Origin of the sequence: Sphingopyxis sp. Root1497 (assembly GCF_001427085.1) — a bacterium.
Classification (GTDB): Bacteria; Pseudomonadota; Alphaproteobacteria; order Sphingomonadales; family Sphingomonadaceae; genus Sphingopyxis.
Map to the genome: position 1 here is coordinate 366,116 of NZ_LMGF01000005.1, position 449,754 is coordinate 815,869.

At 64.6% G+C, this 449,754-nt stretch carries 434 protein-coding genes, 4 tRNA genes, 1 other RNA gene and 7 pseudogenes (1 of these 446 running past the window's edge); 252 read left to right on the forward strand and 194 right to left on the reverse strand.

What is annotated here, in order from left to right:
- Both ASD67_RS16210 and ASD67_RS16215 read left to right on the forward strand, forming a co-directional pair.
- A protein-coding gene (locus ASD67_RS16210) for an RsmB/NOP family class I SAM-dependent RNA methyltransferase (RefSeq protein WP_056349514.1) crosses the window boundary here: on the forward strand, positions 1-511 show its 3' end. Its footprint begins 677 nt before the window's first position; only the last 511 of its 1,188 coding nucleotides appear in the window; its start codon lies off the left edge, out of view; its stop codon occupies positions 509-511.
- A gap of 35 nt (positions 512-546) precedes the next feature.
- On the forward strand, positions 547-1,062 hold the full coding sequence (locus ASD67_RS16215; protein ID WP_056349518.1) for a tetratricopeptide repeat protein: 516 nt from the start codon (positions 547-549) through the stop codon (positions 1,060-1,062).
- Between the two features lies 1 nt (position 1,063).
- Here ASD67_RS16215 and rsmA read toward each other — a convergent pair whose 3' ends face one another.
- From rsmA to ASD67_RS16235, 4 genes are all read right to left on the reverse strand, one after another.
- Complete coding sequence (rsmA, locus tag ASD67_RS16220; RefSeq protein ID WP_235535704.1) at positions 1,064-1,900, reverse strand: 16S rRNA (adenine(1518)-N(6)/adenine(1519)-N(6))-dimethyltransferase RsmA; 837 nt, start codon at positions 1,898-1,900, stop codon at positions 1,064-1,066.
- The gene (gene pdxA, locus ASD67_RS16225) at positions 1,897-2,916 is read right to left on the reverse strand and encodes a 4-hydroxythreonine-4-phosphate dehydrogenase PdxA (RefSeq protein ID WP_056349521.1); all 1,020 of its coding nucleotides are present in this window, start codon (positions 2,914-2,916) and stop codon (positions 1,897-1,899) included. Before pdxA ends, rsmA begins: the two co-directional genes overlap by 4 nt.
- Positions 2,916-4,256 (reverse strand): peptidylprolyl isomerase, encoded by a 1,341-nt coding sequence (locus tag ASD67_RS16230; RefSeq protein ID WP_056349524.1) that lies wholly within the window; start codon positions 4,254-4,256, stop codon positions 2,916-2,918. Before ASD67_RS16230 ends, pdxA begins: the two co-directional genes overlap by 1 nt.
- 302 nt (positions 4,257-4,558) lie before the next feature.
- The gene (locus ASD67_RS16235) at positions 4,559-6,856 is read right to left on the reverse strand and encodes an LPS-assembly protein LptD (RefSeq protein ID WP_056349527.1); all 2,298 of its coding nucleotides are present in this window, start codon (positions 6,854-6,856) and stop codon (positions 4,559-4,561) included.
- 130 nt (positions 6,857-6,986) lie between these two features.
- On the opposite strand from ASD67_RS16235, the gene ASD67_RS16240 reads away from it, so the two are divergent.
- The 4 genes from ASD67_RS16240 to ndk all read left to right on the forward strand — a co-directional run bounded on the left by ASD67_RS16240 (position 6,987) and on the right by ndk (position 10,029).
- A complete protein-coding gene (locus tag ASD67_RS16240; protein WP_056349531.1) occupies positions 6,987-8,429 on the forward strand; it encodes a leucyl aminopeptidase in 1,443 nt (480 codons plus the stop codon).
- Between the two features lie 30 nt (positions 8,430-8,459).
- Entirely contained in the window at positions 8,460-8,909 is a 450-nt protein-coding gene (locus tag ASD67_RS16245; protein ID WP_056349535.1) for a DNA polymerase III subunit chi, read from the forward strand.
- A 70-nt stretch (positions 8,910-8,979) separates the two neighbouring features.
- Entirely contained in the window at positions 8,980-9,507 is a 528-nt protein-coding gene (locus ASD67_RS16250) for a hypothetical protein (RefSeq protein WP_056349538.1), read from the forward strand.
- Positions 9,508-9,606: 99 nt separating this feature from the next.
- Positions 9,607-10,029, forward strand: coding sequence for a nucleoside-diphosphate kinase (gene ndk / locus ASD67_RS16255; RefSeq protein ID WP_056349541.1), 423 nt, complete (start codon positions 9,607-9,609; stop codon positions 10,027-10,029).
- 12 nt (positions 10,030-10,041) lie between these two features.
- Here ndk and ASD67_RS16260 read toward each other — a convergent pair whose 3' ends face one another.
- From ASD67_RS16260 to purM, 3 genes are all read right to left on the reverse strand, one after another.
- Positions 10,042-10,296 carry a hypothetical protein gene (locus ASD67_RS16260; RefSeq protein WP_056349543.1) on the reverse strand — a complete coding sequence of 85 codons (255 nt, stop codon included), beginning with the start codon at positions 10,294-10,296 and terminating at the stop codon, positions 10,042-10,044.
- Positions 10,296-11,243, reverse strand: coding sequence for a phosphoribosylglycinamide formyltransferase (purN, locus tag ASD67_RS16265; protein WP_056349547.1), 948 nt, complete (start codon positions 11,241-11,243; stop codon positions 10,296-10,298). Before purN ends, ASD67_RS16260 begins: the two co-directional genes overlap by 1 nt.
- 84 nt (positions 11,244-11,327) lie before the next feature.
- A complete protein-coding gene (purM, locus tag ASD67_RS16270) occupies positions 11,328-12,446 on the reverse strand; it encodes a phosphoribosylformylglycinamidine cyclo-ligase (protein ID WP_056349549.1) in 1,119 nt (372 codons plus the stop codon).
- Between the two features lie 85 nt (positions 12,447-12,531).
- Between purM and ASD67_RS16275 the strand changes: the two genes are divergently transcribed.
- From ASD67_RS16275 to ASD67_RS16290, 4 genes are all read left to right on the forward strand, one after another.
- The gene (locus ASD67_RS16275) at positions 12,532-13,815 is read left to right on the forward strand and encodes a hypothetical protein (RefSeq protein WP_056349552.1); all 1,284 of its coding nucleotides are present in this window, start codon (positions 12,532-12,534) and stop codon (positions 13,813-13,815) included.
- A gap of 265 nt (positions 13,816-14,080) precedes the next feature.
- Positions 14,081-14,737, forward strand: coding sequence for an HdaA/DnaA family protein (locus ASD67_RS16280; RefSeq protein ID WP_056349555.1), 657 nt, complete (start codon positions 14,081-14,083; stop codon positions 14,735-14,737).
- On the forward strand, positions 14,728-16,896 hold the full coding sequence (locus tag ASD67_RS16285) for an RNA degradosome polyphosphate kinase (protein ID WP_056349559.1): 2,169 nt from the start codon (positions 14,728-14,730) through the stop codon (positions 16,894-16,896). The genes ASD67_RS16280 and ASD67_RS16285 overlap by 10 nt, the downstream gene beginning before the upstream one ends.
- A gap of 4 nt (positions 16,897-16,900) precedes the next feature.
- Complete coding sequence (locus tag ASD67_RS16290) at positions 16,901-18,373, forward strand: Ppx/GppA family phosphatase (RefSeq protein WP_235535705.1); 1,473 nt, start codon at positions 16,901-16,903, stop codon at positions 18,371-18,373.
- Here ASD67_RS16290 and rnd read toward each other — a convergent pair.
- On the reverse strand, positions 18,370-19,566 hold the full coding sequence (gene rnd, locus ASD67_RS16295) for a ribonuclease D (protein ID WP_056349564.1): 1,197 nt from the start codon (positions 19,564-19,566) through the stop codon (positions 18,370-18,372). The two genes, ASD67_RS16290 and rnd, sit on opposite strands and share 4 nt — an antisense overlap.
- Positions 19,567-19,675: 109 nt before the next feature.
- Here rnd and ASD67_RS23350 point away from each other — a divergent pair, with 109 nt between their 5' ends.
- The 8 genes from ASD67_RS23350 (at position 19,676) to ASD67_RS16335 (ending at position 27,431) form a co-directional block, all read left to right on the forward strand.
- Entirely contained in the window at positions 19,676-20,005 is a 330-nt protein-coding gene (locus tag ASD67_RS23350; protein WP_056349568.1) for a hypothetical protein, read from the forward strand.
- Complete coding sequence (locus ASD67_RS16305) at positions 20,005-21,516, forward strand: FAD-binding protein (protein WP_056349570.1); 1,512 nt, start codon at positions 20,005-20,007, stop codon at positions 21,514-21,516. The genes ASD67_RS23350 and ASD67_RS16305 overlap by 1 nt, the downstream gene beginning before the upstream one ends.
- 102 nt (positions 21,517-21,618) lie before the next feature.
- On the forward strand, positions 21,619-23,409 hold the full coding sequence (gene aspS / locus ASD67_RS16310; protein WP_056349573.1) for an aspartate--tRNA ligase: 1,791 nt from the start codon (positions 21,619-21,621) through the stop codon (positions 23,407-23,409).
- A 2-nt stretch (positions 23,410-23,411) separates the two neighbouring features.
- Entirely contained in the window at positions 23,412-24,287 is an 876-nt protein-coding gene (locus ASD67_RS16315) for an alpha/beta fold hydrolase (protein WP_056349576.1), read from the forward strand.
- Positions 24,288-24,344: 57 nt separating this feature from the next.
- A complete protein-coding gene (locus ASD67_RS16320; protein ID WP_156377745.1) occupies positions 24,345-25,286 on the forward strand; it encodes a hypothetical protein in 942 nt (313 codons plus the stop codon).
- Between the two features lie 85 nt (positions 25,287-25,371).
- A complete protein-coding gene (locus ASD67_RS16325; RefSeq protein WP_056349581.1) occupies positions 25,372-26,157 on the forward strand; it encodes a polyphosphate kinase 2 family protein in 786 nt (261 codons plus the stop codon).
- 222 nt (positions 26,158-26,379) lie between these two features.
- Complete coding sequence (locus tag ASD67_RS16330) at positions 26,380-26,916, forward strand: J domain-containing protein (protein ID WP_056349584.1); 537 nt, start codon at positions 26,380-26,382, stop codon at positions 26,914-26,916.
- Between the two features lie 98 nt (positions 26,917-27,014).
- Positions 27,015-27,431, forward strand: a complete 417-nt coding sequence (locus ASD67_RS16335; protein ID WP_156377746.1) for a hypothetical protein — start codon at positions 27,015-27,017, stop codon at positions 27,429-27,431.
- A 157-nt stretch (positions 27,432-27,588) separates the two neighbouring features.
- On the opposite strand, the gene mtgA is transcribed toward ASD67_RS16335, so the two are convergent.
- Entirely contained in the window at positions 27,589-28,296 is a 708-nt protein-coding gene (gene mtgA, locus ASD67_RS16340) for a monofunctional biosynthetic peptidoglycan transglycosylase (protein ID WP_056349590.1), read from the reverse strand.
- Between the two features lie 100 nt (positions 28,297-28,396).
- On the opposite strand from mtgA, the gene ASD67_RS16345 reads away from it, so the two are divergent.
- Positions 28,397-29,194, forward strand: coding sequence for a transporter (locus tag ASD67_RS16345; protein ID WP_056349593.1), 798 nt, complete (start codon positions 28,397-28,399; stop codon positions 29,192-29,194).
- Between the two features lie 24 nt (positions 29,195-29,218).
- Here the strand turns inward: ASD67_RS16345 and ASD67_RS16350 are convergent, their stop codons facing one another.
- The 4 genes from ASD67_RS16350 to ASD67_RS16365 form a co-directional block, all read right to left on the reverse strand.
- Positions 29,219-29,605 carry a cupredoxin domain-containing protein gene (locus ASD67_RS16350; protein ID WP_056349596.1) on the reverse strand — a complete coding sequence of 129 codons (387 nt, stop codon included), beginning with the start codon at positions 29,603-29,605 and terminating at the stop codon, positions 29,219-29,221.
- Positions 29,606-29,664: 59 nt separating this feature from the next.
- Positions 29,665-30,567 (reverse strand): RNA polymerase sigma factor RpoH, encoded by a 903-nt coding sequence (rpoH, locus tag ASD67_RS16355; protein WP_056349598.1) that lies wholly within the window; start codon positions 30,565-30,567, stop codon positions 29,665-29,667.
- 81 nt (positions 30,568-30,648) lie between these two features.
- Entirely contained in the window at positions 30,649-31,602 is a 954-nt protein-coding gene (locus ASD67_RS16360; RefSeq protein ID WP_056349602.1) for an RluA family pseudouridine synthase, read from the reverse strand.
- Between the two features lie 51 nt (positions 31,603-31,653).
- On the reverse strand, positions 31,654-32,265 hold the full coding sequence (locus tag ASD67_RS16365) for a hypothetical protein (protein ID WP_162248600.1): 612 nt from the start codon (positions 32,263-32,265) through the stop codon (positions 31,654-31,656).
- A 116-nt stretch (positions 32,266-32,381) separates the two neighbouring features.
- Here ASD67_RS16365 and ASD67_RS16370 point away from each other — a divergent pair, with 116 nt between their 5' ends.
- The 10 genes from ASD67_RS16370 to ASD67_RS23505 all read left to right on the forward strand — a co-directional run bounded on the left by ASD67_RS16370 (position 32,382) and on the right by ASD67_RS23505 (position 40,083).
- Positions 32,382-33,020 (forward strand): histidine phosphotransferase family protein, encoded by a 639-nt coding sequence (locus tag ASD67_RS16370; protein WP_056349609.1) that lies wholly within the window; start codon positions 32,382-32,384, stop codon positions 33,018-33,020.
- A 59-nt stretch (positions 33,021-33,079) separates the two neighbouring features.
- Positions 33,080-35,494: a chemotaxis protein CheA gene (locus tag ASD67_RS16375; RefSeq protein ID WP_235535706.1), complete on the forward strand. Its 2,415-nt coding sequence runs from the start codon at positions 33,080-33,082 to the stop codon at positions 35,492-35,494.
- Complete coding sequence (locus ASD67_RS16380; RefSeq protein WP_082545109.1) at positions 35,494-35,928, forward strand: chemotaxis protein CheW; 435 nt, start codon at positions 35,494-35,496, stop codon at positions 35,926-35,928. Before ASD67_RS16375 ends, ASD67_RS16380 begins: the two co-directional genes overlap by 1 nt.
- A gap of 66 nt (positions 35,929-35,994) precedes the next feature.
- Positions 35,995-36,369 carry a response regulator gene (locus ASD67_RS16385; protein WP_056349620.1) on the forward strand — a complete coding sequence of 125 codons (375 nt, stop codon included), beginning with the start codon at positions 35,995-35,997 and terminating at the stop codon, positions 36,367-36,369.
- 10 nt (positions 36,370-36,379) lie between these two features.
- On the forward strand, positions 36,380-37,498 hold the full coding sequence (cheB, locus tag ASD67_RS16390) for a chemotaxis-specific protein-glutamate methyltransferase CheB (RefSeq protein ID WP_056349623.1): 1,119 nt from the start codon (positions 36,380-36,382) through the stop codon (positions 37,496-37,498).
- Complete coding sequence (locus ASD67_RS16395; protein ID WP_056349626.1) at positions 37,495-38,352, forward strand: CheR family methyltransferase; 858 nt, start codon at positions 37,495-37,497, stop codon at positions 38,350-38,352. Before cheB ends, ASD67_RS16395 begins: the two co-directional genes overlap by 4 nt.
- 70 nt (positions 38,353-38,422) lie before the next feature.
- Positions 38,423-39,112 carry an N-acetylmuramoyl-L-alanine amidase gene (locus tag ASD67_RS16400; RefSeq protein ID WP_056349629.1) on the forward strand — a complete coding sequence of 230 codons (690 nt, stop codon included), beginning with the start codon at positions 38,423-38,425 and terminating at the stop codon, positions 39,110-39,112.
- An 8-nt stretch (positions 39,113-39,120) separates the two neighbouring features.
- Positions 39,121-39,354 (forward strand): hypothetical protein, encoded by a 234-nt coding sequence (locus ASD67_RS16405; protein WP_156377747.1) that lies wholly within the window; start codon positions 39,121-39,123, stop codon positions 39,352-39,354.
- A gap of 107 nt (positions 39,355-39,461) precedes the next feature.
- Positions 39,462-39,854: RNase P RNA component class A (gene rnpB / locus ASD67_RS22475), an RNA gene on the forward strand.
- Positions 39,855-39,930: 76 nt separating this feature from the next.
- Positions 39,931-40,083 (forward strand): hypothetical protein, encoded by a 153-nt coding sequence (locus tag ASD67_RS23505; RefSeq protein WP_200938049.1) that lies wholly within the window; start codon positions 39,931-39,933, stop codon positions 40,081-40,083.
- Positions 40,084-40,098: 15 nt separating this feature from the next.
- On the opposite strand, the gene ASD67_RS16410 is transcribed toward ASD67_RS23505, so the two are convergent.
- Positions 40,099-40,755, reverse strand: coding sequence for a hypothetical protein (locus tag ASD67_RS16410; protein ID WP_056349635.1), 657 nt, complete (start codon positions 40,753-40,755; stop codon positions 40,099-40,101).
- A gap of 240 nt (positions 40,756-40,995) precedes the next feature.
- On the opposite strand from ASD67_RS16410, the gene ASD67_RS16415 reads away from it, so the two are divergent.
- Entirely contained in the window at positions 40,996-42,705 is a 1,710-nt protein-coding gene (locus ASD67_RS16415) for a caspase family protein (RefSeq protein WP_056349638.1), read from the forward strand.
- Positions 42,706-42,712: 7 nt separating this feature from the next.
- On the opposite strand, the gene greB is transcribed toward ASD67_RS16415, so the two are convergent.
- Positions 42,713-43,195: a transcription elongation factor GreB gene (gene greB, locus ASD67_RS16420; RefSeq protein ID WP_056349641.1), complete on the reverse strand. Its 483-nt coding sequence runs from the start codon at positions 43,193-43,195 to the stop codon at positions 42,713-42,715.
- 6 nt (positions 43,196-43,201) lie between these two features.
- The gene (locus ASD67_RS16425; protein ID WP_082545113.1) at positions 43,202-45,235 is read right to left on the reverse strand and encodes a lytic transglycosylase domain-containing protein; all 2,034 of its coding nucleotides are present in this window, start codon (positions 45,233-45,235) and stop codon (positions 43,202-43,204) included.
- A 101-nt stretch (positions 45,236-45,336) separates the two neighbouring features.
- Between ASD67_RS16425 and dapA the strand changes: the two genes are divergently transcribed.
- The 13 genes from dapA (at position 45,337) to ASD67_RS16490 (ending at position 59,679) form a co-directional block, all read left to right on the forward strand.
- A complete protein-coding gene (dapA, locus tag ASD67_RS16430; protein WP_056349647.1) occupies positions 45,337-46,212 on the forward strand; it encodes a 4-hydroxy-tetrahydrodipicolinate synthase in 876 nt (291 codons plus the stop codon).
- 7 nt (positions 46,213-46,219) lie between these two features.
- Positions 46,220-46,705: an SsrA-binding protein SmpB gene (gene smpB / locus ASD67_RS16435; RefSeq protein WP_056349650.1), complete on the forward strand. Its 486-nt coding sequence runs from the start codon at positions 46,220-46,222 to the stop codon at positions 46,703-46,705.
- Positions 46,702-47,331 carry a DUF2062 domain-containing protein gene (locus ASD67_RS16440; RefSeq protein WP_082545114.1) on the forward strand — a complete coding sequence of 210 codons (630 nt, stop codon included), beginning with the start codon at positions 46,702-46,704 and terminating at the stop codon, positions 47,329-47,331. Before smpB ends, ASD67_RS16440 begins: the two co-directional genes overlap by 4 nt.
- A gap of 84 nt (positions 47,332-47,415) precedes the next feature.
- Positions 47,416-49,479, forward strand: coding sequence for a M13 family metallopeptidase (locus tag ASD67_RS16445; protein ID WP_056349653.1), 2,064 nt, complete (start codon positions 47,416-47,418; stop codon positions 49,477-49,479).
- A 152-nt stretch (positions 49,480-49,631) separates the two neighbouring features.
- Entirely contained in the window at positions 49,632-51,941 is a 2,310-nt protein-coding gene (locus ASD67_RS16450) for a hybrid sensor histidine kinase/response regulator (protein WP_056352036.1), read from the forward strand.
- Entirely contained in the window at positions 51,941-52,294 is a 354-nt protein-coding gene (locus ASD67_RS16455) for a response regulator (protein ID WP_056349656.1), read from the forward strand. Before ASD67_RS16450 ends, ASD67_RS16455 begins: the two co-directional genes overlap by 1 nt.
- A 122-nt stretch (positions 52,295-52,416) precedes the next feature.
- Positions 52,417-53,490 carry a recombinase RecA gene (gene recA / locus ASD67_RS16460; protein ID WP_056349659.1) on the forward strand — a complete coding sequence of 358 codons (1,074 nt, stop codon included), beginning with the start codon at positions 52,417-52,419 and terminating at the stop codon, positions 53,488-53,490.
- A 141-nt stretch (positions 53,491-53,631) separates the two neighbouring features.
- On the forward strand, positions 53,632-54,447 hold the full coding sequence (gene speB / locus ASD67_RS16465) for an agmatinase (RefSeq protein WP_056349661.1): 816 nt from the start codon (positions 53,632-53,634) through the stop codon (positions 54,445-54,447).
- Positions 54,448-54,459: 12 nt separating this feature from the next.
- Positions 54,460-55,083: a glutathione S-transferase family protein gene (locus ASD67_RS16470; RefSeq protein WP_056349664.1), complete on the forward strand. Its 624-nt coding sequence runs from the start codon at positions 54,460-54,462 to the stop codon at positions 55,081-55,083.
- On the forward strand, positions 55,073-55,660 hold the full coding sequence (locus ASD67_RS16475) for a hypothetical protein (RefSeq protein ID WP_056349669.1): 588 nt from the start codon (positions 55,073-55,075) through the stop codon (positions 55,658-55,660). The genes ASD67_RS16470 and ASD67_RS16475 overlap by 11 nt, the downstream gene beginning before the upstream one ends.
- 96 nt (positions 55,661-55,756) lie before the next feature.
- A complete protein-coding gene (locus ASD67_RS16480; RefSeq protein WP_156377748.1) occupies positions 55,757-56,500 on the forward strand; it encodes a hypothetical protein in 744 nt (247 codons plus the stop codon).
- Between the two features lie 60 nt (positions 56,501-56,560).
- On the forward strand, positions 56,561-59,206 hold the full coding sequence (alaS, locus tag ASD67_RS16485) for an alanine--tRNA ligase (protein ID WP_056349675.1): 2,646 nt from the start codon (positions 56,561-56,563) through the stop codon (positions 59,204-59,206).
- On the forward strand, positions 59,203-59,679 hold the full coding sequence (locus tag ASD67_RS16490) for an SRPBCC family protein (RefSeq protein ID WP_056349677.1): 477 nt from the start codon (positions 59,203-59,205) through the stop codon (positions 59,677-59,679). Before alaS ends, ASD67_RS16490 begins: the two co-directional genes overlap by 4 nt.
- A 119-nt stretch (positions 59,680-59,798) precedes the next feature.
- Here ASD67_RS16490 and ASD67_RS16495 read toward each other — a convergent pair whose 3' ends face one another.
- Entirely contained in the window at positions 59,799-60,212 is a 414-nt protein-coding gene (locus tag ASD67_RS16495) for a holin family protein (RefSeq protein ID WP_056349680.1), read from the reverse strand.
- Between the two features lie 66 nt (positions 60,213-60,278).
- Entirely contained in the window at positions 60,279-60,809 is a 531-nt protein-coding gene (locus ASD67_RS16500) for a glycoside hydrolase family 108 protein (protein WP_235535707.1), read from the reverse strand.
- A gap of 110 nt (positions 60,810-60,919) precedes the next feature.
- Here ASD67_RS16500 and ASD67_RS16505 point away from each other — a divergent pair, with 110 nt between their 5' ends.
- Both ASD67_RS16505 and ASD67_RS16510 read left to right on the forward strand, forming a co-directional pair.
- Positions 60,920-61,897: an NADPH:quinone oxidoreductase family protein gene (locus ASD67_RS16505; RefSeq protein ID WP_056349687.1), complete on the forward strand. Its 978-nt coding sequence runs from the start codon at positions 60,920-60,922 to the stop codon at positions 61,895-61,897.
- 133 nt (positions 61,898-62,030) lie between these two features.
- Complete coding sequence (locus ASD67_RS16510; RefSeq protein ID WP_156377749.1) at positions 62,031-62,345, forward strand: EF-hand domain-containing protein; 315 nt, start codon at positions 62,031-62,033, stop codon at positions 62,343-62,345.
- A 45-nt stretch (positions 62,346-62,390) separates the two neighbouring features.
- On the opposite strand, the gene ASD67_RS16515 is transcribed toward ASD67_RS16510, so the two are convergent.
- Both ASD67_RS16515 and ASD67_RS16520 read right to left on the reverse strand, forming a co-directional pair.
- On the reverse strand, positions 62,391-63,098 hold the full coding sequence (locus ASD67_RS16515) for a hypothetical protein (RefSeq protein ID WP_056349693.1): 708 nt from the start codon (positions 63,096-63,098) through the stop codon (positions 62,391-62,393).
- Between the two features lie 200 nt (positions 63,099-63,298).
- Positions 63,299-63,375, reverse strand: a tRNA-Pro gene (locus tag ASD67_RS16520).
- Positions 63,376-63,596: 221 nt separating this feature from the next.
- Between ASD67_RS16520 and yajC the strand changes: the two genes are divergently transcribed.
- Genes yajC through secF form a run of 3 tightly spaced genes read left to right on the forward strand, consistent with a single transcriptional unit; the run spans position 63,597 to position 66,617 of the window.
- Complete coding sequence (gene yajC / locus ASD67_RS16525) at positions 63,597-63,959, forward strand: preprotein translocase subunit YajC (RefSeq protein WP_235535793.1); 363 nt, start codon at positions 63,597-63,599, stop codon at positions 63,957-63,959.
- Between the two features lie 53 nt (positions 63,960-64,012).
- Positions 64,013-65,623, forward strand: a complete 1,611-nt coding sequence (gene secD / locus ASD67_RS16530) for a protein translocase subunit SecD (RefSeq protein WP_056352039.1) — start codon at positions 64,013-64,015, stop codon at positions 65,621-65,623.
- 13 nt (positions 65,624-65,636) lie between these two features.
- Entirely contained in the window at positions 65,637-66,617 is a 981-nt protein-coding gene (gene secF / locus ASD67_RS16535) for a protein translocase subunit SecF (RefSeq protein WP_056349696.1), read from the forward strand.
- Positions 66,618-66,661: 44 nt separating this feature from the next.
- Here the strand turns inward: secF and ASD67_RS16540 are convergent, their stop codons facing one another.
- Together ASD67_RS16540 and ASD67_RS16545 are read right to left on the reverse strand one after the other, a co-directional pair.
- The gene (locus ASD67_RS16540) at positions 66,662-67,828 is read right to left on the reverse strand and encodes a glycosyltransferase (protein ID WP_056349699.1); all 1,167 of its coding nucleotides are present in this window, start codon (positions 67,826-67,828) and stop codon (positions 66,662-66,664) included.
- Positions 67,829-67,859: 31 nt separating this feature from the next.
- The gene (locus ASD67_RS16545; protein WP_056349701.1) at positions 67,860-68,420 is read right to left on the reverse strand and encodes a helix-turn-helix domain-containing protein; all 561 of its coding nucleotides are present in this window, start codon (positions 68,418-68,420) and stop codon (positions 67,860-67,862) included.
- A 99-nt stretch (positions 68,421-68,519) separates the two neighbouring features.
- Between ASD67_RS16545 and ASD67_RS16550 the strand changes: the two genes are divergently transcribed.
- Both ASD67_RS16550 and ASD67_RS16555 read left to right on the forward strand, forming a co-directional pair.
- Positions 68,520-69,002, forward strand: a complete 483-nt coding sequence (locus ASD67_RS16550; RefSeq protein ID WP_056349703.1) for a DUF6456 domain-containing protein — start codon at positions 68,520-68,522, stop codon at positions 69,000-69,002.
- Positions 69,003-69,099: 97 nt separating this feature from the next.
- Positions 69,100-69,669 carry a hypothetical protein gene (locus ASD67_RS16555; protein WP_056349705.1) on the forward strand — a complete coding sequence of 190 codons (570 nt, stop codon included), beginning with the start codon at positions 69,100-69,102 and terminating at the stop codon, positions 69,667-69,669.
- Between the two features lie 115 nt (positions 69,670-69,784).
- Here ASD67_RS16555 and ASD67_RS16560 read toward each other — a convergent pair whose 3' ends face one another.
- Positions 69,785-71,569 carry an ABC-F family ATP-binding cassette domain-containing protein gene (locus ASD67_RS16560; protein WP_056349707.1) on the reverse strand — a complete coding sequence of 595 codons (1,785 nt, stop codon included), beginning with the start codon at positions 71,567-71,569 and terminating at the stop codon, positions 69,785-69,787.
- Positions 71,570-71,704: 135 nt separating this feature from the next.
- Between ASD67_RS16560 and ASD67_RS16565 the strand changes: the two genes are divergently transcribed.
- Entirely contained in the window at positions 71,705-72,445 is a 741-nt protein-coding gene (locus ASD67_RS16565) for an SIMPL domain-containing protein (RefSeq protein WP_235535708.1), read from the forward strand.
- 17 nt (positions 72,446-72,462) lie between these two features.
- Here ASD67_RS16565 and ASD67_RS16570 read toward each other — a convergent pair whose 3' ends face one another.
- The gene (locus ASD67_RS16570; protein WP_235535709.1) at positions 72,463-73,140 is read right to left on the reverse strand and encodes a prolyl hydroxylase family protein; all 678 of its coding nucleotides are present in this window, start codon (positions 73,138-73,140) and stop codon (positions 72,463-72,465) included.
- Positions 73,141-73,252: 112 nt separating this feature from the next.
- Here ASD67_RS16570 and ASD67_RS16575 point away from each other — a divergent pair.
- The 14 genes from ASD67_RS16575 to ASD67_RS23150 all read left to right on the forward strand — a co-directional run bounded on the left by ASD67_RS16575 (position 73,253) and on the right by ASD67_RS23150 (position 84,457).
- Positions 73,253-73,329 (forward strand) — tRNA-His (locus ASD67_RS16575).
- 98 nt (positions 73,330-73,427) lie between these two features.
- Entirely contained in the window at positions 73,428-74,477 is a 1,050-nt protein-coding gene (locus ASD67_RS16580; RefSeq protein WP_056349709.1) for a Glu/Leu/Phe/Val family dehydrogenase, read from the forward strand.
- Positions 74,478-74,653: 176 nt separating this feature from the next.
- Positions 74,654-75,007, forward strand: coding sequence for a YbaN family protein (locus ASD67_RS16585; RefSeq protein WP_056349711.1), 354 nt, complete (start codon positions 74,654-74,656; stop codon positions 75,005-75,007).
- A gap of 152 nt (positions 75,008-75,159) precedes the next feature.
- Complete coding sequence (ccmC, locus tag ASD67_RS16590; RefSeq protein ID WP_056349713.1) at positions 75,160-75,894, forward strand: heme ABC transporter permease CcmC; 735 nt, start codon at positions 75,160-75,162, stop codon at positions 75,892-75,894.
- A gap of 3 nt (positions 75,895-75,897) precedes the next feature.
- Positions 75,898-76,083 carry a hypothetical protein gene (locus ASD67_RS16595; protein ID WP_056349715.1) on the forward strand — a complete coding sequence of 62 codons (186 nt, stop codon included), beginning with the start codon at positions 75,898-75,900 and terminating at the stop codon, positions 76,081-76,083.
- Positions 76,080-76,520: a cytochrome c maturation protein CcmE gene (gene ccmE, locus ASD67_RS16600; RefSeq protein WP_056349716.1), complete on the forward strand. Its 441-nt coding sequence runs from the start codon at positions 76,080-76,082 to the stop codon at positions 76,518-76,520. The genes ASD67_RS16595 and ccmE overlap by 4 nt, the downstream gene beginning before the upstream one ends.
- 133 nt (positions 76,521-76,653) lie before the next feature.
- The gene (locus tag ASD67_RS16605) at positions 76,654-78,618 is read left to right on the forward strand and encodes a heme lyase CcmF/NrfE family subunit (protein ID WP_056349718.1); all 1,965 of its coding nucleotides are present in this window, start codon (positions 76,654-76,656) and stop codon (positions 78,616-78,618) included.
- A complete protein-coding gene (locus ASD67_RS16610; RefSeq protein ID WP_056349720.1) occupies positions 78,615-79,145 on the forward strand; it encodes a DsbE family thiol:disulfide interchange protein in 531 nt (176 codons plus the stop codon). Before ASD67_RS16605 ends, ASD67_RS16610 begins: the two co-directional genes overlap by 4 nt.
- Positions 79,142-79,573, forward strand: coding sequence for a cytochrome c-type biogenesis protein (locus ASD67_RS16615; protein ID WP_056349722.1), 432 nt, complete (start codon positions 79,142-79,144; stop codon positions 79,571-79,573). The genes ASD67_RS16610 and ASD67_RS16615 overlap by 4 nt, the downstream gene beginning before the upstream one ends.
- A complete protein-coding gene (locus tag ASD67_RS16620; RefSeq protein WP_056349723.1) occupies positions 79,570-80,256 on the forward strand; it encodes a tetratricopeptide repeat protein in 687 nt (228 codons plus the stop codon). Before ASD67_RS16615 ends, ASD67_RS16620 begins: the two co-directional genes overlap by 4 nt.
- A gap of 60 nt (positions 80,257-80,316) precedes the next feature.
- A complete protein-coding gene (locus ASD67_RS16625) occupies positions 80,317-82,278 on the forward strand; it encodes a potassium transporter Kup (RefSeq protein WP_082545115.1) in 1,962 nt (653 codons plus the stop codon).
- 135 nt (positions 82,279-82,413) lie between these two features.
- Complete coding sequence (locus ASD67_RS16630; RefSeq protein WP_156377750.1) at positions 82,414-83,172, forward strand: hypothetical protein; 759 nt, start codon at positions 82,414-82,416, stop codon at positions 83,170-83,172.
- Positions 83,172-83,672 carry an AHH domain-containing protein gene (locus ASD67_RS16635; protein ID WP_082545116.1) on the forward strand — a complete coding sequence of 167 codons (501 nt, stop codon included), beginning with the start codon at positions 83,172-83,174 and terminating at the stop codon, positions 83,670-83,672. The genes ASD67_RS16630 and ASD67_RS16635 overlap by 1 nt, the downstream gene beginning before the upstream one ends.
- 56 nt (positions 83,673-83,728) lie before the next feature.
- Positions 83,729-84,457, forward strand: a complete 729-nt coding sequence (locus ASD67_RS23150) for a hypothetical protein (RefSeq protein ID WP_156377751.1) — start codon at positions 83,729-83,731, stop codon at positions 84,455-84,457.
- 22 nt (positions 84,458-84,479) lie between these two features.
- On the opposite strand, the gene ASD67_RS16645 is transcribed toward ASD67_RS23150, so the two are convergent.
- The 4 genes from ASD67_RS16645 to ASD67_RS16660 form a co-directional block, all read right to left on the reverse strand.
- A complete protein-coding gene (locus ASD67_RS16645) occupies positions 84,480-85,451 on the reverse strand; it encodes an NAD(P)H-dependent flavin oxidoreductase (protein ID WP_056349733.1) in 972 nt (323 codons plus the stop codon).
- A gap of 209 nt (positions 85,452-85,660) precedes the next feature.
- Positions 85,661-86,884: a threonine synthase gene (locus ASD67_RS16650; protein ID WP_056349735.1), complete on the reverse strand. Its 1,224-nt coding sequence runs from the start codon at positions 86,882-86,884 to the stop codon at positions 85,661-85,663.
- Between the two features lie 4 nt (positions 86,885-86,888).
- A complete protein-coding gene (locus tag ASD67_RS16655; RefSeq protein ID WP_056349737.1) occupies positions 86,889-88,466 on the reverse strand; it encodes a bifunctional GNAT family N-acetyltransferase/carbon-nitrogen hydrolase family protein in 1,578 nt (525 codons plus the stop codon).
- A 67-nt stretch (positions 88,467-88,533) separates the two neighbouring features.
- Positions 88,534-89,658 (reverse strand): GGDEF domain-containing protein, encoded by a 1,125-nt coding sequence (locus ASD67_RS16660; protein WP_056349739.1) that lies wholly within the window; start codon positions 89,656-89,658, stop codon positions 88,534-88,536.
- 166 nt (positions 89,659-89,824) lie between these two features.
- Here ASD67_RS16660 and ASD67_RS16665 point away from each other — a divergent pair.
- Together ASD67_RS16665 and ASD67_RS16670 are read left to right on the forward strand one after the other, a co-directional pair.
- Positions 89,825-90,184 (forward strand): annotated as a pseudogene (locus tag ASD67_RS16665) (YciI family protein); the annotation flags it as partial.
- 125 nt (positions 90,185-90,309) lie between these two features.
- Positions 90,310-91,572, forward strand: coding sequence for an RNA polymerase sigma factor (locus ASD67_RS16670; protein ID WP_056349741.1), 1,263 nt, complete (start codon positions 90,310-90,312; stop codon positions 91,570-91,572).
- Here ASD67_RS16670 and ASD67_RS16675 read toward each other — a convergent pair.
- The 3 genes from ASD67_RS16675 to ASD67_RS16685 form a co-directional block, all read right to left on the reverse strand.
- The gene (locus ASD67_RS16675; protein ID WP_056349743.1) at positions 91,569-91,763 is read right to left on the reverse strand and encodes a hypothetical protein; all 195 of its coding nucleotides are present in this window, start codon (positions 91,761-91,763) and stop codon (positions 91,569-91,571) included. The genes ASD67_RS16670 and ASD67_RS16675 overlap by 4 nt on opposite strands.
- Positions 91,764-92,016: 253 nt before the next feature.
- The gene (gene infA / locus ASD67_RS16680; RefSeq protein ID WP_056349745.1) at positions 92,017-92,274 is read right to left on the reverse strand and encodes a translation initiation factor IF-1; all 258 of its coding nucleotides are present in this window, start codon (positions 92,272-92,274) and stop codon (positions 92,017-92,019) included.
- Between the two features lie 2 nt (positions 92,275-92,276).
- Positions 92,277-92,483: a cold-shock protein gene (locus ASD67_RS16685; protein WP_056349747.1), complete on the reverse strand. Its 207-nt coding sequence runs from the start codon at positions 92,481-92,483 to the stop codon at positions 92,277-92,279.
- Between the two features lie 372 nt (positions 92,484-92,855).
- Between ASD67_RS16685 and ASD67_RS16690 the strand changes: the two genes are divergently transcribed.
- A complete protein-coding gene (locus ASD67_RS16690; RefSeq protein ID WP_056352049.1) occupies positions 92,856-94,958 on the forward strand; it encodes a TonB-dependent receptor plug domain-containing protein in 2,103 nt (700 codons plus the stop codon).
- A gap of 9 nt (positions 94,959-94,967) precedes the next feature.
- On the opposite strand, the gene ASD67_RS16695 is transcribed toward ASD67_RS16690, so the two are convergent.
- Complete coding sequence (locus ASD67_RS16695) at positions 94,968-96,119, reverse strand: acyl-CoA dehydrogenase family protein (RefSeq protein WP_056349749.1); 1,152 nt, start codon at positions 96,117-96,119, stop codon at positions 94,968-94,970.
- Positions 96,120-96,214: 95 nt separating this feature from the next.
- On the opposite strand from ASD67_RS16695, the gene ASD67_RS16700 reads away from it, so the two are divergent.
- Genes ASD67_RS16700 through ASD67_RS16725 form a run of 6 tightly spaced genes read left to right on the forward strand, consistent with a single transcriptional unit; the run spans position 96,215 to position 98,734 of the window.
- Entirely contained in the window at positions 96,215-96,886 is a 672-nt protein-coding gene (locus ASD67_RS16700) for a TetR/AcrR family transcriptional regulator (protein ID WP_082545118.1), read from the forward strand.
- A gap of 57 nt (positions 96,887-96,943) precedes the next feature.
- Positions 96,944-97,267: an ArsR/SmtB family transcription factor gene (locus tag ASD67_RS16705; protein WP_056349753.1), complete on the forward strand. Its 324-nt coding sequence runs from the start codon at positions 96,944-96,946 to the stop codon at positions 97,265-97,267.
- A complete protein-coding gene (locus ASD67_RS16710; protein WP_056349754.1) occupies positions 97,264-97,689 on the forward strand; it encodes an SRPBCC family protein in 426 nt (141 codons plus the stop codon). The genes ASD67_RS16705 and ASD67_RS16710 overlap by 4 nt, the downstream gene beginning before the upstream one ends.
- Before the next feature lie 11 nt (positions 97,690-97,700).
- Positions 97,701-97,910 (forward strand): hypothetical protein, encoded by a 210-nt coding sequence (locus tag ASD67_RS16715; RefSeq protein ID WP_056349756.1) that lies wholly within the window; start codon positions 97,701-97,703, stop codon positions 97,908-97,910.
- Between the two features lie 3 nt (positions 97,911-97,913).
- Positions 97,914-98,351, forward strand: a complete 438-nt coding sequence (locus ASD67_RS16720; RefSeq protein ID WP_056349758.1) for a DUF1801 domain-containing protein — start codon at positions 97,914-97,916, stop codon at positions 98,349-98,351.
- On the forward strand, positions 98,348-98,734 hold the full coding sequence (locus ASD67_RS16725) for a DUF1801 domain-containing protein (protein ID WP_056349759.1): 387 nt from the start codon (positions 98,348-98,350) through the stop codon (positions 98,732-98,734). Before ASD67_RS16720 ends, ASD67_RS16725 begins: the two co-directional genes overlap by 4 nt.
- A 34-nt stretch (positions 98,735-98,768) precedes the next feature.
- Here ASD67_RS16725 and ASD67_RS16730 read toward each other — a convergent pair whose 3' ends face one another.
- Entirely contained in the window at positions 98,769-102,047 is a 3,279-nt protein-coding gene (locus tag ASD67_RS16730; protein ID WP_156377752.1) for a DUF4179 domain-containing protein, read from the reverse strand.
- Between ASD67_RS16730 and ASD67_RS23155 the strand changes: the two genes are divergently transcribed.
- Positions 102,046-102,375 carry a hypothetical protein gene (locus ASD67_RS23155; protein ID WP_156377753.1) on the forward strand — a complete coding sequence of 110 codons (330 nt, stop codon included), beginning with the start codon at positions 102,046-102,048 and terminating at the stop codon, positions 102,373-102,375. The genes ASD67_RS16730 and ASD67_RS23155 overlap by 2 nt on opposite strands.
- 291 nt (positions 102,376-102,666) lie before the next feature.
- Positions 102,667-102,984, forward strand: a complete 318-nt coding sequence (locus ASD67_RS16735; protein WP_056349763.1) for a hypothetical protein — start codon at positions 102,667-102,669, stop codon at positions 102,982-102,984.
- A gap of 8 nt (positions 102,985-102,992) precedes the next feature.
- Here ASD67_RS16735 and ASD67_RS16740 read toward each other — a convergent pair.
- The 4 genes and pseudogenes from ASD67_RS16740 to ASD67_RS16755 form a co-directional block, all read right to left on the reverse strand.
- Positions 102,993-103,540 (reverse strand): annotated as a pseudogene (locus ASD67_RS16740) (GNAT family N-acetyltransferase).
- 89 nt (positions 103,541-103,629) lie between these two features.
- The gene (locus ASD67_RS16745) at positions 103,630-103,863 is read right to left on the reverse strand and encodes a hypothetical protein (RefSeq protein ID WP_056349765.1); all 234 of its coding nucleotides are present in this window, start codon (positions 103,861-103,863) and stop codon (positions 103,630-103,632) included.
- A 25-nt stretch (positions 103,864-103,888) separates the two neighbouring features.
- Positions 103,889-104,170: a hypothetical protein gene (locus tag ASD67_RS16750; protein WP_056349767.1), complete on the reverse strand. Its 282-nt coding sequence runs from the start codon at positions 104,168-104,170 to the stop codon at positions 103,889-103,891.
- A gap of 393 nt (positions 104,171-104,563) precedes the next feature.
- A complete protein-coding gene (locus tag ASD67_RS16755; protein ID WP_056349769.1) occupies positions 104,564-105,568 on the reverse strand; it encodes a hypothetical protein in 1,005 nt (334 codons plus the stop codon).
- Between the two features lie 129 nt (positions 105,569-105,697).
- Here ASD67_RS16755 and ASD67_RS22680 point away from each other — a divergent pair, with 129 nt between their 5' ends.
- From ASD67_RS22680 to ASD67_RS16760, 3 genes are all read left to right on the forward strand, one after another.
- Positions 105,698-106,582, forward strand: a complete 885-nt coding sequence (locus ASD67_RS22680) for an SMODS domain-containing nucleotidyltransferase (RefSeq protein ID WP_082545119.1) — start codon at positions 105,698-105,700, stop codon at positions 106,580-106,582.
- Positions 106,583-106,601: 19 nt separating this feature from the next.
- Positions 106,602-107,138 carry an SLATT domain-containing protein gene (locus ASD67_RS22685; RefSeq protein WP_235535710.1) on the forward strand — a complete coding sequence of 179 codons (537 nt, stop codon included), beginning with the start codon at positions 106,602-106,604 and terminating at the stop codon, positions 107,136-107,138.
- Positions 107,139-107,357: 219 nt separating this feature from the next.
- Positions 107,358-107,744, forward strand: coding sequence for an endonuclease domain-containing protein (locus ASD67_RS16760; protein WP_200938053.1), 387 nt, complete (start codon positions 107,358-107,360; stop codon positions 107,742-107,744).
- Between the two features lie 161 nt (positions 107,745-107,905).
- Here the strand turns inward: ASD67_RS16760 and ASD67_RS16765 are convergent, their stop codons facing one another.
- The 5 genes from ASD67_RS16765 to ASD67_RS16785 all read right to left on the reverse strand — a co-directional run bounded on the left by ASD67_RS16765 (position 107,906) and on the right by ASD67_RS16785 (position 112,205).
- The gene (locus tag ASD67_RS16765) at positions 107,906-108,352 is read right to left on the reverse strand and encodes a hypothetical protein (RefSeq protein ID WP_056349771.1); all 447 of its coding nucleotides are present in this window, start codon (positions 108,350-108,352) and stop codon (positions 107,906-107,908) included.
- A gap of 202 nt (positions 108,353-108,554) precedes the next feature.
- Positions 108,555-110,219: a 2-isopropylmalate synthase gene (gene leuA, locus ASD67_RS16770; protein WP_056349773.1), complete on the reverse strand. Its 1,665-nt coding sequence runs from the start codon at positions 110,217-110,219 to the stop codon at positions 108,555-108,557.
- A 250-nt stretch (positions 110,220-110,469) separates the two neighbouring features.
- Positions 110,470-110,826: a hypothetical protein gene (locus ASD67_RS16775; protein ID WP_056349775.1), complete on the reverse strand. Its 357-nt coding sequence runs from the start codon at positions 110,824-110,826 to the stop codon at positions 110,470-110,472.
- A 95-nt stretch (positions 110,827-110,921) separates the two neighbouring features.
- The gene (locus ASD67_RS16780) at positions 110,922-111,410 is read right to left on the reverse strand and encodes a rhodanese-like domain-containing protein (protein WP_056349777.1); all 489 of its coding nucleotides are present in this window, start codon (positions 111,408-111,410) and stop codon (positions 110,922-110,924) included.
- A 159-nt stretch (positions 111,411-111,569) separates the two neighbouring features.
- Complete coding sequence (locus ASD67_RS16785; RefSeq protein ID WP_056349779.1) at positions 111,570-112,205, reverse strand: YceI family protein; 636 nt, start codon at positions 112,203-112,205, stop codon at positions 111,570-111,572.
- A 566-nt stretch (positions 112,206-112,771) separates the two neighbouring features.
- Between ASD67_RS16785 and ASD67_RS16795 the strand changes: the two genes are divergently transcribed.
- The 6 genes from ASD67_RS16795 to ASD67_RS16820 all read left to right on the forward strand — a co-directional run bounded on the left by ASD67_RS16795 (position 112,772) and on the right by ASD67_RS16820 (position 123,546).
- A complete protein-coding gene (locus ASD67_RS16795) occupies positions 112,772-116,989 on the forward strand; it encodes an RHS repeat domain-containing protein (RefSeq protein ID WP_082545121.1) in 4,218 nt (1,405 codons plus the stop codon).
- A gap of 155 nt (positions 116,990-117,144) precedes the next feature.
- Positions 117,145-117,312 (forward strand): hypothetical protein, encoded by a 168-nt coding sequence (locus tag ASD67_RS16800; protein WP_156377754.1) that lies wholly within the window; start codon positions 117,145-117,147, stop codon positions 117,310-117,312.
- A gap of 327 nt (positions 117,313-117,639) precedes the next feature.
- Positions 117,640-117,843 carry a hypothetical protein gene (locus ASD67_RS16805; protein WP_156377755.1) on the forward strand — a complete coding sequence of 68 codons (204 nt, stop codon included), beginning with the start codon at positions 117,640-117,642 and terminating at the stop codon, positions 117,841-117,843.
- A 106-nt stretch (positions 117,844-117,949) separates the two neighbouring features.
- Positions 117,950-122,155: an RHS repeat domain-containing protein gene (locus ASD67_RS16810; RefSeq protein ID WP_056349790.1), complete on the forward strand. Its 4,206-nt coding sequence runs from the start codon at positions 117,950-117,952 to the stop codon at positions 122,153-122,155.
- Positions 122,156-122,782: 627 nt separating this feature from the next.
- Entirely contained in the window at positions 122,783-123,124 is a 342-nt protein-coding gene (locus tag ASD67_RS23930) for a TrbC/VirB2 family protein (protein ID WP_082545123.1), read from the forward strand.
- Between the two features lie 14 nt (positions 123,125-123,138).
- Complete coding sequence (locus ASD67_RS16820) at positions 123,139-123,546, forward strand: hypothetical protein (RefSeq protein ID WP_156377756.1); 408 nt, start codon at positions 123,139-123,141, stop codon at positions 123,544-123,546.
- 2 nt (positions 123,547-123,548) lie between these two features.
- Here ASD67_RS16820 and ASD67_RS16825 read toward each other — a convergent pair whose 3' ends face one another.
- The 9 genes from ASD67_RS16825 to miaA all read right to left on the reverse strand — a co-directional run bounded on the left by ASD67_RS16825 (position 123,549) and on the right by miaA (position 132,840).
- Positions 123,549-123,980, reverse strand: a complete 432-nt coding sequence (locus ASD67_RS16825) for a hypothetical protein (RefSeq protein WP_082545124.1) — start codon at positions 123,978-123,980, stop codon at positions 123,549-123,551.
- A 223-nt stretch (positions 123,981-124,203) separates the two neighbouring features.
- Positions 124,204-125,460: an adenosylmethionine--8-amino-7-oxononanoate transaminase gene (locus ASD67_RS16830; RefSeq protein ID WP_056349794.1), complete on the reverse strand. Its 1,257-nt coding sequence runs from the start codon at positions 125,458-125,460 to the stop codon at positions 124,204-124,206.
- Positions 125,461-125,563: 103 nt separating this feature from the next.
- Complete coding sequence (gene bioD / locus ASD67_RS16835; RefSeq protein WP_056349795.1) at positions 125,564-126,172, reverse strand: dethiobiotin synthase; 609 nt, start codon at positions 126,170-126,172, stop codon at positions 125,564-125,566.
- A complete protein-coding gene (locus ASD67_RS16840) occupies positions 126,172-127,308 on the reverse strand; it encodes an 8-amino-7-oxononanoate synthase (protein WP_056349797.1) in 1,137 nt (378 codons plus the stop codon). The genes bioD and ASD67_RS16840 overlap by 1 nt, the downstream gene beginning before the upstream one ends.
- Before the next feature lie 116 nt (positions 127,309-127,424).
- Complete coding sequence (locus ASD67_RS16845) at positions 127,425-128,048, reverse strand: DUF6151 family protein (protein WP_056349798.1); 624 nt, start codon at positions 128,046-128,048, stop codon at positions 127,425-127,427.
- A 180-nt stretch (positions 128,049-128,228) separates the two neighbouring features.
- Positions 128,229-129,269, reverse strand: coding sequence for a ketol-acid reductoisomerase (ilvC, locus tag ASD67_RS16850; RefSeq protein WP_056349800.1), 1,041 nt, complete (start codon positions 129,267-129,269; stop codon positions 128,229-128,231).
- Positions 129,270-129,394: 125 nt separating this feature from the next.
- Complete coding sequence (gene ilvN, locus ASD67_RS16855; RefSeq protein WP_056349802.1) at positions 129,395-129,910, reverse strand: acetolactate synthase small subunit; 516 nt, start codon at positions 129,908-129,910, stop codon at positions 129,395-129,397.
- 130 nt (positions 129,911-130,040) lie between these two features.
- Complete coding sequence (locus ASD67_RS16860; RefSeq protein ID WP_056349803.1) at positions 130,041-131,795, reverse strand: acetolactate synthase 3 large subunit; 1,755 nt, start codon at positions 131,793-131,795, stop codon at positions 130,041-130,043.
- A gap of 85 nt (positions 131,796-131,880) precedes the next feature.
- Positions 131,881-132,840 carry a tRNA (adenosine(37)-N6)-dimethylallyltransferase MiaA gene (gene miaA, locus ASD67_RS16865; RefSeq protein ID WP_056349805.1) on the reverse strand — a complete coding sequence of 320 codons (960 nt, stop codon included), beginning with the start codon at positions 132,838-132,840 and terminating at the stop codon, positions 131,881-131,883.
- On the opposite strand from miaA, the gene serB reads away from it, so the two are divergent.
- Together serB and ASD67_RS16875 are read left to right on the forward strand one after the other, a co-directional pair.
- On the forward strand, positions 132,839-133,723 hold the full coding sequence (gene serB / locus ASD67_RS16870) for a phosphoserine phosphatase SerB (RefSeq protein WP_056349807.1): 885 nt from the start codon (positions 132,839-132,841) through the stop codon (positions 133,721-133,723). The two genes, miaA and serB, sit on opposite strands and share 2 nt — an antisense overlap.
- Positions 133,724-133,841: 118 nt before the next feature.
- Positions 133,842-134,192 carry a DUF2200 domain-containing protein gene (locus ASD67_RS16875; protein ID WP_056349809.1) on the forward strand — a complete coding sequence of 117 codons (351 nt, stop codon included), beginning with the start codon at positions 133,842-133,844 and terminating at the stop codon, positions 134,190-134,192.
- Here the strand turns inward: ASD67_RS16875 and ASD67_RS23935 are convergent.
- Both ASD67_RS23935 and ASD67_RS16885 read right to left on the reverse strand, forming a co-directional pair.
- The gene (locus ASD67_RS23935; protein WP_056349810.1) at positions 134,189-136,483 is read right to left on the reverse strand and encodes a calcium-binding protein; all 2,295 of its coding nucleotides are present in this window, start codon (positions 136,481-136,483) and stop codon (positions 134,189-134,191) included. The genes ASD67_RS16875 and ASD67_RS23935 overlap by 4 nt on opposite strands.
- Before the next feature lie 106 nt (positions 136,484-136,589).
- Positions 136,590-137,912, reverse strand: coding sequence for an SPOR domain-containing protein (locus tag ASD67_RS16885; protein ID WP_056349812.1), 1,323 nt, complete (start codon positions 137,910-137,912; stop codon positions 136,590-136,592).
- A gap of 259 nt (positions 137,913-138,171) precedes the next feature.
- Between ASD67_RS16885 and ASD67_RS16890 the strand changes: the two genes are divergently transcribed.
- The 3 genes from ASD67_RS16890 to ASD67_RS16900 are packed head-to-tail and all read left to right on the forward strand — an operon-like array spanning position 138,172 to position 140,981.
- Entirely contained in the window at positions 138,172-138,897 is a 726-nt protein-coding gene (locus ASD67_RS16890) for a ParA family protein (protein WP_056349814.1), read from the forward strand.
- A gap of 15 nt (positions 138,898-138,912) precedes the next feature.
- On the forward strand, positions 138,913-139,578 hold the full coding sequence (locus ASD67_RS16895; protein ID WP_056352058.1) for a hypothetical protein: 666 nt from the start codon (positions 138,913-138,915) through the stop codon (positions 139,576-139,578).
- A gap of 20 nt (positions 139,579-139,598) precedes the next feature.
- Positions 139,599-140,981: an SPOR domain-containing protein gene (locus ASD67_RS16900; RefSeq protein WP_056349816.1), complete on the forward strand. Its 1,383-nt coding sequence runs from the start codon at positions 139,599-139,601 to the stop codon at positions 140,979-140,981.
- A gap of 107 nt (positions 140,982-141,088) precedes the next feature.
- On the opposite strand, the gene ASD67_RS16905 is transcribed toward ASD67_RS16900, so the two are convergent.
- The 6 genes from ASD67_RS16905 to ASD67_RS16930 form a co-directional block, all read right to left on the reverse strand.
- Positions 141,089-142,252 (reverse strand): helix-turn-helix transcriptional regulator, encoded by a 1,164-nt coding sequence (locus ASD67_RS16905; protein WP_056349818.1) that lies wholly within the window; start codon positions 142,250-142,252, stop codon positions 141,089-141,091.
- Between the two features lie 398 nt (positions 142,253-142,650).
- Positions 142,651-143,874 carry a dihydroorotase gene (locus ASD67_RS16910; protein ID WP_082545126.1) on the reverse strand — a complete coding sequence of 408 codons (1,224 nt, stop codon included), beginning with the start codon at positions 143,872-143,874 and terminating at the stop codon, positions 142,651-142,653.
- Complete coding sequence (locus tag ASD67_RS16915; protein ID WP_056349820.1) at positions 143,865-144,860, reverse strand: aspartate carbamoyltransferase catalytic subunit; 996 nt, start codon at positions 144,858-144,860, stop codon at positions 143,865-143,867. The genes ASD67_RS16910 and ASD67_RS16915 overlap by 10 nt, the downstream gene beginning before the upstream one ends.
- 13 nt (positions 144,861-144,873) lie before the next feature.
- A complete protein-coding gene (locus tag ASD67_RS16920; RefSeq protein WP_156377758.1) occupies positions 144,874-145,191 on the reverse strand; it encodes a DUF1294 domain-containing protein in 318 nt (105 codons plus the stop codon).
- Entirely contained in the window at positions 145,188-145,649 is a 462-nt protein-coding gene (ruvX, locus tag ASD67_RS16925) for a Holliday junction resolvase RuvX (protein ID WP_056349821.1), read from the reverse strand. The genes ASD67_RS16920 and ruvX overlap by 4 nt, the downstream gene beginning before the upstream one ends.
- 70 nt (positions 145,650-145,719) lie before the next feature.
- The gene (locus tag ASD67_RS16930) at positions 145,720-147,042 is read right to left on the reverse strand and encodes a DUF3089 domain-containing protein (RefSeq protein WP_056349823.1); all 1,323 of its coding nucleotides are present in this window, start codon (positions 147,040-147,042) and stop codon (positions 145,720-145,722) included.
- A 207-nt stretch (positions 147,043-147,249) separates the two neighbouring features.
- Here ASD67_RS16930 and ASD67_RS16935 point away from each other — a divergent pair, with 207 nt between their 5' ends.
- The 8 genes from ASD67_RS16935 to ASD67_RS16970 all read left to right on the forward strand — a co-directional run bounded on the left by ASD67_RS16935 (position 147,250) and on the right by ASD67_RS16970 (position 155,789).
- A complete protein-coding gene (locus ASD67_RS16935; protein ID WP_082545127.1) occupies positions 147,250-149,028 on the forward strand; it encodes a DUF4153 domain-containing protein in 1,779 nt (592 codons plus the stop codon).
- Between the two features lie 226 nt (positions 149,029-149,254).
- Complete coding sequence (gene gatC, locus ASD67_RS16940; RefSeq protein WP_056349827.1) at positions 149,255-149,557, forward strand: Asp-tRNA(Asn)/Glu-tRNA(Gln) amidotransferase subunit GatC; 303 nt, start codon at positions 149,255-149,257, stop codon at positions 149,555-149,557.
- A 122-nt stretch (positions 149,558-149,679) separates the two neighbouring features.
- On the forward strand, positions 149,680-151,161 hold the full coding sequence (gatA, locus tag ASD67_RS16945) for an Asp-tRNA(Asn)/Glu-tRNA(Gln) amidotransferase subunit GatA (RefSeq protein WP_056349829.1): 1,482 nt from the start codon (positions 149,680-149,682) through the stop codon (positions 151,159-151,161).
- Positions 151,162-151,318: 157 nt separating this feature from the next.
- Positions 151,319-152,785 (forward strand): Asp-tRNA(Asn)/Glu-tRNA(Gln) amidotransferase subunit GatB, encoded by a 1,467-nt coding sequence (gatB, locus tag ASD67_RS16950; protein ID WP_056349831.1) that lies wholly within the window; start codon positions 151,319-151,321, stop codon positions 152,783-152,785.
- A 167-nt stretch (positions 152,786-152,952) separates the two neighbouring features.
- Entirely contained in the window at positions 152,953-153,390 is a 438-nt protein-coding gene (locus ASD67_RS16955; RefSeq protein WP_056349833.1) for a hypothetical protein, read from the forward strand.
- Complete coding sequence (locus tag ASD67_RS16960; RefSeq protein WP_056349836.1) at positions 153,387-154,244, forward strand: hypothetical protein; 858 nt, start codon at positions 153,387-153,389, stop codon at positions 154,242-154,244. Before ASD67_RS16955 ends, ASD67_RS16960 begins: the two co-directional genes overlap by 4 nt.
- Positions 154,245-154,254: 10 nt before the next feature.
- Positions 154,255-154,935 (forward strand): hypothetical protein, encoded by a 681-nt coding sequence (locus ASD67_RS16965; RefSeq protein ID WP_156377759.1) that lies wholly within the window; start codon positions 154,255-154,257, stop codon positions 154,933-154,935.
- A 5-nt stretch (positions 154,936-154,940) separates the two neighbouring features.
- Positions 154,941-155,789, forward strand: a complete 849-nt coding sequence (locus tag ASD67_RS16970) for a hypothetical protein (RefSeq protein WP_056349840.1) — start codon at positions 154,941-154,943, stop codon at positions 155,787-155,789.
- A gap of 21 nt (positions 155,790-155,810) precedes the next feature.
- Here ASD67_RS16970 and ASD67_RS16975 read toward each other — a convergent pair whose 3' ends face one another.
- The 3 genes from ASD67_RS16975 to ASD67_RS16985 form a co-directional block, all read right to left on the reverse strand.
- A complete protein-coding gene (locus tag ASD67_RS16975; protein ID WP_056349841.1) occupies positions 155,811-156,581 on the reverse strand; it encodes a hypothetical protein in 771 nt (256 codons plus the stop codon).
- A 102-nt stretch (positions 156,582-156,683) separates the two neighbouring features.
- A complete protein-coding gene (locus ASD67_RS16980) occupies positions 156,684-158,369 on the reverse strand; it encodes an amidohydrolase (RefSeq protein ID WP_056349846.1) in 1,686 nt (561 codons plus the stop codon).
- A gap of 106 nt (positions 158,370-158,475) precedes the next feature.
- Positions 158,476-158,697: a hypothetical protein gene (locus ASD67_RS16985; RefSeq protein WP_056352064.1), complete on the reverse strand. Its 222-nt coding sequence runs from the start codon at positions 158,695-158,697 to the stop codon at positions 158,476-158,478.
- 159 nt (positions 158,698-158,856) lie between these two features.
- Between ASD67_RS16985 and ASD67_RS16990 the strand changes: the two genes are divergently transcribed.
- The 3 genes from ASD67_RS16990 to ASD67_RS17000 all read left to right on the forward strand — a co-directional run bounded on the left by ASD67_RS16990 (position 158,857) and on the right by ASD67_RS17000 (position 161,541).
- Positions 158,857-158,941, forward strand: a tRNA-Leu gene (locus ASD67_RS16990).
- Between the two features lie 88 nt (positions 158,942-159,029).
- The gene (gene tig / locus ASD67_RS16995; protein ID WP_056349849.1) at positions 159,030-160,598 is read left to right on the forward strand and encodes a trigger factor; all 1,569 of its coding nucleotides are present in this window, start codon (positions 159,030-159,032) and stop codon (positions 160,596-160,598) included.
- A 118-nt stretch (positions 160,599-160,716) separates the two neighbouring features.
- Positions 160,717-161,541, forward strand: coding sequence for a DUF4253 domain-containing protein (locus tag ASD67_RS17000; RefSeq protein WP_200938054.1), 825 nt, complete (start codon positions 160,717-160,719; stop codon positions 161,539-161,541).
- Positions 161,542-161,551: 10 nt separating this feature from the next.
- Here ASD67_RS17000 and ASD67_RS17005 read toward each other — a convergent pair whose 3' ends face one another.
- From ASD67_RS17005 to ASD67_RS17015, 3 genes are all read right to left on the reverse strand, one after another.
- Entirely contained in the window at positions 161,552-162,136 is a 585-nt protein-coding gene (locus ASD67_RS17005) for a GNAT family N-acetyltransferase (protein ID WP_056349852.1), read from the reverse strand.
- Complete coding sequence (locus ASD67_RS17010) at positions 162,133-162,534, reverse strand: ketosteroid isomerase-related protein (RefSeq protein WP_056349855.1); 402 nt, start codon at positions 162,532-162,534, stop codon at positions 162,133-162,135. Before ASD67_RS17010 ends, ASD67_RS17005 begins: the two co-directional genes overlap by 4 nt.
- Before the next feature lie 140 nt (positions 162,535-162,674).
- The gene (locus ASD67_RS17015) at positions 162,675-163,292 is read right to left on the reverse strand and encodes a DNA-3-methyladenine glycosylase family protein (RefSeq protein WP_056349856.1); all 618 of its coding nucleotides are present in this window, start codon (positions 163,290-163,292) and stop codon (positions 162,675-162,677) included.
- Between the two features lie 102 nt (positions 163,293-163,394).
- Between ASD67_RS17015 and ASD67_RS17020 the strand changes: the two genes are divergently transcribed.
- The gene (locus ASD67_RS17020) at positions 163,395-163,709 is read left to right on the forward strand and encodes a 2Fe-2S iron-sulfur cluster-binding protein (RefSeq protein ID WP_056352068.1); all 315 of its coding nucleotides are present in this window, start codon (positions 163,395-163,397) and stop codon (positions 163,707-163,709) included.
- Positions 163,710-163,822: 113 nt separating this feature from the next.
- Here ASD67_RS17020 and rlmB read toward each other — a convergent pair whose 3' ends face one another.
- The gene (gene rlmB, locus ASD67_RS17025; protein ID WP_056349858.1) at positions 163,823-164,590 is read right to left on the reverse strand and encodes a 23S rRNA (guanosine(2251)-2'-O)-methyltransferase RlmB; all 768 of its coding nucleotides are present in this window, start codon (positions 164,588-164,590) and stop codon (positions 163,823-163,825) included.
- A 78-nt stretch (positions 164,591-164,668) separates the two neighbouring features.
- Between rlmB and ASD67_RS17030 the strand changes: the two genes are divergently transcribed.
- The 4 genes and pseudogenes from ASD67_RS17030 (at position 164,669) to ASD67_RS23765 (ending at position 166,967) form a co-directional block, all read left to right on the forward strand.
- Positions 164,669-164,754: transfer RNA gene (locus ASD67_RS17030), tRNA-Tyr, on the forward strand.
- A 198-nt stretch (positions 164,755-164,952) separates the two neighbouring features.
- The gene (locus ASD67_RS17035) at positions 164,953-166,179 is read left to right on the forward strand and encodes a tyrosine-type recombinase/integrase (RefSeq protein WP_056349859.1); all 1,227 of its coding nucleotides are present in this window, start codon (positions 164,953-164,955) and stop codon (positions 166,177-166,179) included.
- Between the two features lie 198 nt (positions 166,180-166,377).
- Positions 166,378-166,644: pseudogene (locus ASD67_RS23760) on the forward strand (ParB/Srx family N-terminal domain-containing protein); the annotation flags it as partial.
- A 167-nt stretch (positions 166,645-166,811) separates the two neighbouring features.
- Positions 166,812-166,967: a type IV toxin-antitoxin system AbiEi family antitoxin domain-containing protein gene (locus ASD67_RS23765; RefSeq protein ID WP_235535711.1), complete on the forward strand. Its 156-nt coding sequence runs from the start codon at positions 166,812-166,814 to the stop codon at positions 166,965-166,967.
- A gap of 304 nt (positions 166,968-167,271) precedes the next feature.
- Here the strand turns inward: ASD67_RS23765 and ASD67_RS17045 are convergent, their stop codons facing one another.
- The 7 genes from ASD67_RS17045 to ASD67_RS17075 all read right to left on the reverse strand — a co-directional run bounded on the left by ASD67_RS17045 (position 167,272) and on the right by ASD67_RS17075 (position 177,595).
- On the reverse strand, positions 167,272-168,558 hold the full coding sequence (locus ASD67_RS17045; RefSeq protein WP_056349863.1) for an MFS transporter: 1,287 nt from the start codon (positions 168,556-168,558) through the stop codon (positions 167,272-167,274).
- Between the two features lie 108 nt (positions 168,559-168,666).
- Positions 168,667-170,172, reverse strand: coding sequence for an aldehyde dehydrogenase family protein (locus ASD67_RS17050; RefSeq protein ID WP_082545129.1), 1,506 nt, complete (start codon positions 170,170-170,172; stop codon positions 168,667-168,669).
- Positions 170,173-170,274: 102 nt separating this feature from the next.
- Complete coding sequence (gene pip, locus ASD67_RS17055; RefSeq protein WP_056349867.1) at positions 170,275-171,231, reverse strand: prolyl aminopeptidase; 957 nt, start codon at positions 171,229-171,231, stop codon at positions 170,275-170,277.
- Complete coding sequence (locus tag ASD67_RS17060; RefSeq protein ID WP_056349869.1) at positions 171,228-172,853, reverse strand: GMC family oxidoreductase; 1,626 nt, start codon at positions 172,851-172,853, stop codon at positions 171,228-171,230. Before ASD67_RS17060 ends, pip begins: the two co-directional genes overlap by 4 nt.
- A complete protein-coding gene (locus tag ASD67_RS17065) occupies positions 172,850-173,239 on the reverse strand; it encodes a hypothetical protein (RefSeq protein WP_056349871.1) in 390 nt (129 codons plus the stop codon). Before ASD67_RS17065 ends, ASD67_RS17060 begins: the two co-directional genes overlap by 4 nt.
- Positions 173,236-175,068, reverse strand: a complete 1,833-nt coding sequence (locus tag ASD67_RS17070; RefSeq protein WP_056349873.1) for an aminopeptidase P family protein — start codon at positions 175,066-175,068, stop codon at positions 173,236-173,238. Before ASD67_RS17070 ends, ASD67_RS17065 begins: the two co-directional genes overlap by 4 nt.
- Positions 175,069-175,135: 67 nt before the next feature.
- The gene (locus ASD67_RS17075; RefSeq protein ID WP_082545130.1) at positions 175,136-177,595 is read right to left on the reverse strand and encodes a TonB-dependent receptor; all 2,460 of its coding nucleotides are present in this window, start codon (positions 177,593-177,595) and stop codon (positions 175,136-175,138) included.
- Between the two features lie 74 nt (positions 177,596-177,669).
- Here ASD67_RS17075 and ASD67_RS17080 point away from each other — a divergent pair, with 74 nt between their 5' ends.
- From ASD67_RS17080 to ASD67_RS17095, 4 genes are all read left to right on the forward strand, one after another.
- Positions 177,670-178,689: a helix-turn-helix domain-containing protein gene (locus ASD67_RS17080; RefSeq protein ID WP_056349877.1), complete on the forward strand. Its 1,020-nt coding sequence runs from the start codon at positions 177,670-177,672 to the stop codon at positions 178,687-178,689.
- Between the two features lie 348 nt (positions 178,690-179,037).
- Positions 179,038-180,711 (forward strand): FAD-dependent monooxygenase, encoded by a 1,674-nt coding sequence (locus ASD67_RS17085; protein WP_056349879.1) that lies wholly within the window; start codon positions 179,038-179,040, stop codon positions 180,709-180,711.
- Positions 180,712-180,730: 19 nt separating this feature from the next.
- A complete protein-coding gene (locus tag ASD67_RS17090) occupies positions 180,731-181,423 on the forward strand; it encodes a TetR/AcrR family transcriptional regulator (RefSeq protein ID WP_056349881.1) in 693 nt (230 codons plus the stop codon).
- 16 nt (positions 181,424-181,439) lie between these two features.
- Complete coding sequence (locus tag ASD67_RS17095) at positions 181,440-183,119, forward strand: arylsulfatase (RefSeq protein WP_235535712.1); 1,680 nt, start codon at positions 181,440-181,442, stop codon at positions 183,117-183,119.
- Between the two features lie 5 nt (positions 183,120-183,124).
- On the opposite strand, the gene ASD67_RS17100 is transcribed toward ASD67_RS17095, so the two are convergent.
- Entirely contained in the window at positions 183,125-183,850 is a 726-nt protein-coding gene (locus ASD67_RS17100; RefSeq protein ID WP_162248602.1) for a Crp/Fnr family transcriptional regulator, read from the reverse strand.
- 114 nt (positions 183,851-183,964) lie between these two features.
- Here ASD67_RS17100 and ASD67_RS17105 point away from each other — a divergent pair, with 114 nt between their 5' ends.
- On the forward strand, positions 183,965-187,405 hold the full coding sequence (locus tag ASD67_RS17105) for an indolepyruvate ferredoxin oxidoreductase family protein (protein WP_056349889.1): 3,441 nt from the start codon (positions 183,965-183,967) through the stop codon (positions 187,403-187,405).
- Here ASD67_RS17105 and ASD67_RS17110 read toward each other — a convergent pair.
- Positions 187,402-188,361 (reverse strand): LysR family transcriptional regulator, encoded by a 960-nt coding sequence (locus ASD67_RS17110; RefSeq protein ID WP_056349891.1) that lies wholly within the window; start codon positions 188,359-188,361, stop codon positions 187,402-187,404. The genes ASD67_RS17105 and ASD67_RS17110 overlap by 4 nt on opposite strands.
- A gap of 172 nt (positions 188,362-188,533) precedes the next feature.
- Between ASD67_RS17110 and ASD67_RS17115 the strand changes: the two genes are divergently transcribed.
- The 6 genes from ASD67_RS17115 (at position 188,534) to ASD67_RS17140 (ending at position 196,691) form a co-directional block, all read left to right on the forward strand.
- Positions 188,534-189,184, forward strand: a complete 651-nt coding sequence (locus ASD67_RS17115) for a VOC family protein (RefSeq protein ID WP_082545264.1) — start codon at positions 188,534-188,536, stop codon at positions 189,182-189,184.
- A complete protein-coding gene (locus tag ASD67_RS17120; protein WP_056349892.1) occupies positions 189,184-189,858 on the forward strand; it encodes a glutathione S-transferase family protein in 675 nt (224 codons plus the stop codon). Before ASD67_RS17115 ends, ASD67_RS17120 begins: the two co-directional genes overlap by 1 nt.
- 29 nt (positions 189,859-189,887) lie before the next feature.
- Positions 189,888-190,739, forward strand: a complete 852-nt coding sequence (locus ASD67_RS17125) for a fumarylacetoacetate hydrolase family protein (protein ID WP_056349893.1) — start codon at positions 189,888-189,890, stop codon at positions 190,737-190,739.
- Between the two features lie 19 nt (positions 190,740-190,758).
- On the forward strand, positions 190,759-193,071 hold the full coding sequence (locus tag ASD67_RS17130) for a TonB-dependent receptor (protein WP_056349894.1): 2,313 nt from the start codon (positions 190,759-190,761) through the stop codon (positions 193,069-193,071).
- A gap of 70 nt (positions 193,072-193,141) precedes the next feature.
- The gene (locus ASD67_RS17135; RefSeq protein WP_200938055.1) at positions 193,142-195,172 is read left to right on the forward strand and encodes an acetoacetate--CoA ligase; all 2,031 of its coding nucleotides are present in this window, start codon (positions 193,142-193,144) and stop codon (positions 195,170-195,172) included.
- 559 nt (positions 195,173-195,731) lie between these two features.
- Positions 195,732-196,691, forward strand: coding sequence for an alpha/beta hydrolase family protein (locus ASD67_RS17140; RefSeq protein WP_056349896.1), 960 nt, complete (start codon positions 195,732-195,734; stop codon positions 196,689-196,691).
- 77 nt (positions 196,692-196,768) lie between these two features.
- On the opposite strand, the gene ASD67_RS17145 is transcribed toward ASD67_RS17140, so the two are convergent.
- A complete protein-coding gene (locus tag ASD67_RS17145) occupies positions 196,769-197,728 on the reverse strand; it encodes an AraC family transcriptional regulator (protein WP_056349898.1) in 960 nt (319 codons plus the stop codon).
- A 95-nt stretch (positions 197,729-197,823) separates the two neighbouring features.
- Here ASD67_RS17145 and ASD67_RS17150 point away from each other — a divergent pair, with 95 nt between their 5' ends.
- Positions 197,824-198,573 carry an SDR family oxidoreductase gene (locus ASD67_RS17150; protein WP_056349900.1) on the forward strand — a complete coding sequence of 250 codons (750 nt, stop codon included), beginning with the start codon at positions 197,824-197,826 and terminating at the stop codon, positions 198,571-198,573.
- 195 nt (positions 198,574-198,768) lie between these two features.
- Here ASD67_RS17150 and ASD67_RS17155 read toward each other — a convergent pair whose 3' ends face one another.
- From ASD67_RS17155 to ASD67_RS17165, 3 genes and pseudogenes are all read right to left on the reverse strand, one after another.
- Positions 198,769-199,740, reverse strand: a complete 972-nt coding sequence (locus ASD67_RS17155) for an aldo/keto reductase (RefSeq protein ID WP_235535713.1) — start codon at positions 199,738-199,740, stop codon at positions 198,769-198,771.
- Between the two features lie 499 nt (positions 199,741-200,239).
- Positions 200,240-201,154, reverse strand: coding sequence for a haloalkane dehalogenase (locus ASD67_RS17160; protein ID WP_056349902.1), 915 nt, complete (start codon positions 201,152-201,154; stop codon positions 200,240-200,242).
- Between the two features lie 142 nt (positions 201,155-201,296).
- Positions 201,297-202,018: pseudogene (locus ASD67_RS17165) on the reverse strand (NADPH-dependent FMN reductase); the annotation flags it as partial.
- On the opposite strand from ASD67_RS17165, the gene ASD67_RS17170 reads away from it, so the two are divergent.
- Together ASD67_RS17170 and ASD67_RS17175 are read left to right on the forward strand one after the other, a co-directional pair.
- The gene (locus ASD67_RS17170; protein WP_235535714.1) at positions 201,950-202,351 is read left to right on the forward strand and encodes a winged helix-turn-helix transcriptional regulator; all 402 of its coding nucleotides are present in this window, start codon (positions 201,950-201,952) and stop codon (positions 202,349-202,351) included. The pseudogene ASD67_RS17165 and the gene ASD67_RS17170 sit on opposite strands and share 69 nt — an antisense overlap.
- Before the next feature lie 212 nt (positions 202,352-202,563).
- Positions 202,564-202,842, forward strand: a complete 279-nt coding sequence (locus ASD67_RS17175; RefSeq protein ID WP_056349906.1) for a Beta-galactosidase C-terminal domain — start codon at positions 202,564-202,566, stop codon at positions 202,840-202,842.
- 52 nt (positions 202,843-202,894) lie between these two features.
- Here ASD67_RS17175 and ASD67_RS17180 read toward each other — a convergent pair whose 3' ends face one another.
- Positions 202,895-203,917 (reverse strand): AraC family transcriptional regulator, encoded by a 1,023-nt coding sequence (locus tag ASD67_RS17180; protein ID WP_056349908.1) that lies wholly within the window; start codon positions 203,915-203,917, stop codon positions 202,895-202,897.
- Positions 203,918-203,990: 73 nt separating this feature from the next.
- Positions 203,991-204,959, reverse strand: coding sequence for an alpha/beta hydrolase family protein (locus tag ASD67_RS17185; RefSeq protein WP_056349911.1), 969 nt, complete (start codon positions 204,957-204,959; stop codon positions 203,991-203,993).
- Between the two features lie 371 nt (positions 204,960-205,330).
- Here ASD67_RS17185 and ASD67_RS17190 point away from each other — a divergent pair, with 371 nt between their 5' ends.
- The gene (locus ASD67_RS17190) at positions 205,331-205,864 is read left to right on the forward strand and encodes a MarR family winged helix-turn-helix transcriptional regulator (protein WP_056349916.1); all 534 of its coding nucleotides are present in this window, start codon (positions 205,331-205,333) and stop codon (positions 205,862-205,864) included.
- Between the two features lie 70 nt (positions 205,865-205,934).
- Here ASD67_RS17190 and ASD67_RS17195 read toward each other — a convergent pair whose 3' ends face one another.
- The 3 genes from ASD67_RS17195 to ASD67_RS17205 all read right to left on the reverse strand — a co-directional run bounded on the left by ASD67_RS17195 (position 205,935) and on the right by ASD67_RS17205 (position 209,623).
- Positions 205,935-207,566, reverse strand: a complete 1,632-nt coding sequence (locus tag ASD67_RS17195) for an arylsulfatase (protein WP_056349918.1) — start codon at positions 207,564-207,566, stop codon at positions 205,935-205,937.
- A gap of 159 nt (positions 207,567-207,725) precedes the next feature.
- Complete coding sequence (locus tag ASD67_RS17200) at positions 207,726-208,286, reverse strand: aromatic-ring-hydroxylating dioxygenase subunit beta (protein WP_056349919.1); 561 nt, start codon at positions 208,284-208,286, stop codon at positions 207,726-207,728.
- The gene (locus tag ASD67_RS17205) at positions 208,283-209,623 is read right to left on the reverse strand and encodes an aromatic ring-hydroxylating oxygenase subunit alpha (protein ID WP_056349920.1); all 1,341 of its coding nucleotides are present in this window, start codon (positions 209,621-209,623) and stop codon (positions 208,283-208,285) included. The genes ASD67_RS17200 and ASD67_RS17205 overlap by 4 nt, the downstream gene beginning before the upstream one ends.
- Before the next feature lie 165 nt (positions 209,624-209,788).
- Here ASD67_RS17205 and ASD67_RS17210 point away from each other — a divergent pair, with 165 nt between their 5' ends.
- The 16 genes from ASD67_RS17210 to ASD67_RS17285 all read left to right on the forward strand — a co-directional run bounded on the left by ASD67_RS17210 (position 209,789) and on the right by ASD67_RS17285 (position 227,161).
- Positions 209,789-210,721, forward strand: coding sequence for a hypothetical protein (locus tag ASD67_RS17210; RefSeq protein WP_162248603.1), 933 nt, complete (start codon positions 209,789-209,791; stop codon positions 210,719-210,721).
- The gene (locus tag ASD67_RS17215) at positions 210,697-211,710 is read left to right on the forward strand and encodes a hypothetical protein (RefSeq protein ID WP_156377761.1); all 1,014 of its coding nucleotides are present in this window, start codon (positions 210,697-210,699) and stop codon (positions 211,708-211,710) included. The genes ASD67_RS17210 and ASD67_RS17215 overlap by 25 nt, the downstream gene beginning before the upstream one ends.
- A gap of 188 nt (positions 211,711-211,898) precedes the next feature.
- Positions 211,899-214,259 carry a TonB-dependent receptor gene (locus ASD67_RS17220; protein WP_162248604.1) on the forward strand — a complete coding sequence of 787 codons (2,361 nt, stop codon included), beginning with the start codon at positions 211,899-211,901 and terminating at the stop codon, positions 214,257-214,259.
- A 61-nt stretch (positions 214,260-214,320) separates the two neighbouring features.
- Complete coding sequence (locus ASD67_RS17225; RefSeq protein ID WP_162248605.1) at positions 214,321-215,712, forward strand: MFS transporter; 1,392 nt, start codon at positions 214,321-214,323, stop codon at positions 215,710-215,712.
- Positions 215,713-215,857: 145 nt separating this feature from the next.
- Positions 215,858-217,360, forward strand: coding sequence for a 2-hydroxymuconic semialdehyde dehydrogenase (locus ASD67_RS17230; protein WP_443028050.1), 1,503 nt, complete (start codon positions 215,858-215,860; stop codon positions 217,358-217,360).
- 4 nt (positions 217,361-217,364) lie between these two features.
- Complete coding sequence (locus ASD67_RS17235; RefSeq protein WP_056349935.1) at positions 217,365-217,559, forward strand: tautomerase family protein; 195 nt, start codon at positions 217,365-217,367, stop codon at positions 217,557-217,559.
- A 35-nt stretch (positions 217,560-217,594) separates the two neighbouring features.
- Positions 217,595-218,488 carry a VOC family protein gene (locus ASD67_RS17240; protein ID WP_056349937.1) on the forward strand — a complete coding sequence of 298 codons (894 nt, stop codon included), beginning with the start codon at positions 217,595-217,597 and terminating at the stop codon, positions 218,486-218,488.
- A complete protein-coding gene (locus ASD67_RS17245; protein ID WP_056349939.1) occupies positions 218,478-219,164 on the forward strand; it encodes a class II aldolase/adducin family protein in 687 nt (228 codons plus the stop codon). The genes ASD67_RS17240 and ASD67_RS17245 overlap by 11 nt, the downstream gene beginning before the upstream one ends.
- A complete protein-coding gene (locus ASD67_RS17250) occupies positions 219,161-219,961 on the forward strand; it encodes a 2-keto-4-pentenoate hydratase (protein WP_056349941.1) in 801 nt (266 codons plus the stop codon). The genes ASD67_RS17245 and ASD67_RS17250 overlap by 4 nt, the downstream gene beginning before the upstream one ends.
- Before the next feature lie 21 nt (positions 219,962-219,982).
- On the forward strand, positions 219,983-220,924 hold the full coding sequence (locus ASD67_RS17255) for an acetaldehyde dehydrogenase (acetylating) (protein WP_056349943.1): 942 nt from the start codon (positions 219,983-219,985) through the stop codon (positions 220,922-220,924).
- The gene (gene dmpG / locus ASD67_RS17260) at positions 220,921-221,955 is read left to right on the forward strand and encodes a 4-hydroxy-2-oxovalerate aldolase (protein ID WP_056349944.1); all 1,035 of its coding nucleotides are present in this window, start codon (positions 220,921-220,923) and stop codon (positions 221,953-221,955) included. Before ASD67_RS17255 ends, dmpG begins: the two co-directional genes overlap by 4 nt.
- Positions 221,952-222,719 (forward strand): 2-keto-4-pentenoate hydratase, encoded by a 768-nt coding sequence (locus ASD67_RS17265; RefSeq protein WP_327197026.1) that lies wholly within the window; start codon positions 221,952-221,954, stop codon positions 222,717-222,719. Before dmpG ends, ASD67_RS17265 begins: the two co-directional genes overlap by 4 nt.
- Positions 222,720-222,775: 56 nt before the next feature.
- Positions 222,776-223,252: a MarR family winged helix-turn-helix transcriptional regulator gene (locus ASD67_RS17270; RefSeq protein ID WP_056349946.1), complete on the forward strand. Its 477-nt coding sequence runs from the start codon at positions 222,776-222,778 to the stop codon at positions 223,250-223,252.
- Positions 223,253-223,395: 143 nt separating this feature from the next.
- Positions 223,396-224,829: a carboxylesterase/lipase family protein gene (locus ASD67_RS17275; RefSeq protein WP_056349948.1), complete on the forward strand. Its 1,434-nt coding sequence runs from the start codon at positions 223,396-223,398 to the stop codon at positions 224,827-224,829.
- Positions 224,830-224,887: 58 nt separating this feature from the next.
- Complete coding sequence (locus tag ASD67_RS17280; RefSeq protein ID WP_056349950.1) at positions 224,888-226,339, forward strand: aldehyde dehydrogenase family protein; 1,452 nt, start codon at positions 224,888-224,890, stop codon at positions 226,337-226,339.
- Between the two features lie 63 nt (positions 226,340-226,402).
- A complete protein-coding gene (locus ASD67_RS17285) occupies positions 226,403-227,161 on the forward strand; it encodes an alpha/beta fold hydrolase (protein WP_162248606.1) in 759 nt (252 codons plus the stop codon).
- Between the two features lie 149 nt (positions 227,162-227,310).
- Here ASD67_RS17285 and ASD67_RS17290 read toward each other — a convergent pair whose 3' ends face one another.
- The 4 genes from ASD67_RS17290 to ASD67_RS17305 form a co-directional block, all read right to left on the reverse strand.
- A complete protein-coding gene (locus tag ASD67_RS17290; protein ID WP_056349953.1) occupies positions 227,311-228,915 on the reverse strand; it encodes a GMC family oxidoreductase in 1,605 nt (534 codons plus the stop codon).
- Between the two features lie 158 nt (positions 228,916-229,073).
- The gene (locus ASD67_RS17295) at positions 229,074-231,500 is read right to left on the reverse strand and encodes a TonB-dependent receptor (protein WP_162248607.1); all 2,427 of its coding nucleotides are present in this window, start codon (positions 231,498-231,500) and stop codon (positions 229,074-229,076) included.
- A 361-nt stretch (positions 231,501-231,861) separates the two neighbouring features.
- Entirely contained in the window at positions 231,862-232,179 is a 318-nt protein-coding gene (locus ASD67_RS17300) for a 2Fe-2S iron-sulfur cluster-binding protein (RefSeq protein WP_056349956.1), read from the reverse strand.
- Positions 232,176-232,496 (reverse strand): hypothetical protein, encoded by a 321-nt coding sequence (locus ASD67_RS17305; RefSeq protein ID WP_056349958.1) that lies wholly within the window; start codon positions 232,494-232,496, stop codon positions 232,176-232,178. Before ASD67_RS17305 ends, ASD67_RS17300 begins: the two co-directional genes overlap by 4 nt.
- Before the next feature lie 369 nt (positions 232,497-232,865).
- On the opposite strand from ASD67_RS17305, the gene ASD67_RS17310 reads away from it, so the two are divergent.
- On the forward strand, positions 232,866-233,534 hold the full coding sequence (locus ASD67_RS17310; protein WP_082545140.1) for a TetR/AcrR family transcriptional regulator: 669 nt from the start codon (positions 232,866-232,868) through the stop codon (positions 233,532-233,534).
- A 190-nt stretch (positions 233,535-233,724) separates the two neighbouring features.
- Here the strand turns inward: ASD67_RS17310 and ASD67_RS17315 are convergent, their stop codons facing one another.
- The 8 genes from ASD67_RS17315 to ASD67_RS17350 all read right to left on the reverse strand — a co-directional run bounded on the left by ASD67_RS17315 (position 233,725) and on the right by ASD67_RS17350 (position 243,565).
- A complete protein-coding gene (locus ASD67_RS17315) occupies positions 233,725-234,129 on the reverse strand; it encodes a RidA family protein (protein ID WP_056349963.1) in 405 nt (134 codons plus the stop codon).
- Between the two features lie 54 nt (positions 234,130-234,183).
- The gene (locus ASD67_RS17320; RefSeq protein ID WP_056349965.1) at positions 234,184-236,340 is read right to left on the reverse strand and encodes a TonB-dependent receptor; all 2,157 of its coding nucleotides are present in this window, start codon (positions 236,338-236,340) and stop codon (positions 234,184-234,186) included.
- Between the two features lie 202 nt (positions 236,341-236,542).
- Complete coding sequence (locus ASD67_RS17325) at positions 236,543-237,490, reverse strand: SMP-30/gluconolactonase/LRE family protein (RefSeq protein ID WP_235535715.1); 948 nt, start codon at positions 237,488-237,490, stop codon at positions 236,543-236,545.
- Positions 237,487-238,260 carry an SDR family oxidoreductase gene (locus ASD67_RS17330; RefSeq protein ID WP_056349968.1) on the reverse strand — a complete coding sequence of 258 codons (774 nt, stop codon included), beginning with the start codon at positions 238,258-238,260 and terminating at the stop codon, positions 237,487-237,489. The genes ASD67_RS17325 and ASD67_RS17330 overlap by 4 nt, the downstream gene beginning before the upstream one ends.
- Positions 238,257-239,960 carry an acetolactate synthase catalytic subunit gene (locus ASD67_RS17335; RefSeq protein WP_056349969.1) on the reverse strand — a complete coding sequence of 568 codons (1,704 nt, stop codon included), beginning with the start codon at positions 239,958-239,960 and terminating at the stop codon, positions 238,257-238,259. The genes ASD67_RS17330 and ASD67_RS17335 overlap by 4 nt, the downstream gene beginning before the upstream one ends.
- Positions 239,957-240,775 carry an alpha/beta fold hydrolase gene (locus tag ASD67_RS17340; RefSeq protein WP_056349972.1) on the reverse strand — a complete coding sequence of 273 codons (819 nt, stop codon included), beginning with the start codon at positions 240,773-240,775 and terminating at the stop codon, positions 239,957-239,959. The genes ASD67_RS17335 and ASD67_RS17340 overlap by 4 nt, the downstream gene beginning before the upstream one ends.
- Complete coding sequence (locus ASD67_RS17345; RefSeq protein ID WP_082545142.1) at positions 240,768-242,549, reverse strand: AMP-binding protein; 1,782 nt, start codon at positions 242,547-242,549, stop codon at positions 240,768-240,770. Before ASD67_RS17345 ends, ASD67_RS17340 begins: the two co-directional genes overlap by 8 nt.
- Positions 242,550-242,596: 47 nt before the next feature.
- Entirely contained in the window at positions 242,597-243,565 is a 969-nt protein-coding gene (locus tag ASD67_RS17350) for an NAD(P)H-dependent flavin oxidoreductase (RefSeq protein WP_056349976.1), read from the reverse strand.
- 132 nt (positions 243,566-243,697) lie between these two features.
- On the opposite strand from ASD67_RS17350, the gene ASD67_RS17355 reads away from it, so the two are divergent.
- The 5 genes from ASD67_RS17355 to ASD67_RS17375 all read left to right on the forward strand — a co-directional run bounded on the left by ASD67_RS17355 (position 243,698) and on the right by ASD67_RS17375 (position 249,568).
- Positions 243,698-245,302 (forward strand): acyl-CoA dehydrogenase family protein, encoded by a 1,605-nt coding sequence (locus tag ASD67_RS17355; protein WP_056349979.1) that lies wholly within the window; start codon positions 243,698-243,700, stop codon positions 245,300-245,302.
- Positions 245,303-245,464: 162 nt separating this feature from the next.
- Positions 245,465-246,910, forward strand: coding sequence for an aldehyde dehydrogenase family protein (locus tag ASD67_RS17360; RefSeq protein WP_056349981.1), 1,446 nt, complete (start codon positions 245,465-245,467; stop codon positions 246,908-246,910).
- A 69-nt stretch (positions 246,911-246,979) separates the two neighbouring features.
- The gene (locus tag ASD67_RS17365; protein WP_082545144.1) at positions 246,980-247,909 is read left to right on the forward strand and encodes an alpha/beta hydrolase; all 930 of its coding nucleotides are present in this window, start codon (positions 246,980-246,982) and stop codon (positions 247,907-247,909) included.
- 150 nt (positions 247,910-248,059) lie between these two features.
- Complete coding sequence (locus ASD67_RS17370; RefSeq protein WP_056349985.1) at positions 248,060-249,151, forward strand: DUF2855 family protein; 1,092 nt, start codon at positions 248,060-248,062, stop codon at positions 249,149-249,151.
- 39 nt (positions 249,152-249,190) lie between these two features.
- A complete protein-coding gene (locus ASD67_RS17375; protein WP_200938057.1) occupies positions 249,191-249,568 on the forward strand; it encodes a PaaI family thioesterase in 378 nt (125 codons plus the stop codon).
- On the opposite strand, the gene ASD67_RS17380 is transcribed toward ASD67_RS17375, so the two are convergent.
- A complete protein-coding gene (locus tag ASD67_RS17380) occupies positions 249,565-250,482 on the reverse strand; it encodes a glutathione S-transferase family protein (protein ID WP_056349990.1) in 918 nt (305 codons plus the stop codon). The genes ASD67_RS17375 and ASD67_RS17380 overlap by 4 nt on opposite strands.
- 16 nt (positions 250,483-250,498) lie before the next feature.
- Positions 250,499-251,659, reverse strand: a complete 1,161-nt coding sequence (locus ASD67_RS17385; protein ID WP_056349992.1) for a zinc-binding dehydrogenase — start codon at positions 251,657-251,659, stop codon at positions 250,499-250,501.
- A 176-nt stretch (positions 251,660-251,835) separates the two neighbouring features.
- On the opposite strand from ASD67_RS17385, the gene ASD67_RS17390 reads away from it, so the two are divergent.
- Positions 251,836-253,365 carry an amidase gene (locus ASD67_RS17390; protein ID WP_056349994.1) on the forward strand — a complete coding sequence of 510 codons (1,530 nt, stop codon included), beginning with the start codon at positions 251,836-251,838 and terminating at the stop codon, positions 253,363-253,365.
- A 165-nt stretch (positions 253,366-253,530) separates the two neighbouring features.
- On the opposite strand, the gene ASD67_RS17395 is transcribed toward ASD67_RS17390, so the two are convergent.
- Complete coding sequence (locus ASD67_RS17395) at positions 253,531-253,983, reverse strand: Lrp/AsnC family transcriptional regulator (protein WP_235535716.1); 453 nt, start codon at positions 253,981-253,983, stop codon at positions 253,531-253,533.
- A 113-nt stretch (positions 253,984-254,096) separates the two neighbouring features.
- On the opposite strand from ASD67_RS17395, the gene phhA reads away from it, so the two are divergent.
- Genes phhA through ASD67_RS17415 form a run of 4 tightly spaced genes read left to right on the forward strand, consistent with a single transcriptional unit; the run spans position 254,097 to position 257,153 of the window.
- A complete protein-coding gene (gene phhA / locus ASD67_RS17400) occupies positions 254,097-254,957 on the forward strand; it encodes a phenylalanine 4-monooxygenase (protein ID WP_056349998.1) in 861 nt (286 codons plus the stop codon).
- A complete protein-coding gene (locus ASD67_RS17405; RefSeq protein ID WP_056349999.1) occupies positions 254,954-256,180 on the forward strand; it encodes an amino acid aminotransferase in 1,227 nt (408 codons plus the stop codon). The genes phhA and ASD67_RS17405 overlap by 4 nt, the downstream gene beginning before the upstream one ends.
- A 21-nt stretch (positions 256,181-256,201) precedes the next feature.
- Positions 256,202-256,858, forward strand: a complete 657-nt coding sequence (locus tag ASD67_RS17410; RefSeq protein WP_056350000.1) for an SDR family oxidoreductase — start codon at positions 256,202-256,204, stop codon at positions 256,856-256,858.
- A gap of 10 nt (positions 256,859-256,868) precedes the next feature.
- A complete protein-coding gene (locus ASD67_RS17415; protein WP_056350002.1) occupies positions 256,869-257,153 on the forward strand; it encodes a 4a-hydroxytetrahydrobiopterin dehydratase in 285 nt (94 codons plus the stop codon).
- 43 nt (positions 257,154-257,196) lie between these two features.
- Here ASD67_RS17415 and ASD67_RS17420 read toward each other — a convergent pair whose 3' ends face one another.
- Both ASD67_RS17420 and ASD67_RS17425 read right to left on the reverse strand, forming a co-directional pair.
- Positions 257,197-258,198, reverse strand: coding sequence for a fumarylacetoacetate hydrolase family protein (locus tag ASD67_RS17420; RefSeq protein WP_056350004.1), 1,002 nt, complete (start codon positions 258,196-258,198; stop codon positions 257,197-257,199).
- Between the two features lie 748 nt (positions 258,199-258,946).
- Complete coding sequence (locus ASD67_RS17425) at positions 258,947-259,393, reverse strand: carboxymuconolactone decarboxylase family protein (protein ID WP_056350005.1); 447 nt, start codon at positions 259,391-259,393, stop codon at positions 258,947-258,949.
- Between the two features lie 326 nt (positions 259,394-259,719).
- Between ASD67_RS17425 and ASD67_RS17430 the strand changes: the two genes are divergently transcribed.
- From ASD67_RS17430 to ASD67_RS17455, 6 genes are all read left to right on the forward strand, one after another.
- The gene (locus ASD67_RS17430; RefSeq protein WP_056350008.1) at positions 259,720-260,748 is read left to right on the forward strand and encodes an IS110 family transposase; all 1,029 of its coding nucleotides are present in this window, start codon (positions 259,720-259,722) and stop codon (positions 260,746-260,748) included.
- Positions 260,749-261,204: 456 nt separating this feature from the next.
- On the forward strand, positions 261,205-262,323 hold the full coding sequence (locus ASD67_RS17435; protein ID WP_156377762.1) for an amidohydrolase family protein: 1,119 nt from the start codon (positions 261,205-261,207) through the stop codon (positions 262,321-262,323).
- Positions 262,324-262,418: 95 nt separating this feature from the next.
- Positions 262,419-262,982 carry a hypothetical protein gene (locus ASD67_RS17440; protein WP_056350011.1) on the forward strand — a complete coding sequence of 188 codons (564 nt, stop codon included), beginning with the start codon at positions 262,419-262,421 and terminating at the stop codon, positions 262,980-262,982.
- Positions 262,979-263,719: a hypothetical protein gene (locus ASD67_RS17445; RefSeq protein ID WP_056350013.1), complete on the forward strand. Its 741-nt coding sequence runs from the start codon at positions 262,979-262,981 to the stop codon at positions 263,717-263,719. The genes ASD67_RS17440 and ASD67_RS17445 overlap by 4 nt, the downstream gene beginning before the upstream one ends.
- A gap of 264 nt (positions 263,720-263,983) precedes the next feature.
- Positions 263,984-264,775: a hypothetical protein gene (locus ASD67_RS17450; protein ID WP_235535717.1), complete on the forward strand. Its 792-nt coding sequence runs from the start codon at positions 263,984-263,986 to the stop codon at positions 264,773-264,775.
- 510 nt (positions 264,776-265,285) lie between these two features.
- Positions 265,286-265,561, forward strand: coding sequence for an HU family DNA-binding protein (locus ASD67_RS17455; protein ID WP_056350015.1), 276 nt, complete (start codon positions 265,286-265,288; stop codon positions 265,559-265,561).
- A 44-nt stretch (positions 265,562-265,605) separates the two neighbouring features.
- On the opposite strand, the gene ASD67_RS23160 is transcribed toward ASD67_RS17455, so the two are convergent.
- The 3 genes from ASD67_RS23160 to ASD67_RS17470 all read right to left on the reverse strand — a co-directional run bounded on the left by ASD67_RS23160 (position 265,606) and on the right by ASD67_RS17470 (position 269,300).
- Complete coding sequence (locus ASD67_RS23160) at positions 265,606-265,797, reverse strand: hypothetical protein (RefSeq protein WP_156377763.1); 192 nt, start codon at positions 265,795-265,797, stop codon at positions 265,606-265,608.
- Positions 265,798-266,650: 853 nt separating this feature from the next.
- Positions 266,651-267,298, reverse strand: a complete 648-nt coding sequence (locus ASD67_RS17465; protein ID WP_082545147.1) for a TetR/AcrR family transcriptional regulator — start codon at positions 267,296-267,298, stop codon at positions 266,651-266,653.
- A 331-nt stretch (positions 267,299-267,629) separates the two neighbouring features.
- On the reverse strand, positions 267,630-269,300 hold the full coding sequence (locus tag ASD67_RS17470) for an N-acyl-D-amino-acid deacylase family protein (protein WP_235535718.1): 1,671 nt from the start codon (positions 269,298-269,300) through the stop codon (positions 267,630-267,632).
- A gap of 458 nt (positions 269,301-269,758) precedes the next feature.
- Between ASD67_RS17470 and ASD67_RS17475 the strand changes: the two genes are divergently transcribed.
- The 7 genes from ASD67_RS17475 to ASD67_RS17505 all read left to right on the forward strand — a co-directional run bounded on the left by ASD67_RS17475 (position 269,759) and on the right by ASD67_RS17505 (position 280,757).
- Positions 269,759-271,738, forward strand: coding sequence for a serine hydrolase domain-containing protein (locus ASD67_RS17475; protein ID WP_056350021.1), 1,980 nt, complete (start codon positions 269,759-269,761; stop codon positions 271,736-271,738).
- The gene (locus tag ASD67_RS17480; protein ID WP_056350024.1) at positions 271,738-272,742 is read left to right on the forward strand and encodes a dipeptide epimerase; all 1,005 of its coding nucleotides are present in this window, start codon (positions 271,738-271,740) and stop codon (positions 272,740-272,742) included. The genes ASD67_RS17475 and ASD67_RS17480 overlap by 1 nt, the downstream gene beginning before the upstream one ends.
- Positions 272,743-272,936: 194 nt before the next feature.
- Positions 272,937-273,998, forward strand: coding sequence for a DUF1611 domain-containing protein (locus ASD67_RS17485; RefSeq protein WP_235535719.1), 1,062 nt, complete (start codon positions 272,937-272,939; stop codon positions 273,996-273,998).
- Entirely contained in the window at positions 273,995-275,134 is a 1,140-nt protein-coding gene (locus ASD67_RS17490; RefSeq protein WP_056350026.1) for a YkvI family membrane protein, read from the forward strand. Before ASD67_RS17485 ends, ASD67_RS17490 begins: the two co-directional genes overlap by 4 nt.
- A 128-nt stretch (positions 275,135-275,262) precedes the next feature.
- Positions 275,263-276,447: a dipeptidase gene (locus ASD67_RS17495; RefSeq protein WP_056350028.1), complete on the forward strand. Its 1,185-nt coding sequence runs from the start codon at positions 275,263-275,265 to the stop codon at positions 276,445-276,447.
- Between the two features lie 395 nt (positions 276,448-276,842).
- Positions 276,843-279,608 (forward strand): TonB-dependent receptor domain-containing protein, encoded by a 2,766-nt coding sequence (locus ASD67_RS17500; RefSeq protein ID WP_056350030.1) that lies wholly within the window; start codon positions 276,843-276,845, stop codon positions 279,606-279,608.
- Between the two features lie 300 nt (positions 279,609-279,908).
- The gene (locus tag ASD67_RS17505) at positions 279,909-280,757 is read left to right on the forward strand and encodes a hypothetical protein (protein ID WP_156377764.1); all 849 of its coding nucleotides are present in this window, start codon (positions 279,909-279,911) and stop codon (positions 280,755-280,757) included.
- Between the two features lie 236 nt (positions 280,758-280,993).
- Here the strand turns inward: ASD67_RS17505 and ASD67_RS17510 are convergent, their stop codons facing one another.
- The gene (locus ASD67_RS17510; RefSeq protein WP_056350033.1) at positions 280,994-282,115 is read right to left on the reverse strand and encodes an alpha/beta fold hydrolase; all 1,122 of its coding nucleotides are present in this window, start codon (positions 282,113-282,115) and stop codon (positions 280,994-280,996) included.
- A gap of 636 nt (positions 282,116-282,751) precedes the next feature.
- On the opposite strand from ASD67_RS17510, the gene ASD67_RS17515 reads away from it, so the two are divergent.
- Complete coding sequence (locus ASD67_RS17515; RefSeq protein WP_162248608.1) at positions 282,752-285,055, forward strand: TonB-dependent receptor; 2,304 nt, start codon at positions 282,752-282,754, stop codon at positions 285,053-285,055.
- Positions 285,056-285,252: 197 nt separating this feature from the next.
- Here ASD67_RS17515 and ASD67_RS23510 read toward each other — a convergent pair whose 3' ends face one another.
- Positions 285,253-286,365, reverse strand: coding sequence for a helix-turn-helix domain-containing protein (locus ASD67_RS23510; RefSeq protein ID WP_200938058.1), 1,113 nt, complete (start codon positions 286,363-286,365; stop codon positions 285,253-285,255).
- 177 nt (positions 286,366-286,542) lie between these two features.
- Between ASD67_RS23510 and ASD67_RS17530 the strand changes: the two genes are divergently transcribed.
- Positions 286,543-287,784, forward strand: coding sequence for an NAD(P)/FAD-dependent oxidoreductase (locus ASD67_RS17530; RefSeq protein WP_056350041.1), 1,242 nt, complete (start codon positions 286,543-286,545; stop codon positions 287,782-287,784).
- A 38-nt stretch (positions 287,785-287,822) separates the two neighbouring features.
- Here ASD67_RS17530 and ASD67_RS23770 read toward each other — a convergent pair whose 3' ends face one another.
- Entirely contained in the window at positions 287,823-287,981 is a 159-nt protein-coding gene (locus ASD67_RS23770) for a hypothetical protein (protein ID WP_235535720.1), read from the reverse strand.
- Between the two features lie 217 nt (positions 287,982-288,198).
- Between ASD67_RS23770 and ASD67_RS23940 the strand changes: the two genes are divergently transcribed.
- The 18 genes from ASD67_RS23940 to ASD67_RS17625 all read left to right on the forward strand — a co-directional run bounded on the left by ASD67_RS23940 (position 288,199) and on the right by ASD67_RS17625 (position 308,373).
- Complete coding sequence (locus tag ASD67_RS23940; RefSeq protein WP_327197027.1) at positions 288,199-289,596, forward strand: ParB/RepB/Spo0J family partition protein; 1,398 nt, start codon at positions 288,199-288,201, stop codon at positions 289,594-289,596.
- The gene (locus ASD67_RS23945) at positions 289,569-290,363 is read left to right on the forward strand and encodes a hypothetical protein (RefSeq protein ID WP_056350046.1); all 795 of its coding nucleotides are present in this window, start codon (positions 289,569-289,571) and stop codon (positions 290,361-290,363) included. Before ASD67_RS23940 ends, ASD67_RS23945 begins: the two co-directional genes overlap by 28 nt.
- 89 nt (positions 290,364-290,452) lie before the next feature.
- A complete protein-coding gene (locus ASD67_RS17550) occupies positions 290,453-290,929 on the forward strand; it encodes a hypothetical protein (RefSeq protein WP_056352091.1) in 477 nt (158 codons plus the stop codon).
- The gene (locus ASD67_RS17555) at positions 290,926-291,726 is read left to right on the forward strand and encodes a DUF7007 domain-containing protein (protein WP_056350048.1); all 801 of its coding nucleotides are present in this window, start codon (positions 290,926-290,928) and stop codon (positions 291,724-291,726) included. The genes ASD67_RS17550 and ASD67_RS17555 overlap by 4 nt, the downstream gene beginning before the upstream one ends.
- An 89-nt stretch (positions 291,727-291,815) precedes the next feature.
- Positions 291,816-296,168, forward strand: a complete 4,353-nt coding sequence (locus ASD67_RS17560) for a strawberry notch-like NTP hydrolase domain-containing protein (RefSeq protein ID WP_056350050.1) — start codon at positions 291,816-291,818, stop codon at positions 296,166-296,168.
- A gap of 11 nt (positions 296,169-296,179) precedes the next feature.
- Positions 296,180-297,211 carry a DUF7146 domain-containing protein gene (locus ASD67_RS17565; protein WP_056350051.1) on the forward strand — a complete coding sequence of 344 codons (1,032 nt, stop codon included), beginning with the start codon at positions 296,180-296,182 and terminating at the stop codon, positions 297,209-297,211.
- A 379-nt stretch (positions 297,212-297,590) separates the two neighbouring features.
- Positions 297,591-298,520: a DUF2493 domain-containing protein gene (locus ASD67_RS17570; RefSeq protein ID WP_056350053.1), complete on the forward strand. Its 930-nt coding sequence runs from the start codon at positions 297,591-297,593 to the stop codon at positions 298,518-298,520.
- A gap of 57 nt (positions 298,521-298,577) precedes the next feature.
- On the forward strand, positions 298,578-299,612 hold the full coding sequence (locus tag ASD67_RS17575) for an HNH endonuclease (protein WP_056350054.1): 1,035 nt from the start codon (positions 298,578-298,580) through the stop codon (positions 299,610-299,612).
- Between the two features lie 17 nt (positions 299,613-299,629).
- Complete coding sequence (locus ASD67_RS17580; RefSeq protein WP_156377765.1) at positions 299,630-300,820, forward strand: hypothetical protein; 1,191 nt, start codon at positions 299,630-299,632, stop codon at positions 300,818-300,820.
- 26 nt (positions 300,821-300,846) lie between these two features.
- The gene (locus tag ASD67_RS17585; protein WP_056350059.1) at positions 300,847-301,887 is read left to right on the forward strand and encodes a matrixin family metalloprotease; all 1,041 of its coding nucleotides are present in this window, start codon (positions 300,847-300,849) and stop codon (positions 301,885-301,887) included.
- Between the two features lie 347 nt (positions 301,888-302,234).
- Positions 302,235-302,921: a helix-turn-helix transcriptional regulator gene (locus ASD67_RS17590; RefSeq protein WP_162248609.1), complete on the forward strand. Its 687-nt coding sequence runs from the start codon at positions 302,235-302,237 to the stop codon at positions 302,919-302,921.
- Between the two features lie 57 nt (positions 302,922-302,978).
- On the forward strand, positions 302,979-303,626 hold the full coding sequence (locus ASD67_RS17595; RefSeq protein WP_327197028.1) for an acyl-homoserine-lactone synthase: 648 nt from the start codon (positions 302,979-302,981) through the stop codon (positions 303,624-303,626).
- 10 nt (positions 303,627-303,636) lie between these two features.
- Positions 303,637-304,029 (forward strand): hypothetical protein, encoded by a 393-nt coding sequence (locus tag ASD67_RS17600; RefSeq protein WP_156377767.1) that lies wholly within the window; start codon positions 303,637-303,639, stop codon positions 304,027-304,029.
- 236 nt (positions 304,030-304,265) lie between these two features.
- The gene (locus ASD67_RS17605) at positions 304,266-305,195 is read left to right on the forward strand and encodes a HEPN domain-containing protein (RefSeq protein ID WP_056350066.1); all 930 of its coding nucleotides are present in this window, start codon (positions 304,266-304,268) and stop codon (positions 305,193-305,195) included.
- A 644-nt stretch (positions 305,196-305,839) separates the two neighbouring features.
- Positions 305,840-306,184, forward strand: a complete 345-nt coding sequence (locus tag ASD67_RS17610; RefSeq protein ID WP_056350068.1) for a DUF2958 domain-containing protein — start codon at positions 305,840-305,842, stop codon at positions 306,182-306,184.
- A 455-nt stretch (positions 306,185-306,639) separates the two neighbouring features.
- Entirely contained in the window at positions 306,640-307,227 is a 588-nt protein-coding gene (locus ASD67_RS17615; protein ID WP_056350069.1) for a hypothetical protein, read from the forward strand.
- A 16-nt stretch (positions 307,228-307,243) separates the two neighbouring features.
- Positions 307,244-307,615 carry a hypothetical protein gene (locus ASD67_RS17620; protein ID WP_056350071.1) on the forward strand — a complete coding sequence of 124 codons (372 nt, stop codon included), beginning with the start codon at positions 307,244-307,246 and terminating at the stop codon, positions 307,613-307,615.
- Positions 307,612-308,373 (forward strand): hypothetical protein, encoded by a 762-nt coding sequence (locus ASD67_RS17625; protein ID WP_056350074.1) that lies wholly within the window; start codon positions 307,612-307,614, stop codon positions 308,371-308,373. Before ASD67_RS17620 ends, ASD67_RS17625 begins: the two co-directional genes overlap by 4 nt.
- Here ASD67_RS17625 and ASD67_RS23165 read toward each other — a convergent pair.
- A complete protein-coding gene (locus ASD67_RS23165) occupies positions 308,370-308,987 on the reverse strand; it encodes a hypothetical protein (protein ID WP_156377768.1) in 618 nt (205 codons plus the stop codon). The two genes, ASD67_RS17625 and ASD67_RS23165, sit on opposite strands and share 4 nt — an antisense overlap.
- Between ASD67_RS23165 and ASD67_RS23170 the strand changes: the two genes are divergently transcribed.
- Genes ASD67_RS23170 through ASD67_RS17640 form a run of 3 tightly spaced genes read left to right on the forward strand, consistent with a single transcriptional unit; the run spans position 308,979 to position 312,279 of the window.
- The gene (locus ASD67_RS23170; RefSeq protein WP_156377769.1) at positions 308,979-309,572 is read left to right on the forward strand and encodes a hypothetical protein; all 594 of its coding nucleotides are present in this window, start codon (positions 308,979-308,981) and stop codon (positions 309,570-309,572) included. The two genes, ASD67_RS23165 and ASD67_RS23170, sit on opposite strands and share 9 nt — an antisense overlap.
- Positions 309,573-309,601: 29 nt before the next feature.
- Positions 309,602-311,464, forward strand: a complete 1,863-nt coding sequence (locus ASD67_RS17635; RefSeq protein WP_056350079.1) for an ATP-binding protein — start codon at positions 309,602-309,604, stop codon at positions 311,462-311,464.
- A 44-nt stretch (positions 311,465-311,508) separates the two neighbouring features.
- The gene (locus tag ASD67_RS17640) at positions 311,509-312,279 is read left to right on the forward strand and encodes a GIY-YIG nuclease family protein (RefSeq protein WP_056350080.1); all 771 of its coding nucleotides are present in this window, start codon (positions 311,509-311,511) and stop codon (positions 312,277-312,279) included.
- Positions 312,280-312,298: 19 nt separating this feature from the next.
- Here ASD67_RS17640 and ASD67_RS17645 read toward each other — a convergent pair whose 3' ends face one another.
- A complete protein-coding gene (locus ASD67_RS17645; RefSeq protein ID WP_056350082.1) occupies positions 312,299-313,489 on the reverse strand; it encodes a hypothetical protein in 1,191 nt (396 codons plus the stop codon).
- Between the two features lie 156 nt (positions 313,490-313,645).
- Complete coding sequence (locus ASD67_RS17650; RefSeq protein WP_156377770.1) at positions 313,646-314,248, reverse strand: hypothetical protein; 603 nt, start codon at positions 314,246-314,248, stop codon at positions 313,646-313,648.
- On the opposite strand from ASD67_RS17650, the gene ASD67_RS17655 reads away from it, so the two are divergent.
- Genes ASD67_RS17655 through ASD67_RS23175 form a run of 3 tightly spaced genes read left to right on the forward strand, consistent with a single transcriptional unit; the run spans position 314,247 to position 317,749 of the window.
- On the forward strand, positions 314,247-316,394 hold the full coding sequence (locus ASD67_RS17655) for a Z1 domain-containing protein (RefSeq protein ID WP_200938060.1): 2,148 nt from the start codon (positions 314,247-314,249) through the stop codon (positions 316,392-316,394). The genes ASD67_RS17650 and ASD67_RS17655 overlap by 2 nt on opposite strands.
- A complete protein-coding gene (locus tag ASD67_RS17660; RefSeq protein WP_056350088.1) occupies positions 316,384-316,923 on the forward strand; it encodes a hypothetical protein in 540 nt (179 codons plus the stop codon). Before ASD67_RS17655 ends, ASD67_RS17660 begins: the two co-directional genes overlap by 11 nt.
- Positions 316,916-317,749, forward strand: a complete 834-nt coding sequence (locus ASD67_RS23175) for a hypothetical protein (RefSeq protein WP_156377771.1) — start codon at positions 316,916-316,918, stop codon at positions 317,747-317,749. The genes ASD67_RS17660 and ASD67_RS23175 overlap by 8 nt, the downstream gene beginning before the upstream one ends.
- A 159-nt stretch (positions 317,750-317,908) precedes the next feature.
- Here the strand turns inward: ASD67_RS23175 and ASD67_RS17675 are convergent, their stop codons facing one another.
- Both ASD67_RS17675 and ASD67_RS23180 read right to left on the reverse strand, forming a co-directional pair.
- Positions 317,909-321,226: a hypothetical protein gene (locus ASD67_RS17675; RefSeq protein WP_156377772.1), complete on the reverse strand. Its 3,318-nt coding sequence runs from the start codon at positions 321,224-321,226 to the stop codon at positions 317,909-317,911.
- 113 nt (positions 321,227-321,339) lie between these two features.
- On the reverse strand, positions 321,340-321,567 hold the full coding sequence (locus ASD67_RS23180; RefSeq protein WP_156377773.1) for a hypothetical protein: 228 nt from the start codon (positions 321,565-321,567) through the stop codon (positions 321,340-321,342).
- Between the two features lie 365 nt (positions 321,568-321,932).
- Between ASD67_RS23180 and ASD67_RS17685 the strand changes: the two genes are divergently transcribed.
- The 3 genes from ASD67_RS17685 (at position 321,933) to gntA (ending at position 323,491) form a co-directional block, all read left to right on the forward strand.
- Positions 321,933-322,184, forward strand: coding sequence for a TraR/DksA C4-type zinc finger protein (locus ASD67_RS17685; RefSeq protein ID WP_327197029.1), 252 nt, complete (start codon positions 321,933-321,935; stop codon positions 322,182-322,184).
- Between the two features lie 39 nt (positions 322,185-322,223).
- The gene (locus ASD67_RS23775; protein ID WP_235535721.1) at positions 322,224-322,643 is read left to right on the forward strand and encodes a hypothetical protein; all 420 of its coding nucleotides are present in this window, start codon (positions 322,224-322,226) and stop codon (positions 322,641-322,643) included.
- 161 nt (positions 322,644-322,804) lie between these two features.
- Complete coding sequence (gntA, locus tag ASD67_RS17690; RefSeq protein WP_056350099.1) at positions 322,805-323,491, forward strand: guanitoxin biosynthesis heme-dependent pre-guanitoxin N-hydroxylase GntA; 687 nt, start codon at positions 322,805-322,807, stop codon at positions 323,489-323,491.
- A gap of 15 nt (positions 323,492-323,506) precedes the next feature.
- Here the strand turns inward: gntA and ASD67_RS17695 are convergent, their stop codons facing one another.
- Genes ASD67_RS17695 through cphA form a run of 3 tightly spaced genes read right to left on the reverse strand, consistent with a single transcriptional unit; the run spans position 323,507 to position 327,873 of the window.
- Positions 323,507-324,298 carry a cyanophycinase gene (locus ASD67_RS17695; protein WP_056350101.1) on the reverse strand — a complete coding sequence of 264 codons (792 nt, stop codon included), beginning with the start codon at positions 324,296-324,298 and terminating at the stop codon, positions 323,507-323,509.
- Complete coding sequence (locus ASD67_RS17700) at positions 324,288-325,151, reverse strand: isoaspartyl peptidase/L-asparaginase family protein (protein WP_056350102.1); 864 nt, start codon at positions 325,149-325,151, stop codon at positions 324,288-324,290. The genes ASD67_RS17695 and ASD67_RS17700 overlap by 11 nt, the downstream gene beginning before the upstream one ends.
- Positions 325,144-327,873: a cyanophycin synthetase gene (gene cphA / locus ASD67_RS17705; RefSeq protein WP_156377774.1), complete on the reverse strand. Its 2,730-nt coding sequence runs from the start codon at positions 327,871-327,873 to the stop codon at positions 325,144-325,146. The genes ASD67_RS17700 and cphA overlap by 8 nt, the downstream gene beginning before the upstream one ends.
- 385 nt (positions 327,874-328,258) lie before the next feature.
- On the opposite strand from cphA, the gene ASD67_RS17710 reads away from it, so the two are divergent.
- Positions 328,259-330,607, forward strand: coding sequence for a glycosyltransferase family 4 protein (locus tag ASD67_RS17710; protein WP_082545148.1), 2,349 nt, complete (start codon positions 328,259-328,261; stop codon positions 330,605-330,607).
- Entirely contained in the window at positions 330,561-331,868 is a 1,308-nt protein-coding gene (locus ASD67_RS17715) for a glycoside hydrolase family 130 protein (protein WP_056350104.1), read from the forward strand. The genes ASD67_RS17710 and ASD67_RS17715 overlap by 47 nt, the downstream gene beginning before the upstream one ends.
- Positions 331,869-331,880: 12 nt before the next feature.
- Here the strand turns inward: ASD67_RS17715 and ASD67_RS17720 are convergent, their stop codons facing one another.
- The 8 genes from ASD67_RS17720 to ASD67_RS17755 form a co-directional block, all read right to left on the reverse strand.
- A complete protein-coding gene (locus ASD67_RS17720; RefSeq protein WP_054728047.1) occupies positions 331,881-332,141 on the reverse strand; it encodes a DUF6894 family protein in 261 nt (86 codons plus the stop codon).
- Positions 332,142-332,262: 121 nt separating this feature from the next.
- Complete coding sequence (locus tag ASD67_RS17725) at positions 332,263-332,838, reverse strand: hemerythrin domain-containing protein (RefSeq protein WP_056350106.1); 576 nt, start codon at positions 332,836-332,838, stop codon at positions 332,263-332,265.
- A gap of 20 nt (positions 332,839-332,858) precedes the next feature.
- Positions 332,859-333,614, reverse strand: coding sequence for an SDR family oxidoreductase (locus ASD67_RS17730; RefSeq protein WP_056350108.1), 756 nt, complete (start codon positions 333,612-333,614; stop codon positions 332,859-332,861).
- Entirely contained in the window at positions 333,611-333,934 is a 324-nt protein-coding gene (locus tag ASD67_RS17735; protein WP_056350110.1) for a hypothetical protein, read from the reverse strand. Before ASD67_RS17735 ends, ASD67_RS17730 begins: the two co-directional genes overlap by 4 nt.
- A gap of 10 nt (positions 333,935-333,944) precedes the next feature.
- On the reverse strand, positions 333,945-334,232 hold the full coding sequence (locus ASD67_RS17740; RefSeq protein WP_156377775.1) for a hypothetical protein: 288 nt from the start codon (positions 334,230-334,232) through the stop codon (positions 333,945-333,947).
- 130 nt (positions 334,233-334,362) lie between these two features.
- Positions 334,363-336,585 (reverse strand): hypothetical protein, encoded by a 2,223-nt coding sequence (locus ASD67_RS17745; RefSeq protein ID WP_235535722.1) that lies wholly within the window; start codon positions 336,583-336,585, stop codon positions 334,363-334,365.
- Positions 336,578-337,696, reverse strand: a complete 1,119-nt coding sequence (locus tag ASD67_RS17750; RefSeq protein WP_056350115.1) for a glycosidase — start codon at positions 337,694-337,696, stop codon at positions 336,578-336,580. Before ASD67_RS17750 ends, ASD67_RS17745 begins: the two co-directional genes overlap by 8 nt.
- Before the next feature lie 26 nt (positions 337,697-337,722).
- On the reverse strand, positions 337,723-339,891 hold the full coding sequence (locus ASD67_RS17755; RefSeq protein WP_200938061.1) for a catalase: 2,169 nt from the start codon (positions 339,889-339,891) through the stop codon (positions 337,723-337,725).
- Between ASD67_RS17755 and ASD67_RS23515 the strand changes: the two genes are divergently transcribed.
- The 9 genes from ASD67_RS23515 (at position 339,890) to ASD67_RS17800 (ending at position 346,056) form a co-directional block, all read left to right on the forward strand.
- Entirely contained in the window at positions 339,890-340,243 is a 354-nt protein-coding gene (locus ASD67_RS23515) for a hypothetical protein (protein WP_200938062.1), read from the forward strand. The two genes, ASD67_RS17755 and ASD67_RS23515, sit on opposite strands and share 2 nt — an antisense overlap.
- Positions 340,244-340,287: 44 nt before the next feature.
- Positions 340,288-341,037 carry a Crp/Fnr family transcriptional regulator gene (locus tag ASD67_RS17765; RefSeq protein WP_056350119.1) on the forward strand — a complete coding sequence of 250 codons (750 nt, stop codon included), beginning with the start codon at positions 340,288-340,290 and terminating at the stop codon, positions 341,035-341,037.
- Entirely contained in the window at positions 341,034-341,231 is a 198-nt protein-coding gene (locus tag ASD67_RS17770) for a hypothetical protein (RefSeq protein WP_056350121.1), read from the forward strand. Before ASD67_RS17765 ends, ASD67_RS17770 begins: the two co-directional genes overlap by 4 nt.
- Before the next feature lie 200 nt (positions 341,232-341,431).
- Entirely contained in the window at positions 341,432-342,109 is a 678-nt protein-coding gene (locus ASD67_RS17775; RefSeq protein ID WP_327197030.1) for a PRC-barrel domain-containing protein, read from the forward strand.
- Complete coding sequence (locus ASD67_RS17780) at positions 342,090-342,746, forward strand: DUF6766 family protein (protein ID WP_056350125.1); 657 nt, start codon at positions 342,090-342,092, stop codon at positions 342,744-342,746. The genes ASD67_RS17775 and ASD67_RS17780 overlap by 20 nt, the downstream gene beginning before the upstream one ends.
- 228 nt (positions 342,747-342,974) lie before the next feature.
- A complete protein-coding gene (locus tag ASD67_RS17785) occupies positions 342,975-343,649 on the forward strand; it encodes an SRPBCC family protein (protein WP_082545150.1) in 675 nt (224 codons plus the stop codon).
- 38 nt (positions 343,650-343,687) lie between these two features.
- Positions 343,688-344,905 carry a zinc-dependent alcohol dehydrogenase gene (locus ASD67_RS17790; RefSeq protein WP_056350127.1) on the forward strand — a complete coding sequence of 406 codons (1,218 nt, stop codon included), beginning with the start codon at positions 343,688-343,690 and terminating at the stop codon, positions 344,903-344,905.
- Positions 344,898-345,680 carry an SDR family NAD(P)-dependent oxidoreductase gene (locus tag ASD67_RS17795; protein WP_056350129.1) on the forward strand — a complete coding sequence of 261 codons (783 nt, stop codon included), beginning with the start codon at positions 344,898-344,900 and terminating at the stop codon, positions 345,678-345,680. The genes ASD67_RS17790 and ASD67_RS17795 overlap by 8 nt, the downstream gene beginning before the upstream one ends.
- Before the next feature lie 40 nt (positions 345,681-345,720).
- Positions 345,721-346,056, forward strand: coding sequence for a hypothetical protein (locus ASD67_RS17800; RefSeq protein WP_056350130.1), 336 nt, complete (start codon positions 345,721-345,723; stop codon positions 346,054-346,056).
- A gap of 59 nt (positions 346,057-346,115) precedes the next feature.
- Here ASD67_RS17800 and ASD67_RS17805 read toward each other — a convergent pair whose 3' ends face one another.
- From ASD67_RS17805 to ASD67_RS17815, 4 genes are all read right to left on the reverse strand, one after another.
- Positions 346,116-346,694 carry a DUF1989 domain-containing protein gene (locus ASD67_RS17805; protein ID WP_056350133.1) on the reverse strand — a complete coding sequence of 193 codons (579 nt, stop codon included), beginning with the start codon at positions 346,692-346,694 and terminating at the stop codon, positions 346,116-346,118.
- A gap of 141 nt (positions 346,695-346,835) precedes the next feature.
- Positions 346,836-347,411: a DUF4142 domain-containing protein gene (locus tag ASD67_RS17810; protein ID WP_082545151.1), complete on the reverse strand. Its 576-nt coding sequence runs from the start codon at positions 347,409-347,411 to the stop codon at positions 346,836-346,838.
- A 112-nt stretch (positions 347,412-347,523) separates the two neighbouring features.
- Entirely contained in the window at positions 347,524-347,667 is a 144-nt protein-coding gene (locus tag ASD67_RS23185; RefSeq protein ID WP_156377776.1) for a hypothetical protein, read from the reverse strand.
- 308 nt (positions 347,668-347,975) lie between these two features.
- A complete protein-coding gene (locus tag ASD67_RS17815; protein ID WP_056350135.1) occupies positions 347,976-348,722 on the reverse strand; it encodes an HAD-IIB family hydrolase in 747 nt (248 codons plus the stop codon).
- Between the two features lie 256 nt (positions 348,723-348,978).
- Between ASD67_RS17815 and ASD67_RS17820 the strand changes: the two genes are divergently transcribed.
- The 5 genes from ASD67_RS17820 to ASD67_RS17840 all read left to right on the forward strand — a co-directional run bounded on the left by ASD67_RS17820 (position 348,979) and on the right by ASD67_RS17840 (position 352,886).
- Positions 348,979-349,740 (forward strand): histidine phosphatase family protein, encoded by a 762-nt coding sequence (locus ASD67_RS17820; protein WP_056350137.1) that lies wholly within the window; start codon positions 348,979-348,981, stop codon positions 349,738-349,740.
- Entirely contained in the window at positions 349,733-350,614 is an 882-nt protein-coding gene (locus tag ASD67_RS17825; protein WP_235535723.1) for an NAD(P)H-hydrate dehydratase, read from the forward strand. Before ASD67_RS17820 ends, ASD67_RS17825 begins: the two co-directional genes overlap by 8 nt.
- Positions 350,607-351,302 carry an MgtC/SapB family protein gene (locus tag ASD67_RS17830; RefSeq protein WP_056350141.1) on the forward strand — a complete coding sequence of 232 codons (696 nt, stop codon included), beginning with the start codon at positions 350,607-350,609 and terminating at the stop codon, positions 351,300-351,302. Before ASD67_RS17825 ends, ASD67_RS17830 begins: the two co-directional genes overlap by 8 nt.
- Complete coding sequence (locus ASD67_RS17835; RefSeq protein ID WP_162248610.1) at positions 351,299-352,291, forward strand: NAD(P)/FAD-dependent oxidoreductase; 993 nt, start codon at positions 351,299-351,301, stop codon at positions 352,289-352,291. Before ASD67_RS17830 ends, ASD67_RS17835 begins: the two co-directional genes overlap by 4 nt.
- A gap of 337 nt (positions 352,292-352,628) precedes the next feature.
- Positions 352,629-352,886, forward strand: coding sequence for a hypothetical protein (locus ASD67_RS17840; RefSeq protein ID WP_156377777.1), 258 nt, complete (start codon positions 352,629-352,631; stop codon positions 352,884-352,886).
- 67 nt (positions 352,887-352,953) lie between these two features.
- Here ASD67_RS17840 and ASD67_RS17845 read toward each other — a convergent pair whose 3' ends face one another.
- A complete protein-coding gene (locus ASD67_RS17845; RefSeq protein ID WP_056350146.1) occupies positions 352,954-353,346 on the reverse strand; it encodes a response regulator in 393 nt (130 codons plus the stop codon).
- Between the two features lie 171 nt (positions 353,347-353,517).
- Between ASD67_RS17845 and ASD67_RS17850 the strand changes: the two genes are divergently transcribed.
- From ASD67_RS17850 to ASD67_RS17870, 5 genes are all read left to right on the forward strand, one after another.
- Entirely contained in the window at positions 353,518-355,086 is a 1,569-nt protein-coding gene (locus ASD67_RS17850; protein WP_056350149.1) for a sensor histidine kinase, read from the forward strand.
- A 166-nt stretch (positions 355,087-355,252) separates the two neighbouring features.
- On the forward strand, positions 355,253-355,510 hold the full coding sequence (locus ASD67_RS17855; protein WP_056350151.1) for a DUF5818 domain-containing protein: 258 nt from the start codon (positions 355,253-355,255) through the stop codon (positions 355,508-355,510).
- Between the two features lie 131 nt (positions 355,511-355,641).
- The gene (locus ASD67_RS17860; RefSeq protein WP_056350153.1) at positions 355,642-356,445 is read left to right on the forward strand and encodes a hypothetical protein; all 804 of its coding nucleotides are present in this window, start codon (positions 355,642-355,644) and stop codon (positions 356,443-356,445) included.
- Between the two features lie 301 nt (positions 356,446-356,746).
- A complete protein-coding gene (locus tag ASD67_RS17865) occupies positions 356,747-357,070 on the forward strand; it encodes a DUF736 domain-containing protein (protein ID WP_056350155.1) in 324 nt (107 codons plus the stop codon).
- An 85-nt stretch (positions 357,071-357,155) separates the two neighbouring features.
- Positions 357,156-358,085 carry a HEPN domain-containing protein gene (locus ASD67_RS17870; protein WP_056350157.1) on the forward strand — a complete coding sequence of 310 codons (930 nt, stop codon included), beginning with the start codon at positions 357,156-357,158 and terminating at the stop codon, positions 358,083-358,085.
- 177 nt (positions 358,086-358,262) lie between these two features.
- On the opposite strand, the gene ASD67_RS17875 is transcribed toward ASD67_RS17870, so the two are convergent.
- The 8 genes from ASD67_RS17875 to ASD67_RS17905 all read right to left on the reverse strand — a co-directional run bounded on the left by ASD67_RS17875 (position 358,263) and on the right by ASD67_RS17905 (position 365,802).
- Complete coding sequence (locus tag ASD67_RS17875; protein ID WP_200938063.1) at positions 358,263-358,514, reverse strand: DUF3253 domain-containing protein; 252 nt, start codon at positions 358,512-358,514, stop codon at positions 358,263-358,265.
- Positions 358,492-358,785, reverse strand: a complete 294-nt coding sequence (locus ASD67_RS22710) for a UvrB/UvrC motif-containing protein (RefSeq protein WP_082545154.1) — start codon at positions 358,783-358,785, stop codon at positions 358,492-358,494. The genes ASD67_RS17875 and ASD67_RS22710 overlap by 23 nt, the downstream gene beginning before the upstream one ends.
- A gap of 434 nt (positions 358,786-359,219) precedes the next feature.
- Complete coding sequence (locus ASD67_RS17880) at positions 359,220-359,957, reverse strand: PP2C family protein-serine/threonine phosphatase (RefSeq protein ID WP_056350159.1); 738 nt, start codon at positions 359,955-359,957, stop codon at positions 359,220-359,222.
- Complete coding sequence (locus ASD67_RS17885; protein ID WP_056350161.1) at positions 359,954-360,970, reverse strand: type VI secretion system-associated FHA domain protein; 1,017 nt, start codon at positions 360,968-360,970, stop codon at positions 359,954-359,956. Before ASD67_RS17885 ends, ASD67_RS17880 begins: the two co-directional genes overlap by 4 nt.
- Positions 360,971-360,980: 10 nt before the next feature.
- Positions 360,981-362,723: a serine/threonine-protein kinase gene (locus ASD67_RS17890; protein ID WP_056350164.1), complete on the reverse strand. Its 1,743-nt coding sequence runs from the start codon at positions 362,721-362,723 to the stop codon at positions 360,981-360,983.
- The gene (locus tag ASD67_RS17895) at positions 362,720-363,460 is read right to left on the reverse strand and encodes a LysM peptidoglycan-binding domain-containing protein (RefSeq protein WP_235535724.1); all 741 of its coding nucleotides are present in this window, start codon (positions 363,458-363,460) and stop codon (positions 362,720-362,722) included. The genes ASD67_RS17890 and ASD67_RS17895 overlap by 4 nt, the downstream gene beginning before the upstream one ends.
- Positions 363,457-365,016 carry a putative bifunctional diguanylate cyclase/phosphodiesterase gene (locus tag ASD67_RS17900; RefSeq protein ID WP_162248611.1) on the reverse strand — a complete coding sequence of 520 codons (1,560 nt, stop codon included), beginning with the start codon at positions 365,014-365,016 and terminating at the stop codon, positions 363,457-363,459. Before ASD67_RS17900 ends, ASD67_RS17895 begins: the two co-directional genes overlap by 4 nt.
- Positions 365,017-365,373: 357 nt before the next feature.
- Positions 365,374-365,802 carry a hypothetical protein gene (locus ASD67_RS17905; RefSeq protein ID WP_235535725.1) on the reverse strand — a complete coding sequence of 143 codons (429 nt, stop codon included), beginning with the start codon at positions 365,800-365,802 and terminating at the stop codon, positions 365,374-365,376.
- An 84-nt stretch (positions 365,803-365,886) separates the two neighbouring features.
- Between ASD67_RS17905 and ASD67_RS22715 the strand changes: the two genes are divergently transcribed.
- Positions 365,887-366,033: a DUF1993 family protein gene (locus tag ASD67_RS22715; protein ID WP_082545156.1), complete on the forward strand. Its 147-nt coding sequence runs from the start codon at positions 365,887-365,889 to the stop codon at positions 366,031-366,033.
- Between the two features lie 7 nt (positions 366,034-366,040).
- On the opposite strand, the gene ASD67_RS17910 is transcribed toward ASD67_RS22715, so the two are convergent.
- From ASD67_RS17910 to groEL, 4 genes and pseudogenes are all read right to left on the reverse strand, one after another.
- Positions 366,041-366,388, reverse strand: coding sequence for a response regulator (locus tag ASD67_RS17910; protein ID WP_056350169.1), 348 nt, complete (start codon positions 366,386-366,388; stop codon positions 366,041-366,043).
- A 76-nt stretch (positions 366,389-366,464) separates the two neighbouring features.
- Positions 366,465-367,706, reverse strand: a complete 1,242-nt coding sequence (gene trpB / locus ASD67_RS17915) for a tryptophan synthase subunit beta (protein WP_056350170.1) — start codon at positions 367,704-367,706, stop codon at positions 366,465-366,467.
- 115 nt (positions 367,707-367,821) lie between these two features.
- Positions 367,822-368,421, reverse strand: a complete 600-nt coding sequence (gene folE / locus ASD67_RS17920; RefSeq protein ID WP_056350172.1) for a GTP cyclohydrolase I FolE — start codon at positions 368,419-368,421, stop codon at positions 367,822-367,824.
- Positions 368,422-368,704: 283 nt separating this feature from the next.
- A pseudogene (gene groEL, locus ASD67_RS17925) lies at positions 368,705-368,869 on the reverse strand (chaperonin GroEL); the annotation flags it as partial.
- 203 nt (positions 368,870-369,072) lie between these two features.
- On the opposite strand from groEL, the gene hemH reads away from it, so the two are divergent.
- Positions 369,073-370,041 carry a ferrochelatase gene (gene hemH / locus ASD67_RS17930; protein WP_235535726.1) on the forward strand — a complete coding sequence of 323 codons (969 nt, stop codon included), beginning with the start codon at positions 369,073-369,075 and terminating at the stop codon, positions 370,039-370,041.
- Between the two features lie 60 nt (positions 370,042-370,101).
- Here the strand turns inward: hemH and ASD67_RS17935 are convergent, their stop codons facing one another.
- Entirely contained in the window at positions 370,102-370,656 is a 555-nt protein-coding gene (locus tag ASD67_RS17935) for a fasciclin domain-containing protein (RefSeq protein WP_200938065.1), read from the reverse strand.
- Positions 370,657-370,875: 219 nt separating this feature from the next.
- Between ASD67_RS17935 and ASD67_RS17940 the strand changes: the two genes are divergently transcribed.
- Together ASD67_RS17940 and ASD67_RS17945 are read left to right on the forward strand one after the other, a co-directional pair.
- A complete protein-coding gene (locus tag ASD67_RS17940; protein WP_056350176.1) occupies positions 370,876-371,298 on the forward strand; it encodes a nuclear transport factor 2 family protein in 423 nt (140 codons plus the stop codon).
- Positions 371,295-371,633: a putative quinol monooxygenase gene (locus ASD67_RS17945; protein WP_056350178.1), complete on the forward strand. Its 339-nt coding sequence runs from the start codon at positions 371,295-371,297 to the stop codon at positions 371,631-371,633. Before ASD67_RS17940 ends, ASD67_RS17945 begins: the two co-directional genes overlap by 4 nt.
- Before the next feature lie 17 nt (positions 371,634-371,650).
- Here ASD67_RS17945 and ASD67_RS17950 read toward each other — a convergent pair whose 3' ends face one another.
- From ASD67_RS17950 to ASD67_RS17960, 3 genes are all read right to left on the reverse strand, one after another.
- Complete coding sequence (locus ASD67_RS17950; protein WP_056350180.1) at positions 371,651-373,024, reverse strand: cryptochrome/photolyase family protein; 1,374 nt, start codon at positions 373,022-373,024, stop codon at positions 371,651-371,653.
- A 258-nt stretch (positions 373,025-373,282) separates the two neighbouring features.
- Complete coding sequence (locus ASD67_RS17955; RefSeq protein ID WP_082545158.1) at positions 373,283-374,845, reverse strand: phytoene desaturase; 1,563 nt, start codon at positions 374,843-374,845, stop codon at positions 373,283-373,285.
- Positions 374,842-375,786 carry an NAD(P)/FAD-dependent oxidoreductase gene (locus ASD67_RS17960; protein WP_056350182.1) on the reverse strand — a complete coding sequence of 315 codons (945 nt, stop codon included), beginning with the start codon at positions 375,784-375,786 and terminating at the stop codon, positions 374,842-374,844. The genes ASD67_RS17955 and ASD67_RS17960 overlap by 4 nt, the downstream gene beginning before the upstream one ends.
- 201 nt (positions 375,787-375,987) lie before the next feature.
- Between ASD67_RS17960 and ASD67_RS17965 the strand changes: the two genes are divergently transcribed.
- Positions 375,988-376,575, forward strand: coding sequence for a PAS domain-containing protein (locus ASD67_RS17965; protein WP_056350184.1), 588 nt, complete (start codon positions 375,988-375,990; stop codon positions 376,573-376,575).
- 100 nt (positions 376,576-376,675) lie between these two features.
- Positions 376,676-377,401, forward strand: coding sequence for an SDR family NAD(P)-dependent oxidoreductase (locus ASD67_RS17970; RefSeq protein WP_056350186.1), 726 nt, complete (start codon positions 376,676-376,678; stop codon positions 377,399-377,401).
- 251 nt (positions 377,402-377,652) lie between these two features.
- Here ASD67_RS17970 and ASD67_RS17975 read toward each other — a convergent pair whose 3' ends face one another.
- Positions 377,653-380,160, reverse strand: a complete 2,508-nt coding sequence (locus ASD67_RS17975) for a hybrid sensor histidine kinase/response regulator (RefSeq protein ID WP_056350188.1) — start codon at positions 380,158-380,160, stop codon at positions 377,653-377,655.
- A gap of 172 nt (positions 380,161-380,332) precedes the next feature.
- Between ASD67_RS17975 and ASD67_RS17980 the strand changes: the two genes are divergently transcribed.
- Positions 380,333-382,030 (forward strand): histidine kinase famiy protein, encoded by a 1,698-nt coding sequence (locus ASD67_RS17980; protein ID WP_056350189.1) that lies wholly within the window; start codon positions 380,333-380,335, stop codon positions 382,028-382,030.
- A gap of 429 nt (positions 382,031-382,459) precedes the next feature.
- On the opposite strand, the gene ASD67_RS17985 is transcribed toward ASD67_RS17980, so the two are convergent.
- Positions 382,460-382,906 (reverse strand): carboxymuconolactone decarboxylase family protein, encoded by a 447-nt coding sequence (locus tag ASD67_RS17985; protein WP_056350192.1) that lies wholly within the window; start codon positions 382,904-382,906, stop codon positions 382,460-382,462.
- Positions 382,907-383,472: 566 nt separating this feature from the next.
- Between ASD67_RS17985 and ASD67_RS17990 the strand changes: the two genes are divergently transcribed.
- A complete protein-coding gene (locus tag ASD67_RS17990) occupies positions 383,473-383,847 on the forward strand; it encodes a glycine zipper 2TM domain-containing protein (protein ID WP_056350194.1) in 375 nt (124 codons plus the stop codon).
- 89 nt (positions 383,848-383,936) lie between these two features.
- On the opposite strand, the gene ASD67_RS17995 is transcribed toward ASD67_RS17990, so the two are convergent.
- Positions 383,937-384,218, reverse strand: coding sequence for a DUF1153 domain-containing protein (locus ASD67_RS17995; RefSeq protein WP_056350196.1), 282 nt, complete (start codon positions 384,216-384,218; stop codon positions 383,937-383,939).
- A gap of 255 nt (positions 384,219-384,473) precedes the next feature.
- Between ASD67_RS17995 and ASD67_RS18000 the strand changes: the two genes are divergently transcribed.
- The 3 genes from ASD67_RS18000 to ASD67_RS18010 all read left to right on the forward strand — a co-directional run bounded on the left by ASD67_RS18000 (position 384,474) and on the right by ASD67_RS18010 (position 389,237).
- On the forward strand, positions 384,474-384,914 hold the full coding sequence (locus ASD67_RS18000) for a hypothetical protein (RefSeq protein ID WP_056350198.1): 441 nt from the start codon (positions 384,474-384,476) through the stop codon (positions 384,912-384,914).
- Between the two features lie 211 nt (positions 384,915-385,125).
- Positions 385,126-386,250, forward strand: a complete 1,125-nt coding sequence (locus ASD67_RS23780; protein WP_235535727.1) for a hypothetical protein — start codon at positions 385,126-385,128, stop codon at positions 386,248-386,250.
- 209 nt (positions 386,251-386,459) lie between these two features.
- Positions 386,460-389,237: a CHAT domain-containing protein gene (locus ASD67_RS18010; protein ID WP_156377779.1), complete on the forward strand. Its 2,778-nt coding sequence runs from the start codon at positions 386,460-386,462 to the stop codon at positions 389,235-389,237.
- Between the two features lie 186 nt (positions 389,238-389,423).
- Here ASD67_RS18010 and ASD67_RS18015 read toward each other — a convergent pair whose 3' ends face one another.
- The 4 genes from ASD67_RS18015 to ASD67_RS18030 form a co-directional block, all read right to left on the reverse strand.
- Entirely contained in the window at positions 389,424-389,762 is a 339-nt protein-coding gene (locus tag ASD67_RS18015) for a hypothetical protein (RefSeq protein ID WP_056350203.1), read from the reverse strand.
- 374 nt (positions 389,763-390,136) lie between these two features.
- The gene (locus ASD67_RS18020; protein WP_056350205.1) at positions 390,137-390,745 is read right to left on the reverse strand and encodes a flavodoxin family protein; all 609 of its coding nucleotides are present in this window, start codon (positions 390,743-390,745) and stop codon (positions 390,137-390,139) included.
- Between the two features lie 207 nt (positions 390,746-390,952).
- A complete protein-coding gene (locus ASD67_RS22725; protein WP_082545162.1) occupies positions 390,953-391,744 on the reverse strand; it encodes a BON domain-containing protein in 792 nt (263 codons plus the stop codon).
- A gap of 205 nt (positions 391,745-391,949) precedes the next feature.
- Positions 391,950-392,873 (reverse strand): ATP-grasp fold amidoligase family protein, encoded by a 924-nt coding sequence (locus ASD67_RS18030; protein ID WP_082545163.1) that lies wholly within the window; start codon positions 392,871-392,873, stop codon positions 391,950-391,952.
- 588 nt (positions 392,874-393,461) lie between these two features.
- Between ASD67_RS18030 and ASD67_RS18035 the strand changes: the two genes are divergently transcribed.
- Positions 393,462-394,280 (forward strand): type 1 glutamine amidotransferase domain-containing protein, encoded by an 819-nt coding sequence (locus ASD67_RS18035; protein WP_327197031.1) that lies wholly within the window; start codon positions 393,462-393,464, stop codon positions 394,278-394,280.
- Positions 394,281-394,773: 493 nt separating this feature from the next.
- Positions 394,774-394,977 (forward strand): hypothetical protein, encoded by a 204-nt coding sequence (locus ASD67_RS18040; protein ID WP_056350208.1) that lies wholly within the window; start codon positions 394,774-394,776, stop codon positions 394,975-394,977.
- Between the two features lie 320 nt (positions 394,978-395,297).
- Here ASD67_RS18040 and groL read toward each other — a convergent pair whose 3' ends face one another.
- Both groL and groES read right to left on the reverse strand, forming a co-directional pair.
- Positions 395,298-396,917, reverse strand: a complete 1,620-nt coding sequence (groL, locus tag ASD67_RS18045) for a chaperonin GroEL (protein WP_056350210.1) — start codon at positions 396,915-396,917, stop codon at positions 395,298-395,300.
- A gap of 45 nt (positions 396,918-396,962) precedes the next feature.
- The gene (gene groES / locus ASD67_RS18050) at positions 396,963-397,277 is read right to left on the reverse strand and encodes a co-chaperone GroES (protein WP_056350212.1); all 315 of its coding nucleotides are present in this window, start codon (positions 397,275-397,277) and stop codon (positions 396,963-396,965) included.
- Positions 397,278-397,537: 260 nt separating this feature from the next.
- Here groES and ASD67_RS23785 point away from each other — a divergent pair, with 260 nt between their 5' ends.
- Together ASD67_RS23785 and ASD67_RS18060 are read left to right on the forward strand one after the other, a co-directional pair.
- The gene (locus tag ASD67_RS23785) at positions 397,538-397,765 is read left to right on the forward strand and encodes a hypothetical protein (protein ID WP_056350214.1); all 228 of its coding nucleotides are present in this window, start codon (positions 397,538-397,540) and stop codon (positions 397,763-397,765) included.
- Complete coding sequence (locus tag ASD67_RS18060; protein ID WP_056350216.1) at positions 397,762-398,031, forward strand: usg protein; 270 nt, start codon at positions 397,762-397,764, stop codon at positions 398,029-398,031. Before ASD67_RS23785 ends, ASD67_RS18060 begins: the two co-directional genes overlap by 4 nt.
- A gap of 90 nt (positions 398,032-398,121) precedes the next feature.
- Here the strand turns inward: ASD67_RS18060 and ASD67_RS18065 are convergent, their stop codons facing one another.
- Together ASD67_RS18065 and ASD67_RS18070 are read right to left on the reverse strand one after the other, a co-directional pair.
- A complete protein-coding gene (locus tag ASD67_RS18065; protein WP_056350218.1) occupies positions 398,122-398,601 on the reverse strand; it encodes an Hsp20 family protein in 480 nt (159 codons plus the stop codon).
- Between the two features lie 227 nt (positions 398,602-398,828).
- Complete coding sequence (locus ASD67_RS18070; RefSeq protein ID WP_054733396.1) at positions 398,829-399,014, reverse strand: YdcH family protein; 186 nt, start codon at positions 399,012-399,014, stop codon at positions 398,829-398,831.
- A gap of 418 nt (positions 399,015-399,432) precedes the next feature.
- Between ASD67_RS18070 and ASD67_RS18075 the strand changes: the two genes are divergently transcribed.
- Entirely contained in the window at positions 399,433-400,236 is an 804-nt protein-coding gene (locus ASD67_RS18075; protein WP_235535795.1) for a class I mannose-6-phosphate isomerase, read from the forward strand.
- A 130-nt stretch (positions 400,237-400,366) separates the two neighbouring features.
- Here ASD67_RS18075 and asd read toward each other — a convergent pair whose 3' ends face one another.
- Positions 400,367-401,230, reverse strand: a complete 864-nt coding sequence (gene asd / locus ASD67_RS18080; RefSeq protein WP_056350222.1) for an archaetidylserine decarboxylase — start codon at positions 401,228-401,230, stop codon at positions 400,367-400,369.
- Between the two features lie 160 nt (positions 401,231-401,390).
- A complete protein-coding gene (locus ASD67_RS18085) occupies positions 401,391-402,269 on the reverse strand; it encodes a GNAT family N-acetyltransferase (protein ID WP_056350224.1) in 879 nt (292 codons plus the stop codon).
- 123 nt (positions 402,270-402,392) lie between these two features.
- Here ASD67_RS18085 and ASD67_RS18090 point away from each other — a divergent pair, with 123 nt between their 5' ends.
- Complete coding sequence (locus ASD67_RS18090; protein ID WP_235535728.1) at positions 402,393-402,635, forward strand: KTSC domain-containing protein; 243 nt, start codon at positions 402,393-402,395, stop codon at positions 402,633-402,635.
- Between the two features lie 38 nt (positions 402,636-402,673).
- Here the strand turns inward: ASD67_RS18090 and ku are convergent, their stop codons facing one another.
- The 4 genes from ku to ligD all read right to left on the reverse strand — a co-directional run bounded on the left by ku (position 402,674) and on the right by ligD (position 406,799).
- Positions 402,674-403,558, reverse strand: coding sequence for a non-homologous end joining protein Ku (gene ku / locus ASD67_RS18095; protein WP_054727942.1), 885 nt, complete (start codon positions 403,556-403,558; stop codon positions 402,674-402,676).
- A 183-nt stretch (positions 403,559-403,741) separates the two neighbouring features.
- Positions 403,742-404,119, reverse strand: a complete 378-nt coding sequence (locus ASD67_RS18100) for a hypothetical protein (RefSeq protein ID WP_056350227.1) — start codon at positions 404,117-404,119, stop codon at positions 403,742-403,744.
- Positions 404,116-404,919: an exodeoxyribonuclease III gene (xth, locus tag ASD67_RS18105; RefSeq protein WP_056350229.1), complete on the reverse strand. Its 804-nt coding sequence runs from the start codon at positions 404,917-404,919 to the stop codon at positions 404,116-404,118. Before xth ends, ASD67_RS18100 begins: the two co-directional genes overlap by 4 nt.
- Positions 404,916-406,799, reverse strand: a complete 1,884-nt coding sequence (ligD, locus tag ASD67_RS18110) for a DNA ligase D (RefSeq protein ID WP_082545164.1) — start codon at positions 406,797-406,799, stop codon at positions 404,916-404,918. Before ligD ends, xth begins: the two co-directional genes overlap by 4 nt.
- Positions 406,800-406,901: 102 nt before the next feature.
- Between ligD and ASD67_RS18115 the strand changes: the two genes are divergently transcribed.
- Positions 406,902-407,165, forward strand: coding sequence for a DksA/TraR family C4-type zinc finger protein (locus ASD67_RS18115; protein WP_056350231.1), 264 nt, complete (start codon positions 406,902-406,904; stop codon positions 407,163-407,165).
- Between the two features lie 31 nt (positions 407,166-407,196).
- Here the strand turns inward: ASD67_RS18115 and ASD67_RS18120 are convergent, their stop codons facing one another.
- On the reverse strand, positions 407,197-408,228 hold the full coding sequence (locus ASD67_RS18120; protein ID WP_056350232.1) for a mannose-1-phosphate guanylyltransferase: 1,032 nt from the start codon (positions 408,226-408,228) through the stop codon (positions 407,197-407,199).
- Positions 408,229-408,589: 361 nt separating this feature from the next.
- On the opposite strand from ASD67_RS18120, the gene ASD67_RS18125 reads away from it, so the two are divergent.
- On the forward strand, positions 408,590-408,814 hold the full coding sequence (locus tag ASD67_RS18125) for a hypothetical protein (RefSeq protein WP_054727930.1): 225 nt from the start codon (positions 408,590-408,592) through the stop codon (positions 408,812-408,814).
- Between the two features lie 35 nt (positions 408,815-408,849).
- Here the strand turns inward: ASD67_RS18125 and ASD67_RS18130 are convergent, their stop codons facing one another.
- Entirely contained in the window at positions 408,850-409,146 is a 297-nt protein-coding gene (locus ASD67_RS18130; RefSeq protein WP_056350235.1) for a hypothetical protein, read from the reverse strand.
- Between the two features lie 167 nt (positions 409,147-409,313).
- Entirely contained in the window at positions 409,314-410,270 is a 957-nt protein-coding gene (locus ASD67_RS18135) for an SDR family NAD(P)-dependent oxidoreductase (protein ID WP_443028053.1), read from the reverse strand.
- A 204-nt stretch (positions 410,271-410,474) separates the two neighbouring features.
- Here ASD67_RS18135 and ASD67_RS18140 point away from each other — a divergent pair, with 204 nt between their 5' ends.
- The 3 genes from ASD67_RS18140 (at position 410,475) to ASD67_RS18150 (ending at position 412,439) form a co-directional block, all read left to right on the forward strand.
- The gene (locus tag ASD67_RS18140; RefSeq protein ID WP_268799383.1) at positions 410,475-411,128 is read left to right on the forward strand and encodes an alpha/beta hydrolase; all 654 of its coding nucleotides are present in this window, start codon (positions 410,475-410,477) and stop codon (positions 411,126-411,128) included.
- 164 nt (positions 411,129-411,292) lie between these two features.
- The gene (locus tag ASD67_RS18145; protein WP_056350237.1) at positions 411,293-412,084 is read left to right on the forward strand and encodes a DUF1206 domain-containing protein; all 792 of its coding nucleotides are present in this window, start codon (positions 411,293-411,295) and stop codon (positions 412,082-412,084) included.
- Positions 412,085-412,163: 79 nt separating this feature from the next.
- On the forward strand, positions 412,164-412,439 hold the full coding sequence (locus ASD67_RS18150) for a hypothetical protein (RefSeq protein ID WP_054727924.1): 276 nt from the start codon (positions 412,164-412,166) through the stop codon (positions 412,437-412,439).
- Between the two features lie 131 nt (positions 412,440-412,570).
- Here the strand turns inward: ASD67_RS18150 and ASD67_RS18155 are convergent, their stop codons facing one another.
- From ASD67_RS18155 to ASD67_RS23520, 7 genes are all read right to left on the reverse strand, one after another.
- On the reverse strand, positions 412,571-413,437 hold the full coding sequence (locus tag ASD67_RS18155) for an alpha/beta fold hydrolase (protein ID WP_056350239.1): 867 nt from the start codon (positions 413,435-413,437) through the stop codon (positions 412,571-412,573).
- 26 nt (positions 413,438-413,463) lie between these two features.
- Positions 413,464-414,006: a PRC-barrel domain-containing protein gene (locus ASD67_RS18160; RefSeq protein ID WP_235535730.1), complete on the reverse strand. Its 543-nt coding sequence runs from the start codon at positions 414,004-414,006 to the stop codon at positions 413,464-413,466.
- 7 nt (positions 414,007-414,013) lie between these two features.
- Positions 414,014-414,496, reverse strand: a complete 483-nt coding sequence (locus ASD67_RS18165) for a GFA family protein (protein WP_056350243.1) — start codon at positions 414,494-414,496, stop codon at positions 414,014-414,016.
- A 114-nt stretch (positions 414,497-414,610) separates the two neighbouring features.
- Complete coding sequence (locus ASD67_RS18170; RefSeq protein ID WP_056350245.1) at positions 414,611-415,042, reverse strand: pyridoxamine 5'-phosphate oxidase family protein; 432 nt, start codon at positions 415,040-415,042, stop codon at positions 414,611-414,613.
- A 91-nt stretch (positions 415,043-415,133) separates the two neighbouring features.
- Positions 415,134-415,673 carry a DUF1543 domain-containing protein gene (locus ASD67_RS18175; RefSeq protein ID WP_056350247.1) on the reverse strand — a complete coding sequence of 180 codons (540 nt, stop codon included), beginning with the start codon at positions 415,671-415,673 and terminating at the stop codon, positions 415,134-415,136.
- A complete protein-coding gene (locus ASD67_RS18180; RefSeq protein ID WP_056350248.1) occupies positions 415,670-417,322 on the reverse strand; it encodes an FAD/NAD(P)-binding protein in 1,653 nt (550 codons plus the stop codon). Before ASD67_RS18180 ends, ASD67_RS18175 begins: the two co-directional genes overlap by 4 nt.
- Positions 417,323-417,466: 144 nt before the next feature.
- Complete coding sequence (locus ASD67_RS23520; protein WP_167346272.1) at positions 417,467-417,643, reverse strand: hypothetical protein; 177 nt, start codon at positions 417,641-417,643, stop codon at positions 417,467-417,469.
- Between the two features lie 260 nt (positions 417,644-417,903).
- Between ASD67_RS23520 and ASD67_RS18185 the strand changes: the two genes are divergently transcribed.
- The 6 genes and pseudogenes from ASD67_RS18185 (at position 417,904) to ASD67_RS18205 (ending at position 420,177) form a co-directional block, all read left to right on the forward strand.
- On the forward strand, positions 417,904-418,086 hold the full coding sequence (locus ASD67_RS18185) for a DUF3606 domain-containing protein (protein ID WP_056350250.1): 183 nt from the start codon (positions 417,904-417,906) through the stop codon (positions 418,084-418,086).
- Positions 418,083-418,646: a hypothetical protein gene (locus tag ASD67_RS18190; protein ID WP_056350252.1), complete on the forward strand. Its 564-nt coding sequence runs from the start codon at positions 418,083-418,085 to the stop codon at positions 418,644-418,646. The genes ASD67_RS18185 and ASD67_RS18190 overlap by 4 nt, the downstream gene beginning before the upstream one ends.
- Positions 418,646-419,128 carry a DUF421 domain-containing protein gene (locus ASD67_RS18195; RefSeq protein ID WP_056350254.1) on the forward strand — a complete coding sequence of 161 codons (483 nt, stop codon included), beginning with the start codon at positions 418,646-418,648 and terminating at the stop codon, positions 419,126-419,128. Before ASD67_RS18190 ends, ASD67_RS18195 begins: the two co-directional genes overlap by 1 nt.
- Positions 419,129-419,197: 69 nt before the next feature.
- Positions 419,198-419,698: a hemerythrin domain-containing protein gene (locus ASD67_RS18200; RefSeq protein ID WP_056350256.1), complete on the forward strand. Its 501-nt coding sequence runs from the start codon at positions 419,198-419,200 to the stop codon at positions 419,696-419,698.
- 76 nt (positions 419,699-419,774) lie between these two features.
- Positions 419,775-419,849 (forward strand): annotated as a pseudogene (locus ASD67_RS24040) (hypothetical protein); the annotation flags it as partial.
- The gene (locus ASD67_RS18205; protein ID WP_082545167.1) at positions 419,827-420,177 is read left to right on the forward strand and encodes a CinA family protein; all 351 of its coding nucleotides are present in this window, start codon (positions 419,827-419,829) and stop codon (positions 420,175-420,177) included. The pseudogene ASD67_RS24040 and the gene ASD67_RS18205, both read left to right, overlap by 23 nt.
- 67 nt (positions 420,178-420,244) lie before the next feature.
- Here ASD67_RS18205 and ASD67_RS18210 read toward each other — a convergent pair whose 3' ends face one another.
- Positions 420,245-420,460 (reverse strand): DUF2945 domain-containing protein, encoded by a 216-nt coding sequence (locus ASD67_RS18210; RefSeq protein ID WP_056350261.1) that lies wholly within the window; start codon positions 420,458-420,460, stop codon positions 420,245-420,247.
- Positions 420,461-420,586: 126 nt separating this feature from the next.
- On the opposite strand from ASD67_RS18210, the gene ASD67_RS18215 reads away from it, so the two are divergent.
- Positions 420,587-420,844 (forward strand): hypothetical protein, encoded by a 258-nt coding sequence (locus tag ASD67_RS18215; protein WP_056350263.1) that lies wholly within the window; start codon positions 420,587-420,589, stop codon positions 420,842-420,844.
- A gap of 19 nt (positions 420,845-420,863) precedes the next feature.
- On the opposite strand, the gene ASD67_RS18220 is transcribed toward ASD67_RS18215, so the two are convergent.
- Positions 420,864-421,217: a response regulator gene (locus tag ASD67_RS18220; RefSeq protein ID WP_056350265.1), complete on the reverse strand. Its 354-nt coding sequence runs from the start codon at positions 421,215-421,217 to the stop codon at positions 420,864-420,866.
- A 260-nt stretch (positions 421,218-421,477) separates the two neighbouring features.
- Between ASD67_RS18220 and ASD67_RS18225 the strand changes: the two genes are divergently transcribed.
- Genes ASD67_RS18225 through ASD67_RS18235 form a run of 3 tightly spaced genes read left to right on the forward strand, consistent with a single transcriptional unit; the run spans position 421,478 to position 424,489 of the window.
- Entirely contained in the window at positions 421,478-422,980 is a 1,503-nt protein-coding gene (locus ASD67_RS18225) for a sensor histidine kinase (protein ID WP_056350268.1), read from the forward strand.
- Positions 422,973-423,419 carry a response regulator gene (locus tag ASD67_RS18230; RefSeq protein ID WP_056350270.1) on the forward strand — a complete coding sequence of 149 codons (447 nt, stop codon included), beginning with the start codon at positions 422,973-422,975 and terminating at the stop codon, positions 423,417-423,419. Before ASD67_RS18225 ends, ASD67_RS18230 begins: the two co-directional genes overlap by 8 nt.
- Positions 423,416-424,489 carry a sensor histidine kinase gene (locus tag ASD67_RS18235; RefSeq protein ID WP_235535731.1) on the forward strand — a complete coding sequence of 358 codons (1,074 nt, stop codon included), beginning with the start codon at positions 423,416-423,418 and terminating at the stop codon, positions 424,487-424,489. Before ASD67_RS18230 ends, ASD67_RS18235 begins: the two co-directional genes overlap by 4 nt.
- Here ASD67_RS18235 and ASD67_RS18240 read toward each other — a convergent pair.
- The 3 genes from ASD67_RS18240 to ASD67_RS18250 all read right to left on the reverse strand — a co-directional run bounded on the left by ASD67_RS18240 (position 424,486) and on the right by ASD67_RS18250 (position 427,595).
- Positions 424,486-425,499: a cation diffusion facilitator family transporter gene (locus tag ASD67_RS18240; RefSeq protein ID WP_235535732.1), complete on the reverse strand. Its 1,014-nt coding sequence runs from the start codon at positions 425,497-425,499 to the stop codon at positions 424,486-424,488. The two genes, ASD67_RS18235 and ASD67_RS18240, sit on opposite strands and share 4 nt — an antisense overlap.
- 306 nt (positions 425,500-425,805) lie before the next feature.
- Positions 425,806-427,152: a PQQ-dependent sugar dehydrogenase gene (locus ASD67_RS18245; protein WP_056350274.1), complete on the reverse strand. Its 1,347-nt coding sequence runs from the start codon at positions 427,150-427,152 to the stop codon at positions 425,806-425,808.
- Complete coding sequence (locus ASD67_RS18250) at positions 427,149-427,595, reverse strand: DUF2231 domain-containing protein (protein ID WP_056352128.1); 447 nt, start codon at positions 427,593-427,595, stop codon at positions 427,149-427,151. Before ASD67_RS18250 ends, ASD67_RS18245 begins: the two co-directional genes overlap by 4 nt.
- Positions 427,596-427,741: 146 nt before the next feature.
- Between ASD67_RS18250 and ASD67_RS18255 the strand changes: the two genes are divergently transcribed.
- Both ASD67_RS18255 and ASD67_RS23795 read left to right on the forward strand, forming a co-directional pair.
- Entirely contained in the window at positions 427,742-428,401 is a 660-nt protein-coding gene (locus tag ASD67_RS18255) for a cytochrome c oxidase assembly protein (RefSeq protein WP_235535733.1), read from the forward strand.
- Positions 428,398-429,060 carry a cytochrome b gene (locus ASD67_RS23795; protein WP_056350278.1) on the forward strand — a complete coding sequence of 221 codons (663 nt, stop codon included), beginning with the start codon at positions 428,398-428,400 and terminating at the stop codon, positions 429,058-429,060. The genes ASD67_RS18255 and ASD67_RS23795 overlap by 4 nt, the downstream gene beginning before the upstream one ends.
- A gap of 73 nt (positions 429,061-429,133) precedes the next feature.
- Here ASD67_RS23795 and ASD67_RS24045 read toward each other — a convergent pair.
- Positions 429,134-429,523, reverse strand: a pseudogene (locus ASD67_RS24045) (c-type cytochrome); the annotation flags it as partial.
- A gap of 158 nt (positions 429,524-429,681) precedes the next feature.
- Between ASD67_RS24045 and ASD67_RS18270 the strand changes: the two are divergent.
- From ASD67_RS18270 to ASD67_RS18290, 5 genes are read left to right on the forward strand one after another with little or no spacing between them, the layout of a single operon-like run.
- Positions 429,682-430,047, forward strand: a complete 366-nt coding sequence (locus tag ASD67_RS18270) for a c-type cytochrome (RefSeq protein WP_056350282.1) — start codon at positions 429,682-429,684, stop codon at positions 430,045-430,047.
- Positions 430,040-430,987 carry a cytochrome c oxidase subunit II gene (coxB, locus tag ASD67_RS18275; protein WP_056350285.1) on the forward strand — a complete coding sequence of 316 codons (948 nt, stop codon included), beginning with the start codon at positions 430,040-430,042 and terminating at the stop codon, positions 430,985-430,987. The genes ASD67_RS18270 and coxB overlap by 8 nt, the downstream gene beginning before the upstream one ends.
- Positions 430,984-433,515, forward strand: a complete 2,532-nt coding sequence (locus ASD67_RS18280) for a cbb3-type cytochrome c oxidase subunit I (protein WP_056350287.1) — start codon at positions 430,984-430,986, stop codon at positions 433,513-433,515. Before coxB ends, ASD67_RS18280 begins: the two co-directional genes overlap by 4 nt.
- Positions 433,512-433,802 carry a hypothetical protein gene (locus ASD67_RS18285; protein WP_056350288.1) on the forward strand — a complete coding sequence of 97 codons (291 nt, stop codon included), beginning with the start codon at positions 433,512-433,514 and terminating at the stop codon, positions 433,800-433,802. The genes ASD67_RS18280 and ASD67_RS18285 overlap by 4 nt, the downstream gene beginning before the upstream one ends.
- 60 nt (positions 433,803-433,862) lie before the next feature.
- Entirely contained in the window at positions 433,863-434,246 is a 384-nt protein-coding gene (locus ASD67_RS18290) for a nuclear transport factor 2 family protein (protein ID WP_056350291.1), read from the forward strand.
- Between the two features lie 283 nt (positions 434,247-434,529).
- On the opposite strand, the gene ASD67_RS23195 is transcribed toward ASD67_RS18290, so the two are convergent.
- Both ASD67_RS23195 and ASD67_RS18295 read right to left on the reverse strand, forming a co-directional pair.
- Positions 434,530-434,688, reverse strand: coding sequence for a hypothetical protein (locus ASD67_RS23195; protein ID WP_156377780.1), 159 nt, complete (start codon positions 434,686-434,688; stop codon positions 434,530-434,532).
- A gap of 14 nt (positions 434,689-434,702) precedes the next feature.
- Entirely contained in the window at positions 434,703-435,617 is a 915-nt protein-coding gene (locus ASD67_RS18295) for an endonuclease (RefSeq protein ID WP_056350292.1), read from the reverse strand.
- Positions 435,618-435,959: 342 nt separating this feature from the next.
- Here ASD67_RS18295 and ASD67_RS18300 point away from each other — a divergent pair, with 342 nt between their 5' ends.
- A complete protein-coding gene (locus ASD67_RS18300; protein WP_056350295.1) occupies positions 435,960-436,382 on the forward strand; it encodes a VOC family protein in 423 nt (140 codons plus the stop codon).
- Between the two features lie 9 nt (positions 436,383-436,391).
- On the opposite strand, the gene ASD67_RS18305 is transcribed toward ASD67_RS18300, so the two are convergent.
- The 9 genes from ASD67_RS18305 to ASD67_RS18345 all read right to left on the reverse strand — a co-directional run bounded on the left by ASD67_RS18305 (position 436,392) and on the right by ASD67_RS18345 (position 440,546).
- Positions 436,392-436,667, reverse strand: coding sequence for an HU family DNA-binding protein (locus tag ASD67_RS18305; RefSeq protein ID WP_056350296.1), 276 nt, complete (start codon positions 436,665-436,667; stop codon positions 436,392-436,394).
- 80 nt (positions 436,668-436,747) lie between these two features.
- The gene (locus ASD67_RS18310; protein ID WP_056350298.1) at positions 436,748-437,338 is read right to left on the reverse strand and encodes an alpha-ketoglutarate-dependent dioxygenase AlkB; all 591 of its coding nucleotides are present in this window, start codon (positions 437,336-437,338) and stop codon (positions 436,748-436,750) included.
- Positions 437,335-437,514, reverse strand: a complete 180-nt coding sequence (locus ASD67_RS18315; protein WP_056350301.1) for a DUF6961 family protein — start codon at positions 437,512-437,514, stop codon at positions 437,335-437,337. Before ASD67_RS18315 ends, ASD67_RS18310 begins: the two co-directional genes overlap by 4 nt.
- Positions 437,514-438,188 carry an SOS response-associated peptidase gene (locus ASD67_RS18320; RefSeq protein ID WP_056350303.1) on the reverse strand — a complete coding sequence of 225 codons (675 nt, stop codon included), beginning with the start codon at positions 438,186-438,188 and terminating at the stop codon, positions 437,514-437,516. The genes ASD67_RS18315 and ASD67_RS18320 overlap by 1 nt, the downstream gene beginning before the upstream one ends.
- Before the next feature lie 60 nt (positions 438,189-438,248).
- The gene (locus ASD67_RS18325; RefSeq protein WP_056350305.1) at positions 438,249-438,908 is read right to left on the reverse strand and encodes an SOS response-associated peptidase family protein; all 660 of its coding nucleotides are present in this window, start codon (positions 438,906-438,908) and stop codon (positions 438,249-438,251) included.
- 10 nt (positions 438,909-438,918) lie between these two features.
- The gene (locus ASD67_RS18330; RefSeq protein WP_056350307.1) at positions 438,919-439,362 is read right to left on the reverse strand and encodes a hypothetical protein; all 444 of its coding nucleotides are present in this window, start codon (positions 439,360-439,362) and stop codon (positions 438,919-438,921) included.
- A gap of 75 nt (positions 439,363-439,437) precedes the next feature.
- The gene (locus ASD67_RS18335) at positions 439,438-439,956 is read right to left on the reverse strand and encodes a retropepsin-like aspartic protease family protein (protein ID WP_235535734.1); all 519 of its coding nucleotides are present in this window, start codon (positions 439,954-439,956) and stop codon (positions 439,438-439,440) included.
- A 144-nt stretch (positions 439,957-440,100) separates the two neighbouring features.
- Positions 440,101-440,367, reverse strand: coding sequence for a hypothetical protein (locus tag ASD67_RS18340; RefSeq protein WP_056350311.1), 267 nt, complete (start codon positions 440,365-440,367; stop codon positions 440,101-440,103).
- A complete protein-coding gene (locus ASD67_RS18345; protein WP_056350312.1) occupies positions 440,364-440,546 on the reverse strand; it encodes a DUF3606 domain-containing protein in 183 nt (60 codons plus the stop codon). The genes ASD67_RS18340 and ASD67_RS18345 overlap by 4 nt, the downstream gene beginning before the upstream one ends.
- A 370-nt stretch (positions 440,547-440,916) precedes the next feature.
- On the opposite strand from ASD67_RS18345, the gene ASD67_RS22740 reads away from it, so the two are divergent.
- On the forward strand, positions 440,917-441,087 hold the full coding sequence (locus tag ASD67_RS22740) for a DUF1328 domain-containing protein (protein WP_077029184.1): 171 nt from the start codon (positions 440,917-440,919) through the stop codon (positions 441,085-441,087).
- A gap of 470 nt (positions 441,088-441,557) precedes the next feature.
- Here ASD67_RS22740 and ASD67_RS18355 read toward each other — a convergent pair whose 3' ends face one another.
- The 6 genes from ASD67_RS18355 to ASD67_RS18380 all read right to left on the reverse strand — a co-directional run bounded on the left by ASD67_RS18355 (position 441,558) and on the right by ASD67_RS18380 (position 449,700).
- Positions 441,558-442,055, reverse strand: coding sequence for a hypothetical protein (locus ASD67_RS18355; RefSeq protein ID WP_156377781.1), 498 nt, complete (start codon positions 442,053-442,055; stop codon positions 441,558-441,560).
- 67 nt (positions 442,056-442,122) lie between these two features.
- Positions 442,123-443,247, reverse strand: coding sequence for a GGDEF domain-containing protein (locus tag ASD67_RS18360; RefSeq protein WP_056350317.1), 1,125 nt, complete (start codon positions 443,245-443,247; stop codon positions 442,123-442,125).
- Positions 443,248-443,525: 278 nt separating this feature from the next.
- Positions 443,526-443,969 carry a glycine zipper 2TM domain-containing protein gene (locus ASD67_RS18365; protein WP_082545269.1) on the reverse strand — a complete coding sequence of 148 codons (444 nt, stop codon included), beginning with the start codon at positions 443,967-443,969 and terminating at the stop codon, positions 443,526-443,528.
- A gap of 113 nt (positions 443,970-444,082) precedes the next feature.
- A complete protein-coding gene (locus ASD67_RS18370; RefSeq protein ID WP_056350321.1) occupies positions 444,083-447,403 on the reverse strand; it encodes an error-prone DNA polymerase in 3,321 nt (1,106 codons plus the stop codon).
- Positions 447,404-447,500: 97 nt separating this feature from the next.
- Positions 447,501-449,048: a DUF6504 family protein gene (locus tag ASD67_RS18375; RefSeq protein WP_056350323.1), complete on the reverse strand. Its 1,548-nt coding sequence runs from the start codon at positions 449,046-449,048 to the stop codon at positions 447,501-447,503.
- The gene (locus tag ASD67_RS18380) at positions 448,969-449,700 is read right to left on the reverse strand and encodes an ImuA family protein (RefSeq protein ID WP_056350324.1); all 732 of its coding nucleotides are present in this window, start codon (positions 449,698-449,700) and stop codon (positions 448,969-448,971) included. Before ASD67_RS18380 ends, ASD67_RS18375 begins: the two co-directional genes overlap by 80 nt.
- Between the last annotated feature and the right edge of the window lie 54 nt (positions 449,701-449,754).

Sequence of the window (449,754 nt, forward strand, 5' to 3'; positions counted from 1 at the left end):
CGAGGCCGCGATTCTCGCCTGCGACACCAACCGCGCGCGGCTCCAGCAACTGCCGCCGCGCGCCAACCGCGCCGGCGCGACGCGCATCGAAACGCTGCTGCTCAATCCGGGGCAGGAACGCGCGATGCTCGCCGATCGCATGGGCAAGGCCGACCGCGTCATCGTCGACGCCCCCTGTTCGGGCAGCGGCACCTGGCGTCGCAGTCCCGAACTGCGTTGGCGCTCCACCCCCGCACGGCTCGACCGCCATGTCGCCGAGCAGGCGAAGCTATTGGCACTCGGTGCCGATCTGGTGGCGCCGGGCGGCAAACTCCTCTATGCGGTGTGCTCGATCATCGCACGCGAGGGGCGCGCCCAGGTGGACGACTTTTTGACCCGCCATCCCGGCTGGACGGCCGACACGGACTATCTCCCGACGGGCGTCGGGCGCGCCGCGGGCGGCGGTTTCCTGCTGACTCCGGCGCATGACGGTTGCGACGGATTTTTCCTCGCCCGATTGACGGCTCCGTGATAGCCTCGCCTTCAATGAAGCGATGGGAGAATGCGATGCGCATCAGTTTCCTGGCCCTCGGCGCGGGTCTTGTCCTTGCCAGCCTGCCGACGGCGTCCGACGCGCAGCGGGCCGACAACGACATCCTGCCGGTCTCGATCGGACTGCAGGAACAGGGTGTGAAGGCGCAGCATTCGGGCGATCTCGTCGCCGCCACCGATTTTTATGAATCGGCGCTCGCCGCCGATCCGCGCAACCGCAGCGCGATCATCGCACTGGCGCAGGTCGCGCGCGCGCAGGGTCTGCCGGGCAAGGCGATCGGCCTCTATCGCGAGGCTTTGCTGCTCGAACCCACCGACATCGTCGCGCTGACCGGGCAGGGCGAAGCGCTCGCCGACAAGGGCGCGCTCGAACTCGCGCGCGAAAAGCTCGCCGAGGCGAAGCGCCTCTGCGCCGAAAAATGCCCGCAGGTCGCCGCGCTCGAAAAGACGATCGGTGCGAGCGCGGAGAAGCGCGTGGTCGCGGCCGAAGCGCTGATCCCCAAGACGGTGGTCACGACCAGCCAGAATTGATCTAGCGGCTGAGCACCCGCGCCAGTTCGACCCACTCCGCGACGCTCACCGTCTCGGCGCGCCGCGTTGCTTCGATCCCGCACACCTCGAGCGCCTCGATCGCGCCCGGCATGCCCTTGAGGCTCTGGCGCAGCATCTTGCGCCGCTGACCGAACCCCTGCGCGGTCAACTGCGACAACAGCTTCGGCTTGACCCCTTCGGGCTGCTCGGCCGGCACGACATGGACGATCGCCGACATCACTTTTGGCGGCGGGGTGAAGGCCGAGCGGTGGACCTTCATCGCGATGCGCGGGGTCGAGCGCCACTGCGCCAGCACCGCAAGCCGGCCGTAAGCCGAGGTATCGACCTTGGCGACGATGCGTTCGGCGACCTCCTGCTGGAACATCAGCGTCAGCGACAGCCACCGGGGCGGCCAGGCCGCGGGCTCCAGCCAGCGCGTGAACAAGGCGGTGCCGACATTATAAGGCAGGTTGGCGACGATATGATACGGCCCGCCGGCGAGCGCATCGGCGTCGATCGCCATCGCATCGTCGGCGATCACCGTCAGCGCGCCGCCGAACGCCTCGCTGAGTTCGCCGAGCAGCGGCAGGCAGCGGTCGTCGCGCTCGACCGCGATCACCTGCGCGCCCGCACGCAGCAGCGCGCGCGTCAGTCCGCCCGGACCCGGCCCGACCTCGAACACGCGCGCGCCCTCCAGATCGCCCGGCAGCGCCGCGATCCGGTCGAGCAACTGTTCGTCGAACAGGAAATTCTGCCCCAGCGCCTTGCTCGCCTGGAGCCCGTGCGCGCGCACCGTCTCGCGCAGCGGCGGCAGGCTGGGGAGCGGCCGCGTTGTCACGCCGCGGGGGCGCAATTGCGCTCGCGCATCGCCGTCAGTTCGGCCGCCATGCGGATCGCCGCGATCGTCGGGCCCGGATCGGCGCTGCCGGTGCCCGCGATGTTGAACGCCGTGCCATGGTCGGCCGACGTGCGGACGATCGGCAGCCCGAGCGTCAGATTGACGCCGTCATCGAAATGCAGCGCCTTGAACGGCGCCAGCGCCTGGTCGTGATAGCAGCAGAGCAACGCATCGTAGCGCGTGCGGACGTGCGGCGCGAACAGGCTGTCGGCGGCGAGCGGTCCCTCGATCGCGATCCCGTCGGCCAGCAATTGCTCGACCGCGGGACGGATGATCCGCAGTTCCTCGTCGCCCATCTCGCCGCTTTCGCCGGCGTGCGGGTTGAGTCCGGCGACCGCGATCACCGGTCGCTCGATCCCGAAATCGCGCTTCAGCGACCGCGCGACGATCCGGCCCTTGGCGACGATCAACTCGCTGGTCAGCCGCTCGGGCACTTCGGCCAGCGGGACATGCACGGTCAGCGGCACGACGCGCAAGCGCGGCCCCGCCAGCATCATCACCGCATTGGTCGCGGTGACGCCGCAGCGCTCGGCGATGAATTCGGTCTGCCCGGGATGCGTATAACCGATGCCATAGAGTTGCGACTTCGACACCGGCCCGGTGACGAGCGCGCCGGTCGCCTGGCCGCGGGTCAGCCCGATCCCGGTTTCGAGCGCGTGCAGGGCACAGGTCGCGCCTGCCTTGCTCGGCGATCCCGGCACCACCGGACCGCTGTCCTCGAGGTGCCAGACGGGCAGGGCGTCGTCGAACAGCCGTTCGGCTTCGGCGATATCGCCGACGCGTTCGACCGGGCCGTCCCACACCGCGGCGATCGACGCGATATCGCCGATCGCCACGAAGGGCGGCAGGTCATGATCCTTGCGAACCGCCCAGGCGCGGGCGGCGACTTCGGGCCCGACGCCGGCCGGGTCACCGAGGGTGACCGCGATCGGACGCGGGTTTGCGGAATCGGACATCAGCTGAAGTCGATCACCGCGTCCCGGCGCATGTCGCGCAGATAGCGCTGGGCGCGCTTGTTGACCTTTTCCTCAAGCAGCCGGCCCTCGATTTCCTCGAGGTTGGGCGCGGTCGCCGTGTTCGGCAATTCGCGGCCGCACAGCACGAGGACGCTGACGCCCTCGTTCGCGGCGCCAAAGGGCTGGGTCGTCTGGCCGACCTGCAGGTCGATCAGCGTCGCCTGCAGCGGGGCGGGCAACTGGCGCATCGCGATGCCGTCGCGTGCGACGACCTGCGCGCCCAGGCTCTGGGCCACGGCGTCGGCGCCGCCGCAACCGGCGATCCCGCGCGTCGCTTCGGCGAACTGTCCGGCGAGCTCGGCGCCCCTGGCAGGGGTCGTACCCGCCGGGAAGTCGAGCGAAATCTGCTTGAGGCTGAGCACCGCGTCACGCGGATCGGCGGTCAGCACCTGACGCCGGTCGACCATCAGCATGATCGACACGCCGCCCGGAACCTCGATCGGCCCGACCAGCTGGCCCGGCTGCATCTGGCGTGCCGCGTCGGCCATCGAGTCGGGCAATTGCCCGCCCTTGACCCAGCCGAGGTCGCCGCCGACGACCGCGGTCGACGCTTCGGAAAACTGGCGCGCATAAGCGGCGAAGCTGCCGCCCGATTGCAGCGCCTGGACGATCTTCTGGGCGTTTTCGGCGACCGACTGGATCGTTTCGGGGGTCGCGGTCAGATAGATTTCGGCCAGGTGGAACTCGTCCTGCCCCTTGGCATCGGTCATCCGCTTGACGACGGCCTCGACCTCTTCGGTCGACACATTGGTCGTCGACTGGATGTTGCGCGCGAGCAGGCGGTCCCAGGCATATTCGCCGCGGATCTGCTGCTTCACCGCCGCCGCCGACGAACCCTTCGACGCCAGATAGTCGGTGAACTGCTGGGGGGTCTGCTTGTAGCGCGCGGCAAGCCGGGCGAACTGTTCGTTGATCAGATTTTCGTCGATATCGATCTTCGCCGCTCTCGCTTCCTGAATCTGCAACTTCTCGTCGATCAGGTTGCTGAACACCTGCTGGCGCAGGCGCTGTTCTTCTTCGGGCGGCAGCTCGATATTGTTGTTCGCGACGCGGATCAGCCCCATGCGCTGCTCGATGTCGGTCGCGGTGATGATCTCGCCGTTCACCGTCGCCGACGGGCGATAGACATTGCCCTTGGCGTCGCCGAAAATCTGGACATTGCCGGGGATGCTCAGGCTGGTGGTCGGCACGTCGCTGTCGGGGACGGTCTGCGCCAGCACCGGCGAAACGCACAGCGACACGACAGCGGTCAGGCCGATCAAGGTCGAAATTTTGGTCATTTTTACCCTATGAAAGAGGTTCCGGTTCGCTCCGTATCAGCCGAAACGCCCGATGGTCCAGCGCAAAGCGCGCGCAAGCGCATCATAACTGGGGTCGGACTAGCCGCCAAACGCTGAACGCAAGCTGAGCGAATGGGATGAGATGTCGGTCGCGCCTGGCCCGTCGGCGGTTCGGGGTGGAGGCGGACGTCGCCGATCCTCCCTGTCGCGCAGCGATGGGGAGGGGGACCGCCGCCGTAGGCGGTGGTGGAGGGGCGGCGACGTCGCGCTATNNTCAAGGCGGCTACCGCTCGAAACCCGCCTCAGAACCCCAGGTTTCTCAACGCCACGCGGAACGAGAAGCTGTTGCCGCGCCGCGCGTCGCCGGTGTCGATATAGTCGCGGCGCCAGGTCAGCGCGATCGACAGGCATTCGTCGTCATAGGCGACGCCGAGCCGGTGGCGGATCGGCTCGAAGCCGTCCGACAGGCTCAGCGGATCGTCGGCCTTGCTGGTCAGGTCGATGATCGCCGAACCGAAGACCGACCAGTTGCGGGCAAAGGCGACGCGGCCGCCGACGCGGGCTTCCTCGCGGTCCTGCAGATCCTCGGCGACCGTCGTGATGTCGCGGTTGAGCCGCGAGTACCCGAGCACGGCATAGGTCGCGCGGGTGCCGATCGTCGCGTCGAACTCGTTGCGCCGGATCGCCAGATTGTCCTTGTCGAGCCGGAAACGATGGGTCAGCCGCAGGAAATCCTTGTACGCGACGGTGGTGCGGCCGACGACGTCCGACGTCCGGTCGGTCAGCCCGGTGCCGTCGGGGAACAGGCTCGGCTTGTCCGACAGGCGGTAACTTTGCCCGACGATGCTGTTGATGTTGAAACCCGGCCGGCTGTAATTCCATTCGGCGCCATAGGTGATGCGCGCGCCGTCCTCGAACCGGTCGTAGCCGCTGAAGCGGTTGATCGCGAACAGGTTGCTGTCCTCGAGGTCAAAGGCGCGGCTGTCCTCGTTCGGAATATCGAGGTTTTTCAGCTTCGGCGTCGCGACGAGCTGGACGCGCGGGGTCAGCGTCTGCGTCCCGCCCATGAATTCGCCGACGAACGGCCAGCGCATGTCGGCGGCGAAGGCGGCGATGCCGCGGCCTTCCCAGCCCGACTTGCCGCGATAGCCGGGGATCGCGGTGAGCAGATTCTCGTCGCTGTGATAGACGTCGCCGCGTACCATCGCGGTAAAGGTCACTTCCTGCCCCAGCGAGGTCAGGCGGCGCAGGTCCCAGCGCACCCCGGCAAAGGCGCGCTGCGTGTCCTGCCCTGCGGTGCGGCCGATCGCCAGCGTGTTGAGCTGCAACTCGAACTGGCCGCCGAACAGCGGGTCGGTCAGCCGCTGGCGATAATCGAGGATCGGCAGCGCGATCGGCTGCTGCCCCTGCTTGTCGCCGGCGCGCAACGTCTGCGTCGCCCAGCCGGCGATCGATAAATAGCTTTGTCCACCGATCCGCTCGACCTCGAAGGTCGACCGCAGCCGGTCGTCGCGGGTGACGTCGTACCGGCGCAGGAAGGTGCGGTCGCTCGCGATGCGGCCCGAATAGGTGACGCTCCAGTGCGGGCTGAGCTGAAACTTGCCCGCACTCTCCAGATAGCCGCGCAGCTCGTTGTTGCCGGTGCTCGGCGTGCCGTTGAGCGGGACCACCGAACTATAGGTGCCATACCCGTTGATGCGGAACGAACCGACGTCGGTCAGCGCGCGAAACTCGCCCTCGATCATCGGTGCAGCGCCGGTGTAGAGGTGTGGGGTGATCGTGACGTCGCGGTCGGGCGCGATCCGCAGATAGTAAGGGACCGCGATCTCGAAACCATTGGTCCGATCGAGCCGGATTTCGGGAACCAGCAGTCCGCTGCTCGGCGAACTGTCGAGCGGGTGGCTGAGGCCGGGCAGCGGGATCAGCGGCAGGCCGAATATCTCGATCCGCGCGCCCTTGTAGCGGACCTTGTTCTTGGCCTTGTCGTACAGCACCTTGACGGCGCGGACCTGCCAGCTCGGATTCTTGGCGCAGCCCGCATTATCCTCGACGGGGCAGGGGGTGTAGGCGGCATTCTCCAGTTCGATATTGCCGTTCTCGAACCGCTTTCCGCGCACCGCGGCAAGCCGCGATCCATTGTCGAGCACCACCAGCATGTCGTCGACGATCCCGTCGCGCAGCGTGTCGGTCAGGACGATCCGGTCGCCATAGGCGGTGTCGCCCTCGGGGTTGGTGATCGCGACGTCGCCCTCGGCGACGACTTCGCCGGTCTTGCGGTTCCACGTCACCTTGTCGGCGCGCATCTGGATCGCTTCGCGGTTCATCTGGACATTGCCGTCGGCGACGACGATCTCGGTATCGCTGTCGTAATTCAGATTGTCGGCGGCAAAACCGACCTGCTGTTCGCCCGCGACATCGGGCGCATCGATCTTCCCGGTCGATACATCGGGGGTCTGGAGGTCGGGTTCGCCCTGCGGCGCGGGCACGACCGGCGGTTCGGCACCGGTCTGCGCCGCGGCCGGAACCGCCAGCAACGCCAGCGCGCTGGCGGTCGCGAGCCACAGCGGCCGGTCGCCCCCTTGGAACAAAGTCCCCGTCATTGAATCCCTTTGTCCCGTCACCTGGAGCCTGCGGCCCGCTTGAACCCGCAGCTTTGTTTTTGCAACTCGCAAGCGAAACCCCTATCGGTCCGGCACGTTCCAATCAATCATCGCATAAGAAAGTCACAGGATGGACATTCAGTTTGTCGCGCAAATCGATGCGTCTGCCGACGTCGTCGCCTTTCCGGTCCGTAAGGGCGGTGCCGCCGCGCTCGGCGCGTTGCTCGGCGCCGCGGCGGCGCAGGCGCGCTTCGACGGTGCGGCGGGCACGGTGGTCGAAACCGCGGCGATCGACGGTGACCGTGCGAAGCGGCTGCTGCTTATCGGCATCGGCGAAGGCGGCGTCCACGACCTCGAACGCGCCGGCGCGGCGCTGACCGCGCGGCTGCAGACGAGCGGCGTCGCCACCGTCCATGTCGATTTTGTCAGCGCCGGGACGGTCGATGCCGACGATATCCTCGCTTTCGCCACCGGCGCGACGCTGCGCAACTGGCGCATCGATACCTATCGCACCCGTCTCGCCGACAATGCCCGGCCGAGTCTCCAGACGATCGTGATCGCGGCGCCCGGCGGCGCTCCATCAGGCTGGGCCGAGGCGCAGGCGATCGCCGACGGCGTCGCCTTCACCCAGACGCTCGTCGCCGAGCCGCCGAACATCCTCTATCCCGAAAGCTTCGTCGAACGCTGCCAGCATCTCGCCGACTTGGGCGTCGAACTCGAAGTTCTCGACGAACGCCAGATGAAGGCGCTCGGCATGGGCGCGCTGCTCGGCGTCGCGCAGGGCTCGACCCGCCCGCCGCGGCTGCTCGCGATGCGCTGGAACGGCGGCGAGCCGGGCGCGAAGCCCGTCGCTTTCGTCGGCAAGGGCGTCACCTTCGACACCGGCGGCATCAGCATCAAGCCCGCCGCGGGCATGGACATGATGAAATGGGACATGGGCGGCGCGGGCGCGGTCGCCGGCGCGATGAAAGCGATCGCCGGCCGCAAGGCCAAGGCGAATGTCGTCGGCATCGTCGGCCTTGTCGAGAATATGCCCGACGGCAATGCGATGCGCCCCGGCGACATCGTCACCACCATGTCGGGCCAGACGGTCGAGGTGCTCAACACCGACGCCGAGGGGCGGCTTGTCCTGTGCGATGCCATCACCTGGGCGCAAAAAATCTATGACCCCGCGGTGATCGTCGATCTCGCGACGCTGACCGGCGCGATGGTGATCTCGCTCGGCCATGAATATGCCGGCATCTTCGCCAACGACGATGGCCTCGCCGACCAGCTGATCGCCGCGGGCGAAGCCAGCAACAACAAGCTGTGGCGCTTCCCGCTGTCCGCTGCCTATGACAAGCTGATCGACAGCCCGATCGCCGACATGAAGAATATCGGCCCGCGCGAGGGCGGCTCGATCACCGCGGCGCAGTTCATCAAGCGCTTCGTCGACGAGGGCGTCAAATGGGCGCATCTCGATATCGCCGGCATGGCGTGGCACGACAAGGACGGCCCGGTCTACGCCAAGGGCGCGACCGGCTATGGCGTGCGCCTGCTCGACCGCTTCATCGCCGACAATTTCGAAGGATAAGCGGGGCCAGAAAAGACAAGAGGGGGGAGCATGGCGCGCGTCGACTTTTACCGGCTGACCCGCGACCCCGTCGAACGGGTGCTCCCCGCGCTCGCGTCGCGCATATTGGGCAACGGCGATCGCCTGCTGGTCGTCGCGGGCCCCGCGATGCAGCGCCAGGCGATCGACGAGGCGTTGTGGACGCTCCAGCCCGCGAGCTTCCTGCCGCACGGTGCCGCGGGTTCGCCCGACGAGGCGATCGAGCCGATCCTGATCGCGGGCACGCTCGCCGCACCACCCCCCAGTGGCGCGACGCATCTCGCGCTCGCCGATGGCGAGTGGCGCGAGGAGGCGCTCGGTTTCGCGCGCGTCTTCCTGCTCTTCGACAACAGCCGCATCGACGATGCCCGCGCGCTGTGGCGCGCGCTCGCCGCGCGCGACGATGTCGACAACCGCTTCTGGAAACAGGACGAAAATGGCCGCTGGTCGGAGGGGCCGTGACTGTGACCGGCGTCACCGCGCGGTCCGCGTCCGATGCTATGAAAATCGCGAACCGCCACAGGAGCTTATCATGACCAACCGCCCGACCCTGATCCTCGCCGCCACCGCCGCCGCGCTTCTCCTCGCCGCCTGCAGCTCGAAATCGGAGCAGGAGGTCGCGAGCGGCACCTACACCGATCCCGACACCGGCAAGACCGCCGACTATAAGGTCACCAAGAGTGCCGACGGCGAGGACGGCGCGGTCAGCATCAAGACCGCCGACGGCGAGGTGAGCTTCGGCGGCGGCGTCGCCAATGCCAAGCTGCCCGCGGGTTTCACCGCCTATCCCGGCGCCAAAATGACCGGCGGCATGTCGGCGTCGGGCAAGGATGGCGAAAGCGGCATGGCGAGCTTCGAGGTCAAGGGACAGGCCGCCGACGTGATCGCCCATTTCCGCAAGCAGGCCGAGGCCGCGGGGCTGAAGGTGTCGAGCGAGGTCAAGGCTGGCGACATGATGATGTTCAGCGCCGAGAAGGGCGAAGGCGGCAAGGGCGGGGTACAGGTCACCGCGACCCAGGCCGGCGCCATGGTCAACGGCACCGTCACCTACGGCGGTTGACCCCGAACGGGGTGTCCGCCTCCTTCCTGCCTTGCAGTGCGGCAAAAGCGCGGCTAGACGCGCGCCGATCATAAAACACACCCACGCAGGAGCTTTCCCATGGCGGTCACCCGCACCTTTTCGATCATCAAGCCCGACGCTACCCGCCGCAACCTGACCGGCGCGGTCACCAAGATGCTGGAAGACGCCGGCCTGCGCGTCGTCGCGTCGAAGCGCATCCACATGAGCCGCGACCAGGCCGAAGGCTTCTATGCCGTTCACAAGGAACGCCCCTTCTTCGGCGAACTCGTCGATTTCATGATCAGCGGCCCCGTCGTCGTCCAGGTCCTCGAAGGCGAAAACGCCATGCAGGCCAACCGCGACATCATGGGCGCCACCAACCCCAAGGACGCCGCCCCCGGCACGATCCGCAAGGAACTCGCCGAGAGCATCGAAGCGAACAGCGTCCACGGGTCGGACAGCGACGAGAATGCGGCGATCGAAATCGCCTATTTCTTCAAGCCCGAAGAAATCGTCGGCTGATCGCCATTTGCCCTAGGGCAGCGAAGGGCCGCCGGAGCGATCCGGCGGCCTTTTTCGTGCCTGCCACCGTGTCCAGCGTTTCGATACCATAAGCGCGAGGGCAACGAACACCGCGGTTCCAAGCAGCGCCGCTCCATCGAAGCCCAGCCGGTCGCCGAGCAGATCGACCGTGCCATATTCGATCGCTTTGCCGATCCCGACGCCGAATGGAATGACGATGACGGCGGCCAGCACGGTCTTGAGCAAACCGACTGCGGCTTGCTTCATCAGAACTCGTCCGCCACGCCCATCAGGCCGGCCAGCTTCTTCGGCGCCACGGCGAGCCAGCTCTTGCGCAGCCATTCGCCGATCGCGTCCCAGTCGGTATCGCCGAGGTCGAGGCGGATACCAACCCAGCCGTCGCCGAAATAGGCGGGGCGGTAATAGCGATCCGCGTCCATCTCGATCAACGCCGCCTGCTCGTCGCCGCCGCTGATCTTCACCAACAGCGCGGTCTTGCCGTCGCCATGGTGGTCCTGGGTAAAATAGGCGAATTTCTTGCCCTTCACGATGCCGAAACACGGCATGCCGTGCGAACTGACCTCGTCGGCCTCGGGCAGTGCCATCGCCAGGTCGCGGACCCGGCCGAGCAGATAGTCGGGGTTGCGCTCGCGGCTCACAAACGCGGCCAGCGTCGGCGGATAAAGCTGATGCTCGGCGATCCGCACCCGCGCGCTCAGGCTGTCGACGGTGTCGCCCGCGACAATCGCCACCGGCGTCTGCGCCAGCACCGGCCCGTCGTCGACCCCCGGGGTCACGATATGCACGCTGCACCCGCCGAAGCGGTCGCCGGCGTCGATCGCCTGTTGGTGGGTGTTCAGCCCCTTGTAGAGCGGCAGCAGGCTCGGGTGGATATTGACCATCCGGCCCGCCCAGCGGCCGACGAAATCGTCGCTCAGGATTCGCATATAGCCGGCCAGCGCGACGAAGTCGGCTTTCGCCGCGCGCAATTGCGTATCGACCAGTGCGTCGAACGCATCGCGGTCGAGTCCCTTGTGCGAAAGGCTCCAGGTCGCGACGCCCTCGGCTTCGGCGATCGCCAGCCCCGGTGCATCGGGATCGTTGCTGGCGACCAGCACCAGCTCATAGGGACAGTCGGCGGCTTTCGCCGCATAGAGCAGCGCCGCCATATTGGTCCCGGCGCCCGAGATCAGGACGGCGACTCTGGCTTTCATTTCTCCCCTCCCGCTTGCGGGAGGGGCCGGGGGAGGGCATGTCGAATGGGAATGTGCCGAAACAGGGGCNGGAACTTCGACACCTCAGCCATGATGCGTCGCCGACCACCCATCCCGTGCGCTCCAGGTTTCGGCACTCCCGGTCACGGTGCAGCCCTTCGCGCCGTCGGCGATATGCCCGATCCGCAGCACTGTCTCGCCCGCATCGGTCAGCGCCGCGGTAACAGCGTCAACATCGCCTTCCGCGACGACGACGGCCATGCCGATCCCGCAGTTGAAGGTGCGCGCCATCTCTTCGGGCTCGATATTGCCCTGCGCCTGCAGGAAGGCCATCAACCGCGGCTGCTCCCATGCATCTGCATCGACATGCGCGTGCAGGCTCGCGGGCAGGATGCGCGGGATATTCTCGAGCAGCCCGCCGCCGGTGATATGCGCCAGCGCGTGGACCTTGCCGGTCTTCACCAGCGGCAACAGGCTCTTCACATAGATGCGCGTCGGCGCCATCAGCGCGTCGATCAGCAGCACCTCCTGGTCGAACAGCGCCGGGCGATCGAGTTTCCAGCCCTTGTCCGCCGCGAGCCGCCGGACGAGCGAGAAGCCGTTCGAATGCACCCCTGACGAGGCGAGGCCGAGGATGACGTCGCCCGCGGCGACCTTGTCGGCGGTCAGCACCTCGTGCCGCTCGACCGCGCCGACGCAGAAGCCGGCTAGGTCGTAATCGCCTTCGCTGTACATGCCCGGCATTTCGGCGGTCTCGCCGCCGATCAGCGCGCATCCGGCCTGCTTGCACCCTTCGGCGATGCTGGCGACGACGGCGGTTGCGACATCATTGTCCAGCTTCGCGGTCGCATAATAATCGAGGAAGAACAGCGGCTCGGCGCCCTGCACGATCAGGTCGTTGACGCACATCGCGACCAGGTCGATTCCGACCCCGTCATGGCGTCCCGATTCGATTGCGAGCTTCAACTTGGTGCCCACCCCGTCGTTCGCCGCGACGAGCAGCGGATCGTTGAACCCCGCTGCCTTCAGGTCGAAAAAGCCGCCGAAGCCACCCAGGTCGGCATCGGCGCCGGGGCGCCGCGTCGCACGGGCGAGCGGAGCAATGGCACGGACCAGCGCATTGCCGGCGTCGATCGATACGCCCGCCTGGGCATAAGTGTATCCGGCGGGCTGCCCGTCCGATTTGTTCTGCTTGGAATCCATGGCACGCGCGACTAACGGTTCCCGCGGACAATTGCCATGATTTCCTTGTCCGGCACGCGCATTCGGGGCAGAGCATAGAGAAGAGATGATTTCGGCCGCTTCCCCCTCCCACGCCCGGCGTTTCGCCCCGCTTTTCCGCCTTCCGACCGCGCTGCGCCGCGAATGGCGCATCGCGGCGATGCTGGGCTTTCTCGCCCTGATTCTCGTTGTCGGTGTCGTCGATGGCCAGATTACGCGCGGCGATCGCGGTATCACCCCGATCAACAGCAGCGGCGACTTCCTGACCAGCGGCATCCTCGTCGACGTCACCGGCGACAATGCCGACGACGCCCGGACCAAGGGCTGGCGCGAGGCGCAGCGCCAGGGCTGGGCCCAGTTGTATCGCAAGACCAACGGCAGCGACGGGCCGGCGCTCAATGATTCGGTGCTCGACGGCATCGTCACCGCGATCGTCGTCGAGGACGAACAGATCGGCCCGCGCCGCTATGTCGCGCGCCTCGGTGTCCAGTTCGACCGCGTCCGCGCCGGCCAGATCCTTGGCGTCAGCGGCCGCACCCTGCGTTCGCCGCCGCTGCTCGTCATCCCCGTCTATTCGATCGACGGCATGCCGCAGGTGTTCGAACAGCGCAGCGCCTGGCAGCGTGCCTGGGCCGAATATAATACGGGGCAGAGCGCGATCGACTATGTCCGCACCGCGGGCACCGGTGCCGACACCCTGCTGCTCAATTCGGGACAGGTCGGCCGCCGTGGCCGCGTCTGGTGGCGCGTAATCCTCGACCAATATGGCGCCGCCGACGTGCTGACCCCGATCGCGCGTGTCGAATACAGCTATCCCGGCGGGCCGATCACCGGCCATTTCACGGCGCGCTTCGGTCCCGACAACAAGCTGATCGGCGCTTTCACGATGACCGGCCCGACCCCGCGCGCGCTGCCCGACATGATGGAAAAGGCGGTCGCACGGATGGACCGACTCTATACCGACGCGCTCGCCGCCGGGGTGCTGCGCACCGACACTTATCTCGTGCTCGAAAAACCGGTGAAGGTCGAGGAACTGCCCGACGTGGCGGAAACCGACACCGACGCACTGCCCATCGAAACCGATGCCAGCGTGCCGACCGCGCCGACCGTCGGCGTCGCCAGCTTTACCGTCCAATATAGTTCGCCCGACGTCGAATCGGTCTCGGCAACCGAGCGCAGCGTCGGTGGGGTGTCCGGCGTCCAGTCGGCCTCGACCACCAGCCTCGCGCTCGGCGGCACGTCGGTGATGCGCGTGACCTTCCGCGGCGACATCGCCGCTTTGAAAGCCGCGCTCGAAGCGCGCGGCTACAAGGTACAGGCGAGCGGGAGTACGCTCCGGATCAGCCGCTGATGGCCCGCGCGTCCAGGGTTCCGATCCATTACCAGCAAGCCCGAGGTTTGAAGCGATTTTGTTCAGTGCGAGGAAGCAAGGCGCAGGAATATGTCGATATTTTAAGGCTTGCTGACGAAGCAATGGACAAAATCGGTCAAATCCCGAAGGGACGCCAAAATGGCTTCGATCTCGAACCAAATGACCCTTGGAAACAGAACCACTGTTCCCTTCGGTTCATTCGGCTCGATATCTTTGCCATTTTGACGCCTCGGGCTTGCTGGTAATGGATCGGAACCCTCGACAGATCGCGCTCCCGCTCGACTGGAGCGCGGGGGGCAGCAATGACGGCCCGCTGATCGTGGGCACCAGCAACGCCGACGCAGTGCGTTATCTGCGCCATGTCGGAACATGGCCGGTTCGCACCGCGGTCCTCACCGGCCCGCGCGGGTCGGGGCGCAGCCTGATCGGCCGGCTGTTCGCGCGCGAAACCGGCGGCCGCGTCATCGACGGCCATGACAGCGTTTCCGAAGAAGCGATGTTCCATGCGTGGAACGCGGCGCAAGCGAGCGGCGACCCGCTTCTCGTCATTGCCGACGCGCCGCCCGCCGATTGGGAGATCCGGCTTCCCGATCTCGCCTCGCGCCTGCGCGCGGTGCCCGTGCTGACGATTGGCGAACCCGACGATTGCCTCGCCCGCGACCTGATCGAGGCGCTGTTCGCGCAGCGCGGCATGGCGCTCGCGCCCGAGGTCGCCTCCTATGTCGTCCCGCGCATGGAGCGCAGCTATGCGACGCTCCACCGCATCGTCGCCGCGCTCGACGCCGCCTCGCTCGAACAGGGGCGGCGCGTCGGGGTTCGTCTTACGCGTGAAACATTACTGTCACAGGGGCTGATCGATCCCGATCTCCTTGAAAGGCAGGATGAAGACACATGTCGATAGCTGGCGGCCCCCTACGCGCAGACAATGATGCCGACACGGCGCGGCCATCCCTCGGCCCCGAACGCTTCTTCAACCGCGAACTCAGCTGGCTCGCCTTCAACCGGCGGGTGATGGAGGAGGCGCGCAATCCCGCGCATCCGCTGCTCGAACGGCTGCGCTTCCTGTCGATTTCGGGCAGCAACCTCGACGAATTCTTCATGGTCCGCGTCGCGGGGCTCAAGGGCCAGCAGTTGCAGGGGATTGATGATCCCAGCGCCGACGGCCGCTCGCCGGGGCAGCAGCTCGCCGAGATCGAGGCCGAGGTGAACCGCCTCGTCGACCAGCAGCAGAGCGAATGGCAATTGCTCCACCGGCAACTCGGCGAACAGGGTATCGTCGTCCACGGCGACCATTCGGACGCCGGAAAGCTCCGGACGCTACTGCGCCAATATTTCATCGACCAGATTTTCCCGATCCTCACCCCGCAGGTGCTCGATCCGGCGCATCCCTTTCCCTTCATCCCCAACCGCGGTCTCGGAGTGATCCTCGACCTAGAGCGCAAGGCGACGGGCGAGACGATCCGCGAACTGGTGATGATTCCCGGCTCGCTCCCGCGTTTCGTGCCGGTCCCCGGCGAGGCGTCGAATTTCGTCCCGATCGAATTTCTGATCGAATTGTTCGGCGACATCATTTTCCCCGGCTACCGCATCCGCGCCCGCGGCGTCTTCCGCATCATCCGCGACAGCGACATCGAACTGGAGGAAGAGGCCGAGGATCTCGTCCGGCTGTTCCGCACCGCGATCCGCCGCCGCCGTCGCGGCCGCGTCATCCTCCTGGAGCTTGAGGCCGACATGCCCGGCGAACTCGCCGCGGTGCTCAACGCCGATATCCAGGGGCATGAAGCGATCGTCGCCAAGATCGACGGCTTCGTCGGTCTCGCGGCGCTGTCGGCGCTCGTCGACGTCGACCGCCCCGACCTCAAATTCCCCGCCTTCTCGGCGCGCTTTCCCGAACGCATCCGCGAACATGGCGGCGATTGTTTCGCGGCGATCCGCAGCAAGGACATTCTCGTCCACCATCCCTATGAAAGCTTCGAGGTCGTTCTCGCCTTCCTGCGGCAGGCGGCGGCCGACCCCGACGTCGTCGCGATCAAGCAGACGCTCTACCGCGCCGGCGACCAGTCGCCGGTGATCCGCGCGCTGATCGAGGCGGCCGAAGCGGGCAAGTCGGTGACCGCGGTCGTCGAACTCAAGGCGCGCTTCGACGAGGAACAGAATCTGCTCTGGGCGAACCAGCTCGAACGCGCCGGGGTGCAGGTCGTCTATGGCTTCATCGAATGGAAGACCCACGCCAAGATTTCGATGGTCGTTCGCCGCGAGGGGCAGGGGTATAAAACCTACTGCCACTTCGGCACCGGCAACTACCACCCGGTGACCGCGCGCATCTACACCGACCTCAGCTTCTTCACCGCCGACCCGCGCGCCGGCCGCGATGCGGCGCAGTTGTTCAATTACATCACCGGCTATGTCGAACCCGAACGGCTCGACATGATCACCATGTCGCCGCTCAACATGCGCGCGCATCTCTGTCAGCTCATCGATGCCGAGATCGCCGCGGCGCGCGCGGGGGCGCCCTCGGGCGTCTGGGCCAAGATGAACAGCCTCGTCGACCCCGGCATCATCGACAAGCTCTATGAAGCGAGCGTCGCCGGGGTGCCGGTCGAACTCGTCGTGCGCGGCATCTGCTGCCTGCGCCCCGGGGTTCCGGGCCTGTCCGAAACGATCCGCGTCAAATCGGTCGTCGGCCGCTTTCTCGAGCATAGCCGCATCTGGGCCTTCGCCAACGGCGCGGCGCTGCCGCACCGCAATGCCAAGCTCTATATCTCCAGCGCCGACTGGATGCCGCGCAACTTCGACCGCCGCGTCGAATATATGATCCCGATCGAAAATCCGACCGTCCACGACCAGATTCTGGACCAGGTGCTCGTCGCCAACCTCATTGACAATGAACAAAGCTGGGTGCTGTTGCCCGACGGCACCTATGCGCGCTTAACACCGGACGATAAGCCATTCAACTTGCACCACTATTTCATGACGAACCCGTCGCTTTCGGGCCGCGGCACCGCGCTCCACCAGCGCCAGGACGTCCCGACGCTCATCCTCAATATGCGCGATGATTGAAAAGTTGCGTCCCCAGTCCAAACTCCACCGCTCCGCGGTCATCGACATCGGTTCGAACTCGGTCCGCCTCGTCGTTTATGAAGGCCCGCCGCGCGCGCCGGCGGTGATCTTCAACGAAAAAGTCGCCGCCGGCCTCGGCCGCGGCCTGTCGATCGATGGCCGCATCGCGTCCGAAGACGCCAAGCGCGGCCTCTATGCCCTGCGCCGTTACGCGCTGCTGGCCCGGCACATGGAGGTCAAGGACCTGCAATGCGTCGCCACCGCCGCGGTGCGCGATGCGTCCAACGGCCCCGACTTCATCGCCGGTGCCGCCGAAGCGGGACTTCAGATCCGCCTGCTGTCGGGCCAGGAAGAGGCCGAGGCGGCGGGCTATGGCGTGATCGCCGCCATCCCCGACGCGCACGGCATCGCGGTCGATCTGGGCGGTGGCAGCCTCGAACTCGCGGCGGTGTCGAACGGCCAGGTCGGCCGCCGCAACAGTTTTCCGCTCGGCGTGCTGCGGCTTCCCGCGCTGCGCCGGGACGGCCCGCAGGCGTTCGAGCGCGCGATCCGCAAGATGCTGCGCGCCAAGGACTGGCCGGGCGATTGCGCCGGGCTGCCGCTCTATCTCGTCGGCGGCTCGTGGCGCGCGCTGGCGCGTCTCGACCTTGAACTCACTCATGATCCGCTCGCGGTGCTCGACCAGCACAGTCTGCCGCGCACCGCGCTGCGCCGGCTGCTCCGCGCGACCCAGCGGCTGAGTTTCGAGGAACTGAAGGCGATTCCCGGCATGGCGTCGAATCGCGCCGCATCGCTGCCTGACGCCGCGGCCCTGCTCGCCGCGCTCGCCAACATCATCGACGTTCCCGACATGACGGTCTCGTCGTCGGGTTTGCGCGAAGGGCTGCTCTATCAGGCACTCGACGCCGGGACGCGGGCGCAGGATCCGCTGATCGTCGCCGCCGAATTCGAAGGCCGCCGCCTCGCGCGCTTTGCTCCGCACGGTCCCGCGCTTGCCGAATGGATCGCACCGCTCTTCGCCAGCGAAGACGCCGCCGACAGCCGCGTCCGTCTCGCGGCGAGCCTGCTCAGCGATGTCGCCTGGTCGGCGAACCCCGATTTCCGCGCCGATCGCGGCACCGAAATCGGTCTTCATGGCAACTGGCGCGGCATGGACATTCCGGGCCGCATCCTGCTCGCGCGCGCGCTCCACGCCGGCTTCGGCGGCGCCGACGGCGATTTTCCGGCGATGGGATCGCTCGTCGCGGCCGAACGGCTGGCGCGGGCGCGGCAATGGGGACTCGCGATCCGGCTGGCGCAGCGCCTGACCGGCGGGGTCGAAGCGCCGCTCAAGGCGAGCCGCATCGCACTCGAAAAGGGCAAACTGATCCTCAGCCTTGAAGGGGGCTGGCACCACCTCGCCGGCGAATCGGTCGACCGTCGCCTGCGCTCGCTCGCGCAAGCGCTCGACGCAAAGCCCGAATTGCTGCTTCTTTAAGCTTGAGTCGCGTCGATCGGGGTCGGGGCCTCGATCTTGCTCATCACCAGCTTGCCGTGCTGGACGGCAAAGCCCATCCGTCCCTCGACCAGGTCGAGCGCGGCATGGCCGAACACATCATAGCGCCAGCCCTGCAACATCGGAATATCGTCGCGCCGTCCCGCTGCGAGCGCTTCGAGTTCGTCGCTGCGCGCGATCAGCCGCGCTGCGACATTGAGCTCGCGTCCGCGAATCTTGAGCAGCAGCTTGAGCAGGTCGGCGACGAGCACGCCTTCCTTGCCCAGTCCCGGCCCACGCGGGGCGCGATCGGGCATATCGTCGCGGTCGAGCGGCTTGGCATTGTCGAGTGCATCCATCAGTCGCCCGCCGATGTCGTTCGAGCGCCACGTCGCCGACAGGCCGCGTACGCGGCCCAAGCCGTCCTGATCCTTCGGCGGATGCGCCGCGAGGTCGGCGAGCGTTTCGTCTTTGACGATCCGGCCGCGCGGCAGATTCTTCGACCGCGCCTCGCGCTCGCGCCATGCGGCGAGTGATTGCAGGCGACCGAGCACGTCGGGTTTGCGTGACGGAATCTTGATCCGGTGCCACGCCTGCTCGGGGTCGACGCTGTAGTTCGACGGATCGGCGAGCTTTTCCATCTCCTCGTCGAGCCAGTGGCCGCGTCCGGTCTTGACGAGCTTCTTCAGCATCATCGGGAAAATCTTGGCCAAATGGGTGACGTCGCCGATCGCATAGTCGATCTGGCGCTTGTCGAGCGGGCGGCGGCTCCAGTCGGTAAAGCGCGCGCCCTTGTCGAGCTGGATACCCAGCCACGCCTCGACGAGGTTCGAATAGCCGACCTGTTCGGCCTGACCGAGCGCCATCTGCCCGATCTGGGTGTCGAAGATCGGGTGCGGGGTCTTGCCGGTCAGGTTGAAGATGATTTCGACATCCTGCCCGCCGGCGTGGAAGACCTTCAGCATGTCCTCGTTGTCGACCATCAGATCAAGCAGCGGTTTCAGGTCCATGTCCTTTGCCAACGGGTCGATGCCTGCGGCGTGCTCGCTGTTGGCGACCTGGATCAGGCAGAGTTCGGGCCAGAAGGTGTTCTCGCGCATGAACTCGGTGTCGACCGCGATGAAATCGCTGTTCTTGATGAGATCACAGAATTCGACGAGCGCGGCGCTGGTTTCGATGAGCGGATGGACTTGCATGCCGCGCCTATACAGCTAGTTGATGCAGACGGGCAGGAAAAATTGCCCACGCTCTTCGGGTCGCGAAGCCGGAACATCGGCATGTTGAAACGCGAGGGGGTATCGGCACATGATGTGGGTCGGCTGGACGCTGGCGGCGATCGGTTTTGCGCTGCTTTTCGGGCAATATATGGCGGGGCAGGGCGACATCTTCGTGTCGATCGCCAATCCGCGGCCACTCGACGAGGAATCGATGGTCGTGACGCTGAAATATTGGGGACTCGCCGCCGCGGCGCGCCAACCCTTCGTAACGCCGGAGGCCGATCACGGGCTGTGCGACCTGCGAGTCTATGCGACGCGCCGACAGGCCTTGGTTGCCATCGCGACGCTCGGCCTGATCCGCCCGGTGACCGTCGCCTGGCGCGCCCATGCCGGTATTCAGCCGCTGGGAGACGCGTGATGCCCATTGTTCCGCTCGGCGAGTCGGGTCGCTGGACCAATTATCACGGCACCGGCGTGTGCGAGGATGCGACGCGTTTCGCGTTGCGCAGCGGCGATGCGGCGCGCGGGCGCGACGAGATCGCGATCGCGGCGGCGACGGTGCGCGCATGGCTTGGCGAAGCGCTGGCGAAGGGGAAACGCGTGCGGCCGCTCGGCGCAGGCTGGTCGCCATCGAACGTCAATATCTGTTCGGACGCTTGGCTGCTCCACACCCGCCGCTTCAACCGCTGCTTTCGCATCGCCGCGAGTGACGTCTTGCCCGGTGTCGATGCCGCCGGGCTGATGCTCGTTGAGGCAGGGACGCTCGTCGACGAGGTGTCCGACAAGCTTGAGGCGGAAGGCCGCTCGCTGTGGACGAGCGGCGCGGGCAACGGCCAGACCTTCGCGGGCGCAGCGGCGACAGGGACGCACGGCTCGATGGTCGCGCGCGGCGGCATCCAGGATCATATCCGCGCGCTGCAACTGGTGACACCTGCGGGCGTCCATTGGGTCGAACCCGCGGCCGGGGTGATGAGCGACGCCTTCATCGCCGCGACCGGGTCGACGGTCCTGCGCGACGACGACGTCTTCGCCGCGGTCCAGTTGCCCGTCGGCGCGCTCGGCATCGTCACCGCGCTCGTCGTCGATAGCGTCCCCAAATTCCTCGTCCGCCCGATCCAGAATCTGCGCAAGGTTGACTGCGCCGCGCTCGACTGGCTCGCGGTCGGCGACTTCCGTCGCTTTTCGGCCGCCTATGCGCTCGATCGCGATCCCGATTTCGTCCAGATGATCGTCAATCCGTACAAGCCGTTCAAACGCCCCGCGATGCTGCGTTTCCTCTATGCCGAGCCCTGGCGCGCTAATTACGACCAGGCGACGCCGGGGGAAATGGGCGCGGGTTACGACGCGCTCAGCCTGCTCGGGCGGCTGCTCGACGATTACCCCTGGGCGCGCGGCGCGCTGCTCCAGTTCGCGATGAAGATGGGCTATGCGGCAGGTCCCGACGTCGATGACCCGCCGGTGCATGGCACCTGGGGGGAGGGGCTCGACACCCACCGGCCGCTCGCCGATCTGTTCAACGCCTCGGTGACGATCGACCGCAGCGATTTGGCGCATGTGTTTGAGCTGATCTGCGGCGTCTACACGCGCCACGGCGGTTCGACCGCGGTGACAGTGCGCTTCATGGAACGCGCGCAGGGGCTGCTCGCACCTGCGCGTTTCACCCACAATGCAGTGATCGACTTCGACGGTCCGCGCAGCCCGCGGACCGCCGAAGCCTATGCGCGCGTCGTCGAACTGCTCGACCGCGCGGGGGTGGACTTCACGCGCCACTGGGCGAAAAGCTGTCACCTCGATGGGGCACGCGTCGCAGCCGATTATGGCGAGGATTTGCAACGCTGGCGCGCCGCCCGCAACCGTCTGATCCCCGATCCCACGCATCGCGCGATCTTCGGCAGCCCGGTGCTCGACGGGCTGGGGCTGACTGGCTGAATCGCCCTTCTACCCTTGACAAATGGCGCGTCGCCCTGCCTTAGGCGCGGCCATATCGGTGCGGCTTTCGCCCGCGCTCCCCGACGATTGAAAGACGAAAAAATGCACGCCTATCGTACGCACACCTGTGCCGCCTTGACCGCCGCCGAAGTCGGGCAAGAGGTCCGCCTGTCGGGCTGGATTCATCGCACGCGTGAACATGCGAACGTGCTGTTCGTCGATCTGCGCGACCATTACGGCGTGACCCAGATCATCGTTGAGACCGGGTCGAAGCTGTTCCCGATCGTCGATGCGGCCGGACCGGAGTCGGTGCTGACGGTGACGGGCAAGGTTTCCGCACGCTCGCCCGAGACGATCAATCCGAAACTGCCGACCGGCGAGATCGAAATCTATCCCAGCGAGATCGTCGTCCAGTCGTCGGCCGACAAGCTGCCGTTGCCGGTGTTCGGCGATACCGAATATCCCGAGGATATTCGCCTGCGCTACCGCTACCTCGATTTGCGGCGCGAGCGACTTCACGCCAACATCATGCTGCGCTCGAACGTGATTTCCAGCCTTCGCCGCCGGATGATTGGGCAGGGCTTTACCGAATTCCAGACGCCGATCCTGACGGCGTCATCGCCCGAGGGCGCGCGCGACTATCTGGTCCCGTCGCGGGTCCATCCGGGCAAATTCTATGCCCTCCCGCAGGCCCCGCAGATGTTCAAGCAGCTGCTGATGGTCGCCGGGTTCGACAGATATTTCCAGATCGCCCCCTGCTTCCGCGACGAGGATGCGCGCGCCGACCGTTCGCCCGGCGAATTCTACCAGCTCGATTTCGAGATGAGCTACGTCACCCAGGACGACGTGTTCGCCGCGATCGAGCCCGTGCTGCATGGCGTGTTCGAGGAATTCGCCGACTGGCAGGGCAAGGGGCGCACCGTGTCGCCGCTGCCGTTCAAGCGCATCCCGTATCGGGAATCGATGGCGAAATACGGCAACGACAAGCCCGATTTGCGCAACCCGCTGCTGATCACCGACGTGTCCGACCTGTTCAAGGGATCGGGTTTCGGCCGCTTCGCGTCGATGGTCGAGGCGGGCGACGTCGTCCGCGCGGTGCCCGCGCCGAACACCGCGGAAAAGAGCCGCAAGTTCTTCGACGAAATGAACTCGTGGGCGCAGTCCGAAGGTTTCCCCGGCCTTGGCTATGCGACGCAGAAGGACGGCGTGTTCGGCGGGCCGATCGCGAACAATCACGGGCAGGAGGGCATGAAGGCGATCGCCGACGCGCTCGGTCTTGGCCCGAACGACGGCATCTTCTTCTCGGCCGGCAAGGAGGCGCAGGCCACCAAGCTCGCGGGTCTCGCCCGCACGCGCGTCGCCGAGCAGCTCGAACTGATCGACCAGTCGCGCTTCGAATTCTGCTGGATCGTCGACTTTCCGATGTTCGAGGCCGACGAGGAAACCGGCAAGATCGACTTCAGCCACAATCCCTTCAGCATGCCGCAGGGCGAGTTGGAGGCACTGACCTCGAAGGACCCGCTCGACATTCTGGCGTATCAGTACGACATCGTGTGCAACGGCGTCGAGCTGTCGTCGGGCGCGATCCGGAACCATCGGCCGGACATCATGTATAAGGCGTTCGAAATCGCCGGTTACAGCCAGGCCGATGTCGACACCAATTTCGCCGGCATGATCAACGCGTTCAAATTCGGCGCGCCGCCGCACGGTGGCTCGGCGCCGGGCGTCGATCGCATCGTGATGCTGCTCGCCGACGAGCCCAACATCCGCGAAGTCATCGTCTTCCCGATGACGCAGAAGGCCGAGGACCTGATGATGCAGGCCCCGGCGCCGGTCAGCGACAAGCAGCTCAAGGAACTCGGCATCCGCATCGTGGACGGGCCGAAGGGCTGAGCATGACGTCGGCGGCGCGGGAGCACCGGCTGTCGACGCCGGATGGCGAGATTTGCTGGTTCGAATGGGGCGAGCCCACCAACCGGCCGTCGGTGTTGCTGCTTCATGCGACGGGCTTTCACGCCCGGTTGTGGGACCAGGTCGTTGCGGCGCTTCCGGCCGGGACGCATGTGGTGGCGCCTGACAGCCGCGGTCACGGGCGCAGTGCAAAGCCGGATTCGCTGTCCGACTGGGCGGCAACGACCGATTTCCTGTTGCCGATCATCGACCGTTTTGCGGGAACGACGTTCGTCGGCTGCGGGCACAGCATGGGCGGTTACCTGCTCACGCGGCTCGCCGCCGAGCGGCCGCAGGCTTTCCGTCACCTGATTCTGGTCGATCCCGTGATTGTGCCGCCCGAATTTTATGCCGAAGCAGTCGGGCAACCCGTTCCCGACCCCGCCGAGCATCCGGTGGCGCGGCGGCGGAATCGCTGGGATGGCTGGGAGGCGTTGGCCGCGCACTTCGCTACGCGTCCGCCCTATGCGCATTGGCGGGCCGAAGCGCTCGCCGATTATTGCCGCTTTGGATTGCTTCCCGCTGCGGATGGCGAGGGGTGGGAACTGGCTTGCCCGCCCGCGTTGGAGGCGTCGGTCTATCTCAACGCGCTGCGTACCGACCCCTATCGCTGGTTTGGTGGGATTTCGGCGCCGATCAGCCTGATCCGTGCCAAGACCGGCGAGCGCGCAGGCACTCTCGATTTTTCCGTCAGCCCGACATGGCCCGGCCTGGGCGCTTCGCTCGGCGCAGTGCGCGACGAGCATTGGGCCGAACTCAGCCATTTCATCCCGATGGAAGCGCCCGAGCGCCTGGCCGAGCTCATCGCCTCCGAACTTTGACTCGCTTGGCGGGCTGCGATAGCCCGGCAGCGGGTCGATGGGCGTCGGGGGGAAATGATGAGCCATTCGCGATGGATACTGGCCGGTGCGCTGGTCTGTAGTGCGGTTCCCGCAACGGCGGAGACGCTGACGATCGCGGGTGCCAACCCGGCCGGAAGCCCCAACGTCAACGATCTGGTCAGTATCGCAGTCGACCGCTTCGAGGGCGAGGACGGCAGCGTCCTGTCACAGGCGCTGGAAAGCGAACTCGCGGGCGTTCGCTTTGGCGGCCGGCCCTATTTCCGGGTGGTTGCGCCCGAATCGGGGGTACCGACCGATGCGCTGGTCACCGGCAATGTTCGCGTCGGGGTCGACGAAACCGCCACGACCGAGAAGCGCAAGCGCTGCGTTGAACAGGACCCCGCCGACAAGAATAAATGCCTGAAGGAAGAGGAATATGACATGCGCTGCCGACGCCGGGTGGCGACGGTCAGCACCAATGTCCGCCTGGTCGCGATGGGCGACGGCAGCGTGCGCTATACACGCCCGCTGAGTGCGCGCGACGAACTCATCTATTGCCCCGACCGCAAGGCGAGCCGCACCGTCGATGCGTTCGTCGAAACGACGTTGAAGGCGCAGGTCGGGACCATCCGCCGCGACTTCGCGCCGAGCGGCTTTTCCGAAGACGTCCGCGTCGACGAAAATCGCAAGGGACTGCCCAAGGCGGCGGCGGAGGCGTTCAAGGCCGCGATCCGCCAGACCAAGGGCGACGAGGCGGGTGCCTGCGACAGTTGGGCGGCGATCGGACGCGATGTCGAGCCGACCGCGGCGCTTGCCTTCAACCTCGGCCTCTGCGCCGAGGCGCGACGCGATTTCACCGCCGCGATCGACTGGTACGGGCAGGCGCAGCGCCTGGGGTCGAAAAACCGCGACATCGGCGAGGGGCTGGCGCGTATCGACCGCCATCGCCGCGCACTCGCCGACTGGGATGCGCGCCAGCCGATGATGCGCGAACCGTAAGGAAACTGCCCGGCGCTGTGCCAAAGGGCGACAGCAGCGCAAGCGGCGCTTGGTGATCGGCCTCGGCTTGGGCTAGGATCGCGGCATGACCATCGACCTGTCCGACTTCGAATCCGGTGCCAAATATGATGGCGATTATGGCGAGGATCTCGCCGCGCTGCAGGGGCGGCTCGAACGCATCCAGGCGGCGCATATCACCCACGGCCAGCGCAGCGTCATCATGTTCGAAGGCTGGGACGCGGCGGGCAAGGGCGGGATCATCACCCGCCTCGCGGCGCAGCTCGACCCGCGATATTTCGAAGTCTGGCCGATCAGCGCGCCGACCGACGAGGAAAAATCGCGCCATTTCCTCTGGCGTTTCTGGAAGCGGCTGCCGGGAAACCGCGAATTGTCGATCTTCGACCGCAGCTGGTACGGCCGCGTGCTCGTCGAGCGCGTCGAGGGTTATGCGAGCGAAGGCGAATGGCGCAAGGGTTACGACGAGATCAACGAGTTCGAGGCGCAACTGACCGGGTCGAAGACGCATCTGGTCAAGCTGTTCGTCCACATCACGCAGGACGAACAGGACAAGCGCTTCGCCGACCGGCTCGACGATCCGTGGAAGCGGTGGAAGACCGGCGCCGACGATTATCGCAACCGCGCGCGCCGCGCCGACTATCTCGCCGCGATGCACGACATGTTTGCGCAGACCAACACACGTTGGGCGCCGTGGACGGTGATCGACGGCAACAACAAGAAGGCGGGGCGCATCGCCGCATTGACCCACATCGCCGACACGCTCGAGGCCGCGGTGCCGATGACCCCGCCCGACCTCGACCCCGCGACGGTCAAGCTGGCGCACAAGGCGTTCGGGTATCAACCGAAGGATTGAAGTCCTAAAGCGACAAAAGATACGCATGTGCGCATCGAAACTGTCTCCTTTGTCGCTTTAAGCGGTGATGGGCGACGCGTGACAAATCACCGGGACATGCACGATCGAAAGAGCCAGGCAGCGGATGCTCGCACAGCGATCTTTTTTAGGAAAGCGCTTTTTTCGGCGCGATTCGGCGCGCTCGGCTAGCCATTTCCGGCCCTAGTCGCTACATGGGGTCGGATGAGCCGCGCCAAAAGAACCGACGACTGGGGTTTTCCCCGCTGGCGCCCCTATGGGTCGTCGAGCGAGGCGCAGAAGGTGCGGCTTTGCGACCGTCACGGTTGCACAAACCCCGGCAACTGCCCCGCGCCCAAATCGCCGAACAGCCCCGATCGCTGGTATTTCTGTGAAACCCACGCCGCCGAATATAATCGCGGCTGGGACTATTTCGAAGGGCTGAGCGCCGAGGATGCCGCCGAACGCGCCGCCGACGAAGCGCGCGGCGCGCGCAGCTACGCCCGCGCCCAGCATTATGAATGGGGCGGGTCGGGCGACGGCAGCCGCAGCGCCGACGAGATGCGCGCGCTGGAAATATTGGACCTCGAACCCGACGCCGATTTCGAGGCGACGAAGAAGGCGTGGCGGGGCCTCGCCAAGGAATGCCATCCCGACGTCAAGCCCGGCGACACGGAGGCCGCGAAGCGCTTCGCAGCGGGGCAGGCGGCGTTCGAAGTGCTCAAGCAGGCCGAAGAACGGAAAAGCTGGAAACCGGCATAGGCGGGGCGTGCAAGCGCCAACAGTGTAAATTCTAATTGACTCCATGTTATATATTTTTAACATAGAGTGAATCGGGGCGAACATGGGGGATGGACGATATGCGAACGATAATCGCGATGCTGCTCACTGCGGCGCTGACGACGCCTGCCTTGGCCCAGTCCGGGGGTTTTCGCGATCAGGGGCTCGGTCGTGCCGAGGGCATCGTCGGCGTTGGCTTCACGCTGCCTTTGGGCGGCGGCCGGCACAAGGAGGCACCGCGCCTCGAACTGCGTCTCGCGCGCGACACCATCAACATCGACGGCAGCCGCCGGTCGGATCGCGAAGTGCGGCGCTTTGAAAGCCGGATCGGCGTCGCGCTCGACGGCGAACAGAGCCTCCTCCTCAATGGTCGACCGCTCGAGCGGAAACAGCGGAACAATCTCTCGACCGAGGTGGGGATCGCGATCGGTGTCGTCGCGGTCCTCGTGATCGGCGGACTGTTGGTCGCCGACGCGGCGCGCGACGCTTCGGAATAGGGCCGCCGCAGGCGACCTGGACGAGAGGGAAATGGCTGGTTTCGGGCGATAGTGGCCCTATCGGACCCGTTCCCCGGCCTTCGCCGGGGAACGGGTTGTGCCGGAGTGTCCGCTTACCATCCCAAGCCGCCATCGACCTCCAGGTGGTGAGTGGCGTCTATTTGTAGATGCAGGCATCCAGCCCGTCGCGCCGGACCACACCGATGCGCGCGCGGATCGTGTTGCCATAGCGGCGGGTGAAGCCTGACGGGCTGATCGCCTCGCGCTTCTTGGGCAAGGGCAGGATCGCGGCGATGCGCGCGGCCTCCGAGGGGGTCAGCTTGCTCGCGCCATGCTTGAAATAGCGCTGCGCCCCGGCTTCGACGCCATAGGTGCCGAGGCCGGTTTCAGCGACATTGAGATAGACCTCCATGATCCGCCGCTTGCTCCACAGTTTTTCGATCAGGAAGGTGAACCAGATTTCGGGAACCTTGCGGACGTAGCGCGTCCAGCCGCTGCCCTGCCACAGAAACACGTTCTTCGCGGTCTGCTGGCTGATCGTCGATCCGCCGCGCAGGCGCTTGCCCTTGGCATTGCGCTCGATCGCCTGCTCGATCGCGTCGCGGTCGAAGCCGTCATGGCTGCAGAATTTCCCGTCCTCGGCGGCGATCGCGGCGCCGACCATGTTGCGGTCGATGTTCGACAGGCTGGTCCAGTCCTTGGTAATGCCATTGCCGTCGGTCAGCATCGTCACCGTCACTGGCGGTGGCACGACGGCGTATATCAGCACCCACAGGGCCGACAGGATGATGAACCACAGCAGCCATTTGAAAGGCCGCAGATACCAGGGGAGCTTGCGCTTCGACGCGCGGGTCTTCGTTGCCATGCGCGGCAAACTAGCCGCTCGTCGCGGCGAGGCAAGCGGGCTTGATTGCAATCGCGCTTTCCGGGACAAGAAAGACCGGCCGGACACGAAGGGGGATAGGATGCCGCTACGGCAGATCATGCTGTTCGCCGCCGTCGCGTTGAGTGCGCCGGCTTTTGCGGCGGAGGCACGCGACCTTTGTCCCGACCGCCCGGGGCTTGGCACGCCGGCCTGCACGGTCGATGAGGGCCGGACGATGCTGGAGATCGGTCTCGCCGACTGGACGCTTGATCGCGGCGCGAATAGCCGGACCGACAGCTGGGTGTTTGGCGATGCATTGCTTCGCGCGGGCCTCACCCCGTCGCTGGAGTTGCAGGTCGGCTGGACGATGCTCGGCCATGTGCGCGAGCGCGATCGGGCGACGGGCAACACCAGCAGCACGACACGAACCGGCGACGTCACGCTCGCGCTACGCCAGAACCTGCACAATCCCGACGGCTCGGGGTTCTCGATCGCGGCCATGCCCTATGCGACCTTGCCGGTGGGCGGGGCGGGTGTCGGCGCGGGCGATTGGGGCGCGGGGCTGCTCGTTCCCGCCAGCTTCGATCTGGGGGCGGTCTCGCTCGGAATGACGCCGCATGTCGATGCGGCGGTCGATGCCGATGGCGACGGCCGCCATCTGGCCTATGGCACGGTGGTCGGGCTGGGTTTCGGTGTGTCGGACGATGTGTCGGCGGCCGCCGAACTATCCCTCACGCGCGACGACGACCCCGGCGGGCGCAGCACCGAGGCGCTCGCGGGCCTGTCGCTGGGCTGGCAGCCCGACGCCGAGAGCCAGTGGGATGTCGGCGTCAACGCGGGCCTCAATCGCGACAGCCCCGATGTCGAACTCTATGCGGGTTATGTCCGGCGTTTTTGACGGTGGTGGTTTTGATGGGGGCGGTCAGTCGACGATGATCTTGCCCGTCATGCCCATCGTTGAATGCATGAAGTGCGAGCAATGGACCTTGTAGGTGCCGGCCTTCGGGACCAGCGTCACATCGGCGCTTTCGCCCTTGCCGAGCGAGACGCGGCCCTTGGCGCCGCCGACGTGCGCGCGATTGGCGGCGTCCATCGTCGCCGCCGCGAAAAATTCTTCGGCGGTGAAGTCGTGCCCGCCCGATCCGGCGTTGACGAAATGGATCGTCACGCTGTGTCCGGCATGCAGATGCAGGTCGGCGGGGGTGTAGCTGAAATTCGCCATCTCGACCGTCACCTTCGCCGGAGCTTCGGCGGCGGTGACGGGCAGGGCGACGGCGAGGGCCGCGGCGGCGAGGGTCAGGAAACGCATGGCAAACACTCCTTCATCCGGAAAAGCCCGGTCGTGTCGCCCCGATTTCCTGCGCCCGGTCAGGCGCCGACCAACCGCCGGTCGCCCGCGAGCTTGAGCATCGCCTTTTGCAGCTTTTCGAATGCGCGCACCTCGATCTGGCGGACGCGTTCGCGGCTCACGTCATAGACCTGGCTCAGATCCTCGAGCGTCTTGGGATCGTCGGTCAGGCGGCGCTCGGTCAGGATGTGGCGTTCGCGCTCACCCAGCGTGTCGAGCGCCTCGTTGAGCAGCGAGTGGCGCACGTCGCGCTCCTGCGCTTCGGCAACACGTTCGTCCTGCAACGGGCCTTCGTCGCCGAGCAGGTCCTGCCACTGGCTGTCGCCATCCTCGCCCATCGGCACGTTGAGCGAGGTGTCGCCGCCCATCGCCATGCGGCGGTTCATGCTGGTGACCTCGTCCTCGGTAACGCCGAGGTCGGTCGCGATCTTGGTCAGATGTTCGGGCGTCAGGTCGCCGTCCTCGAAGGCTTCGAGCTGGTTCTTCATCCGGCGGAGGTTGAAGAACAGCTTCTTCTGCGCTGCGGTGGTGCCCATTTTGACGAGGCTCCACGAGCGCAGGATGAATTCCTGGATCGAGGCGCGGATCCACCACATCGCGTAGGTCGCGAGGCGGAAGCCGCGATCGGGGTCGAATTTCTTCACCCCCTGCATCAGGCCGATATTGCCTTCGCTGATCAGTTCGCTGACCGGCAGGCCATAGCCGCGATAGCCCATGGCGATCTTCGCCACGAGCCGCAGATGGCTGGTGACGAGCTGCGCCGCGGCTTCATTGTCGCCATGTTCCTGGAAACGTTTGGCGAGCATGAACTCCTGCTCGGGGGTGAGCAGCGGGAATTTGCGAATTTCGGACAAATACCGGTTGAGGCTGGCTTCGCCGCCAAGCGCCGGCACCGTCGCGGGAACATTGCTTTTGTTAGCCATTGGAGAGCGTCTTCCCTTAAATCCTTGAACCATGAATGCCGCAGTTGGGTCCCGCGGTCAAAATAGATTTTCATTCGAAACCTAAACGCGCAATATGTCGATCAGTTCCCGCATATCGGGGGGTATTTCGCTGTCGAGCGCGATGACGTTACCGGTCACCGGATGAATAAAGCCCAAATGGGCGGCGTGCAATGCCTGGCGCGTGAAATTCCGCGCTTTCAGTACGTCCGACAGCGGCTTTTTGGCGCGGCCATAGACCGGGTCGCCGACCAGCGGATGGCCGATATGCATCATATGGACACGCACCTGGTGGGTGCGCCCGGTCTCCAGCCGGCATTCGACGAGCGTCGCGCCCTTCAGCGGTTCGACCGTGCGATAGTGGGTGATCGCATGCTTGCCGCGGTCCTCGGCGACCACCGCCATCTTCTTGCGGTTGGTCGCTGAACGCCCGAGCGCGGCGTTGACGGTGCCGTTCGCCGGCATCGGGCGGCCGGTGGCGAGCGCCAGATAACGCCGGTCGATGCTGTGCGCGGCGAATTGCTTCGCCAGGCCTTCGTGCGCCTTGTCGTGCTTGGCGGCGACGATCAGCCCGCTGGTGTCCTTGTCGATGCGGTGGACGATCCCCGGCCGCGCGACCCCGCCAACGCCCGACAACTGCCCGGCGCAATGGTGGAGCAGGGCGTTGACCAGCGTGCCGTCGAAATTGCCTGCCGCCGGATGGACGACGAGGCCCGCGGGCTTGTCGACGACGATCAGATGCTCGTCCTCATACGCGATGACGAGGCCCAGGTCCTGCGCGACATTATGCGCCGGCGCGGGTTTGGGCAGCCGCAGTTCGAGCGTTGCCGGCACGGCCTTCGCCGAGGGGTCCCAGAGGATCGTGCCGTCGCCGCGGGCGACGCGGCCGCCCTTGATCAGCGTCTTCAATCGTTCGCGCGACAGGTCCGGCAAAGCCTCCGCCAGCGCCCGGTCGAGGCGCAAGCCGGCGGCGCTATCGCCGAGCGCCACGGTCAAAACTTGGTCGTCCCCCTGCATTGGTTCGAATGTGGTTTCGGGGCGCCGAAATTCAAGGGGGCGGGGGAGGCTTCAGGAAGTGCGGTTTCGCCGGTCGAAGCGCCATTTTCGGAAGATCAACGACGCGATCATTGCCGACGCAAAGACGTAGAAGGCGATCAGGAACATGTCCTCGCCGCTGAAAGCCTCGGTCCGAAAGCTGAAACTGAAGAGCAACAGGAGGAACAGCATCAGCATCATGACATAATAGCGATAGCTGGTGCCGGCGGTCATGATGTCGCGCATTTCGGCGCGCGATCGTTCCTGGCCCACTGCTGGCCGGCGTTCCAGCGCCCGGGCGGGTGCGCTCCAGACCCGAAGATGGGCGATCAGGAAGAGCGCCGACACGCTTCCCACCGCTGCGTAGATCACCGGCTTCGAGAGATCGCGTTCGATGACGACCGCGATCGTCACCAGCCCTAGCAATGTAACGACGGCGCCGGCGATCATGGCAAGATAGGCGCGCGGATAGTCGCGTTCGAAGGCAGATACGAAATCATCGCGCTCCCGCGGGGTCACGCGAATAGGGGCGCCCTTGCCGTATTTTCGATACAAAAAGCCGTCGCCGTCGGCCTCGAATTGCTCCGCAAACATCCTGCGCGTGCGATCGATGAGGCCGAGCTTGAACATGGCCCTGTCTTGCATCGCTCGCATCGCTCCGCAAGCCCCGCACGACGCACAAGCCTTGCGCTGGTCGCCATGCCTGCCCTAACAGCGTCGCCAACCGGAAACTGCCGGATCCGCGGGGAGCATAGCCATCCATGTCCGACGATCGCGTCGATTTCGCCTCGATGCTGGCATCGCGCCTGTGTCACGACCTTCTCAGCCCGGTCGGGGCTTTCGCCAACGGCCTCGAACTGCTCGCCGATGAACGCGATCCCGACATGCGCGCGCGCGTCACCGAACTGCTCGAACAGAGCGCGCGGACGTCGGCGAACAAGCTGAAATTCTTTCGTCTCGCCTTCGGATCGGCGGGCGGTTTCGGCGAGCTGGTGCCCGCCGACGAGGCCAAGTCGGCGATCCAGGGGATCATCGGCGATCGCGCGATCGACCTCAACTGGATGATCGGCGCCGAGCCGCTGCCCAAGCCCGCGGTGAAGATCGTCCTCAACCTCGCGCTGCTGCTGGTCGACGCGCTGGTGCGCGGCGGGCGGCTCGACATCGGGTGCGAGAATCAGGGCGGGGGCATCGAAATCGCGCTGCACGTCGAGGCCGAGCGCATCTTCCTCGACGCCGATGTCGAACGCATATTGGCCGAAGGCGAGGGCGCGAGCCCGATGACCTCGCGCACCGCGCCGGCGATTCTGGTGCAGGCGGTCGCGGCGCAGAACGGCGGCACCGTCATGCTGGCGCGCGAGACGCCGACCTCGCTGCTCGTCGGGGCCGTCCTGCGCGGCTGATTTCGGGCGCGAGCAAACGCTCCGTTAACCATTGTCCTTCATGGTGAAGCCTCAGAATTTTGGGGCGCACCGACAACGTGATGGACGATCTGCTCAACGATTTTCTCGCCGAAACGGCAGAAATATTGGCCGAGGCCGGCGGCGCGCTCGTCGCCTGGGAAGCCGACCCCGCCGATCGCGCCGGACTCGACGCGATTTTTCGCCTTGTCCATACGATCAAGGGCAGCTCGGGTTTCCTGTCATTGCCGCGCGTCACCGCGCTGTCGCACGCCGCCGAGGATGCGCTCGATCAGGTCCGCCGTGGCAATCGTGCCGCCGACGCCGCGCTCGTCACCGCGGTGCTCGCGATCGTCGACCGCCTGTCGAGCCTTTGCGCGGCGCTCGGCAACAGCGGCAAGGAACCGCAGGGCGACGATAGCGATGTGATCGGCGCACTGGCGGCTGTCGACCAAGGCCCTGCCGCACCGGCCGTGCCCTCCGAACCCGTCGCCGCGCTGACCGACGAAGACATCAACGCCGAACTGCAGAGCTGGCGCTCGATCCGGGTGCCGCTGCCTTTGCTCGACAGCGTGATGACCGGGGTCACCGACATCGTGCTCGCGCGCAACGAATTTGCGCGCCTGCTGCGCGAATCGGGCGCCGACGCGTCGGTGATCGCCTCCTTCGACCGCCTGTCCGATTCGATCGCCGGCATGCGCCAGTCGGTCAGCCAGATGCGCATGCAGCGCATCGACAAGCTTTTCTCTCCCTTGCCGCGCATCGTCCGCGACCTTGCGCAGGATTTCGGCAAGAAGGTGCGTTTCTCGACCAGCGGCGGCGAGGTCGAACTCGACCGCGAGATGATGGAGAATATCCGCGACCCGCTGATCCACATCGTCCGCAACGCGATCGACCATGGCATCGAGCCGCTCGACGAGCGTGTCGCGGTCGGCAAGGGTATCACCGCGAACATCGACGTGTCGGCGCGTCAGTCGGGCAACCAGATCGAGATCGTGGTGCGCGACGATGGTCGCGGGCTGTCGCCCGACGCGCTGGTCGCCAAGGCGATTTCGGCGCGGGTCATCGGCGCCGCCGAGGCCAAGACGCTGACCGCGCGCGAAAAGCTCGAACTCATCTTCCGCCCCGGCTTTTCTACTGCGGCGAAAATCACCGCGATCTCGGGCCGCGGTGTCGGCATGGATATCGTCAAGGCGAACCTCGAAAAGATCGGCGGCGTCGTCGAACTACGCAACGAGGAGGGCCGCGGCCTGGCCATCGTGCTGCGTGTACCGATGACCCTCACGATCATCTCCGGCCTGATGGTTCGCGCTTCGGGCCAATATTTTGCGATTCCGCGCGGATCGGTGCGCGAAATCCTGCTCGAAACGAGCGATTCGGTGCGCATCGACCGCGTCGGCGGCGGCGAGCTGGCCACCGTGCGCGGCGAGCAATTTCCGCTCCTGCGGCTCGAACATGTTCTTGGCTGCACCGTCGACGACAGCGAGGACCAGGACGACCGCGCGATCATCCTCGTCCGGCCGGGGCAGGGGCACAGCTATGCGCTGAGCGTCGCGGCGATCCACGACCATGAGGAACTGGTGATCAAGCCCGCGGCACCGATGATCATGGCGACCGGGCTCTATGCCGGGACGACCCTGCCCGACAACGGCCGCCCGGTGCTGCTGCTCGATGTCCAGGGGCTGCTCGCGGCCGCCGGGGTCGACGCGTCCGAAGCGGGCCGCATCCACGATGCGAGCGTCGAAGCCGCCGCCGAAGCCGCCGCCGCGCGCGACGCGGCGCAACTGCTGCTGTTCCGCGAGGCGGGCGGCCGCACGCGCGGGGTTCGCCTGTCGGTGATCGAACGCGTCGAGGAAGTGCCGGCGTCGGCGCTGTTCGAAAGCGCGGGTGCGGTAAAGGCGCAGATCGGCACCGAAATCTTCCCGGTCCATGCCGCGGTGGTTCCGGCCGGCCCCGAAGCGGTCAAGCTGCTCCGCCTCCACGACGGCCAGTCGGTGCTCTGCTACCCGATCGCGGCGGTGATCGACATCGTTCGCCTGCCCGACGCGGTCCAGCTGGCATCGGCGCCGGGGCTGATCGCCGGGGTCGTGCTGATCGGCGGCGAACCGGTCGAGCTGATCGATCCCTTCTGGCTGATGGCGCAATATGGCGCCGACCAGGCCGCGCCGCTGCTCCGCCAGCCGCTTTGCCGCCTGTCCGACGATGCCGACGGCTGGGCGGCGAACTTCCTCGCGCCGATCCTGCGCGGCGCGGGCTACCGCGTCGTCAGCGGTGACGAGACCGCCGACGGCGAACGCCCTGACGTCCAGCTTTGCCTCGTCGACGAACAGTCGGCGCCGGTTGCCGCCGACGTCCCGCTCGTCCGCTTGCGGTCGTCGGTCGCGGCGACGGGTCCCGACGATGACAGCATCTATCGTTACGATCGCCGCGCGCTGCTCGAAGCGCTGCGCACTCGCGTCGCAGGAGCCGACTCATGATGGAAAAACTCTATTTGATCGCGCGCATCGCCGACACGCGTGTCGCATTGCGCAGCCGCGCGATCAATTCGGTGGTGACGGTGGGCAACCCCGTCCATGTCCCCGCGGCGCCGCCGCATGTCGCGGGCCTGTTCGCGCTGCGCAGCCGCGTCTTCACGCTCATCGATCCGCATGTCGTGATCGGCCTGCCGCCGACGGCCGTCGCGCCGGGGCAGCGGGTGATCGTCGTCGATGTCGCCGACCATGGTTATGCGCTGCTCGCCGACGCGATCGAGGACGTCTGTTTCATCGACGCGCCCGAGACGCGGGTCACCGGACGGCTGCTGCCCGGCTGGGCACGCGTCGCCGATGCGATGATCGAGCATGAGGGCGCTTCGCTGCTCGTCGTCGATCCGTCGCATTTCATCACGTTGCCGGTCGCCAGGGCGGCCTGACATTAACGGGCTGAACACCCCTTTGCCTTTAGGGTGGTTCCATCACCCGGGGGTCGGAGTAAATTTATGTCGAAATCCTGTCTGGTAGTCGATGACAGCAAAGTGATCCGCAAGGTCGCACGCCACATTCTCGAAGGCATGGCCTTTTCGGTCGACGAGGCCGCGGACGGGCAGGAGGCGCTGACCTTTTGCCGCGCCAATCGTCCCGACGTGATCCTGCTCGACTGGAACATGCCGGTGATGAGCGGCATGGAATTTCTGGGGGCGTTCAACGATCTCGACTATGGGCGCGAAGAACGCCCCCGTGTCGTATTCTGCACCACCGAAAACAGCATCGACCACATCCGCGCCGCGATCGAGGCGGGGGCCGACGAATATGTGATGAAGCCGTTCGACCGCGAAACGCTCGAAGGAAAATTGCAGCTCGTCGGCGTCGCCTGAGGCGCGGCGGGTGGCGGTTTCCCGACCCCTGGCGCGCGAAGGCGCCGCGGATGCGCCGATGCCGGTGGCGCGCAACGTCCGCGTCATGCTAGTCGACGACAGCCTTGTCGTACGCAGCATCCTCGAACGGATCATCGACCAGACCGACGGCCTGACCGTTTGCGCGTCGATCGCCTCGGCACAGGACGCGCTCGCTTTTCTGGCCCGCGAACCCGTCGATGTCGTCGTGCTCGACATCGAAATGCCGGGAATGAACGGCATCACCGCGCTGCCGCTGATGCTCGAACGCGCCGAAAAGGCGCGCGTGCTGATCCTCTCGTCGAATTGCATCGAGGGTGGACCCGCGGCGATCGAGGCTTTGTCGCTTGGTGCCAGCGATACGCTCGCCAAGCCCGGCCGCGGCAGTTTTTCGGGGCGATTCGCCGAAGTGCTGACTGACCGCATCCGCACGCTGGGGCATCTGCCGTCGATCGCCCCCATCGAGATCCGCGCTGCGGCGCGCCCGGTGCCGGCGCCCGTGCCGATCGCGATCGAGACCGACCAGCCGCTCGAATGCATCGCGGTTGCCGCCTCGACCGGCGGCATTCCCGCCTTCACCAGCTTCCTGAAACATCTCGACCCGCGCATCACCGCGCCGATCCTGCTCACCCAGCATCTGCCCGACGCCTTCATGGAATTTTACGCCAAACAGATCGCGACGATGACGACGCGCAAGGTCGTCGTCGCGGCGGCGGGCATGGTGGTGGAAAAAAATCATATCTACCTCGCGCCGGGCGACGCGCATCTGATCGTCGTCGCCAGCGGGCGCCGCCGTGAAATCGCGCTCGACCGGCGTCCGGTCGCTAATGGTTGCTGTCCCTCGGCCGACCCGATGTTCGATTCGCTCGCCGACGTCTATGGCGGACGCGCGGCGGCGGTGGTGCTCAGCGGCATGGGCCGCGACGGCGCCGACGGTGCGGCGCGGCTGAAGGCGGCGGGCGGGACGATCTTTGCGCAGGCGCCCGAAAGCTGCGTCATCTGGGGCATGCCCGGCGCGGTCGCCAAGGCGGGGATCGCCGCCGCGACGCTCAATCCCGATGCGATCGCGCTGATGCTCGGCAGCTTCCTGAAAGGGCGGGTCCGGTCATGATGGGCGGGACGGCGAGCGAATCGGCCTATCGCATCCTGATGGGGGTGCTCGAATCGCGCACCGGCCAGACATTGTCGCCGAGCCGTATCTGGCGCATCGAAATGTCGCTGAAACCGGTGATGCAGCGCCATGGCATCGCCGATCTCGACGCGCTGGTCGCGGCGCTGGTGACCTCGAACAGCCGCCAGCTGCTCGACGATACGGTCGACGCGATGCTGAACAACGAGACATTTTTCTATCGCGAACACAGCGTGTTCGATGACATTGCGAAGACGGCGCTTGAACAACTTCGCGTCATAAACGCCGACAAGCGGCGCATCACCATCTGGCATTGCGGCGTATCGACCGGGCAGGAGGCCTATTCGCTGGCGATGCTGCTCGCCGAGCAGGAAGCGAAATGGGCGGGGTGGCAGGTCGACATCGTCGGCACCGACGTCAGCTATCACGCGATCAGCCGCGCGCGCGTCGGCCTGTACAGCCAGTTCGAAATCCAGCGCGGCCTGCCGGTGCAGCGCATGGTGCGCTGGTTCGACCAGACCGAGGCGGGCTGGCTGGCGAAGGCCGACCTGCGCCGCCGGATCGATTTTTCGGTGCAGAACATGCTCACCGACCGGCCGCCGCTCGCGAGCCCCGCCGACCTCATCTTCTGCCGCAACCTGCTGCTCTATTTCGCGCTGCCGATGCGGCAGAAAGCCTTTGCGCGGATGCGCGCGATGGCGGCCCCGCAAAGCTTCCTCGTGCTCGGCGCGGGCGAGACGGTGCTCGGCCAGACCGACCAATATGTCGCGAGCCCGCGGCTGCGCGGCCTCTACGAACCCGCCGACCAGCAGGTGCGGCGCGTGGCCGCCGCCTGAACCCGCCTTGCAATTTGCGCGGGGCTGGCGCAGGTGAGGGCGGGTTTGCAACGATTGGGCCGCGACACGCATGAGCGATTTTATCGAACGCTGGTCTCCCAATTTCGACGAGCGCGTGCTGCCGGTCTCGATGATCATACTCCATTATACCGGTATGAAGAGCGGTGCCGAAGCCATTGATTGGCTTGCCGATCCTGCGTCAAAGGTGTCGGCGCACTATGTCGTCAGCGAGGATGGCCAGATCACCCATATGGTGCCCGAGGACAAGCGCGCCTGGCACGCCGGGCGCGCGCACTGGCGCGGGACGAGCGACATCAATTCGGCGAGCGTCGGGATCGAGATCGTCAACCCGGGGCATGAGCATGGCTATGTACCCTTTCCCGACCCGCAGGTCGCCTCGGTCGTCCGCCTCGTCCATATGATCAAGGACCGGCATGAGGTCACCCGCGGCAATGTCGTCGGCCATTCGGACATCGCGCCGACGCGCAAGCAGGATCCGGGCGAACTCTTCCCTTGGCACGAACTCGCGCGCCGCCGTCTCGCGCTGCCGCGCCCGACCAAGAAGCTGACCGATCCGCTGTGGACCGACGCGGGGTTTTTGCTCGCGCTGGAACGGTTCGGCTATGACGTCACCGACGGTTTTGCCGCGACGGTGGCGTTCCAGCGCCGTTTCCGGCCCGAATTGATCGACGGCACGATCGATGGCGAATGCCGCGCGATCCTGTTGGCGCTGCTGCTGCCCCAGCCCGAGGGGGATTGAGGGCGACAGTGGCACGCTTCGATGCAGATTGGATGCGGAAAGACGCGAAACTGACCTTGATATTGCTTGAGGCAGTTTGTGTTTCTGCTCTGCTAGCCTACTCCATCAAGCAGGTGTTTGGTATCGATCTAGGCGTGAGCGATCATGACGCTGCGGCTGCAGCGCTGGTCGGGGCAGCGGGGGGGCTGATTTATTTCGCGTACTCGGCGCTACTCAATGCAGTACACCGCAGCGGGCACTAGTCTGTGCGACATAAGATTGGAGTGGGCTCGGCAGACCTCCCATCTTAGCGCGCCCGTATCATACAATCGCTCGTAAATGGATTTCGTTCGCGCTATGCTCGTTCCCGCCAGAGGGTCGGGCGATCGCCGCCGGTGGGGTATCCCGCCGGGGGAGGAAAGTCCGGGCTCCACGGAAACCACGGTGCCGGATAACGTCCGGCGGGCCTGTCTTCGGACAGGTTCAGGGAAAGTGCCACAGAGAAGAGACCGCCACAGGCTTCGGCCCGGCGAAAGGTGAAAGGGTGCGGTAAGAGCGCACCGCGCGGACGGTAACGGACGCGGCACGGCAAACCCCACCGGGAGCAAGGTCGAATAGGGATGGCACGAGGTTACTCAGGACCGGTTCCGGTCTCGCCATCCGGGTTGACTGCTTGAGCCGTCGGGTAACCGCCGGCCTAGAGGAATGATCGCCTATCCCCGCAAGGGGTGGACAGAACCCGGCTTACAGACCCTCTGGCATCCTCTCCCCGCCAGCGGTGCGGGAACCGCGTCGGCGGCTCCCGCGTTTGATCCGCAATCGGACGAAAGGGAAAAACCATGAAAGTCGTCGATGAACATATCGAAGTGACCGATGAGGAAGCCAGCGGCGGGGTGAAGGGGCACAATGTCCGCTACGTGCTGGCCTTTTCGCTGATCGCGGCGATCGTCGTGATGTCCGTTGCGTGGATCGTTCCCGCGCTGCTCAAATAGCGCCGGGCGGACGGCCTATTTCGCCCTCGTAAAGGCGATCAGCTGCCCCTCGGGGTCGGGCGTGTCTTCCATGAAGACCGGCTTGCCCGGCCGTTTGAAGCGCTGGACGAACGCGTCTTCATAGGCGGCGTCCTCGCCTTCGCCCGTCAGTTTCAGCACCTTGGTTTCGACGTCGCCGGTGACGAGGTTCCAGCTCATGGCATTGCCGTCATGCGCGTAAGTGCGGCTATACACCGCCGCGTCGAGCCCGATCAGCCGCATTTTCGGCTGCGCCTTGTCGGCGCGGTAGCGATAGGTCGCCGACAGCGCGGTAGTGCCGCCGGTCAGGTCCTCGATCACCAGCACGCCCTTGCCGATCGACAGCGTCGCCGGACCCAGCGGGTCGGGACCCAGGCGGAAATTGCCCGCGGGTTCATGCCCCATGTCGACCTCGCCGTGATAGCTCAGGACGACATACAGCGTCCGCGCGTCGGGGCTCGCCACCACGAACACCGTATCGGCATCGCCGTCGCCATTGAGATCGCCATCGACCCGGCTCTCGATCTCTTCCCCGAGTTCCAGCCCGTCGAGAAGCAGGGCGTCGGTGATCGGCGGCATCGGGGTGCGGGCCGGCGCGGCGTGCGCGGTGCCGCAGAGCAACAGGGCGGCGGCAATCGCCAGGCTTCGCATCATCGTCACTCCCTCGAACCCGATCAGAGTATCAGCTGTTAGCCGATCGTCCAGTCGATGGGGGTGATGCGGCACACAGGGCAGTTAGCGCTTTCCTACAATATGCCGCTGGCTTACCCTCGCGGCGGCATGAAGCGGGGGCGCGGGGTTGCCGTCGAACATGCGATCGCGTGCGAAGTTGGGCAGTTTTCCGGGGTTTCGGTGCGGCGGTATCGATCGCCGCGACTCGGGACAGGGGGCAGAATGAAACAGGTCAGGCGGATCATCGCGCTCGTCGCCGGACTTCTCGCGCTGGGCGGCCTCGCGCCGGCGGCTGCGGCGCAATCCTGCGGCACCGCGCCGCTCAAGGGCGAGCGGGTGGCGCTGCTCATCGGCAACAGCGCCTATAATGACTTCGAATGGCCGTCGCTGAAGAACGCGGTCAACGACATCGACTATGTCTGCGAGGCCTTCGAACGCGCCGGCATGGCGCCGCGGATCGTCCGCAACGCCGACAAGGCGGCGCTCGACAAGGCGCTCGACGATTTTGCCGCCAAGGCCAGGGGCGCCAAATCGGTGCTGATCTATTATGCCGGACATGGCTTCGAATATGGCGGGCGCAACTGGCTGGTGCCGATGGACGCGCCGCCAGCGACGCGCCGCGCCGATGTCGAAAAACGCTATCTGTCGATCGAGGCGCTGGTGAAGCATGTCGTTCCCAAAGGCGCCTTCACCCTGTTGTTCGTTGACGCCTGCCGCACCACCGAACCCGTGGTGCGGGTCGAGGATGTCGATGTCGCGGCTGGGGTGGCGGGGTCGGCACCGCTCGGTCTGCTCGACATCGGGCAGGGTGCCGTCTTCTATTCGACCGCGAAAGGCCGCCCCGCGCTCGATTTTGCACCGGTCGGCTCGCCGGTCAGCCCCTTCGCCGCCGCCGTGGTGCACCAGCTGGCGATCCCGGGGCTCGAAATTTCGGACTATTTCAAGATCGTGTCGCGCGACGTCTACAAGGCGACTTTCGGCATGCAGCTCGGGCCGCAGCAGCCCTTTCACTATGGCAGCTGGTTCGACGATTATTATCTCGTCGCGCCGGTCGAGGTCCCGCAGGCGCGCGCCGCCGCCGCGGCGTTGCCAGTCACGGCGGCGGCGGCACCGCCTGCGGGCGCAACGCGGGGGCCGGCGAAACCGGCGGCCGATCCGCTCGCGGACATTTCGCTCGACCGGCTGGCGATCGAGGACGAACCGCTGCTCGTCGCCGACGTCCTGGCGCATCATCCCGCCGCCCAACTGGTCGCACTCGCCGACGGTGGCCACCCGCTCGCGCAGCATCTCGCGGGCTATATGTTCTCGCTGGGCGTCGGGGTGAAGAAGGACCTGCCGCGCGCTCGCGCCTACCTTGAACAATCGGCGGCGCAGGGGTTCCCGGCCGGGCAGCAGGAACTCGCTTATCTGCTGCTCGAGAATGATCCGTCGCCGGACGATGTGAAGCGTGCCTACGACCTCTATCTCGCCTCGTCGAACGCCGGATTTTCCAAGGCCAAGACGCATCTGGCCTATCGTCTCGCGGTGGGCACCTTCGGCCCCGCCGATTTCGTCCGGTCGCAGGCGCTGTACGCCGAAGCCGCGGCGAAAGGGCATCCGGCGGCGATTTTCGCGCTCACCTATTTTCCCGACACGCGCGCCGCGAACATGGCCCGACTGCGGACGCTCGCCGACGGCGGCAATCCCGAGGGCAATCACTGGCTGTGCGAGGCGCATTTCGCCGACAAGACGCGAAAGGACGCGATCGAGGATTGCGGTGTCGGTGCCCGCGCGGGCTTCGCCGGCTCGCGCGCCATTCTCGCCGACGCCTATGCGAAGGGCGACGGTGTGCCGGTCGACGCGAAGGAGGCGGCCTTCTGGGCCAAGCTGGCGCGCGACCTTCCCGAACTCAGGAAGGACCAGCGCGACCTGATCGCCGGAGTCGGGGAATGACGCGCCGTCAGGGATAGCGGACGGCGATGATTTCCCATTCCTTGGGTCCCGCCGGCAATTGCACGGTGCGCAAATCGCCGACGGCCGCGCCGCGCAGCGCCCGGGCGAGCGGGCTGTTCCAGCCGATCCGGCCGTCGCCCGCCTCGGCTTCGTCGTCGCCGACCAGCGTGACGGTGCGCCGCGCATCGTCGTCATCGGCCAGTTCGGCGGTGGCACCGAACCAGATCCGGCTCTTGTCGGGCTGTTCCGCCGGGTCGACGACGCGCGCCGCCTTCATCCGCCGGGCGAGGAAGGACAGCCGCCGGTCGATCTCGCGCAGCCGTTTGCGGCCATAAATATAATCGCCATTCTCGCTGCGGTCGCCATTGCCCGCCGCCCAGCTGATCACCTCGACCAGCTTTGGCCGCTCGCCGCCGAGCAGTGCGTCATATTCGGCGCGCAGCGCGGCGAAGCCCGCCGGGCTGATGATGTTCGCCTTGTCCCCCGCCATGGACGATCAGCCGGGGGTGCGCTTGCCGAGATAGAAGCTCAGCGGCGCGTTCGGCAGTGCGCGGTTGCCGTCGCGCAGCGTGTCATAGACGACGGCATTTTCGAGCACCCGCTGGACATAGTTGCGCGTCTCGAAAATCGGGATCGCCTCGATCCAGTCGACCATCTCGATTCCGCCGCCGCGCGGGTCGCCGTTGGCGCGCAGCCATTTGTTCACATTGCCCGGCCCGGCATTGTACGCCGCGACCGCGAGCGGATAGCTGCCGCCGAAATAGCTGAGCATCTGCTGGAAATAGGTCGACCCCAAAGTCATGTTGTAATTGGTATCGACGGTCAGCGACCCGGCGTCGTAGTTCAGGCCGAGCTTGCCCGCGACCTCGCGCGCCGTGCCCGGCATCAACTGCATCATCCCGCGCGCGCCGGCGTGGCTGATCGCTTGCCGGTCGAACTGGCTTTCCTGCCGCGTGATCGCGTGGATGAAGGTCCAGTTGCCCTCATGGCCCGCGGGAACGCGAACGGTCGGGAAGCCCGACACCTCGACCGCGTCGAGGCTGTTCGCCTGCGCGCTGCGCCCGATCATCACGCCAAGGTCGAGGCGCCCGATCGACGACGCCAGCTGGCCGGCGAGGACATGGTCGGACGGCGTTGTCGCGCGGTTGGCGAGCGCGCGCAGGAACAGCGACTGTTCGCGCCACGCGCCGATCTCGCCGAGCGCCCGGGCGGCGCGAACGAGGCGGTCGTCCTCGAACGCGGCCTTTTCGGCCTGGCTGATCTGGATCGACGGCACGGGCACAGGGCGCGGCTGCGGCCGGCTCAGCCGCTCGAGCGACAACTGGCCGTAATATTGGTCATAATGCTGCGCGGCATCGGCGAAATGGGCGTTGGCCGTGGCGTTGTCGCCGGCCGCGAGCGCGGCGCGCCCGGCCCAGTAGAAGCCCTTGGTCCGCGTCTGCGCCGACCGCGCCGCCTCGCCATAGGTGCGGTACAGCTGCACGGCTTCGGCCGGGCGCCGCAAATCCCTGAAGGCAAGTTGGCCCGCGAGCCACGCAAGCGACGTAAAATCGTCGCGAACGCTGAGAGGGGTTTCGCGGACGACGGTGCCCGGCGGGAAGGTGTCGCTGAGCTGGCGCGCGATGTTGTAGGCGGTGAGCTTGTCGCCTGCGCTGTCGGCTGCGCGCGCATTGGTGAGCAGGGTTTCGAGCCATTCCTCGGCATCGGTCGGCGCACGGGTCAGCGTGCGCGGCGCCGCGAGCAGCGCGCGCGCCTCGACGACGCGGTTCGCCTTGCGCAGCCAGGTCGCCTTGTCGGTGATATAGCCCGCATCGCTCCGGGTCAGCGCCGGGTTGGCGCTTTCGACCGCGGCGGCTTGCAGCGCGGCGTCGACGGCATTGCTGCGCATCGCGAGCCGCGCGGCAAAGATCGCGCGCCGTTCGGGAGAGACGAAAGCCAGCTGGCGGCTCGCGGCGCCGGTGGCGCCCGACCACAGCAGGCGATCCATGCGCGCGTCATGGTCGGCCAGCGTCAGCGCGCCGGGGAAGAAAGACAGCGCCCGGCTCGTCTCGACCTCGTCGAGCGTGCCGCCGGTCCAGGCGCGGCGCACCGCGGCATTGGCCTCGTCGCGGCGGCCCGAGGCGTTGAGCGCGAGCGCGTAACGCAAATGGCCGCTCGCGGTCTGCGGCGGATAGGTCTGGAAATAGGCGAGGGTGCGCGCGGGGTCATAGCTGTCGATCGCGATCGCCTTTTCGGCGCGCGCGCGCATCTTGTCGGAATCGGGCCAGCCCTTGTTGGCGAGCAGGAAGCGCGACAGCTGGTCGAACGAGGCGCCGCTGTTGGCGGTCAGCCGCCGCCATTCCATCACCGCATCGCCGACCGAGTTGGTGCTGACCGGTGGCGACGCCGACGCCGTGGCGAGCCCCATCTGCGCCCGGTACCAGGCCATTTGTTCGGGGGTGAGCTCGCTGGCGTGCGCGATGGTGGGAAGAAAGAGGGCCGCGGCGAGCGCGAGGCGGGAAACGGGTAGCAGCGAATTCATAAGGGCCATGCTAGTGGCAAACTCCTTGCGGGGCGCTGAATAGGCGTCCATGAGCGGGCGCGCTTTGGCCAGCTATCGGTCGCGGCGCCGTTTTTGTAAAGGAGTCCGGCATGTTTTCGGGTTCGATTCCCGCCTTGGTGACGCCGTTTCGCGACGGGGCGTTCGACGCTCCGGCGTTCGCACGGCTGGTCGACTGGCAGATCGGCGAGGGGACGAGCGCGCTGGTGCCGTGCGGGACGACGGGCGAAAGCCCGACACTCGGTTTCGAAGAACATTATCAGGTCATCGATTGCTGCCTCGATGCCGCTGCGGGCCGCGTCCCGGTGATCGCCGGCTGCGGGTCGAACGACACCGCCACCGCGATCCGTCACATGCGCCACGCCCAAGCCGCCGGCGCCGCCGCCGCGCTGATCGTCGCGCCCTATTACAACAAGCCGAGCCAGGCGGGCATCCTCGCCCATTATCAAGCGCTCGCCGATGCCAGCGACCTGCCGATCGTCGTCTATAACGTTCCCGGCCGCACCGTCGCCGACATCGGCGCCGAGACGATGAACAAGCTCGCCGAAATTCCCAGCATCGTCGCGGTCAAGGACGCCAGCGGCGACCTCGCCCGCGTGACGATGCACCGGGCAGGGGCGGGCAAGGATTTCTGCCAGCTCAGCGGCAACGACGATCTGTGGCTGCCGCACGCCGCGATGGGCGGCGTCGGCTGCATCTCGGTCACCGCCAATGTCGCGCCGCGCCTGTGTGCCGAGTTCGCCGCCGCCTGCGCCGCGGGCGACTGGGCCAAGGCGCTGGCGCTGCACGACCGCTTGTTCGATCTGCACCAGGCGATGTTCAGCGACAGCTCGCCCGCGCCGGCAAAATATGCACTGTCGCGCCTCCACGACTGGTTTTCGCCCGAAGTGCGCCTACCTATCATCCCGGCGTCCGAAACATCGCGTGCGGCCGTCGATGCCGCATTGTCCGCGGCTGGAGTGATCTAGGTTTAAAATGGCCCGCCCGCAGTCTGCCGCCGAATTCGACAAGAAAAAGATCGTCGCCGAGAACCGGCGCGCGCGCTTCGACTTTGCCATCGAACAGGTGTTCGAGGCGGGGATCGCGCTGCAGGGGACCGAGGTCAAGGCGCTGCGCTTCGGCGAGGGCACGATCGCCGAAAGCTATGCCGAGGTAAAAGGCGGTGAAGTGTGGCTGATCAACGCCAACATTCCCGAATATAGCCACGGCAACCGGTTGAACCATGAACCGAAAAGGCCGCGCAAGCTGTTGCTCAACTGGCGCGAGGTCAACAAGATGCACGCCGGGGTCGCACGGCAGGGCATGACGCTCGTGCCGCTCTCGGTCTATTTCAACAGCCGCGGCCGCGCCAAGGTCGAACTCGCGCTCGCCAAGGGCAAGAAGGCGCATGACAAGCGCGAATCGATCAAGGAACGCGACTGGAAGCGCGACAAGCAGCGCCTGATGAAGGACCGCGGATGAGCGGGCCGGAGAAAAAGGTGCGCGACAAGGCGGCGGTGATGAACTGGATCCGCCGCAACTCGCCCTCGCGCGAGGAGTTGCTGGAAAGCCGCTTCATCAAGCCGTTCGCGCACCGCGTCGCGCACAGCCATTTGTGGCGCTTCACGCGGACTTCGGTGCGGCGCGGCACCGCGCTCGGGCTGTTCGTCGGTATCTTCTTCCTCATCCCCGGCGTCCAGATCCTTGGCGTCGCGCTGCTCGCGCTGCCCTTTCGTGCCAATATCCCGATCGGCGCTGCGATGACTTTCCTGTCCAACCCGGTGACCACGCCGCTGATCCTCGCGGCGTCGGTGTGGCTCGGCAGCTTCCTGTTCGGGCTGCACACCAATGTCTCGAACCTCTACATTCTCTATGATGAGGGTGCCTCGCTCGTCGAATGGTGGGACTGGTTCACCGCGAATGCCGGCACCGCGCTGCTCGGCGGACTGGCGGGGCTGTTCGTGATCTCGGCGGTGTCGGCGGTCGTTGGCTATGTGCTCGCGTCGGTGATCTGGGACAATTGGATTCGCCTCCGCTGGCGCCGCAAGATCAGCCGCGCGCGCGACAAACGACTTGAGGCATCGACGAGCGACACGGTGGTCGGTTGAACCGCCCGCGCGGCGGCGTATAGATTTTCCCATCGCAAGATCGCCCCGCATGCATCGCGGAGCCATATACCACTGGGGAATATCATGACTCGTCCGACACAGCATCCTCGCCTTCTGGCGACCGCGGCGCTTGGCGCCCTGCTCTTTGCCGCCGTGCCCGCCATCGCCAAGGAAAAGGCGACGACGACCGAGGCCGCCGCGAAACCCGCCGCCAAGCCCGAGATCGGCGATTTCGGTTTCGACGCGACCGGCATGGACAAGAGCGTCCAGCCCGGCGACGATTTCTATGCCTATGCCAATGGCGCCTGGGCCAAGAAGACCCTCATCCCCGATGACAAGTCCAATTACGGCATGTTCACCGCGCTCGCGGACCTGTCGCAGACGCGCACCCGCGAAATCCTCGACGTGGCGAAGAGCGACCCGAACAGCATGATCGGCCGCGCTTACGCCTCCTATCTCGACGGTGCGGCGGTCGAGGCCAAGGGCCTGGCGCCGATCCAGCCCTGGCTGGCCAAGATTCGCGCCGTCGACAAGGCGGGCCTCGCCAAGCTGCTCGCCGAAGCCGACCGCAGCGGCGTCCAGCATTTCTTCGGCGGCTATGTCGGGCAGGACGACAAGAACCCCGACGTCTACATCTATTCGGTGTTCCAGGGCGGCATCGGCATGCCCGACCGCGACTTCTATCTGAAGGACGGCGAGCGTAACGCCAAGCTGCAGGCGGCGTACCTCAAGCATCTGGAAAATGTGCTGCTGCTGGCGGGCGAAACCAACGCCGCGGCGCGCGCGCAGGCGATCTATGACTTCGAAAAGCAGGTCGCGACGGTCCATTGGGACAAGAACGACAGCAGCGACGCGACCAAGACCTATAACAAGATGACGATAGGTGAACTGACGCAGGCGGCTCCCGGCTTCGACTGGGCGGCCTTCGTCAAGGGCATCGGCATCAACGAAACCTCGCTGATCGTGGCGCAGCCGACCGCCTTCACCGGCGAGGCCAAGTTGCTCGCCGACGCGCCGATCGGCGTGATCCGCGACGCGCTGATCGTGCGCAGCCTCGACGCCTTCTCGGGCGTGCTGCCCGATGCCGTCGCCAAGGAAGCCTTCTCCTTCTATGGCACCGCGCTGTCGGGCACGCCGCAGATGCAGGAGCGCTGGAAGCGCGCGGTCGATTTCACCACCAACAATATGGGCGAGGCCGTCGGGCAGGATTATGTCGCGAAATATTTCCCGCCCGAAACCAAGGCGGCGATGGACGGGCTGGTCAAGAATGTGCTCGCCGCGCTCGACACCCGCATCGGCAACCTCGAATGGATGCAGCCTGAAACCAAGGTGAAGGCGAAGAAGAAGCTTGCGAATTTCACCACCAAGATCGGCTATCCCGACCGGTGGAAGGATTATGGCAAGCTCGAGATCAAGGCCGACGACCTGTTCGGCAATGCGTTGCGGTCGAACCAGTTCGCACATGACGACAATGTCAGCCGCCTCGGCGGTCCGATCCGTCGCTGGGAATGGGGGATGACCCCGATGGAGGTCAACGCTTACGCCAATTTCGGCATGAACGAGATCGTCTTCCCGGCCGCGATCCTGCAGCCGCCCTTCTTTGACCCGCACGCCGATGCGGCGGTCAACTACGGCGGCATCGGTGCGGTGATCGGGCACGAGATCAGCCATCATTTCGACGATCAGGGCGCGAAATATGACGAGACCGGCAAGCTCGCCGACTGGTGGACCCCCGCCGACGTCGCGGCGTTCGAAGCCGCCGGCAAGGCGCTGGTCGCGCAGTATGACGCCTATGAAGTGCTGCCCGGCGAACATCTCGACGGCACCTTCACGCTGGGCGAGAATATTGGCGATCTCGCGGGTCTGACGATCGCCTATGACGCCTATCAGAAGTCGCTGGGCGGCAAGCCGGCGCCGGTGATCGACGGACTGACCGGCGACCAGCGCTTCTTCCTCGGCTGGGCGCAGGTGTGGCGGCGCAACTATCGCGAGCAGAATCTGGCGCAGCGCATCACCACCGATCCGCATTCGCCCTCGATCCAGCGGACTTGGGTCTCGCGCAACCTTGACCCTTGGTATAAGGCCTATCAGATCAAGGAAGGCCAGAAGCTGTATCTGGCGCCGGCGGACCGCGTCCGCATCTGGTAACGCCTTAAAGGGACATCTCATTGACCACCACGAGCCTGCCTTCCGCTGAAAATGACTTCAGCAGGGGGGCAGGCCCGGGGGTGTCGCCGGAGCTTGCCGGCGGGCTGTCGCGGTTCGACGCGGCGCTGCTCGGCGGGTTGGCGATCGTGTCGATGGCGCTGTTGTTCTGGGCCACGCGCGACGCGGTGCTGGCGGCGGGCTTCCTTGCCGGGCTGGCGGTTACCGGCGGCGCGGTGATCCTGCTGCGCCGGCTTTTTCCTGCGGCCGTCGGCGGCGAGGCGGCGTTGCCCGACTGGACGATGCTGCGCGCTGCGGTCGATCATGACGATGTCGGTATCGCGGTGACCGACCGCGCCGGGCGACTCGTCTGCGCCAACGACCTGTTCGCGACCTGGATGGGCGGCTTCGTGACCCCGCCCGGCCTGCCGCTCGAAGGACGCGGCGCCGAACTGCTCAAGAACGCCGGGCGCACCGCCTGGCGTGACGGCCAGGGCGAGGTCGAAGACCTGACGGTCGGCACCCTCCACCTGCGCGCGCAGGTGATCCGCACCGGCCTGTCCGAAGATTATCTGGTGTGGCGTTTTTCGGCGGTCGAACGGCTCGATCTCGTCTCCGAAATCAGCCGTCATCTCGACGGCCCGGCGGGCCGCACGCTCGGCCAGGCGGGGATCATGGCGGCGCTGGTCAACGCCGAGGGGCGACTGCGCGTTGCCAATCACGCCTTCCTGCTGCGCGCGCTGGGGGAGAGCGACGCGACCCATTATGCGGGCCGCGACGTCGCGCCGCTGCTCCGGCTCGACGATGCCGGGACGCTCTATTTCGGGCGCGAGGGCGAACGTGCGACGCCGGTCCGCCTGCTCCAGATCCCGTTGATTCCCGCCGACAGCCATGGTCCGATGCTGCTGGCGCTGATCGACGAGGAGGTCGGCGCGGCCGATCGCGGCACCGCGCAAACTTATGTCGAGACCTTGCTGTCGCTGCTGCCCTTCGGGCTCGCGATGGTCGATCGCGACGGGCGCTTCCTCTATATGAACCGCGCTTTCGTGCGCGCCGCTGGATTGTCCGAGAGCAAGATGCCGCGCTACCCCGGCGATATCGTCGTCAGCGAGGACAAGGGCCCGCTCGCCGACATGATTCGTCGCCACAGCAGCGGGCAACAGGTCGGCGGCGACCTGTCGATCCGGCTCGCCGGGCAGGGCGACGAGCCGGTGTCGATGCGCGTCGTCGGGGTGCGTGGGCTCGGCGAGGCGGCGGTGCTGCTGAGCCTCAAGGATTCGAGCGAAGAATCGCGCCTCAAGCGCCAGGTCGCGCAGGCGTCGAAGATGCAGGCGGTCGGCCAGCTCGCGGGCGGCGTTGCGCATGATTTCAACAACATATTGACCGCAGTGCTCGGCAGCTGCGACCTGATGCTCATGCGGCATACGCCCGGCGACAGCGATTATGACGATATTCAGCAGATTCGCAGCAACGCCAATCGCGCCGCCAGCCTGACGCGGCAATTGCTCGCTTTCTCGCGGCAACAGACACTGCGTCCGCAGATCCTGCAATTGCCCGACGTGATTTCGGAGGTGTCGCACCTCCTGAAACGCCTGATCGGTGAGACGGTGCAATTGTCGGTGCGCCACGGGCGCGGACTGGGCGCGGTGCGTGCCGACCCGGGGCAACTCGAACAGGTTATCATCAACCTTGCGGTCAATGCGCGCGATGCGATGGCGGGGCAGGGCACGCTGACGATGGAGACCTATCCGGTCACCGCCGCCGAGGTGCGCGCGATGGGCAGCGACGTGATGCCGCCCGCCGATTATAGCGCGCTCAAGGTCAGCGACACCGGCGGCGGCATTCCCGCCGACGTGCTGCCCAAGATTTTCGAGCCCTTTTTCACCACCAAGGATGTCGGCAAGGGAACCGGACTCGGCCTCTCGACCGTCTATGGCATCATCAAGCAGTCGGCGGGCTTCATCTTCGCCGACAGCAAGCCGGGCGAGGGCGCGAGCTTCACCATCTACCTGCCGGTCCATCGCGCCGACAAGGATGCTCCCGCCGCCGCGCCGCCGCCCCCCAAACCCAAGAAGAGCCAGTGGGGCACCGGCACGATCCTTCTCGTCGAGGACGAGGATATGGTGCGTGCGGTCGCCGAGCGGGCGCTGACCCGCGCCGGCTACACCGTCGTCACCGCGTCGCAGGGCGAGGAAGGGCTCGAACGCTTCGGCCAGATGGACAAGGTCGACCTGATCCTGACCGACGTGATGATGCCGACGATGGACGGGCCGGCGATGGTCCGCGCGTTGCGCGCCAAGCGTCCCGACCTGCCCGTTTTGTTCATGTCGGGCTATGCCGAGGAACAATTGCGCCAGTCGATCGATATTGATCATGTGTCCTTCCTTCCCAAGCCCTTTTCGGTCGCGCAATTGACCGAGGCGACCTCGGCGGCGCTCGACGCCGCGGCGCAGCGGGCCGGCTGATGACGGCGAATCGCAACATCCTGCTCGTCGAGGACGATGTGCTGATCGGCATGATGCTGGTCGACATGTTCGACGCGCTGGGCTTCCCCGAACCCGCACAGGCGGCGAGCGTCGAGGATGCTCTGGCGATCATCGCGGCGCAGCCGGTCGACGCGGCGCTGGTCGACATCAATCTCGGCGAGGCGAAGGGCTGGCCGGTCGCCGATGCGCTCGCGGCGAAGGATATTCCCTTCGCCTTCACGTCGGGTGGTGGCGACGCGATTCCGCCGGCGCACGCCCACCGCAAGCTGGTATCGAAGCCGTTCCGGCTCAGCGAAATCGAAACCGTTCTCAACGAATTTTTCGACGGATAAGCGTGCGGTTTTCGCCGTCGCAATAAATTTTGTTCTACCCTTGTTCCTTGAGAACAAATGCCGTACACAGGTCCGGCGTTGCGATGCTTCTGCCTTCGCGATAGAGCAGGAAAGGGACGGTCATGGCCGGTCAATTGTCACTCGTCGAATCGGGGAAATCAGTGAACAGCACGGACAGGCAGAAGGCGCTCGACGCCGCCTTGGCACAAATCGATCGCGCCTTCGGCAAGGGCTCGGTGATGAAATTGGGTTCGAAGGAGACGATGCAGGTCGAAGCGATTTCGACCGGATCGCTCGGACTCGACATCGCCCTCGGCGTCGGCGGCCTGCCGCGCGGGCGCGTCATCGAAATCTACGGCCCCGAAAGCTCGGGCAAGACCACCCTCGCGCTCCACGTCCTTGCCGAGGCGCAGAAGGGCGGCGGCACCGTCGCTTTCGTCGACGCCGAACATGCGCTCGACCCGGTCTACGCCAGGAAGCTTGGCGTCAATATCGACGAACTGATCGTGTCGCAGCCCGACACTGGCGAACAGGCGCTCGAAATCGTCGACACGCTGGTGCGCTCGAACGCGATCGACGTGCTCGTCGTCGACTCGGTCGCCGCGCTCGTTCCGCGTGCCGAAATCGAGGGCGAGATGGGCGACAGCCATGTCGGCCTGCAGGCGCGCTTGATGTCGCAGTCGCTGCGCAAGCTCACCGGCTCGATCAGCCGCTCGCGCTGCATGGTGATCTTCATCAACCAGCTGCGCATGAAGATCGGCGTGATGTACGGCAACCCCGAGACAACGACGGGCGGCAACGCGCTGAAATTCTACGCTTCGGTTCGCCTCGACATCCGCCGCACCGGCCAGATCAAGAATGGCGACGAGATCGTCGGCAACACGACCCGCGTCAAGGTCGTCAAGAACAAGGTCGCACCGCCGTTCAAGCAGGTCGAATTCGACATCATGTATGGCCAGGGCATCTCCAAGATCGGCGAGATTCTCGATCTCGGCGTCAAGGCGGGCATCGTCGAGAAATCGGGCGCCTGGTTCAGCTATGATTCGATCCGCATCGGACAGGGCCGTGAGAATTCCAAAACCTTCCTCAAGGATAACCCCGAACTGATGGAACGGCTGGAAACCGCGATCCGCGGCAAGACAGACCAGGTCGCCGAGGAAATGATGGTCGGCCCCGACGACGACACCGACGACTGATAGGAATCCGGTCGGTCCGTTCCTGCGGACCGGCCGTCCAACGGCGGCGGGTTCCTTGCCCCTCAGGTTCGCAACCCTCTCGCGGACCGGCCCGCCCGCCGTTGGCCTTGCGCGGCCCCTTCGAGCGGCTACAAGCACGCCATGCCCGCGATCCGCCTCTTTGGCCTGCCCACCGACGTCAACAGCAGCTTCGAACGCGGCGCCGCCGCCGGGCCCGCCGCGATCCGCGCCCAGCTCTGGAGCGAGCGCGGCAATATGGCGAGCGAACTCGGCCCCGAACTCGGCACCGACATCGCCTTCGCCGACGACGGCGACCTCGCGCTGACCGAGGACACCGCGCGCGACGACGCGATGATCCGCCGCCACGTCGCGCTTGTGCGCGAAGATGGTGAAATTCCACTCGCCCTCGGCGGCGATCATGCCGTGACGTTCCCGCTCGTCGAGGCGGCGGCCGCTTGCTTCGGGCCGGTCAACATCCTCCATATCGACGCACATCCCGACCTCTACGACGATTTCGAGGGCAATCCGCGCAGCCACGCCTCGCCCTTCGCCCGCATCTACGATGGCGGCCATGCCGCGCGGCTGGTGCAGGTCGGCATCCGCACGCTGAACCGACACTGCCGCGAGCAGGCCGACCGCTTCGGGGTCGAGATCGTGCCGATGGCAGGTTTCACCCCCGACGCGGTGCCGGTACTCGAAGGCCCGCTCTACATCTCGATCGACATGGACGGCATCGACCCGTCGGCGGCGCCCGGCGTCGCGCATCCCGAGCCTGGCGGACTGACGGTGCGCGAACTGCTCGCCGTCCTGCACAAACAGACCGCGCCGATTATCGGCGCCGATATCGTCGAACATCATCCCGGCCGCGATACCGGCGAGCTCACCGCGATCCTCGGCGCCAAGCTGGTGCGCGAGATCGCGGCGCTGATTGATCGCAACGGGACCTACACACCATAAGAGGAGAGCGACATGAGCCTGATCGTCCACCACCTGAACAACAGCCGCTCGCAGCGCATCCTGTGGCTGCTCGAGGAACTGGGTGCGCCCTATGAAATCAAGCATTACCAGCGCGACGCGGTGACCAACCTCGCGCCGCCCGAATTGAAGGCCATTCATCCCCTCGGCAAATCGCCGTTGCTTGAAGATGCGGGGCGGGTGATCCAGGAATCGGGCGCGATCGCCGAATATCTGTGCGACAATTATGGCGGTGAGGCGCTCGTTCCAGCGCGCGGCACCGACGACCATGTCCGCCACCTCGAACTCATCCACTTCGCCGAAGGATCGGCGATGACCCCGATCCTGCTCAACATCTACCTTGGCCGGCTCGGCGACGCCGCGGCGCCGGTGAAGCCGCGGATCGATGAGCAACTCGACGCGCATTTCCGCTATCTCGACAATGAAGTGAACGACGCCGGCCATTTCATCGGCGACGGGCTGTCGGCGGCCGACATCATGCTCAGCTTCCCGGCTGAGGTTGCCGCGATGGGCGGCGCCGACCGATATCCCAAGCTGGCGGCATTCGTGGCCGCGATGCACGCACGCCCGACGTGGCAGGCGGCGCGTGCGAAGGGCGGGGCTTATTTTGTCTTCTGACCGCCTGCGCATTATTGCCACCGCCGTCCTGTTCGGCCTCGCGGTTCCGGCGGCGGCGCAATCGCCGCTGCTCGGTCCCGAGGTCGAGCGCGTCGTCAACGCCCCCGAAGGCGCAAGCTTCGTGCCGGACGCCGCCGACGAGAGTGACGCGATGGGCCGTGTCGCATCCTATACGATGGCGCTCGCGCGGCGCGATTTTGCGTCGGCCTATGCGATGTTGCGGCTGTCGTTTCAGGCGTCGAACCCGCGGCTCGAATGGGAAACCAATTTGCGCAAGCGCGAGACGCTTTGGGCCGACGGCATCATCCGCGTCCTGCGGTTGAGCTGGTATCAGGATCCGGCGGGACAGCCGCCGGGGCTCTACGCCGCCTTCGATTTTCGCGGCGACCGCGCCGACGGTACGATGGATTGCGGCTATGTCGTCGTCCACCGCGCGGCCCCGGGATCGGGCTTCACCATCGTACGCACCGACACGTCCGAGGTGCCGATCGAGATGATGGAGGATGGCATCCCCAAGGCCGAAGTCCTGCGCCAGCTGCCCTGTTATCTTGGTAAGGGGATCGCGACCGCCTTTTGACGGTACAGGTCTGAAACCCAAGCAAATTCGGCTTGCGGTGCGATATGGCGCGCGGCAAGCTTCGCGCGCCGCCGTCCGGCGGTTTCCGGTGGGGGAATGATCATGGCGGTGATGGCTCTTGCGTTGCTGGCGGCTGCGGCCGGCCAGCCTGAAATCAAGGTCGCGCCGGTGCCCGGGAAGGGCTTTGTCGCGACCGTCGCGGTGATCGACGCCGATCAATATGATCCCGTCATTGATCGCATCAAGGTGCTGGCCACTCAACGCTGCGGGGCACTCAAGGTCCGGTTTGGCCGCTATTATTTCGACAACCAGATCGACGTCGATCGCGGTGTGACGGTGATCAAGGATTTCCGTCAGAACTTCTCCTGCTACGATCCGGCGACCGATCCCTATAAGCCCGTGCCCATCGACTGGACGGCGAATGCTGTCGAGATCGGGGCGGCCACACAATTTGCGACGCGCTTTCTGAACAATCTCGACCGAGGGAATAGCGCGACGCTGGCGGGCATGATGGACCCAGCGCTCGAGGCGACCCCGGACGAAATGGCTCGCTTCAGCAAGGAAGCGAAGATGCACCAGACGGGCGCGGGACAGTTCACGGCGCGGCTCGACGGCTGGCTCAACAATCCCGAGGATGCGGCCTATCCCGGCGCCTATGCCTATTTCGCGGTTCTGAGCTCGCATCCCGGGATCGTGGGGACCTGTGGCGGGCTGCTTCTTTATCGCGTCCGCACCGGCGTCTATAACGTATCGCAATATGATGTGCGCTACGTCTCGCAGGCCTTGATCGACGAAGCCGGATATTCCGATGAGGAGCTTAATCGGCTTTGCCAGCGATAGGTTGGGGGCAAACCAACCATCATGCTTGAGAAACGCGGCGTAGCGCACTAGATCGCGCGGATGACATCGACCAACGACATTCGCCGCTCGTTCCTCGACTATTTCGCGGGGACCGGCCACCATATCGAACCGTCGGCGCCGCTGGTGCCGTACAACGACCCGACGTTGATGTTCGTCAACGCCGGGATGGTGCCGTTCAAGAATGTCTTCACCGGGCTGGAGAAGCGCCCGTACAGCACTGCGGCCTCGTCGCAGAAATGTGTCCGCGCCGGCGGCAAGCACAACGACCTCGACAATGTCGGCTTCACCGCGCGCCACCATACTTTCTTTGAAATGCTCGGGAATTTCTCCTTCGGCGACTATTTCAAGGAACAGGCGATCCACCATGCCTGGACGCTGATCACCAAGACCTGGGGCCTTGCACCCGAGCGGCTGACCGCGACCGTCTATCACACCGATGACGAGGCCTATGACCTGTGGCGCAAGATCGCGGGCCTGCCCGAGGAGCGGATCATCCGCATCGCCACCAGCGACAATTTCTGGTCGATGGGCGACACCGGGCCGTGTGGGCCGTGCAGCGAAATATTCTACGACCATGGCGACCATATCTGGGGCGGCCCGCCGGGATCGGCGGAGGAGGACGGCGACCGCTTCGTCGAAATCTGGAACCTGGTGTTCATGCAATATGACCAGCGCGGACCGGGCGACCGCATCGACCTGCCGAAGCCGAGCATCGACACCGGCATGGGGCTGGAGCGCGTTGCCGCGGTGCTGCAGGGCGTCACCGACAATTATGACACCGACACCTTCAAGGCACTGATCGCGGCGTCGGTAGATCTGACCGGCGTTCCCGCCGAGGGCGCAACGCAGGCGAGCCACCGGGTAATCGCCGATCATCTGCGCGCATCGAGCTTCCTGATCGCCGACGGGGTGCTGCCGTCGGCCGAGGGCCGCGGTTATGTGCTGCGCCGGATCATGCGGCGCGCGATGCGCCACGCGCATCTGCTCGGCGCGAAAGATCCGCTGATGTACCGGCTTCTGCCGTCGCTGACGGCCGAGATGGGCGCCGCTTATCCGGAGCTGATCCGCGCCCAGCCGCTGATCGCGGAGACGCTTGAGCGCGAGGAAACCAAGTTTCGTCAGACGCTCGACAAGGGGTTGCGGCTGCTCGACGAGGCGACCGTCGGCATGGCCGCCGGCGCGACTTTGCCCGGCGATGTCGCGTTCAAGCTCTACGACACGTTCGGCTTCCCTTACGATTTGACCGAGGATGCGCTGCGCACGCAGGATATCACGGTCGATCGCGCGGGCTTCGACGCGGCAATGGCGCAGCAGAAGGCGGCGGCGCGCGCGGCGTGGAAGGGCAGCGGGCAAAAGGCGTCGGAAGAAATCTGGTTCGATCTGGCCGAGAGCAACGGCAGCACCGAATTCACCGGTTATGGCGCGACGGTCGGCGAGGGCGAGGTGATCGCGCTCGTCAAGGATGGCGTGCAGGTCAATGAGGCGAAGGCGGGCGACGAACTGGTCGTGCTGACCAACCAGACGCCCTTCTATGGCGAAAGCGGCGGCCAGATGGGCGACAGCGGCACGATCGCGACGCTCGGCGGCGCGGCGGCGACGGTGAGCGATACGAGCAAGCCGCTCGGGCGATTGCACGCGCATCAGGCGAAGCTGGAGAGCGGGACGCTGAAGGTCGGCGACACCGTGCAACTGACCGTCGATGCGGCGCGGCGGGACCGCATTCGCGCCAACCACAGCGCGACGCATCTGCTGCACGCGGCGCTGCGCAATCGGCTCGGCGGGCATGTGACGCAGAAGGGGAGCTTGGTCGCCGAGGACCGCTTCCGCTTCGACTTTTCGCATCCCAAGGCGTTGACGAGCGACGAGATCGCCGACGTCGAGGCGGATGTGAACGCGCAGATCCGCGGCAATGAAGCGGTGACGACGCGGTTGATGACCCCTGACGATGCGGTCGCGGCGGGGGCGTTGGCGCTGTTCGGAGAGAAATATGGCGACGAGGTGCGCGTGCTCTCCATGGGGGCGGCGGACGATCATCATTATTCGGTCGAGCTGTGCGGCGGGACGCATGTGCGGGCGCTCGGCGATATCGCTTTGCTCAAGATCGTCGGCGAATCGGCGGTGTCGTCGGGCGTGCGGCGCATCGAGGCGCTAACGGGCGATGCTGCGCGTGTCTGGCTGAATGGCCGCGACGAGGCGCTGAAGGCGGCGGCAGCGGCGCTCAAGACCTCGCCCGACGATGTGCCGGCGCGCGTTGCGGCGCTCGCCGAGCAATTGAAGAAGGCCGAGCGCGAACTGGCCGACGCGAAGAAGGCGCTCGCCCTTGGCGGTTCTGGCGGCGGCGGTGTCGCGGCGGGGCCGGCGGTCGAGCAAATCGGTGATACCGCCTTCCTCGCGCAGGTCGTCGAGGGGCTCGATCCCAAGGAACTGCGCGGTACGGTCGATGGCTTGAAGAAGCAGGTCGGCAGTGGTGTGGCGATGCTGGTTGCGGTTAACGACGGGCGCGCTTCGGTTGCGGTGGGCGTGACTGAGGGCGTAGTCCACAATGCCGTCGATCTGGTCAAGCTCGCGGTCGCTGCGCTGGGCGGGCAGGGCGGAGGCGGGCGGCCCGACATGGCGCAGGGCGGCGGTCCCGACGGCGCTGCCGCCGATGCCGCGGTCGCGGCCGTTAGAGCCGCGCTCGCTTGAAACCGACCAAGAAGACGCGGCGTACCGATCATGCCGAACGGCTGATCGCCGCGCCGTTGGTCGATGTGTTTGCCGCCTTCACCAGCGAGGCGAAGCTGGCGCGCTGGTTGCCGCCCGAGGGCGCGACGGGGACGTTCGAGCATATCGACTTGAGCGCCGGCGGCGGCTTTCTGATGCGGCTGACGTTCGACGACGCCGATGTCGAGACCAAGAGCGACGACGAGAGCGATGTCGTCGAGGTATATATTCCGGTGCTCGACGACGGGCGGCTTGTCGTCTGGGAGGTCGAGTTCGTGTCGGACGATCCGCGCTTTTCCGGCACGATGGCGATGCATTGGTATCTGTCGCGCCAGAGCGGCGGCACGCTGGTGACGATCGATGCGCATCATGTGCCGCCGGGGATTTCGGCGAAAGACCATCTGGAGGGGCTGAATTCCTCACTGGCGAATCTGGCGCGAGTGGTCGAGGGATAACGACACCATAGAAATCCCGTTCGCATCGAGCGAAGTCGAGATGCCTCGAAAGTGCGGCACCCGACGGGTGTCTCGACTTCGCTCGACACGAACCGGATTTGAGGTGGGCTTTGCCGTTTTTAGCTCTCCACCCCTCTCGCCTTCCCCCACGCCCGCGCGGCGGTATAGCCCAGATACCCCGTACCGAAGAGCGCGTAGAGCGGTTCGGGGATGCCGGCGAGATAGGCGTTCATACCCTCGGCGATGCCCTTTGCCATCTCGGGCCGCGCCGCGGCGATCAGGCCCATCGGGATCGCCCACAGCAACAGCGCATACATGACATAGAGGAAACTCGGCCGCGCGCGGCTGGTCCACGGGTCGGCGCTGTTCGCCTCGGCGACGATCGCGGTCATCTGGGTGCGGATCGCTTCCATTTCCTGTGTGCCCTCGAGCTTGAGCAGTTCGAGCTTGGCGCGGTCGCGGGCTTCGGGGTCGGGGATGATCTTGTCGATCAACTTGGCGATCGGGCCGATCAGGCCTTCGATGATGCTCATGACGTCATTTCCTTTTTGCTAGAGAATCCTCACAACTTCACACTGAATCGACATGGTCTCGAAAGGTCAGTCCGACCCGATACGGTTCGCCAGCCAGCCGTAGAGAAAGGCCTCCTGGCTGGGGCGGCGTTCAGCGAGCGCGATGTAGCGTTCGCCCTGCAGCGCCTCCATCGCGCGTAGCAGCACCGTCTCGCCGCCCGCGCCGCGCACCCGGAGGAAGGCATCGAGCGCGGCGAGGGTGCGCGGGCCGACCTCGCGATCGACCGCGACGTCGGGATAGTCGCGCGCCGAACGGTTCAAGGCGTTGAGCGCGCGCTGCAGAAAGCCGGTCGCGGTTCCGGTGCCCATGTTGACGCCGGTATCGAACAGTTCGGCGGCGACCGCAGGCGCGCGGTGGGCGACCCGGTCATAAGCGGGGCGCTGCCAATAGAGGCGGCGGTAGATCGACACGGCCTCCTCGCGCGGCAGGCCGCGCATGTCGCCGCCATAACCCTGCGCGTGGGCGACGGCTTCGGTGATTCCCCAGCACGTCGCGCCGCCGCGATCGGCGGAGTGGTTTACATAACCGCCTTCGCGGTCGATGACGGCATCGATCATCGCGTCGGCGTCGAAAGACGGTCTTTGTGGTCTGGGCATGAGTCGCATCTCCGGTTTGTTGAACGGACAAAACGAACCATATTGGAATAAAATAGGAAAGGCTTTTCTCCATGCAGGCTTTGCAGGTCAGGGAATTGGCGGAAAATCATGGTGGCTGCGGGCTGGTCGACCTGGCCGTCCCCGAACCGGGGCCGGGCGAGGTGCGGGTGCGAGTGCGCGCGGCGGCGGTGAATTTCCCCGACCTGCTGATGACGCGCGGGGCGTATCAGTTGAAACCCGACCTGCCGTTCGTGCCGGGGCTGGAATTCGCCGGCGAAGTCGACGCGCTGGGCGAGGGGGTTTTGCGCTGGTCGGTCGGCGACGCGGTGATCGGCGGCAACCGTTTCGGGGCGATGGCAGACTATGTCGTGGTGCCGGCGGCGGCCCTGCGCGCCAAACCCGGACGGCTGTCGTGGGAGGAGGCCGCAGCCTATGGCGTGGCGTATCTGACCGCCTATGTCGCGCTCGTTCGCTGCGCGCGGGTCGAAGCGGGCGAAACGGTGCTGGTGCACGGCGCGGCGGGCGGGGTCGGTCTGGCGACGGTCGATTTGGGCAAGGCGCTGGGCGCGCAGGTGATCGCGGCGGCGAGCAGTGCGGAGAAGCGCGCGGCGCTGGCCGAATATTATGCGCCCGACGCGGTGATCGCGGCCGATCCGGGCTTTCGCGACGAGGTCAAGGCGCTGACCGGCGGGCGCGGCGCCGACGTGATCTTCGATCCCGTGGGGGGCGATATATTCGACGAATCGACCCGCTGCATCGCGTTCGGCGGGCGGCTGCTGGTGATCGGCTTCGCATCGGGGCGCATCCCCGAGGTGTCGGTCAATATGCCGTTGATCAAGGGCTTTTCGGTCGTCGGGGTGCGTGCGGGCGAATATGGCCGCCGGTTCCCGGCGCGCGGTGCCGAGAATATCGCGGCGATCGATGCGCTAGCCGCCGAGGGACGAATCCGGCCGCATGTCCATGCCGCGCTGGCCCTCGCTGACTGGCGCGAGGGCTTTGCGATGCTCGAACGGCGCGCGGTGGTGGGGAAGGTCGTCCTGATCCCCTAACGCCTGACCGACGAAGCGCCGTGCAATCGCGGCGGCCCGAATCCTTACGATATGGTCTTGTGGCGGTCCGACCTTCATAGCGGCGCCGGGGCTCTCCGGCGGAAACGCCGCTACCTATCCGAGAGGAAATGACGTGAAGACATTGCTTATGATCGCCGCACCGCTGGCGCTGGCCATCCCGGCCGCCTATGCGGCGGAACCGGCTCCCAATGGCGACGCCCTGTTCGCCAGGATGGATGCCAATGGCGACGGCAAGATCGACAAGGCCGAACTGACGAAAGCGGCCGAAGCGCAGGCCGCGAAGAAGGGCGACACCGCGCCCGTCGACACAGCGAAGATCGACGAGATGATCAAGCGGATCGACACCAACGGCGATGGCGCCGTCGACAAGGCCGAGATGGACGCGATGCGCAACGCGCATGCCGCCGGCGGCGACGCGAAGCACTGATGACGGAAAGGCGGCGCCGGCCCTGAGGGGACGGCGCCGCCCGTCCTATTCGCGCGGCTTTCCTTTGGGATGGTCGGCGAGCTCGTTCAATATCGTCACCAGTTCGTCGTGCGGTCGCGAACCGGGCGCGCTCATCGCGGCGACCGAATTAGCCTCGGTCAAGCGGTTGAGCCGGGCGAGCAACCGGACGCGTCGGCGCCGGGTCAGCTTGGTCTCTGTCGCATTCCAGCGAAAGAATATCCGGCGCAGTTCGCCATGCCCGAACAGATTGTCGAGTTCGTGGATCGTGACATAAAGCAGGAAGAGCAGCATCAGCCAGACCTGGATGAACAGGAAACGGCTCCAGCTGAAATGATCGACGAGATAGGGCAGGAAGCCGCCGGGGGTCCCGTGCTCGATCACATAATGGACCAGCGCTTCGGCCAGGCGAACGAGGAAGACGCACAGCCAGTAGATTGCGCTTTTGAAAAGGATCGGCTGGATCAGCGGCGCGCCGTCGAAGCGCGCCATGAAACGGATGCTGTCGGTGACCAGCACCGCCTTGCCCACAAGCAGAGCGGCGATGGTCGCGGTGGCAAATCCCTTCACGTCGATGCCATGTTCGGCGAGCGCGAGCCGCGTGGTTCCTAAAATCAGGTTGAAGCCGACGAAGAAGAACAGCGTCGGCGGCGCCATGTGCCGGACGAGCTTCAACCAGCCGGCGAACGCGCGCCCGATCAGCGATCGCCGTGCGGCGCTCGATGGCTCCGTCACAGGCTCGCTCCGGGACCCGCTTCCCGGATCATGGACTGGAAATATCCCATCGCACGCCCCTGCTGGCTCCCCCGCCAATAAAGCGGTGCTGTTTCAGACCGGCCGAAGCCAGCTTGCCATCGACAGGAGCCGATGCGCAAGCGTTTCGCGGCAATCAAGCCGTCATTTCCGGAAAGTCCCGCCTTGGTTGCGGTTTGAATTGGTCGGGACGAGAGGATTCGAACCTCCGACCCCCACACCCCCAGTGTGATGCGCTACCAGGCTGCGCTACGTCCCGACCGGCCCGATTGGGCAGGCGAGGCCCCTAGCGCGGCTTGGTCGGCGATGCAAGCGGAGAGGCGAGGGCAATGCAATATCGTCGCGGCGCCTTGAACTCGCTTGGCGGCGCCCCATTTCCGCCCTGCTTGCCGCGGGGGACGGCTTGCGGCGCCGGTTGCACGCCGCGCCCCCGCGTGATAGGCGCCGCGCCATTATCTTGCGCGCCTGTCCCGGGTGGGGATGGCGCTGCATCGAACGGAAAGTTTTTCATTCATGTCGACGACATTGCTTCTGTCCCAGGCGGCCGGAACCGGGGGAGCCGCCTTCCCCTTCGCACAGCTTATCCCGATGGTCCTGATCTTCGTCGTGTTCTGGTTCTTCCTGATCCGCCCGCAACAGGTGCGGATGAAGGATCATCGTGCGAAGATCGCGGCGGTGAAGCCGCGCGACCAGGTGGTGACCGGCGGCGGCATCGTCGGCAAGGTGACGCGCGTGGACGATGACTTCGCCGACGTGGAAATCGCGCAAGGGGTGAAGATCAAGGTCGTCAAGGCGACCCTGTCCGACGTCCTGCAGCCCGGCGGCAAACCCGCCAACGATTGATCCGGCGGGTTGCGCGCCGCGCGACCCCGCACCCAAGTTATCGGACCAAAAACATGCTCGATTTCCCGCGCTGGAAGACCGTTGGCATCAGCATCATCCTGCTGCTCGGCATCCTGTTCTCTATCCCCAGCTTTCTGCCGCAAAAGACCGTCGACCAGTTGCCCGGCTTTGCGCAGATCAAGGTCAATCTGGGCCTCGACCTTGCCGGCGGTAGCCACCTGTTGCTCGAAGCCGACCTTGCCGACCTCAACAAAACGCAGCTCGCCAACATGGAAAAGACGGTGCGCGCGGCGATGCGCGGCGAGCGCGGCCCCGACGACGATATCGCGATCGGCGATTTCAAGGCGTCGGGCAGCACGATCAGTTTCCTGATCCGCGACCAGAAGCAACTCGACGACGCGCGCGACCGGCTGGCCAAGGAAACGCAGGGCGCGGGTATGACCGGCCAGCGCGACTGGCGCGTCGATGTCGTCGACACGACGCGAATCGTCATGACGATGACCGCGGCCGGGCGCGACCAGGCGGTCGCCCGCGCGATGGAATCGGCGCGCGACATCGTCGACAAGCGCGTCAACGAACTGGGCACGCGCGAACCGACGATCATTCGCGAAGGCAACGACCGCATCGTGGTGCAGGTCCCCGGCCTGCAGGATCCGAAGGCGCTCAAGGACCTGCTCGGGCAGACCGCGCGGCTCGAATTCCGCATGGTCGATCCGAATGGCGGTGTCGGTCCCAATGGCGCGGCCAATGTCCCGGTCGGCAGCGAACTCGTTCCCTATGCACCCGGCGAGGGTGGCGGTGCCCCGGGTGAGGTGCTGCGTCGCCAGGTGATGATCAGCGGCGACCAGCTGATCAGCGCCAAGCAGGATTTCAACCAGCAGCAGATGCCGGCGGTGTCGCTGCGCTTCGATTCGGCGGGGTCCAATACCTTCGCGCGCGTCACTGGCCAGAATGTCGGCAAGCGCTTTGCGATGGTACTCGACGGCAAGGTGCTGTCAGCACCGTCGATCAACGAACCGATTCTGGGCGGCAGCGCGCAGATTTCAGGCAATTTCACCGTACAGTCGGCGAACCAGCTCGCGATCGCGCTGAGTTCGGGTTCGCTGCCGGTCAAGCTCGACGTCGTCGAGGAACGCACGGTCACGCCCGAACTGGGCGCCGATTCGATCCGCAAGGGCGCCATCGCCGGGATCATCGCGACCGTTTCGGTGCTGGTGCTGATGCTCGTCGTCTATGGCCGCTTCGGCGTCTATGCGAACATCGCGCTCGCGTTCAACGTGTTCCTGATCATCGCCATCATGGCCGCGTTCAATGCGACGCTGACCTTGCCCGGCATCGCCGGTTTCGTGTTGACGATCGGCGCCGCGGTCGATGCCAACGTGCTGATCAACGAACGAATACGCGAGGAGTTGAAACGCGGGCGGCGGACCTTCCAGGCGGTCGAGCTGGGCTATACCGAGGCAAGCCGCGCCATTTTCGACGCCAACGTCACCAACGTCATCGCCGCGGCGCTGATGTTCTGGTTCGGTACGGGTCCGATCAAGGGCTTCGCGGTCGTGCTGACGATCGGCATCGTCACCAGCGTCTTCACCGCCGTCACCGTCACCCGCATGTTCGTCGCCCATTGGCTACGGTCGGCGCGTCCGACGTCGATCAACATTTAAGGGAGCGAAAACGATGCGCTTGCTCAAACTCGTCCCCGACGACACCAACATCGACTTCCTGCAGTGGCGGAAAGTCGCCTCCTTCATGAGCTTTTTCCTGGTGGTCGTGTCGATCGCGCTGGTCGCGGTCAAAGGCCTGAACCTCGGGGTCGACTTTGTCGGGGGCCAGTCGGTCCGCGTCGAATTCAAGCAGGAAATGCCGCCGATCGACGAAATTCGCGAGAAGGTCGCCACGATCGGCCTTGGCGAGCCGACGATCCAGCAATTCGGGTCGGACAAGGCGATATCGATCCGCACCGCGCTGCCCGAGGGCGACAAGGCGACGGCCGACCGCGCGGGCGAACAGCTTGTCGCAGGAATCGCGAAGGCCTTTCCCACCGCCAAGACGGGTGCGGTCGAAACCGTGTCGGGCAAGGTGTCGGGGGAATTGCTGCGGACCGGCGCGATGAGCCTGGCGCTCGCGGTGCTGGGCATCTCGATCTACATCTGGATCCGCTTCGAGTGGCAGTTCGGGGTCGGCGCGCTCGGCCGCCTGTTCCACGAGGTGTCGCTGACCTTCGGACTGTTTGCGGTGACGCAGATGCAGTTCGACCTGAACAGCGTCGCGGCGCTGCTGACCATCGTCGGCTATTCGCTCAACGACACCATCGTCGTTTATGACCGTATCCGCGAAAATCTGAAGAAGTACCGGAAGATGGAGATCATTCCGCTTCTGAACCTCAGCATCAACGAGACGCTGTCGCGCACGGTGATGACCACGTTGGCGATGGTGCTGGCGCTCGGCATGCTGCTGATCTTCGGTCCCGACGTGATCTTCGGCTTCACCGCGGCGATGCTGTTCGGCGTGTTCATCGGCGGCTATTCGTCGGTGCTGATGTCGACCCCGGTGCTGGTGTGGCTGAAGGTCGGCCCCGACAGTTTCGTACCGCGCACCACGTCGGGCATCGGCGGCGGCGAGCGTATCGAGCGCAAGGACGACGGCGCGGTCGTCTGAGTGTCGCTCGTCCTGAGGAAACCAGAGGGGGGCTTCGGCCCCCCTTATTTTTGCGCGCAGCGGCGCAGGTGGTCGGCGAGTTCGCGGCCGTTGCGGTCCCAGTCGAAGCGGCCTGCGAGCGTCGCGGCGACGTCCTGCGGCGTCGGCGGGGCGGCGAGGATTGCTGTTACCGCTTCCGCAATGGCCGCGGGGGTGCGCGCGACGACGCGCCCCGCGACCGGCGAGGTGACGAGTTCGGCGGCGCCGCCGGCGTCGCTGATCACGATCGGGGTGCCGCAGGCGAGCGCCTCGACCCATGCGTTGGCGAGACCCTCGCTGGTCGAAGGCATCACGACGACATCGGCGGCGCGGTAGAGTTCCGGCAGGTCGGCATTGGCGACGGGGCCGCGGAAATGGACGCGGTCGGCGACGCCGAGCCGCTGGGCCAGCGCGCGATAGCGGGCTTCCTCTTCCCCCGTGCCGGCGAGCCAATAATGGATCCCGGGCAGCATGGGCAGGGCGTCGATCACCAGCGCTTGCCCCTTGCGCGGGATCAGCGCGCCGACGGCGAGGATGACGGGGGCATCGTCCATGCCGAGCGCGGCGCGCGCGGCGGCGCGGTCGCCGGGGGCGAAGCGGGCGCTGTCGACGCCGGTATAGTGGACGGCGATCCTGGCGGGATCGATTCCGATCGCGGCCATGTCGCGGCGCATCGCGTCTGAGACGGCGAGCAGGCCGGCGGCCTTGTCGGCGGCCGCGATCAGCTGCGGCGCGGTCGCCGGGGCATGGCCGAAATGGCTGATATCGGCACCGCGCGCCTTGATCGAGAAGGGCAGGTCGAGCGCCGCTGCGACGCGCATCGCGGCGGGGCCGTCGGGGTAGAAAAATTGCGCATCGACGACGTCGAAGGACTGGTCGCGGGCGGCGCGAAGCACCGCACGCGCGATCTTCGCCGGGTTGAAGCGCGAACCGACTTTCGGAAGCAGCGTGAAGCGCGGGCGGTGGACGGTGAGGCCGTTCCAATCCTCGTGAAGCGGCAGGTCGCGCAGCGCGCGGTAGCGTGGATGGAGCGACAGCGGGAAGGGCGGCAGGCCAACTGGGGCGACGATGGTGAGGGCGATGCCGGGTTGCGCCGTGAGGGCGCGCAGGCTCTTTTCGACGAACAGCCCGAAGTTGGGGCGCGCGGCGTCGGGGAAAAGCGTCGCGATCGACAGGATGCGGAGGGGAGTCACCCCGTCATTCCCACCATGACGCGTGTTTCGATCACAGGCTGCGGATCAGCCTGACCGCGACCGCCGCCCATGGCGGGTTGCTGACAACCTGCTGGCGCTGGCCGATGCCGAGCGGGAGCAGGTGGAGCTTTTCGCCGTCGACGTTGAGCAGGCGGGCGAAGAAGAAGCGGCCGGCGGGGCGCGGGACGAGCAGGTCGCGGTTGAGCGCGCCGGCCCAGTCGCCCTCGATCTTGCGGCACCAGATTTCGTCGCCGGCGCGATAGTCGCCGATCGACGCAGACACGCGCACCGCGACCATATCCTCGCCCGGACGTGCGGTGAGTGCCTGTTCGACGCGTGTCGGGGCGATCGCGCCGTCGGGACCGAGCAGCGCGGTGACCGTGAGCTGGGTGTCCTGCGGCAGTTGCACAAGCTCCGCCGCTTCGACCCCGAGCGCCTTGGCGATGCGGTTCATCCAGCCGAGCGACAGGGTGCGGGTGCCGGTTTCGAGGCGGCCGATCGTCTGCGCGGTGGTCGGCGGGTTGCAGCGCTGCCCGACCTCTTCGAGTGTCAGGCCCTTGGCGCGGCGGACGGCGCGGATGCTGTTGATCATGGCGACCTCATCGTTGAAATTTGTTGATAACCAAATCGGTTTCTTCTTTCCTAAAAAACATTCCATTGTCAAGCCGGGGTTTCGACGAAGGAGACTCGCATGCCTGCACGCCGCCTTGAAACCCGAATCCATCCCGACGACCGGCTTGATCCGGGCAAAGCCGGGCCGCAAGTGATGCGGCATGTCACGGTCAATTTGGGCGAGAGTCCGATCGCCTGGCTCGCGGCGCGCGGTCATCTCACGGCCGCGCAGCTTGATGCAGGCGAGCGGCTGCGCGGCGATTATGAGCGCGCGGGACTGTCGGCGCGGGTGACGATGCGCTGGGACGCCGCCGCGCCGGCAAAGACACGCGGCGGCGCGCGCGTGGCGGACGCATCATTGGCGCGGATCGACGCGCACCGGCGCTTCCATGCCGCGCTCGACGCGGTGGGGCCGGGGCTGGCCGACATTTGCTGGCGGGTGATCTGCGCGGGCGAGGGGATCGGTTGCGCCGAAAAGGGGCTGGGCTGGCCGGCGCGGTCGGGGAAATTGGTGCTGGGGCTAGCGCTCGACCGGCTGGCGCGGTTTTACGGGACGGGGTGATCGGCGGTCGCATTCAAGAACGTCAAGACCTTTCGGCCTCCGAACCAGCTTGTTGGCTAGCGTGGCCCTGCTACGCGTGTGATTTGGAGGGCCTGAAATGAAATGGTTGATTGGCATATTGGTCGTCAGCACCGCGATGCTTTTTTTGGCAGGCCTGATGGCGACGGGCAGGCGAAGTGATGCGGGTGGTGGTGGCGGAGTTTCATCGGAACCCATATCGGGCAACCAAGCCTCAATCACCGTCCAAGGCTGGCGGAACGACGAGCTTCGGAAAGTCCTAAACGACTTCTGCCAGAAATATGGTTTGGATGAGGATATGATGAGCGTCGAGACCGACGATAATGGGGTGAGCACCGTTCGCTTTCGCTCCGGGATTCCTGCCGATGCTTTTGTTTTTCTGGTCAACTACATCCACTATCCGAACGATTTCGACTTGGGAGGGCGACATATATCGGCAATCGGAAACTCTGTAATAGAAAAGCAGTTCGGCTCTCCGGGAGCCGAGTTTTCCGGGAAGCGCGTAACATTTTATGTCCCAGCGGACGACAAAGAGTATGATGAAATTTATGCCCGGATTGATGGGGCGCAGTATTTCAGGGTTCCGTTTACAAATTTGTCGTGGATTCCGGTATCTGACCCGCGCATGCCCAAAGAGTTAGTGCATTGAGATCACGGGGAATGGCTGGCCTGGGGCCGATTTCATAATTGCCTATAGATAGCCTCTTTTCCGTATATCAACCTGGAACAGCCATCGTTCGATCTTTCGGGCGACCGGGACGTGCTTAGCCCAACGTCTCGACCTGTTCCGCCAGTTCGAGCCAGCGATCTTCCGCGGCGGCCTTTTCGTCGCGTAGCGTTTCGAGCTTTTCGGTGAGCGCCGTGAAGCGCTTGTGATCGCGGGTGAACAGGCTGCCCTCTGAGAGATCGCTTTCGATCCCGGCCATTTCCTTTTCGATCGCCTCGATCCGCGCGGGCAGCAGGTCGTAGTCGCGCTGGTCCTTGTAGCTGAGTTTTTTGCGCGCCTGCGGCGGCGGCGGCGCCGCCGCCGCGCCGGTGGATGCGGACTTCGCCTTTACCGCGTTCGGCTTGACCCGCTTGGCTTCCCAGTCGGCATAGCCGCCGGCGACGATGTCGACCTTGCCCGTTCCGTCGAGGCCGAGGGTGACGGTGACGGTGCGGTCGAGAAAATCGCGATCGTGGCTGACCAGCAGCACGGTGCCGGCATAGTCGGCGATGACTTCCTGGAGCAGGTCGAGCGTTTCGAGGTCGAGGTCGTTGGTTGGCTCGTCGAGCACGAGCAGGTTCGATTCGCGGGCGAATTCGCGCGCGAGCAAGAGCCGCGAGCGTTCGCCGCCCGACAGTGCGCCGATGCTCGCCTCAACGACGCCGGGGTCGAAGAGAAATTCCTTGAGATAGCCCTGGATATGCTTCTTGACCCCGCGCACCTCGACCCAGTCGCCTCCGTCCGCGAGTATGTCGCGGACGCGCTTTTCGGGCGACATCAGGCTGCGCTGCTGGTCGATGACGATGCCGTCGAGGGTCGGGGCGAGGGTGATCTTGCCGCTGTCGGGCGCGAGTTCGCCGGTGAGCAGCTTGAGCAGGGTCGATTTGCCCGCGCCATTGGCGCCGACGATGCCGATGCGGTCGCCGCGCTGGACGCGGAAATCGAAATTTTTGATGATCGGGCGGTCGCCGAAGCTTTTGCTGACATTTTCGGCGACGATCACCGATTTGGAGCGGACATCATCGTTGGCGAGGCCGAGCCTGGCGACGCCGGGACCGCCGATCATCGCGGCGCGGGTGGCGCGCATTTCCTTGAGCTTCTCAAGCCGGCCCTGGTTGCGCTTGCGGCGCGCAGTGACGCCGCGTTCGAGCCAATGCGCTTCGAGGCGCAGTTTGGAATCGAGGCGCTGTGCGGCACGCGCTTCTTCGGCGGCGACCGAATCGCTCCATTCCTCGAAACCGTCGAAGCCGATTTCCTTGCGCCGGATGCTGCCGCGGTCGAGCCACAGGGTCTGGCGCGTCAGGCGGGTGAGGAAGGTGCGGTCGTGGCTGATCGCGACGAAGGCGCCGGTGTAACGCGCGAGCCAGGATTCGAGCCAGTCGATCGCGGCGAGGTCGAGATGGTTGGTCGGCTCGTCGAGCAACAGCACGTCGGGGTTCTGCGCGAGCGCGCGGGCCAGTGCGGCACGGCGGCGTTCGCCGCCTGAGGCGCTGGCGGCGGTGCGGCTCATGTCGATGCCGAGCTGATCGGCGATCGCGGCGACTTCAAACTCCTCGGGCGCGTTGGGCGCGGCGACGGCGAAATCCATGAGGGTATCGAAAGGTCGGAAATCGGGTTCCTGTTCGAGCATCACGACATGGGTGCCGGGCACGATCACGCGCTTGCCTTTGTCGGCGTCGATCTGTCCGGCGAGCAATTTGAGCAGGGTCGTCTTGCCCGCGCCGTTGCGGCCGATCAGCGCGAGGCGGTCGCGCTCGCCGACATAGATGTCGAGATTCTGAAACAGCCAGCCGCTGCCTTGCACAAGGCCGAGGCCTTCATATGATAAAATCGGGGCTGCCATGATGAACGGCTCGCTACTGAGGTGTTCAGCATCATGCAAGCGCCGTGGAGGCAAAGGCCGGAACGGGTCGCCTCCGTCTGCGTTCGGGGGGCACGACCCGGAACTGGCCGGGGGTCCGGCCGACAGGAGAAGAACATGACGAAGCATATGCTCACCGCTATGGCCAGTGGACTGGCGCTGATGGCGGCAACGCCCGCGCTTGCACAGCAAGGGGGAACGACGGTGACGACAGCGACGACGCAGGGCCCGATCCTGACCTTCAGCGTCAGCGAGGAAGTGCGCTCGCGCCCCGACCAGGCGACCGTCGGCGCCGGGGTGACGACGACCGCGCCGACCGCGGTCGAGGCGATGCGCCAGAATGCCGCCGCGATGGACAAGCTGATCGCCGCAGCGAAAGCGCGCGGGATCAAGGCCGAGGATATCCAGACGAGCGGCATCAACCTGTCGCCGCAATATGACTATAACAATCAGGTGGCGGGCCAGCCGCCGCGCTTCATCGGCTATCAGGTGTCGAACACGGTGCGCGCGACCACGCCGAAGATCGACGACATCGGCCCGCTGCTCGACGCGCTGGTCGCCGCGGGCGGGACGAACATCGACGGTCCCTATTTTTCCATGAAGGACCCCGATGCGCAGCTCGTCGGCGTGCGCGGCACGGCGATCAAGGCGGCCGAGGCGAAGGCGGCAGACTATGCCAAGCTCGCGGGATATCGCGGTGCCGAGCTGGTGTCGATCAGCGAAGGCAGCTTTGGTGGCCCGCAGCCGCCGATGCCGATGGTGCGCCTGCAGGCGATGGACGCCAAGGCGACCCCGGTCGAGCCGGGCCAGGTCGCGAACACGCTGACGCTGAGTTTCCAGTATCGGTTGGTGCGGTAATTCGGGTCGGGAGCTGGCTAGTCCAGCTCCCCCTCCGCCCACGGCCAGGGCCGTTCGCGGAACCATTTTGTGATGATATATTTGCGTCCCTTGCGCACCTTCATCCCGTGGTGGAGCGTGTCGTCGTTCGTCGTGCCGTCGGGGCGGACATTGTTCCAGGCGAGCAGCTTTCCGGCCTCGGGCTGGTGCATCTTGCCGGTCGCGAGGAAACGCGTCGCGCCGCCCGCGGGCGGTTCGTTGAGATAGATCATCAGCGTCCAGCTGCGCTGGCCGGGGATCGCGCAATAGGTTTCCCAATCGGAGCCACGCGGATCGAAAAAATCGGTGTGCGCCTTGAATTCCTGTCCGACGTCATAGCGCTGGCCCTGCAGCGGCTCGCCATAGGGCAGGGGAATGCCGGTGAGCGCGTGGAGCCTGTCATTCACGGTGCGGACGACAGGGTCACGATGGTCGAGGTCGCAGGTCGCGCTGGTGCGGAAGGCTTCGTCGCCGTTGGGATCGGCGATCGTCGAGGGACGCACGTCGCGATCGATGCGCTCGATCAGCGCTGCGCAGGTATCGGCGTCGAGGAAGCGCGAGAGCATATATTGCTGCAGCTTGGGCGTCGGCGCGCGGCGGATGCCAGGCACGGCGGCGAGGCGATCGGCGGTGCGGTCGGCACCCGATGTTGCCATATCGACGATCCTGTCGGTCATGTCGCGCTTTTAGGGGGCATATGTTTCACGAACAATGCTTGACGAACGGGGCCTCCCGCGCCTATCGCCGCGCGCTGTCGAGGCCGCTTTGCGCGCCCTCTTCGCTTATGTGGCGACCATAGCTCAGTTGGTTAGAGCGCCGGTTTGTGGTACCGGAGGTCGCGGGTTCGAGCCCCGTTGGTCGCCCCATTTTCTCAATCATCGCGCACATGCGGGATTTGGGGTGACTCATCGCCGCTATTGGATTATTACGTCTTAACGTAATTTTCTAACGCGAGGAGCCGCGCATGTCTGCTGTCTGGGATTTCGCCGATTTCGACGATCATGAGCATGTCCACATGTTCCGCGATCGCGCCAGCGGGCTGACCGCGGTCATCGCGGTGCATTCGACCCACCTCGGCCCCGGCGCGGGCGGGGTGCGCTATTGGCATTATCCGCAGCGCAAGGCGGCGATCACCGATGCGCTGCGCCTGTCGCGGGGCATGAGCTACAAGAACGCCATGGCGGGCCTGCCGATGGGCGGCGCAAAGGGCGTGATCCTGGCCGACGAGGGCGCCGAGAAGACGCCCGAGATGCTTGCGGCCTTCGGGCGCGCGGTCGATTCGCTGGGCGGTGCCTATGTCACCGCCGAGGATGTCGGCATGTCGGTCGCCGACATCGTCGCGATTTCGCACCAGACCAAGCATGTCAGCGGGCTGCCCGTGGCGAGCGGCGAAGTGGGCGGCGATCCGGGTCCGCAGACCGCGCTGGGGGTCTATCTGGGGATACTCGCCGCGATCAAGAACGGTCTCGGCACCGACAGCGCCAAGGGCGTGCGCGTCGCGATCCAGGGCGTCGGCAGCGTCGGCGGCGGGGTCGCGCGGCGGCTGGCGGCCGATGGCGCGATCCTGACCCTCGCCGACGTCAATCTGGCGCGCGCCAAGGCGCTGGCGGACGAACTGGGTGCCGATCTGGCCGATTCGGCGGCGATCATGGAGATTGAGGCGGATGTGCTGAGCCCCAATGCGCTCGGCGCGATCCTGACCGAAGAGAGCATCGCCAAGCTGCGCGTGCCGATCGTGTCGGGCGGCGCGAACAACCAGCTCGCGACCGCCGCCGATGGCCAGCGCATCCACGACCGCGGCATCACCTATGCCCCCGATTATGTGATCAACGCGGGCGGCATCATCAACGTCGCGCTCGAATATCTGGGGCAGGGCAACGCCGAGGAAGTCGAGAGCCGCATCCGCCAGATCCCCGGCCGGCTGGCCGACATCTGGGCCGAGAGCAAGGCGAGCGGCACCCCGGCGTCGGTCGTCGCCGACCGTATGGCGCAGAAGCTGATCGGGCGGGGTTGATTTCGGGAAATCGGAGCGTCGCGTTGTGACGCTCTGGATTGCCGCGTCGCTTCGCTCCTCGCAATGACGAGATTGTGATGCGCTTCGTCATTGCGAGCGAAGCGAAGCAATCCAGAGCGGCAAAGCGCGAGCGTCGGGGATGGCGGACCGATCAATTTCCGCTAAGCCGGCCCGTAATGAAGCGGCATTTCTACCTCGCCTGCGGCTGGCTGTCGCTCGCGCTCGGCGCGATCGGGGCGTTCCTGCCGCTGTTGCCGACGGTACCGTTCGTGATCCTCGCGGCCTTTTGTTTCGCTCGCTCGTCGCCGCGGCTCGAGGCATGGCTGGTCAATCATCCGCATTTCGGGCACCATATTCTCGCTTGGCGCGAGAAGGGAGCGATCAGCCGCAAGGGCAAGATCGCGGCGACGGCCGCCTTCGCTTTCAGCATCCTGCTCGCTTTGCTCTTTTCGCCCTGGCCGTGGATGATGGTGCCGATCGTCGTGGCGGCGGTGACCGGGAGCTGGATCTGGACGCGGCCCGAGGGGTGAATTTTGACCTGCCTCAATGCGATAGGCGGTGCGGCGCGCCGAAGCGCGGCGCTTGACCTTGTTCGCGGGGCGGGCGAGAGAAGCGCGGCCGGGTCGCGCCGGGCAATTCACTGGACCGATATAACGGCCTAACCTAAAGACGACGCGAACCGATGCACGCCTATGCGAATCCGACCCGTTTCCTGGCAATCGCCAAACCGCTGACGCCGTGGCTGCTCGGCGTCGGGCTGCTGTTGCTGCTCGCGGGCAGCTGGGCGGGGCTCGCCGTGGTGCCGGGCGATTACAAGCAGGGCGAAACCGCGCGGATATTATATGTCCATGTCCCGTCGGCCTGGCTCGGCATGGGCGGCTGGACGAGCCTCGCGATCGCCGGGCTGATCCAGCTCGTCTGGCGCCATCCTCTATCGGGAATCGCGGCGCGCGCGATCGCGGTGCCGGGCATGTTGTTCACGGCGCTGTGTCTCGCCACCGGGTCGATCTGGGGGCGGCCGACATGGGGGACATGGTGGGAATGGGACGGCCGGATGACGTCGATGCTCGTCCTGCTCTTTCTCTATGCCGGCTTCATCGCGCTGACCAATGGCGACGAGGGGCAGAAGCAGGGCGGATCGCTGTCGCGTGGCGCCGCTATCTATGCGCTGGTGGGCGCGATCAACATCCCGATCATCAACCGCAGCGTCGTGTGGTGGAACAGCCTGCATCAGGGGCCGAGCATCACGCTGCGCGGATCGAGCATCGACGGCGCGTTGCTTTGGCCGCTGGGTTTGACCGTATCGGGTTTCTCGCTGCTGTTCGGCGCCATCGTGCTGATGCGGATGCGGCGGATCATCGCCGACAACCGCGTCGCCGCGCGATTGCGGCGGCTCGCCGACGATGAGGGGAATTGACGCGTGACCGGGGTGATCAGTGGAGGCGGCCAATGGGCCTTTGTCGCGGCGGCCTATGGGCTGACCGCCGTGCTGACCGGCATCGTGCTGTGGTCCAGCTGGCGCGCGATGGTGAAAGCCGAGAAGCGGAGCGACGCGCTGCGCGCCAATAATCGGCGCGGCGAGACGCCGCGCGGGGACCCGAAATGAAAGCCAAGCATCAAAGACTGATCCTCGCCGTCGTGGCGCTCGCAGGCGTCACGGGCGCGGGCGTGCTCGGCGCGAGCGCGCTCCGCGACGAGGCCGCCTATTTTCGCACGCCGGAGGAGATCAAGGCCGGCAAGGCGATCATCGGCGAGCCGATGCGGCTTGGCGGCATGGTCGCCAAGGGTAGCATCGAACGGCAGAGCGACGGGGTGACGATCCGCTTCGTCGCGACCGACGGCAAGGCATCGGTGCCGGTGCAGTTCACCGGGATCGTCCCGGACCTATTCGCCGAGGAGAGCGGCATGGTCGCCGACGGCCGGATGCGTGCCGATGGCACATTTGTGGCCGACAAGATCCTGGCCAAGCATGACGAGAAATATATGCCGCCGCAGATGGAAGGCATGGACAAGGCCGTGGCCAAGGCGGCGCCCAAGACATGAGTATTATTTTTACTCGTCATTGCGAGGAGCGAAGCGACGAAGCAATCCAGAGCGGTGCAAGGCCGCCCCCGGATTGCTTCGCTTCGCTCGCAATGACGAGGTTTTTTGGTGGGCCGGAGGGGGCGCTGGATAGATGATCGCCGAACTTGGCCTTGCCCTGTTGTGGATCGCGGCGGCGCTCGCCTGTCTCTCGCTCGTCGCGGGGACGCTGTATCTGCGTGGTGGGCAGAAGGATCTGGCGGCGCTGGTGCGGCCGGCGAGCGTCGCGCAGGGCGTGCTGACCGCTGCGGCCTTCGGCCTGCTGATCGCGCTGTTCGTGCGGTCGGACATGTCGGTCGAGCTGGTCGCGCGCAACAGCAACAGTTTGAAACCGATGCTGTTCAAGGTTGCCGGCGCGTGGGGCAATCACGAAGGGTCGATGCTGCTGTGGCTGACGATCCTGGGGATTTCCGGCGCGCTGGTTGCGATTTTCGAGCGGCGATTGCGCGAGGATACGCTGATCGCGACGCTTGCGGCGCAAGCGGCGCTGAGCCTCGGCTTCTTCGCCTTCCTGATCTTTTCGTCCAACCCGTTCAACCGTTTGCCGGTCGCACCGCCCGACGGACAGGGGCTCAACCCGCTGCTCCAGGACCCCGGCCTCGCCTTTCACCCGCCGACGCTTTACGTCGGATATGTCGGGCTGTCGGTGGCGTTCAGCTTCGCGGTCGGTGCGCTGATTACCCGCGAGATCGGCCCGGCGTTCGCGCGCGCGATGCGGCCGTGGGTACTTGGAAGCTGGATTTTCCTGACGCTGGGCATCACCGCCGGCAGCTATTGGGCCTATTACGAACTCGGCTGGGGCGGCTGGTGGTTTTGGGATCCGGTCGAGAATGTCTCACTGATCCCCTGGCTCGCGGGGGCTGCGCTGCTCCATTCGGTTGCGGTGACCGCAACGCGCAACGCGTTGCGCGCATGGACGGTGATGCTCGCGGTGATCGGCTTTTCGATGTCGATGGTGGGGACCTTCATCGTCCGGTCGGGGCTGCTGACCAGCGTCCACAGTTTCGCGGTCGATCCCGAGCGCGGGACCTTCCTGCTCGCGCTGATGGCGATCTATATCGGCGGCGCGCTGACTTTGTTCGCGCTGCGTGCCGGGACGGTCGCCGAGGGCAAGAAATTCGCGCTGCTGAGCCGCGAGGGATCGCTGGTGATCAACAACCTGCTGCTGACGACGATCCTCGCGCTGGTGTTGCTCGGCACGCTTTATCCGATCGTCGCCGAGGCGATGGGCGAGAAGATTTCGGTCGGGCCGCCCTATTACAACAAGGTCGCGGGGCCGCTGGCGTTGATCCTGTGCCTCGTCATGGTCGCGGGGCCGCTGCTGGCATGGCGCAAGGACGATGGCCGGAAACTGCGGTCGCGGCTGCCGATGGCGGCGTTTGCCGGGGCGCTGGTGCTGGTTCTTCTGGTGATTTTTGGCGGCAAGGTCGGGATTTTGCCGCTGCTCGGCATGTCGGTTGCGGGCGTCGTCGCAGTTGCCAGCCTCGCACCCTTGTGGGGCCGCAATCTTCGCCGCACGCCGCTGCCGACCTGGGGTATGGTGATCGCGCATTTCGGGGTCGCGGTGACGCTCGCCGGGATGGGCGCCGAGAGCGCCTTCATCAAGGAACGGCTGGTCGCTGCGGCGCCGGGCGAGACGGTGCGGGTCGGCGATTTCGACGTATTATTCAAGGGTGTGCAGCCGGTCGCGGGGCCGAATTATACCGCGATCGAAGGCACGCTGATCGCGACGTCGGGAGGCGGGTCGCATGTGCTGAAACCCGAATCGCGGATGTTCCCCGGGCTGATGGGCACCGCGCCGACCGAGACCAATGAAGCCGCGTTGCTGACGCGGCCGGGCGGGCAGCTTTATGTCGTGCTCGGCCAGCCGGTGCCGGGCGCCGATGGCGCCGCCGACCGGTACCAGCTGCGGCTATGGTGGAAACCGCTAGTGTGGTGGATATGGCTGGGCGGCGGGTTGATCGCGCTCGGCGCGGCGCTTTCGATGCTTGGCCGCGCGCAATTGTTGGCGCTGTGGCGGGCGCGGCGCGCGCGCAAGGATGAGGGCCGTTGGAAATGAAGTCGCGCTGGGTCCTGTTCGTGCCGTTGGCGATCATGGGATTGCTGTTCGGTGCCTTTGTCTATCGGCTGACGGTGCCGGGCGAGAAGCTGATCGAGTCGCAGTGGATCAACAAGCCGATGCCGCTGTTCGACCTGCCGCCCGCGACCGCGGGGGTCGAGGGATTGAAGAGCAGCCAACTTGCCGACGGGCGGCCGCGGCTGGTCAATGTCTTTGCCAGCTGGTGCATCCCGTGCCGCGCCGAAGCACCGCAGCTTGAGGCATTGAAGGCCGCGGGGGTCCCGATCGACGGCATCGCGATCCGCGACCGGCCGCAGGATGTCGCGCAGTTCTTGGCTGACGTGGGCAATCCGTTCGACCGCATCGGGTCCGACGTGCAGAGCAGCGTGCAGATCGCGCTGGGATCGTCGGGTGTGCCCGAAACCTTCCTGATCGATGGCAAGGGCATTATTCGCGAACAGATTCAGGGCGTGATCCTCGCCGAACAGGTGCCCGAGATCGTCGCCAAGCTGGAGGCGATGAAGTGAGGCCTCGCCTCGTCCTGCTCGCGCTGCTGCCGCTGGTCGCGGCGCCTGTCGCGGCGCAGGACCGGTTGCCGCCGGCGCCCTATGCCTATCAGCAGCTCGCCGATCCGGCGCAGGAGGCGAAGGCCAAGGCGCTGATGGACACGCTGCGCTGCCTCGTTTGCCAGGGCCAGTCGATCGCCGACAGCGACGCGCCGCTGGCGGGCGACATGCGCAACGAGGTGCGCGGCAAGATCGCCGCGGGCGAAAGCCCCGATGCGATCCGCGACTGGCTGATCGCGCGCTATGGCAATTGGGTGAGTTACGATCCCCCGTTCGACATGGCGACCGCCTTCCTGTGGCTTGGGCCGCTGTTGTTCCTTGCGCTTGGCGGCTGGCTCGCCTTCGGGCGCTTCCGGCGTGGCGATGCCGAGGGGGAGGATGCGGCATGATCTGGCTGTGGATATTGCTCGCCGCGGCGCTGACGATCGGTGCGATGCTGTGGCTGGGCAAGCTGCCACCGGCGGCGCGGCCGCTCGCGGGGGCGGCGGTGATGCTGGGGCTTGCGGGCTATGCGCTGCAGGGCAGTCCGGCACTGCCCGGCAAGCCCGTAGCGGCGGCGGCCGACGACTCCGGTTTCGGTCAGGCGCTGACCGATCCGCGGCAAGGCATGGCCGACCGGTTCGGCCCCGCCGCCCAATGGCTGGGCATGTCCGACGGCTTTGCGCGCACCGGCAGGACCCAGCTTGCGGCGCAGACGCTGGAAAAGGGACTCGAAAAATATCCCGACAATGTCGACCTGTGGGTCGGCCTTGGCAACGCGCTCGTCGCGCATGGCGGCGGGGTGATGTCGCCGGCGTCGGCGCTGGCGTTCGACGAAGCGGCGCGGCGCGACCCAACGCACCCGGCGCCGCCGTTCTTCGCCGGACTCGCGCTGGCACAGGGCGGCGACCTGAAAGGCGCCGAGGCGGTGTGGGGCGAATTGCTGCGGCGCAGCCCCGCCGATGCGCCGTGGCGCCCCGACCTCGAGATGCGGCTAGGGCAGCTTCGCCAGGCGATGGGGCCGCAGCTGCCACCCGAAACACCGGCTGGGGTGCCGGGCGGCGCGGCCCCCGAGACCACCGGGGCGCCGTGACGCGCGCACGGTCCATTTTCTACCACTGGCCTTTTCCCACGGCTGGGCTAAAGGCGCCCGATGACTGCTGAGTCGCACATGGCGGCAGGCGGCGCCGACGGCGCCGCGCCCGACGCCGCCGAAACCGGCCAACCCGGTCACGGCCATCACGGTGACGGCAAGCTGAAGCTTGCGGTCGGCGCCGTCGGCGTCGTGTTCGGCGACATCGGCACCAGCCCGCTCTACGCGTTCCGCGAGACCTTTGCCGGCCATCATTCGATCGATGCCGACCGATTGCACATCTATGGCGTGCTGAGCCTCGTCTTCTGGTCGATGATGCTCGTCGTCACCTTCAAATATGTGCTGACGATCATGAAGGCCGACAACAAGGGCGAGGGGGGCAGCCTGGCGCTGCTTGCGCTGATCAGCCGGTCGTCGGGCGAGAAGCGCTGGACCTGGCCGATTATCCTGCTCGGGGTGTTCGCGACCGCGCTCTTCTATGGCGACAGCATGATCACGCCCGCCATGTCGGTGCTGTCGGCGACCGAGGGGCTGAGCTATATCAACCAAGGCTTCGATCCCTATATCGTGCCGATCGCGCTCGCGATCCTGATCGGGCTGTTCGCGATCCAGTCGCGTGGGACGGCAAAGGTCGGGATGCTGTTCGGGCCGATCATGCTTTGCTATTTCCTGATGCTCGCGACGCTGGGTGTGATGCACATCGTCGACCATCCGTCGATCATCATCGCGACGCTCAACCCGCTGAATGCGCTGAATTTCTTCTATGTCGACGGCTTTACCGCCTTCATCGCGCTCGGCGCGGTGGTGCTTGCGGTGACCGGGGCGGAGGCGCTCTACGCCGACATGGGGCATTTCGGGCGCGGGCCGATCGGACTCAGCTGGCTCGCCTTCGTGCTGCCGGCGCTGATGCTCAACTATATGGGGCAGGGCGCGATGGTGCTCGAGGCCGACGTCGGGCAGCGGCTGGGGCTGATCCAGGATCCCTTCTTCCTGATGATGCCCGAGGCGTGGCAGGTGCCGGTGGTGATCCTGGCGCTGCTCGCGACGATCATCGCCAGCCAGGCGGTGATCTCGGGCGCCTTCTCGCTGACCCAGCAGGCGATCCAGCTCGGCTTCATCCCGCGCCTGCGCGTCGAGCATACCAGTGCGTCGGCGGCGGGGCAGATCTATATCCCGGTCGTGAACTGGTTCCTGATGACGATGGTCATCATCCTCGTCCTCTTCTTCGGATCGTCGAGCAACCTCGCCGCAGCCTATGGCATCGCGGTGACGGGGGCGATGTTCATCGACACCTGTTTGCTGAGCGTCGTGCTGTTCACGCTGTGGAAGTGGCCGGCGTGGAAGGCGCTGCCGGTGCTGGCGGTCTTCTTCATCGTCGACATCGCCTATTTCGGCGCGAATTTGATCAAGGTGCCCGACGGTGGTTGGGTGCCGCTGGCGATCGGGCTGATCATCTTCACGATGCTGACCACCTGGTCGCGCGGGCGCAAGCTGATGCAGCAGGAAATGGCCGACGGCGCGATGCCGATCCCGGTGTTCGTCAAGTCGGCGGCGAACAGCGCGACGCGGGTGCCGGGCACCGCGGTGTTCATGACGTCGAGCGCCGACGGGGTGCCGCACGCGCTGCTCCACAATCTCAAGCACAACAAGGTGCTGCACGAGCGGATCATTCTGCTGACGATCAAGATCGCCGACGTGCCCTTCGTCCCCGAGGCGAAATTCTGCACGCTCGACGATCTGGGGCAGGGATTCCACCGGCTGATTCTGCATTACGGGTTCATGCAGCCGGTCGACGTGCCCGCGGCGCTGCACCGCGTCACCGGGTGCGGCGGCGATTTCAAGATGCTCGAGACGAGCTTTTTCCTGTCGCGCCAGACGCTGATCGCGGCGAGCACGCCGGGCATGCCGATCTGGCGCGAACGGCTGTTTGCGTGGATGCTGCGCAATTCGGAAAGCGCGATGGAATATTTTCGCCTGCCGACCAACCGCGTCGTCGAACTGGGCAGCCAGGTCGCGATCTGACGCGCCTCCGTTTCGGACGTATCGTCGCAATAAGCGTTTGAACAAGGCGAGCAGTCTTGCGATGTTGCCGCGAACCGAGGCCAGCGGGTCAGGACCCCAGAGCGTGATGAGATGATATTGACCCGCCGCGACCCGATGACCCGGCCGGAGGTGCACGCGCCTTTTGCGTTGATCGTCGGGAAAGCGGTGGCGGACGATGCGCTCGAAGGCATGATGCGGCGCATGGGGCTCCGGCCCGACGCTGCGCGGGCGGGCGGATTGCCTTTGCAACTGACGCTGGGAGGGCTGACCGTGACGATCGACCGCGCGGCGCCGGACGACTTCGCGCTGGCGGATCCGGTCGACGTCGCGACGAGCAGCCTGGGGACGCCGCTGCCCGCAGATTGGCGCGATGCCGGGGGGAGCTGGATCGTGCGGTCGGCGCGCCGGGACGGGATCGCGGCGGCGCAGTTCGACACCTTGTTCCAGATGATCGTGCTGCTGATCGACGCCTTCGACGCGGACCACATCTTCTGGTCGCCGGCGCGGTTGTGGACCGACGCAAGGCAGTTTCGCGGCGCGATCGCCGAGATGCAGACGAGCGGCATGCCGCCGGTGCTGCACCTGATCGCCTTTCGCCGCCGCGACGGCGCCGCGGACCCGCATGTCGCGACGCGCGGGCTGGCGGCCTTTGCCGGGCAGGAACTGGACGCGGCGGTTCCGCCGGGGTGGGACATGGCAGCGATGGTCAAGCGGCTGGCGCGCCTGACGCTCGACATCATGCTCCACGGGCCGGTCGTGCAGCCGCAGCAGACGCCGGGGCTTCAGGCCGGGGAGTGGGTCGCGCTGACCCCGCAGGGCGACGCGCGCGACGGGCCGGCGGCGGTGCTGGTCGAGTTCAGTTTCGATCGGTGATGGGCGGGGGCGCTGCGCCCGATCCGCCCCGATGCCGCTGGTCCTGCGCCGCGCCCGCCGAAACGGGATATCAGCGCCACCACCTGATCCCCGTCGTACTATTACAGCGACCGCAGATGGCGGCGATGTTTGCGCAATTGCACAGTGCGGGCTTCGCGCTGCAGCGCTTCGATCGCAACGGGCTGTTGCTGCCGGGCAACGAGCGGCTGGCGCTGGTGTCGGGACACGCACTGCACCGCGGGCCGCACCACGCGTATAGCGACGTCGTTGCGGCACGAGTAGAACAGGTGCGCGCATATCATGCGTTGCAGGCGGCGCGCGATCCGGTCGCGGCAGCGCGCGTCGCGGCGATGCGGTTGCGGTTGTTGCAGGACGTGCTCCGGCGGTCGCTGACCGACCGACACGGCACAACCTTCTGGCTCAACCGTCGCGACCCGATGCGGTTGTTCGCCGACCGACCCTATCTCGACGATGCGATCGACCGGTTGTTTGCCGGGTAGGACGTGGTTGCCGAGGCCGGGCTATGCCTGCTCCCAAACATCCGTAAAGAGGGAGCATGATCAGCTTTTTCACGCACCATAAAAGTGGGTCGAGCGCGCTTGTTTCCTTTTTGGGGCAATTGAGTGACGGTAGCGGGCAGCCATTGTTCCTGTCGCATCTGGGATCCACGCGGCCGCCGACGGGTGACGGCATCTGCTGCTTGTCGAATGCCCAATATGATGTGGTTAAAGGCCATGTTCCGGGTTTTGCGCTGCACCTCGTCAGGAACCCGCTGAACATCGTTCAGTCTGCCTATTATTCACACAGGCACACACATGGCCTGGATGGATGGCCGCAACTGGCCGCGCAGAGGGAGATGCTGAAAAGCGTCGACAAACCGCACGGCATGCTGATGACCGCGACCTTCTGTAACAGTGAGGAATTTTATCCGGAAACGGCCGGACCCTTATATGCGATACGAAACTGGAATTACGACGATCCCGCGATCAAAACCCTGCGCATCGAAGATGGCTTCGACAAATTTACCGACTTTTTGCGCGCGGCGCTGGGGGAAGCATCGGGGCCGCTGAAGTGGCCGGACCAGGCGAACTTCACCTTCGAAAAACTCTCCATCGGCAGGAGCGCCGGCGAAATCGATGACGAATCCCATTATCGTTCGGGCGATGCCGATGCGTGGAAGACCGAACTGTCCGTCGAGGCCGTCCGCTACGTCGTCAGCGAATGCCGGGAGGTGCTCGAGCGCTTCTATCCCGAAAGCCTCAAATGGGCACAGGATCACTTTTAGGCATTGAGGCGCCGGTCTGCCTTTAAAGCCGAACTTTCGCCTCCAACTCGCGGCGCGCACTGAGATATTGGTCTTCGAGCTGGGCGACGAAGTCGGCCACGGGCAGCACGCCGCGTACCGGGCTGATGCCCTGGCCCGAACCCCAGATGTCCTTCCACGCCTTGACCTTGGTGTTGCCGCCCGATCCGAAGTTCATCGTCTTGAGGTCGCCTTCGGGCAAATTGTCGGGGTCCATACCCGAGGCGACGATCGAGCCGCGCAGATAATTGCCGTGCACCCCGGTGAACAGGTTCGAATAGACGATGTCGGCGGCGCGGCCCTCGACGATGCCGTTCTTGTAGCCCGGATCGGCATTGGCTTCGGCGGTCGCGATGAAGGCGCTGCCGATATAGGCGAGGTCGGCGCCGCACGCCTGCGCGGCGAGGATCGAGCGGCCGTGGCCGATCGCGCCCGACAGCGCGACAGGGCCGTCGAACCATTCGCGGATTTCCTGGACCAGCGCGAAGGGCGACTGGACGCCGGCGTGGCCGCCCGCGCCCGCGGCGACGGGGATCAGGCCGTCGGCGCCCTTTTCGACCGCCTTGCGCGCGAAACGGTCGTCGATGACGTCGTGGAGGGTGATGCCGCCCCAACCATGCACCGCCTGATTGAGTTCCTCGCGCGCGCCCAGTGAGGTGATGGTGATCGGCACCTTCCACTTGGCGCAGGTCGCGATGTCGGCTTCGAGCCGGTCGTTCGATTTATGGACGATCTGGTTGACCGCATAGGGCGCCGACAGGCGATCGGGATTGTCGCGGTCCCACGCCGCCAGTTCCTCGGTGATTTGGTGCAGCCATTCGTCGAGCAGCGCCTGCGGCCGGGCGTTGAGCGCCGGGAAACTGCCGACGACCCCCGCCTTGCACTGCGCGATGACGAGTTCGGGCCCCGAGACGATGAACAGGGGCGAACCGATAACGGGCAGGCGCAGGCGGTCGAAGATCGGGGGAAGGGCCATGAATCACGCACTCCGGTTGGTTGCTCTTTGCAACTGACCTTAACGTAAACGGAAAGCGAGGCAAGGGGGAACGATGAGCCGGCCATTGTCAAAAAAGGGAGCTCGTCATTGCGAGCGCAGCGAAGCAATCCAGAGTGGTATACGCTACTCTGGATTGCTTCGCTGCGCTCGCAATGACGATGTGATCAAAGGAACCGTCTGTGCTGGAATCAGAGCGCCGACAGATCGATATCCCCATGCCGGTCGAGCCATTGCGGGGCCTCGGGCATCGGATATTTGAGGCCGGTGGCGCAGTTGAACAGCACAACGCGCTCGTCAGGATCGACGAGGCCGGCCTTGACCGCCTGATGGTAAGCGGTGAGCGTCGCGCCGCCTTCGGGGCAAAGCAGAAGCCCGTCCTGACGCGCGGCGGCATCGACGGCGGCTAGGATCGCGGGGTCGCCGACCGCGAGCGCGGCGCCGCCTGACGCGCGGACGGCGCGGAGGATCAGGAAATCGCCGACCGCGCGCGGCACGCGGATGCCCGCGGCGACGGTCGCGGCATCCTCCCAGCGTTCGGCATGCTCCTCGCCCGCCTCATAGGCGCGGACGATCGGGGCGCAGCCCGAGGCCTGCACCGCGTACATGCGCGGACGCTTCGGGCCGATCCAGCCGAGCGCTTCGAGTTCGTCAAAGGCTTTCCACATACCGATGAGGCCGGTGCCGCCGCCGGTGGGGTAGAAGATCGCGTCGGGCAATTCCCAGCCGAACTGCGCGGCGAGTTCGAGCCCCATCGTCTTTTTGCCCTCGATCCGATAGGGTTCTTTCAGCGTCGAAAAGTCGAACCAGCGCCCCTCGGCAGCACCGCGCGCGACGATCGCGCCGCAATCGTCGATCTGACCGTTGACGCGCCAGACGCGTGCGCCTTGGGCGGCGATCTCGCGGACGTTGATTTCGGGGGTCTCCTCGGGACAGAGGACGATGGTTTCGATCCCGCAGCGCGTCGCATAGGCGGCGAGCGCGGCGCCGGCGTTACCGTTTGTCGGCATCGCGATTTTGGTGACACCGAGTTCGCGCGCCATCGCGACCGCCATCACAAGGCCGCGCGCCTTGAACGATCCGGTCGGCAGGCGGCCCTCGTCCTTGACCAGCACATTGGTCCCGCCCGAGCGCGGGATCGGGATGAGCGGGGTTTCGATTTCGCCGAGCGAAACGATATTTTCGGTGTGACGAACCGGGAGCATTTCGCGCCAGCGCCACATATCGGTCGGGCGTGCCGTCAGCGTGTCGCGGGTCAGCGCGGCGCCGACGGCGTCGAGATCGTAGCGGACGAGCAGCGGCCGGCCCGCGGCGGACAGGCCGTGAAGCTGGTCCGCCGGGTAAATCTCGCCGGTCAGCGAACATTCGAGATGGGTGACGAATGTCGGGCGGTCGGTGTGGATATTCTCGTTCATCGCTTCAGCGCGACCCTATCCCCGGGGTCGGGGCGTCCTTCCAGTCGACGCGGTAGAGGTCGAAGCGGCGGTCGCGCAGGTTCTGCACCGCGCCGCTCTGGCGGCTGGTAAGCAGGTCGGCGAGGCTGAGGTCGGCGATCGCGATGGTCTCGGTGTTCGGCGCGGTGTCGGCGGCGACGCCGTCGCGCGCGAAGGCGAAGTCCGACGGGGTCAGGATCGCGCTTTCGGCATAATGGATGTCCATATTCTCGACGTTCGGCAGATTGCCGACGACCCCCGAGGTGATGACATAGCATTGATTTTCGACCGCCCGCGCGTGGCAGCAATAGCGGACGCGCAGATAGCCGCGGCGCTCGTCGGTGCAGAAGGGGACGAACAGCATCATCGCGCCCTGGTTGACGAGATGGCGCGCGAGTTCGGGGAATTCGCTGTCGTAACAGATCATCACCCCGATCGGCCCGCAATCGGTGTTGATCGCGTCGGCACCGTGGCCGCCTTTGATGTTCCACCACCGGCGCTCGGACGGGGTCGGGTGGAGTTTCTGCTGGGTGTGCACCGACCCGTCGCGCAGGAAGACATAGGCGATGTTGAGGATGTCGCCATTGGCGGCGCGGGTCGGGTGCGATCCGCCGATGATGTTGATATTATAGCTGACCGCGAGCTTTTCCATGAAGGCGACATAGCGTTCGGTATAGTCAGCGATCTTTTCGATCGCCGCTTGCGGTTCGAGCTTCTTCTTTTCGATCGACAGCAATTCCAGCGTGTAAAGTTCGGGAAAGACGACAAAATCGGCCTTGTAGTCGGCGGCGACGTCGACGAAATATTCGACCTGTTCCTCGAACTCCTCGATCTTCGAGATACCGCGCATCTGGAATTGGACGGTCGCGACGCGGACCGAGGCGGGCAGGCGATCGGGGACCGCGCCACGTGCTTTGGGATTCGCGGCGTCCTGTGGCTCGAGCGGGTTTTCCCAATACATCAGCACGGCATGGCCGCCGCTGTCGAGGTCGCGGCGGTCGTAATGATGGAGCACCGAGCGCGGCTCGAACCCTTGCGCGATCTGGAAATTGATCACCGGGTCGCGCAGTTGCTTCTCGATGACGGCATCGAGATAATCCTGCGGGTCGGGATATTTGCGGCGGCGGCGGGCGTAACCCGGCATACGGCCGCCAAAGGCGATGCCCTTCAGCTCGTAGGATTGGCACAGTTCCTGGCGCTTGCGATAGAAGCGCTGGCCGATGCGCAGGCGGCGGTAATCGGGGTCGACGCACACCTCCATGCCATAAAGCACGTCGCCGTCGGGATCGTGGCTGGTGCCGAAACCGCCGCCGCTGATCGCGCCCCAGCGATGATCGGTGAACACCGCCGCCTGCGGCACGATGAGCGTCGCGCAGAGGCCGACGATCGCGCCTTCATATTCGGCGACGAACTGACCTTCGGGGAAATTGTTGATCTGGCCGCGGATCTGCGCCGCCGAATAGCCTTCGCCGCGGCCATAGACCTTGGCGGTCAGGCGTGCGATCGCGGCGGCGTCACGGGGAGCACTGTTGCGAATGACGAGCTTGGCTTTGGTGGAGTCCATGGAGCCTGCATATAGAAGGGGAGGGCAGGCTGTCCAACGGGCGGCGCGGGGATTGGTTCACTACGCCTTAGCCCGATGCGGCAATCTCGATGCGGTTCCGCCCGTTCTGCTTGGCGAGGTAGAGCGCGTCGTCGGCCGCCTTGAGCGCCGCGCGCGCGTCGCCGAAGCCGAAGATGTCGGCGACTCCACCCGAGAAGGTGATCTGACCGAAGGGTTCGTCGGTCTTGCGATTGATCAGGCGCCGCGCCGCGAGATGCTCGCGGGCCTGGTCGAGCCGTTCGGCGGCCGCGGCCGGATTCTTGCCACGGAACAGCATGACGAATTCCTCGCCGCCGTGGCGCGCGACATGGCACTGGTCGTCGCTGATTTGCGACAGCGTGTCGGCAATCGTCTTGAGCACCCGGTCGCCGGCCTCATGGCCGTGGGCGTCGTTGATCGCCTTGAAATTGTCGATGTCGCAAAAGGCGACGCTGAGCGGCTCCATCGCCATCTGCGCTTCGCGATACTGGACTTCGAGCAGTTCCTCGAAGGCGCGGCGGTTGGGCAGGCCGGTGAGATAGTCGATCTCGGCATCGCGCTTGGCGCGTTCGAGGCTGCGGCGGAGCAATTTGGCTTCCTCTTCGCTCTTGCGCATATCGTCCTCGGCCTTGCGGGTGCGTTCGAGCATCGTCTTGGCGAGGTCGGCGAGGTTCGATACGATCTGGCCTGTCTTCTGCAGCTGTTCGAGATCGCTCACATGCTGTTCGAGTTCACTGCCATAATCCACGGCTTGCTTGTGTGCCGTCTTGCTCTGCGCCTGGAAGGCGTCGAGATTGGTTTCCAGCCGCGCCATCAGCCGTTCGAGTTCGGCTTGCGCCGAAGTGTCGGCGACTTCGTCGGTCAGTTCGTCGAGCCATATCTGCGTGAGCCCGCCGTTGCCGGTACGTGCGGTGATCTGGCGGGCGAGGCGCGGGTTCTTGCCCGAAAAGGCACTATGCGCGAGGATCAGGTTTGCCGGGGTGACGTCGAGATCATTGTCGATCAGGAAAGTGCCGATCGCCTCGACAAGGTCGCGCCGCGTGAGGCGGGCAAGGTCGCGTACACCCCCCGGCTCGGCCGCCGGTTGGGATTCGCCGTTCCGGGGGGAGCGAAGCCCGAGCCATCCGAGGAGCCGCCCTACCGGCTCGCCTGAAGAAGGTGCAATTGTGGTCATGCGACGATTAACGGCGGCGCGTGAAGATGATTAAGCGCGGTTCACCATATAACGCTCTTTGGTATAGCGGCATGACGAAAAAAATTCGTGACCTGTCGATTCCGCAACCGCCCGTTCGTCGTCTAGGCAGGAGGCCATGCCGGCCCCGGCGAAAAGGAGACGGAAAATGCGTGTGATGGTGTTCGTGAAAGCGACCGAGGATAGCGAGCGGGGTATCGACCCGACGCCCGAGATGACCGCGATGTTCGAGGCGATGGGCAAGTTCAACGAGGAACTGGTCAACGCCGGCGTAATGGTCGACGGCGACGGGCTGAAGCCTTCGTCGGCGGGCAAGCGGATCGCCTTTGACGGGCCGAACCGCAGCGTGATCGATGGGCCGTTCGCCGAGACGCGCGAACTGGTCGCGGGTTACTGGGTCTGGGAGGTCAAGGACATGGACGAGGCGATCGCCTGGGCCAAGCGCTGTCCGAACCCGATGCCGGGGCCCAGCGAGCTCGAAATCCGGCCCTTCTATGAAATGGAGGATTTCGGCGAGGTGCTGACCCCCGAGATCATCGAACAGGAACAGAAATTGCGCGACCGGATGGCGGGCGAATAACGCGCCCTGCCGCCATGCTTGCCTCCCCGGAACGTCTGGCCGAGAAGGCGGGCATGGCGCAGGACGAAACCCATCGGGCGATCGCGGCGGTGTTCCGTATCGAGCGGGCACGTCTGATCGCGGGGCTGGCGCGGATGACGCGCGACGTCGACCGCGCCGAGGAACTGGCGCAGGACGCGCTGCTGATCGCGCTGACCGAATGGCCGAAATCGGGCGTGCCCGATCGGCCGGGCGCCTGGCTGATGGCGGCGGCGAAGCGGCGCGCGATCGACGCGATGCGCCGCGCTGCGATGCGGGAGCGCAAACATGCCGAAATCGCCCGCGACCTGGACAGGGAAGGCGACATGAGCATCGACGCGGTCGAAGCGGCGATCGACGATCCGCTCGGCGACGAACTGCTCGGGCTGATCTTTGCGGCGTGCCATCCGGTGATCGCGCCCGAAGCGCGGGCGGCGCTGACCTTGCGGTTGGTCGGCGGGCTGACGGTCGGGGAGATCGCGCGCGCCTTCCTGTCGAACGAGGCCACGATCGCGGCGCGGATCACGCGGGCGAAAAAGGCGATCGCCAGGGCCGGGGTGGCGTTCGAAGTGCCGCGCGGTGCCGAACTGGAAGTCCGGCTCGGCTCGGTGCTCGAGGTGATCTATCTGATCTTCAACGAAGGGTATGCCGCGACCGTGGGGGAGGCGCTGGTGCGCCCACCGCTGTGCGCCGAGGCGCAGCGGCTTGGACGGATATTGGCCGGGCTGATGCCGACGGAACCCGAGGTGCTGGCCCTGCTCGCGCTGATGGAAATCCAGGCGTCGCGGTTGGCGGCGCGCTCAGGGCCCGACGGGCTTTTCGTCCCGTTGAACGAGCAGAATCGCGCGCGCTGGGACCAGTTGCTGATCCACCGCGGACTTACGGCGCTGGCGAAGGTCGAGGCGCTCGGCGGCGCCGATGGACCCTATGCGCTGCAGGCGGCGCTGGCGGCCTGTCATGCGCGGGCGCGGCGGGCCGAGGATACCGATTGGGCACGGATCGCGTTGCTCTATGACCGGCTGGGCACGGTGATGCCGTCGCCCGTCGTCGAGCTCAACCGCGCGGTGGCACACAGCATGGCGTTCGGGCCCGAGGCGGGGTTGCGGCTGGTCGACGCGATCGCCGGCACGGCGGCACTGCGCAATTACGCGCCCTTGCCGGCGGCGCGCGGCGATTTCCTGTTTCGCGCGGGGCGGTGGAGCGAGGCGAGGGCGGCGTTCGAAGATGCCGCGGCCCTGTCGGGCAATGCGCGCGAGCGCGAATGGCTGCAGGCACGCGCCGCGGCGTGCGCCGATTAGGCGGCCGCTTCGTCCTTCGCCGCGTCACGGCGGGCGCGGGTCTGTTCGGTCAGGAGGATTTTTTCGGCCATCGAGCGCCACGCGGCCTCGGCGCGCAGATTGCGGTCGCGGACCTGGGTGAGCGAGGTGGCGGCCGCGTCGCTGGCGCATTTGTCGGCCTGGGCCAGATAGAAGTCGCTGGTGGTGGACACGGCCGTTTTCTCCTTGTGCGACGGCCGGGAGGGCCGCCGCCGGGGTGTATGTCGATCAGTCGATCATGTCGGCGATCAGCCGTCGCAACTCGCTGCGCGAGAGCGTCGGCGAGCGACGCGATGCCTGGGCCCGCTGCGGGGCCTTGGGCGAAGAAAGAACCGCGACATGCGGAAAGGCATTGGAATGATTAAACATAGTCTCTCGTAGTTTCTGTTGTCGTTGACGTGATATTCAGGTCATTTTTTGGGGAAATCAGCGGCGTCGTTGTGCGCCGCCGCCGGGACCTCCGGGTCCGCGCTCGCGATAGACGAGGCGCCCCTTGCTGAGGTCATAGGGAGTCATTTCGATCTTCACGGCATCGCCGACGACCGACCGGATGCGAAAGCGTCGCATCCGGCCGGCGGTATAGGCGATGATGCGATGACCATTTTCAAGCATGACGCCGAAACGGGCGTCGGGCAGGATTTCGTCGATCACACCATCGAAGGTGATGATTTCTTCTTTGGCCAAAATCAGGCCGACTGAAGATTCACGGCCGAGGTCTTGCCGCGGTTGTCGGTTTCCAGCTCATAGGTGATGCGCTGGTCCTTGTTCAGGGTCGCGAGACCCGAACGCTCGACGGCGGTGATGTGGACGAACGCGTCGCCCGAACCATCTTCATTCGAGATGAAGCCATAGCCCTTGTCGGTGTTGAAGAATTTGACGGTGCCGGTCGGCATGGGAGTTTCCTTTCACGAAAACATAAATAACCCACCGGCAAATGCACCGGCAGGGCTGGTAGCGAGTGAAGGGAAGTATCCACCCCGAGGGGGCATCTATTTTCCGTCGCAGGCGACGTTAGCGGAGCCGATATGGCAGGCGTGCTGCAAAAAGTCAAGGTTTTGGACCGCGTTCGCTGCCAGCGATCCTTTGTCAGGTCGCAAGGTGGCGGTTGGCGGGCGGTGGTTAAGAGGGGTGCGGTACGTGCAGCGTCTGCGCGCAGGCGATGGCGATCGCCGCGTTTCCGGCTTGCTCCCGTCCGACGACCTATATACCGCGATATATAGATTCGCGGCGCCAACAACCGCCTGCGACCGCATAAAGGGGATATGATGCGCCGGATTCTTCTCAGTGCCGCCTGCCTGATCGCTGTGCCCGCCTGGGCGCAGGACGTCGCGCCGGCTCCATCCAAAAGCGGCGCTGACGACAGCGCCTTCGAGCTGGGGAAAATCGTCGTCACCGGCTATCGCAGCGTCGATGCGGCGATCGAGAGCGACCGCGTCGGGCAGGAGGCGATCTATCGCTTCGACCGCCGCACGCTCGACGATGCCGCGAGCCTGATCCCGGGCGTGGTGGCGAGCAATTCGGGCGGGTCGCGCAACGAGCGGCTGTTGTTCGTGCGCGGGTTCGACCGGTTCCAGGTGCCGCTGTCGATCGACGGCATCCGCGTCTACCTGCCCGCCGACAACCGGCTCGATTATGGGCGCTTCCTGACTCCTGACGTGGCCGAGATCCAGGTCGCGAAAGGCTATGCCTCGGTGCTCGACGGACCGGGCGCGATGGGCGGCGCGGTTAATCTGGTGACGCGCTCGCCGACCAAGGCGCTGGAGATCGAGGGGCGGGCGCAGCTCAATCTCGATTCCGACCTCGATTATGGCGGCTTTACCGGATTCGGGCTTGTCGGCACGCGGCAGGACAAATTTTATGCGCAGGCAAGCTACGCGATCAACATCACCGACCATTGGGATCTGCCGGGCGGTTTCGCGCCGACAGTCAATGAGGATGGCGGCGCGCGCGATTTTTCGAAGGCGCGCGACTGGCGCGTCAATGCCAAAATCGGCTTTGCGCCCAATGACAGCGACGAATATGTGTTGAGTTACACGCGGCAGGAGGGGCGAAAGAATGCGCCGCTGCACATCACCGACACCAGCAATGTGTCGCTGCGCAACTGGAAATGGCCCGAATGGAATGTCGAAAGCGTCTATTTCCTGTCGACCACCGCGCTCGGCGACCGGGCGACGTTGAAGACGCGCGCCTATTACAACCGGCTGGCGAACCTGTTGCAGTCGTTCGACGATCGCACGCAGACGACGCAGATACTGAACCGCGCGTTCGACAGCCCCTATGACGATAACGCCTATGGCGGGTCGGCCGAACTGTCGCTGCGCACCTTTGGCGAGGACGATCGGCTGGCGCTCGCGCTCCACTATCGCCGCGACGAACATAATGAGGCGCAGACGAGCCGGCCGGGATTGCCGACGAGCACCCCCGAGCCCAACCAGCGCAGCATCGAGCGGACGTGGAGCATCGCCGCCGAGAACAGGCTGGCGCTGGCGCCGCGGCTGACCTTTGCCGCCGGCGGCAGTTTCGACTGGCGCGAACTGGCACGCGCCGACGAATTCGGCCTGCCGCCGGGCGCGACCGGGGCGAACCGGCTGTTCGGCTACCCGCTGCGCAACGCCAGCGCTTGGAATGCGCAGGGGCGAATCGACTGGCGCGGCGAGAATGGCACCGAGGTCCATGCCAGCCTGTCGTCGCGGGCGCGCTTCCCGACTTTGTTCGAGCGCTTTTCGAGCCAGTTCGGGACCGCCGTCGCCAATCCCGACCTGAAACCCGAGCGCGCCACCAATGCCGAGATCGGCGCCAGCAGCGCGATGGGCGCGGTGACCGTGTCGGGCGCGATCTTCTATAGCTGGATCGACGATGCCCTGGTGTCGGTGCGGACGCCGCAGAACCTCAACCGGCGCGAGAATATCGGGTCGGCGGATTATTATGGCGCCGAGATCGCGGTCGACCTGCGGCTCGGCGGCACGCTGAGCGCCGGGGTCAATTACAGCTATATTCACCGCAGCTTCGACATCGGGACGCCGCCGCCGGGCGGGCTGATCCGCCCGTTCGAATTGACCGACGTGCCCGCGCACAAGGGCTTTGCCTATGTGGCGTGGAAGCCGGTCGCGGCGCTGGAGGTGGTGCCGAGCCTGGAATATGCGTCGGGGCGGACGACGGTGACCCCGGCGTCGGCGAACGGGCTGGCGCCGGTCTATTACAAGACCGAAGGCTATGTCACGGCGTCGCTGCGCGTCGATTTCGACGTCACCGACCGGATCACGCTCGGTGTCGGCGGGCGCAACCTGTTCGACCGCAACTATGCGCTGACCGACGGCTTTCCCGAACCCGGACGCAGCTTCTTCCTCGGCGTGCGCGCGCGCTATTGAGAGATAGGCTCAGACCAGCGGGTGATTCGGCTCCAGTCCCAGCTGCTGGCGGCCGACCAGTTCGCGGGTGGTGTCCCAGTCCCAGAAGGCGTGCGAGCAGACGGTGTTGAGGTCGCGCCAGAAACGCTGGAGCGGCTGGTCGACATGGAAGCTCGACGCCCCGGCGGCGGCCATGATCGCATTGGCGCTGTCGCGCACATGCTGCGAGACGAAGGCGAGATGGCCCTTGAGCGCGACGCGGTCGTCTAGGGTGAAGGGGCGGCTGTGGAGGATCGACTCGACCTTTTCGATCAGGCCGCGCGCGAGATCATGTGCGATCATGGTGCGCAGTTCGAGATCGCCGAGCGCGACATGCGCGTGCTGCTGGTCCTTGACGACGGAGCCGCTGAAATTGCGCACGCGCTTGGTCACGATGTCGCGGTAGGCGCGCATCATGCCGGCCAGGCCACCCGAGAGGACGCCGACGACGGTGCAATAGGCGAGCGGGAGTTGCGGCATCGAATAGAGCGGATTGGCGTAGAGCGCCGAGCCCGCGGTGGGGCCGGCGCGGAACTCGACGCCATTGGTGACGCGGTGGTCGGGGACGAAGGCATCGTCGATCACGATGTCGTTGCTGCCCGTGCCCGCCATGCCGGTCATGTGCCACACATCGTCGACCCGGACGTCGGCGACGGGCAGAGCGAAGGCGCGCGGCCCTTCGGTGGTCAGCCCGCTGACATAGACCCAGTCGGCGTGCATGACGCCCGAACCCCATGAGGCGCGACCGCTGACGCGCCAGCCGCCCTCGACGCGCACCGCGTTCATCGTCGGCGAATTGGCGCCGGGCATCAGCGTGAAGCCGCGCGTGCCGAAAATCTCCTGTTGCAAGGCCTCGCTGAACTTCGCGGCATAGACATTGTGGTTGATGTAGAAGGAGGCGATCCAGCCGGTCGAAACGCAGGCGGCGCTGATCTCCTCGACCACCCCGAACATCGTTGGCAGGTCGGATTCGGGGGCGCCCCAGCGTGCGGGGACGAGCATCTGGAGGATTTCCGCCTCGACCAGCGCGGCGATGGTTTCGTTGTGCGGCTTGCGTTGCCGCTCGGCGTCCGGCGCGCGGGCGGCAATGGCGGGTGCGAGCGCGCGGGCGCGTTCGCGGAGCTGGTCGCTGGTGGTCGGCATCGAATCTCTCCCTCTATTAATTAGAAGGCTAAGCATTAAATGGCCATCTGTCTAATTAAATTTGAAGTCCGGCGTTTCGATGCTAGGAAGCGGCGATGAACGGGACGGGACAGCAGGGGGTGCGCAAGCGCGGGCGACCGGCGATCGGCGAGATGACGGTCGATGACGCGGCGTGCCTGAACGCCGCGCTGACCGCCTTTGCCGACAGAGGCTATGACGGCACCTCGGTGCGCGAGGTCGCGCGGACGCTGGGGGTCAGCCACGGGCTGCTCAACGCCAAATTCGGATCGAAACGGGCGCTATGGGAGGCGGCGGTGGGTTATGGCATGGATCGGCTCCACACGCATATGTCGACGCTCGCCGACGACCGCGCGGGCGACGACGACATCGTCGGGCGGATGCGGCTCGCGTGCCGCAACTTCGTCGTCGGGCTGGCCGAGGTGCCCGCGATCATCCAGCTGATGAACATCGAGGGGGCAACGCCCGGCGACCGGCTGGCCTTCATTGCCGACCGTTTCTTCCGCAGCAGGACCTGGCCGATCCAGAGCCTGCTTGAGGCGGGCCAGGCGCAGGGCCTGTTCCGGCCGGTCGCGGTCGCGGTGCCCTTCACCCTGCTGGCGCATGGCGCGGGGGCGCTGATTGCCTTGCGCCCGCTGGTCGAGGCGACGGGCGGGGAAGGGACGCCGCCGCCTTTCGACCATGCGATGGAGGCCGCCGAGCTGATCGTGCGCGGCTTGCTGGTCGATGGCGCGTCACGCGGCGCTTGACTTATTCATAACTCATTGGTTATGGAATAGGCCCATAGCCAGTGAGTTATCCGTTTCATGCCCGATCGCCAGAATATTCTGTTCAAGACCCTCGCCGATCCGACCCGGCGCGCGCTGTTCGAGCGGTTGTGCCGCGACGGCGAGCAGACCGTGATGGCGCTGACCGCGCTGGCCGGGGTGTCGCAGCCCGCAGTGTCGAAGCATCTGGCAGTGCTGAAAGCCGCGGGGCTGGTCGTTGATCGGCCCGAGGGGCGGCTGACCCATTATAGCGCGCGGCGCAGCGCGCTGGCCCCGCTGGTCGACTGGACGAGCCGGATGGCGGGTTTCTGGGAGAGCCGGTTCGACAAGCTGGAAGATTTGCTGGCGAGGATGGATCAATGAGCACAAGCGACATTCGCACCGTCCTGGTCGAGCGCGAGATCGCGCATCCGCCTGAAAAATTGTGGCGCGCGCTGACCCGGCCGCATTTGATCGCCGAATGGCTGATGGCCAATGATTTCCTACCCGACGTCGGCCACCGCTTTCAGTTGCGCGGCGAGTGGGGCGGGGTGCTCGATTGCGAGGTGCTCGAGGTCGAGCCGGGCGAGACGCTCTCCTACACTTGGAATCACGCCAGTGCCGATGCAGCGTTCAACCTCGAAAGCGTGGTGACCTTCACGCTGACCCCGGTCGGCAAGGGCACCTTGCTGCGTATGGAGCAGACCGGTTTCCGACCCGAGCAGAAGCAGGCGTTCGGCGGCGCACGCATGGGGTGGCAGCAATTTTTCGGCAAGCTCGAGCAATTGCTCGAACGCCTCGATTGAAGGAGCGGCTCATGAATTTCAGCCAATTTATGCGGCAGGGCCATCGCTGGCTGTCGATCCTGTTCACGCTGACCGTGATAGCCAATTTCGCCGTGATGGCGATGGGAGCGCCGCCGATGTGGCTCGTCTATTTGCCGCTGCCGCCCTTGTTCCTGATGCTGGCAAGCGGGCTGTATCTTTTTGCCTTGCCATATGCCGCACGGGGGCGGGTGAAAGGCTGAGCCATGGCGGGCAAGAAGGAGGTCGTGCTGCTGTCGGGCGGCAATCCGCAGATCGCTAAGGGCGACGGCGATGCGCCGGTGCAGGCCTATATCGCCGCGATGCCGGGGTGGAAAAGCGTGGCGGGGAAGAATCTCGACGCGCTGATCGAACGGACGGTGCCGGGGGTCGAGAAAGCGGTGCGCTGGAACTCGCCCTTTTACGGGGTGCCGGGGCAGGGGTGGTTCCTGTGCTTTCATTGCTTCAACCGCTACATCAAGCTGACCTGGTTTCGCGGCCAGAAACTCGACCCGGTGCCGCCAGTCGGCTCGAAGGACCCCGATGCGCGCTATTTCCATATCCATGAGGATGAGGCGATCGACGAGGCGTTGTTGGTGAGCTGGATCCGCCAGGCGGCGGCGCTACCCGGCTGGATTTCGCATGCGAAGGACAAGGCAGGATGACCCCAGATAAAACCCCGGCGGAGTTGATCGACGCGCGCATCGCCGAACTCGGCGACTGGCGCGGCGAGGTGCTGGCGAAGGTTAGGGCGCTGATCAAGGCGGCAATCCCCGACCTGGTCGAGGAATGGAAATGGCGCGGGGTGCCGACCTGGTATGCGGGCGGCAAGATCGTGTGCACCGGCGAGACATATAAGGACAAGGTCAAGCTGACCTTTGCCAAAGGCGCGGCGCTGAGTGATCCGAAGGGACTGTTCAACGCGAGCCTGGATGGCAACGCTCGCCGCGCGATCGATTTCGGCGCGGGCGATCCGATCGACGAGGCGGGGCTGAAGGCGCTGTTCGCGGCGGCGGCAGCGCTCAACGCGGGCCCGGCGACGCGCTGACCAGCCGGGGTGCCGACCGCGAACGGGTGCTCGGCTAACGCAAGGCGAGGGCGCCGCCGCGGCACGTTTCGGTCCCCGAAAAGCGTTCGCCGCTGGCGGGTTCGAGGACGCTGCCGACGAAATCGATCTGCGTATCGGCAAGGGCGCTTTCATCGGGGGGCCGGCGGGGTTCCGCTTTGAGCAACGCCAGCAGCATCGTCGCGCTTTCGCGTGACTGATTCCAGTCTGGCGTCGGCACGCGATCGATCGGGTCGGCCTTTGCGGCGTCGCGCATCAGTGCGATCAATTTGTGACGGGGGAAATTCGGGCCGAGCGCTCCGGAGAGCGCGGCGCGAAACAGTCGCTGCAAGGCGGTGAATTGTTCGGCCTTGCCGAGAATCCGCGCCGCCACGGGGTTGCCTTGGGCGAAGGCCATGGTGCGGTCGCCGACCCCCTTGGCAATGACGGGAAACTCCCAAGGCACTCCGCCAGCTTCCGGGCAGTCGCCGTCTTCGCACTCGACCTCGTTCTCGAAGGCGACCTGGAGCATGAAACGCAGCACGGGATCGCCGTCGGCTGACGCCTGGGTCGGCGTCAGACCGGCGACGGTCAACGGATAGGTGGCTTCGCGGACGCCGCTCCAAATCGCAAAAGGCTGCGGCGGCTTCGTCGTGAAGCTTTCAGCGACGGAGCCCATATACGCATCGCGTCCGTCGGCGGCCTTCGGTCGACATTGTTTCATCTGGCCCACGAGGTCCATGTCGAAGCGCTGGGGGGCGTGTGCGAACACCGATTGGGCGGCGTCGGATTGCCGCCAACTATCAGGAAAAGCATCGTTTATCGCCGCCGCGAACAACTGCGTTTCGGCCCCCTCGAACATGCCGAGTGCGCCGCGGTCGCCGGCGGCGGCGTTGTAGACGGCCAACTGGGTGTTCACCATATTCGACCAGAGCGACCGTTCGGACCAGTCGCCGGTGGCGGTGTCGACGAAGCGATCGAGTTCGATCATGTGGCAACCGAGTTCGGTATCGACGAGGCTTGGATGCAGGTGAACGCGGAGGATTTTTGGCATCAGCGGCCCCGAGGTCATGGTCACCGTCGTCGGGCGTTCGTCGGCGGCATAGGCGAGCGCCTGCTGGACCGTCTCGCCGTCGAAGCGCCCGACATCGATTGTCCGGTCCGCGAGTTTGAGCGTCAGGGCGAGCGTGGCGCCGTCGACACGCCAGCCGATGTCACGAACGTCGAGGGGCGCGCCGGCGGTCGGATCGGCACCGATCAGGACCCCGCCAACGCGGACTGAACCGCGCAGCCTGGTGAAGCTGCGCGATGCCATGCGCGTGTTGCCGGGGCGGTCGCCTGACGCCGCGCTTCCGCCGCCACCGCCACCGCCACCGCCGCCAAAACCGCCACTGGCAGCCTCGGCGACCGCGGCAGGAAGTTCGGTCGTCGAGCCGTAAATTCGCGCAAGCGCGCGCCCAAGCGGTGATTCGGCATGTGCCTGTGCGCGTCCGGGAAAGAGATCCTCATAGGAACCGGCCGAGCCTTCAATCGCCCGCCGCAGGTCGTCGCCGCCGCTGACGACCGGACGCAGTTGCGACACGGCACGTTCGACACGCGTCGTGGCTTTCGGTGAATTCCTCTTCTCCAGACTGGGGTGAAGATCATCTGCGGTGGCGGCCACGCGTGCCATGTTGAGATCACCATCGACCACCGCGGCGCGCGCGCGCACGGCGTCGGCCTGCGTGAACAGAGCGGGGACGTTTCCACGGGCCTGAACGCGCGCCATCGCATCGGCGTAGCCACGGCCCGATTCGATATCGGCCAGAAACTCGGTCAATTTGACCTGCACCATGCGCGATGCGGGGTCCTGCAAGCCCTTGCGCGCCGCGTCGTCCGCTTGACCCGCGAAGAGCGCACGGTCGGCGGGATCGGGCAGCGCTGCGTCGAGCGAGGATGACAGCGTTTCCTCCAGTACGGTCCCGAACATGTCGCCGAGCGTCGCGGGCTGTCGAAAAGACGCCATTCCGGCCGCAAGCCGCTCGCGAAAGGCGGGCGACGCCCCCGCCTTCGCCCGCATCCACTGCCCGATACGGTCGACGAGCGGGCTGCCCTGCGGCGCGACCGCGTTGCGAGCGACAAAATCGCGAAACTCGCCATATTGTCGGCGCGCGCTTTCGGGCATGGCGTCGGCTTCGGCAAAGCCGACCCCCCGGATCGGGATCGCGCGCTCGGCCGCATTGGACGAGAATTGGCGCAAGATATTGTCGCGGATCGCGACTTCTTCGACCAGCAGGTCCACCCGTCGCGCCGTGGTCGCCGCAAGGTCCGGCTGAGCCCGCGCCACCGACGAACGCCAGTCGGACGAGGCGATAAGGGCGCGGGCGAACTGCTCGGCCGCCAGACGATAATTCGGTACCGGTGAACTGGCGGCCGGCAAGGCATCGGCCGGCTCCTGCACCGCGGCCCTGGCGATCTTTTTGAGGCTATCCTGAGCCGCTTGCTGCGATCGATAGACTTGAATGTCGTTGATCGAACCGAGCGTAGGGACAAGCCCGGCATTGGCGAGCACGGGCGAGCCGACCCCGATGACGAGGAGGCAGGCGGCCGCGATGCCGCCGCGTCTCAGTAACTTGTCCGACGCCGAGAGGCTTTTCTGCATGCCCTTGCTGAAAAGCCCGAGGCGCAACCGGGACCAGAAACCCTCTTTTGCCGGCGCGGGGTCGGCGATCGACACGTCGGACAGGTCGATCCGGCGATCGACATCGAGAAAGGCATATTGTGAAACCAACGCGTCGCGCAATTCGAGGAGTTGCTTCAACTTGGATTGCGCGCCCGCATCCGGGGTGCCGGCGAGGTCGGCGGCGAGCATGTCACAGGTCGCGATATTCTGTGCCAGCTTGTCCATGTCCGCGGTCGGCGGCAGGTCCGCTAGCGTCGCATTTTCCGCCAGCAGAAAGTCGATCTGTCGCCGCCGCTCGGTTTCGAGCGTTTTGGTCAGATCGCCTTTCTTCATCCGCCATGCCCACCAGAATAGTCCCAGCAAGGCGATCCAGAAGATCGCGCCGCCGAGGAAGCTGCGTACCGGTTCGGTGAGAGCGTGGAGCCAGGCGACAAATCCGTAGCTGGCATCGAGCAGTCCGGCGCCGAAAACGGGGGCTATCAACGACAAGATCGTCAAGATCAGGAAGGCAATGCCAAAGACGATCAGCGCAATTTTCAGGAAGTCGGCGAGCGTCTTCGTCGCGGCGATCGTCCCCAATTTGGCGAATTTTCCGATATTCCCGCTGGTCTTCCAGCTCTTTTCCAGGGCGGGTGCGATGATAAAATGCATCATGGAAAAAGATGCGGAGATGATGATTAGAGCAAACCAGAGTTTCATAAGCCCTTCCCCCAGTCAGGCGACTCGTGTTTTCACACTATCCCAATACGAAATATTTCCCGAAAAAACTATGCCGGACATGGATATTTGTTTCGTCAAATTGTGCAGTTTGTCGGTCTGCGGCGATTTTTGTCGTGGTGTCGATCCGGGCGAGGGGGCGACGCCCGCACCGACACGGGCGGACGAAATCGTCATGTCGCGGAGATTACACCGTAACATCCTTGCGGTGACGCCATGGCAGCGCGACAAGTCGTCGGCCAGCGCGGTTCCTCCCGCCGCCTGAACCAGAGAACCAGAGAAAATGCCCCATGCTCCCGATCCGGAAACGACAGCCCACACCCGACCGATGCCGGTCGTTGGTCGATCCGGAGGGGCCACCCGTCGATGAAGCATAGAATGCTTCCCTTTTACGGCGATGGAATAGCATAGATTTTCAAGGGCATCGCCGCGCCTGCGCGCGCCGCGACCGGCCCCCAATGGAGATGCCATAGCCGTTTGATCCTGTCCGCCCGGTGGTGCGTGCGACCCGTCGCGCATGCCGCCCCTTCGATCCCCCCACGAAGGTTTTGCCCCTTTGAAGCTCCCCCAGCAGAATCCGAAAGGCCGCGATGGCGGCTGCGCCTGCCTGCCGCGTCCCGCCGCCCAGGCTCCCGATGCCGCGCCGCCGCCCGTCGAAGCGAGCGCGGCGACCACCTATGTGCTGCGCTATGAGGACCGGTGGTTCGGGATGGAAAAGCGTGTCGCGTTCGAGGCGCCCGATGTGGCGGCGGCGCTGGCGATGATGGAGCATGAGCCGATCGGCGGCTGGGCCGAGCTGTCGAAGGACGGCGAGATCGTCTGCCGCCGTGGCGGCGAGCCGGATGGCGCCGCCGATTATTGGGTCGCGGATTAGGGCGCCCGTCAGAGCGGCTTTCCCATGCGGATCAGCGGCACGGTGACGCCGTCGGGGCCCGGCGCCGCAACATGCTCGATCGGCGTATAGCCGCAGGCGCGGTAGAGCGGTTCGCCCGACAAGGTCGCCATCATTTCGGCGCGGGCAAAGCCGGCGGCGCGGGCGGCGTCTTCGCAGAGCGCCATGACCAGCCGGCCGACGCCGCGCCTTGCGAAATCGGGGTGGGTGTACATGGCGCGGATGCGTGCGGGTCGGTGGCGGGGTCGAGCAGCGCGGGGTCGCGCAGATCCTTGCTGTGGTCGCCGCCATAGAGGGTGGCGCGCCGCGACCAGCCGCCGCAGCCGGCGATCGCGCCGTCGGCATCCTCGATGATGAAATAGCTGCCGTCGGCGATCAACTGGGTGTCGAGGCCCATCACCGCGTTGCTGGCGGCGATCTGGTCGGGGGTGAGGAAGCCCTTTTGCAGTTCGGCGATGGCGAGGGCCATCACGGTGCGCAGCGCGGCGAGGTCGGCAGGGGTGGCCAGACGGCTGGTAAAGGGGCGGTGGGTGAACATGGCGTCGCCATGCCGCGCCCGCCGCGCCCGCGTCAACCGTGCGGTCAGGTGGCGCCCGGTCAGGTGGCGCGCGGCCAGGCGCCGCGCGGTCAGTAGCCGCCGGGGGCGCCGGGGGCGCGGTAGAAGCGGTGGCGCGCGACCTCGCCGTCGATCAGATGTTTCTTGAGCTTGCGCCGCATCTGGTCGGCACCGTCGGGCGAGACGCAGACGAGGCGGGTGCCGCCGTTCGGTAGCGGCTCGATCGCGCTGATCGCGACGCCCGCGGCGCGGCACATGTCGGTGACCCCGGCTTCGTCGAGGGTGACGTTCATGGCGCGGCTCATGCCGCGTTCCCTGGCATCGCGCGGCTCATGCCGCGTCCGCCGGTGCGGTCCAGGCGCGGATGACCCCGGCGACGCGGGCATAGCCTTCGGCGCTGGCGGTGGCGATGGCGAGCGGCCGGCCGCCGAGCGCGTCATGGTCGGTGTTGAGGAAAGCGATGGCGGGATCGCGCCCGCCCATCCGGAGATAGGCGAGCTGGCTGATGTCGCCCTGGCGCCGCGCGTCGGCGGACGGCAGCGGGGTGCCGCGCTTGCGGAAAGGACTGTTGGTGCGGCGCGTGACGGCGGGGGTTGCGGGCGGCTGGTCCATGGGACGGCTCCTGTCGGTAAGCGGGAGCGCAGCGCATGTCTCTCAGTCGCGGCGGCTTACGGGAAGGCGTGCCGCGATGAGGGGGATATGGGGATGCGCGGCGGCGATTGTAAGGCGCGGGGCGGGCGGTGACGGGGTGGGGTGCGGACGCTCCGCCAGAACCCGTTTCCCGGCGAAGGCCGGGGTCCAGGGCGTGACCACGCAACGTAGGTCCTACACCGCTCTGGGCCCCGGCCTTCGCCGGGGAACAGGAACGACGCCCTTTTCCTTTCACGTCACCCCGGGCTTGACCCGGGGGCCCGCTCTGCAACGTTGACCAGCGGGACCCCGGATCAAGTCCGGGGTGACGATGAAGAATAGAGCCGCAAACGCCCGAAAACGGCCCTTCAGGTCTCAACGCTTTCGCGTCTTCGCGTCTTTGCGCGAAACATCCTGTTCGTCCTTCTTTTCCGTGTCGTTCGCCGGAACCGGCAGGCCGAAGAAGGCGCGGCGGGCGGCTTCGCCGGCGGTGCGCAGCGGGGCGGTTTCGGCGGCGCGGGCGGCTTCCATCGCCTCCTCTTCGTCGGGGTCGAGGGTGCGTTCATAGGTCCCGTCGCCGAACTGGCCTTCCTCGATACCCAGAAAATCTTCGGGCGGCGGGAAGTTGGTGCGCCATTCGCCGCGTTCGTCGTCGTGCCAGACGGTCATCTCCGCAGCCTCCTCCTCGGGGGTTTGTTCGACGTCGATGTCGTCGTCGAAATCGTCGGAAAACTGCGCAACTTCATCCGCGATCGCACTGCCGCGCCACAGCGCCGCGAGCGGGTTGGTCCGGTTGTCACGCCCGGCGAGCCAGAGCGCGAGGGCGGCGGCCATGCCCTCCGGCCGGGCGGCGTCGGCGCTGTCAGGGGCGGTTTCGGACGCGTCCCCGGCGGGAGCGGCGGTGCGCGCGGCCTCGGCGGCGTCGAATAGCGTCAGGAAGCCCGTCCAGTCCCCGGCGATGACCTGCGCCAGCATCTCCTCGCCGGCGCGGGCGCGGGTTTCGACCATGCGATCGAGCCGCGCGAGCATCGCGAGGCCGAGGCGCGCGTCGGTGCGGCGGCGCTTGACGAAGCTGCGGTCCTCTTCGCGCATGATGGTGGTCGTCTCCTCATGCCCCCAGATCGCGCGGTCGAGCAGTTCGTCGGCGAGCCGGCCCCGCGCGATCAGCACCGCCGCCGCCCAGCCGAGCCGGAACGCCGCGCCCGCGGGCCGCTGCTTGAGCTGATAGGCGGCGGCGGGCGACATGCCGACGCGCGCCGCCGAGATCGTCACCGAGCCGGTGGTGGCGACATGTTCGAGAAAGTCGCGCTGGAGCCGCGGCGTCCAGTGATAGCTGGCGGGGGCGGGGATGTCGGCGGGGTCATGGGCAAGGTTTTCCATCGAGTCGCTCCTGTGGTTAAGTGAAACTGATAGAATGAACCATATGGGTGTTTTTTAGGAAAGGGGAAATTTGGTTGGTGGTGTCTTTGAACGGTGGAGTTTGGTCGACAATTATGCAAAATTGAATGAATGAGCGTTTCAGAGAACTTCAAGGCCTTTCGAGCTAACTATTTGATACCGATGGATATGGTTAATAGCATATCCTATCGTTATAAGCGCATGACGAAGCAGCTAAATAGGGACTTCTGGTCGACAGATTCGGAAACGTCTCATAGCTTGTACGTAGGGTCATATGGCCGCGATACGGCAGCGAAAGGGGTGAGCGATCTAGACGTGGCTTTCACGTTACCGAACACAACCTATCATAAGTACGATGCATATGAGTCGAACGGGCAATCTGCGCTATTACAGGCCGTTAGAACCTCGATTCAGAAAACATACTCGATAACGAGCATTGGTGGTGATGGGCAGGTGGTGGTTGTCGCCTTTGACGATGGGATAACCTTTGAAATCCTTCCGGTTTTCTTGAATGACGACGGAAAAACCTTCACTTTTCCGGACTCAAATGGGGGAGGGTCTTGGAAGATATGCGACCCTCGCGGAGAAATGACGGCGTTTGCCGCGCGCGATTCCGTAACAGCAAATGGAAATCTCAAAGCGATTTGCCGGATGGCGCGAATTTGGAGGGACCGACACAACGTTCCCATGAGCGGAATGCTGATAGACACTCTGGCTTTTCAATTCATAGCAGGATGGGCCTACAAGGATAAATCATTCTTATACCATGATTTCCTTGTCCGTGATTTTCTGTTCTACCTCTCCCAAATTGACACGGCTCAAACCTATTGGCGTGCGCCAGGTAGCGGCTCTTACGTTTGGAAAAAGGGGAACTTCCAAGCACGAGCGGCGAGCGCATACGATACAGCCGTCAGTGCGATTAAACACGAGACCGACGGCTATCCGATGACTGCCCGAAACAAATGGAGAGAAATCTTTGGTTCAACCTATCCCTAGCGCTGCCTTGGAAGACACCTTGGACAGCCAAATCCGGGAGTGTTTCGCCCGCGTCATATATGCCCATAAAACGCATGAAAAGCAGGGTGATATTTGCGCGTCTACGCTCGCGAGATATAAAATCGCTCAGATCGTTCTAGCAGCAATAACGACATCAGGGGCTCTCGCGACGCTTTTTACGGACGAGTTTTTCCTCAAAGTAATAACCGCGGGTGTCTCTCTGATTTCGCTCTTTGTAACTGGCTACATGAAGGGTTTTGATCCGGGGGCAGCAGCTCAAAAGCACAGGGATACGGCTGCGGATTTGTGGGCAATCCGAGAGTCTTATCTATCATTGCTGACGGATTCGGCCAGTGGAGCGATAACGCCAGACGTGGCCCGCATTCGTCGGGATGAACTTCAAAGCTCACTGGCTGCGATTTACAAATCAGCGCCCGGTACGACGCCGAAGGCATATCTGAAGGCGCAGAACGGTCTGCAGAAGCTTGAGGACTATAGCTTTCAGCCGGGAGAAATTGATAAGTTTTTGCCGCCAGCCCTTAAACTAGGTCAATAGCTTTACGGCCCCTCCACCACTCGCTTCGCGAGCGGTCCCCCTCCCCATCGCTTCGCGACAGGGAGGATTTGTTTGGTCCGGGGTGGCGCGGATTTGGGTTTCTGACTTCCTCCCTGTGCCGTAGGCATGGGGAGGGGGACCGACGCCGCAGGCGTTGGTGGAGGGGCGGCGACGTTGCGCCATTGCCACTCCGTCAGCGCTTCGCGCTGCCACCTCCCCATGGCCTTCGGCCATAGGGAGGATTTGTGGGAGGACGCGTTGCGGCAGACTTCCAAGGCTACCGTCAAGACGGCGCGGGGGTTGCGGCGGGTTATGTCGCCGCCCGAGGTGCTGTTGTGGCAGCACTTGCGGGGGCGGCCGGGCGGGGTGAAGTTTCGGCGGCAGCATCCGGTGGGGGCCTATGTGGCGGATTTTTATGCGCCCGATGCGCGGATGATCGTCGAGGTCGATGGGTTGGCGCATGATTTTCGGGTGGAGCATGACGCGGTGCGCGACGACTGGTTGCGCGGGCAGGGGTTTGTTGTTGTTCGGGTGGCGGCTGCGGATGTGTTGCGCGACGTGGATGGGGTTGTGGCGGGGGTGGTTTCGCTGGTGACGTCGCGTTGAGGCGATGGGTCGGCGCTATCGCCCCGCCACCACCGCTTCGCGGCGGTCCCCCTCCCCATGGCTTCGGCACAGGGAGGATTTTTGAGGACGGCGCCAGATCCTCCCTGTCGCGAAGCGAAGGGGAGCGGGCCACGAAGGGGTAGAGAGGCCGGGTGCTTCGCTCAGCGAATCCGGATCCACTGATCCTCGATACCCACGCGGTTGTACTGGACGTTGGTCAGGTGGGTACTCCGGACCTTGATCGCGCAGATCGCCGCGAATTCGGCGTCGACCGCGGGCTGGTCGAGCAGCGGCGCCTTGCTGCTGGCGAACAGCGCGTCGGTGCCGTTCATGACGATCGTCAGCGAGGCGAGATGGACCTCCAGCCCGGCCTTTTCGGCGCGGTCGATCAGGGCGGCGATCTCCTTTTCCGACGCGCCCGTCACGACGAAATGATAGGCGGCGGTGACACCTTGCGGACCGAAGTCGGCGACGACGGGCGCTTTGCGGCCGGGGCAGGCGTCCACAAATTTGAGCGGCCCGGGGCCGCGTTCGGGTTCCCACGGCTTGGCGCAACCGGTCAGGGCAAGGCCCGCTGCGATCAGGATGACGATGGTGCATTGGCGCATGGCTATTCTCCCCCGGAGACGGAAGATCGCATGGCGTGCTTTTCAATTGCTTAAGGCGCCGGTGCCCCTCCACCACCCTTCGGGCGGCCCCCTCCCCATCGCTTCGCGACAGGGAGGATTGGTGGGTGGCGCGAAATCCTCCCTGTGCCGGAGGCATGGGGAGGGGGACCGCTCGCGGAGCGAGTGGTGGAGGGGCTGACTTCTACGCGCCGTTGGCGGCAGACAGTATCGCCCGCACACTCGCCGTCGCGACGTCGGTGTCGAGCCCGCAGCCGAACAGGCTGCGCCCGTCGGCGGTGCGGCATTCGACATAGGCTGCGGCCTGCACGCCGCTGCCCTGGCCGATCGCGTGTTCGCTGTAGTCGACGATGTCCATGATCGGGCCGCCGCTTTCGCTGAGCGCCGCGATGACGCTCGACATCAGGCCGTTGCCGCGGCCGCTGACGGTGCGCGGGGTGCCTTCGATCGTCAGCTTGCCGGCGAAGATGCGGTCGCTGCCGGCATGGCTTTCGGACCAGTCGACGAGCTGGAAGCGCTTGTTTTCGACCGTCAGATACGCGGTTTCGAAGGCGCCCCAGATGTCCTCCGCGCCGAGTTCGCGGCTCGTCTCGTCGGCGAGCGCCTGGACGATGTGGCTGAAGCTCGCCTGCATCTTCTTGGGCAGTTTCAGCCCCTTGTCCTGTTCGAGCACCCAGGCGACGCCGCCCTTGCCCGACTGGCTGTTGACGCGGATTACCGCTTCATAGCTGCGGCCGAGGTCGGCGGGGTCGATGGGCAGATAGGGGACGTGCCAGCGTTCGTCATTCTGGCGTTCGCGCGCGGCGAAGCCTTTCTTGATCGCGTCCTGATGGCTGCCCGAAAAGGCGGTGTAGACGAGTTCGCCGCCATAGGGGTGGCGCGGGTGGACGGGGAGTTGGTTGCAATATTCGACCGTCGCGATGACCTCGTCGATGTTCGAGAAGTCGAGGCATGGGTCGATGCCCTGCGTGTACATGTTGAGCGCGATGGTAACGAGGCACGAGTTGCCGGTGCGCTCGCCATTGCCGAACAGGCAGCCCTCGACGCGGTCGGCGCCGGCGAGCAGGCCGAGTTCGGCCGCCGCGACGCCGGTGCCGCGGTCGTTGTGGGTGTGCAGGCTGATCAGCGCGCGGTCGCGGTTCGGCAAATTCTTGGCGAAATATTCGATCTGGTCGGCATAGATATTGGGGGTCGCCGCCTCGACCGTCGCGGGCAGGTTGAGGATGATCGGGTTTTCGGCGGTCGGCTGGAGGATATCCATCACCGCGGCGCAGCATTCGAGGCTGAAATCGAGCTCGGCGGTCGAGAAGGTTTCGGGGCTGTACTCGAAGCGCCAGTTGGTCTGCGGCAGGCGCGCGGCATTGTCGCGCAGTTGCTTGGCGCCCTCGATCGCGATTGCCTTGATCTCGGGCATTTCCATGCCGAAGACGATCTGGCGCCAGCCGGGGCTGACCGCATTATAGACATGGACGATCGCGGTTTTCGCGCCCGCGAGGCTGTCGAAGCTGGTGCGGATGAGGTCGGCGCGGCTTTGGGTCAGCACCTGCGGGGTGACGTCGTCGGGGATGCGGCCATTGCGGACGAGGCCGGAGATGAAGTCGAACTCGGTGGCGCCGGCGCTGGGGAAGCCGACCTCGATCTCCTTGAGGCCGACGCGGACGAGCAGGTCGAAGAAGCGCGCCTTCTTTTCGGCATCCATCGGGTCGATCAGCGCCTGATTGCCGTCGCGCATGTCGGTCGACAGCCAGATCGGCGCTTTGGTGGTGACGCGGGTGGGCCATTCGCGGTTCGCCAGGGGAACCTGCGGGAAAGCGGTATATTTGACCGAAGGGTCGCGGAGCATGGTCATGGGTCTGGGTTCTTCTGCGAGAAGGGAGTTGGTGTCGAATTACCCTTGGGCGGTCGCGCGCCACCTTGGGCGCAGCGTCATCGTCACGCCCAAGGGCGTGTAAGTCGCAGAAGAAGGAGGGCGTTGCCGCGCATGGGCGACCCAATGATGCAAAATGTCGCGCTTGGCAAGGGGGAGGGGCGCAAAATGTCGCCGGACCGCGATACGGCGTTCGCGGTCCGGCGCAGGGGGGATGCGGCGGCGGCGGGCGTCAGGCGGCCTCGCTGTCGGCGTCATCCTCTTCCTCGAATTCGAAAATCTCGTCCTCGACCAGATTGTCGATGGCGTGGACGCGGACGCCGACGACCCAATCGTCGAGCGGGCCTTCCCACGCGGCCTCGACCGGGGTGAGGGCGTCGGCCGACGTTTCCGCCGGACGATCGCCGACGAGGTCGAAGTCCTGATAGCCGTCCTCGGGCGGGGTGATATAGACATGCGCGTCGAGCCGGACGGCGGTCCAGCCGGTCGTCGCGGCCAGACCCTCGGCCTCGACGGTGAGCAGCGGATTGTCCTCATCGCCTTCGATGAAGGCGTTCACTTCGACGATTTCGCGTACCAGTTCGCTCATCACATACGCTCCTTGCGGGAATTGGGGGAGGGGCGTGTCTGGCCCCGGCCCGATTCCTACATGGTGCGTGTGACAATATGGGGTGCGGCGGTGCGCTACCCCTTGACCCAGCCGACCGCGGGATCGTCGAAGTCGACGACGTCGCCAAGCTCCCAGACATTGGCATAGCCATAGCCGACGAGGTTGATGAAGGTCTGGATGTTGAGCGCCAGCGGGCGCGCCTTGGTCGGCACCGGGGCGCGGTTGTTCGCGAAATTATTGTTGCAATAGATGAGGATGGGACGGCCCGGGTTGGCGCCGACGACCGCCGCGAGGCTGTCGGCGGTGAAATCGGTGAAGGGCAGGTTGACCGCGCCCGCGATATGGCCGCGCGCGAAGGCATCCTTCGAGCGGGCGTCGAGGAGCAGGACTTCGGGCTTCGCGGCCTCGGCCTTGAATGCGGCGAAGGGGAGCAGGCGTTCGGCGCGCTGTGGCCCGACTTCGGCGGTGAGCGCCTGAAAGCCGGGGTAATCGATCAGCGGATTGGTCTGCGCCAGCGCGGGGGACGCGGCGAGAATGGCGGCGAGCAGCAGGGCCTTGCGCATGATGATCCTCCCTCTTGGTGGCGGGAGGTTAGGGGGTAGGGGATGGATGGGCGATGAACCATGTCCCGTTGTCATTGCGAGCGAAGCGAAGCAATCCAGGGCGGCTTACGCACGCTCTGGATTGCCGCGTCGCTTCGCTCCTCGCAATGACGAGGGTGTTTACTGTTTCTCGAACGCCGCGTGGATTTCGAGGTCGACCGTATCGCTGACCGCCGGGATGCCGAAGGCGATGCCGAAGTCGCTGCGCTTGATCGTCGCCTCGGCGTTGAAGCCGATCGTCGCCTTCTTGTTATACGGGTTGTTGCCGGCGCCGTGGAAATCGACGTCGAGGGTCACGGGTTTGGTGACGCCGTTGAGGGTGAGGTTGCCGGTGACCTTGGCCTCGTCGCCGTCGTCGTCGAGGACGACGCGGGTCGAGACGAATTTGGCGTCGGCGGGGGCGGCACCGAAGAAGTCGGGCTTGCCGCCGTCCTTGCCCGCGCGCAGCAGGTGGCCGGTGAGGCCGGCGCTGGCGGTGGTGACCTTGGCGACGGGGATCGTCACCTCGACCTTCGACGCCGCGGGATTGGCGGGATCGAGCACCAGCGTGCCGGTGACGTCGCCGAAGAGGCCGGTGTATTTGCTGAAGCCGAAATGATCGACTTCCCACACGACCATCGTGTGGCCGGGGTCGGCGGCATAGGTGCCCGCGGTGACGCGCGCCTTGTCAGGCGCGCCCGGCGGGCCGCTCTGCTGCGCGATGACGGGAACCGCGATGATCGCGGCGATGGCGGCGAGGGGGAGGGCGTAGCGCATGAGGAAGCTCCGGGCTGATGGGGGAGGGCGGAGGCTAGAGCGGCGCGGGGGGCGGCGTCAATGGCGCGACCCCAGGCGCGGCGGCGCTTTTTCGCCGCAATGGACGATTTCGCGGTCATCAAGTTGACGGGGGCGGCACGCAAAGATAGCTTAAAGATCAAATAAATAGAAAATCGAGCATTTCCTTCGATTCGCGNAAAAAGGGATTGATCGCTTATGAGGATCTACCGAACAGCATTGGCGATTTATGCCATATTGGTGCCGATTACTGAGGTTAACGCGGCGGAAACTATCACGTATAGTTACGATGCTAAGGGTCGGCTGGTGAAGGTCGTGCGCACCGGCACCGTGAACAATAATGTCACGGTGGAATATACTCATGACAAGGCCGACAACCGCACCCGGCTGAAGACCACCAACTCGCCGAACCCGCCGCCCTAAGGGCGGGTTCGGGCGGCGTTTGGCCGCTCACCAGAAACAGATCGGGGCGCAGGAAACGGGGCGATGGGCATCGCCGCGACAGCGCCCGCTTGTCCCGCGCCGAGGCGCACATCGCAGGGGTTTGTATGAAACAGGGTCGCAACAGGGGAAATATGCGGATCGCCGCGCTGCTGGCGGGAACGATCATCGCGTCGGGGACCGGAACGCAGGCGTTGGCGCAGTCGGGCCCGCCACCGGTCCGTCAGTCCATCGACGAGAATGGCGTCGATCTGATGCGGCGTAGCTTCAACACGTCGGCGACCGACGTCTCGATTGGATCGGGCGACCAAGGCATGGCGTTCGAGCGCGTTTGGCGCGGCTGGGAGTGGCGCAACAATTTCGTCGCGACGATCAACAATACGGGCGGCCTTTTTGTGGTCAGCATCGGCGGGTCATCCGACAGTTTCTCCTATGCCAGTTATCCGACTTTCGTTTCGACCGAAGGCAATGGCGCGACGCTGGTGCTGAGCGGGAGCGACTATGTTTATACGTCGCCGGACGGCACGGTCGCGGTGTTTGCGCCGCACGGCAATCAATATGACACGTTCGGATCGAATGTCGGCTGGATCCGGCACATCACCTTTCCAGGCGGCGACCGCTGGACCTATCACTACAAGGCGGGACAGTGGTGCGGCTTTGGTTCGTGGAACGGGTCGTCGTGCGATACGGCCCTCAATACGAGTCTGCGTGTCCAGTCGGTGACCAATCGCTTCGGCTATCAGATCAAGCTGGAATATGCCGCCAATTCGATGACCGACTGGCCCAGCTATACGCCGTGGAAGACGATCGCCAAGGCGACTGCGATCAACAATGGTGTTGAATATTGCGATCCCGTCGCGGACAGTTGTGCACTGAGCAACCCGTGGCCATATGTAAGCTACGCCAAGTCGGGAACGACTGAAACGGTGACGGATTCGGTCGGAACCGTTCGCACCTATACCTATAGCAGCAGCGGACAGGCCATCCTGGGTATTCGGCGCGCCACGGCGGCGAGCGACAGCGTGACAGTTGGATATACCAGCGGTAAAGTTTCGACGCTGACCAATGAGGGCGTCACCTACAACTACAGCGAATGGGTCAATGGTAACCAGCGTGGAGTCGATGTCTCCGGGCCGGGCGGATATTCAAGGTCGGTTCGTTCTCACGCGACCGAATATGCGCTCTGGGGGATATATGATCCGGGCAATCGCTACACCGGCTATATTCGTGACGCAAAGTGGCGGGTCAACGAGATTTATCATCTCGACGGCGATAGGACGCTCTACACGCTCGACGCCCGCGGCAATGTGACCGAGACACGGCGCGTTGCGAAGACGGGATCGGGACTTGCGGATATCGTTACAACTGCGGGCTTCGACGCTAATTGCGCCAACGCGCTTGTCTGCAACAAGCCGCTATGGACGCGCGACGCCAAGGGCAACCAGACCGATTATACTTATGACCCCAATCACGGCGGCGTGCTGACGGTAACGCTGCCCGCGGCAACGCCGGGCGGGGTACGGCCGCAGACACGCTACACCTATCAGCAGTACCAGGCCTATGCAAAGAACAGCGGGGGTTCGATCGTCGCATCGGGGGCGCCGGTCTATCGCCTGACGGGCGTGTCGACGTGTCAGACGACGGCCAGTTGCGCGGCGACCGCCGACGAGGTCAGGGCTGTGGTCGGTTACGGGCCGCAGGTGGCAGGCACGGCGAACAACTTGCTGCCGGTTTCGGCGACGCAATCCTCGGGCGACGGCGCGCTCAGCACGGCGACGGCGTTCACCTATGACAATATCGGCAACCGGCTGACCGTCGACGGCCCGCTTGCGGGGGCCGACGACACCAGCCGGACGCGCTACGACGCGCGGCGGAGGGTGGTCGGCGTGGTGGGTCCCGATCCCGACGGTGCGGGCGCGCGCAAGCCGCTCGCCCAGCGGGCGACCTATAATCTGGACAATCAGCCGATCAATGTCGAGGTCGGCAATGTGGACAGCCAGTCCGACGTGCATTGGGCGGCGATGACCGTGTCGCAGAATAGGTCGACGACCTATGACGCCAATGCGCGTCCGGCCAAAACTGAACTCAATTCGGGGGCGGCGACGCAAGCGGTGACGCAGGTAAGCTATGATGCCATGGGGCGTGTCGATTGCACCGCAGAGCGCATGAACCCGTCGATATATGCATCATTGCCGATCAGCGCCTGCACGCTTGGAACCGCAGGCAGCTTTGGAGCCGATCGCATAAGCAAGATAAGCTACAATGCGGCCAGCGAGGTCACAAAGGTTCAAGTTGCGGTCGGGACCCCCGAGCAGGCGGACGAAGTGGTTGCCGGATATACGGCGGATGGCAAGCTCGCCTATGTCGTCGATGCCGAAAACAACCGGACCGCCTATGGTTATGACGGGCACAACCGTCAGGTGAAGACCGAATATCCCTCGATCACTAAGGGCGCCAATGCGGTCAACGCAGCGGATTATGAAGAGCTGACCTATGACGCCAACGGCAATGTCGCGACCCGCCGGCTGCGCGACGGGACGAGCATCGGGTATACGGTCGACAATCTGAACCGGGTGACGCTCAGCGACCTGACGGGCACGGTCGACGACACGACCTACAGCTATGACCTGCTCGGCCGGGCGCTCAGCGCGACGCGAAATAGCGAGACTTTGACCTTCGCGCACGACGCGCTGGGACGGCTGACGAGCGAGACGCAGCATCTGGGGACCACGACGCACACCTATGATGCGGCGGGGCGGCGGCTGTCGCTGGCCTATCCGGCCGGCGTTCTGACGGTCAATTACGACTATGATGTCACCGGCAATGTCACCAAGATCCGCGAAAATGGGGCGACGAGCGGGGTCGGGGTGCTGGCGGACTATGCCTATGACAATCTGGGTCGGCGTTCGAGCATCACCTTCGGTAACGGCAGCGTCCAGAGCTTCGCCTATGGCACCGACCAGCGGCTGGCGACGCTGACCAACAACCTCGGCGGTTCGGCGACGACGCACGATCTGGTGCAGAGCTTCGCCTATAACCCTGCCGGGCAGATCGCGAGCGTGGCGCGCGGCAACGACGCCTATGCCTGGCCGGGGCATTATAATGTCGATCGCGCCTATGTCGCCGACGGACTCAACCGGCTGGCGAGCGCGGGCGCGACGTCGTTCGGCTATGATGCGCGCGGCAACCTGACGAGCGATGGGACGAACAGCTTCACCTATAGCCCCGACAACCTGCTGACCGGCGGGCCGGGCGGGTCGCTGTTCCGCTATGACGCGCTGGCGCGGCTCGGCGGGGCGAAGGTCAATATCAGCTCGACGCTGATCCGCTATACCTATGACGGCACGAACCGCATCGCCGAATATCAGGGCGTCGCGTCGGTGCACCGCCGCTATGTCCACGGACCCGGCGTCGACGAGCCGATCGTGTGGTACGAGGGCAGCGCGATCAACAACACGACGCGCCGCTTCCTGATGGCCGACGAGCGCGGCAGCATCGTCAGCGTGACCGACAGCGCGGGCGCGACGATCGCGATCAACAGCTATGACGAATATGGCATCCCGGCATCGGGCAATGCCGGCAAGTTCGGCTACACCGGGCAGATGTGGCTGCCCGAAGCGGGGATGTGGTATTACAAGGCGCGCATGTACTCGCCGACGCTGGGGCGGTTCATGCAGACCGACCCGATCGGGTATGGCGACGGGATGAACTGGTATAACTATGTGCGCAGCGATCCGGTGAACAATAGCGATCCGCTAGGGTTGGCGATCAATCGGTCGGAGGATTGTGCTAGCCGGCCCAATACCTGTCCGCCGGATGACCCGAACAGGAATGAGATTGTGGTTACGGGAACGCGGTCCGTGCCAATGCCCACGCCGCTCGGGACGCTTTCTATCACAAGGGCGATGCAGAGCGGCGGTGCAGGGGAATTCGCCCAAAGTGCCGCTGACTCGGCAATGACGCAGGAAGATTTTTGCGAGACGTTAAGAAGCGAGGCCGCCAATACTAAGGCGGATCTGCCAAAATGGCGACAAGGCTGGCGTTATAACGATATGAGCGCGCTAAAATTCGACCGAAACCGAGATATTTATGCACGAAACGAGGCTAGCTTCGTGTCCACAGTGCTGTTCCTGGGGGGCACCGGCGCGGGCGCGCGCGAGTTGATTACGAAGCGAAGCTTAGGCCCTGTCGGATTTATTCTCGGTCTGGCTGGTGAGGGAGCCAGCAGGGATGCGGGTATGAGAGATGCATGGATCAACGCCACAGACGCGAGGATCAGGCAGCTTAACGCCGAGAAGTCGGGCACCTGTCCCGCCAAAAAGTAGGAGGGTTCTGCCTGTCTCGAGATGTTGGAATTACGCGAATTGCTGTGGGAATTGCGGTGACAGGTGCAATAGGCCCTAAATTCGCGGCGTGATCGCCCGATACAATCGATCGAGCGCGGGCGTTGTGCGAAGCGCGCGACGACGGGGCGGTTGCCATGGCACCGGCGCTGGAGCGGGTTGATGACTTCACGGCCTTTATGGACGAAGCGTTCGACGAGGCTTTCGCCTATGCCGCGCCGCGCAAAGCAGAACGCATCGGTCGCCCGATCGGCTCGGCGCAATGCTTGGATGATATGGAGGCAAGGACCGGCCTTTTGCTCTGAGGCCGCGAAAGCGCGGGCCGAAGTCCGGGGCGAGTGGGGTTTGGGGGCAAAATAGGCTGTCGCCGTAATGGTCTGTCACCGTCGTGGCATGGGACAAGCTCCGGGCTGGTGGAGGAGGGCGGAGGCCAGAGCGGCGCGGGGGGCGGCGTCAATGGCGCGACCCCGGGCGCGGCGGTGCTTTTTCGCCGCGAGGGGAGATTTTACGGGGTCAAGTTGACGGGGACGGCACGCAAAGATAGCTTAAAGATCAAATAAATAGAAAATCGAGCATTTCCTTCGATTCGCGNCAAAGGGGATTGATCGCTTATGGGAGCCTACCGAACAGCGTTGGCGATTGCTGCCATATTGGTACCAATTACTGCGGTTAATGCGGCAGAAACGATCGCATATAGTTACGATGCCAAGGGGCGGCTGGTGAAGGTGGTGCGCACCGGTACCGTGAACAACAATGTCACGGTGGAATACACCCATGACAAGGCCGACAACCGTACCCGATTGAAGACCACCAACTCGCCGAACCCTCCGCCCTAGGGGCTGTCGGGCGCGTCAGCGCCATCGGATCGGGGAAAATCGGGGGCATCGGAATATGACGGCATTTGGGGCGCGGGCAGCTGGCAAGGTACTGGCCACATTATTTTTGTTCGCGTCCGGAGGACTGCTTGCTCCCGCCGCGGCGCAGACGCCGCCGCCCTATGATAGCCGCGACGAGAATGGCGTCGACCGCGTCACCGGGCGCTTTTCGACCACGATGCCCGAGGGTGGCATCGGGGACGTCGCGATGGTGCGCTATTATGGCACGGGCGCCGGGGACAATTGGTCGGGCGAATTGGTGCGGTCGGACTATGGCGGCGGCCAATATGCGACCGTGATCTTCGGCAAGATTTCGGAGCGCTTCACGAAAAGCGGCGGATCGTGGAGCGCCGACAAGGGCAATGGCGCGACCCTGACCGAGAATATCGCCGACACCAAGTTCACCTATCGCGCGCCCGACGGCACGACCATCGTCTATATGACGCCGCAGTCGCTGGCGGGTCCGATATTAGGTGCGGGGGTGGTCAACGTTCCCCAATGTCCGGTCATTTCCGGCGGTGGTGTCGTCCTTTGCGCGGTGCCGACCGACGTCGCGCGACCGGATGGCGGCACCTACAAGCTGACCTGGCAAACGCCCTATGGCTGCGAATATCCGCAAGGACCCGGCGGCCCGCAGGTGCCCGAAGACGATTCGCTGGTGTGTAATGTCGTCTATCGTCTGTCCGACGTCCGCAGCAATTCGAGCTTCGGCATGAAGGTGAAATATCAGTCGGACATCGGACCCAACGCCTATACGGGCGTCACGGCGCCGGGTTGGTACCGGCGAGCGACCCTCAAATTCCTTGATCTCAGCCAGGTTTATTGCGACGCCACAGCGAACAATTGCGACGGCGTCGCGGGCACCTGGCCGACGGTGAGCTACTCGAACCCGTCGACCAGCGTTACCGAAATCACCAACAGTCAGAACGGGACCTGGCGCATCGACACCGCGACGTCGGGCCAGATCAATATCCGTCGTCCGGGCGCGACCAGCGATACGACGGTCGTCAATATCGTGCCATCGACCGGCCGCACGACGTCGCTGACCCGCGACGGTGAGACGGTCACCTATAACTGGACGACATCGGGCGCGAACACGACCTCGACCGCGACGACGGGTGGCGGCGAGACCGACGCGGTCACGTCGAACCCGACGCCGCAGCAGCCGACCGCTGTGGTGGCGGGAACCAGCGCGACGACGACTTACGTCTATGATGCCTTTCAGCGGGTGACGCGCGAGACACGCCCCGAGGGCGATTACACCAACTACACGCGCGACCTGCGTGGCAACATCACCGAGACGCGCCATGTCGCCAAATCGGGCAGCGGACTCGCCGATATCGTCACCACCGCCAATTACGACACGCTCTGTACGATCTCCGCGAAGTGCAACAGTCCGAACTGGACGCAGGATGCGCTGGGGAATCGGACCAACTATAGCTATGACGCGACGCACGGGCAGGTGACGCGTGTCCAACTGCCGTCGCCCGACGCCGATGCGGCGGGGACCGAGACGGGAGTGCGGCCTGAGATCAATTACAGTTACACGGCGCTGACGGCGCAGGTGCGCGACGCCAGCAACACGCTGATTCCGCAAACGACGACGCAGTACAAGGTGACCCAGATCACCGCCTGCGCGACCGCGGCGACCTGCGCAGGAACTGCGAACGAGACCAAGATCGCGATCGAGTACAACAATCCGAACCTGTTGCCGACCAAGGTCACGACCTCGGCGGGCAATGGATCGATCAGTTCGGCGGTCGGCTATGCCTATGACGCGCGCGACAATCTGGTCAGCATCGACGGGCCGCTCGCCGGAACCGACGATACGACCACCTACATCTATGACGCGCAGGATCGTCGGCGCGGGACGATCGGACCCGATCCGGATGGCGCTGGCACGCGCCCGCGCGCTGCGAGCCGCTTGACCTTCGACGTCCAGAGTCGGGTGACCAAGGCCGAAACGGGGACGGTAACCGCCGCGACCGAGCCGGCGTTGAACGCGATGACCGTCTATCAGACGGTCGACATCGTCTATGATACGGCGACCGGCAACAAGATGAAGGAGGTCATGTCAGGCACGGCGGGCGCTGTGAGCGTGGCGCAGTATAGCTATGACAGCGACAATCGCATGCTCTGCACCGCGCTGCGCATGAACCCGGCAACCTGGGCTTCGCTGCCGCCAAGCGCCTGTACTGCCGCGACGACGTCGACAACCTATGGTCCAGACCGGATCAGCCGCAACAGCTATGACAATCAGGGACGCGTGACCAAGGTAGAGAATGCGGTGGGTACGGGAGATGCTGCCGACGAAGTGCGCACCGCCTATACCGCCAACGGGCTGCTCGATTATGTGAAGGACGCGGAGAGCAACCGCACGACCTATATCTATGATGGGCACAACCGGCTGTCGCAGACGCGCTATCCCTCGACCACCAAGGGCGCCGACGCCAGCAATGCGAGCGATTATGAAGGGCTGACCTATGATGCGCGGAGCGGCGTGACGGCGCGGCGCCTGCGCGATGGAACGAGCATCGGCTACGCCTATGACGATCTCGGCCGGCTGACCGCGAAGGATATTCCGGGCGGGACCAATGAAGACATCAGCTATGGTTACGACCTGCTCGGCCGTGCGCTCAGCGCGCAAAAGGGGACTGGCACGCCGCTGACCTTCGTCCATGACGCGCTCGGCCGGGTGACGAGCCAGACGCAGATGCTGGGGACCACCAGCTATACCTATGACGTCGCGGGGCGGCGCCTGACGATGGCCTATCCGGGCGGGGTGCTGACGATCAATTACGACTATGACCTCACCGGCAACGTCACCAAGATCCGCGAAAACGGCGCGACGAGCGGGGTCGGGGTGCTGGCGAGCTATGCCTTCGACAATCTCGGTCGCCGGTCGAGCGTGACCTTTGGCAATGGCAGCGTGCAGGGCTTCACCTATGACGCCGCGTCGCGGCTCGACACGCTGACCAACAATCTGGGCGGAGCGGCGACGATCCACGACCTGACGCAGAGCTTCACCTATAACCCCGCGGGCCAGATCGCGAGCGTGGGCCGGACCAACGATGCCTATGCCTGGCAGGCGCATTACAATGTCGACCGCGCCTATATCGCCGACGGGCTGAACCGGATCATGAGCGTGGGGAGCACGAATTTCGCTTACGACACGCGCGGCAACCTGACCAACGACGGGACCAACGCCTTCACCTATAACGCCGAAAATATGATGACCGACGGGCCGGGCGGCGCGACGTTCAAATATGATGCGCTGGGGCGCTTGCAGGCGAGCTTTGCGACCGGCCAACCGGCGCCGACGCGGTTCGAATATGACGGCATCGACCTGATCGTCGAGTTCACCGCGCCATCGACGGTGAAGACGCGCTACGTCCACGGCCCCGGCATCGACAATCCGATCGTGTGGTACGACGGCAGCGCGATCAACGGCACGACGCGCAAGTTCCTGATGGCCGACGAGCGCGGCAGCGTGGTGAGCATCACCGACTCGGCGGGCGCGACGATCCATATCAACGCCTATGACGAATATGGCATCCCGGCGCCGGGCAATATCGGGCGCTTCGGCTACACCGGCCAGACCTGGCTGCCCGAGCTGGGCATGTGGTATTATAAGGCGCGGATGTACTCGCCGACGCTAGGACGGTTCATGCAGACCGATCCGATCGGGTATGCCGATGGGATGAACTGGTATAATTATGTGGGTAGCGACCCGGTGAATCGGACTGACCCTCTGGGACTTTGCAGTTTCACGCCTTGGGTCCTAGTTCGTTGGGAGGTGCAAGAAGACGGCTCGCTAAGGGCGATCAAGATACTCGCGGCGTGGCTGGTGCAGGACACGCCATGTCAGGGTGCCGAAGGTCTATCCGTAATTAACGAGACAGGCGGCAACGCGAAGGGGCATAGATCACCGGCCAAGGGTGATCGAGCTTCAAAGGAATTCCGGAACGCTCTGTCCCAAGTTAACAAGCAGATCAGGGAGGAATGTCGTGGCGCTTCAAACCCCAGTCCGCAATGCTTCAAGTTAAAAAGCTACAACCTTCTTCTTCATCAGTTTACGTCACGGCTTGCAGAGCTTCCGATAGAACGGATCGTCCCTCCCAGTACTTGGGATATGTATGCTCCTCCTATGTTAGCCGGATTTGGATGTGGACTTACCGCTATGACTGGTGGGGGATTTGCAGGTGTTAAGGAGGCTGCTGGAACTGCATTAGGAATTTACGGTTGTAGCGAGATGTTTAGCCCACCTGAGTGACAGGGTTCGCCTCTATGAAAAATATAAATATTAAATTTTTTTCTATATCTATAGTCCTGTTTTTGATTTCAGTATATCTTTCAGGATATAAGGAATATATATATCTTCCATTGGTATTTTCTTTTTTTTCCGGATATAATTTTTATAGGATTAGCCCTGAAAAAACGTCAAGGCGCCCATAATTGAGATATTGTGGTGACGGTTTTCTTAACTCCCAGGTCATACTAGACCCACCGCATGGCCCGCCTCCCGCGCCTGGTTTTTTGCCCGGCGTCCCGCATCATGTGACACAGCGCGGCAATCGGCGCGAGCGGACCTTCTTTGAAGATGGGAATTACCGGCTTTATCTCGATCTTCTGGCCGAGGCGGCGGCGAAGGCGCGAGCGGCAACTTGGTCCCATTCCTGATGCCGAACCATAGGGACGTCATCGCCGTTCCGGTGGACGCGACGGCCTGTACCGCAGCTTCCGCCATGTCCATCGCCCCTGTGCGGGTTTCATCGACGCGCGGGCGCGCACGACGGGGCCTTCGGCCCGATCGGGCCGCGCGTCATCATCCGCTATGTGATCGGGGCGATCGGGGCTAAGGTTCCGTGGTCATGACAACCCGACGGAAGAAGCCATCCCTATGAGCCCGGCCCCGGACAGCGTCCTTGTCGCCGCGGGCCAGTGGGTGGCCGCCGTCGCGACCGGGCCCGTCGCCACCGGCGTCGCGACGATCGCGATCGCCGCGGTCGGCTTTGCGATGCTCGCGGGGCGGATCGATGTGCGGCGCGGGGCGGTGGTGGTGCTGGGCTGTTTCATCGTCTTTGGTGCGCCGACGATCGCGGGGGCGTTCATGCAATGGGCGGGGGCGGGGGGCGATGCCGGGGCGCAGCTTGCGGCGAGCGTGCCGCCCGCGGCGCCGGTGCCCGCGCCGCCGCCGGCGCAGCCCAACGATCCTTATGCGGGGGCTTCGCTGATCCGATGAGCGGGCGGGGGCGCTTGGTGCGGTCGGGGCTGGCAGCCTTGTGCGCGGTGCTGCTGGCGGGCTGTATCGCACGCTATGATTTCGAGATCGCAAACGAGGGCAGCCGCGATATCCAAAATGCGGTGCTGACCAGTGCCGATAAGACCGTGGCGATCGGGGACATCCCGCGCGGGGCGGAGACGAGCGCCGTCTATAGCCACTTCGGCGAGCACGATACCGATGTGTATCTTGAGTTCGATCGCGGAGGTCGGCGCGAATCCTTCTTTGTCGGCAATTTCACGGCCTATCTTTTCTGGGTCGAGTTCTACGACGCGCCGATCATGGTGCGCGACGGCAACGCCGTTTGGCTCTCGGACGGCAAGGACTGGGTGCTACCGCGCCGCAGGGATCCGCCGAACCCCGACGGGTCGCCGCGCGGCTAGGCTCAGCGCGTCGAGCGGCGCTCGGCGAACCATTGGCGCAGCATCGCGCTGGTGCAGCCGGTGAAGCCGTAGGTGCCGACCACCGAGCAGCTGTTCGGGCGGCTGAGGCGGGCGATGTCGTCATACCCCTCGACCTTCGAGGCCCAGCTGCCGCCGCCGACATTGTCCTCTTCGCGCAGTTCCTCGCGCAATTCCTTGGGCACGCGGTAGCGATCGGCCTCGGGCTCCTGCGCGCAGACGACGATCTCGTCGCCCTGGGCCTCGGGGCATTCGTCCTTGCCATAGGCGATGAGGAAGGAGAATTTTTCGGGCGGCTGCGACGACATGGCGAGGCTTTCGTCCTGCGCTTGCGCGTGCGCGGGTACGGCGAGGGCGAGCGTCATCGGCGCCAGCGCGGCGAGCAGCGGGAGCAGGAGGCGGGCAGGCGTGGTCATTCTGGCGTCATTCCCTCGAACCGTCCCCGTCCTGTGGCGACGATAGGCGCGCGAGATGAACCTAAGCCTAACCCGCGGGCAAGTCACGCCCGCGGGATCGCGGCGATAGCGGTTCGGTTCGGGCCGATGAAGACGGCAGGCGTTGGCGCAAGGCCGCGGCCCCTCCACCACTCGCTTTGCGAGCGGTCCCCCTCCCCATGGCTTCGCCACAGGAAGGATCGCTTTACAAGGTGTCGAGCGAGGCGGCGATGCTGGTCCACACCTGCCCCAGCTCTTCGGGGGTGATGCAATAGGGCGGCATGACGTACACCGTATTGCCGAGCGGGCGGAGGAGGACGCCGTGGTCGCGGTAGAAGGCGATCAGGCGCGGGGCGAGGGCCGAGAGATAGCCGCCGTCGGGTTGGGCGATGTCGAAGGCGGCGATGGTGCCGAGGCGGCGGGGGTTTTCGACGCGCGGGTCGTGCCCGAGCATCGCGAGGTGCGCGGCCTGCGCGTCGGCGAGGGTGTCGATGCGTTGCTGGACGGGCTCGTCGCGCCAGATCGCGAGGTTGGCGTTGGCGGCGGCGCAGGCGATCGGGTTCGCGGTGTAGCTCGACGAATGATAGAAGGTTTTCGCGCGGTCGGTCGACCAATGCGCCTCGAAGATCGGTTCGATGCAGAGGGTGACCGCGAGCGGCAGGCTCCCGCCGGTCAGCCCCTTCGACAGGCAGACGATATCGGGGATGACGCCGGCCTGGTCGCAGGCGAAGCGGGTGCCGGTGCGGCCCCAGCCGGTCATCACCTCGTCGGCGATGAAGAGGATTTTGTGGCGCGCGCAGATCGCGCGCATCTCGGCGAGCACCCACGCGGGGTAGATCAGCATGCCGCCGGCGCCGAGGATGAGCGGTTCGACGATGAAGGCGGCTGGGTGTTGGGCGCAGGCGGCTTCGAGGGCGTCGAGCGTGGCCTGTTCGCGGCCTTCGTGGGGGAAGGGGATGGTGTCGACGTCGAAGAGCAAAGGCTGCCAGGCGCGGTTGTAGACGCCGCGCTCGCCGACCGACATCGTGCCGATCGTGTCGCCATGATAGCTGTGTTCGAGGACGAGGATGCGGCTGCGCGGCTCGCCGATATTGTACCAGTAACCGAGCGCCATCTTGAGCGCGACCTCGACGCTGGTCGAACCCGAGTCCGAGAAGAAGACGCGGGTGAGCGGGGCGGGGGTGATGCGGATCAGCTCGACGGCGAGCGTCTCGGCGGGCTCGTGGGTCCAGCCGGCGAAGATGAGCTGGTCGAGCCTTTCGGACTGGGCGCGGATCGCGGCCATGATGCGCGGATGGGCGTGGCCGTGGGTGGTGACCCACCAGCTGGAGATCGCGTCGATCCAGTATCGGCCGTCGGCATCATAGAGGCGCGCGCCGTCGCCGCGGGCTATCAGCGGGATGGTGTCGCCGAGGCCGTGCTGGGTGAAGGGGTGCCAGACGGGGGATGGGGGTGTGGTCATTCGCGCGCCTTATACTAGTCCGTCATCCCGGCGAAGGCCGGGATCTCACCGGTGCGAAAGGATGCGAGGGCGGGATCCCGGCCTTCGCCGGGATGACGAATATCTATTGAAAGTCCGCGAGATCGAAATTTGCGCTGAACGCCGCCGCCAGCTTCTCGGGCGTCAACGGATCGATGATCGGCAGGCGGCCTAAGCGGCGGAGGCCCGATATCTCGGTGATGATCGCCTCGCTGTCTTCGACCGCGTCGCCGAGGAAGGCGAGGCCGTGGATCGGGACGTCGCGGGCGCGCAACGCCTCGATCGTCAGCAGGCTGTGGTTGATCGTGCCGAGCGCGGTGCGCGCGCAGATAATCACCGGGATCTGCCAGCGCGCGAACATGTCGGCGTAGAGCAAAGTGCGGGTGAGCGGGACGAGGGCGCCGCCGGCGCCTTCGATGATCAGGTCGCCCTCGGGAGGCGTGAGCTGGTCGGGGTCGAGGGTCACGCCGTCGATTGCGGCGGCGCGGTGGGGCGAGGCGGGGGTGACGAGGCGGTAGGCCTCGGGCACCACCGCGACGTTGGCGAGGCGGGCGACGACCTCGCTGTCGGTTTCATCGTCGAGGCCGGCCTGCACGGGTTTCCAATAGGGGGCGCCGGTCGCCCCCGCGAGCGCGGCGGCAAAGACGGTCTTGCCGATGCCGGTGTCGGTGCCGGTGACGAAGAAGCGCGGCATCAGGCGTCGGCCATTGCGGCGGCGAGGGTGTCGGTCATCCGGTCGATGTCGGCCTCGCCGACGTTGAGGGTGATCGCGATGCGCAGGCGGGCGGTGCCGTGCGGGACGGTGGGGGGGCGGATGCCGCGGACGTCGAAGCCGGCTTGCTGCAGCGCGCCGGCGATGCGCATCGTGCGGGCGTTGTCGCCGATGACGACCGGGATGATCTGGCTGCCGCTGGCGGGCAGGCCGAGCGCGGCGAGGCGGGTTTCGGCGTGGGCAACGAGGTCGTGGAGGCGGGCGGCGCGTTCGGGTTCGCCCGCGACGATTTCGAGCGCCTGGCGGACGAGCCAGGCCATCAGCGGCGAGGGGGCGGTCGAGAAGATGAAGGGGCGGCCGCGGTTGACGATGAAATCGCGCACGATCGCGGGACCGCAGAGCAGGGCGCCTTCGCAGCCGAGCGCCTTGCCGCAGGTGTGGAGGGTGACGAGATTGTCGCGCGGCGCCAGCGCGTGGGCGAGGCCGGCGCCGGCGGGGCCGTAGACGCCGGTGGCGTGCGCCTCGTCGACGATCAGCACCGCGTCATGGCGGTCGGCGACCGCGGCGAGGTCGGCCAGCGGGGCGCGGTCGCCGTCCATCGAATAGAGGCTTTCGACCGCGATCCACGGGGTGCCGGTGCCTCCCCTGGCGCGCCAGGCGGCGATCGCGTCGTCGAACGCCTGCGGGTCGTTGTGCGCGGCGGCGACGCGGTCGGCGCGGCCGAGCTTCATGCCGTCGTGGGCGCTGGCGTGGATGAGGTCGTCGTGGACGATCAGGTCGCCGCGCTGCGGCAGCGTCGCGAACAGCGCGGCGTTGGCGGCGAAGCCGGTGGGGAAGAAGAGCGCCGCCTGGCTGCCGTAGTGGCGCGCGGCGTGGGCCTCCAATGCTTCATGCTCTTCGTGGTTGCCGCGCAGCAGGCGCGAGCCGCCCGAGCCGGCCGGCAGGCCGCGCTGGAGGCCCTGCGCGACGGCTTCGTTGAGGACGTAGGAGCCGGCGAGGGCGAGATAATCGTTCGAGGCGAAGTCGATGCCGGCGCGCGGCACGAGGGTGCGGCGGCGGTCGTCGGCTGCGAGTGCGGCGAGGTCGGCGTGGTGGGCGGCGAAGGGGGAGGGTGTCATGATAATCTCTCACACGTCATTGCGAGGAGCGGAGCGACGAAGCAATCTCCAGCTATCGCGCTGCGCAAGGGCGACCGCTGTAGATTGCTTCGCTCCGCTCGCAATGACGGCGTTGATCAATGCGTGGCCGTTTTTGTTGAGCCTTCGCGTAACGCCTGCCGTTCTTCGGCGGTCAGGCGACGCGGCTCCGCAATCGGCTGGAGCGTCTTGGCGTCGAACAGTTCGCAGCGGCGGCGATCGCCCGAGAGCATGTCCTTGATCATCCGCGGGAAGAAGCGGCGCATGAGCTGGCCCATGCTCATCCTGGGCAGCGCGCTGGTGTCGCCGATGCCGTCGTGCGTGAAGAGGTGGCCAAGCGGCGGGCCGACCAGCGCGGCGCGCGTCGCCGGGTCGCAGGCGGCGAGTTGGGTGGTGATGTAGGGGATTTTGCCGTTCGCATAGCTGTTGAACACCGGCATGTTGCAGCAGGTCGCATACCAGCGCAGCGTCGGCTTGTCGGTCAGATGGACGCAGGCGAGCCGGTCGCGGCCCGATGTGAGGCGCATGCGGGCGCAGCGCGACTGGTAGAGCGCGCTGCCGCCATGCGCGTCGAGCACGTGGCTCGCGTGGCCGAGGTGGCGCGTCAGGTCCTGGCAGTCGGTGCAATGGCATATGACATGGTCGCCCTGGCCGGGGCCGACATCGAGGAGGGTGCCGGAAACGGTGCCGCATTGGCAGGCGAAGGCGAGGTCGGAGGACATGCTGCGGTCCTAGCCGTTCGTCTGCGAATGCGGAAGGCCGTGCGATCCTCCCTGTCGCGGAGCGATGGGGAGGTGGCAGCGCGGAGCGCTGACGGAGGGGCGATGACGCCGAGGTCGCNCCACCATTCGCTTCGCGAACGGTCCCCCTCCCCATCGCTTAGCGACAGGGAGGATTTTCCGTCAGTTCTTCGACTTGTCGACGAGCTGGTTCTTGGCGATCCACGGCATCATCGCGCGCAGTTCGCCGCCGACCTGTTCGATCGGATGCGCGGCGGCGGCCTTGCGGCTCGCCTTCAGCTCGGGCTGGCCGGCCTGGTTGTCGAGGACGAAGTCCTTGACGAAGCGGCCCGACTGGATGTCCTGAAGCACGCGCTTCATTTCGGCCTTGGTCTCGGCGGTGATGATGCGCGGGCCGGTCTTGATGTCGCCATATTCGGCGGTGTTCGAGATCGAATAGCGCATGTTCGCGATGCCGCCCTCATAGAGGAGGTCGACGATCAGCTTGGTTTCGTGGAGGCATTCGAAATAGGCCATTTCGGGGGCGTAGCCCGCCTCGACCAAGGTCTCGAAACCCGCCTGGATCAGGTGGGTGATGCCGCCGCACAGCACGGCCTGTTCACCGAAGAGGTCGGTTTCGCACTCTTCCTTGAAGCTGGTTTCGATGATGCCGCTGCGGCCGCCGCCGACCGCCGAGGCGTAGCTGAGCGCGAGCGCCTTGGCGAAGCCGTTACCCGACGAACCCGCGCCCTGCGCTTCCTGTGCGACCGCGATCAGGCAGGGGACGCCGCCGCCCTTTTGATATTCGCTGCGCACGGTGTGGCCGGGACCCTTGGGGGCGACCATGAAGACGTCGATGTCGGGGCGCGCTTCGATCAGGCCGAAGTGGATGTTGAGGCCGTGGGCGAAGGCGAGCGCGGCGCCGGGCTTCATGTTCGGGCCGATGTCGTCGGCGTAGATTTTCGCCTGATGCTCGTCGGGCGCGGCGATCATGATCACGTCGGCCCATTCGGCGGCTTCCTTGTTGGTCAGCACCTTGAAGCCGGCGGCTTCGGCCTTTTTGGCGGTCGCCGAACCGGGACGGAGCGCGATCGCGACCTCCTTGACGCCGCTGTCGCGCATATTCTGCGCATGGGCGTGGCCCTGGCTGCCGTAGCCGACGACGGCGACCTTCTTGTTCTTGATCAGATCCTGGTCGGCGTCGCGATCGTAATAAACCTGCATGTCTTTCTTCCCTATTTCTCTTCCGTCACCCCGGGGCTTGACCCGGGGTCCCGCTTTTCGCAGTTGCTTAGCGGGACCCCGGATCAAGTCCGGGGTGACGATAGTTGAAACCCAATACGTAAACTCTAAACCGCCTCCGCCCCGCGGGCGATGGCGACGACGCCGGTGCGGCCGACTTCGACCAGCCCGCATTCGCGCATCAGCGCGATGAAGCGGTCGACCTTGTCGCTGTTCCCGGTGATTTCGAAGATGAAGCTGGTCAGCGTCGTGTCGACCACCTTGGCGCGAAAGACGTCGGCGAGGCGCAGCGCCTCGATGCGTTTTTCACCGGTGCCGGCGACCTTGACGAGCGCGATCTCGCGTTCGACATGCGCGCCCTGGTCGGCGAGGTCGACGACATTGTGGACGGGGACGAGGCGGTCGAGCTGGGCGATGATCTGGTCGATCACCGCGGGAGGGCCCGAGGTGACGATGGTGATCCGGCTCAAGGCATGGTCGGCGCTGATATCGGCGACCGTCAGGCTTTCGATATTATAGCCGCGCGCCGAGAACAGCCCGGTGATCTTGGCGAGGATGCCCGCCTCGTTGTCGACGGTGACGGCGAGCACGTGGCGCTCGCCCGCTTCGGTTTTGATTTTCATGTCGGTTCTTTCCCCCTCCCGCTTGCGGGAGGGGCTAGGGGAGGGCGTGTCTGAGGGATGGGGCTGGCCAACAGGCCCTCCCCCGACCCCTCCCGCAAGCGGGAGGGGAGAAGATTGTCGCTCTGCTGCATCACACCAGTGCCTTGGCTTCGTCGTCCATCGTGCCGGTGACGTCGCTCGGCTGGAGGAGCATTTCGGTGTGGGCGGCGCCCGACGGGATCATCGGGAAGCAGTTGGCGAGCTTGGCGACGCGGCAGTCGACGATCACCGGTCCCGGGGTGTCGATCATCTTCGCGATGCCGTCCTCGAGGTCGCCGAGCGTGTCGATGCGCAGGCCCGTCCATCCATAGGCTTCGGCGAGCTTCACGAAATCGGGCAGGCTGTCCGAATAGCTGTTCGAATAGCGGCTTTCATAGGTCAGTTCCTGCCACTGGCGGACCATGCCCATATATTCATTGTTGAGGATGAAGATCTTCACCGGCAGCCGGTACTGGCTGACCGTGCTCATCTCCTGGATATTCATCTGGATGCTGGCTTCGCCCGCGACGCAGATGACGAGGCGGTTCGGGTGCGCGATCTGCGCGCCGACCGCGGCGGGGAAACCGTAACCCATCGTACCGAGCCCGCCGCTGGTGAGCCAGCGGTTGGGGGCCGAAAAGCCGAAATGCTGCGCCGCCCACATCTGGTGCTGGCCGACCTCGGTGGTGATGATCGGGTCGCGGCCGCGGGTCGCGTCGAACAGCGCGCGGACCGCGCGCTGCGGCATGATTTCGGCGGCGTCTTCCTTCTTTTCGGGGAAGTCGAGGCAGCGCGTTGCGCGCCAGCCGTCGATGCGGCGCCACCATTCGCCCAGATCGCGCGCCTTGTGGCCCGCGTCCTGCCAGCCCGCGATGATCGCGTCGAGCGCGCGGCCGGCGTCGCCGACGACGGCGAGGTCTACGGCGACGATCTTGTTGATCGAGCTGCGGTCGATGTCGATGTGGATCTTCTTGGCTTCGGGCGCGAAGGCGTCGAGGCGGCCGGTGACGCGGTCGTCGAAGCGCGCGCCGACCGCGATGATCAGGTCGGCGCGGTTCATCGCCATGTTCGATTCATAGGTGCCGTGCATGCCGAGCATGCCGAGCCATTTGGGATCGTCGCACGGGAAGGCGCCGAGGCCCATCAGGGTCGAGGTGACCGGCGCGCCGGTGAGCGCCACCAGCTGGCGCAGCGCCGCGCTGGCATCGGGGCCGGCGTTGATCACGCCGCCGCCGGTGTAGAAGATCGGGCGTTCTGCCGCGGCGATCAGCGCCACAGCCTGGGCAATCGCATCGGCGTCGGGCTCGACCTGCGGGCGATAGCTTTTGTGCGCGATCTTTTCGGGGATCACATAATTGCCGGTGGCGACCTGCACATTCTTGGGGATGTCGATCACGACCGGGCCGGGGCGGCCGTGGGTCGCAATGTAAAACGCCTCATGCAGGATCGGCCCGAGGCGTTCGGGGTCCATCACCAGATAATTATGCTTGGTGCAGTGGCGGGTGATGCCGACGGTGTCGCATTCCTGGAAGGCGTCGGTGCCGATCAGCGCGGTCGACACCTGGCCGGTGAGCACGATCATCGGGATCGAATCCATCAGCGCGTCAGTGATGCCGGTGACGGCGTTGGTCGCGCCGGGTCCCGAGGTGACGAGCACGACGCCGGGCTTGCCGGTCGAGCGCGCATAACCCTCCGCCGCATGGGTCGCCGCCTGTTCGTGGCGGACGAGGATGTGCTTGATCGTGGGGTGCTTGTAGAGCGCGTCATAGATGGGAAGGACCGCGCCGCCCGGATAGCCGAACACTGTATCGACCCCGAGGTCGACCAGCGCCTGAACCACCATGTCGGCACCACTCATTTCCGTCACGACTATACTCCTCGTTTCTCGATCGTTGCGCACAAAGGCGAGGCTTGTGCGCTGCAACAGGTCGGCGGGCAATAGGTATATGATTCTATCCTGTCAACATCATATCACGTAATATTATTGCTATTTTGTTGATGGAATCCTTGTTTAATGATTCTTCATGGCGTGGCCAGTCGGCGGGGGGCTGGTGGCGGAACCACGTAAACTGGCGCTTCGCATATTGACGGGTGGCGGCCTGGGCGAGCGCGAGGGCTTCGGCGCGGTCGATCTCGCCGCGCAGATATCGCGCGATCTGGGGCACGCCGATCGCGCGCATGACGGGGAGATCGGGATCGAGGCGGCGCGCCAGCAAAGCCTCGACCTCGGCGATCGCGCCGCCGTCGAACATCGCGTCGAGCCGGACGTCGCAGCGCGCGCGCAGCCAGTCGCGCGGCGGCAGCAGGAGGAAGGGAGCGAGCGCGATGTCGTCCGCGATGCCGCCCTCCTGCGCCGCCTGCCAGTCGGCGAGGGTGCGGCCGGTCGAGCGGACGACCTCGAGCGCGCGGGCGACGCGGGTGCGATCGGCGGGATTGAGGCGCGCGGCGGCGGCGGGGTCGGCGGCGGCGAGCGCGGCGTGGGCGTCGGCGACGTCCATCGCGCGCACCGCGTCGCGCACCGTGGGGTCGATTTCGGGGACGGGAGCGATGCCGTAGAGCAGGCTGCGCAGATAAAGGCCGGTGCCGCCGACGAGGATGGGAACCATATCCGCGGCTTGGGCGTCCGAGATGGCCGCGCGCGCCTCGCCGGCCCAGCGTGCGGCGTTATGCGCCTCGGCGCCGTCGATATGGCCGAAGAGGCGGTGGGGAATCCCCGCCATCTCTTCGGTCGAGGGACGCGCCGAGAGGATGGCGAGGTCGGCATAGACCTGGCTGGCGTCGGCGTTGATCACCACGCCGTTGCCAAGCGCCTCGGCAAGGGCCACCGCCAAAGCGCTCTTGCCGCTGGCGGTCGGTCCGGCGATAAGCGCGATGGGCGGCCTCGCGGCCGAAGAGAGTGAAGGAGATGCCATGTTCGTAGCGACGCTGATAGCAGCCGGGAAGCTGACCGACGAGGTGGTTCGCGAAGGCATCGACCGGCTCGACGCGACGGGGCACGAGGTCGGCGCGCCGCACTGGCTCGACGTCGGCGACGCCGCCGATATTGTCTTTCAGGGTAGTCTGGTCAGCGCGCGCGCCGAATTGGCGAAGATGGACCATGGCGCGCTCGACGTCGTGGTGCAGCCGCTGGGCGACCGGACCAAAAAATTGATCGTCGCCGACATGGATTCGACGATGATCACCGTCGAATGCATCGACGAACTCGCCGACTATGCCGGGATCAAGGACCAGATCGCGGCGATCACCGCGCGTGCGATGCGCGGCGAACTCGATTTCCGCGCCGCGCTGTTCGAGCGCGTCGGGCTGCTCGGCGGCCTGGCCGAAGGCGTGCTCGCCGAATGCCGGATGGAACGGGTGCGGCTGACCCGCGGCGCCCGGACGCTGATCCAGACGATGAAGGCGCATGGGGCCTATTCGGTGCTGGTGTCGGGGGGCTTCACCGCCTTTGCCGACCCGGTGGGCGAGGCGATCGGCTTCGACAAGGTGGTCGCGAACCATCTGGAGATTTCGGGCGGAAAATTGTCGGGCCGGGTGCTCGAGCCGATCGTCGACAGCGCCGCGAAGCTGGAAACGTTGAAGGCCGAGGCCGCGAAGCACGGCCTGCCGCTCGCCGAGACGCTGGCGGTCGGCGATGGCGCCAACGACATCCCGATGATCACCGCGGCGGGACTGGGCGTAGGCTATTATCCGCACCCGTCGGCGGGCGCGGCGGCGGCGGCGGTGATCCGGCACCATGACCTGACGGCGCTGCTGTGGGCGCAGGGTTATCCGCGGCGGCAGTGGGTGATGGGTTAGGGGCGATCGGCGACGGCCGCTCCCCACCTCCAAATCCGACAGATGACGGCGGGTCTCCGGATCAAGTCCGGGGTGACGGGGATGGGCAAGGGGAGTATCGTGTGGGTCGGAGGATCGCATGGCCCAACACCGCATCTATTCGATCAGCGTCGCGAGCGTGTACCCGCATTATATCGCCAAGGCCGAAAAGAAGGGGCGCACCAAGGCCGAGGTCGACGAGATTTTCCGCTGGTTGACGGGTTATGACCAGAAGGCGCTGGAGGCCGAGCTCGCGGCGGCGACGAGTTTCACGGATTTCTTTGCGCAGGCGCCCAAGCTCAATCCCGCGCGCGAGCTGATCACCGGGGTGATTTGCGGCATCCGCGTCGAGACGATCGAGGAGCCGCTGATGCGCGAGATCCGCTATCTCGACAAGCTGATCGACGAGCTGGCGAAGGGCAAGAAGATCGAGAAGATCCTGCGCGGCTAAAGGATGAAATCGCTGGCGCTCAGCAGGCCGAGATTGACATTGTGCAGGACGATGAAGTCGCCGTTGCCGAGATTGATCGCGCCGTCGCTGCCCACCTGACTGAACCCGGCCTGGACGGCGGCGAAGCTTGTGAAGCCGAAGGCCGCCAGGTTGATCTTGTCGGTACCGCGAAGGAAATCGCCGATCACGTCGCAGCCGGTGCCGCGCTCGAACACAAATGTGTCCGCCCCGGCCTCGCCGAACAGCACGTCATTGCCGCCCTTGCCGTTCAATATGTCGTTGCCCGCACCGCCAAGCAGATAGTTGGCGACCGCATTACCGGTGATGCGATTGTCGAGGGCGTTGCCGACGCCGAATGCGGTTGTGCCGCGCAGTTCGAGATTTTCGACATTGGCGTAAAGATAGGCGCCGGCATTGGGGACGTTGATTTCCGCAATCACCGTGTCGTTGCCGCCGCCGACCGCTTCGAAGGTCAGATCGGCGCCGGTATCGACATAATAGATGTCGTCGCCGGCACCGCCGTCCATCAGGTCATAATCATTGAGCCCGGAATTGCCGAACAGCTGGTCGTTGCCCGCGCCGCCGACCAGGATGTCGGTGTCGAAGGTTGTGCCGCCGTCAAGGATATCGTCGCCATCCTCGCCATAAAGCGCGTCGGCGTCCTCGCCGCCGTAGAGCTTGTCGTTGCCCGTGCCGCCGGCGAGATAGTCGACGCCGATGCCGCCATAAAGGGTATCGTCGCCGGCTTCACCGAACAGGCTGTCGCGCGCATGGTCGGGATGGCCGATGCGCGAACCGCCGCCGTAAATGATGTCGTTGCCGCCGCCGCCGATCAGCAGATTCTCGGAATCATTGCCGGTCAGGATATTGTCGGACGCGTTGCCAACGAGCCAGGAAGTTCCCGCGTCTTCGACGATCACGCCATTTTCGACATTGGCGTACATATAGTGGAAACCGCGGGTGATGACGGTGTCGTTGCCCTCGTCGGGATTCTCGAAATAGACGGTGCGATGGATATTGTCGCTGAATGCCGTGAGATAATAGACATCGTCGCCGGTGCCGCCATAGAAGCGGTCTTGACCAAGGCCGCCCTTGAAGCTGTCGTTGCCGGCGCCGCCGATGAACAGATCGTTATCGTCGTTGCCGAAGAACTGGTCGTTGCCGCCAAAGCCGTAGATGGTCGAATCGCCGGTGTGATTGGAGACGAGGATATTGTCGCCCTCGTCGCCGTTCAGATTACCGCCGCGGGTGTCGAGGATGATCAAGCTCAGCCCGCTGTTGACGCCGAAGGCCGCGATGCGGCCGTCGCCGAGCGGTACCAGCGACGTTTGAGAACCCGGCAACATGATGGTCAGCAGCGAATCCGACAGAGGCGTGCCGTCGGCGTCGAACCAGCGAAAGCCCGCGGCCGGGGTGCCGTCCTGGCTGCCGGCATAGGATATGATGAAACTGTCATCCTCCAGGATCGTGATATTCGGGGCGCTCGCCGAGGAACGTTCGTTGACGACAAATTCGCTGCCGATCGGATTGCCGTCGGGATCGAACAGTTGCGCGTGCGCCGAATAGCCGCCGTTCGCCGCCTGGAACTCCCACACTGCGAGGTAATTGCCGTTCGCAAAGGTTTCGACATGCGCTCTTCCCGACGAGCCGCCGGCGTCGGTGGACACGGCAAATTCGTTGCCGATCCGTTGCCCGGTCAGCGTCATCATCTGACCGCGGATATCGCCGGTTTCGCGGTCCCACCAGGCGATGAACAGATTGTCGCCATTGGTCGCGATCCGCGCGTCGAGCTGATGGCCCGGCGTCGTGGTGTTGATCAGGATAGGGTCGCCCGGAACGCCGTTCGCGCCAACGATGCGGAGCGCGATATTCGCGCCGTCGGCAGGGGGCATCGAGTAGACGATGGCATAGGTGCCGTTGGGCAGCGTTTCGATGGTGGCGGGGCGATTGCTGCCGGTCAGCAGGAAATCGGTCGCGATGCGGATCGCCGGCCCGGTCGGTTCCATCGCGGCATTGTAATGCCGCATGTTGAGCACGTCGCTGTTGTTGACGATCTCGCGCGTGAGTATCGAGAAACCCCCGTCGTCATGGAAGTCGATGTCGAAGAAGCCACCGGGGTCGATCGTGCCGCTGGAAACGGGGCGTCCAAAGAGATCGAATGTCCTGTACTCCATGCCGGAGCTGCCGTTCACGATGACGACGAAATTGCCGTTGGGGAGGCGATAGCTGGCGGGATAACCCGCAGCACTACCGCCGACGCCGGTTTCGAGTTTCCAGATATCCAACGCCATGACGCAGCCCTCTCCTTGATCCTTCCCGCGTCCTAATCGAATAGCGGGAAAGCGCAACGGATGGTCCGCTTGCAAAGACAGCCATTTAGCGGCGAGGGTTCGCCGGTTATTTGCTGTTCATCACGACGCAGGGCTGGCTCGCCGATCCGACGGTGGCGCAGAATTTGTCGGCTTCGGCCTTGGTCGCGAAATTGCCGGCCTGGAGGCGGGTGAGCTTGCCGTTCTTGACGAGATAGGGCTGGCGGTCGGCGAGGCCGGGATATTTGCGTTCGAGCGCGGCCCACAGATTGCGGGCGTTGCCGTCCTGCGAGAAGGCGCCGAGCTGGGCGCGCCAATTGTCCGCGCCGACGGTGTGGACGGCGGCGGCGGGCGGCGCGGGTTGTGGTTTGGGCGAGGCGGCCTTCACCGGAGCGGGCACGGGTTTCGGCGGCGCGGGTTTCGGCGGCGCGGCGGGGGGCAGGTCGCCGCTTTCGGGCGGCGCGGCGTAGCTGGTGCCGGGCGCCGCCTTCGCGTCGGTGGCGGCTGCCGCGGCTGCGGCGGCCTCGGCGGCGGCGCTTGCCGCGGCGTTGGCGGTCGCCGACGGCGGCAGTTCGGCGGTCTTGATCGGTTGCGGCACCGCGGGACGCGGCCCGGGCGGCGGCGGCGCGGGCAGGTGGTCGGGCGCGCGGGGCGGCGGTGGACCGGGGTCGGCCTTGATCACCGGCGGCGGCGCGTAGCTGGTGCCGGGGACCGAAACGGGCAGGCTGGCTGTCTTGACCGGCGAGGGGGCGGGCTTGGGCGGCGGCGGCGCGGCGGCGTTGACCGCGGCGAGGCGTTCGCGCTGTTCGGCCTTTTCCATCTCGGGCAGCATCGCGAGCCCCGCCTGGCGCTGTTCGAGCGGGATCAGGCTGTCGAGTTGGGCGAGGCGCGCCGAGGCGATGCCGAGCCCGGCGTCGCTGGCGCGCTTGGTGAGCGCATAGGCGCGCGGCCAGTCCTGCGCGGCGAGGTCGCCGTTGAAGTGCGCGGTGCCGAGGACATATTGCGCGCGGGGCTCTCCGCGCGCCGCCGAGCGGACGATCATCGGCATCGCCTCTTCGCGGCGGTTGGCGGTGAAGAGGACGAGGCCGAGATTATCCTCGGCCTGAAGATGCCCCTGTTTGGCGGCGCGGCGGTACCAGCTTTCGGCCTGCGCGAGGTCGGCGGGGACTCCGCGGCCGAGCTTGTACGCCTGGCCGAGATTGAATTGCGCATCGGGATCGCCAGCGAGCGCGAGCGGGCGCCAGATCGACACCGCCTGCTGGGCGTTGCCGGCCTCCCATTGATCGACGCCGTCCTTGACGCTGGGCGTCGCGGCGGCGGGCTTGCTCGCCGCGGGTGCCGCGATGGCGGGTGCGGCGGACATCGCCACCGACAGCAACGGAAGCAAGGCGATGGTGCGGAATAGACGCATGACAATCTCCACTGACGTCAGCAGCCCGGACCCGGGCGGCGACAGTCCCCGGCCCGGCGCTAGGGGGTAATGGCTAACACCCCGTTAGCGACGCGTCGACCAGAGTGTTTCTGATCCGATACGGCACAGTTTTATCTTAAGTCGCTGTTTACCATGATGTCCAACGGACCGTTTACCGTCATTTTCACATCGTTAACCCAATCTTAGGCCCCCGCGTGGCATTCCACCGCCAATTCGTGGTCACATTAGGGGGACAGCTGTGCGCGTTTTGGCATTGGCTTCACAAAAGGGCGGGTCGGGTAAGACGACATTGTCGGGGCACCTTGCGGTGCAGGCCCAACTCGCCGGCGCAGGGCCCGTTGTCCTGATCGATATCGATCCGCAGGGCTCGCTCGCCGACTGGTGGAACGAGCGCGAAACCGACCTTCCGGCCTTTGCCCAGACCACGGTCGCACGGCTCGCCTCGGACCTCGAAATCCTGCGCCAGCAGGGCTTCAAGCTCGCGGTCATCGACACCCCGCCGGCGATCACCATGGCGATCCAGAGCGTCATCGGGGTTGCCGAGCTGATCGTCGTCCCGACACGCCCCAGCCCGCACGATTTGCGCGCCGTCGGCGCCACCGTCGACCTGTGCGAACGCGCCGGCAAACCGCTGGTGTTCGTCGTCAACGGCGCGACGCCGAAAGCCAAGATCACCAGCGAGGCCGCGGTCGCGCTGTCGCAGCATGGCACCGTTGCCCCGATCACGCTGCATCACCGCACCGATTATGCCGCGTCGATGATCGACGGCCGCACGGTGATGGAGGTCGACCCCAACGGCCGCTCGGCCGACGAGATCCGCCAGCTGTGGTCCTATATGAACGACCGGCTGGAAAAGAATTTCCGCCGCACCGTGTTCAGCGGTGCGCCGATGCCGTCGCAAGGCGGCTATGGCGCCGTCCGTCCGATGGGCGGTGGTTTCGGCCGCCGCATCGCCGGTCAGTAAGGGGAGATGGAAGCCATGGGCGAACCCAAACCCCTCGCATCGCTGAACGCCGGTCTGCTCGCCCGCAAGGGCGCCGCGCGCCCCGCGATGCGCCGCCAGCCGCTCGGCAGCGGCCCGGTTCCGGTCAACACGGTCGGTTACGACGACCTGGGCTGGAACGACATGGGCTATGACGTCGACCCGGTACAGTCGAGCGAACCGACGCATATGGTCGACCTGAAGCCTTTGCTCAGCGGATCGGTGCCCGAACATAATCTGGAGGCCGAACATGCGGTCGAGGACAGCGCCGGCCACGAGGTCGTCGACTGGCTCGGCGAAAGCGAAGCCGCCGAGGAATTCGTCCCCGCGCCGTTGCCGGTCATTCCCGAAATCGTCCGCCAGCAGGAATCGCTGAGCGACCGCGTCGCCGCGGTGGCGCGCAAGGTCGAAGCGCGGCCCGCCGAGCCGAAGGCGCCGCGTGCGCCGCGGGCGCTGCGCGCGCGCGACAAGGCCGCGTTCACGCTGCGCCTCGACGCCGAGCGCCATCTGCGGCTGCGGCTGGCGAGCGCGGTGACCAACCGCTCTTCGCAGGTGATCCTGACCGATCTGCTCGACGAATTTCTGTCAACGCTGCCCGAGATCGACGCGATGGCGAGCCGCCTGCCGGCCACGCGCCCGTCGCGCCGGACGATGCAGTCCTAAGTGAACAAGGGGGACCTGTCATGAACCGCAATATGCTGATGAAGCTTGCCGTGTCGGGCTTTGTGCTCGGCCTCACGACCACCGGCTGCAGCATGAACAAGATGGCGAATGCGCCGTCGAACGCACTCGGCAAACCCGAAACCGCGGTGAAGTCCGCCGACAAGGCGCGCGACGCGCTTACCGACGGCAAGGTCAGCAAGGCTGTCGCCTACGCCGAAGCCGCGGTCGCGGCGAGCCCGCGCGACGGCGCCTATCGCGCGCTGCTCGGCCAGGCTTACCTCAGCGACGGGCGGTTCGCCTCGGCCTCCGCCGCGCTGACCGAAGCGATGGAATTGGGCACCACCGATGCCAATACGGTGATCGCGCTGACCCTCGCCAACCTCGCGCAGAACAAGACGAGCGAAGCGATGGCGCTGCTCAACGCGCATCGCGATACCTTGCCCGCGCCCGACATGGGGCTGGCGCTGGCGCTCGCGGGCGACAGCGAGTCGGCGATCTATGTGCTGACCGAAGCGGCCCGCGCCGAAGGCGCCACCGCGCGCACACGCCAGAATCTCGCGCTCGCGCTCGCGCTGTCGGGCCGCTGGGCTCAGGCTCGCATCCTGGCGTCGCAGGACCTGTCGCTCGACAAGGTCGAGGGGCGGATGGCCGAATGGTCGAAGCTCGCCAATGACAACAACAGTGCGTTGCGCGTCGCGAGCCTGATCGGCGTGACCGCGCAGACCGATGGCGGGATGCCGGTGCGCCTCGCTCTCAGCAATTTCACTGGCACGCAGATGGCCGCCGCCGACGCGCCGATGATGCTGGCGAGCGCCGACCCGGCGCCGGTCGACAGCTTCGCGCCGCCGCCGCCGGCGGTCGAAGCCGCCGCGATCCGCACCGTCGAACTGCCGATGCCACAGCGCGATGCCAATGGCGTCGTGCCGGTCACCGAACTGCCGGTGCCCGCCGCCGCCCCCGTAATCATGGCCGACGCCGCGCCCTATCGCGCCGCGCCGCGCGTCGCGGGCGAAGCCGCCGCCGCGCGTCCGTTCCACGAAGAGGCGCGCGCGCTGGCGACCAAATTCCTGCCGCAGCTCGCCTTCGACGCCAAAAAGCCGTCGGGCTGGGCGGTGCAGCTGGGCGCTTATGACAGCCTGGGCATCGCCAAGGAAAAATGGGGTTCGCTGAAATCGCGCAACGCGATGCTGGCGAATTTCCCGGCGTCGAGTCACGCCGCGACCGTGAAGGGCCGCACCTTCTATCGCCTGACCGTCAACGGCATCAAGACGCGCGCCGACGCCGACAGGCTGTGCGGCCAGTTGCGTGCGGACGGCCAGAAATGTTTCATCCGCCAGATGGGCGGCAGCGAGAGCATCCAGTGGGCCGCGCGCGGCACCCCGGTGCGGCTGGCGTCGCGCTGATATAGCGCTTTCCGGTTTTGGGAGAGACGAGGGGGCGTGGCCGCGAGGCTGCGCCCCTCTTCGTTTTGGTGATCCTCCCCATCGCTACGCGGCAGGGAGGATTTGGATTACCCGTCCTTCGCCGCCGGCAGCCGCGCGAGGGTGGCGACGAGCTGGGCCTGGCTGGTCGCGCCGGTCTTGCGGAACACGCCTTTGAGCAGGAAGCGCGCGGCGTTGACGCTGATCGCGCGCCGCGCGGCATAGTCCTGCACCGACTGGCCGGCAACGAGCGCGACCGCGAGGCGCGCTTCGGACGGGGTGAGGCCGAACCATTGCGCGACGCGGTCGACCTCGACCACCGGGGTTTCCCCCGGCGCGCTGCCCAACGTGACGATCAGCGACGCGCCGAGCACGACGCCGCCGATCTGCGGCGCCGATTGCCGGGTGATGCGCGCGACGAGCACGGGGCATTCGCGGTCGTCCTTGCCGAGCGCCTGAAAGGCGAGTCCGGCCGGATTGGAGCTGCGCAAGAGGTCGTGCAGCCGTTTCTGGCTGGCGGGATGGGCGAAGGCGAAGCGGTCGCCCGCGATGTGGATGAAGCCCGCCTTTTCATATTGCCCGGCGCGGCTGTTGGCGGCGAGGATGTTGAGCTGGTCGTCGAGGCTGAAGATCGCGAAGGGCGCGGCGTCGGCGGCGGCGCGTGCGGCGCCGGCGGCGAGTTCGAGCGTGGCGAGCCGGTCGCTGATCCGCATCGCGCGCTGGATGTGCGGGGCGAGCGTGCGCAGGCCGCGCTTCAGCCGGTCGACGTCGCGGTCGCCGGGGCCGGGGAGCAAGAGCCCCAGACGCTCGCCGCCCCGACGGTCGAGCAGCACCGCGATCAGCCGGTCGATCCCCCAGGGGGCCAGGAAATTGCGCGAAAATTCGGTCTCGGCAAACTCTTCGCGGGTCATGATGTCGTTGCTGTCGATCACGCTGCCATTGCCGTAGCGCATCATCTTGTGCGACCATTCATGGCGCCCGGCATAGACCGCGGCATAGATCTCCTGCACCCCGGCGGCGAGGCCGGTCGCCGCGACGAAACGCGCGCCGGGCGGATTGCTGCTTTCCCACAGGATGAAGGCGGCGTCCCAGCTCAGCGGGCAGAGCGCGTTGCTGATGTTGGCGAGGGTTTCGTTCCAGCGTTCGGGGTGCAGCACCGAATCGTAAATCTCGCCGATCAGCCCGTTGAGGACCTCCCATTCGGCCGACGCATTATGGCCGGACGGCGCAATCTGGACCTGATCGTTCGGCATCGGCTTCCCCAAAAGACGACAGCGGTGGGCGGGACGGTCGGATGGGGAAGAATGTCCCCATTTATCAGCGGATAATCATATCCTGCAAAAAAGTTTCGATCCTACCCATATGGGTAGCGCGAGCGGGGGTCAAATGGGTCATTCCATGGGGGCGACCCAAGCACAGGATGGCCGGAAACGGCCATCCTGTTTTTCTTGAAGCCCGTCGGTTTCCCGGCGGGCTTCTTTTTGTGATGTGTTGGGGGCGTGCGAAATCCTCCCTGTCGCGTAGCGATAGGGAGGGGGACCGTTCGCGAAGCGAATGGTGGAGGGGCGGCAACGGTTGCGCCCTGGCCCCTCCGTCAGCGCTTCGCGCTGCCACCTCCCCATGGCTGCGCCACAGGGAGGATTGTCGTTGGTCAGCGGATGCGCTGGCCGCCCTTCCACATCATCGTCGCGCGGCCCTGGACCGGCATGCCGTCGAAGGGGGTGTTGCCGGCCCATGCCGCCATTTTTTTCGCATCGACCTGCCAGGGCGTGCCGGCGTCGATGAGGATGAGGTCGGCGTCCTTGCCTGTCGCGAGTGTCCCGGCATCGACGCCGAGCAGGCAGGCGGGGGTGGCCGCGAGCAGTTCGAACAGGCGGCCGGGCGAGACATGGCCGTCGCGGACCAGATTCAGGCCGAGCGCGAGCAGCGTTTCGGCGCCCGCCATGCCGGGCTGGGCCTCGGCGAAGGGGAGGCGCTTGTCCTCGGGGCCGCGCGGGTCGTGGCCCGAGGCGAGGACGTCGATCGTGCCGTCGGCGATCGCGGCGAGGCACGCGTGACGATCATCCTCCGACCGCAGCGGCGGCGACAGGCGCGCGAAGGTGCGGAAATCGCCGATCGCGGTGTCGGAGAGCAGCAGGTGCGCCGGGGTGATGCCGCAGGTGACGGGGAGGCCCTTCGCCTTGGCTTCGCGAACAAGCGCGAGGCCGCGCGCGGTGGTGACCTGGCGAAAATGGACGGGGGCGCCGGTTTCCTCGACGAGCGCGAGGTCGCGGGCGATCGCGATCGCCTCGGCGATGGCGGGGGCGGAGGCGAGGCCGAGGCGGGTCGCCATCTCGCCATCGGTCGCGACCGCGCCGGCGGTGAGGCCCTCGTCCTCGGCGTGGATGATCGTGACGAGGCCGAGCGCGGCGGCATAGCTCAGCACGCGGCGCATGACGCCGCTGTCGGCGATACGCGCGCGGCCGGTGGCGATGGCGCGCGCGCCGGCCTGTTTCATCAGGCCGATTTCGGCGAGTTCGGTGCCCGCGAGGCCCTTGGTCGCGGCGGCGATCGGATGGACCCAGAGGTCGGGTTTGCCGCCCTTGGCGGCGCGCTCGACGAGGCCGGCGCCGTCGAGCGGGCCGCTGTCGGGCATCAGCGCGGCGCGGGTGATGCCGCCGAAATGGAAGGCGGGCTTGTCGGTCGCGAAGACGCCGAGGTCGATGATCCCGGGGGCGAGCCACTGGCCCCTGGCATCGACGGTCTCGGTGCCATCGGGAACTTCGGTGGGGTCGATCGCGGCGATGCGGCCGCCGACCGCGAGCAGGCTGCCCGGGCGCGGGGTGTCGCCGTCGACCAGCAGCGCGTTGACGATGTGAAGCGGGGTCACGCCCATCCTTCCACTCCCCGCTTGCGGCGCGTGAGGATGTCGAGGCACGCCATGCGCACCGCGACCCCCATTTCGACCTGTTCGGTGATCGTCGAGCGGACCGGATCGTCGGCGACGCTGCTGTCGATCTCGACCCCGCGGTTCATCGGGCCGGGGTGCATGACGATCGCATCGGGTTTGGCCTTTTCGAGGCGTTTGGGGGTGAGGCCGTAGAGCGCGTGATATTCGCGTGGCGACGGCAAATAGGCGCCGTCCATGCGCTCGTTCTGGAGGCGGAGCATCATCACGACATCGGCGTCCTTGATGCCTTCGTCCATGTCGGTGAAGCTGGTGACATGCATGCGGTCGATCGCGGGCGGGGTCAGCGTCGGCGGCGCGACGATGCGCACCTCGTTGCCGAGCAGGGTGAGCGCGAGGATGTTCGAGCGCGCGACGCGGCTGTGGAGGACGTCGCCGCAGATCGCGATCGTCAGCCCCTCGACCTTGCCCTTGCGGCGGCGGATGGTGAGCGCGTCGAGCAGCGCTTGGGTCGGATGTTCGTGGCGTCCGTCGCCGGCGTTGAGGACGGGGCAGTCGACCTTGTCGGCGATCAGCTGGACCGCGCCCGAACTGCCGTGACGGATCACCATCGCGTCGGCGCGCATCGCGTTCAATGTCATCGCGGTGTCGATCAGCGTCTCGCCCTTTTTCACGCTCGACTGCGCGGCGTGCATGTTGACGACGTCGGCGCCGAGGCGTTTGCCGGCGATTTCGAACGACAGCAACGTGCGCGTCGAGTTTTCGAAAAAGGCGTTGATGATCGTGAGGCCGGCGAGCCGGTCGTCATGCTTCGCGGCGCCGCTGCGATTGAGTTCGACCCACTCTTCGGCGGCGTCGAGGACATAGCTGATCTCCCACGGGGTCAGCTGGGCGATGCCGATCAGGTGGCGATGGCGAAAGGCATCGCCACCGGGCGGATAGTCGCTGGCGGGTCGGGTGGTGGAGGTTGTCATTAAAGCCGAGCGTTTAAGAGGCGGCGCGCCAATAGGCAAGTGCTGTGGCGGCCCATGGCTGCAAGAATCCGGTCGCCCAAAGCAGGAGCAGCGCGATGTCGAGCCAGAGCCAGATCAGCATCCAGGTTGCGAAGGGCTGTTTGCGCGTCTTGTGGCGCACGAGGCGTGCGGCAAGGACGGTGCCGAACGCCCCGCCAAGGAAGGCCCAGAGGAGGAGCGTCGCTTCGGGAATGCGCCGGTCGCCGGCCTCTGCCTTCTGCTTGTCGAGCACCATCAGGACAAAGGCGATAAGGTTGGCCGCGATCAGCCAGTAGACGATATATTGGGTCATCCGCGCGTGAGCGCGTCGATTGCGCCCTGCAGGATGAAGGCGGCGGCGGCGCTGTCGACGCGTTCGGCGCGTTTGGCGCGGCTGACGTCGGCGGCGATCATCGCGCGTTCGACCGCGGCGGTCGACCAGCGTTCGTCCCAGAGCAGGATCGGCAGGGCGAGGGGGAGGAGGTTGCGCGCGAAGGCGCGGGTCGACTGGGTGCGCGGGCTGTCGCTGCCGTCCATGTTGAGCGGCAGGCCGACGACGAGGCCGACGACCGATTGCGTAGTGACGAAGGCCCGGATCGTCGCGAGGTCGGCGGTGAATTTCTTGCGGATGATCGTCTTGTCGGGGGTCGCGAAGGACCAGCCGGCGTCGCAGACGGCGACGCCGATGGTCTTGGTGCCGACGTCGAGGCCCATGAGGCGGCCGCCGTTCGGCAGCGTGGCGGCGAAATCGGGGGCGGCGGTGGTGATCATCGCGCCCCCTTTACCCGTTCGTGTCGAGCGAAGTCGAGACACGCNNNGGATCAGGGGCGGGCGCCTTGGGTCAGGACCTGGCTTTCTCTTCGGCCACAGCTGTTTTGGGCGTCGCAGCAGCAGGTACCGCTACCGGCTCGGCCGCCGGCGGCACCGGCGAGGGTTTGCCTTCATAGGTCGCCAGCCGCCGCAGCACATCGGCGCGGACGTTCGCCCAGAACAGGGTGATGTCGAAGACGTGGTAGTTGTTGCCCGGCAGCACGTAGCTCGGCGCATAATCTTTGGCGATATCGGCATTGCCGACCATCAGCAGGCCGCGCGTGTCGTCGCATCGGGCGCCGATCTTGCCCGCGATCAGCGAGCCGCCCTTGAACCCGTCGATCGGCTTGAGCGTGCCGATGTTGGCGCTGCGCTTCGCTGCGGTGTCGGGGATGCCGGTGATCGGGTTGGTGCACAGCATGCGCGTGTCGCGGCGCGGGCGGCCGTCGAAGCCGACGGTGCCGTCATAGGCGCCCAGCACCATCGACGGATCGGCGGGTTCGGCGAAGCTCGCCCAGCTGAGGATACAGCCCTTTTGCTCGGGGGTCTCGCAGGCGGGCAGGCCGAGGCCGGCGAGGTCGGTGTCGACGCTGACCGGCCAGCCGATGATGTAGGCGGCGACGATGCGCTTGGCGAGCGGGGTGCCCGCGATGCGGTTCTTGAGCAGGATGGTGAGGTGGAGCGCGCCCTGGCTGTGGCCCGCGAGGATGATCGGCTTGTTCTTGGGAATGCCCTCAAGGAAGGCGTCGAACGCCTGTTCGACATCGCGATACGCCGCGTCGATCGCCTTGCCCGCGGTGACGCGGTCCTCGGCGAGGAAGGCGCCGAGCGTCGCCTGCCGATAACGCGGCGCCCAGACTTCGCCGGCATCGCCGAACGCGCTCGCCATGCCCTGCATGAACAAAGTCGCGCGGTAATTGGCGTCGCGGTCGTCGAGCGGGGCGTTCCAGCTCGACCGGCTGTAATAGCTGGTCGGGTGGACAAAGAAGATCGCGGCGTCGCCCTTTGGCGGGGCGGTGTCCGCCGACGCGGTTTCGGCCGGTGTGGCCGCGGTGGCGGCCCTGGCGGGCGGGATCAGCTTGTCGGTCGCCGCCTTGGCGCTGTCGGGGGCGCGGGCTTCGCCGCCCTCGGCGGGCGGGCGCCAGTCCGACGGGTCGTTTTCGAGACCGGGGCGCGAGAACCACATTTTCGGATCATCATAGGCATTGGGTGCCGCCGCGGTCTGTTCGACGAATTCGGCGCTGGGCACCAGCGCGGTGCGCGCGAACCAGCCCGGCGCGAATTGATAGGCAAGACCGACGCCGAGGATGAGGAAGATGACGACGGCGATGAGGTAGAGGAACTTGCGGGCCATTTGGGCTCCATTGGGGACGGGGAGAGATGGGGTTCGGCGCCTCTTTACCCGTTCGGATCGCTTGAAGTCGAGATGCCCATCGGCGACGCGTGCCTGCGGGGTGCCTCGACTTCGCTCGACACGAACGGAAACAACAGTCCGGTCGTCCGGCGCCATCGCGTGCTATCTGGCTTGCGCGCGCGGCTTAAACAAGCCCAGATGTGGGGAATGACCGACATCCCCGCAAGCGCGCCCGCGCCCGATTCGCCGCATCCGTCGCACCGCCTGGACGACAGCGACGCGCCCTGGCCGCAGCGGCCGTGGATCATGGCGGCGATTTGCGCGGTCGCGGGGCTGGCCTTTCACCTGACGATCGACTGGCGGTACGAACCCAACCTCGATCGGGGGCGCAACGCGTTCGCGGCGTTCCTCACGGTTTCGACGCTGGTCTTCGTGCTCGGGGTCGAACTGCGTCGCTGGCACTGGGCGCTGGGCTTTTCGTTGTTGTGGGGCGCGGTGATCGCGCTGATCGTGTGGACGTCGATCGGCTATAATGTGAACGCGTCGGTGTTCGAATGGCCCTTCTGGTCGGGGCTGCTGGCGGTGCTGATTGCGACGCCGTTGTTCCAGACGCGGCGCGACGTCGCGCCCGACTGGCGGTTCTGGAAATTGTGGGAGATGCCTTACGAGCGGCTGCACAGCCATGCATGGACCGACGCGGTGATCGGCGCCGCGGCGCTGGCGTTCACCGGGCTGACCTTCCTGCTGGTGCTGCTGATCGGGCAGATGTTCCAGCTGATCGGGATCGACCTGGTCATGACTCTGTTCGAAAAGGGCTGGTTCCCGTGGATGCTGGCGGGGGCGGCGTTCGGCGGCGCGGTGGGTTTGCTGCGCGAGCGCGACAAATTGGTGTCGACGCTCCAGCGGCTGGTGATGATCGTGCTGGCGGTGCTCGCGCCGGTGCTGGCGGCGGCGCTGCTACTGTTCCTGCTGTCGCTGCTCGGCACCGGGCTGACCAAGCTGTGGGATTCGGGGTTCTCGACCGCGGCGCTGATGATGGCGGTGGCGGCGTTCGCTGTGCTGCTCGCCAATGCGGTGATCGGCAATGGCACCGACGACCGCGCGAACAATAGCCTGTTGCGCGTGGCGGCGGCGGTGCTGGTCGTCGCGGTGCTGCCGCTCACGGTGATCGCTTATTATTCGATGCATTTGCGGGTGATCCAGTACGGCTGGACCCCCGAGCGGATCTGGGGCGTCGTGGCGGCGATGATCGCGCTGGCCTATGGCGTCGCGGGATTGTGGTCGGTGGCGAAGGGGCGCCGGGGCTTTGATGACGTGCTGCGGCCGTTGCAGCAGAAGCTGGCGATCGGGCTGACGTTGCTGGCGCTGTTCCTCGCGCTGCCGATCGTCGATTTCGGCGCGATTTCGACGCGCGACCAAGTGGCGCGGCTGAAATCGGGCGCGGTGGCGTCGGAAAAATTCGACTGGGCGGCGCTGGCGTTCGATTTCGGACCCGATGGGCGCGCGGCGCTGAAGGATCTGGCGAAGTCGGTCGACAAGACGCGCGCCGGCCTTGCCGAATGGGCGCTGAAGGCGAAGGACCGCTGGGAATTGAACGGATCGGGTAGTGCGATCGACGAAAGCGACATGGTCTATGGCGCGAAGCCGATCGAGCAGAAGATCCGGATTTTCCCCGCGGGCCGTAGCTTGCCGGCGGAGGCCTATGCCGCGCTGGCGGCGCAGGGCCAGTGCAAGACCGCGCCGTGCATCGCCTATGTGCTGGGCGACAGCCGCATCGCGGTGGTCAGCCGCGGAGGCAATGTCGGACTGTTGAAGCGCGACGCGAAGACGCAGCAATGGTCCGAGGATTATGACGCGTTCCGGTCGGGGGACATGACGCGGGGGTTGACGATCGACGAGCTGGAGAAGGCGGTCGTCGAGGTGCGACCGGTGACGCGGCAGCAGGTCTTTGTCGACGGCAAGCCGGTCGGCGAGGATTTCGAGTGATCTGATCCTCCCTGTCGCGCAGCGATGGGGAGGTGGCAGCGCGAAACGCTGACGGAGGTGCTTTAGCGCCACCGTCGCTGCCCCTCCACCACGCCCTGCGGGCGCGGTCCCGCTGGCGCTGCGCGCCGTCTTCGACTCCCCCATGGCTTCGCCACAGGGAGGATCATGGTTGAAGCGCGCCGGACAGGATGCTAGCGGCGCAGCTTCTCCCGCAAAGGCAAGATGAATGGCAATCGATCAGGCAACGGTAAGGAAAATCGCGTCGCTGGCGCGCATCGCGATCAGCGATGCGGAAGCCGCCGCGATGGAAGGCGAATTGAACGGCATCCTCGGCTGGGTCGAGCAACTCGGCGAGGTCGATGTGACCGGGGTCGAGCCGATGACCGCGGTGATCCCGAACACGCTGCGGCTGCGCGACGATGTGATCGACGCCGACCCGCTGACCGGCGGCAACCGCCGCGACGATGTGCTGGCGAACGCGCCGGCGGCGATGCACGGCTTCTTTGGCGTGCCCAAGGTGATCGAATGATGGTCCATCATTCGATCATCCCGGACAGCGGCGTAGCCGCGACCGATCCGAGATCCAGAAACGAAAAATTGAGCGCTTTGACGCTCTGGGCCCCGGCTTTCGCCGGGGAACGGTGAAAAGACATGACTGATCTTACGAATTTAACGGTGGCCCAGATCCGCGACGGGCACCGCGCGGGCGATTTCAGCGCCGTCGAAGTGGCCGAGGCGTTCAGCGCCAATGTCGCGGGCGCGAAAGCGCTCAATGCGTTTATCGTCGAGACGCCCGAACATGCGCTCGCCGCCGCGAAGCAGGCCGATGCCGACCGTACGGCGGGGACGCTGAAGCCCTTGTCGGGGGTGCCGATCGGGATGAAGGATTTGTTCTGCACCGACGGCGTGCAGACGACCGCGGCGAGCCATATGCTCGAAGGCTTTGTGCCGCGTTATGAGTCGACGGTGTCGGCGAAATTGTGGGACGCGGGCGCGGGCATGCTCGGCAAGCTCAATCTCGACCAGTTCGCGATGGGGTCGTCGAACGAGACGAGCTATTTCGGCAATGTGATCAGCCCGTGGAAGCGCAAGGACGGCGGCAATGCGGCGCTCGCGCCGGGCGGGTCGTCGGGCGGCAGCTCGACCGCGATCGCGGCGCGGCTGTGCCCCGCGGCGACGGGGACCGACACCGGCGGATCGATCCGCCAGCCCGCGGCCTTTACCGGCATTTCGGGGATCAAGCCGACCTATGGCCGCTGCTCGCGCTGGGGCATCGTCGCGTTCGCGAGTTCGCTCGACCAGGCGGGGCCGATGGCGCGCGACGTGCGCGACTGCGCGATCATGCTCGAGAATATGGCGGGTTTCGATCCGAAGGATTCGACGAGCCTGAACCTGCCGGTGCCCAATTGGGAAGCGGCTTTGTCGGGCGATCTCAAGGGCAAGAAGGTCGGTATTCCCAAGGAATATCGGCTGGAGGGTATCGATCCCGACATCGACGCGATGTGGGATGCCGGGATCGCGATGCTGAAGGATGCGGGGGCCGAGGTCGTCGAGATCAGCCTGCCGCACACGAAGTACGCGCTGCCCGCCTATTATATCATCGCGCCCGCCGAGGCGTCGTCGAATCTCGCGCGCTATGACGGCGTGCGTTATGGTTTGCGTGACCTGCCCGATGGGGCGGGGTTGCAGGACATGTACGCCGCGACGCGCGCCGACGGCTTCGGGTCCGAGGTCAAGCGCCGCATCATGATCGGCACCTATGTGCTGTCGGCGGGCTTCTACGACGCGTACTACACGCAGGCGCAGAAGGTGCGGACGCTGATCGCGCGCGATTTCGAGGCGGCGTTCGGGGCGTGCGACGTGATCCTCGCGCCGACCGCGCCGTCGGCGGCGTTCGGGCTGGGCGAAAAGATGGCCGATCCGCTGGCGATGTACCTCAACGACGTGTTCGCGGTGCCCGCGAGCCTCGCGGGGCTGCCCGCGATGTCGGTGCCCGCGGCGCTGAACCGCGAAGGGCTGCCGTTGGGGCTGCAGATCATCGGCAAGGCGTTCGACGAGCAGGGCGTGCTGAACGCCGGGCTGGCGATCGAAGAACGTGCCGGGTTCACGGCGCGGGCGGAGAAGTGGTGGTGAGCGCATTAGGAGAAATCGTCGAAGCGGCTATTCAGGCCATTGGCGAACTCCTATCGGGACCTGGAAAGAAGGATTCTCAGCTAACCGACCAGGATTGTGCCCGGCACAAGCGGAAGGTTTGGCGCGAGATTATCCGTTCAAATCGAAGAGACGAGAGATGAGCGATTATCGCATCAAGGGTGAAACCGGCGAGTGGGAGGTCGTGATCGGCCTTGAGGTCCACGCCCAGATCACCACCAACGCCAAGCTGTTCTCGGGCGCCGCGACGGCGTTCGGGGCCGAGCCGAATACGCAGGTGAGCCTCGTGGACGCGGCCATGCCGGGGATGCTGCCGGTGCCGAACCGTGAGTGCATCCGCCAGGCGGTGCGCACCGGTATGGCGATCGAGGCGCAGATCAACAAATATTCGCGGTTCGACCGCAAGAATTATTTCTATGCCGATCTGCCGCAGGGTTACCAGATTTCGCAGCTTTATCATCCGATTGTCGGCGAAGGTTCGCTGACGATCGAGGCTGATGAAAAGGCCGGACTGCCCGAGGCCAAGGTGATCGGGGTCGAGCGTATCCATGTCGAGCAGGATGCCGGCAAGCTGATGCACGACCAGCATCCGACGATGTCCTATGTCGACCTCAACCGCTCGGGCGTCGCGCTGATGGAGATCGTCTCGCGCCCCGACATGCGCTCGCCCGCCGAGGCCGGCGCCTATGTGCGCAAGCTGCGCTCGATCCTGCGCTATGTCGGCTCGTGCGACGGCAATATGGAAGAAGGCTCGATGCGCGCCGACGTCAACGTCAGCGTGCGCAAGCCCGGCGACGAATTCGGCACGCGCACCGAGACCAAGAACGTCAATTCGGTGCGCTTCGTGATGGCGGTGATCGAGGGCGAGGCGAAGCGCCAGGTCGCGCTGATCGAAAGCGGCGGCACGGTGGTGCAGGAAACGCGGCTCTACGATCCCGACCGCAACGAGACGCGCTCGATGCGGTCGAAGGAAGATGCGCATGATTACCGCTACTTCCCCGATCCCGACCTGTTGCCGCTGATCCTCGACGATGATTTCCTGACCGAGTGCCGCGACAGCCTGCCCGAACTGCCCGACGCCAAGCGCGCGCGCTATCTGGCGGCCGGGATTTCGCCGTATAATGCCGATGTGCTGACCGCCGAGGTCGAGAGCGCGCTGTGGTTCGATACGCTGCTGGCGACGGGCGCGAAGCCGGCCCCGGCGGCGAACTGGGTGACGAGCGAATTGTTCGGGGCGCTCAACCGGCTCGGCAAGAGCTTCGAGGATTGCCCGGTCGGCCCGGCGCAGGCGGGCGAATTGCTCGGCCTGGTCGCCGACGGCACGATTTCGGGGACGATCGCCAAGACGGTGTTCGAGAAGATGCTCGAAAGCGGCGACGGCGCGGGCGCGATCGTCGAGCGCGACGGGCTGAAGCAGACGAGCGACACCGGCGCGATCGAGGCCGAGATCGCCAAAATCCTGGCCGCCAACGCCGACAAGGTCGAGCAGTATAAGGGCGGCAAGGACGCGCTGTTCGGTTTCTTCGTCGGGCAGACGATGAAGGCGATGCAGGGCAAGGCGAACCCGCAGGTGGTCAACGAGCTGCTGAAGAAGGCGCTCGGCTGACGCGAGGGTCCAGGGTTCGTTGCAAAGTGGCCGCAAAGGCCCTTGTCTCCCCGCAAAAACTGTCATAGCAAGCCGTTATTGGGGAAAAACGGGGGTTTTCAGTGGGTCGCAAAGCGGGTGCGGCAGCGTTGCTGCTGCTTTTATCGTCATGTCCGGCGTGGTCGGGGGTGGCCCTGGCCGCCGCGCCTGAGTCCGAGGCCGAGCAAGCGGATGCGGGCGACGATCGCGCGAAATTCTTTCTGTTTCACAAGGCCGGGGTTTCCATCGATCAGGCGCGCGGCGACCTGATCTATTGCATCGGTCAGGCGCGACCGATCCTGTCGTTCCGTGACCGTTACGGCGGCAGCGGCGGGCTGTTGGGCGCGATGATCAATGGCCGGATGGCGGAGATCGACCGGTTCCGGATGCGCAATGCCGCCATGCGTAAATGCATGGGGATGATGAATTACGATCGTTACGCCATGCCGCAGGAACAGTGGAAAACGCTCGTCAACGAGGGCGATATCGTCCTCGACAATGATGGGCTGGTGAGCGCCGAAGTCGTCGAGCGCATGGCCGCCTATGCCAGCGGGCCGGTGCCCGCGACGGAGAAACTGTCGCGATGATCAGGAAAAGTGCAATCGGCCTCGCCGTCGCCGCGATGCTATTTGGTCCGCTGGTGACGACGGCCTCCGCCGCCGAGAAGCCGGCGAAGGTTCCGAAGATCAAGCTGGAGCCGCTGAAGCCCGGAAAGATCAAGCTCGATCCGCGATTGGGCTATATCCTCGTTCGCATGGGTCCAAGCAACGCCAGCGAAAAGCCCACTCCCGTCGCGTTCGTCCGGATCAACGCCGCCACCGGCAAGCCGTTCGAACCGGGCGACGAAGAAGCCGCCGTGCCCAATTTCGACCGGACGGTGCTGGTTGTCGTGAACGCCGGACGCAGTTTCGGGGAAGTCGATGGCCAGTCGGTTTATTTGCTGTCGGCCTATCCCGGTCAGTGGATCATTTCGAACGTCGGCGAAACCTGCCTGTCACTCGGCACCTATCAATTCGAGGTCAAGCAGGGCGAAGTCGCCGATATCGGGAGCCTGTGGACGGCTCGCGAAGATGGAAAGTCCGCCGTTCCGCAACTTGCCGGCGTCACATTGTCGCAGGATCTCGTCGAATTCGGGACGATGATGAATATCGTCATGTCGACCGCGCTGTTCGCCGCGCCTGCTGAGAGCACGCCGGCGCTTCCCGCCGAACTCGCCGGCTTCCCGGTATCCAAGGCGGCGCTCTCACCCGATTTCCGCATGGAAAACCGATGCCAAGGCTTGATCAATCGTGCGGCAAGCCTGCCCCCGATGGAAAGCGCGCCGCCGATGACGCAAGCCGAAGCCCTGGCCGCCATCGACAAGATGAACCCGCCCGACCGGGTGGAAGCGGCGCGCAAACGCGCCGCGCAAAAGGCTGCGTCGGCAGCGGCGGCCAAATAGCCAAGGCCATTTGCAGTTGGTCGATGAGGCCGGGAAGGCACTCAGCGGACCGGTGGGGGTCGATGATCGGTGCGCATGTGGGGGTGAAATGCGGAATTTCCATCTATCGGTCGCGATCGCGGCGATCTGTCTGGCGATAACGCCATCGGTGGGTTACGCGCAGGCGATCAAGCCGCCGCCCCCGATGCGGGCCTTCTCCGCCGAGGAAGTCGCGGCGGTCGCCATGCCGGATACTGCGTTCGCGGCAACGCCCGACGATATCAAGACATATGACAAATATTTCTATTTCCATCGCGACGGCACGGATTTCGATACTGCCTTCAACGATCTGAGCGAATGCGATGCGCTGGCCAGCGGGCTCAGCTACTATGCGAGGCAGGATCCGCTCATGGCGAATTACTATGTCACCCAATATGGACTTGCCGGTGCTTTGGGCGCCGTGATCGCCTCGCCAATCGACGACGCGATCCTTGGGTCGACCGAACGTCGCAAGATTCGGCGGCTCAATATGCGCAATTGCATGGGATATAAGGGATATGACCGTTACGGCCTGGAAAGGGAGCGCTGGCAAGCCTTTCATTTCGAGGAAGGCTTCAATCGCGTCGATGACGACAAGCGTACCGCCTATCTGATGAAACAGGCGCGGGTGGCGTCCGGTCCCAAGCCGACGGCGGAGGTTCTGATACGATGATCCGTATGGTGACGCCCGCGCTGGCGTTTGTGGCGGTCGCCGTCTCGTCGATCGCCTGCGCGAAGCCGGCCGGCTATGCCGACACGATCCAGGAGCGGGACCTGTTGTCGGGCAAGGAAAAGATCGAGCCGGAGAGCGGTTATGTCTATATTCGCAGTCCGATTCCGCAAGGCGGCGTGCTGCTGCTTTTGCCCGATGAAGCGGCGATCGCCCGATACGAAGCGGAATGGGCGGCGGCGCTGGCTGTTGTTCAGCAGAAATATCCCGCCAAGCTGGAGGATTGGGAGTTTCGCACCCGCCTCGCCCACGGCAAGGGGCAAAAGTTGCCGGAAAAGCCGATCGAGCCGACGCCGGAGAATTTCTCGATCGGACCCATCGAAGAACGCAATCCGGTTTTCTATGGTCTGCATATCTCCGCCTCGACCGAAAGCCCGCAGAGCTACAGCTATTTGTTGCGCGTGGAGCCGGGGCGCTATGCCTATTATGGCCCGGTTTCCAAGGGACGGGACGGCTTGAGCGGAACCTGTTATTGCATGGGTACGGTCTCGTTCGAGGTGAAGGCGGGAAGGATCACCGACACCGGGAAATTTTTTCCCAGTGGGATGCTCGCCTTTGGCCTGCCCGTTTCCCTGCAATCCTATCCCAACGAACAGGCGGACTTCCGCGCCCATGGGAAGCTCGACAATTTTTTCGGCCTTGCCATCGGCCGCATGCCACGGGTCGCCGGCATCCTCGCCTATGACCGCGACAGGGTTATCGACCTGAAGGCGCAGGCCGAGGCTGCCGCGGTCGCGACGCCGGATGCCGGAACGGCCGAAACGGCACCCGTCGCGGCGGCGGGTATCGAAGGCTAAGCGGCCAAGGGGGCTTGGACCCTAGAAACGCCGCTGGCCCGCGCCCCAGTCGCCGCTGTCGCACTGGCCCGAAAAATTGGTGATCGCGTTGATCGTGATCCGGCCCGAGCGGCGGTCGACGGTCAGCTTCGGCTTGTTGAGCCCGTTGATGCGATAGCTGGCGGTGATGCGGTCGGGGGTGACGACGAGGTTGTCGAGGTCCCACCAGCCATGATCGTCGCCGCTGTGGATCGGCGCGACGAGCTTCGGGCCGAGGTGGATACGCCCCTGATCGCCGTAGAGTTCTATCTGGACGTCGCTGGTGAAGCCCTGCGCGCTATTGCCGACCTGGTTGCTCCATTCCCACTTATGGTCCCACGGGTTCCACTTGTAGGTCGGTTTGACATCGACGGTGGGCCGGGTGCCGGCGCCGTAACAGACGAGGACGAGCGAGCCGGGGTCGCGATAGCCGCTTTCGGCGGGGCGTTCATAGCTGTGCGGTTGCGGCGCATAGGCATCGCGCGGCGGGCCATTGTCGCAATTTTCGGGGGGTACCGCGATCAGCGCGCCATAGCGGCCGTCGACGGTCGATACCGACAGGCAGCGGCCGGTGCGCTGGTTCCACCAGAAGGTGTAGCGCTGCTCGCCGACGGTGGTCGAATGGCGCGATTCATAACCGCGTGCGAGCAACTGGGTTTCGCCGCCCGCGGCGCGCGCGCCGACGAGGTCGGCGACATCGGACGCCGGCTGGGCCGAGGCGGCGATGGGCAGGGCGACGGAGGCGAGAAGCAGGATGGCGAGAGGCGAGCGCATGGCGTGTCTCCTGTTGCGAGGCATGATCAAGCTTATCAGAAAAGCGTCTCGCCCCAAAATGTTACCGCGCGGCGACGCGGGTCGAACGCTATCATTTTGGCGTCATTTTTCCGCCCGCCACACGCTGCGGCCTTCCTTGATGGTTTCCAGGACCTTGATGGCCTTGATGCCGTCCACCGGCGTGGTCAGTGGGTTGCGATCGAGGACGACGAAGTCGGCGAGCAGGCCGGCTTTGATGCGGCCCTTGCGCTTCTCCTCGAAGACCTGCCAGGCGGGAGCGGTGGTGAGCGCTTGCAGCGCTTCATAGGCGCCCAGCCGCTCGTCGGGGCCGCTGACGACGCCGGTCGGTGAGACGCGCGCCATCGAGGTCCAGAGCATGAAGCGCGTGTCGAGCGGGGTGACGCTGTAGTCGCTGTGGTTCGATGGCGTCAGGCCCGCCGCACGCGCCGAGCGGAAGGGGCTGATGAAATCGACGACCTCTTTCGGGAAATTGGTGCGGTGGACATCGGCCCAATACCAGGCGTGGTTCGAGAAATAGGCGGGACCGACGCCGATGCGCTTGTAGGCGGCGAGCTGGTCGGGACGCTGGAACTGCGAATGGATGACGATCGGGCGGCGATCGTCGGCGGCCTTGATGCCGAGCGCGTCGAAGCAGCGGATCGCCATGTCGATCGCCGCGTCGCCATTGGCATGGGCGAAGATCTGCCAGCCGCGATCGTGGACCTTGCGCGCCTGGGTGCAGAATTCCTCATCGGAAAGGACGGGCTGGCCGTGCCAGGGGTGCGAGCCGTCGGGGCTGCCGCGCTGATAGTCGCGGGTGAAATAGCCGGTGCGCGCCTGGACCGATCCGTCGAGGACGAATTTGATCCCCTGCAGCTTCACATGGTCCTGATAGACGCCGAATTTGACCGCCGGATCGGCGAGCAGCGCATCGAGGCCGGTGGAGAAGGGCAGGAGGGCAAGGTCGATTTTCAGCCGCTCGCGCGCGGCGGGGCTGGTCAGGAAGGCGATGTCGGGGGGCTGGGTCGCGCCGTCCTGCGCATGGGTATAGCCTTCGGCGAAATAGGCATTTTGCGCAGCGTCGAGCGCCGCGAGCTTCTGTTCCGCCGTCGGCTGCGGCATTTTGGCGAACAGCAGATACATCGCCTTTTCGAGGAGAACGCCGTTGAGCTTGCCCGCGTCGTCGCGGAGCATGATGCCGCCTGCCGGGACGGGCGTGGTTTCATCGATGCCCGCCGCCTTGAGCGCGGCGCTGTTCGCGACCGCGCCATGAAGCGAGACATGGAGCACGACGATCGGCCGGTCGGCGGCGACCGCGTCGAGTTCGGCGCAGGTAATGTGGCGCTTTTCGGCGAGGGTTTCATGATCATATTGCCAGACGACGATCCATCGGTCGGCGGGAAACGATTTCGCATAGTCGCGTATCGCGGCCTGCAATGCGGGAATGTCGGTGACGCCTGCGTGCGCCTTGTCGCGCAGGTCGAGCCCGCCCGCGCTCATCGTCGCCGCCGTGAAATGCGAATGGGCGTCGATGAAGCCGGGGAGCATGGTCGCGCCGTTGAGGTCATGGACCGCGGGAGCAGGCCCGGCGACCTGGCGCGCTTCCGCTTCCGACCCGGCAAAGGCGATCTTGCCGTCTTTGGTCACGACGGCCTCCACTGTCTGCGGTGTATCGCCGTCCATCGTCACGATCGGGCCGCCACGGTAAATCGTGGCGTCCTGCGCAATGGCGGGTGCCGCCAGCGCCGCGAGCATCAGGGCAAATGCCCCGGTCGATATTTTCATCATCGTCTCTCCCCGCCCGCATCGTGGCGGCGGGAGAGGGGGTGGGTCAAGTGGTTCGCTTGCTAATTTTCTCTCCGCCCGATCGCTGTGCAACAGGCGGGGGTGGCCTCTATATCTGCTGCGGCGGCACTTCGCTGGGGCCGCGCCCCGGCTGGTCGATATCGCCGCCACCGGGGCTCCCGGGAATTTCGAGCGGCTGGCCGGCGGGGTCCTCCTGCGGGGTCGGCTGGACCGGATGTTCGGGCGGCGCCATCGGTTCGATCGTGTCGGGCTTGGGCTTCGGCAGCGGGTCGGCCGCATGGACGTGCAGGCTGGCGCTATAGCTTGTCATCATTCGTCTCCTTAGCCGACCAACGTCCGGCACGCCCCGACGTTCCGGCTGCGTTGCGGGCCTTGCCCTCATCCGTCCGTCTGCTATAGCGCCGCGCGGCCCGCACGGGCGTGCGCGGCTTTTTCGCGCGTATTCGTGCATCCGGCCGAAGCTTCTCAAGCGGGCGTGGCGGAATTGGTAGACGCGCTGGTTTTAGGTACCAGTATCGCAAGATGTGGGGGTTCGAGTCCCTTCGCCCGCACCATCTTCGCGAGCAGAGGCACGGAAATGGGGAACGCCGTCGTCGAGACGGGGTTCGGATAGAGATTTTGAGCAAGGATAAGACCAAGGCAATGAAGACCGTCGAAACGCTGAACGAAGGCCTGAAGCGCGAATATCGCGTGACCATCACCGCCAAGGATATCGATGCCCGCGTCGATGACGAAGTGAAGAGCATTGCCCCGACGGTGCGCATGCCCGGCTTTCGCCCCGGCAAGGTGCCGGCGAACCTGATCCGCAAGATGCACGGCGCCGCACTGTCGGCCGACGCGCTGAACAAGGCGATCGAAGCCGGCGTTCGCGACCTGATGACCAGCGAAAAGCTGCGCCCCGCGCTGCAGCCCGCGGTCACGCTCGACGAGGGGTATGAGACCGGCAAGGACGCCGAGATCACCGTCGCGCTCGAAGTGCTGCCGGTCATCGAGACCCCGTCGATCGACGGGCTGAAGCTCGAGCGCCTGACGGTGCCCGCCGATGATGCCGCGGTCATGGCCAAGATCGAGGAATTCGCCACCCAGATGAAGCGCTTCGAAGAGGCGCCGAAGACCAAGAAGGCCGCAACCGGCGACCAGGTCATCATCGACTTCGCAGGGTCGGTCGACGGCGTCGCCTTCGACGGCGGCACCGGCGAGGACATGGCGGTCGAAATCGGTTCGGGCCAGCTCATCCCCGGTTTCGAAGACCAGCTGGTCGGCGTGAAGGTCGGCGACGACAAGATCGTCAAGGTGACCTTCCCCGCCGATTATCCGGTCGCGGACCTCAAGGACGCCAACGCCGAATTCGCCGTCACGGTGAAGGAAGTGAAGGTTCCCGCCGCGTCGAAGATCGACGACGAGTTCGCCAAATCGCTGGGTCTCGAGAGCCTCGACAAGCTCAAGGAGATCATGAAGGACCAGGTCGAGCAGGAACTGAACGGCCTGACCCGCACCCATATGAAGCGCAAGCTGCTCGACCAGCTCGCCGCGAGCCATGACTTCGAAGTGCCGCCGACGATGGTCGAGGCCGAATTCGGCCAGATCTGGCAGCAGCTCGAGCATGAAGCGAGCCACGAGGAAGACGTCGAGGCGGCGAAGGCCGAGCTCGAAAAGGACAAGGACGAATATCGTTCGATCGCCGTCCGCCGCGTCCGCCTCGGCCTGCTCCTCTCGGAAATCGGCCAGGCCCATGGCGTCCAGGTCAGCCAGCAGGAAATGCAGCGCCTGGTCAGCCAGGCGGCCCAGCAATATCGCCCTGAAGACCGCCAGCGCTTCCTGGAATATGTCCAGCAGGACGCGCTCGCCGCGGCCCAGCTCCGCGCGCCGCTCTATGAGGACAAGGTCGTCGACTTCCTGTTCGAAAAGGCCGAGATCAGCGATCGCGAAGTGACCCGCGAAGAAATCGAAGCGGCGATCGAAGCCGACGACGATGGTGGCCACGTTCACGGCCCGGGCTGCGGTCACGATCATGACCACGACGCCAAGCCCGCCAAGAAGGCGGCGGCGAAAAAGCCCGCCGCCAAGAAGGACGCGGTGACCGAAGAAGCCGCTGCCGAGGCGCCGGCGAAGAAGGCTCCGGCGAAGAAGGCCGCTGCTCCGAAGGCCGAAGCCGAGGAAAAGCCGGCTGCCAAGAAGCCGGCCGCGAAGAAGGCTCCGGCGAAGAAATAAGACGGTCTGGCCGTCGCTGAAAAAGGCCGGTAGGACAGGGTCCTGCCGGCCTTTTTCGTGTCCGGAATGCGGGGGATGCGAGATGGGGATCGAGCGATCAGGGCTTTCGCGCCGCGCGATGATCGCACAGGGGGCCGCTTTGCTGGCGCTTCTGCCCGCCTGTACGCGCGCCGCCGAACCCGCGCCCGCGCCGCGCTGGCAGCCCGAGGAGGCGAAGGCGATCGAAGCGATACCCTATGAACGGATCGAGGTGCCCGGGGCGCAGGCGATGGCGCGCTGGGACGCGCTGCGCACGGCGCGGCCCGACGTCTGGCCAGTAATCGTCGGCGGGGACGAGGATCTGGCCCGCATCGCGGACCAGATGGCGATGACCGACCTGCCACCGGCCGCGACCACGCTGGCGGCGGCGGCGAAGCTCGCGCATCCCAAGAGTTTGTGGGACCTGCGAGACAAGGAGAAGGCCGACTGGCACGGCTATCTGAAGGCGCATCCCGAACTCGGCCCCGAAGATGAGGACTATGTCGCCGACCTGGGCGACTGGCCTGCGGTGCCGCCGCAGGAAACGGGGCTCACCGTTGCCGAGGACATATTGACCCGGCGCCCTTATCCGCACGCGCATATCCTGCTCCTGCCCACCGTGCAGTCCTTCGAAGTGCCCGCCTATCTGAAATGGGGTGGATGGAACGCTTGCCCGCCGCCCGAAATCCATGTCGCGGCGATGCGGCGCTGGGGCGAGGATTATGGCGCCGAGATCGTCGGGATCACCGGCGACGTCATCAATATGCGGGTGAAGCGCCGCCCCGCGACCCGCGAAGAAGCGATTTCACTGGCGCGCGAACAATATGCCTATTGCGCCGACATCGTCGATCAGGGTGTCGAGGACATTGCGACGCTCGCGGCGGGATTGATGGCGTCGGACTGGTGGTATTTCTGGTGGGATTGATCGCCCGCTGTCAGAGTTGACGCGTCCAATATTGCAATTCGTGCCGCTCTTCCCCGCCTCGGACGGTCTTCCAGTCGAACCACGCCGTGACGCCCGCCAGCGGCGCATAGCCGCGGCCGTGCCAGAAGGGGTCGAGCGGGCGGTGATCGGCAGGGCGGGCAGGGTGATCCGCGGCGCGGATGACGCTGCAGAAGGCGGCGGCGGTGGCGCCGCACGTGCGGGCCTGCGCCTCGCGGTGGTCGAAGAAGGCGTGACCGATGCCACGGCCGCGATATTCGCCGCGCAGCACCGATTCGCCGAAATAGAAGGTGCGGGCGATGTCGAAGCCGGCGGCGGCGAGCGGCGCGCGCCAGGCTTTGTCCTGCGTCGCCAGCGGGGCCGCGGTGGCGGCGCCGACGATTTCGCTGCCGTCGCGAGCGACGACGATCACGGCGCCCGCGGCGGCCGCGAAATCGGCGAGATAGGCGGCTTCATAGGCGGGGTCGCCATCGTAGAGATAGGGGAAGTCGCGGAACACCGTGATGCGCAGACGCGCGAGCGCGGGCAGCACGTCGGCGAGGGCGCCGCCCGTGACCGGCGCGACGGTGACCGTCATGCGCCGACCTGTTTCAGCCAGTCGGAGAGATTATAATAGGTGGTGATGCGGTCGATCCGCCCCTCGGCGTTCACCGACAGGAAGGCGCCGGCGGACAGGCGGTAGGTCTGGCCCGTCGCTTCGGGCAGGCCGTCGTCGGTGCCGAGATAAGTCCCATTGACGATGAACTCGGCTGCGGCGCGCTCGCCCTCGGCAAAGATCAGCATGTCGGTGAGCCGTTCGCGGTAGCAGCGTGTCATATGCGCGTTGAAGTCGGCGAACAGCGCCTTGCCATGGCGCGGTTCGCCCTGGTTGACGTGATGGCGCACATCGTCGGCGACGAGCGCCAGCATCGCGTCGGTGTCGCCTGCGTTGAACGCGGCATAATAAGCGGTGACGATGTCGCGGGTCGTGGTCATGGCTATTCGGTCCCAATTTCAAGCTCGTCATTGCGAGCGAAGCGAAGCAATCCAGGGCGGTGCCAGGCAACGCTGGATTGCGGCGTCCCCCGGATCAAGTCCGGGGTCCTCGCAATGACGAAGTTTGTGATATTTCGGCGCTAAATCACCGCCATATTATAGCAATGCCAGCTGAAGATCGCCGCGGCGCCGCGGTGAGGGCGCCAGGCTTCGGCGATCTCGCGGATCGCCTTTTCGCTCGGGCGGGTTTCGTGCTGCATGATGCGACCCACCGCTTCCTGCACCGCGAGGTCGCCGGCGGGCCAGATGTCGGGGCGTCCTTCGGCGAAGAGCAGGTAGATTTCGGCCGACCAGCGCCCGATGCCCTTGACCTTGGTGAGCAAGGCGATCGCCTCCTCGTCGTCGGCGGGGAGCGCGTCGAATTGCAACTCGCCGTCGCGGATCAGTTGCGCGAGGCTTTTCGCATAGCCCTGTTTCTGTCCCGACAGGCCGCAGGCGCGCAGCGCGTCATATTCGGCGGCCGCCATCACCTCGACCGGGCAACCCTCGCCGAACGCCGCCTCGAGCTTGTTCCAGATCGAGTTCGCGGCGGCGACGCTGACCTGCTGGCCGACGATCGTGCGCAGCAGGGTGGTGTAGCCGGGGGTGCGGATGCGCGGCTCGGGATAGCCGGCATGGCCGAGCGCGCGCGCGAATCCCGGCTCGATCCCGGCGAGCGCGTCGATTCCGGCGTTTAGCTGCTGCTGGGTCAGGCCCATGCCGATATTCTCCTTTTGTTCCGAGTTGTCTAACTAGCAGCGCTTGATTTGCCGCGCAACGCGCGACATAGCGCACTCGAATCGAACGATATGGGGATGCACATGGCCAAGCTGATTGTCGTGACGCGCGACGGGACCGAACATGAGATCGAGGGCGACACCGGCCTGACCGTGATGGAAAATATCCGCGACGCGGGGTTCGACGAACTGCTCGCGCTGTGCGGCGGTTGCTGTTCGTGCGCGACCTGCCACGTCCATGTCGAGACGGCGGTCGGCGAGATGCCCGCGATGAGCGAGGACGAGAACGACCTGCTCGATTCGACCACCGACCGTGACGATAGCTCGCGCCTGTCGTGCCAGCTGCCCTTTACCGAGGCGATGGACGGGCTGAAGGTGCGAATCGCGGCGGAAGACTGACCTTCAATCATACCGCTCGTCATTGCGAGCGAAGCGAAGCAATCCAGGGCGGTTACCGCCTGCTCTGAATTGCCGCGTCGCTTCGCTCCTCGCAATGACGGGGTTTACCGGTGCTACGCTCCCGCCGTCGCGACCGCGTAGAGCGCGACCGCCGCGGCGTTCGAGATGTTCAGGCTTTCCATGCGCGGCGAGATCGGCAGTTTTGCCAGCACGTCGCAATGTTCCATGACATTGTGGCGCATGCCGTCGCCTTCGGAACCGAGGACGAGCGCGACCTTGCTGCCGTCCAAGACCGACCCCAGCGTCGTGTCGGTGTCGCCCATCAGCCCGATGCGCCAATATTGCGCTTCGGCGATCTCCTCCAGCGCGCGCGACAGGTTGACGACGCGAATCCACGGCACGATTTCGAGCGCGCCCGACGCCGAGCGCGCGATGACGCCGCTTTCGGGCGGGCTGTGGCGGTCCTGCGTGACGATCGCTGCGGCATCGAAGGCGGCGGCCGAACGCAGCACCGCGCCGATATTATGCGGGTCAGTGACCTGGTCGAGGACGATGATCGGACGGCGGCTGTCCGAATCGATCTCTTCCTGCAGCAGGTCGCCAAGATAAATGCTCTCGAGCGGGTCGACCTCGATCACCAGCCCCTGGTGCGGCGCATCGCGCGCGACGAGGCGCGCGAGGTCGGTGACCTCGGCATAGCTGATCGGAATCACCGGCGGCAGGTCGAGCTGCCCCAGCGCTTCGCGGGTGCCCCAGATGCGCTTGACGGTGCGTTCGGGGTTGGCGAGCGCGGCGAGGACGGCGTGGCGGCCCCAGAAACGGATGGGCTGGCCGCGCGTGCTCGGACCCTGCGTACGGCGATGACGGGAAAATTGTCTCATGGCCGCGCCTTTCCCATGACTGCCATTGACAGGCAAGCCTCGTTTCGCCATTGGGCCACTTCCCAAAGCGGACCCCATGGACAGGTGGCCGAGTGGTTAAAGGCAGCAGACTGTAAATCTGCCCGGGTTTCCGTACGCTGGTTCGAATCCAGCCCTGTCCACCACCCTCCCATCCGAGGGTGTCCGCTGAACCCCCTAGAAATCCCGGAAAACCTAGCGTATCATCCACGCATCGTCCGCATGCGTCCGGGGCAATTTGCCTGCAGCCGGAGCGTAGTGTGGGGGAAGTGTGGGGGAAGATTGTCTTTCCCCCACACTCGTGTTCCCCAGAATGTGGGGAGAAAGTGTGGGGGAAGATTCCCATGGGCAAACTCACGGCGGTTGCAGTCAAGGCCGCTCTTGCGAATCCGGGCACCTATCAGGATGGTGACGGCTTGTTTTTGAAGGTCGATAGGCGTGGAGGGGCATCTTGGACCCTTCGTCTGCAGCGTGACGGTAAGCGTCAAGACATCGGACTGGGCAGCGCGAAGATGTTCACTTTGGCGCAGGTCCGCGAGAAGGCCGGCGAGCTTCGCAAGGCGGTCAAGGTCGACCGGCGCGACATATTGGCTGAGCGGAAGGACGAGGCGTCTGCCAAGGTGACGTTTCGCGAAGCGGCGAGGCAATATCACGCCGAGAACGAGGCGGGATGGAAGAGCGAGATCTACGCCCGCCAATGGCTTTCCAGCCTTGAGAATTACGCCTTCCCGAAACTGGGCGACGAGCAGACCGGTGCGATTGTCGCGGCTGACATCATAAACGTGCTCACGCCGATCTGGCAGGAGATACCCGAGACCGCCCGTCAGGTGCGCAACCGGATCTGCACCGTGCTGGATTATGCGCATGCAAAGGGCTGGCGTTCACGAGAGGCTCCCTCAGGTAATAGCAGCCTGAAAGCGGGGCGTGGCTTGCCGCGGCAACTCAAGAAAACCGAGAATCGCAAGGCTATGCCATATGCGGCTTTGCCCGGTTTCATCACTGCACTGCAGCGCAAGCCATCCTACAGCAGGCTTGCGCTGGAACTACTCATCCTGACCGGTGCGCGCAGTCAGGAGGTGCGTCTGGCGACCTGGGACGAACTCGACATCGAAGCGCGGCTATGGACTGTGCCCGCCGATCATATGAAGCGTGGCAAGTCGCATATCGTGCCGCTGTCCGATGCCGCGCTGGAAGTGATTGCAAAAGCGCATGCTTTCAGGCTCCCGGACACAGACGTGATTTTCCCCGGTGCGAGTGGGAAGAATATGTCCGATATGACGCTGCTCAAAGTCCTTCGTGACATGGCTGAGCCTTTTCATGTCCACGGCTTCCGGTCGACATTCACCGATTGGGCGGCGAACGAGGGTTTCCCCGATGCCGTTGTGGAAGCGGCGCTTGCGCACAAGACGCCGGATGCAGTGCAGGCCGCTTACCGTCGGACGACCTACCTCGGGACCGCGGAAAAGCCTGGCGAGCGTGTCAGGCTCATGGGTGCGTGGGGCAGTTATTGCCTCGGCTGCAAAGTTGTTGAGGACGACGGGGAACAGACAGGAGGCGGAGACGCGGAGTAGACGAGCCGTTTTCCCTATCAAGCATCGAAACGTGGTTATCATCGCGGGCCACAAAGCAGTTCGCATCCTTGTTGTGAACGGTAGCTCACTTCCCTGCCTCCCCCCAACCGCGCGGGTGAGAGCAAGAGGGAAGGGGCGCTTCGCGACGGTTCGAAGGCCGAGAGAGAGTCTCTTGGTCGGCGGTCGCGGAGATAAGTCATGGCTTCCAAGCAAAAAATCACGCTCGATCAACCGCAGGCCATCCCGCTTGACCGGTTGAGGCTTTCGGACGCAAATGTTCGGCGGATCAAGCCCGGCCAGTCAGTTGCCGAACTGGCCGACAGCATCGCACGGCGCGGGTTGCTGCATAACCTGAATGTCCGCCCGATCCTCGATAGCGAAGGCAACCCTACCGGTGACTTTGAGGTGCCGGCGGGCGGGCGACGCTACCGCGCTCTCCAACTGCTGGTGAAGCAGAAGCGGCTCCCCAACGACGTCATAGGCGGGCACTACTGGTGCGAGGAAATCGAACGGCCGGCTAAGTTTGCCCGATCGATAAGGTCATCAAAAAAACGGAAAAAAGGTCTGGGCAGCGAGTACGAAAAATCAGCCTGCGAGACCGGGCCCTGGCTCTGGCCCGGAAGAATGTTATAGTGAGAACTAAGGAGTTCGAGGAAATAGGCGTTCCCCGCCATTACCCGCGGATGATGTGCAAGGAGGGGTTGCTCGTCCAAGTAGGCCACGGCGTCTACCGAGCAGCGAGCTCGAACGGGGGCAGCTCACCATTAGTCACCATAACGGAAGCGTAGAAGCGCAGATATGGTACTCGGCGCGAACGAGATTGTGATAGGCGAGTGATCGGAGATCGAGATAGTCGACCTGCCGGGTAACCAGAAGGATCGTTCAGGTCACCTGCTGGCGCATCGTGTCTTGGCTTTCATAAGCAAATACTTGCACCCCGGACCACCCTGTATATCGCAATACGTCCGAAAGGTTCGATCAGGCGGTGTTCCCGGAGCTTGAAGCCATCGCGGCGCTCGCACGCGCGTACGCCCATGGCCTTATCTGAAAACATCGGCAGCAAAGTAGCGATCGTAGCGAATGTGCTTTGTCTCAACCTGCAGAAAGTCCATGCTCTCGATAGGCATGACCGCGGGCCCGAAACAGGAGTGCTGCAGAAAATAAGAGAGATACGCTCGCAACGACCAATGCAAGTTCGAGCGGCCCAGCGACTTGGTGGCTGCGGAAGAAGTCGCTCAAGAGACCAATCGCAAAGGGTCCGCCGCCTTGCCCGAATATCACGGCCACCAGCAGCATGACCGCAGCCGCGAAAGCGCGAGACTGCGGGCCGCACCGTTCCTGGAAGAGGGCAATGGTGGGGGCATAGGTCGCGCCGGCCGCTAGGCCGAACAGGGTAAAGAAAGCGAGTGACAGGATGCGGCCGTCGACCAGAAAGGCTGCTACGGCGAAGATTCCGGACGCTAGAGCCAAAGCCCCGCAGAGGCCGAGGGCGGCCGCGATACTGCGCTGCATAATCCGTCCGACGACAACTCCCCCCACCAGGATGCCCAAGAATGCGCCGCCCGATGAACTGATCGAATAGGTAGAACCAACCTCGCGCAAGGTCATTCCGTGCACGCGCATGTAGAAAGTCGGTGCCCATTGCGCGAAGCCCGCATAGGCAAAGGCGGCAAGAGCGTACGAGATGGTGAGTGCGCGGCGCAGCGGATCGTCGCAGATCTCACGAGCGACCTGCGTCGGGGAGGGCGGCGGCTCTTCGCTCTTGCTTGCTGCCCTGGCAGGTTCCCGGACGGTCAAGGCGAAGAGAAGGGCAAGGATCAGCCCTGGCACCGCCATGATCGCCATAGTGTCGCGCCATCCATATTCCGAACCGAGCCAGCCACCCGCGGCGACCCCGGTTCCTATCCCCACCGTGGTGCCCCCGGAAAACAAGGCAAAGGCCGCAGTCCGCGTCCGGCCCGAAAAGGCTCCATGGATGAGCGCAAGCGACGCTGGACCGGCGCCTGACTCTCCGATGCCGAGTCCCAGGCGCACCGCGAACAACTGCCAGAAGGACCGGACATGAGCGGTGGCGAAGCACATGAGACTCCAGCAGGCAACGGCCGCGACTAGAACGCGGCCGTGACCGAAGCGGTCGGCCAGCCGCGCCAGAATGAGGCCGGTCACGCCATATGTCAGCGCGAAGGCGAGACCGGTGATCGCGCCAATTTGCGTGTCGGACAAATCGAGGTCATGCTGGATCGCCGGGGCCAGGACCGAGACCAGCGTGCGGTCCGCATAATTGATGATGTTAATTGCGACCAGAAGCGCGAGAACCCAGCCGTTACCCAGCGGGCTCAGCCGTCCGGACGCGGCTCTGGCAAGTGCGGATGTCGTCAAGCGACATCAACCGGGCAGCACGGCGCGCGCGTCGAAGGGAGGCGGCACCGACAGGCGGCGCGGCAGGCGCAGGCATGTGCGGGCGCCGCCCCGCGGAACCGGATGCGATCAGCCATGGTTGAACCAGATGGTCTGCCGGCGCTGGTAAGCCTCCAAACCCGCAAGTCCGCCCTCGACACCCAAACCCGACATTCGCGCTGGCTCGCCTGAATATGCGTGACCCGGGCCGAAGCTTGCGACCGCTTCGGCATTCACGACGGTAATGGCTGTGCGCATTGCGTGGGCCAGCCGAAAGCTTCGTGCCATGTCGGCGCTCCAGATATAGGCGGCAAGGCCATAATCGCTGTCATTCGCAAGCCGGATGGCCTCGTCCTCATTGGCGAACGTCAGCACCGCCACGACGGGTCCGAAGATTTCCTCGCGGACCACCGGGTTGTCGGGCGCGAGATTGTGAAGGATGGTCGGTTCGATGTAGTAGCCCCCGCTCTCGCCGAGCAGCTTGCGGCCGCCATAGGCAAGCCGGTCCGGCACGGCCGTGGCATTCTCGATATAGCTCGCGACCTTGTCGAACTGCGCCTTGGAGACAAGGGGGCCGTAGCTCGTGTCGGCCGACTGGGGGTCGCCCGGTTGGATGCCCGCGAGCAGAGGCCGAACGCGATCGATCAGCGCATCCTTCATTGTGTTCTGCACTAGGATACGCGATCCGAAACTGCACACCTGCCCCTGGTTGAACAGGATCGAGCGTGCGATCTGAGCGGCCACGGCGTCGATGTCGATGCCGTCATCGAAGACGATTTGCGGCGATTTCCCGCCGCACTCGGCGCCAACCACCTTCATGTTCGAGGCCCCGGCATATTGCATGATCCGCTTGCCGACCGCCGTCGATCCGGTGAAAGTGACCATGTCGACATCCATATGTTCCGCGAGCGCGCGGCCGACGATGTCGCCGCGGCCCGGGACGACGTTCAGCACACCTGGCGGCAGTCCGGCATCGAGCGCGAGCCGCGCAAGCAGAAGAGCCGACTGCGACGACAGTTCGGACGGCTTCAGAACCACGCTGTTGCCCGCCGCGAGCGCAGGCCCGAGTTTGATCACGCAATTATAAGTCGGGAAATTCCATGGCACGATTGCTGCCACGACGCCGCGCGGGCCGCGAGGCTGGATGACCGTCGAGAGGCTATCGCTGCTGAGAACATCGCCGAGGATCTTGTCGAGGGCTTCTGCATTGAAATTCATGAGCGCTGCAGCGCTCGCGGCGCTGAAGCCGGCCTGTGCGACCGGCTTTCCCATCTCGAGTGCGTCGAGAGCGTCGAGACGCGCCGCATGTTCGGCGATAAGATCTGCCCAGCGGGAGAGCACGGCCTTCTTCTCGTGCGGTGCCGCGCGGCGCCAGCTACCCTTTTCGAAGCTGCGGCGGGCCGCGGCGACGGCGGCATCGACGTCAGCTGCCGCGCCGCAGCCGATCTCGAGCAGGGCGTCGCCATTGGACGGATCATGCGTCACGAAATGGTCTGCCGAGCCCGAGGCGAGGGGCAGCCCATCCACGAACGGCATTACCGGCGGGAGATCCTTAGCGGTGAGCCGGTTCGGCGTAACCGTCGGTGCCTGATTCATATATTCCTTCTTCCCTGGAAGCGCTTTAGCTCCGTCGTCGATATGACGACGGGGCGGAAAATTCGGCCCATCACCGCCCTTTGAAGTTGCCGCGCGCTCATTTCACGCCGCGAACATGTCGGTGGCTCGCACGAGCTCGTTTGTAATTCCGGGCTCTGAAAATACATGCCCGGCCCCCTCGACGATCCTCAGCGTCGATTGAGGCCAGCTCTGGTGCAGTTTCCATGCATTCCCGGGCGCGCAGCAAATATCGTAGCGACCATGCACGATAACGCCTGGAATGCCGGCCAGCCGGCTCGCCTCGCGCAGCAGCTGCTCCGGCTCGAACCAGCAATCGTTCGCAAAAAAATGCGTCTCGATCCGCGCGACTGCGATCGCGTTTCGCGCTTCCGCAGACTGGCGTTCGCGCTCGGTGTCGGGAAGCAGCGAGACGGTTGCCGCTTCCCACCGGCTCCAGGCGCGGGCAACCTCGAGCGGCACGCTGTCGACCGGGCCGCTCAGGCGTCGATAATAAGCCGCGATGAGATCCTCCTCGCCAGGGGTATCGACCGCGCGCCGGAACTTCGCCCATTCCTCGGGAAAAATCTCCGAGGCGCCGAAACGATAGAACCAGTCGATGCTGGCCCGGTCGCCAAGAAATATGCCGCGCAGAACAAGCGCGCTCACATGTTCCGGGTAACGTTCCGCATAGGCAATCGCCAGCGTCGAGCCCCAGGATCCGCCGAATACGAGCCACTGTTCTATGCCGAGATGCGCGCGAAGTCTCTCGATGTCCGTGACGAGATGCCAGGTGCTGTTGTTCTCGATCGATGCGTGCGGGACGGAGCGGCCGCATCCGCGTTGGTCGAAAAGCAGCACATCATATCGGGCCGGATCGAACAGGCGGCGATGCGCAGGCGCGATGCCGGCCCCAGGGCCGCCGTGCAGAAAGACCGCCGGTTTGGCGCCCGGCGTGCCGCAGCGCTCATAATAGAGGCTATGGCCGTCGCCGACATCGAAATGCCCGCTTTCATAGGGCTCGACCTCGGGATAGAGCCTCCGCAGCACGTCACTGCTCATGCTGCGCTCCGGGCGGGGTGACCAGCTTCGACAGTCTCATCACCGAGGAGTTGTCGTGCCAATTTCGTCCCGATCATCATGCAGGCAGCGTTGGTGTTGCCGCTGATCAGGTCCGGAAAAATCGAGGCATCGGCGACCCAGATATTCGCTGCGCCTTTGAGCTTCAGGTCCGGCGCGACCACCGCCCCGGGATCGCTCCCCATCCGGCAGGTTCCCGAGATGTGATAGGCGATCTCGCAATTGTTGCGGATGTGCTCGTGTAGCGCAGCGTCGCTTTCTATCTGGAGGCCCGGGGCCACTTCGCGCGCGACGAGCGACGCCATCGGCTCCGCTGCCATGATTTTGCGGGCAATCCGGATGCCGGCCGCGAGTGCATTCACGTCGCGTTGGCCGCCGCCCAGGAGGTTCGGGCGGATAAGCGGTGCCACGTCGGGATCCTTGGACGCCAGCCGGAGTTCGCCACGTCCCGCCGGATGACTGAGGTTGGCATATATCGTGAGTGACGGCGTCTTCAGAAGCGGCGCCTGGTTCTTGACGGGATCGAGAATTCCGATCGGCAGGAAGTGGAACTGGATGTCGGGCGCTGTGACCCCGCCTCCGCTCTTCGTGAAGCCGGTCGCCTCGAAGACGCTCGCCAGCATCCCCTCCCGGTGCAGGGCGAAGTCGAGCAGCTCGCGAAGATATTGCCCGACACCTCGCGGCGTGCGCGAAGGAACCCGTGTTTCATAAACGAGCCGGACGAGTGGGTGCTCGATGAGATTCTTGCCGACCTCCGGTGACGCGATGGTTGTGTCGATTCCGAGTGCCGCAAGTTCCCCCGGGTCGCCGACCCCGGAGCGCAGCAAAAGCGTCGGCGTGCCGACAGCGCCGGCGCTCAGGATGAACCTGTCGGCGCTCACGAGCGTGTCGACACCGCCCTTTGAGCAGACAAGATGGGTCGCGCGCCCGTCCTTGAAGAGAAGCTGCTTCGCGTCGCAATTGTCCCACAGAGTGAAGTTGCCCCGCTTGCGAATATCTTTGAGGAACGCGTCTGCAGCGCTGTGCCTCAGGCCTTTGCGCTGCGAGAGCTGCGCCAGCCCGAACCCTTCCTGCGTCTCGCCGTTATAATCTTCGTTAAGGGGATAGCCCGCGCCGGCTGCTGCCTCGAGAAATGCGCGCGTCAACCGGTGCGGCCGAGCTACGGTGCGGACATTCAGCGGGCCGGAGTGCCCGCGGGCGGTGCCGGGCCGATCGCTCGTCTCCATCGCGCGGAAGTGCGGGGCCACATCTTCCCAACCCCATCCCGGATTCTGCATCTCCGCCCAGCGATCATAGTCACTGGCCGCCCCGCGGACGAACATCATCCCGTTGATGCCGCTGCTGCCTCCGACAATGCGCCCGCGGGCCCAGCCTTCGCGCCGCCCGGCACGGCTAGCGTCGGGCTCCGAGGTGAAGCCCCAATCGAACCGCGCGCCCGCTTTTTTTACGAAAGCAGGGACCTTCGTCTCGAGCGTGCGGACGTCGGGCCCGGCCTCGAGAAGAAGGATGTTGCAGGACGAGCCCGACGCGAGGCCGCGTGCGACCGCGCAGCCCGCCGATCCGCCGCCGATCACCACATAGTCGAAATGTTGGGTGGCGGTCATCGAACTTCCCTCGCTGCCGACGAATGGACATGTACGAAACGCATATCGCCCGTGCCGCCACACAAGAAGGTAAAGCGGGATGCGTGCCGAGCGCCGCCCGAATCCCGAACGTAGGTCGTGCCCGACGCGAGACACAGGTCGGCGGCCAGATGCCGGTAATGATCAACCTCGAACGCGATCTCGCCAATACCCGCGTCATACATCGCCGTAATCGCCGCCAGATATGTTTCGCGGTCGACCGTTTCTTCGCCGACAACAGCCCGGAAGTCGTCGCTGTAATAGCGCGCCATGTCCGTCCGCTTCCGGTCGAAATCTTCGCCGAAGCGGCGAAGCAGTTCGTCGACGCGGTCGATCCGGGCTGGCAGCTGTGTTTCGCGAGGCATCATGCTCCGGCCCTGTTCGCCATGTCCTCGAAACGACGGGCGATGCCAGCGAGCCACGACGCTTCGGCGGCATCCAGCATGCCTTCGTAACCGGCAACGAGACCATTATGATAGTCGGAGAGCCATCGAGCCTCGTGGGGATCGAGCAAGTTGGCGTCGATCAGCTGCGGATCGATTGGTAACATCGAAAGCGTCTCGAATTCGAGAAATCCCTCATGCGCCGATGGGACCGCGAGGATGTGGCTCTCGATGCGGACACCGAAATCCCCCTTAAGATAATAGCCTGGTTCGTTCGACAGGATCTGTCCTGAGAGAATGGGGGCGACCGAATAATGGTCGATCTCGCGGCGGATGTGGGGAACCTCGTGGATATTGAGGAAGTTGCCGACGCCATGCCCGGTTCCGTGGCCATAATCCAAGCCGTGCTGCCACAGATATTGGCGGGCAAAGCTGTCAAGCTGGGTCGAGGCAATTCCCTCGGGGAAGCGGGCGCGGCTGAGCGCCATCCATCCTTTGACCGCGAGAGTATGGGCAAGAACATGGCGGCTTTCGGGCGTGCCAATGGCGAAGCAAACCGTATTGTCCGTGGAGCAACCCAGATATTGTCCGCCAGAGTCCATCCAGAAGATCGGATGATCATTGAGGACCCGGTTCGTCTCCTTCGTCGGGACGTAGTGAGGAAGCGCCGAATTGGGACCGCTCGCGCTGAGATTGCTCATCGAAGGGCCAAGATAGCGCTCATTCTCCGCACGCAGTTCGGTAAGTCGCTGTGCAGCCTCGAGCTCGGTCACTATGCCTTTGGCCGTGGCCGTCGGCAGCCATGCGAGGAAGCGGACGACAGCGGCACCGTCGATCCGGTGTCCCTCACGCGCGGCGGTGATCTCGTTGGGATGCTTGATACCTCGGTAGCGCACGACGGACGCATCGTCCTCGATTGCGCCCGCTTCGCGGATAATCTTTGCATGATGGTAGTTGGTGCGCCTGAGGTTCGCCGCAACCGTCTTGCCTGCTGCAAGCGATGCGAGCGTGGCGTCAAACCGGCCAGGCTCGCATATCAATACAACGCCTTCGAGCGCGTCGAGCAGTTCGGGAGCGAGGCGGTCGCGATCAACGAACCAGCACACTTCGCCCTCGGCGGGGAGCAGGACGCGTGACAGCGGGGCGGGCACACGGAAACTGGAGATCGGGTTGCTGAAATCTCCCCGGTCCAGCGTGTCTATGCTGTCGGTCGATCGGATGTTGAGAAGCCATGCGACATCCTCCGGATCCGCGACGATGAACAGATCGCGGCCGCGTTCGATCAGCTGCTGCCGCAGCAACGTGAACTTCTCCTCACGCGCCAAGCCTGCATATTGAACGTCATAGTCGAAAACCGACGACCGGCTCGGGGTGGGCCGACTCGTGGTCCAGATCGCATCGACGAGGTTGGAGGGTGTGGCTGCAATCTTGAATCCGGCCGCTTCAGCGCCCTCCATAAGCTGCTGAAGTTCGGCGACGCTGTGCAGCCGCGTATCGACCATCAGCGTGTCGCCAGGCTGCAGCGTCCTGCGCAGCCATTCGAGTCGGGCCGGGTTGCCGAAGCCGCAGACGTCGAAGCGCGCCGTGTCCACCTGGCGCGCCGCCTGCTCCGTGTATCGGCCGTCCACGAAAATCGCCGCCCGGTCGCGCGCGACGATGACCGAAGCTATCGATCCGGAGAAGCCGGTGATCCATGGCAGTCGCCGGTCGGCAGGTTGCGTATACTCGCTAAGATATTCGTCTGACGAGGGGATCAGCAGCGCGGCGCAATCTGCGGCGGCGAGTCTTTGCTGCAAAATGTCGAGATTGGACATCGTCGCTCCTTGATATTCGTCCCTGGGATACGGCCGGAGCAGCTTGGCGCCTCTCCGGCCGAGATGCTCAGAAGCTCTGGTCGATCGAAACGCCGACCGTGAAGGGCTGGACGGGGGCAAAGAGCGGGCGCGACCGGTCGGTCAGGAAGGCCAGGCCGGCGTAGGACCGGTCGTTCAGCAAATTTTTCACATAGACCCGCACCGCGGTCTTCCCGAATTCCACGCCGCCATAAATGTCGACGACGTTCTGCGCGCCCATACGGTACGGGCTTCCGGTCCCGGCGAGCTGCGCATTGACCGCGTCCTTGTACCGATAGGCAATGCCCCCGATCAGTTTCGCATCGTCACCAATCTCACGTTGATAGTCCGCCATGATGGCGCCGGCCCAGGGAGCCGAGTTGGGAAGCCTGTCCCCGTCCTTGCCGCCGACCCCGGGTGCGTCCGCTGTGAGTTTGGCATCGGTATATGTGATGAAGCCGCTGAGCTTCAGCCCGTTCGTAAAGGCATAGGCTGCATTGAGCTCTACACCTTGGCTGCGGGCGGTATCGCCGTTGCCGGGATAGCTGAAGCCTTGCGCATTCGTTACGCGTAGCTGGATATCGGTCCAGTCGATGTAGAAGGCCGAAAGTTCAAACTGGAGGCGGCGATCCAGAAACATTCCCTTGATGCCGAGCTCGTAATTGGTGAGCCGGTCCGGATCATAGGTGGGGGGCACGCCGAGTAGCGGATTGCCGCAGGTGTCGCAGCCGCCGCCGGGTCGGTAGCCGGTGGCGATGCGACCATAGATCATAGCGTCGGGCTGGAAATGATAGCGCGCATTGACCATCCAGGTCGTGACGCCATCCCAGGGACGCGACTGGCACGCGAACACGCCGCCGTTGCCATAGATACCGGTAAAGCCGGAGTCGCAGCCCTTTGTGCGGTTCTCGCCATAGCGGATGCCGCCGCTGACATCGAAAGCATCACTGAAGCGATAGGTCGCGTTGGTAAAGGCGCCCCATTCGGTGTATTTGTTGCGAGAACCCGGCGTCGTTCCGAGCAGCAGGATATTATTCGGAGCGGCGAGGGGAACGCCATAGTCCGAAAAGGCTCGGAAATCATTGTACTCGCTCGGGCTCTCACGCGTGAAGAATCCCCCGACCATCCACGAGAAATTCCGCGTATCGTCCGAGGCAAGCCGCGTCTCCTGGGTGAGCTTTCTCAAGCGATTGGTGAAGCGGTAGGGGATGAGCGCAGTCGGAACACTCGGCACATAGGCGATCCCCGAGAGGTCGAGAACCTGATCATATTTCATGCGCGCATAGCTCGTCGAACTCGTGAGCGTCGCGAAATCAAGATCCCAGTTGACCCGCAGCGCGTAGCTTACGGCATCCTGGCCGTAGGTCTCGGCGAACTTCGTCGAGCGTATATAGCGTCCGAACGCAGGGCGGCCGGTCTGCCCGTCGAGGGTGATCGAATTATTGTCGTCCGAACGAATGCGCTGGAGAAGAACCGAGGCTTCGATATCGAGCGTGTCGGTGGGCACGAAGAGCAGGCTGGCACGGCCTCCCTTGGTCCGTGTCGAGTTTGAGTTGTTCCGGTCGATGCCGATATTGTCGACATAGCCGGCCGTCTCGCGATTGTAGGCACTCAGCCGAAGACCGAGACGATCCTGGACAAGCGGCACGTTGACCGCGGCGCGCACACCCCAGTCGAGCCCTCCCGATGATGCGACATGCGTGAGGTCGCCGCCCGCGCGGACCTCGACCTCGTTGAGATCGGGGCGCTTGAGGCTGTATTTGAGAATCCCGCCCATGGCATTCGCACCGTAGAGCGTGCCTTGCGGCCCCCGCAGAACCTCCACCTTGTCGACGTCATAGGGCATGAGATCGAGCGTGTAAGCGCCGCCTCGCGCCCCGCCGAAGCCGCCTGCGGACGCGCCTGTCGGTTGATCGTCGATATAGGTGACGACGAGCGGCGCGTTGAAGCTGTTGCTTGAACTCGTCGAGAGCCCACGGATCGTCACCGTATTGACGCCTGGCGCGCCGCCGTTGGTGATCGCGACCCCCGGAACATAAGCGGCGATATCCGCGAGCGATGACGCACCCCGGTTGGCGAGATCTTCGGACTGGATCACCGACATGGCGAGGGGCACCTCGGTCAGCTTCTCCGAGCGCTTCTGGGCCGTAACCACGATATCCCCAGGCAGCGAGGCTCCGGACTGATATTCGGGTTCGTTTCCTGTTTCGGCAACGGTGTCCGGTTGTGCAAGGGCGGCCGCCGGCAACAGCGCCGCAGCGAGCGCAAATGTCGACATCTTGAGGCGTGCGCGAAACTCCCGAATTCCGTTTGCCGCGCCGGCGTCCGTGCAGCCTGTCCGCAAAATCGCGTTATGCTCGAGTCCCATGTTCAACCCCTTCACCCATATGGTCCATTGCTTCATTTCGAAGCCCACAGGTATCGCGATTGCGGGAAATCTCTTGGCATGACGTTCGCCAGATTGGGCCGCCCGTACTTTTAACGGGCATTCCTCCTGTGCCGCTTTCATTCTGACACCGCCCGGTGCTAGGCTGGCGGCGACGGTTTCCTGTCGAACCCGCCTGGCTTTTTGGTGCACGGCTTATGGAACTAACCGATTATCAGACGTTGATTGACCCGTCGAAGACCTACGGCGGTGTTCATTCCAGCGCGGACATCTACACCGATGGTAACGGTGTACACTATCGTTCCGACCCACTCGACAGCGATCCGGCCGGCCGATTTTTCCATGAAGCGGTCCGCATTTCGGACCACGCGTTTCTGCTGCTGACCGAACTCGCACCCTCCGAAGCGAAGACCTATTCGCAGATCGTCGAGGGCGCTGACTGGCTGCATATCCAGTTTCGTTTTCTTGGCACGGGACGCGAGGAAATCGCGGAAAGATACAGTGTCGAGACGCCAGAGCGCTCCTGCCTCGTTTCGCGTTATCCCGAAGGATCGATCGTCAATCGCGAAATCGAGAAGGCCACAACATGGAAATACGCTTGTCTCTATCTGCGTCCCGAAACCTTTACGGATATCCTCGACGTTGACGCGAGCGAACTGCCTGAAGCCGCCAATTGGCTCGCCGATAGCGCTGCCTCTGACTTCCGCTGTGACCAACTGCCCTTGACGTCGCTCATGACGGCGCCGCTCGGCGACATTTTCTCGTGCGATTTTCGCGGGCCGATTCGCCGCGCTTATATGCGAGCCAAATATCTCGAGATATTGGCGACGCTCGTCCATACGCTCGACCGCACGGGTAACCGGCAAGCGGACGAGCAGGTCAAACTAAGCTCGTCGGACCTCATCAAGCTCGCGGCCGCTCGGGACATCATGAACGAGGATTTGGAGAATCCGATTTCGCTCGCGGCCCTTGCTCGCCGCGTCGGGCTAAATCGCACCAAACTGGCAACCGGCTTTAAATCGAGGTTCGGCAGTAGCGTACATGCACATTGGCGCGATATTCGTCTCGCGCGGGCGAGAGAGATGCTGCAGTCAGGGGAGATGAGCGTTACCGAGGCGGCGCTAAGCGTCGGCTATGCAGATATTTCCGCCTTCACGCGTGCCTTCACGAACAAGTTCGGAAGCCGGCCCAAGACCTTCAAACCTGGCGCGGCGTAGATAACATTTCTAACCTGTGCGAGCCTTGGCTCGCCGTGCGGTGCAATCAATCTGCGCTCGGCAGGTCCATTCGCCTGGCCATCGGGACGTTCGTTTCCGGGTAGCTCTCGCTGCGGCCTTCTTCCCGCTCTGATCTTCCATCCTTGCATCCTCGCGTATGATCGAGCGCCATCGTCGCGGCTCATCTCGTCATGTCATCGCCCGCTGATGGTCGACGGAGTTACCGGTCGCGCTTTGAGTCCATGCCAGGTTGGAAGACTAACGTTCAAGGCGGATTTGATATTTATATTTGCATAATTGACTCTTTTATCAAATAGCGCGATCAGCGAAGGCGAATGGAGAGCTTTCATGAGTCTGGCTATTAACGACAACGCTCGGGTCGCCATTGTAGGAGCAGGCGCCGCAGGCCTGATGGCGGGTGTCCTGCTGCGTCTCCGAGGCGTCGAATTCGACATGTTCGATGACGGCGACGGGCCCTGTCGGCTTCCTCAGGCGCATGTGGTCAACACGCGAACAAGCGAGATCCTGCGCGAAGTGGGCGTTTTCGAGGAAATGCGCAGCCTCGCTACCCCGATCGAGAAAACCAAATCGATCGAGTGGGCCGAGTCGCTCGCCGGCCGCCGGTTCGGGAAGCTGGATCTCGTGAAAGATGAAGAGGCCCTGCAGGCACGGATAGCGGCGAGCGCTGTGCATCCCCTCAACCTGGGCCAGAACAGGTTTGAAGAGGTCGTCGTCCGCCGCCTCGAGGCCTTGGGCGGCCGTGTGAGTTATGGGCATTCGATCGTTCGCGCGGCCATCGAGGAGGGCGGAGCTGTCCTGTCGATCAGCAATACTGATGGAATGGTTTCGGAGCGGCGATACGACTATGTGCTGGCATGCGATGGCGCCAGGAGCATCGTGAGATCATCGCTTGGAATAGATATGATCGGGCCGCCATCCCTGGCCCGCTACGCCTCCGCCTATTTTACGGCAGACCTGTCGGACTTGGAGCCGCGAGTGGGCGGGCAGGTGACGTTCATAGGCGGCGCCGATGTGCGCGGCGTCATCATCGGCTTCGACATTCAGACGACATGGGCCTTGATGTGCGTCATTCCTCCGGACCTGACAGCTGACGATTTCGGTCCCGACGTCATGCTGGAGCTGATCCATCGGGCCATCGGTGATCGGACGGTTGCGGTGCAGCTCGATGGCGTCGGATCCTGGAACATGAGCGCGCAGATTGCCGAAACATTCCGGTCCGGCCCGTTTTTTCTGGTCGGGGACGCAGCGCATCGCTTTCCGCCAACGGGCGGTCTCGGTTTGAACACCGGCGTGCAGGATGCGCATAATCTTGCCTGGAAGCTGGCCCTTGTTCTGGAAGGCCGGGCGCACCCCGCCATCCTGGACAGCTATGCGAACGAGCGCATGCCCGTGGCGAAGGCCAATTGCGATCATAGCGTCACCAACGCGATGAGAATGGCCGAGGTCGATGCGATCCTGGGCGTCCCGTTTCTCGCGCCGGTCGAACCGACTGTGGTGCAGCGGCCCGAGGGCTCCTTGCCGCACCTTGGCATCGACGGAGACGACGACGCAGCGGACGACAAGCGCGCGGTGCTGGCCGATACGATCGAACAGCAACGGCCTCACTTCGATTCCTTGATGCACGAGCTCGGATATATCTACGACGCGTCCGAAATCTACGCCGTGGGCGCTCACGACTTCCGCCCAAGCGTGACGGTCGGCGGGCGATTGCCGCATGCATTGATCGAGGTAGATGGGTCGTCCGTCGGCGTGCACGACCTTTTTGCGAGCCGCGACGCCTTCCTGCTGGCCGGCAAGGATGTGGATCTCGTGAAGCTCCCGCCTCTCCCAGGCGTCGGCGTCCATCGGTTTGCCGCTGAGAACGGGATCGTGGCCCCTGAAGGCCTCGTGCTCGTCCGGCCGGACGGCCATGTTTCCTGGGTTGGAGACCAGCAGAGGATCGAGGCGCTGCCATCGGCGTTGGCGCGCCTGTTCCATACCGATATTCGGAACGCAGCATAGTAGGCCGAAGGATCATCAGATGACGAAATCAGTCGCCCCCAAAGCTCGCCGGCCGCGCCGGAACCCCGCGGGTTCCTCGACAAATGCGCGCGATGACGTGCTCGAGGCGGCGTTGAAGCTGTTCGCAAGAGACACGTTCGAGGGGGCGTCGCTTCAGGAGATCGCGAACGGCGCGGACATCGGTCAGCCGCTGGTCCATTATCATTTCGGATCGAAAGACAATCTCTGGCGCGCGGCGGTCGAATATGCGCTGACGGACTATAAGAAATTCTTCGGCTTCCTGAGCAGGACGACGATCGATCTCGAGCCTACCGACGCGCTGCGGGTCTTTTTCCGAGGCTTTTTGCAGTTTTCGGCGGAGCGGCCCGAGCATGTCATGATCATTCTCAACGAGCTGCGGGCGCCCGGCGAACGTTTTGACTGGCTCGTCACGACATTTGTCAAACCCTTCCACGGCCACCTCGACGATCTCCTGTCACGAGCTGCAGAAGAAGGTCGGATCGTCGCAATACCTCCGGCGCATCTAACGCCGACGATCATCTTCGCCTTTTCTCATTTCTACGCGCTTCGGCCGCTTATCCAGACGCTCTACGACATTGATCCGCGGGACGAAGCGGTGGCGAACAGGCACGCTGATTACATGATCAACCTGCTCTTCAATGGATTGAACGGCGCGCTCATCCCGAAGTCCCAGATGCCCGATCCCGGGTGAGCCCGCGGGTGAGAGTGTGGAATCCGAGCGCCGCCGCAAGGCCCGCTTCAACATGGATCGGTCGATGAAAACTCTTGCTATGGTTGCCGCGGGCCTGCTCGCGATGAATCCGCTGCCCGCATTCGCAAAGGGGCAACCCAATTTCGTGATCATCGTCGCCGACGATCTCGGTTTCTCCGACATCGGCGCTTTTGGGGGCGAGATCCGCACCCCCAACCTCGATGCGCTGGCGAAGGCCGGATCGCTCCTTACAAATTTTCACGCCGCCCCGACCTGCTCGCCAACGCGTGCGATGCTCCTGTCGGGCACCGATAATCACACCGCAGGGGTCGGCGCGATGGCGGAAAGCCGCCTTGAGGCGGGCGGAGACAAGGGGACGGTGCAATGGGGATATGAGGGCGTAATCACCCGGCGCGTCGCGACGCTGGCCGAGCGTCTTCGGGAAGGGGGATATCACACAATCCTCAGCGGCAAATGGCATCTGGGATTGGCGCCCGAGCAGAACCCTGCGACCCGGGGCTTCATGACCTCTTTCGCGCTGCTTCAGGGCGCCAGCAACCATTTTGGCGGACCGATGGGCCCTGCCGACAATCCGAACATGCGGGCGACCTTCACGCACGACGGGAATGAGGTGAGCGTACCTGCGGATTTTTATTCCTCGGATTATTTCACGACCCAGCTGCTTCGCCAGATTGACGCACGGCCGAAGACCAAGCCCTTCTTCGCTTATCTCGCCTTTACCGCGCCCCATTCCCCGCTTCAGGCCCCGAAGGAGGATATCGCGCGATACGCTGGCCGGTACGACGCCGGATGGGCCGTGCTGCGCGAGGAGCGCCTCCGCCGCATGCGGCGGCTCGGTATCATCGAAGCCGGCGTCATCCCGGCGCCCATCGAAGGATATGCCGAAGCCTGGAACAGGCTCACGCCCGTGCAAAAGCGGGTCGAAGCGCGGAAGATGGAGATCTTCGCGGCGATGGTCGACCGGATGGACCGGAACGTCGGCCGCCTCGTCGATCATCTGAAGCGAAACGGGGAATTCGAGAACAGCATTTTCGTCTTTGTTTCGGATAATGGTCCGGCTGCAGAAGGGGCCGAGCATTATGGCCGACTGCCCGGGATGGCTGCCGTTATCGCTGCGAGCGACACGCGCTACGACGCAATGGGAAGCAAGTCGTCGATGGTGTTTCTAGGGCCCTACTGGGCGCAGGCGGCATCGGCCCCCTATCGGCTTTTCAAGGGGGTAACGAGCGAAGGCGGAACACGCGTCCCGGCCTTCATCACCATTCCGGGACGCCGACCGATAAAGGCTCATGGCGCGGCTTTCGCCAGCATCATGGATATCGCGCCGACGCTGCTCGATGCCGCCTCGCTTCCCGTCAAACCAGTTGTCGAGGGACGGGAGGTCGCCGCTGTCAGAGGGCGATCCATTCTTCCTTATCTGACGGACATGAGCCGGTCTGTTCATCCGGACGACGAGGCGATCACGATCGAATTGCACGGGCATCGGGCTGTCCGGCAGGGGCCGTGGAAGCTTCTCCTCTTAAACCGTCCCTTCGGCGATGGCGCCTGGGCCCTCTATAATCTGGCAAGCGACCCCGCCGAGCAGCATGACCTGTCCGCGCAATTGCCCGATCGGAGACGCTCGATGATCGAGGCGTGGAACAAATTTGCGGCGGAGACGAGGGTCGCCGATTGAAAGGATCAGCCCTGGTTCCGGACAGAGCGGTCAGGGCTGGCCGCCTCGAAGTCGTGGATATGGGCACCTTGCTTCGCGGCGGTCCGCAGCTGATCGAGCCGGGTAATCATCATGCTGTTCCCCGCTGACGTGATCCATCCCCTGTCCTGAAAGCTCTTCAATATGCGGTTGGCGGTCTGGCGCGCGATGCCGACCATCGCCGCGAGCTCGGATTGGGAAATTCGGGTCGGAAGCAGGATGCCGCGCTCGGTCGGGACGCCAAAACCGTCGGCCATCTCGACCAGCCTCTGGGCCAGCCGATATTCCCCCTCGTCGAGCAGCGCGCCGGCGTAATAGTCGCTGAGGAGCCGCATATGCCGCGACAGCAGACGCAGAAGCGCATCGTTGATTTGCGGATGGTCCGTGCGGAGCCGGTCGATTGTGGCACGATCGAACACCTGAAGCTCGACGGTATCGAACGCTTCGGCGGTCTGCGGGCGGGGCTCGCCGTCGACCACGCTGCTTGTCCCAAAGCAGTCGCCGGGGCTGAAGAACAGGTAGAGGAGGTCCCGTCCGTCGGCATTCATCACCGACAGGCGGATCGAGCCCGAGACAAGACGAAACATCTCGTCGCCCTCGCCGCCCTGCTCATAGATGATGCCGCCTGCGGCAACCTTCCGCGTTCGAGCCGACGCGAGAAGCGCGGCGCTCGTCTTTTCGGGAAGCCACTGGAACAGGTCGAAAAGCGACATCGTCAAAGCATCGTGGAGGGTGGTGTCCGGGTCAAGCCGGATATGCGGCGCTGTCGCCCACATGACAGCGCGCTGCTCAGAACGGGCTAAACTCGCGCTCGAGAGGAGAGTTTCATGATCGGTACCGCAATATCTCTGGACGATAAATGGACGGTCACACGGGGCCGCATCCTGATCAACGGCACGCAGGCCCTGGTTCGGGTGCTACTCGACCAGGCGCAGCTAGACCAGCGCGCCGGAATGACCACTGCGGGTTACATCAGCGGGTATCGCGGCTCGCCGCTCGGCAATGTCGACACCACACTCTGGTCGGTGTCGCAGCGGCTCGAGGCTGCGAACGTCAAATTCCATCCCGGCGTCAATGAAGACCTGGCCGCAACCGCGGTCGCCGGCACGCAGCAATTGGATCAATTTCCCGAGCCGCGCTACGAAGGCGTGTTTGCCGCCTGGTACGGCAAGGGGCCGGGCGTCGACCGCGCCGGCGATGCCTTCAAACATGGTCACTACGCCGGAGCGAGCGCCAAGGGCGGCGTCGTGCTTTTCTATGGCGACGATCATGCCGGCAAGTCATCGACGGTCTCGCACCAGAGCGAGCAGGCTGTCGCAGCCAATGCGATCCCGTCCTTCTATCCTGCCGATCCGGGCGAAATTCTGCATTATGGCCTGATGGCGCTGGCCTTGTCTCGCCATTCGGGGCTGTGGGCTGCCGTCAAATGCGTCACCGAAGTCGTCGAACAAACGGCGTCGGTCGATGTCGACCTCGACGCCTTTGCGCCCGCCCTACCAGCCGTCAGCGACGTGCCGCCGGAAGGGCTCCACGCTGCGGTGCGGCCCTACAATCCGCTGCGGGCGGAGCAGATCGTTACCGATCACCGCCTGCCGCTTGTCATTCCCTTCGTCCGGGCGAATGGCATCGACCGGGTCGTCTTTCGCGCCGCCTCGCCGCGGCTTGCAATCGTCAGTGCAGGCAAAAGTTACGGCGATGCTCGCCAGGCGCTTTCGCTGCTGGGCCTCGACGAACGAGGCGCGGCGGAGCTGGGCATCTCGCTCTACAAGGCGGGCTGTATCTGGCCGCTCGACACCGAAAGCGTCGCGGACTTTGCGCGCGATCATGACGTCCTGCTGGTGATCGAGGAAAAGAAGAGCTTCATGGAAGCACAGATCGCCTCGGCCCTCGTTCGCGATCGTCATTCACCGATCCTCGTCGGCAAGCTCGACGAAGATGGCGCCGTCCTCCTTTCGTCCGTCCTGCCGCTCGAACCCGCCGATCTGGCTCGCGTCATTTCGGATCGCTTGTCGCGGCTCGGACTTGCGGCACCGCTGATGCCGGCACCAGCGACCGCGGACTTGCAGAATGGGCCCGGCGGGGAACTGCGGCGAAGCCCGTTTTTCTGCTCGGGCTGCCCGCATAACCGGTCGACCAAGATTCCCGAAGGCAGCGTGTCGCTGACGGGCATCGGATGCCACACGATGGCGAACTTCGTCGCGCCTTCAAAAGCGATGCTTCCGATGCAGATGGGCGCGGAGGGCACGAACTGGATGGGCATCGCGCCCTTCACGGGCACCCGGCATGTTTTTCAGAATATGGGCGATGGGACCTATTATCACTCCGGACTGCTGGCCATCCGCGCCGCGATCGCATCGGGCGTGAATATCACCTACAAGATCCTTTATAATGACGCGGTCGCGATGACGGGCGGACAACCGGTGGACGGGCCTCTGTCGGTCGCGGACATTGCCCAGCAGGTGCGTCATGAGGGAGCAAAGCGGATCGTCGTGCTCAGCGACAATCCCGATCACCATAAACGCAACGGGATCTTTCCTGACGATGTGACGATCGGGCATCGCGACGATCTCGACACCGTCCAGAAGCAACTGCGCGAAACGCCCGGCTGTACGGTGCTGATCTACGAACAGACCTGCGCGGCCGAGAAGCGGCGGCGGCGCAAGCGCGGATCATTCCCGGACCCCGCCAAGCGGATGTATATCGCTGAGGATGTATGTGAGGGATGCGGGGACTGCTCGGTCCAGTCGACATGCGTCAGCATCATGCCGAAGGATACGGCTCTCGGACGCAAGCGCGAGATCGATCAGTCGAGCTGCAACAAGGATTACAGCTGTGCCGATGGCTTCTGCCCATCCTTCATCACGGTCCGCGGTGCAGAGCCCCGCAAGACCAGGGGCATCAACATCGACGAGGCGCTGTTTGCCGATCTCCCGGACCCGGCACGCGCTGCAGGGGATTGCAACCTGATGGTCGCAGGCATCGGGGGGACCGGCGTGATCACGGTGGGCGCCCTGATCGGCATGGCGGCACATCTTGATGGCCGCGCCGCGTCGCTGTTCGATATGACCGGACTGGCCCAGAAGAACGGCGCGGTCTTCAGCCACATCCGCATCGCGTCCAACCCGTCGGGCATCCACACGCAGCGCCTGGGCCATGGAGAGGCAGACCTGTTGCTCGCCTTCGACATGGTCGCGGCCCTTTCTCCCGAGGCCGCCTCGACGCTTTCGCGCACGCGGACCCATGCGCTCGCAAATCACGCCGTCGCCCCGACGGTCGCGTTCCAGTTCGACCGCGAGGCCTTGCCCGAGCGGGAAGGTCTCGAGGCGAGGCTTGAAACCAGGGTGAGCAAGGATCGGCTGGTTTTTATCGACGTATCGGCCTTGGCGCTCGGCTTGCTCGGCGACACCATCGCCGCCAATCTGATGATGGTGGGAATGGCCGCTCAGCTGGGGCGTTTGCCGGTCAGCATCGCGGCGCTGGAACGGGCGATCGAACTGAACGGCGTGGCGGTCCAGTTGAACCTGAAAGCCTTCCGCCTTGGCCGGCTCTACATCGCCGACCGCGACAAGATATGGGCCATGCTCCCTGGCACCGATGGGCGACCTCGGATGCCGGCCACCCTTGAGGAGGTGGTGGAGCACCGGGCGGCCTATCTGACGCAATATCAGGATGCGGCCTTGTCCGATCAATTTCGTGCCAAGGTCAAAGCCGTCGAAGAGGCAGAGCGAAAGGCCGACCGCGCCTCGACGGCATTGGCGCTCGTCTTTGCCCGGAACTACGCCAGGCTTCTAGCCGTCAAGGATGAATATGAGGTGGCACGGATGCTCAGCAATCCCGCTTTGCACGCCCGTCTCGCGGACACGTTCGAAGATGGCGCCAGGCTCAGCTTCAATATGGCGCCGCCAATCCTTCCCGGACGGGCGCCAAATGGCCGGCCCCGCAAGCGGGAGTTTCCCGTGAAGCCGACCTTGCCGCTCCTCAGAGGTCTCGCCGCAATGAAATGGCTTCGCCGATCGAAACTCGATCCGCTGCGATTGTTCGAGGAGCGGCGAAACGAGCGCCGTATGATCCGTGATTATGAGATGCTCGTCGATCGGTTGCTGCCGCAGCTTACGGCCGGCAATCTCCAGTCTGCCGCCGCATTGCTCGACAGGATTTCGTCGGTTCGCGGCTATGGTCCGGTGAAGGAAGCGGCGAGGCAAATTTACGTGCGCGAGGTCGAAGACGCGGAGCGGCAGTTCGGGCAAGCCGCCAACGCCGGTCGCTAGCGCTGCTGGATTTGATCCGCGAAGCCGCGCCTTATGATGCCCCGAAGCCAAACTATATCCGCATCCTCCTCGCGATGCCGGTTCCAGAACGACCATATTTCGAGCTCGGGGATATCGATCGGGCAAGGGAGAATCACCAGATCGGACCGCCTCGTCGCGAGGTCGGCGACACTTTGCGGAACCAGAACGATGAGGTCGGACGCGGCCGCAACGAGCGGCAGCACGGTGATGTCGGAGCTCAGTAGCCGGTCGAACTGATTGAGGCGCTGCGCTTCCATATAGCCATGCTCGACGCTTCCGGGCGTGTCGAGGTTCAGAAAGAAGCTCGCATGCGGCATCGTCAGATAGGCTTCGCGGGTCAGACCCTGGTTTAGAACCGGGTGCCTGTCGTTCACGAGGCACACGAACCGCTCCGTATAAAGATGCTCGCCGCCGCACTCCTGGGCGGGATCATCAAGACTGAGGCCAAGCGATGCGAGGACCTGGGGAGGCCCGATCAGGACGTCGATCCTGTCCGTCCTGAGATCGTGCGGCGTCAAGGCCGAGCCCCCGATGAATTGCACGCTAATGTGAGGAGCCTCGTCTGCTAGCAGTTTGGCGAGCGGCGGCATCAGGATCGCCGATATGTTGCTCGCCGCCACGATCCGAAAACTGCGAGGCGAATGCTCCGGGGCAAACACATCGGTTTCGATGACACGCGAGAGTGCGGTCAATGTTTCACCCAGCGGATCGAGCAGAGCGGTTGCGCGCGGCGTGAGGCGGAGCGAGCGGCCATCCCTGATGACGAGGCGGTCGTCGAAATGCTGCCGGAGCCGCCGCAAATTGTTGCTCACCGCAGCTTGCGTGAGGTGCAGTTCTTCGGCTGCCCGGGTAACGCTGCGATACCGCAGGACGGCGTAGAGCGTCTTGAGCAAATTCAGGTTCAGAGTCTGCAGATTGCGGGGAAGCGATGACATTCCGGTACCCTATCAGCGCTTACATATATCACATATAAAAATGTAATCCTTCACAAATGAAAATTTTTTATATCCCGCACTATTCGCCACTCCTGCACCCAGCATTCAAGGCCCGCCAAAGGGCTGTCAGCGATGACGCCGTCGGCTTCATCATGAACGCATGGGAGAATATATGTCTGCAGCCCCACCCCCGGTGGCAAAGAAGGGCGACGGCATCTCGCCAGCCAAGCTGGCGCATATCGTGCTCCGCACGACAGATATTGACCGGATGGCGGCGTGGTACTGCGATGTGCTGCAAGCGCAAATTGTGCTCGCGACCGATTTCATCGCGTTTCTGACCTATGATGACGAACATCACCGCATTGCCATAGCTCAGCTGCCCGACCTCGTGGAGCGGCCGGCCATGGCGGTCGGTCTGGAGCATATCGCCTTCACCTATGCGTCGCCCGACCATCTGTTTTCGACCTATGAGCGGCTCAAAGGCGACGGCTTGCGCCCATATTGGACGATCAACCACGGGCCGACGCTTTCCTTCTATTACCGCGATCCCGATCTCAACCAGATCGAATTGCAGATCGACCTCCAGGATGATGCCGAAGCCGTGAACCGGTGGTTCGCACAAAGCGATTTCAGCGTTAACCCGATCGGTGTCCGCGTCGATCCGGACGATATGATCGCACGCTATCGCGCCGGCGAGGATCCCGGCGCACTTTTTGCCCGGCCAGTCATCTCGCCAGACCAGATCCCCGCGCAATTTCCGCCAGCGCCAGATGAAGCGCGCGGCGAGGGGCGGGACATCTCGTCAAAGTCCGGGAGTTCATGATGCTGCGCCTCTACCATTCCCCGATGGCCTGCTCCCTCGCGGCGCGGCTCGCGCTGGCGGCATCGGAGCTCGACCATGAAATCCGGTTTGTTCGGATCGCGGCCGGCGAGAACAGGTCCGACGAATATCTGGCGATAAATCCCATGGGCCAAGTACCCGCGCTTGTCACCCCCGATGGCACCCTCACCGAGGTGATCGCGATCCTCGGGTACATCGCGGACATGGCGCCCGAGAAGCGCTTGCTGCCTGAAGCAGGGACATATGAGCGAGCGCTTGCCTGTTCGCGCCTCTCCTATCTGTCCGCGACGGTCCACGCCGCCTACCGTCCGGTGGTCAGGCCCCGACCCGGTTGCGACAATGATGCGGCGCTGGAGGCGGCTCGCGATCATCTCAACGCCACGCTGACGCATCTCGACCGGATGATGGCGGGGCGCCCGTTCGTCCTCGATGACTTCAGCCTCTGCGACCTGCTTCTGCTCGTCCTGCTTGGCTGGCGACGCGCGCCGGCCTTGCATGGCCATTTGATCGAGCTCCCGGAACTCGACCGTTTTCAGTCCCGGATGCTCGCGGAAGGGAACCGCGCCGAGGTGATTTCAGAAGAAATGGCGATGCTATTCGGCGCGTCCGGGGCGGGAACCGAACCGGAAGGCATCTCACCCGGCGGCGAAAAATGACGAAATAAGAACAAATAAGGGGAGTTGGTATGAGGCTGGTGCGATACCGCCATGATGGCAAGCCGTGGCTGGGTAGCCTGGTGCGGGACTATATCGTGCCGCTGAACGCCATCGCCAATTACTTCCCGACGATGCTGAGCCTTATCGAAGGTGGACCTGTCGCGCTGGAAATGGCGCATGAGCTGACCGCGAAGGGCGCTGATGCCGTCGCATATGATACGGCATCGCTGCTTTGCCCGGTCGAACGCCCCGGGAAATTTCTCGCGATCGGCATGAACTATCAGAAGCATATCGCGGAAGCGGAAAAACTGGGGGTGCCCCCGCCGGTCAATCAAGCCTGGTTCAACAAACAGAGCTCGTGCGTGGCCGCCCCCTATGCGGCGATCGATCCCGGCCCTTCGGTCGCGCTGGACTATGAAGTCGAGCTCGCCGTCGTCATCGGTCGTCCCGGCAGATCGATCGCGAAAGAACAGGCCGCAAACCATGTCTTCGGTTACACGGTCACCAATGATGTTTCGGCCAGGGACTGGCAGGCCCATTCGCCGACCGTTACAGTATCGAAGTCCTTCGATACATTTGGACCGCTCGGTCCATGCATCGTCACGCGCGACGAAATTCCCGACCCTCATAATCTGAGACTTAAATCCGTCGTCAACGGCGAGGTGCGCCAGGACGGAAATACTGGCGATATGCTGTATTCGATCTGGGATCAGATTGCCTATCTTTCGGCCGGAATGACCCTCGAGACCGGAGACGTACTGGCTACGGGTACGCCTTCCGGTGTCGGCATCGGCCAAAATCCGCCAGTTTTTCTGAAATCGGGCGACCGGGTGCGATGCGAGATCGAAAAGATCGGCTTCATCGAAAACGTCATAAAATAAGCAGAACGGGAGGGAGGATATGCGTAAATATCTCTATATGATTTCACTGGGGGTGGCGACCTCCGTCGGTTGGCCTGCGACCGCGAACGCTCATATGGACCATTCGTCGGCAGACGCCGAACCTTCGGACGCGGCCGGTGCGACCCGGCAGGCCGAAGGCGACGGTGCCGGGTTGAACGATATCGTGGTGACTGCGCAGCGCCGCGCCGAAAATCTCCAGAAGTCGTCGCTTTCGATCAGCGTCATCTCGGGCGAACAGATCGGACGTCAGGGGATCGTGAGCACGGAGGACATCGCCAAGCTGACCCCCGGTGTCCAGATTGGAACCGCCGGTCCCATTCCGCAGGTCTATATCCGGGGAGTGGGCGATCCTGGCCAGACCGCCGTTTCGAATCCCGCCGTGGCGCTGAACATCGGAGGCGTCTATTATGCGAGGCCGCAGGCGGCAGGCACGTCCTTCTACGACCTCGAGCGTATCGAGGTTCTGAAGGGACCGCAGGGCACCCTTTATGGCCGGAACGCCAGTGGGGGTGCGATCAATATTCTGCCGGTGAAGCCCGAGCTGGGTCATTTCGGCGGGGTGGTGAACTTCGACGTCGGTCGGTTCAACATGCTCTCCTCCGACGGGGCGGTGAACATTCCGCTCGGGGATCGGGCTGCGGTGCGTGGCTCTTATCTGCTGCGCACGCGCGACGGCTATCTGTCGGACGGAAGCAGCGACGATGTTCGCGAGGCGGTTCGACTGCAGTTGTTCGCCGAACCGTCCGAAGCGGTATCTATCCTGTTGCTGGGGGCCTATGCGCATCAGGGCGGGGTAGGCAATGGCTTCGCCCTCTATGATCCGAAGGGCAATCCGCTGGCAAGTCCGCCGCGACCGGCAACCGCGCGCTTCGATCCATGGACCAGCACGACCGATCCGCGCGGCGCTGCGATCGCCGCCTCCCGGTTCCCGCCGCCCGTGTTGCTCCCTGGCGACCCGGCCAATCTCTATCAGGATAATGATTATTGGAATCTTCAGGGCGAACTTAACGCCGATATCGGCTTCGCGACGCTGACTTTCATTCCCTCGTATCAATATAGCAAGATCGACTATGCGATCTACTCGCCGATCCCGGCTCAAACGCGTTCGGACGATGGAGCGGGGCCTCCTGAAACGTCGCGCGCCTATTCGGGCGAAGTGCGGCTTGCGAACGAGAGCGATCGCCTGAAATGGGTGCTCGGCGCCTATTATTATGATGAAAAGCAGAAGCAGAGATTCTCGGTCAATAACGGGCTGATCCAGAACGCGTCGCTCGACACGGAAATCGTCTCCAAAAGCTATGCGCTCTTCGGGCAGGCCACCTTTTCCGTGAGCGACAGCCTGCGACTGATCGGCGGGCTTCGCTACAGCGAAGACAAGCGGGATATCGACGGGATCCGCACATCCAACGCACCTGTCCCCGGGACCAACCCGTTGCTTATTCGCGGATCCTCCAGATCCGACAGCCTGAACTACAAGGCGGGCTTCGAATTCGACTTTGCCTCCGACAGCATGATCTACGGGAACTACAGCACCGGCTACAAGGCTGGCGGTGTCTCAGCCGCGGTGGCTCCCGCTTACGAGCCGGAACGCGTAAAGAGCGTGACATTTGGTATGCGCAATCGGTTCTTCGATAACAATGTCCAGCTGAACGTCGAAGCCTTCTACCTCGATTATACCAATCAGCACGTCCAGGTCGTGGGTCCCGACGACCTGGGCATCATTTCCGGCCTTATTCGCAATGCCGGCGAGGCCAAGTCCTACGGCGTGGAAGCGGATCTGGTAATTCGCATCACGCCGAACGATCAATTCTCGGCCAACCTTGTCTACAATGACGCGGAATATGGTGAGTTCACATACCGGACCCCGTTTGCGGTGCTACCTGCAGGACAGACGGGCTGCGCCGTTTCCGCTACCGGCGTCGTCGGCCCCGCGGGTCCTGTCGCGCAGGTCGATTGCTCGGGCAAGCGGCTCCAGAGAGCGCCGAAGTGGACCGGCAATCTGGCCTACAACCATGTCTTCGATCTCGGGGGAGAGGGTTCGCTCACCCTCGGTGGAGACATGCAGTTCGCGTCGGGCCGCGAAGCCACGATCGACTTCATCCCCAACACGAAGATCCCAGCCTATCAGGTGTACAATGCATCCTTGACCTACGCACCCGATACGCGGCTGTCGGTGACCGCCTATGTGCGCAATATCACGAACGAGGCGGTGTATCTCGGCGGGGTCCAGAGCACGTTCGCCCCTTCCTTCGTAGGGATGTCGATCGCCGCGCCGCGCACATACGGCCTGAGATTGTCGTATCGCTATTGAATCCGGCAAGCCGGCCTGTCTCGGTCCAGGGGCAGGCCGGCTCGGCTGATCCGCCACGGGAACGAGGAACATGATGGTCCAGGAAGGTGAACTGCTGTGGCAGCCCAGTCCTGATTTTGCGGCGCGTTCCAACATCCGGCAATTTCAGAACTGGGTTGAAAAGCGCTTCGACCGCAGCTTTGGCGATTATGCCGATCTGTGGCGCTGGTCGGTCGAGCATTGCGAAGATTTCTGGAGTGCGATCTGGGACTATTTCGATGTGAGCTCGGACACGCCGTACCGCAGCGTGCTGGAAGGCGACGGCAGGTTCGACGTTCGCTGGTTCGCCGGGTCCCGGGTCAATTATGCGGAGCATCTGCTTCGGCATGAAGCATCGGCCCCCGATGGCATCGCGCTTCATCACTCGGCCGAAACGCGCGACCCGGACGTTCTGACATGGTCAGCCCTCGGCCAACGGGTGCGCGCTCTGGCTCAGTCGATGCGCGATCTGGATATCGGTCCCGGCGACCGCGTCGTGTCCTATATGCCCAATGTTTGGGAAACGGTCGCAGCCATGCTCGCGTCCATTTCCATAGGCGCGATATGGTCGGCGGCCGCGCCCGAATTCGGCGCGAAAACAATCCTGGACCGCTTTCTTCAGATCGCGCCGAAGGCCATTTTCGTTGCCGACGGCTACAGCTTCGCGGGGCGTGTTTTTGATCGAAGCGATGAAGCACGCGAGATCATTGCCGGGCTTCCTAGCCTGGACGTCGTTATTTGCCTCGACTTCATGGGGTTGCCGAAGCCGGCTTTCGGAATAGCGACGCATGATTTTGCCGCGCTTCTCGATCGGCCGGTCATCCAGCCTGACGATTTTCGCTATCAGCGCGTCGAGCACGATCACCCGCTCTGGATCCTGTTTTCTTCTGGCACCACCGGGCTGCCCAAGGCGATCGTCCACAGCCATGTCGGCATGATCGTCGAGCATCTGAAGATCATCTCCCTTCACTGCGATCTCGGCCCCGGAAAGACCATGTTCTTCTATTCCACGACCGGGTGGATGATGTGGAACATCGTGGTCGCCTCGCTGATCAGTGGGGGTGCCGCAGTGCTTTATGACGGGAGCCCGACACACGGAGGTGCGGACAGGCTCTGGCGTATGGCCGCCGAGACGCGCACCACCTGCTTCGGAGCCAGCCCGACACTGGTTCAGATCATGGAAAAGGAAAAGATCCGGCCGATCGAGGCCTACGATTTCTCCGCGCTGGAGACTGTTCTGGTGGGCGGCGCTCCTTCGACGCCCGCCACGTTCGCGTGGTTTTATCAAAATGTGAAGAAAGACCTCTGGGTGACTTCCCAATCGGGCGGGACCGAATTTTGCAGCGGTCTGGCGGTTGGCGTCCCGACTTTGCCCGTGCGCGCTGGCGAGATTCAGGCTCGGGCACTGGGTGTCGACCTCGATATTTGGGGTGAGGGCGGCAATAGCCTCATCGACGAGGTGGGTGAACTTGTCGTGCTGAGACCGATGCCGTCGATGCCGCTCCATTTGTGGGGCGACGACGATGGTGTTCGATATCGCGAAAGTTACTTCTCGACCTTCCCCGGGGTCTGGCGGCACGGCGATTACGCAACGATCACGGGCGAGGGCGGACTTTATATTTATGGTCGGTCCGACGCGACCCTCAATCGATATGGCGTGCGTATCGGGACGGCCGAAATCTATAATGTGCTCGATAAGATAGCGGGGGTCGAAGACAGCCTGATTGTCTGCTGTGAGCTTCCGGACGGCGGGTTCTACATGCCGCTCTTCATCCAGCTGAGCGAGAGACATGCGCCAGAAGCCGCGATCGAGACCGTGATCGCGCGGGTACTTCGCGACGAAGCGTCGCCGCGGCATGTGCCCGACGAACTGCACGTCGTGCCCCAAATTCCATACACGCTGACCGGGAAAAAGATGGAAGTCCCGGTTCGCAAACTCCTTATGGGCGCCGACGTGAGCGTCGTAGCGAGTCGGGACGCGATGCGAAATCCGGACGCGATGGACTGGTTCGCCGATTTTTCTTCGGACTCCCGGATCGTTGAACTGACGGGTCGAGGCGGGAGGCCAGGTCATCGGTCCTGACAGAGGCGGCTCTAGATGGTTCTCGCCGGACATGTCGCACGGCTTGATTGGTGATCCGGATCGCGGCCGTTCGCTCACATGGGTCAGGTCTAACTTTGGGATTGCGCCATACGCGCTGATGGAAGCCAGTCGGGACGTTCCGTTACGACCGGGTGCGTGGCAGGTAATACCCAAGGGCGCGATCCGCCCATATGGCGCCGTCTGATACCATGTTGGCGTGTTCTGCGAGTGCGGACCATGGGCTCGCAAGACTATCATCCTGTTGCAATGCAAGAGGCCTCCCCCGCCGGATAGAATTTTCCCTGCGGTTCTCCGCTTCTGCAGCGCTCGATTACCTGCCCGAGTCCCGGTGTTGATCGCGGGAAGGGCGTCCTGACAGGAGAGAAGCATGCAAGATGTGTCTGACGCGGACCATGGCACCGAGCCCCGCAAACCCATTCATCCCGAGATCACGCGTCGGGGAATGCTCACCGCCGGTGCCGCTCTTGTCGCTGTCACATATGCCGACGCGCACTTGAGCCCGACTCTTGCAGCATCGCGGAACGGAAAGGACCATCCCATGAACAAGCCTATCAATTCAGCCGATTACATCCCGGTGAGCGCCCCGACGCAGTTCATGTCGGTTAGCCCGATCCTGTTTTCTGTGCCGGGACGCCAAGCGGACCTCGAGCTCAAGGTCTCCGTCCCGATCGGCGGCACCGATCTACCGATCCTTCTCCTGTCGCACGGGCACGGACAATCGACCTATCTGTCCTCGCTGCGCGGCTATAACCCTCTCGCGGAATTTTACGCTGCGCACGGTTTCGTGGTCATCCAGCCGACCCATCAGGACTCGAAGGCGCTTGGCCTCGATCCGAACGGGCCGGAAGGACCCTTGTTCTGGCTATCGCGTGCGCAGGACATGCGCTTCATACTCGATCATCTGGCCGAAATTGAAGCTGCCGTTCCCGGCCTGTCCGGCCGGACGGACCGGAGCCGCGTCGTCGCCGTCGGACATTCCATGGGCGGCCATACAGTCGGCATGCTCGCTGGCATGCGGGTGATCGATCCGGTCGACGGCAAAGAGTGGAACCTGAGCGATCGGCGCGTGAAAGCGGGCGTCTTGCTCGCCCCTCCTGGCAATGGCGCTGACCTCGCGGCCTTCGCATCGGAACATTATAAGGTGCTGCGAAACACAAGTTATACCGCGATGACGGCTCCCGCGCTCGTTGTTGCCGGCGATCTGGATCAAAATGATAATTTCGCGTTGCGCAAGGATTGGCGCGCCGACGCCTATACGTTCAGTCCGGGACCGAAAGCCCTCCTGACGATGTTCGGAGCGAAGCACGCGCTGGGCGGCGTATCCGGCTATGACGTCGCTGAATCCCAGGATCAGGATTCCGAACGGCTCGGTGTCGTTCAACGGATGAGCTGGGCATATCTTCGCTCCGCCCTTTATCCTGGCGATGAGGCGTGGCGCAAAGCGTGCGCAGCGCTCGCCAGGTCAGCCGATCCGCAGGGCAGAATCGATGTTAAATAGGCATCCGACGATGAGGATGTACTAAAATATCCGAGGCTGCACGGTGCCCACGATCTGGCCCGACGAAGTACTGCCGCTTACCAGGCCGGAGCAACGGCTTCCCTGGAACTGCGCCGGGAGCTACGGTTTCCATTCCGGTGCATTATGCGGCCGTAGCGAGCCGGAGACATACCCGCGTACCGGGCAAAGGCTACGCTGAAAGTACTGGACGAGCTGTAACCAACGCGTTCAGCGACTTGATCCAAGCCTAGCTCCTGTTCGCGAAGGAGACGTCCGGCCAAAGCCATGCGCCACGCCAAGAGATATGCCATCGGCCGTATGCCAACTGTTCGGGTGAAACGGGCAAAGAAGGCAGAGCGCGACAACAACGCTTCGGAAGCCATTCCGGCAACCGTCCAAGGATATTCCGGTCGCGCATGGACGGCGCGCAGCGCGGCGGCGAGGCGAACATCGGCAATACCGCGAGCCAAGCCCGGCGGCGCATTCCCTATCTCACTGCCGCATCGCAATGCCTCAATCAGCAGTAACTCGAGCAGCCGTTCGAGAACAAGGTCGCGTGCCGGGCGATGCGCAAGCGTCTCGTCGCCGACAAATTGCGTCAGCGTCGCGAGCCGCGGCTCTCCACGCGCGAGGACCACGTGAGGGAGCAGCGGAACGAGCAGAGCCACATCCGGCGAATCGAACGAACAATGCCCAAGCCGGATGCGGAGGTTTGGCGGCTCGTCTTCCGGGCCGACACGAAAGCAGCCGTCGCCTGTCGCGATCGGTTCTTTCGATGTCTCTTCCTCCGGCAAGTCCAAGCTTTCCTTGATCAAGTCGTGCATTGCCGGAACCAGCAGGAAGTCTCCCGCCTGCAAGAGCAAGGGCGGTTGTCCGTCGACCGTCACGCGGCAATTGCCGTCCAGCACCGCGCAGTAAAAAGGATCGCCCATCCCCTTGCGGCGGAACCTCCAGGAGCCCGCGCACTCGATAAGCTTGGAGAAGCGGGCCCTTGGCTGGAGGAGCGTTACGACTTCGGCGAGAGGATCGGCGGTCATTCAGGACTATTTCAAAAGAAATCGATACGCTGCGCCATATCACGTCCTGCATGGCTCAGCTAGATTGCTGAAAACATCAACACGCGGAGGTTGTAATGCCGGCGATCCTCATCACGGGCTGCTCTTCTGGCTTTGGGCTGGAAACCGCCCGGCTGTTTCTCGATCATGGCTGGGATGTGGCGGCCACCATGCGAACACCCGACCCCAAGATAATTCCGGCGTCCGGGCGCCTCCGCATCCTGCAACTCGACGTCAGCGATCGGGCCAGTGTTGCGCGTTGCGTCGCCGAGGCTGGTCCGATCGACGTCCTCGTCAACAACGCCGGTTTCGGTGTGCCGTCGCCGGTCGAGCTGACCGAACCCGACATGGCGCGCGCCATGTTCGAGACCAATACGCTGGGGACGCTGGCAATGGTCCAGGCGGTACTACCGGCGTTTCGTGAGCGCCGATCGGGTGTCATCATCAATGTCTCATCGTCGACCACGCTCAAGTCGCAGTCAATGGTCGGAATATACAGGGCCAGCAAGGCGGCGGTGAACGCCCTAACAGAGACGCTGGCCTTGGAAGTAGGGGAATTTGGGGTGCGCACCCATCTGATCATACCGGGGAGCGCACCCGAGACGCGGTTCGGCGACAACGGCATGCCGCATCTGCGGGGCCGCGACAACGCCGATTATATGCCGATGGTCGAGCGGATCGTTGCGCACATGCGCAACCAGTCAGGACCTGTCACTCACCCGTCGGACGTCGCTGCGGCGATCTGGCGATGTGCCACGGATCCAGCATCCCCGTTCCGCCTCGCTGCAGGCCGCGATGCAGAAATTTTGATGGCGGAGGCAGATTGAATTGCCTGCCTCACTCGCTCGCCATTCGCATTCCAGACGCCATTTGGGTTCTCCACCGCAACCTCGACGAGCCTTGCCTGGTTGAGGAGACAGTCTTCATACGCGGGCGCCCGTCCGGCAGTCGCCGGGCGAGCGCCCGTTTGCTCGATGCCTTATGGCGACCGCCTATGACCTCCATTGTTCGGACGGAAGCTGTCAGCCGGCTGCGCGCTCGACCGGCGACCGCCGCCGGCGATGGGCGTCCAGAACGGCGGGCGGATCATAGGCCGCCTCGAGCCGTCCGACATCGGTTCCGGGCGGGCAAATCTCGTCGATGCGGTCGAGGGTCTCGTCGGAGAGGCCGACGTTCGTCCCGGCCAGCAAGTCGTCGAGATGCTCTGCTTTGCGCGGCCCGATAAGAGCGGACGTAACTCCGGGGTGCGCGAGCACGAATGCCATCGCCATATGGGTCAGCGACATTTCCGCTTCCTCGGCCACGGGGATGAGCCGCTCGACCGCATCGAGCCTACGCTCGTCCGACATCTGCGTAGGGAAGCGGCGAACGCGGCCGCTGTCGGGCTGTTCCTGCCCCTTCCGATAGCGCCCGGTCAGCATGCCCATGGCGAGCGGGCTCCAGACCATCGTTCCCAGTCCATATTTCTCACAGATCGGCAGCACCTCGCGTTCGATCGAGCGATTGAGGATGGAATAGGGAGGTTGCTCCGTGCGGAACCGCGCGAGATTGCGCCGCTCGGCCACCCATTGGGCCTCGACGATTTCCGAAACCGGGAATGTCGAGGCGCCGATCGCCCGGATCTTGCCGGCGCGCATCAGGTCGGTGAGCGTCGACAGGGTCTCCTCGATATCGGTGTCCGGCGCCGGACGATGGATCTGGTAGAGATCGATATAGTCGGTCTGCAGCCGGCGCAGGGAATCGTCGATCGCCTGGACCAGCCACCGCCGCGAGTTGCCCTGCTGATTGGGATCGTCGCCCATCGGCATATGGGCCTTGGTGGCAAGGACGATATTGGATCGCCGACCCTTGAGTGCCTGGCCGACGATCTCTTCGGATTCGCCTCGACTGTAGCCGTCGGCCGTGTCGACGAAGTTGATCCCGCTATCCAGCGCCTTGTGAATGATGCGGACGCAATCATTCTGGTCGGGGTTTCCCGCCGCGCCGAACATCATTGCCCCGAGACAATAGGGCGATACCTTGATTCCGGTTCTTCCAAGCGTTCGATATTTCATGACTGCGCTCCTTCGTTTCGAGGAGAAATTAGGCCGGGACGATCTCACCGGCAGTGGCGGATTGCGCCACTTCAATTGCAGTTGCTGCCAAATGGCCCGGACAAGTTGTGCGATGCAAACTATCGCCGCTCGCAAAAAGTACCGCCCGAATGAGCTCGGAAGCGAGCGGAGGATCCTAGATGGCGTCTCGGCGCCTGTTTTTCGCATCGCGAAATGCGCCGTCGTCGCTTTTGGCGTTTCTGTACAATTCGGCCAAGGCGCCGTCACATAAGGGGCGCTCGCGACCCAGAAGAGCTCGCCTTTCTTGCAAAGGCCAGACCTTCATTCTGCGCCCGCCCGTCTTCCCGTCGGGCGGGCGTTTTTTCCCGGCAATGAAGCGTGACGGTGAGCATCTGCGGCCCCCTAGATGCGCCCGCCTGCCAATGTCGTCGCTCGCCCGCTAGCATCGCTCGCGCGCGCCCGGGGCCAGGCCTCTGACGAAATCGGCGAGGGCGATGCCGATCGCGTCGGGACTGGTTTCCTGGATGAAGTGCGTCCCCGCGATCGTCACTTCGGTCTGATTGCGCCAGGTCCTGGCAAAGTCATGGAGACGACCGATCAGAAGGAAGCCTGGATCGGCCTTGACCATCAGCTTGGGGATGTCGTTCTCCGCCATCCATTGCGCATAGTCGGCGACGATCGCAGCCGTATCCCCGGGCACGCCGTTGACGGGGAGGTCGGACGATATCATCGGGCGCCGGTCTTCTCCGGCTATCAGAAACGGTTTGCGGTAATAGGCCTGCTCCGTCTCGGAGAATTCGCGCGTCCCTAGGAGGAAACCGTCCAGGAAATCCAGGGTCTGAAGCGATGCCTCCTGCCCTTCGAGCGTCGAGAAAACGTCCAGGAGCGGTTGCCGGGCCGCTTCCGGGAAGTCGGTGATGAGGAGCGGCGACACGACCGATTCCATATAAGCGATCCCCCGAACGCGGTCGGCATTTCGCTTCGCCCAGGCGAACCCGAGCATCGAGCCCATGTCGTGCAGCACCAGGATCACCTCATGTCCCACATCGAGCGCATCGAGCAGTCGGTTGAAATATCTGCGTTGCTCGGTGAAGCCGTAGCGATGCCGCCCGGCTTCGACCGGAAGTTTATCGGAATCGCCCATACCCATGAGGTCTGGCGCGATCAGGCGGCCAAGACCCGCCAGATGCGGCAGGATGTTGCGCCACAGGTAGGATGAGGTCGGGTTGCCGTGCTGGAAAAGGATCGCCGGCCCGTCTCCCTCATCGATGTACGCCATGCGGTGTCCGCCGACGTCCATGAACTTTTTCTGCGCAAACGGCTGCTCGCGCTCCTTCGCTTTTTCACGCGTCATCGCTGTTCTCCATCAGACGCTCCGCCCCGTTCGTGCTAAATCTTGTCCCCTGTGCCGCATGCCGGCTGTGGACGCTTCCGGTCCATCGTCGCAGCGGGGCGCGGGTGTGCGGAGGTGCGTTGACGACCCCCGCACACCCGNNGCGCGGGCCGCCATTGTTGCCCTGGCCCACCAGGCCAGCTCGTCCAGCGCCGCGCCGGACGACTGCAGCAGGTTTGCCTCGATGGTCTCGATCGGCTGATTGCCGAAAAAGGGATGGATTGCGATGAAGTCGCCGCCGCCGATGTGGACGGCGGACTTGGTTGACACCATCTGAAGCTCGACGCCGATCCCGCGCAGATGCTCGATAGCCCGGGCTGCGCCAGTGCCGCCGTATCCGATGGCCGTGAACGGCTTTCGGTTCCATTCCACATAGGCCTGATCGAGCGCGTTCTTCAGCACAGCCGTAATCGAGTGATTATATTCGGCGACGACGAAGATGTAGCCGTCGAAGCCGCCGATCGTCTGCTGCCAGCGGATGGCCTCGGGGTTCTGGCTCGGCGCCCACAGATTGGAGGCCGCCTCGTCGAAGAAGGGCAGGGGGTGGTCCCGCAGATCCACCAGCTCGACGTCGATGTCATCGCGCGCCCGGGCCTGCTTCAGCATCCACTGGGCAGGCGTGTCGGCGAACCGGCTCGGGCGGGTCGAACCGATGATGAGGGCGATGCGTGGCTTGACTGTCATGGTAACCTCATGTTGTTTAGTAACTTGGAGTAACCTAATTACGCACGGCATCCGCGCCCACAAGGAGGCACTTTGGCGACACCAGATAACCGGATGGAAACCGCCTCGGCTTGCGAAGGGCAGGTCACGGCGTGCGAGCATATCAGCCGGACGCTTACGCGCATCAGCGACAAATGGTCGATGCTGGTCGTCCAGGTGCTCGGCCGCGGCCCGTGCCGGTTCAATGCGCTGCGACGCGAGATCGGAGAGATCAGCCAGAAGGTGCTCGCCTCGACACTGCGAAATCTCGAAGAGCATGGGTTCGTATCTCGCACGGTGACGCCGGTGACGCCCCCTCAGGTCGAATATTCGCTGACGCCGCTGGGACGGGAGTTTCTCGAACCTGTGCGCAACTTTGCCGAGTGGGTCATCGCCAATGCGCCGCGTATGGACGCCGCACGCGCCGCCTATGCAGATCGTCGGGAACGCCAGTAGATTGTGAGCCTATTGCCGGCAACTTCCCGCGTGTCGAGGGAGCCTGGAAGGGGCAGGCGACGATCTGGGGCAGAAACACTCGACCTCTCCGCGACCGAGACCAACATTGTCACGCGCTACGACAAGACGGGCAGCTGACTCGGCGGGAAGCCGGCGGTCGTCACGAGGTGCGTCGGACCGGATCGATCACCTATGTCGGCGCACATCGCGACATGCCCCGAGATGACGCGCTGGCGAACGGCTTGCTCAAGGAAGCGGACGTGGGGCCGATTGTCGCCGGCATGATTTACGATGCGGAGATCGCAGAACCTAATGGGACGGAAAAGCGCGTACGGATCGTGATCAACCACGCAAAAGGCATCCGGACGCTCTCCTTGCCCCGGCCGATGAAGGATATTGTCGGCGACGTGCCTGCGAAAGCTATGTTGATCATGGCGCCCCATGGCGTGCTGGTTCTGATTCTGATCGATCCGGCCCAACTCGGAGACTAGAGGAGACATCGCTACGCCGCTCGGCTTCAGGGGCTCGGCTTCAGGGGCTTGCCTAGACCGGGCGAGCCTCCTCGTATCGCAGCGCGCGCCATTCGCCCGGCGACATGTCCTGCCACTCTCGAAACGCGCGATAGAAAGACGTTGCGTCCTGGAAGCCCAGCATCAGCGTCACCTCTTCGACCGAAATCGCCGGATCGGCCAGCAGCTGCAGGCTGAGCTCTTCGCGCGCCTTGGCGAGGAGGGCGCGGAAGGTCGTGGCTTCTGCGGTCAGCGTCCGCTGCAAGCTGCGTTCCGAGGTGCCGAGCGCCCTGGCAACGAAGGCGATGTCGGGCCTGCCGCTGGCCATGGTTCGTTTGAGCACGGCCATGACCCGCTCGCTTATCGTGCTTCCCGTCATAAGTTCGTCGAAAGCAGCGCTGAGACCGGGAGTCACCATCGCGAGAAATTCGGGAGCGTGCCCCGGAAAGGGGGTGGCGAGGTCGGCATTGTGGAAAGAAATGGCGTTATGGCTCGCGCCGAAGTTGATTCGGCAGCCATAATGCTCTTCGAGCTCGGGGGCGGCCGGTCCGGCGCGCTGATAGTGCACCGAGGCCGGGGTGATCCGTTGACCGGTGCCAATCCGGCCGATTTCGAGAAGGAACAGGAAGCTGAGGTCGATCGACGCAGCGGGTTCGGTCTCGACAGCAAAGGGCCACGTCTTGGTCATTGTGGAGACATCGCCGTCGACGGTGAGCTCGTATATCTCTGACGTGCCCATGCGTTTGAACCGCTCGATACGGTGAATCGCGTCGCGCAGATTGAGGGCGTAAAGCGCTGCGATGAACGCCGGTTGATGGCCGGCTTCCCCGGAGGCTTTCAGGATTTCGAGAGCGGGCACCGCCCCGGACGACAGGGCCTCGACGGACTTCCAGACTGCAAACATCTGTGCCGTCGTAAGAATGTTCGTCGGATCCAGGTGAAAGGTCGCGGGCAGCCCTGCAGCGCGCAGCACCTTGGGAGGCTCGAGTCCTGCTCCGCGCAGGGCCCGCCACAAGCTCGGCGGAAAGCGGCAGCGGTCAAATTGGGGATCGATCATTCGAATGGCCTTGTCTTCGGTCGTGAAATCCGATGCCGGCCAGGCCCGTGGACCTGGCCGGCATCGATGTTGGTCAGCGGCATTCCACCTCGGCATGGGCGGCAGCATGCTCGGCAAGGGCGCTGCACGCCGCGGTCCACGCCTGATCGTCCGCATAGAGCGCCGAGCGGAGATACGCCCAGGTCATGCGCAGGACAATCTCCATGCGCTCGGCGTCTTCATCGTCGGTCTCGCGAGCATCGTAGCCGGCAATGCCCCCCAATCCGTGGCCACCGCCCTTGATCGTGAGCAGGCACTCGGCGCCCGGGCTGTCACGGTAGGCGTCGGCATGCCAGGCCGGCCCGCTGACCGTGAGATGAGGCGACGCATCGTCTTCGCCGACCACCACGAGGGTGGGGGTGGTGAGGTGCGAGAAGTCGGGATTGAAGAAGGAATAGCGGTCCGCAGCCATCTCGCTGAGATTGTCCCCCCCGTTGCCGGGAGCAGCCAGCATGATGCCCGCCTTGATCCGGCGATCGATCACGTCGACATCCTGGGCGTCGGGATCCTTGGGGTCAGTGAGATGGGCGCCGAGCAGCAGGCCCGCGGTCTGACCGCCGAGCGAGTGGCCTACGACCGCAATCCGGTCCCTGTCGATCCGCCCTGCGATGGGCGGCATGGCAGCTTCGATGGCGTCCAGCTGGTCGATGATCGTCGACATGTCCTCGACCCGCGAGCGCCAGAACAAGGGGCCGCCGGCGGCATCGGCGGGCAGGCCGGCGACCTTCGAATTGAGGTGGGTCGGCTGGATCACGATGAAGCCGCGGCCAGCGTAGAATTCGACCAGCGGGCCATAGCCATCCTTGGAGGGAATATAGAGCGACGGTCCATGGCCGTGCGAAAGCAGGACGACCGGCAGCTTTTCGCCGCCGATCGGTGCGGTGACGCGCAGTTCGAGCGGCAGGGGGCGACGCGGGTCGGTGAGGGTGATGACACTGTAGGATACGGTCGGCTGCGGCTCGTTCACAGGGATCGCGGTCGCATCTTTGATGAGGTTGTTCATTTTTCATCTCCATTCAGCGGGCCGGGGTCGGTCCGATGAAGGTGTTTTAGCCCGAGCAAAGAAACAGCGCAGTGGCGGTTGGCGCCATGCTTGTGACAGAATGCGCCAAGGGCGCCCAGTCTTGGACGATGTCCGTACATTTGGGGCAGTCGCCGAAGCGGGCTTCTCTTGCAGCCTGTAGTACGCTGGCAAAGGATTGGAAATAGGACATAAGTTATGATAGCATAGTGATGCGAAGGCGAGCTTGCCGCGGCAACGATTCTGAACGCAAGACGCCGGTGTCGAAAACAGGCGTATTGCGGCTTCGGATCGCGGGCTATAAGCACCGCTATCATTTTCCCAGGGCAAGAAGTTCGTAGCCTCGGAAAGGCATGAAGGACAAAGTGATGCGCTTCAATGGCGATGCCGGAACATCGGTTTCTGGACCGCACCGGTTCCAGGCGACCCGTGCTGCCCTCGACCCCCTGTTCAGAGGCGACGTCGACTATCTGGTTCGAACGATCCGGATCCGCGAGGTTCGCGCGATCGAGATGATGCTCAGCGAACTCGATCTCGCCGTAAGCGCCTGGTACCCGCTGGCGGTCCTGCGCGCGCAGGACGGAATGTCGCAGCGCGAGCTCGGGCTTCGGCTGGACCTCAAGGACGCCGCGATCGGCAAGGCTATCGACGTCATGGAAAAAGCGGGCGTACTGGAACGGCGTGCCGACAGTCAGGACCGGCGCAAAGCTCTCGTCTATCTTACGACGTCGGGGAAGGCGCTGGCGAAGAAAGTCGCGGCGCGGCGGCAGAAATTTCTGACGGCCCTTGTCGAGGGCTTTTCCGAACAGGAAGTGGAGCAGTTCACCGGGCTGCTCGAGCGCTGCTACGTCAATATCGACCGTTTCGTCGAAGAGCAGGCCGCATAGGGCTGCTCACAGTCCACTCGGTTTCGGTGGATTCCTGAAATAGCTCTGCGCAGGACCATGCCTGACCATTTCATTCGGCGATTTTCGTCTCCGCTGCAAACCTGTGCCACGCCTCGATCATCGAGCGCCTCCGTTCAGGAAAATCCGCGGACAGGTCATTCTCTTCGGCGGGGTCGTTGTTCAAATTATAGAGGGCCCATGTCCCGTCGCCCGCGGGTCGGTTCAGCAGGAGCAGCTTCCACGGCTCCTGCCGCACAGCGCGATGCCCATGCAATTCGATCGTGATCGCCTCGTCAGCCGGATGAATATATCGGCTCAAGTTCGCTAGGTAAGGCAGCATGGATCGCCCTCGGACAGGGGCCACGTCCCGTCCCTCGACGATCGGCTCGATGGGAAGCGAAGCGGCCTCCAGAAGCGTCGGTGCGATATCCATGATACTCGCGAACGCCGAGCGTCGAGCGCCCTTCTGGGGAGCGCCGGCGAAGGTCACGAAGGCGGGTACACGCGTTCCGCCCTCGGTCGTCACTCCCTTGAAGAGCCGATACGGCGCCGACGCCGCTTGCGCCCAATACCGGCCAAGGAACAACATCGACGACTTGCTCCCCATCGCCGCGTAACGCGTGTCGCTTGCAGCGAGGAAGGCGGCCATCCCGGGCAGTCGGGCAAAACGATCCGCCCCTTCTCCCGCCGGGCCGTTGTCCGAAACAAAGACGAATATGGTCCTTTCGAATTCGCCGCTATGCTTCAAATGATTGACGAGGCGGCCGACATTCCGGTCCATCCGGTCGACCATCGCCGCAAAGATTTCCATCTTCCGGGCTTCAACGCGCTTCTGCTCGGGCGTGAGCCGGTCCCAGGCCTCGGCATATCCCTCGATGCGCGCCGGCGTAACTCCCGCTTCGACGATTCCGAGCTGCCGCATCCGCTCAAGGCGCTCCTGCCTCAACACGGCCCAACCGTCATCGTACCGGCCGGAGTAACGCGCGATATCGACCTCCGGCGCCTGAAGCGGCCAGTGGGGCGCGGTGAAGGCCAGATACGCAAAGAACGGCTTTCTTCTTGGCCTTGCGTCAAGCTGGCGAAGCAACTGGGTGGTAAAATAGTCCGTGGAATAGAAATCAGCGGGGACAGCCACTTCCTCGCCGTCCAGGGTGAAGGTCGCCCGCAGGTTCGGATTGTCTGCTGGTCCCATCGGACCGCCGAAATGGTTGCTGGCGCCCTGAAGCAGCGCGAAGGAGGTTATGAAACCACGGGCCGCCGGGTTCTGCTCGGGCGCCAATCCCAAATGCCATTTTCCGCTGAAGATCGTATGATATCCGCCTTCACGAAGACGTTCCGCCAGCGTCGCAACGCGCCGGGTAATGACGCCTTCATATCCCCATTGTGGCGTGCCATTTTCGGCGCCGGCCTCCAGGCGGCTTTCCACCATCGCTCCGACCCCGGCCGTGTGATTGTCGGTGCCCGATAGCAGCATCGCACGCGTTGGCGAACATGCCGGGGCGGCGTGAAAATTGGTCAAAAGCGATCCGGCGCTCGCCAACGCATCCAGATTGGGCGTTCGGATCTCGCTCCCGAAGGCGCCGATGTCGGAGAAGCCCAGGTCGTCCGCCACGATGATTACCAAATTGGGTTTCGCCTTGGCAGATGCAGGCAGCGGATTGAGCGCGAGAAGGCTCGCGGCGACCATAGCGAGAGTTTTCATCGGCTCATCCGTGTTGAACAGGGTCGTTGGGCGCGATCGGGTTCAATGTTCTCGTCCCCAGCCTCGGCCAGGTTTGCGGCCTTCGCTTTCAACCGAGCGCTCCGAGGATGGTCTTTGCGGTGCCGGCGGCGAACCTCGCCGCCGGCACCGCTGATCCGGTCAGAAGAATGTCGTCAGATTCTTGAAGAGCAATTTGCTCTGATCGAGGAAGATCGACCGTTTCGCGATCTGGAATGTTGCGCCCGCCGGGCGCAGCACGTCGATCCGCTTGCCGACGAAAAGGCGAACCTCGCCCTCGCGCCGGTTTACATAGACGATGAACCGGCTGCTCACAGTCAGCTCGGTTTCGCTCGCTTCCTGAATGCGCGTGTTCGTCGTGATATGGCTCGTGCGGGAAAACGGCTCTTCGGCCCAGTGATCGCCGCCCTTCAACTGCATCACGCGCTGAAGAAGGGTTTTCTTGTCTTCATCGAACCAGGCCGCGTCCTGCTGTTCGCGGCTATATTCCGCTCCCAGATTATTATGCTCGACGTTGCGCGCCAGCGGCATCCAGTAGCGCGCATCTTCCGTGAAGAGCTCAAGCCATTCGTCGAAGCGCCTCTCGTCAAGAAGCTCGCACTCGTAGGAGAGGAAATCCTCGACGCGCTCCTTGAGGGTGGGCACTGCGACAGCATCCTCCCCGCCGAGGTTGGCCGTGTCGATCGTGCTTGCGCTGCTCACTGGCCTGCCTCCTGCTCGCCCGCTTGGGCGTCCATCTTCTGCGCCCAATGGCCGTAGAACACGCGCTGGGCATGTTCCGACACGCCCTCGTCGACATAGGCGCCCTCGCCGAGCCACGGCTCGGGCCACGCCCATTGCGCCTGGCCCATGTGCAGGGTGTAGTTCATCGGAAGCCGGTTGCCCGCCGCCGTCTCGGCCCCGACCTGCGCCGACGCCCAATTCTCGATATCGTCCTGCTCGACCATGCCCGACGGGCCGCCGTAGCGCAGCAGATAATGGCGCAGCGTGTCCTTGACCTTCTGCGGCGCATTCTTGGGCACGAAATACCATTTCCACACTTCGGTGCGGTTGGGCGCGCGCGGCACCCACATCGTGATCTGCCAGCGCCCTGCGGAGTTATAGGCGATGTTGGGGAATATGATTCCGCCGCGATTGAGGAGACGCGCCTTCTCGCCGAGCCGCTCCTGACGCGCGTAATGCGCCGCGCGGAAGTAATCGTCGACTTCCGGGACGATCGCCCACTGCGGATGATATTCGCGCTGCTCATCGTCGTAGAGATTGACGCGGGCGGCATGGCCACCGGCCGGATAGGCGACGTTCAACGTTCTGAACTTGTGCTTGTCGGCCGCCCAGACGTGACGTCCGCGCAGACCTGACAGCGCGAGGCCGACGCGCTGCACCGAATTGTGGCTGACGTCGTGATAAAGATCGCCGGCGTTGTTTTCGGCGCCAAACTTCCAGTTGCTGTGAATTTCGAACTTCAGGATGCCGTCGATGACCTCCAGCCCGTCATCCTCGCCGTCGGGGCCCTGCATGAAGTCGCGCAGCATCAACGCCATGTCGCCGAGCGTCTCCTCGAAAGGCGGCACATTTTCATCGAACGTGGCCCAGATCGACCCGTAGTACAGCGTGACTCGAGCCTGGATCAGGCCCCATTTCTTGCGGTCGAGCTGACCGCCATAGCCTTCGCTCGACAGCGGAAGCCCGGTGAGATCGCCGGTGTTGGCGAACGTCCACCCATGATAGGGGCAGGTGAAGCGCTTGGCGTTGCCCTTGTCGTACCGACACACCGGCATCCCCCGATGCGTGCACATGTTGAGCATGACCCGCACTTCGCCTTCCGAGTCGCGGGTAACGACGACCGCGTCGCGGCCGGCCTGCGAGGTGAAGAAATCACCCTTGTTCGGAATCTGGCTTTCGTGCCCGACAAACAGCCAGGACTTGCCGAACACCTGCTTGATTTCCTGATCGAAAATATCCTGATCAGCGAAGATCCGCCGGTCGATCAGCCCCGCCTCGGCGTCCACGAGCCGACCGTCAATTGTATCGCTGTCCATCTGTTATCCCTCTCACCATCCAGGCTGGCCAAGGTCAAATGCCGGCCTATTGCACCTACGCCATAAGTTATGCTAGCAAAGCAAAATGCTGTCAAGCTAGATCGCGGCGGTGAACGCCCGGCAGCGATTTGCAGCTGCCATCGGATGACGATCGGGGAGAGTGGAATGTCGATTATAATGGGCGCTGGCCTCAGCTATTCGCCGTTGATGTACCGGCCGCGGTCATGCTGGTCGGCCGTATCGGACCATCTGGTGGGGGAGGCGGTCCAGCCGGCTGCCCGCGCCGACGAGACGGGCGAGCGACTCGCGGACTATGAGACGCGGATCGCTGCCGGCTTTGACAAACTTGCCAGTCTGATCGTCGAGGCGAAACTCGACGCGTTGGTCCTTCTCCATGCCGATCGCGGCGATGTCTTCGATCTGTCGAACACGCCGCAGCTGCACTTTCAGGTCGGCGGCGAAATCTGGGGCGACCCCGCCTTGTCTCCGCTCGGCGAGCCATCGTCGCCCGCGCATTTCCCGTGCGACGAGGCTCTTGGCGAATTTCTCTCCGAGGAACTGGTCCGGCGCGGGTTCGACATCTCCGAAGGCCGGGCCCAGTTTCGCCCTTTGGGAGACAAGGGGCGCGGTGCATCCCCGGCATTGACCGAAGCGGCCGCCCGCCTGTCCGGCGGCCTTCCCATCATTCCCCTTCACGTCAATTGCCATGTCGAGCCGGTCCTTCCCGGACGGCGTCTTCACAGCTTCGGCCGGGCGCTCGCGCAGTCGGCGGCACTGACCGGCAGGCGGCTGGGACTGCTTGTCAGCGGCGGCCTGTCGGGCAATCCGGGCGGCGCGATGGCGGGCTGGATCGACGACATCCTCGATCGCTGGGTTCTCACCCGCCTCGAGCGCGGTCAGTCGCGCGATGTCGCGCAGATCTGGGACGTCCGGTCGCGAACCCTGCAAGGCAATTCGGCGGAGATGCGGCTCTGGACCGTAGCGGGCGCCGCACTGGAGGAGGCCGGCTGCCAGGCCCGCACCCTCGACTATATGCCCGTCCATCATGGTGCGACGGGCGTGGGATTCATGGCTTGGGAGACGACATCATGCCGATAACGATTGGAATGGCCTCATCCCATTTTCCGAGTTTGTTTCAGGACAGCTATGCCGGATGGCAGCGGTACTGGAAGCTGATCAGCGGCGACGTTCCGCAGCCGCCCGAGGCCGAACAGCAGGACGCGCTGTGCGTCGCCGACTGGGTAGCCCGGCGCGACCGCGCATTCGGCAGGCTGGCCGATGGACTGGCGGCCGCCAAGCCCGCCGCGCTCATCGTTGTCGCGGGCGATCAGGACGAATGGTTTTCCGCAGCCAATCTCCCGAATGTGATGATCTATTCGGGAGAGGACGATATCGAAGGCTTCCACAATTATGGCGACTTCGATTCCGATCCGCCGCAGCGCTTCTGGGAAAATCCGGATCGCTTCGGCGTCAGGGTTCGCTCGGCCTCGAAGCTCGCCCAGCATCTTCAAACCGAGCTGGTGCGGCGCGATTTCGATATTGCGATCAGCCGCAAGATCAGTCCGCAGGGCCGGCCCGAGCGTAAGGCGCCGCACGCGCTGACGCGGCCGCTTCCTCTGATCATGCCGGCGCTCGATATCCCGGTGATCCCGGTGATCGTGAAAACGATCGAGCGATCGAAGGCGGTGCTCAACGGCGAGCGGTGCCTGGCCCTTGGCCGCGCGATCGCGGACATCTGCCGCGAGCAGGCCGAGCCGATCGCCATCTACGGCAGCGGCGGCATGTCCCACGATCCGTCGGGCCCGCTGTCGGGCTGGGTCGACGAGCCGCTCGACCATTGGGTGCTCGACTGCCTCGCAAAAGGCGATTTCGACGCGTTGAAGGCGCTCTTCTCCTTCCAGTCCGCCGCGACAGATTCGGGAACCGGCGAACTCAGGACCTGGCTCGTGGCCGCGGGCGCGATGCAGGCAGCGCAGGAGCGGTATCACTGTGAGATCATCGATTATTTCCCGGCCCATATTGCCACCGCGGGCTGCGGCTGGGTGATGTGGAACGGGGCCGGACAGCCGCCGGAGACGGCGCTTTGAAGCTCGCGTCCGGCGAAAAATGATATTCCACCATAACTTATTATTGCATGATAAAGATGAGCCGCTAAGGTGGCGGCGATAACAGATCGATTCGAGCCTGCACACGGGCCGGGAGAGGGAGACAGCATATGTCGAAGAACCGTTTTTACCTGAATGCGTCCGCTTGCGCGGTATTTGCCGCGGCCGCCTTGGCATCGCCGTCCGCCGCTCTTGCGCAAGAGGCCGGGCAAGCCGACCAGGCCCATCAGGCCGACGCCGGCCCCAGCGAGGGCGATATTATCGTTACCGCGCAGCGGCGCGAGCAAAGCCTCCAGGACGTGCCGATTTCGATCGCGGTTGCGACCGGCGACACGCTGCGTGAATCGCAGATTTCCGATCTCGGCGATCTGGGCAACCGCGTCTCCGGGGTGAAGATCAACTCGGCGGGCGCCTCCGATTCGCTCAATATCCGCGGTATCGGTTCGGGCTTCAACATGGGCTTCGAGCAGGCGGTCGGCATCTTCATCGACGGCGTCTATGTGGCGCGCTCGCAGGTCATCCGCGGCGGGTTCCTCGACCTCGAGCGGATCGAGGTGCTCAAGGGTCCCCAGTCGACCTATTTCGGCAGCAACACGATCGCCGGTGCGCTCAGCATCGTGACCAAGAAGCCGAGCCAGAATTTCGACGGCTATGTGTCGGCGCTCTATTCGCCGTCCGATGACGAATATGACGTACAGGCCGCGGTGGGCGGCCCGCTCGCCGAGGGTCTGTCGATGCGCGGCGCGTTCCGCCTGTTCGGAATGGGCGGTTACATCAAGAACACCCGCCTCGACAACAAGGGCCCGAACAACTCGGACATGCAGGCGCGCCTCGCCCTGCGCTACGAGACCCCCGGCGACGTCGATGTGAACCTGCGCGTCGACTATGCTAAATATGACGACAAGCACACCGAGTTGCAGGAAATCACGAACTGCCCGCCGGCCCCCGGCTATGGGACCGGCCCGAATTTCGATCAGCCGGCCGGCACCTGCGCCGGGATTCTCGTGCCCGGGGATCAGGACGGCAAGCTCAACTATGTCACCGCGTCGGGAGATGCATTCTTCCAGCTGGAATCGGTGAACGGCGCGTTCGACGTTTCCGTGCCGATCGGGGGCAACACGCTGACCTCGACGACCGGCTATTATTATCATGATCTGTTCCGGACCACGGTGAGCGGCGCCTCGTTCGCGCTGCCGGCCTTCAACCTGCCTGCGGGCTTGCCGCTGTCGCAGCCCGAAAAGTTCCGGTCCTTCAGCCAGGAACTGCGCTTCGAGTCCGACAAGGGCGGCTTCCTCGAATATATGCTGGGGCTCTATTACGACAATTCGAACATGAAGGGGGCCATCAACACCGGCTTCTACTTCTCCAATTTCGGCGCGCTGGCCAACACCAGGGCGGGCGCCACGGGCGCTGCCGTCATCCCCGCCAACACGCCCGTTGCGCAGGAGGTCTATGGCGACCAGGACCAGTCGAACCGGTCGGTCTTCGCCGCCGCGACGGTCAATTTGTCGGAGGCGTTCCGCGTGAACCTCGGCGCGCGCTACAGCTCGATCCGCAAGAGCGCGCACCGGACCACCCGCGCCGGCCGCGGCGATGCGATCGGACAGGTCATCACCGAATTCACCCCGGAGCAGTTCAACACCTGGTCGACGACGGTCGGACGGGTCGGGGGCGACTATCGCAACACAAAGCGGACCGACGAGAAGTTCATGCCGTCGGTGAACGTCCAGTATGACGTGAACCGCGATGTCATGCTCTATGCCTCCTTCGCGACCGGGTTCAAGGCGGGCGGCTGGTCGATCGGCCAGAATCTCGACGAGTTCGGCCCGGAAAACGTGAAGTCGTACGAAGCCGGCCTCAAGGCATCGTGGTTCGACCGCCGGCTGACCACCAACATCACCTTCTTCAACAGCGATTATGACGATCTCCAGGAATCGACGACGATCATCGATGCGAACGGCATCAACCAGTCGGTGATCGCGAACGTCGGCAAGGCGCGTTCGCGGGGGATCGATCTGGAAGTTGGGGTCCGGCCGTTCGACGGCTTTAACCTGTCGGCCAATATCGGCTATCTCGATGCCAAATATCTGGACTATAAAAACGGGCCTTGCCCGATCCTGCCGACCGATCCGGCCCTCATCGCACAGATCGCGCCGGTTTGTCCGGTGCCCAATCTGGGCGGAACCAGGAAGGCCTATGCGCCCAAATGGAGCGGTAGCGTCAACGCAAACTACTCTGCCGACCTGTCGTCCGATCTCAAGCTCAAGCTGGGGAGCTGGATGTATTTCTCGTCGCGCTTCTTCCAGCAGGCCAACGGCGATTACCTGACCTCGCAGTCGGGCTATGCCAAGCTTGACCTCCGGGCGTCCATCGGTGCGATCGACGATCAGTGGGAGCTTGCGATCATCGCGAAGAATGTCACAGACAAGGCAACGGGCAATTATCGCGGCGTGATGACGGGATCGAATGCGGTCGCGGTCCGGACGGACCGGTCGCGCTCGATCGCATTCCAGATCTCGACCCGTTTCTGACATCCGCCAGCCGGAAGACGGTTCGTCTTCCGGCGCCAAGGCGGCCAAGGGAGTTCGATATATGACTGGCATATCCAATGCCTCCGGGTCTGTTTTCGACTATTCTCGCGAGATTCGGGAAGGCGGTCTGAAAGCCAGGCAGGTGCTGGTGCTCCTCATCCTCGGGCTCCTCGTCCTGTTCGACGGAATGGACAATCAGCTGCTCGGGCTCATCGCGCATGACATGAGCGAGGATCTTGGGCTGCCGATCTCCGCCTTCGGCCTCATATTCTCGTCGGCCCTCGTTGGAGGTATCGCGGGTGCGCTTCTCCTGAGCACCGCGGCCGATCAATCGCTGGGGCGCAAGCGCGTCATCATCATCGGCATGGGCCTGGCGGGATTCGGAACATTCATGACGGCGCACGCCGAGACGCTCATCGAGCTTATCGGCGTGCGTTTCGTTACCGGCATCGGCCTTGGGGCCGCCTTGCCCATCCTGATCTCGCTGGCGTCGGAATTCTCGCCCCAGCGCTATTCCCGCCTCGTGGTCTCGCTCATGATCGCATTCGTTCCGCTGGGATCGCTGCTGGGCAGCGTGATGGCGCGGGGGATCCTGCCCTATTCGGGATGGCATGGCCTTCTCTATGTGGCAGGGTGCGGAACGATCGCGCTGACGTTACTCGCCGCTTTCGTGGTTCCGGAGTCGGTCGCCTTTCTCGTGAACCGCAAGCGGAACCAGCCCGCCGCAGTCAAATCGATCCAGAAACTATTCGGGGTGAATGGTGTCGGCTCGGTGGTCGTCGATCAGGAACGAGATGCGCACGCGATCAGCAAGAAGCTCCCGGTCGCCATGCTGTTCGACAAGAAGTTGCGCGCCTTGACGATTCTCGTCTGGATCGCCTTTTTCATGGATCAGGCGATCTTGTACTTCGTGATGAACTGGACACCATCGCTGCTGCTCAAGGCAGGAATGTCCTCGAGCGCGGGAACCGACGCCGCCGCCATGTTCGGGATCGGGGGAGCTCTCGGGACGATCGCGCAGGGGTGGCTGACGACGCGGTTCGGCATCTACAAGGTGATGATCGTCGAGATTTGCATCTACGTCGCCGCGATGGTCGCTCTGCCAAGCGTTCTCGATCGTCCTGAAATGGCTTCGGCGATGGTGTTCGCCATTGCCGCCACGATCTGCGCCTATCACGCGGGCCTGATCAACCTCACTCTGGAATCCTTCCCGGAATCGATCCGGAGCACCGCCTTCGGCTGGGCCTTTGGCATGGGGCGGATGGGCGCGGCCGGGGCTCCGGCCATCGCCGGTGTTTTCCTCGGCTGGGGCTGGAGTCCGGCGCTCATCTTCCTCTGGGCGGCCATGCTCGGTGTCGCGACCGGCCTCGCGCTCCTGGGCATGCGCAAGATATTGTCGCGTCGCAGCGCGCAGCAGGCTGCAGGCCAAGATGCTGCGGTAGGGATGGCATGAGCCGGCGTCCGCGCTCTGACTGCCGCTCCGCGCGCGACGTCGCAAATCCGCGATGGAGCCCCGCCGCGGCGGCGCCCGGTCCGCGTTGACGCGACTAAATAGGACGTATACATCTTAAATTCTCCGTAGAGTGAGGAAAACGACCGTGACATCTACAATTCTGGAACCAGCGAAGGTCGAGGCGGCGACGCCATTGCGGACGCTGCGCAATTTTATCGGCGGTCAGTTCGTAGAGGGCGGGAAGCCGTTCGAGGTCCGCAATCCGGCAACGGGCGCCGTCCACGCCATCGCCTATGAAGCCGATGCGGCGATGATCGATGCTGCTGTCGAAGCCGGGCGCCGCAGCGTGGAAGGCGAATGGGGGCAGATGACGCTCGCCCGGCGGCGCGACTTGCTCGCGCGGGTAGCGGCGCGGATCGAAGAGCGGTTCGATGAATTTCTCGAGGCCGAGATCGCCGACACCGGCAAGCCGCGATCGATGGCGGCGCATCTCGACATTCCCCGCGGCGCAGCCAATTTTCGGGTCTTCGCCGATTTCATCGCCAGCCGTCCCGACGAGGCGTTCGAGATGGACACGCCCGATGGCGGGCGGGCGATAAATTATTCGGTCCGTAAGCCGCTCGGCGTCGTCGGCGTGATCAGCCCTTGGAACCTGCCTTTGCTGTTGATGACCTGGAAGGTTGCGCCGGCCATGGCCTGCGGCAACGCGGTGGTCGTCAAGCCCTCCGAGGAAACGCCCTCTACCACGACGCTGCTCGCCGAGGTGATGAACGAGGTCGGCATCCCGGCCGGCGTCTTCAACGTCGTGCATGGTTTCGGCCCTGGATCCGCTGGCGAAATGGTGACCGCACATCCGGGAATTCGCGCGATCACCTTCACCGGGGAGACGCGCACCGGGGCTGCCATCATGCGCTCGGCGGCCGCCACCACCAAGGCCTTGTCCTTTGAGCTCGGCGGAAAGAATCCGGCGATCGTCTTTGCCGATGCCGATTTCGATGCGGCAGTTGCCGGCCTTTCGCGCGCCGCGTTTCTGAACACGGGCCAAGTGTGCCTTGCGCCCGAGCGCATGTATGTCGAGCGCCCGATTTTCGACCGCTTTGTCGCGGCGATGAAGGAAAAGGCCGAGGCCTTGCGCCCGGGCCTGCCGCACGCGGAGGGCACCGATCTCGGTCCCCTGATCTCGGCAGAACATCGTGCCAAGGTTCTCGACTATTATGCTCTCGCGATCGAGGAAGGCGCCACCCTCGTCACGGGCGGCGGCGTTCCGGACCTCGAAGGCGCAGCGGCTGACGGCTATTTCGTCGAGCCGACGATCTGGACGGGACTGACGCAGCACGCGCGCGTCACGCGCGAGGAAATTTTCGGCCCCTGTTGCCACATCGCGCCCTTCGACAGCGAAGAGGAGGTCATCGCCCTTGCGAACGATACCGACTATGGCCTCGCCTCGTCGGTGTGGACGCGCGATCTGTCGCGCGCGCACCGGGTCGGACGCGCGATGGATGTCGGGATCAGTTGGGTGAACAGCTGGTTTCTGCGCGACCTCCGCACGGCGTTCGGCGGCGCCAAGCAATCGGGCTTCGGCCGCGAAGGCGGCGACCATTCGATCAGCTTCTACTCCGAAATCACCAACATCTGCATAAAGGTCTGACACCATGCCGCTTGCCCAGATTTCCATTCTCGAAGGCCGCAGCCCCGAAATGATCGCCGAGATGGCGGAAGCCGTCACCGCCGCGATCTCTGGCGCCCTGGAGGCGCCCCGCGACCGCATTCGCGTGGTGGTGACCGAGATCCCTGCTGAAAAATGGTTCGTCGCCGGACAGTCGATGGCAGCGCGAGCGAAGGGCTGACGCTCGTTTCGCCCGCAGTTTGAAAGAGAGAGCTCATGGCCGACCTGCATGATATCCGCTATGTTCGCATCGGAACCGACCGCCTCGACGAGAATGTCGATTTTGCCGTCCGGATTCTGGGTCTCGAGCTCGTGCACCGCGATTCCGACGCCGCCTATCTTCGGGGCGACGATCGCGATCACAATATCTGCTATGTGAAGGGCGCGGCCGTGGGCCACACCGTCGGCTTCGAAATGGCGACCTCGGACCAGCTTGACCGTGCGGCCGCGGAACTGGAGGCCGCCGGCGTCGCGGTTCGCCGCGGTAATACGGAGGAGTGCGAGCGCCGCCGGGTGCGTGATCTCATCCGCTTCACCGATCCGACGGGCAACGCCATCGAACTGGTTGCCCGGCCGGCCGCGAGCGGCCGCCGATATTTTGCCCCGCGCGACGCCGGCATCACCTCGTTCAGCCACGTCGGCCTGCGCACGACCGATGCGCGCACCGACGAAGCCTTCTGGACCGGACAGCTCGGCGCCAAAGTGAGCGACTGGATCGAGGATGCCGCGCTCCTGCGCATCGATGGCGTCCATCACAAGGTCGCGCTCTTCAACTCGGCTTATGCCGGGGTCCATCACATCAACTTCCAGGTCGAGGATGTCGATGACATCATGCGGTCCTGGTACTTCCTGCAGGAGCAGGGGGTGCGGATCGCTTTCGGCCCCGGACGCCATGCCACCTCGGGCGCGCGTTTTCTCTATTTCTACGGCCCCGACGGCATGATCTACGAATATAGCTGCGGCGTGCGCGTGTTTTCGGAGGACGAGGACCGGCGCCATGTGCCGCGGCAATTCCGGCGCGAGCCGAGCAGCTATTGCACATGGGGATCCAAGCCCGACATCGCCGAATTCCGCTCGGAGGAAGAAGGCAGCATCGCCCATGCGGGATGACGCCCATCACATCCTGCGGCTCGCGGCGCGGGCCATGGGGCGGCACGGGCTGGCGCATGCCTACGGGCATGTCAGCCAGCGTGTCGATGCGGGCCACTTTCTCGTGACGCCGCCCCGACCGCTTCCGACGGTCTCGGTCGAGGATGAAGGCACGCTGGTCCCGCTCGACGGGCCGCTGCCCGACGGGGTTCTGGGCGAAGTGCGGCTTCACCGCGAAATCTACCGGAAGCGTGAGGATGTCGGAGGAATCTGCCGCGTCCAGCCGCCGGCGGTCATGGCGCTGTCTGCCCTCGGCATGACCCCGCGCGCCTTGCACGGATTCGGTACCTATTTTGCGCCGATGCCGCCGCTCTGGCCAGAAACCGCGCTCGTCCGCGAGGACGCCGTCGCCGTGCAGGTGGCCGACATGCTCGGCGAGGCGACCGCGATCGTGCTGCGGGGGAACGGTGCCGTCGTCACCGGCCGGACGCTGGAGACCGCCGCCGCCAATACATTTTTTCTCGAAGATGCCGCCCGGATCGAACTGGCGCTTCTTCCGGCCCGCGCCGCCGGTCTCGGCGCACTGGAATATAGCGCCGAGGAGGCGGCCGCGCGCGCGACCGCGGCCGGCGGCATCTACGAACGCATGTGGGACTATCTCTGTTTTGGAGATGTGGAATGGAAGGAAGCGGCATGATCAGTCAAGCAGCGGATACGTCGGCGATGCAGAGCCATGCCGACGCGCTGGCGGGAGCCTATGGCGGGGGCGCGATAGCGCCTATCCGGAACGCGCTGAAGGACGCGGGCACGATCGAGGATGCCTATGCGATCCAGGCCCTCAACACCGATCGGTGGCTGAACGACGGCCGGCATATCGTGGGCGCCAAGATCGGTCTGACGGCCCGGGCGGTACAGGCCCAGCTTGGCGTCGACCAGCCCGATTTCGGAATTCTCTTCGCGGACATGGCGGTCGAAGACGGCGCCGTGATCGCTCCCGGACGTCTCCTGCAGCCGAAGGTGGAAGCCGAAGTCGCATTCGTCATGCGGCGATCGCCCGACATCAATCGGCTGACCACCGCGGAACTTCTGTCGTCGATCGATTATGCGCTTCCGGCACTGGAAATCGTCGACAGCCGCATTACCGGCTGGGATATCGGCATCGTCGATACGATCGCCGACAATGCCTCGTCGGGTCTGTTCGTCCTCGGGACGACGCCAGTGCAGGTCGCGGATCTCGATCTGCGGCTGTGCGGAATGGTCCTCGAAAAGAACGGCGAGCCGGTCAGCTTCGGAGCCGGTGCCGCCTGTCTCGGCCATCCGCTGCACGCCCTCGGTTGGCTGGCGCGAACGCTGGCGAAGGTCGGCCGCCCCCTCGAAGCAGGAAGCATCGTGCTCTCAGGCGCACTCGGCCCGATGGTCGACGCCCGGCCGGGCGATGTCTTCGAGACGCGTATCGAGGGGGTCGGTTCGGTGCGCGCCGCCTTCGGTCAGTGAAATTTCAGAGGGGTTAGCAACATGGACAGAGTGAAAGCCGTAATCATAGGGTCGGGCAACATCGGCACCGACCTGATGATCAAGATGATCAAATATCCGCAGAACATGGAGCTGGTGGCCGTGGTCGGCATCGATCCGGCGTCCGAGGGCCTGGCGATGGCGCGCGAGCGCGGCATCACCACCACCCATGAAGGGCTGGAGGGGCTGCAGAAGCTCGACGTCTATCCCGAGATCGGCATCGCCTTCGATGCGACGAGTGCTTACTCGCACAAGGTGCACGATGCGGCCCTGCGGGCCGATGGCAAGCAGGTCGTCGATCTCACGCCGGCCGCCATCGGTCCTTTCACCATTCCGCCGGTCAACATGCATGCGAATCTCGATCAGCCCAACGTCAACATGGTCACATGCGGCGGGCAGGCGACGATCCCGATGGTCGCGGCGGTCAGCCAGGTCGCCACCGTCCATTATGCCGAGATCGTGGCATCGGTTTCTTCGCGATCGGCGGGCCCTGGCACCCGGGCGAATATCGACGAATTCACCCGGACCACCGCGAGCGCCATCGAGCAGGTGGGAGGCGCGGCGAAGGGCAAGGCGATCATCATCCTCAATCCCGCTGAGCCGCCGATGATCATGCGCGACACGGTTTTCACCCTGTCGGAAGGCGCCGATGAAGATACCATTCGCGCCTCGGTCGAAGCGATGGTGGCAAAGGTGCAAGCCTATGTTCCCGGCTACCGGCTGAAGCAGGCGGTGCAGTTCGAACATTTCGGCGACAACAACCGCCTGACGATTCCCGGTTATGGTGAATTTACCGGGATCAAGACCTCGATCTTCCTCGAGGTCGAAGGCGCAGGCGATTATCTGCCGAGCTACTCCGGCAATCTCGACATCATGACCGCCGCCGCAAAGGCCACCGGCGAACTGCTGGCCGAAAAGATCATGTCCAGAAAGGCCGCAGCATGACCTTCGATGCAACCAGGGACAAACTCTATCTCCAGGACGTCACCTTGCGCGACGGCATGCACGCGATACGTCACATGTATGGTATCGATCATGTCCGCTCGATCGCGAAAGCGCTGGATGATGCCGGGGTCGATGCGATCGAGGTCGCGCATGGCGACGGCCTCAATGGCGCAAGCTTCAACTATGGCTTCGGCGCGCATACCGACTGGGAATGGCTGGAGGCTGTCGCCGACGTCCTGACCCGCTCGGTTCTGACCACGCTCATCCTGCCCGGCGTCGGAACGGTCGACGAGCTGAAGCGCGCCTATGATATCGGGGTGCGGTCGGTGCGCGTTGCGACGCATTGCACCGAGGCCGATGTCTCGAAGCAGCATATCGGCATCGCCCGCGATCTCGGCATGGACGTCTCCGGCTTCCTGATGATGAGCCACATGATCGAGCCGGACGCGCTCGCCCAGCAGGCGCTGCTGATGGAAAGCTATGGCGCGCAGTGCCTCTATGTCACCGACAGCGGCGGCGCTCTCGACATGGACGGGGTGCGCGCGCGCTTCCAGGCCTATGACCGCGTCCTCAAGCCCGAAACCGAACGGGGCATGCACGCGCACCACAATCTCTCGCTCGGCGTCGCCAATTCGATCGTCGCGGCGCAGGAGGGCGCGGTCCGCATCGACGCCAGCCTCGCGGGCATGGGCGCGGGTGCCGGTAATGCGCCGCTCGAGGTGTTCATCGCCGCAGTCGACCGCAAGGGGTGGAACCATGGCTGCGACGTCATGGCGCTGATGGACGCTGCCGAGGATCTGGTGCGTCCGTTGCAGGACCGTCCGGTTCGTGTCGACAGGGAGACGCTCGCGCTCGGTTATGCCGGGGTATATTCGAGCTTCCTGCGCCATGCCGAAAAGGCCGCAGCCGATTATGGCCTCGATACGCGCGAGATTCTCGTCGAACTTGGCAGCCGCAAGATGGTGGGCGGCCAGGAGGATATGATCGTCGATGTCGCGCTCGACATGATTAAGCAGAAGGAGGCGGCATGATGACGCTGATTGAAACGCTGGCCGAACGTCTCGACACGGCAGCCCGGACGGCGACGGCAACACCCCAGCTTACCGAGCCGCTCGGCGTCGAGGATGCCTATGCCGTCCAGGCACGATCGATGGCGCTGCGCTACGCGCGCGGCGAGCGACGGGTCGGGATCAAGATGGGCATGACGAGCCGCGCCAAGATGGCGCAGATGGGCATCGAGGACATGTTGTGGGGACGCCTGACCGACGCCATGTTGGTCGAGGATGGTGGCACCATCGACTTCCCGGCCTTCGTTCACCCGCGCGTCGAACCCGAAATCGCTTTTCTGCTGGGCGCTCCTCTTGGCGAAAATGTCACGGCGATGGCGGCGCGCGCCGCGCTCGTCGGGGTCGCACCGGCCCTCGAGATCATCGACAGCCGGTACGAGAATTTCAAATTTTCGCTGACCGATGTGATCGCCGACAACAGTTCGTCCTCGGCATTCGTCACCGGCGCCTGGGCGGATCCGGGCACCGATCTCTCCAATCTCGGCCTGATCCTCGGATTCGACGGCCAGGTGCGGCAGGTCGGCTCCACGGCCTCGATCCTGGGGGATCCGATCCGCTCGCTGGTCGCAGCAGCGCGCCTCGCGGCGCGCGCAGGCGAGCCGCTCCAGGCCGGCGATGTGGTCATGGCGGGCGGGGCAACAGCCGCGGAGCCGCTCGTCCCTGGCCAGCATGTCCGGCTGGAAGTGCAGAACCTCGGCCGGGTCGAATTTCGCGTGTCGTCCGGTTGACGCGCCGGCCGCACCGCTGTCAGATGTCGGCCGATCACAGCAGGGATGCATCATCGATGGGCGACGAGAGGGAGGAGAGGGAAAGGCTGCTGGCCGGCTTGCGCCTGCTCGACACGCCCGGCCATCTCCTCCGTCGCAACCATCAGCGGTCCTACGAGATTTTCTCAGCGCTCGTCGGCGACGAGATCACGCGGCAGCAGATGGCGCTGCTCATCGTGCTTTACCAGAACCCGGGAGCCGCACAGAGCCGGCTCGTTGCGCTTACGGGGTTCGACAAGGCGACGATCGCCGAGATGATCGGACGAATGATATCCCGAGGCTGGGTCCTGCGATCGCGCGACGTGCACGATGGCCGGGCCTGGACGATGCATATAACTCCGGCCGGCAAGGAGTTGCTGCTGGACCATATTCCGCTCGTCGCCGCCGCGCAGGACGAGATTCTCGCGCCGCTGCCCGAAGACATGCGTCCGGTCTTTCTTCGCTGTCTGCGCCTGCTGCTCGGGCTCGGACCGGTGGGACAGGATCCGGCCTGATCAAAGCGGAAGCTCGGTCAAAATCCACTTATGGCGCGGCAATTGACATGGCATAATATATTATGCCACGATAGCATATAGCCGACTGTTATCGGTCAGCAACAATATCGAATCCGCTTCAGGCGTATCGTTGGGAGAGCATCATGCCGATTGTCAGCACCACCGCGGGAAAGGTGCGGGGCGTTCGCCTCGAGAATGGCTTGCTGGCATTTCGCGGTATTCCTTATGCGGCGCCGCCGGTCGGACCGCTGCGCTGGCGGCCCCCTGCGCCCGTCGCGCCATGGGCCGACGTCAAAGAGGCGCAGGACTTCGGGGCCGACGCGGTGCAGGTGTCCGGCGTGAGGCAGTCCCGCGCGCCTGAGATGTCGGAAGATTGCCTGTACCTTAATGTCTGGGCCCCCGAAGAAGCGCGTGCGGGCGGCTGGCCGGTGATCGTCTGGTGCGGCGGCGGCGGCTTCACGACCGGCGGCGGCGCCTTCGTGACGGAAGATCTTGCCAGGCTCGCCGCGCGCGGTGCCATCCTCGTCTCCTATAATTACCGGCTCGGCATCTTCGGCTTTCTCGCGCATCGCGCGCTGAGCGCCGAATCTCCCGACGGGAGCTCAGGCAACTACGGCCTGATGGACCATGTCGCGGCCCTCGAGTGGGTGCGCGCCAATATCGCGGCCTTTGGAGGCGACCCCGGCCGGATCACCTATATGGCGGAATCGTCGGGCGCCGCGGCGGGACTGCTGATGCTCGCCATGGAACGTGAGCAGCCGCTGTTCGATCGTGCGGTCCTGCTATCGCCGGGGTCGATCTCTCCGCTGCTGTCGCTCGAAGAGGCCGAAGCATCGAGCGCGGCGCTCGACATGACGGCCGAGCAGATGCGCAGCCTCACCGCCGAACAATTGCTCGATCAGGCGAAATCGCTCGCGGCCGCCCCTTCCAATCTTTCGGTGGCCCGGCCGATGCGACCGATCGTCGACGGCCATCTGGTGACAAGCGACAGCGCTTACGCCGAAGGCCGCTTTGCCGCGGTCCCGGTCATCATCGGGACCAACGAGGACGAAGGCCGCTTCTTCACTCGCCGGATGGCGATTTCGTCGCTGGCGGATCATCTGGACTATCTCTCGGACAGTTTCGGCGCCCACGCCGAACGGGCGCAACTGCTCTATCCTGCAGAAACCGAGGCGGAGGTGGCCGGTGCCGTTGCCGCCGCCTATGGCGACATATCGATCAATTTTCCGGTCGAGCGGCTCGCGCGCGCATTTGCCGGTCGCCAGCCGCGAACCTTTCGGTTGGTCTACACCTACCGCCATGGCGACACCCAGCAGCCGCCGACCCATTCGGAGGAATCCGAGACCTTCCTCGACACGCGGCCCCATGTCACTCCTGCCGATGCGGCGATGGCGGACCTGGTCGGCCGCTATCTCATCGCCTTTGCGGAGAATGGCGAACCGTCCGCCGAAGGCCTCCCAGACTGGCCAGCCTATGACGCTGACGCGGCTCCCTTTCAGCGGCTCGATCTGCCGCTGTCGCAAGGCACGCGGTGGCGTTCGGAGCATATGACCTTCCTGTCGGAGGTCTTCGATTAATTTCAGCAGCGCGCGGTCGGCAACAAAGCACTGCCGGCCAACCGGAGAGGATATAAGCATGGCGACGAATGTCGGAGCGGAGACGCTTCTAATCGATGGTGAGTGGCAGCGTGCGCATTCGGGCGCGCATCTTCCGAGCATCGATCCCGCGACTGGCGAGACGCTGGGTGAGGTCGCGGCGGCCGATGCCCGCGATGTCGATGCAGCGGTGCGCTCCGCGCGGGCGGCCTTCGACGGGCGGCGCTGGCGCTCCATTCCGTATCCACAGCGCGCCAAGATCATGTTCGACATCGCCGCTCGCATCGAGGCGGCAGCAGACGAGCTCGCCGTGGCCGAAGTTCGCGAAAACGGGATGCCGATCGCCATGGCCCGCATGACCGTTGCCAATGGCGCGCAAGCCTTTCGGTACTTTGGCGGCTGGATCGGCAAGATCCATGGTCAGACCGGCGAAATTGGCGCGGGCGACGCGTTCCACGGCTTCACGCTCAAGGAACCGGTCGGCGTCGCGGCGCTGATCGTGCCGTGGAACGGTCCGTTCATGCTGGCCTGCCACAAGCTGGCGCCGGCGCTTGCGGCGGGCTGCACCGTCATTCTGAAGCCCGCCGAGGATACCTCGCTGAACACGCTGCGGCTTGCCCGTATCGCCGAGGCGGCAGGAGTTCCGGCGGGGGTGATCAATGTCATCACGGGCCTCGGCTCGGTGGCCGGTCAGGCGCTGGCCGAGCATCCCGACGTCGACAAGATCAGCTTCACCGGGTCGACCGCCACCGGGCGCAAGCTCATCGAGGCGTCGGCGGGCAATTTCAAGCGTCTATCGCTCGAACTTGGCGGGAAGTCACCGGTCATCGTGCTCGACGACGCCGACATCGAAATGGCGGCGCCCGCGATTGTCGGCGGCATCATGAGCAATTCCGGCCAGGCCTGTCATTCGGGGTCGCGGCTTTACGCGCAGCGCGGCATCTATGACCGGCTGATGGCGGCCGTCGCGGGCATCGCGTCGAACCTGGTCGTCGGCAACGGTCTCGATGAAGCGACACAGATGGGGCCCGTGATCTCGCAAACCCAGTTCGACCGCGTCATGGCCTATATCGACAGCGGCGTAGCCGAAGGGGCGGAGGTCGCGACCGGCGGCAAACGGCGCGGCGACACCGGCTTCTTCATCGAGCCGACGATCCTGTCGCACGCCCCTGCCGATGCCCGGGTCGTGCGCGAGGAAATTTTCGGACCGGTGCTGTCGGCGATGCCTTTCGACGATCTCGACTGGGCGATCGAGCAGGCCAACGCGTCGCGCTACGGCCTCGCCGGTGCCGTTTACACGACGTCGCTAGCGAAGGCGCACAGCGTCGCGCGCGCGATCCGTGCGGGAACGATATGGATCAACACCCACCGCCCCACCGAGTTCTGGACGCCTTTCGGGGGCTACAAGGAATCGGGCTGGGGCCGCGAGGGCGGCGCGCAGGGGCTCGATGCCTATATGGAAACCAAGTCGGTTATCGCCCGGCTCTATTGACCGCTTGCGGGAGGATCGTCGATGCTCGAGGCTTCACAGCATAGGATCGTCTCCAGCGACGGCGTGGAGATCGCCTATCTTTCGTTCGGCGAGGGGCGGCCGCTTGTGATCTCGCACGGCGCGTTCACGGTCGCCGACGAATGGTTTGCAACCGCCCGGGCTCTTGCCCGCACGCGCCGCGTCGTCATCATCGAACGGCGGGGCAGGGGACGAAGCGGCGATGCCTCGGCGCATAGCCTTGATGTCGAGATCGACGATCTGGCGAAGGTCGTGTCCGCGCTCGGCGGCGAGGTCGACCTCTTCGGCCATTCCTACGGCGGGGCGTTGATCCTCGGATATGCGCTGCGCACCGGATTCGGCGGCAGCCTCGTGCTCTACGAGCCGACCACTGCGGTTGCGGCGCCGGTCGGCGGCGAGAAGCTGCGATCGGTGGAGGCGCTGTTCGAGCAAGGGAACACGGCCGATGCGCTCGCCTTGCTCTACACCGATGTCCTGCGGATGCCGGCCGATGCGGTGGAGGCGACGCGCGGCACCCCGACCTGGGACCATCATCACGCGCATCTGCGGACGTTCCTGCGCGAATGCGAGGCACTCGACGGCTTCGCGCCGACGGTCGAGGACTGTGCCGGACTCAAGGCGCGAGCCGCTCTCTTGCTCGGCTCCAAGGCCGACCAGTGGACGCGCAACAACGCGGCCGGCTTCGTTCAGCGCATTGCCGGTCTGACCTTGCTGCCGGTGCGCGGGCAAAGCCATTTCGCGCATCTGACCGACCCTGTCATGCTCGCGACGCTGATCGCTGAATCTCTCGACGGATTGAACTAGCCCGTCTTTGCTTTGCGCGGCGCGGCGGTTCCTCCTGTGCCGGGTCAAGCCCGCGCCGGGAGGCGACCGCGGCGCGCTATAGCATAGTGGATCGCGTCACGCCTTTCCGCGCCGATCGGGCCGCTCTCTTCAGGCTAGCGGTGCGCCGCTCAGCTTGCCACCATGAGCAGGTCAGCGGCCTTTTCGCCGATCATGATCGCAACCGCATTGGTGTGACCGCCGATCAGCTCGGGCATGACCGACGCGTCGGCGACGCGCAGGCCTTCGACGCCATGCACGCGCAGCGCGGCATCGACGACCGGGCCGATCGCACAGGTGCCGGCAGGATGATGCGCCGTGGCGACCGTCTTGCGGGCATAGGCCTCCAGCGCCGCGGACTCGGAAACACCCGGACCGGGAAACAATTCTTCACCGACGAACGCGCTGGCCGGTCCGGTGCTGAGCAGGTCGCGGGTCCAGGCGACACTGTATTTCAGCCGCTCCCGATCCTGCGGGTCGGCCAGCAGATTATATTGGATGTGCGGCGCGGCAAGCGGATCGGACGAGGCCAATGTGACGAAGCCGCGGCTCGCGGGCCGCAGCACGACGTTGATCGAGGTCAGCACATCGGGCGCCGGCCGGCGCCACCCGGGGAACCACACATGCGCCGACATGCCCGAGGGAACAAAGATATTCTCGAGGTCGGGGCGCTCAAGATCGGGCCGCGACCGATGATAGGCGATCGAGGTCAGCGGAACCGTTGCGGCGGGACCGCGCCCGGTGAGCAGCCAGGTCAGCCCCGCCATGGCAATGCGGTCGGCCCGCAGGCGCCGGCCAAAGGCGAAGGGCTTTTTCGCCGCGAACATCATCGGGGTCACGACATGGTCCTGAAGATTTCGCCCGACCCCTGCGAGGTCTGCCTGCACCGTGATACCGTGGCGGCGGAGTTCTTCGGCCGGGCCGATGCCCGAGAGCATCAGCAGGTGCGGCGATGCAAAGGCGCCGCCGCACAGGACCACTTCGCGTGCTGCCAGGACGGTCTGCCGGCGACCCGCGCGGATATATTCGACCCCCACGGCGCGGCCGCCTTCGATCAGGACACGCGTCGCTTGCGCCCCGGTCCGGATAGAAAGATTGGAGCGGCCCTTGGCTTGTCCCAGAAAGGCGCGCGAGGCACTTGCGCGCCGGCCGCGATCGACGGTGAGGTCGGGCAGGGCGAACCCATCGGGGCCGTCGGCCTCGAAGTCGTCGACCACCCGGTGACCCTTGCTGCGTGCCGTGTCGTGCAGCGCGGCGGTCAGCGGATCGGAAAAATCGGCGCGAGCGACGCCGAGCGGCCCCGACCCCCCATGCCGGTCCGTCTCGCCCCGCCAGTTCCGTTCCGATTTGCGAAAATAAGGAAGGACGTCGTCGAAGCTCCAGCCCGACGCGCCCATCTGGGCCCATTGATCATAGTCAGCCGGGTGGCCGCGCGAATACATGAGTCCGTTGACCGACGAACACCCGCCCAGCACGCGCCCGCGCGGTGCCGGAACGACGCGGTCGTCGGCAAAGGGTTCGGGCGCCGATTCATAACCCCAGTCGAAAAGCCCCTTGGTGCGCAGCAATCGATAGGCGAGCGGCATCGCGATATACAGGCTGCGCTCGGGACCGCCTGCCTCGAGGAGGAGAACCGAGCGATCGGGATCTTCGCTGAGCCGGCTGGCAACGACGCTTCCGGCCGAGCCGCCGCCGATGATCACATAGTCGTAAACGTCTTTGCCTGACTGGTTCATGGCCGTTCTTTCAGGTTATGCCGAGGTGGCGCTTGGGAGAGAGTGCCTTCCAGGGCCACATTTTTTGGTTTCCGGTAAAGCGTTTAGGTTTCGGTTTTGGCGTATGTTCATGCTCTTGGGGAGAGCCTCGATCGCGACTGTTTTCCGTAGACAGGGCATCAGAACTGCAGGCTGACCTTGGCTCCGAACCGCCGCTTCTCGGGGAGGCCGAGGAAGATCGTGTTCTGGGTCGGCGTGATCACGGGCGTCGGAAGGGGGGGCGTCGCGGAATAGAGCGTGTCGGGCGCGCGCAACGCTTCGGAAAAGCTGTCGTCGTTGAACAGATTCTTGACGTAGAGCTCGAAACTGAATGCGTCTCCGACGTCGAACGTGGCGCGTGCGTTGACGAGGTGGCGTCCGCGGACATAGGCCGAATTGCCATTGTCCGTGAACCATTTGCTGCGATAGAGCCAGTCGAGCCGCAGGCTGCTCTTGGTACCGAACGGGCCGTCGAACGTCAGCACCGGCGACAGGCTGAAGCGCCATTTCGACACATGGTCCAGCATGTTGCCCGACACGTCGGTCGTGCCCAGGATGAAGGCGCCGTCGGGGAACACCGACCGCTTGATCTTGTTGTCGTTATAGTCGGCCGATCCGGAGATCGTCAGATTCTCGCTGATGAAGAGGTCGCCGTTGAACTCGGCCCCCCACAGATTTACCTTGCCGACATTGTTGACGAGATTGATCGGCGTTGCCGGCGGGCCGGGAAGGAAAACGGGCGTCGTGACCTGCGCGCTGCTCAGCTGCAGATAATAGAGAGCCAGCGTCGTGCGCAGCTTGCGGTCGAACCAGCTGCCCTTGTGGCCGACCTCGTAATTGTCGAGCTGCTCCTCAGCGTAAAAGGTGTTGAAGCCCGCGGGAACCTGCGCCGAGAGTGCGGGCGCGAGCGTCGGGAGCACCGCGTTGAAGCCGCCCGGCTTGTAGCCTCGCGAGAAGGTGGCGTAGATCATATGATCGGGCGCGATCTTGTAATCGACGGTGAGCCGCGGCGAGAAGCTCTTGAACGTGTTTCCAAGAAGCGGTCCGGCAAGCGGAAACACCGCTTGCTGCGAAATCTTGTCCCACTGATAGCGCGCCTCGGCACTGACCGTTACCGTGTCGGACAGGTCGATATAAAGGCCGCCGAAGACCGCCGGGGTGCTGACGCCTGAATCGGTGCCTCCGTCGAACGTCGAGGGCAGCGGGCCGACATTGGTGATCAGATAGCCGACCGTTGCCGGACCATAGACCTTGAAATAGCTCGCGCCGAATGTGGCCCGAACGCGCTTGTTCTGCGGGGTCGACACCCGAACTTCGCCGAACAGGTCGTTCGTCTCGCGCTTGGCCAGTCCAGCGAGCTGGATGAATTGCGGTTGCAGGGGAGCGAGGGCAGGGTCGATGAACGGATTGGGAAGCGCCGACGTATCGCGGCCGATGAGCGCCCGGATGTTGGTCAGCGCGGTGTTCGTGTAAGACCCGACGGCAGAGAACTGCCAGCCGCCGTCCGTCTCGACGTCGATCCGCCCGTTGACATGGTGAATGTCGCGTTTCAGCCCGAAATGGCCAAGCGAGGGGCCAAGGCCGAAGCCGTCGAGATCCAGCAGGCTGTTATCGACAAACGCCCCCCGGATCAGGTCGTTGACAACGATATTGTCGCCGATCGACGCGGGATCGATGTCGGAGAGGTCGGGCAGCCGGCCGCAGAAATAGGGGCTGGTGCCGCCCAGGTTGCAGTCGAGGAGCGGCGTGGTGCCAAAAGTCATCAGCTTCGCGGTCGCGGGGTGGCTGTCGTTGTCGCGGCTGAAGGAATAGAAAAGCGAGACGTCGACATTATGCGCCGGCTTGGCTGCCACGGCGAGCGACAGATTGTCCGTCTGCTGCTGCCCCAGCGGCAGCCCATTGACCGCGGATCGATATTGGCCCCCGAATTCATAATGCCGAACGCTGAGCCGTGCCGTCAGAGCGTCGCGGATCAGCGGGCCTTCGACGGTTCCGCGCAGTTCATAGAGATTGTCGGTCCCCGCTTCGGCGCTGACGCGCGCGGCAAATTCGTTCGATGGCTTCTTCGTCACGAAATTGATCGCGCCTGAAAAGGTAGACCGGCCGAAATAGACGCTCTGCGGCCCGGTAAGGACTTCGAAGCGTTCGAGGTCGGTGATGTCGGGGGAATTGTTGCCGGTGTAGGGCGCCCCGTTGATGAAAATGGTCCCGAAGCTGGTCGACAGGCCGCGAAACACGAGGCGGGTGGCGGATCGGTCGGGAAGGCCGCCGGCGCCTTGGCCCTGCGAGGTCAGCCCGGGCGTATAATCGGCGATCTCTGCGATGCTCTTGACGCCGGTCGCCTCGATCTCGCCCGCCGATACGGCCGAGACGGCGACGGGGACATCCAGAAGATTTTCTGCGCGCTTGCGGGCAGTGACGATGATTTCTTCGAGGCCGTTGGCCGCACCATCGGTTGCTTCGGCTGCCGCAACGTCCTGCGCGCTGGCCGCAGCGGGCGCGGCAAGCGCTAATGCCGAGCAGGCCAGCCTGTAGACCAGTCTATCGCGCCTCGGGGCCGCTGACATGGCGGTCCGCATGGCAGTGGTCATTTCGGCACGGCGAAAAGTAAAGGCAGACATCCTGTTTCCCCTCCCAGTGATGGGCTGCTTTCGAGCCTCTTGCAGCAGGATGATAATCCCCCGCCATAACAGTTGCAATAATAACTTATGATACCATAAGATATGGCGTTTCGGCTGTTGACGCGGGGCAAGTGATTGACAATCCCGCCCCTCATCGTCGCCGGGCTGGCGGAGAGGCCGTGGCGCGGCGAAGCGGGTGCGCCGTACTGCTGCGAATCGGACGTCTGCGTCATCCCGCGTGAGACGTCAGGATGGACCGCTGCCGCGCCTCGGGATCGAAGCCTGGCAGCCGGCATATCCAGTCTCTTCAATCCTCCGGTGCGATTTCAACGACGAGGCCATCCAGCTCGGCGGACAGGGTCAGTTGGCAGGAGAGCCGCGATACGGCTTGTCGATGATCGCTGCCGTCGAGCAGGTCGACCTCGTCGCCACTGGGCGGCGGCAGCATGCTGGCGTGCGGTGACTGTACGTAAACATGGCAGGTCGCGCAGGAACAACATCCCCCGCACAGCGCGACCAACTCGTCGAGACCGCTTTCGCGGATCGCTTCCATCAGCGAAATGCCAGGCTCGCCGTCGATCGAGCGGTCGTCGCCGTTTCGGTCGCGGACTAGAATACGGATCATGGCTTGTCTCCATGCACTGTTTGCCCGTGCGTCGCATCGCGATGCGCTCGCTCCGTATCCTGGGCGCCTTTTCGCTCGAACATCGCGGTCAAAATGATCCCGTCAGACGGCTTTGCCGCTATCGGGACGTAACCCCAGCTTGGCGGAATTGCCGGATGTGTGGACGATGAGCGCGCGTTCGAGCAGGTTTGGAGCTGGCCCGCTGCGGGTCCGGCGACCGGACCCGCAAGCCCGAGCAGGAACGCGGCCGTCGCGCCGCCGTCCTCGAGTTCGTCCACATAGGATGCCATGTACCAGCTGTTGCGCAGGTCGCTCATTTTCCACTCCCTTTCACCTGCGCTGGCTCCACATCGCCAAGTCGGCGAGGTGGCGCTCTCGAAGACCTGGTCGGCCCACGGCAGATAAAGCCTTTATCTCATAAGTTATGCTAGCATAGCATTAAATGCTATTTCGATGCGGGTCAAGATGCCTCGCACGCCGGCACGCGCACAAGGCGTACGGGGGCGCACGGCGCTGCGCGATCTGCGAAAGGACAGCAGCCACGACGCAAACAAGTTTCGGCTTGCGCGGGCTTCCCGGGACGTGTCGGAAAGCATGTCGCCGCTCCGGCCCGGGCACCATATATATGAACATTGCCCATATAATTTGGGTGCCTTCTCATTCGAGCTTTGCTAGACTTTTCCGGTATGAAGGAAAGCACATCGAAGGCTCCAAAAAGCCGTAAGCCGCGGGGCGACGGGCATGAACGCATTCCGGAAATACTTGCGGCTGCGCAGCGAGTGTTTAGCCGCGAAGGGTTTGCCAAAACGACGATGCGGCGCGTTGCGAGCGAGGCCGGCGTGTCGCCGGCCGGGCTGTATCTCTATTTCAGCAGCAAGGAAGCCATTCTCGTCGCAATTCGCGACCAGACGTTCGCGGACCTGCATAAATATACCCGCGATGCGGTAATCGATGTCGTCGACGCGGAACAGCGTCTGCGGAAGCATCTGACCGCTTATCTGCGGTACGCGACAACCAATCCCGACAGCTACCGCCTGACGATGCGATCCCAACTGATCCGAACCCCCCGCGCTGGTCGACCGGCATCCGCGCGAGAAGCCATCGGCCGTGAGGCGTTCAACGATCTGCTCGATGACATCGCCGACCTGATCCATCCCGATGAATCGCATGATGAAAATATCACGCACGAACTGGCTGAGACGACTTGGGCGATCATCCATGGCTTGAGCAGCCTGGCGATCGACGTGCCCGATTTCCCGACGTCGGGTATCGACAATTGTCTCAACCAGGCGCTCAACATGATTATCGCGGGAATTCGCTCTCACGAGCCCGGCCGGTCAGGTATAAGGACCTAGGCCCGGGCGCACGTCGCGAGCCGGACGAACTCGTTCAGTCGAGGGGTCTGCTCCCCGTTCGGTCACGCAACACGGGTCGCTCCGGCAGACGTGGGATGCCATCGGACCGGATTTTTTCCGGATCGATTTCTGACACCGCCATCGCGCTGAGATCGTCGTCGTTCCGCGGTAGCGACCCGATGCGTTCGTCTTAGTCGGTTACGGCGGTGGCCTCGATTTCGATCAGATAATCGGGGATATAGAGCATGTCGACGCCGATTACCGAGGTCGGTGGCTGCCCGATGCCCAGCGGCCCCACCACGCGGCCGATGCCCTCGCCGAAGGCCTGCATCTTGTCCGGCGTCCAGCCGGCCACATAGATATTCAGTCGCACCACATCGGCAAAGGTGGCGTTTGCCGACTGGAGGGCGCGATGAACATTATGGAATGCCTGCTCGACCTGAGCGGCGAGGTCGTCCTTGCCGACAAGCTGGCCCTGTTCGTCGATCGATACCTGGCCAGCGACATGAACCTGGCGCGTGCCGGTCGATACGGCCACATGATGGTGCGTGTCATTCCGGACGAGTCCGGTCGGATGGATGTAGGTGACTGGCATGCTATTCTCCAAGAAAATGGAGCATCGAGCGCAAGGCGCTCGATGCTCGCTCGTTTAAAAACTGGCGCGGACACGCACGCCGAAGGTGCGTGGATTGCCCTGGTACAGATCCTGAAACCCGAAGCCCGCGAGATTTTGACCATTTACGAAATAGCGCTTCTGGGTGAGGTTCCGGCCCCAGAAGCTGATCGAGTAGGGCCCGTTTTCGACAGTGACGCTGGCATCGACAAGCGCGTAGGCGTCCTGGCTTTGTACTAGCTGGTTCTGCGGATTGAAGAATATTCTGCTGGTCGCATTCACTGTCGGCGAGAAGCTCGCCTGCCAGTTTCCGGAGCGCAGGAACGTCCAGTCGAACCCGACGCTGCCGGTAAATTCCGGCGAGAAGGGCAACTGATTCCCCGCTAGATCAACCCCGTCGAGCAGGAGGCTGTCGAACTTGCCGTCGAGATAGCCGCCGCTCGCGCGCAAGGTGAAGGACGGTGAAAGCCGCGAAGTGATCTCGGCCTCGATGCCGGTCAGCGACGACTTTCCTGCGTTGAACAGGAAGATGACGCCGGCGCCCCGTATTTCCGTGAGCTGCTGGTTGCTATAGTCGTAGCGGAACGCCGAAGCGGCCACCGTGGTGCTGCCGCCGAACACGCGGCCCTTGACGCCGATTTCGTAGGCGTTCAGCCGCTCCGGAGCGATGTAGGTGACCTGGTCGGGACTGATATAGGCAGCGCCGTTGAACGACCCCGCGCGATAGCCTCGGCTATAGCTCGCATATAGGATGCTGCTGTCGGGCAGTTCATATTCGATCGCCGCGCGGCCCGTAAGAGCCGAGTTCGATCCTCGGGTTTCATACGGCGCGGTGGGCGTGCCGATCGTCTGAAACAGGGGAACGAAGTCGTAATCGGCGAAGAAGGCGGTCCCGCGATAGCGGCCGGTGTCTTCGGTATAGCGCAATCCGAGGGTCAGCGTCAGCGGCTCGGACAAGCTGATGTCGGCTTGGCCGAAGACCGCCTTCGAGCGCCGGATCTGCGTGTAGTTCTGAAGAACGGTGACGCCACCGGTCTGGAAGGTCGGATCGGGCGGCGCGCCGAGCGACCGCAGAAAGCCCAGGGCTTCGTACCGGTTCGCGACCCGGATGCGATCCCAGCCGTAATAGCCGCCCGCCTGGAATTGCACGGCTTCGCTATCGTAGGAAAGCCGTATTTCCTGACTGAACGCGTGCGCGATCGAGTCGAAATAGGTGTTGAGCAGATTGATCGGCGACCCGTCGACATCCTGTCCGAGGTTGAGTTCTGCCCTGTCATAATAGCTCAGGCTCTGGACGCTGAGCGAATCCGTGAGTTCATAGTTGACGGTCAGCTGTGCCCCGCGCGCCGTAATTCGGTTGCGGCGGGGTGTGTCGAGCTCGATATCGTTCCAATCGAGATTGGAACGGTTGTAACCGGTGATCGGATTCACGCCGTCGGGCCCGACGCCGATCGCGTAGGACGCTGGCTGCCAGTTCTTCGAACGTTGTGCGAAAAGCCGGAGGTTGATGTCCAGCTTCTCGCTCGGCTTGAGGCGAATGGCGGCTCTGCCGCTCAGAACATTGGCGTTGAGAATATCGGGCTGGCCAGGAAGAAGGTTTTCGTAATAGGCGTCGCGTCGCACGGCGTCGCCCGAGATCCGGATGCCGAGTACCCCCTCGACCGGAGTAACTTCGAGAGCGCCCTGCGCGCGCCGTTCGTCGTAGTTTCCATAGCCGATTTCGGCATATCCCTGGGTATCGGTCAGCCGCGGCCGCCGCGTGATGATATTGACGGCGCCCCCCGTCGTATTTCGACCATAGAGCGTGCCTTGGGGCCCGCGAAGGACCTCGACCCGCTCAAGATCGTAAAATTGCCCGCCCTGCGCGCCGCGCGACACCACATAGGCATCGTCGACATAGAAGCCGATCGGCGACAATTGGTTGTCGTTATACTCGTTGCCGAGCCCGATGCCGCGCAATGTGAAATTGGGTTGGTTGCCGCCGGTCTGATCGTTCACCTGTAGGTTCGGAACGACCGAGCTCAAGGCGGTTGGGGTGATGATGCGGCGATTGACGAGATCGTCCCCCGATATGGCACTTACGGCCAAGGGCACAGCCAGCAACGATTCCGATCGCCGCTGCGCGGTGACGACAATATCACCTTCCGGCTCGCTGGCGTTCGCTCGATCCTCTTCGGGGGCCGTCTGCGCCATTGCGGGTCCGCTCCAAAGACACAGTGACAATGCAAGACAGCTTGTCGTGATTCCATAGCGTTTCATTTTCTTCTCCCTCTCCTCAGCCTCAGCACTATGAACAATGTTCATTCACTCGATACAGTTTTCGTGGTGGGTGACTGCGGCCAGCACTTGATCATCTTCCCCGTTTCAGGATTTTATGTGCCAGCCACGTGGCTCTTCACCGCCCGAAAGCCAGCGGCAGTCCAGGGCGGGACCAGCGCGCCTTGCGTAACGTTCCCGAGCCCGAGCAGGTCAGCCACACATCCTGCATATCGGGGCCGCCGAAGCACAGATTGGTGACGAGCATATCGGGCAAGGCGACATGCTCGGTGTCGCCGCTCGGCGAGAATATCGTGATGCCGCCATTGACCAATGTTCCGACGCAAACATGGCCGTCCGCCTCGACCGCGAGACTGTCGAGCAGCTGGAAGCCCGGCAAAGTCGCGACGATGTTTCCCGGATGGAAGGGGGGTGGTTCGGCGACCCGACCCGGACCCGCAACCTCGAACGAAAGGAGGCGTCCAGTCCAGGTGTCGGCGACGTAAAGCGTCAGGCCGTCAGGCGAGAGGCCGACGCCGTTGGGCGACATCAGCCCGTCTCTCACGCGTATCGCATCGCAGCCGCCCGCCCTGGACGGCATGTAGCACAGGGCGCCGAAACGCATGCCATGCTCGGTCCGGCTGCCATGATCGGTGAACCAGAAGCCGCCGCTCTTGTCGAAGACAAGATCGTTGGGAGCAATCAGCGGTTGGCCGCCAGCGGACTCGACGACGACGGTCAATTCGCCGGAGTCCAGGTCGAGCCGCTGAACCCATCCGTGCGTGTGGTCCGCGCTCGGCCCCTGCGGAATTTTAAGCCCATCGACGAGAGCAAAGGCCATGCCGCCATTGTTGCAGATGTATAGCGCGCCATCGGGACCGATCGCGGCGCCGTTGGGGCCGCCGCCCACCTCCTTGACGATCGAGCGCCGGCCATCGGGCGACACGCGTGAAACCGTCCCGTGCTCGATCTCCATCAGGAGGACCGAGCCATCGGCCAGCGCGACGGGACCTTCCGGAAAGCCGAGCCCGTCGCAGATGATTTCAGGGGTTGGTGGCTGATGCTGCATGTGCGGCTCGCTGTTCACGTCATGGCTAGACCGCCGGCCACATCGATGACCTGTCCGGTGATGAAGGAAGCGTCGGGAGAGGTCAGGAAACAGCATGCGGCGGCTACCTCCTCCGGCTCGCCGAGGCGGCGAAGCGGGGTCATGTCGATGACGTTCTGGTTTACCGAGTCATCGACCGACGCAATCATCGGCGTCCTGATGCGCCCTGGCGCAAGGCCATTGGCCGTGATGTTATAAGGACCGAGCTCGCCTGCCAGATGGCGGGTAAAGCTCAGCAGGGCGCCCTTGGTCGTCGGGTAATGGATCCCCACGAAGGGCGCGTAGATCTTCGCCGACACCGACGACATGGTGATCATGCGGCCGAATTGGCGGGCGATCATTCCCGGTGACAGAGCGCGGGCAAAGTTGAAGCAGCCGTCGAGATTGACGCTGTTCACCAGCCGCCACTCTTCGGGAGTCATCTCGTCAATCCGCGCACCCCGTCCATCATGCTTGGGCGAGATGCCGGCATTCATGACCAGCGTGTCGACCGGCCCGAGCGCATCCTCCACCTCGGCAACGGTGCGCGACACCTCGGCATAAGATCCCACGTCGGCCTCGGCATAAGCGACATTGTCGCCATGCCTTGCCCAGCGCGACCGCGCGTCCGCAAGCGCGGCTGAGCTCGCGTCGACAATGCCGACACGGGCGCCTTCCGAAAGATAACGTTCCGCGATAGCGCTGCCGATTCCGCCGGCACCGCCCGTGACGATGACGACACGGTCCTGATGGCGGCCCGGCTGGCTCACAGCGTCGCCCCGATCATCTCGTTGAGCATGCTATGGGGAGGCAGAGCCTTTGGATCGACGATCACTTCGACGACCGTCGGAAGGTCCGCCTTCAACGCCGCCTCAAGCGCCGGCCTGATCTGGTTTACATGTTCGACCCGGATTCCCACCGCGCCAGCCGTCGAGGCCATGGCCGCGTGATCGACGGGAGCAAATTCGATCGCGGACGTCGCGCGGCCGAACTGGGCCTCCTCTCCCAATCGCTGATAGGCAAGCTCGCCATTGTTGAGGACGATGGTGACGACGGGAATCCGTTCGCGCACAGCGGTTTCAACTTCTGACCAGACGTGCGCAAACCCGCCGTCACCGACGATCGCGATCACTTTGGCATCGGGCCGCGCGAGCTTCGCGCCGAGCGCGTAAGGCATGCCCCATCCGAGCCCGGCGATGCCGCGCGGGGTGAGGAAACGCTGACCGCCCGCACGTGCGGTCAGAAATGCCGTGACCCAAAGCGTCGCAAGACTCGCGTCGGCAACGACGATATCGTCGGGGCCGATGAGCGGATCGAGATCGGCCATCAATTTCAGCGGCGAGATCGGCTCGGCATTCCGAGCATACAGTTTTGCGAGGTCCGTACCGCGCTTTTCTCGCCCCTCGCGAATGCGCGCTTCGATCGCGGGGCGTGCGGCCCTTCTCGCGCTCAAATCGATCTTGAGAACGGCTTCCGTCAAATCGTCGAGCGCGGCGCGGGCATCGCCGAGGAGCCGCACCGATTCATAGTTTCGACCGATTTCGACCGGGTCGATATCGACATGGATATATTGCGCGTCAGAAGAGGTCAGCTGCCAGCTGTCGGTGCCATTTTCATTGGTCCGGTTGCCGACGAAGAGGATGACGTCGGCATCCGTCACCAGATCCCGTGTGTAAAATGCCGGCCCGGTCCGTCCGGTCACATTGGCAGCAACCCCGATGGAAAGCGGCGATGTCTCGTCAATGGCGCCCTTGCCCATATTGGTGGTCGCGACGGGAATATGGGCCGCGTCGGACAGGCGCGAGAGGGCAGTCGCCGCGCCCGATACGTGAACACCGCCTCCGGCCATGATCAACGGCGCGCGCGCCGAGCCGAGAAGCCGGGCGGCAGCCTCGACCGCCTGCGCGTCGGGTCGTGGACGATCGAGCGGGAAAGAGCCAAGGCTCCGCGACCGGACGAGCTTCGCCGGCTGGACGGGCATATTGAGGACATTTTTTGGCAAGAGAAGGACAACCGGCCCCGGTCTCCCACCATTGGCGTGCATCATCGCAAGGTCGATATAATCATCGACACGTGCGGGATCATCAATCGTGCGGGTCCACTTCGAAACGCCGCTGAAGAGCGCCAGATGATCGAAGTCCTGAAATGCATTACGGTCACGCACGTCGGTCGGAACATCCTGCACGAGGACGAGCATCGGGATCGAGGCCTTGATAGCCTCCGCCATCGGCGCGACGGCAAGCGTCGCAGCCGGACCATTCTGAACCGCGATCACCCCGATCTTGTTTGTGATGCGCGCATAGCCTTCGGCCATCACGCCGCCTGCGTTCTCGGTGCGAAAGAGAATCTGTCTGACCCCCGCGTCTTCGGCCGCGAGCATCAAGGCGCTCGGATTGCTCTGCCCGAAAATGATCTCGACCTCGTGGCGGATCAGGGCTTTGGCAATGGCTTGGGCTACTGTGTCGCTCATTTATAACCTTTCTTCGCCGGCGATCCGACAGTTCGGTTCGCCCCGGCTTTAAGCCCCAGGAAGTCGATGATTTTGGGGTTGACGAGTTCGCGCGCTTCGAGAGCGGGGCTGTGGCCGACGCCTTTCAGCCGCCACAGCTGACAGTCCGGAATGCCCTCGAAGAGCTCGTCCGACCAGGCCGGCGGGCGAACCAGATCTTCCGTGCCCGAAATAACAAGCGTTGCCGCCTTGATGTCGGGCAGGAGGCTGACGGCACTCTCGCGCTCGACAACGCCGGTCGCCGCATGAACGAAATTGGGGCCGATACCGCCAAGGTGGCGGCGGACGTCATCTAGCATGGCCGCCTTGGCCGGATTATCCAGCGTCGTTTTCGCAAAGAGGACGCCTAGGACAAATTCCACGAGCTCCGGCCCGAAACCGTTCCTGGCCACCTCGGCAGTCGACGCGGCGAAGGCTTCACGCTGCTCGGCGGGTTCGGCGCGCGCCGATGCGCCGAGCAGCACCATGCGATCGACCCGGTGCGGATGGCGGGCGGCAATTCGCACTGCCACGTCCGCACCCATAGATTGGGCGACGAGCGAGAAACTCTCGACGCCGGCGGCATCAAGCGTTTTGAGCACGTCGTCGACGCAGTTCTCGATCGAAACGGTCTCGTTTGCCTCGCCTAGCCGCTCGGCCTGGCCTGGAAAGGTCGGCGTGATGACGTTGGCATCCGCTCCGATATCCGCCCGCAAGTCGTCGAACATGACAGGCGACAGAAACAGCGAATGAAGACAAACGACCGTGGGCAGACTGTTGTCCGATGTTTCAGGCATTGAGCTTTACCTCCCCTTTCACAATCTCGTCATGGGCCGCTCGCGGCTCCACCCGCCATGTCATGCCGATGCCGCCAAGGGCCGCGGTGCATCGTTGCAGGAGCTCGCTTCCAATCGGATCGGGCCAGACAAGTAAGACTTCGCGCGCGGCCGGGTCGCCGCATTCGATGGATATCGGCGGGCAATCCGCGAGCGCCTCCTGCGCTGCGGATATTGCAGCGAGCTGGCGAAGGCGGCTGCGATTGAGTTTGCCGACATTGGTCGTCGGAAGAGCCGGCAGAATTTCGACATGGCGCGGACGCGCGGGCGGCTCGAGTATGTTTGCGCGGAGATACTCGTCGAAATGCGGACGATCGAAACCATCCTCGATGACGACATAAAGCACAGGCACTTCGCCGGCATAGGCATCGGGCCTTCCAACGGCGGCGGCCTGCCGGATGTGCGGATAGCGCGCTGCGATGTCCTCGATCGACAAGGGGTCGATGTTGTGACCGCTGCGCACGATGACGTCTTTGATCCGTCCGCGTAGCAGCAGCTGCCCGCCTTCGTCCCACATACCCAGATCGCCGGTTTTGACATGGCGTCCGCCGGGATTTTCGGAGATACCGGCATCGACCAGATAGCCCGAGAAAGCACTCGGTCCGCGCAATGCAACTTCGCCAAGCGGTTCGACAAGTGCGATTTCGAGTTTGGGCGGCAGGAAGCCGACGCCGGCTCGGTCCAGGCGACCGTCAAGTGGCTGGCCGGAGCAGAAGCCCGCAAATTCGGTCATGCCATAGACTTCGCAAAAAGAGATGCCGGTCCCGTCGACCAGCCGCGTGCGAATGACCTCGGGCATGGTGCTCGCGCCTGTGACCATCGCCCGGAACGGCTCTGTCATCTTCGGCAGCGGATGCTCGGCGACAGCCGACCAACTGGTAGGCACGAGGCCGGCGACCGTGACCTTCATCTCGCGGATGACGGTCCAGAGGTTCGCGACGAGCTCCGGATCGCGTGCGCCCAGGAGGCCGCAGGTAAGATTGGCGGCGCCCGAAAGAAGAGCGCTCGTGGCCAGAGCGAGCGCGCCGCCAACGTGGAAATAGGGAAGCAGGTTCAGTGCGCGGTCCGTCGCCTTCCATTCCAGGACCTGTCCGGCGAAAGTCGGCCCAGCGACCAGCGCGCGCCGGCTCAGCCGCGCAAGTTTCGGCGAGCCACTTGTGCCGCCGGTATGAAAAAGGGCGCCGATTGCTTCAGGGTCGCGCGCCCGTTCGGGAACCTCTCCGCAGCTCTGCAGGTCGCTCCAGCTCAAATGCTGGATATCGGCCTCGGGGATCTGGATCGGAGCTTCGACCGTACTGACGACGGCGCGAACCCGCGGGGCTGATGCGATTGCTTCGGCAACACGTGCGCCAAGCCCGTTTGCCCCCGGCTCGCCCACAATGATGCACATCGTGACGCCGCCAAGCTGGAACTGCCGGGCCAGCGCTTCGCCCGACAGCAGCGAATTGACTGGAAACGCCGTCGCGATATCGCTGGCGGCGTAAAATGCTGCAAGATATTCGGGAAGCGACGCGCCGATGATCGCGACGGTATCATCCGATTGTATGCCGTAGTACGCCATTCCGGCTGCCAGGCGGTCGATCGTCCGTACTAGCTCGGCATAGGTCAGCGATCGACAGGCATCGGATCCAGCGCTGGCCCGATGAACGATGGCGAGAGCATCGGGCGCACGCTCCGCCACGTCGCGCAGAAGATGGCGAATGCCTATTCCCGTGGACCAAATTCCGTCAGACATTTGATTCAGCCTCTCCGTGCCGGCGTTCGCTCTCGTGGCTTGCGGTCTTACGCGGCCAGCTTCAGGCTGTTTTTGGCGCTGCGATATTCTTCGCTCATCCGCTCGACCAACCGTGCGACCGGCAACACCTCTTTGACCGCGCCAATTCCCTGGCCGCAGCCCCAGATGTCCTTCCAGACCTTGGCATCGCTCTCGCCACCCGATTTGAAGCTCATCTTGGAGGGATCGGATTGCGGAAGATTTTCGGGATCCATCCCGGCCGCAACGACGGAAGGCCGCAGATAATTTCCGTGAACGCCGGTGAAGAGATTTGAATAGATGATGTCATCCGAGCTGCATTGGGCGATCATCTCCTTGTAGCGCTGATCGGCGTTGGCTTCGGTTGTCGCGATGAAAGCAGATCCGACATAGGCCAGATCGGCGCCGCATGCCTGCGCGGCCAGAATCGCGCCGCCATTCGCGATGGCGCCGGAGAGCGCAATGGGCCCGTCAAACCAGTCTCGCAGCTCCTGCACCAGCGCAAAAGGCGAGAGTGTGCCAGCATGTCCGCCGGCACCGGCCGCCACCGCAATGAGGCCATCGGCACCCTTTTCGATCGCCTTGCTGGCGAAGCGATTGTTGATGACGTCATGGAGCACGATGCCGCCCCAATCATGGACAGCCGCGTTCAGCCCCGCGTCCGCGCCGAGGGACGTGATGACGAGCGGCACCCGGTGCTTGGCACAAAGCTCCATATCCTGGTCGAGACGGTTATTGGTTCTGTGCACGATCTGGTTGACCGCGAACGGCGCAGAAAGACGGTCCGGATTATCCCGGTCCCAGGCCGCCAGTTCTTCCTTTATCTGATGCAGCCACTCGTCGAGCAGCGACAGCGGTCGCGCATTCAACGAGGGAAAGGAGCCCACGACCCCGGCCTTGCACTGGGCGATTACCAGCTCCGGATTCGAAATGATAAAAAGAGGCGAGGCGATAAGCGGCAGCCTCAGGCGGTCTCTCAAAATTTCCGGCAACGCCATGTAATCCCGTCCTCTTCCTGTCATTTTTGCTCTGCGTGCTGCGAGCTTGGTCTTCCCCGATTCCTTAACTGGACAATGTTCACATAGTTTGCGAATAGAATGCCGTCAAATTTTTTTGCGAGAGGGCGATCGATGACCGAGAGTGGTTCCTGGCTGGCCTGGGGCGGCGAGGCCGATGCATTTCCGGAGGCGATGCAGGATGATTTGCGCCCCTTGGGCGACATGATCGACAGACTCGTGTCGGGCTGGGGAGATGCCATCACCCTGGGAACCGTCGACCGCCCAGCGTTGGTTGCGCGCTTACGCGAGATGGCATCGCTGGACCTGCTGGGGGTCGAAGTGTCCGAAGACCGAGGCGGCTTCGGTTTGTCGACGGTGGAGAATTGCCGGATCATGGAGGCCCTCGGCCCGACCGGTTCGCTCTCGGTCGCCTATGTGGCGCATGCGAGCCTAGCGTCCATTCCGCTGGCGCGTTACGCCGATGCAAGCCTGGCAGCCGCTTATCTTCCCCGGCTTGTCTCCGGCGAGCTGATCGGCGCATATTGTCTGACCGAACCTGGCAGTGGCTCTGACGCGCAGGGCGCGCGGACGAAGGCGCGTGCAGTTGATGGCGGGTGGCGTCTGTCCGGGACCAAGTCCTGGATATCGAATGGCGGCGTGGCCGATGTCTTCGTCGTGTTCGGACATTTCCAGCAAGGAGACGCATTCCATTTCAGCGCGTGCGTGGTCGAAAGGGGTTGGACCGGCGTGTCGATCGGGTCCGAGGAGAAGAAGCTCGGCATGCACGGCTCTTCCACCACGACCGTGACGTTCGACGACGTGTTCGTTCCCGAAAGCAATCTGATCGGTGCACCCGGGGACGGGACGCGGATTGCCTTCGGCACGCTCAACTCCGGGCGGCTGAAGGTGGGCGCAATCAGCGTCGGGGCTTGCCGCGATTTGATCGGGACCTCGTGGCGCTATGCCGAAGACAGGGTCGCCTTCGGCAAGCCGATTTCGCAGCTGCCGGCAGTGCGAGAGAAGCTCGCCATAATGACGGCGCGGACCTACGCGCTGGAGGCCGCGGTCTATCGCACGGCGCACCTGATCGACGCGGAGAAGAAAAGCGGTGCCGATCCGCATTCGGCATTCGCCCTCTTCCAGGCCGAGGCCGCCTTGATCAAGGTCATGGGTTCGGAAACCCTCGCCTTTTGTGCGGACGAGGCGATTCAAATTCACGGCGGCAACGGATACTCCGAGGAATATGGTGTCGCGCGCGCCTACAGGGATGCTCGGGTGCAGAGAATTTACGAAGGCACGAACGAGATCAACCGCGGTCTTGCGACAAAGACATTTCGTTCGAGATGGAGCAGGCGAGATCCGCACCAGCAAGCCGGCCCTGATGGCTCGGTCATTCTGCGGCTCGCCGAGCATGTCCTCGAGGGCGTTTCTTCCGGGCACGAAGACGAAGCGCTGCTAGCGCAGCCCTTGGCGGACATATTTCTGGCGGCGCTCGAGGCCGACAGCGCTGAACGGCGGGCGACCTTTGCAGGAGGTCCGATGGCCGAGGCGCTCGCAAGTCTCGCGTCTACGGAAGCGGAACGGCACGCTCTGGACGCAGCTTTTCGCCTCCCGGTCGATGTCCGTGCCCGGGTCAAGACCGCCATCGACGAACTCTATGGCCGCGTGCTGAGCAGCGACCGTAATCGCGCTATTTCCAAGAGCGCAAAATTCATCGCTGCGTTCGCGGGCCGGTAGTCCTGCCCGATCATTGGAGGTCTCTCGCTCGCCGGAGGCCGGCGTCAGCCGCTGTCGGCGATGCATAAACAATGTTTACTTAGCCGTCCGGGAACGGTAGATGGTGGCCCGAAATCGGAGTCGGCATCGCGTACGGACCGGCGCGACAAATCGGGAGCGGAGATGGCAGCGATGTATAAACTACTGATCGACGGGAAACTGGTCGATGGGGCGCGGTCGATCGGCGTAGTGGATCCTGCCACGGCAGAAACCTTCGCCGAATGCGCGTGCGCCGACGAAGCGCAGCTGAATCTGGCCATTGACGCCGCCAGCCGTGCCTTCCCGCAATGGGCCGCATTGCCCCAGGACGAGCGCGGCCGTTATCTCCTGGCTTTTGCAGATGCCCTTGAGGCCCGGCATGGCGAACTGATCGACCTGCTGACGCGCGAGCAGGGCAAGCCGACGCGCGAAGCCACGCACGAGGTCTTCGGAGCGATCTACGTGCTCAGGTTTTTCGCGGGCCAGTCTCTGCCGGGGGGCAAGATCCGCGACACCGACGATGGCGCGATTTTCAGGCAGTATGTGCCGCTTGGCGTCGTCGCGGCCATCACGCCGTGGAATTTTCCGTTGCTGCTGATGCTCGGCAAAGTTGCTCCCGCGCTTACGGTGGGCAACACGATGGTGGCGAAGCCTGCTGCAACCACGCCGCTGACCGCTTGCCTGCTCGGGAGCATAGCGGCCGATATCCTCCCGCCCGGTGTGCTCAACATCATCGTCGACGACAACGACCTTGGCGCGGCTCTGACCGCCCATGCCGACATTGCCAAAATCAGTTTCACGGGCTCCACCGCAACGGGCAAGCGGGTGATGTCGAGTGCGTCGAACGCCTTGAAACGCATCACTCTCGAGCTGGGGGGCAATGACCCTGCTATCCTTCTGCACGATGTAGACGTCGAGATTGCGGCGCCCCACATCTTCGCCGCGGCGATGATGAATGCGGGCCAGGTCTGCTTCGCTGCCAAGCGGATCTATGCCCCGGCGGCTCTTGTCGACCGGCTCTGCGCCGAACTCGCCCGGTTGACGAAGGAGGCGAAAGTCGGTGCGGGCGCCGATCCCGAGACCGTGATCGGCCCGCTGCAAAACGCCGTCCAGTTCGAAAAGGTAAGGCGCTTTCTGGCGGATGCGAAAGCAGCCGGAACACTCGTTGCTGAAGGGCAGCCGAGCAACCAGGCCGGCTTTTTTGTCGCGCCGGCCATCGTGCGCGACCTGAGCGATGATGCCGAGCTTGTTCGGGAAGAGCAGTTCGGCCCGATCCTGCCGATATTGTCGTACAACAGCATCGATGAGGTCATCGCGCGGGCCAACAACAGCCCCTATGGCCTGGGCGCGACGATCTGGGCCAGCGATACCGAAAAGGCGATTGCAGTCGCCGAACGGATCAACTCCGGTACGGTATGGATAAACAAGCATTTCGACCTACCGTTCGATATCCCGTTTGGCGGCGCCAAGCAGTCCGGGGTGGGATATGAGCTGGGAGAGCGGGGCTTGACCGAATACACCCAGGTCAAGGTCATCAACATGACGCACTTCCCGCGGTCGGCAGACGTCGCGGCCGGCCCGCTGTCCTAGTTCGTCCCTGCCTGCTCGGTCGCGGAATGGCCGTCTTCGGGGCGGCAAAGTTTGAAGGAGTGCTTCGCTATGACCTTACCTGGCCCGCTCGCTGAGCGCCTCGCCTCTATGGGGCCGATGATGCAGATATTTGTCGATACGCTCAGCGGCGCTTCGACAGAAATGAGCCTCGATGAGCTGCGCGCCATCCATCGTAGCGGGCTCGGCGCAATGCCGGTCGCCGAGGGTGTGACCTTCGGGCAGGTGGACATGGCTGGCGTGCCGGGCCTGCATGTCATCCCGCCGAACCCGATCGAGGGCCGCGCGCTTTTATATTTTCATGGCGGCGCTTACATCGTCGGCGATCCTGAAGGATATAAAGGCTTCGTATCCTTTATCGCGACGGTCACGAATATGGCCGTCTTCGTGCCGCATTACCGCCTGGCGCCCGAACATCCCTTTCCCCAGCCAATCGACGATTGCGTTACCGCCTATCGCTGGCTGCTCGAACGCGGGGTCGCCTCCGACCAGATCATCTTCATGGGTGACTCCGCGGGCGGTGCGCTGACGGTGTCCGTCATGTCGATTGCCAAATCGATGGGTCTCCCTCTGCCATTGGCGGGAGTTGCACTATCGCCTTGGGCAAATCTCACGCACAGCGGCTCCTCGATGCAGACCCGCGCGGATCGGGACCTGATTCATGCCGGCGTGCCCGACGCGCTTCAAACCATGGCGCGGGTGTTTCTTGCCGGGGCGCCGGCCGAACATCCGAACGCTTCACCCGTCTTTGGAGATCTGTCGGGCCTTCCGCCCATCATGATCCAGGTCGGCGAAGCCGAGCAGCTTTTGTCAGATGGCTTCCAGCTGTCCGAGCGTCTTGCCGAGCATGGCGTTCGTGTCACGCTCGAAGTGTGGCCCGAGATGTTCCATGGCTGGCAAATGTATCATGGCGAACTGGAAGACGCTGCCGCAGCAATGCGAACCGTCGTCTCGTTTATAAATGCGTCCTTCGGAGGATAGACGCCGCCGTTCCTGCACCTCCTGAATGTAATTTCTGTTGGGGCAGGCGGTAACCGGAATTCATGTCGCCGACCATTCAAGTCCCCGGGGTGTGCGATACAAGTGCAAATGTCGATATTGGAACGGGGCCTGAGCGGCGGGAGAAATGATATGCGCATGCTAGCGCTAGAAGTTAGCCGGTCCGCGCTGGACGAGGCCGTGATTGTTTCCGAGGAAGCGCCCGATCTGGCACCGGGTCAGGTCCTGATGGCGGTCGAGCAGTTGGCGCTTACCGCCAATACGATCACCTATGCCGATGTCGGAGAAACGTTCGGCTACTGGGACTTCTTTCCAGCGACTTTGGGCACACGCGGCCGCATCCCGGCTTGGGGCTTCATGCGCGTCGCGGCCTCGACGCTGCCCGATCTTCCGGTGGGACGGCGCTTCTACGGCTATGTGCCGATCGCAACGCATTTTGTCGCCGAGCCGAAGCAAATCGGCACCGAGGGATTTGTCGACGCCAGTCCCCACCGAACGCACTTCTCGCTGTTCTACAACTACTACAGCCAATGCCGCATGAGCGCCGGCGGCGACAACCAGGAGCCGCTGCAGGCGCTGCTGCAACCGCTGTTCATGACCGGCTTTCTGCTCGAGGATTATATCGACGAGAAGGAAGCTTGGGGGGGCAGCCAGCTCATCCTCTCAAGTGCATCTTCCAAGACTGCGCTGGCGGTAGCGCTGCGAGCCAAGGCGCGCGCATCGCTCAAGGTCGTGGGGCTCACTTCGCCTGCCAACCTGGCCTTTGCCGCTTCTTCGGGTGCCTACGACCAGCTTTTGACTTATGGGCAAGCAGGCGCCCTCGATCTCGAGCCGGCGGTGCTGGTCGATATGGCCGGCGATCCCGCCCTGGTGGCGAGGATCCATCGGCATCTCAACACGAAGTTGAAACAGAGCATCGCGGTCGGCGGCACGCATCGGGCCGGGGGTTCCAGTTCGGGCGCGGGGTTCGAGGGAGTCCAACCCAGTTTCTTCTTCGCCCCGGCCCAGAGCGAAAAGCGGAGCGCGGACTGGGGGCCGGGGGAAGTGGAACGGCGATTTGCCGCAGCATGGGCCGAGGATGTCGCCATGGCCGAAAAATGGCTTCGTGTTGTCCGCCACGACGGGCCGGACGCGGTGCTTGCGATCTATCGCCACATGTTGACCGGCAAGGCGGACCCTGCGGACGGCCATATTCTGAGCCTGGCTGCGAGCTCGGTCTCCTGAGCCCGGCCCATGAGTGACGCGGCAAGTCTTGCGACTATCATGGAGGTCAACGCGGCGTCGGGCTTCAACGGCTTCGCGGGGTTTGAGGTGCTTCATGCGGCAGATGGCCGTGCGGAGATCGGGGTGAAGGCCAGACCCGAACTTCTGCAATATGCAGGCCTGTTGCACGCCGGCGCGCTGGGCGCCTTGATCGACGTGTCATGCGGGTTTGCCGCGGCTACGCTCGCCGGCAGGATTGTCGTCGTGCAATATTCGGTGCGCTGTTACCGGCCGGCGAGCGGAGAGAGGTTCATCGCACGGGCCCATGTCGTAAAGGCTGGACGGCGACAGCTTTTCGTCGAGGCCGAGATCTTCGCGCTGAATGAAGGCGGCGAAGTCCTGGTCGCCGGGGGCGACGCGGTCCTGATGCCGCACTAGGCCGCCGAAATATGCTGGCCCAGCCGCGGGAAATTGACAGCGACCCTGCCACCTGTCGGCGTCTCTCTTGACACCGAAATCCTCGACGACGTCAGGCGCAGCAAGGCGCCTTCGACCGGATCGTCGAGCGATGTATCGGCCGTGCGGATGCGCACCTTTTGGCCGGCGGAAAATTCATTGCCAGGCGCAACATCTTCAGTGAGATCGGGAACGGCCGCATCGGCGATCGCCAAAGCCTCGTCCGCGCTGGCCTCCTCCGGATGCCCATGCCCGACTGCCGCAATGCGCCCGTACCAACGGGTCAGATACGGCAGCGCTTTTATCGCCCCGGCCGTGGAGGAATTCGGCACCCGCCCGAGGATAAACCAGAGATTGATGTAGAGCGCGAGGTCTCCATGGCCTGCAGCATCGCCGCCGATAAACTCGCGGCCATCGGACAGCAGCTGATCGATCCAGGTTGCGGTCGCCATCACCTGCGACGATTGATGCGGTACTGTGCTCCTGAACTGCGGAATATCGAGGCCGAAGCGCGCTTTTCGATCATCGATGAACGCCTCCGGCAAAGCGTTCGCGGGGAGATTGCCGAAAGTAACTCCGATATGCGCAATGAACTGCGCCGCGCCAGCCCAGCTTGCGATCATGCGATGCGCGCTGCCGAGGGGCAGGGGATAGAAGCTTGGCTGCGGCTCGAGCCGTTCAAGCGCATCGAGGATTGCCGCCGTGTCGCAATAGATGTCGGCTCCGATCTGGAGCACCGGCGTTCGAGCATAGCCGCCGGTCAGCGCGACGAGATCGGCCTTGGGCAGCACGTTCGGGATCAGCACCGATCGATATCGCATATCCTTGAAGCCGAGCGCTATGCGGCCAAGCTCGGCAAAGGGCGACGGCAGCGTATGGTGCAGCACGACCGTCACGCTATCGATCCGGCAATCACGCCCGCCCGCCGAGTTCGGCCGGGTGGGGCGTGATGAGATATTTTTCACCGGTGCGCCTCGCGACATACGCCGCAACCACGTCCGGATCGAGCGCTTGCTCGAGGGTAATCTCATGGCTGTAGCCGCTGGCGAAGGTCGTGGTCAGTTCGGATGCGACCCGAGCACGCATCTTCGCGACCAGGTCGCCAGTGGCGCTGGCGAGGAAATGAGTAAGCAACCAGCCGGCAACCGACCAGCGAAAGCCGTAATCGTGCGTCAGCTGGATGGGGGAGGTGTCCAGCCTGCCATAGATGTAGAGCTGCTTCAGCGTTTCCGATCCGTAGCGGCTGTATTCGGCCATCTTGCGCGAGGCATTCAATTCCATTGCGGAAAGAACCCGCCCCCCCAGCGACCCGCCGGCGATGGCGTCGAATATGATCGTCGAACCGGTCTCTGCGATCGCATCCGCAAGCTGGTCGCCGAAATCGGGATCGCTCGAATTGAGGGCGTATGTCGCGCCTTCGCGGCGCAGCAGGTCCGCCTGTTCCTTGCTTCGCACGATATTTACCAGGGGAATGCCGTCGGCAACGCACAAACGGTTCAGCATCAGGCCAAGGTTCGACGCCGCCGCTGTATGAACGATGGCACGATGACCTTCGCGCCGCGCGGTTTCGAGAAAGCCCATTGCCGTCATCGGATTCACGAAACTTGAGGCACCGTCCCGCACGTCCACATCATCCGGCAACGCCAGGCACGCCCCGGCGGGCAAGCAGCGATACCCGGCGTACATCGCACCCCCGACGACGGCGACCTTCTTCCCGAGAAGCGCCTGCGCCTCGGGGGCGCTGCCCGCCTCTATAACCCTGCCGCTTGCTTCATTGCCGACCGGCAGCGCATCGCCGATCCGCCCCTCCAGTGACGGAAGAGCTTCCGCCGCGACCTTCGCTCTGAGAGCCGGGAGGTCGCCTCGCACAAAGGCTTCGGCTTTGCCGGGGTCCGCGCTCTCGAACATCAGAAGCGTATCGGACGGATTGACCGGCGCGGCGAGTATCTTGACCAGCACCTCCGTGTCTGCGGGCGTCGGCATCGGCAGGCGGTCGAGAAATATCTCGAAATCCCCACTCGCCTGCAAAACCGAAAACATCGCCAGGTTCGAACCGGGGCTGACGGGCGCCATTTTCTCACTCCCCCAAAACATGATGAGATGCTTATATGAACATTATTTACTTATGCCAAGTGGGCTGATAGATCGGCCCTCGAAATCGCCCGAGGCAGGCGCGAAACAGGTGCGGACGTCCGGCGAGTGCCTGCGTGCACACTGGCTGGCGGAGGGCCCAGGGAGGGAGAGTGTCAATGGCGGTCCTGAGCCCGACGACGATCGACTTGCGCGGCTATGCGGCGGCGATTGGCCTTGAGTTGAGCGAGACGGAGATCGAAGAACTACGCGGTCTCATCGAGCCGACTATGGATCTGTACCGGGCACTCGACACATTCGATGACGAAATCCTGTCGCCGCAATATCCGCGGGGGCCGGCGAGCGTTCCGCCCGCCGAGCAGAATCCGCACAACGGCTGGTCCTTTCGGATCCGCGCCGAAGGCGCCGGCAGCGGCCTGCTGGGCGGACGCAGTGTCGCCTTGAAAGACAATATCTGCTTTGTTGGCGCGCCGGTGCTGAACGGGGCCGCGGCGGCGCTTGAATATCTACCGGAGAGTGACGCAACCGTGGCGACGCGTGTGCTCGCGCATGGCGCGACCATCACCGGCAAGGCGGTTTGCGAGTATATGTGTGCGTCCGGTGGCAGCCACACCAGCGCGTCCGGACCCGTGCGCAACCCGCACGATCCGGCCCATATGGCGGGCGGATCCTCTTCGGGCTGCGCGGTTCTCGTCGCAAGCGGCGCCGTCGACATGGCAATCGGTACCGACCAAGGCGGCTCTATCCGTGTTCCTGCAAGCTTTTGCGGGATTGTCGGTATGAAGCCCACGCACGGGCTTGTGCCCTATACCGGGATCATCGGCATCGACCCGACGCTGGACCATGCGGGTCCCATGACCCGATCGGTGACCGACAACGCCTTGTTGCTGCAAGCCCTCGCGGGCCCCGACGGGCTCGATCCGCGGCAGAATGCGCCTCGCACCGGCGATTATCTGTCCGACATCGAAGTGGGTGTCGCGGGACTGCGGATCGGGATCGTCCAGGAAGGCTTCGGCCTCACGATTTCCGACCCCGTTGTCGATGAGTCCGTACGCGCTGCTGCGGCGATCCTCGGCAAGCTTGGCGCCGCGGTTGAGGATGTTTCGATCCCGATACACGCGGCCGGAGCGCTTGTCTGGGTGCCCATTACCGCCGAAGGCGCGATCAGGACGCTTTTCCAGACCCACGGACTGAGTACCTTGCAGCGGGGCTTCTATCCGGTCGATCTGCTCGACCATCTCGCACGGTGGCGCGAGTCCGCGAACGACTGGCCCGTGAATGTGACGGCGGTCGCGCTCACGGCTTTGCACATGAACGAGAAATATAACGGTCGCTATTACGCCAGGGCGCAGAATCTGTTGCGCAAGGTCGCGGCCGCCTATGACGAGATGTTGTCGGTCTATGACGTGCTGGTGATGCCCACCACACCGATGACGGCACCGCCTTTGCCGCCGGCAGATGCGGACGCGGCTACCACTGTCAGACTGGCAAGCGAGCCGCTGACCAATACGGGCGTTTTCGATGCAACCGGACATCCTGCCCTGAGCGTGCCGTGCGGCTTTAGCGGCGCGCTCCCCATCGGTTTAATGATGATCGGGCGCCATTATGACGAGCCGACCTTGTACAGGGCAGCGCGGGCGCTCGAAAAGCAGCTGGCGCCCGATATGCGTCCTGCCTCACGGCAGTGAAAAACGGGGGGCTGCACAAAAGGCCAGACCCCGCGCCTCCGACCGCCCGGCAGCCTTCGCCGTCCCTTCGACATGGCCGCGGCCAACTGACGCGGCTGACGCGCGGCCGCTCTTGTCTCCTGGCAAGCCGATATCGTCGGCTGCTGCGGCCGAGGAGATGCCGGATCAGACCGGCAGTGCGGTGGTATATTTGGTCGTCGCCAAAGCGAAATGCGAGGACCCTCCGGCGACCGAGGGGTGCGCTAGTACCGTGTCCATCAGAAATTGGTTATAATCGGCCACATCCGCGACGACGACGCGAAGCAGATAGTCCCACTCGCCCGACATCGAGAAACATTCGACGATCTCTGGGCAGGATTGCACAAAGGCCTCAAAGCTCTGGCGGTCCTCGAGGCTGTGGCTCCTTACCCTGATGTTGCAAAGCACATTGACCCCGCGCCCGATGCTGGCGGGGTCGACCAGCCGGACATGTCCGGTCAGGACGCCCGCCTCCTCCAGCGCGCGCACGCGGCGCCAGCACGAGGCGCTCGAGGCCCCGACGCGCTCGCCAAGATCGGCATGGGTGAGCGACGCATCGCGCTGCAACGCTGCAAGGATTCTGCGGTCCACCGCGTCCAAGATATAATCCCGTGTCAAATTTATCGTGATCGTTGAAATTCTGTATCGTATATCGCTCTAATCGCCGCAATTTTGAAAAGCAATTGCCGAGGCACTCGGGCATTATGCCGGCCATGGCACAGCATAGTCTCATACGCCCCGAAGGCGCCGCATCCGATTGGACCATTCCGCAGAATTGGGCTGCCTACACGGCGGAAGACCATGCAACCTGGGACATACTCTTCGAGCGTCAGGCCGCGCTGCTGCCGGGCCGCGTGACCCCAGAGTTCATCGCTGGCCTCGATGTGCTCAGATTGTCCAAGCCCGGTATTCCCGATTTCGAAGAGTTGTCGGAGCGGCTGATGAAAGCCACGGGATGGCAGGTCGTGGCGGTTCCCGGCCTCGTGCCCGACGATATCTTTTTCGATCATCTTGCCAATCGGCGCTTTGTGTCCGGTAATTTCATCCGCCGCCGCGACCAGCTCGACTATCTTCAGGAACCCGATGTGTTCCATGACGTCTTCGGTCATGTGCCGCTGCTCGCGCATCCCGTGTTCGCAGACTATATGCAGGCCTATGGCGAAGGCGGGCAGCGCGCCGCACAGGCGGGCGTCATCGAAAAGCTTGCACGTCTCTACTGGTACACGGTCGAATTCGGACTGGTCCGTTCCGGCGACGAGCTGAAACTCTACGGGGCAGGTATCGTCTCCTCCTATACCGAGTCCCTCTTCGCGCTCGACGACCCGTCGCCGAACCGCATCGGCTTTGACCTGCGACGCCTGATGCGCACCAAGTACCGGATCGACGACTTTCAGCAGAATTATTTCGTGATCGACAGCTTCGAGGACCTGCTCGACCAGACGCTCAACACCGACTTCGGTCCGCTTTACGCCGAGCTAGAAGGGCAGGCGGATATCGAGATCGAAACGATCCTGCCCGGCGATCATGTCTTCACGCGCGGGACCCAGGCCTATGCAAGGGCGAAGGCAGCATGAGCGGCGCATCGCTTCTTACTGCCCTCGAACGCCAGCCAGCCGATGCGCTGCTCGCTGTGATAGGTTTGCATCGGGCCGATCCGCGGCCCGACAAGATCGACGTCGGGGTGGGTGTGTATCGCGACGCGTCGGGGGCGACCCCCGTCATGCGCGCGGTCAAACGGGCCGAGGCGCGCCTGCTCGCCGAGCAGCAGAGCAAATCCTATCTCGGTGCCGAGGGGGACCAGCGCTACACCGATCTCCTCGCCGAGATCGCGCTCGGTCCCGACCTTGCCGCCAGCGACCGCATCACCGGTGTGCAAACGCCGGGAGGGACGGGGGCGCTTCGGCTCGGGGCCGAGTTGCTCGCGCGCGCCCGGGCAGGGGCTGTCTGGGTCGGAACCCCGACCTGGCCCAATCACGAGCCGATCTTCCGCGAAGCCGGACTGACCGTGCGCCGCCACGCCTATTTCGACGCGTCGGCCGCCGGGATCGACGAGGCGGCGTTCTTCGGGAGCCTCGCGGCAGCCGCTCCGGGCGATGTCGTCCTGCTCCATGGATGCTGTCACAATCCGACGGGCACCGCCTTGTCGCCGGCGCAATGGCGGCGCCTTGCCGATATGGCGGTCGCGCGAGGCCTCACGCCCTTCGTCGATCTTGCCTATCAGGGGCTCGGCCAAGGTCTTGATGCCGACGCCGCGGGCGTCCGCCGGCTCCTCTCCGCCGTTCCCGAAGCGCTTGTCGCCTACAGCTGCGACAAGAATTTCGCGCTCTACCGCGACCGGGTCGGCGCGCTGTGGGTTCAGTCCGCCATGCCCCAAACGGCGGTGCCGGTGCGCGAGACGATGCTCGTGCTGGCGCGCAGCCTGTGGTCGATGCCGCCCGATCACGGCGCGGCGATCGTCCGCACCATTCTCGAAGATCCCGAACTGGCCGCCGAGTGGCGCGCCGAACTTGAAGAAATGTGCGCCCGGATCAACGGTCTCCGATCGCTCCTGGCCGCGGTCCATCCGGCGCTCGCGCCGATCGCGCGGCAACAGGGACTGTTCGCGCTCCTGCCGATAGACGGTGCAGCGGTCGAGGAATTGCGCGCGGAGCATGCGATCTACATGCCCGCGTCGGGCCGCATCAATATCGCGGGTCTCAATGCGGACAATGTTGGGCGCTTCGCGGCGGCGATCGCCTCCTGTCTGGGCGACACCGCCGCGGCCGTGACGCCGGGCGGAACATTGCTGCCCGCGTGATCCGGCCGATAGAGGACATATATGCGCGTGATTATCGCGGGCGCCGATGGAGCGCTCGGACAGGCTGTGCTCGACCGCTATCGCGGGGCGGGTGACCAAGTGGCGGCGCTCAGCCGCAGACCGGTGGAGGGCCGCGCAGACGAGGCGTTGATCCCTGCCGGTGATCTTGCCGACGAGAGACAGGCGGACGCGGCCGTCGGGCGTGCGGTGAGCCTCCTCGGCGGCGTCGATGCCTATGTCCATCTCATCGGGGCTTTCGCTTGGGAGCGGGTCGAAGATGGCACGGTTGCAAGCTGGCGGACGATGTTCGAGGCGAATGTCGGAACGGCCGTGTCCTGCGTCCGGGCGCTTCTGCCGCACATGGCGCGGGGGTCGATCGTGTTCATCGGCGCTCAGGCGGCGCAGCGTGCGGCCGCGGGCTTCGGCGCCTACGCGGCTTCGAAGTCCGGCGTCGCGCGCTTGACCGAGGCGCTTGCGGAAGAGACAGGCGCCGGGATTCGGGTCAATGCCGTGCTGCCGCTTATCATCGATACGCCGCGCAACCGTGCCGACATGCCCGACGCCGATCCGTCTCGTTGGACCTCGCCGGCCGCCATCGCCGATGCAATCCATTTTCTGACCACCGATGCCGCGCGCGCGATCAACGGCGCGCTGGTACCGGTGACCCATCCCGCCTGAAGGATATTTTATGTCACCGCTTTCGACGATCGAGCGCGAAACCGCGCTGCGCACCTTGTCCGGCTGGAGCTATGATCCACCGCGCCGTGCCTTCTACCGCCGTTTCTCCTTCCCGGATTTTGGAGCAGCTTTCGGTGCCATGACCCAGATCGCGATTCAGGCGGAGAAGGCGGACCATCATCCCGAGTGGACGAATGTCTATGATCGTCTGGAAATCTGGCTCACCACCCACGACGCGGGGGGCGTGACCCGCCGCGATGTCGATCTGGCGCGGCTCATCGACCGCATCACCTGAACGGCGGGCGTCGCGAGACCGGGGCCGCGCCCGGCGCTCGCTGTCAGGCGACAGTCTGATCGATGGCGCCGAAGATCGACTGGCCACGATCGTCCTCCATCCAGATCCGCACCGCGTCGCCCTGCACCAGGAAAGGCGTTTTCGGAGCGCCGTCGACAATCGTCTCGACGGTGCGGATTTCGGCGATGCAGCTGTAACCGAGCCCGCCGTCACGCACCGGGCGTCCAGGCCCGCCGTCGGCGTCGCGGTTGGACACTGTGCCCGATCCGATGACCGATCCCGCGCCGAGGCTGCGGGTCTTGGCAAGATGCGCGATCAGCGTGCCGAAATCGAACGTCATGTCGACATCAGCGCGCGCGCGCCCGAAGGGTTCGCCGTTGAGGTCGACGCTCAGCGTGCCGTGCAGCTTGCCGTCGCGCCACCGGTCGCCCAGCTCCTCGGGGGTGACGAGCACCGGGGATAGCGCCGAGGCGGGCTTCGACTGGACGAAACCAAATCCTTTCGCCAATTCGGCCGGGATCAGGTTGCGGAGCGACACGTCGTTGACGAGGCCGACCAGCCTGATCGCCGCGAGCGCATCCTCGCGGCTGGCGCCCTGCGGCACGTCGCCGGTCACGACGATGATCTCGGCTTCCATGTCGCATCCCCAGGACGGATCGGCGAGCGGAATGCTGTCATGCGGCGCGAGGAACCTGTCCGACCCGCCCTGATACATCAGCGGGTCGGTCCAGAAGCTCTGGGGCATTTCCGCGCCGCGCGCCTTACGGACCAGCTCGACATGGTTCACATAGGCCGAACCGTCGGCCCACTGGAAGGAGCGGGGCAGGGGGGCGTCGGCCTCGCCCGCGTCGAAACGGTGGCGTTCCGCTGTGCTATTGTCGAGGCCTTCGGCCAGTGCTTCAAGATCGCTCCGAACCGCCTCCCAGTCGTCCAGCGCCGCCTGCATAATCGGCGCGATATGCGACGCGTCGGCGTAAAAGCGGAGGTCACGCGATACGACGACGAGGCGGCCATCACGGCCGGACCTGAGTGAGGCGAGTTTCATATAATCGGATACCTTCCGGACGGAGAATGTTGAAGATAGCTAGCTCTGAAACCGAGTTTTCCGGACCTGCTCGAGATTGAGCTCCGCCGGTCGATTCCAATCCCTCCCCAAAGATACTAGTTTCATTTGAAACTAAATAGGCCGGCGTTTCATGTCAAATGAAAGCGGCCGTTCGCGGTCCTTAAAATGGGGGTCGCACTCAGGGATTTGGGGCAGCTGATCAAGAATTTGCGGTAGCTCACCTGCCGCCGCTGGCCGACCACCGAGCGGTGATGGATGAGATGAAACTGCCGCACCCCATCTCTCATACTCGTTCGTTGCGCCGCGCCGCCACGCCTCCTTTGTGCAGCGCTACTTTCAAATCACCTCCAAAGTGCGACGCTACCGCCGTCTGCGTTCACTGGCGAACAGTGTCGTATTCTCGTAAACGGCCGCAAAGCGCCCGATGTCGGACATAGCGGCGATGGCCGACCAGTGCTCGAAAGCGGACGTTGGATTCCTGCTATCTGGTAGAGCCTGGCAGACGAAGTCGGCTTTTTAGACCTCGCTGCAAAAAAGCAGCAGGACCGCAACCGGCCATAAGCGACGATTTCCCGAAAAAGAACGCCCGCCCGATCAAAATCGGACGGGCGTAAGATGAAGAGCCGTGTTTCCTGAAAGGAGAGCCCTCCTGGGTCGCGCGGCGCAATTAGCCTCGCTGGTAGACCTGATATTGTACCGCGACGCCAAAAAGAGCAGCGCTGACACCTCAGGGCTTGGCCGCAACCGGAAGGCGGAATGGTGCGCCGAGCCTGTTGAAGGCGTTCATCGCCGCAATCGCGATCGTCAGGTCCACGAGGTCTTTCGGTTCGAAGGCTTCGGCGGCCGCTGCATAGGCCTCGTCGGAAGCATGGGTCTCGCTGACGCGCGTGACTTCCTCTGCCCAAGCCAGTGCTGCGCGATACTGGTCGGGGAAGAGATGCGGGACTTCATGCCACACCGGAAGGAGCGCGACCTTGTCGATCGACATGGTCTTGAGCAGGTCCCGGGTATGCAGATCGATGCAGTGCGCGCATCCGTTGATCTGGGAGACCCGGAGGAAGATGAGGTGGATCAGTTCCTCAGGGAGGGCTGTGCTGTTGGTGACATAATGGTGCACACCGTACAGCGCCTTCGCTCCGGCGGGAGCAACTTCGGACCAATTCAACCGGTTCATCTGATCTTCCTTTCTTCCTAAGCCAAAATCGGCGTCACCATGTCTGACGAGCGGGATCCCTCCGCTGTGACATCCCACGCAAATAAAAATGCCGGTTCGACCGGATGTTGGCGAAAGGGATCGGAAGAAAGGTCCGAGATTGATCTAGCGCAGTGTACCGATCAGGTCGCGCCAGGAAACGAGGGGCCACGGCATTGTCGTACCGCTACAGAATGTCCGCTTATCCGGAATCGGAGTTGAAAGCCGCCTGACCCCAATTGATGACGTGGACGGCTCTCCAACTCCCCGCGGTATGATCCGCAGGATGAGCTGGAAGGAGAGCTACGATGGAGAAGATTGCAACAGTCGGGTTGGATATCGCGAAGTCGGTGTTTCAGGTCAACGGTGTTGATGCCGCAGGCGAGGTTCTGGTGCGCAAGCGCCTGAGCCGGGCGCGGGTAATTCCGTTCTTCGCGAAGCTACCGCGATGTCTGGTCGGCATCGAGGCCTGCAGTACATCGCATCATTGGGCCCGGGAGTTGATCGCGCTGGAGCATGATGTTCGGTTGATGCCGGCGCAATATGTGAAGCCCTATGTGAAGCGCGGCAAGAATGACGCTGCCGATGCCGAGGCGATCTGCGAGGCGGTGATGCGGCCGACGATGCGGTTCGTGACGGTGAAGACTCCGGAGCAGCAGAGCGTGATGATGCTTCACCGGGTCCGACTGATGCTCAACCGCCAGCGCACTCAGCTGTCGAACGCGACGCGGGCCCATATGTCGGAGTTTGGGATCGTGGCGCCGGTGGGGCGCATTGGGCTCGAGCGCCTGCTGGCGATAGTCGCCGACAAAGATGACGAGAGGATTCCACCCGATGCCCGGCTCTGCCTGGAGACGCTCGGGGCGCAGCTCGCCATCGTGAAGGAACAGATCCTCGAGAACGACCGGCGCATCCGTGCGAGTGCGCGCGACACAGAAGTCGGGCGGCGGTTGATGGAGATTCCCGGCATCGGCCCGCTGCTTGCCAGCGCCTTTGTTGCCAGCGTCGCCGATCCGCGTCTGTTCAAGACAGGCCGCGACCTCGCCGCGTGGATAGGCTTGGTCCCGCGGCAGAACTCCAGCGGAGGGAAGGAGCGGCTCGGCGGCATATCGCGTGCGGGCAACCAGTATCTGCGTCAGATGCTCGTCGTCGGTTCGATGGCCGTCATCCGCCATGCCGAGCGGCACGGTACCAAACGGCCGTGGCTCATCGAACTGATGAAGCGTCGCGCGAAGAAAGTTGCAGCTGTGGCGCTAGCTAACAAAACCGCCCGCATGGTCTGGGCGCTGATGACGAGCGGAGAGCACTACCGCGAACCGCAGGTCGCGCACGCATAGGAGATCAGGCGCCGATCATGGCGTCGCCGAGGTTGGGAAGGGCAGACAGGAGCTGATGCACAAAGCCGGTTGAAACCGCCGGATCAGGAAAACCCATTTTGGCCGGTGCACCTCGAGTGCGTCCAATTGGTCGGGACCCGATCCGCGCGAAAGGCATCATGGCCAGCGGCGCATGACAAGGCCGCATCACAGGCCGGACACATGGCTGCACCAACCGGCAAACTGCATCGTTCTAGAAACCGCTTGCCAACGGAGGGCCGTCCACACACGGCCAAACCTCACGCGCCACGTGCAAACAGAATTTCGGCTTGCCGCCTCAGGTAAAGCTGCGCAATATCTTGGCAATCCATGGGGGTCGCAAAATCTTGCCCATTGGAGAGCTTCCATGAAAATTCCCAGTTTCATTGCGTGCGGCCTTCTGCCCCATATTGCTTTGCCCTCCGCGGAGGTACGCCCATGACCACCAGTCGTCGAAAATTTCTGGGTGCAACAACGGCTATTCTAGGGGCCTCGGTGGCAAGCCGGTCAGCATCGGCTGAACTGGCCACGGCGCCACTGCGCAAGATCGCGACCGAGGAAGCATTTGCCACGCCCGAGCTCGCAAAGGCATGGCTGGAGATTGCCCGGTCAGAGCCCAACTCCAGCCTGAATATTCCCACCGGTATCCTCTCGATTTTCGACAATCCGCGTCCCGGATCGAACCAGGACCGGTTTCGCCGCCAGCTGCTCGATGTGGACGCCGAGCGCATCCGCGACATGGACGAGGCCGGCGTCGACATGCAGCTTCTATCGGTGACGATACCAGGCGTGCAGATCTTCGAGCCAGGCCGGGCGAGCGAGCTTGCAGCGACAATCAATGACTATCTCGCCGCCGCCATCGCGCGGCACCCGACCCGCTTTGCCGGCCTTGCCTGCTTTGCACCGCACGATCCGGTTAGAGCGACGCGGGAAATGGAGCGCGCAGTGAATGCGCTGGGCCTGAAGGGCTTTATCGTCAATTCACACACCCACGATCTTTATCTGGACGATCCGCGCTTTGCCCCGATCCTTGAGGCGGCGCAGGCGCTCGATCGTCCGATCTATCTTCACCCACGCGCACCCTCGAACGGCATGGCCGCCCCGTTTCGGGACTACAGCATGGGGGGATCGATCTGGGGCTTCGGTGTCGAAGCGGGGACGCATGCGGTACGGATGATCCTCGGCGGGGTCTTCGATCGTTATCCGCGGCTGCGCATCGTCCTTGGGCATATGGGGGAAGCACTGCCGTTCTGGATGTGGCGCCTCGACCATATGGCGGCGCGCCGCGCCAAGGATGGCCGGATGAAGCCCCTGTCGCTGGCACCCAGCGATTATTTCCGGCGCAACTTCGCAGTGACGACGAGCGGCTTCGAGTCTCCTGATGTGCTGGATCTCGTCATCAAGGTTGCCGGCATCGAGAATATCATGTGGGCGATCGACTATCCCTATGAAAGTTCGCGCGATGCGGTGACCTTCATCGAAGGCGCCGACCTGACAGCCGATCAGCGCGCCAGCATTTTTCACCGTAATGCGGAGCGGCATTTTCGCCTGTCTTGAGAGGCTTCTCCGCGAGCCTTGATTTGGCAGGAACGGCTCGCCAATGTCTGCGGATATTCGGGATAGATTCTCACAATGCAAACGAGGGGGCTTGGATGCATCGGTTTTTTTGGGGGATGTTGCTGTCGATCGCCGTCATGACCCCTGCCAGCGCGGAATATGGCTGGTGCACGATACAGAAGGACGGGTCTTACGACACATATCTTTCAGCGGTCGTCGACATCGGCGACGGATCGAATGTCCATCAGGAAGTGCTGACGCGCCAGTTTGGCCGCGCCTTTCAGGGCTATGTTGCACAGTTCGAGACAATCGTTCGCGAGCCCGACTGCCATTCCTCCAAACGGTTGAGCGATGCCGAAGAAGGCAACAGGCGCTATTCGATGAGCGTCGGACAAGTCATTCGGACCAACTGGCGGGGAGCATGGCCCGCGCCTGGCGCATCTTCTGGTCCAGCCGCAGCTTCGGGTAGCCAACTTACCGTCTCCTCACCGCCAGCACCCGCGGCTCCGGAGTGGAGCGAGGCGCAGCAGCAACAACAGCGTCAGGCGGCCGCGGAGCTAGCCCGCAACATCGCCGCCAGCGCCAAGGCGAGGGCGGAATCGGAGGCGGCGCTCACGGCGTTTCTAGACGCCATGCGCAAGCGGGGGCGCGCGCAATGAAACATCATCTGAAGCTCTTCGTACTGGCAATCGCGATCGCAATGATCGGCGGTCCCGCGATGGCGCAGATCGAAAGCGCACAGCCTTTGCCGGTTGGCCAGCCGCTCACGCTTGCGGCTGGTGAGCGCAATGCAGTGCGCTATTTCTATTTCGCCGGCGTGCCCGGGGAAACGCGAAGCATCGACGTCAGTCTCGCCGGGAAAGTCATCATCGAAGTCTATGACGCCGCTGGAACGCTTTTGATGGTGCGGAGCGCGAGCGCTGGACGGTCATTCGACTTCATACCCTCCTACGCCGAAACCTATGTCATCGCCGTCATCCGACCGGGCGCGCCGATTGAAGCGGTGCTGCGGACGTCCGTCGTGGCGCCGACCCTTCAGCAATCGATCATGGCCATAGGCGTGGGCTATGAGTTCGCAACCGAGCATGGTGTCTCCCGATCGTGCTGGAGCGAGCAAGGCGCCGAGGTCACACACACAGGCACGCTTCGTAAGGGCGACGGTTTCACGATGCGTATCAGGCTCGGCGCGGATCGATTGTCGCAAACCAATGAGACGCTTGTCGGCGCCATCGCTTCGCGCAGCACGGTCCGTAGATGGCTGGAGGGTGCCAACCGCGTCAGCGAAGTCGACACGAACGGCTCGGTCAGCGTTTCCAAACAGATAAACGATCCAGCCAGCTTCCGCTGGCTGCCCGGCGTCGCACGCAAGTGGTATCGCTACACTTGTCCAAGCTAGAGGGAGGCGGATACTCGCGACGCTGCAGGCGGCTTTTGGACGATCCACTTCGTCACCGAGAACCCCTTCGATAATTTCCGCTATCTTAAATCCACGGCTAGAAGCCGCCAATCCTTGGTCGACCAATCTTACTCAGCAAGATGTACTGGAAGCCGACCGGTGATCCTGTACCGGCCGTACTCTGCGGCAGGTGTGAAATCGACGTGACAGCAATTGCTCGGCGCGGCAAAGTGCAAGCCTGATTTCCCTCGCTCGGAGGCTCAATTGGCGACCGTTGCACATCCGCGGCCCGGCTACGGGCGAGACGACCGGTTCTTCCTCTCCATGGCGCTCGTCATGGCAGCCATCATAGTCGCGGGATTTTCCATGCAGCTGGCGATGGGGCGCTCAAGCTTCTCGGCTCCGCCGCTCGTTCATTTTCATGCCGTCATATTCTTCGGCTGGGTCGTGATTTATGTAACGCAGAGCGCGCTCGTGACGCGCGGATCGATGCTGCTTCACCGTCGGTTAGGCTGGCTCGCCGCAGCCTGGGCCACGACGATGGTCGGCGTCGGTATCTTCACCACCATAACCATGGCGCGTCAGGGGACCGTCCCCTTCTTTTTTAAGCCGGCCTATTTTCTCGTCATGAATTCGATTACGATGCTCTGCTTCGGCGGGCTTGTCGCAACTGCAATCACGTTGCGCAAGCAGACCGAGTGGCACCGGCGCCTTCTGTTTTGCGCCATGGCCTTTCTTACCGGACCAGCGTTTGGCCGCCTGTTGCCGATGCCGCTCCTCATCCCGTTTGCCGAATGGGCCGTGTTTGCGGCCCTGATGGTCCTGCCGTTCGCCGGCATGGTCGCCGATCTCCGACGCCGGGGATCGGTGCACGCCGCTTGGTGGTGGGGTGTCGCCGCTATGACAGCATCGCAGCTGGCGATGACGTTGATCGCGCACAGTCCGCTCGGCCTCGCCATTTATGACGAAGTGACGCGCGGGTCTCCAGGAGCTGCGGCGCCGCCGTATGAATTCGCGCCTCCGCCCGAAAACCCTTTGATTACGGGGCGCGGGTAGCCGGTTAAGCCTGCCAAGCGTCGCGCGGTTTCTTATTTGTCTGGCGGTGCGCGAGCAAATGGACCTAGCGCAACTCTGGAAGCTGGACGGCGGCCGGGACCAGCGACCGCCGCCCTACTTGATGCCGCATGTGTGTGGGGCACATGGGGGTGCGGCACGGGGAGATTGTGGTGCGAGATGGTTAAACAAACCTTAATTTTCAGGCAAATTGAGACGAGGTGAATGCGGTGGAGGGTCTCACCGCGACTGTTCCTGTCGAGCCAAGCGTTCAGCCGAAATGGTCGCGTGCCCGGGATCGGTCGGTTGACGTGATCGCGGAACGGCGATCGCCGATGTCCGCTCCTCGATTTTCGGCTTCAAAAGCCGCCGGTCCCATGGCGTCCATTTCGGCAAAGTTTTGTCGAAGCTTAAAGACACCGCCCGCCGCGCTACGAATATGGTGAAATTTCCCACGGCCGCTATATCGGCGCTCCAGCTCGGGATCGTCCCTGCTGACCAATGGAGATACCTATGAACCATGCCGAATTGTCGGATAATGTTGCAGCATCGCTTGGCCTGAGCAAGGCCGATGCCAAGAAGGCGGTGGACGCTGTTTTTGCGGCGATTACCGATGCCGCCGTCAAGGGGGACGAAGTTTCGGTCAACGGATTTGGAAAGTTCAAGGTCAAGGCAACGCCCGCGCGCGAAGGCCGCAACCCTTCAACCGGCGAAACGATCCAGATCAAGGCGGCGAAAAAGCTGACCTTCGGTCCGGCCAAGGCTGTCAAGGATCGCCTGAACGGATAAATTGAAATGACGTCCCGTCGGCCTTCGCCGACGGGGCCCATCTCTCAATCGAGACCGACCGGCGAGCGGAGTTCGAGGTCGGCCTCTTCGTCGTCAGCCTTTTCTGCCGCATCCGTTTGCTCGGGAGGCACCCCTATCTCGCTTGCCTCGGAAACATTCTCCTGCGCTTCGATCTTTTCGCCGCATCCCGCGATCGATACGAGCACCGGCGCCAGCAACAGAAATCTTGTTTGCATCGCCACCTCCGCGTCTGCGGCGCGATCGTCGGCATATGCCGGAACCGCCGCACGGTGGGAGAATCCGCGGAGGGCTTTTTGGTTCCCGCGTCAGAGTCCCCAGCCTAACGTGGCTTTGCCTCGTTCGCCAACCGATGACTGGCCGAAATATCACATCGGCAACAAGGGGGATCGGAACGCCTGGCTTTGGCGGGGTCTGCTTTGTCAGATTATACCATTGAAGCCGCCTGTCACCGGTCGGCCATCAGATGAAGGATGTTTTGCCGCTCGGCGGTTTAGCCACCCGGCTGCGCCGTTCCTGCGACCATCGGCGAGGGACGCCTGTCCGATCGGAACTGGAAGACGAAAAAGGGCAGAATGCAGACCCCGCGCTGGTCGCCGGCGCCCTTGGTGCGGTCGAGCCGTCAAAGATCGGGCGGCGCGCTGGCGGGCGAGGAAATTCTCGTGGCCGTTAGCCGCCGTGTAGCCGAGGGGTTCAGGCGGATGAAATCGTCGCGGCACGGGTGGCGCGGTTGCAGGCGCGCAGCCCGGCATAGGAGGTCCGCTCGGTAAAGCACTGCTCGAGCGACTTGGTGCCAGCCGTGACTTTCGCTATGCAAGCCGCCCGAAAGGCGCCGATCGATCCGCGAAACCAGGCGTCGAAAATTCTCCCGCGCTGTTCGCGGCTACCGGCCTCTTCGACATCGTGAAGGGCGAGGGCGGGCGCAGCTTCGTTGCCGACAAGGGCAATAAGGATCGCAGCCGCGCGCCTCGGTCCCAGCTGAAATCGGAGCATAGCAGTTGAATGTTATGGCGTTGGCACTGGGGCCGTCTATGCTCCCGCCATGCCGATAGATCTTTCTGTCCGCCACCGTCAGCCGAGCGCCCAACCCCTGGTAAATGCCTCTACAGCGTACTCAATGTCGGCGGCAACCTGCGCTTCGCGATCCGGTATCGGCAAATTCATGATTGCGAACTGATAGGTTCCCGCCTGGCAGAGCGCTGCGAATTGCTGCGCCGCAACCGCAGGATCGCCTTGGCGGAGCCGACCTTGGTGCATCGCGCGCGCGAAATAGTCTGCAAGGCGCGCCTTTCCGCGGCGTGGCCCACGCTCATAGAAGAGCTCCGCGAGATGCGGAAAACGGCGTGCTTCGCCGATGACGAGCCGGTGAAGATTGAGAATGGGTTCCGACAAAAGCGTTGCCATTAAGACCGCGCCAAATCGGGCGAGGAACGGGCGGAGCTCCTCGTCATCGGGAAGATCGACGGATAGCGCTTCGCCACGCGTTTCGATAATGTCGTCGATGACGGCCGCAAAAAGCGCCTCCTTAGAGGGGAAATAGCTCCAGAGTGTCGTTTTGGAGCCGCCGACCTTGCTGGCAATCGACGTCATCGTCGTGCTGCCATAGCCGTTGGCGAAAAAAGCCTCGGTCGCTGCAATGATGATCTGTCGCCGACGCTTCGCTCCGTGGGCGCCGTCGCCGTCCTGAAACGCTCTTGTTATCAATCGATCACCGACCATGGGACTGGTTCCATTCTTCTCCCTGACCATGCAATGAGACGGCCAAGTGCGGACCTGCCAGACCATAAGGCGCAGTGTCATTTCTACAAGCTCGCGTCAGGCTCCATGAACCTTGCTCAATCGCACCCTCGAGGGCGCGAATGGCCAAACTCTTCCGTTGCGGCCATTCGCGTCGCAGGATCCATGCTCTTTGCCCGGCGGCCAAATGGTTCGGCCCGCCTCGGCGGAGAATCCGGTCGATCGACTTACGACGGGCGGCAATCGGCGGATCTGCGAGATGATCGACGATATGTGCCGCTTGCGCATGGCCTCCGCTGGGCCGGAAGCAGGGTCAAGGGCATTTGTTCCAGCCGGGGCCGTGCACCGCGCGGCCCGGCGTCGCACCGCTATGCTCGCCGTCCTTCAGGACCGCGACGCCGTTCACATAGACGTCGCGCATCCCGACGGAATATTGATGCGGATCCTCGAACGTCGAGCGATCGACAACCTTGGCCGGGTCGAAGACAACGACATCGGCATAATAGCCGGGCTTCAGCGCGCCGCGCTGGGCGATGCCGAGGTTGGTCGCTGGCAGGGTGGTGAGACGGTAGACCGCTTCCTCGAGCGGGATGAGCTTCTCGTCGCGCACATAACGGCCGAGCAGCCGCGCGAAATTGCCATAGGTGCGCGGATGGGCTCCCGATTTCAGAAACACGCCTTCGGGGGATTGCGACGGGGCGTCCGACCCGAAGCTCATCCACGGCAATTTCACCTGCTGCCTCAGATTATCCTCCGACATCAGGAAATAGACGGTGCTGACCCGCGACCCGTCCTCGATCACGAGATCCATCGCGGTTTCCTCGGGCGACTTGCCGCGCATGGCCGCAACCTCGGCGAGCGTCTTGCCGGTCAGCGGCTTGAGCTTCTCGCTCTTGAAGGCGCTGAGGATCATCTTGTCGGCGCCCGCGCCGAGATAGAGATTTTCCCAGTCGCTGCCGGGCTTGCGCATTTCCGCCGCGACACGTGCGCGCATCGCCGGGTCCTTCAGCCGCTCGATCCACGCTTCGAGCCCGCCCGATTGGACCCAGGTCGGCATCGAGGCGTCGAGTCCGGTCGAGCCGGCTGTATAGAGGTACATATCGGTTGTGATGCGGAGCCCTTCGGCGCGCGCCGCCTCGATCTTTTTCACGACCGCGTCGAGCTTCCCCCAATTGCCTCGGCCGGCCATCTTGAGGTGGTAGATTTCGGCGGGCGCGCCCGAGCGCCGCGCGATCTCGATGAGTTCGTCGACCGCTTCCTCGAGACGGTCGCCTTCCGAACGCATATGGCTGATATACATGCCGCCGCATTTGCCTGCCTCGCGCGTCAGGGCAACAAGCTCATCGGTTTCGGCGTAGGAGCCCGGCGCATAGATGAGCGAGCTGCCGACGCCCAGCGCGCCCTCGTTCATTGCCTGCCGGACGAGCGCTTTCATGCGCTCGAGCTGTTCGGGGTTCGGATCGACATCTTCTTCGCCAAGCTCGTGGATCCGCACCGTGGCCGCGCCAACGAAACTGGCGACATTGGTGGATGTCCCCCGCTTTTCGAGATAGAAAAGATAGTCGCCGAGGCTGGTCCACTCGATCGGATAGCGGATGTCGCTCTGGCGGTCGGCCTCATGGCGCTTCATGTCAGCGTTCCACGGACCCATCGACGAGCCTTCGCCCATCACCTCGAGCGTTACACCCTGCCTTATGTCGCTCTCGCTGCGCGGATCAGCAATGAGCGACTCGGTCGCCCAGCTCAGCATGTTGATGAATCCCGGTGCGACCGCCATGCCGCGTGCCTGCACGACGGTCTTCGCCTTGCCTTCGACCGTCCCGACGGCGACGATGCGATCCCCGGTGATAGCGACATCGCCTTTGCGAGGCCGGGCTCCCGAACCGTCGTAGATCGTCCCGCCGCGGATGATCAGGTCATATTGCGGCCCGCTGTTCTTCGCGGCGACAGGCGCCGAAAGCAGCATCGAGCTGCACAGAAGCATCAGGGAAGGGGCGAAAGTGCGGTGCAATGCCATAGGTCTCTCCACGGATAAAAGGCAGGATTGGGCAGCTCGTCAAATTGGGCATCATGTCATCATCGGTGCGGGGGCTGGCCCGCACCGATGATGACATCCCGCGTCGGCGCCGGGTCCCTTCATCTCCCGATTGCGGAAAGCGCGAAATCCAGCGCTCCGCCTCCGACGCTCTGACTAAATCGGGTGAGCCGATGACAACAGGCGCGTGCGATCGAGGTCGCGCGTGCGGGTACCGGATCATCATGGTGGACGACGGGACTCCTCCACCAGACGCTGCTTTCCACATTGACAAGTTTCCAATCGGGGCCATTATATCAAATATTGAATAAAAATATTCTATTTTTGACAAAAATTGTTTGTCGTTGATAATGCATCGCGAAGGTCGCCGCAAGGGGCAGTGGACGCGCCGGAAAGAGGGGGAGATTATGCGTCTGATCCGCAAGACCCTGATCATGCTTGCCGCGCTCGCCGCGGCACCTCTCGCCGCGCAAGGCCCGGTCCCGAGCCCGGCCCCGGCGGGGGCGGCGGGCGAGCGCGCGTCGGCTGCGGTGATGCCCGTGCGGGCGGCGCCCCTCGATCGCGCTGATCTCGAGGCTTTTATGGACGGCTTCCTCCCTTATGCGCTCGAGCAGGCCCGGATCCCCGGCGCGGTCGTTGTGGTGGTCCACAAGGGCAGGGTACTTCTTGAAAAGGGCTATGGATTTTCCGACGTTGCCCGCCGGAGGCCGGTGCGGCCCGACAGCACGCTGTTCCGTCCAGGATCGGTGTCGAAGCTGTTCACCTGGACCGCGGTGATGCAGCAGGTCGAGGCAGGCCGGATCGACCTCGACCAGGACGTGAACCGCTACCTCGATTTCAGGATTCCGCCCTTCGAGGGCAAGCCGGTCACGATGCGCCAGATCATGACCCACACCGCGGGATTCGAGGAAGCGCTGCGCTATCTGGTCAGCAACGATCCCGCGGCAGCCATGCCGCTGCGCAAGCTGATGCCGCTGGCGCTCCCCGAACGCGTCTCCGCGCCGGGAACCACGCCGGCCTATTCGAACTATGCGACAGCGCTCGCGGGCTACATCGTCGAGCGCACCAGTGGCGAGGATTTCGCCGCTTATGTCGACAAGCATATCTTCAAGCCGCTCGGCATGGCCCATTCGACCTTCGTGCAGCCGCTTCCGGAGAAGCTCGTGCCGCTGATGTCGGGGGGCTATCCGGATATCACGCAAAGGGTGCGGCCGTTCGAAATCGTGATCCCCGCGCCGGCGGGCGCCCTTTCGTCGACTGGCGCCGACATGGGTAAGTTCATGATCGCCCATCTGGACGGCGGTGCCGGGCTGCTCCGGCCCGACACCGCGCGCCGCATGCATGACTATCGCGCGCCCGGCGTGGGCCCGCTCAACCGCATGGCGCTCGGCTTCTACGAGCAGCAGGTCAATGGTCACCGCGCGATTGCCCATGGCGGCGACACTGCGTGGTTCCATTCCTATCTCTGGCTGTTCCCCGATGCCGATGTCGGCGTCTTCCTGTCGATGAACAGTCCCGGGGTGGACGGCGCCGCAGGCCCGATCCGCAACGCGCTGTTCCACAAATTCGCGGACCGCTATCTGCCGGGGCCAGCGCCGACAACGCGGGTCTCGCCGCACACCGCCAAGGCGCATGCCGAGATGATGACCGGCCACTATATCGCGAGCCGCGGGTCGTTCACGAATTTCATGAGCCTGCTCGGGCTTCTCGGCCAGACGCGCATCGGCCTGACCGACGACGGCAAATTGAGCGTTCCTGCGCTCGACCGCCTCAGCGCGGGCGCGAGAGACTGGGTCGAAGTCGAACCCTTTGTGTGGCGCGACGCGGGCACCGGCGAGCGTCTGGCCGCCGAGGTCGAGGCTGGCAAGGTCCGGCGCTGGAGCCTCGACGCCGCATCGCCGTTCCTGGTGTTCGAGCCCGCGCCGACGGGAATGAATGCGGCGTGGGTGCTGCCGGCCCTGATCGCCGCGCTCGGCATCGCGGCGCTCGCCGCCCTTGCATGGCCGACCCGCGGGCTGGTCCGCCGCAGCTTCGGGGCCGCTTTCCCTCTCGAGGGCAGGGCGCGGCTCGCCTACCGGCTGTCACGCGCCTCTGCCTGGCTCGTGCTCGCCTCGGCCGCCGGCTGGCTTGCCCTGATCGCCGCCTTCTCGGACGACGTCGGCAGCATCGGCGGACCGCTCGACTGGCTCATCCAGCTCTTGCGTGTGCTGACGCCGGTCGCCGCCTTCGGGCTGCTCGCCTCGGCGACATGGCATCTCGAGCACAGCGTCCGGGCCAAACGCAAGTGGACGATGATCTTCAGCGCCTTTCTCCTCCTGCTCGCCGGGGTGGTGATCGCCCGGGTGACTCTTGTCTATCATCTCTACGGCCTTGGAATGGATTATTGATGTCGGCCCTGACCACGAAAAATCTGGCGCTTCACCTCAAGGTCGAACGCTTTCCCTATCTTCAACCCTTTCAGATCTCGGGGCATGTTTTCACCGAAACCGCGGTGCTCGTCGCAAAATTGTCCGACGGCGAGCATGTCGGATGCGGCGAGGGCGCCGGGGTCTATTTTCTCGGGGACGATATCGGCCACATGATTGCGCAGGCCTCGAGCGTGCGCGAAGCGATCGAGGCGGGGGCGTCGCGCGAGCAGCTCCAGGCCTTGCTGCCGCCGGGCGGCGCGCGCAATGCGCTCGATTGTGCGTTCTGGGATCTGGAAGCGAAGCAGAAGGGACGGCGGGTCTGGGAACTTGCAGGGCTCGACCAGCCGAAGGCGCTGCGCTCGACGCTGACGCTCGGCGCCAGCAGCGCGGAGAAAATGGCGAAAGCGGCTCTGGCGATCGATCCCCAGGCACCGGTGAAGGTGAAGCTGACGGGCGACCTCGCAGAAGATATCGCGCGGATCGTTGCGATCCGGACGGTGCGGCCCGATGCCTGGATCGGCGTCGATGCGAACCAGGGCTATAATGCCGGGACGCTCGCGCAATTGCTCCCGGTGCTTGTTCAGGCAGGCGTGGCCCAGCTGGAACAGCCGCTGCCGCGTGGACGCGAGGCCGATCTCGACGGGATCAAACGCCCGCTGCCCTTCGTGGCGGACGAAAGCGCGGTCTCGCTCAAGGACACGGCCTCGCTGGTCGGACGCTTCGACGCCGTGAATATCAAGCTCGACAAGTGCGGCGGGCTGACCGAGGGGCTCGCAATCGCGCGCGAGGCCCGCAAGCTCGGACTGGATGTGATGGTCGGAAATATGATGGGGACGAGCCTTTCGATGGCGCCCTCTTATCTGGTGGGGCAGCTTTGCGACATCGTCGACCTCGACGGACCGACCTTCCTGCTGCGCGATCGGAGCCCGGGGGTCGAATATCGCGAGGGCATGATCCACTGCCCGGACGAAATTTGGGGGTAATGAAAAAAATCTTCCACATATTCGTTGCAAGTTTCAAAATTAGAAAATAATAATGGCTGAAGTTGAAAACCGGGGTGAGAGGATCCGCGGGCGGGCGTGAACGCGCAAGGATCCCGCCAACGTCGGCACGGCGACCGTGCCTGCGTCCTTCGGCACCCCATGAGATCGGGCCATTGACAGCCGGCAGGAGACGAATGATCATGACAACCCTGTTGCGACAGCGCGCAGACGCCGAAGGGGATGGTGTATCCACCCTGCCGCAGCCTTACCTGCTCTTTCTCGGCGATACGGTCGAGGCCGGCTTTGCCAAGACCGCCTTCGGTCTCGCGGACTGGGCGGGCGACCGCTGTGTCGGCGAGCTGGCGATCGCTGGCTGCACCGTCACCACCGGCCTGCCGCCGATGTCGCCCGCCGAGGCCGCGGCGGCCGGGGCAAGGGCGCTCGTGATCGGGGTTGCCAATCAGGGCGGCATCATCGGCGACGCTTGGGTCGCGGCGTTGGTCGAGGCGATGGAAGCGGGGCTCGACATCGTCAGCGGGCTGCACACGAAGCTGACGAGCGTTCCCGAGCTCGTCGAGACAGCGCAGCGCACCGGGCGGCGGCTGATCGACATCCGCACCCCGCCGCCGTCGATCCCGATCGGCACCGGGCGCAAACGCAGCGGCAAGCGGCTCTTGACGGTCGGCACCGACTGCGCGCTGGGCAAGAAATATACCGCGCTCGCGCTGCATCGCGCCTTCGTGGCGCGCGGTATCGATGCGGACTTTCGCGCGACGGGCCAGACGGGCATCATGATCGCGGGCGGCGGCATGCCGATGGATGCGGTTGTTTCGGATTTCGAGGCGGGGGCAGCCGAAATGCTGAGCCCCGACGCCGCGCCGGGTCACTGGGATCTGATCGAAGGGCAGGGGTCGATCTTCAACCCGGCCTATGCCGCGGTCTCGCTCGGTCTGCTCCACGGCAGCCAGCCCGATGTCTTTGTCGTCTGCCATGATCCGACCCGCAAGACGATCCTCGGCATGGAGAGCTTTGCTTTGCCGACGCTCGAGGAGGTCATCGATCTGACGATCCGCCTCGGCAGCCGCACCAATCCGGCGATCCGTTGCGGCGGCATCAGCCTCAACACATCGAGCTACGACGCCGACGGCGCCGAGGCTCTGATGGCCGCCGAGCGCCAGCGACTGGGGCTTCCGGTGACCGATCCGATCCGCGGCGGCGCGTCGTTCGACGCGCTCGTCGAGAATATTCTCGCATGAGGGTGGGCGAGACGGGTGGCAGGGCGAGCTGGTTCCAGCGCTTCCTGCTGCCCGGTTTTGCCTTGAAGGCCGTCATCATCGGCGGCGGTTATGCCACCGGGCGCGAACTCGCAGAATATTTCGTGCCCTCGGGGCCATGGGGCGGGCTCGCGGCGATGCTGCTTGCGACCGTCATCTGGAGCGTCGTTGCGGCGCTGACCTTCGCGCTCGCGCGTGGTCTTGGCGCTTACGACTATCGGGCTTTCTTCAAGGGTCTGCTCGGCCCGGGATGGATCGTCTTTGAAGCTGCGTACATCATCTGCGTTGTCCTGATGCTCGCCGTATTCGGCGCCGCGGCGGGCGCGATCGGCGCGGCAACCTTCGACTGGCCAGAGTGGGCGGGATCGGCTCTGCTCGCGGTGTCGATTGTCGCAGTGACCGCGTGGGGCACGGGCGCGGTCGAGCAGATGTTCAAATATGTCTCCATCCTGCTCTACACCGTCTACGGCCTGTTACTGGTCCTCGCGCTGGCAAACTTCGGGGGGCTGATCGGGCAGGGGTTCGCCAACGCGCCGCCGCCGTCGGGCAACTGGATGGCGGGCGGGCTCACCTATGCCAGCTACAATATCGTCGGTGCGGTGGTGATCCTGCCGGTGCTGCGCCACCTGACAAGCCAGCGCGATGCGGTGGTAGCGGGACTGATCGCAGGCCCGCTGTCGATGCTGCCGGCGATCCTCTTCTTCGTCGCGATGATGGCCTTCTATCCCGCGATCGGGGCAGAGACCCTGCCATCGGACTTTCTGCTCCGACAGCTGGCCATGCCGTGGTTTCATATTCTGTTTCAGGTGATGATCTTCGCAGCCTTGCTCGAAAGCGGCGCAGGCGCCATCCATGCGATCAACGAGCGTGTCTCGGGCGCTGTCGAGAGCCGCGGTCGCGCGCCGCTCTCCACGGGCAGGCGCGCGGTGATCGGCGCGGTGATCCTGACCGGCTGCATGTTCGTCGCGGGCGAGATCGGGCTCGTCGACCTGATCGCCAGCGGATACCGTTTCCTCGCCTGGCTGTTCCTCGCGGTCTTCGTCGTGCCGCTCGTCACTGTCGGCAGCTGGCGCCTGTTGCGGGGGCAGGCGGCGGCGCCCGCGGGGCGTTCGGAGTGATGCCGCTCCCGCGTGGGCATGGCGCAGCGACGGAAATCTGGCGGATGCCGGACACGTAAGAGGAACAACGGCGCCTGCTGTTGCCGTCGCGATTCCCCTTGCGACCTGAGAACCGGGAAGGACAAGAATTGAAACGAAGCTCGCTCCTGCTGACCGCGATCGCGCTGTCCGGCTGTTCGACTGGTAGCAGCGGCCCGCGGGCGCTCGAGGCCCCCCTGCACAGCCGGATGCTCGTGCTCGACACGCATCTGGACACGCCGTCGCACTTCGCCCGGCAGGGCTGGAGCTTCGCCGACCGGCACGCGCTCGCGGACGATATGGCACAACTCGACATCCCGCGAATGAAGGACGGCAATCTCGATGGGGGCTTCTTCGCGATCTATACCGACCAGGGCCCGCTGACGCCGAAAGGTTATGCCGATGCGCTGGCCTTCGCGCGGACACGCTCGGATCTGATCGACCGGACCATCGCGGCATATTCGAGTGCGATCGCCCCGGCGTTCACCGCGGCCGATGCGCTGCGGCTGAACAGGGAAGGCAAACTCATTGCCTTCAAGTCGATGGAGAACAGCTATCCGCTCGGCGACGATCTGTCGCTGCTGCAGGAGTTTTATACCAAGGGCGTTCGCCTTGCAGGACCGGTGCATTCGAAGGACAACCAGTTCGCCGACAGCGCGACCGGTGAGGGGCGCTGGAAGGGGCTGAGCCCGCTCGGCAAGCAATGGGTGGCCGAGATGAACCGTCTCGGCATGGTGATTGACGCGAGCCACGCATCCGATGCGGCGTTCGACCAGATCCTGACGCTGTCCAAATATCCGATCCTGCTGTCGCACTCGAGCCTGCGCTCGGCTTACGATCATCCCCGCAATCTCGACGAGGGACGACTGAAAGCCTTGGCCGCGAAAGGCGGTGCGATGTGCATCTCGACGGTCTTCCTGTCGGAGATGAACTTGTCGCCCGCGCGCGCCGAGCTGTTCGGCAAATACGAGCATATCGGCAGCATGACGCCCGCCGAGCAGGCCGACCTCACCAAGCGCTGGCGCGAGCTCGACAAGACCGAGACGCTCTGGGCGGCCGATTTCGAAGCCTATATGAAGATGGTGCTGCGCGCGATCGAGGTCGGCGGCGTCGACCATATCTGCTTCGGTGCGGACTGGGACGGCGGCGGCGGTCTGCCGGGCATCGAGGATATTTCGGCGCTGCCGAAGGTTACCGAACGGCTGAAGGCCACGGGCTATTCGGACGTCGATATCGAGAAGATGTGGAGCGGCAACGTCCTGCGGGTGCTGACGGCGCAGGGGAAATCCGGCTGATGGCTCCAAAGGGGCAAATGAACCGAGCGTGCCAGACCGGCGAACGGCGGGCACGAAATGATCCGCGCCCTCCCCGGTTCCGGCTGCGTTCCGCAAAGCCAAGTTTCCAGAGGATATCCCTCTGTGGCCATACCGCCCGCGGCGATCTGTGCGGAAAGACGGACCTTACCGGCGGGTATCGGGATTGGTCCTGATGGTGCAGCGAAACTCCGGTTCGCGCGCGGCGTGCGATGCCGGCCCGGTCGGGCGTGCTTTGCTACCCGGACCCCAAATCGATGATCGAAAAAAGTTGGGCCAATATTGAAAATATCCGTGCATATTTTCAAAAAGTGAAATATATATGGCAGTCTCGGAACAATCAGGCCGCAGGCGCGCCGGGAATAAGGGGATGAACGATGACTTTCGTGCACAAGATCAATATTTTGACTGGTGTTGCCGTCTGTGCGTTGACCACGCCGGCATTTGCGCAGAGCGCGCCCAGCAAGGAACCGGTCGATCGAGCCGTGCCGGCGCAAGCGGATGACGACGATAATCTGATCACCGTGACGGGGACCCGCATCAACGGCAATTTCGAAGCGCCGACACCGGTCCAGTCGATCGGGACGGAGCTGGTGGAGCAGCGCGGATCCACGAACATCGCTAATGTCATTAACGAGATCCCGGCTTTCACGGGTACGCTCACACCCGCATCCAGCAACCTCAATACCCGCCAGAACGGTGTCAACGTCGTCGATCTGCGGGGTCTGGGGACCAATCGCAATCTTGTCCTTCTGAATGGCCGGCGCGCGACGCCCTTCGACGAATTCGAAAATGTCGATCTGAACGCCGTACCGTCGCTGGCAATCCAGCGCGTCGAGGTGGTCACGGGCGGGGCCTCGGCCGCCTACGGGTCAGACGCCATTTCAGGGGTCATCAACCTGATTCTCGACGAAAAACTGGACGGTGTGAAACTCAACGCCCAATATGGGATATCGGACCGCGGCGACGCCGAAAACCTGCGCTTGTCCTTTGCGGGGGGTGGCGATTTCGCAGACGGGCGGGGGCATTTCCTGATCGCAGCGGACTTCGACGATAACAACGGAATTCCGAACGGCCGCGCACGGGGGTGGCAGCGGCGCAGTCCGGCCATCGTGACAAATCCGCTCGATACCGGCGCCAGCGACGGCATTCCGGCCTATGTGTTTCGCGACAACGCCGTGCTCTACGTAGGCAGTCCCAACGGCGTGACGATCGCTCTCGGACTGCCGACCGACAATCTGGAATTTTTCCCGGGGGGCATCGCACGCCCGCGCGTCCTCGGCGATATCGGTGGGTCGCTCATGATCGGAGGCAGCGGCGCCCGCCTCGGTGATCTCACCGCCCTCTCGGTGCCGGCGCAGCGGTTCAACGTCCTTGGCGCGGTCAACTATGATGTCAGCGACGGCGTGAGCCTTTTTGCGGAGGCGAGCTTCGCGCGATCGAAGTCGCGCGGCGCGGTGGTAAGCGCCTTCTCGTTCGGTGACGTGGTCATCACCCCCGACAACCCCTATCTGCCGGCCGATGTGGCGGCACTTGGCGCCCCGGTTGTGCTGTTCCGCACCTTCGAGGAGTTCGATCCGATCACCAGCGCCTCGCTCACCGAAAGCTACCGCTTCGTCGGCGGGCTGAGGGGCAATTTCGCGTCCAACTGGCAATGGGAAATCTCGGGCCAATATGGCCGCACCGATTTCAGCAACAAGCAGTTCAACAATCTTCTGGTGGGCAATCTCGTCCGGGCAGCGGACGCCGTCCGGGTCGGCAACAATATCACCTGCCGTGTCAACGCGAACGCGGACCTGACCGACGACGATCCGGCCTGCGTCCCGATCAATCTCTTCGGCAAGGGCTCGCCGAGCCAGGGGGCTATCGATTATATCACCGGGACCGGCATTTCGGACACGCGTATCGAACAGTCGGTGTTCGCAGGCGAGATTGGCGGCGAATTGTTCCAGGGCTGGGCCGGACCCGTGCTGGCGACCGTCGGTGCCGAGCATCGCACGCAGAAGCTTCATCGCACCGTCAATGCGCCCAATGCGAACGAGGAATTCCTGATCGTCAACGCGCAGCCGCTCGACGGCAAATATAATGTGACCGAGGCCTTTGCGGAAATCGCCGTGCCGCTGCTCGACGGTCCGCAGAAGCTCGATTTCAACGGCGCCGCGCGCTACACGCATTATTCCACGATGGGCAATGTCGTCACCTGGAAAGCCGGCATGACCTTCGAGCCGGTGGACTTCCTCCGCTTGCGCGGCACGATCTCGCGCGACATTCGAGCACCGAGCATCGGCGAATCCTTCGTTGAATCGGTGCTTCTGTTCGGCAACCTGTCCAATCCCTTCGTCGCGGGCGGCGGCACGTCGCTCGTCGCGACGCCGCTTTCGGGCAACCCCGATCTCAAGGAGGAGCGCGCGATCACCAAGACCGCCGGTGCGGTCTTCACGTTCGGCAGGTTCCGCGCCTCGATCGACTGGTGGAACATCAATCTCAAGGGCGCGATCGGATCGCTCAATGCGCAGGATATCGTCAATCGGTGTTTTGCTGGCGAACAGGATCTCTGCTCGCTGATTACCTTCGGGCCCGGCCAGTCCTTGCAGGAGGTCAGGCAACAGAATTTGAACCTCGGTTCTTACAAGCTGCAGGGCATCGACTTCGAAGCGCGCCATTCGATCGACCTCGGCAACGGCAAGCTCAGCCTGGGCGCCGTCGCAAGCTACCTTATCCACAAGAAGATTGCTCCTTCGGGCGGCGCACCTCTGGATGTCGCCGGCGAGGTCGGGGGACGCAACACGGGCGGCTTGCCCGATTTCAAGGCCAACCTCTCCGTCGGCTTCGAAACAGGCTCGTGGGGCGCGTTCGTGCAGGCGCGCTACATCGACGGAGGCGTCTACGACGTCACCTTCGATGGCGAGGATCTGTCGCCGAAGGACAACAAGGTCGGTTCGGTGACCTATGTCGACCTTTCGATCAAATATAAGCTCGACAGCGTCGGCACCGGCGCGGAGATCTACGCGGGCGTGGACAATCTCTTCGACCGCGACCCGCCCGTGGTCCCGGCGGACTTCATCGTGAACTCCGCCACCAATCCGGCGATCTATGACGTGGTCGGACGCAAATTCTATGTCGGCGTGCGCGCCAGTTTCTGATCGGAGCGCATGGCATGGACGCGGGAAAGGCGGGGCCGGGGCCTCATCCTGCGTCCGTGCCGTTGCAATTTGCCGCACACCCGCTTCCTTGTATCGCGGACGCGCAGTTTTCGATGGCAATGACGAACCCGCTTTGGCAAGCGGCTGCGAGAGCGACCGTCCGCATGTCAGGTCTTACCCGGCCCCCTATCTCCGCATGGTCAGCGGCAGCAATCGATCGTCAGGAATGTAATGAACCTTGTCCAACCGGAGCGGCAGGTGACCCTTTCCGCGAGAAATGCGATCATCCTCATGCTCGGGATGATCATCACGGCCGTTATCGCTCTCGGGTCACACGATCTCGCCATCGCGCATCTTGGCATTCCGTACCCGCACGATGACGATGTGCCCGAATGGGCCAGATATATCGGGCAAATCGTGCGGCTTGCCGCGATGGTCTATATATGCCGGCTCGCAAGCTGGTATCTCGATCGGCGAAATATCCTCCAGGCCGCGGCGATTTTCGGTCTGCTGATCGTTCTCCTGCAGGAATCGCTGCGCGCCATCGTGGTCGATAACATCGTCTCGGACGGTTGGATCGACCTGCGCTGGCTCGGGCTGCTGATGGCACGCCTGCCGAGCGTGCTGCTGTCGTTCTACAGCGGAGCCATTGCCGTCGTGATCGCCCGCAAGATCGGTTCGGGCAGGCCCTTCGCTCTCGCATCAGCCGTCGCGATCGCGAGCGCTGCCGGATATTTCGCGTTGCAGCCGGCTCTTGCGCATCTTGCGGAGGCGGTCCCCGCCGCGCTGCACCTCGCCGAGGCGCCCGAAGTCCACAAGATGCCCTACGACCTCTATATATATGCCTATATTTACGGCATGTTCATCGAGCCGACGATCGCCGCCTTTGCCTTGATCTATCTGATGTGGCCGGCGCTGAGCGGCTCGAAGCTGCGCCGCGTCGGCCTGTTCGTCCTGCTGCTGCTGCTGGTCCGGGGGCGCGTCGTGGCGACCGGTCTCTACAGCTTCTGGATCAAGGACAGTCTGCCAATGGCGTTCGCTGCCGAAGGCCAGTTTTTCGTCGAAACCTTGCTGCTTGCCGCATTGACCGGTCTCACCTGGTCGCTTGTGACGCCGAATGTCAGCGAGGGGAGAAGCGACGCGACCTGAGTCCTTGCGGAAGCGCATGCACAGTCGCTGGGCCTCCTGGGTGAGGCCCCAAGTTGTCCCCGAGGTCATGGAGCGCCGGCCGAAAGGGGCCAGCCGTCGTCAGGCCATGCGGCTGTGGGGGCGTGCGGCGGCTCGGGCTGGCGCGGGGACGTAGGAGGCCGCGCGGCGGCACGAGCTGGCGCTCAGGATGCCGCGGGTCGCGGGGCTGGCGCTCGTGCGCGGCGCGATCGGTTCGGTTACGGGCCCGATCCGGTGCCGGACCTCGAACGGGCCTGCGCCCATATATCCGCGATGGCGGCCAGAACCGTCTCCGGCTGATCCATGTAAATATAGTGCGACGCCCCGGCGACGGTGCGGTTGACGCCCCTTGTGGACAGGTGCGCGATGTCGTCGTGCATTCTCGCCCACTCCGCCTGCATCCTGGGAACATCTTCGGCGGCCTTGCCCGTTACGGGAAGCGGCGGCGGAGAGCCGGCGGTGAGCACGACAAGAGGAAGGTCGCCCAGCGCTCGCCAGGACGCTTTCAGCTGCGCCGAGTCCCGCCCGGACATCATCGCGTCGAGCATGGAGAGGAAATTACGTTTGCCCGCCGTTTGACGATCGATGCGCGCCAGGCGATCTTGCAAGGCCTGCGGATACTCCGGCGTCGGCGGCGCAAGGCAGTCGGGGTCGGCAATGTCCGGCGCACGACCCGCGTCGCTCACACATTTTTCGAGCTGCGCAAGCTGACCCTTCTGCAGGGGATCGAGAATCGCATAAAATGCGGGCGCTGCCTCTCGGATGCGATCATTCTGGTCGGGGCTCGACGGGTCGATCAGAACGATCCCGGCGACCTCGGCCGGATGGCGGAAGGCGAACATCAAGGTCTCGAAACTGCCAATCGAATGCCCGACGAGAATATAGGGCGGCTTGATCCCCGCACCGGACAGAAGACGCTCAAGATCGTGGGTGCGATGCTCGACATCCTGAACGTCGCTGCTGGGATCGCTGAAACCCGAGCCCGCGCGGTCCCAGGCGCAAACACGGCCATGCGCCGACAGGCTCGACTGGATGGACCGCCACGCGAGCGACTGGTCGCCGGCACCCGCGGTCAGGATCACGGCCGGTCCGCCCTTGCCGGTGCATCTTATATTGAGGGCCCGCTGCGCATCGACCTTCACCAGGGTCCCGGGCTGAGCATAGGCGTCGAGCGGAAGAGACGGCGTGACGATCGGGGTACTCGAACAGGCGGCCAGCAAAAGCGGCGCGGGGGCGAAGAGGAGTCCGACGCTCTTTCCCAGTCTCCGGGTCGGATAGCGCCGGCGCTGCGAGCCGTTCGAAATCGCCGCGCCCCGCCCGATCCCTCGTTGCCTCTCCATAACTCTTCTCCAGAAAATGAAACGCGCTTCTAGCCATTGGTCATATCGCGCCCATTGGAGCGGCCTGGTCGGCAGACCCCGCCGGGTCCGATGGCGGAGCGGCGCCGAGACGATGGTGCGGCATTCGCTCCTCGCGATGCGATACAGATAAGGCCATCTTTCAAAGATTGAAATAGCCAATATGATTCGACAGGGCGTCGCGGCCGCAGCGCCTGCCCAAAATTATCGCTGCAGAATATATCGTTATATCAATGTAATAGAACCACACTTTGCGCTGTTTCATTCTGGGCGCTGGTGAGGTCGAGCCGAAGCCCCTGCATCCGCCGCGAAAAAACATTTCCAGACGGAGAAATTGATCTTGCAAAGATTGAAAATCGTGCCAGACCTTGCGACGGGAGGCTTTGGGCAAGGTGGACCACGCGCGATCAGGCTTTCGATCGGTTTCGTCCTACGCATCCGGGCGGCTGCTCGGCGACCGAGCGGTCGGTCGGCTTTGCGCCCACCCTGCACTTGCCCGATTTTGTGCGACCCTTGATTTCGGGACAGTCGCGCGCGGCCATAAAATATAATTCGGAGGACGATATGCAGTTCAATCATTTGGGGGCCCGGCGTCAGGCAGGGATGCAAGCGATCTCGATGAACCGGCTTTTGATGGGCGTTTCGCTGGCCGCTGTTGGCCTTGCTGCATCGCCTGCCTCGGCGCAGAGCGCTGGCGGCGAGGAGGGCGCAGTCAACGAGATCATCGTGACCGCGCAAAAGCGCGAGCAGCGCCTCCAGGACGTCCCGATCAGCATCACCGCGATCGACGAAGATGCGCTCGCCAAGCGCGGCTACCAGCAAATGGGGGATTATCTTCTCGCCCAGCCCAGCGTCGTCATCCAGGACCGCGGTCCCGCGCGAAACCAGATCGTCATTCGCGGCGTGTCGACGCTGGTCGGATATGAGAACCCGACCGTGGCATTCTACCTCGGAGAAACGCCGCTCACGACCGGGATCGGCATCTATTCGCTCGGCTTTCCCGACTTCAAATCGTTCGACGTCAACCGGGTTGAGGTCCTGCGCGGCCCCCAGGGAACGCTCTACGGTGCCGGCTCGATGGGCGGCACCGTGAAAGTGGTACCGAACGAACCCGAGTTCGGCCGCGTCGGCGGCCAGGTGGAAGCCTCGGTTTCGATCACGCGCCGCGGCGATGTCGGCGGCAATATCGGAGCCGCTTTCAACCTGCCGATTGGCGAAAATGCCGCGTTGCGCGTCGTGGGATATCAATATGAGAGTCCCGGCTATATCGACAATGCGTTCAACGGGTCGCCCGACCCGGCGCTTCCGGTTGCGGAACTTGGCGGCGCATCCTGGACCGATTTCGGGGTATCGGCCTTCGGCGTCCCCGCGCGCTACGAACGCAATGTCAATTCAGCGAGAACGAGGGGCGCGCGGGCGTATCTCAGCGTGAGGCCGACGGACCGCTTCAAGATCACGCTGGGCGGCGTCTACCAGAAGTCGGTGGCCAATGGCCTGACCGACAATCTTCCCTCGCTCGGCGCGTTCAAACAGTCCCGGATGTTCGGCGAAGGGCTGGAGGATGACCTGAAGCTCGCCAGCCTCACCGCGACATACGAGCTAGGTGGGGCGCAAATCACCTCGGCAACCGCCTATCTCGATCGCGAGCAGACGCAGGACCGCGACGTCTCCGTTTTCTTCCTGAATGCGCCGCTGCGGCTGATCCAGAGCAATCACAACAAGAATTTCACGCAGGAACTGCGGATCGCCTCGTCGGGCGACGGCCCGTTCACCTGGCTGCTGGGAGGATTCTATTCGAAGACGACCGCGCGCGCGGTGGGCAATATGCAGTGGCTCGGTACGCCCCAGTCGGTGTTCGAATTCACCAGTCTTCTGACGGCCCTGGGGGCCTTGAACGGCCCGGTCACGATCGATCAGCCGCTGTTCCGGCGCAACGACCGCAACAAGGGAGAGCAAATCGCAGGATTCGGCGAAATCGGATATGCGATCACGGACACGGTCACCGCATCGGCGGGCCTGCGGGTCGCAAATTACAAGCTCGCCACGCTGGGCTTTGGCGACGGCGCCTTTTCTGGCGGCACCTCGATTTCCGATCTGCGTGCCGAAGAAACGGTCAAGACGCCCAAATTCCAACTGGAATTCAAGCCCGACCAGAATCAGCTCTATTATGTGAAGGCCGCCAAGGGCTTCCGTCTGGGATCCCCGAACCTGCCCGTGTCATCGACATGCGATGCCGATCTCGCGAACCTCGGATTGTCGGGCGTACCGCCGATCATGAAGTCGGATACGCTGTGGAGCTATGAAGCGGGCGTCAAGCAAACGCTCGGCGGCGGACGTGCCACGGTGAATGCTTCGGCTTTCTACATCGACTGGAAAGATATCCAGACCAGCTTCCTCCTTCCCAACTGCGGATTCTCCTTCGGAGCCAATGCGGGCAATGCGACCAGCAAGGGCGTCGAACTGGAGATCAACTGGCGCCCCGCCGAAGGGCTTACCCTGAATGGCGGGGCCTCCTTCACCGATGCCCGGCTATCCAATGATTCTCCGGCCGGGACGGGCATCGGCGGAAAGAAGAATGATCGGCTGCCGGGGATCCCGCGCTGGGCGGTTCAGGGCGGTATTCAATATGATTATCCGCTGCTCGGGGCCGAAGCCTTCAGCAGGATCGATGTCCGGTACATCTCCGATTATCTGAACCGCTTCCCGGGCGACCTCAGTTCCGCCGCCCAGCCCGCCGGCGACTTTGCGGTCGTGGACATGCGCCTCGGTGTCGCGATCGACAAGCGATTCAGCGCCGAAATCTACGGCGCCAATATTTTCGATAACAAGCAGTTCATCGTCGTCGACACCGAATTGCCCGATCAACGCCAGGTTCTGGGGCGGCCTCGCACCGTCGGCGTGACACTGCGCTATCAATATTGAGGGGCGGGGGAGGGGGCCGCGCTGGCGCGGCTCCCTTCGACGCGATCGGTGTCCCGGCGCTCTGGCTGCGGACGAACCGCAGTTTCAGCGCGCCGATTTGCCACGCCATGGTGGAACTGCGGCCTTCTGTGTCGCTAGGTCCATGATAATTCGGCCGCCGCCGGCCTTTGCCGGGGATCGAAAGTGCGGGCCCGTCTTCAGGTGGTGATTTCGGGCTCGCGACTGCAGATCGAAAGAATGCGGCAGGGCTTCGAGGCGGCGACATAGGCATGCCCCATCGCGCTGTCGAAATAGATGGAATCGCCTTCCTCGAGGAGGACCGGCGCGTAGGTCTCGGTGTGAAACTCGACCGACCCCGCGAGGACATAGGCATATTCCTCGCCTTCATGCCGGGTGAATTCGCCGAACTCGTCGAGTGAATCGGCCTTCACGTCGATGACGATGGGAATGATCTGCTTGTTGAGCAGATCGGTCGCCGGATACAGATAACCATAATCATTGGTCTCGATCGCGCTTCCTTCGCCGCGCCTCGTAATGCTGCGGCGACCATGCATGACACGCGTCTTGGGCTCGTCCAGCGGCTGAACGTCATCGACGGAGCCGAAAAAATGGCTGATATCGACCTTGAGACCTTCGCTGAGGCGCGTCAGCTTGTCATAGCTGAGGGCCAGCTTGTCATTCTCCACCTTGGAGAGAGTCGAAATCGGCAGGCCTGTCAGCGCATGAACCTGGCTCAGTGTCAGCCCCCGCTGGCGACGGATCGCTTTCAATATGGAGCCGGGCTGCGCAGTGAATTTTCCGGATGTGGCCGTCTTTTTCATTTTTCGCAAATAGCTTGTCGCCTTTGCTTTGCCAAGATCATGAGGCGAGGTTTTTGCCGGGTGGCGGCATTCAGCAGATCTCGGGATGGCGACAATCCGTGGCGGACAGCAGCTGCACAATAAGCCGTGATCGGTGCTTGCCCACGTCTGGCCGGAGATCGCGTGCTCAAACTCCTGGGCGCGTCCTTGTCGCTTCTGGTCGCCGGCGGTCGCTCCGCTCTTCCAGGAATCGACCCGCGCGGACGTTCCCAAGCAGGCTGTCTGATATTCGCTACGGCACGAGCCATGGCACTCTGTCATTACCAAGCCGCCTTCGAAATCACCGGCAATCCTGGTTCCAAAGCAAGGCGATGTGGTGACGCTGTACGGGCGGCAATCCTCTGCGGCGATTGAGAATGCTAGGCAGGCCGTTCCCGTTGCGATGATGATCTTGGCAAGAGACTTGGCTTCGCTCGGTGAGAGCCAGGATGGCGCCGCATCGACAGTCATTGCCCCATCGATCTTGCAAATCCACGTTATCGCGCCGCAAGAAAGTCGTCCCGCGCTCGGCCGGCTCTGCGACGAGCTGGCGTTTAACGCCCGATAGCCGATCCTTCTTGTGCCGTTTTGCCCGGCATGTCAGGGACGGCGCGAAAAGCGGGCGTGCCGTAACGGGAGGCGGACTGAATGAAGTTCGACGTGGTGATCGTAGGCGCAGGCCATGGCGGCGCGCAGGTGGCGATCATGCTGCGCACGCAGAAGTTCGAAGGCAGCATCGCGATCATCGGCGACGAGCCCGAGCTGCCCTATGAACGTCCGCCGCTGTCGAAGGAATATTTCGCGGGCGAGAAGGAATTCGAACGCATCCAGCTGCGGCCCGCGAAATATTGGGACGAGCGCGAGGTCACGATGCTGCTCGGCAAGCGCGTCGTGTCGGTCGATCCGGCCGGCCATACCGTGGCCACCGACGGCGGCGAGACGATCGGCTATGGCAAGCTCGTCTGGGCGACCGGCGGAGTCCCGCGCATGCTGCCGATCCCAGGCGGCGACCTGCCCGGCGTGCAGGGCGTGCGGACGCGCGCCGACGCCGATGCGATGAAGGCGGCGTCGGAGACCGCGCGCCAGATCGTCGTGATCGGCGGCGGCTATATCGGGCTCGAAGCCGCGGCGGTGCTGCGCAAGGCGGGCAAGAAGGTGGTGCTGCTCGAAGCGCTCGACCGTGTGCTCGCCCGTGTCGCAGGGGTCGAGCTGTCGCGCTTTTACGAGAAGGAGCATCGCGATCACGGCGTCGACCTGCGTCTCGGCGTCTGTGTCGATGCGCTCGAAGGCGATACGCATGTCACCGGCGTCCGGCTCGCCGACGGCGAGGTCATCCCGGCCGATCTGGTGATCGTCGGCATCGGCATCGTGCCCGCGACGCAGCCGCTGATCGCGGCGGGGGCCGAGGGCGGCAACGGCGTGCTCGTTGACCGGCATTGCAAGACGAGCCTGCCCGACATCTATGCGATCGGCGATTGCGCGGCGCACGAGAACGGCTTTGCCGAAGGTGCGGTGATCCGGCTGGAGTCGGTCCAGAATGCCAATGACCAGGCGAATGTCGTCGCGAAGGGCATCGTCGACGACGAAGCGCCCTATCATGCGATCCCGTGGTTCTGGTCGAACCAATATGACCTAAAGCTGCAGACTGCGGGCCTGTCGACCGGGCACGACCAGGCGGTGCTGCGCGGCGATGTGGCCAATCGCAGCTTCTCGATCGTCTATCTGAAAGCGGGCAAGGTGATCGCGCTCGACTGCGTCAACGCGACGAAGGATTATGTGCAGGGCCGCATGATCGTCACCGCAGGGGTTGTGGCAACGCCGGAGCAACTTGCCGACACCGAAATGCCGCTCAAGGAATTGCTATCCTCCGGGCGGCGAGACGATAGGTAATCGTCCAAAGCGAGCTACACCCCGGTCATCATGCTGACTCAGATGCCAAACGTTATGTGGTCCTCGGCATCGATGGACCAGACAGGATTGTGGGCAATTTCCCAGTCATGGCCGTCCGGGCCTGCCACATAGCCGCGATAACCGCCGTGCGGCGGAGCATCGCCGCGCCGGAGTATCACGCCGCCGACGTTCGCCAACTTTACAAGCGCGGCATCGACATCTTCGCGCGAGCCGACATTATGCGCCGGTGCGAACCCGCCCGGGCCGGCGAGCAGCGTGCGGCGGCCTTCCTCCCCCAGCTCCGGCAGCTGCGAGGGGCTGGCAGACGTTGGCGCCTTGCTGCCTGCGGCCGGGCGGGGCCCGGCGGAGAGGGAGAGCGGATGCGCGCCGGGCGGCGAGTCTAGGGCCGGGAGAGTGTCTCGCGGCGGCTCGCCACGGAGACGGCAGATGGCCAGAACGCAACCGAAAATCACCCTCAGCCCCTCGCGGGACCTTCCTTTCGACCAGCTGAGGCTGTCGCAATCCAATGTTCGCCGGATCAAGTCCGGCGAATCCATCCCGGAGCTTGCCGAAGACATTGCCCGCCTGGGTCTGCTCCAGAGCCTCAACGTCCGGCCCATTCTCGACGCGGACGGCAAGGAGACGGACCTGTTCGAAATTCCGGCCGGTGGCCGGCGCTTCCGCGCGCTCGAACGGCTTGTGAAGCAGAAGCGACTCGCAAAGGACGCGCTGATCCCGTGCATCGTCCAGCCGGCCGATCGCGCCATTCTTGCCGAAGACGACAGCTTTGCCGAGAATGCGCGGCGTGAAGCCCTCCATCCGCTCGATCAGTTTCGCGCGATGCAGGCGATGGCCGACAAGGGGGAAGATATCGAGACGATCGCGGCAAATTGCTTCGTGACGCCGGCGGTCGTTCGGCAACGTCTGAAACTCGCCTCCGTCTCGCCGACGTTGCACCAGGTCTATGCCGATGACGGCATGAGCCTCGAGCAATTGATGGCTTTCACCGTCACCGACGATCATGCCCGCCAGGAGCAGGTCTTCGAAATGCTGCGCACAGGCTACAATATGTCGCCGGCTTTCATTCGCCAGAAGCTGACCGAAAACAGCGTTCGCGCCGTCGACAAGCGCGTCCGCTTCGTGACGGTCGATGCCTATGTGGCTGCCGGCGGCGGCGTGGTGCGGGATCTTTTCGAACGTGACGACGGCGGCTGGCTCACCGATCCGCCTTTGCTCGACCGGCTTGTTGACGAAAAGCTTGCGGCCGAGGCCGAGCGTATCGGCGGCGAAGGCTGGAAATGGGTCGAAGCGGCGATCGATATTCCATGGAGCGCGGGCCGCGACCTGCGTCGGATCCCCGGCGAGGATGTGCCGATCAGTGCCGAGGAGCAGGAGCGCCTGACGAGGCTCGAAGCCGACGCCGAGGAGCTCAGCTCCGAGTGGAGCGATGCCGACAATGTCCCCGACGAGATCCATGCCAGCCTCGAGGCGATCGATGCCGAGATCGGCGCGATCAGCGATCGCCCGCAGATTTTCAATCCCGCGGAGATCGCGATCGCAGGCGCGTTCGTCTCGATCGAGCATGACGGGTCGCTGCGTGTCGAGCGCGGCTTCGTGCGCCCCGACGACGAACCGAAGCGGAAGGCGAGGATGATTGCCGCGTGGACGCCAACGCCGCCCCGAATGCCGGCGACGCCGGGAATGCGGCGCCCGTGGGTGGCGGCGCGGCCGGGCAGGGCAGCGAGGATCCTGACGACGAGGAGGAAGATGCAGGGCTCAAGCCGATGTCCGACCGCCTCGTGTCGGACCTGACCGCGTGGCGTACCCTCGCGCTGCAGGACGCCGTCGCGCGCTGTCCGTCGACCGCCTTCGCCGCGGTGCTGCACGCCTTCGTGATTTCCTGCTTCTTCGGATACAGCCGCGAAGGCTGCGTGCAGGTGCATGTGAACGGCGTCGCCTTCTCGAACGCGCCGACCGGCCTTCGCGACTGTCCGCCCGGACGCGCGATCGCCGAGCGTCACGAGACGTGGCGGGCGCGGATGCCTAAGACCGACCGCGATGCCTGGAGCTGGCTCCTGACGCTGGACGACGACGAGCAGGCAAACCTGTTCGCGCACTGCGCGTCGCTCGGGGTCAATGCGCAGGCCGAAATCGTACCGAAGTACGACAATGGGCGCATTTCGTCGCATAGTGTCGAGCGGCGCATCGCGCACAGCCACATCCTCGCCCGCGCCGTGGGTCTCGATCTCGTCGAGGCGGGTTGGCGGCCGACCGCGGAGGGCTATTTCAAGAGCGTACCGAAGCCGCGCCTGCTCGCCGATGTCGCCGAGGCGCGCGGCGAACAGTTCGCCGGGATGATCGACCATCTCAAGAAGGCCGACATGGCGCGCGAAGCCGAACGCCTTCTCGAAGAGACGCGCTGGCTCCCCGTGCCCCTTCGCACGCCGGAGGAGGCGGGCGATGCTCCGAACATGGTTGGCTGCGAGGATGGCGCGGACGTGCTGCCGCCCGGTCTGGCAGACGATGGCGAAGACGCGGCTCAAAAGGATGGAGGTATCGACGCCATCGCAGCCGAATGACGCCGGGCCGCGACCAGCGGCCAAAGCCCATAGCACCCCTCGAAAGCCCGGCCATCGCGCCGGGCTTTCCCTTTTTCAGGAGACCCGACATGTCACCGATGGATATCTATTGCCATGCGCCGCTCGGCGCGAAGATCCGCTTTTCGAACGGCGAGAGGCGGCCGCCCGATCGCTTCACGCGCAAGGTCAAGGCGTGGGAAAATGACAATGGCAGCGGGACGCTTGTCGAATTCAGCCCCGGCCGCGATGGCGGGGCCTGTTCGCTGCCGGCGACCTTTGCGCTGCATCTTGCCACCTACAGCAGCGGCGGCGTGCCCATCATTGTGGTACGCCGCCTCTACTCGGTGGCAAGCCGGCTCGATTTCGAAATTGTCGAACGGCCGCGACCCGGCATGGCGCGGGTGCTGACCGCGATCGGCGAAGGCGACGAACTGCGTCACTTCGGGGCCGATGTAGCGGCAGCCGAGGCGTGGCTTGCCGAGCATCGCTATCATGATGCACGCATCGAGCGCGTCGACGATCCCGATGTCGCCAACCGTCCGCTGTTTCGGGGGAGGGCGGCATGACCGTTATCGTCGCCGAATATGGCACCACCGCCGACGGGCTCTGGGCGGCCCGGATCGACGATCTGGCGCTGATCGCGATCCCGATCCGCGACGGATATCGCCTAGCGACCGCCTCGGCCCGATCGAAGCCCATATCGGAATGGTCGGCAGCCGACGGTTTCGGCTTCGACGGCCAGGTGGCGGACGAAGCGGGCTTTCGCGCGCACGTCGAGGACTGTGCGCTCCATGTCCGGCAGCGCGCGCTGCTGGCAAGGGGCCGGGTCGGGATCGCGAGGGATACGCCGTGGGGGCCTTCGCAGACTGCGACGCGCTATGCCGAGGGGATCATCTGCTTCGACACAGCGAGCCACGGCGGCTTCTTCCTCGACGAGGAGCGCAATGCCGCGATGCACCCGGCACTTCGGCTGCCCGACGGCTGGTACGAGGAAGACTGCGACTGGGCGCTGGCGGCGACCGGCTATCCCGACCTTTTTACCGACAGGGAGAGGAGGTCGGCAGACAGGACGCTTCGCGATTGGCACCCGGGCGCGTGGGAGGGATTTCACGGTCGCCTGCTCGGTCGCTGCGAATCCTTCGCGCGCGATCGCGAGGGGTTCGAACGCGATCACGCGGCCGACTGGATCGTGATCTCGGCGACCCGGTCGCCAGACCACCCCGGTTATATCGTCGGCATCGCTTCGCTCGGCGGGCACCGCGGTGCCGTCGCCACAGGCCGCTTCCTCATCCCGCAAAGCGAGTATGAGAGCGGTCGGCACGGGTTCGTGATCGATCCGGCGCGCCATTTGCCTGCCGATTGAGAGGGAGAGTCGGGGCCGGAAGGGGGAGCCGCCGGTCCGAGAGAGAGCGCCGGAGGCTCGCTCCCTCCCGCTCTCTCGAGGAACCCGACATGTCATCTCATTTCTCCAGCGCGGCGCACCGCGCCTCGATGCGCGCGCCCGAACCTGCCGCCGCCGCCGCGCAACGCCTCCTCGCGGCTGCCGAGGCGATCTTGCCACTGCTCGAGGCGGGACAGCCGTTCGGTACCGGTCAGCTCCGTACTGCGATGATTTCGGCCTTCGGCGCGAGCGACGCCGAGGGCGGCTGGGACTGGAAGGCCGCCTATGACGCGTGCGAGGGAGCCCAGATCCTGCTGCTGCGGGCCTATGGCCGCGCGCTCATGACGCGGGCCGGCGCAACCCGGCACTGTCTCGCGACATGGGAGCGCATTGCGCGGCGCATTCCGACGCACACGCGCCGGTCGGAGACCGGCCAGTCGCTTCAGCAATTCTCGACGCCGCTGCCGCTTGCCTATGTCGCGGCGCACGCCGCGTCGATCGTCGCAGGCGATCTTGTTCTCGAGCCGTCCGCGGGGACGGGCATGCTGGCCATTCATGCCGAGCTGGCGGGCGCCTCGCTGGCGCTCAACGAGCTCGACGCGGGGCGCGCCGAGTTCCTCGGCCTTCTGTTTCCGGGTATCGGCGTCACGCGCCACGACGCGGCCTCGCTCGACGACCGGCTCGACCAGGCGGTCCAGCCCGACATCATCCTCATGAACCCGCCCTTTTCGGCCATCGCGGGTGTCGACCGCCCGATGCGCGATACCGCGCTCCGCCATATCGCCTCGGCTCTCGCGCGGCTTCGTGACGGGGGGCGGCTGGTCGCCATCGTTGGCGCCAATTGCTCGCCCGAGGCGCCCGCCTGGCGCGAGAGTTTTGTGCGCCTGCAGCAGCAGGGCACGCTTCGCTTCTCGGCCGCCATTGCCGGAAAGCTCTTTGCAAAACATGGCACCACCACCGCGACCCGGCTGCTTGTGTTCGACAAGCTTCCCGCTGCCGACCCGGCGACGATCGTGCCCGGCCACGGCGAAGCGCCGGACCTCGCGACCCTCCTCGCGTGGGTCGAACGCGCGGTTCCGCCGCGCCCGGGCCCCGCGGGTCCGCCGGCGGCCGCCCTTGCACCGTCGCAGCCTGCGTTACCGGATTTCGCGCGGGCCTCGGCGCCCGCTGCAAAGGCGCCACCCGCCGAACAGCCGGTGCTCGAGAGTGCGCCCGAGCTCGCCTATGAGACGCGAGCCTGGCGGGCTCCCGAAGGTCGCCTCGGCGACACAATCTACGAGCCCTATGCCCTGCAATCGCTCCATATCGAGGGCGCGTGTCCGCATCCCACCGCGTTGGTGCAGTCCGCCGCTATGGCGTCGGTCGCGCCCCCGCAGCCTTCCTATCGGCCGCATCTTCCCGCGCGGCTCGTGACGGGCGGGATCCTGTCCGATGCGCAGCTTGAATCGGTGATTTACGCCGGCGAGGCCCACAGCGGCCATCTGTCGGGCGCATGGGACGTCGACGCGACATGGGATCTCGTAACCGCGGTCGGCGAGGACAGGGAAGCCGCCGTTCGCTTTCGGCGCGGCTGGTTCCTCGGCGACGGCACCGGTGCCGGCAAGGGCCGCCAGGTCGCGGGCATCATCCTCGACAATTGGCTGAAGGGCCGGCGCCGCGCCGTGTGGCTCTCCGTTTCGGACCGTCTGCTCGAAGATGCGCAGCGCGACTGGTCGGCGCTCGGGCAGGAGCGCCTTCTCGTGACCCCGCTGTCGCGCTTTCGGCAGGGCCTGCCGATCAGGCTCGCCGAGGGTATCCTGTTCACCACCTATGCGACGCTGCGCAGCCAGGCCCGCGCAGGCAAGGCGAGCCGGGTCGAGCAGATCGTCGAATGGCTCGGCCGCGACTTCGATGGCGTCATCATCTTCGACGAGGCGCATGCGATGGCGAATGCCGCGGGCGGCAAGGGATCGCGCGGCGAGCAGAAGCCGTCGCAGCAGGGCCGAGCCGGGCTCCGGCTGCAGCATGCGCTGCCCGATGCCCGTATCGTCTATGTCTCGGCGACCGGCGCCACTACCGTGCAGAACCTTGCCTATGCGCAGCGGCTCGGCCTGTGGAGTGGAAGCGATTTCCCGTTCGCGACGCGGAGCGAGTTTGTCGCGGCGATCGAGGACGGCGGCGTGGCGGCGATGGAAGTGCTCGCACGCGACCTGAAGGCGCTGGGTCTCTACGCGGCGCGATCGCTCTCGTTCGACGGCGTCGAATATGAGCTGCTCGAACATGCGCTGACCGAGGAACAGCGTCGCATCTACGACAGCTACGCCGGCGCCTTCCAAATCATCCACAACAATCTCGACGCCGCGATGGAAGCGGCCGGTGTGACGAGCAGCCTGCACGGAACGCTCAATGCGCAGGCGAAGTCGGCGGCGCGTTCCGCTTTCGAGAGCACCAAGCAGCGCTTCTTCAATCATCTCATCACCGCGATGCAAACGCCGAGCACGATCGCGAGCATCGCGCGCGATATTGAGGCGGGGCATGCCGCCGTGGTCCAGATCGTGTCCACCGGCGAAGCGCTGCAGGAGCGCCGTCTGGCCGAAATCCCCACCGAGGAATGGGGTGATGTATCGGTCGACATCACCCCGCGCGAATATGTCCTCGACTATCTCGCGCACAGCTTCCCGGTCCAGCTTTACGAGCCCTGCACGGACAGCGAAGGCAATCTGTCGTCGCGGCCCGTCTTCGACGGCGAGGGCAACCCGGTCGTCAACCGCGAGGCGGCGCGTCATCGGGACGCAATGATCGAGAAGCTTGCGTCGCTGCCTCCCGTGCCGGGGGCGCTCGACCAGATCGTCCAATATTTCGGTCCCGATGCGGTGGCCGAGGTTACCGGGCGCTCGCGCCGCATCGTTCCGGTCAGGGCCGGCGACGGCTCAGCGCGGTTTGCGGTCCAGAACCGTCCCGGGAGCGCCAATCTCGGCGAGACCCATGCGTTCATGAACGACGAGAAGCGCATCCTGATCTTCTCGGAGGCCGGCGGAACGGGCCGCTCCTATCACGCCGATCTCGGGGCGAAGAACCAGCGCCGCCGCATCCACTATCTGCTCGAGCCCGGCTGGAAGGCCGACACCGCGATCCAGGGCTTCGGCCGCACCAACCGCACGAACCAGAAACAGCCGCCGCTCTTCCGGCCCGTCTCGACCGACGTGAAGGCCCAGAAGCGTTTCATCTCGACGATCGCGCGGCGGCTCGACACTTTGGGCGCGATCACGCGCGGCCAGCGGCAAACCGGCGGTCAGAACATGTTCCGGCCCGAGGACAATCTGGAGTCCGTCTATGCCCGCGACGCGCTCCGCCAGCTTTACCAGCTGCTTGCCGACGGTAAGGTCGCTGGCTGCTCGCTGCCGGCCTTCGAGGCGGCGACGGGTCTTTCGCTGCTCGACGAGGGCGGCCTCAGGGAGGAATTGCCGCCGATCACGACTTTCCTCAATCGCATGCTCGCGCTGACCATCGATCTCCAGAACATCCTGTTCGAGACCTTCGAAGGCCTGCTCGCGAACCGCATCGAGGGTGCGCTCGCGTCCGGCACCTACGAGATGGGTCTCGAGACCCTGCGCGCCGAGAGCTTCACGGTGACGGCGCGCCAGACGATCTACACGCATCCGGGGACTGGCGCGGCGACCGAGTTGCTGACCGTCGAACGCAAGGACCCTGTCGTGCCGCTCCCGGTCGCGGAGGCGAGGGATCTCGCTGCAGGTTGGGACGGCACCCTTGTCGTGAACGCGCGTTCGGGGCGCGCCGCCGTGACGCTGCGCGCGCGAAGCCTCATCGACGATGACGGCGGCGTCCATCGCCGGATCGCGCTTCAGCGCCCCCTCGAGAAGATGCACATGCTGGCGGAGGATTATGAGCATTCGCACTGGCACTCCGTCGATGCCGAGGCTTTCGGCGCGGCGTGGGCCGCGGAGCTTGGCGAACTCCCCGCCTATGAGATGTCGACCCTCCATATCGTGGCGGGGCTGCTGTTGCCGATCTGGAAGCGACTGCCGAAAGAGTCGACGCGCGTCTACCGGCTCCAGACCGACGCCGGGGAACGGGTCATCGGGCGCAAAGTGTCGCCGGGTTGGGCTGCCAGCGTCACCGGCGACGCGCCGGCGAAGCTCGCTGTGCCCGAGGCATGGCGGATGCTGCAGGCGGGCGAGGTGACGCTGTCGCTCGCCGACGGCCAGACGCTGCGACGGGTTCGCGCGATGAACGACTGGCGGATCGAACTTGCGGGCTTCAACGATCTCGGCGTCGAGCGGCTGAAGGCGATGGGCTTGATTTCGGAAATCGTCTCGTGGCAATTGAAGCTCTACGTGCCGGCAGGGGCTGCTGGTGCCGATGTGTTCGCTGCGCTCGTCGATCGGTTTCCGATTGTCCGAGTTCAGGATCGCAAGGCCGCCTGAAGGAGCCCCGCATGTCCAGTCAAGCTTCCGATATTGCGCGCCGCCTCGGAGAAAATGCCGAGGCGGTGTGCCGCCATTATCTCTCCAACGGCCGGCGCGAAGGCCATTACTGGATGGTCGGGGACGTCCGGAACACTCCGGGGCGCAGCCTCTATGTCCGGCTCTCGGCAACCGGGGAGGGCGGTGCCGCAGGAAAATGGACGGATGCGGCGAGCGGGGATCATGGCGATCTCCTCGATGTGATTGCGGCAAGCTGCGGTCATCTGGCCTTCCGGGAGACGCTTGAGGAGGCGCGGCGCTTTCTCAGCCTGCCTCTACAGCCCGATCGTCTCCGAAATCCGGCAGCGACCAAGGCGCCGCGCGGATCGCCTGAATCGGCGCGCAGATTATGGGCGGCGACGAAGCCGCTCCGCGGCAGTCTTGGCGAGGCCTATCTTGCGGGACGCTCGATCCGCACGCTCTACCGGAGCGATCCGCTGCGTTTTCATCCGCACTGCTTCTATCGCGCGTCGAGCGACGACGCACCGGAGGAGCGGACCGCGTGGCCGGCGCTGATCGCGGCGGCAACCGATCTTGCAGGCGCGGTCACCGGGGTTCATCGGACCTGGCTCGATCCGGCTACGAAAGGCAAGGCGCCCATCGCCTGTCCGCGGCGGGCTCTCGGCCATCTGCTCGGACATGGCGTCCGTTTCGGAGCCGCCGGCCCGGTCATGGTCGCAGGCGAGGGCCTCGAAACCATGCTGTCGCTGCGCCAGATCATGCCGAGGCTTCCGATGATCGCAGGCCTTTCGGGCGCGCATGTCGCCGCGATGGTCTTTCCGGACGAGCTCAAGCGGCTCTATGTCGCGCGCGACAACGATTCCGCCGGTGCGGCCGCGCTGGCGGCGCTTCGCGAGCGGGCGTCGGAGCGCGGCATCGAGGTACGGGCGCTCGAACCCCGGCGCGACGATTTCAATGGCGATCTGCGGACGCTCGGACAGGCCGCGATGACGGCGTCGCTGCGCCGCCAGCTCGACGCTGCGGACCGGCTGGCGCATCTCTGACCTGCCTCGATCCCGGCGAGCGTGTCGTTGCAACCGACCTGGTGCGCCGCCTCCTGATCCGGCACGCAGGCCGGCATCGGGGTCGCCGGAAGGGGCCGGTGGAGCGATGGCGCCGCGGTCGGCCGGGCTGCCTGGCGCGCGCCCGGCCTTCGCGAGAGGGCGACTGCGGCAGGCGGGGCAGGGCGGCAATGGCAGGCGGGCGGCTATTTTCCGCCGGGGCCTTAGGGCCCCTTTGCATCGCGAAGCAAAATAGCCGCCCGCCTGCCATCCTCCGCTGCGCTCCGGTCGCGGCGCGCCGCGATGCAGCCCCGTCCCGCATGCCGCTTCCCGTCGCCACGAAGGCCGCGCGAGGCGCAGCCGAGACTGTCGGAGACCGAAGATGCCCAGTGACGCAACCCCATTCAACCGTTCCGCCGAGCCGGGCTCGACGGCCTATCTGCTCCAGGAAATGCAGCTGTTCGGATATCGGCCGCTCGAGGATGAACCCGATCCGCGCCCGCTTCCCGACGCACGCCTCGCTGCCGGTGCGATCGCCGACATGTTCGACGCGCTCGCGGGCTGCCTCGCCGAAACCCGTATCGAGCCCGATCTCGACGATCTTGCCTGGAACCTCGTCAATCTCTTCCACCGCGCCGGCGAGCGGGTGGAGCGCGCGCTCGACGACAATGAGCAGGTCCAGCGCCGGCTTCAGCGCGAGCAGGACGGCAGCGAAATCCGCTCGGTCGAACTCGAACGCGCGACGCGCGAGGGCCTCTCGCTGATCGAGCGCCGCGATGCGATGGAGTTTTTCCGCGAGGCCGCCGCCGAGCAGTTCCGGCTGCTGTTCCGCAAGGCCTGGGCGCCGCGTACGGGCTCGCGCGCGCAGCACCGGACATTGACCGCAGCGCTGATCGACAGCCGCGATTTTCTCGATGCGCGACTGCGCGAAAAAGCGGCGGCCCTGCTCCCCGAAGGCACGCGAATTGCCTTTACCGGCGGCAGCGACTGCAGCGATCACGGCGCGATCTGGGAGGCGCTCGACAAGGCGAAGGGCCGCCATGCCGACATGATCCTCCTGCACGGCGCGACGCCCACGGGCGCGGAGCGCATAGCCGCATGCTGGGCCGACAGCCGCGGCGTTGCCCAGGTCGCCTTCCGTCCCGACTGGAACCGTCACGGAAAGGCGGCTCCCTTCAAGCGCAACGACCGGATGATCGAGGCGCTGCCGGTCGGCCTCATCGTCTTTCCGGGAACGGGTATTCAGGATAATCTCGCCGACAAGGCGAAGAAGGCCGGGGTTCCGCTGTGGGATTTCAGGGCGCGCCCATAGCACGCCCGCGACGCAGGCTGCGATGTTAAGGCGCCCATAGGTTGGGGGAGGGATGGAATGACAGCGCCCGATGATATCGCGGCAGTCCGCGGAGTGCTGGAACCCGGCTCGCCGGCGCTGGCGGCCTTCGACTATCTGCTCGCGCATGCGTCCGCTGCCGCCTTCGAGATAGCGGACTCCTCGCACGGCACGATCCGCTCGGTCGCATTTCGCGCCCCCAGTGACAGTCGGCCCCATTTCTCGGCCATTGCAAACCCCAGGCACATCACCTTCTACCTCTTGTCGGGGCTCCCGTCGGCGCACCCCGCGCTCTTCGCTGCGGCAAGCGCCACCTTCGGCAGCGTCACCGACAACAGGAAGGGCGAGTACCGCGTGCGACGTCACGCCCCGCAGGAGATCGATACGCTGCTCGACTTCCTGCGCACACAAGCGGTGTGGCCTTCGCGGCCGCACGATCGCCGTTTTGTTCGCAGAACCTTCGAGCCCGTTTCCGCGGCGCATATTCGGCGGGCGGCGCAGCAGCTGGTCGCCGGTTACGCAGAGCATGGCTTCGGACCTTCGACTCAATATGATCTTCTGTTCGAGGGGCACCGCCTGCCGCCGAAAGCCGTTTTCGGCATCGCGGCGACCGAAGCGCTGGGATTTCCGGTCCGACCCGTGAATTTCACCGCAGGCGACGGCGAGTCATGCTTTCGTATCCTGCGTGAGAATGGCTTTCCGATCGTATCGAAGGGGGAGGCCCTCGACAGCGAGCCGGCGATCGCTGACGATGAGGAGCGGGCGTGGAGCGAAGGCGCACAAAGGCTGGTGACGCATCTTCGCCGCGAGCGCGCGACGGGACTCGCGGCCGAAAAGCGCGATGCGTTTCGCGCCCGGCACGGCCGTCTCTACTGCGAACGCTGCGAGATGGATCCGGTCCGAACCTATGGGAAGGCGGGTGAGGCCTGCATCGAGGTCCACCATCGCGAAACGCATGTCGCCGATATGGAGGCAGGGCATCGGACCCGCCTCGAAGATCTGATGTGCCTCTGCGCCAATTGCCATCGCGTGGCCCACCGCGAACTCGCGGGAAAACAGATTGGTCCAGGTTGAATGTAACGTGGGATTTTATGACGCGCCTGTTCGGAAAGTGCGATACAGGATCTTCCAAAGCAACTGTCTTGTGGGGGGATAGGATTATGAGAGCTTTACTTGCGGCGGGCGCTGCCGCCATGACGATCACGAGCTCGGTTTCAGCCGCAACCGCGCCGCCCGCCAAACCGACCACCATCGTCGTTGCTGCGCCCGGCTGCCTGATCACCGGCAAGACGCAAGCGAGCGGTCAAAATTTTCTCGGTGCGGTTCTCGCGATCATCGGGCCGATCCTGGTCGAGCTCGCAATCGATGCCGTCACCGCGGATTTGAAGAAGATCCGCACGGTCAAATCGGAAGGATCGCTCGATTTCGATCTCTGGTCTCGGAGCAAGGACAAGAAGGGGCTGCTGCTGAACCTGCCGGCCTGCTTCACGGTCATCACCGGGGATTTCACGGGAGCCGAAAGCCAGATCCTTGCCGATCTGGTCGTCACCACCACCATCGATGCAAAGGCGAGCGAGGCGACGCTGATTCAGCGCCTGAAGGAAAACGAGATCGTCGCCACGAACCTCTACTCGGTGTTCGAGGCGAAGCTCGTCACGTCGGGCGACAGCACGGCCTTCAAATATGAGCCGGTCTATTTTCGCAGCGTCGAACTGATGCCGGGCAATCAGGCCAAGAAGCAGGGACTGGTCTATATTATAGCGCTCCGCGGCCCGGGGGCTTCGCCCTGGGGTTCCGCCTACGCCCTGGCGCCGATCTCGCTCGGCGAAGTCGAAGCCGGAACCGAACTCCATGCCAGCGACCCGAAGCAGGCCGAAAAGCTACGGAAACTGGGAACCGGATATATGGCAATGCCGGGGATGAGCGAAACCGCTTATGCGGCCTTCTACCAGGACTGGAAGGACGGCAACATCAAGACCTTCATGCCTGCCAATCTTCAGGCGGAAGTCGTGCAGACGAAAAAGCCGTCGGACGCGGCCCTGTTCCTGGCGAGCGTCCTTGAAAAGGCCAAGCCGAAGATAACCGAAAAGGTCGGCGCCGCGCTCAATCCCGACGCAGCCTTTACCGCCACGCAGGCCAAGCAGGAGGCCGAGATCGCTTATGCAGAGGCGGAGAAGGCGCTCGCGGATCTCGAAAAGGCGGCTGTCAGGGACGAAGCCGCGATCAATATCGCCAAGCTGAAACGGCAGAAGGCGAAGGACAAATACGACAATCTGCCATGATGCGGCGAACAGCCCTTCGTTTCGCAATGGCCGCGGCCGCAGGCGCGTGGCCGCTGTCCCCGCTATCGGCGGCGCAGTCCGGGCAGGTCCCGCCTGACGAGGGAATATTTCTCGAGGTCCCGCCGCCCGAGAGCGCCTATTCGCAGGCGCTCGAGGAGCTTCTCGTCCCGAGGTCGGCGCCCGAATCGCAGCGCATGCGGATCAAGTCCGTCATCAGCCTCACCGGGCTCTTCGACACGTCGCAGGGGCCTATCTCGGTCTGCTTTTTCGATGGCACCGACGCACTCGCGCGGCGGGTCGCCAAAGCCGCCCGCGCCTGGGAATTGCCGGCCACTTCGGTCAAGTTCGATTTTGGCGATGCGGCCTCTCCGCGGCGCTGCGCGGCGGGGTCGAGCGCGGCGGTCCGGATCAGCTTCAACGGGATTGGCACCTGGTCCGTTATCGGGCTCAAGGGTCGTTTCGCGTCCGATGCAACGATGAGCTTCGACCAGCGCCGAGACTGGCTGACTTTGAACCAGCGCGACTTCAACCGCATCGTGCAGCATGAATTCGGGCATGCGCTCGGGCTCTATCACGAGCACCAGCATCCAGCCGTGCGATGCTCGGACGAGATCGACTGGACCAAGGCGATGGCGCTCTATCAGGGTGCGAACTATAATCTGAGTGAAGATGTCATTCGGCGGAATTTCGAGGTCCTGTTGACCGCGTACGAGGCAAGCGAGTTCGATGAGAAGTCGATCATGCTCTACGATATCCCGAGCAGTATCTTTCGGAGCGAGCTCTTCGCCGCTGGCGGCAAGCCCGCCTGCTATATCGAAAACCGCGTCTACGAGATATCTGAGGGCGACGTCGCAATGGTCCGCGAATTTTTTTCGGCGGATCTTGAACGCGTTCGCGCCATGCGCCTCGCCGCGTTCGAGAAATACCGTTCGTTGGTCGCATCCACCGAAGGGGGTGACAAGGCCTTGGGACTCGCCTCCGCCTTTTACCCGTTCAACGATGTCAGCGACGCGAAGCCCTATGTTTCCTATGGGCAGAACCTGATGCAGATCCAGCTGCGGAAGTAGATTTCTGCTGGATAGCGGCTAGCGATGGCTGCGCCCGCGCGCCCGATGCCGGGACGGTGACCCCCGGAACCCTTGGAAGGCTGCGGACGCAATTTGCCTCAATCTGGTTCTATCGCTCGAATATATTTGAAAAATATGGACTTGGCCCGCACTTTCAGAAGCTCCCAAGATCGCTTTGACCAGCGGCGATCGGCTGTCGCGGGTTGGCCAGCCTTGTAAGAGGGCAAGACCGCCTGCACTGACGAGGGGCTCGCGGATCGGACGGGTCGGAAACGCCGGTCTGCGCGCCATGGGTCGCAATGCCGTTAATCGACGCCGCGCATGCCTTTGCGCTAGACGTCGGCCAAGTGAAGGATAAGGCAGGTCTCGCGGACCTGCTCTCCGAAGCCTGCCGCCAGATGGGCTGCTCCTGGTTCGCCCTCAGCCATCATGTCGACTTTCTCGCGGCGCCCGAGCGCGGGATCCGTGTCCATAATTATCCCGCGGAATGGGCTCAGTGGTTCGACGAGCGCAAACTCGGCCTCACCGACCCGGTCCACCGCGAAAGCCAGCGCCGCATGGCGGGTTTCCTCTGGCACCATATGAAGGCCGAGCGAGCCGAGGACGAGGCCATTCTATCGGAGGCTCGCCGACACGGCATCGGCGATGGACTCACCGTCCCCGCCCATCTTCCGGGTCATGCCCATGGCTCCGTTTCGTTCGCATGGAAGCCGGGCGGTGTCGCGAGCGCCGACGCGCTGCAATTCGCGCGGATGATCGGCGGGACCGCCTTCGACGCAGCGCGTTTGCTCGCCCATCCTGATCTCGCGCACATTGGACCGCGGCTTACCCGCCGGCAGCGCGAGGTGCTGATCTGGTCGGCAAAAGGCGAGTCCATCCGGAGGATCGGGTTGCGGCTAGGCCTCAGTCCCGACACGGTCCGCGAGCATCTGCGCAATGCGCGCCAACGCTATGATGCCAACGGTGGGATCACGCTCACGGTGCGTGCGCTTTACGATGGCGACATCAGTTTCGAGGACATCGCCAAGCGGTGAGAAAAACCGCGGACACCCCCCTATCATGCTATGGTGCGGGTCCAAAAAGCGGTTCAATTGGAACGCCTCTTTTCATCAGGAGGCTTGTCCATGCTGTTAATCGTCGATCATCAAAACCGGACCCGCGAGCATCAGGTCCTGCGATCCATGTTCGCGGCGCGCAAACGCGTCTTCATCGATCTGCTGAAATGGGACATACCCGCTCTCGCCGATCGGTACGAACTCGACCAGTTCGACAATGAGGACGCGATGTATCTCATCGTCGCGACCGAGGCGGGCGATCATCTCGCGTCGGCGCGGCTCCTTTTGACGACGCGGCCGGCACTCCTCGACACCCTGTTTTCCGGTCTCGTGGCCGGCGAGGTCCCCCAAGGCCCCGATGTACTCGAAATTACGCGCTTCTGCCTCTCCCCGGGCATCGGCGCCCGCCAGCGCCGGATCGCCCGCGATGCGCTGCTCGTCGGGCTCGCAGAGTTCGCGCTGGCTAACGGCATCCGGACCTACACCGGGGTCGCCGAACTCCCATGGTTTCGCCAGATCCAGATGTTCGGCTGGGATTGCCGGGCGCTCGGCGAACCCGCGCTGCACCGTGGGCAGGCGCTCGCGGCTCTGCGCATCGATATTGACGGCACCACGATTGCGAAGCTCGCGGCGGCCGGCATCACAAGCAATGCCGCCGCGGCCGATGCCGCGCGCGCCGCGTGAGGAGGGTGCAATGATGATCAACCACGCTGCGCTCGACGCCCCCGCCCATCGCTCGGCCGCTGCCGACGCCCTCATGGATCGGGGATATGCCATTTTGCGAAAAGCGGTTCCCGCTTCGCTGATCGCCTCGATTGCAGAAGACCTCGGACCCCGATACGAGGCGACGCCCTTCAGTGAGGGCGGTTTTTACGGCGAGCGGACGAAGCGTTTCGGCCGCCTGCTGATCCGCTCGCCACATGTGGCAGAGTTGGTCATGAATCGCGCCGTCCTCGGGCTTGCAGAGGTGGCGCTTGGCAATTGGTGCGAGCGCATCCAGCTCAACCTCACCCAGGCCATCGAATTGCATCCGGGTGCGCTGGCCCAGTACCCGCATCGCGATCAGATCTGGAATCCAGTCGATTGAGGGGACAAGCAATGCTTTCGAACACTGCGATATTTTCTTCCTTTCCCGCGAAGCATTTATGCCTATCGCGGCACCGCCGGCAGGGAGGGGCTCCCGCCGGCGACAGGGGCCGAAATCTCTCCTCTCCGACTCCTGTGGCCAGGCACGCGACCCGTCTGGCCTCACTCGGCGGCATCCTTGCGCCCGGATCATTCTCGGCGTGCAAGGGTGTCGCCACCTTGTTAGGGTGACGGGCCATGCGCAGCAGCCTCGACCATCTTCCCCCGCAGAAACAGCGCGAACTCGAACGGGTCGTCCAGATCGTTTTCGAGGAATTCGAGGATGCGCTGGCGCTCGCCACGCAGGACTGGAAGCGCAAGGGACGCATCTCCAAGGTCATTCTCTACGGCAGCTACGCGCGCGGCGGCTGGGTCGACGAGCCGCATACCGCGAAGGGCTATCAGTCGGACTTTGATCTCCTGATCATCGTCAACGACGACCGGCTGACCGACCGCGTCGACTATTGGTCGAAGCTCGACGACCGGCTGATCCGCGAACTGTCGGTAACCAGGACCCTTCGCACGCCGGTGAACTTCATCGTCCACAGCGTGAGCGAGGTGAATGCCGGCCTGTCGCAGGGGCGCTATTTCTTCATGGATGTCGCGGCGGACGGAATTGCAATCTATCAGGCAGTCGATGATGAGCTGCCCGAGCCTCAGCCGAAGACGCCCCACGCGGCGCTGGAGATGGCGCGGGAATATTTCGATGAGTGGTTCCCGAGCGCTGGCGAATTCTTTGATGGCTCTTCGGACGCAAAGGCGCGTGGCAATCTAAAGAAGGCGGCTTTCGACCTACATCAGTCCACGGAGCGCTACTATCACAGCGCCCTTCTGGTCTGCACCTTCTACACTCCGCACGTTCACAATCTCGCTTTCCTGCGTACGCAGGCCGAGCGGATCGATCCGCGGCTGGCCGACGCTTGGCCGCGCGAGACCAAGGCCGATCGCGCGCGCTTCGAGAAGCTGAAGGAGGCTTACATCAAGGCCCGATACTCGAAACATTATCGCATTACCGAGGAAGAGCTCGAATGGCTCGGCGCGCGCGTCGAGCATCTTGCGGCCATCGTCGAGACTATCTGTTCGGAGCGTATTGCGCAGCTTGAGATGACCGCCCGGCAGGCGGGGTAGGCTGGACGCCGGTCGGCAGCATTATTCCTATAGGCCTCTCGTACTGCTGTCAGTCCTTGCCGCGGAAGCGACGGAAACGATCTTTTCCGTCCAGCGTCTGGACTGCGGCGGCGGCGGTCTCACACTCGGCGTTTCTTTGAGATCCGCGCTCGCATCTAGCTATGACGGACTTCGCTTCGGCTGGATGCGAAGACCGTCGGCAAAGCGCCTGATGCCGGTCGTTCCGACTTCTAATTGCACGCGCCCGAAAGCGGTCATCCGATATGGGGCAAGCGGGAGTCTGTTCGCGCCACAGTTTGCTGCGCCCCTGCTAATCCGTGTCTGTTGTACGCGTACATTGCCGACGGTTCGATTGCCTCGGAGTTGCTGTTGGAGCAGGCTGACGCGGACGGGAGCGCTCTTTAACTTGGTGTAGCACTTGCACGACCTTCCGTCCGTGTCTTGGCGTCGGTCACTAGCCGCCATGCAACGGTACGGTGCATTTCTTCCCCGCCGCGCGCTGCGCGGCTCCTCGCGCAGCAAGAAATACACCTTCCCTCTTGCTCCGCTTCGCTCCGCCCCTTCGGGTGCATGGCGCCGCTCCGACGCCTGCAAGACGGCCGGAAGGTCGTACTGTGCGGTCAATCCCGCAAAGGAGCGCATCCATGAACCTCATTCCGCCCAACATCCGCGAGCAACTGCTCGCCAACGGCCGCCAAGCGCGACGCAGCATCGACCATGACCTCTTTCCGCTAGTCAAGCTGTTCACCCCCGATGCCAGCGCGACATGGCTGCTCACTGAGCTCGATCCAGACGATCCCGACATCGCATTCGGACTCTGCGATCTCGGATTGGGCTGTCCCGAATATGGCACGGTGTCGATCGCCGAACTGGCGAAGCTGCGCGGTCCCCTCGGTTTAACGGTCGAGCGCGATATCCATTTCGTGGCCGCGAAGTCGCTGGCAGAGTATGCAGCCGAGGCGATTGACGCAGGGTTCATTCGGGCCTGATCGCCCGTCATGACCGCCAGATGCTATGCTGCATCTCGCGGGCTTGGCAGCGATACCGCGCCGCGTTGATTTACGGCCGCTGCAATCCAAATTAGAAGCTGAATGGGGCTTTCTGGCGAAGCGAGGCATTCGGCACGGTGCTAGCATCCACCGGAATCGAATAAGGGGGATAATCCATTGCGAATCTTTGCTGGGGGATCTTGGGCGACGCCATCGGGCGGGATTGCAGATATCCGTTTGTCCGGCGAGCGCGTGCGTCTCGGTCGCGTCTCCGCCATGGCACGCCGCCTATTCCCGGCGCATTGATCGAAGCACAGCCACTCGGCAACTTTGGGCCGCGCCGAAAAAAACTCCAGGACGTGTCCTTAAGGGACGAACGAGCGGCCTAAGTGGGGCGGGGGAGGGAGAGATCGGGACTGAGAGGGCAGTCGGCCCGCATAAAAAAGAGGACAGCCATGTCGAACCAAACCATGTTGCTTGCGTTGCACCAGCGTTTGATCGCCGGGGACAATCGCGCCAACTCGAAAATTGTCGAGGCGGTGATCAATCCGCTCGTTGCGATCGTCGTGAAGGACGTTGCCGGGCTTCACGACCGGCAGGATGCGGAACAGATGTGCTTCGACGCGCTGTTCGACTATTTTCTCGATCCCGCGAAATATAACCCGGCGCAGGCTGGCCTCGTTACCTATCTCGCGGCGGTCGCGAAGGGCAAGGCGCGCACTCTGCGGCGCAGCCAGTCGCGTCGCGTCGGCCATGAAAACGCATTCGCGAGCGCTGCCGAAGAAACGGAGGAGCCCCCCGGGGATGCGGACGAGGCCGCAGTCCTCGACCGGTTGGACTGGGAAGCATTTGGCGGCGCGCTGATCAAGGATCCGGGCGATGAGGTGATCATCGCTCTGATCAAGCAGAGCGCGCATTCGCCTGCCGCTGTCGCGCAGGGCCTCGGGCTCGCGATTGACGCGGTGGGCCTGGCGGAAGCTGCGAGGCGCATCGAACGCATCAGGGGACGAGCGCGCCGTTTGGCGGAACGGAGCGAGGCTTGAAAAGATGGAGGTGAGCATGGAGCAGGACAGCATGGAAACCGAGCGCCTCGGTCGCGCAATGGCCGCACGGGCTCGCACGCGGCCCGAGTTCATCGGCTATGCGATGGAATTGTGGGAGGCCGCCAACGCGGGATGTTCGATCGCTGACGTGTTGCGGTGCGGCGAGGAGCAGCTCTGGCGGCTGGCCGTAACGCCGCGTCCGACTGGCATCGGGCTTACCGAGGCTAGCTTTTCGCTCGCCGCGGACCTGGATGTCAATCCGGCCGCGCTGGTTAATATCTTGCGTTTCGCCGAAAGTGCGCAGGCCTTTGCTGGCGCGAACGATGATGGCGAAATGCTGATGGCAGCGCTCGATCGCGATGCGGATGAAGAGGATCGCGAGCGGTGATATTCGACGCTGCCGATGTCGCAGCGCGCATGACGGCCGGATCCGACCGCGTCGGGTCCGGCTTTCCGCGCGATCTGACGGAGAGCGCACCCTTCACACTGCCGGTGTCGATCATCGTCCGCCCGGGACTAACGACTGCGACGGTGGCAGACACCATCGCCAAGTCGACCGGTCGTTCGCCGAAAGCCATCAAGGATCGGCCTTTGCGCGGCTGCCTTGTCGCGCATCGCGGCAATGGCATGATCTTCCTCGATGCGGACGGCGTGGCGGACATGCGTTTCGCCTTCGCTCACGAACTGGCGCATTTCGTCGGCCACTATCTTGCGCGCCGCGAGGTCGCGATTGCACGAATGGGTGAGGATATCGTCGAGGTGCTCGACGGGGCTCGCCCGCCGAGTGCACAGGAACGCCTGTCCGGCATTTTGAATGGCTGCAGTCTCGGCGCGTTCGCCGACGTGATGGAACGCGACGAGGGGGTGCCTTTGACAGCCGCCGCCGAGCAGATGGAATATGAGGCCGACGAGGCTGCCTTTCTCGCGCTTGCCCCTGTTGGCGCGGTGCTGCGCCGGCTGGGTCCTGAGCGTGCATCGGTCGAGAGGTCGGCGGTAGAAGGGTGTCTCGTTGAGCAGTTCGGCCTGTCGCCTGCAGAAGCGGATCGTCACGCCCCCCGTATCGTGAACGCGGCGCGCAGGCATCGCCCGTCGTTGATTGAACAACTGCGCGTTGCGGCGTCCAGAAAGACGGCTCGAACGGACTAGGCGAAGAAAGGAGCGCGTGTATGGCAAGGGCTGATACCGAAGACAACGGGTCGAAGTCTGCAGCGCGCGGGGCGGGTTCGGCCGCCGGAAAAAGCTATGAGGAAGCGACCGGCGAGCGGATCGAGGACACTCTCGATATCGAAAATTGGGATCCGGCGCACCGGATGGCCGAGCAGTTCGACCGGCTTCAGCGCGAAATCGTCGACGCGCAGGTCCGTGAGATGGAAAGCCGGCGCGAAATCCGGGAGCATGCCTTTCCCCTGATTGCGGAGCGCGATGGCGCTCCTCGCGACGCCGGCGTCCATGAAGTTGAACTCGCCGACCTGCGCGAAGTGCAGCGGCGCCTTCTTTTCAGTGGCCATGTCCAAGCGGTCGACGGCGCGTCGGTCATCCACCAGACGCTTCCGATCACGATCCTCCAAACCGCCATCGCGCTCGCTTCCTATCATGGCGAAAATGGAGCCTGGGCCCACCGCATTTTCCAGAAGGACCTGAAGCTCTCGGGCCCGACGCCGCTCGACCGGACGCTTGAGCTGCTTGCCCATCGCAAAGGTGCGGGCGACGATGAAGAAATGGGGGTATCCGATATGTTGCGCCGCGGGCTGATGGCCCATGGCGAACTTGCGGTGATGGCCCGCAAGGCCGATGCCCCATGGCGCATGGGGCACGGGCATCCGCTGCCGAAGGAGCTCCTGACGGGGGCGGGGATGCCCGAACTTATCGAATTGTCGGTTCCGCTTCTTCGCGAGTTGCTGCTCGACCATCGGCGCTTCGTTTATGTTCCGCGCGGCGTGAAAGATCGGCTGATCCAGTCGATCGGTGATGCCCTGATGCCGCTCGAATATGCCATCATCGAAGATCTCGACGGATATATGCACCGCGTCATCACCGAGGGCCATTATGGTACCGGCCGTTATCAGCGCGCCCGAAGCATGCTCGAGAGCTTTCAGGCCGACGCGAGCGGAAAGCTAGTGATCGGCGCGTTTCGCGTTTCTCCCTATGCGCAAAGCCAGATCTTCTATGCGCACGCCGACCATGCGAGCGAAGCGGCAATCGTCGCCATGGCGGACGCGGTTCTGGTCGAGGCGCGGGGCTTTCCGATGCTGCTCGATCTTGCTGGCGGGATCTGCCGCGAACTCTTCCCCGCTGATGCCATTTTTCAGTCCGCCGCTGCGGCCGCCTCGCGAAATCGCGGCTGAGCCCGTAGCAACCAGAAGGAGCGATTATCATGGCGACCGCCAAACGTGACAAGGCTAAGCAACCGGCCGATGCCGCCGGGCGTCAGGAGACCACCCGCGCTGCCGTACGCAGTCTGATCGACACGTCCGAGCGGGCGGGGGGCGCCAAGGCCCTGCCGACGGTCTATGAAGGATCCTTTGGTCGGACCCTCTATGACACGCCTGGTTCTTCGGATGGCAGCGTGACCGTGGTGATGCCCGCCGACACGATCCAGGATGTTACCTCGCAGGCCCTCATTCGCGTGCAGAGCCATCCGGATGGTCGGCGCTATGTCGGCACCGTCTCTGCTGGTCCCTTCTACGATCCCGACGGCATCAGCGCCGAATCCACCACCATGGTTATCGCCGCGGTGCATGGCTCGATCGGCATGCCCGGGCATCATGGACGCTTGCAGCTGCACCTCCTCGGTGAGGAGCGCAACGGGCGTCTCGGTCCTGCCAATCGCCGGCCAATGCCGAATTCGCCGGTGTTCCTCGTCGATGACCAGGAAATGGCTTCGATCCTCGGCCTCGAAGGCGATTTCCCGATCGGGCGCGTGATGGGGCATGAAAGTGTTGAGGTCCCGATCCCGGTCCACAAGAAGTCGGTCCTTTACCGGCACACCGGCGTCCTCGGAACGACGGGTGGTGGCAAGTCGACGACGATTACAAATTACGCGGCCGGTATCGCCCGCGAAGGGGGCGCCGTCGTTCTACTCGACACCGAGGGCGAATACACGACGATGCACGAAGTGACGGGGGACGCCGACATGCTCGAAATGGCCAAGGCCCAGGCATTGGAAATCCGGCCCGTCGACAACACGCATGTTCTGACGCTCGTCGGCCGCGAGCCGAGCAATCCCGACCATCCCTCGCAAGGGGAATTCACGCTGGATTTCAGCATCATTTCGCCTTGGACCGCGATTGAGATCCTCGGTCTCAACGATGCCCAGCAGGGTCGTTTCCTTGCGGCCTATGACATCGGACGGAATCTTTTGCGCGATCTCGACATCTTCCCGCAGAAAAAGGACGAAGTAGCGCTCCAGGCGGCAATCGACTGGGACGAAATGGAGTCGGGTTATCCCCATCTCACGCTCGCGCTCTTGATCGATATAGTCTCCGCCTGCATCGCGCACCTGAAGGGAAGTGAACACCCGTATTTTACGAGCGATGTGATCAAATCCAGCGGGACCGCTCAGGCTAAGCTTAAGGCGCTCGTCGCCGCTACCGAACTCGAGAAGGTGCCGTCGAGCTGGATGAAGGTCTCAAGCCTTCTCTGGCGGATGCATCGACTCAAGATTTTTGATCGCGCCGACGCCGATCGCCTCGATGTCGAAGCCATGCTCACATCCGGACGGATCACGATCATTGACCTATCGGATCTGGACAGCCCGGTGCTGCGCAATCTGGCGATCGCGCAGGTCCTGAGGCAGCTTCAGACCGCGCAGGAGGAGGCCTATGAGGTAGCGAGCGCCGCCAACTCAACGCCCACGCCGGTCAACCTCATCATCGAGGAAGCGCATGAGTTTCTCTCGACTGCACGGATCCGGCAGATGCCAACTCTGTACGAGCAGGTGGCGAGGATCGCGAAGCGTGGTCGCAAGCGCTGGCTCGGGCTGACCTTCGTCACCCAGTTGCCGCAAAATCTTCCCGACGAGGTGATGGCCCTGATCAACAACTGGGTTCTCCACAAGATCCAGGATGAGAGCGTCGTCGGACGGCTGCGCCGCACCATTCCCGCGATCGACCAGAGCATGTGGCGCTCGCTGGCATCTTTGCAGCCGGGTCAGGCAGTCGTCAGCCTTGCCCACATGCGGCGCCCGATCATGACGCAGATCTACCCGTCCACTGCGAAGCTGCGCATGGAGAACTGACAGTGGCATTCTCGTCCGCTTCGTCATCACAACGTGTTGCTTATATGCTCGCGGTGATCCGCATGCTTCACGATGCTGACAGGGCCGCGAAGCCGGACGAAGTCTATGCGTGGATTGACGCGGAGGGCTTGCGGTCGACACGCCCACCTCCCGCGGGCAAAGATGCGGAGATGCACTATCGGCGGGATGTGCGTTTCGCGCGTCAGGAACTCGCCGACGCATCCATCCTGCTGCCTTCGCCCGGGTTGTGGGAACTTGCCGATCCCGGTGACGCGCTGTCGCTGACGGAGGCGAAGGCCGTCGAAGTTATTCGTGAGAACCGGCGCAGGCGGGATGCGAGGCGAAAAGAGCGCAAAGAGGGGAGGGGCGTCTCCGATGGCGGCACCGGGGTTACCGCTGCTTTCGCAATTTCAGGGCCCAGTCACGGCCCGCCGCCTGTGCCGGGCACTTTTTCCTTGGTGCGCGGGGATGGCCCGGCATTCACCTATGCGTTTCGCTTCGGCCGAACGAGCGTCTGGAAGATCGGCTACACGTCCGATCTGGCTGCCCGTCTAGCGGAGGTGAATAGGCACCTTCCGGTGGAAACGGATTGTGCGACCTGGACTGTCGCACGGAGCCATAGCTGGCCTGGCAGACATCCGGCCTTTGCGATGGAGCAGGACATATTCGAGCGTCTGGCCTCATCCCGCACCCACTTCGAGCGCGTGCGATGCTCCGCCCGGGCTCTCGATGCTGCTTGGGAGGCGGCCTGCGGAGCAGTCGAGGAAGGACGTGCACGCTACTGCCAGCCGATATCGGCGAGCGTGCCGCCTTAAGCCTAGATGGTCGCGACCGTCACTCGCGGGCGAAGGTAAGAATAGTCTCGGTGCGCATGCGCTTGCCGAGTGGCGCACTGGTCATAGGCAAGTACCGGCTGTGGACGGGCAGCGGACGCTCGGTCTCGCTGATTCTCGTCAGGCCAGCGAAGGTCGCTGCTGTGGCGACGGCTTCGGAATTACGGATGAAGACATCGCGAAGACAGGAGTTGCCCATCACGAATGTAGCGCTTGCGCCATTTTTCAGAACCCGGGCGATCTCGCTCACCATGTGCCAAATATCCTGAATATACCGGTGGATCATCGAGCCATATTTGCGCGGCAATTCGTCGATCCGTCCCATTGCCGCGCGCATCGCGTCAAAAACCTCGGCCTCGTCGATCCGGTCGGGCGCGCGCTCCGCCCCAATGCTCGTCGAGCGGATCGTCCTGAGGTCTCCGAGCTTGTGTCCAAGCCAGACAAGCGAGAGCCTGTGACCGCGCATATAGTCGATGGCGTTGAGGTAGGGGGGCGAGGTCAGGACGGCGTCGACGCTCGCGTCGGCGAGGCCGTCGAGCTTGCGCGCGTCGCCAAGCTCGATCGTTGCGCCGGATGACGGTGGCGCATCCTTCAGTCTCTTCCGAACCGCGCGGATTGATCGTGCGAACATGGGATGGACGTCGAAATCATTGGAGACACCAACTCGATGCGGTCGGCTGTGCGACACATCACGGGCAAGCGATGCGCCCTTGTCCTTGGTGATGATCAGGCGACTGAGCGCGATCCGCAGTAAGTCTACCGCCACACGCTCCTGCGGATCGGAAACCGAATGCTGAAACTCGTCGAGAACGAACGCGATCTGCCTCAGGTCACTTTTCTGCGGTTCAGCGAACCAGAAATCTACGAACGCGTTTGTCTCGGGATCCTCATCCATCCATTTCAGCGCGATGTCAGCGGCATCGACTTCCGCGATACGTTTGCGAACCCGCTCCGCGACATCGTCGACCAGACGATCATCAACAGCCGTCGTCCAGACGCTTGTCATGAGCACCGCAAGCGGGTCCATGTCGAAGCCCACTGCCTGATGGCCGAGGGCCGTCGCCTGCCGAAGCACGGTCCCCGAACCCGCCATGGGGTCAAGCACGAGGCTCGCGTCGTCCAACTCGATGAGCTTTTCGAGCGCCAGCTCCGGCGCCATCCGGGCCGGGAAAGGGTGGATGGATCGGATCATGCTTTTCCCCGTTTCTTTGGGGCTGTGCGTAACGTGCACACTGGGCCGGGTAAAGGCCGCGTTTCGAGTTGCGGCCGGTTTGGATCTATTTGCAGGACCCGGCGTGCTTTTGTGTCAAGGCGCATCAGCGACTGGGCGTCGGAGGTCGGGCTCTTTTCAGCCCGGCTCTTCCCCGTCCGACAGGAAATCCAGTTCTTCGAAATAGCGGACCGGATGATGCGCGGTGATCTCGGCGATCGCCCCGCGGAGCGCCGCGTTGAGCGTCAGCATCGCGCGTTGCAAGTGGCCGAGGTCGATATGCATCGCCGACGGCACAGGAGGGACGGTTTGTTTTGACACCGGATCGAAATTCTCACCGTAGCGAAAGGCGGTCGAATTGGGATCGATCGCGGCCATTTCCTGAAGACGGGCGGCAATCCAAGCCGGAAGGGGCCGGCCCCATCGTTCGAGGGCCGCGACATCGAGCAATTTCGCGAGCGCTGCCAGATCATGGGTTCTCGGTGCGCTTCCGAGCAATGCCTTGAGCAGCAGTTCGAGCGAGTGCCGGTACAGAAACAGTGCCGGGTTCACCAGCTTATAGTCCTCCCAGTCGCCGCGCTGGATGGATCGGACGAGCATGTGTGCTGCGTCGAAATATTGCTGCGCCATTTCGGCGAGTGTCGGCACGAACTCGTCACCGAGCATGAACCCGAGCGGCCCGCTCCAGGCGTCCTCGCGCTCGATATGCGGGCCCGGCTCCTCGAAGAGGGGGCGCGTCATGGCTTCGCGGGTGAAAATGCGTTCGCTTTGCTGCATGTCGGCCGGCGGCGTCCCGATCATAATTCTCGCCTTGCGGAGTGAACGGAGAGCCAGACTGGGCGCGGAACTCCGGCACTCGGTTCAGCGGAATGATTTGTTTGACGGAGACTTGTTATTTGAACGGAGAAGCGCGGGCCTGTCCACCGCTAAAGGTCTCGACGTGGATATTGTCCTGCTTGCAGGGGCCAGCGGCATATGCATGGTAGCAGCCGGGGGGCGGATATTGCCCAGTTTCGGCTCGAAAGGAGCTGGCATGTCGAAAGATGGGTTTAATATCGAGCGGTTCATGTCGAAGTCCGGCTCGGCGGACCAGTATGAGCGCCAGCTGCGGCGACTGACCAGCGGCGGGAAATCGGTGGCTTCGATCGAACGGGCGGTGCGCGGCGCAATTGAATCGCTTGAGAAGAAGGGCCGCTCGTTCGTCATTTATGGGGAGCCACAGAGTGGCAAGACCGAGATGATGATCTGCCTGACCGCGAAGCTCCTAGATACCGGTCGCGACATGATCGTCCATCTTCTGAACGATAGCGTCGATCTCCTCGGACAGAATCTCGGCCGCTTCAAATCGTCGGGCCTCGCGCCAGCCGCGCGAAATTTCAGCGAGGTACTCGACCCGGGTGTCCGTCTTCGTGGCCAAAAGAATGTGATTTTCTGCAAGAAGAACGGTAGCGACCTGCGCAAGCTGCTCGAGAAGATCAAGGGTTGGCAAGGCGTCGTCGTGATCGACGACGAGGCCGATTACGCCTCGCCCAATGCCAAGGTCAATTCGGGAGATAAGACCCGCATCAACGCTCTAATCTCGGACCTGATTGGCGCTGACGGCACCTATATTGGTGTCACCGCGACGCCGGCTCGGCTCGACCTCAATAATACCTTCGACAATGACAGCAGCCTTTGGGTCGATTTCCCGCCACATGCTAATTACACCGGGCAGGATATCTTCTTTCCGCTGGATGGACCGCCGGACTTTATCCGGACACTTCTTCCCGACGCGGGTGACGATCCAAAATATGCGCGGCAGGCGCTGTTCGGCTTTCTCGTGAACGCGGCCTATCTCAACCTCTATCACCACCCGAATGTCGAACGGAACTACTCGTTTCTGGTACATACCAGCGGCAAGAAGGTCGATCACAAGAGCGACTGGACGGTGATGAACGACACGCTCAACGCTATCCTGAAGAAGGATCAGAAAAAATTCCCAGCCTATGTCGAGTATATTTGGCGGCTTGCCAAGGTCCGCTTCCTCGACGCGGACCCGACGCGCATCACCGACTTCATCCTCGACAATATCTCGCGCCACTCGATCATCATTCTCAACAGTGAACGCGACTGGAAGGATAACTCGCAGGCGGCGACGAGCCCCTCGAGCCTGTTTACGATCATTATCGGCGGGAACATCGTGTCGCGCGGCGTTACGCTCGACAATCTCCTGTCGATGTATTTCACGCGCGATGTGAAACACAAGATCCAGCAGGATACTTATATCCAGCGCGCGCGCATGTTCGGAAGCCGGGGAGATTACCTTCCCTTTTTCGAACTCACCATTCCCCAGTCGCTCTATGTCGACTGGCACCGTTGCTTCGTCTTTCATCGACTTGCGCTGTCGGCGATCAAGGAAGGGCTGGGGTCCCTCGTCTGGCTGAGCGATCAGCGCATTGCGGCGGTTGCCAGTTCGAGCATTGACAAGTCGACCGTCGATCTCGATCGGGGCGAAATGCTGTTTAGTCTGTTCGATTTCAGTGACGAGGTCGAAGAGATACTGGACGGCGGCCTCGACACTTTCGAGAAGCTCGAGCGGCTGTCGGATGTGCTTGGACCGGCGCTCCCGGACTATGTCCTGAAATATATCCGCCGAACGTCGCAGGGCCGGTCCGGAGCGATCGGCATCCATCCCGCCTTTGACATCTCCGGATATGCGGACGGACCGGACATCGACAAATCCGTTATCACGCGCCGCCGCGGCTTCTTCGGCAAATCGCAGGCCCAGCGTTTTCCTGCTGCGGCTCACCATCTGCTTGTGCTGCGCAACGGCGAAGGCAAGGCGCGTTTGCTCTACAAGTTTGCCGGCTCGATCCAGTTCATCAAGAACACCGCCAATGATAGCTGACTACAAGCTCTTCCATGGCGCCGTTCTCGCCGAGGTCGTTCATGAGCTGTCCCGCCCCGTTGCGATCGACGAGTTGAGGGAAGACGGGCGGCTGTCGTCCTATGTGCTGAACGACAGGGTCGGACTCTACATCAAGCATTCGAGCCAGCGCCTCCGCCCCTGGTCGTTCACGTTTACACCCGCCAATCTTGAAGAGCTCCGGGAGCTTCGTTCGAGATGCGAGCCGGTGTTCGTCGCTTTCGTTGGCCAGATGATGGGGATCGTTTGCCTGTCCTGGGTGGAAATGATGACGATCCTTGACGAGGGCGATTCCGGCCAGGCTTGGGTGCGCATCGACCGTCCGCGCGGCAAACAGTTTTCGGTTTATGGGGCCAAGGGCGCGTTGAGGACGAAAACGCCCTACGGAGTTGATTGCCTGGTGGCCGAACTCGGCGAGGATTCGACGCAAGCGAGCGACCAAGAGTTGAAGCCGCAGAGCAGCGAGGCGGGACCCTTCTCGCTGGGCTGGTTCAGGCGGAGAAATGAGTGACCGCAACGTGCAGTTGCGAGGAAAATCCACGGTGGGCGATTTGGCAGAAAAGGCACCTCCGGGAGAGGCTGACACGACCGTGCCGGCCGGCGTTCTGCGCGAGATGTGCGAACCGCCGGAGCACGCAGATTCCGTTCTATTCTATGCCTTTACGCTGACGGCCGACCATGACGGCAGGATATTGTTCGATTTCCAGTCCATTTGGGCCGGGTATGCCGACGCGGACCGAAAGATCGAATTGCGAGAGGCACGAGTCGTAGATCTGCGGATGGGCGAGGTTTGGCGCTCCCTTGGACAGCCGTTCGTATTCGTCAAACAAGCCGGACATCTTGCGGTCTATCTAAGAACCGGTGGGCACGCGTTGGTACTTTCCTCAATCGCCGAAGCCATTGTGCCGGATATGCTGAAGCCCGATGCGACGTGCCAGCTTGGCGAGGCGGGGTTTATGGCGAAGACATTGGTGAATGATGCCGCCTTTAAGAGAGCTCCAACTCCCAAGCTTCGGATGGAGGTTCTAAGACGGGATCGGCGGCGATGCAGGATTTGCGGCCGGAATCCGGATGACGATACCGATATTGTGCTCAATGTTCATCATATCAGGCCATGGGCGATGCGCGGGCTTGCCGCACACTTCGATCGCCTTGTCGACGAGAGCGGCGGCGAGCGTTTGGGTGCCCCGATCCGTCGTCACCGGATAGTCCGGACATTGAACGGCGAAGCGCTTGAGGTTCAACAAGGTCTTCGCGCGCGAGCCACCGGGCGGCACTTGATTCATGAGACGATATTCGAGGATCAGCCCTTCGAGTTCGGCATTGCTCTCGATTGAATTCAGAAGATCGCACGCGGTCGTAATCGAGCCGGCGCCGAGATTGGGAGTTCTGTCAGTCATGCCGCCGTTTCGCATAATCGTGGACGCCGCGCGAGACCGTTCAGCGACCTTGCGCTTTGCTTGGCCGCGACGCCACGCGCTCGGCTCGCGCGGGCCCTAGCTCTGGGCATCGGTACGGCCGGCACCGCCATCCCTGTCCGCGAAACGGATGCGGAGAATGGGCAGGTCGGCCAAGTCCATGTCGCGCTGCCAGGTCGAGATGATCGTTCCCTTCCAGGGATTCGCTGGGTCGCTTTCGAAGCTGGCGGTGACCGCGAGGCCATTCTCGAAACGGCGATATTGGAGGCGCTCGAGCAGTTCGGCGGGGAGGAGATAGGCTTCCCCGAAGCCAGTTGCGGCTTCGAAAACGGGCGTGCCGTTCATCGAAAAAGCGGGGCCGCTCTCGCTGCCGCTTCCTTCGGTGATGACGAGATCGTCGGGCTTGCGCACCTCTTCGAAGTGCGGCCAGCGCCAGCCGCGCACCCAGTCGGGAGAAGCGGTCGTGGCAAGCACGAGCAGCGGGCGGTTGCCGGCCTCGCTGATCGCGCGGCTGCCGTCGCGCACGGCGTGCCAGAAGGTCTCGGGCGTCCGGCCGTCGCGCGCTTCGAACGACGCCTTGCCGAGAATATCGGCCCAGATGCCCGCCGCGATCTGCGTGGCCACGACGTCGCTCCACCAGCCCTCTTCATCGGCGATCGGATAGCCCATGGGCGGATCGACGAAATTTCCTTTGCCGAGGCCGCTTGCGCGCAGGCTCCGTTCGGGCAGCTCGCTCTGGGTCGCCTCGATCGCGCGGAACTGGCTGAGCGGAAAGCGGACGGGCGCGAAGGCTTGCCTGTCGGCCGCCCGGGCGAAATCCATCATGCGCCGCGGGTCGATCACGGCCGCGGCGATGGTCCGGATGCGATGCGCCCGAAGCGCCTCCAGGCTGGTCTCGATCAGCGCCCTCGTCTCGGCGAGCCGTTGCAAGAAGGGCGCGGCGTCGGCTCCGCCTATCCTTGCCAGCAGGTCCATATGCTGGTCGGCGTCGACAATTTGCGCTGCCGCAAGCAGCGCCTCCAGATAGCTCTCGCGATCGCGCAGCGCATCATCGTTCGGATCGGCGAGCATCGCTTCGAGGTCGCGGGCGACCCCGCCGCGGGATTGCGCCGCCATCAGCGTGACGACATGGGCTTCGGCGAGATCGCCGAACGACAGCCCGCCGCTCGAGCTATAGAGGCGCCACGAAACGGTCGGCGGCTCGCCGAACCGGCTGAATTCGTCGAAGAGATGTTCGAACATGCCAGCATAGCTCTGTCCGTCAACCGGATCACCGCCGCTGCGGATCCGCAGCAGCGAGACGAGAATGTCGGCGTCGGTGAACGGCTCGTCGCCGTGGTGGCCGATATCGCCGCGATCATGCGGCTCATTGCGAAGCAGCATCCGCGCAGCACGGGTCGCGGATTCGGCGGCCCCGGCGTTGAGGGCCCAGTGGATCGAGGCGCTGGCGAGAGCCACGAGGTGGTCGCGCCACGCATTCTGCATGATCGCGCCGAACACGATCGCGGGGGATGGCGGGGGATCCGCCGGGAAGAGGGGAGGCATGGCGATTTCGGCCCACGGCTGCCGGGTCGAGGGCAGGGTGAGCATCGCGCTCTGGTAGCGCCAATGGTTGCCCGCAATATCCCAGGCCCGTTCGGCCTGGACCCGCCAGTGCAGCAGCAGGTCGCACGTCCAGCTCGTCGCCGACAGATCGCCCAGCCAGATCGCGCGCCCCGCGAGCGAGGCCGTCTCGCGCAGATGCTCCGCCACATTGCCCGCGATCCGCTGGAAATCCCGCCAGCTTCGCTCGCCGCGGCTGCGCCAGTCCGGGCCGATCGCGATGGCGTGGAAGAGCCGTTCCCACCCGGAGGCCATCTCGCGCCAGGCGCGCGCATAATTTTCTTCCTGCCGCGACAGGATGAAATCGCGCGAGATGCCGGCCTCGTCGGGGCGACTGCCGCGATGTTCGGCGACCGCCCATTCGGTCAGGCGGTACCCGAGATAGCCAGCCATCATGATGAGCGGACGAAGTGCATCGGGCGGCGCGACACGCGCGGCGCGGCCGTAGATCCGGGCAGGGGCATAGGCCATTGTCCCGACAAAGGCTGGCTCGTCCGACAGGCGCTCGACCGTCCGGGAAATCAAGTCTCGATAGGCCTGCGCCCAGGAAGGGCCGAGCGTCTCCATATGGCCGAACATGCCATGACCCGATCCCCGGACGGCATAATTGAAGTCGGCGTCCGGACGCTGCGCGAGCTCGTAGAGGAAGACGTGAAAGTCCATGATCTCCCTGAGCTGCGCGGTAAACTCATTATGCTGGCGGCCGTCGACGAGCGCGATCAGGTCGGCGATCATCTCCTGGAGAAGGCCGGCCGATTCGCCGATCTCGCCGCCGTTCGCCCTCGCATCGCGGTAGATAAAGGCAGCTCTTACGCCGATGCGCTCGAGAGCGCCGAGCGGATGGGTCGCCCGCGCCAATATCTGCACGCTGTCATACTCCTGCCCAGGATGCGGCGTGAGGACGAGATCGTGCCGGGCGTCGCGTGCGAGCGGCTCGACGTCGCGGAGCCAGGCCCGGACCACAGGCGTCAGCAGGAAAGGCTTGATGTCGACCAGCCGCTTGGCCGATCGGAATGACCGCCTAACCTCGGCTGTGCCCCAGTCGGCATAAGGGGTGTACCAGGTGCGCGCGCCCTGTTTCTCGTCATGACTGTCCAGCGGCAGTCCGCGCGGCAGATAGCCATGCGGAACCGCGCTTTCCCAGCGCTCCTGCATCAGGATGCTGCCTAGCTCGCGCGGCCAGACCACATTGGCGACATAAGCTCGCATCAGCGGCGTGCGGCGCCCCGGATGCAGGAAAGCGATCGTGCGCAGGATGAAATACGCAAGCGCGCCCGCGTTGACGATGAACCAGACGAGATTGACCAGCGTTGCCGCGGCCGCATCCTGCTGCGGGGTCAAGGATGCGAACACGAGCTGGATCGCGACGGCGACGCAGAGGAGGAGCGAACTGAGGCCGACGAACACCGCTGCCGATGCGTCGATATAGATCGTCAGGCGTGACGCGAAGGACGCCCGGCCCTGATTGAGGAGGCCGACGAACGCGATCACGAGCGGGAAGACCAGTCCGACCAGGGCCGCCTGAACACCGAGAATCCCGACATTGACCGTCCAGAAGTCCCGGATGCTTTCGGCCGCATCCCCGGGAAGGTTGATTGCGGGCAGCCAGTCGCCGCGGCCAAGCGCGACAGCCGAGGCGTAGGCCAGAAAAATCGCGACGAGCGCGAGGCGCGCGTGCCGGGTCGACCATAGCGCGGCGCGCTTGAGCAAGGGGTATCGATAGGCTCGCGCGGCAGGATTGGTGTGCATGTGCTCGCCGACGAGGCCTCGCACGATCTCTGCCAGGCCCGGCATTTGCCACCCCCAGAGCATCGGCAGGACAAGCCGTGCCTGCCTGCCTGCCGCCCGCCACCTCGGGGCGATCGCCTTCCATTGCATCATTCATCTCCCCTCGCGCGGCATCGGCCCTACCCAATCCCTCGATCACCGGCCAGCACCACCGCGGCGCTGCCCGACAAAAATGAGCCAAAGCGGAATGATCGGGGTACCGCTCGCTCGATGACAGGACGCTCGAGGCGATGCCGTACCGGAATGCCGAGCGTGCTGCTTCCTACCTTGTCACCGATTTCCCGGTCGCCGAGCCGATGCGTCTTGCCGGCGTCGCCGGCAAGACGGCCGCGTATCGAGCGCGACATCTGTCGAGCGCGCTCTGGCCTCGCAGGCTCGGCCAAAGGGTCGCGCGTATTTGGGCCGCGCCAGCGCACTTCGGCAGGGGGTCCTTGCGGGGCGGCGGCTAGCACCTGCTGCGGGTACGCGTCGCTTCGCGCCGTCCGGCCATCGCCGGGCGATGACCGGCCCGCGGCAGGCGCACCGCACGCCGCCCCGCTGCGGGCTCGCCAAGAGCGCGTCTTTCCTCGGCCCTTCGGGCGGTGCGCCGCGCGCGGCGCGATTGCCGGAAGGAGGGCGAAGTAACATGTGCCGCGCTCGGGCATCATCTGGAGAGGAGCGGCGAGAAAGCGGCGCGGCGGCCCGCCGTCCGGCGGCGTCCGGGTGATGGCAGATGGCGAACGGATGGGCGCGCGATGGCGCCGTGCAAGATCAGATCGGCGATACGGTGTCAAACGCGGTCAAGCTTGCCCGGCTGCGCCTGTCCGTGGGCGGGGGCGCGGAATTTTGCGGCGATTGCGGCGACCGCATTCCGGAGGCGCGGCGCAAGGCGCTGCCCGCGAGCCGGACGTGCATCGGTTTGCCAGTCGTCGCTCGAAGCGACCCGGCGTCATGCGGGAATCAAACGTCGCGGAAGCAAGGATAGCCAGCTCCGCTGAGAAGCGGATCCACGGACGGAGGTTCAGTGTCCGCCGATTATGATCATGGCCGCCGCGACGGACTGCGCCTCGCGCTCGCGATCCTCGCCGCCGAGGAAGCCCGATCGGCGCCGCTGCTTGGGGATAGCCTCGCATGGCGCACGACCAAGGGTCGCGAAGTCCGCCGCAAGTCGTTTCAGGTCGCGCAAAAGCGGATCCAGACCGTCCTCGGCAAATTTGCCGCCGACGACCGCGAAACGGTTTTGAAAGGTGCACGGGCGACGCGGAGATCATGGGTCTGCCGCTGCCATGTACGACGATCTCGTGATGCCGCGGCTCGGTTTTCCTGGTCTCCGCTGGTGACCCCGCGGCACACGAAGTCAGCTCATTCCGCACCCGCGGCCTGCTTCGGTTCGAGTATAAGCGTCCGACCTTCGACCCGCCAAGGCACACAGAGCTCGCCGTAGCGTCAGGGCAAGCCCGTGTCGCGCAATTGCATCCATTATGATTCCATCTCCGTGCCATCCGCCGCTTGACTGCACATTGGCAGTCGTCGAGATGCCGGAGGAATCGACGCAACCCAGGTTAACTTGCTGCAACCGCGGCAAGAGAGGTCGGTTTCAGCAGCATGCTACCACCAACCGACGACAGTTCCCATCCTCTGGCTCAACGCTTCCAGAACTTCATCCGTTCGCCGGATTTTCCGTGCGTCGGAGCGAAGTCGGCGCTGGCGCGAAGCCAGATCCGTTTCGTGGTCGGCCGCGACATGCGCTCGGCATGGGACGATTTGCGCATCTACCCCAATCTCCTCGATCTCGCCTGGAGTTATGCGCGTTCGCCGAGCCTCTTCCATTCGCTCGTGGTGATCTTCGAGGAGGATGGTGGGCTCGACGAGCAAGCGTTCGAGACATGCCTGTGGGAGCGTATCGACTCGCTGAGCCGGAAGGACGACTGGGCGGGCCAGCCGCCAGATCCGCGCGTCAGCCACAGTCCCGATGACCCGCATTTCTCGCTGAGCTTCGGCGGTGAGGCCTTTTTCGTCGTCGGCCTCCACCCCCGAGCCAGCCGTCCCGCGCGCCGCTTCGAACGCCCCGCACTGGTGTTCAACCTCCACGACCAGTTCGAGAAACTGCGCGAGGCCGAGGTCTATGAGACGATGCGCGGGAAGATCATCGCACGCGACATCGCCTTGGCCGGAAGCGCGAACCCCATGCTTGCCCGTCACGGCGATGTGTCGGAGGCACGGCAATATTCGGGGCGGGCTGTCGGACCGGATTGGCGGTGTCCCTTCTCCGGACGTAACGCGGCGCCTTGAGCGCCTCTGCGCAGCCTATTTTCGCGGGCGGCGCGGCGCCAGCTCGAAACTCTCCCCATCGCGCAGCGCGTGAAGCGTTGCGCCGTGAAGCGACACGATGCCGCCGGACGACGCGCCCGCCGCGGCGGAATGGCTCGCCCGCGACGCGTCGACGATCGTGACGCCGCCGCTTCCGATCACCCGCGCGGTGCCGGCTTCGATCCGGAGCGCGGTGTCCTCGTCGATCCCGATTCCGAGACAGTCGGGACGACGGCTGATCGCGCCGAGAAGCCGCCCGATGCGCCCGCGCTCCGCGAAATGCTGGTCGATGATGCAGTCGGGGATGAGGCCAAGCCCCTTCGCCAGTTCGATGTCGTCGATGCGCGGCGTCTCTTCACCGCTTCCGCCGACGAGCATCGTCTCTCCCTGCACCGAGGCTCCCGCCGACGTTCCCGCGATAAGTCCCCCGCGATCGTGCAGCGCGTGAATGGCCGCCTCAATCGGCGTATCTCCGGTCAGGCTCATGAGGCGCGACTGGTCGCCGCCGGTGAAGAAGATACCGTCGGCTTGGTCGATCATCCGTACACGCGCCGGATCCCGGGCTTGATCTCGATCATCGAGGTAAAGCTCGACGAGCCGGCCGATCCCAAGCGGCGCAAAGCCCTCGCAATAGGCCTCGAAATATCCGTCGCGCTTCGCGCTGGCGATGGTGGCGATGACGAGCGTGCCTTGGCCCAGTTCTGCGGCGATAGCGCCGAGTATCTTGCGGCTGCCGTCCTTGTCTTCATGGCCGCCGATCACGAAAAGAGGGCCGCGACTATTGGGCATGATGATCCTTCCAGACGATGGCGGAAACCGGAGCCATTCCCTCGCGCGCATAGGCGGCGGCGAAATGCGGACTGTTGTGCGCGATGCCGATCGCGCCGTCCCGGTCGAGAAGGATGACGCCCGCCTCGGCTCGGAGGCGCGCCATCGGTTCGAAAATCGTTGTAACCGCCGCGCTGGCGCTCATTGTCTCGAGCGCGCGCATCACGCGCGCGGCAAGCAGCGTCCGTGCGATCGCCTCACCGTCGCCCGAAAGCGACACCGCGCCCATGCCATCCTCGGCATAGAAGCCGCAGCCGGGAAGGGGTGCGTCGCCGACGCGCCCGGCGAGCGTGCCCGCCAGTCCGCCGGTCGATGTAGCCGCGGCAACATGTCCCGCCCGGTCGCGCGCAACGCAGCCAACCGTATCATGGTCGCTCTCGCCCGCTGTCGCCGGGCGCATGGCTTCCATGGATTCTGCGATACCACTCGCTCGTGCGAACGCCTCGGCGCCGGCACCGACGAGGAGCACGGGCGGCTCGCGAAGCATGGCATGCGCCGCTTCGACGGGATTGTAGAGGAACCGCACGCAAGCAACCGCGCCGACGTCGAGGGTGGCGCCATCCATGATACCCGCGTCCATCTCGACCTCGCCGTCGGCATTCGCCACCGATCCCCGGCCGGCGTTGAACAGCGGATCATCCTCGAGCAGGCAGACCGCGGTCTTGACCGCCTCGAGCGCGCTGCCGCCACGCTCCAATATCATCCTGCCGGCTTCCAAGGCTGCCGCGCACCCCTCGCGGCGCGGCGCCTCCAGTGCAGGAGGGATCCGGCACGCTCCGCCGTGGACCGCGATCGCCCAACGTCCGTCAGCCATGCGCCGCCTCCAGCAATCGGGCGTCCTCAGGACCGGCGCCCGCCGCCCAAGCTTCGACGATCCTCCATATTCCGTCGACGTCGGTGGGCGTGAGCACCACGATATCGCCGGGGCGCGCGGCCGCAAGACAAGCCGAGGCAGCGTCATACTCACCATCGTGCATGCCGATCGCGGCCGCATCGAGTCCTGCTGCGAGGGCGCCCTTGCGCATCAAGGCATTGGCTTCGCCGGGTGGGCGTCCCCTGAGGTCAACATTCTCGCGCAGCATCAGGACGTCGAACATCCCGCCCGAGAGAGCGCCGATATCGACGAGATCGCAATCGCGCCGGTCCCCCGGAATGCCGATCATTCCGATCACACGGGTGTCGCTGTCGCCGCGCATCGAGCCGAGCAACTCGGCGAGCGCGGTAAGCGCGGCGCGGTTGTGGGCGTAATCGACGACGATCCGCACGCCATGCGCCTCGGTAAGGCTGAGACGCCCCGGCGAATCCTCGAAGCTCGGGCGAAAGGAGGCGAGGCCGGCAGCGATCGTGCCCGGAGCAACTCCATAGGCTGCCGCCATCGCGGCGGCCGCGGCGGCATTCTCGACGTTGAACCGGGCGGCGCCGTCCAGTGTCGCCGGTATATTCGCGATGGGAATGATCGGCATGGATTCGCTGCCCCGATGCAGCATGAGCGTTCGGCGCTCGCAGCTTACCGCCAGTCCGCCACTCTCGAGATGCGCTTGGATCGGTGCCAACGCATCCGCTAACGCTCCGCCGGTGAACCAGACGATCCGTCCGCGGGCGCGGCGTGCCATCCGCACGGTGAGCGGGTCGGCGCCGTTGAGAACGCAGGCGCCGCTCCTCTTGACGTTGCGGGCAACGATCGCTTTGACGCGCCCCAGGTCGGCGAGCGTCTCGACGCCCTTGAGGCCGAGATGGTCGGGCGTGACGTTGAGGACTGCCCCCACGTCGCACGCGTCGAAGGCGAGCCCCTCGCGCAACATCCCGCCGCGCGCGGTCTCGAGAACCGCCGCTTCGACGCGGGGGTGGCGCAGCAGCATGCGCGCGCTCTTGGGACCGCTCGCGTCGCCCCCGGCGCTGCGCGTCTCGCCGACATAGACGCCCGAGGTACAGGTGAAGCCGGTCGTGAGGCCATGGTGTTCGAGGATCCGCGCGAGCATGCGCACCGTCGTCGTCTTGCCGTTCGTTCCGGTCACCGCAAAAACGGGGATGCGGCTCTTTTGGCCCGTCGGAAAGAGCGAGGCAATGATCGGCCGCGCAACGTCGCGCGGCGTCCCTTCCGATGGAGCAAGATGCATGCGAAGCCCGGGCGCGGCATTGACTTCGACGATGCCGCCCCCCGACGCACGGACGCTTTGGGCGATATCGGGGACGATCATGTCGATGCCGGCGACGTCGAGGCCGAGCGCGGCGGCGGCGTCGATCGCGATCGCCGCATTTTCGGGATGAATGACATCGGTGCGGTCGATCGCGCTCCCGCCGGTCGAGAGGTTGGCGGCGCCGCGGAGCGTCACGATCTCGCCTGCCTTGGGCACGCTCGCGAGAGTGAACTTCGTCTCGGCAAGAAAGGCCTCGAGCGCGGCGTCGATGCGGATCCGGGTGAGAACGGCCTCATGCCCGACACCGCGGCGTGGATCGTTGTTAACCGCCTCGATCAGATCCGCGATGCTGTTCCTGCCATCGCCGGTCACATGCGCGGCGACACGCTCGGCGACCGCGACCACGGATGTGCCGACGACGAGAATGCGGTGATCGGCTCCGACGAGCTGCTGCTCGACGATGACGCGCGGTGCGATGGCTTGCGCTCGCTCGAAGGCGTCGCGGAGAGCTTCATGGTCCGCGACGCTCGTGGTGACGCCGCGGCCCTGATTGCCGTCGAGAGGTTTGACGACGACGGGCCAGCCGAGCTTTAAAGCAGCGCGTTCCGCCTCGGACACCGTGCGCACGAGGTGGCCGGACGGCACCGGGATGCCGATGCCGGCGAGCATCTCCTTGGCGGCTTGCTTGTTCGCGGCGAGTTCGGCGCCGATCAGCGATGTCGCGCCGGTCACGCTCGCCCGAATGCGGCGCTGGCGGTGGCCGGTGCCGAGCTGGATAAGGCTTGCCTTGTCGAGCCGCAAGACGGGGATATGCCGGCGCCGCGCTTCGGCGACAAGCGCCGCGGTGCTGGGGCCGAGCCCGTTCTTGCGGACGATCGCTCGAAGCGCGCCCACCCTCGTGTCTGTATCGGTCGCCCTGCCGTCCAATTCCGGGGCGATACGATCGAGCCCTTCGGCACCCTGCATCGCAGTCGGAAGCAGCGCGTTCACGAGTTCTATGGCTGCCCGCCCGGCGGCAAGGCCGCTCGGCGCATCGGCGTAGCAGTAGAGAATATCATATTGGCCCGGCTTGCCGCGCACCCTGCGCGTCTTGCCCCTCGTGACCGCGGCCCCGGCGCTGGTCTGCAGCTCGATCGCCACATGTTCGATGATATGGCCGAGCCGGGTTCCGTCGGCGAGCCGGCGGAAAAAGCCGCCAGGCGCGCCATAGCTGCAGCCATGGTCCGCGAGGCCGGGAAGCAGCGATCGCAGGGCGTCGCCGAAACCCGGCAGGCGGTCGCTCGGATAATCGTCGAGCATCCCGAGATCGACGCGGATCCGGATCATCGGACGCCGGCTGTAGAGGTTGGGGCCGCGATAGACCGAGCGATCGAGCACGCGCAGCTGGGCGAAGCTCAATGCGCCGGCCTTGCAGGGGGCAGCGACCGGTTCCCGCGGTCGAGGGGCGCGGTTCGAGCCGGGGCGCGCGAAAAGATGGGGCCGGAAGGGGAGAGGGGAAAGGGCGGCATGCTTGTCCTTGGGTTGGGTCCTGCAGCTGCCAACGCGAGCGGCTGGGCGCGGTTGCCGGGGTTAACCTGGATCATGGCGATTGTTCCCGGCGGGTCGGCAACTGCACGCGCGGAGGCGCGTTGGGAAAGCAGGCGATGACGCATCTCCTGCCAGAGCGGGGCGCGCCCTTCGGGCTCGACTGTTCTCCTCTGAAACCCGTCTCGAGGGGAAGAAGGGCAAGGCCGATGCGCGCGACTGTTCTTCATTCGGGGGGGACCGGACAGAAGGCACAACGATGAAATTCGACAGCGAGACCAGCTTCCTTACCGCATTCGACAATGAAGAGAGCCGCCACGGAGGGCCCATTGCCGGTATCGCCGCGCGCGCCCGTCGCCTCGCGCTCATCGGTTGTTTCCGGCCGCGCCAGTGTGGGATCGCGACCTTCACCGCCGACATTTACGACCATCTGAAGGTCGCGCGCCCGGATATGGCGATCGATGTCTATGCGATGGCAGCCAGGCCGGGCGATGCGAGCGATTCAGCGGCCGCCCGCGGAATCGACGAGCGCGATGCCGACGGCTATCGCGCCGCAGCGGAGGCGATCAACGCGAGCGGTGCCGACGCCATATGGCTCCAGCATGAATTCGGGATTTTCGGGGGTCCCGCGGGCGACATGATACTGGGGCTCGTCGACCGCGTTGCGGCGCCGCTAATCGTCACCTTCCATACCATCCTCGCCGAGCCGAGCGCCGACCAGCGGCGCGTGATGGAGCATCTCGTCGCGAAGGCGGCGAAGCTCGTCGTGATGAGCGCCTTCGGCCGCGAGACGCTGATCCGCGTTTATGGCGCGAAGGCCGAGCGCATCGAGCTCATCGAGCATGGCACCCCCGACCGGGCCTTCGAGGCATGTTCGCCGCTTCGCGAGCGGCTCGGCCTTGCGGGCCGTCCGGTCGTCTCGACCTTCGGCCTCCTCGGCCCGGGCAAGGGGCTCGAAGCGGCCATCCGCGCGCTGCCGGCGATCGCCGCCCAATATCCCGACATTCTCTATCGGATCGTCGGCGCCACCCATCCCAATCTCGTCGCTGCCGAGGGCGAAGCCTATCGGCAGAGCCTTGCCGATCTCGCCGAGGAGCTCGGCGTCGCGGACAATATCGCTTGGGAAAACCGCTTTCTCGACCTGCCCGAACTCCTGGAACAGATCGAACTTTGCGACATCTATCTCGCGCCTTATCCCAATCTCGCGCAGATCACCTCGGGTACGCTCGCCTATGCGGTGGCGCTCGGCCGCGCGGTCGTATCGACGCCGTTCGTGCATGCGCGCGAACTTCTCGCCGACGACGTGGGCATCCTGCTCGGCGGCGCTGACAGCGACGCGATCGCCGAGGCGGTGCTGCTGTTGCTCGCGCACCCAGGCGAACGGCGCGCGCTCCAAGAGCGCGCCTATGCGCGCGGCCGGTCTACCGCCTGGCCGGTCATCGCGGCGCGCTTTGCATCGCTGATCGAGACCGTCGCGGCCGTGCCGGCGCGGCGCGAACCCCGACGGATGTTCCCCTCCTTCGCCGCGATCCGCGCGCTCTCGGACGATGTCGGCATATTGCAGCACGGGACGGGGCTCATTCCCGACCGGAATCACGGCTATTGCATCGACGATAATGCGCGCGCGCTGATGCTCGTTAATACGAGCCCGTCGCTCGGCGAGGAGGAATATGGCCTGCTCTTCGCGCGCTACGCCGCCTTCCTTCACCATGGTTGGAACCCCGATCGCGGGCGCTTCCGCAACTTCATGGCCTATGACCGGCGCTGGCTCGAGGACGAAGGGTCCGAAGACAGCAACGGGCGAACGCTCTGGGCGCTCGGCCATGGCGCAGCGCACGCGCGCACGCCGGAGCTTCGCGCCTGGTGCGCGGGACTATTTGCGCGAACCGCCCCGTTGGCGGCGGGCCTCAAGAGCCCGCGCGCGATTGCATTCGCACTTCTCGGAGCCGACGAACTGCTGGCGCGGGAACCGGACAATGCCGAGGCAGGCGCGATCGTCGAGCGCGGTGGCGCCTTTTTGCACGCGCTCTGGCGAAGCGCGCGGCGGAGCGGCTGGGAGTGGTTCGAACCCGCTCTCGCCTATGACAATGCGCGGCTAGCCGAGGCGCTGCTGCGCGCCGGGCGGCGGATGGACTCCGTTCCGATGGAAGAGGCCGGCATCGGGGCGCTCGACTGGCTCTGCGACATCCAGACGAGCAGCGAGGGTCATTTCCGCCCGATGGGCTGCGAAGGCTTCGGCGCCGAGGGCGAGCTTTTTCCGTTCGACCAACAGCCGCTCGAAGCCTGGGCGACGGTCGATGCCGCTGCCGCCGCCTACCGATTGACGGGCAAGCTGCGCTGGCATGACCGCGCCGAGCGGGCCTATGGCTGGTTTCTCGGCGCGAACGACCGCGGCGCGGTGATCGCGAGCTCGGCTACGGGGCGCTGCTGCGACGGGCTGACCCGTCACGGGGTCAATTCGAATGTCGGGGCCGAGTCCGCGCTGGCTTTTCACCTTGCGCACCGCGCGATGGCCGATACATTCTGGACGCGGGGGATAGCGAAGGACACCACCGCCAGCGATGTTGATCTGCAATCCGAACCACACGCCGCTGCACATTCTTCATGAGAAGCTTGCGGCCGACCCTGCGCGGGTCGTGCTCAGGCCCTTCCACCTCGCCTGGCAGTCCAATGTGTCCGAGCCGTCGCGGGCGGCGCAGCTCGCCGCCGACATATTGGCGATGGACGAGGAGGAGGCCGAGGCACAGCTCGGCCTCGTGTGGAAGGATTTTTCCGAGCGTCACTGGCAGATCGGCCGGATCTTCGACGAACGCTTCGCCGAGGTCGCGGAAGATCTGGAGCTCGATCCCGCCGTCGTCTCGCCGGTCAAGCGGCGGCTGATCGGCGCCTATTTCTGCCACGAATATAGCTATGCTGCTGCGGCGCTCATGAACCCGAGCGTCGTCCCGCATCCCGACCAGAGCGGGCTTGCCGCCGACCAGCAACGCTTTCTCATGTCGATGCGCGCGGTCGGCGAGGGCCATATCAGCTCGGTCGCCTTCCGCGAGGGGATCATCGGCGAGGGCGGCGACTTCACGCTTTGGCCCCAATCGGGACCCGCGATGGCGGCGGTTGCCGACGACCGCCACCAGCTTGGCGATGACGGCAAGGTGAATGTCCACCGCCAGCCCGACAGTGCGATCTCGAACAGCGTTCTTTTTCCGATGACCGAGGCGCAGCGCGGCGGCATCGAGGATCTGCGTCTGGTGCCCTTCGTGCACGACGATGGCCGCACCGAATATATCGGCACTTATACCGCTTATTCGGGGCAGGCGATCCGCTCGGAACTCCTGCGCACGACCGATTTCTCGGGCTTCTCGCTCGAGCCTCTGTCGGGCCGCGCCGCGCGCCACAAGGGCATGGCGCTGTTTCCGCGCAAGGTCGGCGGCCGCTATCTCATGATCGCGCGGCAGGACGGCAAGAACATCACCATCATCGCGTCGGACAGTCTCACCGACTGGGACGACGAGGGACAAATCCTCATGCGTCCCGCCTACGCGTGGGAGCTCATCCAGATGGGCAATTGCGGCAGCCCGATCGAATGCGACGAGGGCTGGATCCTTCTCACGCACGGCGTCGGTGCGATGCGCAAATACAGCCTTGGCGCGGCCTTGCTAGACCGCGACGATCCTACCAAACTCATCGCGCGCACCGAGTGCCCGATCCTATCGGCCGCCGAGAGCGACCGCGAGGGCTATGTGCCGAATGTGGTCTATACCTGCGGCGCGATGCGCGTCGGCGGCGATCTCTTCATACCTTACGGGATTTCGGACAGCGCGATCGGCTTTGCGACGACACCCATCGAGCGGCTGCTCGCGAGCATGCGTTAGAGGCCAGGCGCCTTATTTGAAGGGCGCGGGACGCTCGATCTTCCGCCTGGCGTCGACCGACGCGACGAGCACGGCGCAACACAGGCAGCCATCCTCGTCGGTCACCTCGATCCGGAGCGTATCGACATCGTTGATGAGTTCGGGATTGTCGCCGAGGAGGTGCCCCGCATAGCGGGCCGCCTCGACCCTTGCTGCGGCGGTGTCGGGCAGATCGACGCCCTCGTCGTCGAGCTCGCGCTGGCCGCTGCTGCTATGGAAATAATAACGGGGCATCCAACTTCTCCCACCTTCGGCAACTCACAAGTCTGCCTAGGGTTTCGATCCGGCCACCGCCCCTTCGTCACTGCACCACGACACATGCCGATCGGGCGGGCCTCATGCCCGCCTATGGCGCTCAGGCGGCGGCAAATCCAGCCTTGTTCATCACCGCGGTCACATGTTTGTTGCCGTCGGCGCCGAGCGCCGCCCTGAGGCGGGGGAAGAGGCGCTGCTCCTCCTCCTCGACATGCGCTTCGATCTCGGAGCGAAATTCGCGGACCTTGGCGATCCAGGCGGGGTCGGCGGCGTCCATTTCCGAGAGGTCGAAAAGATATTGCTTCACATAGCCATGGTCGTGAACGAGCTTGTCGGCGTCCTCGATCTGGCCATGGTCGCGCATAGCCGGATAGACGACATTCTCCTCTTCGAACGCATGTTTCGCGAGCGCGTGCTGGAGCTGGACGAGCAGCGTCTTGCGCTTTTTGACGTCGCTCTCGTCGGTTGCTTCGAGCGCGTCGAAGAGTTTCATCGTCAACCGATGTTCGGCCTTCAGGCCCTCGTCCCATTGTCCCTTGAGCGCGGTGAGGCTCTGCACCGCGGCCTTGCGGCCGAGATTGGCGACGAGGCCGACGGCAAATCCCGCTGCGGCCGCACCAAAGAGGAGGGCCGCGTTGCCCTGCGGCCGGCGTGCACTGAAAATATTGAGGGACATGGGAAGGCTCCTTAGAAAGGTCAGGGATGGTCGAGGCGGGTCTCGACGCGGATGAGCGATACCGCGGTGCGTCGCGGCTGAACGATCATGAAGTGGGCCGCGACCGCGATGTCCTCGGCGCGAAGCATCTGATGCTTGCCGATCAGTTCCTTCTGCTTCTCGGGCGGGAATTCAGGATATTGGAAGTCGGCACCGGTAAACCCGGGCTCGATCAGTCCGACCTTGATATCCTGCTCCGCCATCTCCTTGCGGAACGACTGGACGAAGCCCTGTATGCCGCTTTTCGCCGCGACGTAGATCGAGCTGCCCGGACCGCGCGATACCGCTGTCATCGATCCGATCACGATGATGTCGCTGCCCGCCGACATGCAGCGCGCCGCTTCCTGGGCGCAGACGAGATAGGCGGTGAAGTCGGTCTCGAGCTGGTAGCGCGCCTCACTCTCGCCCGCGTCGGCAAGCGCCGCCGCCGGGACGGCGGCGTTGATCACCGCGATGTCGATTTCGCCGAGAAAGTCTCGCGCTGCCGCAAAAAACCGGTCGACATCTTCCGCCACCGAAAGATCCACATTGATCCCGTCGCCTTCGCCCACTTCGCGGACGCGCTGCAGCGCATCGTCCAGATGTTCGGGGGTACGGCCGCAGATGAACACTTTGACGCCGTAACTTGCCAGGAGGACCGCGATCGCGCGGCCGATCCCGGTCGTGCCCCCGGTTATGATCGCCCGCCGGCCCTTGATGTCGGGAGCCTCGGTGTGCGCGTCGGCTTCATCGATCATGGCTTTTCCTCGAAGGTCGCGGAGACGGGATCGGCTCTCGTTCGCGCTGTCGGCGCGGCGACGACCCAATAGGGATTGTCATCGTCGGCCTTGAGCAGGCTGCAGAGCGGCGCGCCGTCGACGAACAGCCGTGCGGAGCGGCCTGCCGCTTCGCCGGCGGCGATATCGAGCGCGCTTGCGGGGCTCGCCGCCTCGAAGAGGAGGCGCTTCTCGAGGCCGATATGATCTTCGTCATAGTGCAGCATGAGCGTCGGCTTGCGTGCGGGCGCCGGGCCGTCCGATGTTCCTGCCGCGACTTGGCCGGTGACGGGAGCGTTCATCGTCAGCCCCTCAGTAAGCTGGCGGATCGCTGCTCGGGAAGGATTCGTCGGCGGCCTGGTCGACGCGGTCCCACTCACGCCTTACCTCGTCGCGCATGCCGTCCGGTCCCGCCGAGCGGGTCTGATCGAAATTTTCGGGATGCGTCTCGCCGTCGGCGAAGGCCGCCGAATGGCCGTCGTCCTTCGCATCGGCCGGCGCCTGCTTGCGCGTGAACCATAACAGCGCCCCGAGGACGCCGATACCGAGAATTTTTCCGAACCCCGACGAACGGCGGGGCGCCGTCATTGCGTGTGCCATGTCTGTCTCCAGCTTGAGAGAAAATCCAGGAGGCTGAAAGGGCAACGGGGGGGCGGCCTCAAAGTTGCCGCGGCGCCGCTCCGATTAACAAATGTTGCGCTGTTTGTACCGGGCGCGCGTGGCGGACGCCTCACTTCCAGCTGAGAAGGAGGCTGCCATTCGCCGGAACGAGGAAATCGAGGCGGTCGCCGCTTTTCCCGTCGGGCCGGATCGCATCGCCGTCCGCTGCGGCGACGCGTATCGCGGGAAGCTCGCCCCGGCTCTTCCGGACGAAGCTGAGCCGGGCCGTGCAGCCTTCGCCGCCGTCAAGGCGAAGCGAGAGCCGCGTTGGCGCCATGCGCTCGAGGGCACGGACGAAATGATCGCAATAAAGGTCGAACGGCGCGCCGTCGACGCGGTGAAAGGCGCGGGTCGCGAAGATGAACGCGGCCCCGGCGCCGTAGATTTCCTGCCCCACCTGCCCGGCGGGTTGACCGTCGGCATAAAGATCCTCGACGGGGAAGGAGAGGGCGGGATCGATGCGTCCGTTACCGGGGCGCTGTTCGTCTGAGACGGCCTCGGCGGGCAGCGCGTCGGGATAATAATACCAGGCCCGATCGAGCGCATAGCGGCAATATTCCGAAATCAGCATGCGGGCCGCAGGCTCGAGGTCGGGTCCGCTGTCGGCAAGATAATGTTCGAAAGCGGCGAAGCTGTCGAAACATTCGTAGATCGCCATATAGGGTGCGTCCTGCAGACAGGTTGCGCCCAGAAAGTTGCGGTGATGGACGGCGAGGCCGATCTCGCTTTCCCAGATCTCGGTGTGATGAAAGAAACTGGCGAGATAGACATAGCTCTGCTCGCGGTAGACGTCGCGGCCGGTGACCCGCCACAGGCGCATGCAGGCGGCGGCGCCCCAGGCGGTGAGGTTGGCTTGATAATTGATGTCGAAACCCAGACCGACCGCGGTGTCGATCGCGGCGCATGCCTCGTCGAGATACAGCTTCTCGTCGGTGAGCTCGAAAGCCTCGAGCATCACCCAGGCATAGATGCCGCCGACATCGGTCTGGCCGCGCCCGTCGGCTCCGGCGGTTTCGGTGATGACCGAGAAGTCGGCGATCTTGTACTGGATCGGCCATTTGTAAGCGAAATGCCGCGGTGCGCGGATCGCATAAGGAAGCGATTTCACAAACAGCCGCCGCGCCTTCGCGTCGCCATCGAGAGCGAGTTTTCCGAGGTTCAGCAGCGGGTGGTAGAGATACCAGCTGTCGACGGCGTCGGCATCCTTGTCGTCACCGACATTGGGCAGATAGCGGCGCAGCGTCTCGAGCTTCGGATCGTAAAATTTGCCGAGGCCGGCCTTGAACTCTTCCTCGAGGGGATGAACCTCGCCGCGCCATTTCCCCCAGTCGTGCAGCGCCTGCACGATCGACATCTGGACCATGGCGTCCGGATATTCGGCATCCGTATAAGGGTGCACGTACCGATGACCATAATGGCGCACGGTCGCCTCCGGCGCGGCGTCGAGGTGCCGCGCCGTCCGCGCGGCCCTCTGCCGCCAGTCGCGATATTCGGTCGGCGGCAGGGACAACGAGCGATAGACGGCGCCCAGCATCTGGAGAAATCGCCGCGCGCTGTCGCGCTCGTCTGCCGGAGAGCCGTCGCGGACGACGAGCCTCGCATCGCTCAGCGTATAAGTGATCCCGGGCGCCAGCGGCGCGGCTTCGTCGGCCGTGTGGAGCGTCTGGCCGGGAAGGCGGAAGCCCAGCCCCGGCCAGATGCCTCCCACCGCGGCATCCGGATTGGTGCCAGTCGCCTGGAAATAGGGATTGAGCGCCGTGAAATCCTGGAAATAGAAAAAGGTACCGAAGGCGGGGTCGGTTAGTTCGCCGTAGAGGAGCCCGGCGTTGAGACCGCGTTGCACCGCCTCGACGGTGCCGCGGGTCCCCATCGGATCGTCCTGGGCGTCGAACGGAAAGAGATCGCGCGCTCCGGGCGGAAGGAGCAGCGGCGCCGAGGGGCGGAGTGTCGAGACAAGGCGGAGGCAGGGGAGCGGCCCGGGTCGCGCCTCGAGCGCGACCTCATGCGCGCCGATCGCACTTTCGACATGCACGCGGGCGAGCTCGCCGCCCGCGCGCTTGACGCGGCGGACCTTCGCCGCGCCGGGCCACGAGGCCGCGCGCAGGGCGACGCCGCCGCTGTCGGCGCGCCGGACGAACAGCCAGAGCGCTTCGCCGCCCGCAGCAAGTTCGACGGAGAGGTCGTCGATCCTCTGCGAGACGATCGGAGTAGCGGCCGCGAGCTCACCGCGAACGCGAACGAGATCGGGCGTCAGCGGCGTGTCGCGCCGCGTCTCCACGCGCTGGTCAGTCACCGAAACAGGCCTTGGGGACATGGGTGATCCGACAGGCAAGATCGGCTTCCCCCGACGCGACGACATATTGATCGCCGCCGTCGGCGATGCCCGTCGTGAAGACGACATCGCGTATATAGAGCTTGTCTTCGAGCGGACGCGTAAGCTCGGGGTTCGCCTCGAGGAGCGGCCGGTGATCGGTGCGGAGGACGACCGAGGGATCGTCGAGATCGAGGAGCGACCAGTAGGTGCGGTAAATGCCGACGATTTCTTTCGGCTCGACCCCATGCCAGAGCGTGAGCCATCCCGCGTCAGTACGGATCGGCGGGGTGCCGCCGCCGATGCGCGCGGTCGCCACCGTGTCGGCATGCGGACGGATGCCGGGGGCCTCATGAGGCTTCCAGTGCAGCGCATCGGGTGAGGTCGCGAGGTTGATTGAGGGCCCCGCCCGCCACTTCGATCCCGGCGGGTAGGCGAAATAGAGATCGCCGAGCGGCCGCGTCTGCGCCCAGTAGCGGCCGTCGATCAGGCCCTCGAAGATCAGCATGTCCTTGTTCTGATGATCGAGAACGATCCCCTCGAAGACCCAGTCGAGGCCGTTCGCCGAACTGTAGAGCGTCGTCGAGTGGCGCTCGGGGCTCACCGAACAGGTGGTCATCAGCCAGCGCCTTCCGACCCGGCTGATACGCGCGTCCTCGACGCCATAGCATTGGAAATCCGCGCCCGGATCGACCGCCTTGTCGTAATGGACGGCAACGATCTCGAGCCCGTCGGGCGAGAGCTCGACGGGAAGCAGCCACGAAAGCGAGGTTAGTGCCATGACCCGCCAGCTACCGCCGCGCACCATGAACTTTCTGGGATCCGACGTATCGCAAAGCTCGAGCGGCCAGCTATCGACCTTGTAGCGCCCAGCCTCCCACCGGATCGAATGGACATGACCATCCTCGATCGGGGCCCGGAGCGCCTCGGCGACGCGCACCATCATCAGGAGATTGCCCGAGGCGAGGCGTAGCAGGCCCGGGTTGAAAGCCCCGAGCACATAGGTCTCGCGGCCGAGCTGACCCGCGAGCGGCGAGCGCGACAGATCGACATCGTCGGGGCCGAAGACCAGCCGATCGGTCGCGAATTGCATGAGTACCGCTCCTTCGCTGCGGTCGGTCAGCGTGCCGGCTTGGAAGCCGGTTTCGCTGCCGGAGCGGATACCGCCTTGCGCGATGCCGATGTCCCGGCCGCCTCCTTCGTTCCGCCTTTTGCGTCGAGGTCGACGCCGGCTTCACGCGGCCAGTGCCGAAGCGCCACGCAGGCATCCAGGAAGGCGGTGACATCGCCAGGTTTGGCCAGCGCGATGCAGGCCTCGTCGAGCTTGTCGGCGAGGCCGGCGGCCGCGAAGAGCGGCGCCGCTTCGGCGCTATGGCCGATAAATTTGCAATGCGCGAAGGCGTCGCTGACGAAGTCCTTGGCCGCCGCATCGCCTGCGAGCAGCGCCGCCCCGTCGTCGCTCGGGAGAAGCGCGACCGCGTCGAACAGCACCGACGGCCCGCCGTCGATCTTGTGCCGGCCCGCGACGCTCGTGCCGTCCGAGAGCGTGATCCCGCCGATCTTCGGTGCAACGAGTTCCCAGACAGCGCCGGCGGCGTCGACCGCCTTGGTCAGCGCCTTGAAGACCCGCGCATTCGCGCCGTCGGTCGCGAGGATTCCGAGCTTGCGTCCGGCGAAGCTCGCCGGGCCGTTGAGCAGGATACTGAGCGGCCGGGAAGGGGGAAGGTCGGCGAGCGGCTTTGTTGCGGCATTGGCGGGCGCCGGAAGGGGCAGCCCCAGGCCATCGGCCACCGTAGCTGCGAGGCCGCGGTCGATATGGAGGAGATGCGATACGGTGCGGGCGCGAATGTCGGGGCGTTCGACCTTCGACAGCTCGAAGACAAGCGCGTCGCCGATATGCTTCTGCTCGATCGGGGTCTGGCTCACGAAGAATTGCCGCGCCTGGCTATAGTGGTCGGCGAAGCTCTCGGGGCGGATGCGGCGCTTGGCGCCTTCGGCCTCTTCGGCGAAGCTCGCAAAGCCGCGCGCGGGATCCTCGCGCGGGCCGCCGTCCGTCGGTCCCCAACTGTTCGGCTCGTAATTGGCGCGGCCGACGGGGTTTCGCATCGCCATATGACCGTCCTGCTGGAAATGCGCCATCGGGCATTTCGGCGCATTGATCGGGATATGGGTGAAGTTCGGGCCTCCGAGCCTTTTGATCTGCGTGTCGAGATAGGAGAAATTGCGGCCCTGCAGCAGCGGATCGTTCGAGAAGTCGATGCCGGGGACGATGTTCTGGGTGCAGAAGGCGACCTGCTCGGTCTCGGCGAAGAAATTGTCGACGACGCGGTCGAGAACGAGGCGGCCGACGGTGCGGATCGGCACCTGCTCCTCGGGGATGAGTTTGGTCGCATCGAGGACGTCGAATTCGAACTTGTCCGCAAAGGCGTCGTCGAACAGCTGAACGCCGAGTTCCCATTCGGGAAAGTCGCCGCTGTTGATTGCATCCCAGAGGTCGCGGCGGTGGAAATCGGGGTCGGCGCCGTTGATCTTGACCGCCTCGTTCCACACCACAGACTGGAGCCCCTGCTTGGGCTTCCAGTGGAATTTGACGAAGGTCGACTTGCCGTTGGCGTCGACGAGGCGGAAGGTGTGGACGCCGAAGCCTTCCATCGTGCGGAAGGAGCGGGGGATTGCGCGGTCCGACATCACCCACATGATCATGTGGAAGCTCTCGGGCATCAGGCTCACGAAATCCCAGAAATTGTCGTGGGCCGATTGCGCCTGCGGGAAGGCTCGGTCGGGCTCGGGCTTCACCGAATGGACGAGGTCGGGGAATTTCATCGCATCCTGGATGAAGAAGACCGGGATATTGTTGCCGACGAGATCCCAATTGCCTTCCTTGGTGTAGAGCTTCACCGCGAAACCGCGCACGTCGCGTGCGAGGTCGAACGAGCCTTTCGAACCCGCGACGGTCGAGAAGCGCACGAAGGCGGGCGTGCGCTCGCCGACGCGCTGGAAGATGTCGGCGCGGCTGACGTCGGCGAGGCTGTCGGTGAGCTCGAAATAGCCGTGCGCGCCATAGCCGCGTGCATGAACGACGCGCTCGGGGATACGCTCATGGTCGAAATGGAAGATTTTCTCGCGGAAATGAAAATCCTCGAGCAGCGTCGGGCCGCGCGCGCCCTGCTTGAGGCTGTTCTGGTCGTCGGCGACCGGCACGCCATGCTGGGTGGTGAGCGGCGCATGGCCGGCGCCCGCCTGATGCGTCTCGCCGCCGGTGCCACGATCCTCGCCGTAGCTCTGCATGATCGGCGCATCGGCCGGAAAGAGCGGTGCCTTGCGCGGGGACTCTCCGCCTATGTCCTTTCCTGCAATCGCAGCGGCGCTCTGCCCACGGCGCGGCTTCGGCTTCGCGGCGTCCGCGCGGGTGGAAGAGGGGGCGGTGGGGGATTTGGCCATGTCGGATCTCGCTTTGTCTGAAGGGGCGCAGCAGTTGGGCGGAACGCGGTCCGCGGGCGTGCAAGCACGCCCTCCGGACCCGGCGATGGAACGAGTTTGCGCTTTGAAAGTTGCTGCACCGGACATGCGATTAACCTCGATCATGACGATTCCGCTTCCCTTGTTGGCGGTTGCCGGGCTTTCGGATGATCGCAGTTGAGCAGGCCCGCTCACGCATTTCGGACGAAACAGGGAACGTCAGTGATGTTAACCGATCGCTTCTTGAGAGACCGTCGCGGGGTAAGCCTCGAGGCCGGCGAGCGCGCGCGCCTCGAAGCCGCCATCAGCACCACTTCGACCGTCGAGGCCCGCAAGATCATCGCGCGCGCCGGCGAATGGCTCGACCAGAGCACGCTCCTCGTCGAGGGCATCATGTCGCGCTATCTCGACGACCGGGACGGTCTTCGCCAACTTGTCGCGATCCACCTGCCGGGCGACTTTGTCGACCTCCACGCCTACCCGCTGAAACACCTCGACCATGATGTTGGTACGATGACCCCGGCGACGGTCGCGATCGTCCCGCATGTCGAGCTCGACGCGATCACCGAGGAAATGCCCGAGCTGACGCGCAAGCTCTGGTTCGCGACCTTGCTCGATGCCGCAATCCACCGTGCATGGCTCTTCCGGCTCGGCCGCCTCGATGCCATCGGCCGCGTCGCGCATTTCTTCTGCGAGACCAATGTGCGTCTCCAGTCGGCGGGGCTGAGCGACGGGCGTCAGTTCACGCTCGGACTGACGCAGGCCGATGTCGCCGAGATCTGCGGCCTGACGACCGTGCATGTGAACCGGGTCGTACGCCATCTTCGCGAGGAAGGGCTTTGTACGTTCCGCAACGGCAAGGTCGAGATTCTCGATGCCGCGAAGCTGGCGCGGCGCGGCCAGTTCGATCCCGCCTATCTCTATATCGACGATCCCGCATCTCCGCCGCTCCCAGACCAGAGGCCCCGCCGATGACCGATGATTTGTCTTCCCCCCAGCCGCCCGAGACGGAAGCGGGGATCGCCACCGCCGAAGATGGCGTTGTCCTGCTCGATGGCCCCGACGGTGTTGCGGTGACGATGACCCCGGCGGCGGCGCGCAGTACCGGCGAAAGCCTTATCGAGGCGGCGAGGCGCGCGGAAGAACAGCTCGCCGCCAGGCGGTCCTGAAGGATCGCCTGATCGCGCCCGTACGGGGGCGACGGGGCCGTCGCCCATCTGGCGCCAAGGAGCCGACGCACAGCGCGCGGCGCCGATAAACGCATTGATCGATGTTGTATCGCTGCCGTCCGGGGGAACGCGGTGATACGGCGGCGGGTTCTGCCCGGGAGCGGCGCCAGCGGGTGCCGCCCACCGAGGAGAAGCCGCACGTGGAAGAGGCCGCCGGACTGATTGCGCCTGCCGCGACGATGATCGCGGCGATGATGACGGCAGCCAATCTCGGCGCGCGCGTGACCGGCTCGGGCTTCGTCGTGTTCACTTTGGGCTCGCTCGCCTGGTCGGTCGTCGGGTTCACATCGGGCCAGACCAATCTTCTTGCGACGAACCTGTTCCTGACGCTGGTCAATCTCGTCGGAATATGGCGCTGGCTCGGCCGCCAGCGCGGCTATGAGGATGGCGCGCGGCGTGCCGCGAAGCGAAGCCGGATCGCGGCCTCGCCCTCGCTCTTCGCCGCGAGTGCGCTAGGCGGTCTTCCGGTGAGCGATATCCGCGGCGAAGTTGTCGGCCAGGCGGTCGATGCGATGATCGAATGCGAAAGCGGATGCCTCTCTTATGTCGTCGTCGCCAGCGGCGGGCTCGGCGGCATCGACGAGACGCTCCGCGCAGTGCCGGCGACGATGCTCGACTGTCATGCCGACGGGCTCGTGCTGCTGATGAGCGCTGCGGAATATGAGATGCGCGAGACGCTCGACGGCGCCGCCTGGCCTGCGCGGCCCCCACGCGGACAGGTGGCCGTGGGAGCGTCGCTCGCCCCCGCAGTGGCGGCGGCGGGCGAGGCGCCGCGGGGCGCCGGAAAGGAAGGGGCCCATGACGCGGCTCAAGGATAATGGTCTCACCATCGTGCTTCTGCTGCTGTTCGCAGCGTCGATCGTCGGCCACTGGGTAACGGGGTGGCACGTCGCGCTCGCGGACGCTGCGCGGCACCATCAGCCCGGTCTCTCGCTCTGGGCCTATGGCGGCAGTCCGCAATTCCTGTCCTCGGTGTTCGAAAACTGGGAGAGCGAGTTTCTCCAGATGTCGGCCTATGTCGTGCTGACGGCGATGCTCGTTCAGCGTGGCTCGTCGGAATCGCGGGGTCCCGACGCGCCGCTGCGCGACGCCGATCTTGCCGCGCAGGCGCGCAAGCCCGGTGCCCCTGCGGTGCTGCGCAAGGGTCGTCTCGCGCGCGCTCTCTATGCTCGGTCGCTGGGGCTGGTGCTCGCGATGCTGTTTCTTGCCTCCTTCATCCTCCACTGGACGCAGAGCGCGCGCGCGGCCGCCGAGGACGCGCGCGAGCATGGCGAAATCGCCCTTTCCACCTTCGCCTATCTCGGCGACCCCGGCCTCTGGTTCGAATCCTTCCAGAATTGGCAGAGCGAATTTCTGTCGACCGCCGTTCTGGTGCTCTTGTCGATCTTCCTTCGTCAGAAAGAGTCGCCCGAATCGAAGCCTGTCGCCGCTCCGCACGCGGAGACGGGATCGTGACCGCGAATGGCCGAGCGAACCGGCGTGCGTGTTACGGCCCCGCTGCCCCGGTGCCTGTCTCGCTGGGCGCTCGGAGCGCCGATTTAATCCTCGAACCGCGGAACGATCGCAGCGGACGGGCGTCAGTCGTTCATCGCCCCGAAGTCGGGGCCGCTTCCCCCGACCGGCGCCGGCCCCGCCGACGCTCCCCAGATGACGCCCGGCCTCTGCCCGGGCGGGAGATGATCCATGTCCAGATCCAAGAATGACCTTCCCGATCCGCTGATTCTCGCCGCCGCTGGCGCGGGCATCGCCGTGCTCGCAACCGGCGCGGCGCTCTGGCAGCGCCGTCGGTACCGCGAGAACCGAGGGCAGGAAGAAACAATCGCGACCGACGCGCCGCATTGGACACTCGACAAAACCTCCTCCCGCGCGATGTTCGGCAAGTCGGTGCTGATCAATCGCCCCCGTGCCGAGCTCTATGCGGCATGGACGCCCGAACGCTTTCCCGAATTCATGGAGAATGTGGTCGCGGTCGACGACGTCGGCGACGATGTCTCGCAGTGGACGATCAAGGCGCCCGCCGGGCGCGAGGTGACACTGGTCAACCGCATCACCGAGCGCGTCGAGGACACATCGATCTACTGGCAAAGTACGCCGGCCTCCGACATCGCGAACAGCGGCGAGGTGCGCTTCACCGACGCGCCGGCGGGGCGAGGCACCTATGTCAGCCTGATCCTCGCCTATGACCCGCCCGCCGGGAAGGTCGGGCGCCTCGCCGCCAAGCTCCTTCAGCGCGAGCCCGAAGTGCAGGCGCGGCGCGACCTTCACCGTTTCAAGCAGCTTATGGAAACGGGCGAAGTGACGACCAATGCTTCGCCCTCCGCGCGAGGCGCCGAGAGCCCTGCCGAGCCGCACATCTGAACGCCGAACCGCAGCACAATCACATCAAGGAGAAGGCCATGCGCGCCGTTACCTGGCAGGGACGCCACAAGATCAGTGTCGAAACCGTTCCCGATCCCGAAATCGTCAACCCGCGCGATGCGATCATTCGCGTGACCTCGACCGCGATCTGCGGCTCGGACCTTCATCTTTACGACGGCTATATTCCGGGCATGCGCGCGGGAGATATCGTCGGCCACGAATTCATGGGCGAAGTCATCGAGACCGGCGCCGCCTCGACGCTGAAGCGCGGCCAGCGCGTCGTCATTCCCTTCACGATCAGCTGCGGCCAATGCTTCTTCTGCGAGAAGCAGCAATATAGCGCCTGCGACAACAGCAATCCGTCCGAGACGCGCGATGCATCCGAGCTGATGATGGGTCATGCGATGGGCGGGGCGTTCGGCTATGCGCACCTTACCGGCGGATATGCCGGCGGACAGGCCGAATATGTCCGCATTCCCTATTCGGATGTCGGGCCGGTGGTCATTCCCGACGACCTTCCCGACGACGACGTGCTCTTCCTCTCGGACATCCTCCCGACCGGCTGGCAGGCGGCGGTCAACGCCGATATCGAGCCCGGCGACACCGTTGCCGTCTGGGGCTGCGGCCCCGTCGGCCTGTTCACGATACAGTCGGCGCTGCTCTTGGGCGCCGGGCGCGTGATTGCGATCGATCATTTTCCGACGCGGCTCGCGCTCGCGCGCAAATATGGTGCCGAGATCCTCGATTATACACAGGTCGACGTTCGCGAGGCGCTCGATGAAATGACCGGCGGCGTCGGGCCGGACGCCTGCATCGACTGCGTCGGAATGGAGAGCCACGGGTTTACGGCCGACAACATTCTCGACCAGGTCAAGGTCAAGATGCTGTCGTCCACGGAACGTATCCACGCCTTGCGCCAGGCGATCCTTGCGTGCCGCAAGGGCGGCCGCCTGTCGATCCCCGGGGTTTACGGCGGTTTTGCCGACAAATTCCCGCTCGGTCAGCTCATGGAGAAGGGCCTCACCGTCAAGAGCGGACAGACGCATGTCCAGCGCTATTCGGGCGATCTGCTGGAGATGATCCAGGCCGGCAAGTTCGATACCGTCTCGCTCATCTCGCATCACGCATCGCTCGAGGACGCCGCCGACATGTACCGGCACTGGCACGACGAGCAGGACCTCTACACGAAGATCGTGCTCAAGCCCGGCCTCGCAAAAGGGGCCGTCTCGGCCCGGCAGGAGATTGAACATGCCTGATCGCAAACTCGCTATCGTCACCGGCGCCTCAAGCGGTATCGGCCGCGAGATCGCCATACTCGCGGCGAAAGATGGTTACGATCTCATTGTCGCGGCCGACGAGCCGCTCGTCGACGCTGCCGCGGGTCTCCTTGCCAAGGGCGTCGAGGTCGAGGCGGTCGAAGCCGACCTCGCGACCGCTGCCGGGGTGGAACGTCTTCTCGCCGCTGCGGGCGGCAGGCCGATCGACATTCTCGTCGCGAACGCAGGTCACGGCCTCGGTCGCGGTTTTCTAGACCAGCCCGTCGACGCGTGGCGTCACGTCATCGACACCAATATCACCGGCACGCTGCTGCTGCTCCAGCCGGTCCTGAAGGCGATGGTCGCGCGCGGCGAAGGCAAGGTACTGATCACCGGCTCGATCGCCGGTCATCTCGCCGGCTCTTTTCAGGCGGTGTATAACGGCACCAAGGCCTTCGTCGACAGTTTCGCCGCGGCGATCGGCAACGAATTGAAGGACAGCGGCGTCACCATCACCTGTCTCAAACCCGGCGCGACCGAGACGCGCTTTTTCGAGCGGGCCGGCATGCTCGACACGAAGGTCGGGCAATCAGAAAAGGACGATCCCGCCGATGTGGCGAAAACCGGATGGGATGCGCTCCTCGCAGGAGAGCATGCGGTCGTTCACGGGCTCAAGAACAAGGCGCAGGTCCTCGCATCGGGCGTCCTCAGCGAAGCGGCGACAGCCGAGATGCACCGGAAGCTGGCCGAGCCGGGGTCGGGGAAGCAAGGCTGATCTGGCCGACCCGGCATCATTTGGTGAAGAGGAGACGATCATGAACAATCGCAATGACAGCAGGGATGGGGGCTCCGCCGGCGACGGGTCGTTGCCGCAAGAGCCCGTGGAACGCCGCGAGAATGTCGGGACGACGACGCCCGAGCGCTATCCCGCCGGCGAGCGCGAGGCCGGCGACGTATCGGGGGCCGCCAACCGCGGCCATCGGCGCAGCACCGGCAGCGGCCCGGTCAGCGGAAGCGGCGCGGGTGCCGGCGGCAAAGGCAATGCGGAGGATTATGACAGCGATCCGCAAGGCGGCGGCGGGCGCGCTGCCGAACCCGATACGCCCCCGCCCGGCAAGGGAGCGGACGCGCCGGTTGGCGGGAGCCGTTAGGCCCTCGCGGCGGTCGGGCGGCGCGGCGCAATCGCTCTGGCAGCGCCATACCCGGCCGTTCACTCGATCCGGTAGTCGATCGGCTTGAAGCTGCCGCCGCAGCTGTCGTAGGCCGAGCAGGCGGTGAGCCCGACGATCAGGTCGTCGAGCGCGCGAAGCCGTATGAAGTCACCGGCCTTCGTCGTCGGCGGAAGGACGCGGATCTTGCCGTCGCTGCCGACCGGCACATTCATGAACAGGTTGAACGCGACGGGAATGGCGTCGGCAGCAATCCCATATGGCTCGAGCGCTTCGGCCAGATTGCCGAAGCAGCCGCGATGAACGGGCTTGTCGGCGTAGAAATGGCGAAAGGTAGCCTCGCTGCACGGCGTCAGCAGAAAATCATGCACCCCGCAGCTATCCTCGACGATCTCGAGCAGCGCGTTTGACCGGTTCGACCACAAGCGGTTGCCGGTCGTCAGCCGGATCGTCTCTTCATAGTCGAACGTCCGCCCGTTCGAGATCGCTTCGCGGGGATCCGCCGCACGAAACGCAAGAAGGTCGCCGACCTGGCCGCCCTCGGGGTCGGTCACGCAGAGAATCTTGTCCTTGGGAAGCGTGAAGGCGACGCCGCTGCGGGGCGCGATCCGGTCGGTCATGAATGCTCCCGAACTGAGAAGGTGCGGCGGGAATGAACTAAGATGTCATGAAGCGGTTGCCGGGAGGAGGACGAAATGCGGCGAGCGAAAGCCGCCGCGCTAATCGCGCGGCGGCTTTGAAACGCCGGTTCCGAGTCTCTGTCAGGGGGCCAGCTTGCCGAGTTCGGCCCGATGCGCTTCCACCACCGGCACAATCTCTGCTGCCGCCTGCTTGAGTGCGACCGCCTCGCCCGAGGCAGCATAGCCTTGGTGCAGCGCCAGTGCCGCACCATGCGCGGTCTTCTGGTGGGCGAGATAGATTTTGTCGATGCCCGCGGCATCGGCGGCCTTGATGTCCGCCAGCATCTTCTCCTGGTCGGGAGCAAGTGTCGGTGCCGGCGCCTGGACCCCGGCGCTCGCGGCGGCCGCCTTCACTTTCGCGGTCGATTTTCCGTGATTGTCGATCATCATCTCGGCGAAGGCCCTGACCTTTGCATCTTTCGATTTGGCGAGCAGGGCTTTCGAAGATTCGATCTCCCAGAGGTCGCCGGCCCCCGCCTGCGCGACATAATCGGCCGTGCTGACTGCTTGCGCCGGCGTTGCGGCCGCCGGACCGGGCTCGGGTGCCACGACGGCAGTGTCAGCAGACGCGGCGGCTTGCTCCTCGTCGCGCGTATCGGGTCCGCCGCATCCCGCGACGATCGCGGCGATCGCCGCGGCTCCAATCCATGTCTTCATCTCGTCTCTCCTCAAATGATCTTCTGCGCTTCGGCCTCGCGGCTTTTCCGCATGCAAGACCGGGCCGCGGCGCGCGCGGCCCGGTCTTTCACCCGGAAAGCGGGGGCGAAGGTCAGCTGCGCTGTTTGCCCTGGTCCTTGCTGCCCGACTGCTTGTCGTCTCCCGACTGGCTCTTGCCGCCGTCCTGCTGCTGCTGGCTGCCCTTTCCGGACGAGCTGCCCTGCTGCTTGCCGTCTTTCTTCTCATTCTGTGCCATGACGCATCCTTTCCATGCGGCCCGAGGCGGGCCAATACGGAAACCCCGCACTTGTCCGGCTTGTTGCGTGAAAGAGGAGCTGGGTTGATCGAAGTTATACGCTTTTGGCGTGCCGCAACGGTCCGGGGCGCCCTGCGTGTTTCGGCCGCCTCTCGCGACGGCGCGGCCGCGCGGCAGCGGGGCGGGGCGGGCAGGCGCGTTCGGGGCTTCGCCGGCCTCCTCATGCGTGCGGGAGGGCGGCGGCGCGGCGCCGGTGCGGCCAAAAAAGGGCCGGCGCGCGGCGCGTCTCGCGGTCGCCTGACGCACCTTCAACCGAGGCAGGCGACGATCGCCTCGATCACCGCGATCGTCTCCCTGGGGTCGCGCACGCGCACCGTGTCGAGTCCTAGCAGCTTCGCCGGATAGTCGTTGCCGCCCGGAAAGATCGCGTCGCCGACGAAGATCATGTCGCCGAGCGCGATTCCGCTCTCGGCGCTCAGCTTCTTGAGCCCATAGCCCTTGTCGACGCCCTCGCGCGTGACGTCGATCGAGGTCGCGCCGCCCATGTTGATCGACAGGCCCGGGAGCCGCTCGCCGAGATCCGCCTGGATGATCCGCCGCTTCGCGAAATCGGGATCCCAGACCTCCTTGGCGGCGATCGGCGCCTGCTGGCCGAGCGCCGAGAAGGTGATCTGGCTGCCGCGGTCCTCGATGCGATCGCCCCAGACTTCCTCGGGAACGAACCCCGTCGCCTCGAGCGACGCGTCGAAGGCGGCGAGGATGCGCGCCTTTTCCTCGTCGCTGAACAGCTCGGCATAAAGCGGCGTCCAGCCGCCGCCGCGGTGGACGAAAAGCTTCGTGCCCGTCGTCGGCATCAGCCAGAGCCGGCCCCGATCGGCGTCTGCCGGAAGTCGGCTCGCGACCTGCTTGTCGAACTGCGGCCAGTCGCCGCCCGAAATCACCGCGACCTCGGCGACGCCCAGGAGCTTCGCGATCGCCGTGCCCATCTCGGGGGCGAGCGGCTGCTTGCTTTCCGCCAGGGTTCCATCGAGATCGAAGGCGACGAGTTTCTTCATGATTGTCTCCTCTGTTCGCTGTCGCCGGCGCGCAGCCGGCAAAGCCTCACAATCGCCCGACGCCGGACTAGGTTCCTGACGGATTCTCCCCGGTCCTCGCTCGAGCGGGCAGCCGCGCCGGCAAGGCAGGCAGCGCTCGTCGACGTGGCGGAGCCGCGGCGGCGGCTTCGGGCCGCTTGCCGGGCGCCCCGCCCGGCCAAGGCAACGAGTTCGGCTTTGGAGGCGTTAGCGTCTCGATGACGAGGAAGACCATTCGATGACCCCGCGCTGGCCTTCGGTGCTCTGGGTGGTTCGCCACGGCCAGAGCGCGGGCAATGTCGCGCGCGATGCCGCCGACGCGGCGGGTGACCTGCGCATCGCGCTCGACCACCGCGATGTTGACGTGCCCCTCTCGGCGCTGGGCGAGCAACAGGCACAGGCGCTCGGCGCCTGGTTCGCCGCGGGCGAGGAAAACGGCCGCCCCGAGATCATGCTCGCCTCGCCCTATGTGCGGGCCGTGCAGACCGCCGAAATCTTCCGCAGCGCGGGAGGCTGCGCGGCCGAGGAGAAAATCTGCATCGACGAGCGGCTGCGCGAGAAGGAGTTCGGCATCCTCGACGGCCTCACGCGCCGCGGCATCGAGGCGGCGCATCCCGATCAGGCCGAATTCCGGCTGGCGCTCGGCAAATTCTATCACCGCCCGCCGGGCGGCGAAAGCTGGTGCGACGTGATCCTGCGCCTCCGCTCGCTCCTCGACACGGTCTCGCTCCATTATGGCGGGCGGCGCGTGATGATCGTCGCGCACCAGGTGGTCGTCCTTTGCCTGCGCACCATCATCGAAAATCTGGGAGAGGCCGAGATATTGGCAATCGACAGCGAGGGCGACGTCGCCAATTGCGCGATCACCGAATATCGCTTCGACGCTGACGTGGGCCGCGACGGCAACCTCGTCCTGTCGCGCTACAATGTGACTGCGCCAATGGAGGACGAAGTCCCGGTCACCCGCGAACCCGATGCGATGGTGGCCGCGCGTGGCTGAGGCAACCCCGCTCGACACCGCCTGGCTCAAGGCGCATCCGCTTCCCGATCATCATGACAATGTCGACAAGAACGGACGCGGCCGGGTGCTCGTGATCGGCGGTTGCCGCCGGGTGCCAGGCGGCATGCTGCTCACCGCCGAGGCGGCGTTCCGCGCCGGGGCGGGCAAGGTGACGATCGCGACGATCGCCTCGGCGGCGATCCCGATCGGCATCGCCTTTCCGGCCTGCGCCGTCGTCGCGCTCCCCGAAACCGAAGCGGGCGAGATTGCGCCTGAGGCGGCCGAACTGCTGCTCGCCGAGGTGGCGCTGCACGACGCCATCGTCTTCGGGCCCGCGATGATCGACGCCGACATCGTCCGGACCCTGCTCGAAGCCCTGCTGCCGGCGCTGCCCGAGGACATCTTCCTCCTCCTCGACGCCGTCGCGCTGCGCGCAGCGGCCGCACATTCGGATGCGATCCGGGCGCGCGCCGCGCACACAATCCTCACCCCGCACGAAGGCGAACTTGCCGCGATGCTCGATGTAGCGAAAGAGGAGGTCGCGAGCGACCCGCTCGCGTCGCTCGGCAAGGCCGCCGACCGCTTCGGCGCGGCGGTGATGGTCAAGGGCGCGACGAGCCATCTCATCGCCGAGGGGAGCTGCCTGGCTTATGCGGGCGGCGGGCTCGGGCTAGCGGTCAGCGGCTCGGGCGACGTGCTGGCCGGCCTCATCGCCGGTCTCGGCGCGCAAGGCCTCTCGCCCCTGCAGGCGTCCGCCTGGGGCATCTGGCTGCACGGCGAAGCGGGGCGGCGGCTCGGCGAAACCATGGGGCCGCTCGGCTATCTTGCGCGCGAGCTGCTGCCGCTCGTCCCGGGGCTGATGCGCGGTGTCTGAGCTCGATCTCCTCGACCCCGATCTCCTGCTGCCGATCGCGGGCGCGGTCATCGCCGGCGCGATTATCGGCGGCGAGCGCGAATATCGCGCGAGCCCGGCGGGTCTGCGCACCCATATCCTCGTCGCGCTGTCCTGCTGTCTCCTCATGCTGTCGGCCGTTCACCAGATGGAATGGCTCACCGACACGCCGACCGAGGTCGTGCGCATCGATCCCGTGCGCATGGCGCATGGCGTGCTCACCGGGATCGGCTTCCTGTGCGGGGGCGTGATCTTTCGCGAGGGGCTCAATGTCCGCGGGCTCACCACCGCTGCATCGCTCTGGATGACCGCGACACTCGGCATCCTGTTCGGGGTCGGCTTCTACGAACTCGCCATCTTCGGCGGCGTCGCGACCTTCCTCGTGCTCGCTGCCGTCACCTGGACCGAGCGCCACGCGCCGCAGCGGCGCATCGCGCATATCACGCTCGACTATCGGGCGGGAACGAGCATCGCCTCGGCCGAGGTCATCGCCCTGCTCGGCGAACATGGCCTCAAGGCGATCACCGTCGAACAGCGCCGCGCCGGCGGCGCGCCCGGTTTTACCGCCATCGCCGCAGGCTATGGCGAGGAATGTGCCGATGCGCTGGCGGCGGCGCTCAGCGAGGACGATCGCATCGCCGCCTTCGACATCAGGCCGCAGCAGGGATGAAGGGTGGGGCCGGAACGGGCGCGGGCATGCCCGCTGGCCGCGACCCTTCGGGCGAGCCCGCTTATGATGCGCTCGTCATCGGCGCGGGACCCGCAGGGCTCACCGCCGCTCTCTATCTTGCGCGCTATCGCCGCCGCACCCTCGTGCTCCACGACGGACGCTCGCGCGCGCTTGGCGCGCCGATGGCCTGGAACGTGCCCGGATTTCCCGACGGAATATCGGGAGCCGATCTCGTCGCGCGGCTCACCGATCAGGCAGAGAGATACGGTGCCGAAATCGAATTGGCGCGCGTCGACTGTCTGTCCGCAGGCGCCGGCGGTGCCCCCTTCGCGGCGCGGCTCGAGGACGGCCGCCGCCTGTCGGCGCGCGGGCTCATTCTCGCGACCGGCGTCATCACCAACGAGGCGGTGCTCGCTAGCGGCGACCATGACGCCGCCGTCCGGAGCGGCGCGCTGCGCTACTGCCCGATCTGCGACGGATTTGAGCATCGCGGGCGCAAGATCGCCGTACTCGGGTCGGACCTTCACGGTGCCGCAGAGGCGATGTTCCTGAGGCAATATACCGACGATGTGACCCTCATCCCCAAGTGGCAGGTCGAGCTCACGCCCGCGCAGCGTGCCGAACTTCTGGCAAGCGACGTGCGGATCGAGGAGCGGCAGCTGCTTCGCCTCGCGCACCGGGACAGACGTATCGCGGTTCAGCTGGAGGGTGCGGAGGACGCGCTTTTCTTCGACACCCTCTATCCGGCGCTCGGGTCCGAACCGCGCAGCGAATTGCTGGCGGGGCTCGGTCTCCAAGGCGACGCCAATCGCTGCCTGCCCGCCGATGCCTTTGCCGAGCCCTTGATGCCCGGCGTCTACGGCGCCGGCGATGTTCTCGCCGGGCTCGACCAGATCAGCACCGCGACGGGCCATGGCGCGGCGGCTGCGACGCGGCTTCACAACTGGCTGCGCCGTGTCGAAGGGCATGTAATGGCGGACCAGCACTGAAGGGCACGGGGCAGGCTATCGCTTCGACGGATGCACGAAAGCTGCTCGGCCGGGCGCGTTCGGCCCACATGGTTGTTGGGCAAAACCTGCCTCGATGGATCTGGCGACGCGACGGGCGGATGGGGCGCTACCCGCCGCAGCGCGTGCAGGATTGATCTCGATCATCACGATTTTCGCGCCTTGGGCCCTGAAATCTGCTATGCAGAAGTGGCTGAGTCCCACCCTCATCGGCGTCTCTTGCGGCTGCCTGATTTTGCAGTCCGCCCTTTGCCTGAGGCGTTCCGATCGGTGCTGAGAGCAGGGTCGCGCTTGCTCCGGAACAGGAATGGAGCATGTCATGCGCCTTTTTCATCTTCTTTTTCATGGCGAGGATGCGCGCGAGCCGCGCCGCGTCGAATTTCGCGCCCCCGACGCTTATCAGGCGTTTCAGTACGCGCTCAACGATCGCGGCAGTGCCGAGGTCGAACTATGGGACGGCGAGCAGCTTCTCGTTCGCATGAGCAAGACCGAAGCCAATCTCTGGAAGCTGCACGGCCTCCCCCCATCCCAAGGCACCGCGGGGCCCTCTGCTCAGTCAGGGGCGGCCGCCGCCTGACCCGCGCTGCGGAGGTGACGGGCGCGCGATGGACGCGTGACAGGTGGATCACGCCCGCTTGCCCGCCTCAGGCGGGCCGGCCGTCTTGCCCGGCGCAGAGGCCGAGGCACGCATCGACGAGCGCGCTCATCAGCACGGGTTTCGAGAAGAAGAAGCTGCCCTCGACCTGTCGATCGGCAAGCGGCACATTGGCCGAGGCATAGACGACGCCGCCGCCCGGATAAGCGTCGCGATAGGCTTCCGCGAGGCTCCATCCGTCGAGAGCGCCGGCAAGCCGGATATCGGTCACAAGGATATGCGGTCGCTCCTCGCCGATCAGGAGCAGTGCGTCCTCGGCGGTTTCGACCTCGCGAACCGCGAACCCGGCTGCCTCGAGCGCCTCGACGATGTCGATGCGGACGAGCCATTCGTCTTCGGCGACGATGGCCGTGCAGAGAGGGGCGGGGGACGGGTTTGGCACGCTGATGACTTTCGCCCTGAAACATGGATCGAAGTTGAGAGGTCGCTCGGCGTCACGGCTGGGCGCATGGCAGTCTCGGCGGAACGCATCAACCACTCAAGGGTTTCTTTGCCATAGCGAATTCCCGTTTCGGGAACGCAGGGGCCATCGGAGGGGCAGGGACCATGACATATGCGTGAGACGCTGGTCGAGGACGAAGCGGCGCAAGGGGGCTTAGCCGTTCGCGAAAGTGCCGCGCACCTCGCGGCGCTCGTCGAGGGCTCGGACGATGCGATCATCAGTAAAACGCTCGATGGAACCATCACCAGCTGGAATCCCGCGGCCGAACGCATGTTCGGTTATCGTGCCGACGAGATCGTCGGCCGCTCGATCCTCACCCTCATCCCCGAGGAACGCCGCAGCGAAGAAACCGCGATCATCGAGCGTGTGCGCGCCGGCGAGCGCGTTCCGCCTTTCGAGACGGTCCGTCGGCGCAAGGACGGCAGCCTCGTCGACCTCTCGATCACCGTGTCGCCGGTGCGCCGCGCCGACGGCACGATCATCGGCGCTTCGAAGATCGCGCGCGACATCTCGGAACGAAAGGCGGTCGAGGCGCAGCTCGCCCGCCAGGCCGAGCGGCTGACCCACCTCAATCGCGCCGCCCTCCTCGTATCGCAGGATCTCGACCTCGAACGGATCGTCCAGGCGGTGACCGATATCGCGACGGAGCTCAGCGGTGCGCGCTTCGGCGCCTTCTTTTACAATGTGCTGGGCGACGAGGGCGAAAGTTACCTGCTCTTCTCGCTATCCGGCGCGCCGCGCGAGGCGTTCGAGCGCTTCGGCATGCCGCGCAATACCGCCGTCTTCGACCCGACGTTCCGCGGAGCGGGGACGATCCGGTCGGACGATATCCGCAAGGATCCGCGCTACGGCCTGAGCGCGCCGCACCACGGCATGCCGGAGGGGCATCTGCCCGTCGTGAGCTATCTCGCGGTTCCCGTCATCTCGCGCTCGGGCGCGGTGCTCGGCGGTCTTTTCTTTGGCCATGACGAGCCCGCCATGTTCAATGCCGAGGTCGAGGAGCTTGTCGAGGCCGTGGCTGCGCAGGCGGCGGTGGCGATGGACAACGCCCATCTTCACGAGGCGGCGCGCGTCGAGATCGCGGCGCGCGTGAAGGCCGAAGAGGAGCTCCAGCTCACTCTCGCCGAAATGCGCCACCGGGTGAAGAACACGCTCGCGATGGTCCAGGCGATCGCCGCACAGACGTTTCGCGAGACGCCGGCCGCCGAGCGCCAGTCGTTCGAGGCGCGCGTCCGCGCCCTCTCCGACGCGCACGACCTCCTCACCGAGCGCCACTGGGGCACCGTATCGGCCGGCGAAATGATCGAGCGCGCGCTCCACGCCTTCGACAAGATGAAGCCGGGCCGCATCAGCCTCGCGGGGCCGGACGCCGAGGTGCCGGCGTCGAGGGCGCTGCTCGCGGCGATGGCGCTGCACGAACTCGGGACCAATGCGGTCAAATATGGGGCGCTGTCGGGGGATGCCGGCACGGTCGCGGTCGAGTGGGACATGGTGAAGGAGAGCGGCCGGGATCGGCTCCGCCTGCATTGGAGCGAGCAGGGCGGTCCCCCCGTCGCGCCTCCCGCGCGCACGGGTTTCGGCACGCGGATGCTCGAACGGGCGCTCCGCGGGCAGGGCGGCAGCGCCGCGATCGAATTCCGGCCCGAGGGTGTTTGCTGCACTCTGGAGCTTCCCGCATGACCAGCATCTTGGGCGCGGCGGGATCGCGCGAGGTTCGCGCGGTTCGTGGGTCGAGGATCGAAGGTGCGGGCCGAAGGTCGATGGTCGAAGGGAGCGGGTCGCAGGTGAGCGTCACAAACCTTGCTCATGGCTGGCGAGTCTGGCGCGGCTCGGCTAAGGCGTAGCCATGGCGGGAATCGGATCACGCATCGACGAGTCGGGGATGCTGCTGCGCGTGGCAGGCGGCTTCGCGCTGCGCCGCGACCTTGGCGGCCGCTGGCGGCTCGACCTGCGCCGCACCCCCGTCGACCATGTCGAGAAGCGCGTGCGCATCACGGGCACGCTCGTCGGCGACGATCTTGTCGAGGTCGACGGCGTCGCCCCGGAAGGCGCCGTAGCGCCCGGTGGTGATCTACCGGACAGCGGCTCGCCGATCCAAGCATAGTCGCGCCGCTTCCGGCCGAAGCTGCCTGGGGGCGGGATTGCAAAGCCGGATGTCCGGCGGAGTCCGCATGCCTCTCAATTTTGACCGGCCCAAGTAGCGGAACAAAGTTGTGCGACGCCGGTTAGAGCTGCATGACCCAGACCATTGCTACCCCCACACCCGCCGCCGATCCGGCGCGTATCGTCGTCCTTCTCTGTGCGCTGGCGCAGATCGGAGCTGCCCTATTGCCCGCGATGGGGATCGGCACGCCGGTCGGCGAGCGTTCGGACGCCGTGCAGACGCTGATAACGCCCGCGGGCTGGGCCTTCTCGATCTGGGGCGCGCTTTATCTGGGATCGCTGGTTTTCTCGCTCCTCCAGTTTACGTCGGCCGGGCGCGATAGCACCTTGTTCGCCGCGCTGCGCTGGCCGGCAGCCGGTGCTTTTATCGGCAACGCGCTCTGGGCCACTTGGGTGCAGCTCGGCGACATCGACGCAGTATCGACTCTCATCATCTTCGGCTCGCTTGTCTCGATCCTCACTGCTTACCGGCGGATCGCCTCCTGGACGGCGCCCTTTTCGGCGGCCGAGCGCTGGGGCGCCATCCTGCCGCTGTCGGCGCTCGCTTCCTGGTTGACCGCAGCCTCGATCGTCAATGTCGCGGCCACGTTGCGCTATTATGGCGTCAACGCTGCGCCCGATGTCGCGCCGCTCATCTCCGCCGCGATTATCGTCGTCGGCGGTCTGATCGCGGCCACGGCCCTTGCGCGGGGCAAGGGCAATCCGCCTTTCGCGCTCGTCTTCCTCTGGGCGCTGGCAGCGATCTTTGCAGCCGGCGGGCAGGAGGCGGCTGCCGTCGCGGTGGCGGCAGCCATCGCGGCGATCTTGGTGCTGATCGGAATTTCGCTGGGCTGGCGCGACGGCGGCGCGCACCATTGGTCCGGTTCGAGATCGTAAATCTGTCTCGGGGACGCTCAAGCGTCTTCGCCGCAGTCGGTTTGCTTTCGAACTTTTCCGAGGTTGAGCGCGCGATCGGCACCTTCTTACGGCCAGGCGCACCCGGTGTCGCCGCGTCCCCGGGGCCAGCCGCGATCCCGACCCGCGCTTGAGGCGTCTGCCGGGGCGCGGCCCCGGCGCAACGGGCTTTGCCCGTCCTCCACTGCCGTTGCGGCCCTCTGGGTGCGCCGGCGCCTGGCGGCGCCCCGGCTCCCTTTCTGCGCCGCGGGACGGGCTCGCGGGCAAGGGCAGGAGACACTTCATGGGAGCCATCGCTTTCGTCAGCGGCACAATCGAGAAGGGCTTTGTCGGCGAGCTTCGCACCCTCACGATCCGGGTGCCGATCGAAATTCGCTTGAATCGCGGCAAGGGGAGCGAGGTGCAGCCTGACTACCGCGTCTATTCGGACGACGTCGAGATCGGCGCGGGATGGGTGCGCCTCGCGGCAGTGTCCGAGCGCCGCTATGTGTCGCTGGCGCTCGAAGCCCCCGAGTTCGGACAGCGGCGCCTTTATGCCAATCTTGCCCGCGCGGCGGGGCAGGACAATCCCGACGCTTACGCGCTGCTTTGGAACCCTGCCGACTGATGGCGTGCAAAAGACGCGCGGCTTATCCTCGCACTGGCTGCAATAGCTGGTGCGCAGGAGGCGCCGCCTTGATAGGGTGACGACGATGAAAAGCGGTATCGACCATCTTCCCCCGCACAAGCAGCGCGAACTGGAGCGCGTCGTCGAGATTATCTTCGAAGAATTCGAAGATGCGCTGGCGCTCGCGACGCAGGGCTGGAAGAAGAAGGGCCGCATCTCGAAGATCATTCTCTACGGCAGCTATGCGCGGGGAGGGTGGGTCGACGAGCCGCACACCGCCAAGGGCTATCAGTCCGACTATGACCTGCTGATCATCGTCAACGACAAGCGGCTGACCGATCGCGCCGACTATTGGTCGAAGCTCGACGACCGACTCATTCGCGAACTGTCGGTAACGAAGACGCTGCGGACGCCGGTGAACTTCATCGTGCACAGTCTCGATGAGGTAAATAGCGGGCTGTCGCAGGGCCGCTATTTCTTCATGGACGTCGCGCGCGACGGGATTGCGTTGTACGAAGCCGAGGACAGTGAGCTTGCCGAGCCGCAGCCGAAGACGCCGCATGCGGCGCTGGAGATGGCGCGGGAGTATTTTGACGAGTGGTGGTCATCAGCCGCCAAGCGGCAGGAAATTGCCAAGTTCGACATAGAGCGCGGCTATCTAAAGGACGCCGCGTTCGATTTGCATCAGACCGTGGAACGCTACTACCATTGCGCGTTGCTCGTATGCACCTTTTACACGCCTCACGTCCACAATCTGGCGTTTCTTCGCACTCAGGCTGAGCGGATCGATCCACGCCTAATTGAGGCATGGCCTCGCGAGACGAAGGCTGACCGGTCTCGCTTTGAGAAGCTGAAGGAAGCGTACATCAAGGCGCGCTACTCGAAGCATTACAGCATCACGAACGAGGAACTGGCTTGGCTGGGTGAGCGGGTCGCCGATCTGGCGGACATCGTTGAACTGGTGTGCCGCGAGCGCATATCGCTTTTGGAAACGACGGCGCGCGACGCTGGCTGAACCTCTAAAAGCAAAGGGCCCTGCCGTGGCAGAGCCCTCTCTTCTTTCGGCGTGGAGGGGTCTCCCACCGAAAGATGCCCCTTTTGCCTCCGGGGTCGCACGGAAGCATTAGACCGGCGACAATAAGGCTCTGCTCATTCGTGGCAATAAACACAGGTTAAGTCGGCGAACTTAGTTTTAGATCGCCGTGCTGACGCGATACGGTCCTTTGCGAAGGGGGAGGGGCTCACCCTTCCAGCTAAGCTGCACCAGATTCTTGGCGAGCATGCCGTCGATTGCGGCATGGACCGTTGGCATGGTGCTGCGCCAGTTCGGCCCGTCGGTTATCGCGCGGGCGACCTCACTCGGACATACCGAACCCCCGGGGAACCGCGCGGCCAGAAGCGCGAGAACGGCCTCACATACTTTATCGTCCACGCTCGCCTCCACCGCGCGACGAGCGTCCTTTGGTCATAGGGTCCGGTTTCGGTGGCGGCTTCCATCCAGGAGGCGGCGTCATGCGTTGCTGGCTCGTGCCGAGTCCCATCGCGCCAGGCCGCTGCCGCTCGATACCGGACAGGTCCGCTTGCTCTGCCTTGTCGGGGGCCGCGCCGCCGCGCAAAAGATTGATCTGGTCGCGGCAGCGGCGTGCCTCTTCGAAGTCGAGGTCGGCCACGGCGGCTTGCATTCTCTTTTGAAGTGCTTCGATTGTGTTGGCCATTTTCACATTACGCATGACACGAGGATTGGCCGCATCCTGTTGGCAGTGTCTGCATCTCGCCGGATAAGTTGCATACGAAACGATGTGTTGCGCTGCGGCATCAGTGGGAAAGAATCGCCGAACCGGTGCGGCAATTTCTATGGCCTCTTCCTTGCGTTGAAGTATGTGCCACCCGCGACCCGATGAAGGGGCTCCTTCATCACAAAAACTTGGCGGCCTTTCCGGCCGCCTTTTTTTGTGGGCTAATTGCAATTCCGGCGACCGGCGGCTCAGCGCCTGATGTCGGACATAGCGGCGACCGCCGACCAGTGCTCGAAAGCGGACGTTGGATTCCTGCTATCTGGTAGAGCCTGGCGGACGAGGGTCGGCTTTTCAGACCTCGCCGCAAAAAAAGCAGCCGGACCGCAACCGGCCATGCCCGGACTGCGATCGGATCAACCTGTCGTGGCAATAATCAGGCTAGCATTGTCCGTTCCATCACGGCTTATGGCCCGATCGATCAGAAGACTCGCAAGGTCCTGTAAGGACAAGGCGCGAGGAACCCTTGTGTCCATCGTTCGGGACAGGCCGTCCGAGCACAACAGGATCAGGTCGCCGTCGCGAAGCGCTGCCTGGACCCGGTCGATCACAATATGGTCGTCGACGCCAAGCGCACGCGTGATGACGTTTGCCTTGGGGTGCCGTATCGCTTCTTCCTCCGAAATTGCTCCCGCGTCGACCAATTCTTGGACGAGGCTGTGATCGTGGGTCAGAAGTGTCAGCACGCCGTCCCGAATTCGATACGCCCGGCTGTCGCCAGCCCAAAAGATTTCGGCCATATGGCCTTGAATACTGGCCGCGACGATCGTTGTCCCGCTACGTCTCTCGCCAGTGTGACCCCGGTTGTACAACGCAGCATTCGCGCCTTTCAGCGCCTCGACGATAGTGTCGGCGGTTGGATGATCGAGCGCGTCGAGCGCGTCTATTGCAAGCTGCGCAGCGACGTCGCCTGAACGATGGCCGCCCATTCCGTCGGCTACGGCCCACAAATTACGCTCCGGCCGGTCGAGAATGCGGTCTTCGTTGACCTTTCGAACAAGTCCGACATGCGTGCGGCTCGACGATCGCGCCCGATCGTTCCCGCATTCGTGCTGCTGCGACGCCTTTGCGCGCAATATGCGTGACAGCATCATATGCGCCGATCCTCGGTCATGCTGTCAGCGCCATCATAGGCTTGGACGAACGCCCGATCGAGCGCTCCCGATGTGCGGCCTTCCACTTCCTGGACCAGTTCGGCATGGCGGCGGGCCAGCTCGTCTAGCCGCGCGGCAGCCTTGTTCTGGAACAGGCCGGCCTGCTGCGTTTCGATGCGTGCCGGATCGAACCGGTCGATCGCTTCGCGAAGGCTTCCGCGCAGGCCTGCAAAGGTGGCGGCCAGGTGTCGCTTGATGTCGCGAAAGGAGGACTGGAGCGCTTCGGGACCGGACAGAAAGCCATGTGTTCCGCCGAGGATGAGGTCTATGGCGAGGCGCTGCGTCGGAGCCCATTTGAACGGATTGTTCTCCGCGCTTCCGATCGTCGTACGCGTCATCTGATAGTGGCTGCGTGCCTGGTCGCGCTCGCTCATGAGATCGCCCACCCCGAGCACCATCTGGCGATAGACGCCGCCGACCCGGCGCATGATCTCGGCGGGATCCTCCGTAGCAAGGAGCGAGGCGTCGAGGCCGGCGCCTTCGCAAAAGGCATCGAGCAGCGACCCGCTGGTGACAAGAACGGGAGGCCGGCCCTCAGTTTCGGGCCGATCTTCCCAATCGACCGGAACGCCGATCGAATCGCCGAGCGGCGGCATCAGAACCATCGTCCGCGTTTCCTGACCCGCGATCTCGGCCTGCGGTGCACGGCAGGCGACGATACGGAAGTCTCCGAGGCGGATCGCAAAAGGCAGGATGACCGGGACGTCGTCATCCTGAGGCAGCCGCTGCCCGGTGGAGGCGTTATACACTCCGTTACTGCCCAGCGATCTCAGTATGAGTTCGTCACCCTCGGCCCTGAATTCGCAGTGCGTTCGCGAAATCGCGCTTTCGGGATCGACGATCGTCCAGTCGGCGTCGCGGTCGCGGCCGACGCGGAGAGTCCCTTGGCGCAGGAGCCGGGCGTCGACTGGGTGAAGGTCGTCCTTCTTGTCGAAAAGCTGCAGCATGAACATGCCAGTCTCCTCAAGCGACCTGGCGGATGGACGCAGCGGCATCCTCGGGCCCGGAGATCCGCGTCGCGATCATCGAGGCTTCGAGATCCTGGGGCCGCTCGGCAAACTGGGCTTCCGCCGCCGCCGCCGCCTTGTTGAACGCGTCGAACGCAGCTCCGAATTCGTCGCCCCGCCGATGCGAGATGCGCAGGGCGAACCGTGCCGACGCGGCCTCGTCGAGGGCGCCGCGCAGCCGCGCAAGCGGCCGTGTGACGGCGGCGCCGCTGAAATATCCCGCGGCGGCGACCGTCAGCAAAACCGTCAGCGAAAGCGCAGCAAGCAGGAAGCGGGTGTTTGCCTTCGCCGCGGCAAGCGCGTCGGTGCGGATGACGATGTCGACCTGGCCATAGTTGCCGCCCGCATAACGGATGGGCCGGACGAAACGCATGCCGTCTCCGAGCTGTGCGCCGCGGTAGCTGACGGCGGTGTCGGCTCGGGTTTCGATTACGCGGCCGCCGGAGGCCGCCGCATAGCGCTTCCCCAGTTGCGCGGCATCGCTCGACGCGCGCACGACGCCTCGTGCATCAACGACCGCAATGCTGCGGATCTCGCGGTCTTCGCTCGCGCTCTCGACGAACGCCTGAACCGCGCTCCAGTCCTGCTGATCGGGCGGCATTGCGGCATTATCGACCGCGGTTACACCTGCGTTGCTGGCAACAAATGCCGCAATCGTCTGTCCCGATGCGACGGCCATCTCTTCGAAAGCCCGGCCTTCGCGCGAGAGGATCATCGATCCGCACAGCGCCAGCACGGCAAGGGTTGCCGATACAAGCAACATGGGTAGCTTGAGCCGCAGTGAGAGTCCGCGACGCGTGACGGTCGTGTCTTCACGCGCGGCCATTTCGCGCTGCAGGGCATTCCGCACCGCCTCGCCGTCGGCAAAGCGCTGCTCGGCCTTCTTCGCAAGCAACTTGTCGATCACGAAGCGCAGGCCCGGCGGGCAATCTGCAGCTGACTTCTCTATAGGTTCGACGCGCTCCTGCGCGATCTGGATCGCGAGGGTGGCAAGGCCGATCCCGGGAAAGGCCACTTTTCCGGTCACCATCTCGTAAAGGACGATGCCGAGCGAGAAGAGGTCCGAGCGATGATCGACCGGAAGGCTGAGCGCCTGCTCCGGGCTCATGTAGCGCGGCGTCCCCACCATCTGGCCGAACTGCGTTCGTTCGAGCTCGCCGCCATCACCGCCGCAGGCAGGATCGTCGATCCGCGCCACCCCGAAGTCGACGAGCTTCGCGGTGCGGCCGTCGCTCGAGAGCAGGATGTTGGACGGCTTCACGTCGCGGTGAACGACTCCCGCGCGATGCGCATAGGCAAGCGCGCCCGCTAGCTGCTGTCCAAGCTGCAGGACGCGCTCATAGGGCATACGGCCATGCGTCTGAAGCACGGTGTCGAGCGGCTGGCCTTCGACGAGCTCCATCGCGATAAAGGCGCCGCCGCCATCCTCCCCGACCTCGTAGATCGTCGCGATATTGGGGTGGCTGAGCGCGCCTGCGGCCCGCGCTTCCCTCAGAAAGCGGAGGTTGAGCGCCTCATTTCGTGCATATTCGGGTTTCAGAACCTTGATGGCGACTTCGCGTCCGATCCCGGGATCGATGGCGCGGTACACATCCGCCATGGCACCCTCGCCGAGGCGCGCTATAATCTGATAGCGTCCGACGCTCTTCAAAGTGGACCGGTCTTGCTCGATCTTGGGCACGGGCAGGTGGACGGTCATTTCCGGGCCCTCACGGTAGCGGCGATGCGCTCGGCGCGCGCGAGATCGGCCCTGATGGCGCTATTGCCTGGGTCGAGGCTCGAGGCCTGACGAAGAAGCTGAACGGCTTTTGCCGCCTGGCCCCGGTTGAGCTCGGCGAGCCCCCGCGTCCTGAGCTGCCTTGCGCCCGCGGGATTTGAGGGCGCGGCCGCTGCTGCAGGGGCAGCGGGTCGTTCGGGAGCGGCCCGCGCCGGCTTAGGACTTGCCTGCGGCGCGGTCTTTGGTGTCGGGCGGGGCGCCGCCTGCGGCGGACTTCCCGGAATACGAAGCGTCTGGCCGGCCGCGATGCGTGTCGGGACGTCGATGCCGTTGTACCGTGCGAGCTGATAGGTCAGCAGGCGGTTCCCGAGGTGGCGCTCGGCGATCGCCGCCAAGGTGTCGCCGGGCTTTACTGTATAGGGAAAGGACTTCGGCCCGAGCAGGTCGACCGGATCGCGCGTCACTGAATCCCTGAGCATGGCGAGCGACGGGTTGTGGGGATCGCGCTTGAGCGCGCTTTTGATGAGCTTGCGCGCGGCGCCGGTGTCGCCACGGTCCAGCAAACCGGTGATGGTCTCGATCGACTGGGCGCTATCGACCGGCGCCGACGGCGCGGCCGGTCGGGGTGCCGCGGCGCATCCCGAGAGGAGGATCAAGGCGGCAAGCAACGGCGCCGAAAGGGCTCGGCGAAGGTCGATCCTGATAGGATGGAGGGTCACGCGGTCAGCCTTTCGGGTTGACGCCCTGCAGGGGCGATACGGAGCATGGCGGCGAGACGGGAGGTGTCGCGCACGAAATTCAGGAAATCGGCGGCCGGCAACGGCCTGGAGAAGTAGAAGCCCTGGAAGTGGCGGCACCCTTCGCCGAGGAGCCAATGATATTCCTCGGCCGTCTCGACGCCTTCGGCGAGCACCTTGATGCCGAGGCCCTGACCGAGGGTCAGGATACTCCGGCAGATCGCCTGACTGTCCGGCCTGTTCTGCACCTCGGTGACGAACTCGCGATCGATCTTGATCTTGTCGAAACCGAGCTGGCGAAGCGTGCTGAAACTCGAATAGCCTGTGCCGAAATCGTCGATCGAAATCCTGACGCCGAGGGCGCGGATTTCTTCGAACATCTTTGCGACACGCGCATCGTTGGCACTGGCGACCGACTCCGTCAGTTCGATCTCGAGCGCGCCCGGCTCGAGACCATGATTGTGGAACATGCGTGTGAGGAATTCGGTGAACCTTGCGCTATGAAGCTGGTTGGCCGAAATGTTCACGGCAACCCGGAGCGGGCCCGGTCCAATCCCGGCCCATTGGCTTGCTTCGCGGGCTGCGCCGTTCAGGACCCAGAGACCGACATCATCCGCCAGTCCCGCGGCCTCGACGACGGGTATGAACACTGATGGAGACACGGTGCCGCGTTCCGGGTGGTTCCATCGGATCAGTGCCTCGGCCCCCGTGACGCACTGCCAGGTGGCGTCGATCAACGGCTGGAACAGAAGCTCGAACTCGCCCCGGCCTACAGCGCCGCGCAAATCCTGTTCGATGCCGTACCGAAATTCCTCCTGCGCGATGGCCGCGGGCGTCAGACCGAAATTCCCGGCACCGCCATCGCGCAGGATCGCGAACGAGGCGAGGGTCTGCGTAAGAAGCGTGTGCGGAGAGTCGCATTTCTCGAGCGCAGCGCAGCGCGCGGAAATTATCGGAACGATGTCCTGCGTGCCCGCCGTTATGACGCTGCCCAGCGCATAGACGAGCGCATCAATCTCGCCGCGTGCGGCATCGTCCGCTATATCCTGACCATACCAGATCGCGAACTGCGCACGATCGACATGGGCAACGAAGCGGCCCGGCGGGAGCATTCGCACGATCCTTCGCACGGTCGCTGTCAGCACATATTCCGCAAGATCGGGATTGAAACCCGCCAAACGGTCGAAGTCGGCGATTTCAATAGCGCCGATCATGCCGGCGCGCTCGCTGGTCATTAGTTCGAGGAGCGGCTCGCGGGTGGGGAGGCCAGAGATCGAATGGCGTTCACTGAGTCGCCTTTTCATTGTGGCAAGCGCCAGCTCAACACTCGCCGCATTTTCGGCGAGCCGGTCTGATATCTCCTCTTTCCGGCCGGCCGCCGACATGGCTTCGAAGCGCCGTGACAGGAGCCAAAGGCGTTGATCGTGTCGCCAGGCACTACCGAGCCAGCCCAGAGCGACGGCGCTCGCAATGATTGCCACGGGCAACAGGCCCGCCGCCTGCCAGTGGAGCAAGCAGGCTAGCGACACGAATAGCATTGCTATAGCTGTACGCCGCGCCAGCGTAGCAAAAGGAACTCTCTCCGCGACCATCCGGCCGTCGTATTTTCCAAGAGATACTAAGTTCTTAAGCAAAGCGTCGGGCTTGTCCCGCAGCGAGACACTTAGTTGTGAAGGGCGCCCATGCAAGTGGTGCATGAAATCCGACGCTTTTGAGAGACTTTTTATGCGCGCGGAAGCGTCGAAGAGTACGTCCCTATGTGCCCGTGAAGGGTCTAAGACTTAACTTGGGTTATGACGATTTTCTGGAGGGTCGAGGGCCATTCAGACGCAAGGGTCTCGAAAGAAAGGTCTCACAGGTCCGGGGGCTATCTTGTGAATGTCGGCTATCTTGCATTAATGATTACATGCGGTCAGTCCGCAATCGGCCAAGCCGCGCCGCGAGATACACAGTTCGTTCGATGACGGCGAAGGGCCGTCGCGCTCATCCTCCGCTGATAGGCTCATCTCTCGGGTTCGTGCGCCGATCAGCACTCGGGACATGTTTCCTCGCTCACGAACTGTGAGAAAGACGAGGTAGGGAAGCAGGAAACCCGCGCCTCCGAAAAAGGCGATGAGCGCGAGGAGCAGGGCGATCGCACTGAATCCATTCCGCCAAGCCGTCCAAAGCGCAGAGAGGACGAGAAAGCAGAGAAAATCGAGGTTGAACTGCCCGGGCCATCCCAGCTTCGCCACGTCTCCGAAAAAGATCGGTAACAATCCAAGGCCGTGGCGGGAAATGACTACAGCGGTGTAGTCGGCCAGCGCCAGCCAAAGGATGATCAAAAAAGCACGAAACGACCCCGTCGACGACAATCTGCCACGAGAATGCTGCGGCTGCAATCGCGGCTTTGAGTCCGCGACTGGATCATGCCAAATTTCTACTTTCATGCGACGATGGCTTACGCGCCGCTGCGCAACGCAGGTCTTGCCATCGGCAAGATGGATTTCATGCCGCACATGGCCCGTCACCAAGTCGCGCCCGAATACGACCGTCGAGCAGGCTCCGGCCTGTGACCGCGGGCTACCCCGTTATAGCGGCGATTGCCCGTTCGAGCTCGGCAATCCTGAAAGGTTTGCGAAGAACTGGCCGGCCATCAAATTCAGCCGCCATGATCGTCGCATCTCCGCTCGTCGCTATGAAAGCCTTCCCGGCATCGCTCAACGCGGCAGCGACCGCCTCGCTCGTTTTGCCATCGGCAAGGTGAACATCCAATATTGCGAGGTCGAAATCTCGCTTCGCGACGAGATCCAGCGCCTCCGCGACGGTCGCTGCGGCCGCCACGATCTCGTGTCCAAGCACGTCGAGATACCCCTCGAGCATCATCGCCACCAGCGGATCGTCTTCAACAAGAAGCACCCTTATCATCATCCGTCCCTCATAGATCCGAAATCTGTAGCGCCAGTGTCTTCGATCACACGTCCCGTGCCCCTACCTTTCGTCGCGCTCAAAGTTCCACGCCAAGATGCTGGGCCACGGAGAATATGTCCTTGTCCCCGCGTCCGCACATGTTGACGATGATGATACTATCTTTCGGCATCGCCGGCGCGATCCTGACAACCGCGGCGACGGCGTGACTGGGCTCAAGCGCGGGGATGATACCCTCTGTTCTGCATAGAAGCTGGAAGGCCTCGAGCGCTTCGGCGTCGGTCGCGGAGCTATAGTCCACCCGTCCGATTTCCTTGAGCCATGCATGCTCGGGGCCGATGCCGGGATAATCGAGACCTGCGCTGATCGAATGGCCTTCGACGATCTGCCCGTCGTCATCCTGCAGCAGATAGGTCTTGTTGCCGTGAAGAATGCCGGGACGCCCGCCGGCCAGTGACGCGGCGTGCGCCTCGTCGAGGCCATGCCCGGCCGCCTCGACGCCGAGCATCTTCACCATCGGGTCGTCGAGGAACGGGTGAAAGAGACCGATCGCATTCGATCCGCCGCCGATCGCGGCGACCAGGAGATCGGGCAGGCGGCCGGTACGGGCCAGCATCTGCGCCCGCGCTTCCCTGCCGATCACGCTCTGGAAATCGCGCACAAGCTCCGGATAGGGGTGGGGACCGGCTGCGGTGCCGATGATGTAGAAGGTGTCCTCGACATGGGCGACCCAGTCGCGCAGCGCCTCGTTCATCGCGTCCTTCAGCGTCGCGGCGCCGGCCGTGACCGGCACGACCTCGGCGCCCAGCAGTTTCATGCGGAAGACATTGGGCGCCTGGCGCGCGATATCGGCGGCGCCCATATAAACGACGCAGGGCAGGCCAAAGCGCGCGCAGACGGTTGCAGTAGCCACCCCGTGCTGGCCCGCGCCCGTTTCCGCGATGATGCGGGTCTTGCCCATCCGGATTGCCAGCAGGATCTGACCGACGCAATTGTTGATCTTGTGGGCGCCGGTGTGATTGAGTTCGTCGCGCTTGAACCAGATCTGCGCGCCGCCGAGCGCGGATGTCAAGCGCGGCGCGAAGTAGAGCGGACTGGGGCGGCCGACATAATGTTCGAGCAGGTCGTCGAACTCGGCCTGGAAAGCCGGGTCGCGCTTTGCGGCTCGATATTCGCGCTCCAGATCGAGGATGAGGGGCATGAGCGTTTCGGGGACGAAGCGGCCCCCGAATTTCCCGAAATGCCCCCCGTCGTCCGGCTGCCTGCGCAAGCTGTTCGGAAGATGGCCAGGATCGTCGGAGGGTTGCGACCCCTGAGTCATGTCGGCGCAACCCCGGCAGGAAACCGGCGTGAGGCGGCGGCGCACAGGATTTCGGCGCGCGCCTCACGCAGGCAGGTAAAGCCCGCAAGACCGGTCCGGATCATCGACCGGCGCATCAATGGCCCATCAGCGCGAGCACTTCCTTGCGGCTCCGCTGGTCGTCGAGGAAGCAGCCGAGGAGCCGGCTCGTGACCATGCCGACGCCCGGCGTGCGCACGCCGCGCCCGGTCATGCAGCCATGCTGGGCGTCGATCACCACGGCGACGCCGTGCGGACGGAGATTGTCCCAGATGCATCGGGCGACCTCGGCGGTCAGCCGCTCCTGCACCTGCAGCCGGCGCGCATAGCCGTTCAGCACGCGCGCGAGCTTGGAGATGCCGACGACGCGGTCGCGGGGTAGGTAGGCGATCGACGCCTTTCCGGTGATCGGCGCCATATGATGCTCGCAATGCGACTGGAACGGGATGTCGCGCAGCAAGACGATCTCGTCATAGCCGCCGACCTCTTCGAAGGTGCGCGAGAGATGCACCGCCGGATCCTCGTCATACCCCTGGCAGTAATCCTTCCAGGCACGCGCGATGCGCTTCGGTGTGTCGAGCAGGCCTTCGCGATGAGGATCCTCGCCGACCCAGCGCAGCAGCGTCTCCACCGACGCGAGAACCTCGGGGGGTATCGCGCCGTCAACGGTGGGACTGGAAGGGGGCACGTGAAGCATGGTCCTGGCCTCCTGACGGCGAAGGGTTGGCGGTCCGGGAGGGGAGGAGAGGGAGGTGGACCGCCGGATCGGCGCATGCCCGAGCGCAGCATGGCGTCGCAACATGTCCCTTGGGGCAGATCGTCGGTTGGAAGCGCGTTGGGTGCACGGACCTCGGGTGAGCCCCGGAATGCAGAAATGCCCTTCGCTCGCTTGACGAGGCTTGGCGCGGTGCGCGGTGGTTGGGTGAATAGGGCGGGTACGGAAATGCGGGGGCGGCGGTGGCCCCGCCGCCCCCGGCCTGTCAGAAGGCCATCGCCGGCATCGGCGCGGCCTTCTCCTCCTTCGGCAGTTCGGCGACGAGCGCCTCGGTGGTTATCGGCAGCGACGCGACCGACGCGGCATCCTGCAGCGCGGTGCGAACGACCTTGGCGGGATCGATCACGCCGGCCTTGACGAGGTCCTGATACTCGCATCCAGTCTGCCCCTTGGTGCAGCTTGGCGGCGCGGGAAAAGTCGGAGACATGCGGTCAACATCGCGCGGCACGGTCGCCGCAAGGCGTCCTGTCCGCGGAGATTGCAATGAATGACGAAGGGCCTCTGCTAACGTTCAGAATCGGCGACCGTTACGAAGAAGCGGATCCCGCCCGATTGCCAACGGGTCACCCCGCCGTGCCGGTCGACCGCATCGGCGTGCTTCTCGTAAACCTCGGCACGCCCGACGCGCCGACGAGCGGTGCGGTGCGGCGCTATCTCGCGGAATTTCTCTCCGACCGGCGCGTGGTCGAACTGCCCTCGCTGATCTGGCAGCCGATCCTCCGCGGGATCGTCCTTGCCGTTCGGCCGCGGAAATCCGCGCGTGCCTACCGCGAAATCTGGACGTCAGAGGGCTCGCCGCTCGCGGCGATCACCCGCCGCCAGGCAAGGGCGCTTCAGGCTTCGCTGGGACGTGGTGCGGTGGTCGCGCATGCGATGCGCTATGGCAGCGGCTCGATCTCGGACGGCATCGACGCGCTTCTTGCGGCAGGATGTCGCCGCATTCTCGTTGCGCCTCTTTATCCTCAATATTGCGCCGCGACGACCGCAAGCGTTGGTGATGCGGTCGAGGCGCATATGGCGCGCCTACGCTGGCAGCCGGCGCTGCGCATCCTTCCACCCTATTATGATGACTATCGGCATGTCGAGGCGCTGGCGTCGTCGCTCGGACGTGCGATCGGTGGCCTCGCCTTTGTACCCGACACGATCGTCGCGAGCTTCCACGGCATGCCCGAGCGCACCCTGCATCTTGGCGATCCCTATCACTGCATGTGCCTCAAGACCGCGCGTCGGTTGGGCGAGGTCTTGGGGAAGAGTGTCGTTCCGAGCTTTCAGTCGCGCTTCGGCAAGGCCAAGTGGCTGACACCGGCAACCGATATGATGCTCGAAACGCTCGGGCGAGAAGGCCGGTCGGTGGTCGTGATCGCGCCGGGGTTCGCTGCGGATTGCCTCGAAACCCTCGAGGAAATCGCTATCCGCGGGCGCGAGCAGTTTCTTGCCGCCGGCGGACGCCATTTCGCTTATGTGCCCTGTCTCAACGACAGCGATGCCGGGATGGATATGCTCACCGCCCTGATAAGAAGCGAACTTTCGGGCTGGCTTTGAGGGCTTTTGATTGTCGGGGCCGAGCTGCGCCAACAAGCGTCGCGCGGCCCCGATAATGTATCAGGCGGGAAGCAGCACGGTGTCGATGACGTGGATCACGCCGTTCGACTGAAGAACGTCGGCGGGGCCGATCTTCGCCGTGCCGCCCTTGGCGTCGCTCACATACCAGCTGCCATCCTTCTCCCAGACGGTGAGCTTGGCGCCCTGCACCGTGGTGAGCATGGCCTTGCCGCCATTGGCTTTGGCCTGCGCGGCAATATCGGTCGCGGTCAGGCGGCCCGGCACGACATGGTACGTCAGGATGCCCGTCAGCATCGCCTTGTTCTCCGGCTTGAGCAGCGTGTCGACGGTGCCGGCGGGGAGCTTGGCAAAGGCAGCGTTGGTGGGCGCAAAGACCGTGAAGGGGCCCGCTCCCGAAAGGGTCTCGGCGAGGCCAGCGGCTTTGACCGCCGCGACGAGTGTCGTGTGATCCTTCGAATTGGCGGCATTTTCGACGATGGTCTTGGTCTCATACATCGCAGCGCCGCCGACCATCGGGTTCTTGGCGGCCGCGATGCCGCCGGCGAGCGCAAGCGCTGCTGCGGCGAGCGAAAGAGAGATACGGGAAATAGCCATTGGTCATTCCTTTTCGAATGTTCGTCCCGGGGGGATAGGACAGCTATGGAATTAGGCGCGCCGCTCCGCCGCGGCGACCTGTCCTTTGGGGCGGGTTATCCGGCCCGCTCGCGGTGGCTCATCGCCGCTAACGATAACGGCAGTTCCTCCTCCCATCGGCTGCAGGCAAATTGGCGGCAGGCTGGACCATCGACGCAGCCGGGCGAGAAGGGGGCTTCCATGCCGTTTGAGGGATCGTTCGCAGACCGGCTGGCGCTTCGCGACCTGCTCGACACCTATGCCGATGCGGTCAACCGTGCCGACAGCGAGGCTTGGGCCGCGACGTGGGACGAAGGCGGCCGATGGTCGCTTCCCGGGTTCGGAATATTCGAGGGCAAGGCGAAGATCGTCGACACCTGGCGCGCGGCGATGCGCGCCTTTCCCGACATCGTCTTTCGCGCCTGGCCCGGATCGATCGAGATCCATGGTGAGACCGCGGCCATGCGGTCCTACACCGAGGAAATCTTCCTGCGCGACGGCGCCCTTCACCGGACCCTTGGCATCTATGACGACGTCTGCCGCCAAATTGATGGTCGGTGGCTGTTTACAGAGCGGCGGTTTCGACCGTTGCCTCAGCTTTCAGCAAGCGAGGTGCAGGCATGAAGATCCTGATCCAGGCGGTCATCGATATCGATCCCGAGACGCGCGGAGAGGCGCTGGCGGGTGCGCGCGGCTGGATCGAAGGCGCGCTCGCCCAGCCGGGCTGTCTCGCTTACGCCTGGACCCTCGATCCGCATGTGGCGACGCGCATCCACGTGTTCGAGGAATGGGACGGCGAAGCTGCGCTCGCAGCGCATCTCGCCGGGCCGCAATACAGGGGAATGCTGGGGCATATCGGCGCATTTGGCGTGCGCGCGTCGTCGAGCCGCAAATTCGCGGTGTCGCGCGAAGGCCCTGTTTACAACAGCCACGGCGTGGCAAGCGCCGCCTTCGACTAGCTTGGTGGGCCTGCTCGCTAGCTGCGCAGGGCTTCCCAGGCAGCGAGGGCCCGCGCCCTCGCCGCCTCATGACCGATCAGCGGCGCGGGATAGGCGGGCACCCGCGCATCCTGACCATGGGCGGCGGTGATCTCGGCGTCCGACAGATGCGAAAGCTCCGGAACATAAGTGCGGACATAATCGCCCATCGCGAACCGCTCGCTCTGGAGCAGCGGCGACATGATGCGCGAGAAGACCGGCGCGTCGACGCCGGTGCCCGCGACATATTGCCAGTTCATTGCATTCGACCCGAGATCGGCGTCGAGCAGCGTATCCCAGAACCAGCGCTCACCGCGGCGCCAGTCGATCAGCAGATGTTTGACGAGGAAGGAGGCGGCGACCATCCGAACGCGGTTGTGCATCCAGCCCGTGTGCCAGAGCTCGCGCATGCCCGCGTCGACCACCGGGTAGCCGGTCCTTCCCCGGGTCCAGGCGGTGAAGTCCCGGTCGGCTTCGGGGCCGCTCCGCCAGCCGAAATCATCGAAGGTGGGGCGCCCGTTCCGATCGCCATAATCGGGCATCTGGTCGACGAGATTGATGCCATGTTCGCGCCAGCCAAGCTCCGACCGAAAGGTCTCGGCGCCCGCATCGTCGCGCTCGCCGAGCGCATGCCAGATCGACCGGGGGCTGATCTCGCCGAAATGAAGATGCGGCGACAGCCGCGATGTCGCGGGGAGCGAAGGAAAGTCGCGGCGGGCCTTGTAGTCGCCGGCAAGCGGCAGCCAGTCGCGCAGCGCGCGCCAGGCACCTTTCTCGCCCGGGTGCCAGTCGTCAAATCCCGAGGCCCAGTCGGGGCTGGTCGGGGTCAGACCCCAATCGGCGAGATTGTCCGACGTCGGCCAGACGTCGGGAGCCGGAATATGGTCGGGCGCCGCATAGGGAAGGGCGGGCGGCATGCGTCCCAGGAGCGCGCGATACCATGGCGTGAAGACGCGGTAGCGCGCGCCTTGCGCATTGATGATACTCTCGGGCGGCGCAAGATAATTGCCGTCATGGAGCCGCAGCGCAAGCCTGGCGTCCAGCGCGTTTTCGTAGCGCCGCCGCCAGGGCTCGTAGCAGCGGGTCGCGTGAACCCTTGTGCTCCCGGCATCCGCCGCGACGCGTTCGACTATTTCGGCGGCAGGGCCGCGGCGCAGGACGAGCCGGCTGCCGCGTTTGCGAAGGCTCGCATCGAGCGCGGCGAGGCTGTGATGGAGCCACCAGCGCTGCGCGCCGCCGATCGCGCGCGTTTCGGGGCTCTCGTCGTCCAATATGTAGAGCGGAATGACCGGACCTTCGGCGATCGCCGCGAGAAGCGCCGGATGGTCGGTGGTGCGGAGGTCCTGACGGAGCCACAAGATGGCGGGCGGCATGGCGGCGTTTACCTTTTTGGTGGGCTATGGTGCGGGCGAGCGCGGGGTTCCTCATCTGGCAGGCTCCGACCTCCGCAAAAGATGACCTTTCGGGAAGTTCAAGCCATGCAGAACCGCATTGGCGGGCGTGTATATGCGGGGATTGGGCGGTGCGACGTGGCGTCGCACCGCCCGGCGTTGAGCAATCACCGCCCCCCGCCGCGGCCAGGCGTGGGTCGCAAGGCGCTGGCCGCCGGCAGAATCGGAACGTCCGTGCGATCAGCTGGACGAGGCATCTCCTGCCGCTTCATTGGGCCCGGAGACTATCCGGTCGCGAGCGCACGGATCGCGGGCTGCCGCAGTTCTGATGCCGAAGTCGCCGAGAATGAGGCTCGCCGTCGCCTTCGCGCTTGCGACGACCCCCGGAATACCAGCGCCGGGATGCGTGCCCGCGCCGGTAAAATAGAGGTTCTCGATGCGCGCGTCGCGGTTGTGCCCACGAAAATAGGCGCTCTGCAGCAGTGTTGGCGTCAGGCTGAAGGCGCTCCCGAGATGCGCGGCGAGATCCCGCTCGAAGTTCGGCGGCGCATATTGGATTTGCGTGACGATCCGCTCGCCAAGGTCCGGGATCAGGCGCCGTTCGATCTCGGCGATGATGCGCTTCGCCAATTTCGGCCCTTCGACCTCCCAGTCGAGCGGGGCGTGGCCGCGATGGGGAACCGGAGCGAGCGCGTAGAAGCTGCTGTGACCCGCGGGGGCCACGCCCGGATCGCTTGCGCTCGGGTGATGAAGGTAAAGCGAGAAATCCTCGGCGAGCGTCCCGTTCCGGTAGATGTCGTCGAGAAGCCCGCGGTAGCGTGGACCGAACAATATCATATGGTGGGGTATCTCGGGAAAGGCGCCGCGAACCCCCAGATGGAGGACGAAGAGGCTCGGCGACCAGCTCTTGCGCGCAAGGCGCTTCGCCTCGCGCTTGCCGCGCGGATGCGCGAGCAGGTCGCGGTAGCTGTGCATGAGATCGGCGTTCGAGGCGACAAGATCGGCGCGTGCGGTAAACCCGCTCCGCGTTACGATGCCCGTCACCCGGTCGCCCTCGGTTTCGATGCGGGCAACCGGATCGCCGAGCCTCAGCGTACCGCCGAGACGCGCGAACAGCGCGGCCATGCCGGCGACTAGCCGGTTGGTGCCGCCGCGCGCATACCAGATGCCGCCATCCTGCTCGAGCTTGTGGATGAGCGCATAGATGCTGCTCGTCGCCATCGGGTTGCCTCCGACGAGCAGGGTATGGAAGGAGAGCGCCTCGCGCAGCTTCTCGCTCCGAACATAGCTCGCGACGGTTTTATAGACCGAGCGCCAGGCACGGTGCCGCAAAAGAGCGGGCGCCGCCTTCAGCATCGAGCGGAAATCGAGGAAGGGCACGGCGCCGAGCTTCACATAGCCTTCCTCGTAAACCGACGCGGAATAGCTGAGAAAGCGCTCATATCCCGCCACGTCGGCGGGATCGAGCGCGGCGATCTGACGGGCGAGCGCCTCCTTGTCATTGCCATAATCGAAGGTCGATCCGTCGGGCCAGCTCAGCCGGTAAAAGGGCGACACCGGGACGAGGTCGACATCGCGCTCGAGCCGCTGGCCGCTGAGCTCCCAGAGCTCGGCGAGGCAGGCCGGGTCGGTGATCACCGTCGGCCCGGCATCGAAGGTGAAACCATCCTTCTCAAAGACATAGGCGCGGCCGCCCGGCCGGTCGCGCGCTTCGACGAGCAGCGTATCGAGGCCCGCCGACTGGAGACGGATGGCCAGCGCAAGGCCGCCGATGCCGGCTCCGATCACGATCGCGCGCGTCATCGCGGCGCCTCTGCCGCAATCGCCGCGCCGAGTACATGGCCCGACAGCCACGCATATTCGGCAAAGCCGTGATAGAGCCAGTCTCCGCAAGCGCCGAGGCCTATGGCAGGGTTCCAGAGCAGCTTCAGATCCTGTCCCGAGGGCTGCGAGAATAGCCAGCGATGGGCGGCGATATGGCTCGGGGCGGGCAGGTCGCGGCCCGCGACCTTTCCCAGCTCGGCGAGAAGCGCTGGCGCCACGCTCGCGCTGTCGGAGGCGAGGTGCGTCTGCGACCAGGTCCAGTCGGCTTGCACGACCCACCGCTCGCCCGGCGCGCGGCCGGGCTTCGCGCTGTCGCGCGCAGCGGTCACGATGGCACCCGAGCCGCGGAGGAAATCGGGGAGCTCCTCGATCCGCTCCTCAAAGGCGAACATCGCGGTCCAGCATGGGTTATAGCGCGCCGCCATTGCGGCGCGCGCCATCTCGAAATCATGCAGCGACAGAAGCGGAGCCGCCTGTTCGGCCGGAATGGCGATTACTGCCGCATCATATTTGCCGAGCCGTTTTGCCTCGCTGTGTAGCGTCCAGCCGGCACGCGATTTGGTCAGGGCCGTGACCGGTCGCGACAGGCGGACATCGAGATCGCTCGCGAGCGATTTCAGCGGCGCGGTCATTGTCGGCGTGCCGACCCAGCTGTCCGCGCCCGCGGCCGGCCAACGCGCCGCGAGGCCTGCCTTCTCCCAAGCAGCGAGCAGCCTGGTAAAGCCTTCCGAGCGCGCCGTGAAATGCGTGGCGCCATGATCGAATGCGACCCCCGGAGTGCCCGTATCCGCGCGGCGGGTCGCGAGGCGGCCGCCGAGGCCGCGGGATTTGTCAAAGAGTGTCGCCTCAATCCCGGCGTCGTGCAGCCGCCGTGCACAGGCGAGCCCCGCAATGCCGGCTCCGATGATCGCGACCCGCATCAGACCATGGCCTCGCGGTCACCAAGGGGGCTCGCACAATGTCCTACGCCCGCCCGTAGGCATGACTGTGCCGTCAATCTGCTGGGCGTCATACGTAATTTTTCCGGTTCGTCGCAATTGTCATCGACGCAGGCTTGCATGAGCGAGGGGAAGTGTCGCAACATGTCCCTTGGGGCACCCAGGGGAGAGCAGGCAGATACTATGTCATTGAAGACAATGATCGCGGCCAGCCCGATCGCCGCGGTGATCAGCGACCCGCGTCTGCCTGACAATCCGATCGTCGAGTGCAACGCTGCCTTCTCGGCGCTCACCGGCTATGGGTCGGACGAAATTCTTGGACGCAATTGCCGCTTTCTCGCCGGGCAGGGCACCGAGCCCGAACTGACCGAGACCTTGCGCGCCGCCATCCGGGAGCAGAGGCCGGCGCTCGTCGAGATCCTCAACTACCGGAAAGACGGAACGCCCTTCCGCAATGCCGTGCTGGTCGCGCCAATCTTTGGCCCCGGCGGCACTCTCGAATATTTTCTCGGGTCGCAAATCGAGGTCGACGAGGCCGGCGAAGCCGTTGGGGGACGGAGTGCGCGGGCGCGTGCCCAGATAGAGGCACTTTCGCCGCGGCAGCGCGAGGTGCTGAAGCTGATGGCGAGCGGACAGCTCAACAAGCAGATCGCCTTCACGCTTTCCCTGTCGGAGCGGACGATCAAGATGCACCGCGCCGCGCTGCTGCGCGCGCTTGGCGTCGAAACGACGGCCGATGCGATCCGGCTCGCGGTCGAGGCCAGCTTCTAGGCACCGCTCCGACTTCCCTTTGAGGCATATTGGGTATCGAGCCGCCGCCGATTAGAGCCTCTGGAAGCCGGACCGGCTTTGTGGCCGTGAGGAGAGGCATTTGAACGGCAAGCGCGCCTTGGTGATCGGAAGCGGCGGCGGCATCGGCGCCGCGCTTGTCGATCAACTGGCATCGTCTGGTCAATTCGACCGCATCTATGCCGGGAGCAGGCGGCCCCATGCGGCGCGCCAATCCAATGTGACTCAGCTGGCAATCGACATATTGGACGAGGACACGCTGGCCGAGGCAGGTCGACAGATTGCCCAGGAGGGCGCTCTCGACCTGTTGATCGTGGCGACGGGGATCCTGCACCGCGGGACGGACATCCGCCCCGAAAAGAGTCTTCGGCAGCTCAATGTCTCGGCGATGGCAGAGGTCTTTGCGATCAACAGCATCGGGCCCGCACTCGTTGCAAAGCATTTTCTTCCCCTGCTTGCCCGGAGGCGACGGGCGGTCGCCATATTTCTTTCTGCTCGCGTTGGTTCGATTGCGGATAACAGACTTGGCGGATGGCACAGCTACCGCGCTTCCAAGGCGGCGCTCAATGCTCTGGTGCGATGCTTCGCGATAGAGCTCGGCCGCAGCAATCCGGAAGCGATAGTCGCGGCACTGCACCCCGGAACAGTCGACACGCCGCTCTCGGAGCCGTTTCAGGCGCGAGTAGCGGAATCATCGCTCTTTAGTGCGAATAATAGCGCGATGCACATTCTAGGCGTCATCGATCAGCTATCGTCAACGGATAGCGGCGGGTTCTACGGCTGGGATAGAAGGCCTATCCCGTATTGACGAGCCAGCAGGCGCTTCAAGAGGCTCCGCCTCTTTGCCTGTCCGCTTTAGCGAATATTGTGCCAGAAGCAGACCGACGGCAAGCGGCCAAGCGGCGCCGCAAGAAACGCAGTTCGTTCGATGACGGCGAAATGCCGTCGCGCTATATCTGGAAAATCGGAGGCGGCGAGCAGCGAAGCTTATAGCGCACCGTTACACAGCGGCATCAAAACAGGGTTGCGACTGGGCGAGCAACACTTGTGCATGCCAATTCAAACCATGATTTCGCGTATCCGGTGCGCGAGCGCGTCCATCGCAAAAGGCTTGGTAATGAGCGCCATGTTAGGCGCGAGCCTCCCGCTTCCGATGACAGCATTCTCCGCATAGCCCGTGATGAAAAGAATTTTCAGGCTAGGGCAAAGGCTGAGAGCGGCATCGGCTATCTGCCGTCCGTTCATGCCGCCGGGAAGACCGACGTCGGTGATCAGGAGATCGATGGCCTCCTTCTCCCGCAGAATCCGCATCGCGCTCGGCCCGTCGAACGCCTCGAGAACCTGATAGCCCAATTCCTCGGCCACTTCGGCGACGAGCATGCGGATCGTCGGCTCGTCGTCGACGACCAGCACATTGCCGCGTGCCGGCCCGGCGCCATCGATCGACGTTGGCGCGGGCGGATCGGGATCGACCGTGTCGGGCTCCTCAGCGCTCATGTAGCGCGGAAGATAGATGCACATGGTCGTTCCCATCCCGACCTCGCTGTAGATACGAACCTGTCCCCCCGATTGACGCGCAAACCCGTAAATCATCGACAGGCCGAGGCCTGTTCCTTCGCCAAGCGGCTTGGTCGTAAAGAAGGGATCGAAAGCGCGCGCGGCGACCTCGTCGGTCATGCCCGTCCCGGTGTCGGTCACGCAGAGGGACACATATTGGCCGGGTTCGAGATCGCGCTCCCTTGCGCCGCGTCCGTCGAGCCATTTGTTGGCTGTCTCGATCGTGATCCGTCCGCCCTCGGGCATCGCGTCGCGCGCGTTGATGCACAGGTTGAGAATAGCGTTCTCGAGCTGATTGGTGTCCACCAGCGTCGACCACAATCCCGCCTTGCCCACCGTCTCCACCGTGATCGAGGGGCCAACCGTTCGGCGCACCAATTCCTCGATGTCGAAGATCAACCGGTTCACGTCGCACGGCTTGGGATCGAGCGTCTGACGGCGCGAGAAGGCGAGAAGGCGGTGCGTGAGCGCAGCGGCGCGCCGGACCGCGCCCTGCGCGGCGACCGAATATTTGTCGATTTCGGCGACGCGCCCCTGAGCGATGCGGATCTGCATCATTTCGAGCGACCCCGAAATGCCGGTCAGCAGATTATTGAAGTCATGCGCGATGCCGCCTGTGAGTTGGCCGACAGCTTCCATCTTCTGCGATTGCCTGAGCGCCTCTTCGGCACGATCGCGCTCGGCGGCAGTCTCTCTGACCTCTTCAACCAGCCGCATGCGCTCCTGTTGAAGCTGGCGCTCCACCGCTTTGCGCGCCGATACATCGAGCATTGCGCCCACCATCCGGATCGGCGCGCCATCCTCACCGCGAATGACATAGCCCCTGTCGAGAATGTCGGCGTAGCTGCCGTCCGCACGGCGAAAGCGATACTCGTCAGTCCAATCGCTCGCGCCTCCGTCGATCACATGATGGATACTCGCATCGATCCGCGCGCGGTCTTCAGCGTGGATCTGCGCAAGCCACCATTCGCCGGTCGGCACAACGTCGTCGGGCCTGTGACCGTAAGCGCTTTCGAGAGCGGCATTCCACGTCACATGATTGGTGCGAAAATCCCAGTCCCAGATCGCATCGTTCGTGGCGCGTCCCGCGAGACGAAGGCGCTCCTCGACCTCGCGCAGCTTGGCGCTGGCCTCGCGGTCGCGCGTAACATCTTGCACGGTGCCGATGAGCCGAACAGGCTCTCGGCCGTCGAAAAATGCGAGGCCTTGCGCACGAATGTGACGAAGAACCCCGTCTTCGATGCCGACCGTGCGATACTCGACATCGAACCGGTGACTTCCATCGGGATCGAGAGCCGCAGCGACGGCGCGGTTTGCGCGCTCGCGATCATCGGGGTGAAGGCCGGCGAGAAATGCGCTTTCGTAGCTGACCGGAACTCCCGGTGACATCCCGAAGAGTGCACGGCACCGGTCATCCCAGGATAGACTCATCCCGCGCGGGCGATAATCATAACGACCAAGCTCGGCGGCGCGTGTCGCGAGCTCGAGTTCTTCGCGACTGGCCTTGAGCGCCGCGTCGCTGCGCGCACGATCGACCGCCTCGCGAATGCGAAGCGCGACATCCTCGACGAGCGCGATTTCGCCCGTCGTCCATGCGTGCGGCGCGTCCTTTTCGACGTAAAGCACCGATTCCAGCACGCCTTCACGTGTCATGGGACAGAGAATCTGTGCCGCAATGTCGTGCCGCGAATGGTCATCGGATTTGTGTCCTGTCGTGACTACGGTGTCACCTTGGGCGAGCTCGCCGTTCGTCGCCCCCTGCAATCGTGAAACCTCGCCGCTGCGCGACGCGCCGTCTTTCGTCCATTCAGACGCGATTCTCATGCCGGCCTCGCCGGCGTTCGAAGCGAATCCGCACCGTGCCGCGCCGAATTGGGTGCCGAGCCGCGTGGCGGCTGCCGCGAGGATCGCCACGGGGTCCGCGAGATCGCGCAGTTCCGTAAGCAGGGCGAGTTGAAAAGCCTGACGCTCAAGCAATTCCTCGCGACTTAGCTGATCGGATCGTGGCATGCGTCTCCCGTTCGCATGGGACGATCCGCCACCGTGGCCGACCCTTGACAATTTCCCCGCGGATGAACGTTATAGGGACGATTTCGTTCCGGTAAGAGCCACGCCACTTTGCAACAAAATCCGCACGGGGGCGTATGGGGTATCACGATGAGCCGCCCGCTAAGCGGGCGAAATGGAGGCTGTTGACCGCGTGACAGATCATGAGGAGCTCGACGCCGGAGCGAGCGGGACCGAACCTTCGGCTGGGGCCACTCTTGGCGATCATCGACGCGAAACCACGCTGACCCATTCTGGCCTCGACGAGCGAAGCAATATCTTCTTCGCCGCAATCGAGATGACCAGGATGCCGATGATCCTGACCGATCCGAACATTGCCGATAATCCGATCGTCTTCGCGAACAAGGCCTTCCTCGATCTGACCGGCTATGAAGAGACCGAGGTTCTCGGGCGGAACTGCCGTTTCCTGCAAGGGCCGCAAACCGATCGCGAGCTTGTCGCGGACCTCCGGTCTGCAGTCGCGAACCGCCAGTCGATCGCCCTCGAGATATTGAACTACAAGCGCGATGGGACGCCGTTCTGGAATGCGGTCTTTATCGGACCGGTTTATGACACTGGCGGCAAGCTTCTGCATTTCTTCGCAAGCCAGCTCGATGTGACGCGGCGGCGAGAGAGCGAACAGGCGTCGCAGCAGGCCCAAAAGATGGAGGCAATCGGTCAGCTCACCGCCGGGCTCGCGCATGATTTCAACAATCTGCTTCAGGTCGTGAACGGCAACCTCGAATTGCTCGGGAGCCGTATCGAGGATGCAAAGCAGCGAGGCTATCTGGCACGCGCGCGGGGCGCAGCGGAGCGTGGCGCCAAGCTCACGGGCCAGCTCCTCGCGTTTGCGCGCAAGACGAGGCTGACGCCCAGGGCTGTCGATGTGAACGATTGCATCAATGGCTTCGCCGACATGCTTGAGGCTTCGCTCGGCGGCCGCATCGAACTGCACCTGTCGCTCCGGCGCGGCCTTCCAAAGGCGGTCGTCGATCCCGAGCAGCTCGAAATGGCGATCCTCAATATTGCGCTAAACGCGCGCGACGCGATGCCGGGAGGCGGCGTCCTGACGATTGCAACGGCGAAGGTCCATCTAAACGGCGATGCACCGGCCCGGGGACTTTCTCCGGGTGACTATATCTCGGTCGAGCTAGTCGACGAGGGCGAAGGCATGGCGCAGCATGTGATCGCGCGGGCGGTGGAGCCGTTTTTCACGACCAAGGCTACCGGAAAGGGGACAGGGCTGGGCCTTGCGATGGCGAGCGGCTTCGTCCTGCAATCGCGGGGGCGGCTCGAAATCGAGAGCGAGGTCGGCAAGGGCACCACCGTACGCATTCTTTTCCCCGTCTCGACATCTGACGATGCCGAATTGCCGGTTGCGGGTCCGAAACAGTCTGTCGAACGCGGCGAGGCCCATATTCTCCTGGTCGAAGACGATGCCGAAGTCCGCGCGCTGGCGCGCGAAAATCTCGAGGATGCTGGTTATCGCGTAACGGTCGCCGAGAATGGTGACGCGGGTCTCGTGGCGCTTGAGCATCTGCTTGCCACAGACATGGTGGATCTTGTGTTCACCGACCTGGTGATGCCCGGAAACCTGGATGGCATTGCGCTCGCGGAAGCAGTCCGGCGGCTCGCGCCTCAAGTGCCGGTGTTGATGACCACGGGCTATAACGAGGACTTAGTCGTCGAAGGACCACTTCGCAGCGAGCGTGACGTGCTGGGCAAACCCTATCGCCGGGCCGACCTGCTCGATCGCATCGCACAGGCGCTGGCGCACAGGGATGAAAATTCTGCTCGGCGACGCCCGTCTGACTTCGGTGCTGCCGAGGAATGATCGTTTCAATCGCCCGGTGGGTAAACGGCCTGTTGCACTTCAGAAACCAAGCCCCCGGTCTCGGTCAATGCCTCAACGGCTGACGTTGCGACCTCGCACCCAAGCGCACTTGCAGTGTCGCACCTGTAAATTGTCCACACCGCCGGACCGTCGCTGACCATTCTCGCCAACGAAGCCGGAGCTGCAATCTGCCGCAACGGACCTAATGGCAGCTCCTTGCATTCTGATGCCATCAGCAGACTGTCTCCGGTCGGCCACAACGAACGATTTGCCGAAAAAGAACACCCGCCCGATCGAAATCGGACGGGCGTAAGATAAAGAGCTGAGTTTCCTGAAAGGAAGAGCTCTCTTGGGTCGCATGGCGCGCCTAGCTTCGCTGGTAGACCTGATATTGTACCGCGACGCCAAAAAGGGAGCAGCTCTCGCGCCTCAGGGCTTGACCGCAACCGGAAGACGGAATGGTGCGCCAAGCCTGTTGAAGGCGTTCATCGCCGCGATCGCGATCGTCAGGTCCACGAGGTCTTTCGGCTCGAATGCCTCGGCTGCTGCTGAATAGGCCTCGTCGGAAGCGTGGGTCTCGCTGACACGCGTGACTTCCTCCGCCCAGGCCAAAGCCGCGCGATATTGGTCTGGGAACAGATGCGGGACTTCATGCCACACCGGAAGCAGCGCGATCTTGTCGATCGGCATGGTCTTGAGAAGGTCCCGGGTATGCAGATCGATGCAGTGAGCGCATCCGTTGATCTGCGAGACGCGGAGGAAGACGAGGTGAATCAGTTCTTCAGGCAGGGCCGTGCTGGTGGTGACATAATGGTGCACACCGTAGAGCGCCTTCGCTCCAGCGGGAGCCACTTCGGACCAATTCAACCGGTTCATCTGATCTTCCTTTCTTCCTGAGCCAAAATCGGCGTCACCATGCCTGACGAGCGGGATTCTTCCGCTGTGACATCCCGCGCAAAAAATGCCGGTGGACCGAATGCTGTCGAATGGGATCGGAAGAAAGGTCCGAGATTGATCTAGCGCAGTGTACCGATCAGGCCGCGCCAAGAAACGATGGGCCACGGCACTGTCGTACTGCGACGGAATGTCCGCATATCTGGAATTGGAGTTGAAAGCCGCCCGACCCAATCGGCCATTCCAATCGCCAACCGGCAAGCGCCAAAAAAGACGCCCGCGCGGCCGAAACCGTGCGGGCGTCAGATGAAGATCTCGGTTTCCTGAAAGGACGAGGTCTCCTGGGTCGCACGGCGCAGATAATGTCGAGGGCCGGGTAATTATTGTACCGCTGCGCCAAAAGAGCTGCCCTGGCGCGCATTGGACGACGACCACCGGTTGCTTCAGATAGGAACCGTTCGGTAGGCAATCGGCCGCTCATGCGGTTTGTTCAGCCGGTGTTCGGCTGCGCGCCGCTACGTCCGGTGCCTGATTGAAGGAGACGGGTCATGAAAGAATATATCGCCGCTGCGGTCCTCGCTGCGCTCGCCGTTCCCGCCGGCCCGGCGCTGGCGGATCCGCCGCCCTGGGCGCCGGCGCACGGCAAGCGCGCCAAGGATCGTGGCCTCTATGACGGATATGGGCGCTATTACGAGCCTCGCCGCATTTCGCACAATGATCGCATTTGGCGGAGCAAGGATGGCCGCTACCACTGCCGCCGCGAGAATGGCACGACCGGATTGATCATTGGCGCCGCCGTCGGTGCGCTCGTCGGGCGCGAACTCGATGGCGGGCGTGACCGCACGGTCGGCACGATCATCGGCGCGGCCGGCGGCGGGCTGCTCGGGCGGGCTATCGATCGCGGTGAACTGAAATGCCGCTGATGTGAAAGGACGGCGCGAGAGGGACCAGTCTGCTCGCGCCGTCCCCTTGGACACCGCACGCAGTGGGGGTGCGGGCGGTGACGAAGAATCTATCCGACAGTCTGATCCCGCGGGCGAGGTGCCTTCGTCACGCGCAGACCGGCTATGCCCGCGCGGTCGATAGTGCGGCGCCACGATTCCAGCTCTTCGCCGCTGAGGCGGTATCTTGCGCAGGCGTCGGCCAGCCCGATCAGTCCGCCATCGATCGCGGCAAGCAACTCCGCCTTGCGGCGCGCGACCCAATAGCCTGCCGTCGATGAAGGCAGATCGTCGATTGTCAGCGGCCCGACCGGCCCGGCGACCGATGTCGGCCTCGTCGTAAATTCGAGCACTGCGAACTCTCCATTCGCTCGGCTGCTGCCGTATGAGTGCCCCCCCGCGGCAAAAATGCGGTTTCGAGGTTAACAAAAGGTTGCGGAGAGGCACGAGATGCGCCCAACCGTTCGTCGCTCATGGGAGGCGACGGGCCAAATTGTGTGTCGAAGGAAGCACTGCGACCCTCTCAATGATCGCGGCTATTGCCAGGCTGGGCGGAATGCTGCAGCCTCAATTCTCAAAACGGGGGAAAACAGATGCGAACTGCGAATATGATGGTGGCGTTGGCGCTGATGGCAGTACCGGCGCAGGCTCAGACGGTGCCTGACTTGCCGGCAAATCCGGTCAAGGCGATCGATGGCGAATGGTATGGCGTCGACCACAAGATCAAGCTGTCCGTGGCAAATGGCGTTGTGACTATCGTGGAGAACGACACCGTTGATCCTTACCTCAAGAAGATCGCGGCACCTGCTGGAACCGTCATCGCTCGCATCACGGACGTGGAATCGACCGGACCCAAGTCGGCTCGGTTCGTCGGGCAATGCCTCGAGTTGATCGACACCTCGCGGTCGGACACCATAGCTTGTCCCACGCACGCTTTCGTGCAGTCGGCAGCCTATGACGGCAAGCCTGGATTGACGATCAATTTCTGGACCGCCGCTTTCCTTCGCAAAGGCAATATTCCCGAATATCAATGGCAATATCGCAAGTGAGCGATGAAAGAAGCGAAGGCTAGTCGCTGCGCGGCAAACGACAGCGCTCACGTCAAATCCGGCCTGATTTTTGCATGTGAGTTCTCGCCGCAAAACAGGCGAACCAGCTTGCTCCAATGAAAGGTTTCCGATCTTTTTGTTCTGTCGGCCGCGATGCGAGAAGCGGGCGCGGGTGAGGGAACCAGGGCAGTACGATCATGGGGGATCGGTGATGAGAATGGATGCGCCGCAGCCGGGCGGGAAAAAGGCTCACCTTGTGAGGCATCAGGCGAAGCGAGGCGCGACCCATTGCCGGCATGTCATCGCCGGGTTCCTCCTCGCGGTCGTCGGCCCTTCCGTGGAAGTCGGTGCTTCCGTGCCTCCAGCCGTTGACGGCAGCCAGGCCGACAGGGATGCCGCCGCCGCTCGGATCGCAGCGCAAGCGATCGACGCGGGTCACCCCGCCGAAGCGGCGGGCATCCTCGAAACGCTGGTGGCCCCGCGCCATCATATGCTCGCGATCCTGCCTGAGTGGCATCGCGATCTGGCACGCGCTTACGTCGCGCTCGGCTTGCCCGATGGTGCCGAGGGGCAGTATCGGCTAGCATTGGCGGGGGCTTCTGATGACGAAGCCAGGGCGCTCGGCAAAGAGCTTGAAGCGCTTCTTGCGAAAGCTGGGGTTGCCGTTGCCGTGCCGGACACACTGGGTCCGAACGGCGCCAAATATTTCGATCTCCATTGGGTCGACCGCGGCAACGCGACGCTCGATTTCGCGGCCGCCTTCACGCTGCCGCAGGACGATGCCGACGGCGCGGCGTTTACGACGGCGACCTACCGCGCCGACTGCCTTACGCTCAAGTCGCAGCTGCTCGAGGGCGCCGCCTTCTCGAGTTCAGGCGCGAAGCTGCGGTCGTTCGGCGAGGGTGAGGCCGCGAAGCCGGCTAACGACCTTGCAGACCATAGTCTGAGAATGATCTGCCGTCGCGATCCAGCCCGGCAGGTGAAGCATGTGGCCGCAATCGACGGCCGCACGCTGCTCGCGCGCTACCGCGCGCAACGCGCGCAGCGGACCGCTTGGGCGCCATCCGGCAGCGAGAGCGGCGCCCACGAGGCCGTCTGCCGCGCGCATGTGGAAATGTTCGTCGGCCAGCTCGCCGCCGAGGGACAGGTATCGGGGCCGAGCTGGCAGGTGCGCGACTGGTGGAACATCCGGACGGAGGATTTCTCCGAGGAACGCCGCGCCGCGGCCACGTCGGCGGTCACGGCGCTCGCTCGCGCCGATCCGGGCGCCGCACGCGCTTTCCAGCAGGCCTGCGTGCAAGAAGCGCTGACCGGCGGAGCCGTACCCGGAATGTAGCCGTCTGCCGCTGCCTAGCTTGCACATATCGGTTGCGGGTGTTCGAAAAACTGCTTTGGCGCCCGAGGCGGCGATCGCGAGGCCGGTAAGGCGCAGCGATCTTGCTTGCGTCCTCCGCGCGCCGCGGTAGGTCGGTCAGGGGTCGCGCTAGGGCAGGGGGCGTGCAATTGATCCGGTGCAAATCATGGTTGCTCTTCGCGGCGCTTGCCTTGGCCGCGCCCGAGGTTTCCGCCAAGCTGTCCGTCGACCCCGTTCCCGCGAGTGCCGAGCTGAACGATGCGCTCGCCGCCAAACGCTATGACGAGGCGATGACTTTGGCACGCCGCGAGCATGAAGCTTGCGTCGCGGGCAAGGGGTCCGATCCTTGCGTCGGACTGCTCGCCTTGCAAAGCGATGCGCTGACCGCCTGGGCGGTGGATCATGGTGATTTCGATCGCGACGAAAAGCGCGAAGGCATGGCCCTTCGCACCGCGCGCCTCCTCCACGCCCAGGTGAACAGGCTAAAGGGCTTCGATGGGCCGATCTTCGCGTCGGCGTTCGGCAACCTCGGCGAGATGCTGTCGCTCTACGGCCGGCCGGTAGAAGGCGAGCAGTATTTGCGGGACGGGCTGCGATACAACATCGTGCGGGCGATGGAGTTCCAGGGAACCGAGCGACTCTCCGATGCGGCGCTCCGCACGTCGCTCCTGCGGTTGACCCGCAACCTTGCGCTGCAGGGCCGCAATGAGGAGGCGCGCGGTTATCTCGCTGCCGCCGACAGCCTGCTCTCGACGTTGGCCATGATGGGCTCCCCCGAAGCTAAACGCGCGCTCCCCGATTTTCTGGCGGTTGCGGCGCTGGTGCCGGGCGAAGCGGCCGGTGGCGCTGCGGATTATATCGAGGCGGCGGCCGGGTATGAATGGGAACGCGAGCACAAAGGTGAGGGATGGGACCCCGATGACTGGGCGGCAGTCCGGGGTCGCCTCGCCCGCGACGAGATCGCTTTTCTCGCGCGGAGCGGGAACATGGCAAAGGCGGTGGCGCGCTTCGATGCCGAGCCGGACCTGCTCCGCGGCGGGCGAGGCGCGTCGCGTCTCGAATTTCTGACCCGGCTCGGCGCTGCGCTCGTCGCTGAGGGGCGCGCTAACGAAGGCGACCCGATTCTCGCCGAGGCAATGCCGGTCGTCGATACGACCTGGGACAGGAGCGACGACCGGCGCATCGATGCGCATGCGGCGCGCGGCGCTGCCATCCTCGCACTCGATCCGGCGCAGCGCGCCGATGCCGCGGCCGAATATCGGCAGGCCGTCTCAGGCGCGGTGGCGCGGGTCGAGGCGGCCGACACAACCGAGGGGCTTGTGCGCGCCGTCCGGCGCTACCGTCCCGTCTTTGAGGGACTGCTCGGCGCCCTTCTTCCCGAAGCGGCGAGCTCGCTCACGCGCGGAGAAGCGTTCGAGGCGGCCCAATGGTCGTCGATCGGCGAGACCGCGGCGACACTCGCCAAGGTTTCGGCACGCACATCGCGCAGCGACGGCCCGGTCGCGGAAAGGGAGCGGTTCCGCGAGGAGGTGCGCGCGAGCGTTGCGTCGCTCAACCGCGAGATCGCGCAATGGCTATCGGTTCCCGGCAGCCCCGATACCGATCGCGAGTTGCTCGGAAGATTCTATTTGCGCGACGTTGATGCCGTGATGGACGAGATGTCGACCGAGGAGATCGCCGCGATCGACCCCGCCTATGATCAGCTCGTCAAGCCTCGGCCGATCGCCGCCGAACGGGTGCAGGCGCTGCTCGACAAGGACGAGGCCGTTCTCTTCTTCCTTTCTGACGAGCGGGGCACGTCGGTCTTTGTTCTGACGCTCTCGGGATTTACATGGCATCGTTCGACCCTGACCCGCGATGCCTTGGCGAAGAGTGTTGAGCGGCTGCGCGGTCAGATCAAGCGCGACCTTCGCGAGCGCTGGGCCGGGAGCGTCGACAATTTCGACGAGCAGCTTGCGCGCAATCTGTATCAGGAGCTCATTGCGCCCATCGAAACGTCCCTCGGCGGCGCAACACGTCTGATGACCGTGACGCCAGGTCCGCTGAGCAGCCTGCCGTTGACCTTGCTCGTCATAGCCGGCGCCGACACGCAGAAGCCGCAATTTCTGATCGATCGTTACGAGATTTCGACGCTGCCGTCGGTTTCAAGCCTTTACTCGTTGCGTTGCCTGCTTCGGCCTGCGGGTGATCGCCCGGCCGGTTGCGGCCCTGGACCCGGACGCAATCGTCCGCCATCGCAGACGATCCTGTTCGCTGCGGGCGATCCGGCGCTCAAGGGTCATCCGGGCGACGACCGCGGTATCGTGGAATATTCGGAACTGTTCCAGCGTGGCATAGCGGACCCGGCCCGGATCATGGCGATGCCTTCGCTTCCAGGTACGCGCCGCGAGATCGAGGGCGTGCGATCGATATTCGATCCCGGACAGACCATTGCTCTTATGGGCTCCGCGGCGACCGAGGGATCGGTCAAGTCGAATCCCGGTCTGGCCGATGCACGCTATGTCCTTTTTTCGACGCACGGTCTGCTGGCGAGCGAGACGGGGCTCGATGGCGAGCCGGGTCTCGTCTTCACGCCGCCATTAGCGGGGGCGCAGTCCGACAGGGACGATGGTCTTCTCACCGCCTCGGAAGCCGCGCAACTGAAGCTCGCAGCGGATATCGTCGTACTGTCGGCGTGCAACACGGCAAGTTCGAACGGCAGCGCCGAAGCGGACGGGCTGTCGGGCTTGGCGCAGTCTTTCTTTTATGCTGGCGCGGGTTCGCTTCTGGTGTCGCACTGGCCGCTCGACGATGAGGCCGGGGCCGAAATCGTCACGCATCTCTTTGCAGGCATCGAAAAGCATCCCGGCGCTCCGGGGGCTGCGTTCCGGCAGGCGATACTGGCGCTTCGCGCAAAAGACGATACCTCGTCTCCGGCGGTTTGGGCGCCGCTCGTGTTTGTCGGGACCACCGACCGGGGCGTGCGGTAGCGGGAGTTCGGGTGCTCGCAGTGCGTTATGAGTTCAGGTCGCCCTCCAAACGTCCGCTGAGAGCAAATTTGGTCTTGAATCCGCCAGTCTGCTACCGGCCAGGTCAAGCGTCGGCGCTGGCTCGCAGCGAACAGGTGGCTGAATGGGATGGCAAGCGGATGCAACAGTCGGCTGCTCAAGAGCGAGTTAGTCTCGTTCCAGAAAAATAGCCTCCGGTATCTCTTGGGCCGGCCACAGAGCGCCATAACTAATCATATTCATCAGAGCGATCTGGTCTTGGTCGAAATGGAACGAGTAATAAGCGTGGACCGTGACGAACGGATTGCACTCATTCTCGGGTGTGGCTTCAATCCCTCGTGCGCGCGCGATCACCAGATCGCCCACTGGCGTGGCTTCCAGCAGTTGGAACGGTTGCGGAGCGGGCCACCGAAAACTGGCCCGTCGCATGCTCTCGGTCGAGCGCTCGATTTCTTCGAACGACCCCGCTTGACCGATCTTCTCAAAAAACCTTTCGACGAGTCTCAAACGTTTTTCTTGCGCCTGCCTATCAAATACAGGGTCTGGGCGAGGCGATGATATCTGACAGGACATTGCCGTTCCCGGCATAAACGTGGCGCACGCCACCGCTGTGATTGCCTTCCGCCTCCCGATCATCGGTCGCTCCCCAAACATATAGTGGAGGATACATACAAAGCCGGTGTCCGCAATCGGTCGCTTCCGGTCGTGGCTATCCGGCGCGCCGCGGATGTCCGCCTCTCTCGGTCTCCCGCCAAAACCGGACCGTTCTTAAATGGCCACAAGCGGTTAACGCGCTAAAGAGCGCTTGCTGATTGTCTTGTCGCATGTGCGGGCCAAGGCAGCAGGATAACGAGGTCGGACGGCTCGCGCGATCGAACTGCTCAGCCAGGATAAGGCGATTCCGTCAATAGTCGGGCAAGATGCGTGGCATTAGCGGCGACCATTTTGGCGGTCTCGGTCACTTTGCTGGGGCGATGCTGAAGGTCCTTGAAATCGACCGAACCCATCGCCTCACCGACCCAGTAGCAGGCGGCCACGGCGGGAATCGTCCATCCCACATCGTTCAGCGCCTGAAAGATTTGCGACGAAGCATTATGCGCGCCGTCTTCGTTGCCGACGATCGCTGCAACAGCCACTTTTGAAAAGCTTGGCATCCGCCCCTTGTCGTCGGTCTCCGACAGGAAGGCATCCATTCGTTCCATCACAAGCTTGGCGACGCTTGATGCTTGACCCATCCAGATCGGTGTGCCGAAGATGAGAATATCGGAGGCGAGGATCGCCTCGCGAATTTTCGGCCATTCGTCGCCAGCACCCTCGTTCGAGGTGACACCCCATTTGATACTGTGCGCGGCGATACGGATGGGCTTGCCGACACGGACGCCTTCCGCCTCGAAATATTCGGTAAGCACCGCAAGCATGGCATCGGTCGAACTCTTGCGGCCACGCGCCGACAGCGAGCAATTGATCGCGGTAGCGGTAATCGGGGCCATATCGTCTCCTTTACCCCGCCGGGGTGAAGCGCGCGCCGGTCGCGGTTGGTTCCGATGTCATACTGGCGGCGTACTCGAAAGACCGTCCGCTCTCGACGCGCCTTGGGCGAGTTCCGACAGGGAATTCATGTTGAAAATATCGGTGCCGCCGAGCGCGAGCAGCAAGAAGGGGCCGCCAAAGCGGCCCCTTCCTGTCGGCTTGCCGGGTCAGTCGAGCTTGGGACTGACGACGCCCGAGCTGTAGCGCAGATTGTTCTGCACATGTTTGACGCCTGTGACGTCGTCGGCGACATCTTCGGCGCGGCGCTTCGACCGGCGATCCTCGACCGTGCCGGAGAGCGTGACTTCGCCATCTGCGACGCTGACCTCGATCTCGGAGGCGTCGATCCAGACATCCTCGGTAAGACGGTCGTTCACGTCCTCGCGGATGCGCTCGTCGGAGCGGATATAGCTTTTGGGACCGCGGCCGCGATGATCGAGTTCCCGGCGACGGCGCGCGTCGCGATCGCCGAACCAAGAAAGCACTTCGTCGCCGGCGCGGTCGAGGAAGCCGCGTTCGTCCGGGTCATAATCGGGGCTGCGCGTCCGCGGATATTTGCCGTAAGGCGAATAGCCCTCGACCGGGAGATAGCCGAACTCGCTCGGCCAGTAGTTACCGCCGCGCGAACGATCCTCGCCTCGGGCTTCGCCGGCAGCATCGTAATAGGCGTCGCGGCGGGGCGTGCTGTCGTAACGGGGCCAATCGGAGCGCTCAGCGCGGCGGACCGGCCGGCGATAGTCGCCCGCGCGCTCATCCTCCCAATTATCGCGGCGATATTCCTGCTCGCGATAGGCGCGGCGCGGGCGGCGCTGCTCGCGCTCGTCTTCCTCGATCGCCACATAAGCGCGCGACGCATCCTCTGCGCGGCCGCGGTTGTAGCGACCCGGCGATGCGCCGGTGTCGGGGCTGCTGTTGTCGCTATAATCCCAGAGCGGGGTGCGGTCGTCGAACCTGTCCATGATCCATCTCCATTTGTTGAGGGTGGCGGGCAGGTTGCCGGGAAGGGAGGCAACCCCCCGTCCCGCCGAACCGACGCATGGAGTGGGGGCAAGTTCCCGAACTGGGCGCAATATGTCGCGCTGCGACGTCAACGCATCGACGAATGTGACCCGATCTCTCCAATGGGCGGCTGGCGTCGCCGGCCTGCCGAATTCTCATGTAGAATCAAATCTGGAAAGGATCATACCCAGTGGGCCGCGCGTGCTTTGCGTCCGGCGAACTGGCTGCTGGGGAACCGGATCTCTCCAGCGCATCTTTCCAAAGCCTTCCCAGCTCAACGTCGATCCAGTCGGCTGCAAACGGATCCAGGCCAGAGCCGGGATAAAGGCAAAACTCGCCGAAAAGCGGTTGGCAGTCGATTTCGTAAAAATCGACCCGAACGAAGGCTAGGTTCCCGGCAAGCGTCTCTGCAGCTTGCAGCATCGCCCCGAGGGAGGAGGGTCTGGAAGGTCGATCGGCGGCAGGCACGAGCTGCCGCCAGTTGCGGTCATGCAATATCCAGCGGTGACGGACACCGCGCCCCAAATGTACTTGGACGTGCGTCGCGACACCGCCAAAGACGTAGATCTTGTAGTCGATGGGGAGAGGACGTGCGCCGCCGAGCAACGGCTCGGCGAAAACGCCACGCGGCACTTTGCGATATGCCCATTCGTCGAGCCAGCGGCCGTACTCCCGGCGCTGCCACCGGCGCGCGGCTCGCTGGACCTGCTTCCAGCGTTCGCAATCCGGAAACGTCTCCAGGATTTGATATTGGTTACACCCATGACGCGCCTTGACGATTGATGGGAGGGCGAACGGAATGAAGCGCGGCAGCATCTGGCCCTGCCAGAGCGTCGGTACGATCCAGTTTGCACCGAGTTGCTCCGAGGCCAAGCGTTTTGCCTCAAGTTTATCCAGCAGCGTCGTTTGCAACGGTGACCGATCATTCAAGTTGCGGAGCTGGACGAGCTCGGTGAAGCGCGTCGGATTGAGCAGGTCGGGCAGGCGTCGATGACGCAAGGCGTAGAGAAGGGCAATCCGGTGCGCGGCTATCGAGGAGCCGACATTGCCCACTTTCGCCGGGTCTTCCGAGGCGCGCGAGAGTTTCATGCCATGTCGGTCTCACGGCTGAGCGACGTGTGGCCGCTATCGCGGAAGCTCGGCCGATCGAGGTTTATATCGCGGCAAAGCTGCATACGGATACGAACGACCCGGCACAGAAAACGCTCCCGGCAATATCATCGACCAACCTCCGATCACCTAGGCAGCGCTCAGGCGCTCGGGTGCGACCAACCGGTGAGGAACGCGTGATCGCGCGCGCCGCTGCGGATCGCGTGCAGCATCGTACGTCTCAACCTAGGATCTTCATGAACGGGCAAAGGTAGATTGCTACCGGTCAGCCTATTCGAGCGAAGTGGGGGAAGTTGGGAGGGGAAGACCCCGGCGTGACTATACCCAAACAGAAAAAATGCTGATCGGGTATCCGATGATTTGATTGCAGCATCCGCTTGCCTCAAACATTAGGCGCGTAGCACACTCCGACGGCCAAACTGAGCGATATGTCGTTGAGCCGGATATGCGCACCGATATTCTGACAACGTAGGGGAGCGGCGCGGACGACGATTGGATGCGTACGCCGACGGCAATTCGACTGAGACGTGGGATCGAACAGCCGCGGCGATACGCGAAGCGATGCACATGGCGGCGGCAGACCGAACGATCACCGTCGAAGCCCGTGCGCCGTTGAAATGCAGTTGGCGAAGAAAGGTTGCAAAGATGGGGCGGAAGGTCGCCGCCATTCTGGAATACTGTCGAAGCCGTCCTCGACGCGATCGCGGCCCCAGCATCGGTGCGGCCATTGTCGATAGAGGAGGACGAAGAGCAGCGCGCGCGGGCAAGGTCGGGAACGACGATAGCCGCGGCGCATTGGTCGTTAGACAGCAAAGGAGCTTTCCGATGACCAAGGACAATATACTCGCCGGCTGCAGGATCCTGATCATGGCGACAGATGGCTTCGAACAATCCGAGCTTGAAGTGCCACTTCAGCGTCTGGAGGACGCCGGCGCGGAGGTCGAAATCGCATCGATCGACGATGATGATATCACCGGCTGGGACGAAGACGATTGGGGCGACGAGGTCGAAGTCGATCTCAAGATCGCCGACGTCGACACCGACCGTTATGACGCGCTCGTTCTGCCGGGCGGCCAGATGAATCCCGACTTGCTGCGGGTTGAGGACGAGGCGATCTCGATCATTCGGGCCTTCGCAGGTGCTGGCAAGCCGGTTGCCGCGATTTGCCATGCGCCGTGGCTTCTTGTGGAAGCCGGGCTCGCATCGGGCAAGCGAATGACGAGCTACAAGTCGATCCGCACCGATGTTGCCAATGCCGGCGCGCAGGTGGTCGAAGCGAGCGTCGTGGTCGACGGCAATATCATCACCAGTCGCTGTCCCGACGACCTGCCCGACTTTTGCGATGCGATCGTCGCAGCGGTGGCCGACCGCAGGGCGCGGGCGTAGCTGTGCCGAGCTCAATACGGGACTGTTGAGTTGTGAAAAGGCGATCGCGTGCGGGCACGGCGATTCTTGCGGTAAGCTGTTGAAAGCGGCGGGAACTCGCTGCTTTATGGCGCCTCGTTTCCAAGCCTACCGCCCAGGCAAATTGGAAAGGATGACCCACATGGGACAGAACAACCAGCAGGGCGGCCAAGCCGATCGCAACCCGAACGAGAACCCCGGCCAGCAGGAACAGTAGGATCAGCAGCGTCGCCAGCCCGGTCAGGACGATGAGCAGAAGTAGGTAAACCAGGCCGGCCGCGACGACGAGAATCGTCAGAACCGCTGACGTCGGAAAGAAGAGTGACGCCGAGGCACCCTCTCGGGGCAGGGCCGCACTTCGATGCGGCCCGGCCTTTTCTATTCCCCGGTTGCGCCCATTCCAGGTGCAACCTTCCTAGCACTTTGGCATTCTCCCTTTATCGATCGCGGACAGCGGAATGGGAAGGAGAGGCCCGTGCGAACGATTGAGATATGGCCCGACGAAATCGAGGGCGGCGACACCGAGCGAGAGGGTGTCTTATACGCGACTATGCGCTTCATCGACAGGGAAGCCGAAACAGCCGTCGTGATCTATCTGCAACCCGAGATCGAGCGAGGCATGATCGCCGATCTTTACGGCTGGGCGCAAAGCCGCGGCATGACCGGTCGAACGAACTGAATTGGAAGCATGGGTTGGCTAGCGGTCGCCCGCCTGGATCGGAGCGCCCCTTGGCGGCCACCTTCTCAATGCGGTGACGTGGTTCGATGCAAGTCAGTCAGCACGGCGTTCCAGAATGCGATCTCTGCGTCATTGCCCCGGTCGCGCGACCATAGCACCTGCCTGGAGACGATGAAGTCGGCCTGTTTGCCATGCCGCAGCTTGATCTCCGACACACAATTTCGAATGTTATGACCTCCGAACGGCATTGCCGATCTCCTTGATGCCCCGCACAGAAACATGGCAGGTGAGGGCGGCGGTTTCCCGCCGCCCTCGATATGTCAGAAGTCCATCGCCGGCATCGGCGCGGCCTTCTCCTCCTTCGGCAGCTCGGCGACGAGCGCCTCGGTGGTGATCAGCAGCGACGCGACCGACGCGGCATCCTGCAGCGCGGTGCGTACGACCTTGGCGGGGTCGATCACGCCTGCCTTGACGAGGTCCTGATACTCGCCAGTGGCGGCGTTGAAGCCCCAGCTATACTCCTCGCTTTCGAGGAGCTTGCCGACGATCCAAGCGCCGTCCTCGCCGGCATTGTCGGCGATCTGGCGCGCCGGGGCGCGGAGCGCGCGGCGGACGATGTCGATGCCCGACTGCTGGTCGTCGTTCGCGGCCTTGAGGCCTTCGAGCGCCTTCAGCGACCGGAGCAGCGCGATGCCGCCGCCCGGAAGAATGCCTTCTTCCACGGCCGCGCGGGTTGCGTGGAGTGCGTCGTCGACGCGGTCCTTCTTCTCCTTGACCTCGACCTCGGTCGCGCCGCCGACACGGATCACCGCGACACCGCCCGCGAGCTTGGCAAGCCGCTCCTGAAGCTTCTCGCGGTCGTAATCGCTTGTCGTGGTTTCGATCTGCTGGCGGATCTGCGCGACGCGGCCATCGATGTCCGCCTTCGAGCCGACGCCGTCGATGATCGTCGTATTATCCTTGTCGATGACGACCTTCTTCGCGCGCCCGAGCATGTTGATCGTGACGCTCTCGAGCTTGATGCCGAGTTCCTCGCTGACGACATTGCCGCCGGTGAGCACCGCGATATCCTCGAGCATCGCCTTGCGGCGGTCGCCGAAGCCGGGTGCCTTGACGGCAGCGACCTTGAGCCCGCCGCGCAGGCGGTTGACGACGAGCGTCGCGAGCGCGTCGCCCTCTACATCCTCGGCGATGATGAGCAGCGGCCGACCCGACTGCACGACGCTCTCGAGGAGCGGCAGCATCGCCTGCAGGTTCGAGAGCTTCTTCTCGTGGATCAGAATGTACGGATCGTCGAGTTCGACCTTCAGCTTCTCGGCGTTGGTGATGAAATAGGGGCTGAGATAGCCGCGGTCGAACTGCATGCCCTCGACCGTCTCGAGTTCGGTCGCAAGGCTTTTGGCCTCCTCGACGGTGATCACACCCTCATTACCCACCTTCTCCATCGCTTCCGCGAGGATGCGGCCGACCTCTTCGTCGCCGTTCGCCGAGATCGTCGCGACCTGCGCGATCTCGCTGTTCGCCTCGACCGACTTGGCGTGAGCCTTGAGATCCTCGACGACCTTGGTCACGGCGAGATCGATGCCGCGCTTGACGTCCATCGGGTTCATCCCCGCGGCGACCGCCTTCGAGCCTTCGCGGACGATTGCCTGCGCGAGCACGGTCGCGGTGGTGGTGCCGTCGCCAGCCTTGTCGTTCTGCTTGCTTGCGACCTCCCGCAGCATCTGCGCGCCCATATTCTCGAACTTGTCGGCAAGCTCGATTTCCTTGGCGACGGTGACGCCGTCCTTGGTGATGCGCGGTGCGCCGAAGCTCTTGTCGATCACGACGTTGCGGCCCTTGGGGCCCAGCGTGACCTTCACTGCATTCGCAAGCGTATCCACGCCGCGCAGCATGCGATCACGCGCGTCCGACGCAAATTTCACTTCCTTGGCAGCCATTTTTACCTCCTTCTTGCTGTCCTTTCAGTGGGTGATGAATGGGCGTTACGCCGCCTGCTTGAGCGCCTCGGCCTGCTCGATGACCCCGAGAATGTCGCTCTCCTTCATGATGAGCAGTTCCTCGCCGTCGATGCGGACCTCGGTGCCCGACCATTTGCCGAACAGGATCCGGTCGCCGGCCTTGACGTCGAGCGCGGTGACCGTGCCGTCCTCGGCGCGGGCGCCCGGGCCGACGGCGACGACTTCGCCCTCCTGCGGCTTTTCCTTGGCGGTGTCGGGGATGATGATGCCGCCCGAGGTCTTCTCCTCGGCTTCGATGCGGCGGACGACCACACGGTCGTGCAAGGGACGGAAATGCATGCATAACCTCCATGTTGCATAACGATATGACAAGCCGGCGCGCCTGTCCGGGACGCGCGGCGCGGATGAGCTAGGAAGCGATTTTTTTCGCTTCAAGAGGTCCGGCAAAAATTTTTTCGCGTTTGGTGGGGTGACAAGCAAATGCCCGTAATCAACGGGCTGAGACCTCTTGACTCGACTCGCTTCCTTTCCAAAATCTTTGGTCGCGGCAGCCTGCCGCACGACAGGAAAGGAAAGGCTACAAGGAAGGAGGCACGAACATGTCCGAGCCATTTTCCCGTTTTCTTCATCCCTTCGACGTGGCGCGTCACCCGAGCCTCGAGCCCGAGGTCAAGCGCGCCCTCCTCGCATCCTGGGCATCGGATCGCTCGGCGGTCCGCAACAAGCCCGCGCTTCGCAAACCCCCGGGGGCGAGGCGAGCGGTGCCAGTCGACGATGTGCTCGCGGCTCTTCGGTCGCTCGATGGCGGCGAGACGCGCGCGCCGTGACCGACCGCGCGCTGATCGCACAGTTGGACGGCTACGGGCTGACGACCGCCGAGATCCATTATTACCGGCCCGATCATCCCTCGCTGCTCCAGCTCTTCGTCTGGCAGGATTATGATCTGCCGCCGGATTTCCCGGTGCTGTTCGACTTTCTTGCCAGGTGGCGGCGGCAGATCGAAGCCGCACTCCACTCGGTGCGGATCGCGCACGATATGCTGATCGGACCCGCCGAGTGGAGTGCGGCAGATATCATTCGCTCGCTCGATTGAGATCGGGGCGGCGGCCGCCACCGTCCGGCGTTTAAATGCAATTTGATATGGAAGGGCGGGGCCAACGCTGAACGGCGGCCCCGCCCGTTGTTACGCTTTTTCGAGCGTCTTTTCGTTCGACGATCCGATCCGGCGCGGCTCGGTGTCGCCGCCGCCGATCTCGATCTTGCGCGGCTTCATCGCCTCGGGGACGACGCGGCTGAGCTCGATCGAGAGCAGCCCGTCGGCGAAGCTCGCGCCGCCGACCTCGATATAGTCGGCGAGCTGGAAGCGGCGCTCGAACGCGCGGCGCGCGATGCCGCGGTGGAGATAGACGAGCTTGGCGTCTTCCTCGGCGGGCTTGCCCGTGACGCTCAGTTGGTTCTGCTGCGCGACGATCTCGATCTCGTCGGGCTTGAAGCCCGGGACCGCCAGCGTGACGCGGAAGCGGTCATCGGCATCGCGCACGATGTCGAAGGCGGGAAAGCCATCGGACGTTTCGCCGCGCTGCCCCTTCTCGAGCAGGTCGAAGAGATGATCGAAGCCCACCGTCGAGCGGCGGTAGGGGGTGAAGTCAAAGTCGGTTCTCATTTCCAAATCCTCCTGATTGAAGCAATTCGGGCATGAGATGCGCCGGGACTCAGAGCCGGCGCTCTCTATGTCCTCAGGACCCGGAAAATCCGGCATCCGGGAAAAAATTAGGAAGCCATTTTTTCGATTTCAAGAGGTCGCGCGCGCGAAGATTCTGGATGCGCCATGTTCCGAAAATCCGCAGCGCCAAAGTGCGGAGCCGCAACGCGCGCGGCTCCGCGATCGGGTCAGGCGACGCGACTGTCGCCGGTATCGCGGCTCCATGCCGCGATCTGGTCCTTGATCGCCAGCTTCAGCTTCTTGAGCCGCGCAATCAGGACTTCGTCGGGCTGGCGGCGCTGCGCCTCCCGATCGATTTCGGCGTCGAGGCGGGCATGCTCGCGCCGCAGATAATCGATATGTTTGCTGGACATCTTCTTCTCCATGCCAAGTTGAGGATGTTGCAGCCCGAGCGGCTGCGGCGTGGATGTAGGAAAGCTATGGTCAGGATTTCAAGGGGTTGAAGTGTCCGCCTGTGGGAGACTGTCGGAAGCTGTGAAGAGCATCGCGCGGCGCCCCGCGGGAAGGCACGACAGGCGGCATTGGGAAGCAAAGATGTAGAGGCGGTCGGCGCGCTACAGCTAAATCGTCACAACATGGGTTAGTCGCTGCAACCCGGCCCGGCGACCATTGTTTCGGTAGCATGCCGATTCGCGAGGAACAGGTTTACCCGCACTTACGGCGCGTCGCCGGCGCCATTTGCGCTGTTCGCCTTCCTGGCCGCGCCTGGGAATATGCGCTGCGCCGGAGCCAGCCGGCATATGCTTCAGAATGGGAGTGATGGATGTGACCATGAAAGCACAGAAGCTTGAGACGATCAGGGTCGAGAAACCCTGGGGCGTCGATCGGCTTCCTCCGCCCTTCGATGCACGGACTGGTGGCCGCGTCGGCGAAATCTGGTTTCGTCCGCCCAAATCCAATCCGCTGCTCGTGAAATATATCTTCACGAGCGAGCGCTTGTCGATCCAGGTCCATCCCGACGACCGGCAGGCGCAGGCGCGCGGACTTCCCGCAGGCAAGGAGGAATGCTGGTACATTCTCGACGCTGAGCCGGATGCGGTGCTCGGAATTGGCACGCTTCGCGCGCTCGGCGAGCGCGAACTCGCCGATACCGCCCGCTCGGGTGCTATCGAGGCGCTCATGGAGTGGCATCCGGTGCGCGCGAACATGTTCTTTCATGTTCCGCCCGGAACCGTCCATGCGATCGGCGCCGGGGTTACACTCGTCGAAATCCAGCAGAATGTCGATGTCACCTATCGTCTCTACGATTACGGCCGCCCGCGCGAGCTGCACCTCGCCGATGGGACGGCGGTCGCGAAGGCCGCGCCAATGTCACGCGATCTCTGCCGCCAAGTCGATATCGCAGAGAGCGCGTTGTTGCTCGACAGCCGTCATCTCGTGGTCGCGCACCTGAACGCCAACGACCTTTCGCCGCTTGCCGATGCGAGGGATGGCGCGATGATCGTCCCCCTCGGCGGCACGGTCGCAACTGACGGCGTGACCGCGCAGGCGGGCGAGTGCCTGTGGGCCGAGGACGTCACTACCATCGAGGCCGGAGCCGGCGCGCGTTTTCTGGCGGGTTGGCACAAGCCTTGACGCCTTGCGCAACCTTGGCGCGTCACCGATGGAGGGCGATCCGCCTGCGCCAACTGGCCTGGCACCGTCCTGCCGCCCGAGACGCCTAGCGAGGCGCGTCGGCTGCCGCGCGTGTTACAAGGTTGATCGGCTATCCGCCCGAGGCCTTTTCTACGGCGCTTCCCATCTCCTCTCCGAGGCGCACCGGCCGTTCGGGAAACCAGTCGGGGTTGAACGCGATCGCTTGCTTCTCGAACAGCATCACGATCGTGGAGCCGAGGAGAAAGCGACCCATCTCGTCGCCCTTGCGCAGCGAGACTTCATCGGGGGCGTAGGACCATGACGATATCTTGCCCGATCGCTTTGCATTCACCACGCCATGCCATGACGTTGCGATGCTGCCGACGATGGTCGCACCTACGAGTATCATCGCAAAATGGCCGTGAGTGGCGGACGCGAACAGGCATATGACCCGCTCGTTGCGCGCGAAAAGGCCGGGCACCCCGCGCGCGGTCGTCGGGTTGACGGAAAAGAGCGAGCCCGGGACGTGGATCATGCGTCTGAGCTCCCCGTCGCACGGCATGTGCAGCCGGTGATAATCCTTGGGCGAAAGATAGAGGTTGGCGAAACTGCCGTCGCGAAACGTCGCGGCGAGGGCAGCGTCGCCGCCCAGTATCGCGGTGGTGGTGAAACGGTGGCCCTTGGCCTGGACGATGTGATGATCGTCGATGGCGCCGAACTGGCTGATGGCACCGTCGACCGGACAGATGAAATCGGCCTCCGCCCGCGGGCGAGCGCCGGCTTTCAGCGGACGCGTGAAGAAGTCGTTGAAGTTTGCATAGCTGCGGATGTCGGGGTTTTCCGCTTCGCTCATGTCGACGCCATATTTGGCGACGAACCATTGGATCAGTCGCGGGGTCAGCCGGCCCGACGACGCGGCAACACGGCCGGCGAATTCGGTCAGCCGCCGCTTCGGCATCGCATGCTGGGCAAGAATTGTCAGGCGCTCGAACATGATATCATCCGTTGGTCGATCCTTCGGAGGGAAAGCCGATCGCCTGGGGAGAGACGACGGCGCCCGCCTCGTTGTTCCGGCGGTGATGCTTTATCCCGATGTCGTGGGGCAAGGGAAGGCGCATGGCCGGTAGCGGAAGATAATCGGGTAGGGGGCGCGCTCAGTCTCGCCGGGCCTTTGGCGCCCCTCCCGCCGAACGGACGAAGCGGTAACTCTTCTGCTCATAGTTCCGCGCGCGCAGGAAGTTGTGGGCGTTGTTGATCATGATGTCGCTCATGATCTCGATCGTGCCGCATCCGCCCTTGGCGAGAGCCGTTTCGGCGGCGGTCAGGAGCGCCGTCCCGATGCCGCGGCGGCGACGCTCGCCGTCGACCAGCAGCAGGGTGACGCGGCCGACGAGGCCGTGCTGCAAGGTCGGAACGACGCCCCAGGCGCAGCATCCGACCAGCCCGCCGGCATCGGCGACGAGAAGCCCGGCCTTCGCTTTGCCGATCGCCTCGATATTCGCATCGATCGATATGCGCTTGGGCGGCTCGGCAAGCTGCGCGAGCAGACGGGCGAGAGCTTTTCGGTCCTTGCCCGTCGCGGGCCGCAGGCTGAGCTCGGGCTCCGGCAGGGCTTCGGGTTTGACGATCCTCAGCACCGGCTTGGCTTTCGGCGGCGGCGGCGGATCCTGCCGCCTTCGTGCAGGCTCGGGTGACGGTGGCGGACGCGTTATTCTGCGTCGGCGGATAGGCGAATGCTCCTCGATGGGTTCGGCAGCTTTGGGTGCCTTCTTGGCACGCTTCGCCGCGGGTTCGCGTTCGGCCGAGAGTTTCCAGCTGTCGGCCGCGCCGCCGCGAAGATAGTGCGCGATGTCGGCGGCGCTTGCCGTGAGCCCTTGTTCGCCGATCCCGAGGAGCGGCTTGCCAGCCGCATCGGTGAGGCCGAACTTCCCATAGTCGCCGGCGCCAGGCGTTCGCTTTCGCGACCGGACGAGTTTCATCCCGCGGTGTTCGGCGATTGCGCGAAGCTCGTCGGCTGTCGGCTCCTTCGCCATCGATCAGGGCCGGAAAGGACGGGCGGGGCGGGTCTGCGGGGACAGGGCTCTCGCCCGGACCGCCGGCGCGCGCTCGCCTGCGCCCTGGCGGGAACCGGTGCGGCTGCGGCGCGCTCTGCCCATATGCGTGCGCGCCGCTTCACCCGCTCGACCATGATCGACCATGTCGCCTATGACGAGGCGGCGTCGGTGCTTTCCATCAGCTTCCGGGGCACCGGCAGATATCTTTATCATGGCGTCCCGCGCGCGATCTACGACGGGCTCTGCGCTGCGGATTCGCTCGGCGCCTATTTCAACGCGCATATCAAGGATCATTTCCGGTGCGAGCGCAACCCGGCGCGCCGGCGGTTCGGTCCCGGTGCCTGAGCGCCCGACTGCGAATGCGGGCATTGTGAAGGTGCAGCTCATGCGCGCTTGCGCGCGGCGGTCTTGGTCGGCGCCTTTTTCGTCGGCGTCTTTTTGGCCGGCGCCTTCTTGGCGCTGGCGGCCTTGGCCTTCCCGCCGCCGTCGCCGATCGATTTCTTGAGCGCCGCCATCAGGTCGACGACGTTCGATCCGCTCGGCGCCTTCTCGTCCTTCCCGTCGTCGAGATTGAGCGTCTTGCCCTTCTTCTTGCGCTCGATAAGCTCCTTCAGCGCCTCGACATAGCGATCGTGAAAGTCGCTCGCGTCGAACTTGCCCGTCTTCTTGTCGATCAGCGTCGTCGCGAGGTCGAGCAGGTCTTCGTCGGGATCGCTGTCCGCGATGTCGCGGAAATAGCTCGCCGCCTTGTTGACCTCGTCGGCATAGCGCAGCGTCTCCATGACGAGACCCCGGCCGCACGCCTTGATGCTCACGACATATTCACGGCCGCGCATCGCGAGCTGGCCAAGACCAACCTTCCCGGTGCGGCGCAGCGCCTCGCGCAGCACGATGAACGCTTCCTCGGCAAGGTCGTCGGCGGGGACGACATAATAGGGCTTCTCGAAATAGATCTCGTCGATATCCTCGGCCTCGACGAACTGGGTGAGCTCGAGCGTCTTCTTGCTCTCGAGCTTGACCCCCTCGATCTCCTCGTCGTCGAGCAGCACATATTGGTCCTTCGCATATTGGAAGCCCTTGACGATCTCGTCGACGTCGACCGGGCCGACGCCGGGCACGACCTTTTCATATTTGATGCGCTTGCCCGTGGGCTCGTGGATCTGGTTGAACGCGATCGTCGCCCCGCTCTTCGTCGCCGAATAGATCTCGACCGGGATCGAAACGAGCGCCAGGCGGATCTGGCCTTTCCAATATGGGCGCGCAGCCATCGTCACTCACTCCTTTGCCAATGCTCCTTCAATGCGCGCGGTCGCCGAGCGTTCCGCGCCGGGGATGGGAAGGTAAGCCCGATCGCCGCAACGGGATCGAAAGCGGGAGCTGGAAATGGCCGGACAGTCGCGAACGCGCGCGCCTGCCGTTTTCGCGGCCCGCAACTTGCCGATCCGAGCTTGTCAGACGGTCCAGCGCGCGGGCGCGAGCGCGATGGCGATCGGAGGATGCACCCGCTGCCATTTCGTTGCGGCGAGCACGTCGTTGCTCTCCTTCGCCTCGCGGCCCGGCCCAAGCGACCAGGTGATATGATAATGGCTGCCGTCGCCGCGATCGGTGGTGCCGCCGATGCGCACGACGAGCGCCTGGACGCCCGCGCCGTCGTCGACTTCGCCGACGATCTCGCCCGCGTGCGCGGCGGGTAGGGGCGTGTCCTCGGCGGTCCCGAAGCGGAGCGTCACATGGTCGGCAACCAGCTCGGCATAGCGCGGTTCGAACCGTTCAATCAGCTGGTCGCGCTCGGCTGGTGGCACCTTCCAGCCGGCGATGGTGCGCGTCATGACGCCTTGCGCTTTCGCTTTGTGGAGCCCGCGCCAAGTTCGATCCAGGCGGGCGCATGGTCGCTCGTCTTGTCGAGCGCCCGCGGGCGGGTGTCGACGCCGGCTGCCTCGAGCCGCTTCGCCGCGGGCTTGTTCAGTAGCAGATGGTCGATGCGGATGCCGGCATTGCGTTCGAACGAGCGCCGCCAATAAGCCCAGAAGCTGTAGATGCGCTCCTCGGGATGCAGGTGACGGATCGCATCGGTCCAGCCCTGGTCGAGGATGCGCCGGTAGGCGGCTTTGGCTTCGGGCGCGAAGAGCGCGTCCTTCTTCCAGTTCGCGGGCTTGTACACATCGAGGTCGGTGGGAATGACGTTGAAGTCGCCGCAGATGACGACGGGGGCATCGAGGTCGAAGAGCGTTGTCAGATGCGCGTCGAGCCGCGCCATCCACTGCATCTTGTAATCGAACTTCGGACCCGGCCAGGGGTTGCCGTTGGGAAGATAGAGGCCGGCGACGAGGATGCCGCCGACCGCGGCCTCGATATAGCGGCTCTGCTCGTCGCCGGGATCGCCGGGGAGCCCGCGGCGCGTTTCGTGGATTTCGCCGACGCGGCTCAGCATCGCGACGCCGTTCCAGCGGCTCTGGCCGTGCCAGATCACGTCATAGCCCGCGTCGCGGATCGCCTTCTCGGGGAATTTCTCCTGAGGGGCTTTCAATTCCTGCAGGCAAACGATGTCGGGCTCGGCCTGCGCGAGCCAGCCGAGCAGAATGTCGAGGCGGCCGCCGATGCCGTTCACATTATAGGTGGCGATCTTCACAGGTCGGGCAGCGTCTGGTCGGCGCGGCCCCAGCCTTGCAGCGCCTTGAGGCCGGCGCGCTTCAGCAGCGCCTTCGCGTCGGTGATGCGGAAATGCGACGGCTTGTCGATCGTCTCCATTTCCTTCCAGCTGATGGGCGCGGCGACCGGCGCGCCTTCGCGGGCCCGCGCCGAATAGGGCATCACCGCAGTCGCGCCGCGCTGGTTGCGGAGATAATCGACGAAGATCCGGCCCTTGCGCTGCGCCTTGGGGAGGGCGGCGGTGAAGCGGTCGGAATCCATCTGGGCGACGGCGCGGGCGAGCCGGTGCGCGAAGTCCTTGACCTCGGGCCATTCGGCGCGCGGCACGAGCGGGGCGATCACATGGACGCCCTTGCCGCCGGTTAGCATTGGAAAGGTCTCGAGGCCCATCTGCTTCAGGATGTCGCGGAACTGGAAGGCGGCGCTGCGCACTGCCTCGAAATCGAGACCGACGTCGGGATCGAGATCGAAGACGAGCCGATCGGCCTTCTCGACATCCTCGATGCGCGCGCCCCAGCCATGGAATTCGATCGTGCCCATCTGGACGCAGGTCATCAGGCCCTCGGGCGTGTCCATGTAGAGATAGGGCTGGTTGTCGCCATCCTTCTCCTCGATCGCGACCTGCTTCACCGAATCGCCGAAGCTTCCGGCATCATGTTTCTGGAAGAAGCATTTCTTGGCGCGCCCCTGCGGACAGCGCACGAGGCTGATCGGGCGCGAACCCGCCCACGGCAGCATGATCGGCGCGAGTGCGGCATAATATTCTGCAAGCTCGCCCTTGGTGAGCCCCGCCTCGGGAAAGATGACGCGGTCGGAGTTGCTGATCGGAACGGGGAAGACGCTCGTCGCCACCGCAATCTTTTCTTCGCTCTCTACGACCACGGCCTCCGGCTTCTTGTCTTCGCGAAGTCCGAGATAGCTCGGGTGGCGGAGCGTGCCCTCGTTTGTCATCTCGGTAAAAGCGATCTCGGCGACGAGCTTCGGCTCGATCCAGTGCGCGCCGCGCGTCTCGGTGCGGGGCGCCTTCACCGTCGGCTCCTTTCGTTCGAGCGGCTTCATCATCGCCTGGAGGCGGAAGAGCTCCTCGGTATCGAATCCGGTCCCGACCTTGCCCGCGTAGCGCAGCGCGCCCTTCTCATGCACGCCGAGCATGAGCGAGCGGAACGCGCGCGACTTGTCGGAAGGCGTCCAGCCGACGATGACGAACTCCTGCCGCTTGATGCACTTCGCCTTGAGCCAGCTTCCCGCGCGCGAGCCGACATAGCGCGCGTCGGCCTTCTTCGAGATGACACCTTCGAGACCTGCGGCGCAGAAACTCTCGAGCAATGCCTCGCCGCTGCCCTCGATATGGTCCGAGAAGCGGATATGCTTGGAGGCCTTGGGAAGGATCTTGGCGAGATGCGCCTTGCGGTCGAGGAGGGGGAGGGGGGTCAGATCCTCGCCGTCGAGCTCGAGCAGATCGAACGCGAAATAGTCGATGCTATCGGGCGCGGACTTCAGGGCATTTTGCAGTGACTGGAAGCTTGAGCGGCCTTCAGCATCGAGCACGACCGCTTCACCGTCGATCAGCGCGCTGTCTACCTTCAGCTTTGCGGCCTCGGCGAGGAGCGGCGCGAAGCGCTCCGACCAGTCGAGACCCGAGCGCGTATAGGCGCGGGCCTCGCCGCCGCCGACCGCGATCAGCAGGCGGTAGCCGTCATATTTCATCTCGTGAACCCAGCCCCTGCCGGCGGGAACGCTGTCGACGAGCGTCGCCAGCTGGACCGGACGAAAGGGCGGGGGAGCCGCAGCCTTTCGTTCGCCGCGCTTCGAAGTGGGGGCGCGGTCTGCAGGGCTCGGTGCGGCGGTCTTTCTGGCCATGGACTCAAGACCATCCGGCGCCGCGATCGTTCCCGGTGGCGGGGCAACTTGCCCGCCCCGCCATGCGTTCCCATTTTCGTCCCCGAGATAGGGAGCTTCAACATGGCGAATGGCTGGGCGCGCGACGGCGCCGTTCAGGAGCAGATCGACGACACGGTGAGCGATGCCGTCAAGGAGGCGCGCCTGCGGCTGCTGTCCGGCAAGGGCGCGGACTATTGCGACGATTGCGGCGAGCGGATTCCGGAGGCGCGGCGAAAGGCCTTGCCTGCGAGCCGTACCTGCATCGGGTGCCAGACGCTTCGCGACGCCGAACGCCGTCCGGCCGGTTTCAACCGCCGGGGAAGCAAGGACAGTCAGCTGCGCTGACCCTTTGGGGAAGCGAGCCGCGGCATGGACTTCAGGCGCGCGCCTTGGCTGCGGCCCGGACCTCCTGCGATCGGTCGAGCGCGATAACGAGGATATCGTCGCCGTCGACGATGACGCCGACATTGTCCATGCCGACGAGCGACACGCGTTTTCCGGGCGCGCGAACCAGGCAACCATGGCTGTCGTGTGCGAAAAGATCGTCGCTGCAAGCATTACCGGCCGCGTCGGCACCTGCGAGCGCGTGCACCGCCTGCCAGCTGCCTAGGTCCGACCAGCCCATCGACACGGGGACGACCGCGACGCGGGCGTCTTTCTCCATCACGGCATAGTCGATCGAATCAGAGGGCGCCTGTTCGAACGGCGCGCTTGCCGCGTGCAGGGCATCGCAATCGTGCAGCGCATTGGCGACCGCGGCTTCCGCCGCGCGATATATGGCCGGGCAATGCGTGAGCATCGCCTCGCGCATGCGACCGGCCCGGAAGAGGAAGATGCCGGCGTTCCAGCTGTAGCCACCCTCGCGAAGCATCGCTTCGGCATCGGCGAGCGGCGGCTTCTCGACGAAGCGGGCGACGGCAAATCCCCTGTCGCCGAGCGGTGCGCCGCTGGCGATGTAGCCGAAGCCGGTGTCGGGCCGATCGGGGGCGATGCCGAATGTGACCAGCCAGTCGTCGCGCGCCAGATCGGCGGCTTTGGCGATGGCGCCCCGGAATGCGGCTACATCGGCGATGACATGATCGCTCGGCATGACGAGCAGCAGCACGTCATCGGCCGACGAAGCGACCGCGAGTGCGATGGCGGCAGCGGTGTTGCGCGCCGCGGGCTCGACGATCAGCCGAAGATCGCGACCCTCGGATTGCTCGCGCACCATCGCGACATGCTCGGCGCCGCACACGATGAGCGGCGCCGAAAAGCCGGCTCCGGTTGCCCGATCGAGCGTGCGGGCGAACAGGCTCTCCTTTCCGATGATATCCAGGAACTGTTTGGCACGCGCGCCGCGGGAAGCGGGCCAGAGCCGCGTACCCGCGCCGCCGCAAAGGATGACGGGCTGGATCGTCGCAGACATAGGATCAACCTTCCAGGATCGGGCGGATGGGCGCGAGTTCGACCCGGTCGCGGCGCGCCGAGACCCTCCGCCGTTTTCGAAATTAGCGACCGGCTGGACCATGTCCGCACGAACGCCGCGCAAGCGAGCGAGTTGCCCCTGTTTCCGCGAAAAGGCCCGAAATACCGGGCGGATTAACGCAGGTTATACCGAATTCTCGCATGGGTGGTCCGGATCGAGCGCGGCCAGCGTGTCCTGTTGCGCCAGGAAATTGCGAAGTCGGCGAGAAGAATGCTTCAACGACGAAGGTTGGGGAGGCTTGCCGGTCGGACTTTACCTCCGCCTGATGCAGCCCGCCGGGGCGCCGGGGCGTTGAACAGGCATGAACCAGAGCGACACATTTCTGATGCTGGCCGGGCAAGAGCTGAAATTCCTCTCCGACCTCATCGCGCGGATCGATCAAGGACGTCTTGATCCTGTCGGCCTCGACCGGGAGGCCGCGATCCTCCTCCTGCGCGAGGTAGCGGCGGAGCGCCGAAGCCTAGTCGATCGCCTGAAATCTTATGAGGGTGAGGGCGGCGCTGCCTGGACCGGAGCGCCCGTATAGGGGCTCTTTGTCGGTCTTGCTAATCTCGTCCGCCGCTATCCCTTGGCATTTCGGCGGCGCGTTTCCCAACCCTTCTTCGCGGCCGCCGATCGCTTTTCGCTGCTCTTGCCCGCACCGCTTTTGCGGCCACCTTTTCTCGAGGCTTCATGGGTATCGGGCTGGCCACGGCCGGAACCCGACTTGTTGCCGCCGCCCGACTCCTTGTTCACCGTTGCCCATGCGCGGCTCTCCGCTTCCTTCTTGCCGACGCCGCGCTTCTCATAACTTTCTTCGATATGCTCGGCCTTGCGCTTTTGCTTGTCGGTGTAGCTCGATTTGTCCCCACGGGGCATGACAATTCTCCCTATCCGGCCCCCTTTGGTCAACCAACGGAACATCTTGGGGTTCCGCTAAAGACGCTAATGGGTGGCATGCAAGACCTCGCTTCCGGAGACGGACACGAGCGCGCTGGCCGTGTCGGCACCGCGTGACAATCGTTGCGAGCGGCAGCGGCGCCCAGCTATGATTGCCGCTCGGCGCGGTTTATCCGTTGACGACCGTTCCGCCGTTCGGGTGGAGCACCTGGCCCGACATGTAGCTGCTGTCGTCGCACGCAAGAAAGAGGAAGCTCGGTGCGACCTCGTTGGGCTCTCCCGGTCGCTTCATCGGCGTGGTCTCGCCAAAACTTTCGACTTTTTCGGCGGTCGCTCCGCCGCGTGGATTGAGCGGTCCAGATCGGGCCGGGGGCGACCGCATTCACCCTGATGCCCTTCTCGATCAGATTCTCGCTGAGCGAGCGCGTGAAGGCGGTAATGGCGCCCTTGGTCGCACCATAGTCGAGCAGACCACCGCTCCCCTGATACATGGTAACGCTCGTGCAATTGATGATCGCCGCGCCTTTCTTGAGATGCGGCAGCGCAGCCTGCACAATATAGAACATGCCGAAGATATTGGTGGCGAAGGTGCGCTGCAGCTGCTCCGGGCTGATGTCGCGAATATCGTCCGCCGGATGCTGTTCGCCCGCATTGTTGACGAGAACATCGATGCGCTTCAGCTTGCTCACGACCTTGTCGACGATAGTCTTTCCGGCGCTGGTTTTGCCCACGTCGGCCTTGACGAGGATCGCGGTGCGCCCTTCGGCGCCTACGAGCGAAGCCGTTTCCTCGGCATCGGCCTTGTTGCTCTTGTAAACGATGGCGATGTCCGCACCTTCGCGGGCGAACAATACGGCTACCGCGCGTCCGATCCCGCTGTCGCCGCCGGTCACGATCGCGACCTTGTCCTTGAGCCGGTCGGAACCGGCATAGCGCGGCTCCCATTTTGGCGCGCGGTCGAGATCGGATTCCCGGTCTTTCGGCGGCGTGCGGATCGTCTTCGTATCGCCGACCTCCTTCCGCAGTTTCCTTGCCGCCGTCTGTTTTCCGCGCTTCTCGGACGCGGTTTCTCCGACCTTTCCGGCCTCTGATTTGCGTGCCATTGCCGACTCCTCCTGTTCTGCCTGTCATCGACAAACCGGCGGGTCCTACACTTGGTTGCGGAGCACTTGGCTCATGCCGAGCTGCGCTGCGGCGGTGGTCTGGAAATGCGCGGCCGACTTTCTACCTATGCAGCGTCGCAATCCTTACCGCCCGGGCGCGCGCCCTGCGCCGCCGAAGCTGAGAGAAGAAGTTTGTCGAAGATCGTGAACGGTGCCAGCCTGCAACCTCGCTCCGGAGGCGCCCCCAAAAACATCGTGCTGCTGCTCCACGGCTTCGGGTCGAGCGGCTCCGACATGATTTCGCTGGCGCCGCAGTGGCAGGAGGCCTTGCCAGACACGCTGTTTCTTGCGCCGCATGCACCGCAGCGATGTTCGATAATGGGCGGGGGCTACCAATGGTGGGGGCTGTCGGGTTTCGCCCCGGCGGCGCTGGCTGCAGGCGCTGCGTCGGCAGCGCCGGCGATCGACGCGTTCATCGATCGCAAGCTCGCGCAATATGACCTCAGCGAGGCCGATCTCGCCCTTGTGGGTTTCAGCCAGGGCACGATGATGGCGCTTCAGGTCGGCCTTCGCCGCCCCCGCGCCGTTGCCGCTATCGTCGGCTATTCGGGCATGCTCGCGGGCGCGGCCGATCTCGCGCATCATGTTCCGTCGAAACCGCCAGTCCTGCTGGTGCACGGCACGGCCGACCCCGTCGTGCCGATCGCGGCGCTGCACATGTCCGAGAGCCAGTTGAAGCGGCTCGGCGTCGAGGTCGAGACGCATATCTCCTACGGCGTCGCGCACAGCGTCGACCCGGTCGGACTGCGGACCGGCCGCGACTTCGTGACCGGCGCCTTTGCGAAAAGCTGCGGCTGAACCGCGCAGCTTCGTCACAGCGGCATCGGGCGCACGGGCGTCGGCGAGCGACGCGGGGTGGCCGGGAAGGGAGAGGGGGGCACCCGCGGCGGGGTGGGAGCCGCGCGGAACTGTCGGGTGCAGCGGGCGTTGGCCTGATGGGTCAACATTCGGGGACAGGCATTATGAACAGGTTGCGGCGGCTCGAGACATTTGCGCGGACGGGGTGGTTCGCGCGCGGCGTCGTCTATTGCCTGCTGGCATGGATAGCGCTCACCGGTTCGTCGGCCGACGACGCCAGTCCGCAAGCCGTGTTCCGCTCGGTCCGCGATATGCCCGCTGGCTCGATCCTTCTTGCTCTTCTCGCGATGGGTCTGGCGCTTTACGGCGCCTATCGCCTGTACGGGGCGGCGCTCGATAGCGAAAACAAGGGAACCGGTGCGAAGGGCGTCGCTGTGCGGATAGGCTATGCCGCGAGCGGCATCGCCCATTTCATTCTCGCCTGGGCGGCGCTTCGCCTTGCCTCGGGCGGCGCCCCCGAAGACGGCCGCGAGAAAGAGGCGGCGGGAATGCTGCTCGACCTGCCGCTTGGCGGCCTGCTCCTCGGGCTCGTCGGCGCCGCCTTCCTCGCGGCGGCCGGGCAGCAGGCGGTCAAGGCCTGGACCACCGAATTTACAAAGGATCTCGATGCGGCAGCACCTGCATGGGCCGTGCCCGTCGGGCGGGCGGGGCTTGCTGCGCGCGCGGTCGTGTTCGCGGTCATCGGCGCCTCGCTCGTGCGCGGCGGCTGGTTCGGCGCTGCCCGCGAGGTCAAGGGCCTCGGCGACGCGCTTTCGGCGCTCACCGACAATCCGCCGCTCTATCTGCTCGTTGCCGCGGGGCTGTTCCTGTTCGGCGTGCATAGCTTCGTCGAGGCCCGCTGGCGGCGGCTTCGCGATGAAGACATGGTCGCGCGGATCATGGCTGCGCGACGCTGACGATGCCCATCGCGCAGGCCCGCGGAACCCTGTGGGCTTCGCCGCGTTAGCAGGGCAGTCATCAACAGGGAGAGTCTCGATGAAAAAGCTGTTTGTAACCCTCGCCGCAACCTCGGCCCTCGCGCTCGGCGCCTGCCAAAGCCCCGCCGCCGACAAGGTCGAGGATCAGGCCGAAGCGAAGGCTGAGGCGATCGACGATCAGGCCGACGCGATGCCCGAAGGTCCCGCCAAAGAGGCGATGGAGCAGAAGGCCGATGTCGTCGAAGAGCAAGGCGAAGAAAAAGCCAACGCGATGGACGACAATGGCGAGATCGCTCCGTCCGAAACCGGCGTCGGCGACACCCAAAAGAAATAAGACTGCCTTCCCTAAGGGCAGGGTGAAGGGCGCCGGTTCCGGCGCCCTTTATCGTTGCGGTGGCCCGGCCCGGGCTGCTGGCAGCTGGCGCCGCTGGGACAAGGCAAGGCAACGCGGTTCGGCGTCGCTTCTCAGCACAGCGTCCGATCGAGAAAGTCCCTGATCAGCGGGACAACCTCGTCGAGGTTGGTTTCGAGAAGCCAATGGCCGCCGTCTAGCAGATGCAGCTCGGCCGCGGGGAGATCGCGCAAATAGGCGCGCGCAGACTTCTCGGGCATATAGAAATCCTGCGGACCCCAGACGATGAGCGTCGGCGGGTGGTGCTCGCGCAGATAGCGTCGATGCGCGCCGAACCACGAGCGATTGGCCTTGAGGCCCCCGATAAGGTCGATCGCGATTTCGCGGCGCCGCGGGTTGATCAGTGACCAGTGCAGTTTCCAGAGGTCCGGCGGAATGCGCGGCACGAGATCGGGCCGCACGTCGTTCAGAAACTCCTCCCGAAAAACATCCTCGCTGATTGCCTTGCCGATCTCGGCGCGCATCTCGGGTTCGGGAAGCGACCAGCTCTTCTCTATCTCGGCATATTTGTCGCCCAGCGCATCCTCATAGGGAATGTCCCCATTCTGGATGATCTGCGCGAGGATGCGTTCAGGCCGCATGATCGCGAGACGCGCGCCGATCGGCGATCCGAAATCGTGAAGATAGAGCACAAAGCGCTCGACGCCGAGCGCACGCACGAACCCGTCGAGAAGCTGCGCATAGCCGTCGAAGCTATAGTCGAAATGCTCGGGCGTATCGCTGTAGCCCATGCCCGGATAGTCGGGCGCGAGCAGCCGCCACCGATCGCCAAGCCGCGGCAGGAGATTGCGAAACTCGAACGACGAACAGGGATAGCCATGCGGCAGCAGCAGCACCGGAGCGTCGGGCGGTCCTGCCTCCCTGTAAAAGATATCAACTCCGCCGACATCGATCCGCCGATGGAGGGTTTCTCCGTTCAAGTCGATGCTCCTCGCGCGTCACGATCTCAAGGGGCTGGCAGTTTCACTTCGGGCAGCGCATCGAGGTCGGCCTTGGTCATGCTCGTCTGAAGATCGGTGTCGTCGCCACGTACGATAGGCTTGAGGCCCTGCACCGGGACATGAACATAGCGGTCGGGACCGACGCCATCGAGCTCGACGAGGAGACGGTCCACCTTGTCGTCGGCGCCGCGCAGCACCTGCGATACGTCTCCGAGATCCTTCCCGTCCGCGCCGACGATTTCGGCATCGAGGAGTTGTGCCTCGCTGAGGCCGAGCGCCGCAGGGAGGGGGCCGGCGACCGTGGCGCTGGTCTCGGCTGCACGTTCCATCCTGTCCTCGGCAGCTTCCTGTTTGCTGTCGCAAGCGGCGAGAAAAAGTGCGGCGCCGGCACCGAGGATGAGGATGCGCATGTCTTGTCCTTTCAGTAGCGGATCGAGCTCCGGTTCTACGCGGCGGAACTCGAAATCGTCATGATCTGACCAGGAAACGCCCCGCTGCAAAAGCGGTTGCGATTTTGCCACGTGCGGCTCCTGGGGCGCGGTCTTCATCTACGCCTCAGCCCGCCTCCGTGACACCCTCGTCGAGCCCGCGCGTCTTCGGTCGCAGCGCCTTGTACCGCGGAAGGAACGCCATCATCGGCATCCAGCTCGGCGCCTCGGCGGTATAAAGGTGGAAAGCTGGCGCAATCTCTTCGGGATCGTCCAGCGTCCCCGCCGCAATATCGATCTCATCGGCCTGATGGCGCACATGGATCGTTAGCGGCGAGCCGCACGTCCGGCAGAAGCTGCGCGTTCCGAAGCTGGTCGATGCGAAGCGTCCGATATGCTCTTCGCCCGCAAGGATGCGGTACCGGTCGAGATGGACGGTCGTAAAGACCATGCCGCCCGACCCCGAGACATGCTGACAGACACGGCAGTGACACCAGCCGCTATCATATGGCTTTTCCTCGAGGCGGTACCGAACCGCGCCGCAAGCGCAGCCCCCATCAAGCGCAACCTCTTCGGCGCTTGCATTGTCGCTATCGGAAGCGTTCGGCATGGAGCTCGCCTTTCTCGCGGCGCGGGTATCGGAGAGGGTAGTGGCAGACCGATGGGGTGGTGGCTTCTCTTTGTCCTTCACCGACCGGGAACCGTGGCGGGATGTCTTTCCTTGTCAGAGCTGAACTTCGCCCTCATCCTCCCCGTCCCAATAATGCGCGCGGGTGCCCGACACCTTGATGAGGACGATCCCTGGCGTCTCGATGCCGTCCGGCCACCAGCGTTCGAGGCCCTTCGTCCAATGTTCGGCGAATGCGGCCTTGTCGCGGATGAGCGTTGCGTGACCCTCGACGGCGAGGAAGAAGGGCCGCATGCCGAGCAGGCCCGATTTGCCTTGATAGCTCAGATTGACGTTCGGGTTGGCCGCGATATCGGCGACCATGAGGGACGTCTCGTCGGTGAAGAACCAGGCGTCGCCGTCATAATCGACTTCGCGATTGTTGCTCATCGGCCGCGACCCGATGGCGCCGCCCGCCGTGTGCGTGGCGAGCATCGCGAAGTCGATATCCTTCATCTTCTCGGAAAGCTGTTCGATCGTCATGGTCATGGGAGGAGCCTTTTGTCTGGAGCGTCTGTATCTGCATCAATGCGCCGCGAAGGCGGGAGTTGCGGAGGGGGGCTGCGCCTCGCGGCTTGGGTCAGGGGCCGGTCGCGGCGGTCCGGCTTTGCTGGCGCGGCGCGCGGATCGGGCGATATTCGCAGGTGATCGCGAGCTCGCGCCGCGGGGCGGGCACGAGATGGATGTGGAGCCGGGCTTCGGCGGCGACCGCGTCGAGTGCAAAGGCCTGCTCGGCCTCGTACATCTCGTCGCGGTGCGGCTGCACCCACTGCCGCACCGATGCGAGCGCGCGCGACTTCGCCCGCGCGAGCGTGTCCGCGACGATGAAAAGATTGCGGTGGCGCTCGAGAAATTCGCCCCGGACATAGCCGCCTAGATTGACATAATAGAGCCGTTCGGGACCCTCGAAGGGCGCGGTCTTCAAAACTATGTCATAGCCATCGGCGTGATCGATCTCGGCCCAGCAGTCGATATGGAGGCTGCCCGGCGTGCCCCACCATTGGCGGCGGAGCGCATCATAAGTGTCGGTGATCGTGGGCGCGGCGACGAAGCGCATGTCGTGCAGCTCGATATTGGCGCCGGCCATCTCGCCTCCGACATATATGGCGAAGAGCTTCACGCGGCCTTCTCCTCAGCGGTCGCCTCGCCGATCGCGGCTGTGAGCTGTTCTCCGACCACCAGGCCCATTTCGTGCGAGCTTGTTATTCCCTGGATGAAAGGGTGGCGGCCGAGCAGGAAGGGCAGGCTGAGGCAGTAGAGGCGGGATTCCGGGATATCCTCTGCAATCGGGTGGAAGGCATCGTCGATCGCGATGCCCCGCGCCTCCGCCTTGCCGGCGCCAGGGGATGCATCGCGAACTATCCCCTGTTGGCGCAGCGAGGGGAATGGAAAGGCTGCGGCGCCGAGTGGGCGCTGGCCCATCGCCTCGATAAACACCTCAAAATGCCGATGCTCGCCGCCCAGGATCAGGGACGCGCCTGCCTCTTCGCCGCTCGTGTCTATGCGGTAATCGTCGCCGATCGCCATGACATCGAGCCTCCCGGCGCGGTGGAGCGCGATCAGCCGCCGGATCGATTTGTGGGGAACGGTGGCATAATCGTCGACGAACACCGGCTTGAAGTAACGGACGAAGCGGCGGTAGTCCGTTCCCTCCAGATATGGCACGAGAAGCGCGAGAGTTTCGTGCATGCGCAGGATAGCGTAACGCCAGGCGACTGTGTGCCTAGCGGCATAGTCGTGCTGCGCTTCGGCGAGATTGGCCTCGGCCCACACAAAGGGATCGCTCGCTGCGCGCCTTGCAAAATAGGCTTCGCAGAAGCCCTCGAGGTCGAGGTTCTCCAGGCCGATGCCCGCGGCGTAAGGGGGATCGGCAGCGGCAAGCTCCGCCTTGAACAGTGCGAAGGCGGCATCGAGCAGCTGGTCTTCTTCGCTCGCGACGAGACGCGTGATCGCCTCCTCGGTACAGATGGCGAGCGGCTCATAGGGAAGCGGCGCATAGAAATCGGCTTCGGGGAGCAGGCCCTTCCTCGACATCATCGTCATGTGGAATGCATCAGTGGCGGATGCCGGACGATAATGCGTCTCGCCGTCCCGGGTTTCGTCAAACGAGCCATGGATGTTGGCGAGCGCGATACAGGCGTCGATGGCCGTGAGCGAGCTGCCCCGAATGCCGATATCGCAGGGCGGTACCGTGGCCAGAGCCGAGGCGGGCCAGGGGCTGAGGAAATAGCCCGGCCGAACCTCGGGCTCGGAGGGCCATTGGTGGCCCGTCGCGAGGACGACATGATCGAAAGCCTCGTCGGCGAGTTCGCCCGACCTCGTGCGAACCTTGAGTATCATCGCGCCCGACGTGCTGACCGCGTCCTCGACGCGGCATCGCGTGCGCAGCTCAACCTCGATACCGCGCGCGCGCGCCATGTCGATAACGGCGTCGAACTGGTCGCGGAAATATTCGCCGAGCGCGACCCGCGGATAGAAGGTCCGTTCGCCGATCGCATCGGGATCGATGCCGAGATCGGCGAGGCGCTCCGGCGGCTGACGTATCAGCCAGTCGCACAGCGTCTCGGCAAGCGGCGGGATTTCGATGCTGGCGATATTCGCCAGCATGGCGGGGTCGTTCCAGCCGGGGCGATAGGGCGTTCCGCGGCCCGCGCTCGCTTGCGCTTCATACACGGCAAGACGGAAGGGCGAGGGGTGATGGGCGAGAAGCGCATGCAGCGTGTAGAGCGTGGTCGGGCCGGCTCCGACAAAGGCTATGCGGGGTGTCATTTTGCGACAATGCTCCGGGCGCGCAGAAGTTCGGCCGACTTGCTCTGGGTCAATGCGAATTCTCCTCAGCTGCTCCGGGGCGCCCAGCCAAAAAAAGGGTCCGCATGCGCGGACCCGAAGGGGGCCATCAACTTGGCGGGAGGATTAGTTTTCGGTGCCGGGCGTACCCGTCTTCGGCGGCTTGCCGTCTTCGATGCGGCCTTCGTTGCGAAGGTCGCGGCCTTCCTGCGCCTTGCGCTTGGCCTCGGGGCTGTCGCCGTTTTCGAAGGCTTCTTCCTTCACATAGCCGGCAGCTTCCTTGATCTGTCCCTTAACGCTCATGATACTCTCCATTGGCTGTGGGTTCTGGTCCAAGAAACCCTTGGACGCGGGCGAAAGTTGCCTGCGATCGCCCAGATTTATCTTCGCCGCCGTGCGCAACTTTGGCCGCATCGCGGCGTTTCGCGGCGCGAATAAAAGAGTGACGACGGCGAGGCTTGGCCATTGCCCTGACGCCTGCGAACGCCCTTCGGCGATCGTCGCCGAACCGCAACTTTTGTACCCTGCAGGCGTTCGCCCGTCATCATCGACGGGAGACGGGCGTGATCCACCAACAGTTCGAACTTGACCGCATCGATCGAAGCGCGCCCGACGCGATGCTCGCCTGGGCGCGCATATTGGGCGTCAGCCAGTCCGAGATATTGATCGCGGTCGCGGCAGTCGGCGATCGCGCCGATGCGGTTCGTACCTATCTCGCGCGGCCGTGGCCGGAGCCCCTCGCTTGACGGCGGGCCCCGAGGGGACGGGCGGCGACGCGGCTGCAGCGAACAGCCGTCGCCCGGACGGAATCAGCGAGAAGATGATCTCCGGGCAGCGCTGGCACCGCCACGCGAGCCCCGTTTCCTTCGTCCTGCTCGCTGCCATCGTCGCCGTCGCGCTATCGGGCCTCGTCGGTGGCCAGCCTAGTCCGCTGCGCGTCGAGGATTTTGGAGCAGCGCGGCTCGAGGTGAAGACGCCCTCGGTCATTCGCAACGGCGAGTTTTTCGAAACCCGCATTCGTGTCGAGGCGATCCGCGATGTTTCCGATGCGGTGCTTGCGGTCTCCCCGTCGCTCTGGACCGACATGACGATCAACACGATGCTCCCCGCCGCCGCCGAGGAAAGCTACAAGGACGGCGCCTATCGTTTCTCTTATGGGGAGCTTCGCGCGGGCGAGACGCTGGTCGTCAAGATCGATGGCCAGATCAACCCGCCGCTCTTCGCAGGAACCAAGGGCGAGATTGCGCTGTTCGACGGCGAGCAGCGGCTCGGCAGCATGCCGCTAGAGATCAAGGTCCTGCCCTGATGGATATCGTCCTTCGCGCGAGTGCGATGTTTTTCCTGCTCTATGCGCTCCTCCGTCTCATGGGGAAACGCGAACTGGGGCAGATGACGCCTTTCGAGCTGGTTCTGCTTGTGGTGATGGGCGACCTTATCCAGCAGGGCGTCACCCATAATGATTTCAGCCTGACCGGCGCGTTGCTCGCGATCGTGACCTTCGCCTTCTGGGCGCTCACCCTGAGCTGGGCGACCTATCTCTTTCCGCGACTCAAGAATCTGCTCGAAGGCCATCCGCGCGTCGTGGTGAAGCAGGGCGAGATCATCCGCGACAATCTTCACCGCGACCGGCTTACCGCCGACGAGATCGAGTCCGAGATGCGGCTCGCGGGGATTGCCCACATTTCAGACGTGGAATGGGCGATCCTCGAGCCGCAGGGCAAGATCAGCTTCATCAAGCGGTCCGAAGGCGCGTCGCGCCAGCGCGATGCCGACGACGGCGCGGTTTGAGCGGATCGAGCGCAACTTTCGGGCTCGCCGCGCGCTGAACAGGCGCGGGGCATGACGATGGAGACTGCCATGAAACCGACCGAAATCGACACCGACGCCACCCATATCCTCGCGGCCGATCACCGTGCCGTCGAAGCCCTGTTCGAGGAATTCGAGAAGGCCAGCGGCACCGATCGCAAGGCGAAGATCGCCGACCGGATCTGCACCGAGCTCAAGATCCATGCGCAGATCGAGGAGGAGGTCTTCTATCCGGCGCTCAAGGGAAAGATCGACGACGATCTCCTCAAGGAAGCCTATGTCGAGCATGATGGCGCCAAGATCCTGATCAACGATATCGTCGCTTCGGGACCCGACGACGAATTTTTCGAGGCGAAGGTCACGGTGCTGTCGGAAGAGATCAAGCATCATGTGAAGGAAGAGGAAAAGCAGCACGACAATATGTTCCAGCAGGCGCGTGCCGCCGACGTCGACCTCGACGCACTCGGCGAAAGGATGCTTGCCCGGAAAGAGGAGCTGAAGCGTCAGGCCGAGACCGCGGGCCTTCCCCCCGCGGAACTCGCCACGATGTAGGGTGAGCGCTGCAACGCTGATCGAACGGCGGACGCGCAAGCTGGCCCGGCATCTGGCCGGAAAGGCGCTGCGTTTCGTGACAGCCGAAAGCTGCACCGGCGGTCAGCTCTCAGCGGTTCTCGCAGCCGATGCCGCGCTCGGAGTTCATCTCGAGCGCGGCTTCATCCTCTATTCGGTCGACGCCAAATGCGAGATGCTCGGCGTCGCCCGCCGAGCGAGATGGAGCGGTGAATCCCGAGGTCGCCGCCGCGATGGCGACTGGCGCTCTTCGGACAAGCCATGCCGACATTGCAATTGCGATCACGGGGTTCTGCGGCCCTCGCGAAGGCCGCGAAGAGGTAGGCCTTGTCTACATCGGCGCCGCCGACGCCGACGCGGTGCGGGTCATGGATTTTCATTTCGGCGATATCGGGCGCCGCAATGTGCTCGATCAGGCCGTGGCCGCAGCGCTACAGATCATGATCGATGCGGCATCGTGAACGAGCGTGCGGGCGCTCCCGCGGGCGGGACCGGAGGCGGGAGCAGAGCCGAGTTCGGCAGCCGTCCTTAGCGCGGCGCTTTCCGCTTCAAGGCGCCGGCCTTGTGGGCCGCCCGCTTGCCTTCGGCCGTTTCGACCAGATATTCGGGGTTCGCCGGCGATGCCGCGACATGATGGCCTTTGATGTCCATTGCTTTCGTCACTTTTCGCACGACCTTGCCCTCGGCGCGTCCGCCGTGGCTCTTCCACGTCACCTCGTCGCCCTTCTTGGGTTCGTCTTTCATGGTCGCTCTCCTTTCCGTAAAACAGTCCGCGTGTGCGGCAAAGGTTCCTCTCTAGGAGCGGCTAGCAGGAAGACATCTGGCGCAGGCTCTTTCGAGGCGATTGCCGAATACGGTAGGGAGGCTGCGATGAATGAAGATCATGCCCGCGGACAACGCGACGGTCTGCGGCTTGCCCTCGCCGTCCTTGCCGCTGAAGAGGCGAAATGGGCGGCGCTGCTCGGGGAGAGCCGATCGTGGCGGACCAATCGCGAACGCGAGGTACGCCACAAGGCCCTGCAAGTCGCCCAGAAGCGGATTCAGACATTGCTCAATCGGCTGGCACCCCAAGGGTCGGATGCGGCCGATCGCGAAGTCGCCGCCGCCCTTGAGAAAGCAGGTCTCTGATCGGCGGTGCGATCTTGCGTCATTTTGAAGCGAGGCTGGCTAGCGCGGCTTCGAGGCTGTCGACGGTGAAAGGCTTCGCAAGGATCGGCCGATCGTTCCAGCAGGGGCCGGGCTGACCGACAAAACCGCCCGTCGCGACAAGGAAAGGGATCGAGCGTGTCGCGAGAGCCTCGGCTACCGCATCGCAAGGCAAGCCGGATTCGAGGTAGACGTCTACAATCGCGGCATCGAATTCGCCTGTCGCGATATGTCTGAGCGCCGATGCGATATCGCCGGCGTCTCCGACAATATCATGCCCCAGCGCGCCCAGCGCATCTTCGAGCATCATGGCGACAAGTGGATCATCTTCTACGACCAATATCCTTTTGGGCATATTTTTCCTGCATTATCTGCGAGGCGCTTGCGGCGCGCTCACGAAGCTCGTCTTACGGCGGCATCCGAGTGAATGTCCTCCCGGTGCCGCGCCTACGCCCGAGCATCGGCGACCCTCATCCAAAATCATATTGATCCATGTTAATCGCCACCCAGACCGCCTGCAATCTCGGCAGATAGGGCTAGCAAGGCTGCTTGCCACGAAGGGCATGGCAGTGCATGCACGGCACAAATTGTTCGACCGGGCCGAGGGGCATATCGATGGAATCGGCCAGGATCTCGTCGCTCGGCCGCGACACGCGGGCGAGTCGCCTCATCATCCTTCTCCTGACGATCGGATTTGTTGCGCTCCTCGCGGCGGCATTGACTGCTTTTTATGTGCAGCGTCAGAATGAGGCCGACGCCCGAAAGGTGGCGCACACGCTCGCTGTCGAGGCAAATCTCGGGGCTTTCGCCAGCGCGACCGAAAGAATGGAAACGGCGCGCCGCGGGCTGATCCTCACGCAGAACCCGGCCTTCGCGGCGATCATGGATGAGGCCGAGGACCGGTCGCGCGCCCAACTCGCCTCGCTCGAGGCGCTGATTAGCGACAATCCAAACCAGCGCGGCCGCGCCGCCAGACTCCGCGCGCATCTCGACGCCTATGGCCGTCATTACCAGGCGACTCTCGGCCTTCGCGGCACGGACCGCGCGGCACTGATCGCCGACTTCGCGAACGACAAGGGGGTGCTCGAGGTGCGCGCTGCGCGCGCGGTCATCGAGACGATGCTCGAGAGCGAACTCGCCCTCCTCAAGGATCGCGAAGCACGCCAGCAGCGCACGCAGTCGCTGTTCACCCTGACGCTGATCGGAACCGGCATTCTCCTGCTGGTCGTTGCAGCCGCCACGCTGCTCCTCGTTCGCAACAATCTCGTCGAGCTCCGCGCATCGCGCGCGGAACTTCGCCGTCTCAACGAAGGGCTTGAGGAACTGGTCGATGCGCGCACGGGCGAACTCAAGCGCGCCAATGCCGAAATCCAGCGCTTCGCCTATATCGTGTCGCACGATCTGCGTTCGCCACTCGTCAATGTGATGGGTTTCACGGCCGAACTCGAGACCGCGCGCAAGGCGATCTCGGGCTATCTCGAACAGGGCGATGCGCAGGGCTGGAAGGCGCCCGACGCCGCGACGCGGCTCGCGATCGAGGAGGATCTGCCGGAATCGATCGGCTTCATTCGCACCTCCACGCAGAAGATGGACCGGCTGATCAACGCGATCCTCAATCTCTCGCGCCAGGGTCGCCGCACGCTCGCGCCCGAAACGCTTGCTCTCGGCGACGTCGTGGGCGCGATCGTCGGCAGCCTGCAGCACCGCATCGACGAGACCGGCACGACGGTCGAAGTGTCGGACCTGCCGACCGTGATCAATGACCGGGTCGCGGTCGAGCAGATCCTCTCGAATCTCATCGAAAATGCCCTCAAATATCTGCAGCCGGGGCGCGCCGGTATTATCCGGATTGCGGGCGGCGCCGATCTCGGGCGGGCGTGGGTGTCGGTCGCCGACAATGGTAGGGGCATCGAGCCGCGCGATCACGAACGCGTGTTCGACCTCTTCCGAAGGTCGGGCGTCCAGGACCAGCAGGGGGAGGGGATCGGTCTTGCCCACGCCCGCGCGCTTGCCTATCGCCTCGGCGGTAATATCGAAATCCAGTCCGAACTCGGTGCGGGTTCCACCTTTCGGCTGATCCTGCCCCTCGTGTGGCAAAGCGGAGAAGAAGATGCCTGACCAACTGCCCGTAAACATCGTGATGATCGAGGACGATGAGGGGCATGCGCGCCTTATCGAGAAGAACATCCGGCGCGCCGGCATTTCCAACAAGATCCATCATTTTCTCGACGGCACCTCGGCTCTCGAGTTCCTGTACGATGCGGCGGAGGGCCCGGTGCGCAACGGGCCGGCGCTCGTGCTGCTCGACCTCAATCTGCCCGACATGAGCGGGACCGACATTCTCGCCAGGCTGAAGGCCGACAGCAGTCCGCTGCGCCGCACGCCCGTCGTCGTGCTCACGACCACCGACGACAAGATCGAGATCCAGCGCTGCTACGACCTCGGCTGCAACGTCTATATCACCAAGCCGGTGAACTATGAGAATTTCGCCGACGCCATTCGCCAGCTCGGTCTCTTCCTCTCGGTGATCCAGGTCCCCGATCCCGACCCGGCTTGAGACCCGCCCTGGCCCACATTCTCTATATCGATGACGACGACGGCATGCGGCGGCTTGCGTCGCGCGCGCTTGGCCGGAAAGGTTATGAGGTCAGCCTCGCGGCAAGCGGCGGCGAGGGCGTCGACATGGCGAAGGTCACTGCCTTCGATCTCGTTGCCGTCGATCACTATATGCCCGGGCAGGACGGGCTTGCCACGCTCGAGGCGCTTCGCGCACTACGCGACTGCCCGCCCGTCGTCTATGTGACGGGCTCCGAGGAGAGCCGCATCGCCGTGGCGGCGTTGAAGTCGGGTGCCGACGATTATGTGGTAAAGTCGGTCGGCGAGGATTTTTTCGATCTCTTGGCCTCGAGTTTCGAGCAGGTACTCGAGCGTGCCCAGCTCCGACGCGCGCGCGCCGAGGTGGAGAGCGAGCTGCGCGCGACCAATGCGCGGCTGGAAGCGCTGCTCAAGGAAGTGAACCACCGCGTCGCGAACAATCTCCAGATGGTGATGTCTTTCGTCGCCCTCCAGTCGAAGACGATCGCCGATCCCGCCGCCCGCGAGGCGCTGCAGAAGACGCAGCAACGGATCGCGACGGTCGCGCAAGTCAACCGGCGCCTCTACACCACCGACGACGTCGAATATGTGGCGATGGACGACTATCTGGGCGGCCTTGCCGAGGATCTCTCGGCAACCTGGTCGACGGGGGTCGCCGCGCGGCGTGTCATCGCCGACGTCGAGCCCATGCGTGTGGCCACCGACAAGGCCGTTGCGCTCGGCATGATCGCCAACGAATGGGTGAGCAACGCGTGCAAATATGCCTATGGCGACAGCCATGATGGCGAGATTCGGATATCGCTTCGCCGGGCCGACGAGACATTGCTCGAACTCGCGGTTGTCGACGACGGGGCAGGGATGCCGTCCGACGGAACGGCGCGCGGCACGGGTCTCGGAACGCGCCTCATCGAAGCGTTGGCGCGGACCCACAAGGCGGCTGTCTCTTACGGCGCGGTCGATGCATCGCGCGATATGCCGGGCACGAGCGCGCTCATCCGGATCCAGTTGCGACCGGGCGAGCTCAAAGCCTAGTTTGCGCCGCGCGGCTGCCGCGCGGGTTCGGCCGCCGCTGACGGGCGAGGCTGGACGAGCGCATCGGACTGCTTTTCGGGGCGGATGTAGATCGAGCTGATATCGCTCGACGCAGCCTTGAGCTCGGCCTCGATCGCCTCGATCAGCGTCTCGGCCTCGCCCATCGCGAGACGATCCTCGAAGTCGGCGCTTACCGCGACGAAGATCGAATTGGGTGCGGTGTGGATCGTGCGCACATGATTGACCGCTGTAATTTCGCGGCGCCGTTCGACGATGGTCCAGATACGCGCGATCAGTTCTGGGTCCGCAGCCTCGCCGATCAACAGCTCCTTCGCCTCGCGGGCTAGAAGGATCGCGACCGCCGCCAGGATTGCGCCGATCGCCATCGAGGCGATGCCGTCGATCCGCGGATCCCCTGTCGCATGGCTCAGCCATATGCCGCCGGCGGCGATGGCGAGGCCGGCGAGCGCGGCGCTGTCTTCGAACAGGACGATGAAACCTGCGGGATCCTTCGACCGCCGCACCGCCGTCCACCAGCCGAGCCCGCGCCGCCCGGCGTTGAACTCGCGCACCGCGATCGTCCACGACGCACCCTCGAGCAGGAAGGCGATGGCGAGCACCACATAGTTGATCGTCGGATCGCGTAGCGGCTCGGGATCCCGGTAGTGAATCCAGCCTTCGTAGATGGAAATGCCGGCTCCGACGGCAAAGATGAGGATTGCGACGACGAACGCCCAGAAATAAAGTTCGCGGCCGTAGCCGAAGGGGTGACGATTGTCGGGCGGCCGCTTTGCCTTCGCTTGGCCGTAGAGGAGCAGCATCTGATTGCCGCTGTCGACGAGCGAATGGACCCCTTCCGATAGCATCGACGAGGAACCACTAATCGCCGCGGCGACAAATTTGGCGACGGCGATGCCGAGATTGGCAAAGAGCGCACCGTAAAGCACGATGTTCGCCCTGATATGATGCGCCCTCGAGCGCGGCTTGCCCGTATCAGACTGGTCTATCACCGAGCTACCTTCGCCATCGCGGCGCAAGGGGCCGCGCAGGCTCTCGATATCGATAGACAGGGGATGGGACGCGTCATGGGACAGCTACGCCCAGCGGGGCGGCACGTTCCCGAGACGCGTCGCTATGTCCCCGCTCCATCAGCGCCGCCCAGCGCGCGTCTAACGCTGACCGCGCGCCGCGGGGGCGCGAAGGTGCCGGAAGGCGGAAGAAGGTGGGCAGTGCCACACCTTAGCGCGAACATGGCGGCGTTCTTCGCTTATTTTATCTGGCGCTTGATCCGCTTCAAGCCGGGCGGCTCCGCCTGATTATCTATTGCTGGCTGCAGCAGCGACCGGTGATCCCATCGCGAGCGCGCGAGGTCCGGTGACGCGCCACACCGTGTTCGAGAGATCGTCGGCGATCCAGAGCGCGCCGCGCGCCGGGTCCCAGGTGACGCCGACCGGGCGGCCGCGCGCTTTGCCGTCCTTGATGAAGCCGGTCACGAAATCCTTCGGCTTGCCGGCAGGACGTCCGTTGGCGAAGGGGATGAAGCTGACCTTGTAGCCGGCGAGAGTCTGGCGGTTCCAGCTGCCATGCTCTCCAACGAAGGCGCCCGTCTCATAGCCCGGTAGCCCGCCTTCGGTCGCAAAGCTCAGCCCGAGCGGCGCGACGTGCGAACCGAGCGCATAATCGGGAGTGACTGCGGTCCTGACGAGCTCGGGCTTTTGTGGATGAACGCGCGGGTCGGGATGGCGTCCCCAATAACTGTAGGGCCAGCCGTAGAAAGCGCCCTCGCGCACCGAGGTCAGATAATCGGGTACGAGCTCGGCGCCAAGCTCGTCGCGTTCGTTCACCACCGCCCAGAGGACGTTCGACGATGGCTCGAAGGCGAGGGCGGTCGGGTTGCGGATGCCCGAGACGAAGATGCGGCTCGCGCCGGTGGCGGCATCGACCTCCCAAATGACGGCGCGATCCTCCTCGATGCTCATTCCCCGCTCGCCGATATTGCTGTTCGAGCCGATGCCGACATAAAGTTTCGACCCGTCCGCGCTCGCGGCGAGCGATTTCGTCCAGTGATGATTGACCGCTGCCGGGAGCTTGGTCACTTCCTCGCCCTTGCCAGCGATGCGCGTTGCGCCCGGCGTGTAGGCGAAGCGCAGCAGCGCACCCTGATTGGCGACATAAAGGTTGTTCCCGACGAGCGCGATGCCATAGGGCGCATCGAGATCCTCGATGAAGCTGGTACGAAGTTCGGGTTTGCCGTCGCCATTCGCGTCGCGCAGCAAGGTGATGCGGTCGCCGCCCTTTACCGAGGATTTTCCGAGGCTCTTGATATAGCCCGCGATCACATCCTTCGGGCGGAGCTTAGGCGCATGGCCGCCGGACCCTTCGGCGACGAGGATATCGCCATTTGGGAGGATGAGGATCTGGCGCGGGATCTTAAGGTCCGTCGCGACCGGCACGATCGTGAAACCGGCTGGAACGGTCGGAAGCTCGCCGTTCCATCCTGCAGGCTTGGCGATTTTCATCGGTGGGACGAGCGTCTCGTCGATCTTCGGCAGGCTTGGGCTGGCGCCCGTCTGGTCGAGCTTTTCATCGCCTTTGCCGCAGCCGGCGAGCGCGGCCGCTAACGCCGCCGCAGCGACGAGGCCGAGGGAGGTCTGGCGGTTCATGCGCGGGGCTCCTTCGCTGCGTGGAGAAGCCAGGCGGCGGCAATCGCTGCAAGTGTGGATAGGGCCGAGAGGGTCACGCCGGTCGTGCCGACCGAACTCCAGGCATCCTGGCTATGCTTGAAGGCGTTCACGAGGCCCGCGATCCACATAATGAGGATCAGGAGGAAATAGGCGAGGGCGGGGGTTCGCGTGGGCAGCTTCCGGCTGCGGAGGAGGGCTATGGCGGACCACAGGAGCACCGGAGCCCCGAATATCAGCCCGCCCGTGATCAACCAGGCCGAGAAATTGCTCCACTGCATCTCGGCGCTGTTGAGATAGGTGATGTCGGAAAGGAGCGCGCTGCTGAACAGGGCGACCGGAAAGGCGAGGAGAATGGCGTGCAGCGGATGGGGCGCGTGTCGGCGATAGGGCGGGTCGGTGAGAGGCGATGGGGCCGTTGCCATATTGATCTCCATGCAGGCCCCCGTCTGGATAATGCGCCGACCGCCCAATAGTTTCCCGGAACCCGCGTGCCGGGCGCGACGTTGGCAATTGGATGGATCCGTCCTCGATTCCTTATTGTGGTCCCGCGCCGATCCCGGCTGACTGGATGCTGCGCTGGAATCTCGATCCCGGGCTGCTCGCGGCGCTGGGCGCCGCGGCGCTGATGGCGTGGCGATGGAAAGCGCGCGGTCCCTTCTGGGCCGGGTTCGCGCTGATCGTGCTGCTGTTCGTGTCGCCGCTATGCGCCCTGTCGTCGGCGCTCTTCTCGGTGCGCGTCGCGCACCATATCATCCTGACCGCGGTTGCGGCTCCGCTGTTTGCGCTCGGCCTGCCGCGGTTTCGGCCGCGCGGCGGTGCGCCGCTATGGGCGGCCGCGCACATTCTCGCATTCTGGATCTGGCACGCGCCGGCGCCCTATGCTCTCGCGCTGGCGAGTGACGGCACTTTCTGGTTGATGCAGCTTTCGTTGCTCGCGACCGCGTTCGGCTTCTGGGCTTCGCTCCGCTCGTCGTCGCCGCCGCTCGCGATCGGCCTGCTGCTTGCCATGATGGTGCAGATGGGGCTGCTCGGGGCGCTCATCACCTTCGCGGGCACGCCTCTCTATGCGCCCCATCTCGCGACGACGATGGCCTGGGGTCTGGCGCCGCTCGAAGATCAGCAACTGGCGGGGCTCATCATGTGGGCTCCTGCCGCGGCTCTTTATCTCGGCGCGGCGCTCTGGACCGGCTGGCGCCTCCTCGGCGAGCCGCCCCCGGTGGCAGCATGATCGAGGCGATCCAGGCGTGGGCGGCGCGCTATGCCGCCGACCGCCGCTACTCGCCCGTCGGGCAGCTATTCCACTGGACGATGGCCGCGCTCATCCTATTCCAGCTCGGCTGGGGCTGGCGCATGAGCCGCATCGATGCGGGCGGCGACAAGTTGGAGGCGTTTCGGGTTCATGCCGAACTCGGCCTGCTGATGCTCGTGCTTGCTGCGCTGCGCGCGATCTGGCGGATGATCGTGCCGGGTCCCATCAACGATGCCGACCGGCTGGGCTGGCAGACGGTCGCAGCCTATGTGACGCACATACTCTTTTACGTCTGCTTTTTCGGTTTGCCGCTCTCGGGATGGGCGATGTGGTCGGTGGTCGGCGGCGAGCCGCTCGAGGTGGCGGGAATCCTTCCCTGGCCGCACATGCCGTTCGACAGTCTGGAGAAGGGTATTCAGTGGTGGATCCTCGACTGGGCGGAGGGAATCCATGCGCTCCTGATCATTCTCCTCGTCGCGATGATCCCGCTGCACGTGGGCGCGGCTCTGAAACATCATTTCTGGGATCGGCACGACGTGCTGCGGGGGATGTTGCCCGAGCTTCCGGAGGATGGTGCGGAAAGGATGCCGCATGACGGGACACCGCCGCAAGCTCGGCGGCCGAGAGCAGGCGGCTGACGCGGCGCATCTCGCCCAGCGGGTCATTGTTGCGCTTCGCTTCGCGCCACGCGCGAAGCTGACCCGAGATATAGGCGGCGGGCTGACCGGCCAGCGGCGGATTAGCGGCATCGCCCACGCCGCCCCCACCGTGGCACGAGGCGCAGGACGGCAATCCCCGCGCGGGATCGCCCTCGTCGTAGAGGCGGGCGCCCGCCGGAATTCCGGCTTCGACAGGCCAGGCTACCGGCTGCCGCGCTGCGTAGAAAGCCGACACCTTCGAGCGGTCGTTGTCGCTGAGCTTGCGGGCGATTGCTCGCATCGCAGGATGCTCGCGGCGACCGTTCGCATAATCGTCGAGCTGGCGGTGGAGATAGCCCGCGTCGAGTCCGGCGAGGCGCGGCGCGTCGCGCCCGTCGCCTTCGCCCTGCAGCCCGTGACAGGTGAAGCAGGCCGCTTCGGCGTCCGCATCGCCGCCGCTCATCGCGATCGTCTCGCCCGTCGCGCGGAAGCGATCGGGCGGCGCGGGCGCTTGGCATGCGGACAGGAGGAACAGGAGGAGGAGGGGGGCTTTGCGCACGCTTCGGGAACCAATGGCCGCGCGAGGTGGTTCCCAAAGCGAAACGAGGACGGTGAACGGCTATGAAAGGGGGCGCTGCGATTTCGGTCTTGATGCTGCTCGGCGCCTGCGCGCCCGCCCCGGTTGAAACGCCACCTGCCGACCCCGCCGCCGTAGCGCGCGGGCGCGATGCGGCGTCGCGGCTCGGTTGCGGCGCCTGCCATGCCATGCCCGGGATCGCCTGGCCGAAAGGGCGCGTGGGACCGCCGCTCGCGGGCTTCGGCGCGCGCCCGCTGATCGCGGGCGAACTGCCCAATCGCGCGCCGCTGCTTGCCGCCTTCGTCACCGACGCGCCGGCGATGGCGCCGGGGACCGCAATGCCCGCGATACCGATGAAAAAAGCCGAAGCCGACGATATCGCCGCCTGGCTGCTGAGCCTCGATGACTGAGCGAACGCTGCCTTCGGAAGGCTGGCCGCCCGCCGTGCTCGATCCCGCCGGCCCCTATTCGGAGCCCGTGACCCTGCTTGCCTGGGTGCTGCTTGCTGGCGGAACCGTGATATTGGCGATCGTGCTTGGCGCACTCTGGATCGCGCTGCGCGGATCGCCTCGGCTCAAGACCCGGCTCGGCGGCGAGAAGGCGATCTGGATTCTGGGATTTGCGTTTCCCTCGGTCGTGCTCACTGGTCTGCTCGTGTGGGGCCTCATGCTCACCAGTTCGCTTTCGGCGGCGCGCGTTTCCGAAGGCGCCATGCGCGTCAAGGTCATCGGCGAGATGTGGTGGTGGCGCGTCCATTATCAGGACGGACAAGGCCGCGAGACGCTGCGCGATGCGAACGAACTCCACATTCCGATAGGACAGCCCGTCCTGCTCGAACTCGAGGCGGCCGACGTCATCCATAGCTTCTGGGTGCCGCGGCTTGGCGGTAAGATGGACATGATCCCGGGGCGCACCAATCGCCTGCTGATCGAGGCCGATGCGCCGGGTATCTACAAGGGGCAATGCGCCGAATATTGCGGCGGCCCGCACGCGCTGATGGGGTTTGTGGTGGTGGCCCACACCCCGGCGGACTTTGCGCGGTGGCAGGCTTCGCGGCTCCCGTCGCAAGGCGCCGGCGGCGAGGGGCTTGCACTTTTTCTCTCGAGCGGCTGCGCCGCCTGTCACACGATCCGCGGCACGCCGGCGCGCGGGCTTGCCGGTCCGGATCTGACGCATGTCGGCTCGCGCAGGACGCTGGGCGCGGGCATATTGCCCAATAATCCGGGGACGATGGCGGGCTGGGTCGCCGACAGCCAGGCGATCAAGCCCGCGAACCGTATGCCCGCCTATCACCAGTTCAGCGGCGAGGAACTGCAGGCGCTCACCGCCTATATGGTCTCGCTCAAATGAGATCGGAAACGGGCTTCGATCCCGCGCTTTATGACCGCTTCCCGACCCGGGACGAGCGACCGAGGGAAGAGGAAGAGGACCTCCGCCGTATCTGGTGCAAGCCCAAGGGCTGGGAATATCTGTTCGCGGTCAACAATAATTATATCGGCATCTACTATCTCGGAACCGCCTTTCTCTTTTTCCTGATGGCGGGGGTGCTCGCGCTGCTCATGCGTGCGCAACTCGCCGCGCCGATGCTCGAGATCCTGCCGCAGGGCACCTATAATCAGGTCTTCACCATGCACGGCACGGTGATGATGTTCCTCTTCGCAGTGCCCGCGGTCGAGGCGGCAGGCGTGCTCCTGCTCCCGCAGATGCTCGCGGCGCGCGATCTGCCGTTCCCGCGGCTGTCCGCCTATGCCTTCTGGGCCTATGCCGTCGGCGGACTTTGTTTTTTCGCCTCGATCTTCGTCGGGCTCGCGCCCGACGGCGGCTGGTTCATGTATCCGCCGCTGACGTCCAAGGCCTATTCGCCGGGAATCAACACCGACTTCTGGCTGCTCGGCATCGGCTTCATCGAGATCAGCGCGATCGCGGGGGCGATCGAGATCATCGTCGGCGTGCTGCGGACGCGCGCGCCGGGCATGCGCCTCGACAGGATGCCGATCTTCGCCTGGGCGATGCTCGTCTTCGCAGTGATGATCGTGATCGCCTTTCCGAGCATCATTCTCGGCACCTTGCTGCTCGAGATCGAGCGCGCGTTCGGCTGGCCCTTCTTCGACGCGACGCGCGGCGGAGACCCCTTGCTCTGGCAACATCTCTTCTGGTTCTTCGGTCACCCCGAGGTCTATATCATCTTCCTGCCCGCCGCCGGGATGATGAGCATGATCGTCGCGACCGTCGCGGGCGAGAGGCTCGTTGGCTACCGGCTCATCGTCCTTGCGATGATCGCGACGGGTTTCATCAGTTTCGGCGTGTGGGCGCATCATATGTTCACCACCGGCATGCCGCCGATGACCACGGGCTTCTTCTCGGCCGCCTCGATGGCGGTCAGCGTGCCGGCGGGCATCCAGGTCTTCTCGTGGATCGCGACGCTCGCGATCGGCAAGCCGAATTTCAATGCGCCCGGCGTCTTCGTGATGGGCAGCATCGTCATTTTCGTGACGGGGGGTCTGACGGGTGTGATGGTAGCGATGGTGCCCTTCGACTGGCAGGCGCACGATAGCTATTTCATCGTCGCGCACCTCCATTATGTCCTGATCGGCGGCATGGTCTTTCCGCTGTTTGCGGCCTTCTATTACTGGATTCCGATGGTGAGCAAGCGGGCGCTGTCGGAGCGGCTCGCGAAATGGGTGTTCGGCCTCATGTTCATCGGCATGAATGTCGCTTTCCTGCCGATGCATCTGGCAGGGCTGCAGGGCATGCCGCGGCGCGTCTACACCTATCTGCCGGGGCAAGGTCTCGATCTGCCCAATCTGGTCTCGACGGTCGGCGCTTTCATGCTCGGGCTCGGTGTGCTCCTCTTCCTTGTCGACCTAGCGCGCAATTTCCGGCTCGCGCCGGGCGAGGGCAATGCCGGAAATGTCTATGGTGGCGGCACGCTCGAATGGTTGCCGAGCGAGCTCTATTCGACGCGCTCGATCCCGGTCGTCACGAGCCGCGAGCCCTTGTGGGACGATCCTGCGCTCGCGGATGAGGTCGAGGAGGGGCGCTATTTCCTGCCGCGCTCGGCGACGGGCCTTCGCGAGACGATCGTCACCAGTCCGCTGCTCGCCGAGCCCCAATATCTGCAGATCATGCCGGGGCCGTCGCCATGGCCCTTCGCCGCCGCGATCTTTACTGCGGGCTTCTTCCTCGCGCTGACGGTGCAGGCCTATATGTTCGCATGGGTGAGCGGCGTGCTCGCGGTGATCTCGGTACTGCGATGGCTTTGGGAAACCGACCGGCCGGTCGAAATCGAGGGTGTCGACATTGGCGCCGACATCCGCGTCCCGACCTACGTTACCGGGCCGTCGAGCCATGGCTGGTGGGCGATGGTCATCCTGCTTGTCGTGATGGGCATGATCTTTCTCATGGCGCTGTTCAGCCTTGCCTTCCTGTCCTCGAACCAGCCGGGCTTCTGGCGGCCGCCGCCGCCCCTCGGCGAGGCAATATCGATCCTGGGGCTCTACGCTGTCGCAATCGGTCTCGCGCTCACGGCACGCGCATGCCTTCGACGCTCGCCCTTCTGGTCGGTATTCGCGCTTCTTTTGTCCGCGGCGGTTTCGAGTGCGGCGCTTGGCTTGGATTACGTGAGTTGGTCGAGTAGCGAACTTGATCCCACTGCGAGCGGGCAGGGGGCTGTCGTATATGCGCTGCTGGCCCTTCAGGTATGCGCAGCGGCGATTGCAATCTTGATGGCGCTTTACTGCGCGGCGCGTGCTGCGCGCGGCCTTGTCCCGCAGCCTAGGAACAACAGCATCGACCTCGCGATGCTCTTTCTCGTCTACACCGCGGCACAGGGGGTGACGGGCGCACTCGTCTCGCGACTGGTCGGCGCTGGCGGATGAAGAGCTGGTTCATCATGATGGGCGGTCTCGTCCTGTGGGCCGTACATTTCTTCCTTCTCTACCTCCTCGCCGAGTTTGGGGGCAGCGGGTCCGGCGTACGCCTCGCGGCATCGCTTTGTACCTTGGCCATTCTCGGCGGTGCGGTATGGATGTTCGTCGCGGTTTCGCGTGAAGTTCCCGGCGATCCCTTCGCGCGGTGGCGACGGCGTGCCGCCATGCTGGCGCTGGCGTTCGGCGGGCTCGGTATCGTCTTTCAATATTTGCCCATCCTGCTCGTTGATCGATAGGACGGCGGGAACGAGGGCCGCGCCGGATCGGGCCGGCGGCCAAATTCGGGAGTTGGATGGATGCCGCAGATCGAGGCTATTGCGAGGTGCGAAGAAGAGCTGCGGGCCGCGATGCTGGCCGGCGATGTCGAGGCACTGGAGCGGCTGCTTGCGGAGGACATGATCTTCGTCGATCAACAGGGGGTCAGGCGATCGCGGGAGGGTGATATAGCGGCGCACCGTTCGGGCCTGCTCGACCTGAGTTCACTCGACTTTCGCGGCGACCGCCGCATTTGGTCCCACGGTGGCGTGGCGAGCGTCGTCGTAACGGCCGATGTCGCGGGAATCTATGCCGGCGCGGCTTTCGTCGGGACTTTTGCCTATCTCCGGCTCTGGAAGCAGCAGGGCGACTGTTGGCAGATCATTCTCGCTCAATGCACGGCTTGTGCCTCGTCGGAGCTGTGATCGAAGTCTGCCTCGGGGAGGTTGAGCGCGGCATCTGTCGAGCGCGCTCTGGCCTCGCAGGCTCGGCCAGGGGTCGCACGGATGTAGGGCCACGCGTGCACACTTGCCTCGCTTCTTGCCGGTGCGGGCGCGCGCGTTCACGGCGGGCAAGCCGCGCTGCGCGCGGCTCCGGCCACGGCTCCGCCGCGTCCGACCCGCCGCTCCCGCCCGCACGCCGCCCCGGCTGCGGCTCCGGCAAGAGTGCGGCTTTCGGCCCTTCGGGCCAGCGTTCTCGCTGCCAAGGTCAATCCGGCCTGGCGCGAAGCTTGCGGCGGATCGTTCTCAGCGCATTCTCGAGACCTTGCGAGCGATATCCGCCTTCCGGCGTTTCGCGATCGAACAGGGCGCCGTCGTCATCCCGGCCAAGCAAGAATTCAAGCGCTTCGACAAGGTCCTGATCCATGGTTGTTCTTCCCGTCACCGCGCCAGCGTCACCGATATGGGACAATGATCGGAGTAATGCTTGGTGCCCGACCCGTAGAGCGTCTCGGCAAAGCTCAGAATGTCAGCGCCGGCGCGCCGGTCGAGGACGATATGATCGATGAAACTGTCGTAGCGCGGATCGCATTTCGGTCCCGTCCCGGCAGCTGCGAGACGGAGATCGGCGTTCAAGGGCGTGCCATCATCGAGCTCGGACCAGACGCGGTCGGCTGCAAGGCCGAGCCGGCGGTTCCAGTCGCCGAGCAGGGCGAAGCGCACAGGCGCCTCGGCAGCCGCATCGACCCACGCCTCGAGCGCGGGGATCTGCTCGGACAGGATCGGGCACGCCTTGGCGGTATCTCCGGCAAAGCAGCCCGACTTCAAGTGGATCGAAAGCAGACGGAGCGGCCTCGCGCGCTCAGGTCGGAGCGTGATGTCGACGCCCGAGCGCAGTTGAGGATTGCCGAGCATGAGGCTGGTCACATCGGGGTGGCGGTCGAACGCAATGGTCTTGCGGATCGCGAAGCCGACAGCCTGGCGGATCACGCGCTGCGACTTGTGCTCGCCGCCGCAGGTCCCGCTGGGCGCACCTGCGCGCTCTTCCATGACGACGGTATAGCGGGCGGGGTCGAACACGCGCTCTGCCGCCGCGACACTCTCCGCTTCCTGAAACGCGATCACGTCGGCGTCGAGCCCATCGGCGATCTGCCGCATGGCGGCATAGTCGGCGTCGGTTCGCGGCTGACATCCGTCGCCGTTACGCTCGGCAAGGAATTCGAGGTTCCAGCTCGCCAGGGTGAGCGGCCGGTCTTGCAGGACAGAGGGCGAAAAGGGCTGCGAAGCTTGCCCGGCCCCCGCGCAAGCGCTGAGCGAAAGGAGAGTAGCAGCTATAAAAAGGAGGCGCTGGTTCATCGGGCGCTTCTGGCCGCGTCGCGGGGCGCTTTCAACCTCTTCGTTGGCAGCAATATTATCTGGGGAGAGAACCTCGTCTCCCGGGAACCAGGGGGAGAGACGAGGCACTACAAGAATGCGCACCTACGAGGAATTGTTCCGAATGACGTGTAATATGATATTGATTTCGATCAAGTTTACCCGAATTTCCGTGCGGTACTCGACTTTCCAACAAGGAGGTTCGTGATCCATTGTTCGGCGCGAGCTGATGTCTGGCTTCGGCGATTCATAGGGACTTCGTGATCGCGGGAACAAGGCTGGCTCCCTTGCCGTTGTTAAAGAGCCTATATCGGAGACCGATGCATGCAGCAGCAGATTGCAGTCGTGACGCTCGGGATCGCGGATCTCGTCCGGTCCCGCCGCTTCTATAGCGAAGGCTTCGGCTGGACGCCGGTGTTCGCGAACGAGGAAATCGCCTTCTATCAGATGAACGGTCTGATCCTCGGCACATGGCTCGAGGCAAAGCTCGCCGAGGACATGACGCGGACCTCGTTCGGAGGCCTGGGGGCCTTCGCGCTCGCCCATAATGTCGGGTCGGCGGAAGAGGTCGATGCGGTGATCGCGGCACTGGAGGCTGCAGGCGGGCGGGTGCTCCGGCCAGGCGATGCACCGCCGCATGGCGGCTATCGGGGCTATGTCGCCGATCCCGACGATCACGCCTGGGAAATCGCTTGGAATCCGGCTTGGCCGATCGACGCCGAAGGCCATGTGACCTTCGGCGCCTGACGTCGGGTCTTAGCCGTTGAGGCGATCCTTGACCGCCTTCGCCGCGCCGAAGCCGAGCTTTTTCGAGGCCGCGATCTGGATGGTCTCACCGGTCGAAGGGTTGCGGCCCTCGCGGGCTGCGCTTTCCTTGACCTTGAACTTGCCGAAGCCGTTCACCGATACTTCCTCGCCCTTGGCGGCGGCGTCGGCGATCGCGGCGAACACGGCGTCGACAGCCTTCTTGCCGTCGGCCTTGCTGGTTCCGAGCGCGCTAGCAACTGCGTCCGAAAGGTCGGCATGGTTCATTCAATATCTCCCTTATGCGGTCGGCCCCTCGCCGACCGGGCGGTCTCTATAGGAGCGAATATTTGCCTTCGCTATCGCGATCAACTCGCGAGGCTGCGGAAGGTGATCGACCAGCGCGCCGTCTCGATCGGCGCGATGCTATGTTCCCACGCGTGCCGCGCTTCGCCGGTGAAACGATAGATCGAGCGGGGCGCGAGCGGCAGTGCAAAGCGGTCGAACTTGTCTCCTCGGCGGCGCCGGAAGCGCATCGCCGCCTCTGCTCCCAGCGAAATGCCGACGACATGCTCGAAGACGGGCCGGTCCTTATGCCAGCCGATGCCGGCCCCGGGGCCGTATGAAATCAGCAGCGCCTGCGCGAGGGCGCCCGGCGGAAGTTCTGAAAAACGCTCGGCGCGAGCGGCGATCGGCGCGAGCCAGTCGGGGATCGGCGCGGCGCGTGCGAAAACCCCCGTCTGGAAATCATAGCTCCATCCAAATGAGCGGGTGAGGCGTTTGCCCTCCCATTGCTGGAACTTGAAGGCCTCGAGCCCAGCATGTTCGATATGGGCTATGAGCGCGGCTTCCTCGGCTTCCGTGACGAAGGCTTCGGCCGCTTCGAGACCGGGAAGCAGTGCACGGCCAAACAGATCGGCCTGCGCCGCGGCACTTTTGCTGACAGGGCCGTGCTTCATGTCCTTGCGAGTGCGTCCAGTTTCGCCGCGATCGCTTTCCAGCGCTCGACGCCCGCTTTATCCCCCGCGAGCGCGAGCGCACCGATGCGCGCTGCGACGAAGCGCGGTGCGCCCGCGCCATGCTGCTTCTCGACGGCGAGGGCGCAGGCCCAGAGATGGCGGTCTTCGGTGAGCATCAGAGCAGGGTCGGCATATCGGGGAGGGGGGGCGACGTCCTGCCGCGGTTGTTCCAAGGGTCGTTGCTATACTCGGCAACGAGGCGGTCGCCGGGATATTTGCGCACGAGCCCGAATGCTTCGTCGGCGGGCGCATGCAGCCAGGTCTCATGATCTTCGGGACGGAGGATCACCGGCATGCGGTCGTGGATATCGAGCAGTTCCTCGGTCGCGTCCACCATCACGCCGGTATAGGCGTCGCCCCATTCGTCGGTGGGGCGCCATAGTCCCGCCCAGGCCGCAAGCGGCTGATCGGTGACGCTGATCCAGGTCTTCGTCATTGCGCCTTTTTCGCCGACGGCTTCGGCAAATGCGGTGAACGGGATCAGGCAGCGATGCGCCGACTGGGCAAACCATTGGCTCCACATACCATAAGGATTGAAGAGCTGATCGTCGCGTGCGTTGTTCGTCGGGCTCGGCTTGTTGGGCAGACCTGTCTTCTTGCTTTTGGAGTGGCGCGGAAAACCCCAGGTCATCGAGCGCAGGACGCGCTTTTCCTGCTCTTCGCGGACGACCATGCCCGAATAGCCGGGATACACATCCTCGGCGCTGTTGAACGCCGGTACGGGGAGGTCGACGCCGAAATGCGCCGCAACCTCGGCCGCGCTTTTGCGCTCGGTGTAGAGATTGCACATGGACGTCAGTCTATCAGCATCGGGCCGGGAAGGAAGGGCATGGGCGGAAACGGCGCTCTGCTAGAGCAGCGCTTGCTGGGGCCGCGCGCTCGGCGGCAATTTGCCGCTGCGCCAAAGATCGTCGGTATGCTCGGCGACAAAATTTTCTGCGGGCGGTGGCGGACGAAACTGGAAGCCGATGACATCCTTGATCGAGCCGTGGAGCCAGCGCTCATATTCATGGGGCATGAGGAGGACGGGCATGCGATCGTTGGTGGGATGCACGAGCTCGTTCGCGTCCATCGTCATGCCGGCGTAAACGGGACCCAATTCGGGGGTGTTCTTGGCGAAGCCCGCCCAGGCCATGATCGGCTGGCCTTCGGCAGAGAACCAACTGCGTGTCTTCTCGCCCGGCGAGCCGTTGGGGTTCGCGAAGTGGGTCAGCGGAATGAGGCAGCGATAGCGGGGCTCGACGACGAGACCTTCCCACATCGGGTTGGTGAGATCGGCGACGAGACCGATGCGGCCCGGCGGATCGCCGCGCAGCCGCATCTCGCGGGTGAGGCGCGGGAAGCCCCAGAGCATCTGGCGAAGGTGCCGTCGGCCGTTCGTTGCATGGACGACGAGGCCGGGGAGGGCCTCGATCGTCTCCGAGGGCACGGCGATATCGGTAAAGCCGCCGGCGCCGAAATGATCGGCGACGTCCGAAGCCGTGGCGGCCAGAGTGTAGAGGCGGCTCATCTCTCGGCGTTCAGGCGAAGATCTTCGTCCATTTTTCGACTTGTTCCGCAAAGCTCGCCGGCTCGAAACCGTGACCGATCTCGGTCTCGACGAGCGGAGCGCTGCCGCCGGCGGCGTAGAAGCCGCTGATATCGCTCTCGCCGAACGGGTCGAATTCCTGCGCCCAGCGATCGAGGGCGATCACGCGCGCGTGGAGCGCGGCACCGCCATGATCGCCGAGCCCGTGCTCCCGCGCGAAACACTCGAGGAGACGGCCATGCTCCGCGATGTCGCTCGAACTCTTCACCTCGATATGCCGGATCGTCTCGATCGCGCGGGCGAGATGCGCGCCGGTGATATGGACCGCATTGACCGCGGCGAGAAAACCGCCGGGTGCGAAAAAATCGTTTGCGGGCGCATGGCCGCGGATGCGGTCGCCGCCGTCGGATCTTTCGAACTGGATTACGTCGCCCATGGCCGGTCCTTCGCTGCGAGTCGGTCAGGGAGTATAGAACAAAAATAGAACAAAGGCGAATCTGCGCCGTGTCGATCAGGGGTCGACGTGGGCGGGCGGAGGAACAAGGAAGAGTGTGCGGCCCTCGACGCGCCAGGCGGCGAGCTGGGACAGAAAATTCATACCGAGGACGTCCGTATTGCGGAGCTCGGGCGAAATCACGACTTTCAGCCGCCGCGCTTCGATGGCACCGACCGCGAGCGCATCGACCGTTCCCGCCTTGGCGTGCACCGTCCCGTTTGCCGTTTGCATAAGAAGAGGCATCAGCGTTGCATCGGCTTCGACCGCGGCTGCGCGCGCTGTCTCATGCGACACGGCCGTCATGGTGGCGCCGCTGTCGACGAGCATCTTTCGCTTGATGCCATTGATTTCGGCATCGACCCAGAAATGCCCGTCGCGCGCCATCGGGATTCGCACCTCGCTGCCGACCACCTGCTGTCGATCGAGACCGATCGCAGAGGTGAGTCGACCGAGGTTCGGATCGAAAGGGGCGTGCTGAAGAATGAGGAAGATCGCGAAGGCAAGGAGCGCGAAGGAGAAGAGGCCGCGTAGCACGCGGCCGACATAGGGGATTTTGAACAGCAGAATGAGGACCAGCGCCGCGCCAGCCGCATAGATCGCGAGCTGTTCCCAAGCGAGATCAGTGGTGAGGGACATATCAGGCCTCTAGCGCTGGCCTCGTGTCGCGGGGCTGAACGATCAGCTCTCCGAGATCGTCTCGTCCTCTATTGCTGCGGCGATCATGCGTTCCCAGACCTGGGCATCCCCGACCGCCAGCATGCGCCCGCTCGGCTCCCGCATCGTCTTGAGCATAGCGAGCGCCGCGGCCGTGTAATCCGGCCAGAGAACGTCGACCGCAGCGGCCGCCGATTCCAGTTCGCCTTCGCCGTTCCGGCTGAGCTCATGTCCGGCAAGGACCCGGGCGATGCGCTCGATCGGCGCCGTTGCGGCAGCGTCCCAAGTCATCGGCCGTTGTTCAGATAGGCGCGAACGGCGTCCGCGCTATTCCCAACGGCATCGACCGCCTCGCGCAGTTCATCCTCGCCCACGCCGAGGCTCTGGGTCCAGTCGCGGATCTCATAGTCTTCGGAAAGGCTGATCCGATCGCGATCGGGGGCGCCCGTCAGTCTCTTGTCGTCCGCCATCATGATCTCCTGCGTGAGAGGCCCGCGAAGCCGGGCCGCGCGGGAGCTGCGGCCCGGCCCAGAAGGCGCAGAATTTCCGCGCCCGTCTGTGCCGCGATCCTGTCGGTACCTTGCCTTTGATAGGCCCTCCCGCCGGTTCAGGGGAAGGCATCTCAACCTCGAATGACGCACCGATGGCGGCAAGCGTTCCCGAGAAAATTTTCGGATTAACACAGGTTATTCGGGAGAGCGGATGCTCTTGTGGCGCGGAACTTTCGAAGCGAGCCAGCGTTACCCGGACATCCACCAAGGATGAATTGGCGCGGCCTTCACCGTCCCCCGCAAGTGCGGTCGGGCGACTCGCGGACTGCGTCCAGACGGGAGATTTATCATGTTCAGATGGGCTATCATCTTTGCCGTCGTCGCGCTCGTCGCGGCGCTTCTCGGCTTCGGCGGCATCGCCGGCCTTTCGGCCGACTTCGCCAAGATCTTGCTCGTGATCGGCGTCGTCCTCTTCATCGTCGCCTTCGTCTTCGGGCGCGGACGCCGCACATTGCCCTGAGTTTCCGGGATGGCCGAAGTTTCCGACTTTGCCATCCTCACGGGTGCCGGCGATCACAAACCCCTCGGTCGCCGGCACACGACTATAACTTCTCCCCATATCGGCCGTGTCTGAGCACCGGCCCGACACACTGAATGTCACGCCGGACGGCCGCTATTTCGTTATTCGCGGGCGACTTTGGCGTAGGTCGAACCCGGCGTTAGAGCCTAGCCAGCGCGAGCGACTAGTATCCGAACTGATGACTGCCCGGCGGGGCGTGCGAGCGGCGCTCGCAGCCAAGGACGGCATAGCGCTTCGGCAGGCTCGCTCCGCGGTCGATCGCTCGAAGCGCGCGCTTGGCGAGCGCGGGCCGGTGTGGTGGGACGATGGAGCCCCGGACTTCAATCGACACATGGCAGTCAACACGCCCTATGCGCAGTGGTTCGAGGAGTTGACCGACTAAAGTCGGCCTTCTTTCGCCTGGCAGCGGTTCAGGACTTCGCCGTCATCAGCGAAGACGGCGCGCCGCGATGGAGCGTCAGCGTGGCGGTTCCGATCCCGGCCGCGGGGACGACCTTCATCCGTTCGGATGCGATGCCGCGATCCTCGAGCAAATGGGCGAGAAGGCTAATCTGGGCTTCGTCGCCGGCTATTTCGATTGTCGCGGCCGGAGCTGCGCGAAGGAGGGTGGCGAGGTCTGCGGCTCGCCCGAGTCCAATGCTTGTCAGTTTGGGCCTGTCTTCGTCGAAGCCATGAAAAGTGAATGTCTCGCTTTGGCCATCGCGCGATGCAAGCCAATCGGCCATCTCGCGCGTGAGCGATCCGGATGCTGCCCCCATCGTCGATCCATCGGGCAGCGTGACGAGCGCGCTCGTCGCTGCTTCCGGCGGTGCGGCCTCAACCGGTTCGCTGCCGCAGGACTGGAGCGAAAGGGTGGCGGCACCGATTGCGAGAACGGACGTCATGAGCAATAGAATACGGGGCATCATTTATCCTCGATCCCCCTCGCAGCACCAACGCGCGACGTGAACGGATGTTGCTGCTCCCGGGCCGTTTTTAAGCCGCTGCCTGTACCTCGGCAGCGTCCTGATATCGGCATATGCCGCGGCCGCTTCGCTTTGCGGTGTAGAGCGCCTCGTCGGCGAGGCTGATCAGTTGTTCAAGGTCGCGCGACAGGTCGTCGCAGACAATGTAACCGATCGACGCCGAAACCCGGACATCATGGCTTCCGACGGCAAAGGGGCGCGCGATCGAGGCTGCAACGCGTTCCGCGAGCATATAGGCCTCGTCGGGATTGCCGATCTGAGGCTGGACGATCACGAACTCGTCGCCGCCAAGCCGCGCGGCAATGTCGCCTTCGCGCAAGGTTCCCGAAATTCGTCTCGCGACCGCTGTGAGCAACGCGTCGCCTGCGGGATGGCCGAAGCTGTCGTTCACAGGTTTGAAGCCGTTGAGGTCGAGGCAATGAAGCGCGATCGGGCGGACTTTAGCGGCGCGCACATTGCGATCGAACCATTCGCGCAGCGCCAGCCGATTGGGCAGGTCAGTGAGCCCGTCGCTTCGCGCGAGCGAGGCGAAGGTGAGCCGGCGGCCGATGTCATCGAGAGCGCGGGCGTGTCTTTTTCGCAAGCTGAAGATGCCGCCGGCGAGGAAGGCGGCGGTCATCAGCGCGGTTGCGATGTGGAGCGGCGTTCCGGCAGCGAGCATCGTGACGACCGGCGGCAGGACGGCGAGAAGGAGCGAGGCTATGGCGATGCGCGGGCGAAAGCTCGTCCCCGCCGCGACGCCGGCCGCATAGCCGATGACGAGACAGATCGCGAGCTTGTCGATGGCTGGATCGGGTAGGGCAAGCGCCCGCGCGGCGAAGAAGCCGAGCATGGCTGCAAAGACGGTGTAGCTCGCCTCGTAGCGGCGCTCGAGCCGGCGGGCCTCACCGAGTGCGATCGCGGGATTATCCGCGATGGTTGCGTCGCGTGAGGCAACGAGGAGCCGGGCGATCGAGGCGAGGACGCCGATCGCATAGGGTCCGGCGATCAGCATGTCGCCCGATTGTTCGATGATCAGCGCCCCGCATATGAGAAAGCCGAGCGACATGACGCGCGAGGGCAGCATGCCATCGTAGAGACTTCGGATCAGTTCGATTTCGATCGCGTCGGGAGAATATTTGACCGGGGTCGACATCGCTCAGCTCCTTGCCGAGAATTACCGCCCTCCGGGAGGATCGGTTCCTCCTGCGGACGGCCGAACCTCCTGAAATCCCGCACGCTTCAGCCTAGACGCCGAGCGTTAACAAAGTTGGAAGCGTGGGAGCATTCGCCGAACATTCGATGCCCGAAAAGGTAAAGCCCCGCTGCACAAGGCTGCGGGGCTTTCCTGAAGTCGGGTCCTGAGACCCGAGCTTGCATACTATCGACGCGCGGATGGCCGGATTGTTCCCGTGGCCGTCGATATTATTTCAATCATCGGCAGCGCACATTGCTACGATCGATTTCGCGCCCGACGGCTGCCCCGCCGAGGGCGCCGATCACGGTGCCGAGCGTTTCCGACCTGCCGTCGGCGATCACGTTGCCGAGCACGCCGCCCGCGATCCCGCCGACGATCAGGCCGGTCGATCCGTCGCTTCGGCGGCAATAATATTTGTTGTCGCGGCCGCGATAGATGCGGTCGTTGTCGCTAAGGCGGCGTTCGCGATAGCGCCGGTCGTTGCGATAATAATTCTCCGCATAATAGCCGCTGTAGCGCGGGTCGGGGCGATCATAGTCATAGCGGCCATATTGGTCGTAATAGGCGCGATCATAATAGCCATAGCCGCCGTCGTCATAGGCATAGCTGCTGCCGGTCGAGGCGCAGGCACCGACCATGGCGGTCGCGGCGGCGAGAGGAAGGATCATCAGGCGGTTCATCGGCATCACTCCATTTGGTTGCGTGCCGGGCCGACCTTGGCGGGGCATGCGCTGGCCCCTCATGATCTAGACCCCTGAAAGCATGTCGAGTTCCGCCCCCTGCCATTTGAAAGCTAACGGAAATCCCGAGGTTTGATCTTGATGCCTTCGGTCGGTTGGCCGGGAATGATGCCGGACCCGAGGCGGAGGTCGGGAATATAGATGTCGCGCGGATTGCGGCCGAGCGGCTTCGTTTCCGGATCGCGCGGGTCGGGGCCGACGGGGCTCTTGACGACGTCGGCGCGGCCGACCCTGTAGATATCGGCGATGTCCTTGCGTTGCCCGACGCTCGCGAGCAACGGGGAGAGGTCGTCGAGCCTTTGCGCGACGATATGGATGACCTCGCCCTCGCGCTGAACCTGACCGCGCACACCCATCATCGCGGCGCCGAGGACGACGCGGCGATATTTCTCGAAGACATTGGTCCACACGACGAGGTTCGCGACCTCGGTCTCGTCTTCGAGGGTGATGAACATGACGCCCTTCGCCGAGCCCGGTTTTTGCCGGACGAGAACGACCCCGGCGAGGTTCACCCACCGGCCGTCCTTGATGCCTTGAAGCTCCCGGCAGGTGATGATCTTTCGCGAGCGAAGCTCGTCGCGGAGGAAGGCGAGGGGATGGGCCCTCAGTGAAAGGCCGGAGGCTCGGTAATCCTCGACGACCTCGGCGCCTTCGCCCATCGGCGCGAGCAGCGTCGCTGGTTCCAGTGCTTCGCGCTGGAGACGTCCTGCGCGTTCGTCGGCAGCCTGGAAGAGGGGAAGGGCGGCAGGTCCCAAGCCCTTCACCTCCCATAACCCTTCCCGGCGCGAGCTTCCGAGCGAGGCGAAGCCGTCCGCATCGCCGATCCGGTCGAGCGCTCCGCGCCCGACGCGTGCGCGGCGCTGGATTTCCTCGGCGCTGCTATAGGGTACGCCGGCACGGGCCGCGGCGATCGCGGCGCCATCTTCGTTGGCGAGGCCGCGGACCATGCGCAGGCCCAGACGCACCGCATGATATTTGCCGTTGGCAGTCTCTTCGAGCGTGCAGTCCCAGCGGCTGTGATTGACATCGATGGGCCTGATCTCGACGCCATGATTGCGGGCGTCGCGGACGATCTGCGCGGGCGCGTAAAAGCCCATCGGCTGGGCGTTGAGCAGCGCGGCGCAGAATGCGTCGGGATGATGGCATTTCATCCACGACGAGGCATAGGCGATGAGAGCGAAACTCGCGGCATGGCTCTCGGGAAATCCGTAGGAGCCGAAGCCCTCGATCTGCTTGAAGGTCTTTTCGGCAAACTCGCGGTCGTAGCCGCGGCCGACCATGCCATCGATCAGCTTGTCGCGGAAATGGCTGACCCCGCCGGTGAGCTTGAAGGTCGCCATCGCACGGCGGAGGAGATCGGCCTCGCTCGGCGTGAAGCCGGCGCATTCGATCGCGACGCGCATCGCCTGCTCCTGAAAGAGCGGGACGCCCAGCGTCTTTTCAAGCACGCGCCGTAGCTCGGGCGTCGGATAAGTGACCTCCTCCTGTCCGTTTCGGCGGCGGCGATAGGGATGGACCATGTCGCCCTGGATCGGGCCCGGCCGGACGATCGCGACCTGAATGACGAGATCGTAGAAGGTGCGCGGCGCCATAAGCGGGATCGATGCCATCTGCGCGCGGCTCTCGATCTGGAATGCGCCGAGCGTGTCGGCCTTGCGGATCATCGCGTAGGTCGCCGGATCTTCCGCGGGAATGGTGGAAAGATCGTGCTTCAGTCCTTTGTGATCGTGAAGGAATTCGAAGGCACGGCGCATACAACTCAGCATGCCCAATGCAAGGATGTCGACCTTCATGAAACCGAGGGCGTCGATGTCGTCCTTGTCCCATTCGATGACCTGCCGGTCTTCCATCGCGGCGGGCTCGATCGGCACGAGTTCGTCTAGCCGGTCGCGCGTCAGCACGAAGCCGCCGGGGTGCTGCGAAAGGTGGCGGGGCGTGTTGATGAGCATGCGCGCCAGCTCGAGCGTCAGCGCGAGGCGCTTGTCCCCGAGATCGAGGTTCAGGGCTTCGGCATGCTTCTCCTCGACGCCCTCGCGGCTATAGCCCCAGACCGCGCCGGCGAGCCCCGCCGTGATGTCTTCGCTAAGCCCGAGCGCCTTGCCGACTTCGCGGACGGCGCCGCGCGAGCGGTAACGCGTGACGACCGCGGTGAGTGCGCTGCGGGTCCGGCCATAAGTCTCGTAAATCCACTGGATAATTTCCTCGCGCCGCTCATGCTCGAAGTCGACATCGATATCGGGCGGCTCCCGGCGCTCGGCGCTGACAAATCGCTCGAACAGGAGTTCGGACCGCACCGGATCGATCGAGGTGATACCGAGGACGTAACAGACCGCGCTGTTCGCCGCGCTGCCGCGGCCCTGACAGAGGATCTCGCGGCGACGTGCTTCTGCGACGATCGAGTGCACCGTCAGGAAATAGGGCGCGTAATCGAGTTCGCCGATCAATCTGAGTTCATGCTCGAGCTGGGTACGGACCGCCGGGCTGACGCCTTCGGGGTAGCGGAGCGGGGCCTTTTCCCATGTCAGTCGCTCTAGCTCCTCCTGCGGGGTACGTCCGGGAACCTGGATCTCGTCGGGATATTGATAGCGCAGCTCTTCGAGACTGAAGGTGCAACGCTTCGCGAAATCGACCGTGCGCGCGACCGGCGAACGATCCTTGAGGTAGCGGAGAAACAGGCGTTCCATCTCGGCCGCCGTCTTGATGTGGCGGTCGGCGAAGCGTTCGCGGCGATCGCCAAGCTCGTCGATCGTGCATTTCTCGCGGATGCAGGTGACGACATCCTGCAGCAGGCGCCGGTCGGGCATATGATAAAGGACGTCGCCGGTTGCGAGCGTCGGCACTTTCGCTTTGGCGGCCAATGCTGCGAGATCACGCAGCCTGATCGCATCGCCGGGGCGGCGCCGGATCGTGAGGGCGAGATAGAGGCGATCGCCGAAGATGCGCCTTGCGCGGGCGATCGCCGCCTCGGCTGCGCTATCGGCGCGGTCGGGAAGCAGGATTGCAAGCAGGCCCTCGGTCCAGTCCTCGAGATCGGGCCAGTCGAGATGGCAGGAGCCCTTGCCGGCGCGCGTCTTGCCGATGCTGAGCAGCCGGCACATCCGGCCATAGGCCATCTTGTCGGTTGGATAGACGAGAAGGGCGGTTCCGTCGGCAAGATCGAGACGCGTGCCGGTCAGGGCGCGGACCCCGGTGACCTTCTCGGCGTCCCACGCGCGCACGATCCCGGCGACGCTGTGCCGGTCGGCGACGCCGAGCGCGGGCAGGCCGAGCATTGCAGCGGCGGTGAACAGCTCCTCCGGCGAGGAGGCGCCGCGCAGGAAGCTGAAATGCGTCGTGACCTGCAGCTCGACATAGGCCGGTCCTTCATCGGTCATGCTAAGGCGCCGCTATTCGGCGGCCGCACTCTCAAGCGAATGCGGTTCGATGCCTGCTGCCTTCTCAAGCGAATGCGATTTGATGCCGGTCGCATTCTCAAGCGAACGCTCCGTGAATAAACCAGCGCATGGAGCCGGTGGCCGGATTGACCCCGTCGCCGAGGCGGAAGAGCCAGTAACGGCCGCCCGTCTCGGTCTCGACCTGATAATAGTCGCGGACGGTGAGATGGGTTTCGCCTTCAATCCCGCCCTCGCGCCACCATTCGCCCTGCAGTCGTTCGGGTCCGTCGCCCTGCGTGACCCGGTAGCGTTTGCGGCGCCAGATGAAGAGGCGCGGCGCATCATCGGGAAGCAAGGCGACGACATCGACCGGTTCGGGCCGCGCGAGCATACGCGACGGGCGCGGCCAGTCGCTCCAGCTCTCGCCTGTCTCGGGCGCGAGCGCGGGGAGGGCGGCGACCGAGCGCTCGGGCATCGCGCTCGGTCGCGGCGCCGCGCGCTGGAGCGCGCGCTGCCCGAAGCGGTTGGCGAGCGTGTCGACTAAGGCGGGAAGATCGGGTCCGCGGCGTCCGATATTTTCGAGCGCGTCGGCCTGGCTCCCTTGCTGCCGCTCCGCGAGCGCCGCGATGAGCGTCATCGCCTCGATCCCGAGACCGGGATCGACGCTCTCGATCCGCGCGGCGAGCAGTTTCGCAAGATGCCTGGGATCGCGCGAAGGCGAGGCGGTTCCGATACGGATGGCCTGCGTCTGCCCATCGACGCGGTGGAAATAGCAGTCGAGGCGCCGCGCGCCCGTTCCGGCGCGGTTGAGCTGGCCTGCGATATCGTGCGCAAGGTCGCCGATCACCTGCGCCAAGGCATCCGCCGTCGCGAGCGGCTCCATGAAGCCGCGCCTGGCTTGCGGCAGCACTTCGGGGAAGATCGGTTCGATGGGCTCTGGGAGCGTGCCGAGTGCCTGGTCGAGGCGGCGATGCAGTTCGCGTCCGAACCGTTTAGCGAGCGGACCGCGGGGACTTCCGATCAGCTGCTCGATCCGCTCGAAGCCGAGTTTGCGCAGGCCTTCGACATCGGCGGACGGCAGGCGGAGCGCTGCGACGGGAAGGAGCGCGATCGCCTTGCGATGCGCTCCGGGTTCAACCGTGACGGGCCGCCCGGCGGGGACATGGCGGGCGGTCGCATGCGCGCAGCCGGCCGTGTCCGCGACCGCAATTTGCAGGCTGAGACCGAAGGCTGCGACGCGGCGGTGAAGATCCTTGAGCAAGGCTCGCTCGCTGCTGAAGATAGCCGCGCAGCCGGTAATGTCGAGCCAGAGCCCGTCGGGCGGATCGGGCGCGACAATCGGCGAATAACGCTCGCCTGCCCAGAGGGCGAGGCGCCGCAGCCCGTCGAGATCGGCTTCGGGCTCGCCGTCGACGACATCGAGCTCGGGCGCGAAAGCCCGCGCTTTCGTGATCGTCATGCCCGTCTGGATGCCAAGCATCTGCGCCTCCCGGCACGTCGCCGCGACGATACGCCGGCCATGGTCGGGGATCGCGGTGACGAGCGGGCGGGGCGGGGCGCTGCCGTCAGGCTGCAGCTTGCGCATCTTCCTGCGCAGCCGGTCGGTCGACCAGTGCGGCAGGAAGAGCGATACGACCCGTCGCATCGCAGCCCTCCACGATCCAGTTGTGCGGATTGCCGCCGCGCGCGCGCTCGAGCGCGACGCGCCAGCGCGCGCGTCCGATCGCGGGGATGCCGAGATCCTCGGTCGGACTTGCGGTAATACGCCAGCGGGTCACGGCGGCGCTGCCTTCGGCAGGCTCGCCGGCCTTGCAGGCGCGGCGGAAGATGAAGGCGGGGACGCCCGAGGCTTCGGCGGCAAGCTGCAGCCGCTTCGAAGCGGTTGTGCTGTATTTCTTCACCTCGCCGACGACCCCAGCGAGTCCCGGATGGCGGAGGCACTCCTCCATCGCGAGGAGGACGTTGGTGTCGCTACCCGCTTCGACATGAATCAGCCGGTCGGGATGCAGTCCGGCTAGATAGAGCGCGGGGGCGAAGAGATCACGCCAGCGCAGGCACCAGAAAACCGGACCGTCGCTCCTGGCGAGGATACCGGCAAGGAAGATCGTGGCGCTCGCATCGTCCGCCAGTTCGGGGCTGCCGGCGAGTTCGTGGAGCGCGCCCATGGCGATTCCGCGCGCGGGAATTCGCGAGTCGAAATCCTCGATGCCGAACGGGATGACGTCATGGCGCGCGCCAACGCCTTCGATTTGCGCGATTTTGGCACGAATTTCTTCAAGGACGGCGGACTGGCGCATAGGTGCGGATAACTCGGCAGGCTGGTCTTATGTTCCTTCTTTGTTCTCATTGCC

Bases quoted from the DNA above. Each gene is read 5' to 3' on its own strand.
- alaS (WP_056349675.1), top strand. From the start codon at position 56,561: ATGACATCGACCAACGACATTCGCCGCTCGTTCCTCGACTATTTCGCG.
- ASD67_RS16250 (WP_056349538.1), top strand. From the start codon at position 8,980: ATGACCAACCGCCCGACCCTGATCCTCGCCGCCACCGCCGCCGCGCTT.
- ASD67_RS16620 (WP_056349723.1), top strand. From the start codon at position 79,570: ATGATCTGGCTGTGGATATTGCTCGCCGCGGCGCTGACGATCGGTGCG.
- ASD67_RS17870 (WP_056350157.1), top strand. From the start codon at position 357,156: ATGAAAAGCGGTATCGACCATCTTCCCCCGCACAAGCAGCGCGAACTG.
- ASD67_RS17005 (WP_056349852.1), bottom strand. From the start codon at position 162,136: ATGACGGTCACCGTCGCGCCGGTCACGGGCGGCGCCCTCGCCGACGTG.
- ASD67_RS18225 (WP_056350268.1), top strand. From the start codon at position 421,478: ATGGAATCGGCCAGGATCTCGTCGCTCGGCCGCGACACGCGGGCGAGT.
- ASD67_RS18295 (WP_056350292.1), bottom strand. From the start codon at position 435,617: ATGAACCAGCGCCTCCTTTTTATAGCTGCTACTCTCCTTTCGCTCAGC.
- ASD67_RS17140 (WP_056349896.1), top strand. From the start codon at position 195,732: ATGAACAAGCCTATCAATTCAGCCGATTACATCCCGGTGAGCGCCCCG.
- ku (WP_054727942.1), bottom strand. From the start codon at position 403,558: ATGGCTGCGCGCCCATATTGGAAAGGCCAGATCCGCCTGGCGCTCGTT.
- ASD67_RS16480 (WP_156377748.1), top strand. From the start codon at position 55,757: ATGATCATGGCGGTGATGGCTCTTGCGTTGCTGGCGGCTGCGGCCGGC.
- coxB (WP_056350285.1), top strand. From the start codon at position 430,040: ATGACTGAGCGAACGCTGCCTTCGGAAGGCTGGCCGCCCGCCGTGCTC.
- ASD67_RS17300 (WP_056349956.1), bottom strand. From the start codon at position 232,179: ATGATCCGTATTCTAGTCCGCGACCGAAACGGCGACGACCGCTCGATC.
- ASD67_RS18320 (WP_056350303.1), bottom strand. From the start codon at position 438,188: ATGTGCAATCTCTACACCGAGCGCAAAAGCGCGGCCGAGGTTGCGGCG.
- ASD67_RS17185 (WP_056349911.1), bottom strand. From the start codon at position 204,959: ATGAACAACCTCATCAAAGATGCGACCGCGATCCCTGTGAACGAGCCG.
- gntA (WP_056350099.1), top strand. From the start codon at position 322,805: ATGCTACCACCAACCGACGACAGTTCCCATCCTCTGGCTCAACGCTTC.
- ASD67_RS18020 (WP_056350205.1), bottom strand. From the start codon at position 390,745: ATGGCCCCGATTACCGCTACCGCGATCAATTGCTCGCTGTCGGCGCGT.
- ccmC (WP_056349713.1), top strand. From the start codon at position 75,160: ATGCACGCCTATGCGAATCCGACCCGTTTCCTGGCAATCGCCAAACCG.
- ASD67_RS17840 (WP_156377777.1), top strand. From the start codon at position 352,629: ATGCGCCTTTTTCATCTTCTTTTTCATGGCGAGGATGCGCGCGAGCCG.
- ASD67_RS18125 (WP_054727930.1), top strand. From the start codon at position 408,590: ATGAACCAGAGCGACACATTTCTGATGCTGGCCGGGCAAGAGCTGAAA.
- ASD67_RS16275 (WP_056349552.1), top strand. From the start codon at position 12,532: ATGATTTCGGCCGCTTCCCCCTCCCACGCCCGGCGTTTCGCCCCGCTT.
- ASD67_RS16970 (WP_056349840.1), top strand. From the start codon at position 154,941: ATGGTGACGCCCGCGCTGGCGTTTGTGGCGGTCGCCGTCTCGTCGATC.
- ASD67_RS17530 (WP_056350041.1), top strand. From the start codon at position 286,543: ATGAAGTTCGACGTGGTGATCGTAGGCGCAGGCCATGGCGGCGCGCAG.
- ASD67_RS16570 (WP_235535709.1), bottom strand. From the start codon at position 73,140: ATGACCGACAGGATCGTCGATATGGCAACATCGGGTGCCGACCGCACC.
- ASD67_RS18380 (WP_056350324.1), bottom strand. From the start codon at position 449,700: ATGCGCCAGTCCGCCGTCCTTGAAGAAATTCGTGCCAAAATCGCGCAA.
- ASD67_RS17755 (WP_200938061.1), bottom strand. From the start codon at position 339,891: ATGCAGAGCTACGGCGAGGATCGTGGCACCGGCGGCGAGACGCATCAG.
- ASD67_RS17190 (WP_056349916.1), top strand. From the start codon at position 205,331: ATGAAGGACAAAGTGATGCGCTTCAATGGCGATGCCGGAACATCGGTT.
- ASD67_RS18280 (WP_056350287.1), top strand. From the start codon at position 430,984: ATGAGATCGGAAACGGGCTTCGATCCCGCGCTTTATGACCGCTTCCCG.
- ASD67_RS17350 (WP_056349976.1), bottom strand. From the start codon at position 243,565: ATGGCGTTGCCGGAAATTTTGAGAGACCGCCTGAGGCTGCCGCTTATC.
- ASD67_RS16285 (WP_056349559.1), top strand. From the start codon at position 14,728: ATGTCGATAGCTGGCGGCCCCCTACGCGCAGACAATGATGCCGACACG.
- trpB (WP_056350170.1), bottom strand. From the start codon at position 367,706: ATGACTCAGGGGTCGCAACCCTCCGACGATCCTGGCCATCTTCCGAAC.
- ASD67_RS17585 (WP_056350059.1), top strand. From the start codon at position 300,847: ATGGCCGCGGCCGCAGGCGCGTGGCCGCTGTCCCCGCTATCGGCGGCG.
- ASD67_RS17000 (WP_200938054.1), top strand. From the start codon at position 160,717: ATGATCGCACAGGGGGCCGCTTTGCTGGCGCTTCTGCCCGCCTGTACG.
- tig (WP_056349849.1), top strand. From the start codon at position 159,030: ATGAAGACCGTCGAAACGCTGAACGAAGGCCTGAAGCGCGAATATCGC.
- ASD67_RS17480 (WP_056350024.1), top strand. From the start codon at position 271,738: ATGTCGGCCCTGACCACGAAAAATCTGGCGCTTCACCTCAAGGTCGAA.
- ilvC (WP_056349800.1), bottom strand. From the start codon at position 129,269: ATGCAGGTTTATTACGATCGCGACGCCGACCAGGATCTGATCAAGAAC.
- ASD67_RS17360 (WP_056349981.1), top strand. From the start codon at position 245,465: ATGGCAGCGATGTATAAACTACTGATCGACGGGAAACTGGTCGATGGG.
- ASD67_RS23945 (WP_056350046.1), top strand. From the start codon at position 289,569: ATGTCCGACCGCCTCGTGTCGGACCTGACCGCGTGGCGTACCCTCGCG.
- ASD67_RS16720 (WP_056349758.1), top strand. From the start codon at position 97,914: ATGGCGGGCAAGAAGGAGGTCGTGCTGCTGTCGGGCGGCAATCCGCAG.
- ASD67_RS17695 (WP_056350101.1), bottom strand. From the start codon at position 324,298: ATGCCCAATAGTCGCGGCCCTCTTTTCGTGATCGGCGGCCATGAAGAC.
- ASD67_RS17130 (WP_056349894.1), top strand. From the start codon at position 190,759: ATGCGTAAATATCTCTATATGATTTCACTGGGGGTGGCGACCTCCGTC.
- ASD67_RS18285 (WP_056350288.1), top strand. From the start codon at position 433,512: ATGAAGAGCTGGTTCATCATGATGGGCGGTCTCGTCCTGTGGGCCGTA.
- ASD67_RS16905 (WP_056349818.1), bottom strand. From the start codon at position 142,252: ATGCCGAACGATCAGGTCCAGATTGCGCCGTCCGGCCATAATGCGTCG.
- ASD67_RS16560 (WP_056349707.1), bottom strand. From the start codon at position 71,569: ATGGCAGCCCCGATTTTATCATATGAAGGCCTCGGCCTTGTGCAAGGC.
- ASD67_RS17605 (WP_056350066.1), top strand. From the start codon at position 304,266: ATGCGCAGCAGCCTCGACCATCTTCCCCCGCAGAAACAGCGCGAACTC.
- ASD67_RS17275 (WP_056349948.1), top strand. From the start codon at position 223,396: ATGCCGATTGTCAGCACCACCGCGGGAAAGGTGCGGGGCGTTCGCCTC.
- ASD67_RS16505 (WP_056349687.1), top strand. From the start codon at position 60,920: ATGCAGGCTTTGCAGGTCAGGGAATTGGCGGAAAATCATGGTGGCTGC.
- ASD67_RS16900 (WP_056349816.1), top strand. From the start codon at position 139,599: ATGAACCGCAATATGCTGATGAAGCTTGCCGTGTCGGGCTTTGTGCTC.
- ASD67_RS17730 (WP_056350108.1), bottom strand. From the start codon at position 333,614: ATGATCGATGAAGCCGACGCGCACACCGAGGCTCCCGACATCAAGGGC.
- ASD67_RS16750 (WP_056349767.1), bottom strand. From the start codon at position 104,170: ATGGACCAGCCGCCCGCAACCCCCGCCGTCACGCGCCGCACCAACAGT.
- ASD67_RS18075 (WP_235535795.1), top strand. From the start codon at position 399,433: ATGAAAGCACAGAAGCTTGAGACGATCAGGGTCGAGAAACCCTGGGGC.
- ASD67_RS17955 (WP_082545158.1), bottom strand. From the start codon at position 374,845: ATGACGCGCGCGATCGTGATCGGAGCCGGCATCGGCGGCCTTGCGCTG.
- ruvX (WP_056349821.1), bottom strand. From the start codon at position 145,649: ATGATCACCACCGCCGCCCCCGATTTCGCCGCCACGCTGCCGAACGGC.
- ASD67_RS23795 (WP_056350278.1), top strand. From the start codon at position 428,398: ATGATCGAGGCGATCCAGGCGTGGGCGGCGCGCTATGCCGCCGACCGC.
- ASD67_RS18200 (WP_056350256.1), top strand. From the start codon at position 419,198: ATGAAACCGACCGAAATCGACACCGACGCCACCCATATCCTCGCGGCC.
- ASD67_RS16545 (WP_056349701.1), bottom strand. From the start codon at position 68,420: ATGATCAACAGCATCCGCGCCGTCCGCCGCGCCAAGGGCCTGACACTC.
- ASD67_RS17355 (WP_056349979.1), top strand. From the start codon at position 243,698: ATGACCGAGAGTGGTTCCTGGCTGGCCTGGGGCGGCGAGGCCGATGCA.
- ASD67_RS17315 (WP_056349963.1), bottom strand. From the start codon at position 234,129: ATGCCAGTCACCTACATCCATCCGACCGGACTCGTCCGGAATGACACG.
- ASD67_RS17890 (WP_056350164.1), bottom strand. From the start codon at position 362,723: ATGACCGTCCACCTGCCCGTGCCCAAGATCGAGCAAGACCGGTCCACT.
- ASD67_RS18345 (WP_056350312.1), bottom strand. From the start codon at position 440,546: ATGGCGGACGACAAGAGACTGACGGGCGCCCCCGATCGCGATCGGATC.
- ASD67_RS17255 (WP_056349943.1), top strand. From the start codon at position 219,983: ATGGACAGAGTGAAAGCCGTAATCATAGGGTCGGGCAACATCGGCACC.
- ASD67_RS17880 (WP_056350159.1), bottom strand. From the start codon at position 359,957: ATGATGCTGTCACGCATATTGCGCGCAAAGGCGTCGCAGCAGCACGAA.
- ASD67_RS16705 (WP_056349753.1), top strand. From the start codon at position 96,944: ATGCCCGATCGCCAGAATATTCTGTTCAAGACCCTCGCCGATCCGACC.
- ASD67_RS16280 (WP_056349555.1), top strand. From the start codon at position 14,081: ATGGATCGGAACCCTCGACAGATCGCGCTCCCGCTCGACTGGAGCGCG.
- asd (WP_056350222.1), bottom strand. From the start codon at position 401,230: ATGTTCGAGCGCCTGACAATTCTTGCCCAGCATGCGATGCCGAAGCGG.
- ASD67_RS23195 (WP_156377780.1), bottom strand. From the start codon at position 434,688: ATGGATCAGGACCTTGTCGAAGCGCTTGAATTCTTGCTTGGCCGGGAT.
- ASD67_RS17150 (WP_056349900.1), top strand. From the start codon at position 197,824: ATGCCGGCGATCCTCATCACGGGCTGCTCTTCTGGCTTTGGGCTGGAA.
- ASD67_RS17725 (WP_056350106.1), bottom strand. From the start codon at position 332,838: ATGTCCCTCAATATTTTCAGTGCACGCCGGCCGCAGGGCAACGCGGCC.
- ASD67_RS16345 (WP_056349593.1), top strand. From the start codon at position 28,397: ATGCCGCTACGGCAGATCATGCTGTTCGCCGCCGTCGCGTTGAGTGCG.
- ASD67_RS17060 (WP_056349869.1), bottom strand. From the start codon at position 172,853: ATGACCGCCACCCAACATTTCGACTATGTGGTGATCGGCGGCGGATCG.
- mtgA (WP_056349590.1), bottom strand. From the start codon at position 28,296: ATGGCAACGAAGACCCGCGCGTCGAAGCGCAAGCTCCCCTGGTATCTG.
- ASD67_RS16385 (WP_056349620.1), top strand. From the start codon at position 35,995: ATGTCGAAATCCTGTCTGGTAGTCGATGACAGCAAAGTGATCCGCAAG.
- serB (WP_056349807.1), top strand. From the start codon at position 132,839: ATGTTCGTAGCGACGCTGATAGCAGCCGGGAAGCTGACCGACGAGGTG.
- ASD67_RS16415 (WP_056349638.1), top strand. From the start codon at position 40,996: ATGAAACAGGTCAGGCGGATCATCGCGCTCGTCGCCGGACTTCTCGCG.
- ASD67_RS17425 (WP_056350005.1), bottom strand. From the start codon at position 259,393: ATGAACCGGTTGAATTGGTCCGAAGTTGCTCCCGCCGGAGCGAAGGCG.
- ASD67_RS17990 (WP_056350194.1), top strand. From the start codon at position 383,473: ATGAAAGAATATATCGCCGCTGCGGTCCTCGCTGCGCTCGCCGTTCCC.
- ASD67_RS17180 (WP_056349908.1), bottom strand. From the start codon at position 203,917: ATGATCGATCCCCAATTTGACCGCTGCCGCTTTCCGCCGAGCTTGTGG.
- ASD67_RS17675 (WP_156377772.1), bottom strand. From the start codon at position 321,226: ATGCCGGGCCTGGCAGAGATCGTGCGAGGCCTCGTCGGCGAGCACATG.
- leuA (WP_056349773.1), bottom strand. From the start codon at position 110,219: ATGACCATGCTCCGCGACCCTTCGGTCAAATATACCGCTTTCCCGCAG.
- ASD67_RS17115 (WP_082545264.1), top strand. From the start codon at position 188,534: ATGTCTGCAGCCCCACCCCCGGTGGCAAAGAAGGGCGACGGCATCTCG.
- ASD67_RS16450 (WP_056352036.1), top strand. From the start codon at position 49,632: ATGGCGCTGTTGTTCTGGGCCACGCGCGACGCGGTGCTGGCGGCGGGC.
- ASD67_RS16260 (WP_056349543.1), bottom strand. From the start codon at position 10,296: ATGAAGCAAGCCGCAGTCGGTTTGCTCAAGACCGTGCTGGCCGCCGTC.
- ASD67_RS16845 (WP_056349798.1), bottom strand. From the start codon at position 128,048: ATGTCCTCCGACCTCGCCTTCGCCTGCCAATGCGGCACCGTTTCCGGC.
- ASD67_RS17615 (WP_056350069.1), top strand. From the start codon at position 306,640: ATGTCGAACCAAACCATGTTGCTTGCGTTGCACCAGCGTTTGATCGCC.
- folE (WP_056350172.1), bottom strand. From the start codon at position 368,421: ATGCTTCACGTGCCCCCTTCCAGTCCCACCGTTGACGGCGCGATACCC.
- ASD67_RS23780 (WP_235535727.1), top strand. From the start codon at position 385,126: ATGAGAATGGATGCGCCGCAGCCGGGCGGGAAAAAGGCTCACCTTGTG.
- ASD67_RS16235 (WP_056349527.1), bottom strand. From the start codon at position 6,856: ATGACGGGGACTTTGTTCCAAGGGGGCGACCGGCCGCTGTGGCTCGCG.
- secD (WP_056352039.1), top strand. From the start codon at position 64,013: ATGCTCGATTTCCCGCGCTGGAAGACCGTTGGCATCAGCATCATCCTG.
- ASD67_RS16725 (WP_056349759.1), top strand. From the start codon at position 98,348: ATGACCCCAGATAAAACCCCGGCGGAGTTGATCGACGCGCGCATCGCC.
- ASD67_RS16325 (WP_056349581.1), top strand. From the start codon at position 25,372: ATGACCATCGACCTGTCCGACTTCGAATCCGGTGCCAAATATGATGGC.
- ASD67_RS17885 (WP_056350161.1), bottom strand. From the start codon at position 360,970: ATGTTCATGCTGCAGCTTTTCGACAAGAAGGACGACCTTCACCCAGTC.
- ASD67_RS16315 (WP_056349576.1), top strand. From the start codon at position 23,412: ATGACGTCGGCGGCGCGGGAGCACCGGCTGTCGACGCCGGATGGCGAG.
- ASD67_RS17465 (WP_082545147.1), bottom strand. From the start codon at position 267,298: ATGGTCGGTGATCGATTGATAACAAGAGCGTTTCAGGACGGCGACGGC.
- gatA (WP_056349829.1), top strand. From the start codon at position 149,680: ATGACTGATCTTACGAATTTAACGGTGGCCCAGATCCGCGACGGGCAC.
- ASD67_RS16455 (WP_056349656.1), top strand. From the start codon at position 51,941: ATGACGGCGAATCGCAACATCCTGCTCGTCGAGGACGATGTGCTGATC.
- ASD67_RS16825 (WP_082545124.1), bottom strand. From the start codon at position 123,980: ATGACCACGCCTGCCCGCCTCCTGCTCCCGCTGCTCGCCGCGCTGGCG.
- aspS (WP_056349573.1), top strand. From the start codon at position 21,619: ATGCACGCCTATCGTACGCACACCTGTGCCGCCTTGACCGCCGCCGAA.
- ASD67_RS23520 (WP_167346272.1), bottom strand. From the start codon at position 417,643: ATGAGCGTTAAGGGACAGATCAAGGAAGCTGCCGGCTATGTGAAGGAA.
- ASD67_RS17610 (WP_056350068.1), top strand. From the start codon at position 305,840: ATGAACCTCATTCCGCCCAACATCCGCGAGCAACTGCTCGCCAACGGC.
- ASD67_RS17445 (WP_056350013.1), top strand. From the start codon at position 262,979: ATGAAACATCATCTGAAGCTCTTCGTACTGGCAATCGCGATCGCAATG.
- ASD67_RS17655 (WP_200938060.1), top strand. From the start codon at position 314,247: ATGGCTTCGCGGGTGAAAATGCGTTCGCTTTGCTGCATGTCGGCCGGC.
- ASD67_RS17515 (WP_162248608.1), top strand. From the start codon at position 282,752: ATGAACCGGCTTTTGATGGGCGTTTCGCTGGCCGCTGTTGGCCTTGCT.
- groES (WP_056350212.1), bottom strand. From the start codon at position 397,277: ATGCATTTCCGTCCCTTGCACGACCGTGTGGTCGTCCGCCGCATCGAA.
- ASD67_RS17980 (WP_056350189.1), top strand. From the start codon at position 380,333: ATGGAGGCTGTTGACCGCGTGACAGATCATGAGGAGCTCGACGCCGGA.
- ASD67_RS17620 (WP_056350071.1), top strand. From the start codon at position 307,244: ATGGAGCAGGACAGCATGGAAACCGAGCGCCTCGGTCGCGCAATGGCC.
- ASD67_RS16895 (WP_056352058.1), top strand. From the start codon at position 138,913: ATGGGCGAACCCAAACCCCTCGCATCGCTGAACGCCGGTCTGCTCGCC.
- ASD67_RS23515 (WP_200938062.1), top strand. From the start codon at position 339,890: ATGATCGGCGCATCGGCCGGAAAGAGCGGTGCCTTGCGCGGGGACTCT.
- ASD67_RS16745 (WP_056349765.1), bottom strand. From the start codon at position 103,863: ATGAGCCGCGCCATGAACGTCACCCTCGACGAAGCCGGGGTCACCGAC.
- ASD67_RS17135 (WP_200938055.1), top strand. From the start codon at position 193,142: ATGATGGTCCAGGAAGGTGAACTGCTGTGGCAGCCCAGTCCTGATTTT.
- ASD67_RS16765 (WP_056349771.1), bottom strand. From the start codon at position 108,352: ATGCGCCAATGCACCATCGTCATCCTGATCGCAGCGGGCCTTGCCCTG.
- ASD67_RS17960 (WP_056350182.1), bottom strand. From the start codon at position 375,786: ATGCGGGTCGCGATCATCGGAGCCGGCATTGCGGGGCTCGCCTGTGCA.
- ASD67_RS17335 (WP_056349969.1), bottom strand. From the start codon at position 239,960: ATGAGCGACACAGTAGCCCAAGCCATTGCCAAAGCCCTGATCCGCCAC.
- ASD67_RS17820 (WP_056350137.1), top strand. From the start codon at position 348,979: ATGACCCCGCGCTGGCCTTCGGTGCTCTGGGTGGTTCGCCACGGCCAG.
- ASD67_RS23165 (WP_156377768.1), bottom strand. From the start codon at position 308,987: ATGGGCCATCAGCCCGCGGCGCAACATATCGGATACCCCCATTTCTTC.
- ASD67_RS16755 (WP_056349769.1), bottom strand. From the start codon at position 105,568: ATGGAAAACCTTGCCCATGACCCCGCCGACATCCCCGCCCCCGCCAGC.
- ASD67_RS16550 (WP_056349703.1), top strand. From the start codon at position 68,520: ATGCCTGCACGCCGCCTTGAAACCCGAATCCATCCCGACGACCGGCTT.
- ASD67_RS17710 (WP_082545148.1), top strand. From the start codon at position 328,259: ATGAAATTCGACAGCGAGACCAGCTTCCTTACCGCATTCGACAATGAA.
- ASD67_RS18290 (WP_056350291.1), top strand. From the start codon at position 433,863: ATGCCGCAGATCGAGGCTATTGCGAGGTGCGAAGAAGAGCTGCGGGCC.
- ASD67_RS17070 (WP_056349873.1), bottom strand. From the start codon at position 175,068: ATGTCCAATCTCGACATTTTGCAGCAAAGACTCGCCGCCGCAGATTGC.
- ASD67_RS17085 (WP_056349879.1), top strand. From the start codon at position 179,038: ATGAGTCTGGCTATTAACGACAACGCTCGGGTCGCCATTGTAGGAGCA.
- ASD67_RS16920 (WP_156377758.1), bottom strand. From the start codon at position 145,191: ATGACCCAATATATCGTCTACTGGCTGATCGCGGCCAACCTTATCGCC.
- ASD67_RS17405 (WP_056349999.1), top strand. From the start codon at position 254,954: ATGAGCGGCGCATCGCTTCTTACTGCCCTCGAACGCCAGCCAGCCGAT.
- ASD67_RS17035 (WP_056349859.1), top strand. From the start codon at position 164,953: ATGGGCAAACTCACGGCGGTTGCAGTCAAGGCCGCTCTTGCGAATCCG.
- ASD67_RS16840 (WP_056349797.1), bottom strand. From the start codon at position 127,308: ATGACACCCTCCCCCTTCGCCGCCCACCACGCCGACCTCGCCGCACTC.
- ASD67_RS17660 (WP_056350088.1), top strand. From the start codon at position 316,384: ATGATAGCTGACTACAAGCTCTTCCATGGCGCCGTTCTCGCCGAGGTC.
- ASD67_RS18180 (WP_056350248.1), bottom strand. From the start codon at position 417,322: ATGACACCCCGCATAGCCTTTGTCGGAGCCGGCCCGACCACGCTCTAC.
- ASD67_RS17290 (WP_056349953.1), bottom strand. From the start codon at position 228,915: ATGAACCAGTCAGGCAAAGACGTTTACGACTATGTGATCATCGGCGGC.
- ASD67_RS17860 (WP_056350153.1), top strand. From the start codon at position 355,642: ATGACCCAGACCATTGCTACCCCCACACCCGCCGCCGATCCGGCGCGT.
- ASD67_RS18205 (WP_082545167.1), top strand. From the start codon at position 419,827: ATGCCGCGCTCGGAGTTCATCTCGAGCGCGGCTTCATCCTCTATTCGG.
- ASD67_RS17415 (WP_056350002.1), top strand. From the start codon at position 256,869: ATGTCACCGCTTTCGACGATCGAGCGCGAAACCGCGCTGCGCACCTTG.
- ASD67_RS16370 (WP_056349609.1), top strand. From the start codon at position 32,382: ATGTCCGACGATCGCGTCGATTTCGCCTCGATGCTGGCATCGCGCCTG.
- ASD67_RS16655 (WP_056349737.1), bottom strand. From the start codon at position 88,466: ATGGACTCCACCAAAGCCAAGCTCGTCATTCGCAACAGTGCTCCCCGT.
- ASD67_RS18130 (WP_056350235.1), bottom strand. From the start codon at position 409,146: ATGCCCCGTGGGGACAAATCGAGCTACACCGACAAGCAAAAGCGCAAG.
- ASD67_RS17950 (WP_056350180.1), bottom strand. From the start codon at position 373,024: ATGCCGCCCGCCATCTTGTGGCTCCGTCAGGACCTCCGCACCACCGAC.
- ASD67_RS18305 (WP_056350296.1), bottom strand. From the start codon at position 436,667: ATGAACCATGCCGACCTTTCGGACGCAGTTGCTAGCGCGCTCGGAACC.
- ASD67_RS16215 (WP_056349518.1), top strand. From the start codon at position 547: ATGCGCATCAGTTTCCTGGCCCTCGGCGCGGGTCTTGTCCTTGCCAGC.
- ASD67_RS18270 (WP_056350282.1), top strand. From the start codon at position 429,682: ATGAAAGGGGGCGCTGCGATTTCGGTCTTGATGCTGCTCGGCGCCTGC.
- ASD67_RS16915 (WP_056349820.1), bottom strand. From the start codon at position 144,860: ATGACAACCTCCACCACCCGACCCGCCAGCGACTATCCGCCCGGTGGC.
- ASD67_RS17075 (WP_082545130.1), bottom strand. From the start codon at position 177,595: ATGAAAGCGGCACAGGAGGAATGCCCGTTAAAAGTACGGGCGGCCCAA.
- ASD67_RS17780 (WP_056350125.1), top strand. From the start codon at position 342,090: ATGACGCGGCTCAAGGATAATGGTCTCACCATCGTGCTTCTGCTGCTG.
- ASD67_RS17555 (WP_056350048.1), top strand. From the start codon at position 290,926: ATGACCGTTATCGTCGCCGAATATGGCACCACCGCCGACGGGCTCTGG.
- ASD67_RS16985 (WP_056352064.1), bottom strand. From the start codon at position 158,697: ATGACAAGCTATAGCGCCAGCCTGCACGTCCATGCGGCCGACCCGCTG.
- ASD67_RS16935 (WP_082545127.1), top strand. From the start codon at position 147,250: ATGACCGACATCCCCGCAAGCGCGCCCGCGCCCGATTCGCCGCATCCG.
- ASD67_RS17320 (WP_056349965.1), bottom strand. From the start codon at position 236,340: ATGGCGCAGACGGCCCCCGAAGAGGATCGAGCGAACGCCAGCGAGCCG.
- ASD67_RS17510 (WP_056350033.1), bottom strand. From the start codon at position 282,115: ATGGAGAGGCAACGAGGGATCGGGCGGGGCGCGGCGATTTCGAACGGC.
- ASD67_RS17975 (WP_056350188.1), bottom strand. From the start codon at position 380,160: ATGCCACGATCCGATCAGCTAAGTCGCGAGGAATTGCTTGAGCGTCAG.
- ASD67_RS16830 (WP_056349794.1), bottom strand. From the start codon at position 125,460: ATGACCACACCCCCATCCCCCGTCTGGCACCCCTTCACCCAGCACGGC.
- ASD67_RS16795 (WP_082545121.1), top strand. From the start codon at position 112,772: ATGAAACAGGGTCGCAACAGGGGAAATATGCGGATCGCCGCGCTGCTG.
- ASD67_RS17435 (WP_156377762.1), top strand. From the start codon at position 261,205: ATGACCACCAGTCGTCGAAAATTTCTGGGTGCAACAACGGCTATTCTA.
- ASD67_RS16760 (WP_200938053.1), top strand. From the start codon at position 107,358: ATGGCCTTCGGCCATAGGGAGGATTTGTGGGAGGACGCGTTGCGGCAG.
- ASD67_RS16930 (WP_056349823.1), bottom strand. From the start codon at position 147,042: ATGGCCCGCAAGTTCCTCTACCTCATCGCCGTCGTCATCTTCCTCATC.
- ASD67_RS17935 (WP_200938065.1), bottom strand. From the start codon at position 370,656: ATGGCTATTTCCCGTATCTCTCTTTCGCTCGCCGCAGCAGCGCTTGCG.
- ASD67_RS22680 (WP_082545119.1), top strand. From the start codon at position 105,698: ATGAGCGTTTCAGAGAACTTCAAGGCCTTTCGAGCTAACTATTTGATA.
- ASD67_RS18070 (WP_054733396.1), bottom strand. From the start codon at position 399,014: ATGTCCAGCAAACATATCGATTATCTGCGGCGCGAGCATGCCCGCCTC.
- ASD67_RS17720 (WP_054728047.1), bottom strand. From the start codon at position 332,141: ATGCCCCGTTATTATTTCCATAGCAGCAGCGGCCAGCGCGAGCTCGAC.
- ASD67_RS17225 (WP_162248605.1), top strand. From the start codon at position 214,321: ATGACTGGCATATCCAATGCCTCCGGGTCTGTTTTCGACTATTCTCGC.
- ASD67_RS17270 (WP_056349946.1), top strand. From the start codon at position 222,776: ATGGGCGACGAGAGGGAGGAGAGGGAAAGGCTGCTGGCCGGCTTGCGC.
- ASD67_RS16960 (WP_056349836.1), top strand. From the start codon at position 153,387: ATGATCAGGAAAAGTGCAATCGGCCTCGCCGTCGCCGCGATGCTATTT.
- ASD67_RS17645 (WP_056350082.1), bottom strand. From the start codon at position 313,489: ATGATCCGATCCATCCACCCTTTCCCGGCCCGGATGGCGCCGGAGCTG.
- ASD67_RS17650 (WP_156377770.1), bottom strand. From the start codon at position 314,248: ATGACGCGCCCCCTCTTCGAGGAGCCGGGCCCGCATATCGAGCGCGAG.
- ASD67_RS16330 (WP_056349584.1), top strand. From the start codon at position 26,380: ATGAGCCGCGCCAAAAGAACCGACGACTGGGGTTTTCCCCGCTGGCGC.
- ASD67_RS22725 (WP_082545162.1), bottom strand. From the start codon at position 391,744: ATGGACAGGTTCGACGACCGCACCCCGCTCTGGGATTATAGCGACAAC.
- ASD67_RS18030 (WP_082545163.1), bottom strand. From the start codon at position 392,873: ATGAAACTCTCGCGCGCCTCGGAAGACCCGGCGAAAGTGGGCAATGTC.
- ASD67_RS17785 (WP_082545150.1), top strand. From the start codon at position 342,975: ATGTCCAGATCCAAGAATGACCTTCCCGATCCGCTGATTCTCGCCGCC.
- ASD67_RS18000 (WP_056350198.1), top strand. From the start codon at position 384,474: ATGATGGTGGCGTTGGCGCTGATGGCAGTACCGGCGCAGGCTCAGACG.
- ASD67_RS17940 (WP_056350176.1), top strand. From the start codon at position 370,876: ATGCCGTTTGAGGGATCGTTCGCAGACCGGCTGGCGCTTCGCGACCTG.
- ASD67_RS18230 (WP_056350270.1), top strand. From the start codon at position 422,973: ATGCCTGACCAACTGCCCGTAAACATCGTGATGATCGAGGACGATGAG.
- ASD67_RS17850 (WP_056350149.1), top strand. From the start codon at position 353,518: ATGCGTGAGACGCTGGTCGAGGACGAAGCGGCGCAAGGGGGCTTAGCC.
- ASD67_RS18375 (WP_056350323.1), bottom strand. From the start codon at position 449,048: ATGCGACGGGTCGTATCGCTCTTCCTGCCGCACTGGTCGACCGACCGG.
- ASD67_RS16695 (WP_056349749.1), bottom strand. From the start codon at position 96,119: ATGCCGACCACCAGCGACCAGCTCCGCGAACGCGCCCGCGCGCTCGCA.
- ASD67_RS17475 (WP_056350021.1), top strand. From the start codon at position 269,759: ATGCGTCTGATCCGCAAGACCCTGATCATGCTTGCCGCGCTCGCCGCG.
- ASD67_RS18355 (WP_156377781.1), bottom strand. From the start codon at position 442,055: ATGATGCCCCGTATTCTATTGCTCATGACGTCCGTTCTCGCAATCGGT.
- ASD67_RS16800 (WP_156377754.1), top strand. From the start codon at position 117,145: ATGGCACCGGCGCTGGAGCGGGTTGATGACTTCACGGCCTTTATGGAC.
- ASD67_RS17715 (WP_056350104.1), top strand. From the start codon at position 330,561: ATGTTGATCTGCAATCCGAACCACACGCCGCTGCACATTCTTCATGAG.
- ndk (WP_056349541.1), top strand. From the start codon at position 9,607: ATGGCGGTCACCCGCACCTTTTCGATCATCAAGCCCGACGCTACCCGC.
- smpB (WP_056349650.1), top strand. From the start codon at position 46,220: ATGGCCCGCCCGCAGTCTGCCGCCGAATTCGACAAGAAAAAGATCGTC.
- ASD67_RS16360 (WP_056349602.1), bottom strand. From the start codon at position 31,602: ATGCAGGGGGACGACCAAGTTTTGACCGTGGCGCTCGGCGATAGCGCC.
- ASD67_RS22710 (WP_082545154.1), bottom strand. From the start codon at position 358,785: ATGGCCAACACAATCGAAGCACTTCAAAAGAGAATGCAAGCCGCCGTG.
- ASD67_RS16710 (WP_056349754.1), top strand. From the start codon at position 97,264: ATGAGCACAAGCGACATTCGCACCGTCCTGGTCGAGCGCGAGATCGCG.
- ASD67_RS17865 (WP_056350155.1), top strand. From the start codon at position 356,747: ATGGGAGCCATCGCTTTCGTCAGCGGCACAATCGAGAAGGGCTTTGTC.
- ASD67_RS16625 (WP_082545115.1), top strand. From the start codon at position 80,317: ATGACTGCTGAGTCGCACATGGCGGCAGGCGGCGCCGACGGCGCCGCG.
- ASD67_RS16975 (WP_056349841.1), bottom strand. From the start codon at position 156,581: ATGCGCTCGCCTCTCGCCATCCTGCTTCTCGCCTCCGTCGCCCTGCCC.
- ASD67_RS17770 (WP_056350121.1), top strand. From the start codon at position 341,034: ATGACCGATGATTTGTCTTCCCCCCAGCCGCCCGAGACGGAAGCGGGG.
- ASD67_RS18300 (WP_056350295.1), top strand. From the start codon at position 435,960: ATGCAGCAGCAGATTGCAGTCGTGACGCTCGGGATCGCGGATCTCGTC.
- ASD67_RS16730 (WP_156377752.1), bottom strand. From the start codon at position 102,047: ATGATGCATTTTATCATCGCACCCGCCCTGGAAAAGAGCTGGAAGACC.
- ASD67_RS23505 (WP_200938049.1), top strand. From the start codon at position 39,931: ATGAAAGTCGTCGATGAACATATCGAAGTGACCGATGAGGAAGCCAGC.
- bioD (WP_056349795.1), bottom strand. From the start codon at position 126,172: ATGCCGCGCTTCTTCGTCACCGGCACCGACACCGGCATCGGCAAGACC.
- ASD67_RS16350 (WP_056349596.1), bottom strand. From the start codon at position 29,605: ATGCGTTTCCTGACCCTCGCCGCCGCGGCCCTCGCCGTCGCCCTGCCC.
- greB (WP_056349641.1), bottom strand. From the start codon at position 43,195: ATGGCGGGGGACAAGGCGAACATCATCAGCCCGGCGGGCTTCGCCGCG.
- ASD67_RS17900 (WP_162248611.1), bottom strand. From the start codon at position 365,016: ATGCTATTCGTGTCGCTAGCCTGCTTGCTCCACTGGCAGGCGGCGGGC.
- ASD67_RS17740 (WP_156377775.1), bottom strand. From the start codon at position 334,232: ATGGCACACGCAATGACGGCGCCCCGCCGTTCGTCGGGGTTCGGAAAA.
- ASD67_RS17175 (WP_056349906.1), top strand. From the start codon at position 202,564: ATGCCCCGAGATGACGCGCTGGCGAACGGCTTGCTCAAGGAAGCGGAC.
- ASD67_RS17765 (WP_056350119.1), top strand. From the start codon at position 340,288: ATGTTAACCGATCGCTTCTTGAGAGACCGTCGCGGGGTAAGCCTCGAG.
- ASD67_RS17385 (WP_056349992.1), bottom strand. From the start codon at position 251,659: ATGGCGCCCGTCAGCCCCGGTTCGAACCTGGCGATGTTTTCGGTTTTG.
- ASD67_RS18310 (WP_056350298.1), bottom strand. From the start codon at position 437,338: ATGAAGCACGGCCCTGTCAGCAAAAGTGCCGCGGCGCAGGCCGATCTG.
- ASD67_RS17340 (WP_056349972.1), bottom strand. From the start codon at position 240,775: ATGCCTGAAACATCGGACAACAGTCTGCCCACGGTCGTTTGTCTTCAT.
- ASD67_RS16380 (WP_082545109.1), top strand. From the start codon at position 35,494: ATGGAAAAACTCTATTTGATCGCGCGCATCGCCGACACGCGTGTCGCA.
- purM (WP_056349549.1), bottom strand. From the start codon at position 12,446: ATGGATTCCAAGCAGAACAAATCGGACGGGCAGCCCGCCGGATACACT.
- ASD67_RS23350 (WP_056349568.1), top strand. From the start codon at position 19,676: ATGATGTGGGTCGGCTGGACGCTGGCGGCGATCGGTTTTGCGCTGCTT.
- ASD67_RS16875 (WP_056349809.1), top strand. From the start codon at position 133,842: ATGGCCCAACACCGCATCTATTCGATCAGCGTCGCGAGCGTGTACCCG.
- ASD67_RS17795 (WP_056350129.1), top strand. From the start codon at position 344,898: ATGCCTGATCGCAAACTCGCTATCGTCACCGGCGCCTCAAGCGGTATC.
- ASD67_RS18085 (WP_056350224.1), bottom strand. From the start codon at position 402,269: ATGGCGAAGGAGCCGACAGCCGACGAGCTTCGCGCAATCGCCGAACAC.
- ASD67_RS17945 (WP_056350178.1), top strand. From the start codon at position 371,295: ATGAAGATCCTGATCCAGGCGGTCATCGATATCGATCCCGAGACGCGC.
- ASD67_RS17265 (WP_327197026.1), top strand. From the start codon at position 221,952: ATGATGACGCTGATTGAAACGCTGGCCGAACGTCTCGACACGGCAGCC.
- ASD67_RS18035 (WP_327197031.1), top strand. From the start codon at position 393,462: ATGGCGGCGGCAGACCGAACGATCACCGTCGAAGCCCGTGCGCCGTTG.
- ASD67_RS22740 (WP_077029184.1), top strand. From the start codon at position 440,917: ATGTTCAGATGGGCTATCATCTTTGCCGTCGTCGCGCTCGTCGCGGCG.
- ASD67_RS17295 (WP_162248607.1), bottom strand. From the start codon at position 231,500: ATGTCAGCGGCCCCGAGGCGCGATAGACTGGTCTACAGGCTGGCCTGC.
- ligD (WP_082545164.1), bottom strand. From the start codon at position 406,799: ATGGCCAGAAAGACCGCCGCACCGAGCCCTGCAGACCGCGCCCCCACT.
- ASD67_RS17965 (WP_056350184.1), top strand. From the start codon at position 375,988: ATGTCATTGAAGACAATGATCGCGGCCAGCCCGATCGCCGCGGTGATC.
- ASD67_RS16610 (WP_056349720.1), top strand. From the start codon at position 78,615: ATGAAGTCGCGCTGGGTCCTGTTCGTGCCGTTGGCGATCATGGGATTG.
- ASD67_RS17015 (WP_056349856.1), bottom strand. From the start codon at position 163,292: ATGGGCCTGACCCAGCAGCAGCTAAACGCCGGAATCGACGCGCTCGCC.
- ASD67_RS17470 (WP_235535718.1), bottom strand. From the start codon at position 269,300: ATGCTTCTGTGCAGCTCGATGCTGCTTTCGGCGCCTGTCGCCGCGAAG.
- ASD67_RS17375 (WP_200938057.1), top strand. From the start codon at position 249,191: ATGGAGGTCAACGCGGCGTCGGGCTTCAACGGCTTCGCGGGGTTTGAG.
- ASD67_RS16425 (WP_082545113.1), bottom strand. From the start codon at position 45,235: ATGGCCCTTATGAATTCGCTGCTACCCGTTTCCCGCCTCGCGCTCGCC.
- ASD67_RS22715 (WP_082545156.1), top strand. From the start codon at position 365,887: ATGCCAAATTTCTACTTTCATGCGACGATGGCTTACGCGCCGCTGCGC.
- ASD67_RS16335 (WP_156377746.1), top strand. From the start codon at position 27,015: ATGCGAACGATAATCGCGATGCTGCTCACTGCGGCGCTGACGACGCCT.
- ASD67_RS17240 (WP_056349937.1), top strand. From the start codon at position 217,595: ATGGCCGACCTGCATGATATCCGCTATGTTCGCATCGGAACCGACCGC.
- ASD67_RS16305 (WP_056349570.1), top strand. From the start codon at position 20,005: ATGCCCATTGTTCCGCTCGGCGAGTCGGGTCGCTGGACCAATTATCAC.
- ASD67_RS17065 (WP_056349871.1), bottom strand. From the start codon at position 173,239: ATGATGCCTCGCGAAACACAGCTGCCAGCCCGGATCGACCGCGTCGAC.
- ASD67_RS23175 (WP_156377771.1), top strand. From the start codon at position 316,916: ATGAGTGACCGCAACGTGCAGTTGCGAGGAAAATCCACGGTGGGCGAT.
- ASD67_RS17050 (WP_082545129.1), bottom strand. From the start codon at position 170,172: ATGAATCAGGCACCGACGGTTACGCCGAACCGGCTCACCGCTAAGGAT.
- ASD67_RS18360 (WP_056350317.1), bottom strand. From the start codon at position 443,247: ATGTCGACCCCGGTCAAATATTCTCCCGACGCGATCGAAATCGAACTG.
- ASD67_RS16230 (WP_056349524.1), bottom strand. From the start codon at position 4,256: ATGACCAAAATTTCGACCTTGATCGGCCTGACCGCTGTCGTGTCGCTG.
- ilvN (WP_056349802.1), bottom strand. From the start codon at position 129,910: ATGAAAATCAAAACCGAAGCGGGCGAGCGCCACGTGCTCGCCGTCACC.
- ASD67_RS16245 (WP_056349535.1), top strand. From the start codon at position 8,460: ATGGCGCGCGTCGACTTTTACCGGCTGACCCGCGACCCCGTCGAACGG.
- ASD67_RS18090 (WP_235535728.1), top strand. From the start codon at position 402,393: ATGCGTGCGCGCCGCTTCACCCGCTCGACCATGATCGACCATGTCGCC.
- ASD67_RS18340 (WP_056350311.1), bottom strand. From the start codon at position 440,367: ATGACTTGGGACGCTGCCGCAACGGCGCCGATCGAGCGCATCGCCCGG.
- ASD67_RS17245 (WP_056349939.1), top strand. From the start codon at position 218,478: ATGCGGGATGACGCCCATCACATCCTGCGGCTCGCGGCGCGGGCCATG.
- ASD67_RS17370 (WP_056349985.1), top strand. From the start codon at position 248,060: ATGCGCATGCTAGCGCTAGAAGTTAGCCGGTCCGCGCTGGACGAGGCC.
- gatC (WP_056349827.1), top strand. From the start codon at position 149,255: ATGGCAATCGATCAGGCAACGGTAAGGAAAATCGCGTCGCTGGCGCGC.
- ASD67_RS17125 (WP_056349893.1), top strand. From the start codon at position 189,888: ATGAGGCTGGTGCGATACCGCCATGATGGCAAGCCGTGGCTGGGTAGC.
- ASD67_RS16645 (WP_056349733.1), bottom strand. From the start codon at position 85,451: ATGGCCCTTCCCCCGATCTTCGACCGCCTGCGCCTGCCCGTTATCGGT.
- ASD67_RS16670 (WP_056349741.1), top strand. From the start codon at position 90,310: ATGGCGCAGGACGAAACCCATCGGGCGATCGCGGCGGTGTTCCGTATC.
- ASD67_RS17700 (WP_056350102.1), bottom strand. From the start codon at position 325,151: ATGGCTGACGGACGTTGGGCGATCGCGGTCCACGGCGGAGCGTGCCGG.
- recA (WP_056349659.1), top strand. From the start codon at position 52,417: ATGGCCGGTCAATTGTCACTCGTCGAATCGGGGAAATCAGTGAACAGC.
- groL (WP_056350210.1), bottom strand. From the start codon at position 396,917: ATGGCTGCCAAGGAAGTGAAATTTGCGTCGGACGCGCGTGATCGCATG.
- ASD67_RS18150 (WP_054727924.1), top strand. From the start codon at position 412,164: ATGAAAAAGCTGTTTGTAACCCTCGCCGCAACCTCGGCCCTCGCGCTC.
- rpoH (WP_056349598.1), bottom strand. From the start codon at position 30,567: ATGGCTAACAAAAGCAATGTTCCCGCGACGGTGCCGGCGCTTGGCGGC.
- ASD67_RS17485 (WP_235535719.1), top strand. From the start codon at position 272,937: ATGATCATGACAACCCTGTTGCGACAGCGCGCAGACGCCGAAGGGGAT.
- ASD67_RS18330 (WP_056350307.1), bottom strand. From the start codon at position 439,362: ATGGGCGACGTAATCCAGTTCGAAAGATCCGACGGCGGCGACCGCATC.
- ASD67_RS17855 (WP_056350151.1), top strand. From the start codon at position 355,253: ATGGCGGGAATCGGATCACGCATCGACGAGTCGGGGATGCTGCTGCGC.
- ASD67_RS17020 (WP_056352068.1), top strand. From the start codon at position 163,395: ATGGCCAAGCTGATTGTCGTGACGCGCGACGGGACCGAACATGAGATC.
- ASD67_RS18255 (WP_235535733.1), top strand. From the start codon at position 427,742: ATGCTGCGCTGGAATCTCGATCCCGGGCTGCTCGCGGCGCTGGGCGCC.
- ASD67_RS23155 (WP_156377753.1), top strand. From the start codon at position 102,046: ATGGAAAAAGATGCGGAGATGATGATTAGAGCAAACCAGAGTTTCATA.
- ASD67_RS16470 (WP_056349664.1), top strand. From the start codon at position 54,460: ATGAGCCTGATCGTCCACCACCTGAACAACAGCCGCTCGCAGCGCATC.
- ASD67_RS17390 (WP_056349994.1), top strand. From the start codon at position 251,836: ATGGCGGTCCTGAGCCCGACGACGATCGACTTGCGCGGCTATGCGGCG.
- ASD67_RS18165 (WP_056350243.1), bottom strand. From the start codon at position 414,496: ATGCCGAACGCTTCCGATAGCGACAATGCAAGCGCCGAAGAGGTTGCG.
- rlmB (WP_056349858.1), bottom strand. From the start codon at position 164,590: ATGAGACAATTTTCCCGTCATCGCCGTACGCAGGGTCCGAGCACGCGC.
- ASD67_RS23510 (WP_200938058.1), bottom strand. From the start codon at position 286,365: ATGACTGTCGATGCGGCGCCATCCTGGCTCTCACCGAGCGAAGCCAAG.
- ASD67_RS16320 (WP_156377745.1), top strand. From the start codon at position 24,345: ATGAGCCATTCGCGATGGATACTGGCCGGTGCGCTGGTCTGTAGTGCG.
- ASD67_RS18215 (WP_056350263.1), top strand. From the start codon at position 420,587: ATGAATGAAGATCATGCCCGCGGACAACGCGACGGTCTGCGGCTTGCC.
- ASD67_RS16240 (WP_056349531.1), top strand. From the start codon at position 6,987: ATGGACATTCAGTTTGTCGCGCAAATCGATGCGTCTGCCGACGTCGTC.
- ASD67_RS17280 (WP_056349950.1), top strand. From the start codon at position 224,888: ATGGCGACGAATGTCGGAGCGGAGACGCTTCTAATCGATGGTGAGTGG.
- ASD67_RS23160 (WP_156377763.1), bottom strand. From the start codon at position 265,797: ATGCAAACAAGATTTCTGTTGCTGGCGCCGGTGCTCGTATCGATCGCG.
- ASD67_RS17580 (WP_156377765.1), top strand. From the start codon at position 299,630: ATGACGCGCCTGTTCGGAAAGTGCGATACAGGATCTTCCAAAGCAACT.
- ASD67_RS17600 (WP_156377767.1), top strand. From the start codon at position 303,637: ATGATGATCAACCACGCTGCGCTCGACGCCCCCGCCCATCGCTCGGCC.
- ASD67_RS16660 (WP_056349739.1), bottom strand. From the start codon at position 89,658: ATGACCACAATTGCACCTTCTTCAGGCGAGCCGGTAGGGCGGCTCCTC.
- ASD67_RS16780 (WP_056349777.1), bottom strand. From the start codon at position 111,410: ATGCGCAAGGCCCTGCTGCTCGCCGCCATTCTCGCCGCGTCCCCCGCG.
- ASD67_RS16685 (WP_056349747.1), bottom strand. From the start codon at position 92,483: ATGCCGACCGGCACCGTCAAATTCTTCAACACCGACAAGGGCTATGGC.
- ASD67_RS17365 (WP_082545144.1), top strand. From the start codon at position 246,980: ATGACCTTACCTGGCCCGCTCGCTGAGCGCCTCGCCTCTATGGGGCCG.
- ASD67_RS17410 (WP_056350000.1), top strand. From the start codon at position 256,202: ATGCGCGTGATTATCGCGGGCGCCGATGGAGCGCTCGGACAGGCTGTG.
- pip (WP_056349867.1), bottom strand. From the start codon at position 171,231: ATGAGCAGTGACGTGCTGCGGAGGCTCTATCCCGAGGTCGAGCCCTAT.
- ASD67_RS17985 (WP_056350192.1), bottom strand. From the start codon at position 382,906: ATGAACCGGTTGAATTGGTCCGAAGTGGCTCCCGCTGGAGCGAAGGCG.
- ASD67_RS18250 (WP_056352128.1), bottom strand. From the start codon at position 427,595: ATGGCAACGGCCCCATCGCCTCTCACCGACCCGCCCTATCGCCGACAC.
- ASD67_RS17100 (WP_162248602.1), bottom strand. From the start codon at position 183,850: ATGTCGCTTTTCGACCTGTTCCAGTGGCTTCCCGAAAAGACGAGCGCC.
- ASD67_RS17305 (WP_056349958.1), bottom strand. From the start codon at position 232,496: ATGAGCGACCTGCGCAACAGCTGGTACATGGCATCCTATGTGGACGAA.
- ASD67_RS16630 (WP_156377750.1), top strand. From the start codon at position 82,414: ATGACCCGGCCGGAGGTGCACGCGCCTTTTGCGTTGATCGTCGGGAAA.
- ASD67_RS16440 (WP_082545114.1), top strand. From the start codon at position 46,702: ATGAGCGGGCCGGAGAAAAAGGTGCGCGACAAGGCGGCGGTGATGAAC.
- ASD67_RS17145 (WP_056349898.1), bottom strand. From the start codon at position 197,728: ATGACCGCCGATCCTCTCGCCGAAGTCGTAACGCTCCTCCAGCCAAGG.
- ASD67_RS17685 (WP_327197029.1), top strand. From the start codon at position 321,933: ATGGCGAACGGATGGGCGCGCGATGGCGCCGTGCAAGATCAGATCGGC.
- ASD67_RS16885 (WP_056349812.1), bottom strand. From the start codon at position 137,912: ATGCGTCTATTCCGCACCATCGCCTTGCTTCCGTTGCTGTCGGTGGCG.
- ASD67_RS23180 (WP_156377773.1), bottom strand. From the start codon at position 321,567: ATGTCGCGCTCGATACGCGGCCGTCTTGCCGGCGACGCCGGCAAGACG.
- miaA (WP_056349805.1), bottom strand. From the start codon at position 132,840: ATGGCATCTCCTTCACTCTCTTCGGCCGCGAGGCCGCCCATCGCGCTT.
- ASD67_RS16445 (WP_056349653.1), top strand. From the start codon at position 47,416: ATGACTCGTCCGACACAGCATCCTCGCCTTCTGGCGACCGCGGCGCTT.
- ASD67_RS18160 (WP_235535730.1), bottom strand. From the start codon at position 414,006: ATGAAGACCGCGCCCCAGGAGCCGCACGTGGCAAAATCGCAACCGCTT.
- ASD67_RS17420 (WP_056350004.1), bottom strand. From the start codon at position 258,198: ATGAAACTCGCCTCACTCAGGTCCGGCCGTGATGGCCGCCTCGTCGTC.
- ASD67_RS16700 (WP_082545118.1), top strand. From the start codon at position 96,215: ATGAACGGGACGGGACAGCAGGGGGTGCGCAAGCGCGGGCGACCGGCG.
- speB (WP_056349661.1), top strand. From the start codon at position 53,632: ATGCCCGCGATCCGCCTCTTTGGCCTGCCCACCGACGTCAACAGCAGC.
- ASD67_RS23935 (WP_056349810.1), bottom strand. From the start codon at position 136,483: ATGGCGTTGGATATCTGGAAACTCGAAACCGGCGTCGGCGGTAGTGCT.
- ASD67_RS16410 (WP_056349635.1), bottom strand. From the start codon at position 40,755: ATGATGCGAAGCCTGGCGATTGCCGCCGCCCTGTTGCTCTGCGGCACC.
- ASD67_RS16650 (WP_056349735.1), bottom strand. From the start codon at position 86,884: ATGAACGAGAATATCCACACCGACCGCCCGACATTCGTCACCCATCTC.
- ASD67_RS17490 (WP_056350026.1), top strand. From the start codon at position 273,995: ATGAGGGTGGGCGAGACGGGTGGCAGGGCGAGCTGGTTCCAGCGCTTC.
- ASD67_RS16565 (WP_235535708.1), top strand. From the start codon at position 71,705: ATGACGAAGCATATGCTCACCGCTATGGCCAGTGGACTGGCGCTGATG.
- ASD67_RS18370 (WP_056350321.1), bottom strand. From the start codon at position 447,403: ATGACCGATGAAGGACCGGCCTATGTCGAGCTGCAGGTCACGACGCAT.
- ASD67_RS18325 (WP_056350305.1), bottom strand. From the start codon at position 438,908: ATGAGCCGCCTCTACACTCTGGCCGCCACGGCTTCGGACGTCGCCGAT.
- ASD67_RS17090 (WP_056349881.1), top strand. From the start codon at position 180,731: ATGACGAAATCAGTCGCCCCCAAAGCTCGCCGGCCGCGCCGGAACCCC.
- ASD67_RS16775 (WP_056349775.1), bottom strand. From the start codon at position 110,826: ATGAGCGAACTGGTACGCGAAATCGTCGAAGTGAACGCCTTCATCGAA.
- ASD67_RS18195 (WP_056350254.1), top strand. From the start codon at position 418,646: ATGGATATCGTCCTTCGCGCGAGTGCGATGTTTTTCCTGCTCTATGCG.
- ASD67_RS16495 (WP_056349680.1), bottom strand. From the start codon at position 60,212: ATGAGCATCATCGAAGGCCTGATCGGCCCGATCGCCAAGTTGATCGAC.
- ASD67_RS16980 (WP_056349846.1), bottom strand. From the start codon at position 158,369: ATGATGAAAATATCGACCGGGGCATTTGCCCTGATGCTCGCGGCGCTG.
- rnd (WP_056349564.1), bottom strand. From the start codon at position 19,566: ATGCAAGTCCATCCGCTCATCGAAACCAGCGCCGCGCTCGTCGAATTC.
- ASD67_RS18245 (WP_056350274.1), bottom strand. From the start codon at position 427,152: ATGAACCGCCAGACCTCCCTCGGCCTCGTCGCTGCGGCGGCGTTAGCG.
- ASD67_RS18135 (WP_443028053.1), bottom strand. From the start codon at position 410,270: ATGGCACGCAAATCAGAGGCCGGAAAGGTCGGAGAAACCGCGTCCGAG.
- ASD67_RS17430 (WP_056350008.1), top strand. From the start codon at position 259,720: ATGGAGAAGATTGCAACAGTCGGGTTGGATATCGCGAAGTCGGTGTTT.
- ASD67_RS23170 (WP_156377769.1), top strand. From the start codon at position 308,979: ATGGCCCATGGCGAACTTGCGGTGATGGCCCGCAAGGCCGATGCCCCA.
- ASD67_RS18220 (WP_056350265.1), bottom strand. From the start codon at position 421,217: ATGCCCAAAAGGATATTGGTCGTAGAAGATGATCCACTTGTCGCCATG.
- ASD67_RS16605 (WP_056349718.1), top strand. From the start codon at position 76,654: ATGATCGCCGAACTTGGCCTTGCCCTGTTGTGGATCGCGGCGGCGCTC.
- ASD67_RS16635 (WP_082545116.1), top strand. From the start codon at position 83,172: ATGGGCGGGGGCGCTGCGCCCGATCCGCCCCGATGCCGCTGGTCCTGC.
- ASD67_RS18210 (WP_056350261.1), bottom strand. From the start codon at position 420,460: ATGAAAGACGAACCCAAGAAGGGCGACGAGGTGACGTGGAAGAGCCAC.
- ccmE (WP_056349716.1), top strand. From the start codon at position 76,080: ATGAAAGCCAAGCATCAAAGACTGATCCTCGCCGTCGTGGCGCTCGCA.
- ASD67_RS17235 (WP_056349935.1), top strand. From the start codon at position 217,365: ATGCCGCTTGCCCAGATTTCCATTCTCGAAGGCCGCAGCCCCGAAATG.
- ASD67_RS16785 (WP_056349779.1), bottom strand. From the start codon at position 112,205: ATGCGCTACGCCCTCCCCCTCGCCGCCATCGCCGCGATCATCGCGGTT.
- ASD67_RS17080 (WP_056349877.1), top strand. From the start codon at position 177,670: ATGGAACTAACCGATTATCAGACGTTGATTGACCCGTCGAAGACCTAC.
- ASD67_RS17155 (WP_235535713.1), bottom strand. From the start codon at position 199,740: ATGATGTTCGGCGCGGCGGGAAACCCCGACCAGAATGATTGCGTCCGC.
- ASD67_RS17505 (WP_156377764.1), top strand. From the start codon at position 279,909: ATGATCATCACGGCCGTTATCGCTCTCGGGTCACACGATCTCGCCATC.
- ASD67_RS17635 (WP_056350079.1), top strand. From the start codon at position 309,602: ATGGCGACCGCCAAACGTGACAAGGCTAAGCAACCGGCCGATGCCGCC.
- ASD67_RS17790 (WP_056350127.1), top strand. From the start codon at position 343,688: ATGCGCGCCGTTACCTGGCAGGGACGCCACAAGATCAGTGTCGAAACC.
- ASD67_RS17310 (WP_082545140.1), top strand. From the start codon at position 232,866: ATGAAGGAAAGCACATCGAAGGCTCCAAAAAGCCGTAAGCCGCGGGGC.
- ASD67_RS18145 (WP_056350237.1), top strand. From the start codon at position 411,293: ATGAACAGGTTGCGGCGGCTCGAGACATTTGCGCGGACGGGGTGGTTC.
- yajC (WP_235535793.1), top strand. From the start codon at position 63,597: ATGGCGCTGCATCGAACGGAAAGTTTTTCATTCATGTCGACGACATTG.
- ASD67_RS16365 (WP_162248600.1), bottom strand. From the start codon at position 32,265: ATGCAAGACAGGGCCATGTTCAAGCTCGGCCTCATCGATCGCACGCGC.
- ASD67_RS17210 (WP_162248603.1), top strand. From the start codon at position 209,789: ATGTCGATTATAATGGGCGCTGGCCTCAGCTATTCGCCGTTGATGTAC.
- ASD67_RS17500 (WP_056350030.1), top strand. From the start codon at position 276,843: ATGACTTTCGTGCACAAGATCAATATTTTGACTGGTGTTGCCGTCTGT.
- ASD67_RS17735 (WP_056350110.1), bottom strand. From the start codon at position 333,934: ATGAACGCTCCCGTCACCGGCCAAGTCGCGGCAGGAACATCGGACGGC.
- ASD67_RS16500 (WP_235535707.1), bottom strand. From the start codon at position 60,809: ATGATCGATGCCGTCATCGACCGCGAAGGCGGTTATGTAAACCACTCC.
- ASD67_RS17640 (WP_056350080.1), top strand. From the start codon at position 311,509: ATGCTCGCGGTGATCCGCATGCTTCACGATGCTGACAGGGCCGCGAAG.
- ASD67_RS16400 (WP_056349629.1), top strand. From the start codon at position 38,423: ATGAGCGATTTTATCGAACGCTGGTCTCCCAATTTCGACGAGCGCGTG.
- purN (WP_056349547.1), bottom strand. From the start codon at position 11,243: ATGAAAGCCAGAGTCGCCGTCCTGATCTCGGGCGCCGGGACCAATATG.
- phhA (WP_056349998.1), top strand. From the start codon at position 254,097: ATGGCACAGCATAGTCTCATACGCCCCGAAGGCGCCGCATCCGATTGG.
- ASD67_RS18365 (WP_082545269.1), bottom strand. From the start codon at position 443,969: ATGAACCGCCTGATGATCCTTCCTCTCGCCGCCGCGACCGCCATGGTC.
- ASD67_RS17105 (WP_056349889.1), top strand. From the start codon at position 183,965: ATGATCGGTACCGCAATATCTCTGGACGATAAATGGACGGTCACACGG.
- ASD67_RS16580 (WP_056349709.1), top strand. From the start codon at position 73,428: ATGTCTGCTGTCTGGGATTTCGCCGATTTCGACGATCATGAGCATGTC.
- secF (WP_056349696.1), top strand. From the start codon at position 65,637: ATGCGCTTGCTCAAACTCGTCCCCGACGACACCAACATCGACTTCCTG.
- ASD67_RS16585 (WP_056349711.1), top strand. From the start codon at position 74,654: ATGAAGCGGCATTTCTACCTCGCCTGCGGCTGGCTGTCGCTCGCGCTC.
- ASD67_RS17550 (WP_056352091.1), top strand. From the start codon at position 290,453: ATGTCACCGATGGATATCTATTGCCATGCGCCGCTCGGCGCGAAGATC.
- ASD67_RS16910 (WP_082545126.1), bottom strand. From the start codon at position 143,874: ATGGGCGTGACCCCGCTTCACATCGTCAACGCGCTGCTGGTCGACGGC.
- ASD67_RS17810 (WP_082545151.1), bottom strand. From the start codon at position 347,411: ATGAAGACATGGATTGGAGCCGCGGCGATCGCCGCGATCGTCGCGGGA.
- ASD67_RS17345 (WP_082545142.1), bottom strand. From the start codon at position 242,549: ATGTCTGACGGAATTTGGTCCACGGGAATAGGCATTCGCCATCTTCTG.
- ASD67_RS17815 (WP_056350135.1), bottom strand. From the start codon at position 348,722: ATGAAGAAACTCGTCGCCTTCGATCTCGATGGAACCCTGGCGGAAAGC.
- ASD67_RS18120 (WP_056350232.1), bottom strand. From the start codon at position 408,228: ATGTCTGCGACGATCCAGCCCGTCATCCTTTGCGGCGGCGCGGGTACG.
- ASD67_RS18065 (WP_056350218.1), bottom strand. From the start codon at position 398,601: ATGAGAACCGACTTTGACTTCACCCCCTACCGCCGCTCGACGGTGGGC.
- pdxA (WP_056349521.1), bottom strand. From the start codon at position 2,916: ATGTCCGATTCCGCAAACCCGCGTCCGATCGCGGTCACCCTCGGTGAC.
- ASD67_RS18115 (WP_056350231.1), top strand. From the start codon at position 406,902: ATGGCGAATGGCTGGGCGCGCGACGGCGCCGTTCAGGAGCAGATCGAC.
- ASD67_RS17110 (WP_056349891.1), bottom strand. From the start codon at position 188,361: ATGTCATCGCTTCCCCGCAATCTGCAGACTCTGAACCTGAATTTGCTC.
- ASD67_RS16555 (WP_056349705.1), top strand. From the start codon at position 69,100: ATGAAATGGTTGATTGGCATATTGGTCGTCAGCACCGCGATGCTTTTT.
- ASD67_RS17455 (WP_056350015.1), top strand. From the start codon at position 265,286: ATGAACCATGCCGAATTGTCGGATAATGTTGCAGCATCGCTTGGCCTG.
- ASD67_RS23785 (WP_056350214.1), top strand. From the start codon at position 397,538: ATGTCCGAGCCATTTTCCCGTTTTCTTCATCCCTTCGACGTGGCGCGT.
- ASD67_RS17120 (WP_056349892.1), top strand. From the start codon at position 189,184: ATGCTGCGCCTCTACCATTCCCCGATGGCCTGCTCCCTCGCGGCGCGG.
- ASD67_RS17805 (WP_056350133.1), bottom strand. From the start codon at position 346,694: ATGACCGACCGGATCGCGCCCCGCAGCGGCGTCGCCTTCACGCTTCCC.
- ASD67_RS16690 (WP_056352049.1), top strand. From the start codon at position 92,856: ATGCGCCGGATTCTTCTCAGTGCCGCCTGCCTGATCGCTGTGCCCGCC.
- ASD67_RS17560 (WP_056350050.1), top strand. From the start codon at position 291,816: ATGTCATCTCATTTCTCCAGCGCGGCGCACCGCGCCTCGATGCGCGCG.
- ASD67_RS23930 (WP_082545123.1), top strand. From the start codon at position 122,783: ATGAGCCCGGCCCCGGACAGCGTCCTTGTCGCCGCGGGCCAGTGGGTG.
- ASD67_RS17195 (WP_056349918.1), bottom strand. From the start codon at position 207,566: ATGAAAACTCTCGCTATGGTCGCCGCGAGCCTTCTCGCGCTCAATCCG.
- ASD67_RS23150 (WP_156377751.1), top strand. From the start codon at position 83,729: ATGATCAGCTTTTTCACGCACCATAAAAGTGGGTCGAGCGCGCTTGTT.
- ASD67_RS17010 (WP_056349855.1), bottom strand. From the start codon at position 162,534: ATGACCACGACCCGCGACATCGTCACCGCTTATTATGCCGCGTTCAAC.
- ASD67_RS17910 (WP_056350169.1), bottom strand. From the start codon at position 366,388: ATGATGATAAGGGTGCTTCTTGTTGAAGACGATCCGCTGGTGGCGATG.
- ASD67_RS17575 (WP_056350054.1), top strand. From the start codon at position 298,578: ATGACAGCGCCCGATGATATCGCGGCAGTCCGCGGAGTGCTGGAACCC.
- ASD67_RS17160 (WP_056349902.1), bottom strand. From the start codon at position 201,154: ATGACGCGTGAAAAAGCGAAGGAGCGCGAGCAGCCGTTTGCGCAGAAA.
- ASD67_RS18100 (WP_056350227.1), bottom strand. From the start codon at position 404,119: ATGACGCGCACCATCGCCGGCTGGAAGGTGCCACCAGCCGAGCGCGAC.
- ASD67_RS18170 (WP_056350245.1), bottom strand. From the start codon at position 415,042: ATGACCATGACGATCGAACAGCTTTCCGAGAAGATGAAGGATATCGAC.
- ASD67_RS17205 (WP_056349920.1), bottom strand. From the start codon at position 209,623: ATGGACAGCGATACAATTGACGGTCGGCTCGTGGACGCCGAGGCGGGG.
- ASD67_RS16715 (WP_056349756.1), top strand. From the start codon at position 97,701: ATGAATTTCAGCCAATTTATGCGGCAGGGCCATCGCTGGCTGTCGATC.
- ASD67_RS17835 (WP_162248610.1), top strand. From the start codon at position 351,299: ATGAAGGGTGGGGCCGGAACGGGCGCGGGCATGCCCGCTGGCCGCGAC.
- dapA (WP_056349647.1), top strand. From the start codon at position 45,337: ATGTTTTCGGGTTCGATTCCCGCCTTGGTGACGCCGTTTCGCGACGGG.
- ASD67_RS16395 (WP_056349626.1), top strand. From the start codon at position 37,495: ATGATGGGCGGGACGGCGAGCGAATCGGCCTATCGCATCCTGATGGGG.
- ASD67_RS17565 (WP_056350051.1), top strand. From the start codon at position 296,180: ATGTCCAGTCAAGCTTCCGATATTGCGCGCCGCCTCGGAGAAAATGCC.
- ASD67_RS17570 (WP_056350053.1), top strand. From the start codon at position 297,591: ATGCCCAGTGACGCAACCCCATTCAACCGTTCCGCCGAGCCGGGCTCG.
- dmpG (WP_056349944.1), top strand. From the start codon at position 220,921: ATGACCTTCGATGCAACCAGGGACAAACTCTATCTCCAGGACGTCACC.
- ASD67_RS17250 (WP_056349941.1), top strand. From the start codon at position 219,161: ATGATCAGTCAAGCAGCGGATACGTCGGCGATGCAGAGCCATGCCGAC.
- ASD67_RS17800 (WP_056350130.1), top strand. From the start codon at position 345,721: ATGAACAATCGCAATGACAGCAGGGATGGGGGCTCCGCCGGCGACGGG.
- ASD67_RS17750 (WP_056350115.1), bottom strand. From the start codon at position 337,696: ATGCAATTCGCGACCGATCGGCTGGTCTTCGGCCCCGACGATGTCGAT.
- ASD67_RS18315 (WP_056350301.1), bottom strand. From the start codon at position 437,514: ATGCTCACCGAAGACCGCCATCTCTGGGCCTGCGCCCTCGCCGTCGAG.
- gatB (WP_056349831.1), top strand. From the start codon at position 151,319: ATGAGCGATTATCGCATCAAGGGTGAAACCGGCGAGTGGGAGGTCGTG.
- ASD67_RS23185 (WP_156377776.1), bottom strand. From the start codon at position 347,667: ATGGCACAGAATGAGAAGAAAGACGGCAAGCAGCAGGGCAGCTCGTCC.
- ASD67_RS17440 (WP_056350011.1), top strand. From the start codon at position 262,419: ATGCATCGGTTTTTTTGGGGGATGTTGCTGTCGATCGCCGTCATGACC.